The organism is Cytobacillus oceanisediminis, from assembly GCF_007830235.1.
Taxonomy (GTDB): Bacteria; Bacillota; Bacilli; order Bacillales; family Cytobacillaceae; genus Cytobacillus; species Cytobacillus oceanisediminis.
In genome coordinates this window covers 118,464-553,789 of record NZ_VLKI01000001.1, presented here as the reverse complement: position 1 = coordinate 553,789, position 435,326 = coordinate 118,464, and the positions used below count along the sequence as shown (strand labels likewise).

Here is a 435,326-nt window from a genome sequence, read left to right as displayed (position 1 = left end):
GAAGCAGAAGCAGAAGCAGAAGCAGAGGCAGAAGCACAAGCAAATAATAGTTTTGAAAACAATAACATTATTGCAAAAACCGGGCATAATATAATGGTAGGTTATTGTGATAACAACGCTTCCTTTTTAGCAATAGCTATGTCACAACTTGCACTTCTTGAAGCATTAAGGGGGAAGCAAGATTCTAATTATGAAGACTCATTAATTTCCAGCTTGAAAAATACACTAAATTTAATGCAGCAAGATGGAAACAGCAATCGTCAAGCAATCCTTGATGCTCTTAATTCCCTCAGAAAAGAAGATTAATAAGAAGAGAAGGAGGAGATTAGATGGCTAAAAGGAAAGTCTCGCGCTGTAGCATTCCTGCTAAAAATGGCAAAGAAAATTTACTTGTAAAAATAATAAATAGCACAGAAGAAAATAGCCGGTCATTTAAGCTAAGAGCCTACGATAAAGATTCAGATTCTCAAGAATCCTTGCCTATTTTTTTCAATAATAAGCCTAAATACGAAGATACTCTAGCACCTGGTTCCGAGAAAGTATACAGTATTGACGCGGCAGGTGTAAAAAGGAAAGTCGTTCTGGAATTTATTCAAGAGAAGGGCGGGGCTGGAATTTCTGTTTCCAGCAAAAATAGAGGCTCATCAAATGTTCAAATTACTTTGAAATAAAAAAATAATAGGAGCTGAGTCAATAGAGTGCTTTTATTTTCTATTGATCCGGCACCTAGTCTATTTGCTTAATAACTAACGAAGACCTAGATATCAATAACTATTTATGCCGCTATTAACTATTAACCATTGTGGCTATCGTTCGGTCATTATTAGGGTTTGTTGGTTTTAACAGACGTGATATAGAAAATTAATAAAATTTATTAATTAGAGCCTCTAGCTAGTGTTGAGAGGCTTTTTCTCATAGATTAAATAGGTTATTGCTTTAATAGACAGCTCATTTATAACACTTGTCGCTTATGCCCCTTACGGAGGACATTTTACCAGATCATTTATTGATATTAGTCCTTCACCCCTTTTTACGAACGATATTTGTGTCATACTTATACTTAAGAGGTTAATTGCAATATAAATAAAGTTAAGTCTTCTGCAAAGAAGAGAATTTAGGTGAATATAAAGAGCCGGTTACACTGCTTGGAAGTTAGAAGATAAAAGTGGATGGTTAATTTTATTCCAAAGTGGATGGTTATTTATCGATTCATGTACGTTATGATTTATTTATAAAAAAGCTTTAAAAATTTATTTATAGCTTTTTTCTAAAATTAATCATGATAATGAAGAGGTGCAGCATGGAATTAATGCTTGGATTGGTTATTTTAATTTTAATTTTTGCCGTGGTTTCGACATTGCTGCTGACAGAGAAGGCTGACGAAAACTATGGAAGTTCGACAAAAAGGAATACAACAAATTTAACTTTAATATATGTGGTGATTATATTTATAGCATTAGCTTCACTTGGAATCTACATTTGGCGGGCTTAATAATTAAAAAAGACCCTGGGTCCAGCCTATATTGCAGAGTATAACGGAGATGATGAAATATGACATGGGCTGTTTTGGTTCCAATCATACACGTAAGTTTATTAAAAATACTTTTGACCTGTCTGCCCTGGCACAGTTTATTGGCTTATCAGTAAATTTGAAACTCATTCCAAGCTAAATGTGAAAGATGTTACGATAACCATCTCTGGTATGAGATTGGAAGGCGAGGAAAAACTTAATATTATAAATTACTTCAACGAAGCGATATTTATTAAAAGACATTATATACATCCGGGGAACGAGCAAAATTTTTTACATCCAGTGAATAGTGGAACACCAATCGTTATTGATGTTAATAGCCGAAATATAGATGTCACGTTATGGATATACAGTTACAACGACCGTATTGATGTTGTCAAACTGTATAAGAAAAAAGTAATTGAGTATAGTTTGATTTCCGAGAGCCTGCAAAATAGTTTTTTGGCAGTACACGGGAGTTAGTGTAATAGGAAAATGGAAAAAGACAGTCTTTTATGGGCTGCCTTTTTTCTTGTAAAGAGATAGAGAGTTCTCAATTCTTTATAGATGCAAGGGCATCAGTAAATCGTTTTATTCCTTCATGTATGTTATCTTCTTTTTCCCTTGCATAAGTGAAACGTACAAATCCGCTCTCAGATCCCATTGTTGTCCCTGGAACGTAGATGACTCCTCTCTTTATAGATTCTTCGAGCAATTGAATTTCATTGTGCTCTTTTTTGATCCTGCACCAAAGATGTATTCCTCCTTGAGGAATGGTATATTCAATTTGATCTTTTAGAAGGGTCTGAAGACTGTTAACGATTTGGTTCCCTCGCCGTTCTAATTGCTTAACTAAGTGGTCAATATGGGATTCAAAGTTCCTGGATTCTAAAAAATCATTGGCAATCCATTGAGAGTAACTGCCATGTCCAAAATCGACCTGCTGCTTTGCATCTGATAATCTTTCAATCACGGATCTCGGACCAATAATCCAACCAATTCTCAGCCCTGAAGCAACGATTTTTGTGAGTGAGCTTATATATAAAACATTCCCGTTCATATCCATCGATTTAAGGGTCCTCATTCTTTCCCCAGTAAAGGGTGTTAAGCTGTATGGATCATCTTCCACCACAGGAATTCCATACTCAGAAGACAATTCAAGAATTTTTCTGCGCCGTTCTTCAGGCAATAAAGTACCTGTAGGATTCTGAAAAATAGGATTTAAAAAGATCATTTTTATTCGGTGCTTTTTATATAGTGCAGTAATAACGTTTGGGTTTAGTCCATCCTTATCTACTTTTAAATAATAGGTTTTTATTCCTGCTGATTTAAATATCGGAAGGCTGTAGTGATAGGAAGGGTCCTCAATCGCAACTGCATCTCCAGGTTTTAACAGGCATTGAACAACAAGATGCAAGGCCTGCTGTGCACCGGATGTAATCAAGATAGATGATGCGTTCGTCTCAATTTCTTTAAATTTTTTAACATGGGCAGCCAGGGTTTCTCTAAGAATTCCATTTCCTTGGGGATGGTCATATCCCAAAGTCCCGATAAAGGATCTGTTCGAAGTGATCTCCCTTAGCGAATCCATCGGAAAAAGATCCTGAGACAATTCCCCGCTGGCTAAATTGATCAGCTTTGTCTCTGCCAGTTCTTTATGGATTCTTTGGGTTACAGGCATATTGGGCAAAAATGAACCCGCTTCAATGTACCTGTTCCAGCTTGGAATTCTTTTCTTTGCCATCCCCCAAATATCTTTACTAATCGTTGTTCCGCTGCCTCTATTTCGATTAATGATCCCATTTGACTCAAGTTCATCATAGGAAGCAACAACCGTGCTTCTATTTATATCAAACTGCTTTGCCAATCCTCTTTCAGAGGGAAGCGGTTTGTCAGGGGGAAAAGTGCCATCAGCAATCCCGTTCTCTATATATATGGCCAGCTGTTTATAAATGGGTGTTTTCGATTTTCTGTCAGGTTTCCAATCCAATTGAAACATCCTTTTTTTAAAAATAAGCTCTCATAATTATAACATTCTTCCTGAATAATCTATTCCTAAACTGTTTGCGTAATTATAGAGGTAAATTACATCCTGTGGTTTTCTTGAGCTCCTTTACTCTCATTTAGGAATATATTTAAATTTGTCTATTTTGTGTCGGTTTACATTAATAGGAATAAATGTTAATAGGATGGGTATAAACCTAAGGGAAATACTAAAATTTAGGAGGTTAAAATGGTAAAGAACAATCTTTTCTTTTCTTTTTTATTTTTTTCGCTGCTAATTTTTTTAATTGGCTGTTCAGAAAGTGAACAAAAAACATCTATAACTGAACAGCAGATTGAAACAGAGAATGAAAGAGACCATATATCTGTTGAAACACAGACAAATGATTGGTCTTACGAAGGAGAGACAGGACCTAAACACTGGGGAGAATTAGATACTGCAAACTTAGCTTGTAAAAAAGGCAAAGAACAATCTCCAATAAACGTTAAGAATGAAGAATTATCAAAAAATAATGGCGAAACATTATTAGAAATTAAGTATTCTCCTGCTATGTTTACACTCGTGAATAACGGTCATACCATTCAGGCAAATTCAATTAGAGGCCAGAACTCGATCATTTTAGATAAAATAGAGTATAAGTTAGAACAGTTACACTTCCATACACCAAGCGAACATCAATTTAATGGGGAAAATTTTGATATGGAATTACATTTAGTACATAAAAACAAAAATGATCAGCTAGCAGTTCTTGGGGTAATGATAAAGGCAGGTGATATTAATAACGAATTGGAAACTATATGGGAAAATGCACCAAAAAACAATTCCGGAGAGGTTACTCTTGAAGAGACAATTAATTTAATGAAAGTTCTCCCAAAAGATAAACAGTTATTTCGCTATAAAGGGTCCCTGACAACTCCTCCATGTTCTGAAGGGGTTACTTGGATTGTATTGCAAGAACCAATTCAAATGTCTAATCAACAGATAGAAACTTTTCGTAATATTTTCCAAGATAATCATCGCCCTGTTCAGCCAACCAATGATAGAGAGATATTAAGTAACTAGAATGAACTAGGTAAACTAAAGGATGGACGGGCGAGTCTTTCGTGTAATAAAAATAAAATTCTGAGCTAATTAAGAATTCAAGAGGTGGATAATTGCCGCCTCTATTTTTTATGCATATTTTATTTCGATAATCAAAAAATATTTGTAACTACAATTGTATTAGTAAGTGAGGATGGTGAATGGTGGATATTTTGCTGAAGCAACAGACTGTTCTTGTCATTAGGGCCCTGTATTTTTGCATGGAAAAGAGGTGGTCGGAGCTGGAGAAGAGGTTCAATCTTTCTACCGCTCAGCAGCATATTTTATTTTTGCTCGCAACGAATGAAAGTGTGCTTAGTCCAACACAGTTAAGTGAACTAGGCTGCTGGCATATCTCAACAGTTACGCGATTATTAAAGCCACTTCAGGAAAAGGGCTTTATCCAATTAACCGTTAATAAAGATAAGCCCAGATATAAGCAAGTTACCATTACTGTAAATGGAAAACAAACACTCAATCAAATTATGGATGCTGTACGGGATATGGAGCAATTTCCCTTTAATTTAACCTATTTATCAGAGGGAGAGCTGAAAGCTTTTCTTGATTATGGACAGAGGATCTTAGGCGTTCAAAAAGGGGATCAATTTATGAAAATGCTGCAAGAGGCGAGAGTAGAGAACTACGATTATGCATAATAACGGAATGATTCATTTCTATTTAAGCTGTTAGTTGCCATTGTTCCTGGGTAATTTTCTTAAGAATAAGCATTTATGGAGGTCATTATATGAGTTACAAGGAGTACTGGGATCAGATCTTTAAACAGAATAAGGATATGAATTCATTAATCACTTCCTACTGGCATGATTATTCCAATATGGGAACGTGGCAGTTCTGGTTAGTGATATCCCTGCTGGTTCTCCCACTCATTCTGCTTTATTTTACAGTAGACCGCAGAAGAATTTTTGAGGTGTTTTTCTTTGGATATACCGTTCATATACTGTGGGCCTACCTAGACATTTTTTTACAAAGGTATAGTTTTTTCGTTCACACATACTTTTTTACACCAATTTTTCCCCATGCCCTCAATATGACGGCATCCGCACTTCCCGTTGGGTTCTTGCTTCTCTATCAATACTGTTTAAATCATAAGAAAAACTTCCTCGTTTATACTTTATTTTTAAGCGCAGTGTTTGCCTTTGGGTTTGCAACCATCGAAGCACTAATAGGGATGCTTGAATTTAATAAAGGGATGAATCAATTTTACTTGTTTCTTATCGATGTAGGGATAGCCTATGCCGCTTACTTCTTAACCAAATTCGTGAAAAAAATAAGAAGGAATGAGTAGCTCGATGAGGAGTATGAATAACAATCTGCTGCTCATTTGGCAGCTTTTTCATCTAGGTGAAGTTTTTATAATTCCTATATTTGTTTTTTAATTTCTATAAATTAGTTTGGAGAGCTGAACGAGTAGCTTTTCAATAGAAGCATTGCAAAAAGGTTATGATCGTGAGATTCATACCCTTTTTAGCTTCTATTGTAAATGTTTGGGCACATTAGACGAGTCCTTAGTAATGGTTTCGGTAAATAGGCTATTTTGAGTCTGTGTTTGAGCGTTTTGGTTCATCAATTGGCCAGTTTGGATCAGCTGGATTAGTTTATGGATATCTTCCTTTGTTGCCGGCTGTTTTTGGTTTTTTAATGTGTATCCTAATTGTCCGCTGGATTCAAGAGTAGCAAATTCTACATCATTAATAGCTGAAATTCCTGATTGGCGCAGCCGGGCTTCTAATTTATCCACAGGCAGCCGCAGTTTTCTTAAGTTATTTTCATTTAAGGTTCCATTTTCAATAACTGGGACAGCTTTACCTGAAATGGCAGTCTCAGAGCTGTCAAATTTAACCTGAATGAATTCAGTAATGATCAGGCATAGGACCAAAATTAATGCGACACCAAAGGTCGCCCAAAGTCCTTGGCCGGTTACAGGCTGAATGAGCAGTGTCCCAATTCCGATCATGATGACGGTTTGCGGAATCGTCATTTGTGATATCGATCTTCTTCCACTAATTCTTAGCAGTATGTTTCCTATTACAAAAATCAACAGAGTTTGCCAAATTAAATTTAAATCCATGTTCATTCTCCTTTTATTAAGTTAATAGGTGTCTGCCAGATATACGGTCTTTATTTTTTGCAATCAGGGCTTACATATACATAAAAGAAAGACTCCAGCTTACGTATACTTAAAGATCGGTTGAAATCCATTTTGGGGGATCATCTGTCGATTGGGTTGCGAAGGTAAAATAAGATTTGTTTTCTTATCATCGACAAGGTATTTTTAAACCATTATGATCACGGATGAAATTGTAAAAAATAAACGATTAAAAGCTCCCAGGAGACTGGGGGCTTATTTAAATGCTTACACCATCTGCTGAATTGGGTAAGATCTGTAGAAAGAGCGGTTTATGATAAATCCTTCTGGAGACAATTAAAAATGGCTAAAAAAGTAAATGGTGTTGCAATAAAATAAGATGCCATCGCCTTATAGTGATCCTTTAAACTTTGATTTATTTAAGCAATATGGAAATGAGAGGAGAATGAAGTTGAATCCCAAATTTAAAGTATTTTCTGATGAATTCACCAAAAATCCTTATCCGGCCTATAAGAATCTTCGGGAGACGGAGCCGGTCCTTAAAATGAGGTTTCCTGATGGACAGGAAGGCTGGATCATTACAAGGTATGATGATGCTGTTGAGGTGTTGAAGGATCACCGGTTTATTAAGAATGTGTCCAAGCTTTTTGGAGGCAGCATGGAGCACCAGAGTATTTTCATGCATAATATGCTTTTTTCGGACCCGCCAGATCATAAGAGACTGCGAGGGCTTGTTCAAAAAGCTTTCACACCTCAAATGATTTCTGGAATGCGCGGGAGGATTCAGGAGATAACGAATGATCTTCTGGAGAAAGCGGCAGGTAAGGAAACGATAAATTTGATTGACGATTTTGCTTTTCCATTGCCCATTATTGTCATTTGCGAGATTCTCGGTGTGCCAGCTGAAGACCGTAATAAATTTCGAATTTGGTCAAATTCGCTAATTGAAGGTTCGAATGGCGAGCATGCAGCAGAGATGTTTCAGCATATGAATGAATTTATTCTATATTTAAGCGAGTGGTTTGAAAAAATACGGAAAAATCAAGGCAAGGACCTTATAAGCCAGTTAATGATGGCTGAGAATGAAAGCGATCATCTCACTGAGCGCGAGCTGTTTGGAGTGGTTACCCTATTAATCATCGCAGGCCATGAAACGACTGTGAATCTGATTGGCAACAGCATTCTCGCTCTAATCGAACATCCAGAACAGCTTGGCTTGCTTCAAAATCAGCCTGAAATTATACATAATGCCATAGAGGAAACCCTCCGCTTTAATGGCCCGGTTGAATTCAGCACATCCCGCTGGGCGAGTGAGGATCTGGATTTCAAAGGTGCAGCTATTCGCAGAGGGGATTTAGTCATCGTTGCTTTAAATTCAGCCAATCATGATCCACTCCAATTTAAGGACCCTGAAATCTTTGATATTACAAGAGAGAAAAGCCCGCACCTTGCTTTTGGGAAAGGAATACACCTCTGTCTGGGGGCTCCGCTTGCAAGGCTTGAGGGAGAAATCGCTATCAAAAGCCTAATCCAAAGATTCCCGGATATGAAACTCAATATTAGCAAAGACCAGCTCGAATGGAGACCGGGTATGATTGTCAGAGGAGTAAAGGAAATCCCGCTTCTTTTAAAATGATTGAAAGCTGCTTGTAAAACTAAAATCCCCTTTCTATCAAGGGGAGTTTTTAAAATTATTTCGCATTTGATTAAGGAATAAAAAAGAAATTCAATCGAACAATAATGATACCTATGATATCCAAATTCCTAGACTTCTGCATAAAACACATCACTGACTATTGGATATTTGCTTTTTTCAGCTTCTGATCAAGTTAAGATTTTTCTTGCGGCGGGTAAAATTAATCTTTTCAAGGTGGTGAAATAAATGGCGAAGAAAGGAATACAAAACTCAAGTATCGAGCAAGTTCAGATAGATCATGAAACCGAATCTGCCTTTCAGGTAGATAACCCTAAAAAAGGAAGACAAACAAAGGTAAATAATGATATAAATTTTATCAAGAAGAAGCGAAGGAAGGTTCCATTGTTTCTTCCTGTTTTGTTTATTTTAAGGACTGCACCCCTTTAGGTCGTTAATCGGTTGAATAGCTACGAAACCTCGAAGGATGCATGCATTATCGTCGTTAATCAGCGTGAATAGCTACGAAACCTCGAAGGATACATGACTTATCGTTGTTAATCAGTGTGAATAGCTACCAAACCTCGAAGGATACATGCATTATCGTCGTTAATCAGCGTGAATAGCTACGAAACCTCGAAGGATGCATGCATTATCGTCGTTAATCAGCGTGAATAGCTACGAAACCTCGAAGGATACATGACTTATCGTCGTTAATCAGTGTGAATAGCAACCAAACCTCGAAGGATACATGACTTATCGTCGTTAATCAGCGTAATTAACTACCAAATCTCCAGATCTGCATGCATTTTCGTCCTAATAAGTAATAGTACTCCCAGATTACTTAGGTTCAAATTTTTTCATCGTAAATTAGCTAGATAATTTCTTAAGGTTCCCACAAAGCCGGTCGTTAATCACTAGAAACCCTAATTTCTCAATACATTTCTACAGTCCAAAAAATGGTTTAACCGGTACAAAAACTCCCTCATTTCTTTTCATTAAATGCTAAATACTAAGGTAAGAAAATGTCACTTAAGAAGGAATGATAAAATGCCGTTAAATCAAAATCAAATTGCTGACTTCCGTGCAGCCTTAATAAAGATGAAAGAAGACATAAATAAAAGACAGGGTGCTAATGACAATTTTGATTTAAAATCAGACTTTTTTCATGAGTCAATGGGGGAGTTATCAAGTTATGATAACCATCCCGCTGATGAGGGCACTGAATTGTTTGAGCGCGAAAAGGACATTGCCTTGCATCAGCATTTAGATTACGAACTTGAAAAGATTGAAGCAGCACTCGCTTCCATTGAAAAAGGGACCTATGGCAAATGCATTGCCTGTAATAAGGAAATTCCTCTGGAGAGACTTGAAGCAGTCCCGGAGACCCTATATTGCAAGGAGCATTCTCCTGACCAGACAGTTTCAACAAACCGTCCTATTGAGGAAGGTGTATTAATGCCTCCATTTGGCAAATTCGATATGGATGAGCAGGATGAAAATGTTGCTTATGATGCCGAAGATTCCTGGCAGGAGGTTGCTAAATGGGGGACATCGGAAACGCCATCCGATTTAGCCATTCCTCCCGAGCACTATAATGACACCTATATTGAGTATGATGAAAATGTGGGTTATGTAGAAGATTATGAAAACTTTGTTGGCAATGATATGTATGGAAAGAATATTACGGTTTACCCGAATGACCAGCATGATAAATATGAAGAAAGCCTTGATGAAGAAGGAATCATGACTTCATTTGGGGACTTGCCGGCTTTTGAACATGATGCATATGTTGATGATGACAAGTAATTTTTCTCAAAAAACATGCCAATAGCTGTTTTAGTAACCGAAGGAGAGGACGCAGATGGAACAATCTTTGAGTTATTTACGGGAGATTTTATCTGCCCATACTGAAAACGACGCTGTAGGCAGAAGGCTTTATAAAAGTCTATCTACCCATGATTTTAAATCCGACCAGATATTTGCCTGGCAGCTAACTCAGGAAGAAAGCAATTATCTTAATAAGGTTCTTGAGGAAGCAATCGAATATTCCAAACAGGAGCAGGATGAAGAAAGAGCGCGTCAGTTGAATCAAGTTTATGAGCAGTTGTTTACTTAAGCTGCAGGAGAACAGAATTGAGTTCTGTTCTCCTTTTATTTATTCACTTATTTTGGGGATGTTCAGGTCTTCTTGGCAATTCCCAAAAACCTGTGAAAGGGACACTTCGATATAGTGGTGTCATCGTCCCTCAGAAAATATTGCTTCCATTCAAAGTTATCTTCTGCTCCATATCTGTTTAGGTCTGGATGGATCGGGCTGCTATCATATTTTCCCAGCCTTTTTCGCACCTGGGATTTAATCCTGCGGGCATAAGATTCTTTTTTAGAAAACTCTTGCAGCACCCATCTCGGGGTGATGGCAAGCAACATGCAATCAAAATGCCGGCTCTGCCGATTCTCGTGTGCAGGAGTGGCACAATACATAAAATACTGCTCTCCATGAAAGCAAAACTCCCAAATTGGATTATATGGGTCTTTAGGTATATCTTCAGGCCACTTAACTTCATCTATCTCACTTAATCTGGCTAGCTGCTGCCAAAATAGCTGCTCAAATTGTTCCACTTTATAGGAATCTCTCAAATCCTTCGGAGTCTTGTAGAAGACAATGAGAGAAGTGTAGTTTCCGAATGTTCTTGAATGATGGGTGAATTCCTTCAGCATCTTAGCCACTTGTTCGATGGAGGCCGGTTCCCTTGGGTCATCCGCAAACCCATAACGAAGCTGTTTTTTGGAAAATCCGATGGTTGCCGGGATGCAAGGGAATGGTTTAGCTTTATCCGTCAACTTCACTTCGAACTTTTCCAGAGCGTTTCGTTCCCATTCTTTTAGCTGATACCGGTCGGTGGAATTATCTGTATATAAAATCATGACATCTTCACCCCCCAATAACTCCTACAGTATATTCTAAATGGGATAAGGCAGGTGAGTGTCCATGGGTAAAATGGGCAGGGCAGAAGGTAGAAGCCATGGGGCAGTCATGGCGACAAAAATAGAGGAACACAAGAACAAGAATGGTCTCCATAGAGCTGTCATAACGACGAAAATTGGAGATTAGTAAGGAGAATGTTGTCATAAAGCGGTCATGATGACGAAAACCGAAGGATGGTAAGGAAAAAGGTCTTCATAAAGCGGTTATGACGACTAAAACCGAAGGATGGTAAGGAGAAAGGTGTTCATAGAGCTGTCATGACCACCAAAATCGAAGGATGGTAAGGAGAAAGGTCTTCATAAAGGGGTTATGACGACAAAAATCGAAGGTCAGTAAAAGAAACGTCTTCATAGATAATTCATGACCACGAAAACCTATATAACGGGAATCCGTCCGGAAGTGGCACAAACCATTGTGACCCTGGGTATTAAGATTAATGGCATAAAAATAAAGGCCAATCTTTATCAGGCTTTTGAGGAAATACATGGATAAATACAAAAGCAGTCCTTAATTACATCTATTTAGCAGAGTAATTCTCATTGCTCTGCTTTTATATTGTTTGAAGAGGCTTATTTTACAATTTAAAATGATTATGTTCATATGCTAATCTCATAACTAAAAAAACGACAGATGCCTGCCGTCTACTGGAATAATCTTTTAGCCACCCATATGTTTAAATACAAGTTTGAGAGTATAATCTCAATAGTCTCATCTTTTTCCAAATCAACTTCTATGTCCTTATCAGTAGGAAACAGGTAAAAGCCAAATTCATCTCCATCCCGGAAGTTTAAACCAGATGTGCCAGAAGGCGATAATGTAAAAGTTTTACCCCGATAGGCTCCTACAGCAGTCACTTCCGGTATACCAGTAAAATCATTGTCAGTTGGCACATGCTGAATGGCAGAGACTAACGTTGCACCATTCATATGATAATTTCCACTTGACCGAAAGCTTACTTCATAACCTGATTCATCATTATTAAATACTTTTGACACGTAAATTTGATTCTTTCCATCCTCATAAACTACTTTTCCTTCGTTGCTTTTCAAATCGCTTAAATCAATGCTTACAGAATACTTTCCTTCAACTGGAGAGCCATTATTATAATAAGCATCCACATTTTTAGAAAAATAACTAATTCCATTCATCCAAATCCCAAACAAACCGCTCGCCCAAAGGAAAAAGGATATTCCAAGAACACTCAGGACAATACTAATGAATCTTTCATTAGGTTTAAAACACATGAAACCTCCTTAACTAGCTGGTTTTGCCTATATAAGTAATTTTAACATAATCTTCCTATTGTGTTGCGAAAAGAGTTGATTTATTAAAGAATTTTCCACTGAATACGGTTTATATCCTGTTGTGTGTTTTCATTCATGTTTCCCAGCTTCCTTTTTACATGAATGTTATTAATATATTCGTTAAAAAAAGGATAAAAAGAAGCTTAAGTTTCAAAGTGAGGGGGGGCCCCAGGTATAGCTTTTTGGGCATCCTCTATGATTTTTGCAGTGAAATTTCCTGTTGTGTTTCTAACACAAAAAACAATGAAATATTTGTTTTTTTTATACATTGTTACAGACTATTCAGAAATGTAGAATACTAACTATGATAGAAAACAAAGATGTGATCCGTTGCATCTTTGATATTAGCCTGCTGGATTAAGATAATTTGGGTGGTGGATAGCTGCTATAACCATTGGGGGTGTTATGAATGAATATAAGTTCCAGATCGTTTTTTTTATATTTATCGAAAAACAAGGCACTAAATCGTGCAGCCCAAAACTGGGGAGGCAATATTGCTGCCGGTAAAATTATTGGTGGAACGGACTTCCCAAGCTCCATTCCATTCATCCGGACACTTAATGAACAAGGATTGGCTGTTACGGTTGATCATTTAGGCGAGTTTGTAACAAATGCAGCTGTCGCCAGAGAACGAACAGATGAGTGTATCCGGACGATTGAAATGATCGCATCCGGACGATTGAAATGATCGCATCCGGAAGCTTGGATACAGGTTTCATTGAAGCTTACATCATTAGGTTTAGACATAGATGCCCAGCTTGTTTATGAAAATCTGGCAAGAATCCTGGATGCAGCCGAAAAGCAGAAGATCATGGTTACCATTGATATGGAAGATGAGCAGCGCTGTCAAAAAACGCTTGATATTTTTAAAGATTTCAAAAAACGCTACTCCTATGTTAGCACGGTCCTTCAAGCCTATTTATACCGGACGGAAAATGACTTGAATGATTTACATCCCTATCAGCCATTTTTGCGTTTGGTAAAAGGGGCTTATCAGGAATTGCCTGATGTTGCTTTTCCGGAAAAAACGGATGTGGATGAAAATTATAAAAGGCTTATCAAAACCCAGCTATTAAATGGGCATTATACAGCAATTGCTACACATGATGATAATATGATTGACCACACCAAACAGCTTGTAAAAGACCATAACATCAGCTTGGACTCTTTTGAATTTCAAATGCTTTATGGAATGAGAACAACAACACAACAGGAGTTAGTGAAAGAAGGTTATAAAACTCGAGTGTATGTCCCTTATGGAAGTGATTGGTATGGATTCTTTATGAGAAGACTTGCTGAACGTCCGGCTAATATAGCATTTGCTCAAAAAGGGATGGCAATAAAATAGATTAATAGAAGGGATAGATGAAAATGACAATACCTTACAAACATGAACCATTTACTGATTTTACAAATGAAGCAAACAAGGAAGCCTTTCAACAGGCACTAGCAGAAGTGAACGAAATAATGGGCAGGGAGTATCCGCTTGTCATCAACGGGGAAAGAATTACGACGGAAGAAAAAATTGTTTCCTCAAATCCGGCAAACAAGGAAGAAGTGGTTGGTTCGGTTTCAAAAGCAAACAAAGAACATGCAGAAATGGCGATTCAAGCAGCGGCTGATGCTTTTGAGGATTGGAGATATTGGAATCCGGAGGAGAGAGCGAATATTCTATTTAGGGCAGCTGCGATGATTCGCCGTAAAAAGCACTTTTTCTCTGCTCTATTAGTAAAAGAAGCAGGGAAGCCTTGGAATGAAGCAGATGCTGATACCGCAGAGGCCATTGATTTCCTGGAATATTACGCTCGCCAGATGATTGAACTGGCAAACGGAAAACCAGTAAACAGCCGTGAAGGGGAAAGCAATAAATATATTTACACGCCAACAGGGGTTACTGTCGTCATTCCGCCTTGGAACTTTTTATTTGCCATCATGGCAGGGACTACTGTAGCGCCAATCGTGACTGGTAACACCGTTGTGCTGAAACCGGCCAGTGCAACACCAATTATTGCCGCATTATTTGTGGATATTTTGGAACAGGCAGGCCTGCCAAAAGGTGTAGTGAATTTTGTTCCAGGCAGCGGAGCTGAGGTTGGAGATTACTTAGTTGATCATCCGAAAACAAGTATTATCACCTTTACAGGATCCCGTGAAGTAGGAACACGCATTTTTGAACGTGCAGCAAAAATTCAGCCAGGACAACAGCATTTAAAGCGTGTCATTGCAGAAATGGGCGGAAAGGATACGGTCGTCGTTGACAAGGATTGTGATATTGAACTGGCAGCCCAATCCATATTTGCTTCTGCATTCGGTTTTTCAGGCCAAAAGTGTTCTGCAGGTTCCAGGGCAGTTGTTCATGCTGATGTATATGATCAGGTGCTGGAACGTGTAGCAGAGATTACGGAGCAAAAAATCGTCGGAAATCCCGAGAACCATGATACGTATATGGGACCTGTTATTGATCAGGGGTCATTCGAAAAAATTATGGGATACATTGAGGTTGGCAAGGAAGAGGGCCGATTGGTAAGCGGCGGAAAAGGCGACAATTCAAAAGGCTACTTTATTGAACCAACGATCTTCGCAGATTTGGATCCAAATTCACGAGTGATGCAGGAAGAAATTTTCGGCCCTGTGGTTGGGTTTTCAAAGGCTGAAAGCTTCGATGAAGCGCTCAAGATTGCCAATAACACGGAATACGGTTTAACAGGAGCCGTCATCACCAATAACAGACAGCTAATCGAAAGGGCAAAACGGGAATTTCATGTAGGAAATCTATATATTAACCGGACATGTACAGGAGCGATCGTTGGATATCATCCATTCGGAGGATTTAAAATGTCTGGAACAGATTCAAAAGCCGGCGGACCAGACTATTTGGCACTCCATATGCAGGCAAAAACCATTAGTGAAATGCTTTAACATATAAAAAATCATATAGTAATGCCAGGACTCAGTGGATATCATAGTTGGTATCCACTGTTTTCGCGTTGTATTAAGCAAATGGTCAGGCAATATTTGGGATTAGGAAAAATACTATACATTCTTCAAATTGATAAGTATGATAAGGGGAAACAAGGCAGGAGGCACGAAAATGAAGGAGCAATTGGAGCAAATCCTTACTTTATCGGATTTGGATAAAATAATCGATTTGATCAGCTATACGTTAAAAAAACCGGTCATTTTGGAAAATGATCATTTCTTCCTATTAGCTTACAACTCTTACTATATTGATCAATTTGATAAAGCGAATCAGGAAACCATTTTTTCAAAAAAATGTCCATTACATATATTTGAAGCGTTTGTGGAAACAGGAATTATTGATCAGCTTAAAACAATCCCGGTTCCATTTAGAATCAACGATATGAAAGAAATTGGCCTGAACCAGCGGGTGGTTGTCAGTACAAGGTACAAAGAGACCATTATGGGCTATATCTGGGTTCAGGAAATAAATGATAACCTAACGGATGAAGAGATGGAGTTTTTATATGAAGCCTCCATTCACGTAGGAAAAATCATCCATAAAAAAACGAAAATCATTCATCAAAAAGATATAGAGATTGAAAATTTATTCAGAAATGCGATCAATAATCGTTATACAAATGAAAAGGATTTTAGATGGGAAGCCAACCAGTTAAACATCGTCCTGCCCTCAATATTTTGCATTATGGTTGTGAATGTCATAAATGCAGAGGATGAGCTGGTAGAGGAATTAAAAGAAACAATAAGGTCTTATCTAAACTTGAAGGATAATACAAGTCACGTGTTAATCGATCGTTCCAATATCATTATTGCTGTAGGCTGCTACTCTACCCAGTACTCTCCTGCAGCTGCTTCTTTACAGATTGTAGAAAACCTATTAACTAATTTTGACACAAATCGATATTCCCAGATCTATATCGGCATTGGCAATGAATATCAGCAGCTTTTATCTTTTAATAAAAGCTATAAAGAAGCACTTGAAGTTGTGGAACTAACAGAAAGGCTGGGAACCCAGGAAAATATACCTTATGAATATGAAAAGCTGGGGATCATCCGGTACTTGGATATCATTAACGAGAAAAACAAGAAAAATCAATATGTAAATAAAAATTTGCAGATTTTAAAAGAAAAGGATCAGGAAAGCCAAACGGAGCTTCTCAAAACACTGGAATATTTTTTGGTTAATAACTGCAAATTAAAGCCGACTGCTGAACAAATGTTTATTCACCCTAATACGTTAAACTATAGGATTAAGCAAATAACCGAACTTACAACGATCAATTTTTCGGATTTTAATCAAAAATGCCAGCTCTATCTTGATTTAATGCTATTGAAGGAAGGCTTAGGAAAAAGCTAAACATTTGCATAGTGGTTTTTTTACAACTATGCTCCTTATCATGTGAAATTCCTTCATCTTGATTATTCCGGCTGCATTCTACAAAAGAGGCAGCTGGATTTTTCCAATAACCTTTTCTGATCATTCACTAAAACTGTCTTTAAGATAATTAATACCTCTAATTAATTTGTCTTTTCATTTAAATAACTTGATTCACCAACTGAATTTTTGCCCTGTTCCTTGCGCTGTCCTAACTCACGTTTTGCCCTTATAAATGCAATCACGTACTCGATTTCTTCCTGGGAAAGAGTACTCCCATCTACCGACAAATCTACAAACAGACAGTCTGCCAATTCGATAGCGGTTTTCTCAAAGGCTGGCTGAAATTTAGGATCTTCAACTCTGCCAAGAATGTAATCGGTTGAGGTTTGAAATAGGTCTGCCATTAATTTAATTGCTTCTAATGAAGGTCTGCGGTGCCCTGATTCGTACCCTGCATATGTACTTTTGGCTATGCCAAGAAGGTCAGCTGTTTCCTGCAAGGACCAGTTGTTGCTCTTTCTTAATTTTGTTAATCTATTTAAAATCATAACTCTACTCTCCTTTCATTTCAGTATACCATCATAAAATAGAAAAATGTACGCGAAATGAATAATATTTTCTTGATTTCTTCTTGTTTCCTCCATATAATTACTTCCATAGTACGCGATTCGCGTATAAAAATCTAAAAGTCTTCATTCCTTTATTTAAAAGTAACTGATCCTTTAACAGGATGGAAGGTGGAACCCCGTTTTGAAAAAATTAATGCTGCTGACAACCGGTGGAACAATCGCTTCATTGGAAGGGGATAACGGACTGGTACCTGAATTGGAAGCCGATGAAATCTTAAGTTACCTGCCGGGATTAAATACTCTCTATCATATCGAAACCAAGCCCTTGATGAATATTGATAGCACAAATATGCAGCCGGAATATTGGGGAATAATAGCAAAAGCTATTTATGAGAATTATGACAACTACGATGGCTTTGTGATTACCCATGGCACAGATACAATGGCTTACAGCTCTGCTGCCATTTCCTATATGCTGCAAAGCCTGGACAAGCCTGTTGTCATCACAGGGTCTCAAATTCCCATTTCATTCCAGAAAACAGATGCGAAAAAAAATATAAGTGATGCCGTTCGATTCGCCTGTGAGAAGATAGGCGGAGTATTTATCGTGTTTGATGGGCGAGTCATACAGGGGACAAGGGCCATTAAATTGAGAACAAAAAGCTATGATTCATTTGAAAGCATCAATTATCCCTATGTAGCTTCCATTTACGGAAATAAAATTGAATACAGTAATCCATTACAAACAGAAAAGAAAAAAGAAATTAAGCTTGATACCTCCCTTTGTACGGATGTATCTTTAGTTAAGCTATTCCCGGGCATTAAGCCGGAATACTTTGATTTCCTGAAAGAACACTGTCAGGGCATTGTAGTTGAAAGCTATGGCAGCGGCGGAATCCCTTTTCACGGAAGAAATATTTTGGAGAAACTGAATGAGCTCACGGAAAGCGGCATATCTGTTGTTGTGACTACCCAATGTTTAGAAGAAGGAGAGGACATGGAAATCTATGAAGTTGGGAGGAAAGTGAATCAGAATACGATTATTCGTTCCAGGAATATGAATACGGAAGCGATTGTTCCAAAATTGATGTGGGTGCTGGGCAAGACACATGATTTGAAAAGGGTTAAGGAATTGATGGAAACACCAATTGCAAATGATATTACAATCTAAAGATTCCAGAGGAGAATAAGGAAATGATTAAGACCGAGAGAGCTTGTAGAATTGAAAAAGATTTCCTTGGTGAAAAGGAAATTCCCAAAGATGTGTATTATGGCATTCAAACCTTACGGGCCGTTGAAAACTTCCCTATTACCGGATATAGGATTCATACAGAAATGATTAGGGCATTGGCGATGATCAAAAAAGCGGCTGCACTGGCAAATATGGATACAAAGCGTTTATATGAAGGAATAGGCAACGCGATCATCCAGTCGTCCGACGAAATTCTTGAAGGAAAATGGCATGAGTTTTTTATTGTTGACCCGATTCAGGGGGGGGCAGGCACTTCTATAAATATGAATGCAAATGAAGTCATTGCAAACCGCTCGCTTGAACTGCTTGGCCATGAAAAAGGCGAATATGGCCGGATAAGCCCAAACAGCCATGTCAATATGTCTCAATCGACAAATGACGTGTTCCCAACTGCCATACATATATCTGCCCTTAATCTTCTTGACAAGCTTTTGAATACGATGAATGACATGTTTCATGTATTTAAAAGGAAAGCACTGGAATTTGATTCTGTTATAAAAATGGGCCGTACCCATCTTCAGGATGCTGTTCCCATTCGCCTGGGCCAAGAATTTGAAGCTTACAGCCGAGTACTGGAACGGGATATTAAACGCATTGGACAAACACGCCAGCACCTCTATGAAGTAAACATGGGGGCAACAGCTGTAGGGACTGGTTTAAATGCTGATCCTCTTTATATTAAAAATGTGGTAAAGCACCTGGCATGTATAAGCGGGTTGCCGCTTGCCGGGACTGAACATCTGGTTGACGCCACGCAAAACACGGATGCCTATACGGAGGTATCAGCAGCATTAAAGGTGTGTATGATCAATATGTCCAAAATAGCCAATGACTTGCGGTTAATGGCTTCAGGTCCCCGTGCCGGGCTAGGGGAAATTAATCTGCCGTCACGTCAGCCAGGCTCTTCCATCATGCCAGGAAAGATTAACCCCGTTATGCCGGAACTCATTAACCAGACTGCCTTTCAGGTAATCGGGAATGATCAGACGATTTGTCTTGCCTCCGAAGCAGGACAGCTTGAACTGAATGTTATGGAGCCTGTCCTGGTTTTTAATTTGCTTCAGTCGATCAGCATCATGAACAATGCCTTCAGAAGCTTTACCGACTATTGCCTATCAGGAATCGAAGCAAATGAAGATCGGATGAAGGAATATGTGGAAAAGAGTGTAGGCATCATTACAGCTGTTAACCCGCACCTGGGATATGAGGTTGTTTCAAGGATTGCCAGGGAAGCCATCCTTAAAGGAAAGTCGGTTAGAGAGCTTTGCCTGCAATATGACGTTCTAACAGAAGAGGAGCTTGAACTGATTTTAAACCCGTACGAAATGACAAATCCGGGTATAGCTGGCAATGCTTTGTTAAATAGAAACTAAACAGTTTTTAATTAATAATAAGGTAAGGTATTTAATACTTTATTAAAAGGTGAGGGGAGTGAGCATTCCCTCATTTTTTATTTAACACGAATCTGCACCAGCAATAATTAACAGGAAAACACAACGACAATTAAAACAAAGGCTTTAGACCAGAAATTTAAATACCGGGAAGGGTTTTTAACTGAATTAAACCTTATAAATGGCGTGGTAAATTTCCTCCCCGTGAATACAATGAATAAAACAACACTTCCATGCATATTGAGGGGTGATGACATCATGTTTTCTGTAACGGGAATGCAGGGCTTTGAGCTTTTTTCGTTGATGCATCTAGTTACGTTAGTGCTTTTCTTCTTTACTTGCTGGTGGCTGGTGTATTACAGGCTGGCGCTTAGGCCATACCAGAAAATAATAAAATGGACTTTGTTTGTCACGCTGCTGGCCTGTGAAGTAACTTATCATTTATGGCTGGTCTTAACCAATCAGTGGGATGTTGCGGATCTTCCGCTCCAGCTTTGTTCATTTAGCACCTTTATTGCAATGTTTCTGTTCTTAAGAGGCAATAAAAAAGCATTTTATTTGCTGTACTTTATCGGTACGATTCCTCCCATCTTAAGCATGGTTACACCTGATATGATCTACCAATTCCCTCACTTCCGCTACATCAAATACTTCCTTCATCATTCAGCCATTCCGTTAACTGTTTTGTATTTCATTCTATTTGAAGGGTACAGAGTTCCAAAGAAAGCTGTGCTAAATAGCTTTTTAACTCTTAACGCAATTGCTGTGCCGATCTTCCTCTTAAACCAGCTGTTAGGTACTAATTTCTTTTATTTAGCCAGCCCGACAGAAACGAAAACGTTATTATCATTTTTCGGAAGCGGCATTTGGTATTATGTAACCCTTGAAATCGCTGCACTGATTGTTTTTTATATCACATATATCCCAATGCATTATTTGCAAAAAGCAGAAAACAAGATTCTGCAAGGGGAAGGAGAATAGCAGAGAAAAAGCCTTATTCCAGCCGGATGATGGAATAAGGCTTTTTTACATTACCGCTTATTCTGTTCCTTGTCTTTTTCATACTGCCTTTGAGGACTCATTTTGGAAACGGCATCATCCACAACTTCCTGCGCCTTTTTGGCCTCGCTATCCTGTTTTTGTGCTTCCTCCTGGATACGGTTTACATCCTGTGGGGTGTTTTCGCTCATGTATTCCAGCCTCCTTTTTACGTGTATGTCATTAATGTATCCGTTTAATAGGGAAATAAACAACCTGCTGCAGTTTATAAAGACAGTCATATGTAGCTGTATCGTGAAGTAAATATTACTAAATCACTTATTAAGCGGGAGACAATTTCACTTTGATTTTCAATTGGCAACCTACGCTTTTGAAAATTCAGGCAAATAAAGGAGCAGGAGATCATGGCCATTCTAGTGACTGGCGGTGCAGGGTATATAGGAAGCCATACTGTTTTATATTTAAATGGGCTTGGTGAAGAAGTTATCGTTCTTGATAGCCTTAAAAAAGGCCATCGTGAAGCGGTGAGGAATGCAGCGTTTTACCAGGGGGAATTAAAAGACGGGGATTTGCTGAATGAGATATTTACCACACATCAAATTGATGCAGTCATCCATTTTGCAGCCGATTCGCTTGTAGGCGAAAGTGTAGAACAACCGCTGCAATATTATGAGAATAATGTGATCGGAACTTACCATCTAGTGAAGAAAATGGTCGAACATCAGGTGAAAAAAATCGTCTTCTCATCAACCGCAGCCGTTTATGGAAACCCTGTGAATGTGCCGATTAAAGAAGAGGATCCGACTGTCCCAACCAACCCGTATGGCGAAACAAAGCTTGCGATTGAAAAGATGTTAAAATGGGCGGACGATGCATATGGGTTAAAATCTGTTTGCTTGCGTTACTTCAATGCCGCAGGGGCAGATCTCGAGGGAAGAATTGGCGAGGATCACACACCAGAATCCCATTTAATCCCCATCATCCTCCAAATAGCATTGGGACAGCGCGAACAGGTCTCCATCTTTGGGAACGATTATCCTACACCCGATGGAAGCTGTGTCCGTGATTATATCCATGTTATGGATTTGGCGGACGCCCATTATCTTGCACTTAAAAGACTGCGTGCAAAGGAAGAAAGCAGCACCTATAATCTTGGTAATGGCACTGGTTATTCGGTTAAAGAAGTGATTAAGGCATGCCTGAAGGTGACAGGGGAGAATATTAAAGCAGTCTCAGCTCCCCGCCGTGCCGGCGATCCGGCCATCCTGGTTGCTTCGTCAGAAAAGGCGAAGAAGGAACTCGGGTGGATACCTCAATACCACGAACTGGAGCAGATTGTAGCTCATGCCTGGAAGTGGCATCAGAATAATCCGTCTGGCTATAATGCGGAGACGATCATCAAAAATATTTAATCATTTATTAAAGCCATTGGCCTTAAGGGTGCCAATGGCTTTTCGGGAGATTAAATGCTTTACGCTCTCCATGAAAGTGTATCCCTTTGTAAAAAAGAAATTTTTGTGACAGAATTTCCAGCCAATGATATTCTTCTATCCATATGACCTATGTCACAAAATGAATCGTAATTCAGTATTGAAAGCTGTTTTCACTGGAAAAATCAATAAAATCAAATATTATAAAAAATTCGCACAAATTTGTCAATAACGTCACCTAAGATCGATATCACGCCCCTAAAAAAGTTAGGCCGGCGGAAAAATAAGTTTTTACAATAGTAAAATATACCCATTATAATGAGAAAAGAGGTGAATTTTGTCAAATCATGCCGAATAACTGAGCGGGTCTTTTAAAGGTCATATAATAAAAGAAATAACAACCATCCAGTCACCGGCACAAAGAGAAAAGTGTAAAAACTAAAAACCCCCAGGCAGGTCCGGGAAAGACAGTAGCCTGAGAGTTCTCATGAGATGGAGTATACCAGCTCATTTGCTAAGTATACTCCTTAATGAACAATTTTAAAATAGTAAATGACGAATAAGGAGCATACACATGACAATCATTCATATACCACATTATATTATCCACCCGGAAACAAAAGCGATATTGCCAGAGTTTGGTGCAAATGGGAGATGCTACAGCAAAGTCATCCAGGGCAGCCAAATGTTTATTGTCACAATGAAACCAATTGAGATTATCCAGGAAAGTCTTAGTTATTACGGATTTGATCTGGAAGGTGCCATCAGCGGTGCAAAGTCGATCATAGGGGCATGCCAGGCAACTCCTATCCGCGTTCCGGGGCATATTGATATGTATTGGTTTCCGCATATATCGCCAAATAATATTAATTGTGTGTGGATGGCAGTTCACCATGTACTTCGTATCCTGCCTGAAGATAATTTCCAGGCGAAGGTCATGTTAATTGATGGTCCATCGATCATATTGGATACCCCTGAGAGAAAGCTGTCAGACCGATATGACCGGGCCGAACAGCTGGAAGTGAAAATCACCAAAAGGACGCAATATAAAATGCAATATGTAATGGAGAGAGGGAGCGGGGTTCATTTTGTAAAGGAGGAGAATCGTAATTATACAGTGAGCAAGGATGATGACCTGAGTAATGGTTCAGCACTCTGCTAAATCCAATAACAAGGATACGACAGTGAAAGTCTGCCTGAATTCAGGCAGGCTTTTGTTATACAATGATCTATCTATTAAAAAAGCCTTTACATTCTTCATATGTTCTTTACTAAACAATCTAGTAATTTTAATACGCCATTAATAGATTTATTCTACGATTTTAAGTGCAGGACAGGGAATGCTCCCGATTAAATCATTGGAGGCGGAGAGAATGAGTAATAAGAACGAAAACACAAGGCTTGATAGAAGGTCTTTTATTAAAGCTGGAGGTATGGGGACGCTTGCTTTAACGATGGCTGCTGCAGGCTTGCCGGGAGACTTGCTGGTGGACAAAGCCCAAGCGGAAGAACTTGGCGAAGAGATTGAAGGGCCTAAGCTTGCATTTAATTCTAATGGCAAATTTAAGGTTATACAATTTAACGACACCCAGGATGATGAACGGATTGACCGCAGAACGATCGAACTGATGGAAAAGGTTCTTGACGCAGAAAAACCAGATTTTGTTGTTTTGAATGGAGACAATATTACAGGCGGCTGTGATACCGAATTGGAAATGAAGCAAGCGATGAACAATGTCGTTCAGCCTATGGAAAAAAGAGGGATCCGCTGGGCGGCTACATTCGGGAACCATGATGAAGACTCAACGGCAAAGACCGGTATGGATGAAGAGGATATGCTCAAGTTCTATATGAATTACAAACACAATATGAATGTGCATGGCAAAAAAGGGCTTACGGGTACAGGAAATATGAATCTGTTAATCAAACAATCCAGCGGGAATGGAGCGGCATTCAACCTTTGGCTGCTGGATAGCGGCAGATATGCACCGAAAACGATTGCCGGGCAGGATTTTAAAGGCTATCCGACATGGGATTGGCTCCGTTTCAACCAGGTGAATTGGTATTATGAAAGGTCCAAGGTGATCGAAAAGAAATATGGCTATAAAGTTCCTTCCCTAGTCTTCATCCATATTCCATTATGGGAGCACCGGTTTATGTGGTGGGGAAGTGTTGACAGCCGAACAGAAGAAGGCCATAATCTCGCAGCGGCAAGGCATCAAATCACAGGAGAGCGGAATGAAGATGAGTGTCCGGGCCCGATTAACAGCGGATTGTTTACAGCCATGCTGGACAGAGGAGACGTTAAGGGCGTATTCTGCGGACATGATCATATTAACACCTATTGCGGCAACTACTATGGGATTTTGCTGGGATATGCCGGGAATACTGGGTTCGGCACATATGGTCTTTCAGGACCGGATAGAAACAGGCTTCGCGGTGCGAGAGTATTCCATTTGGATGAAAACCATGAAGGTGTTTTGGTTGATACACATATGGTTTTTGCCAAGGACTATGGAATTGACTTAACTGCCAATGACCAGAGCATTGATCCGCTGCCATTGGACGGTAAATAATAGGCTACATGATGACAAGAGCCCATTAGAATAACTGAATTTTGCCAGAGAATACATACTGCTGTTAAATGAAGCCTGGTGAATGAATCCTGCGGAAAGATATAAGAGGAGAGTGCAGAGAATGATGAAAAATAGCTCGAGTGAACAAAAAGACGAAAACCTTACAACCAAAGGAATGGACCGCCGCGCCTTTTTGCAAAAAACAACTATGGCTGCTGGCGCGACAATAGGATTGTCGCTTGCAAACTCGTTCCATTTCATTTCAGCAAGTGCAGCATCTTCGTCTTCCATGATGAATGCAAGCGGTTCGAAGCCGGATTTGGTTTTTCCGGTTATCAGTGATATCCATATCCATAATACCAGCAATAAAACGCTGGAAAAATTTATTGTCACATTGGAACAATTAAATAAGGTTGCTCCAAAGCAGGATGCTTTTGTAGTTGTTGGGGATTTAACTGATTATGGGTATTCATCCGAATATGATAAGTTCATGTCAGCCTTTAATGTACAAAAACAATGGGGTACCGTTTCCATGTTTGCCATCGGTAATCATGATTACTGGAATGGCTTATCAACAGCTGATGCCCAAAAACGCTTCCTGGATAAAACGGGGATGGAATCGATCTACTATCATAAGATCATGAAAGGCTATCATTTCATTGTCCTTGGCACAGAAGACGGAAAAACAGAGGGAACATTCTCAGTTGAACAAATTAGTTGGCTAAGCGAGCAATTGAAGATTGCGAACGCAGATGATCCGAAAAAGCCCATCTTTGTTTTCCATCATCAGCCGATTAAAGGTACTGTCTATGGAAGCGAATGGGGCTTTAATCAGAATAGGGATGTATTTTACGATACGTTGAAGGAATATCCGCAAGTTATTTCATTTTCCGGCCATACCCACTATCCGCTTGATGATCCAAGGATTATTCATCAGAAGGATTTCACCTCAATCGGAACTTCTACAGGTGCCTATCTGTGGCTGGATGCAGGAAGAATTCAAGGGGAAGTGCCTGAAGGTGCCGATATCCTGAATCAGGCATTGATTGTAGAGGTATATAACAACAAAGTACTGATTAAGCGCCGCGATATTCACCATAATGACTGGACTGGAGAGCCGTTTGAAATCAGCTATCCAGCTAACAAGCAGAATTTTAAATATACAGAAGCCAGGGATACAAAACCCCCTTTTTTTACGAAAGAGGCGATGCTCTCCATTAATAATGAAATGACAACAGCAAGTGCCCTGGCGATTATGTTTAACCAGGCAAAGGATGATCTGCTTGTTCATGACTACAAAGTAGCGGCAAAAAATGCCGAAACCGGAGAGGTCGCAAAGCAGTTTCTTGCTTTTTCAGAATTCTATAAAGATCCAGTACCAAATCCGTTAACATTAAAGATTGAAGGCTTGCAGGCAAATACTGCGTATCAGATTGAAGTCCATGCACTTGATGCATATGGGAATGTGTGCAAAACGCCATTGAAGGCATTAGGTAAAACAAAGGCAGCTGAAAACATCTCTATTTAAAAACATATCAGCAGAAAAATAGATGAAATAGCTTCAAAACTGATGGCCGGCTCCAGGGAGTTGGCCTTCTTACTCTTAGTTTCTTAGGATATCGGTCACTCTCAAAGATTTATCGGTCAGATTTGGGCTTTATCGGTTACTTTTTCAATATATCGGCCAAAATTCATTTTTATCGGTTACTTTTTCAATATATCGGCCAAAATTCATTTTTATCGGTTACTTTTTCAATATATCGGTCAAATTTCATTTTTATCGGTCACTTTTTCAATATATCGGTCAGTTGGCTTTATACCAGTCTTTTCACGCTTGTGCAGCAGCATTACATAATCTTAACAGAAATTTACATTGTAGTAACCTTTAGAGCTTGGCACCAAGTTACTCTATTAAAAAAGGCAATTAATAGGAGGTTCAAAAATGAAAGCTGAATTGCACTGCCATACGAATATTTCAGACTGTCCCCTGACGATTGATGAGGTACTGAACTTAGCGGTTGCCAATGATGTGTCGCACCTGGCCATTACAAACCATGACACAACAAAGGGGCTGGAGGAAGCGGTCCAGCAAGGGAAGAAGTATGGAGTGGAAGTCATTCCGGGTATTGAAATTTCCGGCTTTGATTTTGAAATGGGCCGGCGTGTTCACATCCTTGGTTATTTTATTGAGCCAGGGCATAATGCAATTGAAGCATTGTGCGGACCTTTAACTGAAAAAAGGCATAAACTGTCGTTTGAAATGGTCCAGCGGCTGATTGAAGCAGGCTATAGCATTACCTGGGAACGATGCCAGGAGCTTGCACATGGTGGGACTGGAGTCTATAAACAGCATATTATGGCAGCTTTGATTGAGGCAGGTTATACAGATTCAATTTATGGCCCGCTTTATAAAAAATTGTTTAGCCGCGGACAAAAAGGAGAAGCGCCAGGCCTTGCTTTTATCTCGATGGAATATGTGGATGCCAGACAGGCTGTTCAGGCCATACTTAAGGCAGGTGGAGTGCCTGTTCTAGCACATCCAGGACAATACGGGAATTTTGAAATGGTTCCTGACCTTACAGAAGCCGGATTGCAGGGAATAGAAGTATGGCACCCTTTGCATAATCACCAGCATGAAGAATTGGCCAGGAAGCTGGCTGTAAAATATGGCTTAATCATGACAGGCGGGTCTGATTTTCATGGAGCGTATGGCGAGAAACCGGTGGTGCTTGGAAGCCGGTCCCCTGGAGTGGAGAGAGTACATGAATTAGCTTCCAGAAGAGCGAAGCTGAAAAGCCGCATTTAATAGATGCAAAGAAAGCTGCCAATTTGAAGGAAGGAGCGGAATGATCACATGTCTCTAATTTTCAAACCCAAGCAGGATGAGAAGCTCTCCATTTCCCCAACTGTCCATGATTCAAGCTATATTATTGACAGCTATGCCGGTGAATGGGTTTCCATCGGTGAAAGAAATAAAGTGATTGAATCGAGATTCGGCGATTATACCTATACGATGGATGATGTGACAGTCAACTACGCCGAAATCGGAAATTTCTGTTCGATCGCATCTCATGCTTGTATCAACCCCGTCCAGCATCCAATGGACCGGGTGACACAGCATCATATAACCTATCGGAAAGTAGATTATGGTTTCGGTGAGCAGGACGATCTTGAATTTTTTGATTGGCGACGTACACATCGGGTGAAAATTGGCCATGATGTATGGATTGGCCATGGTGCGATCATTATGAAAGGTGTTGAGATCGGCACCGGGGCGGTGGTCGGCTCTGGAGCAGTTGTGACGAAGGATGTTGAGCCTTACACCATTGCAGCTGGGGTGCCTGCCAAGCCTTTAAAAAGAAGATTTTCTGAAGAAATAGCCCACAAGATGATTGAAATCGCCTGGTGGGATTGGCCAAGAAAAAAGCTTGAAGCCCATTTTGCTGAATTAAATGATGCGGAAGCTTTTATAAAAAAATTTGGAAGCTGAATATGGCCTTCATAGACCCAGTCACAGTGGATTGGGTCTTTTTAAGTTCTACTAAAAAATAACATTCTCTTAACTTGCCATTTAAATTCAGCGTTTACACTAAAGTTGTTTCACGATTTCGAAAGGGGAGTTGCCTGTATGAGTGAAAAAATGATGCTGGTCGATGAGCTGATTTCGAAGATAAAGGAAGGGACATTTAAGCCGAATGATAAGCTGCCTTCTGAAAATGAGCTCGCCGATCACTATAAGGTCCCAAGAATAGTTGTCCGGAAGGCATATGAGCATTTACAGGAGCTGGGATACATCTTTTCAAGGCAGGGCAGAGGCAGTTATGTTCAAAATCGAAAGCCGCAAATTCCTCTTATCCTAAATGGGGATATCAGTTTTAGTGAAAAAATGAAGGAGCTGGACTACGACTTTAGGACAGAAAATATTGTCAGTGAAAAAATCCCCTATAAATCCGGTATCTTTCACGAATTAAAAGCAAATCCGCCTGATGAGGTTTATAAAATTGCTCGTCTAAGAATAATGGATGACTGCCCGATTGCTTTACATACATCTTATGTACCTCAAGCTGTTTTTCCGCATATTGATCAGGATGGTCCTGGGATCACCTCTATTTTTCACTATTACAAAACCCAGGGCTATACCGATTTCACATCAGGGAAAAGCCATTTGAGCGTGGTTTTCCCAAATGAAACAGAACGAAAAATCCTCCAATGCTCCAGCCTAATTCCATTATTGCTGCTGGAATCCTGCTGTATGGATCGAAAAACGGGGAAAGTCCTGGAATATTCCAGAATCAAATACAGAAGTGATTGTTTTACATACCTGGTTTAAATCGGCGCTATGCCGATTTTTTTTCCTGTATGGGACGTAATGAAATTAACAAAAACCATACAAAATTAACCGTTATTTTACGTTCATGAGCTTGGCAACAAGATAGATTAAAGGTGCAGAAACAAATACAGATGGAGGCCAAAAGGTGAAAAGAAAACAAAGAACAGAAATTTTGATCAGCGGCTCTCAAGATTTAGCGAAATCATTAGCGAATGAAATTGAACAAAATTATCCAGTGACGGCCATTCAAAAACCGGAAAATGGGCTAGTCATGTTAAAGGTTCGGGAGACTTCCAAGAAAAGCTTATTTTATTTAGGCGAAGTGCTGGTTACCGAATGCAAGGCAAAGGTTGAAGGAAAGATTGGAATTGGGATTGTCAAGGGACATCAGCCTGAACTGGCTTATCATCTTGCCATTATTGATGCAGCGTTTCTGGGGAATCTTCCTGAAACAACAAAATGGTCAAGCATTCTTGAAAGTGAGAAGCAGCATATTGAAGAAAACAGCAAAGCAAAAAATAAAGCGATTTTAAAAACAAAAGTCAGCTTTGAAACGATGGATGTTTAGTAGAGGGGGAGAAGAGTTGAAGCTAGATATCGTTCATGACCTGCAATCTGTGTATAGAAAATTAGTCGATTCCACTTCACGGCCCGGGCTGATTACAGACCTGGGGAAAGAGGCAGCATTGTTGGATGGAGAGAATGAGACAGGCTGCTCCCATTCACTCCTGCTGCTGGCATTAACACTGCTGGACCCTGAGGTAACGTTTAAAGTGTTCTCTGCCAATGCGGACAGGGCAGAAAAAGAATTAAATCAGTTAACCTTCGCCAAAACGGCAGAGGCTGATCAGGCGGATTATCTATTTATCCTTGACGATGCCGAGGAAGGTTCATTGGAGGATGCCATTCAAAGAGCAAATCCCGGGACGTACTTAAACCCTCATAAATCTGCCGTCATTATCGCAGAAACAGGGGCCATCAGGGACGGTGACCATCTCGTTTTAAAGGGGCCGGGCATTCAGACTAGCACCCCAGTCAATGTGGAAATGGATGGGAATTGGATACGAAGACGAGAAGAAAAAAATAAGGAGTATCCAGTTGGGGTTGACCTCATATTTGTTGACCAAAACAATCAGCTTTTATCCTTGCCCAGAACAACTCAAGTAACAGAAAAAAGGGTGGTGATGAATGAATGGGTTATGTAGCGGTAAAGGGCGGAACTCATGCGATTAAAGAATCGGTTAAACGGTTGAAGTATGAAAGGCTGCAGAAGCAGCAAGTATTGGAAACAGAAAAAATTGAGGCTGGCATGAGAGGGTTAATCGACCAGGTCATGTCAGAAAGCAGCTTATACAATGAACCCCTTGCAGCATTAGCAATTAAGCAGGCTGAAGGGAATCCGGAAGAAGCGATATTCCTGCTGCGGGCATACCGGTCAACCTTGCCAAGGAAGCACTGCTCACAAATCATTGAATCCGAGCAGATGAAGGTTGAACGCCGGATTTCAGCCAGCTTTAAAGATATTCCAGGTGGCCAGATCTTAGGTGCAACTACCGATTATACTCACAGGCTTCTCGATTTTGGCCTAATGAAGGAAACGGAAGAGCTGATCCGGGAATGGCTGACTGAATATGAGGCAGAAAACAGATTAAATGAAGAAAAGCTGGATGCTCCGGATATCCTTTTGCCAAAGGTGTTGGATTATCTGCGTAAAGAGGGCTTAATTCCGCTCCGTGAGAACAATGATACTGAACCGGATGATGTGACAAGAGAAAGCCTGGAGTTTCCATCAAACCGAAGCCAGCGTTTGCAAATCCTGACAAGAGGGCAGACGGGAGCTGTTACCTCACTAGCTTATGCCGTCATCAGAGGCTACGGGGCACTTCATCCCACTGTCGGAGAGCTGAGAGTCGGGAATTTGCCTGTCTATGTCGGCCATCCGAATGAAGTGGGCAGTGAGGAAGATGACTATTATATTGGCGATGTAAAAGCAACAGAAGCGGAAATGCTGATGCCGTTTATGGCCGAAAAGGAGAACGGAAGAAAAGAATTGGAGTTTGAAATTGGCTATGGACTGTGCTTTGGGCAGAACGAGACGAAAGCGATCGCCATGGCCATTCTCGATAATTGCCTGGAGCATCCCGATAATAGCTTCCCAAGCCATAATGAAGAATTTGTACTGTATCATATTGACTCTGTGGAATCGACCGGCTTTATTTCACATTTGAAAATGCCCCATTATGTCACGTTCCAATCAAAGCTTGATCGTGTCAGAAAAACAAAGAACTCTGAGGAAGAAACTGCAGAAAGGCAAGAGGTGAGAAGATGATGAACACAGCCTATAATTTTGCTTTCTTTGATGAAGGTTCGAAAAGGGAGATCAGAAGAGCCACCTTAAAAGCGATTGCGATCCCTGGCTATCAGGTTCCTTTTGCTTCAAGGGAAATGCCGATCGGAAGAGGCTGGGGAACTGGAGGACTCCAGCTGACACTCGCTTTAATAGGGAAGAAAGATGTCTTAAAGGTAATCGATCAGGGGTCTGATGAATCGGTGAATGCCGTCAGCATCAAAAAGCTTGTCTCCGATACGACGGGCGTACAGCTAACGGAATCTGCTTCTGAGGCAACGATTATTCAATCGCGGCACAGGATTCCGGAGGTCCCTCTAAAAAAGGAGCAAATTCTTGTGCTGCAGGTGCCGCTCCCTGAACCGCTTCGTTACTTCGAACCAAGTGAGCATGAAACCAAAAAGCTTCATGCAGAAAAAGAATATAGCGGGGCATGGCTCATGCTATTTGAACAGATTATGAAATATGGAAGCATGACGACAGGAGCAGACCATCCGGTCATGGTGCATGACCGCTATGTGATGGCACCAAGCCCGATCCCCCGGTTTGATAATCATAAAATGGACGAAAATGAAGCGCTTATTTTATTGGGAGCAGGACGGGAAAAAAAGGTGTATGCCGTCCCGCCTTTCACGAAGATCGTCTCCCTTGATTTTGAAGATTATCCATTTGAAGGGGAAAGCTTTGAAGGGAAATGCTGCAGATTATGCGGCTCTGAGGGAGTGTTCCTGGATGAGCTGATTGATGAGGGTACAGGAGAAACCTATTATCAATGCAATGATACGGGCTACTGTTATGAAGTTTTAAATAAAGCCGAAAAAGCAGGAGTGAATTAAATGACTGAATTTGAGGTTCCTGTTTTATCTATTAAACATTTAAACAAACAATTTGGCACTGGCTGTGCCCATTGCACGAATCCTGAGCCGGATGCCTTGATAAAAAATTACTGCAAGGTGTGCGGCACCGTCTTCGCATGCAGGGATGTCTCCTTTGATGTATATCCGGGAGAAGTGCTCGGAGTTGTAGGGGAGAGCGGAAGCGGAAAATCCACTTTGATGCAATGCCTATACTTTGACCAGGAGGCTACCTCCGGAGAGGCTTATATTTCTTCCTATCAAAATGGGCTGAAAAATCTCTTCCAGGAATCTTCACAGCAAAAAAGATATATCCGGAACAACTTAATGGGGAAAGTGTATCAAAACCCTCTATTAGGATTGAAAATAGATTTTTCATCGATTGGAAATATTGCCGAGAAACTGATTGCAGCCGGAAGCAGAAACGTGGAAATGATGGAAGCAAGAGGAACTGATCTGCTCGGCAAGGTGAATATACCTATTCATCGCAGCAAAGAAGCGCCAAAGAATTTTTCAGGCGGCATGCAGCAGCGTGTCCAAATTGCCAAAGCCCTTTCCAATAACCCGCCCATCCTTCTCTTAGATGAGGTCACGACAGGATTGGATTTATCGGTACAGGCAAGTGTTTTGGATTTAATTAAGAGCCTGCAGCGAGAATTGAATATTAGTATTGTGCTGGTTTCGCATGATTTAGGAGTTATTAGGATGCTCGCAGACAGAACCATGGTCATGCTGGATGGGCAAGTCATTGAGCAGGGGCTGACGGATCAAATACTCGAAGATCCTCAGCATGCCTTTACACAGCAATTGGTTCATTCGCTCCTGTAAGCTTGCCTTCAATGTAAAAAACCATTCATAAGGGGGAAGCATTTTGTACGTCATTACAAATGGAAAGCTAATTACAGAGGATACGGTTTTACAAGGCTATGATCTGCTTATTGAGGATGACCGAATCGCCAGGATCGCTCCAAAGGGTGAAATGATGTTTGGAGAGGATACAGAAATAATTGATGCGGAAGGCGGCTATGTCTCGCCAGGCTTTATCGATATCCATTCAGACTATATTGAACATATGGCAGCTCCAAGGCCAACTTCTTTAATGAACTTTAACCTAAGTTTAAGAGAAGCGGAGAAGGAGCTCATTTCCCATGGGATTACAACCATGTTCCATTCACTGTCTCTTTATAAAGAAACAGAGTATGCGTATAAACCGATCCGGGAACCGGAAAATGTCAGGAAGCTCATTGACTTGATTGATGAGACCCATACTATCAAGCATCTAGTGCGCCATCGATTTCATGCAAGAATGGAGATTGATAATGTTGAAGAAATTGAGAATCTTAAAAACTACATAAGCGAAGACAAGGTGCATTTAATATCCTTTATGGATCATACACCGGGGCAAGGGCAGTACCGCCACCTGGAAGTCTACCGGAACACGGTGAAAAGCTATAACAGTATGAGCGATGCAGCCATTGATGTGTTGATTCGCAATCACCAGACAAAGGAGAAGCTGACTGTTGAAGACATGAGGGAAATTGCCCAGTATGCGCATAAACATAATATCGCGGTTGCCTCCCATGATGATGACAGTTTTGAAAAATTGGACCTTGTCCGCAGTTTTGGCACGACGATTAGTGAATTCCCGATCACCCAGGAGGTGGCATACAGGGCGAAGGTGCTTGGCATGTATACCGTTGCCGGTGCGCCAAATGTGCTGCTGGGAGGCTCGCACAGCGGAAATCTGGGTGCTGCAGAAGCGATTCAAAATGATTCGATTGATATTTTGTGCAGTGACTATTATCCGGCAGCCATGCTGCACTCGATTTTTGAGCTGGTTAATACCTATGGTATGGACCTGGCTGACATGATTAGGCTAGTAACTATTAATCCGGCAAAAGCGGTGAAAATGGACGAAGAAATCGGTTCAATTGAAATCGGAAAAAAAGCGGATCTGCTGATCATTGAAAAAATAGCTGATGATTTCCCGGTCATCACTGGAGTATTTGTGGACGGGAAGCTGATCCAAAAAACAAATTACAGAATTTAGCGCTGTTTCTAAGTACAACACTGGCAGAAAGCAGGTGGATTAATGGAAAATCTATTGGAAATCAAGGATCTTGAAAAATCATTTACCCTCCATAATCTGGGCAAAAATATCCGTGCATTAAGCGGCATTGATATCATGCTGAAGGAAGGGGAATTTATCGGGATTACCGGAAAAAGCGGAAGCGGCAAATCCACGATTTTAAAGTGTATTTACGGAACGTACAGGCTTCAGCAGGGAAGTATTTGGTATAACTCCAAAAAATTTGGCCCCATTAATCTTGCGGATGCATCAAATAGACAAATGATATACCTGCGACAGCATGAAATTGGCTATGTGTCGCAATTTTTAAATGTTATGCCAAGAACGACAGCCAGGCAGCTTGTGAAGCAAGCGATCCTTGAAATGGGGGCGGATTATAAAATGGCAGAAAGGGAGACGGAAAAGATCCTTTTGCATTTCGAGCTGGATCAGGAGCTTTGGGACAGCTACCCCGGCACATTTTCAGGAGGGGAAAAGCTCAGGCTGAATATTGCACGGGCTATGGTCAAAAAACCAAGACTCCTGCTTCTGGACGAGCCAACAGCCAGCCTGGATTATGTCTCGAAGCTGAAGGTTAAAATTCTGATCGAACAATTGATGAAGGAGGGCACAACCATGCTTGGAATCTTCCATGATCTTGAGTTTATGAACAATTTGGTTGACAGGGAATACAACATGCACAATGGCGCTTTTACATTATCAAGCTAATCTTTTACCAATGCTTTACGATTCATCACGATTCCTTATCAGTAGATTCATAATCATTCGATATAGTTAGGTCGATGGTAATATTAAAAAGCTTTCCAAATAAGAGAGGGGAAAAATCATGAAAAAATTGGCATTAATGTTACTTTGTATGGCTATGACTGTAGTATTTGCAGGCTGTTCATTTACAGCCAATTCGGAAAGTGACGATACGCTGACAATTGCATGGCTTCCGAATGAATCAGGAGCTGATCTGGTTGAAGCCCGTGAAGAGATTGGAAAAATGATAAAAGAGAAAACGGGCAAGAAGGTAGAGCATCAAACAACGACTGATTACATTGTTGCGATCGAAGCCATTGCAAACGGCAACGCAGATATGGCCTTCCTGGGCGCACAAGGATTCATAGAAGCAAATAACAAAAATGATAAGGTTCTTCCATTAGTTGTTCCCAGCGGCGAGTCAGGTACTTTGGAGGATGCTGTTTATTACAGCTGGCTGGCAGTAGAGAAAGAAAATACGGATCAATATAAGAATGGCGATGAGTTTGCGATTGACAATATTAATGGAAAGCGATTCTCATTTGTTTCCAATAGTTCAACATCAGGGTTCAAGGTCCCATCTACCGGGATAACAGATTACTTTACCGAAAAAAAAGAGTTTAAGAGTTTAACAGCAGAGGATTTGCTTGAGGGCGGAGAGGACAAGTTCTTTAGCGAGGTGCTATTTGGAGGCTCCCACCAGGGTTCTGCAGTAAATTTATTAAGCGGCAAAGCGGATGTCGCGGCATTCTGTGATACATGTGTAAACAACTATATTGAATTGGCAGACGGTGAAGTGAACGAGCCAGGCGCTGTATATAAAGTGAAGGAAGATGCAGCCGAGCCGCTTAACACGGTTGCCGGGAAAGAATTCAGTTTGATCTCTGTAACGCCTGTGTTAAATGCACCATTTGTTATCAATACAGGCACAGTAAGCGAAGAAGACCAGAAGATGCTGCTTGAAATTATGACTTCAGATGAAGTGGCAAATAATGAAAAAATCTTTGTGCCAGAGGACTATGAATTTTCCGGTCTATTCAGCAAAAAGTCTGGTAAGGAGCGGTTGGTGGAAGTGGAAGATGAGTGGTTTAACCCGATCCGTGAGCTTGCAAAATAAATGGATAAGGAGGGGTTAACGCATGGCATTATTGGAAGTTAATCAACTGACAAAGCAATTTGGAAAGCATTCAAAAGCATTGTCGGATGTGAATTTCTCGGTCCAGGAGGGAGAGTTTGTCACGATTATCGGCCCTTCTGGAGCAGGGAAATCCACTCTTCTCCGCTGCATTAATCGCATGATCGATGCAACCGGCGGGGAAATTCGCTTTCAGGATAAAAGTGTTTTGAACCTGAAGAAGAAAGAATTAAAACAGGTGCGAACGAAAATCGGCATGATCTTTCAGCATTACAATTTGGTGAATCGTTTATCTGTCATTGAAAATACCCTTCACGGCAAATTGGGAACAAAGTCAACAATGGCCGGGGTGCTTGGGCTATACAGCCAGGAGGAAAAACAGCAGGCAGTCAGGATTCTCAACGTGCTTGGGTTGAAGGAAATGATCTATAAGCGTGCAGACCAATTAAGCGGCGGGCAAAAGCAGCGAGTAGGCATTGCCCGCGCCCTTATCCAAAATCCGCGGATGCTTTTATGCGATGAACCGATTGCATCACTGGACCCCAATTCAGCTAAGGTCATCATGGACCACTTGAAGAAGATTTCAACGACCATGGGCATTACCGTGATTGTAAATCTTCATCAGGTAGATGTGGCTATCAAGTATTCGGATCGAATCATCGGCATTAACAGCGGACAGGTCGTTTATAATGGACCCGCAGAAAATATGACTCCTGAAGACATTCAGCGCATTTATGGCTCTGAAGCGGATGAGTTAATCTTTGACATTGGAGGCATCCATGCAGGCTGATATCTTTGCAAAAAAGCAGCGAAACACACTCGTCTTCCTTGTCCTGCTTGGATCCGTTACATTCCTTGCCATGATTATGACGGACTACAATGCTGTAAAAGGTATCACATCCGTCCCCAAGGCTGTCCAATGGGGACTCGCAAACTTTTATCCAACGGCTGAATCACTGGAGAAGCTTCCAGCAATTCTTGAAAAACTGCAGGAAACACTCCTCGTGTCCATTGCAGCCACGACGGTTGCGGCTGTTTTCGCCCTCTTGTTTGCGATTCTTGGTTCCAATACAACGAGGGTCAATGCCTTTTTTGGCGCCATCACAAGAGGAATTGCCGCAGTATTCAGGAATATCGATGTTGCAGCATGGGCGCTGATTTTGCTTTTTTCCTTTGGGCAAAGCTCGTTAACAGGGTATTTTGCTTTATTCTTTGGGTCATTCGGATTTTTGACAAGGGCCTTTACGGAAACAATTGACGAGGTAAGCGGAGGATCAGTGGAAGCCTTAAAAGCCACGGGAGCGGGTTACTTTTCCATCATCTTTCAATCGGTCATTCCTTCATGCATTTCGCCATTAATCAGTTGGATCCTGTTCATGATTGAAACGAATATCCGCAGCGCGACTTTAATTGGTTTACTGACCGGCTCTGGAATTGGCTTTACGTTCAACTTGTACTATAAAAGCCTGAATTATGATATCGCGAGTTTGGTCGTGGTTGTGATCATCGCCGCCATACTATGCATTGAGTATGTATCCAATTATGTAAGGAGGGTGATTTTGTAATGGAGGTGAAAGGACAGCTTAATAATGTTTCAGCACCAGCTGAACATTTACTTGAGGAAAGGATAAAAATTAAGCCTGCCAATAAAGCGGCCATTGTAATAGGGCTGACGCTTACGGTCCTGTCTTTGCTTACGGTATATGCTTTTTACAGCTTTGATTATAAGGAATTTGATATGACAGAAGCGCTCATAGCGACATTCGCCAATCTGAAAGTCATATTCCTTGAGCCCCATTTAGAGCATTTTTCCTTTGGCCATGCCCTTTATCAAGTCTTAGTAACACTGGGACTTGCCTTTTTGACTACCTTGTTTGGAGCAGTCGTTGCTGTCTTTTTTGGTTTGCTGGCTGCTGAAAACCTGTCTTCGAAGCGGGTTTCGATGATCATTAAGGGAATGGTCGCTTTCATAAGAGCGGTGCCGACCGTCCTTTGGGTTCTCATCTTCGCGGTCGCTGCCGGCCTTGGAAGTACTGCAGCTGTAATCGGCATGACCTTTCACTCCATTGGGTACTTGATTAAGGCCTATTCCGAGTCATTTGAAGAACTGGATAGGGGAGTCATCGAAGCGCTGCAGGCAAGCGGAGCAAACTGGTGGCAAATTGTTTTCCAAGCAGTCATTCCATCCTCCATCACCTACATGATCTCCTGGACATTCCTGCGCTTTGAGATCAACTTTGCGGTAGCTGTTGCCATGGGAGCAGCCGCAGGAGCAGGGGGAATCGGATATGATATGTTTATGGCAAGCAGCTTCTATCTGGATATGAGGGAAATCGGTGCGATTACCTACTTTATCCTTGCTGTTGCCATCATCCTTGAACTCTTTGCTATAAGAATTAAAAATAAATTAAAGGCGGCGTAGGTAAGAAACCATATAAATTTCTACTTAGGATCAGGTGCAGATGTGCCTGGTCTTTTTATAAACCTTAAACGGACTACTAATTTGCTGCTGCATATAGTGATAGATGTGGAATAGCAGTTTAAAAAAGAAATTTTTGTGACAATATTTCCAGCCGAAAAAATTTTCTTACGCTATGATCTGGAGAGAGGGAGCGGGGTTCATTTTGTAAAAGAAAAGAATCGGAATTATGCTGTCAGTAAGAAGGACAAGGATAAAAAGTAGACGCACGAAGGAGTATTTTTAAACGGATGAGTGGGTTTTAAGAAGAAAGTGATTTCGGACATCCTTAGTGATGCCTTGATAGCAGAGGAATCCGGAGAAGGAAGAATCGAACTGGTAACGGGACTTTGTAATTAAGAAAGGCTTTAGCAGATTTTCTTAAGGGTTCCGTTTTCGGTGCTTTCTTTAAAAATGGCGTAAGAAATGACGTGTGAATTGGCACACTTCATTTTTTATGTTTATCAGGATCCAAATTAGAAGTAATTTACTCTTTATGAAATCTTTACATCCACTTTACATTCTATCTGTATAATGCCTAATATAGGTCAATAGTATGATAAGTTGGAGGTTTTGAATTTGGGTAATGGGTTAAATGGTTTTATTTCTATAAAAAAGGTTATGAACAAATATAGTCATAGACTGAACCTTGGTACAAGGTTATTTGTATTATTTTTCTCTTTACTGCTTTTCACGATTGCAGCTTTAGGATCCAGTTCATACATAAAAACAAAAGAAATGGCATTGGAAACAATAGAGAATCGGCTGGTGAGAGAAGCAGAATTGATGGGATATATCGCAGAAAATCTAAAATTTGTTTACATCAGTGATGAGAATTACTTTATGCAGCAGCTTGAAGCAAGTGTTCGTTCACAGCAAAAAAAGCTTCTGTCAGATGGGATTTCGTCCGATTTTTTCTATATCACTGAAAAGGAGATTGCTCCTTTCAAAGTGAGCAAAAATTCCGCAGCGACTTTTCCGGAGGATATAGTCAATAAAATCACAAAAATGAAAGATGGTGTCATACATGAACAGATGGATGGAACGGAGTACACAGTGGCATTTCAGGAGATGGAAGAAATCTCGGGAATTTATGTGCTCTTAATACCGACAAAGTCGTACATGGGTGATGTTCGTGCTATTGGTTATTTTATAATGGCAGCCATTGCTGTCAGCCTAATTGCTGCTACTGTCATTATTATCCTGTTTGTCAGAAAAATAACGAAGCCTCTTAACCAGTTAAGGAATACAATGAAGGAAGTCAGGGATGGCAATCTGCAAAATTCATCCGAGATTCATACGACGATTCCCGAAATTACCTCCTTGCACAAGAGTTACAATAGTATGATTGAACAAATGAGGAAAATTCTTGGCGAGCTAACGGAGACAACCAAAGAGCTGAAGCATACAGGAAATGAACTGGAAGATTCCTCCTTGAGTTCCCTTTCAAGCAGCCAGCAGCTTGTGTCGGCGATCAATCTTGTGAAAATGGGGGCAGAACAGACGGCAGCGAGTTCAGAAAATAGCGTGACAAGCTTTAAAGAAATGAAGCATAAACTTGAAGAGATGTTTTTAAATATGGACAGTGTCAATAGCAGTTCTGCCGCTATGAATATGTCTGCAAAGAGCGGTGAGAGCAATATGGGCAAGTTAATTACAGCCATTCAGTCATTTGGCGCAGATTTTGAAAAACTCACCATTACCATTCGCCAAGTAAAAGATCATTCACTATCGATTAATCATCTTGTAGGTTTGGTAAAAGGGATTGCAGAGCAAACCAAGCTGCTATCTTTAAATGCTTCCATTGAGGCTGCCCGTGCGGGGGAAGCCGGCAAAGGATTTGCTGTTGTAGCTGGTGAAGTCCGGAATCTGGCTGAACAGTCAGCATCTGCTGCAGAGGAAATAACTCATGCGATTAGAAATATGGAGAGTATAACGGTAAATGCTTCGGAAGAGTTTAATCAAATCTATATAAAAATAAAGGAAAATCTAGTAATGGCAAGTGAGTCTAAACATACATTTGATGAGCTGATGAATGAGATTTCAGTTGTCAGCGGTAAGCTCCAATCCATGCAGTCTGAATTGGAAAACCTGGAGCAATTGCTGCCTCATCTAGAACAAGGTGCAGATCAGTTTTCTTCCGTTTCCCAAGAAACATTGGCCAGTGCGGAAGAAATGCTTGCTTCCAGTGTTATTCAATCGAAACAAATGGAAAATACCAACGAGATTGGAATCAAGTTGAATTTGCTGGCTAATTCACTGTCTGAAATGACAGGGCAGTATAAGGCTTAGGGAAGGAAACACCACCTCGAGGAGAAATAAAAAATCACCCTGGGAAAAGTTGTAACCTAGAGAGAGAAGGTTAGCTGTTATAGAAAGCATCATTTACTTTTAAGGATATAAGATCACGCAATTGTCAAGAATGCTTACGAATAAATAGGGTCAAACTAATTGTGGAGTGGAGTAATTAGCTTTCTATTCACTAGAATTCATTCTATATTTGTAGTTTTGCTATGTATGTTAGCTGGAGAGAACCCACCAACTATTATTTTGTATTGACACAAACTGTGACATAGAAAAGGAAAAAATCCAGCCTTAAACCTGGATTTTAAAATGAACACACTTTTTCATTTTGAATTAAGAACATCTAGAAAGTTGAATAGAGAATGGTATTAATAAAGGCAAAGAAATTTAGAGCAAGTGAAAATAGAATAAAAAAATTATGATTTCTCACTTAATACTTTGTAAATTAACTTATCCAATTCTTTGCTGTGCTTAATTGTTTCTGCATGAGTTAATCCTTTCTGAATTCCTGAGGTAATCATTTTTTTTCTAAGCCTTAAAATTTCATCCAAGACTTTATCGGAATCAATAGTCCTGTTCATTAAACATTTCTTCTCCTTTATCGCATTGCAGTAGCATAAAATTTTCCTATTAACTTATCGACAAAAAAAGCAGAGGATAAACGCATTCGACAAAAGGTATAAAAATGTTACAAATTTCTACAAGTCTTAATGTTGTAGTTCGAATAAAATCCAGGCAAAATAGGGTTGCTGATGAAGGTCAGCAACCTTAAGTTAGAATGGGGTATTCAATATATATTATGTTTAAAATAAACCGGTAATAAGGCTCCTTTTTGTTTGATGATTCTAGGGTGTACCTTTTTAACAAATTAATATGTATTAATGAACAATTCATGATGGAGTAGACACCAAATACGACATGGCAAATCCATTATTCTTTATTTATCCCATTCCTGATGAACCTATAATGCCATCGCATAAATGCACATGCGTAAATATAAAAGAGAACGGAAAACCAAATCTTCCAACCCTTATATTCAACATAACCGAAATATCTAGAGATTTGCTCGTATACTGTCGAAAAAGCAACCCAAAAAATAAAATAGGGGATAAATTTTTCTTTCTCATTTGGCATGAAATTTAGGTATAAAATTCCAAATAGTACTGGTAGTGTTATTTGAATTGCCAAATCTGAAAATTGGGGCCCATTCTGCTTCATTAAGTCATATAAATCCAAAATATCAGCGAAGAGTAGATCGGCAAAAAGTGTGTGAAAAGAGACTACAAGGAACGTTATATAAACTTCTGGTAAACTTAGTCTTTTAGGCATTTTAAGGATAATAAGTAAGAGGACTATGTAGGATACACCAAGGAAAATAAGAGTCATCTCGATTTTTCTCCTTTTTAGAGAGTATGACTTAATTTTTCCGTTTTAACGTCTTAGTATTCGATAAATCTTATTACGCATTTAGAGGAAAACTTGTAATAAAAAAGCTTATTCAACTAAACCAGTTAATAGAAGCTCATATATTCAAGAAAATTGTGCTACGGAAAAAGAAAAAACGGTCATTTTTCGTTTTTGTGCAACTTTTCTTTAGCAAGAAAAGTGCCTTTCCTCATTTAAGGGAATAAGACTTCCAATCAAAAATGGGAAATGCACTCTCTGATAAGGTGATTACCTTTCTGGAAAATACACAAAAATAGATACACGAGATACATCCTATTTATAATGTGTGGGTTTTTTTATTACCATCTATAAGCACTTTCACATGTATTAGCCTTTGGTTCATAATAGCAATGTTGTTTAAATTGCCCAGAAAATGGCTGATCATACCATGTTGGCGGACATGGAGCATACGGATTAAAATACCAAAGAGCAAACTTTGAAGGATGCTCCCTCCAATAGTCTAAGGTTTGTTTGGCTAATCTCTTTTCCACACTTCTTGCTCTATTATAAAAAACATTTCCTTTCTGAACTGCTTCGAAAGAATAATTTCCTCCTTGTACCTGAAAAATCACTTGCGGTATGGTCCTTAAACCTTCAAAATCGAGACAATTAGCTTTTCGCCGATTGACAATTACATTCCCAACCATAAGCATCCCTAGTCGCCCTTCACCTTCGGCTTCTGCCCTCATCATCCTTGCCATTAAAGCAACGTCACTGTCGGTATATTGTACTCTTGGCACTTTTTATCACCTCTAAAAGAATTGTATTAAGAAATCCTGTAAAAATGTTACCGGGTTTCGTTCGAGGGGAGAAATATTAAATGGGGGGGCAAATCGCATAGCGTGTAGCATTCCATATTTTATTGAAATATCAACAATTTTGGTATCTTACACCTTAAATAGCGTAGAGCTGAAGGTCCAGCTGTAAGGTCTCCAGAACGTACTGCCAATTATCAAGGTGGCATTTTTGTTATTCGAGGGGCAGGTTTGTTCAATAAGGAGATGCTCCGCTTCCTATACAGAGCAGGAGAATGGACCCCAGCTATTTAAGCAAGATCGTCTCTCAAAATTCATCAAATGCGTGCTTAAAGTCAAATGCAAATGGATCTGGTCCATGTTGAATATAAAAGTCGTATCTCTTGAAAGCCTCCTTCCAAGAAACATCCGTTACCTTCTCCGTCCACCACACCACATAATTAGGTTGTCTCTCTTGAAGAGATCCAAACCACTTGTTCCTGTCCCGTAAAGCTTGCTTATGTTGGCCTGAATAGGTAAAACGATATAAAGATTGAAGGCATTTCCATACAGTTAGTGTGAGAATGGGGGAGCCATCTCCTTTGATCGCTTTCTCAGGGAAAAGTACTCTATTAGGTGAAAATTCCTTTATTAGATGCCCAGTTTTAGCAGCCTGTCGAATTACTTCATAGCCCACTTCAAAAAACTCACGAGAGGCAGGATGTTCATTTGGATGTTTTAACCTACCAACCGTATAAATCGCAACAAAAGCCAAAATAATCCCATCAGTGGAAGAGGATATGAATAAATAATTGTGTTAATAATAACAGTTAACATATTAGGATGGAGATTAAGAATGTTTTTTCTATATTTTTCGGTCTTCGTATTTAATTTAATTGTCTTTTTATGCCGAAAAAGAGGTCAGCTATTGTAATGTATACCACAACACTCTTTGCAATAGTCCTCCAAGCTTTTAACAGATGTATATTTAGAATTTAAATATGATCTTTATTGGTATTTTGACAGAGAAGCAGATCTTAAAACATTATGGATAGTGTTGGGGTTATATCCACAAGTGAATTTGATTTTTCTTAATTTTTTTCCTTATAGGAAAAGTTTTTTAAAAAAGGTTATTTATATCTTTTGGTGGACCGTCTTTTCAATCAATTTTGAGTTAATTTTAGTTAAGATCAATATTTTTGTATATGATGAATGGAGGATATGGTTCTCGGTTCCAATCTACCCGTTGTTGTATCTAATTCTTTATTGGAATCAAATGTTTACGAAACGTTTAGTTGAAAAAAATAAATAGGGATGCCTCAATAGTATCGAAGCATACTATAACACCTTGGTAAAAAGTTTCTTTAGAAATCTTGTGTATTAGTTTCCTTTAAGTAACGGTGTTTATGTTCAAGAAACAGCTGCCGAACCAGGCGGCTATTTTTATTCAGCTACATGAAAATAACTTCTCTAAATTCGAAAAAAGACAATACAAATGAACCCGTCTCATTCGTTTAAAAAATGGAGTGAGACACAATTCATTGGTCTATGGATTGGATTGGCTGGATTAAGAACCAGTATAGACGGTTCCGTATAGTTTCATTCTCTGTAGTGCAGGCTGATTTTCCGCTGCATGACTAAATCAGGATTATCTAATGAAATTCCGATAAATGATTGCTGAGGTGTGTATAGCCCATTGCTAATTGCCCAGTTAATCAGCTTTCCCCAGTGTACTTGCGGTTCATAATAACTCCCAGAACGTCTAATAAACGCTACTTCAGTTTCAGGTAATTCCTTTATTAAGATATTCACTATTAACTTCCTCCATCTGGAAATAATTACTCAAAATACTTTTCGCTTACTATTGTATAAATTCCTTGTTCAACTAACTCCTTTTAGCCATCAAATAGCCATTATGAGGCAGATTACGATAGATTTAACCTTGAATTTAATATGAATAACCCTTCTGAAGATCCAGAAGGGAAATGTAAAGTTGATTTATTGGTACCAATTAAAAAAAGAAAAACTTGAAAACTTACAGCTACAATCCAGAATGTGCTACAAATTCAATGGTGGCATTTTTTTTGTTATTGAGCTAAAGGAGCTGTTTAGTTTAACAAAAATAAAAGACAGTCATCATGAAAGTCTTTTATCAACACTTTATCTTCTCTTTATTGGCAATATCCTTAACAACATCCTCAAGGGTTACATTCCCTAAAACTTTCTCCATTGCTAGTTGAGCAGCTGTAAATAAGGGTTCAATTGTATTTTGGATGTTCCTGCCAACGTGACATTCTGGATTTGGATTGTCATGTACACTAAACAACTCTTTATCCTGTACAACATTAACTGCCTTATAAACATCCAAAAGTGTAATCTCTGATAATTGCTTTGCAACTTTAGCTCCTGCAATGCCAGGGTGTACCTCAACTAAGCCTGCCTTTTTTAGCATTCCCATTAGTTTTCTGATCACGGCTGGATTCGTGTTTACACTTGAAGCCAAAAATTCCGAAGAACTTGTTCCCTCTTTATTTAAATCAATTAGAGCTAATATATGAATTCCAACAGCGAACCGGCTGCTGATAGACATTTATAGTCACCTTCCCTATTATCTAAACCTTATTATTTTTCCTTACAATATGTAATTAAAACGATTACAAGTGTATTATAGCAAATTAAGGACAAAAAATATAATGAGTTTTCACCTGTTGACAAAGGAGTTACCTGTAACTATAATGGGTACAGGTAATTGCGTTGGTTACAATAAAACCCGAATGGAGGAATATTTAAATGAAATTATTAGTTACAGGAGCAACTGGGAAATTAGGTTCAAAAGTTGTAGAATCATTATTGAAATCTGTACCTGCAAGTCAATTGGCAGTTAGTGTTCGTAATCCAGAAAAAGCCGAAGGACTAAGTGCTCAAGGTGTAGAAGTTCGCCATGGTGATTTTGACCACCCAAAAACGCTAGATACTGCTTTTGCAGGGATTGATCGCTTATTAATTATTTCTGCTGATGGTGATAATGAGACAAGAATTCGTCAGCATACTAATGCAGTGGAAGCAGCTAAACGTGCAGGAGTTAAATTTATTGCTTATACAAGTTTAGCAAATGCAACAGAAAGTAAGAATTTAATGGCTCCACCTCATGTTGCGACAGAAGCTGCCATTGTTAATACTGGTATTCCTTATTCTTTCTTGCGTAACAATTGGTATTTGGAAAACGAAATTGAAAGTATTAAAGGTGCATTGGCAGGTGCTCCATGGGTAACCTCAGCTGGAGAAGGTAAAGTAGGTTGGGCACTGCAACAAGATTATGCAGAAGCAGCAGCAACCGTTCTTGTTGGAGAAGGTCACGAAAAAACAGTATATGAACTTTCTGGTCCACTTTTAACTCAGGAAGAATTAGTTAAAGTACTTGGTGTTGTTTTAGGTAAAGAAATACCTGTACAGCAAGTTAATGATGAGACTTACGCCGAAATCATGAAAGGTTTAGGCTTACCTGATTTTGTGATTCCAATTGTAGTTGGAATTCAAGAGAGTATTCGAAACGGTTCATTAGAAGTTGAAAGCAATGATTTTGAGAAAGTTCTTGGTCGTCCAGTTACGCCTGTTAACGAAGCACTTACACAAATTGTTAATGCAATCTCATAAACACTTAAACTAATGTGTGCTTATGTTTTAATAAGGCATGCTGCGGCAAGTCTTTTTCTTGTTCCGCTTAAGGAGCGGGTGTTGAATAAAAATAAAGAAAGTGCACTGACTCCACAGGGGTTGTGCACTTTTTGTGGATGTTAAGTTACCTAGACGACTTTCATAAACTCCCATTTACGCTAATGCAATAAAATAAAAAGGTTTCCGAGAGGTGAAAAATAAAAATAAAAATAAAAATAAAGGATCGAGTCAACAACACCTTTAATTTACTCGTAACTGTTTAAGAAATAATAATAAACAGTTTATTTAATAAAAAAAATCTTTGTTTTTCATCATGAAAAAGGTGAATTGCTTGGGGATGAGAAGGAAAGTTCAGCTGTGGGTTTCACCATTTAGGCCTTCGTCTCAGATTCCTCGACTGATTTGAAATGAGTTTTAAATACGGTATGCTTATTTCCTAGTCTATTCGTGACAATATAGGTAGTATCAAACTCTCTCTCAACTTCGTATTCCTCTCCTACGTTGAATTCTAAATCAACGCCTTCGTTATTAATACAAATGACTTTTTTCATGATTATCCCCCTAAATTACTGTTCAATATATTGTTCGCCGTTTGAGTGAAATTTATGTCCTAACTAGCGGCTGCGTTGAACTAAGAAGTATTAACGCTTATTTATGAATTAACGCTTTTTTGCGAAACTTCTATTTCTAACGGGGGCAGATATTGTAAACAGCCTAGGTTTTACCCTATAGTTAATGGAATTCCATTTTAAGTAGGAATTTGTAATTCGGGCCTGGTGGCATAAATAGATTTACAAAACTAAGGCAGTTTCATGCCAAAAAAAAACGTTTTCCTAAATAACTAGGAAAACGGCTGTATACTTGATGATAACGAGCTTCGGTTTTTATTTATTCTTTACAAATAAATTTTAAAATTAACCTTCTGCTTATAGAGATTCTTTATAGAATGCGTCCAGTTTCTTTACAGCCTGACTAACAGGTTCTGGTTGGTCGTATAAATCATAGTGAGATGCACCTTCAACAATAAACAAATCTTTTTTAAGGAGGAAGATGAAAAGATTGCTGCTTTGGCAATTCCTTTTTTATTAATCCGTTTAAATTTGACGTAGTTTGCAAGTGAAATGTCGCCATTGGCTAGTCACAGGGCGAGTTTAAGGTGGTAATATAATATCTGTTCTGTTAAACAAGCTGCAATTATAAACAAATTTTGTGAATGTGTAGATGGCTTAAGGAGGGCCCATTATGACATCTCTTACTCGGATAAAAATGCCGGCGGGATTTTGGACTGGATTACAACAATCAGGGATTTCCGCACAAGAAGTGGTTCGAAAAGCACGAATGCCCCTCACCATTATTAATGAACAGGTTGTCACGACCGCTCAGTATTTTGCGATCTGGCAGGCTTATTCCGATCTGGTTGACGACATTGCAAAAGGAATAATCAAACTTATAACAGTATTTGAAACTGCGCATTATCCACCGACCGTTTTAGCGACCTACCACGCTCGTGATTACCGCGACGCTCTAAACCGAATGGTCCGATATAAGCAACTGTGCCCTCCCGAAAGCTTACGTATCACTGAGGAAGGTGAGTACTGTTATATCGATTTGGACTGGTTGCATACCGCGGAATCTGGTCCTCCAATGCTGGTGGGTATTACTTTGTCATTTCTTATGGAGTTAGGGAGACGAGGCACAGGTAAACCTTTGACGGCGAGGTTCGTCGAATTTTCACACTCAATGGGAAACGTAAAGGCGCTTGAGGCTTACTTCGGCTGCAGTATCCTAATCGGAGCAGATAGAAACCGTTTAACGCTACATCGAAAAGATCTGGACCTCCATTTTGCCTCGTATAACCTAGAATTGCTGGAAGCTTTGACTCCTGTATTGGATCAATCATTGTACGAGCAACAACGTAGCCGCTCAATAACCGAAGTGGTTAAGTGGATCATTAAACGAAGCCTAACAGCCGGGCGCCCCCACATTCATACTGTCGCGAGCGAGCTGGGAATGAGTGATCGTACCTTACAGCGCCGCCTAACTGAAGAAGGTACAAGGTTCAATCAACTGTTGACACAAGTCCGACATAATCAGGCGCGAGAATACTTATCAAGCCCTTCTATAGATATTAAAGAAGTGGCATTCCTAGTTGGCTATGAAGATCAAAATGCATTCTACCGCGCCTTTCGCCTTTGGGAAGGAGATACTCCTTCAAATTGGCGTAATGAACATATTGGGGCAAACTTAATACATTAACCTTGTCTATTTAACACTATATTACAAGAAGAGGAGAAAAATATATGGATATGGGTCTAAACAATAAAACGGCTTTAGTTACAGGATCCACCAAAGGCATAGGGAAAGCAATCGCTATTGAACTTGCCAAAGAAGGTGTTAATGTACTGATAAATGGACGAAACTACGAAGAGGTAGAACGAATTGTAAATGAAATAAAATCAGATTTTCCCAATACCTCTCCTGGGAATGCAGCAGCAGACATAGTGGATCGTGACCAAAGAGAAGCCTTGCTTAAAAAGTACCCCAATATTGATATTTTAGTTAACAATATGGGTATTTACGAAATTATGGAATATGAGGACGTTGACGATGATGTATGGGAAAAATACTTTCGTACTAATGTTCTTGCCGCAAATGGATTATCTAAATTTTATTTACCGAAGATGTTGAACAATAACTTTGGCCGTATAATCTTTATTGCGAGTGAGGAAGCAGTTATGCCTTCTGGTCAAATGCCACAATATTGTATGACAAAGTCAATGCTATTATCATTGTCTAAAAGCTTATCTAAATTAACAAAAGGTACGGAAGTCACGGTCAATACGATTATGCCAGGACCAACACTCTCTGAAAATGTGCATCAAATAATTGAGGGCGTTTACCCCAATGAGGATATGAATTTCTCAGAAAAAGAGATGAAATTTATGAGTTTAAACTTACCTCAATCCGAATTACAGCGATTTATCAGACCAATTGAAATAGGAAGACTAGCTACATTTGTATGCAGTCCTTATGCAAATGCGTTTAAGGGTTCCCCCATACGTATGGATGGAGGATTGGTACCGACTATTTTTTAAAATAAATCGATTTCTAATATTGTAAAAATAATTATACAAATATAAGACAAACAAAGAGTTGCCATGGCTCTTTGTTTCTTTGACTAACTGAGAGGTTTATTCCAGGAGGCTATTTGAGTTTTCTTAATATAGAGAAATATAAAGATACTAAAGATAAACAGTATAATTATCAAAAACAGAAACAGTTTAATCAATTTAGATACATTATTTATCTAACGGTGAGTTTTATTTCAAGAACAGCTGCCAAGTAAGGTGGCTTCTCTTATTCAAGTAAAGGGGCAGGTTTATGTAATAAGAAATGCTAAAACAGTGTTAATTAGTTTTGGGAGGAATTCGAACTGAAGAGGCCAATTGGAGTTCAAATAGAGGGTTGTATTTATGCAAACAACGGAGACGATTTAAAACACGATGAGTTTTTAGAAGCATTTATTGATTTTGTTGAAAGCAAGGGTTGGAGTTTCGGTGGAGGTAGTTCCCAAATAGATGAAGAAGGAAAAAAGGTTGCTGATATTAATTAGGCAGTTGAACTAGCGATTGCTTTGCTTCAGGCGTTGCTGAGCCGTATATTAATATGCCTGTATGCAAAAGTGGCATAAGAACTGGAAATACTTGTGGACAGGTGACAAATATACGTACTGTTCATCCTTATACTGGATTGGTAGGAATAAAAGTCTATTCATCAAATCCTACTTTTGCATGTAAAGAGGATAGCGGTAGTGTTCTTTATTACGATGGTAATAATATATTCAAAGCAATTGGAATCCTTTCTGCAGGATCCACCACAGATGACTGTAATCAAACGATTTATTTTACTCCCTTGGTCGAAATGCTTGACAGATATGATCTAAATTTCTATACAAGTGATACTAACAAGAAGCTATAAAGATTAAATGAAGGTTTTTATAATTAAATGGAGTGATTGAATGCATACAAAATTATTGGTTTTTGCATTGTCCATTCCAATACTTTTTCTTGGGGCTTGTTCAACTGACAATCAAACCACAAAAGTAAAAGAAACGATCCAAACAAATGCAGATTCATCAGATGAACAAAATAATGAGCAATCAGTAAAAATATCTTCAGAGGAAGGATATATTGTACGGATATTTGATAGTGGTAAAATATGGGTCATCCCTGAAATCACTAAGTCAGAAATAGCAGGGAAAAGCGAGGAAGAAATAAACAAAATATTAAATGATAAATATGAAGGAAAAGGATTCCACTTTAGTGTTGAAGATATTGATAAGGAAGTTTTAGCTGCTCTTAAAGTCGGGCAAAAAGTATCCGTTAAATTTGATATATACGGGCACTCTGCCCCAATGAATGCACATGCGACCGAGATTAAAATTATAGAAGAATAAATAGATTGAATTTGATCTGTTGTTCAACTAAAAAGGACCTTCACAAAAATCAATATGGTATTAATTCTAAAGAAAGATCTTCCAGAACCGGGCGCTATTGTTGCAGAATAAAACGCCTGTATTGATAAGGCATCCTTACAACTTAGTTTACCCCCATCTAAAACAGGATGGGGGTATGAGTTTTATAAGTATTAAACTTGCTAAAGTTTAAGATCTGCTTAGGATATGTAGCAGGTCTTTTTTTAACTTGCTATTATAATAATAAAAGTTTTTAGAAGGGAATTTGATTATTTTGGAAAAAACGATTAACGAACTTACATTATTGTTATTGTACCTAACTTCTTGGAATGAGAATGATTTACCAAACGAAATGAAAAGAAGTTGGAAAGGTTATCCCTTTGATGCATTAAATGAACTTACAGATAAGGATTTTATCCGAGGAAGTATAAAGGCAAGTGTATTTGGCAATTTAAAAATGCTATTAATGGCAGTATCTTTTATGAATGTAAAAAGAGCCAAAATACGCAAGGAGTGTATAAAAACTTGCATATTTTAGGCTCTTTATTTTTATTCCTTATTGTATTAAAGCACCCGTTAGTTGAAGAAGAAGTTTTTTTTAATTCTCTTGTTGCTTTTTCTTATACATCTCTTTTAGTACATCTGGTCCAGGGATATTATTTAATATCTTTATTAGTTCATCTACACATTTATCGCTTGTAAAGTCACCTTTTCCGTCTTTTGCCATTTCCAAATAAGCGGCGGTCATCATTTCAATGGTTTTTAGCATCTGATTCATTTAAGGCAATGATTTTTTCTTTTGTTTTTCTAAATCCAACATAAATTATCTCCTTAGTTCTGATTGAAAGTATAGTAAATTCGCTATAAGGGGTAGCGTCAGGAAAATACAGATTTACAACGTTAAGGAAGTTTCAATATTAAAAAACCTAATTTTTCAGCATTAAATGAGAAATTAGGTTTTTTCATTAATAGAAAAAGACTTATAAGTATTTATCACTAATCACTTTCATATGGTGTAACTCGTGCCCGGCAATGCCATATGCAATGGTACCTATCGAAACTGGGCTGTTCATTACAGTTCCATTACGAACCCACGCTGCATCATCAATGGTTGAAATAAGGCTTAACGTGTTGGAGCGTACCGTGTCTAAACCAGCTAATAACTGCTTCCAGGATAATTTGTTGAAGTTTGCCGCAGAAACGTATTGATCCTGATCCATTGCTGGGAGTGGTGCACTTTCATTTCGTGCAATGGCAAGCATTCGATACGACATCACACGTTCCGAGTCGGTCATATGCCCAATCACTTCTTTTAAAGTCCATTTCCCTGGTGCGTACGCCTTCCTTGTTGACTCCTCTGATACGCTGCTTAAGAGGGTAATGGTCTTAGTTCGTTGCTTACTAAGTATTTCTTCAATATCTCCATCTGGCACAAGACTAACATACCTATCATGCTCTGGATTTTCAATAAATAATGGTCGTGGACGCACAAGAATCCTCCTCATCGGAATAGTTAATGATGGTTCTAGGCTAATATTCCACTGTCAAGAAGATATTTCCTTTATTTTTGATATTTAATTTCATTACCGCAAAATAATTGCAAATTAAACAACTTTATTATCTCTGTACAACTGATTTATGCAGTTAACATAATACAGATAATAATGGATTAATTCACTATTTATTCCACTAACCTGCCCGTTTATATAATAAGCACAGCTTGACAATTACGTATAAATATAAGCATTTATACAGTTTCTCATTGAGAAATGATTCAAAATGATTAATAAACATACTGCCAGAACCTACAAAATTTAAATGCCAGAAACACTCTAAAGTATCTGATGAAGAAATTGAAAGAGAATTAGAAGAAGAAAAAAAGGATAATTAAAACGTTAAGGATTACTAAAAATAAAATGTACTTATCAAACGGGTGCATTACTTTCACATCCAGCTGCCAAAAGGCGGCTTTTTTTCTTTAACTAACGGGGAGGTTAATTGAAAAGATTATAGAAATTAGTCAGAAGTGAAAAGGAGTGAATGCATATGAGTTTGGCTACCTATATAGGTTCTAATGTAGAATTATCTATCAACGATGAATCAGATGATTTAGTTACCATTGGGAGTTATTTTTCCGATGAAGGACATCGACTTAATGTAAAAAAATACCAATTCACTACTCCTTATGTTTATGAAGTTTCAAGTGATTGGGGTATTGAAATTTCGAAATATATGAAAAAGAGCATTTGTAAAGAATCGAAAGAGAAACTAATTTTACTATGCAAATTGATGGACAGTTATCTTAAATCAGGAGATTTTTTTGAACTGTACAGTTGTTGGGTGGGTGAAGAAACTGAAAAGCGAAAAGGAGAATTAACCTTAAACATCAACAGTTTTGACATTGACCGTATTGAAATGCCTGAAAAAACATTAGTGAGAATTGAAAAATGATTTCTTCTTATTTAACAAACGGGTACTTTACTTGAATAGGAAAAACAAAAGAATCCAAAACCAGATGTGTAAATTCATGAGTGGCAAAAATGATGGCTTTTATGTCTTCTTGCAAATACTTGTGAAAAATGTTAATATATATAAGAATTATTTTTGTTCGGTGTAAAGGATAGTATTAGTAAAACTTTTCGTCTTGATGATCACTGAGAGCAAGGATAGTAACACAATGTGTGTTTTTGCACACTAGGAGGCAACGAAAATGGAAAATGGTAAAGTAAAATGGTTTAACAGCGAAAAAGGCTTCGGATTCATCGAACGTGAAGGTGGAGAAGACGTATTCGTTCATTTCTCAGCTATTCAAGGCGAAGGTTTCAAATCTTTAGAAGAAGGTCAAGCTGTGACTTTCGATGTTGAGCAAGGTCAACGTGGAGCTCAAGCAGCTAACGTGCGTAAAGCTTAATAAAACCAAACTCATGCAGGCTCTTTATAGAGTCTGTTTTTTTATTTATCTTAAAAGCAATCTTAAAAGCAAGGAACCCCACTCATGAATGAGTAGGGCACATGTGAACAGTAAATCAAATGGTAAACAAAGTGTATCACATAATCGCGAATTCTCCTAATTATCTTTGAATAAACATTCTAAAGTGCCTTTGTAGAGTGTGGCTAAAATTGACACTTTTTTTTGGTGTAATTCAACTAACGGGCGCTTAAGTTAAACAAAGGGTTGCTTCGGCAATCCTTTTTTTCTTATTTGACTAACGGGTTAGTTTAACTCCTATCGAGAATATATTGGTATCATCATTTGTATACTCCAAAGAGAAAGTTAAATTTAAGTGTGGAGGTATTCAAATGAATAATAATAAAAATACTGTTGGGAATAAAAAATCATACTGGGGTTATGTAGCAGGAGTGTGTGCCATTCTTTATGCTGCGCCACATTTATGGTGGGGATTAGGTATTGATTTTGCATTTCCAGGTAAATATACTTCTGCCTCTAATAATTTTTGGTCCGTTGCAATTGGATTTTGGGGTATGGGCTTTGTGGCTGTTTTAGCAGCATTGTTTTGCCTATCATTTGTAAGACCTTGGGGCAAAAAAATTCCAAGTCTTTTGCTGGTCATTCCCGGATGGGTTTCAGCAGCAGGATTAACATTTTGGGGCCTTGGTTATTTTTATTTAAGGTTCTTTAGTGACATCAACAGAGGCCTTCATCTATTATGATACCAATGTACATTCAATAATTTGGGGCTACGTTTGGTATACTATTTTCTTGATTTGGGGACTCTCTCTTTGTTTTACAGTTTTGAATTATCAAAGGAATTTGAAACTGAACCATATGCCTAAAACTTATAATAATGAGAAGTCAGCTAAGATGCTATGAAGATTTTTTTAACTAATGGTGCGATACTTCAATGATGGAGGATCGCTTTTCTTATTTCGCTAACGGGCAGCATTCCTGTAAAAAGGAAAATACTGTTGTTTGGTAGAAATATTAATTTATATTTTTTTAAAGGAGATTTTAAATGGTGGAATATAATGTAAAAACTTACGAGGAAGCAATAAATGTAATAGAAGAGGTTGGTATACTTCCCCTTGCACCATTAATTCCTGATTTCCCATCTCTAAATTTTGATCTTGTCTTAATGAATTGGGAAAGGGCGGATAAGTACCCTTTTCAGCCAAAAATGGATCTATTAAAAACTTTTTCCCTGCATATTCGACAACTATTGTTGCATTTCGAATTTGTTGTATAGTTTTTATACAGAATTAAATACCATAACAGTAAGCTATTTAATTCACTGATCAACCTACCATTCGTAAGGTTGTTTTTTGTTAATAATATTAGCTCAGGAAGGATACTGCAGGCTATTGGAGAATATATCCTTTGTCATTGGTTCTGCTTGTACCGCATAAGACTAATGATGTGGCATTAAAAAATGAGAGGGGCTGATAAGGATGGGTCAGGTTATTATAGATTTTCGAAAGTTAAAGTTTATTATGGTGAGAAATAATTCAAGAAGGGAATGTGTTAATGAGTAAAAAAGAGTTTTTATTAGATCAATTGGCAGTATGCCGTAACGAGGATAGCTGGATTCAACCATTAAGTACAGCATTAAAGGGACTGAGTTTAGAGGATGCATTGTGGAAACAAAATGAAGGATCTCATTCTATTGGTGAGATCGCGAAGCATCTGCACTTCTATAATGAGCGGTGGTTGAAACGTTTTAGAGAAAAAGAAGTGAGTGCTCCTGTAGAAAATCCAATCACGTTTTCTGCTGAAGGTTTTACCAAAATGAAATGGCAAGAACTTGTTCAACAATTAGACGAAGGATTAGCCGAGTGGCAACAAGAGATTGAGGCTGCCACGGAGTCAAAACTGCATGAACAAATCCCGCATTTTCCTGTAGATGCGCTATGGTGGGGTGCATTATCAAATTTGTGCACACATAACACTTATCATATTGGACAGATCATCTATATTCGAAAAGCCCAGGGTTCCTGGAAAAGTAAAGAGTAGCATACAAAGAGGGCAGATACTATGGAGCGGAAAGAATATGAATGGGTCAAAGAGAATCGAGAAGTGCTTTTTGACTTTTGCAGTAAAATGGATCCCAATGATTTTACGCGTGCAATGGGATTCCTAGCAGGCAGGTCAGTTGAAAAAGAGAGAGGTAAATCTCCCACTTTTATATGTCGTAATTGATACTATTGTGCACTGCCATGGGAATTTAAATAGTCGCCAAGATTAATGTGAAATAAAAAAAGAAGCTTTAGAGCTTCCAAGTAGGAAAGTCAATATCTTTTTGTTTCTCATAATTTTTCATCCTAGAGTATGAGTTAGCTAATTTAGATACTATGAATCCTTGAGGGCTCGTTGTTTCAACATGCCCTTTTAATTCCTGAATTCTAATTTTGGCAAACATATTTGCTACCTGAGCTAAATTTTCAATAGTATCCATTAATTCGGGGGAATCATTGTAATTACATTTAGCTATGGAGTAAATATAGTCAAGTTTATTTCCAATTAATTTAAGTGTTTCGATATCAAACTGTTCATTTTTCATTCGTCTCAACTCCCCATTTATAAAGCATATAGAATAAAGGGGATTTAAGAACTAAACAGATAAAATAAAAAATTATCTCCTATTTGTGAACACTACGAAGAAAATATGGTCTAAAAAGAAAAGAGGTTATTAAACTTTAGGATGCGTCGATCAAAGAAGGATTGCCGCACCTTTTTGTTGAACTTATTCAACAAACGGGCTGGATAGTTTAATAAGAATATAAGAAAAATTTGTTTTAAAGGGGATATTCCATGATTTTAGAAGCTGTTATGTTACAAGTTAAGCCAGGTATAGAAGAGGATTATGAGGAAGCATGTCGTGAAGCATCAAAATTCATTTCCTCAATGAAAGGTTACATATCTCACGAATTACAACGATGTATGGAAGTTAAGGGGAAATATTTATTGTTGGTTAAATGGGAAACATTAGAAGACCATACGGTTGGATTTAGACAATCGAAAGAGTATCAAGAATGGAAAAAACAACTACATCATTTCTATGACCCTTTTCCAATAGTTGAACATTTTGAAAATGTTCCGCTATAATAGGTTTTTGAAGTAACGGGTCTAAGAGTTGAAGATCCAGCTGCCTTTTTGGTGGCTTTTTTCTTATTCTGCTAACGATGCGGGTTAGTTGAATAAGAAATGATAGAATATTACTGTTTTTTTAATGTAATAATTTCAGGGGGGAAAATGATTAAGATTTTAAATAAGAATGATAACCTGGTTATTGTAGTTCACGAAATTTATGGAATTAATCAACATATAGAGAATTTTTGTAAAAGATTATCAGAACAGGATTTTGATGTAATCTGTCCAAACTTACTGGAACGTGAACAACCTTTTGATTATTCTGAAGAAGAAATAGCCTATCAAAATTATATGGAGAACGTGGGGTTCACTGGCGCTGTACATAAAATAAAGGATATTTTATTAGGTGTAAAAGATAAATACAATAAAATATATATTGTTGGATTTAGTGTAGGGGCAACTGTTGCTTGGTTGTGTAGTAAGGAAGAAAATCTCAGCGGGCTAGTGGGATATTATGGTTCAAGAATCAGGAATTACAAAGAAATTATGCCACTAACCCCGACAATTTTATTCTTTCCTAAAGAAGAACATTCCTTTAACGTCAATGAGTTAATTGAAAATCTGGATAAAAGCAATATAGAGATACATAAATTTTATGGAAAACACGGATTTAGTGACCCATACTCACCTAATTTTCATGCAAAATCAGCAGAAGATGCCTTCAATCAAATGCTTTCTTTTTTTAGAAAACATTGAATGGTAAAGTGGGCGTATTATTAAACGAAATGAACGGATGCTTTTGTTTAATAAAAGGGCTGCTGCAGCCCTTTTTATTGTTCAACTAAAGGGGGAGATTAGTTAAGCAAGAGTTGGCCTCTAATTAAAAAAACTTGGGTTAAATCTTCCCAAGCTCATCTATGAAGAATTATTGAAGGTTATTTTTGATCGGCTTGTACCATAATTTTAGTGACAAAATGTTCCTTATGATTCATGACAACTGTATCATAAATATACTCTTCAAAAATATAATCTCCTAAAGCTAAATTTAAACGTTCCATCTCTGAAAAAAGTCGCTTATATGTAAGATTTATTTTTTTCATTGCGTTTTTGGGAATTGGTCTAGTAATTCCAGTCTTACCTACGCTGATGAATGAATTGGGCATAACTGGAACTTCAGTTGGTTATTTAACAGCGGCTTTTGCAATTGCTCAATTAATTGTTTCCCCATTTGCAGGGAGAGCAGCAGATAAATGGGGGAGGAAAATTATGATTGTAATTGCCTTATTTATTTTCGGTATATCAGAATTTTTATTTGGGTCCTGCGGGGTGAAATTAAACTGATTCGATACAGCTTAAGTAAGCTTTTGAGAAAGAGGATATTTGGATTGTTACTGTTTTATTTAATTGGAAAAATTCTGAATATTCCTTTACATGAATAATCCTTTTTAGTTATATTATAGTTGAAGGGAGCATCTCAACAATTCTGAGCGCACTTGCAGCGCTCATTAGGTAACAGTTAGTAGAGTTTTTACGTAAAGGACCTTTGCCGGTAGGTGACATTGCGGAGCAGCTTCAGCTTCTTCAACCCGCTGCATCCAAACATCTACGAGTCCTTCATAATGCTGGATTGGCTGAAGTGGAAGCAGTTGCTAATCAACGAATATACAGGCTTAGGCATCAATCGTTTCAAGATCTTGATAACTGGATTGAATCATTTAAACATGTCTGGTAGGAAAGATTTTGACCGGTTAGATGAGTATTTACGTAAACTACATGATAAGAACTAAGCTGTGCCGAGAAGGGAAATTTCTTGATTTAACACTAATGATAGTGGGAGGAATTAAATTGTCTGAAAACAAATCAGTAAACAAATTGGTAACCAGGGTAGAAGGAAGGGAACTAATTATTGAGCGGGTTTTCGAAGCACCACGAGAATTGGTTTTTTCAGTCTTTTCAGATCCTGTTCACCTGGCAGCCTGGTGGGGACCACAGGGTTGGGAGACAGAAGTTCATGAGATGGATTTTAAGATTAATGGTGTTTGGCTATATTGCATGACATGTGTTGATAAAAACCAAGGTGATTTCTTTGGGATGAAGTCATGTGGTAAGGCAGTTTACCATGAAATTGTTGTTCCAGAAAAAATAGTTTACACTGATATGTTTACTGATACTGATTACAATGTTCTTCCAGAAATGCCTGAGACGGTTGTTAAAATGGACTTCTTAGAAAAAGAAGGCAAAACAACAATCATTACCCGTTCCCAATTCTCTACAGCTGAAGCTCTCAAGCAAGTGGTCGACATGGGAGCTGTTCAAGGGGTCTCTTCACAATACGAGAGACTTGACAATTATTTATCCCACATTCAATAGAAATAGGTTATCTGTAACTTACATCTAGGTAGAGGAAAAAAGTCCAAAGTGGATATCATCACTTATTTAGCATTGGCGTTAATCCTAGTTAAATCAGGATGACGCTTTTATTTTTTTTAGCAATAGGGTTGAATTTAGGTATTTATTGTGAATAAATGCACTTGAACTATAGAGTGCAAGAGTTAAAGATTCAGCTGCCAAAATTGGCGGCTTTTTTTTCTTGTGCTAACGGTCCAGTACCAGCTAACAAAGTTTCGAATGCATTTATGAAGAGTGTTAGGTCTCAGACAAGACAAGTTTTAAAAGTTTATCCTATATAAAAGCTGCAGGATCCGTTTTCAGGTGGGCTTATATATTACAACTATACTTATTTTTACAATGATAACATTAATAACTTAAATACTTTTTGAAATAGCTGAAATTGTATTGACAATCAAATGATCAAACCCTACTATTGATAATAGTTTTCATTATCATTTAGGAGGATCAACTTTTTATGTTAAACCCCAAAAATAAAAAACGATTTTTACTTATGTCTGTAATGGTACTTATTTTATCTATGGCTTTACTTGGTTGTTCAATTGAATCAGTAGAAAATGAAAAATCTGAATCTACCACTGAAAGTGACAATATGATAACTTTTGCTTGGCCTAGAGATATAGGTGAATTGAATCCGCATATCTATAATCCATCTCAATTATTTGCTCAATCCATGCTATATGAACCTTTAGTTAGCTACCAGGATGGAGGAGAGTTAAAACCACAGTTAGCAGAATCATGGGAGATTTCCGAAGATGGGAAAGAATATTTGTTCCACTTACGTCAAGATGTGAAATTTACTGATGGCTCAAATTTTAATGCAGAGATTGTCAAAAAGAACTTTGATGCTATATTGGCAAATGTGGATTTGCATAGTTGGTTAGGATTTATTTCGAAGATCGATCAAACAGAGGTCATCGATGAGTATACATTTAAATTAACATTAACAGAATCATATTACCCTACTATTCAGGAGCTAGCTGTCGTACGCCCGGTTCGATTCCTGGGGGAAGCTGGTTTCCCTCAAGATGGTGACACTTCAAAAGGTATAGAAAAGCCAGTTGGGACAGGCCCATGGGTATTAGATGAATATAAAGCAGATGAATTTGCTGTTTTTAAACGGAACGAAGATTATTGGGGAGAACTCCCAAGTATAGAGAAAATTAAAGTTAAAGTCATTCCAGATGCTGAAACACGCGTACTTGCTTTCGAAAAAGGGGACTTAGACGTTGTTTATGGTGAGGGTGTTATCGGTATAGATTCTTTTAAGCAATTAGAATCCACAGGTTCTTATGGAAGCAGCATTTCTGAACCAGTCGCTACTAGACAGCTAGTTATGAATACGAATAAAGAACAGCTTTCAGATGTACGTGTTCGTCAAGCATTACATTATGGATTTAATAAACAAGCAATGGTTGAGGGCGTGACATCTGGTTTGGAAGAGAAGGCTGACTATATCTTACCAACAAACTTCCCTTACACTTCAAATCTTGATGCAACCAAGGTCGACTATAATGTTGAAAAAGCGAAACAATTATTGGATGAAGCAGGCTGGAAGTTGCCAAAAGGTAAAAATATTCGTGAGAAAGATGGGAAACCGCTAGAAATCGAGTTAATGTATAACTCTGCTGAATCCATCCAAAAAACAATGGCTGAAACATTACAATCTGAATGGACAGGATTAGGCGTAAAATTAAATATTGTTGGAGTTGAGCTTACCACTCAAGTTGAAAGATTCAAAGCGAATGAGTTTGATATGAACTTCTTCAGTAACTATGGCGCTCCTTATGACCCACATACTTTCGTAAACATAGTTGCTACAGAAGGTTTTGGATTTAGAGAAGCTATTTCAGCTTATTCTAATAAAGAGGAGTTACTGAACCAAATCGCTGAGGTTAAACAAACAACAGATGAAAATGAACGTCAAGAACTATACACGGAAATTTTAGGCTCACTGCAAGAGCAGGGTGCCATTGTTCCTGTTTCGTATATTAAGAAAATAGCAGTTTATCAAAAGAATGTTTCTAATTTTACATTCCCTGCTAACCGAGATGAACATCCATTTACAGGAATTAGTATTAAGAAGTAAGCGACAGGAGCGTTTTTCATGAGTACTTATGTCTTGAAACGAATAATCACGATCGTTCCAATCTTTCTTTTGACCACTCTACTAACATTTGGAATGATAAACCTATCACCGGTGGACCCGGCAGAGGCATACTTTGCTGCTGCACATATCCAGGCAACAGATGAGATGCTGGAACAAAAAAGACATGAGTTCGGCTTAGATCAGCCTCTCTTTATCCAATATGTGAATGCCCTTATTAAGATATGCCAATTTGATTTTGGCATATCTTATGTTACGAATAAACCTGTATGGGAAGAGATTTCCTCTCGAATGCCAGCAACTATTCAGTTAACTATAGGGAGTCTTTTGATTGCAATCTTAGTAAGTGTCCCAATAGGGTTTTTAGCAGGCATAAAGAAGAACAGTGGGATTGATCATTTTAGTCGTTTCCTCTCTTTTATAGGGGCATCCATCCCATCATTTTGGCTTGGATATTTATTCATTTTTTTCTTTTCTGTAAAACTAGACCTTTTCCCAGTAGAAGGTACGGGAACTTGGAAACATTTAATTTTACCTTCAGTCACGCTGGCTTTCCCCTTAATAGCTTTATATACCCGACTGTTACGTGCAAGTGTTCTTGAAAATTTACAAGAGTCTTATGTGCTTTTTGCGCGGACGAGAGGGATTCATGAAAAGATCATAATGGGAAAGCATGTATTAAGAATTGCCATTTCCCCTATGATTACAGGGCTTGGAATGAATTTAGGAAACTTAATGACTGGAGCAGTAATTGTAGAGGCAGTCTTTTCATGGCCAGGGTTTGGTCGGTTATTTATTGATGCTATTTTTAACCGTGATGTTCCTGTTATTCAAGGCTATGTGCTATTAGCAGCGGGATTATTCCTTATAAGCAATTTAATTGTCGACCTTATCCAATTGTATATCGATCCACGTATTTCCAGAAAAGAAAGGCAGTATCAATGAAAGCAAAGCTTCGTGATATATTAAAAAGTCAAAAAGTAATTGTCATTTGTTCTCTAATCCTGTGCGTTTTATTTTTGATCACAATCTTTGCTCCGTGGATTGCACCTAATGAACCTATCGCTGTCAATTTAACGCATAAACTACAGCAGCCTTCATTGGATTACCCATTAGGAACAGATCATTTAGGTCGATGTACGTTTTCGCGTATCCTATATGGTGCACGAATTTCAATAGGGTTTGCTATGCTAATATTTATTTCAGCTTTAAGTATTGGTTTGATCATTGGTATTATTGCTGGGTATAAAGGTGGTTGGGTTGATCAATTGTTAATGAGATTCGGTGATGGTCTGATGGCGATCCCAAGCCTTTTGTTTGTTCTTGGTTTTGTTGGTATTTGGGGAGCGGGTCTTAAACAAGTCATTTTAGGATTAATTCTCGTACAATGGGTTTATTACGCAAGGGTAATTCGAGGAATGGTTCTAAGCTTGAAAGAACAGAACTATATTACTGCAGCTATAATCAGCGGTTCTTCTACATGGACCATCATGAAGAAACATATTATTCCTAATGTTCTTCCATCACTAGCTGTAATGGGAACATTAGAAATGGGCTGGGCGATTATGAATTTATCATCCATGTCCTTTTTAGGCTTAGGTGTGCAACCCCCTATACCAGAGTGGGGGGCGATGATTCATGAAGGGAAGTCCTATATCAGAACACATCCGGCATTAATGATTTATCCGGGTTTAATGATTATGCTAGTCGTTGTTACCTTTAATTTATTAGGTGAATCACTATCAGAACGTTTTGGGGTTAAACGCCGCTAATGAAAAAGGACTGTTGAAAAATGGAAGCAAATGATCGAGACATTTTAAATGTAAAAGACTTACATGTGCAAGTAAAAACCGATGAGGGTTCTTCCACACTTGTTCAGGACATTAATTTTGGAATTAAAAAAGGGAAGATCCTCGGTCTTGTTGGGGAAAGTGGCAGTGGTAAAACGGTTACAAGTATGTCTATCCTACAGCTGCATGATAAGAAGTATATGGATATTAGAGGGAGCATTACACTGCAAGGCAGGGAATTGAATGGTCTGGAAAACAAAGAAATGCGGAAAATTCGAGGGAAGGATATTGCTTTTATTATGCAAAATCCCATGAATGCTTTTACTCCCGTTTTTACGATTGGCCATCAATTTATTGAAACGATTAAATCTCATACTCTATTAAATAAAAAACAAGCTAAGGAGCTTGCGATTGATGTGATGGAAAGTGTAAATTTGCCAGATCCTTATAAATTGTTAAAAAAATATCCTTTTCAATTAAGTGGAGGTATGCTTCAACGAGTGATGATTGCCATGGCTGCATGCTTACAGCCATCCGTTATGATTGCCGATGAGCCAACTACAGCACTTGATCTTCATAGTCAATTATTAGTACTGCGTCTATTAGATAAGATTCGTTCAGAATATGGAACATCTATTTTACTCATTTCTCATGATCTTGGAGTTATTTCAGAGATGGCTGATGATGTAATTGTGATGCAACATGGGAGAATAGTAGAAACTGCAAATGTGTTAGAATTATTTGATAATCCACAACATGAGTACACAAAGAAGCTGTTAAGGACAAGACCAACTTTATATTCTCAAGAACAACCCTATACCTATATGTTGTGATGGACCGATTGAATTTTCCAGGGGGTGAAACCATTGAGCTTATTACAGGTAAAGCAAGTAAATCTTAGCTTTCATTCAAGGAAGCTTTTTAAAGGGAAGGACCAAACAAATAAAGTTCTTAATGATATTTCCTTTGCTATTGATGAAGGAACATGTTTGGGCTTAATTGGTACAAGCGGAGCAGGTAAAAGTACCTTAGGGAAAGTAATTCTCGGGATTCAGCGTCCACAGCAAGGACAGGTTTTGTTTCAAGGATATGACATTTATAATGCGGATAAGGCTACACAACATAAAATACGCCGCGACCTCCAAGTTGTATTTCAGGACTCATACTCAGCTGTTAATCCCCGAATGACAGCCGAACGTATTATAAGCGAGCCATTAGAGAATTATGAAAAACTAACTATAGGAGAACAGAGAAGAAGGGTTATTGAGCTATTAGAAAGAGTAGGCTTAAATGAAAAGGATATAAAAAAATACCCGCATCAATTTAGTGGCGGGCAATTGCAAAGGATAAATATTGCTAGAGCAATTGCTCTTAAACCGAAGTTAATCGTCCTTGACGAATCGGTAAGTAGTTTAGACATGGTTACACAAAGCTTAATTTTACAATTATTAAACGAATTAAAGGATGACTTCGGCTTATCTTATCTTTTTATTACACATGATATTAAAGCAGCATTTTCAATTTCTGATCATATTGCCGTCCTTGAAAAAGGAGAATTGGTGGAGCATTACCATTCAAAAGACCAATTTCTTTCCTCCAAACACCCTGCAGTTAAACGATTAAGAGACTCCATTCTTGCTGAACACCCACGTTTTCGTACAATTACGACCAGGGCAAACATGGGATAATACAAAACAGCGAATCGATTACCTAAATATCGTGAAGTCAGATAAAACGAATGCATAAATGTCACAACATATTAAAATGCTGTGACATTTTTATTGTTTAAAGGGGAAAGTGATATGAGTTTACAAAGTTCTGCGTATACAGGCACTTTACAAGCATCTCTAACGAATAAACAATACATGGCTTTAGCCGTGCCAATTATTATATCTCAGATGATGACGACACCCTTCCGTTAAGCTGTGGATAACAGCCTCTAAGTTAGTATTATGGGATTGCATAAACTTCGACAGTGAAGCTCTCTCCATTCGTATTTTCCGGATTGGCAATATAAAGATCCTTGCTGGTTTCGATTTCTGTTTCCGATCCATCCTGGAGGTCATAGAAAATGGTTTCATCGATGCCGAAACTGATGTCTTTCATGACATCGAACTTTGCATCAGTTGGTCCATTGATGATTTTCCACTGTAACTTGGTTGCATATGAAGGTATGTTCTGAATAGAGAAGTTATCGCTGGAACGATGGTCCTGACCGTCTTGTGGCTGGCCTTCAGAACGGATTGTCGCAATTTTCTCAGGGGCTTCGACCTGGACATGGAATCGGTCTCCGTCTAATATACGGTCATACGCGTACCAGGTACCTAGCCAGGTCCCTGCAGCTTGATTGGAGTCCGATGAAATAAGGCTCACAGAAAAATTGTCCGACCCATTCGTCGAGGAGCCTTGCCAGGTGGAAGCGAACGGATACTCGTCACAATCCTTGCCGGTCCGATCCTCATTTGCGAATTCCCGCTCACAAGTGCTTCTTGTCTTTGACCTGTTGCGATTGTATTCATCCGGATGGCGTTTCGTATACATCCGTGTCAACGTGCTGTCCCCGACTTCGCCCGGTATCTTCTTTCCGATCATTTGAGGCTTCGTCTGTTCCGGGTGATCCATCGCGAACTTCCAATGCTGGCCGGCTTCAGCTAACATCGAAAATTCCGGTTTTGTGATTGGGACGTTAAAAATGGGTGTGGCTTTGCTGAATACGGCTCCTTGCCAGAAATATTGATTAGGGAAAGCAAACATATATTTTGCAGAATCGTAACGAACGGTCTGTTTAATGCCATCAATGCTCTTTTTGAATTTCCTTGGTGCATGTGTAAGGGTAAGTTTTGGCCAAAATTCCATGTAGCCCAACTGGTCAGGATTTGAATCAGTTGGAGGTGGCGCTTCTGATGTGAAAATTTCTGTACTAAAGTTTGTGTTTTTCCATTGGGCGATCGTTCGTTCCGTCGGCGGGAAGTCGGGATCCTCTTTACAATCACCTGCGTTCAGCTTGGATTCACATACCATATCAATTTTCAGCTTGGCTCCGTTCAAGGATGGATGCGTCACGATGATATCATCAAGTGTATAATAGACCCTCATTTTCCTGCTTTGGTTGGAGCCATAACCTATTTCAGTGAATTGAAATTGAACGCCTTCGTAAAAACAGAACCCGCCAATGCACTTTACTGGGACTTGATATGTTGCGACGTGGGACCAGCAGAAGGAATACCGGTTCTTGATATAACCTGTTTCTGAACTGCTGTCTGGACTTCTTTGGCATTCTTCTGTAGTCAGGATATGATCATAGTCGAAGTCAGGGGGTGTCCATCCGGCTGCCGTCTTGATCGGAGGCGCCATGTTCGCTCTGTATGTTGTGTTACTTTGCTGGTCTTCTTCCATCAATTTATCTAATGTCTGAATCCCTTCTTTTTTCTGGCTCTGATCTTGCTTGATCCCAAGCTCTTCAACAGACTTGCCTTCCTTCATAAGTTTAGTTGCCTTTTCAATCTTCTCCTTGTTATTTGGGAGCCAATAACCTCCGCCTTCTGTTTCGGACTTCGCTTGTGCCGGTGAAATCATTCCCATTACCAAAAACAAAAGAAGTACAGATAAAACGCTATGCCTGTAAAACCTGGACATCCTATCCCTCCCTTATATTTTGATTTGGAATAAAATGTTGTCTTAGAAACAGATAGAAGGATTTTCCTTGCGAACAATTAACTAGATCCATTACTTCGATGGCATCCAAATCGTTGACAGGATACTACAAAAAAAAAATATTCACAATATATTCCAAGGAAAATACAACCAATAACCTACAAAAATTCCCAAAATAATCAGCGTACTAGGAAAAAGGGGTCGTATAAAGAACCCGTTAATTTATTCAAAAATATCTTCAACAATCTGGCACTTTACCGGAACAAGGAAATTCAATCTTTATGAAAATTTTCATTTAATGGGATAAAACTCTCGGGTAAAACTGGATATTTATGTTAATATAGGTGTGAGATTAAGATTTTCTTACGTTTGTCCTATAGTAATAAGTAAAAAACGTCTATGGAGGTTTTGATTTGGATAAAAATAAGTTTTCAGCAATAGCCCACCAAAATCATTCTTTTTATAATCCAGTTAACCCTGCAAAAATTGATAAAGTGATAGAGCTGCTTTCTTTAACAGCTAATGACAAAATAATTGACATAGGTGCTGGGAAAGGGGAAATTCTTCTTCGAATTATTGAAAAGTACAGTTCAAATTGTATTGCTATCGAACAATATGATGGTTTTGCAGAACAATTAAAAGTAAATGCTAAAAATAAAGGTATTTTAAATAACATCCAAGTCATTAAACAAGACGCTAATATAGCAATAAAGACATTCAATCAAGAGTTTAATGTGGGAATTTGTATCGGATCTTCTCATGCTTTAGGTGGCTACCTTAAAACTATAGAATCTTTAACAAACAAAGTTGTAAAAGGTGGATATATTGTTTTAGGAGAAATTTATTGGAGGAAAAAACCCGATGAAGAATACCTGGAATTTTTCGGTGGGGATGAGAAGGATGTTTTATCTCACCCGGAAAATATATTTACAGCTCAGAAATACGGTCTAATACCTTTATGGTCTTCAGTTTCCAATGAAGATGATTGGGATTCATATGAATGGTTATATTCCAAATCTATTGAGGACTATTGTTATAACAATCCTGAAGACCCTGATTGTCCTGAAATGTTAGAAAGAATCAGAAGTTGGAGGGAAATGTACTTAAAATGGGGAAGAGATACCCTTGGTTTTGGTCTATATCTTTTTAGGAATATGTGATCTTCAACTAATGGGGTGCAAGAGCTTAAGATTCAGCTGCCAAAACAGGCGGCTTTTTTTGTTCAACAAAAGGGGGAGGTTTGTTGAACAAGTATAATTTAAAACAAGATAGAATATAAGTTTTGTAAAGGACAATATCTTGGTGAGGGGATTTAATGAATAAGGATAACGAAGATAAACATAATAGCAAAATAAATACAGATGATGCTTGGAATAGAACCTTTTATGGGAGTCCAACAATTGGTGGTTTTGTTGTTATAGGAATAATAATAGCTTTTATTATTTATAACGTCTTTTTTAAATAATGGAGTAGTAAGAGTTGAGGATCCAGTGAGGAATGGCAGCTCTTTTTTTCTTTTTGGACTAACTTTTGGCGGGTTGCTTTCAGAAGAATGAACGAGGGGAAATGGAAATTAATCAATTACTAATGGACATGCCATTACAATTTGAAACAGAAAGGTTAATACTACGTACACCAAGTTTGAAAAAAAGGAAAATTAATCATTTCTCAATAGTACTTTGGATAATCAAAATAAAAGACTTTTTAAGCTGACAAGAGTGAGAACTGTAGAAAGGTCAGCTGACTTTATTGTAGGGTCTACTTTTTTTTGAACTCTTTCTAATTTAATTATAGCATTAAAAAAATGGTTAATATAGGCTATTTATTCTCATTTACTACTGCTAAAATCAATAGAACCTTAATGGTTAGGAGAGATGTAGAATGAGTTCTTTGGTTCTCGGTTTTCAGGAAATGGAACAAACGGAGCTTTTGTTCGTTGGCGGAAAAGGGTTAAATTTAGGGAAATTATCAAAAATTGAAGGAATACAAGTACCAGAAGGATTTTGTGTTACAACAGTGGGATTTCAAAAAGCCATCGAACAAAACGAAATGTATCATGCTTTGTTGGATCGACTAACAATGCTAAAAGCAGAAAATCGAGATCAAATTGGTGAAATCAGCAGGAAGATACGTCAAATCATTATGGAAGTAGAAATTCCTTCCGATATTGTGAAAGCAGTTACTCACTATCACTCCCAGCTTGGTGATGAACATGCTTATGCAGTACGTTCTAGTGCGACTGCTGAAGATTTACAACATGCCTCTTTTGCTGGTCAACAAGACACCTATTTAAATATAATCGGCAAAGAAGCAATCATGCAGCATATCCGCAAATGCTGGGCTTCCCTATTTACGGATCGTGCCGTGATTTACCGTATGAAAAACGGATTTGACCACAGCCAAGTGTATTTATCCGTTATCATTCAACGGATGGTTTTCCCACAGGCATCAGGGATTTTATTTACCGCTGATCCGATTACTTCTAACCGAAAGCTGCTATCAATCGATGCCAGTTTTGGACTTGGAGAAGCACTGGTCTCAGGCTTGGTCTCTGCCGATTGTTATAAAGTACAGGAAGATAAAATCGTCGATAAGATGATAGCAACCAAGAAATTGGCTATCTATGGACTAAAAGAAGGCGGAACAGAGACCCAGCAGATCGATCCGGATCAGCAAAAGACACAAACACTTACTGATCAACAGATTTTACAACTGGCACGCATAGGAAGACAGATCGAAACTTATTTTGGTTGCCCACAAGATATCGAATGGTGTTTAGTTGATGATACATTTTATATCGTCCAGAGTCGTCCAATCACTATTCTTTTCCCCATCCCTGAAGCGAATGATCAAGAAAATCACGTCTATGTATCTGTTGGCCATCAACAAATGATGACCGATCCCATGAAACCATTGGGGTTGTCTTTTTACCTGTTAACGACTCCTGCACCCATGCGTAAAGCTGGCGGAAGGTTGTTTGTTGATATCACACATATGCTGGCTTCGCCTGTCAGCAGAAAAACGATAATAGATACCTTGGGAAAATCCGATCCGCTAATAAAAGACGCACTCATGACCATCGTAGAACGAGAAGGTTTTATAAAATCGTCACCAGGAGGTAAAAAAGTAACGAGTACCAGTAAAAGCAATAAAGGTAAATCGTCTGAGGGTTTTCAAGCACAAATCGAAAATGATCCGACAATCGTTTCTGATTTGATTAAGAGTAGTCAAACATCGATAGAAGAGTTAAAGCATAACATCCAAACAAAATCAGGACCGGATTTATTTGATTTTATTACAGAAGATATCCAGCAATTAAAAAAGATTTTATTTGATCCACAAAGTTTGGGTGTGATTATGGCTGCTATGGATGCTTCAACATGGATCAATGAAAAAATGAACAACTGGTTAGATGAAAAAAACGTAGCAGATACGCTTTCTCAATCTGTACCAAACAATATTACTTCGGAAATGGGTCTGGCGCTATTGGATGTCGCCGATGTGATTCGCCCTTATCCAGAAGTAATTGATTATTTACAACATGTAAAAGATGATAACTTTTTGGATGACCTGGTTAAGTTTGATGGTGGACGGGAAGCCCAAGATGCAATAATAGCTTATCTTAACAAATACGGAATGCGTTGTGTCGGAGAAATCGATATTACTAAAATCCGCTGGAGCGAAAAACCAATTACTCTTGTCCCCGTGATTCTTAGTAATATCAAAACCTTTGAGCCTAATGCCAGCAAGCGGAAATTTGAGCAAGGGCGGCGTGTTGCTTTGAAAAAAGAACAAGAGTTATTAGATCGATTGAAGCAATTACCGGATGGTGAACAAAAAGCCAAAGAAACAAAACGAATGATTGACCTAATCCGGAATTTCAGCGGGTATAGGGAATATCCAAAATACGGCATGGTTAATCGCTACTTCCTTTATAAGCAGTCTTTACTGAAAGAAGCCGAACAACTCGTACAAGCGGGCGTCCTTCATGAAAAAGAAGATATATACTCTCTCACCTTTGTAGAACTTCGCGAAGTCGTACGCACAAATAAACTGGATTACCAGATTATCAGCAAACGAAAAGACGAGTACAAATTATATGAAAAACTAACTCCTCCACGTGTTATCACGTCTGATGGTGAAATCATTGCAGGTGAGTACAAACGAGAAAATCTCCCAGCCAAAGCGATTGTAGGTCTGCCTGTTTCTTCCGGCGTTATAGAGGGACGCGCTCGTGTGATCTTAAACATGGAAGATGCTGATTTAGAAGATGGAGATATATTAGTCACTTCCTTTACTGACCCTAGCTGGACACCAATGTTTGTATCCATAAAAGGCCTAGTCACCGAAGTTGGTGGACTGATGACCCATGGAGCAGTTATCGCACGTGAATATGGTTTACCAGCAGTTGTCGGAGTAGAAAATGCTACCAAACTGATAAAAGATGGGCAACGAATTCGAGTCCATGGAACAGAAGGGTATATCGAAATATTGTAATTGCTGAATACCTTACAGTATGAAAGATGTTATATTGAGATACTTTTCTTTTGTTATAGAATAATCATTTTTACGTTTTAAGGTTATTTGTTCAACTAACGGGTGCTTATGTTCAAGATCAGCTGCCGAAAGAGGCGGCTTTTTTTGTTCAACTAAAGGGGCAGGTTACTTGAAGAAGGATTTTTGAATCCAACTCCCGAATTGTTATTTTTACCCCAGTTTCAAAAGCGTATTGAGGTAAAAAGGAGGAAGTGATGATGATGCTAAAACAAATAGAAGAAGCGAAAAATAACAAACATTTGCTTGAAATATACAGGGATTTGAGTGATGTTGGAAAATTTAAGGCTGGTGGAGTGTTGAATGCAAATGAAGAATATACCATTTTAGCGGATATTTCGGCTGATGGTTTGTACGATGGTTTTTCCCTAATTTTAACGGAGAATATTTTTCAAATTAACAAAAATACACGGTATCTTAAAAACCTTGAAATATTATATGAAGCAAAAAAACAGAACCATTTTAGATATGATGTGGAGAATGAGGACTTAATTCAGGGTTTTTTTGAGGTTGCGAAAAAGCAAGAATTTGTTGTTATAGTAGAAATTTCAGAAGAAGCGACAATTCAAGGGCTTGTTAAAAGTATTGAAGATGATATTGTCGTTTTATCCGCCTTAACAAATGACGGAGTACTTGATGGTGAAACATATGTAAAAAAAGAAGATATAACTTGTATTGTCTGTGATAATCAAGAAGCAAATTGTTTAAAAATTTTATACTCTAAGATTAGCAAAGAATAGATAAAACCATTATTACGCAAAAGGAACACAAAGTTTGTGAAAAAATGTACTCATACTAAGGGGGGCAATGGTAAAAAGGCAGCGGACACTCCGTTGCCTTTTGCCAATCCATTTTTAAAAATACTTTCTATAAAATTCTCTTCTAAGGCTCCCACTTAACTGAGCATAAATCCTAGTGGTTTCGCTTTTCTCGTGCCCAAGTAAACTTTGAATTACATCAATTGGAGCACCATTGTTCAATAGGTGTGTGGCATAGCTATGGCGTAGTTGATGTGGATGAATCTTTTTGTTGATCCCTGCTCGACTTGATATTCTTTTAATGATGTACCTCATTTGTCCAATACTCATTCTATGTGGGTGCCGTTCAGTAACAAAAATAGCTGGGTCTTTATCCTGACGAAGTTCTAAGTATCGCTTGAGCCAGATTTCACACCGTATATTAAAGTAGACCTCCCTTTCCTTATTACCTTTTCCAAGCACAATGGCAGAATGATTTGACCAATTAATGCAATTTTTATCAAAAGAAACAATTTCACCTATTCTACAACCTGTCGAAAACATAAATTCGAATAATGCCTTTTCCATTGGAGTAAAACACGCTTCCCTCAGATGTTCAATTTCTCTCTCTGTTAAAAATTTTGGAATTCGTTTTCCTTGTTTGGGTTCTTTGATTTTGGCAGCTGGATTTTTGGTCATATGCCCTTCCTCGTGTGACCAACGAAGTATCGATTTAATAAATCGAATTCTATGAGCCAAACTTGAAGGTTTTAGGTGTTCACTGGATTTTGCTAAGTATCCTTTCAGCTGATCAGTCGTCAATGATTCAATATTCACATCGTTAAAGAATTGGATAAGTAGCTTAGCTTGGAGCCTATATGCTTTTAATGTCTGAGGAGAGAATCCTTCAATCCTTTTTTCTGATTCATAAAGTTCCCAGGCTTTTGAAAATAACAAAATAATTTCCTCCTTTTCGGTTAAATAAGAGGAATTATTGACTTGATTATTGAAATGGAAACGATAAATATTAAACTATCGGAGCAGTTTAGCTTAAGAAGGTTAATTAAAACAAGCAGAGAATTATTATATATATAAATATATAGGGAATGATTTTGATGAAGCAGCATATCTCAATTGAAGTTGATTTAGAAACTTTAGAAAACAGACAAAATGTTACTGGGAATATACATTTCGTTATTGATTACCATCGTTATTTTCCCGAAGAAGGATGGTCAGATTTTGTTGTTACTATATTAACCTGGTGGATAAATTCAATTAAAGGGTTAATTGTTTCAGAATTAGGAAAAACTTATGAGTTTGACTTTATGGATGGCACTCCAATTATTTTAGCTAAGAAGTTAGATAATGAAAATTTAGAATTACGCTTTTGTATAGATGAGGAAGCAAAACGCCGAGTTATTTTAACGGCAAATTGTTCAATTATAGAAGTTAGAGATTCAATCCTGTCTGTTTCAAAAAAAGTAATCAGATCATTTGAAAGAAAAAAGTGGAAAAGGGAAGGTATTGATGAGCTTAAGGACTTAGTTTTATCCTTAGAGCGATTCCCATTTCCTTATTAAGCTAAAGGCTGCTTTAATAAAAATCTAAGCTATAAGACTGATTAGCAACCAGTCGTGATAATATTGATTATTGAAATCGAAGGTTATTTCTTTCAAGTTTTCCTTACGGGAAAAAAGTGTTCCAAACAACAGTTAAAGCAAAAATATCTACAAGCGAAAGAATTAACCTGTGAGATAAAAGACCTCCCAAATGTGTTTTGTAGGCTTCACAATTTTGAACAACTTCCTTATGAGGGTGATATAAAGGTGGAGTTTGTTATTGATACTGATACCGATAGAATTTATTCACCTTCTTATTAAGCTAAAGGGTGCGTTGATCCAGGAAGGATTGAGGCACCTTTTTGTTGAAATCCTTATTGAACGAACGGGCAGGTTAGTTTAATAAAAATTAGTTAATATCGACTTCGACGAATTATAATTATAGTGTTAGTAAGTGTTTGTAAAAGGGGAATATAAAATGCCTGTTATTGAGCATCAACAATTTATTAAAGCACCTGTTGAAGTATGTTTTGACCTTGCAAGAAACGTAGATATTCATACTCAAACGACCTCTAAAACAAAGGAAAGAGCTGTTGGTGGAGTGACAGAAGGATTATTAGAACAGGGAGATACTGTTACCTGGGAAGCCATTCACTTTGGTATTAAACAAAGGTTGACAGCCAAAGTGACATTAATGGAAAAACCTCATAAGTTTGTAGATATTATGGTGAAGGGAGCTTTCCATTCCTTTGTTCATACCCATCAATTTATCGAAGAAGCAGGCGGAACCATAATGATAGATAAATTTCAGTATAAGTCACCATTCGGTCTAATTGGCGTTGTAGCCGACAAGTTGTTTTTGGAGAAGTATATGAGAGCATTTATTGTTTCTCGTGCAAAGGCACTGAAAAAGATTGCTGAAAATATGGATTAGCCTTCTTCAACAAACGGGTGCTGGTTTAGTTGAAGATCAGGGCTGTCGTTGCGGCAGCTTTTCTTATTGTGCTAAAGGGGCAGTTTACTTGAACAAGGATAATCATACTGTCTCATTGAGTTAAGAAGTATTTAATTAACAGTCAGGGTGGGGAAATTGAAAAAGTCAGTGGAAAATATTGTAGGTTGGACATCGAATTTTATTATATATTTGGCTTTGCTGCTTATTTTACCATTTTTATTTTATGAGATGTTTATGAATGTAGATGCATTTATAGAAGAAAATCATGTTCACCCAGCCATGCCTGTCCTTATGATTATGGGATTAGGGGTTGGACCAATAGTTTCGGCTTGGCTGTCAGCCGTTACTACAAAAAGAGTAAATAAACTTAATCGCCAGAAAAAAATTTTAATACTTTCGGTTCAATCTTTGTTAGCAATATCTATAGTCATCTTTATATCATATGGTTAAGTTAAGATTTATTTATAAGAGGATGATTAAAATGGAGTATCTATATAAAGTTGCCTGGTGTCCAATTTGCTCTCAGGGCTGGGTAGAGATAGTTAAGAATGTTAAAACCAAAGAACTGTTTTTAATGTGTGAGGAATGCCTTAGTGAATGGGAACATCCTAATAATGTTACTGTCAAAAGTGTAATATCGGAAATTAATGATAATCAAGTAACTACACCAACCCACGAAGAGATTCGAAGTGCCGACTGGGAAAGATATATTATTAATCGGTGATGTTTAATTTCAACTAACGGTGCAGATTTATAAAAAGATAAAGGAATCTATTGTGATTAATTCGAATTAGAGACGCTTTAAGGTGGTGCTTTTATGGGATTCGATGTTGTTTTATATAATCATGAGGACCGTAAACTTGGACTATTCGAAATAACAGAAGCTCTCCATAATGAAATGTTTAATTCAAAGAAAATGTGGCGAAGTTTTTCGGAACTTAGGACATTAAGCGATTATTATCTTACTGATGAAACATTTTCAGGAGAGAGGCTAAATAGCCTATTATCAGACCTAAATAATTACAAAACATTTATCTCTGTCAATAATCTAATCGACTATGAAGAATTAATTAAACAAATTTCAAGGTCAGATATCGGAAAAGTCCATATTTCTGGTGACTAAAAAATGGTACACCTTGTTAAACTAACGGGTGCTTATGTTCAAGATTAGCTGCCAAAACCAGGCGGCTTTTCTTAATTCCATAAAAGGGCAGGCTAGTGCAAGAATGTTATAATTTCGATGGGAAACTTTGGTTATTTAGGGAGGGAAAGAGATGTTTTTATGGAAAATGTATTTAATTACTTTTATTGAAATTATTTCATTTTTAATTATTGGTTTTTTATTAACTGATAATGTTCTTAAAAATGTATATGAAAGTGCTCGAATTAGTTTTACAGGGAACGTTTGGGTTGTATGGTTTGGTTTATCATTTATGCTTTTTGGAATATATACAATTGTACTCTCCTTTTTTGTTTCAAAAGAGAATCGGTTACTGAAGGATAGGTTAACCTCGAAAACTTTTTGGTTAATTGTTATTGCTTCTTTTTTCGGGGTTTTTGTTCCATTTTTTATCGGGGAAATTCCTTTTTAACTCTTTTACATACGGTGCTTGTGTTCAAGAACAGCTTCCATATCAAGCGGATTGTCAACTAACGGGGCAGGTTTGTTGAAGAAGGATATTTTCTGTTTTAAGCGAATTGGAATTACAAACAAACATTACACGAATACAGGTATTGAAATAACAGGAACATAGGAGGTATGAGATATGAAGATCAATAAAATAGATCATGTGAGTATAAACGTAAAAGATCTTTCAGAGGCTAAAGCGTTTTTTCTTGATTTAGGACTTGAAGTGCAAGCGGAATGGGAATTGGATGGAGAACAGTTGGACAGAATAGTTGGGCTTAATGATGTTAAAACGGCATGTGTAGGATTGGGGATGCCAGATGGTCAGGCATGGATAGAGCTAGTCAAATTTTATACGCCGTCAGATGAAAAAGATAATCAGCAACCATTTGCAAATACGCTGGGTATCCGACATATTTGCTTTGCTGTTGAAGATATTGAAGCTATTGTTGCAAAATTGAAAAAGAAAGGCACGGAAATCTTTAGTGAGATACAGCAATATGAAGAAAGTTATAGGTTATGCTACGTTCGTGGTCCAGAGGGAATTATTTTAGAGTTGGCGGAGAAAATCAGATAAATATTGAATGGGACTTTAAATGATTTAGACCTCCAACTTTAAAGATTTCTTCTTAAACTCTCGGGTGCGATGCTTCAATAACGAAGGATCGCTTTTTCTTATTCAAGTAACGGGGGTTAGTTGATTAATAAAAATGGGGAGTGGTATAAAATGAATATTTCTAAAAAAATCGAGGTTGAAAAGCTACACCATGATAGAAGTGAGTTGTTTGACAAAGACGTACTACATATCTTAAATGGCCAGGTTATGTATGAGGAGTTTAAAAATAACAGATTGATGGGTGATTCTGATTATGCTCCATTTAATGAAGCAATGTGTGTCAATGCGACTAATGACCAAATATTTGATAAAGAATTTATAAATATTCGAGCTGCAGGTCATCATGAACCAGTAGAGGGATATATTGAAAAGGTTATCGCTCCTTTAGCCAATCTTTTTAATAAAGAGTATGAATATATCGTATTATGGTTTGGTGAAACATGTTTTGTCAAATGAACCTACTTACCATACTTTCCTATCTTGAACAGTCAGGTTATGAGGGGAAAGTGTTCCTAAATAGTTTCAGAGAGGATGAATTTAAAGTTAATCAAACCAAATGATCAACGGCTTCCACTTTCCCCCTATTAATTCTAAAGTAGCTTCTACTGGATCATTTCTTTTTAAATTCATATGTTTATCTTCTTTCCATTTTTTATTTTCTATCAATAGTTTCCTAATGGGAACTATACCACTTTATAGTGCGTACTTACATTAAAAAATATGACATATTATAATCACTTAACAAACCTACAACAGCTTTTGGTATGTTGATCATGAATATTAATAAAGTCTGTCACATGGATAGCAAAGATCAAATTTAACATAAATAAAACTTACAAAATGGAGAGAGGAATTGATAAAATGAAAGCTCTAGTTGTTAAAAAATATGGAGAAAATGCTGAAATCGAACTTGAAACAAGAGATAAACCAACACCCAATCAAGGAGAGGCGTTAGTTAGAGTATATACTGCAGCATTAAATCCTCTTGACTTAACAGTTAAATCAGGTCATTTGCCATTTGCTAAAAACCCTCCACTTATTCTCGGAAATGAAGGGGCAGGAGTAGTAGAATATTCATCAAGGTTTCCTAAAGGATCAAAAGTGATTATCCAGGGTGGAGTACTGGGTGTTAGTAAAGACGGTACACACCAAGAGTTGATTGTTGTACCTGAAAACCAATTAGTTCCTCTTCCAGAGAACTTTAGCTTTGAAGAAGGAGCTGCCTTATCAGTTGCATTTTTAACTGCTTATTTAGCATTAACCTATTCTGGTGAAATCACAAAAGATGAATGGGTTGGAGTAGCAGGGGCAACAGGGTCTGTTGGCTATGCAGCAATTCAACTTGCCAAAGCATTAGGTGCTAAACCAATTGCTATTGTGTCATCGGATGAGAAAGCAAGACAAGCCTCAACAGCACAACCAGAAGCGATTATTAATCTCTCACAAGATGGAATTGTCGAAGGCATTGCTCGCATCACAAATGGTCAGGGTATTAATGTAGCACTTGATCCAGTAGGTGGTAATGGAACAAATCTGTTCCTTCATTCTTTAGCACAAGCCGGTCGTCTTGTAAGTATTGGGTATGCAGCTGGTATGGAAACAACAATTAATCTGATGGATCTTTTAGCGAAAGCAACAAAGATTATTGGATTCAGCATTTACGGCATTCCTAAAGAGGTTATTCAATCAGCACTTCAACATATAATTCAGTTAGCTGAAGAAGGAAAAATTCGCCCAGTTATTGATTCAACGTTCCCTCTAGAACAATGGAGGCAAGCATTTTCACGTCTTACTTCACGAAAAGCAATTAGCAAAATCATTTTTACGATCTAATTAAGCAAAAGAATGTATGTAAAAAATCCATTACTAGTTAACACAAACAATCTTCCGGAACTAACACAACAGCAGAAATCATTAATGAGGAGAGTCCGGATTTTCAAGAAATAGTTATTCCAAAAAAAGGCGCATTAATTAAATAAGTATATAATTTAAATAAGGCTTTATATACAAGGTTTTATGCATTACCTGTATATAAAGCCTTGATTTCTATTCAAAAAACATACTGCCATAAACAACATTTTTTAATTGCCAAATTCAAGCTCTTATTTTACTATGGGGCAGGATAGTTGAAGAGAAGTTAAAAGTTGTTTGTTATATTGATAAGATAGATATTACTAATGAGTGGGTTTAACATATGATGAAACCAAAGTTTTGTCCTAATTGTGGAAAAGGACTAATTGATGAATTTTTTATCTTAAATCATTTACTAGCCTTGTTTTTAAAGAGGGAAAAAAGGATGAAGTTGTAGTCCCTGTACATGGGTGGGGAATAGATTGCTTTTACTGTAATTGGGGAGGAGAAATTCTACCTTATGATAACGAGTAGATTTGCTTCACATATTCTAATTTTTCGTTTATTAAAGTAACGGGAGCCTTGATTCGAGGAAGGGTTAACGGCTTTTTTGTAGAAGGTCTTATTGACCAAACATTTAATAAACAGTCAGGGTGGGAAAATTGAAAAAAGTAGCGACAAATATTGTAAGTTGCACATCAAATTTTATTATATATTGGGCTTTGCTGGTTATTTTACCAATGTTACTTTATGAAATTTTTATGGATGTAGATGAATATATAGATAAGCATCATGTTGACCCAGCCATGCCTGTCATGATGATTATGGGATTAGGGGTTGGACCAATAGCTGCGGCTTGGCTGTCAGCCGTTACTGTAAAAAGAGTAAATAAGCTTAATCGCCAGAAAAAATTTTTAATACTTTCGGTTCAATCTTTGTTAGCGATATCTGTAATCATCTTTATATTAAATGGTTAAATGAATACTTATTTATAACCACGGGTGCGATTTTATCCAGGAAGGATTGTCGCACTTTTTTGTTGAACTTATTGTACAAACGGGCAGGATTGTTGAATAAGAGTAATATGTTTTTTACTAAACTTAAAAAGAAATAAATGGTATGTCATATAAAACATTACAGTCACAGGTGGGGGATAGAATTAATGGGGAAAATTAATTATTCAATTGTGGATGTTTTTTCACAAGGAAAATATACAGGAAATCAACTTGCTGTTTTTAAGAATGCTGAAAACCTTTCAGATAATAAAATGCAACAAATAGCCAAGGAGATTAATTATTCAGAGACTACTTTTATTTTATCAGATACAAAAAAAAATGATGGTTATGATGTTCGTATTTTTACACCTAATGAAGAGGTTCCTTTTGCTGGACACCCGACTTTAGGAACAGCATATATAATTAAAAATGAAATAATAGGGGAACAAATAGAAAAACTTATTTTAAATTTTAAAGCTGGACAGATTCCCGTATCGTTCGATAAACAAGAACAAATAATTTGGATGGAACAAAATAAACCCACATTTGGGCGTATTTTAGATACGAATAAGGTTTCTGATGTTTTAAATTTAAATAAAGATTACATAGATGATAGATTTCCTATCCAGGAGGTTTCAACAGGACTTCCTGTGATTGTTGCCCCTTTAAAATCTTTAGAAGCAATTAAAAAAGTTAGAATAAATAAAGAAAAATACTTTGAGTTAATTGAGCATACTGATGCAAAAGCAATTATGGTCTTCTCTCCTGAAACATATAGTGTCGATAATAATTTAAACGTTCGAGACTTTGCAGATTATTTTGGTATTCCAGAAGATGCAGCTACTGGAAGTTCCAATGGATGTTTAGCTTCTTACTTAGTTAAATATCGGTATTTTGATAAAAGTGAAATTAATATTCGTGTAGAACAAGGATATGAAATTAAAAGACCATCTTTATTGTTTTTAAAGGCAAGTGATGAAAACGGAGAAATCATAGTATATGTAGGAGGAAAGGTAGAAAAAGTTGCTCAGGGCGAATGGTTTCTATAATAAATAATCTTCCTTTTTCATTTAGCGAGTGCGATTTTTTCAAGATGAGGCTCGCTTTTTTCTTATTCCAACTATTAGATTGTGAAATATTGTACTTAAACTATTGGGTACTTTAGTTCAACAAGACATAGTAATTAAGATCTTCAACAATCGGGCGCTATCCTGGAACAAGGATTTAGCGCTCATTTTCGTTAGAGGGCCAGACTCTTGAATAACAATTTAAAACAAAATGGATATTAATGTTAAAATATAGAAAGGGTTGTAAGACTTGTGCTTAACTAACGGTAACCTAATCAAGTAAAGGGTAGCTATTGGAGGGAGAGTAATGGCAAGGTTTATTGACGATTTAGTTGGGGCAATCTATGATTTCTGCAAGTTTATTTTCAAAAGTGTATGTTACCTATTTGCAGGGATGTTAATTGTAGGAGTCCCACTTTATCTAATTACTTTAGCGTTTAAAATGTTTAATTAATGGGCGCGCTTGTCCAACAAGAAGCGCCAGTCTTTATGAATAGGGTGGTATTGTTAAGCAATTAAACTTTAAGATGGTAAAACATGATTTTGGTTGAACTCTTTATAAAGGATGGGGGCTATGGACTTTACAGTTATTAAAAAGGTTAGGACTAACAACTTTAATGACGATCGTATAATGCAAAAGATTTCAGATATGTGGAAAGGGGCTTCCACCGAATTATCAAACCATGAAGGTATTACATACGGTTTGTACCATGAATATGATTCTGATTATAAAGGGGATTATACGTTATGTGTTGCTATTGATGGCAAAAATAAACCTTCAATAGTCATACCTGATGATACAAAATATGAAAAATTTACAGTTAATACTGACGAAGAACAAGGCATTTTTAATACATGGAATGAAATTTGGAATAAAGAAGAAGAGGGCAAACTAAAAAGAGTATACACCTATGATCTCGAAAAGTATTACCCAGATGGAAATATTGATATTTGTATTGCTGTTAAGGAAAAATAACTTTATTCAACTAAAGGGCGCGATTGTTTAATAAAGGGCTTCTTGTGCTAACGAGCAGCCTCTTTAATAGAATGGTACTAAAAAAATTTAAGATGAGGTGTTTACTTTGAGAGTTTTAACACAGAGACAGTTAGATTAATTATTAGACCATATATTACGGAAGATTACTATTTCAAGGTGGTCTGAGTGAACTTTTTTTTCTGTTCATTTAAAATGCCAAATCGTTTTGTTGAATAGCTGAAAGCGTTATATTAATCCATTTTTAAATATTGCACAAAACGAAACTATTTAATAAAAGGGGGGACTTATTTAACTTCCCTTAAACCCTTCCCTTCAAGAATCTCTTGAATACCTTCTTCACAAACTCCATATAAACGCCAGGAACAAGTTTCACACACAGTTTGAATATCGGAGGGGACTACATACTTTTGGATGTGCGACTCAATGTCCTCCCATTTCAGAATTTGCCCTATTTTAAGCTCCATTTTCTCTAAAATAGCGGAATCTCTTTCATAAATATTGTCGTGTTGGCAGTGGTATTCCCCAGAGTTGGGGTACTTTTCACACAGCTGATCAGGTCCCTTTACAAGCTGAATCCACGTCTTGGAGTTGTTTCTCAAGGTTTGATGCAAACGTGTCATATTTTCCACGTATTCTTTGGAATAGCCCATTCCCCGATATCCCAGAAGGCAAAAAAGATGATGACCTCGTAGCTTATACATAAATTTCCCCCAGTTCGACAGGTTCGCTCACATTTAAATGTTAACTTAAAAATGAAATAGGTTAACACACTTATTCATCATAACATATAACCTTCCTAGGTTCTATTGTTGGAAAGGGATTTTGAGTTGCGGCAGCTACCAGCTTGTCTGCCTGGCTGTTTCCGCATTTTTGTGAACAACTTTTACATAACTCTTTTATTTTATTAGCGATGTTTTCTTTGCCTGCTTCCAAGATTCTATTGAAGTAGGAAATGCTTGTAAAGTTAATAAAGAAATACTAGATTATAAAGCTCCAAAAAACACGGCTGGCCTTATATACGAACGGGCGCTTTAATGGAGCAGCGAAAAAAGCCTAATTTCTAATTTTTAATTCTGAGAGATTGGGCTTTTTAATATTGGAATTTTTTAAAGTTGTAAATTCGCATTTCCTGTCGATACCCAGAAAGGGCACAAAAGTCGAGTACGCTTCCCCTGCTCTTGACAAACAGGCCGTTTGCTGTTAAGCTTGCCGCAACCTCTACCATTGCATCCTTTGGAAGATTGTCAATAATCCCATCATTCTTTAAGATGACAATAAAATTATCACTTTTGTTATAGGCAATCGATTCAGCAACGATTAAAATAAACTCCCCATGAGCATCGTTATGAACAACATGAGACTCTTTAGAAGTACCCGCTTCAATCACTCGTTTACATTCTTCAAATACTCTCTTTTCTCTGCCTTCCATTACTTCATTCGCACGTGTATGTTCAGGATTCAACTTCTTAAGAACTTTATCTGGGTATAAATAATATTGTAAGTACGTATTAGGCAAGTAATCAGGAAAATCTCGAGGGTCGTACCAATCCCCAGCAAAAGACCTGCTGCAGGCAATAAAGAAATAATAACCATAAATGATTTCCCTACACGCTGGAAGAGATCAAAGTTAAAGAATTTTTTCATATATTTTCTCCTCGTTTCCATCAAAGTGTTCCAAAAATAAAAAATGAAAGCGCATAATATATTACCATTAAAAAAATAGTAGAGAGAACTTACTTAATGGTCGGAAGAACTCCCTACTATGAAAAAAACAAATTAATTTAACTCTGGCCAATACTCTTTATTTGCTTCAATGAGGGCGTCCAAAACTTCCCTGGCTTTCCCGGCTGAAACAATTGTACGGTTTAACGTCAACGCTTGCAGTGCTTTCTGGTAGGACCCTTCCAAATACGCCTCTACTGTTAGTTTTTCATAGGCAAATTGCCCCTCAATCAATCCTTTATGGAAGGTTGGGATCACCTTATTTGATAGAATATATGCCATTTCTTGAAGGTGGAGCTTGGCAAACCTTCGCATCGTTAATGAAAGGTGCCGGAAGTGCAATCTTTAAGAACCTAGGAATCTTGTTTGCTATCGGTATTGCGGGCAGCTGGACAGGAGGAAAAGCTGGAGCCAGCATAGCGGCTTTTGTAGGTTATGTTGTCATGCATACGGTAATAGGCATTGTATTGGGAATCACTCCTGAAACAGCATCACAGCCTGGTTACACGACAGAGCTTGGAATCCCAACTTTACAAGTGGGTGTTTTTGGCGGAATCTTAATGGGCTTTGTAGCAGCAGCACTGTATAAAAAGTATCATGAATTCAAAATGCCTGAAATGCTATCATTCTTCGGAGGCACAAGATTTGTCCCGATTGTGACCGCAGGTGTTTCAATCATCATGGCGTTAATTTTGGCATTTGTTTGGCCACATGTACAAGATTTTATTTTTGCTATTGGAAACGCGCTTGCAGGGGAGCACACTCCTCCATTCTATATGTTTATATATGGATTAGTTGAACGTGCTTTGATTCCTTTTGGATTGCACCATATTTTCTATATCCCAATTCGTTTTTCAGAGGTTGGGGGATCATATACGACTCTTGCCGGTTCAATCGTTTCTGGAGATACAGCAATGTATATGGCTCAATTGGCGGATAAACAAGTTAATTCAGGTATTGAATTACAGCTGGTCGTTTCATGGCAGGTAAATTCCCGTTCATTTTGTTTGGGCTTCCGGCAGTTGCATTGGCTATGTACCATATGGCCAAGCCTCATAAAGTTAAGTCCTTTACATGATTCAGATTAAAAATCCTTTTTGCTTTATATCTATTGTAAGAGCTAAATAATTCGACTATCATCGAAATATGGAATACATTATTAAGGGGGAGTTAGATGAGGTCTGGTCCAGACGCTTCAACGATTGCTTCATTAATAAGCGATCCATCACGTGCAGCCATATTAACAGTACTCATGGATGGAAGAAGCCATCCAGCAGGAGATTTGGCTTATGCAGCAAACATAAAGCCACAAACTGCAAGCTTTCATTTAGCGAAGATGCTTGAAGTGAATGTGGTTTCTCTAGAGAAACAAGGAAGGCATCGATATTATCGAATTGAAAATATTGAAATAGCAAAAGCCCTTGAAACGTTGCTAGCTATTTCACCTCAACCAAAGGTAAAATCATTCAAACAAGTAACGGAAAATGAGAACTTACGTTTTGCACGTACTTGTTATGACCATCTCGCTGGAAAACTCGGAGTAAAACTTATGGACGCTCTAGTAGATAAGGGATACATCATTGAGGAAAGTAATGAAATTTTGATTACGAAGGAAGGTGAGATATTCTTAGAGTTATTTGATATCCCCTTAGATATCGTAAGAAAAAAACGTCGTTCATTCGTTCATAAATGCTTAGATTGGAGTGAAAGGCGCCATCACCTTGCCGGTGCATTAGGTCATGAACTTTTTGAACGCTTTTTCGAATTACAATGGATCGAACGAATGGAAAAAACAAGAGCGATAAGAATAACTTCTGCAGGTAGAAAAGGGCTTAATGAACTTTTATCAATAACATTATAATAAGTGTTAATTTAATACGTATGTAGAAAACTGATCTTCAGCAATCAGGCGCGTTTACCGAGCAACGAGTCTTTTTGTATTGGGCCAGCATTGTAAAGTAAGTTGTACAACTAACTCTGAGGTTAGAGAAGGATTTCACGAAACTTAAATAGAATTTCTCACTAATACTTTTAAAAGGTTTATTGGATAGATTCTCTTTATTTTATAAGTAATAAGATATATTAATGAATGCTAATGAGATCAAAAAAAGTTCTCCTATTGATTCTTTCCTAGAGGAACATTCTAAATTCCGCTTTCTGAAATGAGGAAAGCGTCTTTTTTTATGAAAAGAGCCAGATTGCGGAATAAAGGGGAGGATTAGTCCTTCGGTAATATACTTAGTCCAAGTTTTCGAAGGGATGCTTCTAAAGAACCCAAGGATTAAAATAAATTCCCCTATAGAAATCCTATTATTCTATTGCTTTCAACAAAATAGGTGGATGAAAAAACTTCAGGAAAAAAGGATATAAAGAATATTGTGTAGAATAGAGATTTTGTAGAAAGCGGATAAAAGAAAACAAATTAAATGATTTCTGATCGTTCTAAAACTTTTTCAATTTTAAAAATAGAGTGGAGTGAGCTAATGGAAAATAATCGGGCAAAGAAAATGTACGATTACCACGTTTGGGCTAACCAGAAAGTGATCCAACACTTGAAGCAACTACCTGATAGAATTTATAACGAGACAGTTAATAGTGTTTTCTCATCGATTTCAGATGTGCTGATTCACCTATTTGCAACAGACATTACTTGGTTGGAGACGATGAAAGGAAGTAGCTTTCACGATACTGTTAAAGAAGTTGAGCGTCGAAAGTCAGAAGCATCAGGAGCGTCTATAGAAGAACTTGAAGTGTTCTATGATTCGCTTTCAAAGGAATTTTACAGTTTTTTTGCAGAGCAGAAGGATCTAGAACGAGTCATCATTACAGAGCACCCTCAATATGGTCGCTGTGAGTTCATACTTGCAGATCTCATTCATCATGTAGTCAATCATGGAACCTACCATCGCGGAAATGTGACAGCGATGCTGCGTCAACAAGGTGAACGAGGCATACCTACGGATTATGTATATTTTCTTTTTGAATGCTAGCGTTTTGTGAATATGCCAGAAAAGGCCTATTGTTTAATAAGCGTCTCATTTCTGATTCACCTAAAGGGTGTAAGAGTTGAATGAACGGAGCTTTCATTTTGGCAGCTTTTTTTGCACTATCGGGGTAGTTTAATTTAAGAAGGACTAAAGTGAAACTTCAATTATCATTAAAAGCTATTAAGACTATATTGAACTAACGAGTGTTTGAGTGTAAGAAAGGGGGTTGCTGTGGAGATTCCTTTCTTTATAGAGGCAGTTTATAGATTAAGTATTTATTGCTCATACAAAAAGAAAAGCCAATTTTCTCTCTTGTGAAATTTGGCTTTTCTTTTTAAAATTTTCGTTAGCTTTGATGGGTTAATTCTATTTCTTGATTTTGAACAGCCATTCCTTTATCCATTCACTAATCGATTTTAAAACAAGCTCCACAAAAGCCTTTACTGCTGGAGATAACCACTTTTTCTTTTTGATCAGCATATGAGAATAAATGGGTTCGAATTTTTCAGAATGCGGTAAGATTTTTAGCTTGCCACTCTCAACATCTTCTTTAACTGTAATGTAAGGCAAGGCACAAAATCCAAGTCCAGTCATTACAATCTTTTTGATTGCCTCTATACTCCATAGCTCCATTGTTTGAAAGCCAAACCAGGCAGCTGTTTCTTTCTGTAGCCAAGAACCTATTTTCGGGTATAATCCTGGCAATCATTTGCTCCGTAACAAACATCTGAATGACTCCCGCAATCAATCCACCTATCAGTACAAAAGGCAATGCTTCAATTAAAATACTAATAAAGATTGAGTTCATCAGAAATTTAAAAAGGCTTCAGCAGCTATGCTGGAGCCTTTATCTCTACCTTCATTGCAGGAACTTCTATTCTCCCGATATACTGCTATCCTTAATATTTCCCAGTAATTTGTAAATTGCCAGATCTATGTTGGAATGATTCTCTAAGTCAAGCCATTTTTCTGGAATGAGTACATAGGAGCAGTTATTACTATTTAGATAACTAAAAATAATCTGAGCTTCATCAATTTCATTTCTGCTTACATCTATGGAAGGATGATCCTTATTATTTTTGAAATAAGTTGTAATGTTCGTTTTGATCATTTCAGCAAGTTGAACAATATGGTTTTCCAGTGAATAGCTGCGGCTAAAAAGAACCTTTGTCCTCTTTATGAGGAAAAGTTTAATAGTGGAATCATTTAATTTTTCTATGACTGTAATATTATTGTTTTCTTCGGTGAATTCAATCACTTTTTCTTTATATAACAATGAGTTTACGGCTTTAATATAATCTCTATATTTTGAAGCAGCTTCAAAATCATATTTCTCAGAAGCTGTTAACATCATTTGCCTCATTTCTTCGAGCAGCCACATGTCAGTACCGTTAAGAAAAGCGATAAATTTGTCTATTCGTTCATTGTACTGTTGGATCGCGGAACCGCCAAGACAAATACCATTGCACAATCCTAAAGAAACATTTAAGCAAGCAGTGCCCTTTTTGTAAGGATTGCTGCAGTTTATTTTATAGCATTCCTTTACCCCTTGGATGGCTTTTTCCACATTGTTCTTGCTTGGAAATGGACCAAAGTAAAGTTTTCCGTCATTTTCAATAGGACTATAAGTCATTTCGATCGTACGATATTCTTCCTCCATGGTAATCCCTATATAGGCAAAGGACTTGGGGCTTTTCATCATCCGATTATAGATCGGCTTTAAATCTTTAATTAATTTACATTCCAGCAAAAATGCCTCGAATTCCGTATCTGTAAGGATAAAGTCAAAATCCTTTAAGTGTTTGATAAGCTTTTTTACCTTTGGAGAATGACTTTTGGATTGACGGAAATAGGATTGAACTCGATTCTTTAGATTTTTTGCCTTTCCCACATAAATGATTTGGCCAAGGGATTCTTTCATAAGATAAACACCCGGGGATAATGGCAGGTTTTTTACCTTTTCCAGCTGGTAAATTTTCATTCATCCTTTACTAGATTATAGTTATCTAGTATTTTACCACGAAATTGAATGAGTCGAAAATCGATGTGATTTTCTTTAGTTTAATCCATGTTTCTCGGCCATTACTTTACAAAATGGCGGATTCTACATTTCTCCACGATTAAAAAAAATGGTGAAAATTTCACTTTATTTTTTTGAGATGATTAATATTGCTCGATTGATTTATAAACGGACTATTAAATAACAGTAATCACAAACGAAATAAAATAAGGAATAACAAAGAGTTTATTTACTTATTCTTTTTTACCTTTCTTTAATGCTCCCAAGGATGAATATTCCCAAGAATTTTAATTAGATTAAGGAGGAAAAACAAAGGAGGAATACTGAATGACAAAGCAAAATCGATCTGCCATTGACCAGGCTCGCAGCAGTTCAAAACGAGGGGATGAAGCAGCGGGCGAAACAGCAATAAATGCGATTGATACAATAGAAGATATTGGAAAAGCAGCAGCAGATCGTATTTCCGACGCAATAAGAGATGTAACTGCAAGATAATAAAAGGTTTTCCCAAGAAAAAAGAGATTCTTTAAGGAATAAGATCGTCAAAAGACGGTCTTATTTTAACTCAGTAAATTCTCAGCCTTTTAGCATCATTTTTATCTTCAAATGCTTATCCTCCGCAATCCCATTAAAACCGATTTAGATCGAGTAATATTAGATGTACACACACTTATTTTTAAATAAATCCACGTTTGTCCATTACGATATAAACCGCTTGGGCATACAATGTATTACTGCTGAAATTAGGGAGGTGATACATTATGTCAGACGGTCATCGTTCAAATTTTGCTTTAATCGTGGTGCTTTTCATTCTTTTAATTATTGTCGGTACATCCTTCGTAAGGGGGTACTACTAATTATTAGGAAAGAGCAAACAAATAAGCTCGCCTTCCTTTACTCAAAGAAGCGTCCATGGGCGCTTCTTTTTTCTTTTTTTAAATGATTTTTAAGCAATGTCTAGAGCTGGTTTAAATATAGGTCGGCTACACATTCGATGCAATAAACATTTTTTCGTTCTGCATGGTTAAATGAACCCCGATAAATCTGGGTGTTTGAATCAGGAACATTACCCCGGCATAGCACATATTTTGATGAGGAGAATGTTAGAAATATTGAATATTTAATTACTGTTGATTTCTGATGTTCTACTTATGCCCCTTTCATGTTGCTGGCACATCATATTAAAAAATACGGAGGTATGAACATGAATGATTTTCAAAGAGAACTTCAAATGTTGAATGTTGGTGATTTCCATGCGAACGAGGCGGTTCCTTGGGATCAAAACCAGTACTATACTGATCAGGCACGGCAATGCGGCGGTTTTGGGTTTGGTTTTAGCTGCTTTTTCTTTTGCTTCAGCTGCTTTTTCAATTGTTTCAATTGTTTTCGCTGCCATAACTGTTTTCGCTGCCATAACTGTTTTAACTGCGGGGGACGCTGTGGTCATCGTTGCGGAGGCCGCTGCGGCGGATAATAACACTGGTTCAATAAAGCCACCCTGGTTGAATAAACAAAAGGGAAGTCCCTGCAACTGCATGCAGGGGCTTTTCTTCTAAAGGGCAGACATATGAGACAAATCTTGGTACATAGGATTATAGAGAAAGCAATGTTTTAGAAATAGGAACAGTTTATTGGGTAAGGAGGAGCGGAATGAAAAATTTGACCTCTTCTATGCGGCTGAAGGTGAAAAGGGACACGTTTTTTCTCCCTGATCCAAAGAATGGTGTGTATTTTCGGAACAATGTAAGCTCCTTCCAAATGGAAGGCAGTATGATCGATCAGTGGGTTCAAAAGCTGATCCCGATGTTTAATGGTGAATATACGTTGGGGGATTTGACAGTCGGTTTGCCGGGTCCACATAGGGATCGGGTGTTTGAAATTGCAGAAGTGCTGTATCGAAATGGCTTTGTTCGGGATGTAAGCCAAGACCATCCGCATCAATTGCAAGAACATGTTCTTAAAAAGTTTGCTTCTCAAATCGAATTCTTGGAAAGTTTCGGCGATTCGGGCGCATCCCGATTTCAGGCCTATCGTCAGGCAAAAGTGTTGGCAGTAGGATCGGGCCCTTTTTTTGTTTCGCTGGTTTCTTCACTGCTTGAGTCCGGATTGCCTAAGGTTCATATGCTCATTACGGATCCGGAATCTACTAATCGACAGCGGTTGAAGGATATTATGGAACATGCCCGTCAATCAGACCCCGAGGTCTCAGTTGAGGAGGTACCCCATCAGAAAGAAGAAGATCATTCATGGGAGGAAATTATTCAGCCGTATGATTCCATTTTATATGTGTCGGATACGGGCGGCATAGAGGAACTGCGTGTTATTCATGCCGTTTGCAGGGAAGAGAAGAAGATATTCCTTCCTGCTATATTCCACAAACAGGTTGGTCTGGCAGGTCCGCTGGTGCATCCGGAATCAGAAGGGTGCTGGGAGTCTGCGTGGCACCGCATCCATCAATCTGCGTTTTGCGAAGACAAGCAATTACACACCTTCTCCTCCACAGCAGGAGCAATGTTGGCGAATTTGATCGTGTTTGAACTGTTTAAAGAGGTTACAGGAATAACCAGTGCGGAACAAAGAAATCAGTTCTTCCTGCTTAATCTGGATACGTTGGAAGGGAATTGGCATTCATTCTTGCCTCACCCAAGATTGACCGGAAATGCAGCTGTGGAATGGATTCAAGATGTTGATCTGAGGATCGAACAAAGTTCGAGCAGAAGTGAGCCGAACAGTTTGTTTCTTTTCTTTAGCCAATTGACATCCAAAGAATCAGGGATTTTTCATAAATGGGAGGAGGGAGATTTAAAGCAGCTACCATTAGCGCAGTGCGATGTTCAGGCAGTCGACCCGTTGTCCAAGGGTCCGACAGAGCTGCTGCCAAACATTATCTGTACAGATTTGAGGCATAAGGAGGCACGCCGGGAAGCGGGTCTGACCGGGATAGAAGCGTATGTGTCACGGATGGCTGGTCAGCTCGTTACCGATCTGCTTCCACATCATCAAATAGAGGGTAATATACCAGATCCTCAATTTTTTGGTATTGGAGCAGGGGAAACGTTTGTGGAGGGTATTTACCGCGGATTGGAAAGGTGTTTAGACGAGGAACTGGCTAAGCGTCATGCGGATCAGAATTCTGTCACTCAGGTGCATTTGAGTGCAGTAGACGATGAACGCTGCCGGTTTTATTTGGAGGCATTGACCACGATGGCGGGAACACCGAAAATCTGTATGGGCGAAGAAGTGTCCGGCTTCCCTCTGGTCTGGGTTGGTACGAACGATCGCTGGTATGGCAGTGCAGGCTTTAATGGAACAATAGCGCTCCGGAAAGCGCTGCAGCACGCACTCATCCAGGCACAAAACCAAACGAGCAGACATAAACCAACAGCCTTGGAGGTATCATCTGTGCTTCTGGAAGAAAAGGAGCAGCTAAACCTTGTCATTCCTCCTTGTGAAGAGACGGAACAATCCCAGGTTTTACAGACTGCAATACAGGTGTTGGAACGGAACAGCAAGCAGCTCTTAGTCTGCGAATTTTCGGTTGAACCCTTTTTGAAAGAGCATCTGGCAGGGGTGTTTGGGGTGCTGTTAAGAGAGGAGGAATCTCAGTGAGTGCTGTCGTGGTAGTTGTCGGAGAAGGACTGCTGGCGGACAGCGTGTGCAAAGAACTGCCTGCCAAATATAGGATCATTCGCTATAAAAATTTCGAGCCAGGCCTGCCTGAAGGAACTGATTTGGTCTTGGTGCTGCACGATGCCTGGTTTCCTGCTGTCCATAAAAAGGCAGAAGAGGTGTCACGATCATCCGGTATTCCTTGGTTAAGGGGCTTTGTTTCCTTTGGCGAGGGTGTGGTTGGTCCGCTGGTTCACCCGGGGACGCCGGGGTGCTCACAGTGTGCGGACATGCGAAAACTCTTTGCAGGGCGTGACCGCAGAGAGATGTGGGAACTGCAGCAGAGACTGGCAGAGAACGGTCGTATGATACGGGACTCATGGGCATCGCGCTCGGGACTATTACAGATGGCTTACCTGCTCGTGTCGGAAGTGCACAGGGTGTTGGAGGGCAGCTTGGACGACTTGGAAGGTAGGGTGTTTTTGATCAACCTGAAGACACTTCAGAACTCTTGCCACAAAATCTTACCGGATTCATTGTGTCCGGTCTGCAGTCCGTTACCTGAAGATTCACAGGCAGCTGCCCGTATTTCAATAAAGCCTAGTCCAAAAGTTAACCCCAACAGTTACCGCTGCCGTTCCATGGATGAATTAAATACATTTCTCGTCAAAGATTATCTGGATCCCCGGACTGGTTTATTGAATGGTAAAATGTATGATTTCACACCTCCGTTTGCGGATGTAATTGTAAACCTGCCGTTGTTTTCAGGGGACGAAGGGGTAGCAGGCCGGACCCATTCATATAAGGTAAGCGAGTTGACTGCGATTCTGGAGGGTCTTGAGCGATCCTGCGGTATGGCACCCCGTGGAAAACGGACTGTAGTCTATGACAGTTTCCGCAACCTGGAAGATCGGGCCCTTAATCCTGTTAAAGTAGGTGTGCATGCGGATGAACAGTATGCACGGCCGGGTTTTCCATTTAAAAAGTTTGATCCTGATATCCCAATGAATTGGGTATGGGGCTATTCGTTTTTGCAGGAGCGTCCTATTCTGGTTCCTGAGCTGCTTGCTTATTACAGCTTGGGCTGCGGGCAGGGGTTTGTCTATGAAACCTCCAACGGATGTGCACTAGGCGGAAGCTTGGAGGAGGCTATTTTCTACGGTATTTTAGAAGTGGTGGAGCGTGATTCGTTCCTGATGACTTGGTACGGCAAGCTAAGCCTTCCGCGTCTTGATCCTTATTCCTCAAATGACCAGGAATTGAAGTTAATGATTGATCGGGTGAGGACGGTAGCGGGATACGATCTGTATATCTATAACGCGACAATGGAGCACGGCATTCCAAGTATTTGGGCGATGGCGAAAAACAGGAAGCAAAAGGGATTGAATATCATTTGTGCGGCAGGAGCCCATCCTGACCCGGTACGGGCGGTAAAAAGCGCGGTTCACGAGTTAGCTGGGATGATGATGACACTTGACGACAAATTGGAAGCGAACCAGGAGGAATTTTTGCGAATGCTGCAAGATTCTTCCCTCGTCAGGAAAATGGATGATCATGGGATGCTCTACGGTCTACCGCAAGCGGAAGAGCGCTTAAAGTTCTTGCTGGATGAAAATGGTCCGCTCCAAACGTTTTCCGAGGCATTCAAGTGGGAGGGGAGACATGCAGACCTGACAGATGATCTGCAGGACATTCTTCAAGTGTTACACGGAGTGAACCTTGATGTTATTGTGGTGGATCAGACCACACCGGAAGTTAAACGGAACGGACTACATTGTGTTAAAGTGCTGATCCCAGGGATGGTGCCTATGACATTCGGACATCACCTAACACGCGTCGCAGGGATTGAGAGGGTGTTAAGGGTCCCAATGGAACTCGGGTATGCAAAAGAACCGCTTGCATTTGAGCAGCTTAATCCATATCCGCACCCATTTCCATAAGCGCTGACTGGGAGGTAAAAGGATGAGTCTAGAGACATTTCTGCACAATTTGCATTTTGATATTGATCAAATAAGTTCATCAGATTGGGAAGTGGATTGGGAAGATGCGCCGCTTGCGTATAAGCTTTACCGCGGCTTGCCAGTTGTTCCCCTTTCGCTGGAAGTACCCCTTTCTCTTAAAGAATGGGAGGCACCGGCAAAGCCTGACCTTCGGAGAATCGGTCATTTTCTCTGGTATGTATTTGGCCTTAATCAATTTTGCCAGTCAGCCTCTACAATTGGTTCCAATGAACAAGCGGATAACATTATGCAGTCGTTTCGGCGTACTGTTCCTTCTGGCGGAGCGTTGTATCCCAACGAATTATACATGTATCTGAAAATGGAGGATTTGCCGGAAGGGGTATACCATTATGATGTGCTTCACCACCGCCTGGTCTTGCTGCGTGAAGGCAATTTTGATTCATATATAGCCAGGGCTCTTGGCAATCGCTGTGATGTGTCTGCCTGTTTTGGTACTGTGTTTGTGACGACAATGTTTTGGAAAAATTTCTTTAAATACAATAATTTTGCTTATCGTCTGCAGGGCTTGGATGCAGGTGTGGTAATTGGACAATTATTGGAGGTGGCGAAGAGGTTTGGTTTTGCTGCGGGGGTGTACTATCAATTTCTTGATCGTGCCTTCAACCATCTCCTTGGACTGCCTGAACAGGAGGAGAGCGTTTATGCCGTTATCCCGCTTTCGGTTGAACCCACCAGCTGGTTTACGAACAGAAGCGGCATAGACGGGATGGTCTCTGCCTCTGAATTGTGCCAGGAAGTGACATCGATTCAGAATAATTTCTGCGTCAGGTCACTTAATGTGAAAGAATTTCCGATGTTAACCAATATAAATAAGGCGTCCATGCTGGAATCAACGCGATCGTTTCAGCAAATGAAAGCTGAAGAGAGGCATTGTGAGGGGCAGGCGGTGGCTCTTCCTCATGTAAAAAGGATATCTTATGATCTGGCGTCAGTCTGCAGAAATCGGTATTCACCGGACATGGATTTCGTTTCAGGAAAGGTTAGCGGGCAGCAGCTTGCAGCTCTGCTGCAGGAGGCAACTGCTTCGTGCTTGTACCGAAACGATTTAGATGCGGCACTTGATAAGCGCAAGTCACGTGTCACGCTTTATGCCTGTTTGAATAATGTGGAAGGCATTCCGGATGGAGCTTATTATTATGACAGCGATACTCATTCGCTGCAGGAGCTAAATCCCGGAGATCATCGGCTTGTACTGCAATACGGAATGCCAGCTGGTAATGTAAATTTGTTTCAAGTCCCCCTATGCCTGCATGTTGCAGGGGATAAAGATTTCTATAAAACGGCACTTGGCTACAGAGGCTATCGTATCCAGCAAATGGAAGCGGGTATGCTTGTGCAGCGACTGCTTTTAGCGGCGACAGCCCTCGGGATGGGCGGGCATCCACTTCTCGGATTTGATGCGAAAACGTGTGATGAAATTTACAGGATGGAATCACAGGGAAAAACAAGCCTAATCCAAATCCCGATTGGCTTCTACCGAGCCCGTCCATGGTTGAGGGGAAATTTAATTAGCTAGGCAAGGCGATGATTCTGATAGAAGTAAAATTGGTATACAACTTTGATCAATTTAAAAATTATTTATAAGACTAATACCGACCGCAATGAGATACTCTCAATAAGAGGGTATCTCTTTTTCGCTTGTTTATCATTCTCCGCTTCTGAATAGAGAAGATCCTAGGCTTTGAGGACAGTTTCGATCTTCAGAAGGTTCCTCTAGCATAAAATAATTCCCCAGCAGCTCGGGCACATAATAGAAGTATCAGTACTTTTTTTCTTTTTCCGGTTTTATTTTGGCGAGTCATTCACCTCATAGGCCACTCGTATCCCAGATTCGATCGCTCCTTGAACCCATCCATGGGTAAGGGACGTATGCTCACCGGCAAAATGGACTCGCCCTTCAGGTGCTGCGATATTAGGATACAATTCGGTTTCCTGTCCTGGTTCAAAGAATGTAAATCCGCCGCAAGAATAAGGATTCTGGCCCCAGCTGAAGGAAGCCCCTGCAGCAAATTGGGTATACACTTGATTTCCGTAAATCTCCGCCAGGTTTTTTAGCGCATAGTGTATGCGCTCGTCCTTAGGCTGACTATCCCACGTTAGAGCTTCATCCGCCCATGTATAACTGGCTAAAACGATTGCAGGTCCGTTTTTCCCAATCCCGTGACTTGGAAGGAAGGTAAATCGAATCGGCAGGTCCGTAATGGTTTTCCCGCCAAGTTGGCCTTCTTTTTCCCAAAACCTGCTCTTAAACTCAATAGCAATTTTGGTTGCTGCCATATAATTAAGTTCGCGAATGGCTCTCCGTTTCAAATAGGAGAAAGAATGGAAGGGTTTGACGTCCACAAATCGCAAGGCTGAAAAAGGGATGGTCACGATAGCCAAGTCACCTGTTAAGGTAGAAGGCTCCTGGGAATGCTGATGAGTACTGTGGATGGCAACACCATTTGTATACTGAACGATTCCCGTCATTTTTTGATGGAGGCGAATATCTTCTTTTAATTGGGGCAGAAATGCCTTTGGCAATCGATCCATTCCGCCTGTTATTTCATAGTAACCACCTGGTGAAGTGAAAATGATTAACTCTCGTAAAACTTCAATAAAAGACATTCCCATGAATGCTTCCAAGTCAAGAAGCACCCCGATCATGTCGATTGCACCATCTGAAAAATAAGAGTTTAATAGATATCCAAGCGAGTATTTCCTATATTGTTTTTCCAGAATGGCCCAATTTCTGACCGGGTCCTGGTTAACGAAGTCAATAAAAGGCTGTACGACTGAAAGCAGAAGCTCTTCTGCCGATTTTCCTCTCTCATTTGGAGGAATGGGGAATTTTAAAATGCCTGGGTTGCGTTCAAACACGTCAAGACGCGTTTTGATGCCATTTGCGTAAAGAAGATCCATTGGAGTCCGGTTTATAAATACGTTGATGGGGAGCCTGAATTTTTTAATATATTCCAAAGTCAATGAATGGACATGGGGAATGCGCATGGGCCCTGCGTTGAAGTATAATCCATTGCTAAAAGGGGAGCGCATGGTATATACACGTCCGCCAATTCTCCCGTTCGCTTCAAGGATTGTGATTTTATGACCGGATTCCTTTAATAAAGAACCAGCAACTAGTCCTGCCATCCCTGCGCCGACAATGATAATGTGCTTGGGTGAGTGTGATTTTCCAAGACCATTTCTAATCTTATATAGCATTTGTCCAGTCGTTAATTCGAGTTTCTTGTTCCAGGTCATCTCTTCGCCCCTCTGCAATAGGAATCATTGCAGTATATTCATTTGAAGGGATCCCTATGTGTATGAGAGAGGTATTTATCGTTTTTTTAAACGCGATTGTTAAGGCGAATGCAGTGATTGATTTTTCTGTAGCCGAATGATGGTGGGATATAGGGACTGCTGTACTTATAGTGTGCCAGCAGTCCATTTAAGAGATGAATAATCCGCTTACGATAAATAATACGGACGCGATCACCCCGCCTATAGCCGAAACCTTTAATTTATACCGGGCATAGTCAACAAGATCCATATCCAGAATAGAAGCAGTCGTAATGGTGGTATCACCAAGCGGGGAAGTTAAGGCCCCAAATGCGCCGCTTGCAAAGACAGCACCAACTGTCAAAGGGATGGACGCTCCCGTTGAGACGGCCAGTGTAATTCCCAATGGCATGAACAGTCCCCAGGTTCCCCAAGAGGAACCAATAAAATAACCCACAACAGAACCAAGGACAAAAATAGCTGCAGGAGTCAAAAAGGCAGGCAAAAAGCTTCCCAGTGAGCTGCCGATAAACTCGGAAAAGCCAAGATCCTCTGCAGCCAGGGTCAGTGCCCAAATCAGAATGAGCAGGCTGATCGCCTCCATCATTTGATTGCCGCCATCGTAAAAATGATAAAGGATTTCGTTCATTTTCTCGCGTCTAAGTATGTAAAAAACAAACGTTAAAACCAGTGTGATAAAAACAGCCAGCAGCATGACAAAAGTGGCATCCGCCATGGAAAAAGCTTCAAAGATGGTCTTCGCTCCCTGATCTATGCCGTCCTGCCATAAAAGGTATAAAGACAGGGACAGAAGTAAAAAAACCGGAACTATTAAATGCCATGGCTGTGCTTTCACAAGGGATAATTCTTTCTTAATCCCCATGCGGTGAAATTCATGCTCTTGCTCTTCCAAATCCTTATGTACTTGTTTGTCTTTCTGGTCGGCTCTTTTAGGCGACCAAAACGTCTGTATAATCCCAATGAGCAGCATAATGATCGCATAAAAGTTAAACAAAATACTCAATAGGAATATTTCATAAGGAGACATTTCCAGGTTCAGTCCGCTTATGCCGCCTTCCACCAGCGACACCATGAACCCGACAAAAGCAGTCGCAACAGGAAGAAGCACAATCACGGACTCTGTGGATATATCAAGCGTCATGCCCACCTTTTGTTTAGAAAGGTTCATCTTTTTAATTAAAGATTTAATGATAGGTCCAATCATCATAATCCGAAACATCGGCATCATAAAGGTAAAGGGAAGGGTAATCCAAATAAAGCCGAGCAGCCCGCGTTCTGTTCGTATTCTGGTACCGGCCCATTCCGAAAAACCCTTTATGCCTCCAGCAATATTCATCATCCCGACAAGGCCGCCAAATAAATATAAAAACCCGATGATCTTGATATTGGTTTCATCGGAGAGGGTGGTAACAATGTACGAAACAGACTGTCTTGTTCCGGACAGTAAATCAGCTGATACAATGATGGAACCAATGAGAATGCCCACAACAAGCCCGGGCAGGATATTTTTTAGCCAGATGGACATAGCGATGACAATAATAAATGGTAAGAGAGAAAGCCATGTTTGATCCAAGATTCTGCCCTCCAATGAAAATGCCATTACTTATTTAGTATAGCCAAGGGAGTGTGGTCCATTCATGGATGGGTGGCAGTGAAAAGTCGATACGGTAATTTTTAGGATAGGCTCTGTTAAAGCTTATTGTTGTTTTTTAGCACCCTGTTGATTGGAGCGAAAGGCACGAGACTCCTGCGGGAGTGCGGATCAAAGGGAGACCCCGCAGGAGCAAAGCGACGAGGAGCGTCGGACCGCCCGCGGAAAGGGAGTGCCTGCAGCGGAAATCAACAGGCAAATTTAACAGAGCCAAAGGATAAAAATTCAAAGAGCAAAAAAGCGTTAAGCCAATAAGCAGCCGCCTAGCGAATCAAATAAAGGAACTTAACAATAACTCGAAGATCCCTCTTGATTCGTTATGCACGGTTAGCCAAACTTTTGATGATAATGGGACAAAGCCATAAGAGGAAAGATATACCGGTAGCTGTGATAATGGATGTAGAAGCTGCCCGCCATGGCTTGCCCTTTTGGATAGGCTGTTGTCCAATCATCTTTATCGAGTGAGCTCAGCAGATAATGAATCCCTTTTTGAATCGCTGGTGTCGGCTTGTCTTCAACTGCAATCAAAGCATCAACTGCCCATGAGGTGTCTGTTATGGTACTGGCATTCAAGGGTACGTATTGCTTATTGCTGTCGCTTCGGCAGGATTCCCCCCAGCCGCCATCCTGGTTTTGAATGCTCTTTAGCCAGTCTGCTGACTTCTGGATGGAAGGCTGTTCTGCTGGCAGGCCAGCGGCAATAAGGCCAGTGACAGCTGCCCATGCGCCATATATATAGCAAACTCCCCATCTGCCATACCACGAACCGTCCTGTTCCTGGTTTTCGAAAAGCCAGTTAATCGCCTTCTTAAAAGCAGGATGATCCTTTGGAAGATCTGTATAGTTCCCCAAAAACTCCAGGGTTCTTCCCGTCAGATCGGCTGAGGTCGGGTCACCAAAAATATATTCACCCTTTTCAATCGGCAGGAAATCGAGCCATGGATTCTGGGTATTCCGTTCAAATGAAGGCCAGCCGCCATCGTCATTCTGCATGGATAATAGCCAGCTTATGCCACGGTCCCAGGCATCCTGAAAGATTGGGCTGCCCTTCACGCTTCTGGCAATCGATCGTAAAGAAGCAGTCGTGTCGTCCACATCGGGGTTGACTGTATTGACATCGGAAAATCCCCATCCGCCCGGCAAGCTATTCGGATTATGAATGACCCAATCCCCAATCTGATCATGCTGACGCTTTAGCAAATAGGTGTTTGCCTTCTGAACAACTGGGTCTTCAGGGGAAACACCGGCCATTTGGAGAGTGGAGTTAATAAGGGACGTGTTCCACACACTGGCATCTGCATATTGCATATGCGGGAGGCCGTCTATATCTGTCTGAAGCGATTTCAGCCCATTCACGGCATTTTTTATAATGGGGTCATTCTTTGAGTAACCAAGTGATAATAAAGCAAATATCATTAAAAAGGTCGAACTGAAATAACTATAAAAAGTTCCATCCGGTTCAATGCGTTTCAGCATATAGTTTTTTGCCCGGCCCAGCGCCATTGAGTGAAGCTGTTCCGGCAGGCCTAAGAGGTCCTCTATGCCGTCTTTGATGGCTGATAATAATGATCGGTATTCAGACTGAATTGTCCAATCATATTTCCCGGACCTTGTTACTCTTAAATCGGAAAGGTCGGGGCTATTTTTTGTTTTTAGGCTGAATTTATTTTCTGCCAGAATCAGAATTGGAGCAAGATTCACACGCCCATACACAGACAACTGATAGAAGTTAAAGGGAAAAGAAAGGGGCAAAAGCATAATTTCAATAGGGATCGGAAAGGATGACGGCCACTTGTACTGCCCCGTCGAAGAAAGCATGATTTTCGTAAAGACATTCACATTGTCCATCCCGCCATTCTCCAGGATAAACCGCTTGGCAGCAATCATTCTCCGATCTTCCTTTTGAACATAGCCGGAATATAAAAGTGCGTAATAGGCCTCCAACGTGGCAGCGGCATTTCCATCCCCTTCATCATAAAAAAGCTTCCAGGCGCCATTTACCTCCTGTTTGCTCAAAATTCGGGAAGCAAGCCCCCTGATTAATTTTTCATCATGTATTTCCAGTGTCCTTAATAAAATGATCATATAAGCATCTGTCGAGATGCCTGTTTCAAAGGGATATTTCCAAGACCCATCTGAAGACTGTCCTTTTTTTAACTTATCGATTACCTGGTTAATCCCTTGGATGATATTGGTCATTTTGCACATTCCTCTCCCAGTAGTTTCATATATTGATCATATTCAGCGAACGGAGAGAGAATTCATGGAGGAGGGGATGACGATCTTTTTCCGAAAGAAACAAGAGCAATCCCCCATTGAAGTGATAAAAGAAGAATTAAAGAAAAGGACTAGTGTTCAAAAAACGGCAAACCTTTCAGAGGAAGAAATGAAAATCCTCGAGCAAATCAAACAAGAAACAGAGGTATGGAATAAAAATAATGTCACAAGAACAAAAGCCTATCTGGAATTCTACCAACAGCATCCGGAAGTTCACTGGGCGTTCCTCGGGCATATGGTCTCCCGAAATGGCGGCTGGAACATGACCGATCTAAAAGGGGAAATGCTGTCCAGATTATTATCGGACAAGGAGAAGCAATCCTTTTTTTCCTTTTTAGAAAGAGGGAATTGGCTCATCTTTCAGGATGCCTATCCGCAATTTTTGATCTACCGTGAAAGCCTGAAAAGAAACAGACCGTTATTTTTCCTGTTTCCTTTCTTAAATATCTCCGTCTTTATGGAAGCGATCTGGAATTGCTTCTGGAGAAATTCGAATCCATACTTTCTCACAATCGCCCTGATTATTAATGAACAAAGCTATCTGGAAAAACGGGTGATTCAGAATCACATTTATAAAAATAAGGTTTTTCAAAAGCTTGAATTTAAGCTTCAGGAGCTGCTGTCACTCAATCACATCCTTTTCCCATACAAAAAAGGCGGAGCTACTTATTTGAAGGGACAGACCTTATATCATTTTGAGTCTTTACATGAACGAATTTTATTAGGGAAGAGGCTGTATGCTGTCCTTTTCAAGAACAAGGATGTGCTGGCCCTTACGGAACAATGGGCGAACCGCCACCCCCATACGGGCTCAAGGAAGGATTATTGGCCAGCTATTTTTAATGCTGTCCATGAAGGGCTCCCAGGCGAAAAATATCAGTTTCAATTAAAATCATGCAAACTAAGGCCAGGAGGCAGAAGAATCTATAGTCCTACCATTGAAAATGCCTGGGAAAATGTAAGACATGCAGAAGCGGAAAAAGGGGACTGGTTTGAACACGTTCACGTACTGGATTATTTCAATGAATTAGAAGATACCATTAATGGGGAGATTCAGGATGCATACTGTAAAACACTTGAAAGACTCGAACTCGCGGCCCTCGCAAAAAAAACCGTCACGATTTGGCATTAAAAGCTACATACCGGCCATGCTGCTGGCTTCCTTATTGGGAACCTATTTAGATCTCTATTATGTCGGGAAGAAGCTTTACTACTTCCCGATTCGCCCCCTGCCATCGATTTTTACCATTAATATAGGATTTACGCTGCTTGTCCTTCCCATCACCATGCTTGTTCTTTTGAAAGTCCTTCAATGGTGGAAGGGCTGGTTAAGAGTCCTGTTTATCTTGTGCATCAGTTTAGCGATGGCGGTTATGGAAAAAGCGGCAGAGAGAATGGGACTGTTCGTACATGCCGATGATTGGAACCACTTGAATACCTTTGTGGGCTATTGCGTATTTATTGGGCTGATTTATGCGTTTAATGTATGGATGAATAGGGAGAGATAAAGAGAGACTGGCGTGGAAGGAAATACTCTTTTCATGGTTTTTTTAACAGTAAGAAAAAACAAATTAGTTGAACAAGGAAAAGTGATGTATTAACCATAAAGGGTTCCATTTGAGGTGCATTTTTATAATTTAAAGCTAAATGGACACACGAATTGACAATTAAAATGTCGCATAATAATACAAAAAAACTCGCCGTGATCGGCGAGTTTTTAATGCAGGCAGGAAATAATATAGCCTTTTTTCAACAAAAGCATCTGATTGTTTAATTTACGGCTGCTCTACATGTTTTTGCTTTCCTGAAGAAGTTTGGATTCTCCTGTACGTTCCCATTCTTCTACTGTTTCATATGCTTTTTCAGGAGTATATCCTTTCCCTACAAGAACTCCCATTAGAATAAACTCTTGAAGAATGTGTGTCATATTAATTCCTCTTTTAATGTCCTCCAAGCCTTCTTTTACCAAAAACTCCGTATGTCTTACCCATTCATCTGGAGTCTTTCCGAAAGCTACTGTTTTCCCATTTTCATTACTCAAACCTTCTTCGATAGCCATGGCATCTGCCTTCGTTTTATGAACAGTACCAAATGGATGGTTTGGCGGGGCATATATGGAGTATAGTTTCAACGGCATATTTCCTGTATTTGTGACATTGTGCCACATTCCAGCCGGTATCATAATAGCAGAGTCATCGAAGATTCTCCATTGGAAACTTAAATTATCTTTGCTTTTGCCCATTTGTACAATCCCTTGACCTTGTTCAACACGTAAGAATTGATCCACATCAGGGTGGATTTCCAATCCGATATCTTCACCAACATTAAGACTCATTAATGTGACTTGCAAATGATCTCCTGTCCATAGTGCAGTACGATACGTGTTGTTTTGTTTGGCGGCCTCATTGATATTTATAACAAATGGGTTTGATCCATAATCTTTTAATACGTTTCTGCTATCACCATAAAAAGACCGATAAGAACCAAATGCCAACTCATTAGGAAGAGCCCAATAACCAGTAGGATTTCCGTAAGTATGCGCGGGTACATTTGCATAATAAGGATTTTGATACGTATAGGGCATATAGTACATTTTCCTCAATCCCTTCATATTATTTATTATCAATAAATTATCTTATGTACGTAGAAGAGGAATGTACTTATTAATGTTAAATGACCTCTTCGAGTATCCAAGTGTACATTTCAATTCCTTTTATATACTCAAATAAGAGAATAACTTGGAATTAGGAGCACGATGAGCCACAACAACTGCTCAGCAGCAGGAAAATAATTTAAGAGGTGAAAATACAATCAATGTATGCGAAAAATTTTTACTCTCATAATCAACCCCCTTATCATAATTTGCAACAATCATTAGAAAGACAAAATGCTAACGACTATGGAGCCAAAGGGGCTTTGAATGCCCCAACATTAACCTTACCTCAGATGCTAACTTATGCTTTACAAGACGAATTTCTTGCTCAGGCTAGGTATAATAATATTCTTTTAAACTATGGTTATATACGTACATTTGCCCGAATCCAAGAAGCTGAATTAAGGCATATTAGTGCGTTACTTCCTCTTTTTGAACGATATCAAGTACCTATTCCAGAAGATATTTCAAGGATGTTTGTTACTACCCCAGAAACAATAAAAAACGCTTTTGCCTTTGGAGTACAAGGTGAGATAGAGAATATAAGTATGTATAATAAATTTCTTTCTTTAAATCTTCCAACGGATGTCAGAACAGTATTTACACAGTTAAGAAATGCATCATTGAACCATTTGGATGCATTCGAAAGAGGCCTAGCCCGAAATTTTGTTTGGAAAAAATAGTTCCCTTTGTGAGCCTAAAGGAAATTTTTCGGATGAAATTCATATGAAGTGGATAACCTTCCTTTGAGGGTTATCCATAATTATTTTAATGAAATAAGTTGATTACACATTCCTTTTTCCACTATATGGACCCGACCATTAGAGGTCTGGATTGTAATGATTGTACTTAACCTAGCGGGTCCATTGATCCAAGAAGGATTAACGCTTCTTCTCGTTAATTTAATGTACTAAACGGTACAGTTTAGATTAGTAAGCCAAGTCGTATGTTTGGTGAATTTTTTGCTTGTTTAATTTTTTGGAATACACGCTCCTAAAACAGTAATTAACATATGGTATTGTTAATTACTGTTTTAGGAGTGAAATATATATGTACTACCATAATCATTTTCCGTATATGAATCAGTACCCTAATTATTCTAACGATTGTACGAATTATACTCATTTATCAAATAGAAATTTACTTAACAATTATCAAACTAGGTTTACAACTAATAATATTGCATCAGATACTTTAAATAGGGGCAGAACTAGCTTTTCAAGAGATGAAGCAGCAGCAATAGCTTTACTTTTAGGAATTGACTTTACCAAAAGTAAGTTTGATTTAGATGAGTTTTGGATGGGGGTAAATACTGAACTTGAACACGGGCAACAATCCAGCCAAACTAATGTTACTGGGGATGAACCACTAATTACGGGGAAAATTGCATTGGCTCATCTTAACGAGTTTCCTGATTATTATAAAAGATTAAAAGTTCTTGAGAAGGAAGCAAAAGCATATTGGAAAAAATAATTACCCCTGGGTGCTTTTATGCAATAAGGAATAAAAATAAAGGAGCCTAAAATATACAAGTTTTTATGCACTGCTTGTATATTTAGGCTTTTTTACATTAATAAACATATTGCCATAAACAGCATTTTTTAATTCCCAAATACATATAAGGTGATAAGTAATTGAAGTAGTTAGATAAATTAATATGTTAACTTATCCCAGTTTGTTAGATATCATGCGATTTTATACATAATTCGCTTTTCTTGCTGAATAAAATGACTGGAGACCCTATTTTTATCAGTTCCTGGTCTTCAGCATTGTAGAGGAGGAAAAGCATGCTAGATTACGTATTTCCTAGGTTATCCTCGGATCAAATGATTTCAATCATAAGAAATGGACTTGAAAAAACGAAAATACCCAAGAAGATTACCATTGTTGGTGCAGGAATGGCAGGACTGGTCTCAGCATCTTTGCTTAAGCAGGCTGGCCACAATGTGACGGTCCTTGAAGCAAGTGATAGGGTGGGAGGACGGATATATACGTTAAGGGGAGATTTTAGGGATGAGCAATATCTTGAAGCTGGTGCGATGCGGATTCCACATACTCATTTGCTGACGATGGAATATATAAAAAAATTCAAGCTCCCAGTTAATGAGTTTATCAATTCGACTCCTAACGATATTATCTATGTAAAAGGAATAAAAACTCGTTTAAAGGCATATAAACAGAATCCTGACATGTTACGCTTTCCCGTTTACCCGCATGAAAAAGGCAAAACAGCCAGTGATTTGCTTCAAGCAGCGATAAAACCGGTAACCAGTTTTATCGAACAAAACCCAAAAAGGAATTGGCCATGGGCCATACAGGAATTAGATAAATACTCGCTGGATACTTATTTGAGATACAATCCATTCGGAGTGACATTATCCCCGGGTGCCATCGAAATGATAAAAGTGATGCTTACACTGGAAGGGCTAATGGAGCTTTCTTTCTTGGAACTGGTACGTGAACTGCTAATCCTATTTACCCCTGATATCAAGTTTTATGAAATCACAGGCGGCAACGACCAGCTTCCTAAAGCATTTACCAATCAATTGAAAGATAATATTCAATACGGACAATATGTTAAGAAAATTAAACAACACGATAATCAAGTAACCATTTCTTCAGTCCATAAAATTTTAGAGCCATTTCAAATTACGGGGGACCTTGCAATTGTAACGATTCCTTTTTCAGTGCTGCAATTTGTAGAAATTGAGCCTCGCCATTCATTTTCCGAAAACAAATGGAAGGCCATCCGGGAACTTAAATATGTGGGATCGACGAAGACAGGCATCCAGTTTAAAAACAGGTTCTGGGAGAGACAAGGTTTGTATGGCGGGCAAAGCGTTACGGATCTTCCTATTAAATATGTTCAATACCCAAGTCATGGTCTCGGAACACAAGGATCGGGTGTTATTTTGGGGAGTTACACATGGGAAGATGATGCGATCCCGTGGGATAGTCTGGAAGAAGATAATCGGCTGGAATATGTATTAAAAAATTTAGCTGAGATTCACGGTAAACAGGTTTTTAGTGAATTTCAAGGAGGAACGAGCCACAGCTGGATTCGATATCCTTATTCTGCTGGAGCTTTCACGATGTTTAAACCGGAGCAGGTTAAGGAGTTATCTCCCTATATTTCTACACCCGAAGGCAGGGTTCATTTCGCAGGGGAACATGCCTCAACAAACCATGCCTGGATCCAGGGAGCAATCGAGTCCGGCATCCGTGTTGCATATGAAGTTAATGACTTGCCAAAAACTCACTTTGAATCAAAATTACAGCGATAAAAAGCGCTACTAATGATATATATTTTAACCATCAGATGATGGAAACGATTAAAAGCAGTGTGATTTCATGCGAAATCCACTGCTTTTATACTTGCTATTATATATGCTTTTCCTCTGTCTTTTAGCTATTTCCACAATATCTAATTTAATTTTTATTTCACTGGGTGAAATTTATTTTGCTATGTTCAAAGTAAGGAGGGTTTAAAAGAATGACTTTGAATCTTTTCATCCAGTCTTTTATCAGCCTATTACTTTAGTAGTCCGTAACTATGACGCCTCTGTCTAAAAATGCTTCGATTAATTCGCTAATTTGAAAAGCTACTTGTGGAGAATCATAATTTTCAAATACATGTTTATAGTTCTTTTTATAGCCCATGGTTTCGTCGTAATGGGCCATGTGCCGCTGAATGTCTTTCTCAGGATCCTGCCGCTCTTTTTGACGTTGAATAACTGTCTCACGATCCGCAAAAATAAAGAAGCTCATGATGCGTTCACCATACATTTCTTTCAGCTTCTCCGCACCTTCAGGATTCAATGTCAAATAAATGAGATTGTGCTTTTGGAATGCCTTGACGATATCTTCTTCGCGAATCCCATAATAATATCCATCGATTTCCACACTCTCGAGAAATTCCTGCTGTGTTTGCATTTGTTTGAAGGTTTCTTCACTAACGAAATGATAATCTTCACCATCTTTTTCATAATGTCGAGGGGAGCGAGTGGTGTAGGAAAGAACGGTTTGCATATCAAACGCAGTTGCGACCATTTTAGCAATGGTTTTTCTCCCTGAACCATCAGGGCCAGTATAAATGAATATTTTTTCTTTTCCTTTAATTTGGTACATAAATGACCTCCATCTTTTAAAATTGAATTTCAAAAAAGGAAACATCTTCCTCTGAGAAGTTTTATTGCACGTCAATGCGGGTGTGCATTTGCAAGAAAGCCCGTATTGATTAAGTCTATTTAATATGAAGATGTCCCTTTAATGATTGTACATAAAAATTCGTGATAATTGGCAATAATCCTTTAATATTAACAGAATATTCAAAAGTTAATATTCGTAAAGCAACTTTAACAGAAAACAAAGGAATCCTAACAGTAACCAATATAGAAGCAAGAACTTAAGTGAACTGTTTCTTGCCAATTTTTGGATAACCTAGGAGCAGCAGGATTTCGTCTATAAGACAAATATTAGTTTTTACAGCAGTTTATTAAAGGAAGTTAACAGTCTATTTACAATTAAGTGTATTTCCGATGGTTCGACATATTTTTAAGAATCACTTGTTATAATTTCATTATTTTAAAGGAAAGGAGTTGAATAACCACCGTGTAAAAAGCTACTTTGGAATGATTTAAAGCAAATCCAAGTCAAAACATACGAGGAGGAATCGTGATGGAGATTTTACTTTACGTCGGTACATATCTATCTGTTACTCTTGCTCTTGGCTGGCTGATTACAATCGTTTTTAATCTGTTTATAGAATAAGTTTTCCATCAGAGGAAGTTTTAAAAGAATCGCAGGCACTCCTTGATCCGGTATAATACAGTGATTCTCTGAGATTGATACACAATGAATTTCCGCAATCTCCGTCATATTTTAGGAATTGATACATACAACTAGATAATTCAATCAACAGCTAATCCATTTTAAGTTTGTTTCGTTTCGTATGTGTAAAGATTCTGCTGTTAATCTTACTATCCAGGGAGGGAATTGATGTGTGGATTTTAACCCTTTTTTTACAAGACGGCATCAAAATGTTTGAGTATGACAATAAGGTTGAAGCTAGTGCAGAGTTTGAAAAAGCAGATGGATGTAAGATTCTTTCTGAAATCATCCATTTTAAGGACTTCGAAAAAAGAGGAAAGTTAAAAACAGACGATGTCAGAAACTCCCCTTGGAAATTTTAAGAAGAAACGGAATATGGCAATCCTTTTTGCTTAAAGCTGCTATGATTCCTCATAAGAATAGAAGTTTTGGCGGAAAAGTGAGAGACCTTCCTAATGGGAGGCTTTTTTTATTACAAGCCTATTTTTTAATCATATTTTGAAAATTCTGAAATAATATATAACTGTATACAATTATATTAAGGAGGTGAATGAACTGATCAAAAATGTAACCGCGATAAGAATTTCAGCAAAAGACTTCGCCTACCAAGAAATCAAGAATAGGATTCTTAAGTGTGAATTTACCCCAGATCAGCCTATTGTCGAGGAGGAATTAGCCAAAGAGCTTGAAATTAGCCGAACTCCCCTTCGAGAAGCCATGCAAAGACTTGAACTGGAAGAATTGGTTGTCAGGCAGCCTAATGGACGGTTAAAAGTTGCACCCGTATCAGCGCAGGAAGTTAGAGAACTATTTGTCGTCAGAAGTATGTTAGAAGGCGTTATAGCAGCAGAAGCGGCAGAGAATTGTACCGAACAGGATATTAGACATTTATCCTATTTTGTTCAAATGGTCAAACAAACTTCTGATGAAAGAAACATGGAGGATGTCAGCCACTACGGGAGTCAATTCCATACGTATCTCTATGAGCTTAGCCAAAATAAGACTGCTGTAAAAATACTGCGACAGCTTAATGACCATATCACGAGGTATCGGAGGCTCGCTCATTTTATAGATACCAAAAAGACATCGGTTGAACATGAAGTGATTCTGGACTTTATTAAAAAGAAAGATAAACACAATGCTGAATCCATGATGAAAAATCATGTCCTAAATTCAATGGAGCAGGCAGTAGCAGCTGTAAAGCAATATGAAAACAGCATGAATAAGATCTCTGATTAGCGGTCTTAAAAGGGGAGGGGGATTCTATGTCGTTTGCCGTCATTGGAGCAGGCAACACTGGGCAGGCTATTGCAGGTTACCTTTCTTTACACGGAGAGGAGGTGAAATTATATAGCAGAGACTCACAAAAAGCAGAGCTGATTTCCAGAAAGGGACTGAACGTTAAAGGAGTTTATTCAGGAAGAGTATCAATAAAAGCATCAGCTGATTTGAAAGAAGTGATAGATGAAGCTGAATTTATCATCATCTCCACTACGTCATTTGGACACGGACCGGTCTTCAATCAACTAAAGCCATTATTAAAACATAATCAAACGATTGCGATATTCCCCGGATATTGGGGAGCAATAGAATGCAAAGAGATTTTAGGCGACACATTCGAAAACAAGAATATCACGATTGCAGAAACGAGTGCCATGCCGTTTGTAAGTAAAGCGGATCATAACGGGTCTGTATTTATCAATAAAGTAAAGAAAAATGTTTTAATAGGCTCTATTCCAAATTCCGCTCTTACCCCAATCTCTAAAAAGTTTATGAAAACTTTTCCGCAATTAACACCAACAAATAATGTTTTTGAAACTTCCATCAATAATACAAATGTTGTCATTCATACCCCGATCGCCTTATTCAATGCCAGCAGGATTGATGCTTCAGAGGAATTTCAATTCTATACTCAAGGTGCTTCCCCGAAAACGGTTTCATATATTGAAAAACTAGATGAAGAAAGGATAAGGTTAGCAGAGCTTTTAAAGGTAGAGACTCAAGATATCTTAACGTTATTAAACGATTTCTACGAAACGGATTATCCAAGCTTGTATAAAGCTTTATCCGGATTATTCCCTGCAGGTAATGGTCCCGCCTCCTTTGACCATAGATATTTTACAGAAGATATACCTTATGGTCTTGTTCCGATATCAGAATTAGGGAAACTAGCGGGAGTAGAGACTCCCTATACAGACGCCATTATTAATACTGCTTCACTGTTATTGAATAAAGACTTTCGAAAGGAAGGAGTAAATTTTGAGGGGGTAACCATTGAGAAAGTGCAGGCCATAGGAGGAAGTGTACAGTCAACTTAAGGTTTTTAATAAACAAACAGAGAGGTGTACTAAGATGGGTCAATTAGAAATAGGTAATCCAGTTCAGCAGGTAAAGAGAAAAATAACAGCTGTTGATTTAATTACTATTGTCATCTTCGCTGTACTTTATAGAGTCCTCTGGTATTTCTTTAAGTTTGCTGGTGTTGTTTTCCCTTTTAATCATACATTTGTCTATCTATTTTGTGCCTTCTGCCTGGTTCTTTGCTGGGTAATTGTCAGGAGACCATATGCATCTTTTTACTATACGGTAGCCTGGTGCGCCATCAACTTTTTTATTCAAGGTGAAATTCCAGTTTACTGGGTTCTAGTCGTCATTGCTCCACTGCTGCCGGAGATCTATTTGAATATCAGTAAAAAAGCATTTAGTAATCCGGATGAAATTTATTCAAGCACGAAACACTTAATTATCGCTGCAGTCCTCTATAACATCGTTTATGAAGCTTTTGTATGGTGGAGCATTATTAGCGTAATGAAAATTCCGGTTCCATTCAATTTAATCGGCATTGTCTTCGCCATATCCATTGTCGGTATGGTCATTGGTACAGTACTTGCGAAAAAATTTGGCATTCGGGTTAAAGCACTCTTGGGCTAAAGGCCAGTCTTTGAAATCTCCAGGAGGTGTGACAATTGGCGGCAATTGATTTCGTTTCTAATTTGGATGAGGATACTTGGGTGCACAAACTGGATCCAAGGGCAAAGCTATTTTTAATTCTGGGGTTTGTGATTATTCCGCTTTTATTTATGGATCCTTTCTATTTAACAGGGATCCTCATGCTGGGACTTCTGCTGTGGTTTTCAGCCAAAATCAAAATAAAACCCATTCTTCCTTTACTACTTACCATCTTAATTCTTGCCATGTCTGCCATCGTGTTCGCGACCTTTTATAATTACAATCAGCCGAATACAAACATATTATTTTCAATAGGCTCTCTTCAGGCAACGGATATAGGCCTTTACTCGGGGCTGATTCTTGGTTACCGGATTGCCATCCCTTGCTTTATGACAATCATTATCATCTCTACGACAGATCCCGCACTATTGGCAAAAGGGTTAATGAAAATGAAGGTGCCGATCAATGTGGCGTTTATGTTCCTGGGCACGTTACGATTTTTCCCGCTGGTCTTTGAAGAACTAACGAATATCTCCAATGCCCAAACGATCAGAGGCGTAAATAAAAAGGGGCTGAGAGGAAGCTGGAACAGTTTTAAACTGGCTGTATTTCCTCTCTTAATAAACTCTCTCAGAAAAAGCCGGACAATGGGGCTGGCTGTTGAAAGTAAAGGATTTAGCAAAATGGCCTGGAAAGAATACTACCAAGATATGAAATTAACACGAATGGATCTATTCGTTATCGTTCTGACGATTCTTTTCTTTGCTGCTGCTATCTATTTTCGATTCATTTTGGGGTTAGGAGGATCGAATTCTATCGTGTATAGCTAAACTTTGTATCACCCCTGAAGAAGGAGTGAATGTATGAATGCCAATCATATTATTGAAGTAAGAGGGGTCAGTTTTTCTTACCCAGGCACGGAAAAGAAAGCATTAAATGAATTAAACCTGGAGATTGGAAAGGGAGAATTTGTCCTTTTATCTGGTACAAGCGGAAGCGGAAAAACAACTTTTGCAAAATGTTTAAACGGAATCATCCCGCATCTTGCAGAGGGTAATTTAGCCGGGGATATTGTTATAAATGGAAAAGATACGCAACGTGTGCCCATGCATGACCTTGCCTCTGAGATCGGCATGGTCTTTCAAAATCCCGAAGATCAAATCTTCTCCATCCGAGTGGAGGATGAAATTGCCTTTGGGGTTGAATGCCAGGGCTACAAACAAGAAGTCATTCGGGAAAGGGTCCATTACGCACTGCAAAAACTGAGACTCGAAGATATTAAAAAGCAAATTACCTTTTCATTATCTGGGGGTCAAAAGCAAAAGGTTTCGATTGCAAGCAACTTAGCCATGCTCCCGTCCATTTTGATACTGGATGATCCGACAACAGATTTGGATCCGGTAAGCAAACAGGAAGTAATGGACATTTTAATGGAATTGAAAAAAGAAATTGATACGACTTTTATCATTATCGAACATGATTTAAATGATTTGATTGAAGCTATTGACAGAGTCATCATTATGCATGAAGGATCCATTCTTTATAATGGGAAACCAAGAGACATTTTTTATCATCACTTTGATGAACTGGACACTTTGGGGATCAGGATTCCAGATCATATAAGGCTGGCTAAATACCTGTTCGATAAAGGGTATAAATGTGATTCATTACCGATATCTAAGAAAGAAGTTTTTGAATGGGTTAAGAACCTGTTAGTTTCAAAAAAGTTAAGCCTCTTAAAGCTCGAAGCTGAAAAAAGAGGCGGCCATGATGATGCTGTGGCAAAATTAAATGGTGTAAATTTTAGTTACCAAAAAGGCAAGCAAATCCTGTATGATATCAATCTTGAAGTACAAAAAGGAGAGTTTTTGGCTATTGTCGGGCATAACGGCTGCGGCAAATCAACATTAATGAAAAATTTAATTGGGTTGCTCAAGCCCAATCATGGGTCCGTCATCATCAATAATAAAAATACGAAAGATTATAAAGTCCAGGATATCATATTGGATATCGGGTATGTTTTCCAAAACCCCGACAATCAGCTTTTCTGTAATTCTGTTGAAGAAGAAGTCGAATTTGGACTAAAAAACAGAGGCTATTGCAAGGAAGTAATAGAGGAACAAGTTGAACTGGCCATCAATACAGTAGGCTTACAGAAAAAAAGAAAAGAACATCCTTTCTCATTAAGCAGGGGGGAAAGACAACGGCTGGCTGTCGCAACCATGCTTGTATCAAACCCAAAGATTATTTTGCTTGATGAACCAACCACAGGCCAAGATGAGCAAAGTCTTAAAGCGCTATTAACTTTGATGAAAAAACTCATAGAGGAGAAAGATGCAACCATTGTCATGATCACTCATGATATGGAGGTTGTGGCGCAATATGCGAGCAGAGTAGTCGTAATGGATGGCGGTAAAATTGTTCTGAATGGCAGCCCGAATGAAGTGTTTTTTAACAACTATCAAATACTTCATTCACTCAAATTAAAGCCTCCGATTATTTCGCAGTTTTCTGCTGCTTTATTAGAAAATGGGTTTCCGAGGGTTACAAATTGGAAGATGTTCAGCAGGAATTTTATAGAGAATAAAACTGAAAAAGCAGGGAAGAAATCAATTATTTAAAATAGTAATAGTGTAACATTTAAATCATGAAAAAATTTACGGCAGGACACCTTGGAATACACGGTGTCCTTTTTCAATTAACCATGTTGCCATTTGGCCAGTTTGTGAATGTTTAAGTAGAGTGGTATAAGAGAATTGTATCTTGGGCAGAAAATACCGGAAAATGTCCTGTTAAACTCTTGAAAACTCTTGAAAACTGCTGGTCTCTTACAGTATTTAGTGACTATAAAATAGATATGAAAATAAGTAAAAAATCACCGTGAAAAAACAGATGGAAGAAATTATAATAATTGGTAGATTTTCATCTTTGTTTTACTAGCCAAACTTTTTAATAAGAAGGAGTGGCAATGTTGGAAAGGAAAAAAATCTTCTATTGGATCATCCCCATGGTTCTCTTCATAGGTTTTTTAGGAAATGCTGTATATGCTACAGGGGAACATGAAACCTCCAATGGAAAACAATCTTCTGCCTTAAAAGGGCAATTTCATCTCGAGGATGAGGTGAAAATCTACGTACCCTCTACGTATAATGTAGATCAGCCAATCGACAATACTCCATATGTAAACAGGTCGCTAGAGAAATTTTCAGAAATGTTTGGAGGAGCAACAGCCATTGATGGAACTGGAGCCTGGTTATCTGATGAAGATCAGCTGGTTAAGGAAAAAGTCACGATAGTGTATAGCTTTGCAGAAGATTTGGACAAGAAAAAAATTAATGAAGTAGTTGCCTATGCCAAAGATTTAAAGGAAGAGATGAAACAATCATCGGTGTCTCTTGAAGTGAATGGTAAGATGTATTTTATTGAATGAAATCGAAGAGGCTTTTATCCTTAGATAGTAGGGGGCCCCTTAAAATAGCTAATGAATTCACAATATATAACTCGAAAGTTATCAATGCTCAGAGTTTTTTGTACTCTGAGCATTTTTTAATATTAGCTTATTCATGACCCTTCTAATCTATCCTCCACAAGTGTTAAATGTAACGGTCGTATTCCTATTACGATTCCCTGCCCAGACCCCAATCAAGCCAATTGTTTTCATCATAAGCCCTTCAGCCTTTTCTTGAATCAAATTATGCTATACAGATTTGCAATAGTGTTTTTTTTAGTAGTATGAGATTCTTTTTTATCTAATTCTTCCCCGTTTTCGTTGAACTTCGCACTTCATACTGAATAGTATATGGGCAGAAAGAGTGTACCCATCTAATACCTCAACTTTACTCGTGAAATTTTATCTTATGGGAAGTGAAGATCATGCAGACATTTTATACCGTACGTTCAGGTGATACGGTGCACGGGGTTTCCAGTAGATGGGAAATCCCGAGCGATACCCTTATTGCAGCAAATAATTTGAAGCCTCCTTACACCATTTATATAGGTCAACAGCTGTCCGTTCCACCTGGTGTTGACGTTGTGCGTGTTAGGCAAGGAGATTCAGTGTATCGGATATCACAATTATACAAAGTTCCGACTTCAGTGATTATCGAGGCAAATCAACTTCAGCCACCCTATGTCATTCAGACCGGTCAATTATTAAAGGTTCCGCCAGGCGTTCCATATTATATCGTCCGGCCAGGGGATACACTTTATCAGCTTGCAGTCCGTTTTAATGTCATAACGAACGGGGAGCCAAATTATGAGCTTATTCGGATTGTAAACCAGCTTCCATCCTCACAACTAATTCCCGGAATGAAGATAAGGATTCCATACGCTCCTCCTGGTGGCCAAGGACGGATTGCCTATACTTCTGATCGGGGAGGGCATTATGATATTTGGTTATATAATCCCCGGACAGGAGAGAACGTGCAGCTCACCAGTGGATTGGGTGACTCTTTTTCAAGTCCTGAATGGTCACCGAATAGCAGGAGAATTGCGTTTGTCGGAAAGAGCAGAATTATATATGTTATTGATGTTGCAGCAGGTTCCATTGCTCAAATCGACCAGATGGAAGAAGAGGCGGAATTCAAACTGGATTGGTCGCCTGACAGCAGCCAAATTGCTTATACGAAGCAAGGTCGCATTATCTTGTACAACGTCCTGTCTCATCAAGCGCAAAGCATTCAACAACCTAACTCAACAGATGTTCAATGGTTTCCGAGTGGCAGGGAACTACTTTTTCAGGCACCAGATGCATCAGGAATTAGTCAGCTTTTCCGAATTAAAACCGATGGATCGGGGAAACAGCAAATTACAAGAAACACAGGAGGGCGGCTTAATAATGCCCAGTTTTCACCCGATGGAAGCTTCGTCCTTTATACAACACCAGGCGTCAGTATCTCCATCATTCACACCGTCGAGCTTTCAACAGGCAATGTGTTTGAAGTAAAAGGCGGGCCCCTTGCAAAAAATTATTATCCGAAATGGTCTCCTGATTCTTTGAAAATTGCTTATAGCGCTACTGCCTTTGAAGATAGAGGGTATTTTTCACAAGTTCGAACGGTGGGGAGGCGAGGAGAAGAGGATCGAATTTGGGCTATATCCAATTGTTTTGCAACTCCTGTGACGTGGTCAGCAGATGGAAGAAAAGTAGCCTATCTTAGTGGATGCAAGGAACAGGAATTTGCCAGTGAAATGTGGGCTGTCGACCTCCGACACCCCGTCCCGATTCGACTAATTGCAGGAGTTAACATTCAGTCACTTCAATGGTCTCCAACTTCCATTATGGACGGTACCAAAAAGACATATACGAACACGGCCTACAAGGTTCGTTTCCAATATCCTTCGAACTGGCGAAAAGTGAACGAGGAAAGATATGAAGGTGCTGACGGCTTTTTTCAAATATCGGCTATTTCAGCTGTTGAAAACTTGGATGAGGTGTGCCGTGGGGAAGCTTTCCATCCATTAAGGCCCTATGGATCCATGCCAAGCATTTTGAAGGCTCGAGTTCAAAACCAGGAAGCTTGCTACATTTTACCCTCTCCGGACCAGTCAGCAGAAATGTTGAATCAATCCGCTTTAATCGTAAGGTATCCAACTCCCATTACCATACAAGGAGAAACTTACAATTACTTCATCTTATGGGTGGACCAACCGCATTTGAAGGAGATAGCTTCAAGTTTAACCTTTTTATAGAACATGGAGGCCTGTCCCCCCGTTCGCAAAATACTATTATATAATTAAATACTGCTACAAAAGAAGGTTGCTGGAATGTTTCTTAATATTCTGTCAAACTAATCGTTGCGGCAACTTTTTCTGACTTTGAGTACATTTATGACTGATAAATATAATAATAGATCGATATATATAAATCATTATTTTCGTGAAAAACTTGATCTGTTTTGCACTTCTTGTACCTAATGAAATCACATGCCAGTTTTTCCAAAGGAAAGCTCCCAACTTGATCAAGCATCATTTGACTTCACCTAATAAATATCTTACAGTTAAAATAATCAAGGATCGAAAGGGTGAATGAAAGCACATGATCATATAATCCTACCTTTAGAAGAAATCGATATTTTAGCCTCAGGTTCAGTTTCAAAATGGTTTTGGAATGGACTTTATTTATTATCGATTGTTTTTCTGAGATAGGATTAATGTAAAGTGCTTTTTGACTTTAATAAAAGACTGTTATAATCGACAAGTCTATTTAAGTCTATTTTGTGCTGCATTGCCTCCAGTCTCAGAAAACGAGATAGGAGGCTATTTTTGTTTTGGAAATTTATTTTAAGTTATCGGAGGGAATTGAATGGAATATAAATTGCAAGAATTAAATCTGGCCAGCAAAGAAACAGGGCCATACGGAATAGCCGTTTCAGATAAGGGAGAAGTCTGGTTTACACAGCATAAAGCAAATAAGATAAGCTGCATCCATTTTGGCGGAGAAATTACAGAGTACTCATTGCCGACACCGGATGCAAAAGTCATGTGTTTAATTGTATCGTCAAAAGGAGAAGTCTGGTTTACTGAGATTGCAGCCAACAAAATTGGGAGGCTCACAATAGAGGGCACTATTCTTGAATATACATTACCCAACCCAAATTCAGCACCCTATGGCATTGCAGAAGGGCCAAATGGGGATATTTGGTTTACAGAAATGAATGGAAACCGTATAGGGCGGATTAAGGACGACGGTACAATCCATGAATACGAGGTTCCTAGTCAAGGTTCTTATCCTTCATTTATTGCTATGGGATCTGATCATGCCCTCTGGTTCACAGAAAACCAAAATAATGCGATCGGAAGAATTACGGAAAATGGAGAAGTTACAGAGTTTAAAATTCCTACACCAGCATCTGGACCGGTTGGGATTACAAAAGGAAACGATGGTGCACTCTGGTTTGTAGAGATTATCGGAAATAAAGTAGGACGCATTACTACATCTGGAGAAATAACTGAATACGAAATTCCAACCCCGAACGCCCGGCCGCATGCAATCACAGCTGGGGCAGTAAATGATTTATGGTTCACGGAGTGGGGAGCAAATAAGATTGGAAGGCTTACAGGCAATAAAATCATTGTGGAATATCCCATACAAACTCAAAATGCAGAACCGCATGGTATTTCGAGCATTGATGGTAAAACCATTTGGTTTGCAATGGAGTGCGACAAGATTGGAAAATTAACTTTAATTAATGATAATTAATTATAAAATCAAAATATTATTTTTGAGGATAATAGAAATCCTTTAAAAGAGTATTGAACCCCGTCATAAATATAGCACGGGGTTTTTCTAGTTGGATTTTAAAAATAAGTATATTTTCACTCTACATTTTATTTTTAAAATACTGTTGTAATTTTTAGAATATTATTTATAATAAAGTTGAGAGGTGATTCAGGTGTCAATTAAGAATGTGACTGAGGAAAAAGAACTAACCCCAAGAGGAATCGAAACACGTGAAAAGCTATTAAGGGCAGCTGAGGCGGTTTTTGGCCAGAAAGGGTATTTTGAAACGTCCATCGTCAATATTTCACAAGAAGCGAAGGTTGCTCAGGGAACGTTTTATAATTATTTTCCTTCAAAGAAAGATATTTATGATGAATTAATCCGGAGCTATAGCCGGGATCTGCGCATTGCGATTAAAGAAGGAATGGAAGGAAGCTCATCATTTGAGGAAGCTCAGCGAAATGGCTTCTTCGCCTTCTTCAGCTGGGTAAAAAATCATCCCAATTTATACAGTATCGTCCAGCAGGCGGTTGTGGTGGATCAGGAGCTATTCCGCTGGTATTACGGAAAGCTAGCCAATGGATTCTTAAAAAGTTTATCCCAAGGAATTGAGGCTGGTGAATTTAAAGACCTTGACCAGGAGACTGTTGCATACTGCCTGATGTCGATAGGACAGTTCCTGGGAATGAGATGGGTGTATTGGGAAAAGAAAGAAGTTCCTGAAGAAGCATTTGATGCTGCGATGACACTCATCTTCCAGGGGTTAAAAAAGTAAAGAGGGGGAGTTCGATGAAAGGGATTGCCTATTGGATTCAGAAATGGGCATACACACATCCAGATCGAACAGCAGTCATAACAGATAACGAAAAGGTGTCCTACAGGCAGCTGGATAAATTGATCGATTCAGCTGCTGTGAAAATTCATGAAATGCTGCAGGGAAGAAAAGGGGAACGCATCGCCATTCTGTCGCACAACCGGATTGAATACATAGTCCTTCTATTTGCCATTGCAAAGGCAGAATGTGTGGCCGTCCCACTCAATATTCGGCTAAGTGCAAAGGAACTTATTTTTCAGCTCAACGACAGTGGCTCAAAGCTTATCTTTGCCGAAAAAGAAAATGCAGAGTTTGCAGCCTCCCTTTTTGAACAAAGCGAATTAGAATCTATGGAGTTTATGGAGGATTTATGCCAGGGAACTCAAACAAGCTTTACGTATGAGAATCCAATTGACGAGGAAGCTCCATACATTATCTGCTACACCTCCGGGACCACCGGCAAACCGAAAGGAGCCGTGCTGACACAGAGCAATATGTTCTGGAATGCAGTGAATAACAAGCTTGCGATCGATTTAACGTCAGAGGATCGCTGCATCGTGCTGCTACCGCTGTTTCATATTGGGGGAATCGGGCTGTTTGCTTTCCCATCGTTATTTTCTGGCGGAACGATTGTCATTCCCGGCAAGTTTGAGCCTGAAAAAGCGCTCGCGATGATTGAAAAGCATAAGGTGACCATTGTGATGGGGGTTCCGACCATTCATCAGGCACTGCTGACAAGCACATCATTCAAGACGGCTGATTTAAGCACGGTCCGCTGGTTCTTTAATGGAGGAGCCCCATGTCCGCGTGAATTAATAGATGCCTATTTTGATAGAGGGTTTCTTTTTGGCCAGGGCTTTGGAATGACGGAGACGTCTCCTACTCTATTTATGCTCACAAAAGAAGACGCACCGAGGAAAAGAGGATCGATCGGCAAGCCGGTGTTATTTTCTGAATATAAGCTGATAGATTCAAAGGGCAAAGCTGCTGCAAAAGGTGAAGTTGGCGAGCTTGCGGTGAGGGGGCCAAATATTATGAAGGAATATTGGAACAGGCCTGATGCCACTGTAGAAGCATTGAAAGATGGATGGCTCCTCACAGGGGATCTAGCCAGGACGGATGATGAAGGGTTTCTTTTCATTGTAGGCAGGAAGAAAGAAATGATTATTTCCGGCGGGGAAAATATCTATCCGCTTGAAGTGGAGCAAGTGATCAGTCAATTAAAAGAAGTTGCTGAGGTTGCAGTGGTTGGGAATGCTGATCCACTTTGGGGCGAAGTGCCTGAAGCGTTTATCGTAAAAGAAAATGGAAGCGCTTTAACTGAAGATGATGTTGTTCAACACTGTCACGGGAATCTTGCAAAATATAAGATTCCCAAGAAGGTAACATTTTTAAACGAGCTCCCGAAAAATGCCACGGGAAAAATACAGAAAACACAACTTTTAGTAAGAAGGTGAAAAGGTGATCAGTTATAGTGTCGGCCAGCAGGCATCCTGCAGCAAAACCATTACAGAAACAGATTTTGTAATGTTTGCAGGGATGAGCGGAGATTTTAACCCGGTCCACATAGACGGGGAATACGCCAAAAAAACGAGATTTAAAAAGCGCATAGCACATGGTCTCTTAACATCCAGTCTATTATCCCAGCTATTGGGTGTGCATCTGCCAGGAAAAGGATCCATTTATGTTGAACAGACCATCCGGTTTAAGGCGCCCGTTTTTATAGGCGATACGATTACCGCACAAGGAACGGTTCAGGAGATTGACAGCAAAAGGCGAATACTGACTTTGCTGACCGAGTGCTTCAATCAGGATGGAACAAAAGTTTTGACAGGCACGGCCAAGATGATGGTGCCTGAAGAGGGAGGGGTAATCTGATGGGAATTGGCATTAAAGCAACAGGTGTATTTTTCCCTCCTGGAATCGAAACGGCAGCCGATCTTGCAGTAAAGACAGGGATACCTGAAGAGGTGATTATCGGCAAGTTCGGTTTGGTCCAGAAGCATGTTGCAGATGATAGCCTCCATGCCTCCGACTTGGCCATTGCTGCGGGAAGGCAGGCGATCGAAGGGATTGACCCGCTGTCCATTGATGTCGTGATTTATTTTGGCAGTCCTCATAAGGATTATTATGTCTGGTCCAGTGCTCCGAAAATCCAGCATGAATTAGGGGCGAAAAATGCCTATGCGTTTGAAATCATGAATGTCAGCTCCTGCTTTCCGATTGCTTTGAAGGTAGCAAAAGACATGATTGCATCAGACCATTCGATCCAAAACATCCTGCTTGTTGGGGGATGCAAGGAATCACAAATTATCGATTATGCGAACCCGCGCTCGCGCTTCATGTTCAACTTTGCAGATGGCGGAACGGCTGCACTGATCACAAGGGATTCCTCGCATAGTGAAATACTCCAAAGTGCCATCCTGACAGACGGATCCTTCCATGATGATGTCCGAACACCTGCAGGTGGGTCCAAGCATTTTGCCAGCCGCGAAACCGTTGAAAAAAACCTTCATTATATTGATGTGAAGGATCCGCAGTCCATGAAGGAAAGACTCGATCCTGTATCGATTGCAAATTTTGAACATGTAGTTCGCGAAGCACTCCATAGAAGCGGTTATACTCCTCAAGATATGAAACTCCTATTGCCACTGCACACAAAACGTTCCATGTTCAAAGAACTCTTACAATCACTCGAACTTCCGGAAGAAAAAGCAATTTACTTAAATCACCACGGCCACATGTCTTCACTTGACCCATGCATTGGGCTGCATTTTGCCCAGGAACGCAGACTTTTGAATCCAGGGGATATTGCGGTTGCAGTCAGTGCGGGAACTGGGTATACGTGGGCTGCGACGGTTGTGAAGTGGAAATGAATTAGAAGGATTCATAGATAAGCAGCAAGATTTTACATGGCCGAAAGAAAATGAAAATAGGGGGAATGGCTATGAAATTCAAGTTAAACGGCTTTAAATCACTATTAATGCTTGGAACTGCACTCACTCTTATCATTACTTCCGGATGTTCCGGAGACACAGCAAGTTCAGAAGAAGAAACGGTTAAAATTGGTGTTCTAGCCTCCTTAACGGGTCCTCTCGAGACCTATGGAAAGCAAACAGTTGCAGGATTTGAACTGGGACTCGATTATGCAACCGAGGGATCCAATGAAGTAGCGGGCAAAAAGGTTGAGTTCATAGTGGAAGATACGGAAACAAAGCCTGATGTGGCCGTAAGAAAAGCAACCAAGCTTCTGGAAGAGGATGAAGTAGATTTCTTAGTGGGTTCATCAAGCTCTGGTGACACACTGGCCGTTTTGCCGCTCGCTGAAGAATACGAAAAAATTATGGTGGTGGAGCCTGCGGTTGCTGATAGCATCACCGGCCAGAACTGGAACAAGTATATCTTCAGGACTGGAAGAAATTCATCTCAGGATGCCGTTGCCGGTGCAGCTGCAATCGCTGAAAAAGATGTCAAAATCGCGACCTTCGCACAGGATAATGCGTATGGCCGGGAAGGAATCGCGGCATTTAAAGAAGGTGCCGAGAAGCTTGGTGCCACCATTGTGAATGAACAGTATGCAGACCCGAATTCCACTGATTTCACAGCGAATATTCAAAGCATCATAAATGAAAAGCCGGATTACCTTTATATCGTCTGGGCAGGATCCAATGCCCCATGGAAACAGTTAAAGGATATGCAGCTGGAGGAGCAGGGAATAAAAATTTCCACTGCTGCGCAGGATATTGCCTCCTTAAAGACGATGGATTCTCTGATTGGCATGAGCGGCTTTTCCATTTACTATCACACCCTGCCGGATAATGAAGTGAACGACTGGCTGGTGGAAGAGCATAAGAAAAAGTTTGACGGTGAGATTCCCGACCTGTTTACAGCCGGCGGAATGACAGCTGCCATCTCCATTGTGGAGGCCCTGAAGAAAACAGAAGGTGATAAAGAAGTGGACGGCCTGATCACCACAATGGAAAACATGGAGTTTGAGACACCGAAAGGAACGATGAAGTTCCGGGCTGAGGATCATCAGGCATTGCAGTCCCTGTATGCAGTAACCCTGGAGGAACAGGAAGGTGAGGATCATCCGGTACCGGTGCTGATCAGGGAATTGAATATGGAAGAAACCGAGCCGCCAATCAGAAATGGCAAATAAAAATGTCAGAATAGTTAGACATACCATTAGGAGGGATCGCCAAGTTGGAGAATATCTTGGTAACGAAAAACCTATCAGTTTCCTTTGGCGAGCATGATGTCATAAAAGATGTGAACCTGGAAATAGAGCGAGGGAAGCTGACTTCGATCATCGGGCCAAATGGCGCGGGCAAGACCACTCTTTTTAACTTGCTGAGCGGCCAGATCGCCCCGACAAAGGGAGAGATTTATTTTAAGAAAGACAATATAACCAAGCTCTCTGTACCATTACGGGCGAGAAGGGGCATCGGCCGCTCCTTCCAGCTCACCAATATTTTTCCGGAGCTGACTGTCCTTGAAAATATTAGGCTGGCCATCCAGTCATCGAGCAAAGATTACTACTCGATCTTCCCTAGGCTTTCTTTCATGAGCCGCCAGCAGGATGAAGCAAAAGCGGCCATGGGGCGGTGCATGCTAAGCGGCAAGGAAGATGTGCTGGCACAGGATCTGGCACACGGGGAAAAAAGAAAACTCGAGCTGGCCATGCTGCTGGCTCTAAAAACAGAACTGCTTCTGCTTGATGAGCCGACAGCAGGCATATCGATTGAAGAGATTCCTGCCATTCTGGAAGTGATTGAGAACATTAAGAAGGAAGGTATGTACACGATTGTATTAATTGAACACAAAATGGAGATGGTCATGCATCTTTCCGATACCCTGGTGGTTCTATTCAATGGAGAGCTCCTGGCCAGCGGCAATCCGAAGGAAATTATTAAGGACCAAAGAGTTCAGACGGCATATTTAGGAGGCATGCACCGTGAGTCTATTAAAACTGGATAATCTGGAGACCTATTTGGGTCAATATCACATTCTTCAGGGTGTATCCATGTCAGTAGAAGAGGGAAGCATCACCGTCCTCTTCGGGAGAAATGGCGCAGGCAAAACGACAACACTGCGCACCATCATGGGCTTCAACCCATCCACCACGGGTTCAGTGCATTATCACAATCAGAAGATCAGCGGAATCCCTACCCACCTGATCTCCAGAAAAGGAATCGGCTATGTACCGGAAAATCAGGGAATATTCAGTGCACTGACAGTAGAAGAAACCTTGAATCTGGCCAAGTCAAAGAGCACAGGTGAGACAGAGGAAAAAATGGAGTGGATGCTGGAGCTCTTCCCGGATTTGAAAAAATTTTGGCGGAAGAAAAGCGGATTGCTATCCGGCGGACAAAAGCAGATGCTGGCGATTGCCAGGGCGTATATCAATGGAGATGGACTGCTTCTGATCGATGAGCCAAGCAAAGGATTATCGCCGATCATGGTTGAAAAGCTGATGGAATCGATTCTGAAAATGAAGGAAAAAACCACGATTCTGCTTGTGGAGCAGAATTTCCTGATGGCGAGTGAAATCGGCGATTACTTTTACATTATGGACGACGGAAAAATAGTCCATGATGGCTTGATGCAGGATCTTAAGGAAGACAAGGAAACCTGTCAGAAATACTTGGGCATCGCGTAAGCAGTGAAGGGGGGCTGGAAATGGAAGTCTTTATTAATTTATTGGTCAATGGGGTTTCAACTGGGCTTTTGATATTCCTTCTGGCTGCTGGACTTACCTTAATCTTTGGACTGATGAGTGTATTGAACTTCGCCCATGGCGGATTATTCGTCTGGGGCGCTTTCTCAGGAGCATGGATTTTTAAAGAAACAAACAGTTTTCTATTAGCGATAGCGGGTGCAGTTGCAGTCGGAATGGTCTTGGGCTGGGTATTGGAGAGATTCCTGATCCGTCCTGTCTATGGGAATCATGTGAGACAGCTGCTGATTACATTAGGCGGGATGCTGGTATTATCGGAAAGCATCAAAATCTTCTGGGGGCCAAACCCGATAAGGGTAAACCTGCCAGCGTGGCTTGAAGGGAGTTATCAGTTTGATGGAATCATCATCATAAAATACCGTGTGTTTGTGATTGTGGTTGGACTGCTGCTGTATCTGGCATTATGGCTTTTGCTCAGCCGTACGCAGATTGGACTTATGATCAGGGCTGGAGTGCTGGATAAGGAGATGGTTCAGGCGCTCGGAATCAATGTAAAAGGACTTTTTACATTCGTATTTCTGCTCGGTGCCGGATTGGCTGCTTTAGGCGGAGCGCTATTAGCGCCGTATTCTGGAGTCGTTTTTGCGGAAATGGGCATGCAGTATGCCATACTGGCTTTCATTGTTGTCATCATTGGCGGAATGGGAAGCCTGCAGGGATCGGCACTGGCTTCCCTGATCGTAGGAGTAGCGGGAGCGTTTATGGCTTATTATATGCCTGATTTGTCACTGGCATTGAATATGCTCCTATTGGCTATCGTATTATTGGTGAAACCAACAGGGCTGCTGGGAGAAAAGGGGAGTGCTGTATGAGAGGTGTATTTCATAAAGTGCCGCTGTACTGGGGGCTTGCGATTCTGCTTTTCATGCTTCTGTTTCCCTTTGTTAACGACTCCCGAAGCACACTGATTTTACTTACTCAAATTTTCATTTTTGCCATATTTGCGATGAGCTTTGATATTTTGTTAGGGTATACCGGCATTGTTTCCTTTGGTCATTGCATGTTCTTTGGAATCGGCGCTTACAGCACGGCTCTCATTTTTAATAAGCTGGATGCAACTCTGCCAAACTTTTTAATTGGATTGGTTATAGGCATCATCCTATCCGCTCTGGTTAGCTATATCATTGGTTTATTATCACTAAGGCTCAAAAGCCACTTTTATGCGATGCTGACACTGGCAGTATCACAGCTCTTTCTTGTACTGGCAGAGAAATGGAGGGGACTGACGCATGGCGGAGACGGTTTTACCTTCAGTGTGCCTGACGTATTCAAAGACCGTACTTCTTTCTATTACATTACACTCATTAGTGTAGCCGTTGTTTTCATCCTGCTGAAGCTTTTTACAGAATCGTCCACTGGCAAGGTGCTAAAAGCCATTTCCCAGAATGAATATCGTGCAGAAGCACTGGGGTATCAAACACTTCATTATAAACTGATTGCCAGCGTGACGGCTGGAGTGGCAGCTTCCTTAAGCGGCGCACTATATGCAGTGTCACTACGGTTCATTAATACCAATGTCTTTTCTATTGAAGTTACCCTTGATGCTCTCTTAATGACGATGATCGGGGGAATGGGAACCCTGGCTGGTGCCATAGCAGGAGCGGGGATCATCGAATTTTTAAGACATTATCTTTCTGAGCTTGCGATGACTTTCCCCATCTTTGAACGATGGACGATTATCCTCGGATTCTTATATATAGTGGTGCTCCTTGGGTTCCCTTCCGGTTTGGCAGGAGTTATTAAAAAGTTCACCTTGAAAAAGGGGAGGAGGGAGAAGAAAAGGAATATGAAAAGGGCTGCATAGTGTGGGATAAGATGAATCTGGAAACCTTGCCATCATTATTAATTGCAAAAACACTTATTTTCTCGGGATATTGAACGTGGGGTTAATATCAAAACTATTATCTTTAATGTTGTGAAAAAACGTTCTTAAGCTGGTGAGAGCTGATAAATCCAATGCGGATCAGGCTATTGAAGCGGTCATAGTTATCATTAGAACATAGAAAAAGAATAAACCTCTCCATCAAAATCAAGGAATATCAGGAGAGGTTGATACTATAGACTGCTCTTGGAAAAATATTTCCGGGTTTCTTCACGTGTGTGATTTGGCAAGACACTTTCTAGCTCTTCATTTAACCATGAAAGTGTTTTACTGCGCAGGAAATCACGCATTTTTTCTTCGGCTGAGAGCATAACTAAATTGATGGTACAAGAGGAGGTACCTGAAGAGCAGATATTTTCTCTATACAAATAACCATTATCTTTAATGTTTTTACATTGAAAAATTGGCTTGGGACCTTCAACTGCTTCAATTACATCCCAAAAAGATATTTCTTCTGGAGATTTAGCGAGTTTATAACCACCCTTAACTCCAGGAACTGAGGTAACAATCCCGCTCTTTGATAATTTACTGAATATCTTAGAAAGATATGTTTCGGAAATCCCTTGGAAAGTGGAAAGTTCCTTTATTCCAATGGAGGAATCCTCTTTATTATCAATTAAATATACGAGGCAGTGAAGTGCGTATTCAACCCCAATACTATACTGCATTACTAACACCTCTTCATAAATGAGATTAATTAATCTTAAGAATTTTTCATTTCTTTGTCAAACATGATCAATTTGCACTAATTAACATGAAAAGAGGTTTGACATCATAAAGTTTACCCTTTATTATAGACAATATCAATCGCTGATTGATACTATCCACAATTCGAATATCAAAATGCGGTTCAATTATATATTGAATCAGCTTTTAAGGAGGAATTGATATGGAACAACGAATTGATTATTACAATTTAGCTCCAGAGGCAATGAAAATAATGATGGAAATGGAGAGGTATACGAAAACAACAGGTTTAGACCGTAAACTTCGTGAGCTTATAAAAATTCGCGCTTCTCAAATTAATGGCTGTGCCTATTGCATAAACATGCATACAGCTGATGCGAGAAAAATGGGAGAAACGGAACAGCGTTTATATTGCATTAGTGCATGGAAAGAGTGTACATTTTACACCGAAGCAGAAAAAGCAGCTCTTGAATTAACAGAGCACATAACTCTAATCCCGGCAAAACGTGTGCCAGATGAGCTTTATAAGCGAGTACGTGAACATTATGATGAGAAGCAATATATTGATCTTGTTCTAATCATCAATCAAATCAACAGCTGGAATAGAATTTCTATTGCAATGGGAAATATAGCAACTGAAAAATAAAATCTTCAAAAGTTAGTGCCATAATAAATTATTTATCTGAGAGCTTAATTTAAAATTAACTTACCTTCTAGTAAGTAAAAAATGAACTTTGTACGAAAAAGAAGGGCAAAGACTAGCATCGCAGAAAAAATCGTTGCCGGCTCATAAAGTTTACTATTAATGCAAAAGCTACACGTGGAAATATTGAAGCAAAAATCCATTATAAAAAAGGGAGTTTTATAAAATGATGAAAATAGAAAAGAAACTATACACGGCTACTGTAAATGTTCAAGGCGGAAGAGATGGGAAAGCGGTTTCTGACGATAACAATCTGAATGTAGACTTGAGATATCCAAAGGAATTAGGGGGGGACGGAGCTGGAACCAATCCGGAGCAGCTGTTCGCTGCAGGGTTTGCCGCATGCTTCCAGGGAGCGATGGGCACTGTCCTTAGGAAAAAGAACATTAAAACAGACGGTATAAATATTGCTTCACAAGTTACGCTTGGCAAGGATGCGAACGATGGATATGTGCTGGCCATTACAATGGATATCACTGTAAAGGGCGTTGAAACAAGCGTGGCAGAAGAAGTCGTTGCGGAAGCTCATAAGGTTTGTCCTTATGCTAAAGCAACTCAAGGTAATATCGAAGTAATCTCCAACGTTGTTGGTTAATCAGCTTCCGGGATCACCCAAAGAGTGCCTATCTTTTAACAAGATAGGCATTCTTTTTTACATTAGGAATTAGATTTTGTTTAACCTATTTTTCATAAAATGATTCTTAATCCATTTTATTATAAGAAGGAGCGGCAGATACACATATACAAAACCAATTCCCACATTAGAAGTAAAATTGACAAGATAATCAACACTCTTAAATTCCTGAAGGTATACAGAAACAATCATCTCTGCAATAAGTAAGAATAGCAAAGTCGCTTTTGGAGGAATTGAGAAAGTTCTTTTTACGATTCTTGTACATGCCCACAAAGAAATACATATAGGGGATATGATCACTAACAGCCAAATAAAGATGAATACATATTCAAATCTTTCCAGGAAAGAGAATTTAACGATCTTAACCATCATAAGAGTGGGCCAAGGTAAATGCTGTAATACCTCTTGATTAAAGTATAAGAATGATATTAACGTTATAATTAGGTACACAATGAGAGTATATATATTTCCAAGATACGCCCATTTTGAAATATCTCTGTTATTTGAACTTTTAAGGAAGGGATAATACATCAGGATCCACTCGAAACCAAGAAAAAGCAGGGCATACCCTTTAGAAGAGAAAAATAGCTCACTGAGGGAATGACTAAAGGCTGGGAGCAGGTAAATATAATTCGCATGCATCAAGGGGAAGTAGATTAAAAAGAACAAAAAAGCAGGCAATATAACTCCCCAGAAACTAAAGCCGGTTAAACTGCGGAAGCCGCTTGAGATAATATAATAAAATGTGAGTAAGAAAACGATACATAGCTGCCATGTTTTTATTGAAGGATACACCCATATTTGGATGACCTCAATATAAGCACGGAGGACTGTCAAAGAAGCCAGCCAGAAATAAACCAATGCCATGACAGACATTATGCTGCCAATCGCTTTTCCAAAGCAATACTGATGAACAGCTACTAAATCATTAGTTCCCCCGCCTAATAGCTTAAAAATAATATAGAGTATGATATGGGTTGCAGCCCAAGTTATAATTAAAGAAATCCAGGCGTCCTGCTCAGCATGTTTAATAACCTGGCTTTGAAAATTTAGGATACCAACTCCGGTTTGTGAAGAGTGAATGAGAAAAAATGTGAAAAAAGCCGAAACTTGAAATTGTTTTTCTACTTTTACGTTCACTAATTTCCCACCCCAGTTTGCCTAACTGCAATTTTGGTATTTACCTCATATGTCATATTAGGATATATCCGATCGTAAAAACTCTTTTCAGAATAATTTCTGTGATTTGCTTTATACACTCTTCCTATACCTAAAGGATCTACACCATTTGTTTGAAAATCCTTTAGAAGTAATTCAGCATCGTTTGAAATTGATTTCTGTAAGGCGGTTTTAAATAATTTAAGATCCTTTTCATCTTCTAAATTGATCCATTCAGGCAAAGCATCAAGTTCTACATCTAAATTTAGGCTAACTCTAACTTGTTCCCTGAGGTTCTCCTTGATGAATTTCACCTTGTGTTTTCCATAGTTCGTTCTGACCCCAATATTAGCTTTGTGTCCATGCATGTTGAGGTCAAAACTGTATACTCCCATTTTGTTTTTATCCGTCATTAATTTTAATAAGAAGGTTTCTTTTTCGGAAATCCTAAGTGCTAATTTTTCACCTTTAAAAATCCCCATACCATCTACTTTAATTTGCCCTTTAGAATCAACTGTAAGATTTGGAAAGGACATATCAATTCCACTTCCAAAAAACTGGTCATACATTACATGGGAGTTAGATTCAGGAATTCCTTCATTTTCAATACTTTTATCAATCAAATTCATTAAGAATAGCGGACTCTCATTAAGTGTTTTACTTAGTATTAAATCTGGAGTTCCATCTGTAATGACAATTCTTACTATGCCAATTTTTGGATCCTTACAGATGGGGTCTAATATGGAAGCTAAACCATCTCTGCTTAGTTGATCCCCAAATATCATTACCCTTACTTGACCTATTTCAAATGGAAATTGAGACTTATGGCTAAGTTCTTCCTGCAGACTGGATGGATTTTTAGCAGCAGCTGTGATTAAAACAGGATTATCACTCTCGGCATAATTTGGATAAACAACACTTGCCTTTAGCATCTCATCTTCTTTGTCATATCCTACATTATGCATCAGAGAGACTTCATTAATAATATTGTGAGGTACACATCCAGCCAGAATTAGAGTTAGAACAACAATACCCATTTTAACTAATGTGTTATTCGTCATTAATATCTTCCTTCTTTTTGTTACTCTCTTTTGGTGAATATTTAATTTTATCTTTAGGTCTCAAAAAATCTGGCCTTTTGTTTAATTTATCATAAGGGGACCTTATGATACTATCCGCAAGACTATTGCTGCGAAACGGGTGCAAAGGAACCATGTAAGGAGTATCAAATGATTTTAATTTAAACAAATGACATAGCAGCACGGCAAAACCTATCATGATGCCCAGCCCGCCCAGGAATGATGACATGATGATAAAGGGAAATCTTAAAATTCGAATGGTGTTGGACATAACGATAGCTGGTGTTGTGAATGAAGCTAAGGCTGCTAAAGCGACAATGATTAATAAAATATTACTTGTCAGTGCTGCCATTACAGCTGCCTGTCCAATGACAATACCGCCAACAATGCCCAATGTCTGTCCTACTTTAGTAGGCAATCGGGCTCCTGCCTCTCTTAATAATTCAATGGTCATTTCTAAAAAAAGAACCTCCAGCAGCGGCGGAAATGGAACGTTTGCCCTGGACTCTATTAGCGGACCCAGTAAATCCGCAGGCACCACCTCATAATGAAACGTCATAACCGCAACATAAATGGCGGAAGAAAAGATTGAAAAGATGATCGCAAGTATTCGTGTAAAACGGAAGAAAGACCCAATAATCCAGTTATAATAATAATCCTCAGATGAGAGAAAAAAATCGAATATGGTAGTAGGTCCGGATACTGCGTATGGTGAACCATCACTAAAGATAACGACCTGGCCGGAAGTGAGTGAATAAGAAATTCTATCCAGCCTCTCTGAAGAAAAGTAAAGCGGAAAAGGAGTATAAGAATTTCCCTTAATTAGCTGGACTAAAGCAGAAGTATCAAAAATGATATCAAAATCTATTTCAGAGAGCCTTTTTTTTACGTTTTCTATATGTTGTTCATTTGTAATGCCATCTAAATAAACAATCATTACTCTTGTTTTTGACAGTGTGCCCATCACGATCTCTTCAGTAGTTAATAAAGGAGATTTTACCTTAGTTCGAAGTAAAAGAATATTCGTATCAAGGCTCTCAACAAACCCTAATTTTGGACCGATAACATTAAATTCATTCTCAGTTTCGTTAGACTCTCTTATCCCTTTAGATAAATTATTTACATTTACCAAAAGAAAATCATCTAAGTTATTTTCAAATTGAATGAGAACATATCCCTGATGGATTTTCTCTTCGATTTCTGTTGCTTCCTTTGTTCGGATAATGTCTTCAAGTGGCAGGCTGTTTTTAAATTGATTTATATCAAAAGCCTGACCAGTCTTTTTTTCGCACTCATTTATATATGGAAGAAATACATGCTCCATCGTCTTGTGATCGATTAGTGAAGTGAAATATAAAATGAATATCTGGACGCCTGAAACATTTTTTTGAATCTCTTTAAAATCAGATGACTTTTTGGCTCTTTTCACTATCTCGGCAGGTGTTTGATTTTCTGTAGGATTCAGATTATTTTTTTCCTTTATCATAAACAGATGTACTCCCTAACATGTGTTAATACTTAGTATTATTACTATCAAAGATTGTATGCACACTATATCCTTTTTATTAATGCTGAATGACAATGGGATATAGGAAATATTTAAATTTAGGAAATAAACATTTCAGCTCAAAACCTTTTCAATTTGACACTTACCTATTAGTAAGTTACTATTAGGGCATGGAAAACAGAAAAAAACAAATTGTAGACTTAGCAATAAAATTGATACAACAAAAAGGGTATGTGGCCTTTAGCTATGATGACATTTCTAAACAACTTGGCGTGACCAAGGCAAGTATTCACTATCACTTTGAGAAAAAGGAGGATTTAGGAGTTGCAGTTACCGAACGTCTTTTCATGAGGCTGCAAGACTCTTTGGTGTTAATTAAAAATTCGTCGGTTTCTGCTGAAGAGAAACTTAAGCAATTCATTCAGCAGCAAGCTGAAAGATTCGAGTGTACTGAAATATGTCCGATCTCTTCGCTCCAGACAGATTTTGAATCTTTGCCGAATGCCGTACAAGAAAAAATTGAGGAAGTCAGCAGACTGGAACTCAGGGTAATGAAAGAAATAGTTGCTGAGGCACAAGCTGCAACTATCATAAATAGCTCTGAAGATGTCCATCAGGTAGCGGTAACGATATTATCAAGTGTAAAGGGAGCATTATTATACAGACGTGTTCTAGGTGATGATGTCTTAGTGGAAGTACTTAACCAGTTAAACCGTTTCTTAAGAAATCCGTAGGAACGGTTTTTTTTAAAGAAGAAACTTACCTTCTAGTAAGTAAGCGCTATTGTGTTTTATTAAGTATGGAATAGTTGACTAGGAAATAACACACTTACCTTCTAGTAAGTAATTTTTAAATTTGATTTACTTTTTTTAATGGATGCTGAAATTTTTTCATGGAGAATTTATTATAGAAAGTTGGGATTGCTGCAATGAAAAGAATGCTTTTAGTTTCACTATTGATGTCGTGTGGGGCTACCTTTATTACTCCTTTATTCCCTTTGTATAGTGAGGCTTACAAACTTAACAGTTTGCAAATCACGATCTTGTTTGCCATTTATGCTGCTTTCCTATTGCCAACTTTGTTTGTTACTGGAGACAAAGGCAGTACTTGGGGATTAAAAAGGGTTGTTCGTATAAGTATATTAATATCCATCACATCTACCTTGTTCTTCCTGGTAAGCCAAAATGCCTGGATGCTTTATGTCGCCAGGTTATTGGAAGGAGTCGCATACGGAGCTTTTACAGGTACAGCTGTTGCTTTTTTAATGAAACAAACTCCTCCAAATAAAGTAAGCACAGCTCTCAAGCTATCAGGAGTCACGATTCTAGTTGGTTTTGGTCTGGGACCAGCTATCGCAGGTTTAATCTTGCAATATTTACATCATCAGCCACTCCGTTTGCCATTCTGGATTCTGCTCGTCCTGCTCATCGTCTCGCTCATCTTACTGGAAACAATTCCTAAAGATGTTGTTTCCTTTGAGCAAAAACGTGTAAAAACTAAGATATCACTTGGTGTACCTAGCAATATTCGTTCTCATTTTTGGTCAATGGTCGGATTGCCTATCTTCACTGTTTTCACAATACAAGGAATAGCGCTTTCTCTTATTCCTACTTTCGTCAAAGATGTTATTCACACGTCTAACCTCTCGGTTTCTGGATTGATCATTTTCGTGTCTCTTGGTGGAGCGGCTTTGGCTCAATTCATACCTTGGCCGAGCCGTCCAGTTACACGTATCCGATTCGGCATCCTGCTTCTTGCGATTGGATCATGGGTTATTGTTTCTTCTGGTTTAACATCAAGTTTGCCGTTGCTCTGGGCAGGCATTTTCATCCAGTCTATCGGGGGTGGGTGGACTTTTCAAATTGCATTACAACTTGCCGGACAGTTACCGGAACCAAAAGCACGGCCACGAGTCATTTCGGCTTTTTATTTGTGTGCGTACTCTGGATTTATCGTACCGATTATTGGAGTCGGAGCACTTACTCAATTTTTAAATTTGAACCATTCGCTAATCGTGCTAAACCTGTTTGCGGCATTTATTGTTGTATATGTGCTGATGTATTCCGTCAAATATAAACGCACTTATTCGGACATATAATTATTAATGTATTATCTGGATTTATCCTTAAACAATTAAAGAGCTTTTCTAAACCTAATCAAGTGTGCTTTAAGATCCAGCTGCCAGTTCGGCGGCTTTTTTTCTCCAATTAAAAGGGCGTTTAGTTTGAGAAGAGTGCTTACATAATAATAAGTATGGTGTTGATTAATAGTGAATGTTATCTTCAGGCAATTGATAGATGGTAAATAGTTGCTGCCCTTTAAAGGGGATTATATAAAGAGAATGTGATCACATATAAGAGACATGGTAAGGGGCTTGAATAGAATGGCGACATCTATAGAAAGGCTATTATGGAGTATTGCTCTTCCTGGTTTTGGGCAATTCTTAAATGGAAAACTAATTAAGGGAATGGTTATTGTATTTTTAGAGTTCCTGATAAATGTACAAGCGAATTTTAACGAGGTAATTATTTCAAGTTTTCATGGAAATATTGAAAAGGCAATTGCAGAAACCGATTATTTATGGCTAATGTTTTACCCTTGTTTGTATTTTTTTGCTATGTGGGATGCTTTTAAAGATGCGGGCGGAGGGAGAAACAGTTATTCTTTTCTTCCGTTTGTATTTGCAGCTTACTTTGTTACTGTGGGGTGTATATATTCCTCTACCCTTAAGCTTTTTGGAGTATTATTAGGGCCTATCTGGCTTCCAATATTGTGTGTAACACCTGGTGTCTGTGTGGGATTCTTTTTAATGAGGATAATAAGGAAAAAACACATTGAACAATTTTAAACAGGACAGCAATTATTGTTAAACCTTTTAATGAATTTAATGAATAATTACCATTTTCGATTACAAACTAAGAAAAGAAAATAAATTGTGGAGGGGCCTTTTAGATGAATTTAAACGATTTAGGCTTTCTTTGGTACTTACATTCAAGTTCAAATATGGTCAATATTTTTTTGGGAAATCTTATAGAGACTGCTGAAGATACTGATTTGAAAGATGCTTTAACTGAGATTAAAACACTTTCATCATTCCAAGAACAAGAGGCTTTGCAATTCTTATCTGATAATGGATTAAATATTACACCGTTTTTTAGTGAAAATGATTTACATAGCCCCTCAGAAAAGTTATTTTCTGATCAATTAATGATCGAAATTCTTAAGCATATAACAAGTAATGGACTGGGTGTACTTTCTTTTCAATATACAGACTTAACCGTCCCAAAGGTTAAGAATTTTTTTAAAGAAATACTCAATAAGTTAATTCAAATTGACATTTCTATTTTAAATTTGCTGGAGCACAAAGGTTTATTGCAAAACAGGTCATTTTCATACAAGAATGCTGAAGACAGAGAAAACAAATTATTTAAAGTGGCATCAACCCAGCAGAGGCCGCTTAATGCTGTTGAATTAGCAAGTATGTTTGGTTCATTTCAATGTAATAATGTTGGTTTAGCTCTATGTACTGCTTTTTCGGATGTTGCAAAGGATGAAGATACAAAGAGTTTTTTGCAAGATGGGACCAAGTTGGCATATCGGCAAGCTGCTACTTTATCGGACATATATAGAGAAAACGGAGTTCCAACCACAACCGGCTTAGAGGCTCACGTTTATAAAGTGAGTAATTCTCCATTTTCAGATAAACTAATGGCTAACTTGATCATGTTCTTAAATCCCATCGGAATCGGTAATTTACAAACTGCTGCGGTTTCCAGTTATAAAAAAAGCCATGTGAAGATACTAAAGGAACTAATTGAAGAGGTAGAAAGCTATTCAGAGAAAGGGTTTAAGTTATTGGTAAGGAAAGACTGGTTTAATGAGCCGCCGGTAACCAATAGGTCAATTGATAATTAGAGTCAAACAATCTTTAGATCATTCCCTGAAAATCATAAAAATGGGAAGGAGAACAAAAAGCCGATTTGTTGATTATAGAAAAATCGGCTTCTTAAAATAATAAAGTTAAAATTTAGGTATTGGGAGTACATTTTTTAATTTATTGAATGAATTCAGTTAACCTTTTATAAGAAAGAACATCGCCATTCGTCATGTGATGAAAGGTCTGGCGGTTTACAATCTCTTCACTGATAGTCCGTAAGTATGTTAGGGTGGCTCTAAATGGGACGGATCCACAGCTAAGCCTTTCGATTCCGATCTCAGATAACTCCGATAAAGAAGGCATCTCTGGGTCAACCAATAAGTTGATAGGACAAGAAATTTCCTCTCTAATTTTTTTCATAATCTTCCTATCAGTTAAACCAGGAATGAAAATGCAATCTGCCCCTGCATCTTGATAGGCTTTTGCCCGCTTTAAAGCTTCTCGAAAACGCATTGAAGAATCCCCAACATTTAACCAATATAGATCTGTTCGTGCATTGATAAATAACGGCATATTTCTAGATTCCGAAAGTTCTTTGATAGCTGCTATTTTTTCCTTTTGAGATGAAATTTCAAATAGTGGCCGGTTAGGATCACCTGTGCCGTCCTCCAGATTTATCCCTATAGCTCCAGCAGCAGCTACTGCTTTTACGGTCTCTAAAACCTCTTCAACCGTCTGTCCATAACCTGCCTCAATGTCTGCGCTCACAGGAACATTTACTGATTTGGCGATATTTTCAATCGTTTCAACCATTTTATTAAGAGGTATACTTTGCCCATCCAAGTACCCTAAAGAAGCAGCAATGCCAGCACTTGTTGTTCCAATAGCTTTAAAGCCACATTCTTCAAACATTTTTGCACTGATTACATCCCATGCATTTGGCAGAACAAATGTTGACGATTGCTGATGTAAGTGGTGAAAGGTTTTTGCCTTTATTGATTGTTCTTTGTTACTCATAAAATTAAGCTCCTTTTCCTGATTTGGATTTAAGTTTCTTTTTGCTTCATTTCTATTGTAAGAGCTAAATAATTCGACTATCATCGAAATATGGAATACATATTAAAGGGGAATTGAGATGAGTTCGAGTCCAGACGCTTCAACGATTGCTTCATTAATTAGCGACCCATCACGTGCAGCCATTTTAACAGTACTCATGGATGGAAGAAGCCATCCAGCAGGAGATTTGGCTTACGCAGCAAACATAAAGCCACAAACTGCAAGCTTTCATTTAGCGAAAATGCTTGAAGTAAATGTGGTGTCTCTAGAAAAACAAGGAAGGCATCGATATTATCGAATTGAAAATTTTGAAATAGCTAAAGCCCTCGAAACGTTGCTTGCCCTTTCACCTCAACCAAAGGTTAACTCATTCAAACAAGTAACTGAAAATGAAAGCTTGCGTTTGGCTCGTACTTGTTATGACCATCTAGCTGGAAAACTCGGAGTAAAACTTATGGATGCTCTTGTAGATAAGGGGTATATTTTTGAAAAAAGCAACGATATTTTGATTACGAAGGATGGAGAGATATTCTTCGAATCATTTGGTATCCGCTTAGATCTTGTTAGAAAAAAGCGTCGTTCATTCGTTCATAAATGCTTAGACTGGAGTGAAAGGCGTCATCATATTGCTGGTGCATTAGGTCATGTACTTATTGAACGCTTTTTCGAGCTGCAATGGATTGAACGAATGGAAAAAACAAGAGCGATTAGAATAACTCCTGCAGGTAGAAAAGGACTTAATAAACTTTTATCGATAACAATATAATAAGTGTTAGTCTAATAGGTATGGAGAAAACTGATCTTTTACATGCAATTACGATAATGGAAAACTTAAAAGAAATGCGGGAATGTCCCCCAGTTCTTTTAAGTGTTACCGTACTGGAGAGACAGTTCCACACAACTCGATTAGGGTAATAGACAGAGCCAAGTTTGATTCAAAGTTCATCCCCAATGTTGGATGAAAAGTGTATGTGCTTTATTAGTCCTGCCAAGGGGGCAGGTTGAATATTACTTAAAAATAACAAATGGATAAAGGAGAGGGCATACAAGCAGCAGGTGCAGGATCACCTGCTGTTCGGGAAGTTCGCAATATTTGGACATAAAGACAAAAAGCCTAGCCATCAAGCGATAACCGGCTTTTTGTATGTAAACGTTATTTGGTCAGAACTGATAGAACTTCGTCGGTAATTCTTTGCGCTTCCTGCTTCAATGCAGCGGGAAGGGCGGTAGCAATCGGGTGAAACACTTCAACAATATGGTAGTCCTTGAATCCCTGCACCTGGGCTGCTGTCGTCCCCTGTACGATAAACTTATCAGTACAGACGGCGGCAGAAGGGATTCCCTGTTTTTCTAAATAGATTCCATCAAGCACACTGCTTGAGCTGCATGACCCTCAGTCACCAACTCCGGCTACAACGGCATGGCAGGACTTCAATTGATCAAGCAATGCATCCGGAAATGGCAGGGAAGGGTTCTTCTTATCGAACCAGACGACTTCCGCATGATGATTTTCCCGAAACTCTTCAGCCAATGCTGATAGGAATACATCCGAATTTCTTTTTCCGTTGTTGATAAAGGCAACTCTTTTTCCGCTTACATCAGATAGCCTGGCAGCCAAATGGTTTTCTGTTTCCACAGGACCTTCGGTTGGATCAAGTACAATAACCTTATCTGTAAGAATCAATTCTTTTCCTCCTTTCGCAGATTTTCTATACGCTACGAGTCAAACTGACCCGTTTTAGCAATCACTTCATGTAAAGCCTGACAAACGAACCTGCTTTGTAACTGCCACAGATTGACTGACACTTCCCCAGCCTGGGATAAACGACGAGAATCTTCCAGCGGGACCTCCTCCGGTTATCAGCAGGGTATCGTCCGGGGAAGGGAAGGCTGTTGCCCATTCATCTTTTTCCTCGGCTAATGGTTCCAGTCTCAAGCCAAATGGATAAAACTCTGATTTTCTCCTTCTGGCATGTTCGAAAAGAAAATCCTTTACTCTGGCTTTATCCCATCCATGCTCCAACAGTGTGGCCACATGTTCAGGACAAAGCACCAGCGCACATTGCGTGCTTCTTTGCATATGGAAGGTTGCCAGATTGGTCATTATGTCCGCAATGGACATTAAAATTCCCTCTGGCGTATGGGCCACGTGGTTGTTAATTTGATGCGGCCCTTCCGAAGCAAAAGCAGTCACTGTGCTATCACTTCGGTTAAACCCTCTCTCTACATGAAGAGGGTCCCATTCAGGAACATCCGCTTCCCCAATGCAAAAGCTGATTTTTCCAGGGTGCCCGATTGTCGTTTGGTCGAATTGAGAAGACCCGCCTGCATTCTTCATAATCAGGCCAATTGCCCGTCCAATCGTTGCGTTGGCACGATGGGCGCCTCCCATCAGATTTTTCCCGGTATTGAGCCCGATTTGATGAATAATCGGACCGTTAACGATTAAAAGGATAGAGGCACCACCTGTACTTGCTGTTGGACCGTGAACGCCAAACTTCGGATCCAGCACAGCTTCCATAGCAGCCATGACGACAGGCATATATGCAGGAAGGCAGCCCGCCATTACTGCATTAATCGCAACCTTTTCAGCAGTTATGAATCGGTTTCTCTCCGGGATCGTTCCTACAATGTCAGACGGCTGTGCTTTTACATAATCAAGCATTGCCTGGACCCTTTCTGGGGTAGGGGGGATAATCGGTAGACCATCAGTCCAGCCCTTTTCGAAAAAGTGTTCTACTGCTTCCTGGGCGAGGTTGAATTCTAGTTTTTTGGAAGAAAGTTGGGTCATTTTGTCACCTCCTCAAAAAATTTTTCCTCTTAATTATATAATATAGTTATAAATTGTTAAAATATTTAGATTTATATGCAAATTTTCAAGGTAGTGCAAGGATTTTTAACATATTTAACAATTTAGTCTCTTAAATATTTTGTTTGGCTGGATGAACCTGTGGGAATCAAAGATGCCAACAAAAGAAAAAGACTGGGTAGGCTCTCTTACGATTCCGCGTATCCTGAAGCTGGACAGCGAAGGACACTTACAACACGAATCTATCCAAAGCAAACAAGCCAGGGACTCATTGTATCGGGAAGTGAGGAATCTCCTGTTACATTGACGGTGTGGGATTTGGAAGACCGAATGAAAGACATGGTTGTTTACGAATAGAAAGAAAGAAGGCATCTCTGTGGAAATCAGGAGTTCCTTTCAAGTGGTTGATACACTAACATGCCGGGTGCCAGGCCCACTGACAGGTTACGAGAAATTTTGTTACGCATTTAAAAATGTTTTTATAGGTGTAAGGCACCATCCAGAATTTGAATGTTGCCTGACACCTCTTCTTTTTTTAATGTACTTAAAAGTACCTTGTTATTAATGCTTCTAGATGGTGTGCGTGTTTTCTTAAGGCACCTTTATAATAGGTTAAGTCAGATAAACTATTAGAGAAGGTGCTATGTAATAGGATGCCGACTGATAAAACTACCTCGCTTCTTCCATTAAAGATTGGACAGGAAATAGCATGAATTCCTTGTGTATGCTCAGAATTCGTTTCAGCAATTCCTTCTTGCCTGATCGTTTTTAATTCTTCTATAAACTTTTCAGGATTCGTAATTGTATTTTCTGTGAACCGTGGAAGATGTCCATCCACCATAAATTCTGCAATAATCTTACTAATTTCCGAATCGGGTAAATGAGCAAGATAACTTTTACCAACAGCACCACCGATTATTGGAAACGTTTCACCAGGTGAAATCGTTAACCGTATTTGCTGGTCAGGTTCTTCTTTAGCAATGTAAGCTAAGTGTAAATTATCGTTTCGTTTGGCTAAAACGACGGTCTGTTTCACTTCTTCGCAAATTGTGGGCAAATAAGAGATTGATGTATTCATAAAATCATTCATTTCTTTAGATCGCAATCCAAGAGAAATCAAATAAGAACCTAGTTTATAGCGTTTACTAATCGGATCAAAATGAACATAATCTTTGAGCTCCAATGTTTTTAAGATTCGTAGACAAGTACTTTTACTAATGCCAAGAGCACTTGATAGTTCAGTCAACGTGCTTTGTTTGTGTTTTTCCTTCGTTAGAAACTCTAGAATGTTAAGTGCTGAATAGACAGAAGGGATAAAGTTACTGTTCTTTTTCTCTAATTCACTCATTTTAATCCTACCTTTTATAATAATATTTTTTCCTACTTTTAGAACCTGAATTTACAATATTCAATATTTTTAGAAAATTCCATTGACAGTGAAAAGAGGGTTTGTTATATTCAATTATATCAAATAAGAAATAAAGTTTCAATATTGAAACAAATTCAAAACAATAAGTGAATGCAGTTGATTCATTCAAAACGACCCTTTTGATTACATTTGGAGAAAAGAGGTTAATAAACATGCATCATACAGACTCACTATGGGCGGCCACAGCAAATCCATTGAAACTACGTCCTTCACTAGAAGGAAAATTTCATACAGATGTAACGATTATCGGGGCAGGATTCACGGGACTGGCAACTGCCTATTACTTAAGAAAAGCTGGAATCAATTGTGTTGTTTTAGAAAAAAACGTCGTTGGTTGGGGCGCGAGTGGAAGAAATGCTGGGATGGTTTTAACTGGTTTCAAAAATAGTATCCAACAAATTGAAAAGAGTTGGGGCCGAGAAACTGCGAAAGTATTTCTTGACCAATCCGGTTTAGGGATTGAAAAAGTACGTGGGATCGTTGAAGCGGAAGGAATAGAGTGTTCGTTAAGTGACTGTGGCAGCATGAAAGCTGCATTCAAACCAAGCCATTCGGAGTCTATGAAACGAGAACAAGAGTTCATGTGGCAGGCGTATGAGTATGAGCTCCGCTACGTGGAACGAAATCAACTAAAAACCGAGTTGGATAGTGAATTTTATCATGGTGGGTTAGTAGATTTTAAGAGCTCTTCATTCCACCCGTTAAACTATGCATTAGGATTGGCGAATGCGGTGGAAGTGAAAGGCGGGAAAATTTATGAACAAACAGAAGTCAGCTCAGTTGAGGAGAATCACCAAGGATATTCTGTTAAGACTGAAATGGGTGCCGTTCAATCCTCCCATATTGTTTTTGCCACAAATGGCTACACGGAGAAACTCAATAAAAAATTGACTCGCTCAATCATGCCAATGGGCAGTTATATCATTGCCACAGAGCCACTTGGAAAAGAGGTTACCGAACGGCTTATCCCTAACAATCGCATGATATCGGATACCAAGAATTTTCTATATTATTTCAGGAGAACGCCTGATGAACGCATTTTATTCGGGGGCAGGGTGAGTTTTAATAGTAAAGAAGACGAAACCCTTTATCATTCTCTAAGAGAGAATTTATTAGAGGTATTTCCAGAACTATCAGATAGGAAAATCGAATTCAAATGGGGGGGCAAAGTGGCCTTTCCGATGGACTTTTTTCCGCATGTTGGCACAATAAAGAAGAACATTCATTATGCATTAGGCTATTGTGGCCATGGGGCATCTACTTCTACTTTGTTCGGTGAATATGTTGCACAGAATATTATCGATCCTAATCGAGAGAAATCAAAATTGGAAGAACTCCCATTAAGGACGATTCCATTACACAGTCAAAAAAACTTACTTCTGAATCTAGCAGGCAGTTATTATTCATTATTGGATAAAGTCAAATAAATCTTCACAAAGCGAGGGAAAAGCATGACAACCAACTATAAATTAGCCGTAGATGTTGGTGGGACCTTTACCGATGTTGTTTTATTCAACGAGCAGCAGAGGAAACTGCATTTTACAAAAACACCATCTTCTCCAAATGATCCTTCAAAAGGTGTAATTAATGGAATAAAGAAAATCATGAACATAGCACAAATCAAGCCAGGCCAAATCGGCTATTTTGTACATGGGACAACGTTTGCAACTAACGTTTTTCTTGAAAATAAAGGCTCCAAAGTGGCCCTTTTTACAACACATGGATTTAGAGATGTCATCGAAATTGGGAGACAAAAACGTTTAAAGCTTTATGATTTATTCCAAGATAAACCATCCAGTCTCGTCGACCGACAATTTCGTTTCGGTGTACGTGAACGAATGAAGGCAGACGGGGAGGTCTTACATACCTTAAATGAAGAAGATGTTCGGACATTTGTACGAATTGTAAAAGAAAATAATATTCACTCCATCGCTGTATCTTACCTCCATGCCTACAACAATCCACTTCACGAACTAAGAACAAAAGAAATCATTAAAGAAGAATTCCCTGAATGCCATATTTCATTATCCCATCATGTTTCACCAGAATTTAGAGAATATGAACGAACAATTACCACTGTAGTTAACGCCTATTTAAAACCGAAAACAAGCAATTATTTTGTCAATTTAGAAAAGAAACTAGAACAAATCAATGTGAAAGTTCCGTATATCATGAAATCCAATGGCGGTATTATGACGATGCGCGAAGCATCAGAAAACGTGATTCAAACCTTACTATCAGGTCCAGTTGGTGGGGTCGTTGCTGCAGGGTTTATCGCTGAGAAGCTAGGCATCAATAATATTATTACATTTGATATGGGCGGTACAAGTACCGATGTTGCTTTGATTAAAGATGGCTCTCCACAAATCACGCTTGAAAGTAGATTGAAAAACTATCCATTAAAAGCACCGATGATTGAAATGGAAACGGTGGGAGCTGGGGGAGGAAGTATTGGCCGTATCGATGAGGGCGGACTTTTTAAAGTTGGACCTGAGAGTACAGGAGCGGTGCCTGGTCCTGCCTGCTACGGAAATGGGGGCGAAAACCTTGCCATCACAGATTTTAACCTTTTATTAGGAAGAATTGATCCAGAATTTTTCCTTGGTGGAGAAATGAACTTAGATGTCGAGGCTGCAATTAAAGCGCAACAAAAACTCCTTGAACAATCTCATCTCCCTGCAGATGAAGTCTCCGTTGGGATGGTAAAAATAGCGAATCATCACATGGCAGAAGCCGTGCGTCTAGTCTCGGTCAGAAAAGGCCATAACCCTGAGGAATTCACTTTGTTCGCATTCGGTGGAGCCTCCCCGCTTCATGCCACAGCGATTGCGCGTGAACTCGGAATTCCAAAAGTTGTGATTCCAAATGCATCTTCCGTGTTATCAGCCCTTGGATTTTTAGTCGCAGACATTAAACATGATTTCACAACAACCAATCTTCTTTCGCTCGAGATAGCAAATTTACCAAGAATAGTCAATGAATTCAATACGTTAGAAGAACGTGGCAAATACTTGCTAGACAAAGAAGGGGTAATGCTTGAAAACCAAGAATTGCGTCGCTCATTAGACTTACGATTTAAAGGCCAAGCATTTGAAATTAACGTCGAACTGGAAGAGCAGGACGACCAAACAAACTTGGAAAATATTTCACGTAATTTTTTTGAATATTACGAAAGAGAGTACGGGTTTTGTGACCGAAGCCAACCGATTGAAGTGGTGAACTACCGTCTATCTGCGATTGGTTTAACTTCAGAAATCAGCCTTGAAGATTACGAAGAACTGCAGTTAGAACCGCCTGAAGAAGCAAGAAAACATAAGCGTAGTGTTTACCTATTTTCAAAAGAGCAATTCGAAGAAGTTGAGGTGTTTTATTTAGACAAATTGGTTAGCGGAAATCGTATTTCTGGACCGGCGATTATCGATGGCTTGGACACAACAATTATTGTCGAAGCAAATGAAGAAGCACAACTTGATCGTTTCGGAAACATCCTTATTTCATTAGGAAAGGGGTTATCCTCTTGATTGCAGCAAACATCAATCCAATCACAATGGAAGTGGTAGGTCACTCGTTTATGTCAATTGCGGAAGAAATGAGTGCTGCCTTACAGCGAACAGCCTATTCAAGTATTGTCCGCGAGGCATTAGACTTTTCGACGGCTGTGTTTGATCAAAATGGAAATTTAATTGCACAATCAGATAATATCCCGACCCATTTAGGGTCAATGGGAGGAACGCTGAAAGGCATTTTGAAAAATCATTTTACACAAGCCGAAATTTTTGAAGGCGATCAAATTATGATTAACCATCCCTATATGGGTGCTTCTCATAGTCCGGATATTCTCTTATTTGCGCCCGTTTTCGTCGAAGGCACATTGGTTGGTTTTTGCGGCAGTATGTGCCACCACGTTGATGTCGGGGGGATTGCTCCGGGAAGTGCCCCGGGGAATGCGACAGAACTTTACCAAGAAGGATTGCTGATCCCACCGGTGAAATTGTATGAAAAAGGGAAAGAAAATCAAACCCTAATCAGCATTATTCGAGCAAATGTCAGAATGCCTTCTTACACATTAGGTGATTTACGATCACAAATTTCAGCGAATGAAATCGGAAAAAAAAGAGTAAGGAATCTGTACGAGAAATATTCAATTAAAACAATTCAGGAGATTGTTCATGCGTGGGAAACTTATTCGGAAAATCGCATTAAAAGCAAAATAAAAACAATCAAAAATGGGATTTATTCTGCTGCTGGTCATTTAGATGATGATGGGGTAGTAAGAAATGAGCAAATCCAACTCCATGTGAGCATTGAAATTAAAGACGAGAAAATGATTTATGATTTTACCAAATGTGCACCTCAAGCGAAAGGCCCATTTAATGTCACGGAGGAAACGGTAAATGCTGTTGCTTATTATATAACCAGATGTGTAACGGATTCATCTGTTCCCCAAAACGAAGGTGCCTATAAGCCGATTGAAGTCAGAACCAAAAAAGGGACCATCCTAAACCCGCATTTCCCTGCACCAGTGAGCGGTCGGTATCACACAATTATGAGGCTAAGTGATATCTGTCTTGAAGCGATGTCAAAAGCACTTCCGGATAAAATTCCAGCTTCTAGTAATGCACATGCAACGACAGTAGCGATTGGTGGCCATAATCCGAAAACGGATGACTACTTTGTTTATTATGAATTGAATGGTGGAGGGATGGGGGCTCGCCCAACGAAAGATGGATTAAGTGGCATTGATGTTCATGTTGGGAACTGCATGAATGTGCCGATAGAATCAGCTGAATTAGAGTATCCACTATTATTTCATACGTATGAACTCCACCAAGATTCTGGAGGCATGGGAGAATACCGCGGTGGATTAGGAATTATCAGGGAAATCGAAATGCTTGAAGATCATTTAACGCTGACGACACGCGGCGATGGCGAAACCACGAATCCTAAAGGATTTTACGGTGGACTTGATGGTCGGCCAGGTCAAAAAATATTAAATCGTGGAACAGAACACGAACGAAGACTTTATGGGAAAACGACAAGCTTAATTGTAAAGAAAGGCGATATTTTATATTTTGAAACCCCTGGATCTGGTGGCTACGGTTCACCGGGAAAAAGACCGAAAGAAAAAGTCATTCAAGATTATAAAGATGGCTATATTTCCGCAAAGGCTGCGAAAGAAGTCTATAACCTCAAATTTGAAGACTAGTAAATGACTAAGGGGGGATGAACAATGCGTCTAGCTGACAAGGTTGCGGTAGTGACAGGTGCGACAGGGGGGATTGGAAAAGCCATCTCAGAAAAATTTGTAAAAGAAGGGGCACAACTTTTATTAGTTGACCTAGATCAACAGCGTTTAGAGGAATTGAAAAGCGAGCTAGCACCATTTGGTCAAAAAATAGAGGTAGCGGAAGCTGATGTTTCTAGTAAACAAAGTTGGGAGCAAATTCTCGATAAAATTGATTCTGAATTCAGTAGAGTCAACGTATTAGTGAATAATGCTGGAATCAGCGGCAATGAAGGATTATTAGAAACAGATTATCAGAGATGGACTCAAATTATCCAAACCAATTTAACGAGTGTGTATTTAGGTATGTATGAACTTATGCCCAAAATGATTGAATCGGGTGGAGGCTCAATCATCAACACATCATCTATTTTTGCCATTATTGGGTCGGGAAAAAATGCGGCTTATACTGCTGCGAAGAGTGGGATGATGGGTTTAACAAAAACAGCCGCTGTTGAATTTGCAAAAAATTATGTGCGTGTCAATACAATTCACCCAGGGATGATCCGTACACCAATGACAAAAGCAAAGTTAGAAAAGCCAGAAGTCCTTGCTCTATTTAAATCCCTTACGCCGTGGCCTGAATTCGGCGAACCAAATGATATTGCTTATGGTGCTGTTTACCTTGCTTCAGATGAATCCAAATTCGTGACAGGAACCGAACTGGTGATTGACGGTGGGTATGTGACTCAGTAAATGAAAGAGGTGGCGAAACACTTGAGTGATTTTGAAGGAAAAAGAGTGTTAATCACTGGCGGTGCTTCTGGAATCGGTTTAGCCACGGTCAACCATTTTCTATCAAAAGGTGCAAAAGTCGCTGTCTTTGATATTAATCAAGCGGGGTTAACCAATCTGGAAAATCAGTATCAGAAGTATCTTCTCACAATTGAGGGGGATGTCCGTCGGGCCGATGAGATTGCTAGGGCACTAGGCATAATGGTTGAAGAATGGGATGGAATTGACATCTTAGTCTATAGTGCAGGTGTGTTCCCTGATCGGCGAATCATTGATATGGAAGAAGAAGACTGGGATCGTGTACTCGACATTAATCTGAAAGGCGCGTTTCTTACTTGTCGGAACGTGGCTCAAAGGATGATCGCTCAAAGTGGTGGGGGTCATATTGTTACGATTTCCTCTGGGAGCTATCAATCTGCTCGTATTGGGTCAGGACATTATTGTGCTTCCAAAGCAGGCTTAGTGATGTTAACAAAAGTGCTCGCATTTGAATTAGCAGAGCATGGGATCCAAGTGAATAGTATTGCGCCAGGACTGGTTGAGAGTGAGTTGTTGGATTCAAGCTATGTGGAGACATTCAGCAAAAGAATTCCTTTTGCGCGTCCGGCAAAACCTACAGAAGTCAGTTGTGCAATTGAAATGATCACTTCCTCGCTAAATACGTACATGACTGGACAAATCATTCCGATTGATGGCGGTCTATCATCTGGTCATTATGGCCTGCCAAATTCAAATAAACAAGCAAGGTGAAAGGAAAAGGTTTGTACACTCCTAGATTCCTAGGTGTTCAAAATAGTTTACTAATCAAAAAGGGGGCAATTGAATGAATCAAGACAAGAATGGAACAAACCCAACGAAAAAGAGCAGTCATATTTTTGACATTGTCGTTTGGGTGGGCTGGGTCGTATTGGTCTGGGGATTTCTAGCGTCGTTAGCGTTTATTGCATCACCTAAGGATTCCGCGGGAATCCATGAAGTTATCATTTTAGCTTACTTTTTAGGGTTTACATTTATCTTTGGCTTATTGTATTACATGGCCCTTAAAAGGGGGATATAATTTATGCATCTTGCCTGGGGAATTGTTTTAGTATTGGTCGCATTCATCCTTATTAGTATCGCTGTGAAGAAATATGTTAAAACGGCGGAAGATTATTGGATTATGGGTAGAAAAGCGAAATGGTGGATGTTTACTGGTACATTGACAGCCAGTTATGTCAGTCTATCGACGTTTATCGGTGGTGTAGGTTCGGCGTGGAACTGGGGGCCAATGCCATTCCTCCTCTTTTATACAAGTAGTTTTACCTTTGGATGGATCATCGCTGTCACATTAATCGGATTACGAATGAGAAAACTTGGGGTTACGAGTATCTCAGAATACTATAAAGTGAGATTTGGAAACAATGGAAAATGGATGTTTGCAGGACTTGGTTTAACGTTAGCAGGAATTCTCTATTTTTATTTATTAGTACAAATCCAAGGTGGCGGATTAATCCTTCAAACCATTTTTGATATCCCGCTACCATTAGCAGTGACAATTATGGTTATTATTGTTGCATTTACTCTTGGCTTGTCAGGGATGTGGTCCGTCGTTATCACGGATACGTTTGCGACGGTGTTATTTATCCTTATTGCGATTATCATTCTGCCGGCAACCATCTCCGCTGTCGGAGGAGTAGATGCGGGGATTGCAGCGATTTCATCCTTTGATGGCTGGTCAGCAACGGGTTCTTCTGGTTTAGGAATGGCAAGTTTCGTTGGTTATGCCTTAGCATGGCTAGCGATTGTTGGGGGTTCGCCTCACATCATTAACCGTTCCCTTATTGTAGATAAACCAAAAAGTGTCTTAAAAGGATCATTTATTTCTTATACCATTACCGTTGTCTTATCGATTTTAATCTTTATTTCTGCTGGTATGTTAATGGCTGTTATTGAACCAGGTTCAATGCATCCAGATAGCATTTCCGCCTACGCTTCGGTCCATGTATGGCCTTGGATTGTCGGTGTCCTCATTATCGGTGCTGCGATGTCAGCCGCATTCACAACGGCAAACACGCAAGCATTATCAATTGCACAAGGGATTGTCGATTTGTTTCGCTATGCGCTAAAACCGGACATGTCAGATGACGCCAAGAAGAAATATACAACCGTCATCAGCGTAATTGTCTTAATTTTAGTTGGAGTAATGGCTTTCCGACAAAACTATTTATTAATTATTGCTGGGTCGTTAGCGGGGATTATCGCATCGCTTGGGCTCTTCCCAACCTTAATCCTTTCATTATATTGGGAGCGTCTCACCATTAAAGCGGTAAATATTATGATTTGGTTAAGTGTTCCTGTTGGTGCGTTTATGATCATCACCAACAATCTTTGGGGTTGGTTTGCGCCATTCCCTACGGTCTATAGTTTTCCAATTGGATTTGGAGGACTCATTATCCTCTCCTTACTAACAAAACAAACTAAAGGTGAAAAAGAGGGCTATAAATTATTAAAAGACAAAGGTTTTGCCACTGAGGAAGCTGCTCCTGAGAAACAAGATTATGTCATTTTGATTGGTGGGTTCATTGTTGTGACAGTGGTATACTTCATGCTTTTATCAATGATAGGGATTTTCTAAAGCTCAACCCTTAACTTAATCCGATGGAGGTGGAAGGAAATGGCCGGATTATTCAGTTCATTTACTCATAAAGGACTTCAGCTTAAAAATCGCATTATGATGTCATCAATGTGTCAATATCAGGCTGAAAACAAGGATGGGACTCCAACAGATTGGCATTTTGTTCATTATGTGAGTCGAGCAATTGGTGGCACAGGGCTCATATTTTTAGAAATGACGAATGTGGAATTACGAGGGAGAATAACCGATCAATGTCTTACTCTTCACTCTGAAGATCAAGTCCCTCACTTCAAACGAATTGTGGATGAATGTCATAAGTATGGTTCGAAGATAGGCATCCAAATCGCCCATGCTGGCCGAAAATCAGTGATTGAAGGAAGCGATATTGTTGGTCCTGGAGAGCAGCCGTTTTCAAACGAATCTCCAGTACCAAGGGAATTAACTACTGATGAGATAAAAGAGATTTGTAAAAAGTTTGGTCAATCTGCCACCTTAGCTGTTGAAGCAGGTTTTGATGCGATCGAGATTCATGGGGCTCATGGATACTTATTGCATCAATTTATGTCACCAGCCTCGAATCATCGAGACGATCAATACGGGGAATACCAAGTGTTTCCCGTCGAAGTTATTAGGGAAATTCGTTCTAATATTCCAGCTGACATGCCCTTAATCCTAAGAATTTCAGCAGTTGAGTATGGAGAAAATGGTTACAACTTTAACCATATGCTGAAGTTGATTCCTCATTTTATTGAAGCGGGTGTGGACCTATTTGATGTCAGCACAGGCGGAAATGATCCCGTAAGGCCTGATGTCTATCCGGCCTATCAAACACAATTTGCTCAGGCAATAAAAGAAAGGTTTAAGGTACCCGTTATTACAGTTGGCCGGTTAGAAAGTCCTTATGTGGCTGAGTCGATAATCCGAGAAGGCAGGGCGGACATTGTGGCCGTTGGTCGCGGGCTTCTACGTGAACCATACTGGGCTAAAGAAGCGGCACTCCAACTGAATCAAGAAGTAACCTTACCAGGCGTTTATGACCTCGGCTATTCGCTCTGAATTTATAAACAAGGAATGATGACGTTGATTTGGAACAAAAGAATACAAACACCGGTAATGCTCACGTTTGATTTCGATGCCGAAACATTATGGATTTCTAGAAATAAAGACAACCTTAAAAAACCAGGTACATTATCACAAGGTGTATTTGGTGCAAATGTAGGGGTTCCGAGTATTTTGGAACTCCTTCGAAAACATGAAATAAAATCGACGTTTTTTATCCCAGGCTGGGTAGCTGAAAAATATCAATCTCTCGTTGAACAAATTCTTGCGGAGGGGCATGAAGTAGGTCACCATGGATATTTACATGAATGGGTTGATCCGGAGGATTCAGAAAAAGAAAGGGAAATTTTTATTAAAGGATTAACCGCCTTAGAGAAAGTGGTTGGACATAAACCAGTCGGTTTTCGCTCGCCAGCATGGGAAACAAGTGAGCATATGTTAGACCTATTAATTGAACATGATTTTCTCTATTCAAGCAATATGATGGATGCAATTGACCCGTATCGTGTTGTCAAGCAAGAGAAGCAGACGGATTTAATTGAAATTCCTGTCCATTGGATGCTTGATGATGCGCCCTTCTTTTTATTTAGTGTAACAGGGCCGGCAAGGCCTATCTTTCCAGCACAACATGTGATGAACGTTTGGAAAGAGGAATTTCATGCCATTTATAAACGTGGACAGTTGTTTAATTTAGTTTGTCATCCGCAAATCATCGGCCGTCCATCGCGAATTGATATGCTTGATCAATTTATTCAGTATATCAAAAGCTATCCGAATATAGAGTTTGCTACAGGCCAAGAAGTCGCTTCTTTTGTGAAAGAGCAGAAGCGAGTTGAAACTCAACAACCGCTATAGCACATTTTAGGAAAATATGTAATAGAAACGAAGTATGTGAACAAAGGAGTTTATAAATGAAGAGATTGACTCTGTCAGGTTCCGCGTATGAGATTGGTAAACAACATGGTCAACTAGGGAAAGAAGAAATCCTTAGGAGTATGGAAACGTATGAAAAACTATTTTATGACTACCAAGGTATTCGTTGGAGCGAAGTGAAGGAACGGGCAAAAATCCACATTCAAGCCATTGAAAAATTTGATGAAAGTTTACTTGAAGAAATTCAAGGAGTAGCAGAAGGGGCATCGATGGAATTTGAAGATATTCTTGCTCTCAATGCTAGAAGTGAAATCGCCCTTACAGGGGATGCACATTCCTCGTTCACCGATGGATGCACAAGTATTTTTACTTGTAGTCCTTTAACAGCGGATACGATCATCGGTCAAAATTGGGACTGGAAAGCCGCCCAAAAAGATAGCTTGTTGTTGCTTAAGATAGAAAGGGAGGACTTGCCCAACATCTTCATGGTGACGGAAGGTGGGATAATTGGGAAAATTGGCTGCAATGATCATTCGATTGGCGTCGGATTAAATGCCCTTCATTCTAAGAAAAAAAGCGATGGGGTTCCGATTCATTTAGGGCTTCGCTCGATTCTTGATTCTCGTTCGCTACACGAAGCAATGGGGAAAATTCAAGAAGGACAAATGGCTTCGGCTGCTAATTTTATGATTGGTTATAGTGAAGGAGAAAATAAAGGGTTAGCTTTTCATGTCGAAGTGTCTCCATTTGGCATTGCGATTACAAATAATGAAACGGAATATGGCGTGCACACCAACCACATCTGTTCCCCTGAAATTCAAATGAATGTTGGAGAAGGGAATAATTTAAGATATAGTGATTCCGAAATTCGCAAAAGAAGAGCAGAACAACTCATCAAGTACGCGGTTAAAAATGATTTAGAAATTAATGAAGAAACATTTAAATTGTGGTTGAGTGATACGTTCAATGCTCCCAATTCTATCAATCATTATACCAATCATCAAGTCCCTTCCCATCGACATATCGAAACTGTTTTTTCGATTATCATGAATTTATCAGAAAAGAAGTTGTATATTAGCGAAGGCATGCCAGCCCATGAATCGTATGAGCAATATGGTTTTTAAGGTGCATTTAAAGGTGCCAGGCACCATCCGCAAAATGGATGGTGCCTGGCACCTTTATGCATTTTTTAACAGGAATAAGTGAAGAAATATGGAAAATCCCTACTAATAAACCACTTAGGGGAGTGATATAACTAAAATCCATATTATGGATAATGCTTTTTTTACACTAACATCAGCGTGCTTACTGGCTTATACACATGAAGAGTATGTAAGTCAAAAGGGTTTTAAAGCATAGGAACTGACTAACCAGTCACGGAAGTTAAAAAACGATGAAAATGGAGAATGAATAGTATCATCATCGATGACACCCAAGAATAATATGAAAGCGACACAACCGAGGGAGTACTCGAAAAATGAGTTTGATCTCTTTAATGAAACCGAAGAAAATATAGAGTTTTTAATTGAGTGCCTTCAAAAAGCAGGTGCAAACTTCACACGTCAGCATTTTTTTCTTACTATTCACTCTGAGCCTGTTACTGAAAAAGAGTGGCTAGCTGCAGCTGATTTTCCTCACAGAGGATATGGAGAAGGGCTTTGGTTCCATGCTGAAAAAGAAGAGCCGAAGATCAGGGAATTGGATCTATATATCAGCGGCTTGGTCCGTCAATTAAATCGTCTAGAATTGTTTACTATGGGAAGCTGTGACGGCCATGGAAAAAGATATGCTTCCATCATATTTCGCCCTGGTGTTTCTATGGATAAAGCGGCAAAACTTTTCAGCATCATTTCTGATAAAAAAGTCAGAGTCAGAAACCAGCGCTTAATTCTGCCGCATTCCAGAGAGGAGCTTTTAGAATTAGCTGAAAAAGCCTTGAACATAGATGGAGCCACCCTGGAACTAGAAACGGAGGAAATCGAAAAGCAGCTGTTTTTTGACCAACTGGAGGAAATTCTTAACATCAACGGTGAAAGCGGAAACGAGGGCAAAATCTGCAAGCATGCAGAAAAGATACTTGCTCCTCTAGTAGATCATTTAACTTTTGACAGCAAAGGCAACATCCTGGCTCAAAAACGCTATCGAGGCGGCAATGGACCGACTATTCTATTAAATGCCCATTTGGATACTGTACTTCCGATCGATCCAGGCAGAATCATAATAAAAGAAAAAAACATCTGGACCAGCAGCTCCGGGATTCTTGGTGCAGATGACCGTGCAGGTGTGGCGGTATTGCTGCAAATGGCTAAAAACTTGGAAAAAAGCAGATTCAGCGGGACTGTAAAATTTATTTTAACCGTTGAAGAAGAAATAGGACTAGTAGGAGCTCAGCATGTTGATGAATACTTCCTCTGGGACGTAGATGCTGCTGTTGTCCTTGATCGCCGCGGCACGGGTGATATTGTAGTCTCTTGTGGCACAAATGGAGGAAGCAGTGACACTAGGATCTGGGCTGCGCAGGGGATACAGAGTGTTAATTTATCTGTTGGTTATTTTAATGAGCATACCAGTGATGAGAAGTTGGATGTAGAGGGTTGTTATAATATGGTGAAGCTGGTGGAGGCGGTTTTTGAGAGGGCACGGGAGCTGAGGAGAGCTTTGACAGGAAGGGACAGAAAAAATTGCATTTTACAAACTAATTTTTGAATTCTCTAAACTAGGAAATTAGGGGACGGTTCGCGAGTTTATACACTGAAAGAGCAACAATCGATGATAAAGAAGATAAGCGGCACAATATTTATAAACAATAAATTTAAGAATATATCCCTAAAAGACTTCAAGACAGCTCTTTGGTCCAAAAATGAGACGTAAGCTATTCCGCCAATTAATATGGAAAGGAGCAGGAATATGGTTAGCTTGTAAGTTGAAAAAACTTTCTTCTTGATGACTTACCTTTCTGTGTAATTTATTATAGTGTGTTTTTTCTCACTTTTTTAAAAATCTAAGAGTAGTAAAATTTATTTTGTAAGGTTTTTTAATTAAGAAGTATAGATTAGGAATTTTTTATTGGTGCAGAGGAGAGAGAGTTAAAAGCATTTTCATGCCTGTAACAAACTGCAGAATTAAGGAGAAAAATCAAACAAAATAATGTAAAATTTGTCCAAGCTGCCCCAAAATCTAAACATAAAATAAAGTAATACCCTGCGAAAGAGGAATTTCGAAAATGGCGGCTGAAAAAATAATTAATACAGGCTTGAAGTATCTTGGTAAACCGTATGTTTTTAATGCTTCATCCTTTCAAACGAAAAGCTTTGATTGCAGCTCATTTATCCAATATATTTTTAGTGAAAACGGGATACCTCTTCCACGTAATTCCCGCCAGCAGTTTCAGGTGGGGGAAAGAATTCCTTTTCACAGCATTAAAAAAGGTGATCTGCTATTCTTTACAACGAAAAAAAGAAGGACTAGGAGCGGCATTGAAAGAATCGGCCATGTAGCTCTTTATTTAGGGGAAAATAAAATGCTTCACACCTATCGCGAAGGAAAGAAAGTGCAGATTACCTCATTAAATGATTATTGGAGGGGAGCATTGTTAGGAGCAAGAAGAGTGATATGATGGTTGCGGGAAACATTTTATGCATGATTTTAGGCCTGACTTCTATTAGCTTAGTTGTAAATGGAAGTCAGGCCCAGTTTTTGTGGTTTCGCAAATAACCTTGGTGTGAACGCAAATAACTGAATGGTTTTCGCAAATTCCAGACCCACGAACGCAAATATCATCCACATGGGTGCACAAATAAAAGCAAACACGAATCTATCAATTTAAAAGTAGACTCTTTTTCTCACTAAATCTTGAATGCTGCCATCCATAGCGCTTCTTGTATAAACCCAATGTTCCTGAGAAGAACTGAAAAATACCATTCTTGATGCAATTGAATGCGAAGCCGGTTGAAGAACATGAATAAATAGGCAATTAAAAAATATACATAAAATCTATATATGTTATTCAACAATACCAGCTAATAGAAACTCTTGTGTTATTCAATTAAAGGGCCTATCTTTTAGTAAGGGTAGTGCTTTTTCCTTTTAGGGCGCATTTCTGGAATAAGAATTTGCGCTTATTTTGCATGAAAAGGGCCAAATTGTGGAGTGAAAAATGTAATTTTCTAATTCAACCTAAAGGAATAATGTATAATAATGGTAGTGGGGGGTATGTAGATTAATTGAAAAAGCAAAAAATCAATAATTTCAGTGATTATAATAATTGGCATTTTAATATCAATATTCTTCTTCTGGTTTATACCTGAGAAATCGGATTCTTATTCAGAACCTCAAGAAGCCCTAAGTGCAATTGATAAAAATTTGTTGTTAATTCCAGCCTATAAAATAAATGATGAAGCTCTTTTCTTCTTTATTAATGAAAAGAATAATTTAGGAGCTACTTTTGTTCGAAAAGGTTCTTTGGGGTGGAAGGCTGAAATTCTTACTTCGAGTCCTATGTATAAAAATGGTGGTTATGAACATCTGAGTGGTTATCAAGTACACGGTGAAAATCTAATTTATGGTTTAATTAGAAATGGTGATGATCGCCTTATTAAAGTGAATGAGAATAATGCTGTTATTTTAAATTTAGTAATGCTGCCTCCGAGTAATGTAAGGGAATACGAATTAGAGGGTTTGTACCTTTGGTATTATAAAGGTGATACGATTCTTAATGAAGGAGAAATTGAGTTATTAAATATAAATACCGGAGAACAATTAGATACAATTGATTTATAAATAAATGGAAAAACGAAGGGGTTGTTAGAACCTTAAGCTTATTCCTTATCGGGCGTAATTCTGGAACAAGAAAAAGCGCTCATTTTCATTTTAGGGCCAGATTGTGGAAGAACAACATAGGTAGAAAATGATCAAACTTTTTTATCACGTCTGTTGATTAGTTTATTATAGATTTCTAGACATATAAATTATTGAGGGGCCTTTCAGTAAACTTGGAAACGGTGATTGAGAATAAGAAAGTGTTGTTTACGTATGTGGGAAAGAATATGCATCGGAAGTATGTGTAGACTCCTTAGGAGGTATTTCAATGATGAATTACTTTAATCCCCAAGATAGACCACGAATGCCAGTCCCTTTTAAAGGATATCCTTATTATTATCCACAGTATAGAATCCCTGCACCATATTACCCACAAGGTTGGAATACATTCCATCATCCCATTCAAACGAACCAAATACCTTTTTTCCCTAGAAACTTCATCCCAACTCAGTACTTAAATGAGGATGTGAGAGGTTCATGGACACCCTTTTCATGGGTAGAGAAGTATGCCTATGCATTTTCAGGTCCGTATAATAAAGCTGAAGTTGCTCTCACATTTGATGATGGCCCAGATTTTGTGCATACTCCTCTCATATTAGATAAATTAAAGAAATATGGTGTAAAAGCTACTTTTTTCTTATTAGGTGAAAATGTTGAGAAGTATCCTGATGTTGTAAAAAGAATGGCAGCAGAGGGGCATGTAGTGGGGAATCATTCTTACGATCATCCCAATTTCGTAAAGGTAAGCAATGAAGAATATCATGATCAAATTCTAAAAACAGGGGAAATGATTCAAAAGTTAACTGGGTATTTTCCAAAATTTATCCGTCCACCTTATGGCTCTATCAATGAAGAGAAGTTGAAATGGGCTACTGAGCAAAGATTCATGATCATTCAATGGAGTATAGATACATTAGACTGGAAAGGAACCAGTGCAGAGGCTATTAGTGTAAACATATTTGCTAATGCTTTTCCTGGAAGTATTATCTTACAACATTCTGCGCCATCTGAAGCGAAATTACAGGGTTCTGTGGAAGCCCTTGAGCTAATCATTCCTCAACTTCAATCTAAAGGAGCAAGATTTGTAACTCTTCCAGAAATGTTTTCTACTTCAAAGGAAAGATAATTATTGAAGGAGGAAATTAATTGAATATAGTGCATTAGTGTATACTTGTTTATTCCAAAAGGGCGCATTAATTAAATAAGTATATAATTTAAACAAGGCTTTATATACAAGGTTTTATGCATTACTTGTATATAAAGCCTTGATTTCTATTCAAAAAACATACTGCCATAAATATTTTAATTGCCAAATACAATTAATGCGGATAAAGTGTTAGCGGGGTTTGGAACCGCCTGAATTTATCGCCAGTGAGTAAAACAAATATGTGTACCGGTCATTTACTGTATAGTTTTTCATTGGATTTTTTCAAATGGCCGTTGTTATTCTCCTATTTCAATATGTCATGAACTATGAAATAGGGCCACTTCCACTCATCGAATCGATGATGGATGTCACTCTCTTTGGTGATGGCTGGAGCGATATTATGCTGCCAATTTCATTAATGCTGCTGATTACGGTTTTGTATATGGGAATTGGAATAAATTTGGGGGAGAGGGATAGGAGGTAAGCATCTTTCGTCTGCAAATGCTCTTATCTATTTAATAGAAACAAAAATAGACAAATCGAGACACTGTCTCGTTTTGTCTATTTTTTTGAACGTTTTTTTCACAGAAATGCCGAAATTATTGAATTCTCTTTTTGGCACGGTTCTTGCAACTAATTTAGCTGAAATCTATTTTTCCAAGGAGGCTGAAAGAATGAAAGCATTGGAAAGCAATAAAGATGTAGCTTTAACAAAGGAAAAAGCACAGTGGATGTATCAAAAAATGGTTGAAATCCGAAACTTTGAGGACAGAGTTCATGAGTTGTTTGCAAAGGGAATCCTGCCGGGATTTGTTCATTTATATGCAGGTGAGGAAGCTGTCGCTGTTGGGGTTTGTGCACATTTAAATGATAAGGACAGCATAACAAGCACCCATCGCGGACATGGGCATTGCATTGCTAAAGGCTGTGATTTGGATGGAATGATGGCTGAAATTTATGGGAAAGTCACAGGTCTATGTAAGGGCAAGGGTGGTTCCATGCATATTGCCGACTTTGATAAAGGGATGCTTGGAGCCAATGGCATTGTAGGTGGCGGGTTTCCGCTTGCATGTGGTTCAGCACTAACGGCCAAGTATAAAAAGACCGATAATGTAAGCGTTTGCTTCTTTGGGGATGGTGCCCAAAATCATGGAACTTTTCATGAAGGAATTAACCTTGCTGCGATCTGGAAGCTTCCGGTTGTGTTTGTTGCTGAAAATAATGGATATGCAGAAGCTACGCCATTTTCGTATGCATCGAGTTGTAAGTCCATTGTTGACCGGGCAATTGCCTACAATATTCCGGGCATCAAGGTGGATGGAAAAGATATTCTTGCTGTCTACCAGGCTGCCGAGGAAGCCGTTCTAAGGGCAAGACGCGGGGAAGGTCCGACATTGATTGAATGTGTGACATACCGGAATTATGGCCACTTTGAGGGAGATGCCCAAACCTACAAAGGAGATCAAGAAAAAGCAGAGCATAAGCAAGAAAAAGATGCCATTCTTCTCTTTAGAAAGCACTTGTTGAATGAGCAGCTGCTTGCTGAAAATGAAGTTGTGGCTATTGAAAAATCTGTTGAGGCAGCAGTGGACCAGGCTGTAAAGTTCAGTGAAGAAAGTCCATACCCGAATGCATCCGAGCTATTAACGGACGTATATGTCTCTTATTAGTTTTAAGAGTATACAACGCAAAGTTTTGTCTCAGGACAGTTTAAATAAAAGGAGGAATCTTTCATGACAAGAAAGTTAAGTATGTCAGGGGCCATCAATGAGGCTATGAAACTAGCGATGCGCAAGGATGAGAATGTCATTTTAATGGGTGAGGATGTTGCAGGAGGAGCTCAGGTGGACCACTTGCAGGATGAGGATGCATGGGGCGGTGTGCTTGGGGTCACAAAAGGTCTTGTTCAGGAGTTTGGCCGGGAGCGGATTTTAGATACACCGATTACGGAAGCGGGGTATATGGGAGCAGCGATGGCTGCGGCATCTACCGGACTGCGTCCCATTGCCGAATTAATGTTTAATGATTTTATTGGAAGCTGTTTGGACGAGGTTTTAAATCAGGGAGCAAAATTCCGTTACATGTTTGGCGGCAAGGCCCAGGTTCCCGTGACGATTCGGACCATGCATGGCGCCGGATTCAGAGCAGCTGCCCAGCATTCTCAAAGCTTATATGCACTATTTACTGCGATTCCGGGGGTCAAAGTGGTTGTGCCGTCAACCCCCTATGAAGCAAAGGGATTATTGCTTGCTGCCATCGAGGATAATGACCCGGTCATCTTTTTTGAAGATAAGACTCTCTATAACATGACAGGTGATGTCCCGGAAGGCTATTATACGATTCCAATCGGCAAAGCAGATATAAAAAGGGAAGGTTCGGACGTGACGGTTGTAGCCATCGGGAAGCAGGTTCACACCGCACTGGAGGCTGCGGAACAGCTTTCTCAAAAAGGGATTGAAATAGAAGTTGTTGATCCGCGGAGCCTGTCGCCATTGGATGAAGAAGCGATTCTTTCATCAGTAGAAAAGACAAACAGACTCATTGTGATAGATGAAGCCAATCCAAGATGCAGTATAGCGACAGATATAGCAGCACTGGTGGCTGACAAAGGATTTGATCATCTTGATGCACCAATCAAACGGATCACAGCTCCTCATACTCCAGTACCGTTCTCGCCGGCGTTGGAGGATATCTATCTGCCGAAAGCAGAACGAGTGGTGAAAGTGGTATCGGAGTTATTAGGAACACCTCTTGAAGTGTAGTGGAAAGGAGGAATAACCATGTCAGTAGAAGTTGTAATGCCGAAATTGGGAATGGCCATGAAAGAAGGTACGGTATCCATTTGGAATAAGCAGGTCGGGGATCAGGTTGGAAAAGGAGAACCGATTGCAAGTGTTAGCTCGGAAAAAATCGAAATTGATGTAGAATCCCCTGCAGAGGGAACATTATTGGAAATTGCCGTTCCTGAAGGGGAAGGAGTTCCTCCAGGGGCTGTTATTTGTTATATCGGCAATCCTGGTGAAAAAATGGCTCCGGTGAATGCCTCTGTACAGACTCAGGAGCCTAAAGGAGATGCTGAATCTTCAGTAAAAGAAAAACCAGAGATGAGCAAACAGGTGAAAACCGGTGGAGACCGCGTGAAAATTTCTCCAGTAGCCAGAAAAATGGCAGAAGCAGGCGGCATCAATATTAGTGAAATCCAGGGCACAGGACCTGGCGGAAGAATTACGAAGGAAGATGTCCAGGAATCTTTGAAACAATCACGTGAGCAAAAGGCAGAGGAGAAGGAAAGGGACAAAACCGCCTTAGAACCGGCTGAACAGGCTAAGGAAATGAAGGTTTCTGGAATTCGAAAGGTTATTGCGGGCAGAATGCATGATAGCCTGCAGCAGACAGCACAGCTGACGATGAACATGAAGGTGGATGTGACAGAATTAATCGCTCTGCAAAAGCAAACAGCCAAAACGGTTCAAAATCGTTATGAGAATAAACTTACGATGACTGACTTTATTGCACGTGCGGTGGTCCTTTCGCTTCAGCAGCATCCGCAAATGAATAGTGCCTATATCAATGAAACTATTCATTTTTTCCAGCACGTGCATCTTGGAATGGCAGTTGCCGTTGATAAGGGCTTAGTTGTTCCAGTTATTCGGCATTCTGAAAAGTGTTCGCTCGTTGAATTGTCCAGGAGCATTAAAACTTTGGCACAGAAGGCAAGAGTTGGGCAGCTAAGCAACGAAGAGATGCAGGGATCTACATTTACGATCAGTAATCTTGGCTCTTACGGTGTGGAACATTTCACCCCCATCTTAAATCCGCCGGAATCAGGGATTCTTGGGGTTGGCGCTGTCTATGAAACTCCAGTATTTAAGGGTGAAGAATTAGACAAAAGAAGCATCCTGCCTCTCAGTCTGACATTTGACCACCGTGTCCTTGATGGAGCCCCGGCTGCAGCGTTTTTACAATCGGTCAAACAGTTTTTAGAAGAGCCGGTTACGATGCTTTTATAGAAAGAAGGGAATGCTTTGGGATCGATCGCAATTATTGGAGGCGGACCAGCTGGATATGTAGCTGCCATTACTGCTGCCCAGCAGGGACAGGAAGTTACCATTATTGACCAAGGGCCTCTTGGAGGAACATGTTTAAATGAAGGCTGTATGCCAACTAAATCTCTTTTAGAAAGTGCTGAAGTGTACAGTCAGCTATATCATGCCAATAAGTTTGGGATTCGTCTGCCATCTGGGCAAATAGAAATTGATTGGAATGCAGTCCAGGATCGTAAAAACAGGATCGTTTCAACTCTTGTTCAAGGGATTCAATATTTAATGAAGAAAAATAAAGTGAAGGTAATAAAAGGAGCGGCCTCTTTCAAGACAAGTCAAGTTCTGCAGGTGGAAAACAGTGAAAATCAAGAAGAGATAAAAGCAGATAAAATAATCATAGCGGCAGGTTCGGAACCTGCCCCGTTACCCTTCGCTCCCTTTGATGGACATTGGGTTATTCATAGCGGCCAGGCAATGTCGCTTCAGTCGATCCCGTCCTCGCTGCTGATTATCGGCGGGGGTGTAATAGGCTGTGAGTTTGCGAGTGTTTTTAGCAGAATGGGTACAAAAGTCACCATGGTGGAGATGGCGGATCAGCTGCTCCCAGGAGAAGATGAAGATATCGCTTCGATCTTACATAAACAGCTTGAAAAAGATGGTGTAGCCATTTACCCTTCTGCCGCTCTTAAGGATTTGGAACCAACCCGAAAGAAAGCGTTCATTGAAGACGATAAGGGTCTTCATGAAATTCAGGCAGACTTAGTACTCGTTTCAATTGGCCGTAAGCCTAGAGTCGATCACTTGGGCTTAGAGGTTTTAGGGGTTGATTTTTCAAATCAAGGAATCCATGTTAATAACCAAATGCAAACAAACATCCCGACTATCTATGCATGCGGTGATGTAATCGGAGGCATTCAGCTTGCCCATATGGCTTTCCACGAAGGAAAAGTGGCTGCTTTAAATGCCTGCGGGATTGATTCCCAGGCTCATGCCAGCGCTGTTCCCCGCTGTATTTATACATCACCTGAAATTGCAAGTGTTGGTTTAACAGAAAAGCAGGCGAGAGAAACATATGGCGATATCAGAATAGGTGAGTTTCCATTCTCGGCAAATGGCAAGGCGCTAATCGCCAATGAACAGGCTGGAAAAGTAAAGGTCATGATCGATCCGGAACTCGGAGAAATCCTTGGTATCTCCATCGTGGGAGCCCATGCAACAGAGCTTATAGGGCAAGGAGCTGTCATGCTTCATGCAGAATTGACAGCAGACATAATGGAGAACTTCATTGCAGCACATCCAACCCTTTCCGAAGCCGTTCATGAAGCGCTGCTAAGTGCGGTTGGTCATGCTGTGCATGTATAAAAAGGGAGGTATATGATTGAAAGCTGCTCTTTGGTATGATACAAAAGATATCCGTGTCGAAACTATTCCTGAGCCTTCTCTTGAAAGAGATCAGGTGAAAGTAAAGGTTTCTTATTGTGGCATATGCGGGTCAGATCTGCATGAATATTTGGCAGGCCCCATTTTTATCCCAGTAGAAGAAGCCCACCCCATATCAAAGGATAAAGCGCCGATTGTCATGGGCCATGAGTTTGCTGGGGTGGTCTCTGCTGTTGGGGAAGATGTGACTGGAATTAAAGTGGGTGACCGCGTTTGCGTAGAGCCGATTTACAGCTGCGGAACATGCCATTCTTGCCGGAAAGGACATTATAATGTTTGTGAACAATTAGGGTTTATAGGTCTGTCTGGCGGATTAGGCGGCTTCTCAGAATACAGTGTGGTGCCATCTAAGATGATTCATAAAATTCCGGACAATATGACATGGGAACAAGCAGCTCTAGTTGAGCCAGCAGCTGTTGCCGTTCACGCTGTCCGCCAAAGCGACATGAAGATCGGGGATTCAGTCGCTGTTATTGGTACTGGGCCTATCGGTTTGTTGGTTATTCAAGCAGCTAAGGCTGCGGGTGCAAGTAAAATTGTTGCGGTCGAGGTTTCCCCAGAACGAAGAGACTTTGCAGAACAGGCTGGAGCAGACCTTATCATTGATCCTTTAGAAAGAGACCCCATTCAAGCCATAAAAGAATTTACAAATGAGCTTGGAGTTGATGTCGCATTCGAGGTAGCCGGAATCGAGGCTACTATTTATACAGCAATTGAATCGACAAAACCTGAAGGGAATGTAGTAAATATCAGCATATGGGAAAAGCCTGCCAGCATTCCGCTAAACCAATTTATTTTAACAGAGAGAAAAATGACTAGTATCATAGCTTATCGAAACATCTTCCCGCAAGTTATTCAATTGATTGCCAATGGACAAATTAGAGCAACAGAGTTAATCACGGAAAAGATTTCCCTTGATCAAATCGTTACTGAAGGGTTTGAAGCACTCTCGAAAAATAAAAACCAAATTAAAATATTGGTAGATCCATCATTATAAGATAATTTCAGGCTTCGTGCTAATGCGCGAAGTTTATTTTTTTGAATATTCATAATAAGAGATCATTGTTTATTGAAAGCGGATACATAATTTAATATAATAAACTTGAATTGCCTATAACACCCAGATTCTCTTTTTCTAATGAAATAAATGTATGCCGGAAAATTTTTTCTAATAAGAGGGTGCTCTATGGATACGACTTTTTATTTTGATACTTGGAAGCGATTTGTTCATGAAGGTGTTCTTGATCAAGCACGATTAGACAAACGAATATTGGAATCCTGGTACCGATGTAAAAAAGAAAGAGTAAACCCATATTTGAATAAAGGCATGCATTTATTAACTGAAGAGGAATTACATAATAAGAAAGCTAAAAATTCACTGCTTATCGAAATGACTGACCCATATTTAATGAAAATGGATCCGATGATAAAAAGTTCAGGCATGATGGCCCTATTAGTCGATCCTGATGGATATGTATTATCCCTTTTGGGGAATGAAAAAACATTAAAGGATGCCCGCAGAATTAACTTTATGGAAGGCGTACGCTGGACTGAGGCTGCTGTCGGGACAAATGCAATCGGAACGGCATTGGAAACCAAGGAAGCCGTCATGATTCAGGGCCCTGAGCATTACTCTGTGGCTTCTCATCAATGGAGCTGCTCTGCGACTCCCATTTTGGATGACAATGGAGGATTACTCGGAGTCATTGATGTATCATGTCCTGTAGAGCAATCTCATCCTTTTATGATTGGCATGGTTACTTCGATTGCGTATGCTATTGAAAAAGAATTAATCAAGAGATCCTACAGCAAAGAAATTACTCTTATCCAGCAAGCAGCCCAATTAGCTGAGACCCACCAAAGCCAGCTCTTCATTGTATGCAATCAACACAAACAAATCATATCCGCAAGTAAACCCATTCGTCAGAAAATACCACATGCCATTGGAATGAATCTGCAGGAAATGCTGCATAACAGATATCAGATTACCACTGAAATGCCACTCTATCTAAATGAACACAATGGCATGAATGGAATCTGCTTTTTTCTGTCAGAAGTAAATACTTCTAATCAAAACGTATTCTCTACTTCAACAAGATCAACAGACTCCTTTGTATTTAAAGGGGAATGTGGAATAAGCGAGGTTTTTCAAAGAACGTTACAAAAAGTAAAGCTCGTAGCTCCAACCGATGCTACCGTATTCATATCAGGGGAAACGGGTACAGGGAAAGAGATGGTTGCAAGAGCCGTTCACGAAAACAGCCCCCGCAAAAACGGTCCTTTCATCTCTTTGAATTGCGGGGCCATTCCTAAAGACCTTATGGAAAGTGAGCTATTTGGGTATGCAGAGGGGGCATTTACCGGGGCCAAGCGTCAAGGGTATAAAGGGAAATTTGAACAGGCTCAAGGGGGAACGATCTTTCTTGATGAAATTGGTGAAATTCCGCATACGATGCAAGTCGCTTTACTGCGGGTCCTACAGGAAAAGAAAGTTACTCCGATTGGCGGCACTAAAGAAGTACCTTTGGATATCCGGATAATAACAGCCACACATCGTGACATTACGGATCTTGTAAAACGGAGAGAATTCCGGGAGGACCTTTATTACCGGTTAAATGTATATCCGATTGATGTTCCGCCTTTAAGAAATAGAAAAGAAGATATCCCGTATCTTATTAAGCATATTTGCCAAAGAAATAACTGGAGCTTAGATAGTATGGGCATTCAAGATCTGATGACTAGTTTAAGAGACTATGACTGGCCGGGAAACATTAGGGAACTGACCAACCTGTTAGAGAGGCTGCACATTATGCTTCCAGAACAACTTTCAGGCCATCTCCCTTTAGAACAGCCCTTAGAGCTATTAAACTTGAATCATCCATCCCTTCCAGAGTATCCGATTGAAGAAAGCAGCGTGGAAGAAACAAAATTAAACGCACGGGAGAAAATACAAAGAGATTTAATGCTGGACGCATTAAAACGGACAAATGGAAATGTAACAGCAGCAGCAAAATTTCTTGGCATCCCAAGAAGTACCTTTTATAAAAGGCTGAAGAAGTTTGGAATGTGATGATAGAAAATAGGGACGGTTCTTTTGCTTTCGTAAGGAAAGTAAAAGAACCGTTTTGTATTTAGTTTGAATCTTAGTGATTATTATTCATGTCTTAGAATGTTTGGTAATCATGAATGTCACAAAAAGAATCCCGCCATCGTTATATATATGAGCGAGATTAAGAGAGGGAGGTGAAAGATGGCAGGGGAGTGAGCGAAATAGTAACTCCTGAAAGCTAGAATTAAAAAGTTAGCTTTAGTCTTGAGGCGTTACGAATGGGTCAATTTTTCATGACCTACTTAATACGCCAGTAGAAAATCAATCAATAAAAAGAAAAGGGGAAGATCAGTTGTGACACAACGTATTAATTACATGCAGCATTCACCGGAATTTTTCAACAAGATGATGGCACTGAGCAATGTGGAGAAGGAAAGTTCAATTGAGGAGAAAATACTTCATCTGGTTCACATTAGAGCTTCACAAATGAATGGATGTGCATTTTGTGTGGATATGCATATCAAGCAGGCAAAGATCCATGGAGAGGGTGAGCTTCGCCTTTATCATATCCCGATTTGGCGCGAATCCACTCTGTTTAGCCCACGCGAACGAGCAGCACTTGAGTGGACTGAGGTTTTGACTAAGCTACCTGCACACGGTGTTCCTGATGATATTTATGACAGTGTTCGTGAGCAGCTATCAGAAAAAGAACTATCAGATCTTACCTTCTCCATCATGGCAATCAATGCCTGGAACCGTATTAGCATAGCTTTCAAAACAGTGCCGGGTTCTGCTGACGCAGCTTTTGGATTGACTAAAGCTGGACTATGAGTAGTATAAACCCGCAATAATCATGGGCTTCTATAGGTTGCGTCGAACAAAAATAGACCTGTAAAATGAGATTGATCATCTTACCGGTCTCCGGATAAATAGGACCCGAATGAACTCTATTTTATACTCCATTTTTCAGTTTATCGGGGTTTCGGATAATGTATATGTTTCGGATCAAATTTCCCTCTGTATGAACGATTCCCACCGTATGAATGCCATCATTAGAACGTTGTATAAAAGCAGGTTGTTCGTTAATTTGCCTGATTTCAATTTGCGGAGTTCCCTCAGTCGTTGATGCTTTGCGTAAAACGCCGAGAAGAAAGCGAACAACGTGATCACTCGTTTTAATTGGGAAAATAGCAGCCATTGCTTTTCCTCCTCCATCAGAGACCAGTATAACATTAGGATCAAGCATAGATACCATTCGCTTCATGTTCCCCTGTTTGAGTGCTGCCAGAAAGTCAGTAATCAGTTCTATAGGGGCTGTTTCAGTATGAACAAGCTCTTCAGCGGTAATCCCCATTTTTGCACGTGCACGACTGAACAGTTTACGGCAATTCACCGCGCTTTTTTCCATGAGCTCTGCAATCTCCTCATAGTCAAAGCCCAGTGCCTCACGCAGGACAAAAACAACGCGCTCCGTTGGTGTAAGCCGTTCAAGCAGTACGATCATCGCATAAGACAATAAATCACCGCGCTCGACCGATTCTATGGAATCCTCATTCGAACTCGAATGAAACAGGGGCTCTGGAAGCCATTCTCCAAAATACTGCTCCCGTTTTTTGCGCGCTGATTTTTGTAAATCATAACATCGATTTGTGACCATTTTACAAAGATAAGCTTTAGGCTCAGTCAGCTTCTCCTTTGGAACATCATATAATTTCAAAAAAACATCATGCACAACATCCTCTGCATCAGAGACAGATCCTGTCAATTGATAGGCGAGCTTAAACAGCAAGCCTTTATATTGCATGTACATTTCTTGCATCATTTCACTTCCAATCTTATTCTGCCAAATGCTGATTCAAAGCAATGGCTGCAAAAATAAAACGAGTTAAGGAGGAGTTTTGTGACAAAGACCAAGGTGCCCCTGAAATTTGCACATAATTTTTCCTGTTTAGTTCTTATTATATGTGTTGCCTTATGAAGAAATTGTTCTGCTTATAAGACCTAAAATATGGTTAACTTTGTTATTAAATGATAAAATATGCAATTGTAAACCCTTCAAGAAACGGGTCATTTCATGAAATCCTACTGGCTATGGATCCTGCTAAACGTGGTTGTTTGGCATTTTCCTTCTTGCTCTTTTTTATCGTTCCATTAATCGAAAAAAAGACTATTTTCCTATTTTCTTTTTTATCGACTTTAATTGAGGAAAGATCGTAGAAATAATCAAATTGAATATATTATGAGCGTGTTTTGATCGATCTTTTGTAAAACACGCTCTTTCTTTTTGTTCGCTTTTAAGGGGTTTTTGCCACACACCCTCTACTGATTATGGGAAAGGTCGATTTTCCTAAAGCTAATTCAATCGACTTTTATTTCGAGTATTAGCATTATAAATGGCTTGACATAGCCTAGTTATTCCTTCTTCTATTTCTTCATTTTTTAAATGTCCATAACCCAAAATAATTTGATTTGGATGTTTTCCTTTTTCAATTGCATGATCCTCTACCGGATATATTTTAACCCCAAAAAGTTCAATTTTTTCAAGAACTCCTTTTGAAAAATGTTGTTCATTAAATTCAACAATGAGATGCAAGCCTGTCGAATCACCGAAAATATTAACCTTTTTCGAAAAAGTTGTTTTTAAACAATTGATTAGGAAGTCTCTCCGGCTTTTATAAATCTTCTTCATCTTTCCAATATGTCGTTCCAAATAGCCTTCCTTAATAAAACGTGCAAGGACGAGCTGATCTAAAGAAGGGGTATGTAAATCCGAAAACCATTTTAACTTTCGGCATTTTTCAATCAAATGTAAAGGAAGAATTAAATATCCCATTCTTAGAGCAGGTGATAAGATTTTGCTAAACGAACCAATATATAGCACACGTTCCGGTTCCAATCCTTGTAATGAACTCACGGGTGGGCCTTCGTACCGAAACTCACTGTCATAATCATCTTCAACAAGATAACAATTTGTTTTTCTAGAGTAATGAATCAATTGAATCCGCCGTTGAATCGGTAACGTACCTCCTAAAGGGAACTGATGGGAAGGAGTAACAAAGACGAATTTGGGATTTTTATTTAATGGCAGCAAAGATGTTTTCATTCCATTTTCGTCAACAGGTATGGGATAAAGCTCCGCACCTGTTGTTTTAAATATCGTTTGAATATCATTGGTGATTGGATCTTCCATAATTACCATATCCTCCGGTGATATGAGTAATTTAGAAACTAGGGTCATAGCTTGTGTTGCACCAGAAGTAATCACAATTTGGTCCGGATGACAGTCAACACCTCTTGTTTTCAGTAAATAATGCGATAAAACCTTCCTTAATTCCGGACGGCCTTCGGGAATATCATAACCGAACGAAGAGGGAGGTGTGTCACTCAAGATGGCAGAAGATAACTTGGTCCATGTTTTACGAGGGAATAAATCCAATGCGGGTATACCTGAACGAAAATTAATAGTGTTTTCATCTATTTTGTTTTCTTCTATCCAATTGGAAGAATAGAATGAAGGTTCCTTTTTATGGTGTTCTAGAAAAGCCCCGGCAGCAACAAATGTCCCCGAACCCATTCGAGAAACCAAAAAACCTTCGGCCGTAAGTTGATCATAAGCTTCTAAAATTACATTCCTTGAGACTTTCAATTCAGAGGATAGCTCACGTGTAGACGGAAGTTTTTCATCTGATTTTAGCTGACCATTTAAAATTCGGTCCCGTATTTGCTGATGAACTTGTCTAATTAAAGGTATATCTAGCGACCGGTCAATGGGTATCCAAAGCATTTTTGCATTTTCTCCTTCTGAAAGAAAAGTGGTACCTTCAAAAATCATAATAATTGGCACTAATATAAACCATTTTATCATGATAAAGTGGATTAAATTAGTAAAAAGGAGATGTATGACCATGACAAACCCTGAAATCCAAGTCGCCCAAGCACTTAAATCAATTGCAAGAAATCAACAGGTTAAATCTTATATCCAACAGTCCAGTGAGCTCTACCCTTTATTATTGAAGGCTGCCAAACGGTTTGTTACAGGGGAAAATAAACAAGATGGAATCGAAATAGCAAATGAGCTGATTTCAAAAGGATATTTGATTTCACTTGAATACATTGGGGAAAATACAGCAGATTTAGGGGAATGTATAAAAGCTAAAGACGAGTTTTTGAATCTTATAGAAGAAATGGGTTCTATGTCCATGAAGCAAACGGTTTCATTTGATCTTTCCCATATTGGGTTATCTATTGATCCGGACACAGCTTATAATCATTTGCTTGAGTTAGCCAAGAAAGCAGATCAGTATGGGATTACACTTATGATTAGTATGGAGGAATCATCGAAAACGAATAAGATTCTTGATATTTATAAAAAAACGACTGAGCAGTACCCTAATGTAGGAATTACACTACAGGTACACTTATATCGATCCAGCGGTGATATTCAGGAACTCATTCATTATCCTGGGAAAATACGGATTGTCAAAGGAGCTTATCAAGAATCTGTTGAAGTTGCATTGTCCAGGTCAAAGGAATTAAATAACCGTTATCTTAATCTTTTAGAACAATTAATAGAAGCAAACCACCCAGTATCCATAGCCACACATGATGAAATTCTTATTCAGGAAATGGAACAGCGACAGTTTCTTAAACATCCAAATGTAGAAATAGAAATGCTGTACGGAATACGCCCGGATTTATTAAAGGATTTAAAAAGCAAAGAATACAAATGCAAAGTATACTTGACTTATGGGCAAGAATGGTATTTGTATTTATGTCACCGAATAGCTGAATATCCAGAAAACCTTTATCGTGCAGTAACGGATATGATTGACCCATCCTTAACAGAGAGATGTAGTTCATATTAAAAAACATTTAAAAAGACTTAAAATAAGGTATGATGTCAAAAATCGGGAGAAAATGAAATGTTAATCGGTCATATCAAGGAAATTGTCCACCATGCTGTGAAATCCTTATGGTGAAAGTGTACAGAAAACAAAAATAATGGACTATGGTTTGTATGGAGATCGTAGCCATGCTTTTTTAGATGAAACAAGACAAGGGGAATTTTGACAATAACACAACTCCCTGAAATGGTTCGATATAAAGCAAGATTTATATGGGAAGATTTAATTAAGAAATATCTTAAAGTTGAGATAATGACACCTGAAGGCAAGGTACTTTATAGGGAAGATGAAGAACTAACTAAAGAAATAGAAAACAAATCAGAACGAAAAATCTCTTCTATTACATATACCCCTTCGCATGTGCCTTTAGGGGCCATTGAGGAAGAAAACATTCAACTAGTAACCGATGCCTCATTAGATAAATTAAAAGAAATATGGGGAAAGGCCGAGGCTGATCATCGACGTTTTCGTCCTAATTTACTAGTAACATTAAGAGGAGAAATGGTTTGGCAAACGAATGCAAATAGAAAGAGAAGTAGAAATACAATTAAAAAGGCATTGTGAAAGATGCATGATTATTACTGTTGATCCTGATAATGCAGAGCGAGATTCGAGTTTGCTCAGGTTATGGGAAAATGGCAGGCAAAATAGTAAAGTTAGCTTCTCAACAAGAGGGTTTCTTAGGCGTGGAAAGTGCTGATGGGAATCACAGTGTCATACTGGGAATCTAAAGAAATTAGGGGACGGTTCGCGTGTTTCTACTCTGATAGTGAAACAAGAGAACCGTCCCTGTGTTTCTTAGTCGTGAAACTCTGCTTATTGAACAAACGGGCCAGATTGTGAAGTAAAGAAAGCCCAATTTCTCGTTTATAACACTGAGAAATTAGACTTTTAAAATTGGTATATTCTTTACGTGTAAATCCCCATTTTTCTGAATATACCCCAAACAGTATTCTTCCAGTAAATAATATGCTTCCAGCCCAAGGAGACATATATTTCAAAAAGGTCTTATTAAAATAGCCCGAAATTTTTCGATGTTTCCATTATTTTCAACATATCCAGAGTATTCAACTACTAATTGCGTATCCAAAGTTGACTGGAACTTAAGCACTCCCATTAGGCGGAAAATGAATTGTGTATACCTTTACCGGTCTTCCTTGCAAGCTGTTTTGTTTTCTCTGCTCGACTTTTGCAAGATCTTTTTCAACAAATTCATTTAATAGACGATTCGCACTCCTTACGGACAAGCCTAATGCTTCCGCTGCCTCATTGCTTGTTATTTCAGTTGTTTTTAGTCTTGTTGTTACAGTAAACACTTTTTGTAGGTGAGAGACAGAAATGTTTTTTTCTTTACTTAATTTCTCGAAGTTTTTCCAGTTGTAAAATGAATTTCCGGTTTCGCACTCTTCCTCAAATCCAAACGGTCCCATGGAGATCTCGTTTTCATCGATTACAAATGCACATGATTCCATATACGACTTTGCTTCACGGTGGGCCATCTTTGCATGTTTAAGGGCCTGACCTACCGTAATTCCAATTCCCCAGCCAATATTCACATCAAATGATAAATGTTCCTTTAAAAAGCGAATGATTCTACAGTAGTGGAAATGATTAGTCAATTCTTGCAATACACCGTAAGATGTAATGATTTCAAACGTTTGATTATACTTTTGGATCCCTAATTGAAATCCAGATTGAGTACAGAACTCTAATAGCTCCTTATGTATAGATACATGTAGTAACTCATTCTCTAAAAGATTGTTAACGGTTGGACTTTCAAGATAGCCAACGACAATCTGATTGTCCTTTATTCTGTAATATTCAACTTTCGTAATTAATTCTTCTATTTTTTCTTTAATTGAGTCTTTAGAAATGCCCAAGTAATATACGTTAAGTCCCTGTTTTTTCATAGTCTCAACAATATTGGCTGTTCTTGTTATAGATAAATCAACGATTCCTTCTCTCCATAGTTTAAAATGCTTTTCTAATACTTCTTCATATTGTCTTTCATTTTTAAAATCAATCTCTTGTTTAAGGGTATATATAGGCTTCTCATTTGGTAATAATGCTTCAAGTTCTAAAGCCTGCTCTTTTCCCCATAAAAAATCAATATATACTCTTGAAAAATCAAGTTCTTTATACTGCTGAGAAATGTTAAATAAATGCTTATAAAAGTCTTTTTCCGATATGTCCAAAAACACAACAGGCTTGGAAGACTTTTGAATTTCCTGCTCAAGGTAAAAATAGGGCAATGGACCGCCAAAAATAAGCCCATCAAAAAATTTATGGTTTTGCTTATAAATATTTTTAATCTCTTGAAGCTTCTCATATGACATAAAATGATATTCACACTGATCCTGGTACAACTTAAATATAGGCTTCAGCGTATCAATTGTACTTCTGGCAGTGATAACCCCGATTTTAATCATTGAAATACTCCTTTATCTTCTTCTTTTTCTTATTTTACTATAACTCTCTATCAAGTACGGAGAAAATAGGGAAATTTAAGTAATCATTTTTAGGATTAATTCATTATGTATTTTGTAAATTAATTAAGATATTGTTAAATTTTCTTGAATATTCGACAAATTTCTTATATAATAATTTTAGACAATGACCAAAAAAAGTCCAAAAATATTTTTAGAATTTATTGTTCTGAATTTTTTTGAAGGAGAGTGAATGCAATGGAGAAAGCATTGTTAAGTGAAGCCTTAAATGGAATATTCTTTACATTTATTTTGTTAAGCATATTCCTCCTGATTGGTACATTTTTAAGGGCGAAAGTTCCACTTTTTCAAAAAATGTTTCTTCCAGCTTCTGTTATAGGGGGATTTATCGGATTGCTTCTAGGTCCAATTGTATTAGGTGATTATGCCATTCTACCCATCCCCCAAGATTGGTTATCAATTGCCTCCCTACTGCCAGGCTTACTGATTATTCCCGTTGTAGCATCTGTACCACTTGGATTGAAATCAGCGAAAAATTCAGTCGGTTCAGGTAAAGGAAATACAACTAGAAATATCCTTATTATGTTCCTCATTTTAGGTTTAATTGGAGCAGTACAAAACCTCATTGGTGTCGGTACACATTATTTCTTTAAATTAACTGGTATGGTTTCAGATGCTTATGTAACGCTTGGAACAGAATTACAGGCCGGCTTCTCAGGCGGTCATGGTACAGCTGGTGTAGTTGGTAGCTTGTTACAGTCCATGAACCAGCCTTATTGGGAAACGGCTCAAGGGGTTGCAGTTACGACGGCAACTGTCGGTATGATTGGAGGAATACTAGTAGGGATTGCTTTAATAAACTTTGCCGCTAGAAGAAATTATACAAACTTTATCAAATCAACAGAATCTCTTCCTGAAGAGATGAAAGTAGGTTATCAAAAAGACGTCAATAAACAAGCGTCTTTTGGTAGAGAAACAACTCTTTCTTCATCTGTCGATACCCTTGCGTATCATTTGTCCCTTATCTTCGGCGTGAGTGGGGGAGCGATGCTTCTAGTTCATTATTTAAAAGTATGGGGTGTGCCAGTTCTTAGCTTAATTCCAGCTTGGGCATATGCAATCCTACTAATGTACGCAGTATGGGGATTAATGCAAAAGTTTAAATTGGACTGGTCAGTCGATGAAAAAGTAAAAAGTAAAATCTCTGGAACTTTGACAGAATATGCAGTTGTTGCTGCCATTATTAGCTTGCCTGTTCAGGCAGTTTTCACGTATCTCCTGCCATTAGTAACAATGATGGTAATCGGTTTAGCCGTAACAGCTGTGTTAGCTTATTTCTTATGCAAAAAGTATTTTGGAGAATATTGGTTTGAAAGAAGCATGGCTGTTTTAGGAACATGCTCTGGCGTTTTTATTACAGGACTCCTACTTTTAAAGATGGTTGATCCTGATTTTAAGTCACCGTCGCTAAGTGATTATTCTTTGGGCTATTCGTTTAATACTGTGGTAGGATTCGCCTTATTCCCATTAAATTTTGGTATTCTCATTGAATATGGTGTCCAAACCGGCCTGCTATTCATAGCGGCTACATTAGCAATTTACATGATTCTTTTATTTGTATTTGGAAGAAGAAGGGGAGGAGTACAGAATGAACCAGCATCATTGGGTGAATAATTTTATTGAAAAAACACGTGATCAATGGATTGCCACCAGTGATAAGATTTGGGAGAACCCTGAAACGAGATTTGAAGAGTATGTATCTGCTGGAATTTTATCCGAACAACTTGAAAGAAAAGGCTTTCGCGTAACAAAAGGAATCGCTGGGATTGAAACGGCTTTTGTTGGTGAATTTGGAGAAGGGAAGCCCGTAATTGCCTTTTTAGGTGAATATGACGCCCTTTCAGGTATGAGTCAAAAAGGAAATGTAGCATACAAGGAAAAAAATATCGAAGATGGAAATGGACACGGCTGTGGTCATAACTTGCTCGGAACAGGAGCATTGGCTGGAGCGGTCGCCTTAAAGACATATATGGAGGAACATGACTTAAAAGGAACGGTTCGCTTCTACGGATGTCCTGGTGAAGAGGGTGGATCTGGAAAAACGTTTATGGCAAGAGAAGGAATATTTGATGATGTTGATATGGCCTTATGTTGGCATCCTGGTCCGCATACAGGAGTGATTGCATCCAGTTTCTTATCTAATATCCAAGCGTATTTCAAATTCAAAGGGACAAGTTCTCATGCAGCTGCCTCTCCACATCTAGGCCGCAGTGCGTTGGATGCTGTGGAATTAATGAACGTTGGTGTCAATTATTTACGTGAACACGTTATACCTGAAGCTCGTATTCACTATGCCATAACCAACACGGGGGGCATTTCGCCAAACGTTGTTCAAGCAAATGCGGAAGTGCTTTATCTGATCCGAGCTCCGCAAATAGACGAAACAAAAGAGATTTATGAGCGAATAAAGAAAATTGCAGAAGGTGCCGCTCTTATGACTGAAACTGAAGTAGAAGTCATCTTTGACAAGGCATGCTCCAATTATATTCCGAGCAAAGTATTAGGAAAAACGATGTATGAAAGCATGCTTGAAGTCGGTTTGCCGGAGTTTTCAAATAGCGAGCAACAATATGCAAAAGAGATTTGGAACTCGTTAACCGCAAACGAAAAAAATAACGCAGGCCAACTCGTGGCGATTGCAAATGAAAAAGTCAACATCCCTTCTGGTCAGTATTTAGCAGAAGAAATCCACCCCAAATATGAATCTAACGCGGTGGTACCAGGTTCATCTGATGTAGGGGACGTCAGCTGGATTGCTCCTACTGTCCAGTGCATGATGACAACATGCGCATTAGGAACGGCTCTTCATAGCTGGCAAATGGTCGCACAAGGCACTTCATCCATCGCTCATAAGGGGTTGCTGCAAGTATCAAAAGTCCTCGCATTGACAGCAATTAAAGCATTGGAAAATAAAGATATTATCGAGAGCGCCAAAAAGGAATTACTAGAAACATTGAACGATACTCCTTATGAATGCCCTATTCCTGCCGACGTGCAGCCATCAAAATTAAAATAAAACGATATGTCCTACCAAATAACGCGAGTATCTTAGCTAGTCATTATGGATAACTTTTACAGTACTCAATGTAAAGTTATCCATTTTTTGTTTCTATATTAAATTAGGTTCAAATGAGTGCCTGTTCCCAAGTCTTGTAAAGCTTTACCGTACTAGGGGTTAGTCACGTTTTATCCAGATTCCTTTTCTTGAGGAACTAAAAGAAAAGCTTTTAAGTGTATATGGAGAGGAACCTCTTCCTTTTACCGGATTGAACAAGATTATATGAAGAGGGTAGAAAATTGATTTTTGATTACATTAGACATACCTCTAGGTAACTAATAAAAAAGCCCTATAAGTATTGAAAATGTTTATCTGTAGGGCTTTTATTCATTGGTAAATACGTTGGCGTAGCTTGGTAAATACCTTGGTAAACAGGGGGTAAAGAAGATGGCAAGTGTGGTAAAATCTCTTGGCTGTAATCATTTAACGTATTTTCACTGTTTTTAGTATAAGAAAATTGTTTATGTGAAAAAAGCTTTACTCTTTAATTAATTTTGTATATAATTTTAAAAAATAGAATTTTCTAAAAATGGGGTGATAAATAACACTTTTAATACTGTTTTGAATGCGCATTCAAACTTTTTATGTATTTCCTTGAATGCGCATTCAATGGATAGAAAAAATTTGTTTTTTGAATGCGCATATAATATTTTTAATTTTTGAATGCGCATTCATATGTTCAGTTATTACACTATTTATTTAAAAAGGAGAGCATTATGGATTCTTTAAATTTAAAAAATAAAAAGCTTATCAGTAAATTTGCGGATGATTTAAGAAATTCTAGTTTCGATAAAATTAAAGCTATCTTGGAACGTTATTATGATGAAAATGCCGTCATGTATACTTCTCATCCTTTTAATAAAATTGAAGGAATAGATCAAATTTGCGAGGTGTTTTACAAGCCGCTCCTTCAATCCTTTCAAGATATAAAGAAGGATACGTACATTTTGATGGCCGGACAATATGAAGGTGGAAATTGGGTAAGCGCTACGGGGAATATGGTTGCAACGTTTATTAAAGATTGGATTGATATTCCTGCTACGCATGGGGCAACTTGGATTAGATTTGGAGAATTCCATAAGATTGAAAATGGAAAGATTGTTGAAACAAGACTGTTAATCGATATTCTGGATGTAATGAGACAGGCTGGATTTAAGTTCATTCCGGCATTAGCTCCTGAAATAATTGTGCCTGGTCCTTCTACATTTGATGGCGTCTTATTATACGAGACAAATAATAAGGAAAGTGAAACATCACTCCAATTGGTTGAAGACATGATATACAAAGGACTAAGGAAAGCTGCAACTGGGCTTGAAAAGCAAGGGCTAGAAGCTTTTTGGTCAGAGGACTTTATGTGGTATGGTCCTGCAGGAATAGGAACAACTAAAGGAATTAGTGGATTTAAAGAATTTCACCAAGGTCCATTTTTAAAAGCACTGCCTGATAGGGTTGGAGGGCATAATCATGCTGCACGTTTTGCAGATGGTCACTACATAGCCTCAACAGGCTGGCCAAGTGTAGAGGCTACTCACACAGGTGCTGGATGGCTGGGAATTCCAGCACCTAACAAGAAGGTATCAATGAGAGTGATGGATTGGTGGAGAAGAGAAGGGGATCTCCTTGTTGAAAATTGGGTCTTTATAGATATCATTGAATACTTATTGCAATTAGACATTGATATCTTTGATAGGTTAAGAAAGAAACATTACCTTATAAGATAATGGGTAGCAGCGTGCCTTATAATCGTATATTTTTTTGAAATGGAAGTGAATATTACAAAGGGGGAAAACAGTTAATGCATTGGATTGACATTTTAATTGTGGCAGTTTACATGATTGGTTTAATTTATATGGGATATAGACTTAGCAAAGGAATGAAAACCCAGCAGGATTATTTTGTTGGCGGCAGATCAGTTGCAATGTTCCCGATTGCACTTTCAATAGCGGCTACAACAATTAGTGCAAATTCTTTTATAGGCGGTCCCGGGTGGTCCTATAATTCCGGTTTAATGGCGTTTATGCTGAATTTTAGTATCCCACTAGTTTTGGCTGTGACTTTGTCTGTATTCTTGCCTTTTTTCTACAATCTAAGAGTTACTTCCATATATGAATATATCGAGATGCGCTTGGGTAATAAGAGTAGGTTATTAGTCGTTTTAGGTTTTTTAGCATCAAATATAATCCAGGTAGGTTCCTTTCTTTTTATTCCTTCCCTAGTAATACAACAGTTTACTGGATGGTCTTTGACAACTGTAGTACCAATTGTTGTAGCTGTTGCAATTATCTATACATTACTTGGAGGTATTAAGGCGGTTATTTGGACAGATGCTGTCCAAATGTTTGTGTTATGGGGTGGACTCATTGCAACCATTGTGATCGCATTAAAAGGTTTAAATATGGGATTTTTTGAAGCAATGAGCGTTGCCAAGCAAGAAGGAAAATTGGCAGCTCTAGATCCTTCATTCGATATTAAATTAGAAAATGGTGTATGGGTAGCTCTTATTGGCGGGTTCTTTATGTGGCTTAAGTACTTCGCTACAGATCAGACGCAAACACAGAGAATGTTTTCTGCCAAATCTGTAGCAGATGTAAAAAGGTCACTTTGTATTAGTGGTTTTGTCATGAATATTACTTATTTTTTATTTATGCTTATAGGAGTACTATTGTTTGTGTTTTTTGGGGGAAGAGAATTTGATAATTCTAATAATATGATGATCACTTTTATTGCTGATAATATACCGATCGGCGTACTAGGATTAATTATCGCTGGTGTATTCGCTTCCGCTATGTCCAGTGTAGATTCGGTTCTTAACTCGGTTACAACCGTTTTTGTAAAAGACATTTATGAAACTTATGTTACAAAAGGAAAAGAAGCCTCATTAAAGGTTTCAATGGTATTTACACTAGTGTTTGGGGTTCTGTTGATTGGTTTTACCCTTCTGGCATTTAGTGGAACAACTGCTTCTATACTGCAAGTGGTAGGAAGTTATCTTTCATACTTCTCGGGATCGATATTAGCTTTATTTGTATTAGCTATGTTTACTAGTAAGGCAAATGATAAAGGTGTAGCTGCGGGCTTTATATTAGGAATTGCGATAACCATATATATAGGTAAACTTGGTCTTGTTAACTGGCTTTGGAATTACCCATTGGGCTTCCTAATTACCTTTATTATTGGCTTTTTGGCAAGTTTAGTTTTTAATGGGCAACAGAAAGATAATTTTAAGGAGTTTACTTTTAAAGGTCAAAGAGCAATGCTTATTGCAAAAGGAAAAACGAATGAAGAAGACGGGACTTCCATACTTCCTGGTGTAATTGACAAATACACTTACATCCTCATTGGATTCTTTGTGATACAGGCAATTATATTGGCTCTAATTCAGTTTTAAAATTAATTTCAGAAAAATTTTGATAATACCTATCTATTTTTGTTGCTCGCTTAAACAACTTTTAACTTCATTATAATGAAAGGGTTTTAATTGATGAAAAACCAAATTAGTGCGTACGATGTAGCCCGGCAAGCTGGGGTTTCACAATCAACTGTTTCAAGGGTGCTTAATAATTACCCGCATATTAAAGAGGCGACGAGAAAGAAGGTTCTTGTCGCGATAGAAGAACTCGGTTTTACCAGAGATGAGATAGCTAGAAGCCTTGCGAGTAAAAAGACGAGAACCATTGGATTAATTGTCGGTGACATTACGAATCCCTTTTTCTCGGAATCTGCAAAGGTAATAACCAAGAAAGCACAAAAATTAAACTATAATGTAATCCTTTGTAATACAGACCATAATGAAATACAGCTGGAGAAGGATATCCAAACACTGAAAGGGAAACGAGTAGATGGCATCATTATCGCCTCGGCAGATAAAGATAATCAAAAAATAAGCACCCTTTTTGATCAAGGATTTCCAGTTGTACTTTATAACAGTATCATGCAGCATGACAAAGCAAATTATATTGCTGTGAATAATTACAAAGGAGCAAGGCTTGCAGTTGAGCATCTATTTAATTTAAACCATCGAAATATCGGATATATTGCAGGGCCATCCAAGTACTTAACAACTCACTTCAGAAATCTTGGCTTTAAAAATGCACTTGAAGAATTTGGGGTTGAAATAAATAAACAATATGTATATCAAGGTGAATTTTCGTATAACGAAGTGTATCAGTTCACCAAAAAAGTTCTAAGACTAAAAAATCGTCCAACATGCTTTTTTGCAACTTCAGATCAAATGGCATTTGCAGTTTTAGATGCAGCTTCAAGTGAAAACATCAGTATTCCAGATGAACTTTCAGTCATTGGATTTGATGATGTTGACTTAGCTAAAAATGAATTTATTGGTTTGACCACTATCACACAGCCTAAAGAAAGAATGGCAACTCTCGCATTGGAGAACCTTATATCTCTAATTGAGGAAAGTGAAGAAATGGACTCTCCATTACAAATTATTTTGGAACCTGACCTGGTAATAAGGAAGACTACAAGCATTTGTCATAAGTAATTAGTGAAGTATTAACTAGGGGATGATGACTTGGAGTATTTATCTGATCTACAGGGGAAAAGGATTATTGTGACAGGCGGAAGCAAAGGGATAGGAAGAGAAATCGCCCTGGCTTTTGCCAAGTTAGGATCTATTGTAGTAATTACAGGTCGAAACGAGAGTGACTTGTCTGATACGACTAGAGAATTAAAACAACATAACCCTGTATGTTCCTCTATTAAAGCTGATATGCAAAATGTATCCCAAATCTATTCGATGGTAGATGAGGCTGTTGAACATATGGGAGGCCTAGATATTATTATTAATAACGCAGGGATTAACATACCTAAGCCTGCTATAGATGTTACAGAGGATGATTGGGACGCTATTATTGATACGAACCTAAAAGGAACTTTCTTCTGTTCACAGCGTGCTGGGAAGTATTTGATACTCCAAAAACAGGGAAAGGTTATAAATATTGTTTCTCAAATGGCTTTTGTTGGATATATTAAACGTTCTGCATATTGTTCTAGTAAGGGAGGAGCAGTGCAGCTTACAAAAGCTTTAGCTGTTGAATGGGCACCTTATAACATAAAAGTAAATGCCGTAGCTCCCACTTTCATTGAAACAGAATTTACATCTGAAATGTTTAAAGACAAAGAATTTTATCAAGATGTTCTTAACAGAATACCCTTAGGTAAACTGGCTAAGCCATCTGATGTGACAGGAGCTGTGTTATTTTTAGCTTCTGACATGGCAAACTTCATCACAGGTGAAACAATAAAAGTCGATGGAGGATGGACTGCAATTTAATTAGTTTGAATATTACTAATTTTGGAACCTGTTAAATATTAAATAAGGAGAAATTCATGGAAAAGACAGAAGAACAGAAACATGAAAAGGTAGCGATGCCAGAAACAGCTATTCAACATCACGATAAAGTGTTTTATGGAGACTCAAAAGAAGTTAACACATTGGGGTACGCTGATTATAACGAATATTCAATGAATAAAACTAGAAAACAAAGCATGAAAGGTTTTGACAATGAATATTTGGACTTTGTAGATTATATTTTAAAAATTACTCATCGAATTTGGGAAGAAAAAGGAATTGGTGTAATTTATCAGACGTACCATAACAATGTGGTTATGCATTCTGGAACAAGTAGCATTCAGGGTGTAAATGAAGTTGTTTCAGGAACGCTCCAAACTTTACATGCATTTCCTGACAGAAAGCTTTTAGGTGAAAATGTTATTTGGTCCGGAAATGATAGAGAAGGGTTCTTATCTTCACACAGAATTGCTTCTAATGCAACGAACCTAGGGGAAACAAGCTTTGGACCAGCAACGGGTAAAAAAGTCTTTTTTAGGACAATTGTTGATTGTTTTGTTCATTCTAATAGAGTCATAGAAGAGTGGTTAGTCAGGGATAATCTGTATATCGTCAAACAGTTAGGTTTTGATCCAATAGAGGTTGCAAAAAAACTTGCTAAAGGATTAGAAAATAAGACACCTGCTTTGCAATCTCGTTTCGGGGGAAGTGAAGCCATGGAAGGACAGTTTGTTCCGAAGGTTTATACTCCAATGTCAAATAATTTTGAAATTGGTGAATTTATATTAGAAATGTTCAATAAAGTTTGGGAATGCCGCTTATTTAATCATGTGAAGGATTTCTATTCTGATAATGCTGTTGTCCATTATATTTGTGATAAAGATTTAATGGGTGTTAACCAAATTCAAGGCATGTTAATCAGCCTGTTTTCGTCATTTCCCACTGCAAAATTCATCGTTGAAAGAGTGACCTGTAATAAGAGGGTGTCGGATGATGAATGGGATGTAGCAGTGAGATGGCGGTTACAGGGTATTCACGGTGGGATTGGATTCTTTGGTCAACCGAGTGGGAAGCCCATTGAGATATTAGGAATAAATCATTTAAGGGTACGTAAGAAGAAGATCGTGGAAGAATGGATCACTTTTGATGGTCTCGATGTCTTGATGCAAATTCACCTTCATAATGATGATGAATTCTATGATCCCAATGAGAATGAATAATAAACCTCGTTCATTAAATGATTGGTTATATACAGCATGCATTAATTGCGTAGCGCTTTATATAAAATTGAATGCGCATTCAAAGGAGGACTGGTTTTACAAATGCCATCTAAACCATTGCACAAAAATAAGAACAGCGGTACAGGACGGGAAGGAATTAAGTATTCAGTAGAAGAGATGACGGAATTAAAGCTTGTTACATTTAAATTATAATAAGTTTCTATTATAAAAAACATAAATTGAGAGGATGGTATTATTATGCAAACGCAACAACCAAAGGTAGTTAAACATGTAACAAATGAAGACATGGAGAATAATTGGATTGTAAGATTTGATGAATTAAAATCAAAGGCGATTCCATTGATGTTTATCGACAGTATTTTACCTGGGCATCAGCGTCTTAATTATGCTCTTATTGGAGATACAGCAAGTGAAAATGATAAGTATAGTCCAGAAATTACTGAACCGCACGGGTTTCAAATTGGAATGGTCAAAGCCCCTCCAGGAAATGGTCCAGCATTTCATACTCATGATTATATAGAAGCATTCCTTCCTCTAACGGGAAAATGGCGGTTTTATTGGGGGAAAAATGAGGATGAAATTGAAGGTGAAACAATCATTGAACAATGGGATTTAATCTCACTGCCCCCAAGATTATGGAGAGGATTTGAAAATATTAGCAATGAAGATGCATGGCTATTTGCAGTTCTTGAACAACATGAAGTATTTAATGGGAAGGACCCATACTGGTCACCACAAGTAGTTAGAAAAGCAGCAGAATTTGGCTTTCATGCTGATGATTCAGGAAAGATGATCAAACCAAAAAACTTTGAAGATCTTGAAAAACAAATGGCAAAGAAACTCCGTGCTGGTGAGAAGTAAATATGGGGAAAGAACCGTTAATATTGCTGCCAGGTACATTGTGTGACCACAGACTCTGGGGGCACCAGGTTCAACATTTAGCTGATATTGCAGACATTTCAATTGGCGACATTACAAAAGACGATACGATTAAAGGAATGGCAAAGTCGATTTTATCTAATGCTCCGGAAAAGTTTGCTCTTGCTGGATTATCTCTTGGTGGAATCGTAGCAATGGAAGTTGTTCATCAAGCACCTGAAAGAGTTACTAACCTTGCGCTTCTTGATTCAAATCCTAATGGACCCAAACCTGAACAAATTGAAGCGTGGGAAAAATTCAATGTAATGGTAGACGAGGGAAGGTTTAGCGAAATAACTGAAAAGTTTCTTTTACCTAATTTAATTCATAAAAATCGGTTAGCGGATAAACGGTTAATAGCCACTATATGTGATATGGCTGAAAAAGTGGGATCGGAAGCATACAAACGGCAATTAAAAGCTGTAGCATCCCGCTCAGATGCTACTGATAAATTGAAAGGGATTCAGTGCCCAACCTTATTATTGGTCGGCAGGGAAGATGCTGTTTGTCCAGTAGAATTTCATAAACAAATGTCATTTTTGATTCCTAATTCAAAACTAGCTGTAGTAGAAGATTGCGGACATTTAAGCAGCATGGAACAACCGGCAATAATAACACTTTATCTAAGGCAATGGTTGCTTGAGGTTAATCCTTTTGAAAGACAAGGAGAGAATGAAATTGAAAAATGAGGTAAAGCGAAAGCTTAAAAACGGAGAAAAGGTACTAGGGTGTTTCATAGGAACTTATTCGCCCAATTTAGTAGAGCTGATGGGTTATGCTGGATTTGATTTTATTGTTATTGATGATGAACACGGAGCGTTTAGCCATTCTGAGATAGAAAACATGATTAGATCTGCTGAATCTGTTAATGTGGTTCCAATTGTGCGTGTATCTTATGAACCTTCGAGTATTCAAAAAGCCTTAGATAGGGGGGCAAAAGGCATTCAAATCCCCATGGTGAATACTAAAGAAGACGCAGAAGAAGCAGTTCAAAAGGCTAAATTCCCGCCAAGAGGATCGAGGGGAGCTGCTTATTCACATAGAGCCGCAAGATTTGGTAAAGACAGCGGAAAGTCATTCTTAGATGCATCTGATGAAAATATATTAGTTATTCCACACATTGAGACCCTTGAAGCTGCGGAAAACTTTGCAGAAATAATGAGTGTAGATGGTATTGATCTAGCGTTCATCGGAACCACTGATCTATCGGTTAATATGGGCTTTAAAGAGGAAGGTCCTAAACACCCTGAAGTGCAAAAGGTAGTGAATAATATATATAGAAAAGCTAAAGAGAAAAACATCATAATTGGAACAGTGGCCGCAGACTCCTCTAGTGTGCAGGATGCTTTTGATAAAGGTGCATCATATGTTGGTGTTGTAGCCATTTCCGTTATTCTAAATACGATGGAGAAAATCGTTAAGGAAAATAAAGGTGAAACCATTAAAAGCTAACAAATTTTGAGAAAACACAATGAATTAAAATTAACTACGTGAACAGGTTAGAGAGGGAAAAAGGGATGTTGTGATTCTTGTCATAAAAAATGAGTGCCTGTCCCCAAGTCTTATAAAGCTTTACCGTACTAGGGCACTTTTTATCCACATAATTGAATAAGCAATTGCGCGAAATAAATAAATTTGAAATAATTGGCATTAAGTTAAAAACAAGATTTTTAAATAAGATTATTAAATTAAGAGGTAAGATATTCGTGGAAAATAGTTGTTCTAAATGTAAAACATTAATGGTAGAACCTAAACTAGATAGTTTTCCCGTTAGAGTATTTAAATCAGGAGAAAAACCCAATTCAAAAACTATGAGTGATATAAGCCCTTGTTATGTATGTCCAAATTGCGGATTTATAGAGCTTTATGCAACAAAACCTGAAAACTTCAAATAAAACCTAGTTCGATGTGTTTTAGTTCTTCATGGGCTTTTCTGAAAATCTATGCAGCATGTACTTTCAAGAACGATCTTTCATTAAAGGGCGCAATTCTGTAAAAAGAAATGCGTCCTTCTTTAGGAATAGGTCCAGTTCTGGAATGTTGAAGAACAGTAGGAACTTTTGAGGAGGATATAGAAGTTAGAATTATACTCTAAGCTATTTGACTAAATAATTAAAATAATTTTAGGGGGAACCAAAATATGAGGCCAGTTGCAAAAACTCCTCAACCACCGTATTTTGCAGTGATATTTTCTTCACAGCGAACAGAAGTTGACGGAGGTTATGGGAAAATGGCAGACAAAATGGTAGAGTTAGCTTCTCAACAAGAGGGTTTCTTAGGCGTGGAAAGTGCTCGTGATGAGGGGATGGGAATCACAGTGTCATACTGGGAATCTATAGATGCGATAAAGAAATGGAAGGAAAATTCAGCACATCAAGTTGCACAAGACAGAGGTAAAACAGAATGGTATAAAAATTTTGCCCTTAGAGTTTGTAAAGTGGAGAGAGATAAGTTTTTCGAAATGTAGTACAGGTGTGGCATTAAAAAATGAGAGGGGCTGATCATGATGGGGAAGTTTATTATGGTGAGACGCACTTTATTGTAGAAGGGAATGTGTTAATGAGTAAAAAAGAGTTTTTATTAGATCAATTGGCAGTATGCCGTAACGAGGATAGCTGGATCCAGCCATTAAGAACGGCATTAAAGGGACTGAGTTTAGAAGATGCATAGTGGAAGCAAAATGAAGGATCTCATTCCATTGGTGAGATCGCGAATCATCTTCACTTCTATAATGAGCGGTGGCTGAAACGTTTTAGAGGAGAAGAAGTGAGTCCGCCTGTTGAAAATCCAACGACGTTTTCTGCTGTAGGTTTTACCGAAATGAAATGGCAAGAACTTGTACGACGATTAGACGAGGGATTAGCTGAGTGGCAAAATGAGATTGAGGCCGCCACGGAATCAAAATTGCAGCCTATTCCTTGGAGAGAATCAACTGAGGAGACTTCAATGACTCCTCGAAAACTGTTCATGCATACTGTCACTCACGAATACCATCACAAAGGACAGATTATGGCGATGGCCCGCCAGTTGGGGTATGAACCGCCAAATACAGATGTGCTGGGGACGAGAGATTAGATTTAGATAAGAAAGGATGCCCAATGGTGCTGTACGTAATATTGATGGGCACCCTTTGTAACTTTTAAGACTAAAATTAAAATGATTTTTCCTTTTTTAGTTCTTTACTCCTGTATGATGAATAACCCGTTCCATCGCTTGAATATGCCCCAAATGGTTTGCCTCATGAAACAACGCAAATTCGGCTAATTCACCAAAGGTTTCAAGTCCCAAAAATGGTTTATCCAGCTTTTCATTTAACCGTTCAGCTGGAATTTGCTGGATTCGGACCAATTGATCCTTCAGCTGTATAATGAGCTCATCTGCTTCAGGTATATCACCTTTCCAATCAGCCGGCTTTGTACCGTTCCCAAATAATTCAATATAGTTTGCAGGGATATGGGTCGTTTTGCGGGGAAAGCCGAACATAAACTGTTCACAGACCGTTAATACATGGCCAATATGCCATTGAATTGTGTTGTTAAAACCGTCTGGCTGTATTCTTGCTACATCCTTTGATACTGACTCGATCTTTTTAATAAAATAACCTCTTGTCTTCTCAAACTGTTTAAACACTAGTTCATTCATTCTTTTCTCCCCTTCCAAATATTCTCATCTGTTAATATACCAAAAATCCGGAAAGATTAGGAGTGTCAATGGACTGAAAAATTGATTATTGTTTTCTTTTATATTCGGCGAAGGATTAGTTTGAAATTAATAAATTATTTACAATTTGTAAATGGCAGGACGTTACATCCAACCAATTATAATGTCACTTACTCAACGTTAAGCAAACCGTAAGCTTTTCTTTATCAAACCGGTTGATGATAGCACATTTCATTATTCTATTAAAATAAATTGAGCTAATGTTAAATTATTAAATTAACAACTCACTCTTACTTAAAGGATTTGCCCGGTCAATTCAGCGATATCCTTATCCCCCTATTTGGTTTGTTAATTTTGGGTATGTAATCCAAATTCACCGCAATCATAGCAATGCATTTATTCTGCCGGGTAAAATAAAATCATACTAACACGTGCCAAAGATTTCCCTAAATTATGATAGGTATGCGGTCTATCCGCTTTGAATCTGATAGAGTCACCGCTTTCTAATGTATGTTCCTCGTTATTAACCCGTATGGTTATTTCCCCATCAAAGACCACGATTAACTCTTCGGTTCCCTCGATATGGGGTTCAGCGCTAAGGTATCCTCCTTTGTCAATTTCGACGGTATATACTTCAAATCGCTTATCGTTTTCGAAAGGAAAGTAAGGATATACCCGATACCTGCCATTATCCTCTGATAATGTCTGAATTTCCTTCTTTAAAACAAGTTGAGTATCCGGCTGAGGATGATTAATCAGTGAGGTAAAAGAGATCTTTAGACCATTTGCAATCTTCCAAATGGTTGTGATGGTCGGGCTTGATTCGCCCCGTTCAATTTGGCCAATCATCGTTTTGCTTACTCCCGTTAATTCGGCCACCTTCTCTAAGCTTAATTTTTTGTTTTCTCGAAATGCTTTTAAATTTTTTGCAAGGATTAAATGAATTTCTTCCATACATACCTTCCTTCGTCTGTACAATATAACGTCCGTAATATACAATGTATAGGAAATCGTTATATTGTCGTTTTCGTACATTATAACATACACGAAAAGGAGGAAAGCAGCTATGTCTTTATTATCTTTTTTCTTATATGTTTTTGTTACCAGCTTTACGCCAGGTCCAAACAATATTATGGCCATGGTATTCGCTAATCGGTTTGGTTTAAGAAATACGATTCGATTTTGTTGGGGGGTAAGCGCAGGGTTCTTTGTCATTATGATACTTTGCAGTTATTTTAATCTCTTGCTTCATCAATTCATTCCAAGGATTGAATTGATCATGACCATCATCGGGGTCATTTATATGCTGTTTTTGGCCCTTAAAATGATGAGCAGTAAACCGGATGATCAAAACAATAATGATGGAAAGCATAACGGCTTTTTAATTGGGATGCTTTTACAATTTATTAATCCAAAGGGGATCTTATATGGGGTTACAGTGATATCAACCTTTATCCTTCCATACCATACCTCACATACGAGTCTGATATTCTTTTCCATTTTCCTTGCATTAGTCGGTTTCCTGAGTACCTTTTGCTGGAGTGTTTTTGGATCGATTTTTCAATCCTTCCTTGCGAAGTATAGAAGTCAATTTAATGTGATAATGGCTTTGCTGCTGGTGTATAGTGCCGGGTCGATTCTTGTGGGGTATTTCATTCGGTGAAAATCGTGATTGGTCTTCAATAGGAGGTGCACCCCACAGCTTTATAATGACTAGTAATCCAGTTGACTAGTGTGCGGAAAACCCGGAGGCAGATGTATGGATTGTGGGTGCGGGAACTACTGGTTAGTATAATAATAGTTTATAATGTTTCTAATGATATTTAGCTCTTAAGCAAGTGAATTAATTTACGTCTATTATCCAAAAAAGTATAAATGAAAAAAAGAATCTTATGTTTATTAAAGAGGGGGAGGAAATGCAAGAAAAGGATTGTCTAATTTTACAATATCTTTATGAAGAATTAAATCTAACAAAGGCAGCAGAGCGAGTATATATGACACAGCCTGCTCTTACGTATCGATTAAGACAGTTGGAGAGGGAATTCCAGGTAGAGATAATATCAAAAAATGGAAAAAGGGTAAAATTCACACCGGCAGGGGAGTATTTAGTTTCCTATGCAAATAAATATCTTTCGGACTTTAGAGAGGCAAAGGATTACTTATTGAATATGGGGGATGAAGTAAAAGGTAATTTGAGAATTGGAGTCAGCAGTCATTTTTGCCAATATAACTTGCCGCCCATTTTAAAAGAATATACAGCGAATTATCCGAATGTTCATTTAAACGTTGATTCAGGATTCAGTAAAGAGATGATGGGCTTACTGAATGATGGCGAAATCGATGTCGCGATTGTAAGGGGAGACTATAATTGGTCTGATAAGTCTTATCTTTTAGATGAAGAAAGTATTTGTTTAATAACAAAGCAGGAAATCAATATAGAGGACCTTCCCTCACTTCCATTTATCAACCGAAAAGAACCTTTCGTATTAATTAAGTACAAGAATTCCAAGGAACTGTCTGATGTGGAAAATATATCGAGCTGGTGGAATGAACGGTATGAAACATCTCCAAATACAACTATGCTGGTAGATAGCTATGAGACATGTAAAGAAATGGTTAAGATGGGGCTTGGCTTTTCCATTGTTCCTCAAGCATTTATCCATAATCATGATCATGATCATCTCTTCTGTTATGATTTAGCTTATAAAAATGGGCAAAAGATGAAGAAACGAACCTGGCTTTTGTACCGTGAATCCTCTCTGCAGCTAGCGGCTATCTTCAAATTTGTTGAATCCATTAAAGCCTTATATTATATCAAAAAAGACTAGAAGGCACAGCTAGTGTTGCTCTTCTAGTCTTTTCTTTTTGAAATAAGATATATAGTACTAACTACTATCCAAAAATTTTTTTTGGGTAATCTAAAAAAAGATTAATTTTACTTATAGTATGTCTGTGTGTAACATTAAAAAATATAAGTTATAATATTCTGAAAAAATGGAGGGGTGTACTTTATGAATGATATTTCGGTCAAAGGTAAGAATGCAATCATGCAGGCAATAGATGAGAGAGATACAGAGCTTCAGGAATTATCATTAAAAATTCATTCAAATCCAGAGACTAGTTTTCAAGAATATAAAGCAATGAATTGGTTAGTTGAACCACTAGAAAAATCGGGTTTTTCTATCGAAAGAGGACTTGCCAACTTGGAAACTTCCTTTCGAGCAACATGGGAGGGGCAAAAAGGAGGACCAACCATTGCTATTTTAGCAGAATATGATGCATTGGCCGGGCTGGGACATGGATGCGGCCATAATATTATCGGTACTGCTGCAGTGGGGGCTGCGTTAGCCCTAAAGGATGCACACCCAAATCTTAAAGGGAAAATTATTGTCATCGGAACACCTGCTGAAGAAGAAGGAGGGGGGAAAATTCTAATGGTCGAACATGGGATATTTGATGATGTCGATGTGGCGATGATGTGCCACCCTCACGGTAAGACAATGGTATTACGAGGGGGACTCGCATGTGTTGACGTTACTTTTAAATTCTATGGGAAAGCAGCACACGCCTCTGCTTCTCCTGAAAAAGGGATCAGTGCACTGGATGCAGTTATCCATACCTTTGTTGCGGTTAATTCCTTACGTCAATTTTTTAAGGATGACGTTAGAATACATGGAATTATTACCAAGGGAGGTGAAGCAACAAATGTTGTGCCAGCGTATTGTGAAGCAGAGTTTTTATTAAGAGCTGAAAACGTCGAGTCGTTACATGTTGTTAGAGAAAAAGTTTGTGCAGCTGCACGATATTCAACCGAAGCTGTTGGGGCTAGATTAGAGATTTCTGAGGGTTTAATTTATGCAGAAAGAAATAACAACAAGGCATTAGCTTCTATTTTTAAGAAAAATCTTGAAGAGCTAGGTGAATTGGTAAGCGATCCTCCTGAAAAGGGAGGAATTGGCTCCTCTGACATTGGTAATGTTGGACAAGTAACGGCAACGATTCATCCTTATATAAAAATAACGAATACTGCTGCAACACACACTCCTGAATTTGTGGAAGCCGCAGCATCAGAATATGGTATGTCTGGCTTAAATAAGGCAGCAAAAGCGTTAGCTATGACAGCGTATGATATTTGCCTTAATCCTGCAAAATTACAAGAAATCAGAAACGAATTTGATGAATGGAAAAAGAATAAGGATGCTAAATTATCTAAAATTATAAGAAAGGGGATTTGATAAATGAAGCCTACTCCTGGAATGGAAACTAATCAAGTGAAAAAAAGGAATTTTTTTAAAATGCCTCACACGTTTGTCATCATTATTTTCTTTATATTCTTTGCAGCCTTATTAACATACCTGCTGCCAGCTGGGGAATTTGAGCGGGTCAAGGATGAAGCAACTGGTCAAACGCTTGTTGTTGAAAATACCTTTAAATCTGTTGAGCAAAGCCCGGTTAGTATCTTAGATATACCCTTAGCGATTGTTCATGGTTTAGTAGGTGCTGCAGATGTTGTATTCTTTATTTTTATAATTGGCGGGGTATTTCAAATTATTAATTCTACAGGAACGATAGAAGCTGTAGCAGCTCGGGTAGGAAAGGCTTTTGTGAATAAAGGTCTAATTATTATTCCAATATTTCTTATTCTTTTCTCTGTTGGTGGATTTACAATGGGGATGTCTGCGGAGGTTATGGCTTTTGTACCGATCGGAATTGTAATTGCTAGATCGCTGGGATATGATGCCATTACTGGAACAGCGATGGTTATGCTAGGAGCTGCTTCAGGTTTTACAGCAGGATTATTGAATCCGTTTAATGTAGGGATAGCCCAAGCCATTGCGGAACTTCCTATGTTTTCGGGTATGTGGCTTCGTGCCATTCTATTAGTGACATTGTTATTTTCAACCAGTTTGTATATCATTCGTTATGCAAGAAAGGTTAAAAAGGATCCGACTACAAGTCTTGTTTATGATTTAGAAAAAGAGGAAAATCGTGGTGAAATAGATTTATCGGCTTTACCAGCAGTAAAAGTGACTCATATTTTAACAATACTCTCAGTAATAGCAGGGTTTGGTGTTCTAATTTGGGGTGTTTCTAGCAAGGGATGGTGGATGGAAGAATTAGCGGCATTTTTCTTGAGTCTAGGAATTATTGTTGGTTTTCTTTCAAAATACGGACCTAGTAAAATTGCATCCGAGTTTGTCAAAGGTGCAAGTGCCATTACATTTGGTGCGTTTATTGTAGGCATCGCAAAAGGGGTTGTTGTTGTTTTAGAGCAAGGTTATGTCATTGATTCTGTGGTGAACGGACTTGCCGCAACGATCGGTCAGCTGCCAGCCTCTGTTCAAGTTCTTGGGATGTACACGTTTCAAAATATTTTAAATATCTTTATTACCTCAGGAACAGGTCAAGCGGCTACAACCATGCCTGTCTTAGTTCCTTTATCAGACCTTATCAATATTACAAGACAAACAACGGTCCTTATCTTTCAACTAGGTGATGGACTATCCAATATCATGCTGCCGACATCTGCCATGTTAATGGGAAGCTTGGCGGTCTCAAAAATCAAATATAACCGCTGGATCCGATTCATGTGGCCGCTTTTCCTAATCTGGTTTTCCATCGGAGCTGTATTTGTATTAATTGCTCATGGGATAAGTTATTAAAGGCACGGGGTTGGTATCAGGTAATCGACACCTTAGCAGTAGAATGTTGAAGTTACAATTGTCTGTTTAATATTCACGTTCAGTTTCCTTATCCCTATAATTCAAGTTACCTATCAAGACTTTATATTCCTCCTGCGAAAATATAGCTTTTGCAGGAGTTTTGTTGTTTTTATTACTGAATGGGCAGGAGTGAAAAGGTTGGAAAAACCGGGTATGAATGTATCTCATCTAGTTGATAAAAGTGAATTGGAGAAACATGTAAAATTCCTTTCTGAGTTGGAACGGCTTTCCGGTGAACCTGAGGCAGAAGAAGCGGTTACCTACATTATCAATCAACTTAAACAATATGGAGTCTCCTATGAACGTTATCAGTTTGATGGATATTTCAGTGATCCACATTATGGTGTAGTATTGGTGAATTCGCAAATTCCTTATACATTAAGGGCCAAGGCTAGATCCTTTAGCAGGAATTGCCCTAATGGGATAAGTTCTAAGCTTGTTTATGATAAATCAAGTGATAGAAAAGGGGAATCATGTATTGTAGATTTCAAAGGAAAAATAGTTATTAGCTGGAACTACCTTGAGGATTATGTTATGCAAATTGAAAAGGCTGGAGCTTTAGGTTTAATACATATTTGGCCATCAGAAGAAGAGGCCATTCATGAAGAAACCGTAGGGACCATTTGGGGGACTCCCACGATTGAAAATATGGACCAACTAACAAAGCTTCCAGTTGTCGGAGTCAATTATCATGACGGTATTAGGCTCTTAGAGGAATTGGAAAACAAAGAAATTAACGTAACCATAAAAACAGGTTTAAAAGAAGGTATTAAGACTGTTAGTTTACCAGTTGGCACCATAAAGGGGGAAGAGGAAGAGTTTCTTTTAATTTCTAGCCATTATGATTCCTGGCATAAAGGAGCCACTGATAATGCTGTAGGAAATGCCTTATTACTCGAACTTGCCAGACTGTTCAGTATTAGTAATTCCAGGTTAAAGAGAGGAATAAAATTTGCCTGGTGGCCTGGCCACTCCAATGGCAGATATGCTGGATCGGCATGGTACTGTGATCATTTCTGGGAGGACCTAAATGAAAGGTGTGTTGCTCATATTAATGTGGACTTTCCAGGTTCAAAAGGAAATGAGGTGATTTTTCCAAGATCCACTTCCATGGAAGATAAGAACCTGCTTGAAGAGATTATCAAAATTTATACAGGGAATAAACCAGAACAATTAACCTACCTTCCGCGTGGTGCAGACCAGTCCTTTTGGGGACCTAATATCCCCATTCACATTATGTTTAAGTATGAACCTGCCAGTGAGAATAAAATCTATCAAACACCAGGTGGCAATTGGTGGTGGCATACAGAGAAAGATTTGTTTGACAAAGTTGATTTTGACTTGCTGGTACGGGATACGAAAATTCATAGCAGTCTTGTTAATAAACTTTCAAACTGTGGAGTATTGCCAATTCGGCTTGATGAATTTTTGAGTACTAGCAGAAATATCCTGGAGCAAATTGATTCGCTGAGCGACAAAGAATTTGATTTCACCCCAATTTATGGGTCTCTAGAAGTGTTAATGAGCAAGGTGGAGAAACTACATGAAAAGGAAGATCATAATGAAAAACGGTTAAATGAATTGCTGAAAATGGTATCTGGTACATTAAATCGGTTGATGTTTTCTTACTCTAGCAGATATGAATATGACAATACCTTCCCTTTTCATCCCTATCCGGGTTTGGCAAAAGTTAAAGGGTTTTATCATAAAAATACCACACCGGAAATATTTTTATTTGCTTGTACTTATTTTGTTCGACAGCGAAATCGTTTTGTACAGGAAGTTAAAGGGATTTGCAGGGAGATTGATTTGTATCTATAACCAAGGGGAATTCCAAATTGGACAGTACCTCACTGTCACCGCTCCGGGTTTATCGAATAGCAGTCAGTTGTTTTCCGAAAAATGGATCGAACAGCCGAATGCCAATGACCAGATGGGAGTTACTGATATCAATACAGAAAGAAGAGAAACTCATATAGGGCAAATCATGCTTTATGACCAGCGAGATAAATACACTGAGCTGACAAGAAACGTTGCAAGTCAGCTGCAGACTATCTTTGAAATTGAACAAAACCTTTCCAGAATATCCATTCACAACTTGGCACTTACATCATTAGCCACTATGAAGAGGTGCATCATATCCTTATTTGAAGGTATTTTAACTGTAAAAATAGGTTCCCATTATTATAGATGCAACCCTAAGGAAGCAGAAGAGATTGTAATGAAACACAAAGAAACACAGGGACGGTTCTGGTGATTCACCATGAAACGCCAGAACCGTCCCTGTGTTTCGTCCATTCGGTAAAAGATCGATAGGTCTTAATAATGGGGTACAGCCTACAGCTGTACCCCATACATGTTTAAATCACCATTCATGCAGATTTTATCCATTTTATTTAGCAGAAGTTGCCTTTATAATATAAACAAACTATTAGATATACATAACAAATTCATAGATAAATGGTAATGTTTCATATTAAAAGGGGGGATTTATATGATTACAGTAAAAGACTTCGCAGATGTATTAGAAACAGATAATATTCAACTAGTGGGCGGCAGGCAAAATATGAATAAAGAGATCACCTACTTAACTAGCATGGAGCTTACCGAAAAAACATCCCGCATGAAAGAAAAAGGGTTTGTTATGACCACGTTTCACGCTTTTAAAGATGTGAATCAAATGATTAGCCATTTAGAATGGATGCAGGAGATAGGAATAAGTGCAATTGGTTTTCATACAGCCTCATTGAAAACAATTCCGAGGGAAGTTGTTGACTACTCCAATACCCATTCTTTCCCTCTTTTTGAAATCCCCCAAGAGACCCCATACTATATCATCCACGAAAAATACAATAAGCTAGTAAATCAAAGGGAAAATGAACAGGCCACGAAAATCCATAAATTAAATGAAAAACTGATGGAAATTGTTCTCCTGGAGAAGGATCTGAACTCAATTGTAAAAGTAATAGGAGAATATATAAACAATGTCGTGTGCGTTTTAGACCCGTATTTTGATTTGGTTGCGTATTGGAAAACGAAAGAGCAAACCAGAAATGAGATTAAGCACCTGATTAATTTAATCATAAATCAGCATAAAGAGAACGTGTTAAAAGTGCGCTTCACCAATCGTGAAACGAATTTAGCTGTGAAAATGGATAGCCTCTCTGATCAGAATTTCAAGGTTGCTCCGTTGTTTTCTAAGATGAACTTCCTTGGTTATCTGATTATTTGTCAAAATGGAACGGCGGATAAGTATTCAGAAGAGGTCATTAAGAACGGTATACGTGCTTTAAGTTTAGCTGCCTATAATAAAAATACATTGCTCCACTATCAAAAAAGCAAAGATATAGAATTACTTGAAAGTATTTTTCAAGGTGAGTCTGATGATAAAAATCTATCTGACTTTTATATAGACCTTAAGAAAGTAAGATGCATTTTCCAGGTGCAATCCTCCTCTCCAGAAACACTTCAGTCAAAACTTCAAATGCTTTCTGAGCTCTTAATAGAAAATGAAACAAACTCCCGATTATGGATTTATAATAGAAAAATTGTCGGGGTGATTGATTCGTTTATAGACAGAAAGAGGGTAGCGAACATTCTGACAGACTATCCTGGAATCCGTATCGGCGTAAGTGCAATAGACGAGGTGAACCATTGCAACAAAATTAAAGCTATGTATGACCAATCATCTGTGGGATTACTGCATTGCCAAATTCATGATGAACAATTAGTGTTTTGGGGTGAGATGGGGATTGAAAAAATTGCTTACAATTTACAATCCCATCATTTGTTTCAAAACTTCGATGAAGAATTACTTGGTCCATTGTTTGCCTATGATCAGGAAAAAAATGCTTCCTTTACCGAAACGCTTTATATATACTTAAAACACTTTTTTAATCTTCAAAAGTCGAGCAGTGAATTATTTGTACATCCTAATACGGTAAAGTACAGGTTGCAGAAAATAACCGAATTAATGCATGTGGATATTCATAATCCATCCAATTATTCGATGCTCATGATGGCCTTTTCCATATACAGATTTAAACAAAAAGCAGATCAATTCCAATAGAATTGTTTAAAAGGGACAAATTCATGTCTCTTTTTTGTTTGTAGTATACAATGATAAATAATCTTTCTATTGTTATGATTTTGAATAATCAAATAATAGGAGGGCTTTAAAATGCCAGCAAACACGAAATGGATATTAAAAGGTGGCAGCATTATTGACGGAGTAAATGATGAGGTGCTGGAGAATTCGTACATTAAGGTTGAAAACGGGAAAATAACTGAGGTCCAGCAAGGGGAGCCAGGTGAAACAGAAGGGTTTGAAATCATTGATTGTTCCGGAAAACATATACTTCCCGGCCTGATTGACTGCCATGTACATCTCGTTTGGAATGGCAGTTCAGACCCGCAATCCGTCATAAAAAATGAAGAAAATGACAGGATTGCTTTGGAAGCATACAAACATGCACTAGATACACTGAAATTAGGAGTCACTACGGTCAGAGATTTGGGTGCACCGGATCGAACCGTATTACATGTAAGAAATGTCATTGATTCTGGCATGCTTTTAGGACCTACTATTATTGCTTCTGGAGCACCTATTTGTATGACAGGAGGACATGTTTATTATTTAGGCTATGAATCTGACGGGCCGGACGAAGTTCGAAAGCATACAAGAAAAGTGCTCAAAGAAGGGGCAGACCTGGTGAAAGTGATGGCAACTGGCGGTATTTATACCAAAGGTGAAGAACCAGGTTCCGTTCAGTTAACAATAGAAGAACTAAGTGCAGCAAAAGAAGAGGCACTAAAGAAAAATAAAAAGGTCTCTGCTCATGCAGATGGACTTGAAGGAATCATGAATTGTTTAGAGGTTGGGATTGATACAATCGAACATGGAATTTACGCAGATCGTCAGGCTCTTGAAATCATGAAAAATCAGGGAACCTTTTTGGTGCCGACAATGGCTGTCATGAGACAGCTTATAAGCAGTCCAGATATTCCGGCATATGCTCTTGAAAAAGCTAAGCAAGTAGTGGGACCGCATTTCTCCATGCTGCAGGAGGCTGTTCAAATCGGAGTTAAGATTGCAACAGGTACTGACTGTGGCTCTCCATTAACCCCGCCTCGCTATTATTATGATGAATTAGCGATTATGCATGAAGCGGGAATGTCGGAAATCGAAGTCATAAAAGCATCTACGAATGTTGCAGCTGAATGTCTCGGGATTGAAGATCAGCGTGGCAGTATTTCTCCAGGAAAGTTCGCAGATTTGCTGATTGTAGACAGCAATCCTCTATATGATTTAAATAGTTTGCGAGAAGAAAAGCTTGTTATGAAAAATGGTGTTTTGGTTAGCTAACGTACACTGACGACAAATGTTTAGTGTCATGACTTGAGTAAGCTGTAATAGAAACTGCAACGGGGCTCTGCAATTGTGGAGTCTCCCTTGTATACATCCTTCAATATTAATTAGGAAACATGAATCACTGTTCCAAGATTAAATCAGCATTAAGCTTCCACACAGCCTTATATAAAAATAGTAAAAGGAGTGAGATTATTGAACATTTATTTAGTCGCAGTCGTTCTTTATCTGATTCTGATGGCGTTGATTGGTGTGTATTTCGCAAAAAAATCTGTGAAAAACAGTGAAGATTTCATGGTTGCAGGCCGAAGCTTGCCGCTATTCGTCGTAATGGGTACTCTTCTGGCAACGTTTGTCGGATCTGGAACTGTAGTCGGCGGAGCGAGCTTTATTTACCAATACGGACCGTTTGCAGCTATTTTTAATCTTTCAGGCGGAATTGTTGGAGCTATCATTTTATATTTTATAGCTTCTAAGATTCGAAAGATTGAAATCTATACAGTACCAGAACTTCTGGAAAGGCGCTTTGGAAAAGCAGCTCTTTATATATCATCTATTATTATCATCTTTGCATTTGTCGGAATAACAGCCTACCAGTTTACAGGTGGAGCATATGTGCTGCAATTAACCACCGGCATTCCATTGGAAGTTGGCGCCATCATTATGTGTGGTCTAGTCATCTTCTTAACTGTAAGCGGCGGGCTATTTTCGGTTGCGTATACTGATGCACTTAGTGCCATTTTAATTATCATTGGCTTTCTTTTCGGGGTTCCCTTTGCCTTGAATGCTGTGGGAGGCTTTGAAGGATTAGCTCTATCTTTGCCTGAGACGAATAAATCCTGGAATGGCGGCTTATCATTTCCGCAGCTTCTCGGTTTCTTCCTGCCATTGTTTTTACTCGTTCTAGGTGATCAAAACATGTATCAGCGATTTTCCGCTGCGAAAGATCCGAACGTAGCCCGGAAATCCACTATCGGTTTTTTTGTTGGCAGTATTTTTGTCATTAGTTTAACGATCATTCTGGCAACTACCTCTATTGTGCTTTTTCCCGCCATTAAACCTGATACAGCCATTTTATCACTTGCGATTGATGGTGTACCCCTTGTAGTCGGATTGCTTATTCTTTGTTCAGCGGTTGCATTCATTATTACAACAGCCACTTCTTACCTGTTATCAGCATCAGGGAATATTGTTAGTGACTTAATCCAGCGTTCAAGTAAAAGTAAACTCTCAGAAAGTAAACTTTTATGGTACAACCGTGTCATTGTCGTGGTATTAGGTGTCCTTGCGTATGTATTAGGGCAATTCTTCCCAAGCGTCCTAGCCATCCAAATGTATTCGTATACGATGTATGGTGCGTCCTTAACTCCTGCCATTCTTGCAACTGTATTATGGAAGAATGCGACAAAAGCAGGCGTCATCAGCTCCATGATTATGGGAGGTTCTGCAACCATGCTATGGGAAATCGGACTTGATCGGCCTTTAGATTGGAATAGTGTCCTGTTTGCCCTTCCATTATCGGTCTTAACACTCATTATTGTAAGTTTGGCTACTAGAAATAAAAATGTCACAGCAGACCTTACGAATAATCATCCAAGCTAATATTTTTAAAAAGGGGTTGGAAAAAGTGGATTCAACGAAACGAATCAATCGATTAAAAGAGTTTATGAAGGATCAATCCATTTCTGCTGTTTTTGTATTTAATCCTGACCATCAATTTTACTTAACGAATTTTAAAGCTCTCATATACTCCCGGCCAATCATATTTCATTTACAGGAAAAGACAGCAATGATTGTACCTGGCCTTGAAGAAACGCATGCACTAGAACACTCACACGTGGATGATGTTCTAGTGTATTTTGAACATCCTGGGGCTGGCAGGGATGAGACATCGCATATTGAGCATATAAGGGCATTGGTTAAACAAAATCCTGACTCATCAAAAATTGGGGTGGATTTAGCCTTTATTCCGGGTGAGGTTCTTCTCTATCTTCAGGAATCAGGCTATCAGGTAGTTGACATCGGGCAATTCATTTATCAAATGCGATTTATCAAAGATGAAGAAGAAATTCACATGCTGGAGCTGGCCGGACAATTAGTGAACCTGGCAGTAAGCAAGTCATTAGCGCAGATTCAAGCGGGAATTACAGAAATGGAAATAGATGCAGCGGGAAATGCGGCACTGTTTGAAGCAACTGCTGCAAAGTATCCTGACTCGGTTATAGATATTGTTGTTATGTCACCTTCCGGCTTAAAAAGAAGCATTATGCCGCATGTTTTTTCCAACACAAGAAAAATAGAAGCTGGGGATGTCATTATTCACAGCAGACAGGTTGGGCTAAATGGGTATCGTGCGGAATTAGAGAGAACCGTGATTGTTGGGAAACCCACATTTGAACAAGAAAAGGCGTTTCAAGCTGCAATAGAAGCTCAGCAGCGTGCGATTGATTTTATTAAACCAGGTGTAAAATTTTCAGAGGTAGATAGTGTTGCCCGTCAAGTGTTTGAAAAGGCGGGACTTGAAAAATATGCTATTCATCGTACTGGACATGGGATAGGTGCATCAGCTCATGAGCAGCCATTTTTGCGTTATGACCATCATGATGTGGTAGAGGAAGGAATGGCATTCTCGATTGAACCTGGGATTTATATACCGGGGGTTGGCGGTTTTAGACACTCTGATACTGTTCTTATTACACCTGATGGATGTCGTTTAATTACAGAATACCCGCGTGATATGGAGTCTCTGCTTTTTTAACTCAAATATCAAACTTAAAAGGAAGAAGTTCACACTTCTTCCTTTTAAAGTGATAGGAGGAACATGTGATGGAGTTTGTGATATCAAATGTACAACTATTATATGGCGAAGAATTGGAATGTAAGAAGGGTTTAGCTCTTTGGATAAAGGACGGTTTGATAAAAGAAATTATTCCTGAATCCAAGCTGCCAGCCAACGTAAAGGTAATCGATGGAGATCAAGGGTTTCTAGCTCCAGGTTTAATAGATTTACATATTCATATGATGTGGGACGGTTCATTAAATCCAGTTCAAACCTCCCAAACAGAAGGCTATGAGCAGATGCTGATAAGGGCTGTTGCAAATTGTCAAACATATCTTCAACACGGAATAACGACTGTCAGGGACATTGGCTCAGTTGATGATATTGCTCTGCATGTTGCAAAAGGGATCAAAAGGGGGCTCATTTCAGGTCCTGATGTGATTGCCAGCGGAAAAACTTTAACCATGACAGGAGGGCATGATCCGTTCTGGGCAAGATTTGTCGATGGGAAGGAAGAGGCTTTAAAGGGTGTACGTGAACAAATTTTTAAGGGTGCTGAAGTGATTAAAGTAAGTTCTACTGGCGGAGTCTATGGAAGAGTAGAAGGGGAACAAGTCGGCAATGCAGAGCTTAGCCTGGAAGAGCAAGAAGTCATCTGTAAAGAGGCGCATCGTTTTGGACTCAAAGTAGCATCGCATGCGATTGGCCGTGATGGGATACTTAATTCGATACTTGCGGGTGTAGATACGATTGAGCATGGCCATTTTCTGGATGATGAACTAGTTGCCTTAATGGAAGAGCGGAATACCGCCTGGATTCCAACGTTGTTCGTCTATAAGCAAATTGCTACACAGGAAGGGATTCCTTCTTATGCACGGGATAAAGCAGAGGAAATCGTCAACATTCATCGGAATGCATTTGAATCTTATTTCAACCGGAATATCTTGATTGGTGCCGGTTCGGATGCTGGTTCACCATGCACATCTCACAGGGCATTGCTAGATGAGTTGTATACAATGTATGAGATTGTTTCTGATGCGAAAAAGGTGCTAAAAACAGCAACAGTTAATGCAGGGAAAATTTTAGGACGTGACGTCGGGCAAATTAAAGAGGGGTACAAGGCGAATTTGATATTGCTTAAAGAAAATCCGCTTGAGTGTCTAAGTAATTTAGAAAGTATAAAGATGGTTGTAGTCAGAGGAAAAATTGCTTAATGAAGCGTAACAATAAAAACCTTAGAAAGTAGGCGGAATGAGTAGTGTCCAGGTGACTAGTGTGCCGGACCTCTGAAGGTAGAGATTTAATTGTATCGGGGTGCAAAATTTTATCTAGTAACATATATTTTTTAATATAAACACTTTACAGATAGTATTAACTATGATAAATTCTATTTATCAAATGATTCTGAAATTTCAAAAAGATGGTGTGAGTAAATGAGTTGGACTGCTGGCCCATTTAAACAGGAACTTATTAAGGACTATAACAATATCAACCTTCTTTTGTTTAACATTGGTGTCAAAAGTCAAAGAATCGACTTTTTGGGGGATAAGATATTAATTTTCGCCTATCATAAGAGAATTCCATCTCTTAAACATTTGGACGAGATTAATCGCTTTGTAACCCGAATGACTGACATTGCCATCATAGATAGTTATAAGGAACATTTAAGGAATGTCCTGGAAGAAAAATATGGGATGAAGGTACTTTCTATTTTAAAGGACTATGATCCTGTTACTGAACTTTCAGGTACGATTATTACCCTGGATCAAGATACAAGTGCCTATATTTCCAGGGTATAAAACTAAATAAAGGTGACTGGTCCATTGAACTCTTAAGAGTGCATAAAAACCGTCAGTACAATCTTTCAGACTAGCGTCTGTTTGATTTGTGCTGACGGTTTTTTTTATAAAAATAATAAGGAGGCAACATTATGAAAACAGTAGAAGATGTATTGAATGCGCTGGATGAGCTTACAGGGGGGAGAGTGATTAAATCACTAAATGATATTACGAGAGGTGAGCATCCCTTTGTCATCATGAAATCTTCCAACATTCCCGGAAAAGAGATCATTGAAACGCCTGGTCTTGTCTATGGTGAAATGCAAAAAGAAGTAAAAAAAATAGCAGTTGCTATGACAATGACAGAAGGAAGTATCGAACTTGCCGGCGCTACTGGTGTCGATGCGATTGTTGCTCATCATCCGATAGCTGAAGCAGCTAATTCAGGTGGGGTCATTTTGAAAAACTATCTCGACCTCTATCATATAGCTGCATTTGAATTGCATGAAGCTTTTCATGGATTGCATCCCGGAATCCCTTTCTTGCACGGCCACAAGGTATACCGGACAGAAGTTTCTTATGGAGGAGTACACGGAAATATTTTATATGTAGGAAAAGCACTCCCAGAGGTGAACACACTCGGAGATATTTTAACCCGGCTGGACAATTTTATGGGTCTAAGAGATGAAGAGGAACTATTACATACCGAAAAGGAAATACGCAATAGTTCATCTCTGACTGAAACGAGTACAGTGACACGCGGGCGAATTGTTCATGGAGAAGAAACCAGCCCTGTGAACAATATTGTGCACATTTTCCCGCACACGGGGTTTTCCCCTGACCATTTGCGTCAAGTCATCCAAGAACACCCGGAGGCTGACACAGTTCTCGCTTCCATTAGCCGGGTTTATGATGGACATCCACTTATTGAAACGGCTAAGGAGTTAGGACTTAATTTTATTATTGGTAACTGCCATGTGTTAGAAATACTCGAAAATGGTTTACCTTTAGCTTATGCCTTAGACATGTTGTTGCCTGGTGTTGAAGTCGTTGTTTTTCGAGAACGTGTGACAAGCATATCCCTAAATGAAATGGGATCTCCTCATTTAAAGAAATATGCTGAAGAAATGGCTGCTGGTTATCTATTGAAAAAAACGGCTGTTAATACACTATAAAAAAGGAGTGCAGGTAGATGAGTGAGGTTAAATCCTTAGTACAAAAAAATTTAGAAATAGAAGAGAATAGTGCCCCGATTCCTTTAACTAGAAGATGGACCCAAATCGAAGTAGTAGGTCTTGGTTTAGTCATAATCTCACTGTTAGTATTGTTAATCACACCAGGAACATTAGCTGGTTTATTTACTTCCATTATCGATAACGTTTTCCCCATTATCGTAGAGGTATTTTTAACCGGCACGGTTGGAGTTTCCATTATGGTAAGTGTCATTATTGGCCGGGTACTGGAAAGGTTAGGGTTCACTGATGCATTAATTCGGATCTTTATCCCTGTTACAAAGCTGATGAAAGTTAATTCAGCTGTTATCATTCCAAGTATCTATAATATTCTTGGTGATATTAATGCAGCTGGAAAAATTGCCGGACCGATTTTAATCCGTTCGGGAGCAACAAAAGCAGAGCAAAAGATAGCAGTAGCAACCATGGTTCAATCGCAGCAATCCTTTGCTACATTCATGTTAGGTATGGTTGCTTTAACCGCTGTTGGGGCTAATGCCTTTGTCGTTGTTGTGTTAGCGGTTTTTATGCCTGTCATCATTGTCCCTTTTCTTCTATCTAGAACCCTTTATCGGGATACGAGGGCTGTTCAAATTGAAAAATTGCCTCAATTTACACCCAATACTGGATTTCTGCCTACATTATTTAATGCAGCCCGGGAGGGAGCAGAGCTTCTATTCCTTCTTATTATTCCTGCTGCAGCAGTCGTTTTTGCTGGTATTGGTGTTTTGGACTATATCGGGATTTGGTCAAAATTTGAATCCGGCTTGTCGACAGTATTGTTAGCTTTAAATATTCATCCTGAAACCGGTATTCTTTCCATATTAGCTAGCCCGGCGCTGGCAATGGGCCAGTTATCAGAGATTGCCGGATCTTTGGATCCGCGTTTGGTAATTGGATCATTCGTGCTGGCATCATCCGGTTTACCCCTGTCTACTATCTTTGGTCAAATCCCAGTTATATGGGCAGCTAATTCTGAACTAACTGAAAAAGAAGCAATGGGAGCAGCTGTATTAGGAATCGTCATGCGAATATTTACAGCCTTTTTAATTGTTTATTTCTTAACGCCGATATTAGTTTAAGAGAATGAGATGTGAAAATCATAAGTAAATTATGGTTGTTTATAGAAAAAATGAGCTGTAGGCACCGCCGTTTTATGGCTGGAAATAAATCTAAGTTATTCAGCGGTATTATTTGGTTTTAAGGCGGCAGATTAGCCTCTTTACCGTTCTACACTTTGGTGATCATAAAAGAAAGATCCATGTAAAATTGATTTGGTGGGGTTCTTTGTATTGGTTGAGGGTCTAAGTAGAGTACTGTTCTTTTTGTAAGATTGTTTTCCTTTTGCCATAAGTATAGAACGGTCGTTCGTTCAATAGGCTCCATAATCCCTTTGTTTGGCACTAAGAGTTCAATTTTAAGATCAACCAGGGGGGATTCTGGACGGCTAACGAGCTTACAAGAGGCTGTTTGCAAAGGTTCAAAGCGGTTTATTGTATTTTCGGATAGATGGTGGATCCTCCCAGTAGCTGCAATTCTTTTCTCAGGGAGGATCATTCCGGATTCGTGATAGATGTCTCTTCCGATTGATGAAGAGAGCTTTTTTTTGTTCCATAAAATGGACATGGAAAAAGTGTGGCCCGGCAAAACAGACCATGCTCTTTTTGATATAAGTTCAAATCCAATAAAGGACAAGGCTCTCCCTCTTTTCCGGTGCTCGATACTGATGTTTATGCTTTAAGAAGCCAAAGATAACAATTTTCTAAAAAATATGTTGAAGATGGACCGTTTATTTCCAATGGACACCTAAGGGCAGCTTCCAGTACGGAGTGCTTCTTATCTTCTATGGGACACTTCCGAAAAATTCGTCAATAATCTCTATCATTAGAGCACAACCAATTAGAAAAATAGGCAGTAAATTAATTATTAAAGCATTTTTTAGTTCTCCCAATGAAGAAAGGTAGTTAAGGGAAAAACAGGATAAAAGAAATTTATAGTCCGAATGTTGAAGTAGAGATGTTAGGTGGGGTTATACTGACCTATTAAGATCTTTAAAGGAGGATAATATTCAAGCATATCTGAAAGGGAAAATAGTTGAGAAGGAATATCCTCAGCCGTTTTTTGAATATTTTAATTTTTTTTAAAAAACCGTTGAAACGTTTCCAACGAAGTGATATCATAAGTTTATGAAATCGCTTTAATATTGGAGGTAGTTGTAGTGCCAAGCTTAAAAGATGTTGCAGACCTGGCGGGAGTTGGAGTTGGCACTGTTTCACGAGTCATTAACAATCATCCGAATGTAAGGAACGAAACACGGGAGAAAGTGAATGCTGCGATCAAACAATTAAATTACATACCTAATGAAGTGGCAAGAAACTTTAAAATGCAAAAATCAACAATGGTTGCATTATTACTCCCTAGTATATGGCATCCGTTTTTCTCGGAACTAGCCTATTATATCGAAGATGAGCTTGATCGGGAAGGGTATAAATTGATGCTCTGCAATAGCGGAGGCAGGCCTGACAAAGAGCTTTATTATTTAGACATGCTCAATCAGAATAAAGTAGCAGGCATTATTGGAATCACTTACAATGACATCGAAGATAGTGTAAGCACCGATATTCCGATCATCAGCATTGACCGCCATTTTGGAAAAAAAATCACATGTGTGACTTCAGATAACTATACTGGCGGCCGCATTGCCTTAAAAGAACTAATAAAGGCAGGAGCAAAAAAAGTAGCGTATCTTGGTATCACTAGTTCTGCATACAGTGAGGTCGAACTTCGGAAAAAAGGATTTATCGATGAAGCAAAGGCCCAAGGGATTGAATATATCATTTATGAGGAGAATGATACTGTTTATAATGACGATGAATATTTCGAAAATTTCTTTAAAATAAAAGAACATCGCCATATTTCCGGGGTATTTGCTAATACTGATCTATTAGCCGCAAAATATATTGATAAAGCTAAACAATACGGAACGCGAACTCCTGAGGATGTAAAAGTAATCGGTTATGATGGAATTCAAGATAATAAGCTGTTTCACCCGATTCTTTCAACAATCCGACAGCCTGTTGAAGAAATGGCCAGAATGTCTGTGAAACTTCTCTTAAGAAAGATTGAAGGAAAAACACTGGAGCAAGAGATTTATCGAATCCCTGTCATGTTCAGAGAAGGAGAGACGACTTAACAATTAGAATTTTTTAACCCTAGGTTGGAAACGTTTCCGTTATAACATTATTTTTTAATTGGAAACGTTTCAATTAATGTGTTGGAACAGGGGATTTATCTAGCCCTTTTTAAGTAAAGAATGAGAACAAATAAGCTTTTTATATTTTTTTAAAATCATATTGGAAACGTTTCAACAGAATGCAAGAGTAAGGGATTTATTAAATCTTAGTTATAATTTAACAAAAAAATACATGAAAGCGGGGTAAGGGGATGGAATTGGCAAGGAAGGCAAATCATGTGATTGATTCACCTATCCAAAGTAAAAAAAGAATAAAGTTAAAAAAAATCTTGAGTAATTACCAGCTCTACTTATTTCTTTTACCGGCATTAATTTATTTTATTGTATTCCATTATGTCCCGATGTATGGAGTATTAATTGCTTTTAAAGATTTTGTGGCAACAAAAGGGATTATGGGAAGTCCTTGGGTCGGATTTAAGCATTTTGAGCGATTCTTCGATTCCTATCAATTTTGGACCCTTATAAAAAACACGCTTGGTCTCAGCGTTACTCAATTAATCGTTGGTTTCCCGCTTCCGATTTTTCTTGCTCTTATGTTGAATCAAATTAGGAGTGAAAAATACAAACGTTTCGTTCAGACCGTAGTTTATGCACCGCATTTTATCTCAGTGGTTGTATTAGCAGGTATGATCTATGTTTTCTTTTCAAACAATGGACTTATTAATAACTTAATCCTGATCTTCGGCGGCGATCCGATTTCGTTTATGGCAAAAACGGAATGGTTTAAACCATTGTATATCGCTTCTGGTGTTTGGCAAGAAACAGGATGGGCTGCCATTATTTATCTGGCAGCTTTAGCAGGAGTCAGTCCGGAACTGCATGAAGCTGCGGTTATGGATGGGGCTAATAAGTGGCAGCGGATCTTTCATGTGGATATTCCAGCCATTATGCCTACGGCTGTTATTCTATTAATTTTATCAGTTGGCAACATTATGAATATTGGATTTGAAAAAGCCTATCTTTTACAAACACCGATGAACCAGCCGGCAGCAGAAATTATCCCAACCTATGTTTATAAGATGGGTTTACAGCAGGCGCAATATAGTTTTGCGGCCGCAGTTGGATTGTTTAATTCAGTGATTAACTTAATTTTATTAATAGCAGTCAATAAGTTCGCGAAGAAATTATCCGGTACAGGCTTATGGTAAGGGAGGTGCAGGAAAAATGGGCTTACTAGCTTTGAAAAATAAGAAGATTACAAGAAGGTCAAAGGAAGATAAGGTGTTTGATATTATTAATGTCTTCTTGGTTGCAATCATCTTAATATTGGTAGTTTATCCTTTGTACTTTATCGTGATTGCTTCCTTTAGTGATCCCAATATGATTTACGATGGTAAGGTATGGCTGCTGCCAAAAGAACTTACGTTCGAAGGATATGAACGGATCTTTCAGGATAACAAGATATGGCTGGGTTATAAGAACTCTATCGTCTATACAGTTGTTGGAACAATCGTAAATGTTTCTTTTACCCTAATGGCAGCCTATGCCTTATCCAGAAAAGATTTATATGGAAGAAATGTGATCATGTTCTTGTTTCTAATGACGATGTTTTTCTCAGGCGGTTTAATCCCTACTTATTTAGTAGTAAAAAATTTAGGTTTACTTAATACAATGTGGGCATTAATCTTGCCTAAGGCTGTAGCCGTATGGAATGTGATTGTAGCGAAAACCTTTTTCGAGACTTCCATTCCTAACGAGCTGCTAGAAGCAGCCAAAATGGACGGCTGTTCCGATGCCAAGTTTTTCTGGAAGATTGTCCTGCCGCTATCCAAACCAATTGTCGCAGTAATGGTGTTATTCTATGCAGTTGGACACTGGAATTCTTACTTTGATGCATTAATCTACTTAAATAATGAAAATTTATATCCGCTTCAATTAATATTACGAAACATCTTAATTCAAAATGAAGCATCCACGATGATGATCAGTGACTTGGATTCATTGGCAGCGAAGCAACGAGTCTCAGAGTTAATTAAATACGGTGTGATTATTGTAGCTTCTATTCCGCTTTTAATCGTATATCCATTTGTCCAAAAGTATTTTGTGAAAGGTGTTATGATTGGCGGAATTAAAGGTTAATAGAAGACTTTTTATTAAACGAGGAGGAAAATCAATGCTTAAATCGATGAAGAAAAGAATGAAGAGTAACAAAAAGAAAGTTTCCATGGCATTGGTATTAGGGTTAAGTGCTTCATTAGCAATGACAGGATGCTCTAACAACGACTCCGCTAAGACAGATCCAGCAGAAAAGGCTGTCTTTAATGAAACAGGCTTACCGGTTGTCGACAAAGAAGTTACGTTACACATTGTTTCACCAAAGGCACCTTTAGCACCTGACTATTCAGAAATGGTCATTTTTGACCGACTTCAAGAAGCAACGAACGTAAAAATAAAATGGAATAATATCCCTGGCGATGGATATCAAGAAAAGAAAAATTTAATGCTGGCAAGCGGTGATCTGCCAGATGCCTTTTATGCCTCTGGATTTAGTGATCATGACCTTGTTCAATATGGCCAAAACGGAACCATTATACCTTTAGAGGAGTTAATTGACGAATATGCTCCTAATTTAAAGAAGCTGTTCGAACAAAGACCCGATTTAAAAAAAGTGGTAACCGCACCTGATGGTCATATTTATTCCTTGCCACGTGCTGAAGAAATGGATCTTATCGGAATGCCTAACATTATGTTCATTAATAAAACATGGTTAGAAAAACTAGGCCTTGAAATGCCAACCAACTTAGAAGAATACCATGATGTGCTAAAAGCATTTAAGGAAAAAGATCCGAATGGAAATGGAAAGCAAGATGAAATTGGCCTGACTTTCTGGTATAACGGCTGGTGCGGGAATGAAGGGGATTTAATCGGATTATTTGGCCTGCCGGATGCACCATTTGAAGCGGATCACCGCGTCGTGAGAGATGGAAAAGTAATCTATGCAGCGGTTCAGCCAGAATTTAAAGAAGCGATTAAGTATTATAACGGATGGGTGAAAGAAGGTTTAATTGACCCTGAGGTTGTAACTCAAAAGACGGAGCAGCTATTTGCTAAAGGGAAAACACAGGATCCAACCCTAGGCTCATTCATTTGGTGGGAAAATACGGAAGTAGTTGGTGCTGATCGAGTGAAAGACTACGTCGTTATGCCTCCTTTAAAAGGGAAGGATGGCAATATCGTCATTGGACGTTCCAATTACTCTGAATATGGAAGAGATGCTTTTGTCATTACTTCGACGAACAAAAATCCTGAGATTACGATGCGCTGGGTTGACCAATTGTATGAGCCAAAAATGTCTGCGCAAATTAACTGGGGACCAATCGGTGAAATTTACGAGGAAGATGCCAATGGCATGTTAGTGAATAAAGAGCTTCCTGCTGGCGTGGCTATGGGTGAATTGCGTCAAAAGGTTGCTCCAGGCGGTCCGTTTGCCGTTCTAAAAGAACACTTTGGAAAAGTGGTAGATATGGAGCCAAGAGCGAAGGAAAGATTGCAAATACTTGATCAGTATTACAAACCGCATATGGTACAGGAAAATTACCCATCCATCTTCTTTAGTCCTGAAGAACTGGAAGTGATTAATACGATTGAGCCTGAAATTAAAGCATTTGTGAAACAGAAAGAAGCGCAATGGTTGGTCGAGGGCGGTATTGAAAAAGAATGGGATGCGTATGTGAAGCAATTGAATGATATGGGACTCGATAAATTAATGAAAGTTTACCAAAAAGGATTGGACCGCTATAACAAGCAATAATCCTGATAAAATGCCAGACCTCCCTAGTTGTCTGGCTTTTCTTTGAAAAAATAAAAAATGGGATGATGTACATGTATGATGTCACGGCTTTAGGTGAAGTATTAATTGATTTTACCCCCTCCGGTCATTCGGAAAAGGGGCATGTATTATTTGAGACCAACCCTGGCGGGGCACCGGCCAATGTCCTTGCGGCACTCTCCAGATTAAATAAGAAAACGGCGTTTATTGGAAAAGTGGGCCAGGATCAATTTGGCCATCTGCTCAAGTGTGTCCTGGAAGACCAAAAGATTGATAATAGCAATCTTTTATTCTCGGAAACTGTCAATACCACACTGGCTTTTGTTCATCTGGATGAAAAAGGGGATCGTTCCTTTAGTTTTTACCGGAATCCAGGAGCTGATATCATGCTGGAGAAAGATGAAATTGATGAGGAGACAATTCAACAATCCCGAATCTTTCATTTCGGTTCCTTATCATTAACGAATGAACCTGCAGCTGCTGCTACTTTTACTGCATTGGAATATGCACAAAAACACAAGGTGACAGTTTCCTATGATCCTAATTTGCGAATTCCTTTATGGCGGTCACATGATGAAGCGAAACGGCAGATTTTAAAGGGATTTGAATATGCAGATATAGTGAAAATATCAGAGGAAGAGCTGGAATTTTTAACTGGTTATTGTGATGTTGCAAAAGGAACGGAAGTTTTACAGGAACAATATGGCACAGCTGTTATATTTGTAACTCTAGGCCCAGAAGGCTGTTTTTATCGAAGCAAACACGTATCTGGCCAAAAAGAAGGATACGAAGTAAACGTTGTTGATACAACAGGAGCAGGGGATGCTTTTGTTGGCGGTGTGTTATATCAATTCCTTGAAATAAATAAACCATTAGATCATTTAACGGTAGCAGACTTTGAAGAAATGGTTACTTTCGCTAACTTAATGGGGGCACTAACGACAGAAGGAAAAGGTGGAATTCCAAGTATTCCAACAATCGATCAGGTTGAAAGGTTTTTAAAAAGAATTCCTGAGAAAGGAAGAACGTAAATGAATAACGTTTTGGAAAAACAACAGTATTATACTGAAAAATACAGACCCCAGTTCCACTTCACTCCAGAAAGAAACTGGATGAATGACCCGAATGGGATGGTGTTTTATAAAGGAGAATATCATTTATTTTATCAATATCATCCCAATGGAACAACATGGGGTCCGATGCATTGGGGACATGCGGTAAGTAAAGATCTTGTTCATTGGGAGCATCTCCCGATTGCTTTAGCTCCGGATGAGCATGGGACGATTTTTTCTGGTAGCGCTGTGGTAGATTGGAACGATACTAGCGGTTTCTTTGATGGAAAATCGGGGTTAGTGGCGATTTTTACCCATGCGGATACATACCCTGATTCAAATCGGCCACGACAAAGGCAGAGTCTTGCCTATAGCAAAGACAATGGACGCTCATGGGTAAAATATGGGGGAAACCCTGTTCTTCAAGAAGAAAGTATTACAGATTTTCGTGATCCAAAAGTGTTCTGGCATCGTGAGACCAATCAATGGGTCATGGTATTAGCCGCTGGCCAAACGGTTAGAATGTATTCTTCCCAAAATTTAATTTCATGGGAGTTTGCCAGTGAGTTTGGAGCAGGACATGGCTCCCATCAGGGGGTTTGGGAGTGTCCCGACTTGTTTGAATTACCTGTTGATGGTGATTCCAATCAGAAAAAATGGGTGCTATTTGTCAGCATCGGCAATGATCCAAAATATAAAGAAGGATCGAGAACGCAATATTTTATTGGCGATTTTGATGGGAAAACATTTTTCAATCATCACAAGCCGGAAACGACTCTGTGGATTGACCACGGCCGCGATAATTATGCGGGGGTCAGCTGGTCAGATGTTCCGGCTGGGGACGGAAGAAGGATCTATATTGGCTGGATGAGTAACTGGCGTTATGCCAATGTCACCCCTACAAAAGAATGGCGAAGTGCAATGACGATTCCCAGAGTACTAGAGTTAAAGAAAACAGAGGAAGGGATTAGGCTCGTACAAAAGCCGATTCGTGAATTACAAAGTCTTCGCCATGATAAGGCAGTGCTAGAAAACGAAGTAGTAGGACCGGAGCAAAATCTTTTGGCAAATATAAAAAGCAATACATTCGAAATCATTGCCAAGTTTGAAATTGGATCGGCCGAAGAATTTGGATTGAAGGTTTGCAAGGGTACCAATGATGAAACGATTATTGGATATAACCCGGTAAACCAAACCTTATTTGTAGATCGAACCCATTCGGGAGAGGCGGTTTTCCATGAGGACTTCGCCGGGAAACATGAGACCATTCTGCTGCCAGAGAATCATCAGATCACCTTACATGTTTTAGTGGATCAGTCGTCTGTAGAATTGTTCGGGAACGGTGGTGTGTCGGTAATTACAGACTTAATCTTCCCAAATCAAGATAGTAAGCAAATCGAGCTTTATGCAAAAAATGGAAAGGTTAAATTGGAATCGTTAGAGCTCTACACGTTAAAATCTGTGTGGAGATAAGGTAGTGAAAAGGTGACAGGGGGAATGACAGGATGAACAGTTTAAACAATAGATTATATTCTGCATTAAATGCGATCGTAGATTTAGTTCTGCTAAATTTGCTATGGGTAATAACCATGCTCCCCCTGGTTACCTTTTTTCCTGCAACAGCAGCCATGTTTGGTGTTGTCCGTTACCGAATCTTACAAAAGGAAACGGACGGTATTTTAAAGAGCTTTTTGAAAATGTTTAAGGAGAATTTTAAACAAAGCTTCGTTATCTCTATTATGTGGTCCGTACTGGCAATTTTCTTATATTTTGATTATAGGATTATCGATCCAAGCAGTTCTGTTCGCCAGCTTATTCTGTATATCATTTTAGTCGTTGGCTTTTTGTTGTTTAGTTCCATCTCTATTTATCTTTTTCCGATTATGGTCCATTTCGAACTAAGCTGGAAGAACGTGATTCGAAATGCCTTTCTTTTTTCACTTATGAACCCGGTTTTAACTGTTTTATTATTGATCATTGTTGGAGCAGAGACAGCTCTGTTCTATTTTTATCCAGTTACCATTTTATTCATTGGAAGTTTCACAGCCTATGCGATTTATTACTTATGTCAAATGTGGTTTAACCAGCTGCTTAAATATGAAAGGAACGAATTGGGGCGTTGAATCTATCATTATTAGCCTCAACTCTTATCAGTTTATTTGTAAGCACTTTCTCTGAAGAAAGTGACAATTAAATGTTGGAGGGTGACAGGGTTGAAGCAAAAGGTAAAAAATCGAGGATTATCGATTGTGGTCATTTTTTCCTTAATGATTTCGATGTTTATTCCCACTGTTTCTAGTAAAGCTGAAACGGGTGAGACATCCATTTTATCTGATGTTAGTGAAAATGAACCTTTTCGATCGAAATTCCACTTTTCTCCGGAAAAAAACTGGATGAATGATCCCAATGGCATGGTGTATTACGATGGGGAGTATCATCTGTTTTATCAGCATAATCCCACTGAACCAAAGTGGGGGCCGATGTATTGGGGACATGCGGTAAGTAAAGACTTGGTCAATTGGGAACACTTGCCGATTGCTCTCTATCCGGATGAAATAGGCTTTATCTGGTCTGGAAGTGCCGTTATTGATTGGAACAATACGACCGGGTTTGGAAAGGATTCGAAACCGCCGATGGTTGCAGTTTTTACGCAAGAAAAAGGCGGTCATCAAGTTCAAAGTTTGGCGTATAGTAACGATAATGGCCGTACTTGGACAAAGTATGGAGGAAATCCGGTTATCCCGATGCCAGATGGGGTTGATGTTTTCCGGGACCCGAAGGTGTTTTGGCATGAGGAAACAAAGACGTGGATCATGGTTATTTCAGCCGGTGACCGCATTTATTTTTATAACTCCCCAGATTTAAAAGCCTGGACGAAAGTAAGTGAATTTGGAAACCATGACGGCTCCCATGCGGGAACATGGGAATGTCCGGATTTATTTGCCCTTCCGGTTGATGGAGATCCAACAAAGAAAAAGTGGGTATTGGCTGTCAGTATCAGTGAAGGGGCCCCTGCCGGCGGTTCAGGGATGCAGTATTTTATTGGTGATTTTGATGGGAAGACTTTCACCAATGCCAATGATCCGAGTAAAGTCCTATGGGCCGATTATGGCACTGATTTTTATGCAGCTGTTTCATGGAGTGATGTTCCTGATGGACGCCGTATATGGCTTGGGTGGATGAATAACTGGAAATATGGGCAGGACATTCCAACATCCTCATACAGAGGAACGATGTCGATTCCGCGTGAACTTACCTTATCAACGGTTGAGGGTGAAGGGATTCGTCTTAAACAAAAACCTGTAATGGACCTGGCAAGTCTTAGGGGTACTCCGCAAGTTATGGAAAATAAAGTGATCACTCCTGGAGAAAATGTATTATCGAAAGTGACTGGAGATGCCTATGAAATTATCGCTGAATTTGATTTGAATTCAACGACGGTAACCGAGTTTGGTTTTAACATTCGAAAAGGGGAAACCGGGGAAACAAAGGTTGGTTATGATATAGGCAATAATAAATTGTTTGTTGACCGTTCCGATGCGGGTGAATCCAGTTTCAACGGCAACTTTGCTGCCAAACATGAAGCGCCGTTAACAGCTATTGATCAAACCGTTAAAATCCATTTAATTGTTGACCGGGGATCTGTTGAAGTATTTGGCAATGACGGCCATGTGGTGATGACGGATCAATTCTTCCCTGATCCTAAAAATCAATCTCTTGAACTTTACACAACTGGTGGGGAAGTTTCCCTAAAATCATTAACGGTATACGATTTGAAAAACGCCTCTTTTGTTTCAGAAATTGACCAGATTATCGTTGATGGAGACAGTCTGCCAAATGAAATGGAAAATCCAGATTTTGAGACTGGCGATTTAACAGGATGGACGGAAACGGGTTCAGCATTTGATAATCCAGTATCTAATGTTACAAGCTTCTGGGGAGGTCCTTTTCAGCAACAAGGAACCTACCATGTTTGGGGATTTGCCGGGGCAGCGAATGAGGCAAACTCTGATTTTCGTACAGGTGTCATGAAATCTTCTGTATTCAAGCTAGGCGGAAATGGAATGATTGATTTCCTTGTTGGCGGGGGGCAGGATATAAACAAGCTATATGTTGCCTTAGTCCGGGCGTCTGATGGCAAAGAGCTTTTTAAAGCAACTGGATCCAATACTGAAGCCTATCGAAGAGTCAGTTGGGATGCATCGGAATATCGCGGGGAAGCAATGTATATAAAAATAGCAGACTATCATTCTGGAGGATTTGGGCACATTAATGTGGATGATTTTCATGTTTTAAATAATGACCCAATAATAACCGATACGATTCAAAATCCAGATTTTGAGACTGGTGATTTAACAGGGTGGACCATTGTTGAAGGAGATGCTTTCACAAATCAAGATGTCACAGCTGATAAAGATTGGGGCTGGGGCGGACCGTTTAACCATGTGAACAACTATCACTTGTGGGGTACAAAGGATGGAGGAGATGGGCAAACGGGCGTACTTAAATCCGCCAACTTCAAACTTTCGGGAACTGGTGAAATCAATTTCCTTATTGGCGGTGGAAATGATATTAATAACTTATATGTCGCCTTAGTTAGAGCTTCAGATGATAAAGAACTAATGAAAGCAACGAACACCAATTGGAATGATAGTGAAGCATACACCCGGATCAAGTGGGATGCAGCGAGTTACTTGGGAGAAGAAGTCTATATTAAAGTGGTTGATCATTCAACAGGCGAATGGGGTCATATAAACGTGGATGATTTCCATGTGAAAAATTCAGGTTTAATAGCAAGCTGGCCGTTGGATGAAGGCAGTGGAACAAAAACAAAAGACCTGGTAAGAGGAATGGAAGACCCTATTTCTTATGTGTTTACGAATGCTCAATACAAGCCATCGACGGATCCTTTATGGAGGGATGGGATTCGAAACAAGGCTTTACTGTTCGATGGGTATTCTACATGGATTACTAGGCCATCTGATCAGGTCATTAAGCCAACAGATGCTCTAACGATAGAAGCATGGGTTGCTCCAAGATCTTATGAATGGGGCGATCTTGGCCAATTGTCCGCTATCGTAAATCAACACAATAAATCCGCAAGTGAAGGCTATATTCTTGGCATGGGACGACACGGGAAGTGGTCATTCCAAGCAAGCATAAACGGTGAATGGAAGGAAGTCTGGGGCGCCGATAACAAACCCCTTGAAAAAAATACATGGTCATATATTGTTGCCACATTTGATAAGGCAGAGCAAAAAATGAAACTCTATTTAAATGGCGAATTGGTCGGGGAGACGGTCACACCAAAAGGGTCGATCATCCCATCATCGAGTGACTTATTAATAGGAAAACATAATAGTGCTGCCATAATAAACGGAGCTTTCACGGCCAATATGTTTAACGGTATGATTGACGAATTAAAGATGTATAACCAACCTTTGTCAGGAGAAAAAATTAAAGAAAATTATGACTCCTATTTACGTAATTTTAAGAGTCATCAACTTCCAATACCTGATTTAGCTCCGGATCGGAGCAGATATGATGGGGACCGGTACCGCCCGCAATATCACTTCATTGCACCAGAGCATTGGATGAACGAGCCTCATGCGCCGTTCTACAATAATGGGAAATATCATCTATTCTATCAAAATAATCCTCAAGGGCCATACTGGCATCAAATTCATTGGGGGCATGCTGTAAGTGATGATATGGTCCATTGGGAGGATGCTCCAATAGCACTGTCACCTGATGGAAATTCCATTGCGCCGGATGGTGTTTGGTCTGGGGGATCAACGGTTGATGCTGAAGGAAATCCAGTATTACTTTTTACAGCTGGGGATGATAAGAAGTTTCCGAATCAAATGACAGGTCTTGCGACTAGTAAGGATCCTGAAGACCCGGAATTGAAAGAATGGCTGGTGTATGACAAGCCAGTTACTGTACAAGAACCAAATCTGCAGGCAGAAGAAGGCGAGGTATGGTACGGCCAATTCCGTGATCCATATGTTTGGAAAGATGGAGATACATGGTACCAGCTCGTTGGATCAGGTATTAAAGGAGCAGGGGGAACTGCACTTCTCTATACCTCTAAAGACCTGAAAAATTGGGAATACAAAAAGCCGCTGCTGGTTGGCAATTATGAACAATTTCCGAAAACAGGCCAAGTTTGGGAGCTGCCAGTCTTTCTGCCATTAGGTAAGGATGCAAAAGGTGTTGAAAAATATGTTTTCTTTATTAATCCATGGTTCGATGGATATAGTCCGCACAATGTGAAATATGTATGGTATTGGATTGGAACATGGGATAAAGAAAAACTAGAGTTTGTTCCTGACCATTCGGACCCAAAACAATTTGATTACGGGGAACACTTTACAGGACCAAGCGGGATGGTTGATGGAAAAGGACGCTCTATTCTCTTTAGTATTGCCCAGGACCGCCGGATGGAGCAACAGCATTATGATGCTGGCTGGGCTCATAATGCAGGGCTGCCGCTTGAGCTTTCATTAAATTCAGAAGGCGGATTAGGAATTAAACCTATATCTGAATTAAAATCCTTAAGGAAGAAGGAACTTGTTTCGATTAAGAATATGAAAACGGATAAAGCCAATCCATTATTAAAGAACGTTAAAGGCGATCAGTTGGAAATTCAATTGGAAATCAAACCAGCCTCTGCTAAACAAGTGGGCCTAAAGCTTAGAAAGTCATCCGATGGAAAGGAAGAAACGTTACTATTCTATGATGTTAAAAACCAAGCACTTAATATTGATAGAAACAAGTCAAGTCTTGATCCGGATATTCAAAAAGGTGTACAGGGCGGAGAGCTTAAGATAGGAAAACAGAATCTCAAGCTTCATATTTATCTGGATCGGTCGATGATTGAAGCCTATGCAAATGGTGAAAAAAGCATCACATCCCGTGTATATCCAACACTTTCCGATGCACTGGGCCTTGAGTTATGGAGTAGTGGCGGAAAGGCTAAAGTGGTATCGATGAAGGTATGGGAACTTGGTTCGGCATACGGAGAAACGGTTCCAGCCTATTGGCCAGATTCGAATGATGGCGGAAATCCTGTACCGGAAAGTACAGAATTATCTAACCATGATTTCCAAACAGGGGATTTAACAGGATGGAATGTTGTAGAAGGAAATGCATTTAGTGATGAACACGTAACCAAGAAGGACGATTGGGGATGGGGCGGTCCCTTTAACCAAGCATCAGACCAATTAGATCCTGAACGATACCATTTATGGGGTTTTAATGGCGAAAATGGCGGGGATTCACTGACAGGAGTCTTAAAATCTGAGAACTTTGTGTTAGGCGGAAACGGAAAAATTGATTTCCTTATCGGTGGTGGAGCTAATATCGACAGGCTTTATATTGCATTGGTAAGAGCTTCGGACGGCAAAGAGTTAATAAAGGAAACAGGCGGAAACTTTGAAGCCTATCGAAGGGTTTACTGGGATGTTTCGGATTATATTGGTGAAGAGTTATACATTAAGGTTGTCGACTTTGAAACTGGCGGATGGGGACATATTAATATTGATGATGTAAATGTACCTGTGGCCATAAAAAGATAAAATCTTATCTTAATAGATAGGATCAAATAGTCTAGAATAATCATAATAAATCAAATTATACAGGATTGTAACTGACTGGCAGGCAAGACCTAAAATGAGTTAAGGACAGAATGTACCTTTGTGTGCAAATCCTTCCCATTTTAGGTCTTTTTTTGTTCCCTGGAAAAGGAGTTTAACTACTTTAAAAACAACAGGCACAATGTCTACGGGGGAGATTGCTTTGTATAAATAGTTGAGGGTATCCAATCTTTTGAGATACTTTTTTTGCTCTCCCTTTCTCAAAAATATTTTAAAATAATATATTTACTTTCTCATATTTTTTCGAACTGGAAGATAAAGGTTGGAAACTGCAGTGAAAGCGTTTACTCGAAAATTGTCAATAATTTTAATTGACTGAAAAGTATAATTATATTATTATTCTTGTAACATATATTTTTTAGCAACTCGAATGAATATTTATTCATCTAAGAAGGGGATGGGACAGTATGTCACAGATGTTAGCTTTAGTTATTCTTATGCTTATTCTATTTATAGGAGATTTGGTTGCCGTTCGGACAAAGGCATGGGTGCCGTCCATTTTCATCTGTGCAGCTCTATTCCTCGCAGGGTACTGGACATTTTTTCCGCAGGATATTGTAGCCGTAGCAGGGATACCGTCAGTTGTGGCTGTGATGATGATGTACTTATTAATTACTAATATGGGAACGTTGTTATCGATTAAGGAATTAAAAAACCAGTGGAAGACCATTGTCATTGCTTTGTCAGGGATTTTAGGAATTATCGCAATATTATTGGGAATCGGATCCTTTATTTTTGGATTTAAGACGGTGGTCGTGGCAATTCCTCCTTTAGTTGGCGGTGTTGTATCTGCCTTGATTATGTCTGAAGGAGCGAAAGAAGCGGGTCTTGCTTCCTTATCTGTCTTTGCAATCGTCATTTATGTTATGCAGGGATTTGCAGGCTATCCGCTCACATCGCTGGCTTTGAAAAAAGAAGGAAAGCGCCTATTGAGCCAATACCGCAGCGGTCAGCTTATTTTTAAAGAACAGGAAGAAGCAGCAGCTGAGGTAGCCGCTGCATCAGCAGCAGCAAATAGTGAGCTAAAGCTCTTTAAAAAGATGCCAGAGAAATATAATACAGATTTTTTCAAGTTTTTTAGGCTATCATTAGTATCGTACCTTGCTTACCTGACATCGACTCTTTTAGCACCAATTGTCAGCGTTAGTCCATTTGTTCTCTGCCTATTGTTCGGGGTAATTGCCACAAGTATAGGCTTTCTTGAAAAGCAGGCTTTACAAAAAGCAAATGGTTTCGGTTTTGCCATCATGGCGCTGATGCTCTTTATCTTTGACGGCTTAAAGCAGGCTACGCCAAGCATGATGATGGAAATTATTTTTCCGCTTGCAGGTACCATTGTATTAGGTGTAATCGGGATGTATATCTTCTCATTCATCGCAGGAAAGATTTTAAAAATGAGTAAAGAAATGGCGTTCGCTGTTTCGTTAACAGCTTTATATGGATTCCCAGCTGACTACATTATTACGAATGAAGTGATTAAATCCTTAACAGAAGATGAAAAAGAAAGAGAGATGCTGACTAGTCACATGCTGCCACCTATGCTTGTCGGCGGATTCATTACGGTTACCATGGTGTCGGTTGTATTGGCAGGGATTTTTGTCGGACTCTTGTAAGAAAGGATTGGATAGAATGAATGAAGTTCAAACAGGGAAAAACGTGAATTTCGAAAAAGTACAGGCTCGAATAGAAAGCCACATTGATACCTTAGGCACCTATACCCTGACTCCTGGCAAAGGCACAACCCGGCTAACTTATAGTCAGGAGGATCTGCTTGCACGGCAGTATATTAAAGCAAAAATGAAGGAAGTGGGCTTGGCCGTTCGGGAGGATGGATTAGGCAATATTTTTGGAAGACTTGAAGGATCACAAAAAGGTGCGCCAAGTGTTCTCATAGGCTCTCACTTTGACTCTGTCCCAAATGGGGGATCCTATGATGGTCCTGCGGGAGTAGTAGCAGGACTTGAGGTAGCGGCCCTCTTTGTGGAAAATGGATTAACACCGAAATACCCACTGGAGGTTATTGCTCTTGTAGAAGAAGAAGGCTCCAGATTTGGCGGGGGCTTAATGGGGTCACGCGGAATGGTCGGGTTGCTTGGTGAGGAAGACTTCAAAACATTAAAAGACAAAGATGGCATTACTACAGTGGAAGCCATGGAGAAAATTGGGCTCGATCCATCTCTGCCGAAAAAAAGAGATCCCAAGACGGTAAAGGCTTACCTGGAATTGCACATTGAACAAGGTCCAATCTTAGAAGAGAAAGGTATTACGATCGGGGTAGTCGAAGCGATTGTCGGTTTAACTCAGTTAGATGTAACAGTAAAAGGACAGGCTGGCCACGCAGGGACCACTCCAATGGACAGGAGGGCGGATGCGCTGGTTGTGGCTGCCAAGATGATTGCCCAATTTCCAGAGCTGGCTGCAGCCGTTGGGGACGGAACAGTTATTACAACTGGGCAATTACAGGTTTACCCGAATGGATCCAATGTAATTCCGGATCAAACGGTATTTTCTGTAGACATTCGGTCAGGCAAGGAAGAACATGTCCAGAATGTGATTCAAAAAGTAAAAGAATTAGCAGATTCCTATCGTGAGAGTGGAATTGATATTATCGTTGAACAACCTTTATATGTTCAGCCGAAAGCAATGGATAAAGAGATTGTAAGACTATTGAAGGAAAAAAGCAGTGAACTGGGTTTCCCTTCCTGTTCCATTAATAGCGGTGCAGGCCACGATGCAATGGTTTTTGCTGATTTCACAGATGTAGGGATGCTGTTTATTCCAAGCAAAAATGGTCTGAGCCATTGTCCGGAAGAGTGGTCTGATTCCCTGCATATCGCCGAAGCTGTAAAGATCTTGTTTGAGGCAGCAATAGAGCTAACGGAGGCGGAATAAGTCATGATTCATAACCAATTGAAAGTAGCGATTCATGCATACAGTGATGAACTGACTGAATTACGCAGGAAGTTACATCGTGAGCCGGAAGTATCGTGGGAAGAAGTAAAAACCACTCAATTTATTTGTGAGTATCTTGAAGGTTTGGGCATACCCTACAGAAGAACGGAACCAACTGGCGTCATTGCAGATATTACGGGCGGGAAGCCAGGAAAAACAGTGGCTTTAAGAGGAGACATGGATGCACTCCAGGTTGAGGAATTGAATCAAGACCTGCCGTATGCCTCCATGGAAAATGGAAAAATGCACGCATGCGGACACGATGCCCATACCGCCATGCTGTTGATTGCAGCCAAAGCATTAAATGATATAAAAGAAGAATTGCCTGGGAATGTCCGCCTGCTGTTCCAGCCAGCTGAAGAAGTAGCGGAAGGGGCAAAGATGATGGTGGAACAGGGAGCGATGGAAGGCGTGGACAATGTCTTTGGCATCCATATCTGGTCCCAAATGCCGACACATAAAGTGTCCTGCATGCCAGGACCATCCTTTGCTTCTGCTGATCTTTTTAAGGTTGCGTTTAAAGGGAAAGGCGGCCACGGTGCCATGCCGCATGATTGTATTGATACGGCCATTGTCGCCTCTTCCTTTGTCATGAATGTGCAAAACGTTGTTTCAAGAACCATTGATGCTCAGCATCCTGCCGTACTCACTGTTGGAAAAATGACGGTTGGCACACGGTTCAACGTCATAGCTGAAAATGCTTTCATCGAGGGGACAGTCCGCTGTTTCAATCCTGAAACAAGGGATCATATCGAAAAACAGCTTGGGCATTATGCAGAACAAGTTGCTGCTATATATGGTGCAACAGCAAAGGTTGAATACATCCGGGGAACACAAGCGGTGATCAATGATGAATACAGTGCAAAACTCGTCCAAAAAGTTGCTTCTGAAGCATTCGGTGAAGATGTCCTATACAATGAAAAGCCAACAATGGGCGGTGAAGATTTCAGCTTCTTTCTGGATAAAGCACCCGGGAGCTTCGCCCTCGTCGGCAGCGGGAATCCAAAGAAAGACACGGAATGGGCCCACCACCACGGCAAATTTAACATTGACGAAGACGCCCTTGCAACAGGAGCAGAACTTTATGCGCAATATGCATGGGTTTACTTGAACGATTAAGCAAAAGAGCTGCAGATTCTATAGGAATCTGCAGCTCTTTTTTTATTGAGACTAACACAGCAGTATCCTGAAAACGACAGTTGCGACCAATTAAAGCCACTGTGTCTGCTTATCTACCTTTTCCATGTTTATTGTAAAATCCCTCTTTAAACCCTATCGCTTTTTTAACAGCCTCTGCTGATTCATTGTTAAAGGCATTTTCAATATTGGCTTTATATACAAGCTTATCAAGCAGTCTCATGTCTTTGCGAACCTCATCCATATCTTTTTCCACAACAGCAAGTGATCGCAGCATTTTAGGAAGTTTGCTGCTGATTTACTCTGCGGTTACTATTTTTCTGTAATTATCAATTTGGTACTTTTTTAGCTATCAGGTGAGTGGGTTAAAGAAGGGGAACGCTGAAAGGGACAGGTTCACTATCCCTTTATGTTGTTCTTAAATACCCTTCATTCTGAATATCAATTTCGAATTGCATATCCATTTTCAGATTTGGATAGTATTCCGATCTCCAGTTTTTTAATTCCTTCCGTGTAATTTTGTTGCGGTAAAATTGGCCTAATCCTAATATATCCGCCTCACTTTCCTCAAGTTTGGCCATCATTTCGGCAAAACGGCCGGTAAGGAGTGTGCTCAGTTCTTTTTTGATCGTGGCACTGGTCGTTTTTCCTCTGGTTTCCAGGATGACAACCTTTAACTTTATCCGGCTCTGCAGAAAGGGCTGTTTTTCGGTTAATTCGCTATGGTGATGCATGTTGTTGCCGATGATCATGACACTTGCGTGATTTAAGACTTCAATTTGCCCATGGGCGCTTTCACCTTTAAACGCATTGAACAGCAAGGTTTCATCATTGCTGATTTGCTCAACCATTTTTCCGTTCTTTATAACGGCAGAACCAATTTGTTCATAGGTTGTCGTTTTTCCAGCAGCAATCAGCGGGATTGCCACATCGCGCGTATAGGAATGAATGCTGCGGTACACCTCCCATACCCTTGTTAGGGCGATTTCCGCATTCCAGCCTGCGTTTTTTTCAAAGAAGTCCAACATGGTGGTTCCATGAAGCTCTTTTGTTGACAGGATCGAGAAAAACTCATTTAAATCCTGGTCACAAATGGTCACTAAAGCTTTGGAAGAAACTTCTCTCGATCTCATGAATCCGGCGATGATATCTTTCACGCCTTCCTCTGCTGTTTTCCGCTCAATCATTATAACTTTTACGTGAAGTAAGTCTACGCTGCTTTCCATATTGCGGCTGATGGCATCGACCGCTTTGGAAATGGTCTCGCCTGTTCCGGATACAATTTTTACTTTTGTCATTTCTTCAACAGGCTCCGGGATTTTCAGAAAAACCTTGTATAGATCGTCGTCAGTAGTAGAAATGCCAACCACAACAGGGAGGACCCGATGATTGATGTCTCTGATGTCCCAGCAGCCGCTTAAGATAATAACCGCTAAAAGCAGGCTAATAGTTATAGAGGCTTTGGATTTTGGCTTAAACAGTTTCATTACTATCCTTCCCCTTCATTCGAAGTCCAAAGAAAAAAATTGATAAGGGAATTGCTACCAAGACGTAAAACCTCAGAAATGTATTCCACCAAAATAATTTCTCAACATCCTTCCAATCCGGAATCAAAAAACATGAAAAAAAGACGGCAGCAGATAGTGCGATTAATAACTTTACTGGTCTAATCGAAGGAAGGTAATGGCTTAAGATCCGGATTGCTTTCCATGAAACTAGAGCAAGGAAAAGCATGATAAAGGAGATGAGGCTTAACAGGAAAAACATCGTGACCCTGTCGAACATCAGCCAATTAATATTAATGGCATCCACGGCCACAACGTAAGGAAGGAAGGTTGTGGATGAAGTGGCCTGTCCAAATGTAAGGACTGGAACATACACTGAAAAAATGAAAAAAGGAATAAGGAATGCCGCAGCCCATAAAACATGCTTCCTCTTATACGAGAGATAGGGCTGTACAAAACCAAGAAACAGAAAACCTCCAGAGAAGGCAAAAAAGCCTTCATAGTATGTTCGTTTTGTAAGGAATCCGAAATTTGCATCAAAGGGAATGGCGTACCTCCAATCCACATTTTGAAAAGAGGTGAAGAATATGAAAATGATGATGGGAAGAAATAAAATGGCCAGGAGGAGTCCTGTGCGAAAAATCACTTCCACGCCTTTTGATGCTATATAGGCCGAAATAGAAATCATTAACAGCATGATGGCCCATAAGGGGGTTTCCGATAAAAACACGATGGTAATAATTTCCGAATAAGCCCGGACGGTTATTAATAAAATCATGCTGAAATATAAGAAAACAGGGACAATAAATAGGATAGCCGTGCCTTTTCCAACCTCTGAGTAAATGCGAATGATGTCTTTTTTCGGAAAGTAGCTTAATCCCTTCATATAAATAAAGATAAAAATAAAATGGATGAGTATGCCGACCAGAATTGGAAGCCAGTGGCCCTGTGATGTACTCGAAATGATATTCCCCGGGTACATAAAAAAAATAAGACCCAGATGACTGATTATGTACATCAGCATGACATGCAAACTTTTATCTGCCATTGCTTTCATTCCCTTTTACATTTATGTAGAGATAGGACTTGCCGTAGGTGTCGAGCCCTGCCAGGTAAGCGCCGATTATAACAAGGCCTGAAACAAGGCCCAAGAGGCCGTAAATCGATGCCAGGATGACAATTACATATTTAAATAGCCTGATGGAAACAGCGTTTTGGAACCCTGCGATTGTTGAATTGGCGATCGTAGTTGCTGCAAGAATGATAATTAGGAGATTGCTGACTAATTTCGCCTCAACGACAGCCTGTCCCAGGATAATCCCGCCGACCATTGTAATGGTGGGGCCGATGGACTTAGGGAGCCTGACACTTGCCTCTAAGATTAATTCAAGGATAACGAGCATGAAAATAATCTCCACTAATGCTGGGTACGGAACTCCTTCGCGGCTTTGGGCAACGGATAAGGCAAGCTGGATTTGAAGCACTTCAGGATTAACTGAAACGAGAGCTACATATAGCCCGGGAGTTATCAGCGTTATTAAAATGCCAATGATTCTTATAGACCGAATGGCGATCATAATGGGCAAGGGGAAATTCCGGTCATTTTCAATAGCAAACATATCCCAGAGCAGACTGGGAAGAATGAGCGCAAATGGCAGCCGATCGATGAAAAGAATGACTCTTCCTTTTTTCAAATACTGAACAGCATGATGGGGCAGCTCCGTCGTATTAAATTTGGAAATAGCGCTCCAGGATGGGAACCCTAGCATTTTTGCCAAGCCCTGCAAGTCACTTATATCCTGATGGATATTTTTTTCAATATGGGACTCCAGGTTTTTTAATAGCTCCGTATCTGCCTGGCCCTCTAAATAAAGCAAGGAAAGCTTCTTTTTTCGATTTTGACCGGTGGAATAGGAGGCCATGATGAGTTCTTCTGAATTCACTAGTTTCCGTACAATGCCGATATTTGCATCGATTCCTTCTGTAAAGGCATTTAAAGCTCCCTGGATCACATTTTCATTAGCAGGAGTTTCAATTGAACGATCGAGCATGGTTGAGACAGGCTCCATGATGATGGATCGGTCTGTATCAGCCAAATGGATAATAAGCTTGCCTTCATATATGGATGAAATAGCTTTATTGACATTCCCTTCAATCAATTCACCAATTGCATTCCATAAATCCTCAGGAGGCCGATTTTGCAAAAGGTGGCTCTCCGCATGCTTTTGAAGGACCGCTCTTGTTTTGACAAAATCAACAAGGGTATTGAATCCCAGCAGGATAATAGCTGTGTCAGCAAGATAGTCCCTTTGAAGAAGAAAATCTTCATTATTCTCAAGCTTTGATTTTATTTCCTGAACTAATTGCTCCATACCTGGTTATCCCTTCATAAAGACATAAATACTATTATCTTTTCGCATGCTGTAAATTTTTATTCCTAAGACTAAAAGAGAATCTATAGAAAAGAACAATATTAAACAGAGCAGAAGGTCAGCCCAAAAGATGCTGTTTTTCCTTGTTGGACTATAAGGGAAGTAATATTCGGATGCTGTGGTAAATAGCAAAGAGGGGCTTAGTAATCTTTTTGAAGAACAAATTCAATTTTTAAAAGAAGAAAGAATTAAATGAACTATCGGCCGCAGCACGGTCCGGAATGAAAAAAATGAGGGGAGACATAAACAACTACCAATGGATTTATCGTTTGCAGATTTGATTGTTTCTTCCTTTGAGGAAATTGACATTTATAGTTGGAGAAGGTTTTAGGTGAATTTAACTTTGAAAGATAGTGCTTGTTTTCTCACAGACATATTTTGGCTCTGGAGCATTGATACATTCATCCTGACTCACCGGAAGAGGTTGAAGTTAATGAAAAAAGAAGGTCTGTTCCCTGTAGTTAACTCAGGCTCAGACCTTTTTATAGATTAATAATATGAATGGGTTAACTTCTTTTTCCTTTCTTCAAGCTCAAAACATTCTACATAGCAAGTGTCAACGGCCAATAATAAAACACAAAGGTAAGGATAATAATAGTGACACCGCTTCCTATTAAAATCGCAGGATATCTTTTCGTTATTTTCATCTCTTCTTTTTCATTCTCTTCCAATGGACGTGTTAAAATGTTTTGCTGGAAGTTCCGTTCTTCTGTTGAGATATTACCGAATTTTGACCCGAGATATAGAGCAAGTAAACTAAGAATCATACCAATAATGACAGGGTTGAAATAGACTGGAAGCACTACTCCGAATTTTTTCAGCGTTTCTCCGAGTACTACACCTAAAAATCCAGCAATGATACTCCATAGAGCTCCTGTTTTGGTTACTTTTTTAGAGAAGACACTTGCAAATGCCACTGGTCCCCAGGAAGCCGCAAAAAGGGTAGCGGCGAAATAGCCAATCCACATGATCGACGGCGGCTGCCAGAGCCCAATGAGTAGGATGACAATACTCGTGATGATCATGGAAATTCGGCTTATGCGAAGCAGCTTTTGGTCGGAGTATTTTTTATTCCTGGATTGTTCCAGTATATCTCTGGTGATGCTGCTGCCAATTAATTGTAGGAAGCTTGCACAGGATGATAAGGCTGCAGCCATGATTCCGCTCACAATGATAATCCCCAGCCATTTCGGCACCATATTCATGGCAGCCCAGATAAATACTTTTTCAGTTGGGTTAATATCTGCTTTTACTGTTGTGATGGATGATATGCTCAGATGCAGGAATAGGTAAATGGCTATGATTGAAACCGTTGCCAAAACTCCGGAACGAATGGCTACATGTTCATTTTTAGCCATTAAGTAGCGGCTGCTTTGCCAGGGGCTTATGGCGATTACAGCTGACCAGACTAACCCTAATATAATAGCCCAAATTAATGCTTCCCATGGTTCACCCATATAAGCGTTTGGACCCGTAATGCCATGCCAGCTTAGTAAATCCGGCCGTTCCGGATTGGTGGCTGCTTTCACGATCGCTTCCGGGAATCCTCCTGCATTATTAATGATAAAAGGGAAGGAAATATAAGTAGCTAAGGAAAACAGGAAAAACATAATGGTGTCATTCACCATAACTCCTTTTGCTCCAGAAAGGATGGTGAAAGAAGCATATACCAGCCACATGATTAGTAAAGCGACGGTGTAGGAGACCCCAGAGATTTCAGAAAGCAGCAATGCACCACCCTGGGTAACAGCCACTAAATAAGCCGTTATGCCAAGGATCGTGGTGATCGCTGCAGCCATCCGAACTTTATTGGATTGAAAGCGGTTACCAAAATATTCAGGAACCGTTAACGATTTGCTTCTCCGTAAGTACCGTCCAAAAAAGAAGACGCCAATGACATAACCTGTCGCATTGAAAATAACCAGGATCAATAAAAGAATAGGGTAGCCTTCATACGAAAACCCAGCTTCTCCCATGAAAGAAACGGTGCTTAAAAAGGAAGCAACGAGCATCCCCGTAACCATTAAGGTGGATCCTTGTCTTCCGGATACATAATATTCCTCTGAGGTTTTCACTTTTTTAGATAGGACAATCCCGATAAGGACATACAGAATAAATGAAACAATAATACCAATGGTAAAAATCAATTACATCCCCACCTTTTCTTCCTTTATTTCTGTGTGTTTGGAAACGATATCTGCTTCCATTTTTCGAACGAATCCTTTAGTAATGAAGCCTAGAATGATTAGTGACCCTCCATAGCCAAAACAAAAAAGCAATTCACCCATCCATTTCACTCCCTTTCATATAGTAAATTCAATAATATACAATGCAAATTCCATGCCAATTCTAAAAATTCAGTTAATTCTTGGTTCATCTGTCCGATTTTGAGCCAATTGGTATTTATGGAGCTTCCGCATGATGGTCGTTTGATTGACTCCAAGGGCTTTGGCTATTTTTCTTGTTGAGCTATATTTAGTTAGTGCATAGGAAAGAATTTGCTTTTCCGTTTCTTCAACCGCTTTTTTTAACGGCATCAAGTGTGAAGGGAATTGAATGTCATGGTGAGTGTGCTGGTTCATTGCTAAAGGTAAATCTTCAATACTTATTATTTGTTTTTGAGCAGTGACGACAATTTGTTCAATAAAATTTTCTAATTCCCTTACATTCCCGCGCCATTCCTGCAGCTGTATAAATAGCTTTGCATTGACATCTAATTCAACCAATTGAGAGTATTTTTGGTTAAAGTGTTCAAGGAAGTAATCGGTTAATAATAAAATATCCTGTTTCCGATCCCGTAAAGGAGGGATCCGCAGAGGGACGACATGTAAACGATAATACAGATCCTGGCGAAAGGTTTTTTCCTCTATCATTTGCAGCAGATTTTTATTCGTTGCAGATATGATCCGGATATCGACTCTTTTTTCATCCGTACCGCCTACTTTTTTGAAGGTTTTGTCCTGAACTAAATGGAGAATCTTGACCTGCAGTTCCAATGGCATTTCTCCAATTTCATCTAAAAATAGGGTGCCGCCATCAGCCATCTGAACCATGCCAGGCTTTCCGCGTTTACTTGCTCCCGTAAAGGCTCCCGCTTCATAGCCAAATAATTCTGATTCTATTAAGCTTTCAGGAATCGCACCGCAGTTCACTTGTATAAATGACTTTTCCTTTCTCGGGCTATGCTCGTGAATAATTCTGGCTAAAACACCTTTCCCGACACCTGATTCACCATGAATAAAAACGGAAGAATCCAAGGGAGCTATTTTTTCAGCTAATTTCAATGCGGAGACCATATTTGCAGATTGGGTTATAAAATTTTTTTCGCCAATTGAATGTTGAACGATGGGGCATGTTTCCTGCTGAATGGTTTGGCTTTCTAATAATTTTCTTTTCATTTCTGCAAGCTCTGAAATGTCGCGTGAATTCGTAACAATCCGATATAATTTTCCTTCGTCATCGTATACGGGTTTAGCGGTTGCCAGAACGGTCTTTCCGTTTGGATATTTTTGTTCGGCCGTTTGAACTGTTAGTGTTTGCATCGTTTTTAATGTGACAGATTCTTTGATGATTCCCTTATGGACCAGTTCCCGGATGTTTTTATTGGTATAAGCTTCAGGGGGAAGTCCAGTAAAATGTTTGCAGGAATCACTGACAAATAGAACGTTGCCCTCTGCGTCTGTAACAAATATCTCATCATAGGAAGAATTAAGTATTTGTTTAAGATCTCTATTTTTTCTAAGTGCTCTATCTAATTCCTCCTGGAGAGATTGATTGATATTCATCAGCCCATTCATTTTCTGCACATATTGCCATGCCGTTAGTTCATTTGCGGTATAGCAAAAATACTGATGGTCGTCTTCCACGATAAAATAATCATATTTCTGGAGATCTTCCTCTGTTGCTTCAGACAGTGATTGAATTCTTAAGAAACGGGAATTCGTGCAGGTTTCGATTGCTTCATTTCCTTCTTGTGCTGCTTTTCTCCAAAAACGTTCTTTGTCCAAGACACCCATTAATCTAAAGGTCTTATCTACTATAACAATGGGATGCTTTTGAAAAGGGAGCCATTTTTCTAATTCTTTTATTGGGACATGATCTAAAACAGGCACAGCTTTATTTTTTTTCTCAGCCATTTTTTCCACTTCCTTTATGAAATATTGAACACATTTTGCATCAAAAAGGCTTATGTATTTCTTGAATGGTGGATTTAAACTTATATGCGGCTAGTGCTGAAGGAGTATGAACCTTTTTTGTAACAGTTGATGCAAAAAAGGTTCGGTCTTTAAGTAATTGTACAATACTATTTATGTGAATATTGTGAATTATATTAAAATGATGCGTTTTTCCCAGCTAATTTAAAAGAATCACCTGATGAGAAAGCTTTGGCATGATTATTGCTTGTTAGGTAAGTAAAAGGTTTTCGAAGGAGTGTTAAAACATGTCACCATTCAAGCACTTATTTAGCCCTGTTTCTATTGGAAATACGGATTTGAATAATAGAATCTTAAGTACAGCCCATCAAACCAATCATGTGATTGACGGAATACCAACCCCTGATATGACAGCCTACCATGTGGAAAGGGCAAAAGGCGGAGCTGGATTGCTGATCCTCGAAGCTGCGGCTGTCCATCCATCGGGGATGCTTACAACGAATACGATTGCCGGATTTGATGAGAAGGTTGTACCTGCTTATTTGGAACTTGCTAATGAAGTCCATCCATACGGAACAAAAGTGTTTCAGCAATTGTTTCATGGAGGAAGGGAAGTCGTCTCGAGTGAATATAAGGGGGCAGCCTGGGCTCCTTCTGCTGTTCCAAGTTTGCGATTCGGCACCATGCCAAGACCCATGAGTACTGAAGAAATTAAGGAGGTTATTGAAGGTTTTGCGCTATCTGCTAAATTAGCAAAGGCCGGGGGACTGGATGGGGTAGAAATATGCTGTTCACATGGATATCTCCCTGCACAGTTTTGGTCTGAGCACACCAATCTTCGGACTGATGAATACGGGGGATCCTTCCAAAATCGTATGCGATTTATTGTTGAAGTAATGGAGCGGGTATGGGAGGAAGTAGGAGAGGATTTCACTGTCGGGATTCGAATTAGTGCAGATGAAATGACGATGGATGGAACGGATGTTAAGGATGCAGTCAAAATAGTGGAATATTTGGTGGACCGAGTAAGAGTGGATTTTATTGATGTCACTGCTGGAGATTCCAGTACTTATGCAGGTTCTACCCATATTGTGCCGCCATCCCCAATGAAGCATGCCTACCTTACCCCTCAAGCATTTAAAATTCGCATGGCGGGTGCAGTACCAGTCTTTGTTGGTTCACGTATCGTAGACCCTGTAGAAGCGGAGCAAATTGTCGCAGCAGGAAAAGCGGATGTTGTAGGAATGACCCGCTCATTAATTGTTGATCCTGAGATGCCTAATAAAGCGAAATCAGGAAATCATCAAAAAATTGATGCCTGTATTGGCTGCCTTCAAGCATGCATAGGCCATTACCATAAAGGTTTGGTTATTGGGTGTGTGCAAAATCCATCAACAGGAAAAGAAAGAGAAGTCGAGGCTCTGAAGAAAGCTCCTAGAGAGAAAAAGAAAGTTCTCGTCATTGGTGCAGGCCCGGCGGGTTTAAAAGCGTCCATTACACTAGATGAATTAGGCCACGAGGTACTATTAGCAGAGAAGGCTGATGAAATTGGCGGTTTATTGCGTACATTAAGACGTGCTCCGATGAGACATGAACTCGCTGAAAGCATGCTGGATAACTTCACCAGAAGTCTGGCGGTAAGTAATGTAAAAGTAAACCTTGGCAGCAGCATACAGCCATCTGATATTATGAAGCTCGCCCCTGATATGATTGTCAGTGCGGTTGGTTCGAGACCGTATATTCCGAAAATCCCTGGAATTGATGATCCAAGAGTTATTACGGTAGATCAATTATTCAACGATAGAAGTAAAGAAATCGGAAAAAATGTATTAGTCTTTGACTTTACAGGGGATTGGCCAGCAATAGAAGCAGCAATAGATTTAGCAGAAAAAGGGCATCAGGTAACCATGATCTCTTCTAAGCTCCACATTGGGGAGGAAGTCCACCAGTACTTGCGCAACGAATACTTAAAGAAGCTTTATCAATTAAAGGTTAACATGATTCCTCACCATGATTTAGGTGAGATAAAGGATGACGAAGCGGTTATTCGAAACTTGTTTTCATATGAAAAAGAGGGTATCAAAGATTGGGACTCTATTGTCCTATCGTTAGGCCGAGTCCCGAATGTGGAGTTATATGAACAAATCAAAGATCTGGGTCCCGAGGTTTATCAAATAGGGGATTGTTTGGCACCTAGAACTTTAGAAGAAGCCACATATGAAGGAATGATGATTTCATTAAAATTGGGCATCCAGAATAGCCAACTGCAAAAGGATGAAAATACATCTATTGCGAAATAAAGTGAAACTTTCATCAGTGGGGTAGGTACTGCCCATAATCTGCGATAGAAGGGACCACCAATGAGGTGCCCTCCGACGGTGCGGTTAAGAATTAACTCACCGTCGGAGGGCACCTTTATTATTTTCAGGATAGACACGATCCGTTTTTTGCAGGCTCGAATCCAATCACCTAATTAACTTTAAGGCTGTTTTCAGATACTTTGTTGCTGATAAATAAGGTTGGTTGATTGGAGCGTAAGGTGCGAGACTCCAGCGGGAGGAGTGGGACAGGTGAGACCCCACAGGCGCTGCGCGCCGAGGAGGCTCACCGCCCGCCCCGCGGAAAGCGAGCATCCTGGAGCGGAAATCAACCTCTCCTCACTCTTTGTTTTTTAATCACAAAATCATAAAAAAACAACAATCTTTTAGAAAAGAGCCAACTTTAAAAAAGAGCTGCCGCTTTTGCGAGTAGCTCTTACTCGTATACATTCCTCTCAAAGAAACGCCGCTGTATCCATTCTATTGAAAGAGCTGACACCAAGTAGTAAGCTTTAATCCAAGTTTAATATCCCATAAAAACCAAATAAATAACTTTATAAAAAAATAAAAAAATTCTTTTAAAACAATAACAATAAGTCTATTATAGTTAATAAAATAAAAAAGGAGATTCATATGAATTCAGCTATTCAAGATCAACTTAAAGTATTTAGAGAAAGTCAAAAAAACAGGGGGCGGCTGCTTATCAATTGTCCTGATCAACCGGGTATTGTTTCGGCTGTATCCAAGTTTCTGTTCCAGCATGGTGCTAATATTATTGAATCGAGTCAATATTCGACAAATCCAGAGGGTGGCACCTTTTTTATACGAATCGAGTTTGAATGTCCTGGTTTACAGGCGAAAGAAGAAGTGTTGAAGAGTCAATTTCAGAAAATCGCAGAAACATTTTCAATGGAATGGAAACTGGCATTTGTTTATGAATTGAAGAAGACAGCTATTTTTGTATCAAAAGAACTTCATTGTTTACGTGAGCTGTTATGGGAATGGCAAAGTGGTGATTTGCTTACCGACATTGCTCTTATTGTGAGCAATCACGAGGAATCAAGACAAATTGCAGAATCCTTGCATATACCATTCTTTTACATACCTGCAAGTAAAGAAAATAGAGAGGAAGTTGAAGAAAGACAGCTGCAGCTTATTAAAGAATTTGATATTGACTTAATCATATTAGCAAGATATATGCAGATTTTGACGCCAGCCTTTGTTGGGGCTCATCCATTCAAGATCATTAATATTCATCACTCTTTCCTTCCTGCATTTGTTGGTGCAAGGCCATATGATCGAGCCTATCAGCGCGGAGTAAAAATAATTGGGGCAACGTCTCATTATGTTACAAACGATCTTGACGAAGGACCGATCATTGAACAAGATATCAAGCGTGTTGACCACCGGGATCATATAGATGATCTAAAAAAGAGCGGACGTTCGATTGAACGAAGTGTTCTTGCTAGAGCGGTTAAATGGCATTTAGAAGACCGAATTATTGTTCATGAAAACAAAACAATTGTTTTTTAAGGAAAAGGAGCAGACTGCGTCTCAAAAGTAAAGACCGCTGACCTCATTCATTCTGCTTGCCTGCCGTACAATCACTGATTGCCTCTGGAATTGTATATTATGCTGTAATGAGTGTAGAAGCAAAGGTCGCTCCAGATCATTTTACAACTACAATCTCTGATGGAGTCATTAAAAGTGAGGTTTTTTAATGCATTTTCCATGAGCAGGGAAGCGTACAGAATAACAAAGAGTCTGCATGTTTCATATACATTTGAGCAGCTTCCTAAGATTTTGGAGCATATAGATTTGACGCTTCACTCTTTATAAGAGAGTGTCCCAAAAGTATAGCTTTTTGGACACCATCTTTTGGTAAGGCAATAGCTCTTTAAAATTTGGCCTGTTGATTTCCGCTCCAGGGACTCAGCAAACGCGGGCGGTCCGGGAGCCTCCTCGGTGCATTCGCACCTGCGGGGTCTCCTGCTGACTCGCTTCTCCCGCAGGACTTTGAATAAGCTTCGTTGAGTTTACACCGCACGAAGGAAATGCGAATGCATTTTCGAGGATCTCGCCCCTTCCGCTCCAATCAACAGGGTGCAAAAACCTTTCGAGACAGCCTCTTTTGAAGTCTAAGAAATTTTGGATCAGGAGGTATGCTGCTGTCTTCTCTAAGTGAACGGCATATGCTGTCGTCCAATATGTGTCCGATCAGCATCAATCAGAGGACTCATGGGAAAATGGCTGCTTACAGGCCTCCTTTTTCAGGATTTCATATGAAAAAGGCCTGTCCAAAATTGATTTAGGATCAGTCTGGAAGGTGAGGCAGGTACTATTGCTGGGTAATTAAACGAGAAGCCATCTGGATAGAGCAACGGGGAATAGAATAGAAGATAAAAGAAAACTCTAGCTCTTGTTGATCCTATTAAAGTATAATTCATGCTTTCCGACTTGTTTGGATAGGTATTCAATATCTGTATGCATGTCCTTAGTATTCATGTCAATTTTCTTCAGGATGGGAACAGTATCATCGTTTGAAGTTTGAGTAATTGCATTCAAAGTTGTTTCCATACGATCAAGCTGCTGATGGATTCCTTCGAAATTTTGCTTGGCTTCAGCCAGATTCTGGTCAATCTTTCCGAACTTCTGGTTAATCTCTCCAAACTTCTGGTAAATCTCTCCAAACTTTTGATCAATCTTTCCAAACTTCTGGTCAATCTCTCCAAACTTCTGGTCAATCTCTCCAAACTTTTGATCAATCTTTCCAAACTTCTGGTTAATCTCTCCAAACTTATGGTCAATCTCTCCAAACTTTTGATCAATTTTTCCAAACTTCTGGTCAATCTTTTCAAACTTATGGTCGATTTCTCCAAATTTATGGTCGATCTTTTCAAACTTCTGGTCGACTTGATCAAACCGTTTATTTATTTGTTCTTCCATTTGCTGTATGGCTTTAAGTATTTGTTCCATTGTATTTCACCTCCTTCTTTTTATTATAATACATAATTCCGGTAAAGGGTGAAATACCTAGCCCTAGTAATCCTCCTGCAGGGTGTGAATTTCATACACGATGTCCTTTAGCTCAAGAAATATGCAGAAAACAATTTCCTGTTCTTGAAATGAAGAGAGAATATCATATGCTGGCTTGTCATTTAGTATAGAATGCTTAATAAGTAAAAATAAGAAGCCTGTCTCCCTATAAAGATGGATCTCTCATTGTTAGGAGCAGGCATTTATTTTATTTATTTCTGTATGATTGGTGGCCCAAAAAATAAAACATTAATTGGTTATTAGAAAAATAGATTAGCAGGGTTTAGAACAAGAGGGTAAACTCATAGTTGTCTTATTCTGAAGGAATTCGAGCCTTCCGAATACCATCAAAAATACTAATACCCGCATAAACAATAAACGTAATAATAATACTGCCAATAAACCATGTTTCGAATTGTGTTGCTGTAATGGAGAACAAATCAGTGATATAGTTGATAAACTCTGGCTGCAGTAAATTCGGAGTTAATAGGATAATGATGAAAACCACCGTTGCAATCACTTCGAGCAATGTGTTAAAGATAGCCAATCTTTTCGTCCATTGACCCTGGAGTAATTTGTAGAGGGCTAAGCCGATTTCGAGTCCGATGATCACAACAACGACTGGCCAATATTCGTGCAAAACATCTTGATTTACTGCTGGAATTGCGAATTCCAGCCCTTCTCCGCCGCCTTTATAGACAGCCATAAGGTGTTCGGCATAAAAGTAAAGTGTCGCCCATATCGCTGTCCACATTAAACTGCCAAAAACCTCAAACTTCGTAATCGCTTTTTTCTTCGGGATATAGGGGATGTTTTTCAAATCATCAGGAGTCCATGGTTTTAAACTTGGTGATAATGGATGTTGATCTTTTCCTTTATCTGCTCGTTCAATAATGGCGAATACGAGCGTTAGCCAGAAGAAGGTCTGGATTCCCACCTCAATGATTCTCCATATTCCTTCACCCATTATGAGCAGCACTGCATTTACCACTGTTTCTTCTGGGCTAAATCCAATAATAAATTCAGCGGCAATGGAAATTAGTGCGATCGCTGCGGCAATGGGAGCTCTTAAGTGCATCTATTTCGAAATAAAAGGAAACCAGTAATCATTCAAAGGTAAACTTCAACAAAGGTTAATGAAGAATTTAATGAGGGATACAGCGGTTGGAGTAAAACTTGAGGATTTTCTTAAAAATTAGTTTTAAAGGCACTAGAGCAGGATATAACCTGTAATTTTGCACTCTAATGGGTGCAATCACCTCCTCTGTTGCATCCAACGGTAAAATTTTACATGAAGTATTAATATGTAATAAATAAATGGATACATCACAAAGGAATAAAATAAGTTCCAGTTGTTATGCCAAATAACTCCAGATTTTATACTTAACCATTCGTATGATGTTGAAAAAATAGCCCATCCCATAAGATATGTGAGTTTTAATTTCCAAGTACATTTATATGGATACCAATTAATAATCATAATAGTTGCAGCAGGATAAATTCCTAATAATACCAAGATCGCGCTTAATTCTGCTTTCTCCACTTCAAAAAATCCCCATGCGTTATAACGAAAGCTTGCATAAACATCAACTAAAGAACTCACAAGTAAACCAAAGATAACAGTTGTATATATTTCGGAAGTCTTTAAACGTTTTTTCATAAAAGTAGCTACAGTGTTAAAAAGCAAAATTGATATTATTAAGACGCCCCACTTCATAAGCTCACCTCCAAATATTAGTCTTTATAAGCAGGTCACCTTTCATTCAAACCATATCCATATTTATTTAAATATAAAATCAAAAAGGGTTCTCCACGTTCACAAGTTTCTACATTTTTATTTAATATTCGGAATTACTTTCGTTTTCTATGGTAAGAACTGTTCTTGCATAAAAGGAGGTTTAAGGGATGTTAGCTTAAAATCTGAATTCTGTTTTTCTTAAAATAGAGGAATAACGTGCTAAAGGGCAGGTTAGCAAAAGTAGAATGTAGAATGTTTTGTACCAATTCAGAAAAAAATAATATAACGTATTAATAAATAGGGGTGATTAAATATGAAGGACAAAAAATATCATGTAGGCATCTTTATACTTGCTATATCAATGTTGGCAATAAACAACAATGTTTTTTTGGATTATGCACAGCTTAGAATAATAAGTATTTTAATCACTATATCTATCGTGATTATAGCTTTTTTAGGAATGAAACAGTAAGGATGATTTTAAACTACCATGAAAAATAAACTTCTGCAATTTAGGAAAAAAGACAACACTTAATAAGACGCAGCTCATTCTTTCTTTAATGAGGGGAGAGCGCCAAAGCTAGTGGTTTCAAATAGGGAAAAGGAAGAGATCAAGATGCTTCAGGTTCTTGTAAAGTTACTTTGTAACCTAAGCTTTCAAGGCGGCGCATAGAATGTCTGACAATGGTTTGCTGCCTCTGTTTATCAAAGTAGTCTTCTCCTAAATCTACATACTTCTCTTTTCGCGTTAAGAGATAATAAGAGATTCTTATCATAGCCTGGGTGACTACAATTCCAGCTCGTTTCTTGCCTTTTATTGAGGCCGTACGTCTATAAGTGCCCCAGGTAATTTTGGTCTTACCCCTGTCAAGTAGACAGTCTCAAAAAAGAATAAGCAGCCAGTGTGTTTATTTGATAACTATGATCAGGTACATTGCAATTTTAGCGGTGGCAAGGACAGCATAGCACTGGTCTTGCTTCTTTTGTATGGATATAAAGTGCCAAAAGAAAAGCTTGTCCTGGTGCATATGAGGGTAGATGGACCAGAAGAGAATAAAGCCTTCTTCGATTGGGAAGAGACGGATGATTATCTAAAATACTGCTCAGAGAAGCTTGGTATGCCTCTCATTATGCTGGCTTCAGATATTAGTTTGAAAGAGCGGATTGAAATGAGGGGCATGTGGCCATCAAGTGCCATGCAGTTTTGTACATCGTACATGAAGCGCGATACCTACAGTAAATGGGCAAGAACACTAGGCCCAGGTAAATATCTTTGCGTAAGGGGTGAAAGGGCAGATGAGAGCTCCAGGCGGGCGAAAAAGAAAGTGTTTGAGATTTATAAACACGCCAATGCTTCAACAAAAAAACGCTATGTTGATTGGCTCCGCCCTGTTCATCATCTTTTGGAAACAGAAGTTTGGGAGTTAATGAGATTGGCAGGAATTGACCCGCATCCTTGTTATGAGTATGTGTCCCGCTGCAGCTGTAAATTCTGCATATTCCTTTCGCCAACAGAAATGGCAAAGGTCGCAGAATTGCACCCTTTTGATTTTAATGAATTGGTGGAAATGGAAAAGCGCATGGGACACACCATGAGGTACAAAAAAAGTACCCTGTTTCGCTGATAGACTTTGTTAAAAAAGGAGCATTGGATTTCAAATTCGAGGAAAGTCCATGTGCCGTATAGAAGGGAGAAATGGAAATTCCTATTAGAGTGGAAGCTTGTGGAAGAAAATAAATGGGTAGGCAAAGTAGGACCTTCCAACTTTGTTATTGTCGCTATTAAGCCTTTAGAAAACGGAAAATACGAACTGAAATATACTGATGCTCCATTAAATGAAGTTAAGGGCTACGAAATTGTAGATATAGCCAATAAATATGGAGTATCCCTGGATAATAAAGAACTGATTACTCTAAGGGTATTCGATGATTACTATCATGAATATGAATGGATTTCAATTTGTGACAACAGGGATGTGCTGATACAAGAACTTGTAGGCGGCACTTCTTTTGATATCAATCTATTAAAGGACTTGAAAGAACCAAAAGACAGAAGTCTTTTTCCCTCAATACAGACCATGTTTATGACCTTTGGGACGACAGTGATGGCAATATGGCTTACCTATTTACCGACTCGCCTCCGGATGAAATGAATTCACATGTTGAGGAATTCTTAAAAAGTCTAAAGAAAAATCGGAAGATGAAGAGATTGACCCGAATGACTTTCTTGATTGGCTTCGCACTGAGAAAGGTGTTCAGACCATCGTTGTGAACAGGCCGAACAATGGCATCAATCTAAATCCATAAGGAGTGACCAACTATGTCAGCTGCAATTAGAGCAACAAGCTCAAAACAAAGAGCAACCATTGCTATCAACATGTTCAAGAAGAACACGACCTTCTCCAGAAAGTTTGACATTGTTTTGAAATGTCAGGTTATGGAGCATATCATTGAAAAAGCCAGAACAGACAAAGTTGATGGAATAAGACAAACACCCAAAATCATACTAATGAAACGTATTCAAAAGGAGGGGAGGTTTGCTGTGGAAGCCATACAGTTTACAGTTCGTTGGCATGGAAGTAAAGACCGATTGTAAATCTTTGCCTCCACGGGCAAATGCGTGTAGTTTGATCACAACATTTAGGGGGGACACCTATGGCATCCAAGGTTATTGATGTCTCAATCGCGACTATAAGAAACTATGGATCTAAGCCCGTCTCGCCAGAGGGCATTATTTGGGGCAGGGTTGTCCGCTATATAGACGATGCATTCTGCCAGGTCAGAGTCTGACTGTCGGCGTCTATAAGCGACTTACAGTTCATTACTTCGACCCCCAGGAGAGCCAAGGGTTTAACCAAATGTTGGTCTTTCAGAAAGACCTGAAGCAACGCCATCTTGTCCTCGGGAGCGTTGAAGAGTTTCCATATTTTGGCCCGTACAGCTTCGAGGTACGATTTGTCGATATCGCTGGGTTCCAAACATTCCCTGTTCGCTATAACACTACCCAGGACCACAAAATCGAGGTAGTATATACGGTAAATCTCGTCGCCAGTAATTAAAAGACGTCCGGCGCCCGGGAAACGAAGCTGCGTATGTGATCCGCCAGAAATACGTCGACAGCTTGCCGCTCAAAGCTTGCGAAGGAATTATTGGAGAAAATGCCGGGGCTTGGATATCAGGATTCCAATGTAAGGATGCACCAAGCCATTAATGAGTGAATGGCACAAGAGGATAGCTTGTTTTCAATATTGACATAGGAAGGTTCTAATCTAGCTTCCTATTTTTAATTGTAAATAATAATGAGAGACACACCGTTCTAATTTCTATATAATGGATATATAGGTAAAAAGAAGGAGGGTCTCTATGAGTTTAATTAGGAATATAGGTAAATATGCCGGCAAATGCGCACCGGTGTTCCCTTTGAAGAGGAAGTTGTAGAGATGCCTAGCGGTACTTCCATCATTGGAACATTCCCAGAATTTGATGCTGAATATGAAGTTTACATAGATGAGAGTTTATATCTTCAATCGGACTATGTTTGTCTTAATCTCTCTCTTCTTCTTTCAGGAGTTTCTTTATCTTCACTCATTTGAACACCCCCAATTTAAGAATTCTAAGATATAATTGTTCGTTTATTCTTTAACAATCCTGCCCGATTCCTTAACAAGGATTATATTTAGAGGGAATGATATCTATAAGTCTATAGATTGAATGATTTCTTGGGTATTTTTACGCAGCAACTTAACCTGTTCATGATTAAGGTTATTATCGCTTTCAAAATACCAAAGATACAACCCTTCTAAATTATATTTCTTAACCAGTGAAGGGGGTAACATTGCTAAATTTAAAACTTGAGCTTCTTGATCATCAACTGTAACCACTCTCTCATCACCATTTCTGATTAAACCATAAACCAACCCTTCACCATGCCCATGGAATCCTTCTAGCATTTCATATTCTCTTTTACTATCTAACGGTCCCCAGGTAAGCATCCCGCTTTTCCAGCCGAATATTCCTTTTCGAACAATCGTAGCCCCAAGGTTGTTTTTATCTTTTATGAAAAAGTACAAAGACTTATCACCAAGTTGATAGGCAGGAATCAACAACAGTTCCTTGTCAATCGCTTCAATTGCTTTGACTGGATCCGAATAATAGTCTTGGTCTTCTACATAAGCCCAGGTAACAATTAGAGTAATAACAACCATTAATAAAACTACATATTTAAGAATCGAAGAGTTTTTCACGTTATATCCCTTCTTTATCTGATGATAACTACTGGAATTTTCATTTTATTGAACAATATATACTCTATACCAATTATTTCAAATTACTAACTATTTAACAATCTCTTATACCATTAAATGGCCCGTTTGTTGAATAAGTAACTCTTACCAAGCATGCATAAAAATTAGACAATATACAATATCTTTACGTTTTATAATTCAAAAATCTTTATAAACATACTGCCAAAACACACATAAATTAAATGCCAGAAACACTCTAGAACAATATAGCTACCATAGATCACAAGGTGTATCCAATCCTCAACATGTGATTTGTTTAGCCTTACTTATACATAATGATTTAAAAATAAAAAAGTTGACATAGTCCCTAAATAATTTATTATTTGTTGACAAAGTCCACAAAAAAGAGAGGGATACTATGAACCTTAACGATAATATTGTTGGTGATATAAGGCAATTTAATCGGTTTTATACGAATATACTTGGTTTGTTAGATAAGCATGTATTTAAAGCTGGGTATTCTTTAACAGAGTCACGGGTAATTTTAGAGATTGGTTTCATGGGACAGTGTATCGCAAACGATTTAGTCGAAAAACTCGATATTGATCGCAGCTATATGAGTAGAATAATTTCTAAGCTTATTAAAGAGGGTCTACTAATTAAGGAAAATTCAACAGCTTAACTAACTGGTGTTTTTTTCAACTAATTGCATCATTTATTGTTTGAATTTCACCAGTGTTTATCAAAAGAATAACTCTTTTTATAAATGGGTTCTTTATGGTCGATTTTGTTCGGTGTTTTATTTGTTAAAACTTTAATTAAATTATAAACCTTTATTCCACAAACGGGCGCTATTCTGAAATAAGGAAAGCGTCTTTCTTCATGAAAATGGCCATTTTCATGAATAAGAGAAGGGATTAATCGTAAGTAAATCGAAGTTAATTCAGAAGATGTTATTTAGTTGAGTATCAAGACATACTACTCAACATTAAGGAGGAAATCGATTATGAACGACACACAGACATTACGAGGGCTCACCACAGTTAGTTTTTGGACGGATAATCTAGCAACTGCAAAGAAGTGGTACGCCGAGCTATTGGGCATCGAACCATACTTCGAACGTCCAGGATACGCCGAGTTTCGCCTCGGCGATTACCAGCACGAACTGGGCCTAATCGATAGCAGCTACGCGCCCGATAGTTCAGCGACCGGCCCGGCCGGTGCTGTAGTGTACTGGCACGTCGACGATGTATCAGCAACTTTCAAGAAGTTGCTGTCTATGGGTGCGAAAGAGTACCAGGCACCCACAGAGCGGGGCGAGGGGTTCATCACTGCTTCCGTGGTCGATCCCTTTGGGAACATCCTAGGCATTATGTATAATCAGCACTATTTGGAGGTTCTGGGTTCAACCAGAAAAGCGTGACTCCAGACGTCGGCATTCACAGTTCACCGAGGCTTGGAAAGTAACACTGTGGGGCGTAGCAATATTTGTGTAGTGGGCTGTCTCGATTTATATTATGCTTACCCTAACTGTTCGATATTCAACTACTATTCTGGAGACAAAAATCCTAAGAAAAGTGAAAAGGTAAAAAGGGCGTCATGAGGTAATATTAGTAAAAGGGCAGGTTAGCATTCATGTAGAGCGTTATTTTTGAGCTTTGATAAAAAAACAGCTTTTAGTAAAGATTTTGAATTAAATTTTAAAGATTTGTGAATGAAGTTTCACAAAGAATATCTAATCCCTATAGTTATAAAATGGTAATCTTCAATATCGTTAAAATTATGGTGAATTTTGAAATTCAACAATCGGGCACTATCCTGGAACAAGGATTTGAGATAAGCAAAAAGGTCGACGATGTCATTACGCTGGTATTGAAGGGAAAGTTCAACACAGACGATGGTCCACATGACGTTCGCCGAATTGTCGGTGAATACAGCCTTTGCGGTTTTGCCGCCGTTAGTAACTTACGGTGTTGATCACACTGTTGTTTATCAAAATGCGGGAAGGAATTTACCGTTGCGGGGTTTCTCCGTGATTCGACCATGAATTCCTCGCTCTCTGCATCAAAGCGATTTAGGGTGTCAGGCGCCACAAAAGGACATTTGTTCATCTGTGATGTCTGACACCATTTTTGTATAAAGTCAAATAATTAACTAACAATAAGGATGTAGGACTTAATATAGAAATGGATTATCTTGTTTATCCTCTATCAAACAAATGAATAAGGCAGGCAGGAATGGGGAGAGTTTATGGAAATCGTTGAACGTTTGTTTGCTCAATATGGATATTTAGTCTTGTTGATCGGTCTACCCATGGAATTAATAGCTCTTCCGATACCTCCTGGAAACTCGACTCTTGCATACACCGGATATTTATCCTACAATAATGTTCTCGATCTTCTGCCAGCTCTAGCTGCGGCGTATTCTGGATCGGTGCTAGGTATAACAACTACGTATTGGATCGGAAACAAGTTGGGGATGCCGCTAATAGAAAAATACGGTAAATGGCTGTTTTTGAAGCCAAAATATTTGAAAAAAACAAAAATAACTTATGAGAAATACGGAAACAAAATGCTTGTTTTTGGTTTCTTCTTGCCCGGTGTCAGACAGTTTAACAGCTACTTTGCGGGCATCATTCATGTTCCATACCGGACCTTTGCATTATATGCCTATACAGGGTCAGCATTATGGGTATCCATATTTATCGGTATCGGTTATGTATTCGGCAATCAATGGCAGCTTGTTTTTACTTGGGTAGAACATTTTTTGAAGTTCATCTTAATCATCTTGTGTTGTACGATAGCTATTTTTCTCCTTTTGAAATGGCGCAGTCGGTTGAGAAAACGGCCAGGCATTCATGAAGGGGAATTGAAGTAAACGAATCCCAGCCACAGTTGAACTATTTCGGCTCATCAAGGCTACCCCTTTTGCTCATTCGCCCGACTTCACGAACGCTTAGGGCAATTAACGTTGTATAGATTACGCTTAGCGGCACAAAGATTAATCCAAAGGCTAAAAACAGAACAATGATTGTGCCTCGTCCAGGATCCACAAACTAAAGCAAAATGATGTCATTTCAAAAGTAGATCCGGGAACATAAGTAAATAGTTTTATCTTCAACAATAATCTTGTTTCTGAAACACAAGTGGAATTCAAAGGTGAACCATTAGGTTGGAATCTTTTGTGTCCTGGAAAATTGCCTTTAAAAGTAATGAATCTAGGAAGATACATTTCTTCAAAAATGATACTAGTATATTTCCATGGACACATTTTAGTTAAGTTTTTACATATTTGACTAAAATGAAAATGAAAAGTGTCTTTATGGGTAAATTGTAAGCAAAAAATTTAATGAGGATTTCAAATAGATGTAGTTGAATCTCTTTTGCTCTGGTAATGCAGTAAAAGGTTTAATTAGCGAATATGGCGTGTCTGAAGTAACAATCTACAAATGGATTAAGAGGTATTCCTCCATAAGCTTTGATGATGAAATCATGTCACAACTGATGACTTCATCAAATTACAAAAGCAGCTGCGCCGTCCTCAAGTAGAAAACGAAATCTTAAAAAAGTCTACGGCCATATTCGCTAAAACAGTTCTATCCATATTGGTGAAAATTAACGTCTTCAATAAACAAGTTCTGCCCACTAAAGCCTATATGCGATTGCGTGTACTCGTAGTGGATGGATTGATGTAGTGTACCTTGGCATTATCCTGTTGACATAAAAGAGCCATAAGTGTGTTAAAAATACCCTATAAATTACTCTCAAATAGAGAAGAACCTTATGTCTCAACGAATAAACTAGAGAAAGGCTGTAAAATAAAGTTCATTGTAAAAAAAACATTTTTTAAATTTTTTCAGCACGCTGCACTGAAAGTTATCCTCCGTAAAGTATTTTAAATAAACATCTTCTTTTTGGATATAATCACCTTTATCATTAACTTTCATAAACCAGTTGCAGATTGGAGATTTTTCAAAAAAGCATGGTTCAATTGCGATAATTCTTCCTCCCGGCTTTAAAATCCTTTTAAACTCCTTTACATAGCCTTGGATCATTTCTGGCGGAATGTGGTGTAGGACAGCGATAATTAATACAAAGTCAAAGCTCTTATCCTCTGCGGGTAGTTGATTTCCTGTTAATATTTCAAACCGGTACGGAACATATAGCCGCTTGGCAAAGTTAATCCTATGTGAATCAGGATCAATCCCAAAATAATGATCTGGCGAACATAAAGTACAATTTGCCCCTGTACCTGCGCCAAAATCCAGCACTTTTTTATCTGCAAAATCAAAATGCTGTTGAATCTTATTTTGAATATAGACCTTTGTAAACCATTTCGGCCGAACAAATGAATGATATATTCTAGGTGATAATTGCAATGAAAGCACCTGCACTTTTAAATATTTCCGTTGCTTATATCAGAACGGATAATGATACAGAATTTGTATTTTCAATTTATAGCATACGACTTCTGTTAGCTGCTGCCATTTCTGTAAAGCTGTTTTGCTTCTTGGTTATCTGCAGCAAGTGAAAAAGTTTCGATACTGGCTTATCCGCTTTTTAATCCGTCCAGTGTTTGCATGACATCACTGTTTACTGTCATAGATAGAATTCCTCCTAATATTTGAACAACAGTATTAGAGTAAGGAGAAAGAGGTTTGGTTATGTATTCCAAAAACAGCTAAAGCATACAAAAAATGTTATATTCCTGTCTGTGGAAAAATACACGACAGTAGGCATAATGAACTGAAATTAATCTCAGCTCCTGTGTTTTTAGGATAAGTAGGGAATGACGATTCCTCCTGCTGTACTTTTCTTTTCCTATAACAGAGGGATTTTGTTTCTTCACTTACAGATTTAAGTCCTGCTTTGGTCCATTATAATTTTGCAGGTTACGGCTTTGATTCTGTTGGTTCTGGCCATTATTTATATTTCCGTTCTTATTGAACATCTGCTGAATCTTATCTACTGCTTGAGGGGCTGGATCGAGTATTTTTTCATATAAATGCGTACTTTCATCCAAATGAACCATCTGTATTTCATGGGAATTCACAATTAAGAAGGCAATGGGGGTAATGGAAACACCGCTTCCGCTTCCTCCACCAAAAGGTTGTCCCTTTGATTGCCCTTGACCACCGTAACTTGGATCTCCATTAAGCTTAAAATCGCTCCCGCCTGCTGCAAATCCGAATCCAACCTTAGAAACGGTTAATATCACGCTGCCATTAGGGGTTTCAACAGGGTCACCTATAATGGTGTTAACGTCCACCATTTCTTTTAAGTTTTCCATGGCAGCTGTCATTAGTCCTTGAATTGGATGTTCAGACATATGTTTCCTCCTCTATACAGATTTTTATTTAGTAAGTGGGGAATGACTGGTTATTTCAAATTCGGCAGTCCAATTTTCAAAAATTTTATTAATCTTATCCCTAAAAGTAGCATTTCCGATTCAAAATTGATAAATACATTTTAAATCTGTTTGTGAAAAAAATGCCAAGAGCAGCTTATTTAAGATGTAAAAAAGACAGTTTATGGATTTCCTTTAAATACCACTAGGACTATTCTCTCATTCCTATTATACTTTTTAAGGAGGGAGGGGATATTACGATGGTATTATTTTTTATTCTAACTTTTTCTGTTATTTTAGGTTATATATTATTAATAGCAAATAAAAACACAAAGAAAGTGACAATAAATACAATTTCCGTTTCTCGTCCACAGCTTAAAGAGTCTGGGAAAAATTTAAAGATTCTTCACCTATCTGATATGCACCTTGAAAATATTTCGATTAACCCCGATGAATTATATAAAATGGTTTCAGAACAGCCAATTGATCTCATTGCCCTTACGGGAGATTTCCTTGACCGTAAACGAAGCATTCCTAAACTTTCGGCTTATCTTCAAGTACTGAAAAAACTTAACCCTCAGTATGGTATTTTTGCAGTGTTTGGAAATCATGATTACATTTTAAAAGGAAAAAACTTTGAAAATTTGAAAAAAACATTAGAGATAAATGGTTGTAAAACGCTTCAAAACGAGCATTTCACCATTCATGTTGATGGGGAGAATTTAAATATAATCGGAATCGATAATTACAGCACTAAACATAGTGATGTCAAGAAGGCCTATGAGGGAGTTCCCGAGGGGGATAATTTAGTGTTAACGCATGATCCAAATGTTGTTCTTGAAATGGAGAATGTGCAATTCGATTACCTGTTATCCGGCCATTTTCATGGAGGACAAATTCACTGGCCAAAGCCTTATCATTTGATTAAAATGGGTAAACTTGTACGGATGAAGATGGTCAAAGGGCTGCATTATCACGGTGGAAAACCTTTTTATATAAGTGAAGGTCTTGGCCAAACCGGAGTAAATATCCGTATTGGCAGCCGTCCTGAAATCACATACCATGAAATTTCATAGTGAATTTAATAAACCTTGCTAAAAAACTGGCAAGGGTTTTTTCTTTATACTACAATTTTATAAAAGGTTGAATATAATGGATAATATCGCCTTTGGAAAACTCGATTTTGAATAATTAGAACCTCTCAAGAATAGATTGTTCTTTAATGCTCACCTTTAGGTGGGCATTTTTAAATTCGTCAAAACATTTTGCAATGAAAATCTGAATAACAGAATACCTTTTTGTGTAAATTAATTTTAATTCCAGGGTTTTTAAGGCAAAAACCCTTTCTCAAAAATTTGAAAGGAGGCATTTAAATGATTGAATTCATTAAACTTTTGATTAAAACTATAAATCAAATGATCGTGGCTTTAGTTGAATTCGATTATAAAGAAGCTTTAGAAGAAATGAATAAGAAATAATTATAATTTCTATTAAAAACCAAAAATCCTTTATTTCTTGCATAAGCAGGAAATAAGGATTTTTGGTTCAACCCTTAAATTACGTTTAATGCAGTTGGCTCAATTCTAATTCGGGCGGGAGTATGGCCGATCATTTCCCCATCACCATGCAATAGCAATGGAGTTGGTGCATAAATTTCCACCTCTTTCCCTTTTACTATCGTAATAGAAGGGGAAGAGGTGTGGTTTCCTTTATATACTCGAGGGAACATCCTTATAAATTCCCATTTAGTTAGTCCTTGAACAATACATATTTCAAATAAACCATCATTGCTTTCCGCCTTCGGACAAATGACAAGCCCACCACCATAATAGGGTAAATTGGCTACTGCAATTAACCATACGTTTGAAAGCTTATGCAGCTTTTTGTCTATCATGAAGGATATCTCCTGAGGCTTATAACGAAACAATACAATTATCGCACTGATCACGTATGAGATTTGACCCATGCGAAAGAAATTAAGGAACTTTTTATAAAATGAATCATTCGTCGTCCGGGCTACTTCCCCATCAAATCCTATTCCTGCTACCGTACAAAAATATCGGGAATTTGCATATCCTATATCAATTGTTTTAGGTTTCCCTTTCAAGATGCGTTCTAAGGCTTTATCGTACTTAAGCGGAATACCTAACCCTCTTGAAAAATCATTTCCCGATCCAGCTGGAATAATCCCTAATGGAGTAGTTGTACCGGCTAATCCATTAACCACTTCATGAATAGTCCCATCACCTCCTACTGCAATAATTACTGCTGCTTTTTCTTTTTGAATCAGTTCCTGAACCAGTGAAGTAGCATGTTTTGGTTTCTGAGTAAATCGAACACTGAATGAGACTTTTTTTTCCTGAATAATTTTTTCGATTTTTTTCCAAATCCTAAGCGCTTTTCCATTTCCCGATGTTTTATTTACAATAAATCCGTACACTGATCTCACCTATCCATAATTTTTATTATTTATCTCCTTTTTGAAGTATGACTATACTAAACAGGGGTTTAATTATTTTTATTAGAGCCAAATACATTAAGATGCTGAGGCAGAACTTGAAAATAAGAGCTATTTACACTTGCCAGTTCACCATCAAGATTTAATGAAATTGACTCAGGCAGCATAAAGTCAGCTTCATTTATTTTTGTATGTTGAATGATTGAAAGATCTTTAGATAGATTAAGCAATTTCGCAAATAAGTGAAATAACAGTTTGATTCGAGTGGTTTTTTTATACGTTAGAAGATGGAAATACCCGTCGTCACATATCTTTTCGTCGATGAGTCTTTCTAATGGACCAACAGAGTTTCCATTCATAATTAAAAATAAGGAAAGATCAGAAAATACAGTATCAGAAATATTTATTGAGATGTTATCTGATGGCTTTTTGAATAAAAGTTTTTTAAAGAAATATAGACAATAGGCTAATTCACCAAATTTAGATTTAAGAAAAGGAGGGGTTTCATATGTAATATCTGCCAGCCAGCCAGCAGCCGCAATGTTTATAAAGTATCGGTTTCCAAACTTTCCAAGGTCTACAGGAGTTATGCACCCTGACTCAATAACTGAAACAACATCAATAATATTGTTTGGAACTCTCATGAACTTTGCAAATTCATTACTCGTGCCAAAGGGGAACACTCCAATATTGGGTCTAAACTCTTCTTCTGCCAGAAATTGAATGGTTTGATTTACTGTTCCGTCCCCTCCTGCAATGAATATTGCATCCCATTTTTGTGTACAAGCCTTTCTAATCGGGTTATTCATGTTATTAACCTCGTTTATTTCATTAACCGTTAAATGATAACCTATTTCTGAGAGTTTATTTAGCAATATCGGAAATGCACTATGTTTTTTTCGTTTCCCTGACAATGGGTTATATATGATTAAAGCCTGTTTGTGAGACATCATGAAAAACCTCTTTTTTAGTTAGCTATTCATTGAATGCTTTAACTCTAAATCATTGATCTGGTCCATAACATATCGAGAAAGAGAAGTATAATCGGAGTTGTCTAATTGACAAACATTTACTTGTGGTCCAATCACAATTTTTAGCGGTGGCCGAATCCCTTTTTTTACCCCAATAATTGCAATCGGAAGGATAGGGGCATTCGTTTTAGCTGCGATAAAAGCTACTCCTTTTTTAGGCTGAACCATTTCACCATTTTTACACCTTTTTCCCTCCGGAAAAATACCAAAAACTTTTCCAGTATTTATAATCGCAAGTGCCTGGCGTATAGGGCGTATAGCAATTCCGCTTTGGCGATCGACCGGAAAAGCATATACACTGGTAAAAAACCATTTTGAAAAAAAATTACGAAATAATTCGGCTTTAGCCATAAAATGAATTTTCCAATCAAACATACAAGATAGCAGGATAGGGTCATAGTTGCTCACATGGTTCGCAGCTACAATCAGCGGAGTATTAGAAGGAATATTCTCCAATCCAATGATTTGAATGCGAAATTTTAATTGTATAAATAATTTCACAACAGGTTTTAGTATAGAATGAAGCATTTTCGTTACACTTCCAAGTATTGATATATTTGGAAAACAATAATTAGTATAGCCCTGGGTGAAAAATTTTATAAATTAATTCCCCGCTTTTTCACAATCCACTCTCTTATCCATCCTTTTTCCAGTGTGAATATTGAATGTTAATACCATAATATGAATTCGTTTTCACCTGCCTTAAGGCAGCAATACGGATTTTTTTTATAACCTGTATTTATTTTGGTTGATTTCTTCATTTCTACTCAAACTTATAGATTTTTTTCTATCATCTGCTTTCCATATATATCAAATACATGAATAAAAAGTAAAAGAATTGTAAAAGTTACAATTTGAATATGTTAAAGAAAAAGGTGAGGTTTTTTGAAAGCTTTGCAATTTGATTATCAGATACCCCGTTATATTTCAAGCAAGATAATAGGCAGATTTTTCCCTTCGTTTTTTTGGGATTCTCGTTTTTCCTGTCTCCGTTTTTACGACCAGACGGAGCCGGTACTTCCAAATGAAGATTGGGTAAAAGTGAGGGTGAAATATGGGGGTATTTGCGGCAGTGATCTGAATCTTCTTTTCTTAAATGATAGTCCAGCTACTTCCCCATTTGTCTCTTTCCCATTTACAATCGGACATGAAATTGTAGGTGAAATCGCGGAAACAGGATTAGAAGCTGCTGATTTAAAGCCGGGAGACCGAGTTGTAATAGACCCAATTTTGTCCTGTCATGCGAGAGGGATAGAAGAGCCATGTCCCGCATGCCTAAAAGGCAACTTTAGTTTGTGTTCATACAAGACTGAAGGGAATTTGTCACCAGGTTTGTTAATAGGTGCGTGCCGTGACACAGGCGGCGGATGGAGTTCATATTTGGTGGCTCATAAAAGCCAGGCCTTTAAACTCCCTGATGATGTGAATGATTTAAACGGCGTGATGATAGAGCCTTTTAGCTGTGCATTACATAGTGTTTTAAGGAACCCCCCCAAGCAAGACGACACTGTATTGGTCATTGGGGGCGGGGTTATTGGGATATGTGTGATTGCTGCTATTCGAGCATTGGGAATCCCATGCAGAATTGCTGCACTGGTAAAACATCCTTTTCAAGCAGAGCTGGCAGCCAATTATGGGGCGAACGAAATCATCCATCTTAGGAAAAAAACCTATGAAGATGACCTGGCGAAAACGCTTGGAGGAAAGATCCTTAAGCCGCTTTTTGGGCCTGTGGTAATACAGGGAGGGGCAGACATGGTCTTTGAATGTGTAGGAAAGAAACAAAGTATAAATGACGCCCTCCGGTTTTCCAGAAACGGCGGAAAGGTTGTACTCTTAGGTTTAGCAGGCATAATGGATGGAGTTGATTGGACGACCGTATGGCTTAATGAGTTAGACGTAAAAGGGAGCTTTGCATACAGTACAGAAATGTATCAAGGTAAGAGAACTCGAACGTTTGAAATCGCCATTAAATTAATGAATGAAGGAAAAGTAGATCTATCACCTTTGGTAACTCACCGCTTTCCGTTAGAAGATTACAGAAATGCTCTTGTTACTGCCACAAATAAAAAAAATGGTGCCGCCATAAAAGTGGTATTTGAACCATAACAATTTGATAGAAAACAGGAGGAAGACTATATGAAGAACTTTACTATTACAGGTGCAGAGAAAACTCCATTTCTAACATGGTATATGGACGGATTGAAGGACAAATTTTCATCTGAAGGATACAAGTTTTGTGAAGAACCAGCAGAAGAAATAAAAATTGTCTTTAATGTGATTGATCAAGAGAAACCACGGCCATACCGCAGGAAGGCACAGGCAACTTTTGTCGTATCTATATTAGAGAAGAATGATGAACCTGAGGATGTTTTCGAAATTGCCTATCCCTATTTAATAAGATCTTTAGCGAATCATTTAATTTTCATTGCTCGTAACAGCGAAAAAACGAATGTTTATTTTATTACTCCTGAACAAGGATTTTATAAATTAAGTTATCACAATGAAGAAGACGCAGAAGATTTTTTCCACAAGACTTATAAAAGACTTGAGCCAGTTGCCTCTGCTCAACTGGTCATTGACAATCACTTTGCCGATGATTTGGAGCAAAATCTATGGAATGGAAATGAAATTACAAAAAAAATGTATGTATCAGGGAAAAAATTAGATGAAATGAATCTGTTGCCAGCACCGTTTCCGCTTGAAAGATATTTATCAGAACGGGACATGCGTCAGTTAAAAAAACTATACGGCATTGGCGGGCTGAGCTATGGAAATTTAAGCAGCAGGCACAATGATCAAACTTTTTGGATGAGTGCCAGCGGTGTTAACAAAGCTAACATGCGTGTAATTGGACAGGATATTTTATATATCAAAGGCTTTAATTCGGAAAAAAACGCAATGGAGGTAAGTGTTCCTCCTAAAATATCGCCAAAAAGAGCTTCGGTTGACGCTATTGAACATTGGATGATTTATAAAGAACACCCAGACGTAGGGGCTATTGTTCATATTCATGCATGGATGGATGGGATAGATGCAACAGAAATTAATTACCCTTGCGGAACTATTGAATTGGCAGAAGCCGTAGCCAATCTTGTTAGGAAAGCAAAGGATCCTGCAAGGGCCGTTATTGGACTTAAAAATCATGGTCTGACCATTACAGGCCGTAATTTGGAGGAAATTTTTGAACGTATTGAAGGACAGGTTATCCCTCAGGTTCCAATGGCATAAATTATTTAAATCAATGCGGCAGGCTAAGGCAAATTAGAAAAATTTTAAAAGAAAGGTATGAAAAAATGGATAGAACGATTGAACCGATTAACAGGGTTTTGATCAGTTTCGGACCGATCAACTTGTACTGGTATGGCGCGATTATCATTGGCGGCGCACTTCTTGGTCTTTGGCTTGCCATGAATGAAAGCGAACGCCGAAATCTTCCAAAAGATATTTTTGCTGACCTTGTCTTGTTTGCTCTCCCTATTTCAGTCATATTTGCACGTATTTACTATGTGATATTTCAATGGGAGTATTATGCCAAACATCCTCTTGAAATTATGTCAATCTGGAAGGGCGGCTTAGCGATGCACGGCGTTCTTACAGGTGCAATCCTGACAATTATTGTATTTGCAAGGGTTAAAGGCATTTCCTTTTGGAAACTTACCGACATACTGGCACCAAGCCTTATTTTAGGACAGGCAATTGGGCGATGGGGGAATTTTGTCAATCAGGAAGCACACGGAGGACCCGTGTCGCGGGCCTTCCTTGAGCAACTTTATTTGCCTGATTTTATTATTAACCAGATGTACATAGAAGGGACATATTATCATCCGACGTTTTTATACGAGTCTATTTGGAACTTTGCCGGATTTTTCGTTCTGATGTCCCTTCGCCGGGTAAATTTAAGGCAAGGAGAGTTATTTTTAACTTATATCATCTACTACTCCTTCGGCCGTTTCTTTATAGAAGGAATGAGAACAGACAGCTTAATGCTAACGGAACATTTACGGATTGCTCAAGTCATGTCAGTTGTTTTAATCCTCGCATCAATATTGTTTATCTGGTTACGCAGGAAAAAAGGATATGCTGATATACGCTATTTAGATAATACCATGTCAGAATAAGGTTCTAAATGATAAAAGGAAAGCGCAGTCTTTTTTTACATGTACAAAAAACGAAAGGTGAAATACAGCAATGGCTAATATAGCTCAATCTGGCGATGTAATCATTTTTGAGAGAGGTGGATTAACAGTAAAAGGGATGGTCTTCAAAATAAGAAATAATAGTGCGTTAGTGAAAATTAATCATTCCATGGCCGCAAGTTTAGGCCTTGAAACACCAATGACTGTGGTAAATCACAAAAATTATCGTGTTGATGAGGTTTAATCTTCAAAAATTGCTTAAACAGCTGATGCAAGAAGTCCAGCATGAAAATTTTTGCAGGAAATAGTTGAAAACATGTAATAGCCTTATCTATGGATTTTCACGAGATGAGGCTATTTAGCCTTCAGACAGCTTTTTTACTTAGAAATATTCTAAACCGCCGTTCTTCCAGCCGTATTTTTAAAATTAAACATAATATGTGTTTTGCAAAGGAAACATAATAAATGAAACAATATGAGAAGCAGGGTTAATAAAAGATAGGAATGATTAAGATGAAGGTTCTTTTATAAATAATACACAAAAAACGAAACCAGTTTTATAGGGGAGGGATTACCTGCTCATGTAGGAGGGGCCAGCTATGGAGGATTGCACCAACAAGATTCTTTAGTCCCTCTGATTGTAACAGGCACACATTTAGCGCCATCTCATTTAAGATTGATAAATTTAAAAGAATGGATATTGTCTTTAATTACTTAGTGCAAATATTAAATATTATGAAAGGAGTTAAGGACTATGAATGATAAATCGTGGAGAGTTGATTCTTTCCAAATAGGTAAGTACAAAATTAGTGTTCGAAAAAATCTTGAAAATGACCGTGTTGATGAGGGAGATTATCCTGAGAGTGGATTGAAAAGAAAAGCAAATAAGGATGAAGATGAATAAAATATTTCAAAAACCAGTCAGAAAAATGGGCTGGTTTTATTTTTTAAATCCTATTCTGGAATGATTGTCAGCTATTCCAGAATAGGAAAAATAATTTGGGTCCGGGTTCACCTTGCCTTGCCATATTCGGACTATGGCAAGGCTTTTAATGGCTTGCTTTTTTAAAAGTCATAACTAATCGTACAAACTGAGGATAAAAGCCTTTAAAATCAACATGCCTGGAAGGTACATGCCTATTTTTCCATCTCCTGTGACAATAACCGGAATGAGAGAATTAAATTTATGTTATGAGCCACGATAATCGAGCATTTTGCTTAAAATAATTCTGATACAGAAATATCATTTCAATTTTCCAAGATATCCAATATCCATTTTTTCAAATCTACAATCCGCATCTGATCGATACTTTTATTGGTTCCTGTTACAATAATGGGGATTAGTGAATCATCTTTATGCATTGAACCGTGGGCGCCGCCACCGGAATGTTCAGGTGAACTTTCTCCAATGAATTCATACCCGGGTTTGGCGTCAACAACAAGAAATTCACCTTCCTGAGAATGCATAGCTCCATATAACCTTGCTAATCCATCAGGATAATTCCCATAATGAATATTCTTGTTCTTTAAGGTTAAATCGAGAATGGAGGTATTTCCTTTTATAGACCAGGCTTGATTATAAACATCTTTATAGGTTCCACCTGAATTAAATTGAAAGGATCCCTCATGATCTCCAGATATCACATGTATTGTTTCTTTTTCCTTCCATGCAATCCAGGCAATACGAGGATCGGTTTGCAATTTTTTGGCGATATTTTTTACAGAAACACTTTCGTTAATTTTATAGATATATGCCATCCGTTCATTAGCTGTAATGACAATTTCATCATCTTTTGCAACAGGCTTACCGAGCTTTAAAATTTTGTATTTAGAAAGGATTTCTTTCAAATCTATTAAAGCTTCTTTTTTCCGTTCATTGACAGGTGACTGTTTACTGTCTCCAATGATAACCCAAATATTATTAGTAAGGGCATCTTCCCATTTTGGGAAAGTATTCAAGACCTCCTGAAGATGCTTATCAAGTTTTTCAATTCCTTTTGTTGTATCTGGACCTTCCCTATGTACAGTGAAGTCATTTTCTGAAATGTACAGAATTGTAAATTCAGGAAGAATATTATTTTCCAAAAGATATTTTAATTCTTGAACCGCGAAGGCATCATTAAGTCCTATACGATTCACAAGGTGATTATTCTTCGTGTCCTGGTGAATGAATGCACCTAAAGACAGCATTTTCGGCCCAACGGTTTCATATTCCTCAGGTAAATTACTCACTTTTGTTATCAGCTTTGGTACTTTAAGGGTATGAGGATAATTTCCCCGATAAATAAATGCGTTAATGGATGCTGATTCCTTTTTCATATTGTTCAGATCTTCATGGATGGTTCTTACATTTGGACTGAGGTCAACGTTATTATATTGATGCATGATATTTTCAGCAAATTGGGAAACCCCGAGTTTCATGATTTCAAAAAGACCATTTCCATAAGTGATAATTTGCTTCTTATCATTATCAAACCAAACGAGTCCAGGAATCTTACTCTGATCCGGGTAAGTACCAGTTATTAAAGAACTGTCGATTGTAACCGACATGGTTGGATAGGAACTTACCAAATCTTTACTATATTGGCCGTGTTTTAAAAAGAAGGCCAGAGCAGGAGCTTTCTTCTCTTTGATCGCCTTTTTTAACGGCTCATCCATAATTGAATCGATAACAAGAAGTATCATTTTAGGTGAGGACTGACTTTCTGTTTGAATAGCAGATACTTTCTTTCCCTGTTCATTTGCTTTATCACCACTGTTAGTGCAGCCTATTACAAGGATAGATATAACTATAATAAGAAGCAAACGAATCAACAAATTTCACCTACGCTTTGTTACAGTTTATTTATAACTTTATGCAAGCATAAACATGTGGCTGCAGCATTCCAATTCCCAGTTGCCATACAAAATGGAGATTTCTATTGCCCTAAAATATATGTTAATCAACTGAGGACCTTAATATCAGTATGCTTATATTTTTCTAAATAATGTATTGATAATGGACAAAAATATTCTTATAAAACCCATCATAAAATAACTCAGTATAATAAAAGGTTAAATGGAAGAACTCTAAAAGAAATCGCCGTGGAGGATTTACTAATGAGGCAATTGAATTTAGAAGGAATTTTTCTAATGAAACAGAATAATTATGTAAAAACATCTTCCATAATTTCCTAGATTCTTAAAGTCATTATGGTTCAATAGGTAAAAACCATGGAAATGTGAAAAAGGAGGAAATTATATGGAGCATCCAGCATTAAAAATGTACGACTACCATGTGTGGGCGAATAACATTATCATTGACCGTTTAATGGAACTGCCCCATGAAATTTATCATAAGGAAATTCAGAGTGGTTTTTCTTCTGTTTCAAAGGTGCTTTCTCACATTTATGCAACAGATTGCGTTTGGTTTGATATTATCTCTGGAAAGAGCATGAAGCATGCATTGGCCTCTGCAGGTCAGCTAGGAGAACAGGCAGAGATAAAAAATATTACTGAAATGAAAAAGCTTTTTTTAGACTTGTCTGAACGTTACAAAGCTTTTTTGAACAGCCAGGAAGATATTGAAAAGATGATTGCAGTTGATAATCCCTATGCGGGAGTACTGGAAACTTCGATATCTGAATCGCTCCTGCACGTTGCCACTCACGGAGCATATCACCGCGGGAATATTGCGACCATGCTAAGGCAAATGGGGCACACGTCTGCAATGCAGGATTATGGACTTTACTTATATTCTAGATAGAAAAAGCTTAATTATTTGACCACTGCTTGAACTAGAATGTAAAAAAGGTTCGTAACTTTAGAAATAAAGGCAATAATTAAACTTCATACGTTTTCACTTTCCTGATTTTATCGGCCAGATTCAAAATTTATCGGCCAAATGCGGTTTTTGACAAACTCCGAGAGGGAGAATAACAGTCAGAAATAACTTTTACCGGCCAATTTCAGTAAAATACCGGCCAAAATCATACATTTACCGGCCAATTCCTATAAAATACCGGCCAAACTGTATGATTTACCGGCCAAACGGACATTTAGAAGGCTGTAAATTCATAGCAGCCGTTGCAAGGCAGATTTTATCGGTCAAGATTCTAATATATAAAAAGCGCCATACAGTAATGTTAGATCAATAAAATCAACAAACCGCCTTTAAAGCAGGATTTGTTGTACTAGCGGGTTAAAGACTAGTTTGTCTTTAACCCCATTTATTTTTGACGTTTTAACTTAATGGTTGTTAAGACCAGGAGGAACGTAAAACGGTGGTACTTTAATCCACCCGCGCTTGCGCATTAAATGTTTTAATCTAGCAGCAAAGGCCAATTTTTCTGCTTGGAACTGAACAAACAATAAACCAACATCTGCACGAACCGATTCGGAAGCAGCACCCGCAGCACGCATAATCAAACTAATGATTTTTAAAGATAGTTCATTTGCAATGACGTCATCCGTTAATTTAACACCAAGAGGAATACTATTTGGATCTGATATTGGCATATCTTCAGGGGCAGGAGGTAACGTGATTCCTTCCTTAATCATGAATTCATGGAGCCGTTTCCTTTGGCTGGTGCCGAGTTTCATATCCTCTTGAAGCAATGCTCTTAGCTCATCATCCGTCGTGGTATTTATACCGGATTGAACAGATACTTTAGCTAATTCTAGTCCCGCCAAGTAAATCCAGCATGCCATCACTTCTCCGACGTGAAGAGGTTGGTCTTCGTCTTGAATAGTCAGTGATTTCATGGTGTCCATGAATGTTTCCAATATATTTACCATATTTCCGCTCCTAACTTTAAATTTTCATAAGCATATTGTTTGTAGCCTAAATATTTTTATACAAAAGGTTTTACGATATTTTAAAGAGGAAGTTGATCTGCGGACATATGAGAAGTTTAATTTTTAAAACTAATTTTATGGTCGTTAAACCGGATGATTATCGACCATATTAGCTGCTCTACCGGGAAAATGGTCGTTAAACCGGATGATTATCGACGATAGTGGCTGCTTTATCCATAAAAAATATTGTTAGCAGCTCAACGGGACAAGGAATAGGTACTACCTTTAGTGGTATTAACCGGATTTTAAAATAGTAGTGTAGGTTAGGCAGTTGGAGAGATTTTTCTTGAAGTTATTTATCCAGAGTAAAAAATGCAGAATTATGAGGAAAGTGGGCACCCCGATCGGGTGTCTGTTTTTTTTATTTTAAAATTTTCTGAAATATCATTGTTTTCAAAAGGGAAATGTGATAGTTTTATAAAAATGAAGTTCGGACTTCATAAACAATAAAAATACAGCAGAAACTTCATTCACGAAGGTGAGACTACATGATCTTAAAAGAAACCATAGAAAAAGAGTTTAATAACCTTTCCAAAGGCCAGCAGAAGGCTGCCATGTACCTGCTGGATCATCCCAAGGATTTTGCAGTGAAGTCAGCGGGGGAGATTGGCAAAAGGATCGGAGTCAGTGAAACGACAGTGATTCGTTTTTGCTATTCGATTCATCTTTCTGGCTATTCTGAGCTGCAGAAGATGGTCCGTGAGCAGCTGCTTCAAATCAATAGCACGCTTGGCCAATATTTTACGAGCAAGGTGGAGCTGGCGGAGAAGCCTCATTTCTTTGCGAGTGTGATGGAGAAGGATTGCCTGCATATTAGGGAAACCATACAAAATATTCGTGAAGAAGACTTTGATCAAATGGTTAACCGATTAATAGAGTCAAATAAGGTTTATGTAACGGGTTTGCGATCTTCCTTTTCAGCGGCCAGCTGGCTTGCTTTTACGCTTGGACTTGTTCGCGGAAATACCAAGCTGATCCGGCCGGATACGGATGATTTATTGTTGACGATCAGCGATATGGATGAGGGATCGACGTTCATTGCGATTTCCTTTGACCGCTATATGAAGGATACGATTAAGCTAGCGGAATTGGCGAAAAAGCAGGGAGCTTTTGTGATTGGGATAACGGATTCCAGTATTGCACCGATTAAGGAGCATGCAGATTTGCTTTTCCATATCCATTCATCGGAAAAGTCGACAATCGATGCGGCACCAGCGCTATTTTCATTTTTAAATGCGGTAATTGCAGGTGTCTCCATCAAGGATAGGGACCGATTTACGAAGCGAAGAGAACAATATGAAAAATTGGATATCAACCACTTTTTTATTCAGCCGGGAGGGAAGATGGATTGAGAGAATACATAGAAGAATTAAAACCGACGATTGATTGTGTTTTTAACCATTTGCATGAAAATCCGGAGATCAGCTGGAAGGAATACAAAACGACGGAGTATTTGAAGACATTCCTTGAGTGCCGAGGATTTGATGTTCAGGTGTTTGGCGATTCAACGGGCCTAGTTGTCGAGGTTGGGGAAGGCAGCCCATGTGTGGCACTGAGAGCGGATATGGATGCACTTTGGCAGGAGGTGGATGGCAGGTTCCAGGCCAATCATTCCTGCGGGCATGATGCCCATATGAGCATGGGGCTTGGAGCGATGCTATTGCTGCAGAAAGCTGGCTTTCCTTCAAAAGGGAAACTCAAATTCATTTTTCAGCCGGCCGAGGAAAAGGGAACAGGCGCTTTGAAGATGATTGAGCAGGGTGTTTTGGATGATGTCGATTACTTATACGGCGTTCACCTCAGGCCCATTCAGGAGATCCGGGATGGAGAGGCATCTGCAGCCATTTTCCATGGTGCAGCCAGATTCCTGACTGGTGAAATTATTGGAGAGGACGCTCATGGCGCACGCCCTCATTTAGGACAGAATGCCATTGAGATTGGAGCATCTCTTGTGAATGAAATTAAAAGCATTCATCTGGATCCGATGGTTCCTTATACAGCAAAGATGACAAAGTTCCATGCAGGAAGTGATTCAGGGAACATTATTCCTGGGAAAGCTTCCTTCAGCTTGGATCTGCGGGCTCAAACAAATGAGGTCATTGCCGATCTATCAGAAAAAATCGAAACGATTACTGAATACCTATCCAAATTATATGGTGTGAAAATCACCTTAGAAACTAAAGCAAATGTTGCTGCAGCGGAGGTAAATGAAGAGGCACAGCATTTTATGGAAAAAGCCATTGTGGATGTGCTTGGTGCGGATCAAGTAAGGGAACCGATCGTCACCTCCGGGGGGGAGGATTTCCACTTTTACACCCTGAAGAAACCGAACATAAAAGCAACGATGCTCGGATTGGGGTGTGATTTGCAGCCGGGGCTTCACCACCCGAAAATGACGTTTAATCGGGATGCCATCTACGCTGGAGTTGAGATTTTAGCTAGAACATTAATGCATACATTGGAGGGAACTGGAAATGGGCGCAACGGTGACTAAGAAGATTGATCTGCGGGTTTTAAAGACAGCCTCCGATATGAATCTGATTCAAAAGCTGGAGAATGATATCTGGAATATGGCTCCGCTTCCCGTTCATCAAACGATTACAGCGGCACAAAATGGGGGCCTGCTGCTGGGGGCTTTTTATGAAAATGAACTGGTTGGCTTCAGTTATGGATTTTCCGGTTTTAACAAGGGAAAAAGCTATCTTTGCTCACATATGCTTGGCATACACCCGGACCATCAGGATAAAGGATTAGGCGCCCTCCTAAAGCAGAAGCAAAAGGAGAACGCTTCCGAAATGGGCTACGACTTAATCACCTGGACATTTGATCCGCTTGAAAGCCGGAACGCCTATTTGAATCTTTCCAAGCTAAATGCGGTTTGCTCCACCTATGTGGAAAACTGCTATGGGGAGATGGATGACAGCTTGAATCATGGGCTGCCAACTGACCGATTAAAGGTCGAATGGTGGATTAATAGTTCACATGTGGAGGAACCTTTACAGATTGAAGCAGCTATACAGGATCCGTTTGAATGGGGTGTATCGGAGGACGACTTTCCAGTTTTATTAAATACAGAACGGGAAGACGCTTTAGGTCCTGTTCTTGTCCCTATACCGGCAAACTTCCAGGCTATTAAAAGCCAAAATGTTGAGCTGGCAAGAGATTGGCGCTATAAAACGAGAGAGATTCTTCAATCCTTATTTGAAAAAGGATATGCGATGACTGGTTTTATAAAAGGGAAAGAAGAACTTGTTCATTACTATATATTGGTCCAAAGAAACGAGCTTCGACTCAACTAACAGGAAAAGGCGGGAAACGACATGAAAGTAACTGAAGTACTATTGCGTCATATGAAAATGAGAATGAAAGCTCCATTTACAACAAGCTTCGGAACATTTCAGGATAAAGAGTTTCTTTTACTGGAAGCGAAGGATGAAAACGGTTTGAGCGGGTGGGGGGAATCCGTTGCATTCCATTCTCCCTGGTATAATGAAGAAACATTGAAAACAAACTGGCACATGCTTGAGGACTTCATCATTCCGGATCTATTAAATAAAGAAATTCGCCACCCGGATGAAGTTTCTGAAAAACTTTCTTACATACGAAAAAACAATATGGCGAAGTCAGCCTTTGAAGGCGCTGTGTGGGATTTATATGCGAAGCAACAAGGCATTTCGCTCGCGAAAGCCTTAGGCGGGACGGCCAGCAATATTGAAGTGGGAATCAGCATTGGCATTCAGGATACAGTTGCTGTTCTGCTGAAGCTCATTGAAGAGCATGTAAATGAAGGCTATAAGCGGATTAAAGTCAAAATCAAGCCGGGCTGGGATGTTGACGTCATGAGAGAAATCCGCAAGCATTTTCCTGATGTGCAGCTGATGGCTGATGCCAACTCTGCTTACAGGCTGGAGGATATTGAACTGTTAAAACAGCTGGATGAGTTCGATTTAATGATGATCGAACAGCCGCTGGCATCAGATGATATTATCGACCATGCCACATTGCAAAGGGAGCTCAAAACGCCGGTATGCCTGGATGAGAGCATCCATTCCTATGAGGATGCCAGAAAAGCAATTGAGCTTGGAAGCTGCAAGATTATTAATATCAAAATTGGCCGTGTTGGCGGGTTAACAGAGTCCAGACGAATTCATGATCTATGCCAGGAGCGCGGCATTCCGGTATGGTGCGGCGGCATGCTTGAATCAGGAATCGGCCGTGCGCACAATATCGCCCTCACGACCCTATCAAACTTTGTGATGCCAGGTGATACAGCAGCGTCGTCCCGGTATTGGGAAAAGGATCTGATTAAACCGGAAGTGACCGTTGACAATGGAATGATAAGAGTACCAGAAAAAGCAGGTCTTGGGTATGAGCCTGATCTGGAAACAATCAAGCAGTTTACTGTTTCGGAAAAAAGCTATTCTTAAAGAGGAGAGAGGATTCTCTCTTTCTCTTTTAATAATAATTGTCGAAAAATTCTAATACTAAAAAGGGGACAAAATGATGAAAAAGAGTATTCAGATTGCCGGGGCGTTTATTGGCGTAATCGTTGGAGCCGGCTTTGCTTCCGGTCAGGAGATTTTACAGTTCTTCACAAGCTTCGGGTGGATGGGGATGATTGGAGCCGTTGTGGCAACATTCTTGTTTGCGTTCCTGGGTATGAATTTAACACAGCTTGGCAGCCGGCTGCAGACAGACTCCCATAAAGATGTGATCTACCATATTTGCGGCAAATACCTTGGAATGGCGGTTGATTTCATCATTACCTTCTTCCTTTTCGGTGTGGCCGTTGTCATGCTTGCAGGTTCTGGCTCCATTTTTGAAGAACAGTTCGGAATTCCGAGTATGGCTGGGAATATCATTATGGCCGTTTTAGCAATTTTGACCGTTTGCCTGAATGTCCAGAAAGTTATTTCGATCATCTCTCTTGTGACTCCATTTTTGCTCTTGATGGTCATTACTATTGGCGGATACGCGTTAAGTACAATGGGTATTGATTTTGAAGAAGTTCAGAAATTGGCGGAGAGTCAAACACCAGCCGCTTCGAACTGGTTTATGGGTGCGTTATTATATGTTTCTTACAATATTGCGGCAGGTGCTGCGATGCTGGCGGTTATGGGCGGCACGACGAAAGATGAAAAGCAGGCAGGACTGGGAGGAATCCTGGGTGGTGTCGGACTGGGTGTTCTCATTTTACTGATCAATGTGGGCATGCTTGTTAAAATGGATGTCGTTGGCGGATCGGATATGCCGATTCTCGCGCTTGCAAATGAGATTTCACCGGTATTTGGATTGTTAATGTTCGTTGTACTATTGGGCATGATTTATAACACAGCTGTTGGCATGCTTTATGCGTTCACAGCACGTGTGGTGAAAAGAGAGAATCCTAAGTTCAATCTATTTGTTGTCCTATTTGGGGCTGCAGCTTTTGGGGCAAGCTTTGTTGGATTCATTACATTAGTAGGAACCGTTTATCCGCTGATGGGATATCTTGGCTTTACGCTGATTGCGGCGATTGTGTTTGCGTGGTTTGCAAGGAAGAGGCAGGCTGGAAGAGTGAATATTGGAATTTATACAGAACAATAAGATAGTAATGCAGAAACAATGAAGGGGCTGCTCCTGGTTGATTAATACTGGGAGCAGTCTTTTTTTTGCGTTAGCAATTTTTATTCATCTCTCCGAAGCCGTGCTGTTTGAATGTTCGCTTGCCGCGATACATAGTTTAACAACCATACACTTGTCCCTTTCCATGAATAGCATATTATGAAGGAGATGAGTTAGATATGTTAAATGATTTAAACGAAAATCAAACAAGCCGTTGCTCCCGCCAAACTGTTAAATCAATATTACCACTTATAGAAATAATACCTAGAAGTGTTATTGGAGACACTCCAGACGACCAATGCGAATATTATTGTATTGGTTATGTTTGCGTTAAAGTTTGCTATGGCGAGTAACTATATTCGTTCTTAAGCGTTTTTAACGCTCAAGCATACATAGGTTATTAGGATATATGAAGGATCTTATAGATGATTCCATTCATTTCATTTAAAATGTCCAAATCGGTTAAAAAGTAAAACGCATCATACTCCCATTTATCAGGATTATAAGTAACCAAATAATGGGTATTCTCCATTACTGGAAGCTCTTCTGCTATTTTATCTTTTAGGTTAAGAAGACTCTCCTGTGGCTGGATTCTTCCTGTGATTTGATACAGGTATTTACTCTGCTTGATATGAGATGAAGTAGTATCAATTAGCGGTATTCCGACATTCACTCGCTGCCATCCAAATGAGTTTAAGATATTATCATAAAATCCATTAAATAGAAATTTGTTTAGACCGCTGCTGCCTTTCCATAGATATAAGGGACAATAGCTATTTTGTCTATTACGATTGATTCCTTTTTCAGTTATTAAATATAATTTGAATTTCAGATCTTGAAATCCGTCTGTTTTATGGCCATTCTTTTTTACTCTGTCTTTTATAATGTTCATATCATAATCACTTGGTAAAGTAATTTTATACTGTGTTGCTATCATTTCATATTTCCTCCTTAGACAATATGGGAACATAAAAGTTGTAGCTTAATAAAAATATGAAGCCTTGTTAAGTTTTATTTTAGAGCTACAGTTCATTTAAATGCTTAACATGCAGTGCCTGTCCCCCGATGTATGAAAACATCACCGTATCAGGGGACAAGCACAATATTTAAAAACGAGTGCAACGATTTGCACTCGATTGATCATAACTACATTTCTTAGAAGCTCAGAGCCAAACTGAGCTTTCTCTGCTTTTAAAAGCATAACTCATACCTTTGGCACAGCATCAAAAAAATCCTCTAACTGACTGGCAAGCTTAAAATCCAGCTCTGTCAAACCATTTTCATTCCAAGAGGTGAGGGAGACAATGACCAGTTTATATTGGATGCTGATAAAAGGGTGATGATTTTCCTTTTCAGCAGAGGATGCTATTTTATTTACAAATGAGATTCCATCCATGTATTCTTTGAAGCGGTAACGGCGTTCAATCCATTTGCTATCTTTTCTCTTCCACCCAGGCAGTGTGGTTAGGTGTTGGGATATTTCTTCTTCATTTAATCGTTTCATTAAATGTACGCTTCCTTCCAAAGAGGCCTCGAAGTCTGCTAGGGAAATTTATAGATTTGTATCATTAAAAAGAAGTCCAGCCCTCAATAAAGATTGTATTCTCCATCCTGCTGTTCACTTCCTGCAGAAGGAAAGGAAACACCCATCGTGCGCAAAGATTCTTTTGCTTGAGCTAAATAATTTTCAGCTTGTTCCTGCCATTTGATAATGACGTTAATAAACGCTTTATACTCAGGACCTGCATTTTCCTCCATCGTCATTAACCCATCACGTACTTTTCGATCTTGATTTTCGGCATTTATGATACAAGCTGCCATTGTGTCTATAATGGATTGGCGCTGCTCACCATTCACGAGTCTTTGGGCGGACCCTACAGCAGTAACGCGGTGATAGGAGGCTGGAACAAGATGATTATGCATCTCCACATTTCCTTTTAAATCTTTGGTCTCTGGTATATGGAAAAGCTCAGAGCTCATCGCACATACCATTTCTTCAGCATACAAACTTTGCTGCAATAAATTTAAAATTTGTCCCCAGTTATTAACCCTATATGGATAATATTGATAATAATAAGGATTCAATAAAACATCTCCTTTTAATGTAAATTGGAACCTCATCTTTATAGGTATGATTGATTACTCAGTGTAATGTCATTTTAAATTCTGGCAGACAGACCTTTCTTGCTAAACGAGAAAACAAGGTGCCAGTCCCCCGATATGGCGATGCTTAATAAATCGGGGGACTGGCACCATTATAGTAACCTATTTTCTTTATTTCCTTGATTAACACCTATAAATTTGTCTACCCTCCTGAATATCAACGGGAGCTTCGACTATTGCAGGCGAAAAGGATTGCTAATAGGATTAAGAGGAAAGATTCATATTTCAGTTGAGGAGGAGCATTTTGATGTTCCTCTTTTAAGTGTTTTGAACTTACGGCAAACTATTCCACTAACAGGATTGTATTTGCTATAGTAAGAGGGTAATTTTAACATTTATACTTTTATAAAAGGAATTTTGTAAACATATGAAACTTTTTACTCTTTCTGATCGTTTATTTAATATGAGATAGGTTAGGTGTTTTAATGAATGAGAGTATGATCGCTTGTTTGATTATCATCGTTTCCTATTTTTTGGGAAGCATTACCGGAGCTTACTATGTAGTAAAGTTCCTTTCCAAACTTGATATTCGGTACATGGGCAGCGGAAATGTGGGAGCAACGAATGCGGGGAGGGCTTTAGGGAAAAAAGGCTTTTTGATCACTTTGGCAGTGGATGCTGGTAAAGTGTGGATGGCATTGTCTTTTGCCAGCTTCATATCCAATGGAAAGGATTTATATTTAATTCTCAGCGCTCTTTTTTTACTGATCGGCCATCTTTTTCCCATTCAGCTTCGTTTTCACGGAGGAAAAGGGGTTGTGGTCTACTTGGCATCCGCTCTATTTCTCGAGCCAATAATTATTGCTGTGTTTGGCATTATTATGGGTGCTGCGTATATCATTCTCCGTAAATACACAGCAGCTGGTTTCATTTCCATGGCATCCATACCCATTTCGGTTTGGCTGATGGATCATTCATTCATGAAACCTGCCGGGCTGCTTTTGCTTTTTATCATTGTCCTTTTTTCTCATACCAAATTTTTCTCCCGCCAGGTACACAGCATAGGAGGTAAACCATGAATCGCGTCATCTATAAAATAGCAACCGAACAAGAGGAATTTGAACAAATACATAAATTGAATTATGAGACCTTTGTGGAAGAAATCCCTCAGCATGAAGAAAATGAGAATCATCAATTGGTTGATAAATTTCACGAGGAAAATACATATGTGATTGCAAAAGATGGTGCAGAAGTCGTTGGCATGATCGCCATTCGGGCTGAACGGCCATTTTCGCTTGACAGCAAACTGGAAGACCTAGAGAGTTATTTGCCTTTGAATGGGAATCCATGTGAAGTCCGTTTGTTATCAGTAAAGAAAGCTTATAGAAGTACGCGTGTCTTTTATCAATTATGTACAAAGCTTTTGGACTATTGCCTGGAAAAAGGATATACAATGGCCTTGATTTCCGGGACAGTCAGACAGTTAAAATTGTATAAGCACATGGGCTTCATGCCTTTTGGCCCCTTATTAGGACATGAGAATGCCAGGTTTCAGCCTATGTATTTGACGAAGGAGAGCTTTGGGCTTTCCACAAAAGCGTTTGAACGGCTGATGTCCAAAAGATCCATGGCAAGAAGAGAACTTTCATTTTTGCCCGGTCCAGTACCAATCCATCCAAAAGTAAAGAAGGCTTTCTCTAAAACAGCCATTTCGCATCGAAGCATTGAATTTAAAGAAAGCTTGATAAATCTTAGAATTCAATTATGTGACATGACAGGGGCCAATTATGCAGAAGTTGTGGTTGGCACCGGGACTCTTTCCAATGATCTTGTGGCCGCTCAGCTGCAAAATCTTTCGGGGAATGGCTTAATTCTTGCCAATGGTGAATTTGGATCTCGTCTCATTGACCATGCCAAAAGGTTCCAATTAACGTTTCAATCCATCGAAAAAAAATGGAATAAACCGATTTCACTGGCAGAAATTGAATTCGCCATCAATCAGGATCCTTCGATCAAATGGATTTGGACCGTTCATTGCGAAACATCTACAGGCTATTTATATGATCTGGAAGGGATTCAAGGCTTGTGCAAAGAATATGGATTAGAGTTGTGTGTAGATGCCTGCAGCACTGCTGGTGTCGTCCCTTTGGATTTAAAGGAAACCTATTTGGCTTCCACTGTGAGCGGGAAGGGTTTTGGTTCGTACCCGGGGCTTGCGATCGTGTTCCATAGAGAAAAAATTCGATCATCCAACTCGGTTCCGCGATATTTGGATTTAAAAATGTACGAAGACCATCAAAGCATTCCATACACCCATTCTTCCAATTTGGTCAATGCTTTACATGAGGCGCTAAAGTTAGTGGATTATGAAAGCATTCAATCTTTATCCAGTGCAGTGAGAGAAAGATTGAGAGCTGCTGGATGTGAATTGCTTGGTGCCAATGGGTATTCGCCTGGGATCATCACTATCAAGCTTCCCAATGGAATGTCCAGCAGGGAATTTGGGGACCAGTGCAAAAAGAATGGAATTCTGATCAGTTATGAAAGCGAATATCTGCTAAGAAGTAACTGGGTTCAAATTGCCCTGATGGGGGCGCAGGATGAAATGGCGGTACTGGAGTCTTTAAAGATCGTGGAAAGAATTTTTGCCAGCCAAATTAGGAATGGGTACGTTTATGAAACCATTTAAAAAGCTGACAGCGGTGTCGTATGCCGTCATTCTGCTGTGGATCAAAACGGTTTTAATTTCTTTTATCGGTTTCAACTTAAATGCCCAAAATGTGCTGGACATTGTGCTCATGATCATAAGCCCGCTTGGGGCCATCATGATTTTGCTTGGCATTGGTTTTCATTTCAGCCAAAAAGCCAAACCGGCAGCCATTTGGTTATCTATGCTCATCCTGACTGCCATCCTTTATGCTGATTTGCTGTATTATCGTTTTTATAGTGACTTTGTAACCGTCCCGATTTTATTTCAGTTTAAAAACGTCGGCGGAATCGGCCCCAGTACTCTTGAACTTGTAAGTCTTTGGGATCTCTTGCTGTTTGCAGATCTCTTCTTTTATCTGCTGCTAAGCAAGAAAAAGAAACTAAAGACAGCAGCCCTGAAAAAAGAGGGGAAAAGGCTATATTTTGCTGTCGGCGCTTTGTTCGTTGCTGTGACTATATTGCTTGGCTGGATTAAAGTTCCGCATCTTTTCTCGGAATCTTATAATCGCCAGCAGCTGGTTAAACATATAGGGCTTTACCAGTACCATCTATTTGATATCGGGATGTCCGCCTCATACCCGCTGAACCGTGCTTTTGCAACAGCCTCAGATGCAGAGGCTTCTGCTGAATATATCTTCGGCAAAGAGGAAGCGCCTTCAGACTATTTCGGAGCGGCTAAGGGAATGAATATTGTTCTGATTAGCATGGAATCCACCCAAAATTTTGTTATCAACCAGAAAGTCAATGGGAAAAAAATAACCCCATTTCTCAATGATCTGATTAAAGACAGCTTTTATTTTAATGAAATATACGATCAAACTGCACAAGGAAAGACATCCGATTCGGAATTCATGATTGATACCGGCTTGTATCCATTATCCAGCGGTTCTGCTTTTGTACGGAAACCGGAGAATACCTACAAAAGCCTGCCCCATATTTTATCTGAAGAGGATCACTATTACTCGGCCGTTTTTCACGGAAATGATGCTTCTTTTTGGAATCGGGAGATGATGTACCTCTCACTTGGATATGACCGTTATTTTTCAAAGGCCGATTATGAGGTCACCGATGAGAATTCAGTGAATTATGGAATAAAGGATATTCCATTTTTCCAGCAGTCGATTCCATATATGGAGAACCTGCCAAAACCTTTTTATGCGAGGTTCATTACTTTGACAAACCACTTTCCATTCTTGCTGGAAAATCAAGATAAATTCATCTCTGAAGCTGAAACATCAGAAATGGTCGTAAACAGATATGTAACCACTGTAAGGTATCAGGACGAAGCCATCAAAACCTTTTTTCAGGAGATGAAGGAGAGCGGCCTCTATGAGAATACGATGTTTGTCCTCTATGGCGACCATTACGGCATTTCAAAAGAATATGAACAAGGAGCATTAGAGCTTTTAAAGCTTGAAGATTCAGCTGTTAGCCGGATGAAGCTGAAGAGAGTGCCACTCATCATTCATGTGCCGGGACTTGGAGGGGCAACGGTTTTAAACATGGGCGGTGAAATTGACATTCGGGCAACCATCCTGCACCTGCTCGGAATCCATCATGCAGAAAACAATAGCTTTGGCCACAACCTGTTTAAACGGGATTCAAACCATCCTGTCATTTTCCGTGATGGAAGCTTTATTGCCAAAGAGTATTTATACAGAGGCGGCAGCTGTTTGAATAGAGATACGGGAACAGAAGCGGATGTAAGCTTTTGTGAGCCTTATTTAGAAACGGTCAGGAAGGAGCTTGGGCTCTCAGATGATATCGTTCATGGGGATCTGCTGAGGTTTATAGAAGAGGGGAAGAGAAATTAAAGGGCAGGAAGTCAATTCTGCGATAAAATAATGGGGATTTAGCCGCCAGTATAAGTGCTGGCGGCTTTTAAGCCTTAAGGTATATTTTGTTTCCTATATACTTATACATTTGGGTATTTATACTAACGCCTGTTCGGAAAGAAGAAGGAGGCTTAAACATATAAAAAGATGGATGGCCAACAATGACAGTCTTTTTTATTTATCGGTTTATCTTCATCTCGAAAGGGAAAGATAGGAATAAATTAAGTTGTGAGGGATAATATGGAAACAGCTGTATTAGAGAAGGAAATTAACAGTTATATGGGCCATCTGCTTCGTGAGAAATTTGGCCGGGGGCCGGGCAATATTTTTTGTTCTGTCTCAGACTCTTTAATAGCCATTTACATAACCGGATTTCTGACACCCCTTGAGAAATCTTTGTTGGATCATCAAAAGGTTGATTATGTGCAGCGGACCAGGGATCTTTTAATGGAAAATTTAAAAGGAGAGATACAGTCCCAGCTTGAAGCATATATAAAGAAAGAAGTGAAGGAAATTTTTTATGACTGGAATCTGGATGGCCAGACAGGTATGGTTTTGGCATTAATTTCCGAGCTTGACTCAAATGAAAATAACTATAAACATAGTAAAAAGGTTAATGACGTTATTGATCAGGTCAGCATAGAAGCTGAAAAGTCCCCGGATGTTATTTATTCAGTCAAGATTGATGATCGGAAACTAATTGTTGTAAGAAAAGGAATTCTTGTGAGTATTGAAAGAGAATTAATCGAACTTGGTTACGAAGAGACACTCAGAATTGCAAAAAGAAACCAAGAGAAGAGACTAATTGGAGAACATATTAGTGCATTAGAAAGTTACTTAAACACAGGTGTTGCTGACTATTTTATTGATTGGGATTTTGATGGGGACAAGAGCTATATCTTATTTATCCTAAAATAACCTTGTTACATGCATGGGAAGATGTTATTATATTGGAGGTAAATCTTTTGCTGTTTTTTCGGATTAAAATGAATGGGCATGGTACCGGACATCTATCTGAAAATACAGGATTTGAAAAACATTAAAATACATTTAAAGAGACAATAAAAATATATTTATATGCTGATTCGATGGCTGGGCAAAGAACCAAACATAGGTCAGAAAAGGAATGAACCCCTTTTCTGGCCTTTTTTTATTACCATCTTTTAGGGGGTGAATATACCATTACTATAAATGAATTAATCTCTTGGGCAGATAACCTGGTAGAGTCGAAAAAAGAGTCTTTAAATAAGAATGGCACCAAAATATTAAAGAGAAGAGAGCTGGAAGAATACCTCGAAAAAGAAGCAAAGAAAATGAACATAGACGTTAAGAAGGATAACCATCCAACCAAACCAGCCTATATATTTTGTGATCAAGAACAGGAAGTCATCCTGGAAGTGCTTTACCGATATAAAAGCTATTATGCAAGGCATCGTGTGTATATTGAAAATGAGGAAGATTAAGCTCCGTCCATATTAAAAGCTGCTTTTATAACTTTATAACCTTTTTATTAAATTGATGCATTTCATATGATGGTGCATCTTTTTTATATTTACTGATCATCACCGCCAAATTTATTTTGAAAGCCTATCTGGTAGTAAAAACCTCTACAAGCTATAACGTTATTTTTTATGCAAAAGAGACTCTAAATAACCAGCAGTCCGGTCCCGATCGTAATCAAAATAGCCCCCGCGATTGTATTTTTAGTTGGCTTCTCTTTTAAAATAATAAAGCTTAAAATCATGATCAGTACCACACTGAACTTATCTATCGGATTGACGACGCTTACCTTGCCGAGTGCCAGGGCGCCAAAGTAGCATAGCCACGATAGTCCAGTTGCTGCGCCTGATAATATGAGGAATAGGTAAGACTTTTTGGAGATCGTTTTGAGTTCTTTAAAGGTTCCCTGAAAGAAAACGATGCCCCAGGCAAATAGTATAATGACCACTGTACGGATAAAGGTGGCCACATTGGAATCCACGTCTTCAATCCCGATCTTCGCTAATATATTGGTAAGGGCAGCAAAGACAGCGGAAAGGACTGCGAGAAAAATATAAGATTTGGTATTGAAGACTTTCTTCTTCGTATCTTCTTTATTCTTATCTTTCTTTTTATCTTTTCCAATTAAAACAAAGGTTCCGATGGATATAACGATGCCCCCTGATACGACTAAAGCCGTTGCTGGTTCCTTGAGAATAATAAACGATAAGATTATGGTTAGGACTACACTCGCTTTATCAATTGGGACCACTTTGGAGACATCACCAATTTGAATCGCCTTAAAAAAGCAGATCCACGAAAACCCAGTCGTCAAACCTGAAAGGATGAGAAAAATGTAAGAATTCATGGATACTTTCATGATGCTGACTGTTTGCCCCGTTATCACTACCATCAAAAATGCCATAATGACTACGACCACCGTTCTGACCGCGGTAGCTAAATTAGAATCGACATCCTCTATTCCAATCTTCGCAAGTATAGCTGTAAAGGAAGCAAATAATGCAGCCAGTAATGCCAATATAATGCTCATATTTATGAAACTCCATTTCTGATGAACTAATGTGCTTAATTTAGTTTGGAAAAGTGAGCCTAGAATATTCAACAATAATAAAACCTTATTAGCCACGATGATTTTAAATAAGGCTAGAGTCTTATATGCAAATACAGCGCAGGCTTCTTTAAGGAGTTGAGCGCAAACCGTATCAAAACCCATGTTATAATTTGGTAAATATCCTGTTGAACTAATTTTGTTTGCCTTTACAAGAATAATAGAGTTAAAAAATTAATATTTGGAGGATTTGAATGTCAGAATCTAGCCGTAAAGTGACATGCATGATTCGTGATGCACAAGTAGAGGATGCAGAAACCATTTTAGACCTTGAGAAATCTGTTTTTTCTGAAAGAGAGTATTTCATTGCTTTACCAGAAGAGTTGGAAAAAACTCCGATACAAAAGCAAAGACAATGGATACGAAACATACTGGAAAACGAAAAAGAAACCTTAATCGTCGCTAAGGAAAAGGGTGTAGTCGTTGGGTGGATCGTATTTAAATCTCAAGAGAAAAAGAGATTATCTCACACGGGTTCCATTACCATGCTGGTCAGTAAAAATTTCAGGGGGATGGGGATTGGGGAAATCCTTTTAAAAGCTTTATTATCCTGGGCAGAGAAGAACCCTTTCGTTGAAAAGGTCAGCTTAGGGGTATTTTCAAATAACCATAGGGCCATTTCGTTATACAAAAAGATGGGATTCTTAGAAGAAGGCCGTAAAATAAAAGAATTCAAGTTAAGTGAACATGAGTATATAGATGATATTTTGATGTGCAAATTTGTTTAATTTTTATCCATTGATTAACCTTAGGGTTGCGGTACTTTAGAATCAGCTGCCAGTATAAGTGGCTTTTTTTTATTGAACTGACGGGGCAGGAAGAAATAAAAGTACAAATAACCAGGTTCATTTCTATTAAATCTTCTGGGAGAAATATATTGGACGTAATTTTTAGAAAAGCTTAACAAAATAAGGCTGCAAAAAAGCAGCCTTTTACTAATTTACTAATGGGCGGTTTACTTGAAGCTCAATGAAGCATTTATTTTGGATTACCCATTACATATTTTATTTAGCTAATAATTCAGGTATTGTAACAAATTCATATCCCTGTGAGCGCAGGTAGTCAATCATTTCAGGCAATGCCTCTATCATTCCATCAAGCTTTCTGCCATCTTTGAAGTTATGCAGTAGGACGATTCCGCCTGATACTGCTCTTGGCTTTACCCGGGATAAAATCTCGTTCGCAGAAGCCCCACTCCAATCATAAGAGTCAATGGTCCATGAAATGGAGCGATACCCCAATTTATTCAGTGTTTCTATTTGGCTGTCATGGATGGCTCCATATGGAGGCCTAAATAGGTCGACTTTTACACCTGTTATTTTCTCTATTTCATCTGTTGTAGACTGTACCGTTTGAGTCAATTGGGCATCTGTTAAAGTTCTTACATCAGGATGATACCAAGTGTGGTTACCTAGTGCATGTCCTTCTGAATGAATCTGTTTAAGTAAATGAGGATAAGCTCTTACTTGCTGTCCCATTACAAAGAAGGTCGCCTTTACGTTTTTGGCTTTTAGAATGTTTAAAATTTGCGGAGTATAAACATCCTCCGGTCCATCATCAAACGTTAGCGCGATGACTTTCTTACTGTGGCTGCCCATATAGATCATACCGGTATAAGGTTTTTCGGGAATATTCAAAATCTGTCCCGGATAAATTTGATTAGGATCATTTATCTGCAGGTTTGCTTGGATCAGTTGAGTCATTGAGACCCCAAGCTTTACAGAAATCTTATAAAAAGTATCACCCCAAACTACCTTGTAAGTACCTGATTCAGGAATATCTAATGTTTGTCCAACAAGGAGCAGTGTAGAGGTCAACTTGTTATGATTAACGAGTTTTTCAACTGTCATTTGGTTCTTTGAAGCAATTTTCCAAAGCGTATCACCAGGCTGAACCGTATAGGATGCAGCTTGTGCAAAGTTTCCGAATGATAGAATAGAGATTAATAGTGCTGCTATAAAACCGAACCACTTTTTCTTCATTATGCCACCTCCTTTTTTATATTGACTCTGTTATTATATAGGTTCGATTACTATAATTTAAATTCTAAAATATTGGTAAAATAGACTCATATAATTAAAGGGAGGCCCAAAAAATGGGTCTCCCTTTAATTTGAACGTTTTTCCTAAATTATTTTACGAATGGTAAAATTGTCTTCGAGCAGCAGCCAATTTTGCGGATACGGATAGCCTAATACCCAGTAGCTTGTTCCCCTTAGTCCGTAGTCTTTTACAGTGTCAAATTTGGCTTGAGCACTTCGAGCATCCTCAAACCAGACTTCATGGCCTCGTCCTTGAGCATCCGTGTATCTAAAAAACGGAGATTGAGCGACTGGATCCTATTGAATGGCAGCTCCATATTGAATGGCACACCGAATGGCTTCCTGCTGACTGAATGTTTCAGCTTCCTGACCCTGTACATGGGGAAGAAGCCAGTCGCGTGCGTAAATTTGAAATCCGAAAAAGATCTTATTTCTTGGAATAACGGAAACAGCATAGTCCAGTACTCTCCTTATTTGATTGAGAGGTCTTTAACTTGAAGGAGATTAAACTCGGCTTTCTGGACATGTTAATCGATGGTGGAGGGAAGGTTTAGCATTAATAACTTAGAAACAAAACGTTTAGATCAATTTTTCTGCAATTATGTAGGGGAAAGGTCATTTAAAAAAAATCAATGAGAGCAAAGTATATTGCTGAAGGAATAAGCAGAAATAAAAAAGTAGTTTATTAAAACAAAAAAGCACCCACAGGATGCAAAATGAAGGGTGTTTAAATAATCTTCGGATTATGGGAAAAGAGTGCAAAAGATCGTTAAGATAACCAATCTTGTCAGCCTCTCAAGCATTCGTCCAGCTCCTTTCAGTTATTTTATCCTATGACCATATTATATCCATTTTTTATTAAGCAAAGTTATCTTAAATGTAAATTTAATGTTAATTGATTAGTGAAGAGAACTCGCTATAAAAGGTTAATTTAAAAAGGCGGCCGGTGAATGGCTGCCTTTCGCTCTTGGCAGGAGTTTTTTATCATCTTTTATTAATAGGACTGCAAGTAAACCCAGCTTGGATTTTCATATAGATATAAATGATCGTTGCTACTCTGCCTTCTTTGTCATGAAGGTTAACCTTAGGCCGCAGGCAATGAAGAAATTCCCGATCACAGCTGCACCGCGATCTGCCGCTATTTAAACACTTATCATGCGCTTTACAGCAGGCGTCTACGCCGTTAATGGGAGCCCCTGGTCCGCTGCAGCCAGGTCCACACCATCTGTAGCCTGGAAAAATACAAAAAGACGATCGTTTTCTCGACATCATTAACCCCTCTTTTAATTTATTTTTATATAAATATGTAAAATGAAGTAGAGGGGTGTGTTTGCATACCTAGAAAGAACTAATATTAAGAGAAATTAGGATAAAAAGCATAAATTCTTATAGTAGAATTAGGAATCAATAGATTCGAGAAGGGAGTTCCCTATGGACAAATATAAGTTTGTCCAAACTTACGTATATTGCCAAAGTCGTGAATAAGTAAAAAGATATTTTATTGAGAAACTTGCAGTAGGCTTTATATGACATCACCCGTATCATTTAAGCATTTGTACCCCTTAAAAATTAAAATGAATGGTATTTCCAACTATCTGGGTTATAAATTACGTTATATCCTTTATGACCATCTCTTGACTTTTGCTTCTATTTTATCTTTGAAGTTACTTAGACTTTCATGTAACAGAATTTCTCTTGAGTCTAAAATAAATGGCCTTTTTCTGTTTTAATTAAAGGGTAAAAAAAACCCCATCTGTAAACCAAATGAGGATTTTCTTCATGCTTACTTAGAGATAGTCTTAGTTAATCCTTTAGCTTGATAAAATCTTCATGCTTAAACACCATCGAGACTGCTGTACGTCCATCATCTTTACCACCTGACAGTGCTGCTACAATACCTTTTGCTTCTTCATCTGTATCACCTTCAATTGCTACACGGAGCATATTGTTGCCTGTGAAGGTAGGTTTGCCATCGTCTGTTTCGATCGCAGGCAATTTTAAAACTGCGCAGTGTCCTGCTGGTATAGTGACTTCTTTTCGGAATATTTCAATCTCTGGAGGAGTAGCAGGGTATAATGAAATGTCATTACAAACATGAACTGATACATCAACAGTCGAAGACTTGTCCGCAAGATTTTTAAAACCAATTAATAGAAACTCTACTGCCCCATCATCAGAACCATCAATTGATACGGGAACAAAAAATGGTCCTGATGTTAGTTTTTTTCCCATTTGTTATTTTCCCCCCCTTTGCTAATTGATAATATATTATATTCTGATAGATAAATGGTGAAATGGACAAACTGTTCAAGACTAATCGATCATTTTTCTAATTATTCATCAAAATTCAAAAGAGACTCACTACAAAATGCCAGTCTCTACTGAAGCAGGCTGATATTTTTTATGCGTCACCAGTGAAGGGAGCTTCTTTGATACCAGAATCTATTGCAGCCCTTGCTGCTTCTAAATCTAGGAAAATAGCAAAGAGTTGCCCACCTAGTGTATCACTTTCGGTTAGCGATAGGGCTTGTTCAATACTAACAATCGCATCATTGGTTCTATTCAGTGCAAGTATAGCTCGATTGTCTGATAGTTTAATAATTAGTTGGTATCTTGGGGAACTATAGGGTTAGCAGGTGCGATAGGATGAGGTGGTAGCTGTATACCTAAAGGTAGAGCTCGAATGCCAAACAAAGCTTCAGTTAAACTATCGATAGCATCTACATACGATTGTGGTTTAATCGGGTTAGGCGGTAGTCCTTGAAACTGAAGCTGTTGAATAATTCTTAATGCACTTCTAGTAAATCGAATGGCATGTCCTGTGCGATTATAGGCTAATCTTACGTGTGTATCTATATTAGATGACATTTCTTCCCTCCTTTCTAAACAAATTCGTTATAGTGTATGAAAGTAATTCCAAGCCCGTAAAAGACATGTGTTTAAATTTAATAAAATAGCTACTTTTGTTCATATATTTAAACAATAGGTATACCTAACAACTTCGTCTGGTCAAGTAACGGTTTCTTTTCCTTGTAAAGGGGAGAAGTGTCGAAAAGTATTTTATGGTGAGTTCAAGGACCTAGCGTATTTTCCTCTTAATTTACGTCATTTATAAAAAGCATCCACAGAATACGAAAAGACAAAAAAAATTTTCGTATATATGGGAAAAGTGTAAAAGCAAAAACCTAACCTTGTTTCAGCTTTTTTTCGTCGTTTAATTGTTTTGATATAATTTAGGCAGAAAGGGGAATAGGGGATATGAAACAGATTTATCTGGATTACAATGCAAGTACACCGGTAGCTCCAGAAGTAGTGGAGGAAATGAAGCCTTTTTTAACCGATTTCTATGGAAATCCTTCCGCCCTTCATTGGGCAGGCAGTCCCGTGAAGGAGAAATTGATGTTTGCAAGGAAGCAGGTAGCAAATCTACTTTCTTGTTCACCAGAGGAAGTGATTTTTACAAGCGGGGGAAGTGAAGCTAATAACCTGGCATTGAAGGGGTATTTTTTTAAAAATCAGCATAAGGGCAGACATATTATTACTTCTAAAATCGAGCATCCGGCTATTTTAAATCCTTTGAAATTTCTAGAACGATTGGGCGCCGAAATCACCATGGTGGATGTGGATCAGTATGGCATGGTTTCCCCCGAAGATATAGAAAATTCGATTAGGGAAGATACAATCCTCATTACCATTATGCATTCTAATAATGAAGTGGGGACCATCCAGCCAATTGATGAAATAGAGAAAATCGCCAGAAAATACGATATTGCCTTTCATACGGATGCCTCCCAATCGGCAGGCAAAGTCCCGTTAGAAGTCGATCAGATGAATGTGGATATGCTGACCATCGCAGGTCACAAACTATATGCACCAAAAGGGATTGGTGCTTTATATCTTCGGAAGGGGATAAAAGTAGAACCCCTTATCCATGGAGCAGGCCATGAGTTTGGCTTGCGGGCTGGTACAGAAAATACTTTGCTTGCAGTTGGATTGGGAAAAGCATGTGAACTGGCTCAGGAGTATGTATATGACACAAAGCTTGAGGAGTTAACGAATTACTTTTGGGAGCAATTAAGGGATGCGTTTGGAAGCGGTGTCGTTCTGAATGGGCATGAAAAAAGGCGATTGCCGAATACCCTGAATGTCAGTTTTATCAATCGGGTTGGTCAGGATATTTTAGCTGCCATCCCCTTGCTTGCAGCCTCTACAGGCTCGGCCTGCCATTCAGGAAAAGTAGAATTATCTCCTGTCCTTAGAGAAATGGGTGTTCCTGAACATATTGGAATGGGAGCTATCAGATTCAGCCTTGGCAGGTACACTGCCAAAGAGGATATTGATCAGGTGGTTACTTGGTTGAAAGATCAAATTTGAGGAAATGAGTCAGGGTTCTTTACATAATTTGATTCGGAATTCTTAAAGTGATTTTCTATAAAAGGGAAATAAATAGATATTCAGTAAAGGTATCAAGCTAATTTCGTGTAAAAGACTACCTTAACTACTATACTAAAGGAGAAATGAATGGAATGGAGGAATAGAGTATGCATATTGAAATGTGGACTGACTTTGCTTGACCATTTTGCTATATTGGCAAAAGGCATCTGGAAGATGCCATTAAACAGATTGACCATCCGATTGAAGTCACGTATCGATGCTTCGAGCTGGACCCAACAGCTGAACGGGATATAAAAGAAAATATGTATGAAAAGCTGTCCCAGAAATATGGGATGAGCATTGCACAGGCAAAAGCAAACACTCAAAACATGGTACAAATGGCTAAGAATGCTGGATTGGATTTTAACATGGATACAGTTGTTTTGACTAACACCTTCGACGCTCACCGTTTGGCGATGTTTGCGAAAACACACGGATTAATGAAAGAAATGACTGAACGTCTATTACGAGCTTATTTTACGGATTCTAAACATATTGGGGATCATGAAACATTAACGAAATTGGCGGCAGAAGTCGGGTTGGATCGTGATGCTGTAGAAAAAATGCTCGCGAGCGATGAGATGGCTGACGCTGTTCGGGCAGATGAGCAAACAGCCCAGCAGTATCGCATCACAGGTGTCCCATTCTTCCTTATTAATAAAAAATACGCTCTTACTGGTGCACAGCCAACCGAGGCAATTGTACAAGCACTGGAAAAAGTCATTGCAGAGGATGAAATCACCGTATTAAACAACCAAGATGGTGTGATCTGTGATGAAGATGGATGTGAAATTCCTAAAAAGTAGTACATAAGAGATTGATTGACTAAATTGCATGATTAACCTATTTAATAAGAACTAGTCTCACGTATCCCTTTAAGGAGGAAATCGGAGGCTGGTTCTTTTTATGTAAGGATTTTTAAAAGTGAATATTTAACGGATGGGTAATAGAATGAATCTGCAGGACTGTCACAATCGTAATCATTAAACTTGAGAACGTTCTTCGTAGCTTTTTTCCCATTTTCGCAAGATGAGCCACGCAATTAAGCAAATGACGATTAATACACTTTCCAATGAAAAAATATACCATGGATAGGGACCCAGCACATCAAATAAACTTGGGCTTTTCGGTTTGTGGCGCAAAAACCAATAATTCCCGTCGGCCTGCTTATTAATGAACAAGATCACTGGCAACATCAGATTAATAAAGACCATTAGTTTTATGAAAGATCGGAATGTTGGGTAATACCCTTTTGCCCACGTAAAATACAAGGTTACCCAAACAACCATTAAATGCGCATAGAAAAAGTGAAAAAATCGAAAATGAGGAAAATCGTATGTTAAAGCAGGGGTTATGATTGCTTGTGGAACACCCAATATTGCAATAAAAAAAACCAATTCAAAGAATATTTTTTTCCTGGTGAATAGCAAAATGATACATAATAGGAGGGCGATATTGCACAATTCCATAGGCAAAGAACGGCCTGTTTTCCAGACTCCATGCGCCAACATCCATATGTGATTCATGATTTCAATCGATATTAAAGAAAAGGCTGATCCTATTTCAGTTCTTCTCCATTTCGGATCATTCAATTTTTTTCGATATAGGAAAATAAAGACTGAAATAAGAACAAAAATAGCCAATATCATTAAATGACTTTCAGAAAACAGTTCAAAATTGAAAGATTTGTGACTGTGGCCAAACCACTCCATTATTTCCAACCCCTAGTTTGTTATAGAGCAAACATAAGTTGTGCTTTTCATGAGATTTTTATACGGCTAGTCCGTTTTTTCTTTCTATATCTCCGATTACGAATTTCTTTTAAATAAGGTATACATATAAAGATTAAACAATAGAAAAACTAGGTAGAGAGAAAAGAAAAACGTACAATCAATTTGTGCTAAAAGGGATGAATGGATATATGGCGTCTAACCGTCTTGACCAATTTGATAAAATAGTAAAAATGGGTAAAGAGGGGCAAATGGCTCTAAACGATTATTGGATTGATTTTGCGCTTTATACTTCCTTTGAATATTGGTTAATGGTTTCATTCCTTATTGTGCCACTTATTTATTTATTTTTTAAAATTGATAAAAGCAAGATTTTTTTTATGGGTTTTTATGGCTACAGCATACATATCTTTTTCGGCTATATTGATTTGTTTGGAAGGAATTCAGGCTTATGGAACTACCCATTTCCGGTTATTCCAATGTTACCAGGGCTATCCATTGATTCGAGCTTAATTCCTGTTACGTTTATGCTCGTTTACCAATGGACATTAAATTATAAAAAAAATTACTACGTGTATACGATTATGACTTCAGCCATTTTGTCATTTATTTTCAAACCCTTGCTTGTTGCCCTTGGACTTTTTAAAATGTATGGAAATATAAACTATTTCCATCTGTTTGTCTGTTATTTAATCGTAATCATGATAGCTAAATTCATTACAAATGTTTTCTTATGGACAGAAAGAAGATATAACAATCCAAAAAACCACTAGAAACCTATAACTCCTTAAAAGATAAAATATTCTATATATAAATTGTGGGTTTCGAAAAATGAAAAGATTTATTTGCAGATAGAGAAATTTTATAAAACCTTCGGGCAGCCACAACTGCCTCCAAAGGTTTTATATTTCCTTTTAAGCCAAATTATAGGTAAGTCGAACAGCCCCAGCATCAAATGATAATTTGGTAAACAATTAGGGGGCTTATGGTTAAGACAATGGCTTGATATAGTACCTTTTATCAATAGAATGACAAAAGAGGGCGAAACCTTTATGGTTCCATACAAAAATAAATGGTTAGAATTAGTTGAATTAAATCAAAGTGATGTTTTAGGTTTAATGAAGTTGTCAGCATCAGTTGGGTGGGATTATGACGAACATGAAATTGGTACGGTTTTGTCATCCGGGAAAATATTCGGGCATAAAAATGCTCAAGGGAAAATTGTGTCAAGTGCTGCTAGTATCCCTTATGACACTCATTTAGCTTCAATTGGAATGGTTATCGTTCATGAAGAATATAGAGGTTTGGGGTTGGGAAAAGAGGTTACTCAGAAATGTGTAAACAATATTTCTAAAACCAGCTCGATTATGTTAATTGCAACAAAAGAAGGAAAGCCCTTGTATGAAAAAATGGGCTTTAAAACTGTCGATTTTGTCCACAAATATCTTTGTGATCGCTTTACAGCGAAAAATACAGTATGCCCGAGTGATATTGCCATCGAAAACTTTAATGATAGTAATCTTCGGGCAATCCTTGAAATAGACCAGGCTGCCTATGGAGACAAACGTAGCCTTTTTCTTCGTAATAGGATCAAGCAATCAAATCAATGTGTTGTAGTAAAAGATGATAGGGAAAAAATAATTGGATATGGACTATCTATCTTAGGACCAATCAATCTACTATTGGGACCTATTGCAGCACCAGATTCAAAGACAGCAGCCCTCATACTCCATCGATTAGCTGTTAATTATCCAGGCAAGTTAAGAATTGATATTCCATCAGGGAATGATGAGCTTATGTTTTTCCTGGAGCAAAGCGGATTTGTAAAGGTAAATAAACCTCCAATAATGGTATTGAATACATCAAACATGCCAGCTAGAAACAATACTTTATTCGCTATTGCTTCTCAAGCGTTTGGGTAGTTAAATGAAGTTAAGGGAAGATATGCTATCTCATTTGAAGAGAGTGGTAGAGTATGAAATTCCAACAATCGGATTTCACTGATGAGCTTAAGGAAAAGATTATAGATACCGAATTGGCATTAAAGAAACATGTTGAAAAATTGGTAAATGAGAATCGATCTGTTTTTGCTAACAAAAATTTAATTCTTGATGCTGGTTTCGATAAAGGGGGCAGCGGCAATCCTTTTATGCCTGGGTACGGTTCCTCTGTTTCAATAGGAATTGCTGATGAAAATGATGAGCTTATTGATTTTCATATTATGAAAATATGGGAATGCCAGCGTATTTTCTTGGGACTACCCGTTTCAAAAAAATTTCCTGGCAGCAAAGTGGTCGGTGAATTCCTTGATGAGACTTATGAAGAAGTTAAGGAAGAATTTAAGGAGTACATTGATGAATTTTTAATGGGGTAACAAAAGATTGATTTGTAAAATGATTCGGCCATTTGCCATTGATTTTGATGGTAAAAAGGACTTCATAAAGAGTCTGAAGGACCTTTTGAATCATTTTACAGGTAAAACGGCCATCATCCGGCTCATGAAGGCCAAATGCCAATAAATTTAATAGTTAAAAGGACTTCATAAAGAGTTTGAAGGACAGTTTGCGACAATTTTACCGGTAAAACGGCCATCATCCGGCTCATGAAGGCCCAATGCCAATAAATTTAATAGTTAAAAGGACTTCATAAAGAGTTTGAAGGACAGTTCGCGACAATTTTACAGGTAAAACGGCCTTCATCCGGCTCATGAAGGCCCAATGCCAATAAATTTAATAGTTAAAAGGACTTCATAAAGAGTTTGAAGGACAGTTCGCGACAATTTTACCGGTAAAACGGCCTTCATTAGGCACTTGAAGGCCAAATGCCATTTATTTATATAATAAAAGTCCCTTATAAGGGGACTGAAGGACATTTCTTAAACTTATCCGGGTAAAAAGGTCTTCATAGGCCTCCATGGGGCATTGGTCGAGGAAGCAGGCTGAAACTAACAAGGGCGATGTGATAGCCACATCTAAAGGTGAAGAAGGTCATATGTCTGTAAACAATAACACGGATGAGGTTCAGTCTGTCATTCGAAAATCGTACACATTTTTCAAATCTGCAGTTATTTACATCAAGCTATTGTTCATCTACAGGCATCATATCGGCAATTTGAAGAATATCACCCGAAAAAATGCAGTAAAAGTCTGTAACAGCATTGTGCAGTTTGGTATTCGTTATTAAAAATCCATCATAGCCTTGGCTCATAAGATCATTACGAAATGCTGCATTCGCTTCCTCTTTATTTAAAAGAATGGCCTTATCTTTCCAGGTAAGGTTTCTTTTTTTTGTCCCTAAATAATCGCAGTATTTGTCCCGTTCCTGCATAAACATATCATAAGATTCGTATTCCTTAAGGTTTGGTTCATCCATATATATTTTATAAATAAAGCCGCGGACGGGCCTGTCATATTGAACGACTTTAGGTTCGCCATCCTCCCAAAACTCCGTTTCCGATTTTTCGATCACGGTCTCCGTTCCAATAGCAAAAGGTTTTGCCGCATTCACCTCTGAAGTAAACCAAAATCCAATCGTATCGATCCCATTGCTTAAATTTTGGACAACCGTTTCTTTCGTAAACTCTTCAAGTTTTCTTATAGACCCATGATAAACAATCATATGCATACCTCCCATCATTAGGTTAACCAGATATGCGGTATTCAATTATGAAATGGGCGGGATTGATCATTTCGTTCATGCATTTTTTGGCAGTTTGTTTTATTTATTTTATGAATTATTATTATCTGGAATTGAACGAAAGGAGCCAATTTTTATGGGGAACATCATTAGCCAATTAAGGACCAATGAGCGATTCTATACTTATATATTAGTGGGAACTGTCGTTTGCTTAATCCTTTCTGTCATCGTTATGGCTTTTTCAAGAACTTTAAGTATCTGGTTAGTTGGTTTTTTCTTTACACTTACTGTTTATCTTTATTATTTTTTGGGGGTAAATCCTTATTTTAAGGGAATGGTATTTTCCATCTTACCGGTTTTGATGTCTGTCGTTATTTTAGAATTAATCACCTGCTTGCCTATCCCTGAAAAATGGGAATGGCTGCTTGAAGGCAATAGCAGAGGGCGTGGGGGTGCGACTGAAGCAGTCTTTGCTTTAATCCTATTTTTAGTTATTAAAATAACGGGTGTTAAGCCTTTTAAACATAGAATTGATGAGTAAGTTCTTATTTTCTTTTTGTTATGTTAAAGCCCATTCTTCATTTTTGCACTCTGTTAATTGGAGCGGATAATAATAAAAGTTATTTTGCGTTTCATTCGAATGTGACATGCGGTTATTTTCATACATTTTATAAAAGGAATTTGTTTTTTGATTAGATAAAAAATACCGATTTACAGTACAATGCACCTGCTGGGAACTCCAAGAAAATGAGGTGAGGACAGAAACCAAACAGGAGGGGCTATGTATGAAATTTACCATAGAGTATATCCCGCTGAACAAAATCAAGCCGGATTTATCGCTGAAAATTACAGAGCGTCTTAAGAGGCTCCAGAGATTAATGTGGGACTGTATGTTTGTTTTGGTGGTCAAAAAGAATCGGAAGGATGATACCTACATTATTGTTAGCGGGCAAGAACGATTGGATTCCCTGAAGAAACACACCAAAAACATTTATGCACCATGCATCGTTGATAAAAGTGATTCTACCGGAATCCTATCGTGGCTTTATCGATTACGGAACAAACAGCCTCTGGATGACTTCCCCTTAATGCCTGCCAGCTGGTCAATCGCCCGTTCCTTTTTGAAACAAGAGCATCGTTTTAAAAACCTTTCCAGGTCTGAACAAATAAGAGTGCTGCGCATCGCTGCACGTTACAAAAAAACGGTGATTTTCGCGATGAGAAATACTGTGGATGAAATGCTAAGAGATCAAAAATAACTCTGCCCCCTTTAAAGATTGATGTAAATAAAATAAAGTTTAAACAGTCCCAAGCAAGAGATTCGTTTTAAGCAAAAAAAGCTGCCGATTTTGGCAGCTTTTTTCGGAGCTAAAAGCCCATCTTTTAATAGGCTAAATAAACCAACGTACATTCTCAACACATAGGCATATGATGCTTTAGAAACCTGTGAAGGGAATGACTAACATGTACTATGATCCTAAAGCGAATTCCTATCCATATTACCCCCATGTAAACACACAAATGTATTACACAGACAATAGGTTCAGAAACCAACAAGAAAATCATCAGCAAGTATGTGAAGCGATACTTGGAGCCATAAAAAGAGAAGCTTCAGCAATTGAGCTATACAGACTGTTAGCAAATGAAGCGCCAAACCAACAGCATAGAAATGATATTCTCCATGCTTTAGAAGGAAAAAAAGCTCATTTGTCACAATTTACGAATCTTTATATGAGCCTAACTGGAACTCAGCCAGTGTATCAAATCGATCAAGTTCCATTTCAAGACTATAGAGATGGCTTACAAAAAGCTTATATAACTGAAGTGGAAGGTTATAAAGAATATCAAAAGTGTTGTTTACTTACTCAACATCCACAAATTCAGAATGTATTTTTATGGGCTTTGAATGGTGAACAAGAGAATGCGGTACGATTTGGTTCTTTAAATGAGGAAGTTTCAAATCGAGTAACGGATTATGGACCAGGACCTTTTGTCGTGGATATTGAGGAAGCTACTACAAAAAATAATACCTTTCGTACCGCATTATGGACAGGGACACATTTGCAGCTGACCTTGATGAGTATCGGTGTTGGCGAGGATATCGGATTAGAAATTCATCCTGAACTTGATCAATTCTTGCGTATTGAAGAAGGCCAGGGAATTGTTCAAATGGGGGATAGCAAGGATCGATTAGATTTTGAAGAGAAAGTCTCTGAAGACTTTGCGATCGTCATCCCTGCTGGCAAATGGCACAATCTAATCAATTCGGGATATCAGCCGCTTAAACTCTACTCAATCTATGCACCGCCTCAGCATCCATTTGGAACCGTTCATAAAACAAAAGCGGAAGCCATGGCTGCTGAGGAAGAACAGCAATAAATAAATTGGCTCTGTTAAGCTTATTGTTGTTTTTTAGCACCCTGTTGATTGGAGCGGAAGGTACGAACTCCTCGAAAATGCATTCGCATTTTCTTCGTGCGGTGTTTATTCGAGGATGCTTATTCAACGTCCTGCGGGAGTGCGGATCAAAGGGAGACCCCGCAGGAGCAAAGCAACGAGGAGCGTCGGACCGCCCGCGGAAAGGGAGTGCCTCGTGCTGAAATCAACAGGTAAATTTAACAGAGCCAATAAATTAAAAAGGGTATGAGACAACAGTGGAAATTTTCCACACTTTTGTCTCATCCTTATTTTGTTACCAACATAATTTAACAGTGAAATCTTTCCAACAAGGATACATACACTAAACTTTCAAACTTCTCCGCTTGTTTATAAAAATAATAAGGTATCATTCAGAGTAGTAATGTATAATACGGCATTTAACACTAAGTGGAGGTAAAAGGATGTTAGCAAGTATAGGGGTACCAGGGATCATTCTATTAATAGTATTAGCTTTAATAATTGGCGGACTATTTTTGTTGTCCAGGATTTTTAGGAAGTAAGTTGAAAAATTATCATGATGTAGATAACGGAGGCAAGAGGTGTAAATCTGGAGCGGGCCGGCTAAGGAATTTTTAGGGTCTTTTGCAAAGAAAGCTAGACTTTTATTTATCCTTTGAATGGAGATGTCTAGGTATCTCTGGTTCTACTCTCGATGATTTATAAAAGAATAGGAAGCAGCCTTAAAGCATCCTTCTGAGAAATAGAATTCATAAGAGGTATCAGGCCGCCCAAAAAGCTATTGGAAAAGTATAAAAAAACGAGTATATGCACAAGAACAAAACAAGCCCTTCTTTTACAAAAAACGGACAATCTTTTGGAATACTTGGTCACGAATATCGGGTTTTTCATTAAACAATTGATGCCTTCCGTTTTTAATAAGGCTAACATGTAAGTTGTTGAATTTTTCCTCAATAAAATTTAGATTATACTTCCACTCTACAGTCTTGTCTTCTGTCCCTTGGATAAGCAGTGTTTCTTTATTAGACGCGGTATAGGTTTGAATTTCCTTGTTCCAATGGATGAGTGAACTTAACCACTCAGTGGGAATGGCTTTTGGCTGCAAAGGATCTTTTTTTATGAAGTTGACAAATTGTTTATCTGAGGAATTGTCGCGAAAATTCCTGTGAATCTCTTTAATGAATGGAAATGGCCTCATAAGATAAAAACCCATTTTTGAAAAAAACCATAGGTTCGATCTAACCAAAGGAGCAATCAGTATAATTTTGTTAAAATTTGTTTCCTTCTGCTTTAAAACATAATTGATCAAAATAGCCCCACCTGTACTATGCCCAATCCCATAAAAAGGACCGGATATTTCTTGCTGTGTTTTGTTCATTAACTTTTCAAGGGTTACTACATAATCGGAAAAACTTTTAACAGAGGCAATTTCTCCTTCAGACAGGCCATGGCCTTGTAAATCATAGCTGATGACCCGGTATTTATGGTCGTTTAAATGTTGGATGATATTTTTTAAAATTCCTACATGATCCAAGTAACCATGCAACAATATAATCGTCCCAATACTTGTCTCCGGCGAAAACATTTGCACCATAATTTGCGTCCCATTAATATCTATTTTTCCAAAATGATAATCGATGTTTTTTAAATGAAAATCGTAATAATTCAGGTAATCCTGTAAGTCAGGGGTTAAGTTAACAGCTTTTTTGAAATTAATTTTTTGGTCCGTACCGGCTAATCTTTTTAGAACCTTTTGTATGTCTCTTTCTTTGGTCATAGCTATTATCCTTCCGTCGAAATCTCAAGGATTAGTATACCTATATTCAATTAAATTATGATGGAGGTATAAAGCGGAAATATAGATTGCTGGTTGATTTCATATTGATACTTGTATGATAGATCATGTTTTACGAGAGGGGGGCCAACCATCCATAACCTTAACCCTCAGAGCGATACTGAGCGTTTTTGAGTTCATTCATATGCGATTTTTACTGTGAATCCATCGGAACTGCATACACCAATGCGGTTCCCTTATTTTTATACTACTGTTAAATTTGCCTGTTGATTTCAGCACGAGGCACTCCCTTTCCGCGGGCGGTCCGACGCTCCTCGTCGCTTTGCTCCTGCGGGGTCTCCCTTTGATCCGCACTCCCGCAGGACGTTGAATAAGCATCCTCGGATAAACACCTCGTCGTAAGAAAATGCGAATGCATTTTCGAGGAGTTCGTGTCTTCCGCTCCAATCAACAGGGTGCTAAAAAACAATAATAAGCTTTAACAAAAGCCTTATATTAAAATTATGTAACATTGCCAAATCTCTAAAATGTATAATATCCACTATTTTTGGGCACTACTCGAAGTAATCATTTTTTTTTAGAGGGTGCTATTATTTGAAAAAAGAAAACAAAAATTTATTTATAGCTGGCTTTATTCTTGGATTGGGGTTATTAGGGGCAATAGATGGGATATTATTTCATCAGCTTCTGCAATGGCACCATATGATCTTAAGTCCTAATCTTCAGCTTGAGATTTTTACAGATGGGCTATTTACTGCGTTATTTTCTGCTAAGCTGATTTGGGGCGGGGTGAAAATTTTTCAAGATGCCAGAAAAAATCAACTCGGAGATAGCTGGAAGATTTTTCTCGGCAGTATTTTTATAGGCGGCGGTACATTCAATCTCGTGGAAGGGATTGTGGATCATCATATTCTCCAGGTTCATCGTGTTAAACCATTAGCTGAAAATCCTATGTTATATGATTTAGCTTTTTTAGCGATTGGCCTTTTGCTTGTTATCATTGGTTATATGATCAAGCGCATGGAAAAAACAACATAATTGAAATTTTAGAGTGAGGTTTTAAATGGAAAGGTTAAGGAGTTTTTTATTTTTCTTCGTACTTTTTTTAGGATTCTTTTTTTATTTTACAAGCCAAAATCCACACAATCACGCAGATGCTACAAAGAATCATATGGACCATGGAGATGTGGGAATTCCACAAGGTTATGAAGTTCCAGATGTAAACATAATCGTGACGGAAGACCGCTCGGGCACATGGCTGCTGAAAGTTCAGCTGGATCATTTTACATTTGCACCTGAAAACGCAGGATTGAACGAACAAAGCTATAATGAAGGCCATGCTCACTTATATATAAATGGTGAAAAAATCAATCGTTTATACGGAGAATATTATCATTTAGGTTCTTTGAAGGAAGGAAAAAATGAAATAAAAGTTACTCTCCATTCAAACAATCATGGAGATTTAGTATACAAAGGGAAACCAATCCAAAGCAGCATGATTGTAGAAGTATCTGCTTAGATTGAACCATCTGTTTATTTTAATAAGATATAGAAAAAGGACTGCAAGGGTCCTTTTTCTATTGGGGTTATACTATTTTTGGTAAGCTTCAAATTCCTCACGCTTTAGTTCTTCTCCATTTTTTCCTTCAAACCGCAAGCCCCAGCCAGTTAATGCTGCAATCAGCATGACCAGAAGGAGAAACCATCCCTGAAAGACAAAAGGGAAGACTTCGGTTGGTCCTACGATGGGGAGGAAGCCGAATTGCTGGGCAGCACCTTTAATAGTAGCCCATGCAAGCAATACGCCTCCGCTCCAGGGGAAGATATAACCTAATGATGAGGAAACCGTATCAAGGAAATTGGCCCGACGATAGGGATGGATATGAAATTCCTTGCCAAGCTGGCGGACAAAAGGCCCGGCTGTAATTTCTGCTGCCGTGTTAATGGTAATGAACACATTAAGGAAAGCGACAATTCCGAATATGGACAGCTCTGCTCTTCTGACAACTCCGTTAATGATTTTTAAAAAGAAGCTTTTTATTCTCTCCATGGTTCCGGCAAGCTCCATAATATGTGCAGCTGCGAGGATAAATAAAATCAGGATGGCCATATTAAAATATCCGCCGATCCCGCTCATTAAGGCTCCGCCTACAACGGGGTTCCCCAGTTCATCCCGAGAAAAATTAAGAACCGTTGTTAATGAAGTTCCTGTCAGGAAAATAACCGCGATCGATGCAACGATTCCCCATGTTAAAGTAGTTACTAAATGACGTCCCATGAGAGCTAATGTCAGGACCAGAATAAACGGAATTAACATAAATAATCCGATAGGTGAAACTTGCTCCTCCAGCTGTGAAATGACTGCAGGATTTTCAACACCTGCTTTGCCGCCGCCAAAAATAATAAACATAATAAAAGCAGGAATGGCTGCAGCCAGTGAATATTTTATTCTCGAACGGACGACCCCTGGTACATCCGCTTCCTGAGTCGTGGCAGAAACGATCGTGGTATCGGAAACAGGTGCCAGATTGTCCCCGAAAACAGCACCGCTTAATATCGCAGCAAGCAGTACAACAGGGTCAGCCCCTAAAATAATCCCGGCAGGATACATGAGAATCCCGAACGTGGCGACTGTGCCATATCCGGTCCCAACTGCTGTTGAAAACAGGCCTGCAAGTAGGAATGTAACGCCAACCAGTAACCCGCCTTTTAAATTCGTAACAAATCCAAACCAGATCAGACCCTCTACAAGTCCTCCAGCTGCAAGCAGTTTCGCAAACATTCCGGCCCAAAACCAGGCGATAACAGAAATGACGCCAATCGGCTGAGCCATTCCAGTAATCAGAGCCTGGGCATAATCCCGCCACTTGGATTTCACAAAGAATAAGCCAAATGCAATCCCCATTACCATTCCCAACACAAGGGCTTCTTCCGTAACCAGCTTTAACACACTTAAAACAATGGCCCAAATGATAAAAAATACAAGAGGGAGTGTCGACGTAAAGGCTCCTCCATAAAATTCAAGCCGGTCGACTTCCATTTCTCCAACGGCCTCTGTTACAGCTGCTTCCTGCTCTTGCATTTGTTTGTCGTTATCCATAGCGTTTCCTCCTTTTAAAAACAGACCACATCTTGCATTAGGTTTTCACATATGGAGGGAAATGATTCTTAAGCCGTTCTACACGAAAAGGCATTAAGCTTCCAGCAATCTCGCCTCAATCATTCATACAAATTGTTTCCTATTTAATGGGTCATACTATCAATAACTGAAATAGGAGGCGATAGCTTATGTTTAGGAAAAAGGCAGGCGACGCCATGATGGATATGTTAATTGAATGGGGTGTTGACCACATTTACGGAATGCCTGGGGATTCGATAAATTCATTAATTGAATCTATTCGGAAAAGGAAGGAGCAGCTTAATTTTGTTCAAGTACGGCATGAGGAAGCAGGAGCATTAGCAGCCGCTTCCTATGCAAAATTAACAGGAAAGCTGGGAGTTTGTATGGGGATTGCAGGTCCCGGCGCCATTCATTTATTAAATGGCCTATATGATGCAAAGCTTGACAAAGTACCCGTATTAGCCATTGCGGGACAGGTAGAGACAGATTTAATGGGCTCTGATTTTTTTCAGGAGGTTGATCTGGCAAACCTTTTTAAAGATGTAGCTGTTTACAGCCAAACCGTGATGTCAGCAGAGCAGCTGCCGACGGTTGTCAATCAGGCGGTTCGGGCTGCCTATGATAAGAAAGGCGTATCAGTGTTGATTATCCCTGATGATATCCCTAAAATGGAAATTGAGCGAGGTGCCCGTGTAACCAGTTCGACCTTGGTTCAGTCCGATCAAATTCCACAGCAACAGGATATACAGCAGGCAGAGAAACTTTTAAATAAGGCGGAAAAACCGATCATATTAGCTGGAAAAGGAGCGAAAGGGGCACGTGACTCTTTGATTCGTTTAGCAGAGAAATTAAACGCGCCAATTGTCCTGACTTTGCCTGGTAAAGGCATCGTTCCGGATGACCATCCTCTTAGCCTTGGAGGTCTTGGATTGCTTGGAACCAAGCCAGCAACCCTTGCGATGGAAGAGGCGGATACGTTAATCATGGTCGGTACCTCTTTCCCGTTTACTGGATTCCTGCCTGAAAATGCAAAGACTATCCATATTGATAAAGATCCCTCCCAAATCGGCAAGCGTTATCCGGTTGATGTCGGTTTAGCCGGTGATTCTGAACTGACACTCAGCATGCTTACGGGTTTGATTCAAACACCTAATGATGGAGCATTTCTTCAAAAATACCAGAGCCAAATGAATGACTGGTGGACCAGATTGAAAGAGCAGGAGGCGGATAACTCCGTTCCAATTAAACCGCAGCGTGTGATAGGGGCTCTGCAGCAAGTTGCAGCGGATGATGCCATTCTTTCCGTGGATGTTGGGAATGTAACCGTTTGGATGGCAAGGCATTTTAAAATGAGGAATCAAAAATTTATCACTTCCGGCTGGCTGGCCACATTAGGCTGCGGATTACCTGGCGCCATCGCTGGCCGGATTGCTTACCCGCATAAGCAGGTATTTGCCATTTGCGGGGATGGCGGATTTCAAATGATGATGAATGACTTTGTGACAGCGGTGAAATACGACCTTCCAATGGTATGTATTGTTTTTAACAACCACAAAATAGCTATGATTAAATTTGAACAAGAAGTGATGGGGAATGCAGAGTTCGGCACCAATCTCCAAAATCCGGATTTTGCCCGTTATGCAGACATTTGCGGAGGAATTGGATACAGGGTCGAGCACCCTGATGACATCCTGCCGGCTTTAGAAAAAGCGGTCTCCGGGCGGAAGCCATGTATTATAGATGTTGTGGTGGATGCCAATGAAGCGCCATTACCGGCAAAAATCACTTTCGCCCAAATGACAGGATATGCCCGGCATATGGTGAAGGAATTGTTCCAGGAAGGTACCATCCATAAGCCGCCTCTCTAAAAATGGGTATATAAAATAAAAAACGTAAACGCTCAGAGAAATTCTCTCTGAGCGTTTTTGTGTGGATTTAGGAGATTTGAGAGATTAGAAACATTCATCTCAAAACTAGACGATAGGCAAACTGTACAATTTTATAAAAAGTTGTAATTATTTTGTCCAAATGAAAATTCCGAAATATTATAGTAGTAAAGGGGGTGATTGTATGTTGGGATCTAGAAGACATGATTGTAATGATGTACGCCCTGATAGAGAAGGGAATTGCGAAGGCTGTGCCTGCAGCATTTTAAGGAATGCTGAAAGAGGTGATATGTTTTTGCTTTTGCTGAAAGGAACTGCTGAATTCCTGGCGTTAGGACCTGGCGCAAGTCCACAGCCAACTGAATTTAAATTTGTAAGGTTCAACCGTGAAACATGTTGTGCAACCTTTACATTTACAGAGCAAGGACCGCCAAGAACCCTTGACTTTATAGTTGATTGCCGCTGCATATGCGCTCTTTCCCCAGTATCTGATTAACAATAATATAGCTGGGAATCCAATAGTGAAAAAAGGCCTTCCATAGGGCCTTTTTTGATTTAACCTATTGACTTGGAACAATAGACCAATAATAGGATTATTGTGCATTCATCCAGTATGAACTCCATTTTGACTGTATAATGTTACAGACCTGGATTGTACTTGTTTTCATTCTGCATATTCGATGCTATAATTTTATTTTGGTTATCGAAAGGAATGTTATACATGAAAAATGTTTTGTTGTTTTTAATTCAAATATTTTTGCTTTGGGCCATTTACCAATTTTCTAGTTTCATAGTGGGCAACCTTGATTTTCCTATACCAGCCAGTGTGCTGGGGATGATCCTTTTATATATCCTTTTATCAAGCGGAATTATTCAGATTCGGTACATCGAGAAGAGTGCGTCTTTTTTAATCAGACATCTTGCCTTGTTTTTCGTCCCGTTTGCGGTAGGCTTAATGAATTATGCAGGACTTATCAAAACGACCGGAATGCAATTGCTGCTTATGATTGCAGGCAGTACCATTATAGGTTTACTGATCACAGCCGGATTGACTCAATCCTTATCAAGAAGGGAAAAGGAACGAACACATCATGAACAGTCTCATTCTCACTCTCATTAGTATTGTTCTTACAATTACTGTATATTTTGGGGCTACAGCTCTATCACGGCGTGTGGTATCGCCATTCACAACACCTATATTGACCGCAACGATTGTTATGATTGTCATTCTTAGCTCATTCGATATCAGCTATGAGCAATATTCCTCTGCCAAGGAATGGATAACATCTTTATTGGGTCCAGCTACGGTTGCCCTGGCAGTCCCTTTATATAAAAATAGAGAGATCATAATGGAAAAATTAATGCCTGCTGTATTTGGGCTGGTCATTGGAACACTTTCTACTATTCTTTCAGCTGTTTGGATTTCAAAAACTCTAGGGTTGTCTGATACCATCCAGGCGACATCTGCTGTTAAAGCAGTCACAACCCCTGTGGCCATTGAAGCGGTCGTCCTAATCGGCGGGGATCCTGCGCTTGCAGCAGCTTTTGTTATCACCTCTGGCATATTTGGAGCTGTTTTTGGGCCAGCTCTTTTAACCGTTACGAACATTTCTGATCCGTTTTCACGAGGACTTGGGATCGGAACCGTTTCACATGGGATCGGCACAAGCCAGGCAGTGGCGGAAGGGCCGGTTACAGGTGCTGTTTCAAGCGTTGCGATGGGGGCTTCGGCCATTATTACCTCTATCATACTTCCTTGGGTTTATCCGCTGATACAATTATAAAGTTGCGCAATCCTTTGAGTGGGATTGCGTTTTTTTATGAAAGGAATGCATTTCAACTATGTACTTGCCTTTGTGTAAGCAATTTCTTTATTAATTTGAGCGTAATAGGCGTCATAAAGACATACTTGATCGAGTTTTTGCGCGAATATTTGTATGGATCGGGATATATCGGTCACTTTCCCATGTTTATCGGTCAGTTTTTCAATATATCGGTCAGATTCAAATTTTATCGGTCACTTTTTGGATATATCGGTCACTTTTTCGATATATCGGTCACTTCGCGCCATATCAACATTCCTGCATTTCTATAGTGATAATAGGGTGTAAAAAAGAGTTGAATTTTTATTTCGGATAAGTGCAGAACCGGAAACTGATCACTCTCCTTCTCAAACCATTAAATTTATTTATGTGATAATATTAAAGGAAAAAAGCTGCAGAGGTGTTAAATTAAAAATGGAAACCATATCACCAAAAGAATTAATGGGAAAAATAAAGGGAAGTAAAGAAGTCTATATTCTTGATGTACGAGCGGAAGAAAAATACGAGGAAGACCATATTCGAGATAACAATGTTCAGAGTGTAAACATATCTAAAACGAAAATTTTTAACCTCGATGAAACTGATGCTGAATCCTTATCTGTTTTGCCTAAAAACAAAGAGATTATTGTCACATGTACAACGGGGAATTCTGCAAGAAAATGCGCAGCTATCTTGGCTGGAAAAGAATATAACGTAACATTGCTTGATGGCGGGATTACTGCTTGGAAGGATTATCTTGCAGAAAAGTAATCATTTTTAAACTTCGTTATATCATTTTGGACGAATGTCGAGTATTACGTTATAAAAGGGTTAACGGAATTTATGATTGATGCCGATGGGGGGGAGACTGGATTGCTGAAGTGAATAAAAAATTGCCGGTTCAATTGCCATTACGTACAAATAGCCTTTTTATAAAATATTTTTTAGCAAATAAAAAAGGACTCTATAATAGAGTCCTTCGTCATTACGCTTTGTTAACGTTAGTAGCTTGAAGTCCACGTTGACCTTGCTCAGTGTCAAATGTAACTTTTTGGCCTTCGTCTAAAGATTTAAATCCTTCGCCTTGGATAGCTGAGAAATGTACGAATACGTCTTCTCCACCTTCAACTTCGATGAAACCAAAACCTTTTTCTGCGTTAAACCATTTTACTGTACCTGTTTGCATGTGTGTTTCCTCCTGCGTGGATCTATTCCACATTTTAATACTATAATTGCTCAATTAGATATCAAAGGCGAAAAGTTTAAACACTTATTCTTTGACAGAACAAAAATAATTCTTCTTAAGAATAACAGCTAAAGTTTGGAAAAGCAAATAATATTAGGGATTTTTTTTTACTTCAAAAAGAACAAAAGCTTTTTTAGGCTAAGGTTCTGATTTCTTCTTCTCAAAAAGATTAAAATCTATAGGTGAAAATTCCCTTTGGGTTTGGAGCCCCAGAGTCTATAGATGAATTACATCACACGTTTCGTGAAAAATGGAAGCTCATTAGCTAAGCTTTAAGTTATTTGGGTTGAGTTACCAGTTTTTCTTTATAATGAGCAGCTTGCCAAGAATGATTTGGTAAGGCTTTTTTATTACACTTTTTACAGCAGTGAAACCATAAGCAATTAAAAATATTTATCAGGAAAAGGTAGTTGTCTTTATTTAAATGGGATGGCTCGTTACTTTGGCAGAATAAAAATAAAATTAAGAGTATGTTGTCCGGTATAAGTTTAAAGACCAAATGGTTGGAGATAATGTACATACTGTCATCTATGGTGATTTTAGGAGGAAATATGAAATTATCGAGCGAACAGTTTCATAACGGTTATTTAGCATTTGCCTTTATTAGGGGCATAAATTTAGTAATTGAAAACGATATAAGAAAATTATTGAAAAATTACGAATTATCGTTTCCTGCCTTTCGTATTTTATGGATTTTACATTTTGATTCAAACCACATAAATATGTCCGATCTTTCGTACCTGGCTCAAACAAATATTTCCAATGTTTTCCGGCAATTAACGAAGCTAAAAGAAGAAGGGTTAGTCATTATTGAAAATGGCCATGATGCCCGAACAAAAGAAGTATGTTTAACGGAAGGCGGCCGGAAGCTTGTCCAGGAATTTATAGAAGAGAATACTACAAACTCAAACTTACAGATTGTCGAATCAATCGCCAAAATCTCAAAAGAGGATTTTTCGAAGTTTATTGAAGTTTTTACTTTGTTAAGTGATGAATTACTAGGAAAACAATACGGTGACTTTCTAACCAAATCTTCAAATGCCATATTAAATAAATCAATCCATACACCTTAGATGGTAATTTGCTGTCATTTCCAGCCGGTAAAAACAGGGTCATCTGAACCTTGTGTCTATCGGCTTTTTTACATTTTTCTTTTTAGAAAGCTTACATTGTGCGGAATAGGTAGGCGTGAAAAACCGAGGCTCATATTTCTTTTCTAAATGTTTGCATTCGCAAATAATTATGTTTTTTATGTATCATACTATTAATAATTACTAATGGAGTACCTAGCAATGAGCTATATCGAGACAAACACTTTATAAATGAATAAGTGTTTTAAATTTCAATGAAGAAAAGGGGGATCACAATTTGAAGCTTTCAAAGTGTATAAATGTTAAGAACTCAAGATTATTATTAATAATAATGATGATTTTTCCCTGGGTTTCGCTTCCGCTATTGGGGCGAAGGGCAATCAAACGGTTTCTTCCGGCAACTGTATTTATTTGCTTAGTCGTAAAAATAATGAATATTATCGCTGAGAAACGAAAATGGTGGTGGTTTTACACAAGTGTCCATTCAAAGATAAAAGGAGATATTCCTTTTATTTTAGGTCCTTACTTTATTTCCTCTCTTTGGGTTTTAAAAATGACTTATGGTAAGTTTCCATTATTTTTAATTACAAACGCAATTCTTCATTTCTTATTTGTATTTCCAGGAGGAAAACTTTTGAAGAATTTAGGGATAGTTTCTTTAGTTCGTATAAACTCCATCCAATTATTTTTTATTCTTCTGTTTAGAGCCGTTCTTTTATATAGTTTTCAATTCGCAAAAGAGAATATAAATTTGGGGCGTACTGAGGGGGAAGTTGAAAGAAGTTAAGAGTTTTTGAAAAAATCATTGATAATTAGGTTAGCGGTAAGAATGAAGATAATATTAATACTATTACTGACTTTCTCCATTTTTTTTGCTATACTCGTTTAGGCTTTTTTTAAAACGATTTGATAAGTTGGAGTGTTTCATCCTTTTTCTATTCATTTCATTATTGTGCCAGCATATTAACTTTAAAACTTTTTCAGCTTTTGAACGATTATCTGTGCCAGAAGGGATTACTCCTAAAATGGTTTGATTTTACCTTGTGTACTTCTTTGGGTCTTATACCAATATCACTTAAGTAAATCACTGGTTTATGTCTCAATCATTGTATTCCTTTTTTCTTTACTATTTCTGAAAACACATTCAGTTCAATTTTAAAAAAAGTGAGCTTCCATTGAATAATGCTTTGAAAATTCTGGAATCATTGCGGCCAAAAAGCTTTGAAATGTTGTCATTGATCAAGTGAAAAAGTGAAAATACAGAGTAAATCCAACATAATCATGTATTTAAATGTTCTGCAATTAACCTGCAATTTAATGGCTTTTTATTTTGTATCAAATATTCAAAAAATATTGACAATTAGATATAAAACAGTTAAATTATTAATAATTATAAAGTTATAACATTATATTCACTAGAGGGAGAATAATAAATGCAGTTAGATAAAAGTTTACACATACCTCTTTATAGACAAGTAGAAAAGATTTTAGAGGAGAAAATCATTTCTGGACAATGGGAAATTGGGAGCCAGCTTCCAACTGAGCAAGAATTATCAGACCTTTTTGATGTCAGTACCATTACCGTAAAAAGAGCTGTGATTGAGCTTGTGAACAAAGGTTATCTTTTTAGGCAAAGAGGCAAGGGAACTTTCGTTTCCGGAGCTGCAAAAGAACAAGATCTTAATTCTATTATTTCACTTACCACGAATTCAGATCAGGAGCATCCTCATGATTTAATGAGTTTTACTTATGAAGCAGCTGGCGAAGAGATTGGTGAGAAATTAAGACTTGATCCGGAGGATGAAGTAATAAAGATTGAGAGATTGAAAATCGAAAACAATGATCCGATCGCACTTGAGTATACCTATTTGCCGGCAGAGAAATGCCCAGGCCTTACATCTGATGATATTAATAATGAACTTATCTTTAACATCTTAAAAAACAGATTTCATGTTTCACTGGGAAGAGCTAAAGCATTTATTAGACCCTATATACTTCCTAAAAAACAGTCCAAACTGCTTCAAGTTGAAACCGGGACCGCTGTGTTTGAATGGGAGCGGTTTACCTATACAAAGCAAGAGGATATTATTGAATACTCCAAATTCTATATTCGCGCAGATAAAGAGGTTTACTACACGGAAGTTCAATTATAAAAAAATGATAATTCCAAAATGGACAATCTATTAACATAAAAGATATAAAGTTATAATATTATATTTTAATATAAGAATACTGAAAATTTGTAATAATCAATTTAATAGATTTATTGCATTTAAAGAAAGGGGGGAATTCATTAAACTGATCAATCTTCAGCTTAGATCAACTCCTTTTGTGCAGGTATGAAACACTTAAATTGACGAGGGGGAAAATGAGAATGAAAAGAAAAGCGTCACTAATACTATTGCTTTGTTTATTACTTGTTATTGCGGCCGGATGCAGCGGCCAAACTGGAAGTTCAACAGATGAAGGATCAGGAAAAAGTCCTGAAAAAACCCTTGTTTTAGCAGCATATGGAGGAAGCTATGAGCAGAAGATGAAAGAGGTTCTAATACCAAAATTTGAAAAAGAAAATGGGGTAAAGGTTAAGTATATTACAGGAAGTTCTGTTGATACACTATCGAAGCTTCAGGCGCAAAAGGACAATCCGCAAATTGATGTTGCCTTTTTGGATGATGGTCCGCAAGCACAGGCAAAAGCTTTTGGATTGCTGGCACCATTAGATGAGAGTGTTGTTACAAATCTAGCAAATGTATACGATATTGCGAAAGATAAAGACAATGTGGGTGTTGGGTTCGGAATCATTTCAACCGGATTGGCCTATAACAAAGAAGTCTTTGAACAGAATGGCTGGGAGCCGCTGACATCGTGGAATGATCTCGCAGACCCGAAATTCAAAGGGAAGCTTGTACTGCCTTCCATTGCGAATACTTATGGCGTCCATTTCCTTCTCATGACGGCTATCGCGAACGGAGGCAGTGAGGAAAACATTGAACCAGGCTTTGAAAAGCTTAAAGAAATTGCCGAAAATGCAGTGACATTTGATAAAACAGCAGACGTATCCAACTACTTCATGCAAGGCCAGACAGTAGCAAGTGCATGGGGAAGCAGCCGTGTGTTCACCCTTCAGGATACTGGATTCCCGATTGAGTATGTTATCCCTGAAGAAGGTGTTCCTGCTTTAATGCCGACAGTTAGTGTGGTAAAGGATGCGCCCAATGCAGAACTTGCCCAGGAATTTGTTAATTTTGTTCTGGATGAGGAAGCACAGCTTTTATTTGCCAACTCTCTTTTTGACGGCCCGGTTAATAAGAACGTGAAGCTTGAGGGAGATATTGTGGATAAGGTTGTTTATGGAGAAGATGAAATTGCGAAATTAATCAAAGTGAATTGGGAAGTAGTCAATGCAAAACGAGCTGAATGGACAGAGCGGGCTAATAAAGAAATAGAAGTAGCCCATTAAGGAAGAGGTGAAATGATGAGCTACTTAAGCCTTGAAAATGTGGTTAAGACTTTTAATAAAACAGAAGTCGTAAAAAAGCTGAGCCTTGAGATTCAAAAAGGGGAGCTGGTCTCCTTTTTAGGGCCATCAGGCTGCGGCAAAACGACGACATTAAACATGGTAGCCGGATTTCTGGAAGTGGATGGCGGGAAGATTGAGGTGGACGGCAAGCCCGTTCACCTGCTTCCTCCTAATAAAAGAGAAATGGGCATGGTGTTTCAGAACTACGCATTATTTCCGCATATGACTGTTTTTGAAAATGTGGCCTACGGGCTGAAGCTGCGCAAGGTGCCTAAAAATGAGATCAATACGCGGGTACTTGAAGCCCTGGAGATGGTCCGATTGTCCGGATATGAGAAGCGCTATCCAAAGGAGCTTTCCGGGGGACAGCAGCAGCGGGTTTCGCTTGCAAGGGCACTTGTCATCAAACCGAAAGTGCTTCTCCTTGATGAACCCTTGAGCAATCTTGATGCAAAGCTGCGCCAGGAAATGCGTGAAGAAATCGTCGATATTCAGAAGCAAGTCGGCATTACGACGATTTTTGTTACTCATGACCAGGAGGAAGCATTGGCGATATCAGACCGTATCGCTGTCATGTATGAGGGAAGGATTGAACAGGTGGATGATCCTGCTACCATCTATAATCATCCGAAGACAGACTTTGTGTCCCAGTTTATTGGAGAAGTGAATCACATTCAGGGAAAAGTGGTGGAAACCTATGATAATAAAAAATGCAAGATGCACTTTTTCGGCAATGAACAGATTGTTTCCATACCATCAGCAAAGAATTCGGAGGTTCACTTTTTCATTAGGCCTGAAAAAATTCAAATCTCGTTAGGTGTGTCAAATGAAAGAAACGAGGCCTTCCAAACGAAAGTTGAAAGGAAAATGTTTCTGGGTGCCAAGACTCGATATATTTTAAGAATACAGGATAAGCATCTTGTTGCTGATATATCCAATACTGTCTTGAATCCGTCCCAGATAAAAGAAGGAAACAGTGTCTATACGTATTGGAATCCGGAGGATCTGCTGCCTTCAAGAATGGTGAGGTGAGAATGAATGCAAGCCGGAATTGGAACGGAACATGATTTATTGCTTCAGCAGAAGAAAAAGAATTTAAATAGGAAACGGGTTGATACTTGGCTGCTGTTGATTCCAACCCTCGGAATCTTTATCTTTTTCTTCTTGCTTCCTTTGTTTTTCCTGTTTATTACAAGCTTTAAAACTTTTGATGCCAGCACTGGGATTGGGAATGAGTGGACGCTTCAGAACTACATAAAGTTCATGTCAGATCCATTTTACTTGGGAGTTGTCTGGCGGACTGTTAAAATCGCGCTTTTAACCACATTGATCACTATCATTATTTCATATCCGGTAGCTTTTCAGATTTCAAGGTCAAAGGGGAGGGCAAGGAATTACTTAACCTTGCTTGTGCTGTCCCCTCTCTTGATCAGCATGGTTATCCGCTGCTATGGATGGGTCATTTTGCTTAACAATAATGGGGTGGTCAATAATACTCTTTTAAAGCTGGGCTGGATTGATCAGCCGCTAACCCTCTTGTACACCGAACTAGGTGTCGTTATTGGCATGGTACATGTTCTTTTTCCATACATGGTGCTAAGCATCATGGGGTCTCTTGAAAAAATTGATCATTCCGTCATCAGAGCCTCGCAAAATCTCGGGGCCAGCTCCTTCAGAACCTTCTTTTCCATCCTGCTTCCGCTAACCTTGCCAGGCGTTTTTGCAGGATCTGTTATGGTATTCAGTTTAAGCGTCAGTTCATTTGTCACACCGGCCATTTTAGGAGGCCCACAGGTAAAGGTCATGTCCTACTTAACATATGAACAGGTTGCTGTCATGCTGAACTGGCCGTATGGAGGGGCCATTGGGTTCCTATTAATCCTGATTGCAACGATTACGATTATCGCCTACAGCAAAATACTTGCCAGGTCTGAAAAGGGAGTGGCGATACAATGAGAAAGAACTTGCCGAAATTTTTCTTTAACTTTGTTTGCTTTTTAGTGTATGTCTTCTTGCTGGCACCAATTGTGGTTGTATTGCTGTCTTCCTTAACAACAACAGAATATATTGTTTTCCCTCCAAAAGGACTGACCCTCAGATGGTATACCGAACTTATCGAACATCCGGAATTCATGCAGTCTTTTACCCTGAGTATTATTGTGGCATTCGGAACAGCAGCCATTTCCACTGCTATTGGGACACTGGCATCGATTGCGGTTGTCCGGCGCCAGTTTAAAGGGAAAACAGCGATCGTTCAATTAGTGGGATCTCCGCTATTGATTCCATCGGTCGTGTTTGGGGTTGCCCTTTTGCAGTTTTACTCGTGGATTGGGCTGGCTGCGAGCCCGCTGGCATTAATCCTGGGGCATATCATTTTAACCGTTCCCTTTGTAATGCGTCTCGTGGTTGCTAGTTTAGTAGGGTTTGACCGTTCGATTGAACAGGCGGCCTTGAACCTTGGAGCAGGGCCTATAAAGGTTTTCTATCAAATTACCCTGCCGATTATTAAATCAGGTGTCATAGCGGGTGCTATTTTTGCCTTTATTACCTCCTTCGATGATTTAACAGTCGCTTTATTTATTGTCAGCACCGACGTTGTAACACTGCCGGTGCGCATCTATACTTACATGCAATATCAGTATGACCCGATCATAACATCTGTATCGAGCATTATGATTCTATTTACAGTTATCCTAATGCTAGTGATTGAAAGAATACTTGGGGTAGGGAAAGTGTTTTCCTCCAAAAATTAACGAAGAGGTGGCTTATATGCATATAGAGAATCATCCCATCCTCGGGAAGCAGCTTCAAGAGCCTGTAACCTTTTACTTCAATGATCAGCCGTATAAAGCCTATACGCAGCAGTCGGTTGCAGCTGCTTTAATGGCTAATGGAGTAAAGAAATTTGGATTAAGCCGTAAGCTGGTGCAATCAAGAGGCCTTTTTTGCTCGCGCGGGCGATGCTGCAGCTGCTATATGACGGTTAACGGTGAAGATCATGTACGGACTTGCATGACAAAGGTTGAAGAAGGAATGAGCGTATATCCAAATCTGGAAGACCCCGAGGTAAGGAGGGAAAAGCATGGAGACTGACGTTCTCATAATAGGCGGAGGACCGGCAGGCCTTGCAGCGGCGATTGAAACTGCTACAAGAGGATTGGATGTCACGATTGTCGATGAATCATCCTCTCTTGGCGGCCAGCTATGCCAGCAAACGCAGCTTATCAGGCCGCTGCCTTCCGTCTATCAGCCGATGCGGGGGTTTGAATTGGCTAAGGTTTTAACAGAGCAAATCAATGATTTTACAGTAGGCACGCTTTTAAATCATCGTGTTATCGGGCTGTATGCAGATGGAAGTGTGGGCCTTTCAGATGAGGAAAAGGTGTTTCCTGTTAAAGCAAAAAAGATCGTCGTGGCCACTGGTGCTGCTGAACAGGCAGTGGCTTTTCCAAAATGGACGCTTCCGGGAATTATAACGATCGGTGCCGCCCAAACTCTGGTAAACCGGGATTTTGTGATGCCAGGGAAGGAAGCAGTGATTGTGGGTTCAAGCGATTTTGCCCTGGATGTTGCAAGCCAGCTATTGGAGGTTGGCGTGGAGGTTAAAGGAATCGTTGAGAAAAACCCTGCGGCAGCTGCAAGAGAGAAGGAAAAAACAGATGCGTTAATAGGAAGAGGTATTCCTTTTTATTTTAATAGTTTTATAAAAGAGGCAAGAGGTAATGGACAGGTGGAGGAAATCGATATTGAAGTGAACGGAGAGATCTTAACGGTCTCTGCGGATGTTGTATGCATCGATGGTGGAAGATCGCCAATACTTGATTCGTTTTACCAGCTTGGCTGTTCGTTTGGCTACCAGAAAGAGCTGGGAGGATGGATCCCCCAATATAATCGTCAGTTTAAAACAGACAGGGAAAATGTATTTTTAGCCGGAAATGCGGCGGGCATTAGCCAACAGGGTGCATTGCTTCTCACAGGCATGATTGCCGGAATCAGTATATGTGAAGATTTACAGACAATCAGGAGTGGAGAGGCAGAGGAAATCCGAGATGCATTGTGGGAAGAGCTCAAGCTTTCAGAGTATAAAGATGTGTGGGAAGGAAGAACAAAACACATAGAAAAATTTTCCTCCCCGGTGCTGAAGGATCAGTTTATCTCTTAGTTTAATAGAAAAAAGAGACTAGAAGGTGAATAAGTTGGATAAAACAACGATCATATGTCGATGTGAAGAAATCAGCTATGAAGAGGTTGAAGAAGTCATTGAGCATGGGGGCAGAACCTTTGATGACGTTAAAAGGCTGACTCGATGCGGAATGGGTCCCTGCCAGGCAAAGATCTGTACGGGACTGGTGGCAAACATTATTCATGAGCATACAGCCTTGCCCCTTTCGGAGATTCCTTTGCAAAGGATGCGGATGCCGCTATCTCCGATTAAGCTTGAAATACTGGCAACAAACAGCACAGCCTTTTCCGCCGTCAAATCGGTGCTGGATGAGGTGGAAATAGAGGACGGGAAGGTGAGATGAGTGGAAACAAGCTATGAAACGATTGTGATTGGAGGAGGCGTAGTAGGCAACGGGATTGCCTTTCATCTTTCAGAACGATACAAAGAGGGCGTGCTTGTGCTCGATAAAAAATACCCCATGTCAGGCACTTCCGGATCTACCCAGGCCTGGGTTTGGGTACATAATAAGACCCCTTCCTGGTATGCGGAATTCAATATGTACAGCGCTGAACTTTATCCATATTTGTCTAAAAAAATAGGTGATGTTGAATACAAGCGCACTGGAGGACTTTCGCCATTTTTCAATGAAAGCGACCGGGAAAAAGCAAAGCAGCTTGCTGAATCCTACCGTAAAATCGGCATAAAAATTAAGGTGTTATCAAGGGAAAAGGTCCTTGAAAAAGAACCCTTCATGAACCCTGAAGTCGCTGGAGCCACATACAGCTCCATTGATGGCAATGTAAATCCCTTCCGGCTGATTGATATGTATATGAGAGCTTCCAAAAAAAATGGAGTGCATTATTCAACATACAATAAAGTAACTGAGATTCAGAAGCAGGATGGTAAATATATTGTTGTTTCTGATCAAGCCACATATGTTTGCAAAAACCTCATCCTGGCTGGCGGAACCTGGTCACGGGAATTAGGGGAAATGCTTGGGATTAAGATTCCGGTCAATCAGTTAAGAGGGCAGATCCTTGTATCCGAACCATTGAAGCCATTCTTGAATTTTACAATCAGCGGGCTAAGGCAGGCGAACAATGGTGAAGTGCTAATGGGATACTCCATGGAGCAGGCAGGGTTTAACCGAGCGACAACGCTCGATGTTATCCAGGAAACTGCTAATATGGCAGTTCGCTATGTTCCTGCATTAGGAAAAGCCAAAATTGTTCGTGCCTTCTCCGGGATTCGCGCCATGCCTGAAGACGGCTTTCCGATCCTCGGGAAAGTGCCCGGTTTTGAAAACCTTTATGTGGCAGCCACCCATAGCGGTGTGACACTATCCCCTTTAATAGGGACACTTATAACTGAATTGATCTTGGATGGGGAAACATCTATCCCGATAGACCGGTATTCATTGAGCAGGTTTGGTTAGGATGGAAGATATTATTAAATTATAATATTATATCTTTAGATGATAAGTTAAGGGAATGCAACTCGCTGAAAGTAGGAAGAATTGATATAAATGCTTTCCTTTAACAAAGCTAAATTGTCACAACTTGGAGGAAATAAAATGCCACATTTATTCTTAAGGGGAATTTCAGTTGATCAGACAAAAGAAATAAGTGTCCCTCTAATAAAAGAGTTAGCAGAATTATGTGCCTGCGGAGAAGAAAACTTCACTTTGGAAGTAGTACAATCAACTTTCGTGTTTAACCAAAATGAAGTGCCAGCTTATCCATTTATAGAAGTAAAGTGGTTCGATAGGGGAAAAGATATTCAAAACCAATTTGCGAAGGCTGTTACGAAACATGTCCAGTCACTTGGTGTTCCAGAAATAGAAGTAGCATTTACTGCATTTTTGGAGGCTGACTATTATTTAAATGGGAAGAGTTTTGCGGAAGAATAAACACCTAAATAAGTATATAAGAGACCTTGTTATTCTGGCTGAAGAATTAAACAAGGTCTTTTTTTATATAGATTAAACAATCTATTTGGCTCTATTAAAAATAGTATTTCAATAAATAGTTTATAATTTTATAAAAATTCTGTTAATTATATTGATTTTTTTAAAATTTGCCATTATGCTTACTTAAGGAATATAAAATAAAATGTCATTTCAATATGCGAAACGTAAAAGTGTTACGTTATAACCGCCTGAATGAAAGAAGGATGAATGACGTGAATCAGAGTGTTACGAAAGCATTAAAATTACTAACTCTTTTCTCTGAGAAAAGGCCCGAGATATCCCTTCAAGAAATTTATGAAATGACTGGAATGCCAAAGGCCACTGCCTATCGTCTGCTTGCTTCTCTTGAAGAGGGGGGATTCCTGCGCAAAATTAAAAAATCAGAACATGATATACGCTACCGTCTGGGTCTCAAGCTTCTTGAATTAGGTAACCTTGTCAGCGAGGACTTGGAACTTCGGCAGGCGGCATTTGATCATATGAAAGCTTTATGCAAAGAGATCAATGAAGTCGTCCACCTTTCAGTTTGCGAGGGAGAAGAGGCAATCTATATCGAAAAGGTAGAAAGCAACCAGGCCATAAGACTTTATACGAGAGTTGGCAAAAGAATGCCTTTATTCGCTGGTTCAGGCCCAAAGCTCTTACTGGCTTTCCTCCCAAAAACGAGGCAAAAAGAAATTATCAGCCGGATGAAATTCGAAGAATTCACACCTTATACGATCACCAATGAAAAAAAGTTATACCAGGAACTCGAGACTATTAGACAACAAGGCTTTGCTGAGAGTTTAGGTGAACAGGATCCTGATACAGTAGGCTTCTCCTTTCCTATTCGGGACTTCTCCGGAGAGGTAGTTGGAGCTCTTGGCGTAACGGGTCCAAGCATGCGGTTTTCAGATGGAAGAAGAAGTGAAATTCTTGAAAAAACACAAAAAGCCGCTCAGGCTATATCCGAGGACTTAGGCTTTAGGGGATTTTTATGAATAGGACAGTCATATTTAACTAAACTTCTTTATATAATGAAATGTCATTTCAGTATGTGAAAAGAGCCTAAAAATTACTGCTTCAATTATGGACAGAAAAAAATGGATCATCAATCTGATATCTTAATAGGTTTCCAATTGAAAGGTGGAGTTTGTAATGGTGAAAATGACGAGTGCTCAAGCTATTGTTGAATGTATGAAGCGTGAAAATGTCAAGCATGTATTTTGTGTACCCGGGGAAAGCTACCTGCCATTAATGGATGCAATCTATGAAGAAAAAGATATAGAGTTAATCTCAAACCGCCATGAAGGTGGAGCAGCATTTATGGCTGAGGGTTATGGGAAAACATCGAATAAGCCTGCAGTTGTGATGGCCACCCGGGGGGTTGGAGCAGCCAACCTTTCTATTGGAATTCATACAGCTTATCAGGATTCCACTCCAATGGTGATTTTTCTTGGGCAGGTTCATACAAAATTTCGAGGGCGTGAAGGCTTTCAGGAAATGGAGCTTGATCGTTTTCTCGAGCAGGTAACCAAATGGGGAGTGGAAATTCGAGATCCGGAACGGACACCTGAGCTTGTTCAGAGGGCCTTTAGGATTGCACAGACAGGACGCCCTGGACCTGTGGTTGTATCACTGCCAGAAGACGTGCTGCCTAAGGTGGCTGACATGAATTTCGCAGCTGGCACTCAGGTCCCAAAGCCGGCTCTTTCAAAAGAACAAACCGAAGAGATTTTATTTTATTTAAAGAAGGCTGAACGTCCGGTAATCATTGCCGGAGGCGGGGTTAAGTTATCTGATGGTGAAGAGGCGCTGCAATCTTTTATTGAAAAAACAAACATCCCTGTCGTCGCTTCATTCAGGAGGCATGATGTACTGTCTAATGATCATCCCATGTATTGTGGGCAATTAGGTTTAGGTACACCTTCTTCTCAGATTGAAACCGTCCGCCAAGCTGATGTGATCCTTGCAGTTGGAACCAGGCTCTCCGAAGTCACTACACAGGATTATTCCTTAATAAACCCGGAACAAACGTTAATTCACCTTGATATTGAAGCAAATGTCCTTGGCAAAGTCTATCCTCCAGCTCTTGGGCTTGTTGCGGATGCTAAAACAGCTTTTGACTCTCTTAATAAAGAAGTGGAAGTGTGGGATTCTTCTCGCTGGTCATCATGGACTAAAGAGCGAAAAGAGGTATTTATTCAATCATCACGAATGGATGAGATTGAGGAAGCCCCTTGGTCAATCGGCTATAAAGAAGTGATTCAGGCATTTAATGAGCTTTGTCCAAAAGAGGCTATTATTACGAATGATGCAGGGAACTTTGCTACCTGGCTGCAAAATTTCCATAGCTTTACAGGCAAAAAATCTTACGCAGCTCCTACATCGGGAGCAATGGGCTATGGATTTCCCGCTGGTGTTGGAGCGAAGATAGCATATCCTGAACGGCCGGTGGTTGTCTTTGCAGGAGATGGCGGGTTCATGATGACCCTGCAGGAAATTGAAACGGCAGTACGAAATCATATACCCGTTATTGTCCTTTTATTTAATAATTCCTCTTATGGAACCATTCGGATGCATCAGGAAAGAGTGTATCCTGATCGTGTGATCGGAACCGAACTTTCAGATGTTAACTATACGAAGCTGGCTGAAGCAATGGGGGCCATTGGCGTTACTGCAGATTCAGCTGAGAGTTTCCGTTCAGCTTTTAAGGAAGCTCTTAGAGAAAATGAACGGCCAATCATTATAGAAATGAAAATGAATCCAAAACAGGTTTCAATCGGAATGATCTTGTAGGACTTTTGCGGCTGCCCCATCAATTGGGACAGCCGCGTTTTTACGAAAAGCGTAATTCCCAGAAGTCATCCACTCCCGGTTTTTCAATCTTTCATTGCTCCTGCCTCTCTGGAAGTCATTGCACCTTGTCCTTCGCTTACATCTTTTTGAATTTCTTGTTTTACTTTTTGTGCATCAGTTCCGGAAAATTGTGGTTTCATAATAGAACCCAAATTCTCTTTAGCTTGTTGATCCTGTTGCATACAAATCCTCCTCAATTTATTGCTTTAACAATCATATTATTTACAAAAAAACACTCGTTATATCCCGAGGATTCGAGCGAATTTCACTTAAAGGGAGAGGTTTATGGAAAAGTTTTATTAAGAAACAACACCAGACCCAAAAACAGAATATTATTTACAGAAATTGACCCAAAAAAGAAAAACAGTATCATTAACATTATCTTAAGAATGATTTTTTAAATATAGTATTTAATTAGTCTTAACAAAAAAAACTTAAACCTTGTCTCTTTTACGTACAGAGGCAAGGTTTAAGTTTTTAGGTAGCTAAGAATTTTTTAATCCAAATAGTATAAGCTTCATTACATCAAGTGTTTCTTCTACAAGGTCATATTCACCATCGTCATGAAGGCACCAGTCATATAAAGAGCCTCTGACATTCCGAGTGACTAAATCAGTGATTCGATCGGGGGTTTGTCCCTTTTTAAACTCACCTGTTTCTTGTCCTTCCTGAATAATGCTTTGTACGATTTTAAAATATGGCCGATTTTTATCGATCAGGAATCGGCTTGTTTTTGGGTCGATGGCATTTATGTATATGGCGCGAGCTGGTATTTTAGGGGAAGCAGGAGATTTAAGTGGTTTTTCACACGGCAATTCTTTACTTCGGCATGCAGGACTGCATCTCGCTGAAGCAGCCCATTGCAGCAGGTAGAGTAAAGAACAGTGGAGCGATTGCCAAAAGCAGAAGCGACGTCAGCGCGGTCAAAAAAATGATGCCGAGTTTGCGCAGCTTGTTTATGCGGCAAGAGAGCACTCTGTTCCAATCATTTTTCTGCAGACGAATCATGAGAAGGCGACTGATGCCGAGGTTTGGCTTTCCCGCTTTCCGGATGGTGTCAACCCGATTTGCCAGACGGGGAGCTGGGGAGTGGAATTTTACGAAGTTGCACCGCAGCCGAATGACATCATTGTGAAGAAGCATCGTTACAGCGGGTTCGTTCATACTAGGCTGGCAATATGAAAGTAGTATAAGAATATTATTAGTAGGCGATACCTACACGCGATTTTATATAAACGCTTGCTTTTATCTGTTTAAAAGTAAATTCTGCTGTATCCGGTACGGATATTTCAGCTCCACCCTCCGGCAAAAAATTTCGGTCTATTCGATATTTACCTACCCTTTCACCATCCGGCAAGTACGTAGGACAGACAATCGTCCATTCGAGGGTTGATTGTTTGAGCATATCGTAAACTTTATGATGTTCTTTCGCTGCACGGGTTGACTTCTGCTTTGATTCACTTGATTGAAAACGCAGAGAATTTGGCGTGGTTCTACTTTGCAGGATACCCGCAGTTCCTATAGTTATTATTCGTTTTATACCTTCATTTTCCATTGCTTCGATAATAAGTGGCATACTTTCTGATAGAGTGGTTGTGCCATCAGTATTTAGTGCACTAATAACTACATCAATCCCATGCATTACATCTACGATATCATCTTTGTTTAAAACATTCCCTTGAACAATGGTTAAATTTTCATTATTTATTTGAATCTTTTCTGGAGTGCGAACTAATACAGTAACATGATGTCTGTCATGAAGGGCATAAGTAACTATTTGACTTCCAACTCGTCCAGTTGCACCTAAAATTAAAATATTCATAAGAATGAGGCTCCTTTTGTAAATACTAATATTTTACTATAAAAGTTATTTTATTGTCTTGTTCAACTAACTGGGTGCTTTCGTTTAATATCACAAATTAAGAATATGCCGAAAATATGCAAGTTTTTATTCATTTCTTGCATATTTTCGGCTTTTTACATTCAAAAAACATACTGCCATAACCAGCATTTTTTAATTGCCAAAAGCACTTTTTATATGTCTTAAATCATCAGCTTAACATTAATAAATTATTTAATTTGTAAAAATCATACGGAATATAAATGTAAATAGCTATTATTTTTGTTCAAATCAACCATAGTGATTTGCATGTAAAAGCAGTAAATTATAAATACAGAGTATGAATTTTCTGAATATATGAAAATTTATTGTTAGGCAGGTGAGTTTGTGAATTTTCAATCGAATAGAATTGGTCAAATCCCTCCTTATTTATTTGCAGAAATTAATAAGAAAAAGGAAAAAATGATGAAAGCTGGGGTAAATATCATCGATTTAGGGATTGGGGACCCGGATTTGCCAACGCCTAAACACATTATTGATAAGCTGGTTGAAGAGACGAAAGACCCCAAGAATTTAAAATATCCCAGCTTTGTAGGATGCACGGAGTTTAAACAAGCTGTTGCCAATTTCTATTGGAGGCAGTATCAAGTAAAGCTCGACCCGGATACGGAGGTGCTTGCATTAATTGGTTCAAAAGAGGGGATTGCCCACATAGTGCCAACCCTCATTGATCCTGGTGACTATGTGCTTGTTCCTGATCCGAGTTATCCTGTGTACCGGATGGCAACACTCCTGGCAAATGGGCAGTACTACAATATGCCAATGTTAAAGGAAACGGATTTTAAGCCTGATTTACATGCTATTCCAGCAAAAATCCTGAGTGAGGCAAAGCTTATGTTTTTGAATTATCCAGGGAATCCAACTTCTGCTACAGTTGATGTCGAATTCTTCAATGAGGCTGTGGAATTTTCCCGAAAGCATAATATACCGATTGCCCATGATTCGGCCTATAATATGGTCACTTTTGACGGCTATAAAGCACCGAGCATCCTGGAAGTCGAGGGGGCAAAGGATTTAGCTGTAGAATTCGGATCCCTATCAAAAACGTATAACATGACAGGGTTCAGAATCGGATATGTGGTTGGCAACAAGAATATTATTAAAGCGCTTTCAATTTATAAAAGCAATACGGACACAGGGCAGCTAACACCTATTCAAAAAGCAGCAGCGTTTGCATTAAACAGTGACCAAAGCTGTATTGCAAAGCATAACAAAATCTATAAGGAACGCAAGACTGTGATGCTGGAGGGGTTGAAAACCATAGGAGTGGAGGTCAGCCCGCCAAAAGGGAGTTTCTTCATATGGGCGCCTGTTCCAACCGGTTATACATCGGCTGGATTTGTCAGCAGCGTTATGGAGCAGACCGGTGTGATCCTGACACCCGGCAATGCTTTTGGCCCCTCAGGGGAAGGTTATTTCCGCATTTCTCTTTCCGTACCGAATGAAAGATTATACGAAGCTGTTAATAGAATAAAAGAAAAGTTGAAAATCGTGATCGCTTAAAAAAATATTCATATTTTGGAGGTCTATAATGAAAAAAGTCTTAAATTTTATAAACGGTGAATGGTGCGAATCATCAACTGGAAAATATGTTTCTGTTCTAAATCCAGCAACTGGCGAAGTCCTTGCTGAAGTAACCCAATCCTCTAAAGAGGAGGTTGATAGAGCAGTTGAAGCAGCAAAAGCTGCGCAGAAGTCCTGGCGGTTAGTGCCTGCGCCAGAGCGGGCCGAAATCCTCTATGAGGTTGCTTTTCTATTAAAGCAAAGAAAAGAAGAGCTGGCTCAGATCCTTACAAGTGAAATGGGAAAAGTCATTGACGAAGGCCGAGGAGAAGTGCAGGAAGCCATAGATATGGCTTATTACATGGCAGGGGAAGGACGCAGAATGTTTGGTGATACTGTCCCGTCTGAGCTCCGCAATAAATTTGCTATGAGTGTCCGGGTTCCAGTGGGAGTGGCAGGATTGATCACCCCTTGGAACTTTCCGATTGCGATTGCCTCCTGGAAGTCGCTTCCTGCTCTGGTTACCGGGAATGCGATTGTGTGGAAGCCTGCAACAGAAACGCCAATCCTTGCTGCTGAGTTTGTAAAGATTTATGAAGAGGCTGGACTTCCTAAAGGCCTTATTAATCTTGTGCACGGCTCGGGAAGCGTTGTCGGGAATGCGATGGTCGAGCATCCGGGCATCGATTTAATCTCATTTACAGGTTCCAATGAAGTAGGGAAAGATATTAATGGGAAAGCAGGCGCTCTTCTAAAGAGAACCTCGCTTGAAATGGGCGGTAAAAATGCCATCACCGTATTGAAGGATGGGGATCTTGATCTTGCGGCTGAAGGGATTCTTTGGGGGGCTTTTGGAACGAGCGGTCAAAGATGTACGGCAACAAGCCGTGTCCTTGTTCATGTGGATGTAAAGGAAGAATTGGAAGGAAAGCTTCTAGACCGTATAGGAGAATTAAAGCTGGGCAATGGCTTGGATGAAACCGTAAAAGTAGGGCCTGTCATCAATCGTTCCTCACTTGAGAGAATTGATGAGTATGTGAAAATTGGCCAGGAAGAAGGAGCAAAACTGCTTGCTGGCGGTAAAATCGCTGATGGTGAAGGGTTTGAGAACGGGAATTTCTACTTGCCTACCATTTTTACAGACGTAAAACCGGATATGAGAATTGCCATGGAAGAAATTTTTGGACCAGTTGTTTCGATCATACCTATTCAAAGTCTGGAAGAAGCCGTTGAAATTAATAACAAAGTAGAATTTGGCCTTTCCAGTGCCATCTATACAAAAAATATCAATCAGGCCTTCGAAGCCATGAGGGATCTGGATACTGGAATAGTCTACGTTAATGCAGGTACAACTGGAGCAGAAATCCACCTGCCTTTTGGCGGAACAAAAGGAACGGGCAATGGCCATCGAGATTCCGGGGTAGCGTCATTGGATGTTTATACAGAATGGAAATCCATTTATGTGGATTACAGCGGTAAATTGCAGAGAGCGCAAATTGATAACTATTAAAAATGTTTACAAGCAGATGGCCAAGAAAAAAGGAGTGCTGACCCCTGATCTTGCCCGCAGAGCAATCTAGCCATTATCTTTGTGAGAAGTTTTTTTGTTTAAGTTTAAGTCAGCACAGCTTTTTTATCCAGTGAACAGGTTGAGTGAGTAAAAAGGCGTTAACCCCAATGGTTAACGACAATTTCCCTTCATTACCGCCATCTTGGTCGTTAATTCAAAAGATTAACGACCATTTTCTCTTTACCCGCTCTATTTTGGTCGTTAATTCAAAAGATTAACGACCATTTTCTCTTTACCCGCTCTATTTTGGTCGTTAATTCAATTGATTAAAGACCATTTTCTCTTTATCGCCTCCAATTTGGTCGTTAATCCAAAAGATTAAAGACCATTTTCTCTTTATCCGCTCTATTTTGGTCGTTAATTCAAATGATTAAAGAGCATTTTCCCTTTATCCGCTCTATTTTGGTCGTTAATTCAAATGATTAAAGAGCAATTTCCCTTTATCCGCTCTATTTTGGTCGTTAATTCAAATGATTATCGACCATTTTCCCTTTATCCGCTCTATTTTGGTCGTTAATTCAAATGATTAAAGAGCATTTTCCCTTTATCCGCTCTATTTTGGTCGTTAATTCAAATGATTAAAGACCATTTTCCCTATATCAGCTTTATTTTGGTCGTTAATTAAAATGATTAACGACCATTTTCTCTTAAAACGTCCAATTTGGTCGTCAATCCAAACAATGAACGACCATTTTCCTTTAGTATTTGGCGCCCAGGCAGCTAAAATATTATGTTGAGAAGCTTTCTTCTGTTTCGTTCAATGCCAGAGACTCTTGAATTCCGCTTATCCCTGAATTTTTAATAGCAAAGTATAAAAGCATGCAATGGTCAAAACGGGAAATATCCAACCCGGTAAGCTCATTAATTTTTTCCATACGGTATACGAGGGAGTTTCTGTGAAGAAACAAGATCCGTGCGGTTTCACTCATGTTCATGTTGCACTTGCAGTAAGCCATGAAGGTATTAGCCAGGGTCGGATAATTCACATGGTCCATGAAATCCTGCAATTTTTCCTTAAGCCTGGCTTTTATATATTGATTTAATCCATTGCCTACAAGTTCAAAAATGATATTCCAATCATTATAATAGAATAACCTTGGTGAGCTGTTCGTTCTTTTCCCGGCTATTAATGCTTTTAATGCAGCCTGATAGGAATCCTTTATTCCATGTACTCCACTTTTGACACTTCCAATTGAAATACTCGCTTGGTAGCTATTTTCTGCCTCTAAATATTTGAACAGCCTATGGATCTTATGCTCCATCCTTTTGATAAAGAGATGCTGTGTTTCTTCTTTATTGATGGCTTTGATCAGGATAAATTGATCCAGTGTTAAGGGTGAAAGGATATCTTCCTGATTATCCACTAAATAGTATCGCAATATTTCCGAGACATTGTTTTGCAGAAGATGCCATGAATATTTATCAGGCACTCTGGTCTCCTGTTTCGGTGAATGGCCGGAATCCATATCAATGTCAATTGCAATTAAAAAGCAGACCCTGTTGTGTGAAGAATCAAGGTGGTATCCGAGCATTTTCCCATATCTCACACTGTATTCCAAATCCTCTGGTTTTTGTGAGTTTAAAAGGTAGCGAATTAAATTGTCGAGCGTTTTAGATTCAAGGGCACTCATTTCCTTTTTCAAGTATTCGTGGCACATGAGTTCGACATGGCTTTTAACAAGCTGGGCATACTTCTTTACCTCTGCCGGCTCCCCGACAATTCCAAGGACTCCAATCGGTTCATGATTGATCATAATAGGGGAGGCAACGCCAGGAAGTACATTATTCAGATCTTTCACTTCATCCGGTTCATAGGAAATCGATTTTTTTCTTTCGACCACTTCGAGGGAGGCCTGATGAAAACTTCCTAATCGGCTGACATCGCTCGATCCAATAATATTGCCTTTATTGTCACTAATACTAATTGGATACTCAATAATTTTTGAGGTGTTCTCGACGATAAGCTGAGAGATTTCCTTTAGAAAGCCCAAATTGCCCGCTCCTTTACCTGAATATTTCGTTTAGTAATAGATTCTCCCTCCATCGTAAAATCCCCTTGTTAAAATAGACAATTATAAATATTCAAAATATTATTTTTCCGTAGAAAATGCACATAGCCACCTGCCATTCAAATGAGTAACATTATTACTATAAAGAGCCACAAAGAAAGGCAGGGAAGCGAATGCAAAGCAAGGCGGATATGATCATTATAGGCGGCGGAGTCATCGGTTCAAGTATTGCTTATCATTTGTTAAACGATGGATTTACGGGTAAGATCCTTGTTTTTGAAAAAGATGGGCTGTACGAATTTGCTTCAACACCGAGGAGTGCTGGAGGATTCAGGCAGCTATATACAACGGTCATCAATATGCAATTAAGCAAATACAGTCTGCAAATATACAAAAATTTCTCCAGGGACATGGCAGTCGACGGTGAAAAAGCTGAAATCGATTTTAAGCAAAGAGGGTACCTATTTCTGGCTACTGAAAAGATGATGCCCCAATTTGAAAAACATTTAAGGCTTCAAAATGAAAACGGCATTCATTCACAGCTCCTTGAAGGAGAGAAACTATTAGGTATCATCCCCGAGTTGAATATTGAAGATATTGCTGGGGGATTATTCTGCAGTGAAAGTGGCTATTTAGATCCTTACTCTGTCATGCTGGGATATGTGAAGAACGCAAAAAATCTTGGAGCGGAGTATATATATGATGAGGTGGACAGCCTCATTACAGATCAGGGACAAGTGAAGGGCATCAAGCTTGCGGACGGAAGGGTATATCATGCGCCGGTTGTGGTGAATTGTGCCGGTGCCTGGGCATCCATATTGGGGGAAAAAGCAGGTTTGCCGCTTCCTGTTGTACCACTCCCAAGACAAATTTTTCAATTTGATATAAAGGAACCTTTAAAAAATTATCTTCCATTAACAATGGATCCAACGGGGGTCTATTTCCGTCATGAAGGGGAAAAATTCATTTCCGGCTATGCAGAAGAAATTGAGCCGGGAATGAATTTCAAATGGCGAAGGTCAGCTTTTGAAGAACATATTTGGCCTGTGCTTGCCAATCGGATTAAAAACTTCAAACATGCGAAAATTGAAAGAGGCTGGTCAGGTTTGTATGATTTTAATACAAAAGACCATAATGCCATTCTTGGCAGATATCCAGGAATGAAAGGATATTATGTGGCCTTTGGATTCAGCGGCCACGGTATGCAGCAGGCTCCGGCGGTTGGGAAATGCCTTTCTGAACTGATCCGGACCGGAAAATACGATACACTTGATTTAACGCCCTTAAGAGTGGAGCGCTTTGCAGAGAATGAACTTATTATTGAAGACGCCATTTACTAAAAAAACACCTTCGTAAAGGGCTGGGCTCTTAACGAAGGTGTCTTTTGAAGAAACAGAGGGTTTAGCCTTTATGATTTCATTTCTTCGAAACATTGGATGGCAGTATACAGGAGCATGCAATGTTCGAAACTGCTTGTGTTCAAGGAAGTAATTTCACTTATTTTTTCAAGCCTGTAAATGATGGTATTCCGATGGATAAACATATTCCTTGATGCTTCGCTCAAATTCATATTGTACTTGCAAAAGCCGAGAAAGGTAGAAGCTAAAACCTCATAATTGTCCTGCTCCATTAAGGGCGATACCATTTTTAATAGTTTCTTCTTGTAGTCTCGAGCAAGTTCCCTCGGCAAAAGACTTAACATCGCTTCCCGCTCATTATATAAATGGATATGGGATTGGTCCTGAAATCCCAGCCCTATGCTCATGGCTTTAATGGCGTTTTGGTAGGAATCAGAATATCCGCTTGGACCATTTTGCACATCTCCCACACTCATTTTTGCCGAGACACTGTATTTAGCCTCCAGGAATGAATTGATTTTTGACAGTTTCTCATCCAGTTTTTCCAGCATAGCAGGGAAAGACTGGGGGAAGGGCATGGATTTAAAAATAATGAACCGTTTAAAATCTAGAAAAGAAACGATATCATTATCATTGTCCTGGAAGATTAACTTTAGGAAACTTAAAACCTCTTTTTGAAAAGAGAGGTCCCCAAAAAAGCTCCGCTCTCCAGATGCTGGATTGGCAATATCTATGATGATGCACACTCGGTCAGTCCGCATATCAAATTCTAGCCATTTTGAGTATTGAAATATATGGTCTTTCTCTTCCTGTGCGGACTCTTTATAGTGAATAAGCTGATATACAAGCATTTCAGCCATTTTCTCTTTAAGTTCCGCCATTTCTTTTCGAAAGGCATCCTGGCACATCATTTCAACCTGATTTTTGACAAGCTGCACATATTTTTCTACCTCAGCAGGTTTGCCGACAATACCCAGAACGCCGATGACCTTGTTATTGAACTTTAATGGAGCAGACACTCCAGGGAGGATTTTCTTATCCAATTCATTTTTGCAATAGACCATTGTGTTTTTCTTAATAACCTCAAGGGAGGGGCGATGAAAAATACCGATTCTGCTTTGATCGGTAGAGCCGATGATATACCCTTCATTATCAGTAATGCTAATCGGGTATTGTAAAATCTCACTTGTTTTTTCAACAATGTCTTGTGCGATATTTTCAAGGATTTTCATTTTCGATTTCCTTTCTTCCCGTGTTCAATACCTTTTAAAGGATCTGTTAAATCATTTTTAGGAGATAAAATGATATTCCAATTTCATCAACAATATTTACAAAATTCAAAAAATGATAATGTGTAATCATAAGTTTACACCTTTTGTCTTGATTGTCTACTACATTTGTACAACCTCATGATGATGCCAAATGAGTAGAGGAAGGAGCTTTTCTTATTACAAGTAAACGATTAACCAATCTATCATTAAAATATTGAGTAAAAAGAGAGGCTGTCTCAAAAGATTTTTGCACCCTGTTGATTGGAGCAGAAGGGGCGAGATCCTCGAAAATGCATTCGCATTTCCTTCGTGCGGTGTTTACTCAAGGAAGCTTATTCAAAGTCCTGCGGGAGAAGCGAGTCAGCGGGAGACCCCGCAGGTGCGAATGCACCGAGGAGCGTCGGACCGCCCGCTGAACGCTTGAGTCCCTGGAGCGGAAATCAACAGGCCAAATTTTAAAGAGCTAATGCCTTGCCAAAAGAGGGTGTCCAAAAGCTATACTTCTGGGACACCCTCTTTTTTAGATAAAAAAACTAAAAATTAATTTTATAGATTACATGTTTTTGTTTAATTTAAACATTTTATTCAGAATATTTTTAATTTACAATTACTTTATTAACACATTGATCATAGTGTTTGGTATGTGGAATGGAAGAGAAGGAGGGGAAAGTCTTTGAAGGAAGTAAGAGTCAGCAATACGTTAAGTGAAGCCCATACTTTACCGGCTTGGCTTTATGCCGATCCAAAAGTTCTTGAAGCGGAGAAGAGAGAGATTTTTCGCAAGACATGGCAGTATGTCGGGCATTTAAGTCAAATAAGCAATCCAGGCGACTATTTTACAACGGAAGTGGCAGACCGTCCAATCATCATTAGCCGCGGGCAGGACGGAGATATTAGGGCTTTTTATAATGTCTGTTCTCATCGGGCATCAAAGCTTGCAGAGGGAGAGGGTAATAAACCGGTTTTTACCTGTCCTTACCATGCCTGGACTTACCGTACAGATGGTTCACTGCTTAGAGCGCCCAATATGAATGGATGTGACCATTTCGACTACCAGGATTTCAGCTTAAAAACAATTAAACTGGAAATCATTCATTCCTTCATTTTTGTACACCTTGATCCAGACGCTGTATCGATGAAGACACAGTATCCTGACCTTTTCCAGCATGTTTCGAAATATGACCTCAGCAGCTTAAAAAGAGTTCGTGTTAAAGAAACAATTTGCAAATCAAATTGGAAGATAGGAATAGATAATTATCTTGAGTGCGATCATTGTTCAATCGTTCATAAAACACTTGTTTCGAAGCTTGATATGAAGCAGTATGAGATGTTCATGTATGATTATTATTCTTATCAAGGAACCCCTTTGAAGGGAAAGAAAATGGACTTCGGACTTGGACAAGGAGGAAGATATTATTGGCTTTATCCAAACACATGGTTTTCATTCGATCCAGGGCCAGCCAATCTTTCTATTCACCAATCAATACCAATTGACCATAAGACCACGAAATATGTATATACCACGTTTTTCCTGACCGATGAGATTACGGAAGAAGAACAAGAGCTTATGGCGATGGATGAGCTTGTCAGAAAAGAGGATCTCGATATTTGTGAAATGGTTCAAAAGGGGATTGAGACAGGGGCTTATTCACAAGGAAGATTCTCAATGACAGAAAATCTTGTCCATCATTTTCATTTACTTATTCAGCGGGATCTTGAAAAAGTGCTTCCGCTGCCTCAGGATACATTTACAATCATCGATTAAGCCTAATTGTAAGCGCTTACTTAAATGTGTTTAATTATAAACTGAAGGCAGGGTGAAAGTCGATGAGTCAAACAAAATTAAAAAGGCAAATGAAGAGCCGTCATTTATTTATGATGTCCCTAGGCGGAATTATTGGAACAGGACTATTTCTTGGATCGGGTTATGCAATCGGGGAAGCAGGGCCAGCAGGCGCCATTCTGGCTTATCTTGTTGGCGGCTTGCTCATGTATTTAGCAATGGTTTGTTTAGGGGAATTATCCGTTGTTATGCCTGTTTCGGGATCCTTTCAGGCTCATGCCACCAAGTTTATTGGCCCTGCCACCGGTTTTGTAATCGGGTGGGTCTATTGGCTAAGCTGGGCCATGTATGTTGGGCTTGAGTTTGTTGCAGCAGGTTTGCTAATGAAGAGGTGGTTTCCCGATGTTCAAACATGGATTTGGTGTGCAATCTTTATAGTCCTTCTGTTTTCGATTAATTCACTCACTACGAAAGCCTTTGCTGAAACAGAGTATTGGTTTGCAGGAATTAAAGTTCTTACTGTCATCCTTTTCATTATTATCGGGTTAGCAGCCATTTTTGGCGTTATATCTATGGATAACACACCTGCTCCTTATGTATCCAATTTCTTTGGTGATGGTATATTTCCGGCTGGGATCGTTGGTGTGTTCATTTCGATGATGTCCGTAATCTATGCGTTTCAAGGATCCGAAATTATGGGTGTGGCCGCTGGAGAAACGGAAGAACCGGAAAAGAATATCCCAAGAGCAATTCGCACCATCGTTTTCCGAATCTTGTTATTTTATGTTTTAGCAATCTTTGTTTTATCAGCGATTGTTCCTTGGCAGGAAGCAGGCGTTCTGGAGAGTCCGTTTGTAACTGTTTTTGATATGGTAGGTATTCCATACGCAGCCGATATGATGAATTTTGTTATTTTGACAGCGATTCTCTCGGTTGGCAACACGGGGCTATATGCCTGTACACGGATTATGTATTCACTTTCTGAGACGGGGATGGCTCCAAAAATCTTTGGAAAGCTGAACAAACGTGGCGTACCTGCTTATGCCCTTTTAGTGACACTCGGATTTGCCCTGTTATCTCTTTTAACCAGTTATATAGCAGCGGATACACTATTTGTAGTATTGCTGGCGGTAAGCGGAATAGGAGGAACACTTACATGGTTAGCAATTGCTGCAGCTCAAATCGGATTCCGCAGACAATATATAAAAAATGGAGGGAAAGTGGAGGATTTAAAATACAAGGTTCCACTATATCCTTTTATCCCGATTTTATGTATTGCTATGTGCCTGCTTATATTCGCAGTTATGGCTTTTGATCCGACGCAGCGGTCATCGCTATATTGGGGCTTTGGCTTCATAGGCCTATGCTATGTGTATTATTACTTCATGTATACACGCAAAAACATTACACTGCCCATTAACACAGAAAGTGGTACAAATCCAGCTGTGGGGGATGAAATATAAAATAGTCAGAACTGCAGTTCCTATAAGGGTGCTGCAGTTTATTACTTGAAAAGAAAGGAGACTTACAATGGCAAATATGGAAAATTATGACGTTATTATTGTGGGTGCGGGTTTTTCAGGGTTGACAGCTGCACGTGAATTAAGGCTGTTGGGCAATAAAGTTTTAGTTTTGGAGGCTCGTGACCGGATTGGAGGCCGTACCTGGGTGGATCACCGTTTAGATACAGTTCTTGAAATGGGAGGAACCTATGTCCATTGGCATCAGCCGCATGTATGGACAGAAATTACCCGATACGGCCTCGAGCTTGCTTCCGGACCAAAAACAGAAACGGTTTATTGGATTGTTGATGGGAAACCATATTCTGCCCCAGCAGCAGAATTTAAAGAGAGACTGAGAAATACGGTTGAAAGATTGATGAGAGTAAGCAATAAACATATGCCTATGCCGTTTGAACCGTTGAAAACCCAAAGTTTTCGTGATTTGGACAACGTTTCTGCAGAACAATTTTTGCGCGATTGCGCTTTAACAAAAGAGGAGTATGACATTTTACATGGCTGGATTGCATCGGATTATTGTGGTGACCCAGCTGAAGGGGCCGTAACCCAGATCTTTCGCTGGTGGGCTTTCTCACAAGGAAAGTGGGATACCCATAGTGCGATGGTTTCGAGCTACCGAATAAAACAGGGGACCCGAAGATTAATAGAAGCCATTGCTGAGGACAGCGGTGCAGACATAAAGCTGTCGACCATTGTGGGACGAATTGAGCATGAAGAGGGGGCTGCAAAAGTTTTTACAGCAGAAGGGGAATATTTTACGGCAAAGGCGGTAATGGTAACCGTGCCATTGACAACTCTTAATAATATTCATTTCGAGCCTCCGCTTTCTGCAGCCAAGCGGGAATCTTCTAAACAGGGACAGACATCGAAAGGAATTAAAGTTTGGGCTAAAGTGAAAGGGGAATTGGAGCCGTTTGATGCCTTAGCACCTGGCAGCTATCCCTTGAATTCTGTGCATTTAGATCGTTATGTTAATGGCGATAGCATCCTGGTTGGTTTTGGACCAAGTGCTGAAAGGTTAAATCCTAATGACAAGGCAGCTGTAGAAGAGGCTTTGAAATGCTGGATTCCCGACATACAAGTCATTGAAAGTACAGGCCATGACTGGGTAAATGATGAATTTTCAAAGGAAACTTGGCCTATGCTAAAACCGAAGCAGTTAACCGCCTATCAGAATGAATGGAACACCTCTGAAAATTCGGTGTTTTTAGCAGGGACTACTTATGCAAATGGCTGGGCTGGCTTTATTGACGGCGCGATTGAAAACGGAATAACCGTAAGCAGGAAAGTGCATAATTATTTATTGAAAAATGATTATGTAAATGTAGATTAAATAAAAAAAGGTGCCGGGTGATCCATCTTAAGCTTGATGGAACCTGGCACCTATTTTTGTCTGGATTTTATCGCAGATTAACGGGCAGTAAGACCCCCACTTCAAGATCTTAGATGAATTGAAGGAGGCTAAGTGGGGGACAAACTGCCCGTAAAGGTCCTAATATAATAATAGAACAAAGACTAAGAACGCCACGTCCTGTGGCAACGTCTTTGTGACCCACTTCGTGTGGGCCTCATCTAACCATCAGTGGGGGATGAAGAAAACCCCAATTGATGGAAGATTCACTTTACTTGTCGTCGTAGTCTGTCGTTAACGTTCTATACACCATATAGGAGAAACCTCCCCAGAATAAACCCAGGGTTAGCACCATCATAATTATTGCGGAAGCAGTCACTATAATTCCTCCTTGATGTCTGTATTTGAAGGCAGTGCCGACTCTTGATCACTGAGTCCTTCTTCCTTCACAGAGCTACGTAATTGGTTATTAAATCGAAGGAGCATAAATGCAAGCAGGAAAGCAATTCCGAGCTGCAGCACGATCGTTCCGACATTGAATTCTTCGAATGGCTTCCACCAAGTGTCCGGATACCATGTCACACCTTGGTATAGCCACCAGCCAGTCACTATGACAAAAAAGGCGGGGATAAAATATTTAATGGAATAAACCCACCACTTGTTCAGTTTAATAAAGCTGACTTCGTTTATTTGGTCACGCATCTTTTCCACACCGTACTTTATTGCAGCGTATGAATATAAGAAACAAGAAAGCAGCAGGCCTACTCCCCAAACCCAGTCCTGATTATTGAATACCTTCATATTTAAAGCTGAAGGGATACCGCCAATAAATATTAAAGCAACGGTGAGTACGATTGCTTTGTTTCTGCGAATTCCATAATCTGATAGGTTTCTTGTAATTAGTTCTACCATTGCAACTAATGAAGTAAAGGCAGCAAAAGCCAATGCTCCAAAAAAGGCAATTCCAAAGATGTAAGTCTGCGGCATGACGTTTAGCAGTTCTACCATATAAATAAAGGTTAGTCCCGTATTCCCGGAACTTGTTGCTTGTGAAATATATTCTTGTGAAGGTGCAAGAGCAAAGATAGCTGGAATGATCGTTAAACCTGCAAGCAATTCGACTGAGTTGTTTCCGAGTCCAGCCGTTAATGAATTTTGAGCAATATCATCACGTTTCTTTGTGTAAATGGCATAGGTAGCATACAAACCCCAACCGGCGCCAACCGACCAGGCAGACTGCGATAATGCCTGAAGCCAAGTTGAAGCTTTCCCTAAGTATTCCCACTGTGGTGTAAACATATAGGAAATTCCTTCCATTGCACCTGGTAAGGTAACGGAACGGAAAGCAGTAAAGATAAGCAAGAGGAATAAAAGTGGGAGGAAAAGTTTTGACATTCTTTCAATACCCTTTGTAACCCCGATAAATACAACAACTCCACACAATACGGCGGCAATAAAATGATAGAAGACAGGTTCAGCTGAATGGCCAGTGAAATTCTCCCACTGTGCAGCTGAATCAATTTTTTCTGTGAACGTTCCTTGTAAAGCTAAGATGAAATATTTAAAAGTCCAGCCTACTACAACAGAATAGTAAAAAGTAATTCCTGCTAAAACAATGGTGATAATTGGACCGAACCAGGCAAATTTTTGGCCGATAAACTCCCCAAAAGATCCCATTGTGCCCATCCTGGTTTTTCTTCCAATAAACACTTCAACCATAATGAGCGGCAATGACCATAGAAACAAAAATATTGCCCAGCCAATTAAGAAAGAACCACCGCCATGCTCAGCAACCATCCGCGGGAACCGCCAAATATTGCCTGTACCAACAGCCATCCCCATTGCTGCTAAAATAAATCCAATCCTTGATCCCCAAACTACTTGGTTATCCTTCAAATAAACCAACCCCTTTGTTATCAAGCCTCTTAAATCATAGGATCTAATCTAGATAGGGCACATGTTAGAATATATCGAACACTAACAAATGTTTTTATCAGATATTCCTCCTTATCGCCATAATATTATTCGATATATTTTAAAAATTCTGTATTTTAAATATATTCTTTTTGAGGATCATTATCTATGTGCATTTTTCACAAAAAATGTAGAATAACTCTAAGTCTCTTAGAGTATTTTTACCATATTGGCGATAGGGTTATTTTAATCATTGTTATTATAATTGTAAAAAGACACAAAAAGTTTTTTCTAAAATAGGTTATTATCATACATTTTGTACGTTAAATTCAGAAAATTTTTACTATATAATTATTTCAAATCCTATGATTACTTATTGGAAAAGAGTTCATGTTGCTCGGCTATTAGATAATATCCATTTAAATTTACAAAAAGGCGGGGATTGAAATGGCGAAAGCGATAGTGGTTGGCGGTGGAATCATTGGCCTTGCAAGCGCTTTTTTTCTTAGAAAGAAGGGCATGGATGTTGTATTAATTGACAAAGGAGAGCCTGGTGCCGAATGTTCAAGCGGAAATATGGGATGGGTTTGTCCCAGTTTATCTGATCCGGTTCCTGCTCCTGGTTTAGTGAAGACAAGTCTCAAGTGGATGTTAAAGCGCGATAGCCCTCTCTATATTAAACCATCAATCGTACCGTCCTTGTCCCCTTGGCTTTTGCAATTCTGGAAGTATTGCAGTGAAGATGCCTACCAAAAAGGGTATAAGGCCGGTTTGGAATTGAGCAGAAATACCTTAAGATTGTTCGATGAGTTAGAGCGGGAAAGCGGGCTTCAGTTTGAAAGTCATCGGAAAGGCTTGCTTTTTGTATTTTTAAAAGAAAGCTATATAGAAGAAAAGCTGGATACCTACCGGATTGTTGAAGAGTTTGGGTTACCGGCACCGGCTGCAAAATCGAAAAATGAGGTTTTACAAATAGAACCTGCACTTTCTGATGCTGTGGCAGGAGGAATTTATCTCCCTGCTGAACGTCATGTTCGCCCCGAATCGCTGACTAGTGCACTAACAGACTGGCTTGTTGCGAATGGGACTGATATACTGTCCCGAACAGAAGTTAAGGGCTTTATTCGGGAAGGTGATCAGATAGTTGGTGCAAACATCGGAGAGAAAACAATTGAAGGGGATCATTTTCTTGTCACTGCGGGTGCTTGGGCGGGTCAGATTTTGAACCAAGCAGGAATACAAATCCCAATGACTGCAGGAAAAGGGTACAGCCTAACGATATCTTCTCCATCCATTCAATTTCAGCAGCCTCTATACCTTGGAGATTCAAGGGTGACGATCAGTCCGTTTGATCATTCTGTAAGAATTGGAGGCACAATGGAATTGTCGGGGTTAAATTCCGACCTTGACCAGAGAAGGATCGATAGTTTGAGAAGCTCTGCTGCCCAGTATTTACGGTCTCCGATTCATGGAAAAGAGAAGGCTTGGTGCGGTATGAGACCTATGACACCGGATGGCTTGCCAGTTCTGGGGATCGTTCCTTCATTTACGAATTTATTCATTGCATCCGGCCATGCTATGAGCGGAATTTCTATGGCCCTTTCAACAGGCAGTGCAATGTCTGATTTAATCTCAAGCGGTAAATCTGATATCGATCTATCTCCTTTTGCACCTGACCGATTTAAAACACAACGTTCAAGTAATAAGGTGAGTAAAGTTACAGTATAGCAGGGGAATATTTATAAATAATGAGATTAATATGAAATGCCGCCAATAGGGCGATTCCTATAAAGTCTTCAGCTAAAAAACGCAGATTGCATTTATTGAAGTTCACTAAGCGTGTATTGGAGTGGGATCATTGTTGATGTTAAATGAAGAAATGATTAAAGAGCTATATTCAATGAAAGAATGTATAGAAGACGTTGAGAAAGCGTTTGGATATGGTTATGGCAATAAAACACAGACACCGATAAGGATGTCCGTTCCACATGAAAAATTTAAAGCAGAAACGTTATATATGCCCTCCTATATCGAGCCGGAAAACTATACAGCTATTAAAGTTGTAAGCATTTTTCCGCACAATGCAAAAGAAGGCAGACCAGTTCTCCAAGGTGTGATTTTACTGACGGATACGAACACTGGTGAACATGTTGCTGTCATGAATGCCAGCTGCTTAACGGTATTAAGAACAGGTGCGTCCAGCGGTGTAGCCACTAAATATTTAGCTCGAAAAGATTCCAAAACTTGTGCACTCTTAGGGTGTGGTGCCCAAGCCATCGGGCAAATACAAGCAGTAATGGCTGTTGCTGATTTGGAACATATCATCTTATTTAATCGGACAATCGAGAGGGCACAAGCATTCAAAAAGGAGCTCCATTCTTTATATCCGGCATGGAGCGGAACCATTTCTATACAAGCAGATCCTAATATCGCTGTAAGCAAAGCAGATATTGTGATTTGCAGTACCAAGAGTTCAACTCCACTTTTTGATGGTTCTTTCCTAAAAGAAGGGGCACATATAAATGCAATTGGTTCCTATCAGCCGCATATGCAGGAGGTTGACGTTCAAACACTTATACGGAGCAATAAAATTGTGGTCGATACGATGGAAGGGACTCTTCACGAAGCTGGCGATCTCCTTGTTCCACACAATGAGGGGTTATGGAGTACCGATTCCATTTACGGTGAAATTGGTGAAATTATATGCGGAGAGAAAGCCGGGCGGGAGGAGCCAAGCGAAATCACCCTTTACAAGTCGGTTGGCATCGGCTATCTCGATACAATGGTTGCATCTGCAGTTTATAAAAAAGCAATTAGTGAGGGGAGAGGAGAGAATTTTACGCTTTGAAATTGGATTTCTTTCCGAAAGAACCTCCCCTGAAAATAAGTTAAATCAAGGAGACCATTCCTTAAAAGGTATAACTAGCTTTATTCCCGCAGCCGATCCGGCAATCCCTGGATCGATGACACCACAACATCGAGTTTGGCTTCGATTCTGTTCAGCAGAAAAAGCGTGACAACGATCGGGAAGCCAAGTTCGCTGATCAATGTGACCATCTGTTCCATGATGTTTGCTCCTTTCATTAATAGATTAATAAAAAAGGCCGGTTCCGAGAGAAACCGGCCTCTTCGAATTAAACAAGATCATAGTCAGTTACGTTACGCTCAAGCAATCTAGCTCCCTGTGCTTGAACAAAGTCACCGCCATTGCCGTCAAATGCATTGGCTGCAATGATTTGGTCCATAGCTGCTTTGACAGCAACCGGATCAATTGGCTCCTTTGGATTGTCAATTGTTAATTTAGACGGCTTTCCTATATCGGATAGGAAAGTCATTTCTAACGTTTTCGCCATTCTGTTTCACCTCCCTGCCAGTTTAGGATATTAATAGAAAGGATTAGCCTACGATATCGAAGCTGTCATTTCTATTTAGTGCTGCCAACGGGTAGTTGGATAGCGTAGCAACAGCTTGTCCAACCGCATATAGCTGGTCTGGTGTAGCTGATTGCTTCAGGCTGCTGTAGGTTTTTGACTTGTGAATAGGTTTCCCTTGTTCATCCAAGCCCGTTTCAAAAACAAGGCGAAGTTTTGTATCGATGATATTTGCTTGTGCCATGCTGATCACCTCCTTTCACCCTCTATATACGTTTTTTTAGGCAAAAAGGACAGGGTGAATTTAAAAAGTTAGGAAAATGTTTAAAAGAGGCACCATCTTCCGGAAATGCGGAATAATAGTGCGTAAACTTTTCCGCAAAAACGGAAATTTCCGCATTCACGGAAATAAAGCATTAAAATGTTACATTATTTAAGGTTTATAAATAATATTTAGAAAAAAATTTTTCCTAAAGATGTAAACGTTTTCGTTATTTTTTTAAGGTATTTTATTAATAGTTGGCATGCATCTTGCAAAGAAGTTAATGTGAGAATATCAAATATTCAAGGGGTGCTATAAATGAGTAAAATCACATCTTATGAAGAGCTCTTGCAAATATTTAAAGATGGCATAACGATTATGGCCGGAGGGTTTATGGGTATTGGAACTTCGGAAGTATTAGTGTCAGCTCTATTGGAATCCAATGTAAGCGGTTTAACGCTGATTGCCAGCGACACAGCAACTGAAGGAGCAGGTGTCGGGCCTTTAATTGTCAATAAACGAGTAGATAAATTGATTGCTTCCCATATTGGTACAAATCCGGAAACGGGCAGGCAGATGATCGAGGGCGATTTGGAAGTGGAGCTGGTTCCTCAAGGGACGCTTGCTGAACGAATTCGTGCTGGCGGATCTGGCCTTGGCGGGATTTTAACTCCGACTGGTGTCGGTACAGTTGTAGAAGAAGGAAAGCAGAAAATCGAGGTGGATGGACGCGAGTATTTGCTCGAAAAGCCTCTCCGTGCGGAAGTGGCCATTATTAAAGCGAAAAAAGCTGATAAACTTGGCAATCTCGTATACAACCAATCTGCCAGAAACTTTAACCCCATGATGGCGATGGCAGCGGATTTAGTGATTGCTGAAGTTGAGGAGATTGTCGAAGTGGGCGAGATAGACCCGCATGATGTGGACACTCCAGGAATTATTGTAGATAAAGTGTTTTTAAAAGGAGGCAAGTAAAATGGTCTTGAATAAAACAGCTAAAGAAACCATTGCTGAGTGTGCAGCAAAAGAATTGCACGATGGAGATGTTGTAAACCTAGGAATTGGTTTGCCAACGCTCATCCCTAATTACCTGGAAGAAGGCGTGAATGTTTTCCTTCAATCTGAAAACGGATTCATAGGGCTAGGCCCAGTAAGAGGGGAAGCCCAGCCGGATATCGTGAATGCTGGCGGACAGCCGGCGGGCATCATTCCTGGCGGAGCTTTCTTTGATAGCACTTATTCATTCCAATTGATCCGCGGCGGCCATGTGGACGTAACCGTACTTGGCGGCCTTGAAGTCGACCAGCACGGGAACCTTGCAAACTGGATGATTCCTGGAAAAATGGTTCCGGGAATGGGTGGTGCCATGGACCTTGTTACGGGTGCGAAAAAAGTGATTGTGACAATGGAGCATTGTTCCAAAAAGGGAGCGCCAAAAATTTTAAAAGAATGCAGGCTGCCTCTGACTGGCAAGGGCGTTGTTGATTTAATTATTACAGAATTGGCCGTTTTTAAGGTGACAGAAGAAGGCTTAGTGTTGGTTGAACTTCAAGAAGGTGTCGATCTGGAAACGGTCATTGAGAAAACAGAAGCTGAATTTAAAATAAAAAACTAGTTTTATAGGAGGAAATCATCATGCGTGAAGTGGTAATCGTAAGCGCTGTCAGAACAGCGATCGGAAGTTTTATGGGAACACTAAGCAAAACGCCGGCAACTGAATTGGGTGCCGTTGTGATAAAAGAAGCGCTTAATCAAGCAGGAGTAAAGGAAGACCAAGTAGATGAAGTGATTATGGGAAATGTCCTTCAAGCTGGTTTGGGACAGGGTCCTGCTCGCCAGGCGGCGCTAAAGGCTGGGTTGCCTGAGGATGTTCCAGCTACAACCATTAATAAGCTATGCGGATCCGGTTTGAAGGCGGTACATTATGCGGCTCAAGCCATTCAGCTGGAAGAGGCGGATATCGTTGTTGCTGGAGGAATGGAAAACATGAGTCTTGCACCATACCTTTTAAAGGGCGGCCGTACAGGTTTCCGGATGGGTGATGGAAAGGTTATCGATAGTATGATTCACGATGGACTGCAATGTGCCATTAATAGCTGCCATATGGGAATTACCGCTGAAAATATTGCAGACCAATATGAATTATCCCGTGAATCTCAGGATGAATTTGCGGCATCGAGCCAGCAAAAAGCCAAAGCTGCTATAATCGAAGGCAAATTTAAGGATGAGATTGTTCCAGTTAGCATCCCGCAGCGCAAAGGAGATCCGATTGTCTTTGATACGGATGAATTCCCTCGTGCAGGAGTAACTGCCGAAAAGCTTAGCGGCTTAAAGCCGGCATTTAAAAAAGAAGGCTCTGTCACAGCAGGAAACGCATCAGGCATCAATGATGGAGCAGCGGCACTTGTTCTTATGAGCAGGGAAAAAGCTGAAGAATTGGGCATCAAACCATTAGCTGTTTTAAAAGGAAATGCATCAGTGGGTGTAGACCCTAAAATCATGGGCATTGGCCCGATTCCAGCCTCGAAAAAAGCGTTGGCAAAAGCAGGTCTTTCTATGGGAGATATGGACCTGGTCGAAGCTAATGAAGCGTTCGCTGCACAGGCATTGGCAGTAGGGCGTGACCTCGAGATTCCTGGAGAAAAGCTCAATGTGAATGGCGGTGCGATTGCGCTGGGACATCCAATTGGTGCGAGCGGCGCAAGAGTGCTGGTTACATTATTGCATGAAATGAAGCGCAGAGATTCACGCTATGGCCTTGCTGCATTATGTATCGGCGGAGGCATGGGTGTGGCAAGTGTTGTCGAAATGGATAAATAATGGACTGATATTTTAGGAGGAAGAAAGAATGGAAAATCAAGTCGTTTTTGTAACAGGTGCAGCAAGCGGAATTGGCTATCAAATTGGGGAAGCTTTTTTAAATGAGGGTGCGAGAGTTGTTTTTACCGATATCAATGAAGAAAAAATTCAGGAAGTTGCAAAGGATTTAAGCGATAAAGGTTTTGATTGCTTAGGTATTAAAGTGGATGTTACAAGTGAAGAAGATATAAAAAATGCGATCGACGAGACAGTTGAGAAATATGGCAGACTGGATGTTCTATTAAATAATGCAGGTTTGCAGCATGTGTCCCCGATCGAAGAATTTCCAACAGCGAAGTTTGAATTTATGATCAAAGTGATGCAGGTTGCGCCTTTTGTGGCGATGAAGTATGCGATTCCAATCATGAAAAAGCAGGGATTCGGCCGCATTATCAATATGGCAAGCATTAATGGTCTAATCGGTTTTGCCGGAAAAGCCGCTTATAACAGTGCCAAGCATGGTGTTATTGGTTTAACGAAAGTAGCTGCGCTTGAAACAGCTGCCCATAACATTACGGTGAATGCGATTTGCCCAGGTTATGTTGATACTCCGCTTGTCCGCGGCCAGTTTGAAGATTTGGCTAAAACACGCAATGTACCGGTTGAAAAGGTAAAAGAAGAAGTTCTTTATCCGCTTGTGCCGCAAAAGCGTCTCCTGGATGTTCAGGAAATTGCTGATTATGCGCTCTTCTTAGCGAGCGATAAAGCAAAAGGCGTCACTGGACAAGCTGTTGTACTGGACGGAGGTTACACAGCTCAATAAAGAGAAACTTCAATCAGTGGAAGGCTTTTCCCCACTGATTGTTAGTTGAGGCACACAGGAAGTGGCGTTCTTAGTCTTTGTTCTGCTTTTCGGGCCTATACGGGCAGTTGGATTCCCGCTTATCCTCCCTCAATTTCTCTGAGTCTTGAAGAGGGGGTCTTACTGCCCGTTAGACTGCGATAAAACTACAAGATTATATGCATGGCAATTGCATAGTCCGCTCTCGTCAGACAGGCGATGCAAATGCATGCATACCAACTATTGATTAAGAGGTGTAATTATGTTTGGAATCATATTAGGGTTAATTGTCTTAATGGCTTTAGCTTACTTTGGCTGGTCAATTATTTGGGTCGCGCCAATCGCTGCTGGAGTCGTGGCATTAACTGGTGGACTTGATCTGCTTGATGCCTATACAAACACGTACATGAGCGGGTTTGTTAATTTTGCAAAACAGTGGTTTCCCGTCTTTATGCTGAGTGCCATTTTCGGTAAATTGATGGAAGACACAGGCATGGCGAAATCCATTGCTGTTGCCCTTTCCAAAATGATGGGAACGAAACGTGCAATCCTTGGTGTTATTGTGTCTTGCGGTGTGCTGACATACGGTGGAATTAGCTTGTTTGTTGTTGTCTTTGCGGTTTATCCGCTTGCATTATCATTGTTCAGAGAAGCAAATATCAGCCGGAAAATCATGCCTGCTACGATTGCATTGGGTTCTTTTACGTTTACAATGACAGCGCTTCCGGGAACGCCGCAAATTCAAAACCTCATTCCTATGCCCTTTTTCCATACAGATGCCATGGCAGCTCCCATCATGGGGATTGTGTCGGCATTGATTATGGGTGTGGGCGGTTATTGGTATTTGCTGTATAGGCAAAAGCAGCTTGGTAAAAAAGGCGAGGTGTTTACGGAGCCTAAAGATAACAGCATACTAAATGTTACAGATCAAGAACCAAATGTTTTTCTATCATTATTGCCGCTATTAACCGTGTTATTGACGCTGAATCTATTAGATTGGCATATTGTGGTGTCTCTGCTTTCAGGTATCATGTTGATTTTGTTATTGAATATTGCGAAAATCAAAGGGTTTGTTAAATCCATCAATGGCGGTGCAGCCGGATCGATTACAGCCATTATCAATACAAGTGCTGCAGTCGGTTTTGGTTCAGTGGTACAAGCTGCCCCAGGATTTAAAAAGATTACAGAGGCTTTGATGAACATACCAGGAAACCCGCTGATTTCTGAAGCTGTTGCGATCAATTTGCTGGCTGGTGCTACAGGTTCTGCTTCAGGCGGTATGGGAATTGCCCTTGAAGCATTAGGAAAACAATATTATGAAATTTCACAAGCGACTGGCATTAGTCCCGAAGCTTTTCACCGCATTGCATCACTATCGTCTGGCGGACTGGACGTTCTTCCGCATAATGGTGCGGTTTTGACGCTGTTAACGATTACGGGCTTATCGCATAAAGAGAGCTACCGTGATATTGCGGTTGTGGGGATTGTCATTCCAATTATCGCAACTGCTGTCGCTATTGTGCTTGCTGCAATGGGAATTTATTAATAAAGAGTTGAAGCTGTTCAAGGGGGCAGCTTCTTCTTTTTTCCTAAAATTTGATATAATGATTTATTAAGAGGCTTTGGATTGGGGTGTTTTGGTATGAAGCTTCCTTATGAGTGGTTAGAGGAGATTATTTCTTTAAGCATTGAACGGATTGTGGTCGTTAATCACGAAGGAATCATTGTTTATATAGATTCAGGATATTGTGAATTCCTGGGAATGTCTTACGAGGAAGCAATTGGGCGGCCGGCTCAGGATGTCATTATGAATACGCGGATGCATATTGTCGCGAAAACAGGCAAAAAAGAGCTTGAGGACCTCCAGCCAATTAACGGCAGCGTTATGATTGCAAACCGCTATCCAATTGTTATTAATGGAGAATTAGTAGGTGCTTTAGGGACCGTGATGTTTCCGGACCCGGATAACCTCAGGCATTTCAAAAATAAAATGAATAACCTGATGGAAGAATTGAACTTTTATAAAAATAAGGCAATCAATGAACTGAAAAGTAAGTATACATTTGAAGATCTGGTTGGAAAGAGCCCTCTTTTCGCCGCGGCAAAACGAATGGGGGAGAAGGTTGCCGGAAGTGATTCTTCCATTTTAATCACAGGTGAGTCAGGAACGGGCAAAGAACTGTTTGCTCACGCCATTCATCACAGCAGCATGCGGAGCCATTTTCCGTTTGTGCCTGTGAACTGTGCATCTATCCCGGAATCATTGTTTGAGTCCGAGTTTTTTGGATATGATGAAGGAGCTTTTACTGGCGCCGTGAAAGGCGGGAAAGAAGGCTTTTTTAAAGTGGCTGACAAAGGAACGATCTTTCTCGATGAAATTGGGGAAATGCCGCTGTCCATGCAAAGCAAATTATTAAGAGCGCTGCAGGAAAAAGAGATTCAGCCCGTTGGCGGGCAGAAGGCGATACCAGTTGATGTCAGAATCATTGCTGCGACCAACCGTGATTTGATTCAAATGGTTGAAGACGGATCATTCCGGCAGGATTTATATTACCGGCTAAATGTGATTAATATCGAGCTTCCGCCATTAAGAAAAAGGAAAGAAGATATCGAGCTGATTGCGAAAAGTCTATTGCACAAGCTTGAGAGGAAATTTTACCGAAACGGCACGGCGATTTCTCCTGAAGCGATTGAAAAATTGGCAGCCCACAAATGGCCTGGTAATGTACGTGAGCTGGAGAATGTCCTCGAAAGAGCCATCAATGTGGTCGATGGCTCCGAAATCCAAGTATCACACCTGCCGCTTTATATTGCAGACCAAGAGGTAAAGAGAGGAGATCAGGATTCAAATGATTCCATTGCTCATAAGTCATCTGCAGCCGTTGTAGAGCTATTAAAAGATACAATTGAAAAAGCAGAAAAAAAAGCAATTCTGCATGCATTGCATGTTACGGACGGAAATAAACTGGAAGCAGCTAAACTGCTTGGCATTGGAAAAACAAAATTTTACGATAAATGTAAGGTGTTTGGTATTTGATATTAGAGCGGCTGTTATGAAATGAGAGTGCTTAATTTGCCGCTATTATCATAGATTGATTTTAATTTCTCCCGGGCTCCCTGGCGCCAGTTTTTGACTGCTGACAGGGAGACTTGTTCTTTATCTGCAATTTCCCTGACTGTCAGTTGATCACATAAGGTATACTTCAGCCATTTTCTTTGATTTTCTGATAAAGTTCTGCAGCTTTTTAACAAATCATGAAGCAGGTCGGTAGTGCTTAATTCCTGCGAATCCTCAACAGCTTCCTCGATGACTTCCCAGAATTCTTCCTTAGGATTTGCGTAACGAGCCTTATGGTTTGCTTGTTTTGTTAATTCGTTCATCATTTTCCCTTTTACAAAACCATAGGCATATGAAAAGAAAGGACCTTTCTCTGGATCATGGACTTTCCAAACGTTCCAGAGTGTAATTAACCCCAGCTGATAGAATTCATCTCTGTTTTTATAAATGTTCAGACTGTTCATGATTTTGTGTATCATTGGATCAAATTGTGCTGCTGTCTGTTCAAAGCTTTCCATGTTTGTGTCCCTTCAGGAAAGCGCGCGCTCTAAGTATTCCCGGGTAGCTTTAACATAGCGGGAAAACGATTTTTTTGCGAATCGAAAAAAAGTCGAGTTTCGGGGAGTTTACCCCCTAAACTCCCGAGTTTGGGTACCAAACTCCCCGAAAGAAGGGGCTAACTCGCCGATTTTCGAGAAAAATTCACTTTTTTTATTTTTTGTAGAAAAAGCCCATATAGGATTGATCGTTATTCAATGAAAAGCCCATATCTAATAGATCTTCAAAGTAAAGTTCTTCGAATTTTTTATTCAGAATTCCGTAAAAGTAGGCGATTGGCTTGGCTATTATCCTTGATTTCATTTTCCCTATTAGCTGCTTAAAGGAATGAATGGCTGTGTCCAGTACCTGGGTCTTATCTTGTTCACGATTATTGCGGTAGGCTGCAATAGTTGTCATTCTCCAAAATTCCTCGATTGACTTTGCTTCAGGGAAAAAGTACTTCACAGCATCAACGAAAGCATTCGGAACACGATCGCTAGTATATGTGTAGTCGAGGCCGGTTTCGTTACGTTTATTATTCTTTTGATTTTTATTAGTTTTAGAAAGATTAATTGTTTTATTATGGTGGTCCATTTTTTTCTCCTTAGGTGGTTCAATCTTGGGAAAGCGATTGAATATGTATAAGTTGCTGGACTGAGAACCGTTCTTTCTTTCCGTTTCATGAACTGTGAATATGCCTAACTCGGATGCTTTTACGATCATCCTTTTAAAGGTGGAGCGGGAAATTCCGTTTCCGCTGTATTCTTCGTGGATTGCTTTTAACACTGTTCCAATCTTTGCATTGGATACACCGGGAACTTTGGCTGCAAAACGCGCCAGCCGCTTTAGGCCCACAAGCTCACCCTTCGAAAACTTCTCCTTATTCACCGCAAGCCACATCTCTAAATGGACATTAAATTCCTGTAGGTTATTAAACTGGGAAAATTGTTCAAACTGGTCAACACTGCCTGATTTTAAATTCATTAAAACGCACCACCCTTTCACCTTCTATATACAGTTGAGGGAAGGGAAAGGTCAGGGTGGTTTATGTGGGATTGTGTCGAAATGGTGAACAAGTGGGTAGAGGGATCTATTTTACAGGAGAAGAGTTTCTATGAACTCAAAAATGGAGCGGAACGAAGAAAAAGGTCGCCATCAGAGGTTCATAAAGCTGGAAAATGGAATCAGTGCAATGAAAAAGGTCTTCATGAAACTGTTAAACAAACAAATGTCACCAAATTCAGGACGGCATTTATAAAAAGAGAACTGAGGATGTTATATGATTTAAGCTAACGCCAAAAGAGTAGCAGCAGTCTTCTTACACCCTTGACAATGATAATCATTTTCAATTAAACTGATTTTAGGTAATGATAATAATTTTCACTTAAAAGGTTACATATAAAAAACATCTTTGGGAGGGGTATAAGACGACTAAAATCTATGTTTGTGAATGGTGTGGCTTTATTGTAGAGGCAGAGGATGAATGCTGCTCCTCCCAGTGCCCTTGTTGCGGATTAGAGGATATCGAATCTGCTGGAAGTTAATAGTCTTAAAGAATACATACTTTTTTAAGTAAATTAGAGGAGAGAAGAATATGAATGAACATTATATTGCTATGAAAATATTTCAACATGATATTGATTGTTTTTGTCCTGATGCTTATCATGCATTCTCGATTACAATCCAAAAAGGAGATCTAATTGAAGTCACTCCTGAACGTAAATTTACGATGGCGAAAGGCTGGTATGTTTTCGTGGTGATAAATGAACAACATGCCTTTTTTATGGCTATGGAAGATTTAGAGCTGTATTTAATGAACGAACAAATAATATCTTTAATTGACATTGACTTGAGGATAAACTATTTGCAATTTAAGATCGATCAGGACCTTGAAAGAGGAGATGAAGCATCATTTGCCATCCACTCTAATTTGTTAAACGAATCACTTAAACTTAAGGCTGGACTGGAAAGTCATTTAAGTGATTTAGCTGTGGGGTAACAACGTTTGATAGTTGATCTAATATCACAGAGGGACAGCTCCTGATAAAATGCTTATCGGAATTAAATTCAGCTGAGAAAAACGCATGGATTATCAATAAATCTTCCATGCGTTTTAAATTATTTTATTGGATAAAAGCGTCTATAAGTTAAATGCTTTTAAGTATCTTCGCTGGATTCCCCGCCACAATCGTATTAGCAGGCACATCTTTCGTCACAACGGAACCAGCGGCCACAATGGAGTTATCTCCAATGGTGATGCCTGGCAAGATCACTGAGCTGCCGCCTATCCATACATCATCTCCTATGATAATGGGAACCGCATAACCACTTTTGTTTCGACCTTTCGGCTCAATGGAATGGCCAGCCGTGTATAGACCAACATTCGGGCCAATCATACAGTTGTTCCCAATCCTTACTTCTGTCATATCTAGTATTGTACAGTTATAACCTGCATAGAAATGGTCGCCCACATGAATGTTATAGCCCAAATCACAATGGAAATTATGTTCAATGCTCGGATTTAATCCTGCACTTCCAAACAACTCATTAATTATTTCCTTTTTTTTAGCTGAATCTTCTATTGGGCAATGATTGAATTCATGAACCAGCTTGTGGGCACGGATGTTTTTCTTTTTCAGTTCCTCCGTATCCCGTTTGTAATACAATCTTTCTTTCTTCTCCATCCCCATTCTCCTTCCTTTGTTATTTTTAAAATACGACGCTTTAAGGATGTATCCTTCTTTGAGGTCAAAAAAGCCAACAGATTGAAGTTAGGTTTATTCCTTTAAGGGCATTTTGTTGTAATTGAAGGTAATCAAAACGTTCCATTTATAGTGTAATATGGTAAATGGGTTGACAAGGGGAGGACGAATCTGAGTCATTCAACCATATTCATTTCACTGACAGAATGCAAAGAATCATGAAACACGCTGAAGCTAAAGCCCGACGATCAAATTCTAGAGTGCTGCAGCCCATCCATTTGTTTATTGCATGCTTCCATAAAAAAACGGGGATAATGGGTGAAATAGTCCTAAAATGCAGCACAGATAAAACATCTTTAAGAAAACACGTTCAGAATATAAATGCAAAACAATTAAAAAATGATCTTTTCAACTTCCCCGTCACGGAAGCAGTAATCTCTGTGATCCTTCCATCTATCTTGTGTTTGATTCTGATGAAAACATACTTGGATTTGCTGCATTTGATGTTTATCAGAATAAGAAATGCTAATTAGGGCCGGTGTGTGTGGCGACATCCAACAGGGATAAAGGGATTGGCTATGACCTGCTGCATCATTGTTTAAGAGAGATGATAGAAATAGGTTACGAGTATGCCATTATAGGGGGAGCCAGACCGATTGAATTTTATGGAATAGCTTGTAATGCTGTGGTGTTTCCTTCAGTTTGATTCAATCAGGAGAAGGATAAAAGGCAGGAACGAGCTTCCTGCCGTCGAACATAATTTGGCTGATTACTTTCTTTTCTGACTCTTCAATTTGTTCATTTCAAGTTCAGCAGCATATTCTTCCATCGATTTTCCTTGCTTTTGGCTTTCAGATTGAATTTTTCTGAACTTGTTATCATTTAAATTAGGCATATAAACACCTCCTTTTGAACATCAGTATTTTGTACAAAGAGAGGAGTATTATTCGGTGGTTAGGAATATAGTGAAATGATTGCAATAAAAAAATAAGGCAGGGTTTGCATTTAGAGAAGGTATTGCCACAAATTCTTGAACAGATTGAGGATGATCACTTAAATCAAAAGTAAAAGAATGTCCCAATAGAGGTGTTTCCTCTCCTTAGGGGCATTCTTTTATGCCGTTTATTGGGTTCCTTTCATCAGCTTTGTAATCATCTCAAGTGGAGGTATGCTGCGGAGGATGGATGCAAAAACGCTGAATCAATGGCCGCAATTTTCTTTTGTTGCAGGGTTAGTCTGTCTTTTCAGTGGAACGGCATTCACTATTGCTATAGGAGAAATACGTTTTATCTTTTTGTGTGCATTCCACAACGGTTCGTGGCTGGAAAAAGGTTCCTTTCAGGCGTTTTTTACTTTTGTCTCCAGGAATCTTTTAATCTTTGTCACTACTTCAGGATTAATATAAACCTCAATTTCTTTCACTTCTTGTGGGATCTTTTCTTCTTCGATCCCAATATATTTATAAAATTCAACTAAGATTTTATTGGTATTTTCTAGCTGATTTCCAATTTCTAATCCTTTTTTTGTCAAAGTCACAGTTCTGTATGGTTTGAAGTTTACAAAATCTTGTTTTTTAAGTTTTGCAACCATTTTTGAAGCAGACGAAACGGTCACATTAAGTAATCCAGCAATATCTGATATGGTCGCATGTCCATATTTTCTTTCTAATTTATAGATCTCAATAATATATTTTTTTATACTCTTTGGCTCCAATACATTCACCTTCATTTCTTTTATTAAAAGAGTGGAAAGGATGAGCATTCTTTAACTAGTATTTGTTTTGAGGATTTTATAGAGAAGTTAGGGAACTGGATGCATGTTCAATGAAATCAAACATATGATGAACTAATAAGATCCTGGAGGATTTCCATGTCATTGTTTCCAATTCTTTTTTCTTCACTTTGTACAGGCCTAGGAGCACTGCCTATTCTGTTAATAAAAAATGTTTCCCATAAAGGGAAGGACGTTTTACTGGCCTATACGGCAGGGATTATGGTTGCAGCGTCGGCTTATGGATTAATTCCATCTGCTATTAAGCTATCGAATCTTACTGTTCTGGTGATTGGAATTTTAATGGGAACCCTGGTTTTAACCTTGCTGGAAAGTTTTATCCCACATGTGGATTTGGACAATTCCAAACGTTCAACGGGGCATTCAAGTGTTGTCATATTGTTTTTAATAGCGATGTCACTGCATAATTTGCCAGAAGGTCTGTCAGTCGGAATAAGCAATGTAAGCAGCAGCCAGGATCTGGGCCCGCTCGTAGCTTTTGCTATAGGGCTTCAAAATGTCCCAGACGGATTTTTGGTTGCATTATTTTTAGTTACACAGAATGTCAGCAGGGTAAAAGCCATTCTTTTCGCAGCCCTGACAGGAGTGATTGAATTATGTGCTGGATTAATAGGGGTGTTATTTGGCGGATCCTTTGAACATATTATTCCTTATGGACTTGCTTTTGCGGCAGGCTCAATGCTCTTTGTAGTTTATAAAGAATTAATCCCTGAAAGCCATGGGGATGGGAATGAGAGAGCGTCTACATTGGCTTTTATTATTGGGTTTCTCTCAATGGTGATTTTAACTGAATGGTTCAGATAAATGGCTTGGTACTTCTGGCATAACCTTTTTATTATGAAAATTGACACCTCTCCAAAAGGAAGAGGTGTCTTTGGTTTTATCCAGTTTTTTTTGCTATTGGTTACTTAGTCAAGCCTTCTTTAATGGTTTTAATATTCCACTCCATCATGGAGATATACGTATCGCCGTCTTCACCTGGCTTTGCCAATGAGTCTGTAAAAACTTTACCCATGATAGGAACATTGGTTTCATCAGATACAGCTTCCATGCTTCGAGCATCAATGCTTGTTTCCAGGAATAGTCCGGTAATTCCTTTTTCATTGATAATATCTACAATTCTTGTAATTTGTTCTGGTGTTCCCTGGTTTTCCTGATTGATCTCCCAGATATATTCCGCCTGGAATCCATAGGCTTCGCTGAAATATTTAAAAGCGCCTTCACTCGTTACAAGCACACGTTCTTTTTCCGGAATCTCTTTAAATTGTTTGACCGCTTTGTCATGCAGTTCTTGAAGTTCAGCGATATAGGCTTCTGCATTTTTCTCATAAACCTCTTTATTGTCAGGATCTACCTTGATTAGTCCGTCTCTCGCATTTTCCGCGTATTTGATTCCATTTCGTATATCCAGCCATGCATGTGGATCTTCTTCGCTTTCTTTGCCCTTTGTTGTTAAGTGCATTGCTTCCACACCTTTGCTCATAAGGAAGACAGGAGCATCTTCGCCGTCTTTTCCAGCAGTTTCCATAAGCTTATTGAACCATGAGTTGCCGGCTTCCAAATTCAGGCCATTATAAAATACTGCATCTGCATCCGTTGTTTTTTGGACATCTTCAGGAAGCGGGTCATATTCGTGCGGATTGGAGCCAATAGGTGCTAAACTATGAATCTCGACTAAATCTCCGCCTACATTTTTAACAATGTCAAATACAATCGAGTAGGTCGTAACAACTTGAACTTTTCCATCTTCGCTGGCAGATGTGCTACTTTTTTCATTGCTGCAAGCTGCCAGTAATAACACGGCCAGAAGAGATGAGGCTAATAAAAGAAATCCTTTTTTAAACATTCGGTTTTCCCCCTAGTTATTTTTAAATTTTTTTAAAGGCTCTTTTCTAAAGGCTGTTTTCTCATAGATTAAAAACAGCTATATTAAAATTAAACTAATGAAGCTCTTTTCTTCTTTACTCTCAGCGTTTTCCAAACTAATCCATGCTTAGGTGAGAATAAGAAAACGAGTACGAATATAGAAGTAGCGGCCATGACAATCGTTGCGCCCGAAGCTAGGTTGTAGGTGAAACTAAAGTAAAGTCCAACAATAGATGAAACCACCCCGATGCCTGCTGCAAGGAATATCATTACCCACAGCCGCTCGGTTAACAGATAAGCCGCCGCAGCAGGTGTAATCAACATGGCAACAACCAACACAATGCCTACTGTCTGGAGGGATGCAACGGTAACCATCGTCAAAAGAGTCATTAGGAAATAGTGAATGAAGCGAACTGGCAAGCCATAGGCTGCGGCCATTGTTTCATCAAACGATGTAACCAATAGTTCTTTGTAAAAGAGATAAACAGCTGCTATTACAATTAGGCTGATGCCCAGTGTGATCCACATATCTGATGATCTTACAGCCAGCACATTTCCAAATAAAATATGGTATAAGTCTGTACTGCTTTTTAGCATCGTAATAATAATAATTCCTGAAGCAAATGCCGCTGTGAACATGATCCCAATAGATGTATCATGCTTTATCCGGCTGTTCTGGGATACAAATCCAATGGCAATTGCCGTTAAAACTCCACTAAAAACTGCCCCAAAAAAGAAGTTAATACCCAGCATATAGGAGATGGCTACACCTGGCAGTACCGCATGTGAAATGGCATCTCCCATGAGAGCCATTCCTCTGAGGATGATGAAACAGCCAATGACTCCGCAGATAATCCCAACCATAACCGATGTTAATAACGCTTTTTGCAGAAAACCATATTGCATTACCGCTTCAATAAAGGCCATTATAACGACACTCCAATCTCATTCATAAACGCAAATTGCCCCTTGTAAGCTTTTTTAATGACCTCAGGCTTAAACACCTCTTCAACTGTCCCAAAACCTATTAATTCTTTATTTAAGAGGATTAGCTGATTGAAATAATCATTCGCTTTGCTTAGGTCGTGGTGTACAACAATAACCGTTTTTCCTTGCCTGCAAAGTTCTTTCAAAATTTTCACAATGGTTTCTTCACTGGATACATCAACTCCTACAAACGGTTCATCAAGAAAAAACAGATCTGCTTGCTGGGCGAGGGCTCTTGCCAGAAAGACACGCTGCTGCTGCCCGCCTGATAATTCACCAATTTGCCTCTTGCTAAAATCTTGCATTCCAACACGCTGAAGACATTGCATTGCCCATTCTTTATCTTTTTTCTTTGGACGGCGGAACAGCTTTAAATGCGGATAAGTTCCGATGAGAACCGCATCAAGGACCGTGATCGGAAAATCCCAATCTATGTCATTTCGCTGTGGAACATAGGCGATTCTTTTGCGTACTTCTTTGATCGTTCTACCCATCACTTTTACATCGCCTTTATCCTTTGGTATGAGATTCAGCATGGCTTTTAAAAAAGTCGATTTTCCTGCGCCGTTTGGCCCGATAATGCCCACCAAATTACCAGTTTCAACAGATAGGCTTACTCCTTTTACAGCTTCATTTCCATAATAGGAAACATGCAAATCTTGTATGGAGATAGCTGGACCCTTCATTTTTGTTCTCTCCTTTATTTTTCCATTTTTTCAGCTGGTCATTTTAATTGCGTATAATCAAGTAATCGTCCTTTGGACAAGAATTATAGATCAATAAAAAAATTTTGCCTTAATGCAAATTATATGCAATTGATAAACAATGTCAACACTAAAAAAGTTGCTTTTTATAATTGACTGAGAACTTTAAATGGGCTTAATTCAGACGTGAGAAGGGCTGGACATGGGTTCTTAGAGAGGCTGGAGGGGGGAAAGAAAATTTTAAAGCACCAATTTCTTGTTTTCGAAGATCTTAATGGTGAAATTAGGGAGAAACGGGAATTTAGTGGCCGAATACATGAAATCTCCTGAAGCGAATTAAAAATTATCAGTCAAACAATGATTTCTCTGCCTTCCAATCTTGGGACTAGCAACAGAGCAGCCTTGATGCTAGATTTAGATTTCGTTTAACGGCCAAATTTGAAGGTTTATCGGCCAAATCTAATGATTTATCGGCCAAAAGCCGATTATGTGGCTTACCGTTCGTGGAACCAGTAAGTGAAAATACACATTTATATGTAAATTTGTAAAAATATTAATTATTTTAAGGTGGTTCCAGCTGATTTCTGGGACCACCCTCTTATTTTGAAGACTTATTTTCTAAGTAGTATTCTAGGATTTACTAGGAGACCTTGGATTTATCACTATTACATAAAACATTCTCTTAATCAAAATGAAGGTTCTCATAGATTCTATAAACAAACCAATTCATTAGTATTCTTGTCCACTCCTTTTTGTAGAACGAGCATATTTTAAAAGTATAAGGGACAAGGAGGTGAAAGAGATGTCGTGCAGAAGAAGATTCGATGACAACGATGTAGCAGGTATTTTTGATCGTGATGACAGAAGAAGAGTTCTGGATGTGGATAAAGTGATTATCCGTGCAGATAAGGTAATAGTTATCGAGGATGATAGAAGAAGACGAAGAAGAGACGATGACGATGTATTAGGCATTTTTGAACGTGATAATAGACGCAGAAAAAGATGTCCTTGGTAAACTAGTAAGCAAATGAATTTTTATGGATAAGACTGTTGAGCATTTTTTCTCAACAGTCTTTATCGTTTCTTTTCTATTTAATTCATAGCTATAAAAGTGATCTATGGCTTTGCTTGTTGACGCCAGGTTATTTAGAGGAAACTGACCGATATATTCGCTTAATCGTTTCCATATGCAGTGCTTCATGATAAAAACTAAATAAAAATGCTTCTCCTGCTGTGTATAGTGTAATGCCGCCTCGATTTGTGAATGGTCTGGGCAGTTTTTCCTCAAGACGTCCCTGAAGGAATTCTTTTATTCGGGATTTTTGTTCAGTTAAAACGAAAGAAATTTCTGTTAAGGAAGGAGGCGTATCTACCCAATCTGCTGGTTTTGTTCCGGCAGCAAATAACTGTTCATATTTCATAGGGGTCTTCATCTCCTCACCCATGATTTCAAAGACAAGCTTTTCCTGTACATATGCAATATGCCCAAAGTTCCATCGTATATGGTTGTAAAAGCCTTTTGGAGTAATATCAGCAATTTCTTCGGGAATTCTCTTAATAGATTTTTCAGTTATTCCTCGCACTGTTTCCATATGGTCAAATATAATCCGTTCCAAAAATAATCCTCCTTATAAATGTTCTCTTAATAAACATTTCGCGTTGCTTATTTCTTTTTCCTACAATTGGGTGTTTTTAATTTAAAAATTCATTAAAAGAAATAATATACCAATCTATTTTGCCTGTCGCTCCTTTTTATAGGCTGATGGTGTTATATCCATCGACTTCCGGAATTTACTGATAAAATAACTGGTGCTGTTAAATCCAACTTTAAAGGCAACTTCAGTGACATTAGATTCTGGATCTTGAAGCAAGATGAGGCTTTTTTGGATTCGATAATTGATTAGGTAGCTTATCGGAGTTGTTTTTAAGATCCGCTTGAAGTAGCGGCAGCATTCAGAACTGCTCAATTGGCCCGCTCTTGCGATATCATTCAGTGGGACTTTTTCAACATAATGAAGGTGGATCCAATTCAACATTTCCTTCATTCGCCGATTTTTTTCCACTTCAGTCCGGTCATACTCTAATTGGAACCCGTTCATGATTAACTGCTGCCATATGAATGTTAGCTGACTGGAGATGTCAACTTCATAAAAAGGCGGTTTATGTTGAATCAAGCTTTTGATTTTTATCATGCTGTCTAAAATGTTTTTTCCCCATTGGTCATAGGCATTCATGTAAATGTACGGCAGATTGGTCGCTTGAATGTATGGATATATATTGCTTGTAAATAGTTCTTGTGGGAGCATGAAATGGGGGGATACATTTAAGCAAATATAAATACAGTCACCGCTTACATCCTCTGCCAAATGCAGGCATCCGCTGTTGATAAATATCCCGTCACCTTCGCTTACCATCCGTTTTTCTTCATTTATCTGAAACATTGCTTCCCCTTTTTTTATTAAGACAAATTGAATTTCCTCATGCCAATGAAGGGGGATTTTGCCGTTTATATTATGAGCAATCTCTGTTTCATAGCAGGCAACAGGCATTACAACTGTACGATGGCTCGTAAGCTCTTTTAAGCTTTGATCCACTTTGAAATTTTTTATTTGCAACATAGCACCTCAATATATTTATATTTTTTTATTGAATTTAGCTATTTTTTACACATGTTTTCAATTATTATAACACTATTATTATATTTTAAGGTGGAATGAAACATGAAGGGACGTTCTAGGAAAACCGGGTTATTCCTTGTAATAGCCGGGGCTACGTTTTGGGGTGTTGGCGGCACGGTTGCCCAGAAGCTTTTTCAGCAATTCGCAATCAATGTTGAGTGGCTTGTAACAGTACGCCTCCTGATAGCAGGTGTCCTGCTTTTAGCTGTCCAATTTTTGCTTAAAGATCGGTCGCAAGTCTTTGGTGTTTGGAAAAATAAGCGGGCAGCGCTGCGTTTAATCATCTTTGGTCTTCTAGGCATGCTGGCCGTTCAATACACGTACATGGCATCTATAAACCATGGAAATGCCGCCGTAGCTACATTGCTGCAATATTTGGCGCCAGCGATGATTATTATTTATCTGGTTTTGAGAAAGGAAACGGTGTTCACGCGGAACGATTTTGTAACTGTTTCACTTGCTTTGGCAGGTTCGTTTTTTCTGCTTACCAATGGTTCTGTTTCTCAGCTTTCTGTACCGGCTCCTGCTATCGTGTGGGGAATCTTATCCGGGGTGGCGTTAGCGTTTTACACGCTATATGCAGTACCATTATTGAAGCAATACGATTCTCTTGTAGTTGTCGGCTGGGCGATGGTGATCGGCGGGCTGTCCTTGAGCTTTATTCATCCGCCGTGGAAAATGGGGTCCAGCAGTTTGACGTTCGAAGCTTATCTCTATTTGGTGTTTGTTATCGTGTTTGGAACTATGCTTGCTTTTTGGTTTTACATCGAAAGCTTACAGAGCCTTTCCCCTACTGAGACCAGTCTGTTGAGCAGCCTTGAGCCGCTTGCTGCCGTATTCACAACTGTCATATGGCTGAAAGAACCGTTTGGCAGTTTTCAATGGGTTGGAACTGTGTGTATTTTTGGGATGATTTTATTACTAGCCTTAAACAAAAAATCTCACTCCAAGACTGCAGAACACATGAATCATGAAAAGCCCTTCAAAGTCAGTTGACTTGAAGGGCTTTACCATTTTAATGGATTCATCAGCTTACCGGAGCTTTTTACTTTATTGTTATTCTATTAGCTCCTTATCCGCTTTTCCTTCCTGCCACATCTGGTAGAAATAGAGAAGGACAGCCAGTATGGTCATTGCCAGAAGATTTGATAATGGTGAAAAGCTGCCGTTTTCTCTTATCTCAAGGCTATTAAGAAATTTAGTGAAAACAATACCGTAAAAAAGATCAACGATTAAATTTACAATTATATATATCCAGAATTTACGATAAGTAAAGTGAAATATCCAGATTGTACCGACCAGGAAAATACTGTATACAGTAAACAATGGAGCTATTTTGTCCCATTTAAAAAGTGATTCTTTAAATTCCCACCAATTATATGTCCAGGCCAATTGAGCCATTATAGTATTCAGTACTGTTGCCAATAATGCAACTGGCATATACCTTCGTAAAGCTGATCGATCTAAAAGAAGCCCAAGGGATAATAAATATGGACCGAATAACCAATTTTACCATAAGATGATTCCTTCCTTAATTTTTCTAACCTACTATTTCCTAGAGTGAACAAATTTCGATTTGTTATTCACTAATAAGAAGGACATGGGTAAGCATTATATTTTCTTTTATTTATTTCGGTTGTTAAAATAAAATCAGTTCTTTACGAAGGGGATAATAAAATGACTAATATACAAATTCCTGTTTCGGTTTTAAACCTTGCCCCGATCCGAGAGGGGAAGGATAGCAAACAGGCGATTGAAGACCTTGTGAATCTTGCACAGGCAACGGAGGAAATGGGCTATAAGCGCTATTGGATTGCGGAGCATCATAATACGCCTACGCTTGTCAGTTCTGCCACGTCTCTTTTAATCAAACATACATTGGAACATACGAATACAATCCGTGTGGGATCAGGCGGAATCATGCTGCCGAACCATGCGCCGCTGGTGGTTGCAGAGCAGTTTGGCACAATGGCGACCATTTATCCGGATCGAGTGGATCTTGGCCTTGGAAGAGCACCTGGTACTGATATGATGACGGCCAGTGCGCTTCGTCGTTCGAAAAATGACTCGGTGTATACCTTTCCGGAGGATGTCCAGCAATTGCTAACCTACTTTGGTCCATTAGAGGAGCAAAGTTATGTGAAAGCCTATCCTGGTGTGGAAACAAACATTCCGATTTATATTCTTGGATCATCAACCGATTCTGCTTATTTGGCAGCAGAGCTGGGACTTCCATATGTATTTGCTTCACACTTTGCACCAAGGTATATGGAAGATGCCATCCGGATTTACCGCGCACGATTCAAGCCATCGCAGTATTTGGATAAGCCATATATGATGATTTGCTTGAATGTCATTGCAGCGGAAACCGATGAAGAAGCAGAATTTTTATCAACAACAATGAAGCAATTCTTCTTGAATGTAGTGAGAGGCACACAGATGAAGCTAAGTCCTCCGGTAGAAGACTTGGATTCTCTTTGGAACCCGATGGAAAAAGAAGCGGCCGAAGGGATGTCCAGTGTAACCCTAATGGGAAGCAAGGAAACAGTCAAGTGGCAATTGAAGCAGTTCCAGGATATGTACAACGTCGATGAAATCATGGCTGTGTCCTATATTTATGACGAAAATAAGCAAAAACGTTCATATGAAATTTTGAAAGAAATTGTAGATGGAAAATAAGAAAGGAGAGTGGGGAAGATCAGTCCTCACTCTTTTTTGGGTCCATCATTTCTCGGGAAAGCGCAGGATTAGACTTTTATTTCGCATTTATATCAGAATTTGACGATTTTTGCAAAACTGACTAGAAAATAAAACACCATCCGTATTAGGGGCGGTGCATGATCCTATTTCGTCTTTTCCATCACAGCAAAATAGTTCTCCTCGCTGTCTGCAAAATTAAAGACTCTGCCACTAGGCATATTTACGATATCCCCTCTTGTAACATTTTGGCTTTTAAAGTTTTGATATAGTGTATCGAGGTCATTTGTGAAAAACATGATTGAAGGTGTACCAAGGTTTAATTCAGGCTCCATCTTTGCAATGAGCTCCTTATTATGCAGAACGAAGGTTGTTTCTGCTTCCTTTGCAGGAGCAATTTCAATTCTTCTCATCCCTTCGCCATTATCTTCTTCGGAAATAACAATAAAGCCCGCTTTTTCAGTCCAAAATCTTACTGCCTGATCCTGGTCGTTGACGTATAACATTATTTGGCCGACGTTTTGAATCATTTTCCTCACTCCATTTTATTAAAGTATGGTAAGTATGTATAATTCCTGATGCCACAGTAATTATAACATTACTTCGAGGGTATTATTTCATTACTTTAATATTTTCTTGATTGGAACCGCCACTTCTGAGTATTATTTTTTATACTTGATTAAACACACCACTTTGCATTTTGATTTTTGTTTTTAGCCCAAAAAGATTAACGCGGCAGGATGTATACATAACCTTTATCATTGTGTCTTTAAATGCTATTTCAGCTGATTTATTCTTTGGGGATATTTTAGATTTGTACGATCTTATGGAACCTGGCCCTCAAATATTCGATATGGTGATACAACTAACATTGCCAGCTTGTTTTGGTGTTTTATAAATAAATTTTATGCCGGAAGAAAAGGGAAAGTTTTTCTTTTATTTTGTGATTTGGGTATTATCCGCAGTAGCATACGAACAAATTTCGAGATATTTTGGTTATGTGATCTATAAGGGCTGGAAGGTCTGGTATTCTGTACTCTTTTATATGTCTGCCTGTTTATGCGCTGGCATTACAGGTTTATCCGGAATGGCATTCTTAAAATTAGTTGTTAAGTAAAAGAGCTTTGCTTGGAATAGCAAAGCTTTTTCCCGTACTGCAGATTCATTTGACAATTAATAACTAGGATATTTTCAATTTATTTTAAAAAAATAATAATGTTGAAATAGAACGAAAATGGTGTCTAACTGTATGATGCCAATGAAAGGATTTGAAAAATGAAAAGATTCCTGATTCTTTTATTTACTTTGACGCTATTATTTCAAATGAATTTGCCACCTGTTCATGCACAAAATAATCCCCGAAATATTTACGAAGTGAAATCAGGGGATTATTTATGGAAAATTGCCAATACCTATGGAACAACGGCAAATGATCTTAAATTAATGAACGGGCTGCAATCTGATCTACTCTTAGTTGGACAAAAATTAAGGGTTCCGATCATGTATCAAGTTGTTCAAGGGGATACGCTTTGGAAGCTTGCCCAATTATTTAGTTCAACGGTTCAGTTAATCAAATCAGCGAATAAGCTTACTTCGAATCATTTGTATGTTGGGCAAAAATTAAAGATTCCACCTAAAAAGCTTGCTATGCAAGGGAAATATGTACTTATGACCAGAGAGGAATTCAAAGATTGGATCTTTAACCAAAAATTCACGAGGAAAGTGGCCAAAATACAGCAGCACCATACGTATCAGCCATCATATCAGCAATTTAATGGTTCCAATCATTTTGTTTTGATGAAGGAAATGGAAGAATATCATGTTGAAGGCATGGGCTGGAGTATGATCAGCCAGCAGTTAACCACATTCCCGGATGGAAAAGTGGCAGTGGGCAGGCCTTTTAACATAGCTCCGGAAGGGTCGTTTGGTTTGCAAAATAAGGAGACTATGCATGCCATTGAAGCGGATGCGTTAGCCATTGAAAATCTCGGGAACTTTGATGATAACCATATGACTGTGGAACAAAGAGAAACCATTATAACTGTCACAGCCTTGCTTATGCTGAAGTATGGATTAACACCTTCCATTGACAGTATCACATACCATCATTGGTGGGATATTAATTCTGGTGAAAGAGTATTGGATAAAAGTCACGGACATGCAGTTAAAACCTGTCCAGGCACTGAATTTTTCGGTGGAAATTCAACCGCGAGTGCTAAAAATAATTTTTATCCCTTAGTTAGACAAAAAATGCAGGAAATCAGAGCAACTTTGCGTTAATGGAGAAACCCGCAGCTGAGTGCGGGTTTTTTCGTTACCTCTTTTTCTTTTTCGAGTTGTCCAGCACAACTTTATTTTTATTAACGCTTTCCAATAGTACTTGCACATGAACTTTATGATTTTCAATCGTCTGAACGCTTGTTACTTTTCCCTTGCGTCCCTTAATTTTAATTTCTTCCCCTTCGGATGGAACACTTTTACGTAATTGATTTAATAGGATATTCTTGCCGTCTAAGTAATAAACGATAAACATAATGGTCTCCCCTATTTCATTTGAAATTGATACAGGAAAATGTATCCTTCTTTTAAAATATAGGAAGAAGGTGGAAAATAGACCTAATAAATTTTTAAAACGAAAAGTTAGATCAGCCATATTTCAATAAAAAATGGTATAGTTTAACTATCTAAACATTCAGAAAGAAGACAGGTGCAAACATAATGAGCAGAACAAGATTATTCTCGTCCGTTAAAGAAACTAAATACCAGTTGGCCGGCCATGGAACGCGCAATGTTCACGTATTAAAAGAAGCTTTTTAAGATATTGAAGGGGTCTTTAGAAGCTATTGTAAAACGGATGGTTAATAATAAAAGCTGCTGTTTGCAGCTTTTTGTTTATTCAGAAAAGGGGCATATGATTGAGTAAGCTGTTTATAGATATGAATCACTCAAAATGGGTTTATGTAGTCAGGACATGTTATACCTAATGGGTACTCTTTAAAGATCATTTTACTCTTTCGAAACTATCTAGATTGCTGACCATGTATGCTGCATAATAAAGAGTTAAAAAGATAAAGAAGTCATAAAATGTTGACCACCCTTTCGGATTATAGAAATCGATTAAATCAAAAATGTTCATTCCCACAAAAGCTGCAATTGCAGAAAATATAATTCCTTTGATTAATGGATTTGTTCCCGGCTTTATTTGGAGAGCGAACATAATGGCAACGGGAGCCAAAGAGAAGTGGTAAGGCAGAAATAACAATGGTGATATTGTTGTTATGACCATCGGATAAGACCACAAACCAAGGGACAATGCAACCAAATCGATCGTAATTGATAATATTATGGTTATAAACCCACCTAACAGCAGCCGCCCGGTGCTTTCCTTTTTCCTTAAAGTGAACCATAAAATCCAAGGAATGATAAATAGTGTTACCCCAAGCCACCATTGCCAAGTAAATATAAATGCATGATTAACTGTATCAGAGAACATAGAGCTCACTTCAACAAATTTTTCATAAGCTTTTTCCGATTGCAGTATTCCTTCTTCAAAAGACATTCTTCTAATCAACTCCTAGAGCAGCATTCCTTTAGATAATGGTATCTTATACAATCCATTTCTTTTTTATGTAACAACAACATTCCGTATAGATTGCAAATGTAAATTTTTATGTTTAATACCTTAAAGTGATCTAAAAAACTTGCGAACAAATGTTCCTTTATAATATAATGTAAAAGTGGGTAATATTAGGAAGTCCGATAATTAATGGTAAATTCGAAAAATATGACCTTAGGAGCTGAAAATAATGACAGTACGGTTAATTCCATACTTAGTGATGAATGGAAATGCAAGTGAAGCCATCCAATTTTACAGAGAAGCATTAGAAGCGGAAGTTCTATATTCACAAACATTTGGTGAAGGACCAGAAGACCCTCAATATCCCGTACCCGAAGAGGCTAAGAATCGGATCATGCACGCAACTGTAAAAGTTGGCGAAACTGAACTAATGTTTAGTGATACCTTTCCTGGTCAGCCACATCAAATAGGCAATCAAGTTACAATCTGTATTTCCACAAACGACCCAGAAAAATCTCAGAAATTTTTTAACGCGTTACAGCAAGACGGTCAAGTGACCATGCCACTCCAAGAAACCTTCTTCAGCCCTGCATATGGCAGTATAATTGATAAGTTTGGTGTGAATTTTCAAATTTATACGGAAGGCGAGCATTAAAACAGTAATCTTAATATAATTTCTAAGTTGAATAGGATCTGATAGATCCTTATATAGTTTAGAATGATAAATCCTTTTTATTACCCACTTTTACATAAGAGAACCAAGTTCATAAAAAGATTAGGTTAAAAAAGCATGAGATGTGAAAACAAAACGATTGAAAGGGTGAAAAAATGTCTTACACTTCATTTGTTTATGTTACTTACATTTCCACTACTCCTGAAAAGCTCTGGGATGCCTTAACAAACAGTGAATACACCGAAAAATATTTCTTTGGAAGCAAAATTGAATCTGAATGGCAAGAAGGATCTAAAGTCACTTATTTTCGGGAAGGTAAAGTTACAGATTATGGAACTATCCTTAAATACGTGCCACATGATTTACTTTCTTATACATGGACATATGTAAAGGACGAGACTTTACGTGAAGAACCTACAGTGGTTAGCTTTGAACTAAAGCAGATGGGTTCAATAGTAAAACTAACCCTTAAGCATGAAAAATTGGTGCCAGCAGATATCGCGGATAAAGAGGATACGTTTGAAGGTTTCAATAATGGATGGCCAGCCATTCTGAGCAGCCTGAAAAGCTTGCTGGAAACAGGAAAAGCGTTGTCTAATTTTTTCTGAAAGTTGGAATTTTTGAAAAATCAATGCTGGTTATTAAAAAATAGCTGCTTCATTGATGTGAGCCATACCTAAGAAGGAATATGGCTCTTTCTATTGAATAAAAGAACGTGAATAGACAGGGAGGAGTTTTAATCTATAGCAAATTCTTTTTAACAGGTTTGATACCGTTTGTTCTTACTGGCTGCACCACTAAAGAAATAATGGAGTATAAGAGAGGAAACTAAAATGAACATTAATCAAAAAGAATACACGATTAATCATTTACACTATATTATAAGGTCGGCAAACGAGGAAGATGCCCATTGTTTGTCTGAAGTAAGAGTACAAATCGATGGAGAAACGGAGAACATGGACCGGGAAGCAGGCGAGGCGTACATAGATGAAGCAGGCTTTAAGCAGATTATTCACGATGATACAGAGAGTGATCGTAATCTATTTCTCGTTGCTGAAGTGAATAGAAGAATTGCAGGATTTTCAAGATGTGAAGGGAGCAAGTTAAATAGAAGTACTCATAAAGTGGAATTTGGCGTTTGTGTGTTAAAAGAATACTAGGGATTTGACATTGGCAAAAATTTTCTAATAGAGTCGATTCAATGGGCAGACTCGAATGGGATTAAGAAGATCACTTTAAATGTTCTTGAAACAAATGAAAAGGCTATAAATCTTTATAAGAAACTGGGTTTTGAGGTTGAAGGAACTTTAAAAAAGGACGAGAAACTTTCTGATGGAATTTATTATAATACCATTTTAATGGGAAGAATTTGTGAATAAATGATATGTGTAAACTCCATGTAAGAGCTGCAAATAACAGCCTTTTTTATTTCTGTTTATTGGTATAATTTGTTCGTTTTTCAAAAAATAAAGGAAGGATTAATTATTTAGTAAATATCGGGGAGGTTGTGACCATTTGTTTTTAGTATGGTGTATCATTATTCTTTTAGTCATATCAATCATTTTTATACCAAAGCAAACCTCCTAATCTATGGATAAACCATTAATCCTTTTCTCTTGTTGACTCCAACCCCTCCATGGAAAAAATTTATTTTAAAATTAGGCTGTGTTAAAGCTTATTGTTGATTTTAGCACCCTGTTGATTGGAGCGGAAGGCGCGAGACTCCTGCGGGAGGAGCGTGTCATAGGGAGACCCCACAGGCGCTCGCGCCGAGGAGGCTCCCGGACCGCCCGCGGAAAGCGAGCGCCTGGAGCGGAAATCAACAGGCATATTTAACAGAGTAATATTAAGTACTTAACTTTTTTAAGAATAATTATATTTCATTTTATTAATTAAATATTTAATTAATAAAGATTATTGGTCCCAGGCTATTATCCCATTGTTTTTTTAGATTCGGTATGACAATGAAATAAATTAATGTGTTGATTAGTTGTTTTCTCCGTTCGTATCGGCACATAAAGGTCTTGAATATAATTTAACATACAACAACTAAGGAGTATGTTATGGACAATCAGGTACAAGAGATCGTTGGAGCAGTTATAGCAGCAATAGGTACCATACTTTCAGCTGTTTCAAGCATTCCATCTCAGTCGGTAAGAATAGTGGAATTATTTAAGGGCCTGGATATTGTTGGGAATACTCTGCAGGCTGCAGGAAACGCACTTGAGGCAGATGGACAAAGGGAGCCCTCTCTTGAAAAACTTGGTAATGAGATTCAGTCTATAGGAAACATTACTGTTATTGCTGGATTAGTTTTAGATTTGGAAGAAGAGAATGAAGAGAAGTTAGTCATTACAGGTAATTGGCTGCAAGCACTGGGTGGTGCTGTTGCCTTGGGGGATGAATTTGAAGATCCGACTGCCGCTGGGCAGCTCTATAATATTTATGGTAATTTACTTCAATCCATCGGAAATTCACTTCAAGCAATTGGCGGCACAATTAACCTTAGGGAAAAGGGGGCCGATGCAGGTAATAGCGGTGATATAGTTATCTTCATTGGGAGTTGGATTCAGGCAGTAGGGTCTGTTTTATCAGTTATTGGCCAACTTCAGGAAGAAAATCAAGAAGCTTCTGATAAAAAAGATAAAGAGTAAATCTAGTCACTGCGGGCTCATGTTTACAGTTACTATCAGTCTTTGAGCCAATATGAATGAATGGTTAGAAAGGAGAGTTAAATGTATTTAAGCGGAGAAGAATACCTTTCGTTTGGCTCTTATTTTTTGGTTTTAGGTACACTCATTTCAGCAATTGGAGAAACAATGCAAGGATCCGATTTGAAAAATATCAATAAAAAATTGATACGTGATGGGAATGCAGTGCAGGCACTGGGAAACAGTCTTCAAGGTTTTGGAAGAATTAGGTTAACTGAGAAGATAGAAGAGGATTCACATCTTTATGGTATCATTGGCTGTTTTATGCAAGCGGGCGGGAATACGATTAACAGTGCAGCATCAAATATAGAGATCGAAAATCCTTCTCCAGCGATAACAAGATTTAATTCTGTGGGCAGTTCTGTACAATCAATGGGAGCAGCATTAGAGGCAGCAGGAGAAGCCAACAGGGAAAGCGATCATTTAAATAATCTTGAAGTGCTTGGAAGCAGTCTTATTTCGGTCGCAGCCATGCTTGACTCGGCGGGCATTCTTATAAGAGATGAAATGAGCATCCAAAAAAGACTGCTCCTTGCGACGGGAGGCTGGTTAGAATTTATTGGGGCATCAATTGGGGCGTATGCTATAAGCAAGAGAGGTACCGCTTAATGAAATAAATTCCTATTTGATCCATATATTTCGAAGAATTGCACCGCTCGAATTCATATATTCCGCAGGATCGTTAAAAAATAATTATTATGGTCAAATAACAACTGTCGTTTTTAAGAAATAATATATTGATTTATATCGGAAATTATGTGACTATGTAAATAGAAAATTTCATAACTGAACACTAGGGGTGCTTTATAAGCTGAGAGAGACATTTTGTCTTAACCCTCGAACCTGCACTAGGTAATGCTAGCGAAGGAAAGTGGTACATAAATGATGGTAAGCCTTTATTAGGTATTGCCTAAATGTTTAAGTAAACGTAAATCCACTTCTTTTAGCAAAGAAGTGGATTTTTTATTGTTGTGGGGTGAATTTTAATGAAAGAAAAATTGGATCAATTGATTGGTGAAGTGGATATGCGGCAGGATGAGCTAATCCAGCTCCTGCACAAACTGATTTCCTACAAAACACCTGCACCGCCTGCGAGAAATACGGAAGAAGCCCAGCAGTTTATCGCATCCTTCCTAAAGGAAAAAGGATTTGTTATTGATAAATGGGATGTCTATCCTGGAGACCCCAATGTAGTAGGGGTCCTGAACGGGACTTATTCCAGCCAGTTTAAAAGCCTTATTATCAATGGGCATGTAGATGTTGCAGAAGTCAATGAGGATGAGGAGTGGCTTTCAGATCCATTTGTGCCAACTGTTCAGGATGGTTCTGTAATTGGCAGGGGAGCAGCAGATATGAAAGGAGGGTTGGCAGGGGCATTATTTGCCATTCAGCTTCTGCACGAACACGGAATCAGGCTGCCGGGAGATTTAACATTTCAGTCTGTCATTGGCGAAGAGGTAGGAGAAGCGGGTACATTGGAGTGCTGCAAAAGGGGCTATAAAGCCGATTTTGCTTTGGTGGCTGATACAAGTGATCTGCATATTCAAGGCCAAGGCGGTGTCATTACAGGCTGGATCACTGTAAAAAGCAAAAATACCTATCACGATGCTACACGAAAGGATATGATCCATGCCGGAGGAAAACTGTTTGGGGCAAGTGCCATTGAAAAAATGATGAAAATTATGCAGGCGCTTCAAGAGCTTGAACGGAATTGGGCAGTCATGAAAAGCTATCCGGGATACCCACCCGGTACTAATACGATTAACCCTGCTGTGATTGAAGGGGGACGGCATGCTGCATTTATTGCGGATGAATGCAGGCTTTGGATTACGGTTCATTTTTACCCAAATGAAACACATGAACAAGTGGCAAAAGAGATAGAGGAGCACATTCATTTGGCTGCACAGGGAGATATTTGGCTGAGGGAAAACCCGCCTATCTTTGAGTGGGGCGGTTCATCGATGATAGAGGATCGCGGTGAGATCTTTCCTTCATTGGAAGTGGATGGTAGCCATCCTGCAATACATACATTAATGAACGTGCATGAAAGGATCATTAAAGAAAAGGCGGTAGTCGATGTATCACCGACTGTCACCGATGGAGGCTGGTTTGGGGATGCAGGCATTCCCGCTGCTATTTATGGCCCTGGAAGTCTGCGTCATGCCCATGCAGTAAATGAACAGGTTTCAATTGAACAATTGATTCAGTATACAAAGGTGATTTTGTCCTTTATTTATAAATGGTGCCATACAAGAAAATAAGGGTTACATAGCTTGATAGAAAAGGAGTGTAAATCGAAATGAAGTTTTCAGAGCATTTATACCATAAACTCCAGCCAATCTGGCGGAAAAATCATTCCCATCCCTTTGTTAAGGAAATGGGGGATGGAACATTGGATCCGGATAAATTCAGATTCTATATGGTTCAGGATTATTTATATTTAATTGATTATTCAAAGCTGTTTGCTTTAGGAGCTGTTAAAGCAACCAATTTAGAGGATATGGGGACTTTTTCTTCCTTATTGGATTCTACTATTAATGAAGAAATGTCCTTGCACCGCCAGTATGCATCCCGTTTTGGCATATCAGCCGAGGAGCTGGAAGCAGCAGAACCATCCCCCATTACATTAGCCTATACACACTATATGCTTTATTCAGCTCAAAATGGGACACTGGCTGAACTTGTAGCTGCGCTCCTTCCTTGCATGTGGAGCTATTGGGAAATAGGCAAGGAGCTGAATGAAATCCCAGGGGCTTCCGAACATGACCTTTATGGCGATTGGATCAAAATGTACAGCTCTGAAGAATTTGGCGAGCTGGCGACATGGTGCATCAGATTAATGGATAAAGCGGCGAACGGTAAATCCGAAGAAGAGCTCCTCAAGCTTGAGAATATCTTTTTAAATACCACCAGATTTGAATACATGTTTTGGGATGTGGCCTATAACAAGGAAATGTGGCCGACAGATGAATAATCCGGCACTAGAGTTCAGATCCGTTTCTTTTCAATACTTATCTGAAAAAAAGAAAGTCAATGCCCCCATCTTAACCGACGTTCATTTCACTGTAAATAATGGCGAATTTATATCTATCATCGGTCCAAGCGGTGCCGGAAAAAGTACGATATTCCGGCTGGTGACCGGACTCGAGCAGCCTTCAGCAGGACTAATACTCCTAAATGGCAAACAGGTTAAAAATAGATTGGGACTTGTTGGCTACATGCCTCAGCAGGATTTGCTGATGCCCTGGAGAACGATATTGGAAAATGCAATGCTCCCTTTAGAGATAAAAGGTATAAAGCAGGATCAGGCAGAGGAAGAGGTTCTGACCTTATTAAAAGATTTTGGCCTAGAAGGTACGGAAAATTCACATCCCGGTGATTTATCAGGCGGCATGAGACAGCGGGTATCCTTTTTACGAACAATCCTGAGCGGATCCAATGTTTTATTGCTCGACGAACCATTTAGCGCTCTTGATGCCATTACACGGCTAACCATGCAGGAATGGCTGCTTCAGCAATGGCGAAACTTGAAAAAAACGATCCTTTTCATAACCCATGATGTAGAGGAAGCCTTATTTTTATCCGACCGAATCTTTGTCATGTCAGAGAATCGGATATCCATCCATAAAGTTAAGGTGCCTCTGGGACGCCCCCGATCTATACGGGATTTAAGCCATCCGGAGGTTGTTAGACTAAAGGAAGATCTAATCGATCAGCTGCGGCCAAGGGTGGAATCATGAAAAAATTCAACCCCTATTTATCTTCAAGTTTAATGGTGATAGTGCTGCTAATGGTATGGGAGTTTGGTGCGAGGGCTTATAATAAAAGCTTTATTTTGCCGTCTCCCGCAGAAATTGCCTTTACTTTATGGGAGCTAAGGTCTGTTTTATTTTTAAAGCATCTCCCTCCAACTTTTTTGGTAATAGCTATTGGACTTGCTATCTCCGTGATAATCGGGGCTGGATTGGCTATTTGGATGAATGCAAGCAAGACAGCTGAAAAAACATTTTATCCTATAATTATAGCTTCACAGACTATCCCGATTATTGCATTGGCTCCGATCTTTGTCCTTTGGTTCGGCTATACAATATGGAGTAAAGTGGCAGTGACGGTCTTAATCACATTTTTCCCTATCACTGTCAGTGCTTTTGATGGGCTGCGATCGTCAAATAAGGATTTAAAGGAACTGATGCTAACCATGGGAGCTTCAAAAAAAGACATTTTTTTTAAGCTGGATATTCCCTCATCATTGCCATCGTTCTTCTCAGGATTAAAGGTAGCCGTGACATTAAGTGTAATCGGGGCCGCTATAGGCGAATGGCTGGGTGCCCAGGCAGGCCTGGGATACTTTAGCCGGCGGATGATGACCCAATTTGATGGAGCAGGTGTTTTCGCCCCCATTGTATTGCTGTCGGCAGTGGGAATTGCATTATTTTTACTTATAACATTAATTGAAAAAACACTTTTAAAATGGAGGAAAGCAGCATGAAAAAGTTTCTGGGAATTTTATTGAGTATATGTTTAGTGCTAGTGATAGCCGCTTGTGGAGGCAATACTTCTAAGGAAAACGACTCAAATACCGCCGCGGGAGGGGAAGGCAAAGAATTGCAAGAGGTTAGTATTATGCTGGATTGGTACCCCAATGCAGTACATAGCTATTTATATGTGGCGCAGGAAAAAGGCTTTTTTGAAGAAGAAGGAGTTAAGGTTGATATTCAATTCCCTGCCAACCCAACAGACCCATTGAATCTAACGGCTGCTGGGAAGGTTACTTTGGGATTATATTATCAGCCGGATGTCATCATGGCGCGTGCGAACGAAAATATTCCGATAAAATCAGTAGCATCCATCGTCCGCTCCCCTTTAAACCATGCCGTTTTTTTGGAAGATAGCCCAATCCAAACTCCGAAGGATCTGGAAGGAAAAAAGGTTGGCTACCCTGGTATTCCGCTGAATGAAGCATTGCTGAAAACAATGGTTGAACATGATGGCGGCGATTTCAGCAAGGTTGAGATGATAGATGTCGGATTTGAATTAGGCACGTCCGTTGTTTCGGAGAAAACAGATGCTGTCATAGGTGCCTATATCAACCATGAAGTCCCTGTTTTAAAGCATAAAGGGTATGAAACACGCTATTTTAATCCGGTAGATCATGGTGTCCCGGCATATAATGAAATCGTCCTTGTAACGAGTGATGAAACATGGGAAAGAGATAAGGAAACCATTCAGGCGTTTTGGCAGGGTGCTAAAAAAGGATATGAATATATGAAAGAGAACCCGGAAGAGGCTTTGGCTATTTTAATAAGCAATCAAGATGAAGCAAATTTCCCATTGGTGGAGGAAGTTGAAAAGCAAAGCTTGGAAATCTTATTGCCTAAAATGGAAGGGGAGGGCGCGGTATTTGGCTCACAGGATAAAGAATCCTGGAAGGAAGTCAGAGACTGGATGCATGATGCCGGTTTAATAGAATCTTCCCCTGAAGTAGATGATATGATTGTCGAAATGGATCATTAATAGCGTGTTCCAAAAGATAGGTACATGTACCTGAAATAGTTAAATATCACTTGAAAGTTGATTGTGTTACTGTTAAATGTTACTAAATATCACATAAATTTTTTTAAATCAATACTTGTTTGGCATAAAAATATTCTGTTAAATATAGTGTGAAGTAAGAAAACTGAATAGATCATTTAAAAGTGCCTAGGGATCTATCCTGGGATAATAGGGAAATCGGTGAAATTCCGATGCAGCCCCCGCTACTGTAAGTGCTGATGAAATTGTCAAATACCACTGGGATAACCGGGAAGGTGACAAGAGTAAGTTTGAGGCACAAGCCAGAAAACCTGCTTTTAAATGCGTTTTATTTGTTCTTCGGAGGGAGGAATGAGTATGGCCAATATATGATGGTAAGCTATAAACCATCATACCTTTATCTAATTGGACTAGCTCAAGCCTTAATTTGGACAGCAAATTAAGGCTTTTTTATTTTAGGCTGTGTTAAAACGCATTGTTGATTATAGCACCCTGTTGATTGGAGCGGAAGGCGCGAGACTCCTGCGGGAGGAGCGTGTCAAAGGGAGACCCCACAGGCGCGAATGCGGCGAGGAGGCTCCCGGACCGCCCGCGGAAAGCGAGCGCCTGGAGCGGAAATCAACAGGCGAATTTAACAGGGTCTTACTTTAAAAAATGATAAACCCATGTGAGCATTAATTTAAATACTGATCTATGACAATTGAATACATAACAAAGGTGTATGGCTGCACAGCCAATACTTAAAAGGGAAGCCGGTGGAAGTCCGGCACGGTCCCGCCACTGTAAGGGAGAGTTTTTTTATCAAATGTCACTGAATTAAATCGGGAAGACGTAAAGAAACGATGAACCCAAGTCAGGAGACCTGCCTTTTGTTATCTTCTGCAAATACCTACGGGTCATAGGTGAGAGAAGTGTTAACCATTAATTATTCTGCATATTAGACGATGGAGATAAGCTGGCACCTCTACACTTTTAAGAGGTGCCTTTTTCTTTTGTTTATCCAAATATGATTAGGAGAGAGAAAAATTTATGACTACTTGGAATTTAAATGGTTCGAAAAGGCATGTGCTCATTTGCAATGGTTCAAGCTGTATGAGAAAAGGCGGAGAGGAGGTTACCCAGGCGATTCGGGATGAAATTAACCGATTGAATATTGACGCTGAAATTCATACAACAAGAACTAGATGTAATGGCAGATGTAAGGATGCTTGCGTTGTTATTGTGTATCCGGATGGAAACTGGTTTAAAGAAATAACACCAGAGCTTGGCCGTAAAATGGTTCAAAACCACATGCAGAAGAATAATGGTTTAATAGATTCGGTTCTATATGAATATGATGCAGAAGGCTTTGTGAAGGTAAGTGATACTTCAGTTAAAGGAATAGAGAAGCCTGTTAAAATCGGAGGTTAAGAAATGGAACTTATGACATTTGCATTTTTATCAATACTTATTGGAATTCGCCATGGTTTAGATAGTGATCACGTAGCAGCAATAGCTGACATGATAGGAAGTGAAGGACAGCGCAATAAGCAGCTTTCATTGGGGGTTATGTATGCTGTCGGACACGGGGCAATAGTGCTTGTTATTGGTCTTATCACTTTATTTATTGGTACCCGGCTCCCTGAAGAGGCTCAGTTATCACTTGAAGTATTCGTTAGTATTACATTGCTTATTTTGGGAGGGGTCATTTTATACAGCATCTTTAAAAATAAACATGAGTACGAATTTAAAAGCCGACTAACGATTGTATTTGAGTTTTTATCCAGGATAACTGAAAAACTTGGCTTCAGTGAAGTCAAAGCATCACCAGTAAGTTTAGGGCTGATCGGGGCGTTCTTGATCGGGATTATTCATGGGATAGGAGTAGAGAGTCCTACTCAGGTCGCAGCGATTACAAGTGCTGTTGGTTTTAATAATCTGTCCGCTGCAACTGCCCAGCTGGTTTTATTCGTAACAGGTCTTTTACTATCCACTATTTGTATTACATTTGTTATTTCTTGGGGCTTTTTAAAATCAAAGCTGCGCCGAAAGCTATTTCTGATTCTCGGTTCAGTAACAGGAATTTACAGTATTGGATTGGGCGTGTCCATGTTATATGAACTAGTTAAAGGGGGCGGTTTAGGATGAGAGGAAAACTGCTAGTTGTAGGCTTTGGACCAGGCAGCTTTGAACATATTACCAAAAGAGCGCAGGTAGCCATTCAAGAAAGTGATTATGTGATTGGCTACAAAACATATGTCGAGCTTATTAAAGATTTATTAACAGACCAGGAGATCATCAGTACAGGAATGTCAGAAGAAGTTAGCCGTGCACAAGCAGCAGTTAAATACGCCGAAAAAGGGAAAAAAGTAGCCGTCATATCCAGTGGGGACGCCGGAGTTTATGGGATGGCCGGGCTTGTGTATGAAGTGCTTGTTGAAAAGGGCTGGAAGGAAGCAACAGGAGTTGAGGTGGAAATCATTCCAGGTATTTCTGCCATTAATTCATGCTCTTCCTTGCTCGGCGCTCCTGTCATGCATGACGCTTGTACGATTAGCCTGAGTGATCATTTAACACCATGGGCCATCATCAAAAAGAGAATTGAAGCAGCCGGCTTTGGTGACTTTGTCATTGCGTTCTATAACCCGAAGAGCGGCAAAAGAACGAGGCAAATTGTGGAAGCGCAACAGATTCTATTAAAATATCGTTCTCCTGATACTCCTGTCGGACTCGTAAAAAGTGCATATAGGGATAGTCAGCATGTCGTCATGACGACTTTGCAGCATATGCTGGACTTTGACATTGGGATGCTGACAACGGTTGTGGTCGGAAACAGTTCTACCTTCTTTTATGACAATAAAATGATAACTCCAAGAGGCTATCAGAGAAAGTATACGCTGAACACGGAGGATCAGCGTTTGCGCCCGCATGAACGGCTGCGGCCTGAAAATGAACCGTGGGCTCTCCATGAAGGAAAGAAGGAAAACCAGAATCCGGCAGACTTAGCTGCTGCAGACAGCACACCAATAGCTTTGGCAATGGAAGCTCTTCAAAAAATCGATGGGGAAGAAAATAAGGACAAGCTTTCCATCGATAATCCAGCTATAGCACAGCCAGCAGTTGAATCTATTTTTGAGCTGGCTGTTAGCCCAGGAGTTGCTAATAAAAAATTTACACCAAAGCAGCTTCTTGTTTTAGCAGAAGCCGCAGGTGAAAACGGAACGATGGAATACACACCGCATCATCAGATTTTATTGAGATTACCAACTGCCGATCCGGATGCGATTACTAAAATGCTGGCAGATGCCGGGTTCTTACTATCGCCGATTGGAGATGTGTTTCAAATTAAGGCGTGCGATTTTTGTGAGGGTGATAAAAAGGACTCGATTCCTCATGCGGAGGAAATTCATAGAAGGCTTGGCGGATTGGACTTGCCGAAAGAATTAAAGCTTGGGTTTAATGGCTGCGGAATGGCATGCTACGGTGCAGTCAACGAGGATATTGGTATTGTATTCCGTAAAGGAATGTTTGATTTGTTTTTGGGAGGAAAAACAGTCGGACGGACTGCACATCCTGGGCAGCCTGTTGCTGAGGGAATTCACCCTGATAAGCTAGTCGATGTGATTGAGGGCATTGTAAAGGAATATAAAGAAAACGGCCATCCGAACGAGCGATTTTATAAATATTTCAAACGTGTCCAGCAGGTCCAGGGCTTTAAGCATAAAGACATCACCCCGGTCATTGAACTGGAGCCAGCACCGTGCGGAGAATAAAATTTAGGAGGACAAATAAATGAAAGCTATTTTACTAGTTGGACATGGAAGCCGAGATCCTGAAGGAAATGAACAGGTTAGACAGTTTATTGATCAGTTAAAGCCCCGCCTCGATCAATCTTTGTTAATTGAGACATGTTTTTTGGAGTTTGAAATGCCGACGATCAGCCAGGGAATTGAAACATGTGTGATAAAGGGAGCCAGTCATGTCATTGTCATTCCCATCATGCTATTGCCTGCAGGGCATTCCAAAATACATATCCCTGCCTCCATTGATGAGGCAAAAGAGAAGTACCCCTCTGTTCAATTTACCTATGGCAGGCCAATCGGCGTTCATGAAGAGACATTGGAGATTTGCAAGTCACGATTGGAAGAGCTTGGAGAAGATGTTCATGGAGAAAATAAAGATACCGCTGTCCTATTTTTAGGGCGAGGGGGAAGTGACCCGGATGCCAATAGTGAGCTTTATAAAATTGCACGGCTATTCTATGAAAAAGTCAATTATCCATTGGTAGAGCCAGCCTTTATGGGAGTCACGGATCCGCTCATTAAGCAAGGAGCAGAGAGATGCATAAAGCTTGGGGCCAAAAAAATAATTATTCTTCCATACTTCCTGTTTACGGGAATCCTGATCAAGCGATTGGAAGTGCTGATCGAGGAATTCCGGCTTTTCTATCCCGAACATGAATTTAAGCTTGCAGGATATTTCGGTTTTCATGAGCGATTAAAAACAATCATTGAAGACCGCATCAATGAGGCGCTGGAAGGCGAAGTGAAAATGAATTGCGATACGTGCCAATACCGCTTAGCAGCCATGGAGCATATTGATCATCACCATCACCATGATCATGATCACCAGCATTCGCATGATGATCACCATGGCCATCACGTCAAGTCTGAAAAAGCAGGGGTAATAGAGGCATGATTCTATGTTTGGCCGGCACCAGCGATGCGAGGGAATTAGCAATTGAAGTTATGAAGGAAGGATATGACGTCCTTGCCACAGTCGTAACCGATAATGCTGCAGCTGAATTAAAGCGACAAGGGCTGCAAGTCCGTACAGGTCGTTTAACGAGCAAAGAATTCGCTGAGCTAATCACCCTGCATCATGTACAAGCTGTTGTGGATGCGAGTCATCCGTTTGCAGAGGAAGCAAGCAAAAATGCAATTGAAGCCGCCAGGGAAGCAGGGGTTCTTTATGTTCGATATGAACGGGAGTCACAAACCTTTGAGAGCTCTGGACTGACAGTGGTCGACAGTTATGAGGCAGCAGCGGACATGGCTGCTGAAAAAAAGGGTGTAATCATGCTAACGACAGGCAGCAAAACACTGCAAATCTTTTCAAAAAAATTGCTGCATTTACCGGATACACGTGTTCTTGCCAGAATGCTGCCCCGAAAGGATAACATGGAAAAATGTGAGGAGCTGGGGTTCCCACAGAAGAATATTATTGCTATACAGGGCCCTTTCACAAAGGAATTTGATGAAGCACTTTACAAACAATACGGGGTCACTCTAATGATAACAAAGGAAAGCGGGAAAGCCGGGTCTGTAGAAGAAAAAATAGAAGCTGCAAAAAAGCTTGGTATCGATACGATTATCATAAAACGGCCATCGATTGAATATGGAACAAAGTTCTCCAGCTTTCAAGAAGTAATAAATGCTTTGAGGGTGAACAATGCTGGGAAAAGAAGCGAGCGGGTTGATTTTTCGTAGAGAAACAGCTGCAGATGGCCATCTAAAGTAAAAAATGAACATAAAATCTTTTAAAAACCGGGATTTGATCGATTTTCCTTGCTTGACCGCCCTTTATATTTTGTCTGATTCAGATATATCGGTCAATTTGCTCACTTTATCGGTCAGAATTTTATTTTATCGGCCATATTTCTAATATATCGGTCAAATTCAATTTTTATCGGTCACTTTTCCGATTTATCGGTCACTTCGCGTCCTTTCAACATTCTAATATTTACAAAGTGCTAATAGGATTCGAGCATGTGAGTTTATTAATTAAATATTTAAAGAATTTAAGATAAGAACCTAGAGGAGGTACAATAATGGATTTTAAAACAGCATTCAAACCCATTACCGTTCAGCCCCAAATGATTGAAGTGAAAAGCTTTGAAATGATTGATGAAGAAATCGGGGAGCATTCATTCACTGAGGACCAATATCCGGTTGTCCGCCGTGTGATCCATGCTTCAGCTGATTTCGAACTGGGAAAAAGCCTGATTTTTCACCGTGATGCGATCCGTTCAGGCATCGAGGCAGTTCGCAGCGGAAAGCCGGTAGTGGCAGATGTGCAAATGATTCAATCGGGGGTAAGCAAACAGCGGATTGAGAAGTATGGCGGAGATGTAAGAGTGTATATTTCTGACCCTGACGTAATGGAGGAGGCAAAGCGTTTAAATACAACAAGAGCCATTATTTCCATGAGAAAAGCCATTAAAGAAGCAGACGGCGGTATTTTCGCAATTGGAAATGCTCCAACAGCTTTGCTAGAACTCATTCGACTAATTAAAGAAGGCGAAGCAAGACCAGGCCTTGTCATCGGCCTTCCTGTCGGGTTCGTCTCAGCGCCTGAATCAAAAGAGGAACTGGCCAAACTTGATATTCCTTTTATTACAAATATCGGCAGAAAAGGCGGAAGCACAGTAACGGTTGCCGCTTTAAATGCGATTACACTCTTAGCTGAACAGGAGTAAGAAATGGAAGCAAAACCAGAAAAGCCATTACGGCAAGGCTATACAACAGGCTCTTGCGCAGCAGCTGCAACAAAGGCTGCCTTAACTGCCTTAATTACACAGGAAGAGCAGCTAGAAGCGACCATCCGTCTGCCGATTGGGAAATTTGTTACTTTTCAAATGGAAGAGTGTCAAATCACTAGTGATTCAGTCTTAACCGGGACAATCAAGGATGCTGGAGATGATCCGGATGCAACCCACAAGGCAGTAATACAGTCGAAGGTGTCCTGGTCTGACACTCCCGGGATTATGCTGGATGGTGGGATTGGCGTAGGGCGTGTGACAAAAGAGGGTCTCCCTGTGCCCGTTGGGGAAGCGGCAATCAATCCCGTCCCGCGAAAAATGATTTTGGAATCCGCACAAGAGGTGCTTGATGATTTTCAGATTTCCAGAGGAATCAGCATTATTATTTCTGTTCCAGAAGGAGAGGAAATAGCCAAAAAAACGCTGAATGGCAGGCTTGGGATAATAGGAGGCATCTCTATTCTAGGGACTAGGGGAACGGTTATCCCGTTTTCCACCTCTGCTTATAAGGCAAGCATCGTCTCAGCCATTAACGTGGCAAAGGTAAGTGGCTGTCATCATGTAGTGATTACTACAGGCGGCAGAAGTGAAAAATTTGCCATGAAACAATATCCATCCCTCCCGGAAGATGCATTCATTGAAATGGGAGACTTTGTTGGTTTTACATTGAAGCAATGTAAGCGGTCGGGTATTAAACGGGTATCTATGGTTGGGATGATGGGGAAGTTTTCCAAAATAGCTCAAGGTGTGATGATGGTGCATTCCAAGAGCGCACCCGTTGACTTTGGATTTTTAGCTGATCTGGCTGAGAGTGCTGGGGCCAACCCTGAAATGATCGAACAGGTTCGCGGGTCAAACACAGCGTCACAAGCAGGAGAGCTTATGCATGCATACGGCTTTGAAGAATTTTTTAATAGCCTATGTGATTCATGCTGCATAGAAGGATTAAAGGAAGTTAAAGGCGGCATTTCAATTGAGACAAGCATATACACCATGAAAGGAATGCTGCTGGGAAAGGCGGTAAGAAATGGCGATGAATATAAAGATCATTGGAATTGGTGACGAGGGGCAAGCAAGTCTTCTTTCTTTATATAAAAAATGGATAGATGAAAGTGAAGTATTAATAGGAGGGGAACGTCAGCTGAGCTTCTTTCCGGATTATTCTGGCGAGAAAATCGCTATTAAAGGCAGTCTGAGCTCCCTGGCAGAGAGGCTTCAAAAGGATGTTAGGCGTGCGGTTGTATTAGCTTCGGGAGATCCGCTTTTTTACGGGATCGGGAGCTACTTATCCAAAAAAATGCAGGTTGAAATCTATCCTTATTTAAGCTCCATCCAGCTTGCCTTTGCAAGAATGAAGGAAAGCTGGCAAAATGCGTATTTTACAAGTGTCCATGGCAGGAGCATGACGGGGCTTGCGCAGCGGATTGATGGCAGGGATTTAGTAGCGATATTAACAGATGAAAAAAATAGCCCTCTGCGTATTGCCCAATATTTGCGCTCGTTTCAAATGAACGAGTATAAAGCATTCGTTGCAGAAAATTTAGGCGGAATAAACGAACGCAGCGGCTGGTACGAGCTTCAGGAAATGGAGGAAATCGACTTTTCGCCGCTTAATGTCGTCATTTTAAAAAGGGTCAAGTCTTCACCAGAATGGGCAATGGGTATAGCGGATGATCAATTTTCACAGCGAAAGCCAGATAAGGGACTCATTACTAAAAAAGAGGTTCGTGTGCTGAGTTTATGTGAAATGAACTTAAAAAAAGATAGCATCGTTTGGGACATTGGGACTTGTACGGGTTCCATGGCCATTGAAGCAGCAAGAATTGCCCGTGAGGGGGCTGTCTATGCCATTGAAAAAAATGAACATGATTTAGTAAACTGCTATGAAAATATGAAAAAGTTCAGAACGGATTTTGTTGTCCGGCATGGTCTTGCTCCAGATGGGCTGGAGGACTTTTCAGATCCAGATACGGTATTTATTGGCGGCACAGCAGGCGGCATGGATGAAATTCTCGATGCTTGCTGCAGCCGGTTGAAGCCAGAAGGAAGAATTGTTTTAAATGCAGTTACTATTGAATCTCTGTCCAAGGGAACTGAGGCTTTTAAAGCAAGAGGCTTTGATGTATCTATTACACTGGCGCAAATATCAAGAAGTAAGCCAATCTTGAAGTTAACGAGGTTTGATGCATTAAATCCTATTTACATCATTACGGCAAAAAGAAAGGAAGAAAACGAATGACTGGAACTTTATATGGGCTAGGTGTAGGGCCCGGTGATCCCGAGCTCATCACCGTTAAAGCCTTCCGCACACTAAAGGAATCTCCTGTGATTGCTTACCCCAAAAAGCGAAAAGGAAGCAAAAGCTATGCCCATCAGATTATAGATGTGTATGTGAACCCAAGTGAAAAGGAAATGCTTGGATTGGTGTTCCCGATGACAAAGGATCCTGTAATTTTAGAGAGAGAATGGACAAATACAGTAGAAGCAGTGTGGGAGAAACTGCGGGAGGGAAAGAATGTCGCTTTTGTTACAGAAGGGGACCCTCTATTATATAGTACTTTTATCCATATGATGAAGCTGATGAAGGAGCGGCATCCTGAGGTGGAGATTAAGACAGTGCCAGGCATTTCTTCTATAAATGGAGCTGCATCAAGACTTGGCCTGCCTCTTGCGGAAGGCGACGACCATGTGGCAATTGTTCCGGCACGGGAAGACTATGACGCAATGAAAAAAGCATTAATGGAAAATGATTGTGTGATTTTTATTAAAGTGGCTAAAGTCATTGATTTGATGCTTAGGGTTCTTCGTGATCTTGATTTATTACATAAGGCTTCTGTCGTGACGAAGGTTACATCAAAGGAAGAAATCATTTGGGATGTCCGTGAGCTGGACCGGGCGGAGTTGGAATATTTAACACTAATGGTGGTGAGAAAATAATGAAGGTTAAAATCATCGGAGCGGGACCAGGAGCCCCTGATTTAATCACAGTAAGAGGACTGAATACGTTAAAGGAAGCCGATGTCGTTCTTTATGCAGACTCCCTCGTCAGCGAGGACCTCATCCAGCAGGCAAGAGGGGATGCAGAAGTATTAAAAACGGCCGGGATGCATTTGGAAGAAATGGTTGAAGTAATGGCTGACCGAGTCAAGCAAGGGAAAAAGGTTGTTCGTGTTCATACAGGCGACCCAGCTGTATACGGTGCTATTTTGGAGCAAATCGTGCTTTTAAAAGAAAAGGGCATCGAGGTGGAAATCATTCCTGGTGTCAGCTCGGTCTTTGCATCGGCAGCTGTGCTTGGGGCTGAATTGACGATTCCCGACCTCACCCAAACGGTCATCCTTACCCGTGCTGAAGGAAGAACGCCTGTCCCTGAAGCGGAAAAGCTTAAGGATTTGGCAAAGCACCATTGTACGATCGCTCTTTTCTTAAGTGCTACGCTAACTAAAAAAGTGGTAAAAGAATTCCTGGATGCTGGTTGGAGCCCTGAAACTCCGGTGGCGGTCGTCTATAAAGCAACATGGCCAGATCAAAAAATCGTTCGTTCAACACTTGAGCATCTTGACGAGGATATGAAGGTGAACGGTGTACGCAAGCAGGCAATGATTTTAGCCGGATGGGCACTTGATGAAAGAATTCACGAAAAGAATTATCGATCTAAACTTTACGATAAAGAGTTCACACATGGGTTTAGGAAAGGTGTACAGTCATGACGCTTCTTTTAGAAGAAGGAAAGAACGCTGAAATTAAAGCAAACAGTACATATGCAATCGTGGCGATTACCAAGCATGGTGTGGAACTGGCGAGAAAGCTTCATTCCGTTTTGCAAACAGGTGATGTGTATTATATGTCCAAGTTTGAAAAAGGGGATGAGGAGAATGCCGGAATTAAGATGTTCGATGGCAGTGTTCGTCTATTATTGCCTTCCCTTTTTCAGAATTATAAAGGAATCATTTTAATTATTTCCCTCGGTGCTGTTGTCAGAATGATTGCGCCGCTTCTTAAGGATAAAAAAACCGACCCTGGTGTTGTTGTTATTGATGATAAGGGAGAGCATGCCATTAGTGTGCTGTCCGGACATTTGGGCGGGGCGAATGAGCTTACAAGAGAAATTGCAGAGCTAATTGGGGCAAAACCGGTTATTACAACTGCCTCCGACGTTCAAAAGACTATTCCAGTCGACCTGTTTGGAAAACGCTTTGGCTGGGTGTGGGAATCAGCAGATAAGCTCACTCCTGTCAGTGCTTCCGTTGTAAATGAAGAACATGTAGCTGTTGTTCAGGAATCCGGTGAAAAGGGGTGGTGGACTTATGACCGGCCATTGCCGGACAATATTAAAACCTATCTCGGCATCAAACATGCGCTGGAGGCAAAGCCAAGCGCCGCATTGATCGTGACTCACCGGAACTTGCAGCCTCAAGAGGAAGCGATTCTTGAAAATGGTGTCCTCTATCGTCCGAAGGTGATTGTGTTAGGCATAGGATGCAATCGGGGTACCAAGAGCTCAGAAATTGAATCGGTTATTGAAAACACCCTGACTGAATTGAATTTCTCAATAAAAAGCGTGAAAGCGATCTGTACTATTGATTTAAAAAAGGATGAAGAAGGCCTTTTGGAGATTGTTAAAAAATTTGGCTGGGAATTTCATTGGTACCTGCCTGAAGAATTGAATACCATTCCATTACAGCAGCCATCTGAAACTGTTTTTAAGTTTACTGGAGCATACGGTGTCAGTGAACCTGCTGCTATGCTATACAGCGGGGCAAAGAAATTGGAGATCGTTAAGAAGAAGTCAGGGAATGTGACGATCTCTGTTGCAGTCATACCTTTTGAATAGGGTGATATCATAAAGTTTGTTGCTTTTCAACTGCAAACTTAGTTTAACCAACTGAGTTGATTGTAGCGGAGGGCACTTGATCCTCGAAAATGCATCCGCATTTTCTTACGACGAGGTGTTTAGTCAAGGATGATTATTCAATGTCCTTCGGGAAGTGAGGGAACCGGGAGACCCCACAGGCGAAGCCGAGGAGGCTCTCATTCCTCCCCGCGGGTTCGCTGAGTACCCGGAGCGGAAATCAACGGGCAGAATTTTTAAGTAAAAACAATAATTTATGAGTAAAGAGCCTTTGAATAAAAGCATTTTGCAGAAGCTGGGGTGAAAAGATGGATAAAAGATTGGTCATTGCCGGGACAGGCAGCGGGGTTGGGAAAACAACTTTAACCATTGGGCTGATGAGCGCGTTGAAATCTCGCGGATTAGAAGTTCAAGGCTTTAAATGCGGACCTGATTATATTGATCCAAGTTATCATACAGCGGTAACTGGAAGGCCGGCACGCAATCTGGATAGCTGGATGCTGTCTGAGGAAACAGTAAAGGACATTTATGTTCGTGGCAGCAAGGGAGCTGATATCTCCATTATAGAAGGAGTGATGGGGTTTTTTGATGGAAAGAATCCCCGTACAAATGCAGGCAGTACTGCTGAGATTAGCATGATAACAGAAAGTCCTGTTATTTTAGTTGTGAATTGTGCAAGCATGGCAAGAAGTGCGGCAGCAATCGTAAAAGGCTTTCAACTGCTCGCTGAGGGTCCAAATATTGTGGGGGTTATCGCAAACAAAGTTGGCAGCGAGGGGCATTTTAAGATTGTCAAAACGGCAATTGAACAGGAATGCAGCATCCCGGTTATTGGGTATTTACAGCGCGAGCTTGATATTGAAATTCCTGAAAGACATCTGGGCTTAATTCCGTCCATAGAACGGGGCGAGCTTCAGCCATTTTTTCAGCAGCTTGGAGAATTGGCAGAAAAAACAATAGACATTGACGAGATTATCAAGCTTTCAAAAGCTAAAGCTTTACAAGGAAATTCTGCTTCCCTATTTGAGAAGGAAAATAGCGAAAAATCCGTTCGAATTGCTGTAGCCAAAGATGCAGCCTTTAATTTTTACTATCCTGAAAATCTTGAAATGTTAGAAGCAGCCGGAGCGGAACTTATTTATTTTTCACCATTAGCAGGAGAGGTCCTGCCGGCTAATGTGGATGGGCTTTATATTGGCGGAGGCTTCCCTGAAGAATTTGCTCATTCGCTAAGTGTAAACACGGAAGTCAAAAACTCTATCAAGGAAGCTGTTGAAAGCGGTTTGCCAACTCTTGCAGAATGCGGCGGGTATATGTACTTAACAGAAGCCATCACAACGACTGAACAGCGCGAGTACAGCATGGTCGGGATTATACCAGGAAAAGTGAAGATGCAGTCCAAGCTGGCAGCTCTAGGTTATCGAGAAATAACCGGTGAGCACAGTAACTTCTTATTGGCTGAGAACATACAGGCTAGAGGACATGAGTTTCATTATTCCACCTTCGAAACGAACGAAACTGGGAACCAGGCATACTCCAGCAAAGGTATGCGCGGTCAGAAAAAAGAGGGATATATGAAATACAATCTGGTTGCGGGCTATACACATATTCATTTTGCTTCTTGTCCAGAGCTTGTTCATAATTGGATCGCGAAATGTAAGGAGAACGTTTATGCGTAAAGCACTTCCCCTCATGATACAAGGCACAAATTCTGATGTAGGAAAAAGTGTTCTTGTAACTGCTTTTTGCAGGATTTTTATACAAGATGGGTATTCTACAGCTCCATTTAAATCCCAAAATATGGCTCTTAATTCCTATATTACAATTGATGGGAAGGAAATTGGGAGGGCCCAAGGTGTACAGGCAGAGGCTGCGGGTGTGCGGGCAACAACGGATATGAATCCCATCTTGATTAAACCTACACGGGAAAATGAATCTCAAATTGTTGTCCATGGGAAGCCCTTTAAAAACATGAAGGCGGGGGAATATCGGCGAGATTTTTTTGAAAAAGGATTGGGCTTAATACGAGAAGCACTTTCTTCACTTTCCAATTCATTTGAAAGAATTGTGATTGAAGGTGCGGGCAGTCCTGCTGAAGTGAACTTAAATGACCGTGAGCTTGTAAACATGCGTGTGGCCAATATCGCCAATGCGCCTGTTATTTTAGTTGGTGACATCGAAAAGGGCGGAGTCTTCGCAAGTCTTGTCGGTACTTTACAGCTTTTGTCCGAGGAGGAAAAGAAACGAATCATTGGAGTGATCATAAACAAGTTTCATGGAGATATTTCACTGTTAACACCAGGATTAACGTGGTTTGAAGAATATACAGGTATCCCTGTATTGGGCGTTATCCCTCACCTTTCTAATTTAAACATAGATGCTGAGGACTCTGTCATTTTAGATCAGTATACCCATAAACAGGATAAAACAAAGGATGTGGATATAGCTGTTATTCGGTATCCTAAAATCTCTAACTTTACAGATATTGACCCTTTTCTTGTCGAACCTGATTGCCATATTCGCTTTGTTTCGAATGCTGATCAGCTGAAAGAGCCTGACGTTGTTATATTGCCAGGCAGTAAAAATACAATTGATGATCTTCAGTTTTTAAAAGAGACCGGTTTAATGGATAGAATCATTTCTTTACACGACCGGGGTCATACACGTGTATTTGGCATCTGCGGGGGACTTCAAATGCTGGGCCATTCAGTTAATGATCCGTTCCATATAGAGTCCTCTACTTCAACTATAGCCGGATTCCAGCTGCTGCCTATCCATACGACTATTACAGAAGATAAAATGACCACACTTTCTGAAGGGCTCCTTTGCTCGCCTGATAGTCCGGTCCTGGTTACAGGATATGAAATTCATATGGGCCAGTCCAAATATGAAGGGGCCTATACACCTTTCATCAGAACAAAGGATAGCTTTGATGGCTGTGTAAGTGAGGATGGAAGAGTAATAGGAACGTATTTTCATGGAATTTTCCATAATGATTTATTCCGTGAGCACTTCATTAATACTGTGCGCCGGCATAAAGGACTGAAGGACATTACTGGAAGAATATCGTTTAACGAGGTTCGAGAGAAAGCCTTTGATCAGGTAGCAGATCACGTTAGACAGCATGTTAACCTGCAATATATTAATGAAAAGATGAAAGAGTTCCAAAAGAGTGAGATTACCAAGTGACCTCTTTATCAAACGAAAAAGCAGTGATATGAAAAAGAGATTGTCATTTCAGGAAGGGGATAACAATGAAGGCAGGAATGGTATATCTTGTTGGAGCAGGACCTGGGGATATTAAGCTCATCACTGTATATGGAATGGAGTGCATCAAAAAGGCAGATGTCATTGCTTACGACCGTTTAATTAATCAGGACCTGCTGCATTACGCGAAAGACGGGGCAGAGCTAATATATGTTGGAAAATCACCAGGAAGGCATGCGTTAATCCAGGAGGAAATTCATCAAATATTAGTAGAGAAGGCACTTCAAGGCAAAACGGTCACTCGTTTAAAGGGGGGAGACCCATGCGTTTTTGGCCGTGTTGGGGAAGAAGCAGAAGTGCTGGCAGAGAATAATATTCCTTTTGAAATTGTTCCTGGTGTCACATCAGGCATTGCAGCACCAGCGTATGCTGGAATTCCTGTCACACATAGGGACCATGCAACTTCCTTTACGATTGTAACGGGCCATGGGAGAAAGGAAAAAGAGATGGATGGGGTTAACTGGCCAGCTTTAGCCCAAGGCAGTGATACCATTGCTTTTTACATGGGAGTTGGCAATTTGCCGCATATTACGAGAGAGCTGATGCGTCATGGCAAGCGTTCAACTACTCCAGTTGCGGTGATTCAATGGGGCACGACTGAACGGCAAAAAACAGTGACGGGCAATCTTGCCACCATAGAAGAGGCTGTAAGGGAATCCGGCATTAAACATCCTGCCATTATTTTAGTTGGAGAGGTTGTTAGATTACGGGAAAAGATCAAGTGGTACAAGGAAGAAGCTAAAGAAATTCTTACATAAATGTAAATAAAGAGCTGATTTATTAATTGCCAGAAAGGAGTGTTCCTGATGTCTGTAATAGATATTCTACAAAGCAGAAGAGCTATCAGAAATTATCAATCTTCAAATATTGAACGAGAAAAAATTGAGTATTTACTGCATGCTGCAACTCTTGCTCCAAACGACCGTATGAGAGAGCCATGGGGCTTTTATGTAATTCAAGGTGAAAAGAAGCTCCAATTTGAGGAGCTTGCACTGGATTATTTGAAAGAAAGGTTTCCGACTAAGCCTAACTTAATAGAAAGCTCGTTAAGGGTTGTTAAAAACACGCCTGTCATTATTGCCGTAACAGCAGATATGGTAATAGGAGATGAAGAAGCTTCTGCCGATAATGAATATGCCACTTGCTGTGCCATTCATTCAATGTGGCTGGCAGCTGAGGAGTTAGGATTGGGGTTTGTATGGAGAACCCGGGGAGTAGGATTAGTCCGTGATAATCGATTAAGGCAGTTTTTATCCTTGCCTGATCATAAGAAGGTTATAGGCAGCGTGTTTATAGGATATCCAGCTGAAGAGGACGCCGGAAAACTTAAGGAAAAAAAGCGTACCTCCTATTCAGAAAAAACAAGTTGGCTATCTTAAGGGGGAGGAATACTGGGTGAGTCATTCAAAGGGACTAGTACTGGTTTATACGGGTGATGGAAAAGGGAAGACGACAGCGGCACTGGGAGTAGCAATCCGTGCAACAGGAAGAGGGATGAAAGCGCTGGTCGTTCAATTCATTAAATCTCCCCAAAGAACCTATGGAGAAAAAATAATATTTGATAAGTTAGGAATTGAAATGTACCAGACAGGTGTTGGATTCACTTGGACTAAAACACCAGACGAGCATCGAGAAGCCTTAAGAAAAGCTTGGGCATTCGTAAAGGAGAAGCTGGAGCAGGAAATCTATGATGTTTTAATTCTTGATGAATTAAACAATGCGCTCGCAATTGACAAGTTTCCTACAGACGATGTTATCCCTTTGCAAGAGGTTATCGATCTTATACAAAGACATCGGAAAGATACGTATATTGTGATAACTGGACGCTCCGCCAAGAAAGAAATTATTGAAATAGCTGATCTTGTAACCGAAATGAAGCCAGTTAAGCACTATTATGATGTGGGCATTCCTGCTGTTAAGGGGATTGAATTTTAATTTCAAATACACCGTTAGAAAGTAAAATAGAGAAACAACACCTTTTTAAGGCGAGGAATTAGATAAGGGAAAAGACATTCTATCATTTGAATGTCTTTTTCTTTTTGGCTCTGTTAAATTTACCTGTTGATTTCAGCACGAGGCACTTCCTTTCCGCGGGCGGTCCGACGCTCCTCGTCGCTTTGCTCCTGCGGGGTCTCCCTTTGATCCGCACTCCCGCAGGACTTTGAATAAGCTTCCCTGAAATAACACCGCACGAAGAAAATGCGAATGCATTTTCGAGGAGTTCGTACCTTCCGCTCCAATCAACAGGGTGCTAAAAAACAACAATAAGCTTTAACAGAGCCTTCTTTTTAAGAATTTAGTATTAGGACTATAGATAGTTGACGATGATAATCATTATCACTTATTATTGGTTACGAACTTATTAAATGATAAAGATTATCATTATCAAAAAAGAAAAAGGAGAGTGACCTTGAGCGTGGTCCATATTGAAAATAAGAGCTTGGCACAAACCAGGTTTTTAGATGAGGAAGAATCGAAGACTCTGGAGTACATCAGAAATCATAAGCCTGAACTGGAAGCAGTGTACCTAAATAATCTTTCAGCAGGAAGAAGGGGGATATTACAGCGATTGTTTCAGGCACTCATTCGGGAAAGGATTATCAGCGAAGAGAGAGTTTCATGGCAGGAGGGACCAAAAACAACGATTAAGGTCTGGCTCCCTAGTGGATTATTGCTTCAGGCAGCTATTAAAAAGAGGCATTCGCTTGACAGGTTTGATATTGAAGGAGATATCACGATAGGCAGTCCGGAGCCTGCTAAAGCATTAACTCATCCTGCTGACCTTCTAAAGTTATTGAGGCAAGAAGGAATGCTGGAGAATGCAACGGAAAAGCAGTTTCAGAGATTTAAAATGGAAATCGAAAATGGGGCAGCCAATCTGACACTGGCGCTGGCAGGAGCTTCTGCTAGAAAAAAAGAGTTAACAGCTCTGGCGAAGTTAGAAAATATCGAGAATTCCATAGACTGGGTGGCCAAACAGAGGAAGGACAATAAGAACTTTAGTCCGCTTGCTTTTTATGAGCAATGCGTGGTCGAGGGCCACCCCCTGCATCCTGGTGCAAAAACAAAGTATGGGCTCAATGTAGAGGAAGTGATTAAATATTCGCCAGAATGGGGAGCAGCACCAAAAGTAGCTCTTGCGGCCGTTTCCAAAGACTATTGTCAAACTACCTCTGTGGATGACAATACGGTAACAGCCTGGTTGTACAAGGAGTACGAAGGTTTAAGATCAGCTGTAGAAAAAACTCTGTACGACAAACGGTTAAACCCTGATCAGTTTGAATTGATTCCCATTCATCCTTGGCAGTTTGATCATACTTTACGAACTCTGTACAAAGAAGAGATTACGGAAAACAAAGTCATACCGATATCGGATTTTCGTATCCCAACACAATCACTGGTTTCTTTTCGTTCGCTGGCACCCATTCAAGAAAGAGGGCAGAAAAAACATCATATAAAAACAGCGGTAAATGTGCAAACGACCAGCGCTGTCCGTACGGTTTCACCAAACTCTGTGGAGAATGGGCCTGTTCTATCAAAAATACTATCAAGAATTCAGGAAAGAGAAAACCATTTTGGCGGAAGTTTTGTTGTTCTCCAGGAAAGGGCCGGCATTTATTTTCAACCATTTAATCAAGATTTGCCTGAGGAGGATCAGTGGAAGCTGCAGGCTAACTTGGCATCCATTTTACGGGAAAACCCTGAGAATCATATGAAAGAAAATAAGGAAGTCCCGATGCCCGCTGCAGCTCTTCTGGCAGAATCGCCGATTAGCGGAAAGACTATTGCCATTGAATTGATCGAGGAGCTAGCCAGTCATTATCAATTATCAATCCTGGAAGAGGCCGCTTCCTTATTTATCCAAAGATATGCTGAAATGTCTTTGCCAGGATTTTTAACTTTAATGGTGCGGTATGGAATAAGTTTGGAGGGCCATATGCAGAATAGTGTTTCTGTCTTCCGTAATGGGGAACCTGTAAGAATCCTTTTGCGTGACTTTGGGGGCATAAGAGTGTTACCACAGAGATTGAAGAAGGAAGGATTTCATTTCGAGTTTTATCCTGGCTCATCTATCATTACGGAAAAAGTAGAACAATTGCGTAATATTATCTCTTATTCTGTTATACAAAACCATTTTGCAGAATTAATTACATGCATCGTTCGAGCATTGGGACTCAATGAGGGAGTTCTTTGGAAGCAGGTTATTAAAGTGTGTGAACAGGCTTTTTCAGACCTGAAAAAGGATCCAAATATAGCGGAACCTGCTGCTGCAGATGAACTTGCCATTTTTCACCCTGTGATTGATTTAAAGGCCTTAACGGTTATGAGACTTCGAGGAGATGTTACCGATTATCCATATACCCAAGTACCAAATCCGATGCTGCAATGGAAAGGGGAGACTGCATTATGAGTATCAACTTAGTTCAGCTTCTTGAAAAGGATATACAGGTCAAGCCGTCTGATATGCATAAAGATGAAATGAAAATTCTTCAATTTCTAAATAGGAAGGATCCTGACCTTGCCGAAGCCTTTAAGTTATACCTGGCAAAGGGGCGCCAAGGTATTTTAAGCCGTTTGGCAGGTTCCATGCTGCGTGAAGATATCCTCGGGCTTAGTTCAAAGTCACATGATTTATATGTCATTGGTTCCATCCATGCTTTGAATGTTCCGGCCATTGATGAGTATTGGCAAAGGATGATCACGGCTCTTCATTCTTATAGATTGGAAGACGGAAAGGTTTATAAACTATATCCTCTTTCAGAAAAGGAATGTCTTGTCATTCCTGTAAGCCGGACGTATGCGTTTAGCAGGGTAGAAGTGACTGGAAGCATTTTGCATATTTCCGGTGGGGGAGTCAAGAGAATTCAACATGCTGCAGCGTTTCTCGGACTGCTGCGCAGCAAAGAAGAAAATTCAAATGATAAAAGCTCTTGGGTGAAGCTGGAGGAAGAGCTGAAAAATAGCAGTGCAAATTTGGCTCTTTCCTATTCCTTCTGGGACAGGAAGAAAAAGAAATACCAAAAAAGGGCAGGCATTCAAGGAATAACAAATTCAATCGATTGGGTCCTTTTGCAAAAAAGGAAAAATCCAAATTTTGATTCCAGTTTATTTTTCGAACAGCTATGTGTAGAAGGACACAATCTTCATCCTGGGACAAAAACAAAAATAGGAATGGAACCAGAGGATGTTTTTGGTTATGCACCTGAATTTGAAGGGGTAACGGAAATACAATATGTTGGCATACACAAGGATTATGCAGAATGGGGTGTTATCGAAGAAAGTGAGGAAAATGCCAATTCCATTCTTTTCAGCGAGTATCCCGATTTGCCAAGCGCAGCTGAGAAGGAGTTTGCAGAGCAAGGACTTGATACAAACGATTATATATTTGTCCCGGTGCATTCATGGCAGCTGGAAAAAGCGATACCAGAGATCTACCCGGAAGAAATAAAAGAACGAATCGTCGTTCCTGTAAAAGGTTTTGCTGTTCCTTGCGGGGCAACCTCTTCCTTTAGAACTGTGGTGCCTCTTTCGAATGGAGAGACTGCGAAATATGCAATCAAAGTAGCCGTCAATAGTCAGATGACTTCCACTGTCCGCTCGATTTCAGCCAATACTGCAAATAATGCATCTGTTTTTACTCGCCTCATACAGGAGGTTATGGAACGGGAACAAAAGTTGCTGAAGACATTTATGCCAGTATGCGAATGCGGAGGATTTAATTTTAAAGCCAAAGAAACAGAAAGGGGCATGGATGACAGAAGCACTTTGAAAAGCAGAAATCTATCTGCAGTTTTGCGGGAGAATGTTGAAAGATTAATAGATTTGGACGAAGTAGCCATCGTTGGCAGTTCATTGTTTTCAGATTCACCGATTTCTGATAAGTCTGTGCTGAAAGAGTTAATTGAAAGATATTCAGAAGAAAGGCAAGAAAAATCACTTCGCAGAACGGCATTTCAGTTTTTCTCAGAGTATATGTCCATCGCGCTTCCAGGCTTCCTGACTCTTATGGTGAAATACGGAATTGGATTGGAAGGCCATTTGCAAAACAGTGTAATGGTATTTAAGGAAGGCCGGCCTGTTAGAATGTTATTCCGGGACTGGGGTGGAGCCAGAATTTATCAAAGCAGGCTTCAGGAACAGCTAATTAAAGCGGAATTTTATCCAGGTTCAGTAATCATGACAGATCATCTTGGGGAAATGCATAACAAGGTATTTTATACGGTTTTCCAGAATCATTGCGGTGAATTCATTCTGCAGCTGTGCAAGCAATTCGGATTGGAAGAGGGTGAGCTGTGGAAGGAAGTTCATGGTATTTGTGAAAATGTCTTTGACCAGCTTGAAATCCAGCCACAGTATAGAGATAAAGCTTGTATGGACAAAGAGGCTCTTTACCAGGCAACAGTTAACCACAAGGCATTGACAAAAATGCGCCTTGCACCCGAAGGGAAAGATTATTCTTATTCTATTGTCCCCAATCCTCTGCACGAATTTGGCGGGAAAGAAGGATAATCGTTATGGCTCAAGCAGACATTCATTTTCAGAGGCCATCCCGCTTTGCTCTTCATTTTAGAACATTTAGAATATTTATGTCCGGAAGCCTGGTTTCTCGTGTAGCAGACTGGATGGATTTAGTAGCCCTAAACTGGGCTGTATTGCAGTTTACTAACTCACCTCTTTATTTGGGGTTGATCAATGCCTGCCGGCTGGTGCCTGCTTTTTTGCTTAGTGTCCCGGCAGGCATATTGGCTGATCAGTATGATAGGAGAAGATTGCTGATTTGGATTCAAATTGGGATGATGCTGCTGACATTTTTTCTTGGCTATATTGTCGAGTCCGCACAGCCATTTTGGATATTTGTCTGTATAGTGACTCTTAGAGCTATGCTGGCGGCAATGGATCCTCCTATTCGCAATGCTTTTGTGCCAAATCTTGTACCGGAGCCTTCGATGACAAGTGCGATTGCCATTAATACGACGGTTATTCATCTGGCCCGCATTGTCGGTCCTGCAGTGGCAGGAGCCTTGCTTGCAGTCACTGAAATTGAGAATTTATTTTATATAAATGCCTGGGGAACGCTAGGGGTTCTGTGCTCGTTGCTGATGATTCGTTCTGTTTCTTGTTCAAACATGAACAAAAGGAAAAGCAATAAAGGATCATTTCGCGACGCGGCAGATTATGTAAGAAACCAGCCCTCCGTCCAATCACTGCTTATATTGGCCATTGTACCGATGGTTTTTGGGTTTCCTTATACAACCATGATGCCTCTATTTGCACGAGATCTATTGAATATGGGGTCAGAGGGCTTTGGGATGCTTTTATCCATATCATCTATAGGGGCGTTAATGGGGACAACCCTGCTTTCGTCAGGCAGTGAGATTAAAGGAGCCGGAAAATGGCTGGTCTATTCTATTTTGGGATTTGGAGCTTCCTTGCTTTTATTCATAGCAACAACAAACGTTTTAATCGCAGGGATAGCTATGTTTCTGGTTGGATTAACGAGTCAGACCTATCGCACCATTAGCCGGATTACCCTGCAAATGCATGTTCCTGACCAGATGCGCGGGAGAGTTTTGAGCATTACCTTAATGGACAGAGGCTTTATTCCGTTGGGAGCGATCCTTATAGGAGCGGTTGCAGGATTGACTGGTACATTATGGGCTGGCGCCTTGATGGGCCTTGGCTGTATTGCTGTAACCCTTTTGATTGTCTCAGCAAGGCCTCAAATTTTGCATTTGTAATGATCGATGGGAGTGTATTTATAAATGGAAAAAATTGTGCAATCTTTAAAAATGGAACGGGAAAAACCTTTTTGTGCTTATTTATATCATATGCCGAAGTTGCGTCAGCATATAAATTTTTTGACATCAACCCTTCCGCCACTTTGTCATTTATTTTATGCTGTTAAAGCCAACTCCGATCCCGAAATTCTTAAAGCCCTGGCTCCAATTGTTCATGGGTTTGAGGCTGCATCATTGGGAGAAATTGAAAAGATTCGGGGCGTGGATGAAAATATTCCTATTTTGTTTGGCGGTCCAGGGAAAACACAGGAAGAGATAGAGGGAGCCATTCATTATGGTGTCACTTTACTGAATGTTGAAAGCACTCATGAATTGCGGCTATTAAATCACATTGCCAGCCAAAAAGGTACCAGCATCTCGATTTTACTGCGCGTTAATCTCAGAAATTCTGTTCCAAATGCAAAGTTAAAAATGGCAGGGGTGCCAACACAATTCGGTATAGATGAACAAGATATCCCGGATGCCATTGCATTAGCAAAAAGTCTCCCAAATTTAAGGCTTTACGGCTTTCACTTTCACGCGATGTCCAATAACTGCGATTCTAAAACCCATGCAGATTTTGTAGATCATTGCTTTGGAAAGGCAAAAAGCTGGGAGGAAGAATGGAATATAAATATTTCCTATCTAAATGTTGGCGGCGGCATAGGCATAAACTATCTTGAACTAAATAATCAATTTAACTGGGATGATTTCACCAATCGCCTGGAAAAGGTCCTTGTAAAACATCGTGATATCAGTTGGAAGGTGCTGTTTGAATGTGGACGTTATATCACTTCATCCTGCGGTTACTATGCGGTTGAGGTATTGGATATCAAACAAAACCATGGACAATACTTCTGTATTTTGCGCGGGGGGAGTCACCACCTTAGACTTCCAGCAGCCTGGAAACAGAGCCATCCATTTACGATCGTTCCAGTAGAAAAGTGGGCATATCCCTTTGAACGTCCGAAAGTAATCAACTCTGCCATTACGGTTGCGGGGGAATTGTGCACGCCAAACGATGTCCTTGCAAGAGAAATTCAGGTTCCGAATGTAAGGGTCGGCGATATTTTACTCTTCAGCTATACAGGGGCCTATGGGTGGTCCATTTCCCATCATGATTTTCTCAGTCATCCTCATCCGGAACATTTATACTTGGAGCCTGATGATTTTATATCTGAGCAAAGTATAGAGTTCGTAAGAACGAGGTACATAGACCCCTTAATAACTAATTAACAGCGGTTTACTTTTTTGCAAGACAGGATAAATGTGCGATTCTTCAAATAGAAGAATCGCATTCTTTGGTCCAGTAACGGGACCCAGTTGCAGAATAAAAGCTTTTTGAATAGACATAGTTACACGTAATGCAGCTTTTACATACTTAATGAAAAATTAAAAAATGAACATAATAGGAACATGAACACATATGGTGAAAATGAAGATATGTGGCTACGGATATATGAGGACAATCTAAATAACTGGAAGTGATTCTTTTGCGCATTGCTATAGTCGGAGCCGGTTTTGGAGGGTTAAATGCGGCAGTAGAGCTTCGTAAAAAGTTAAAACCTTCTCAATTTCAAATCATTGTTATTTCTGATCATCCTCAATTTGTATTTCGGCCATCCCTGATCTGGCTGCCATTTCACAACCATCCTCTTAACAAGTTCACTTTCCCGCTTCGCCCATTGTTTGAAAAAATCGGTGCCGCGTTTATTGAGAATGGGGTTCAAGCCATTAAGCCAAAACAAAATCAAATTTTATGTAAGAATGGCGAAATCATTGAATACGATTACTTAATCCTTGCTTCAGGTGCTTCTCCGGACTGGAAAAGAATAAAAGGATTGGAAGGCGAGAGTGCCTCTGTTTATCATATCTCATCTGCTCTTCAGACTAGAAAAATGGTAAAAGAACTTAAAGAAGATGAATCCATTGTTATAGGCATTGCGCAAGGGAATCAGACTCAAGGGATCGCTTATGAGTTTCTGTTTGAGTTGGCAGCTTTTTTAAATGAGCACCATATTAAATGCCCGATTACGTTTTTTACATATGAAAAGGAGTTTTTTGAAGCAAAAAGTAAAAAGGCGACATCAAAGCTTGAAAAGTTAATGACTAAGAATCAAGTCAAGTTTTATTGCAATGTTTCGATCGAGAAAATCAAAGGCGGCAAAGTATATTTGTCAAATAGAGAACGGCTGGCTTATTCATTTCTGCTAACCTTGCCGCCATATAAAGGTAAGGAATTTATCTTTTCATCAAAAGGTCTTAAGCATGAAAATGGAATCTTGCCTGTAAATGAAACGCTCCAATCCGTTCAATGGGAAAATATTTATGTGGTTGGCGATGCAAATGATATGAAGGGAACAAAAACAGGACGTGCTGCTGAACAGCAAGGCATACTTGCTGCTGGCAATGTAGTTAAACAAATAAAAAATGAACCGCTACAATCCTATCAGCCTGACCAGCTTTATATAATGGAGCTTGGAAATGAAGGAGCCATGCTTATCATAAATCAATTGACTGATAACGGAATTTTAAAAGGAACCATAAGTGGAGTTTTGCCGCACATGATGAAGAGGGCGTTTGAAAAATATTATATGTTTAAATTTAGCGAATGAAGCATTCTTTATTGTGCGATAAAAGCAAGAAGACGTGATATATTGTTGATAACAAGTGATATCTGTCGAATATCAAAGTGCTAGCAGCTGCTAATATTGTGCTATTTTGTTGTATAACGCTATTAATATCCGTATAAAAGCAGGATTTAAACAACCTATCTTAAAAATGGAACAGCCCTTTTACAATTTAAAAACCCGGAATAAGAACCTTAAATTATTTAAGCACTTATTCCAGGTTATAGGCTAATACAGTTCTCGAAAAATACAGGGATATTTATTTTGGCTGTTTCCGCAAACTTTGTTGCTTTTTAAACAAGTAGTGAGGAGGGGTTTATTTCCGCTCCAGGATGCTCGCTTTCCGCGGGGCGGGCGGTGAGCCTCACCTGTCCCACTCCTCCCGCTGGAGTCTCGCACCTTACGCTCCAATCAACCAACCTTATTTATCAATGTTTATATTCACAGATCTATTTGAAAACAAAAATCTTTTGGAAAACAGCCTTTATTTTTAAGCTGCCACTTCAAATAGCACAGCAACACCAATTCCGCCTCCGCTGCCAATTGCAGCAAGTACGTATTTGGCTGAATTTCCCCTTTGTACTTCATAAAACAATCTATTGACCATAATAGCCCCTGAAGCTCCATAAGGATGGCCAATCGTTAAAGCGCCTCCGTTTACATTTAGCTTTTCGTAAGGAATGGAAAGCTCATTGGCACAAGCAACGATTTTGGATGCGAAGGCCTCGTTGATTTCAATCAAATCAATATCTTCTATGGTTAAGTAATTTCTTTCTAAGATCGCCTGTATAGCGGGAACAGGGGCAAATCCCGGGTAATGGGGATGTACACCTGCGACTTCACTATCTGCAAACCGTAAAATAGGTTTTAATCCATGCTTTCGTGCAGCTTCTTCCTCCATGACGAGTACGGTAGATGCCCCATCATGGATTCCGCAGCTATTGGCGGCAGTAACGGTACCGTCTTGCTTGAAAATGGGCTTTGCTCTCTTTAACAAGGCATCCATCTTTCTTTTCTTAAAAAACTCCTCATCCAGGAGGGAATTACCCACAGGGATGATTTCTTCTGCCAGCAGCCCCTGTTCGTACGCATTCCAGCTCCGTTCATAGCTCAAGCGGGCATACTCATCCTGCGATTCTCTGGAAACTCCATATATTTCTGCTACGTATTCTGCAGCTAGCCCCATATCGGGATCTCCGATTTTGTCCGGTGAGAAGCGGGCTCTTGAAGGATATGGGGAGGTGCTTGTGCTTTCTGTTCCGCCAGCGATGTAGCAGGTGCCGGCGCCTCCCTGTATGTAATAGCAGGCCATTCGGATGGCTTCCAGCCCTGCACTGCATTGGCGGTCCAGCGTTAGGCCTGGAACGGAGAGCGGCAGTTCTGCTTCCAATGCGGATAATCGCCCTATATTTCCCCCCGGGCCAACGACGTTTCCTAAAATGACGTCATTAATCTTATCTTCCATCCCTTGTGCCAAATGTTTTAGAAGAGGGGCAGCCAGCTCATGCGGCTGTTTGGCCTTGAGCATTCCGTTAACTTTTCCAATCGGGGTTCTTTTTGCGTTCACAATTACAGCTCTCTTAATGGCTGGTCACCTTGCTTTCAATGGAATCCTTAAGCTGGGCACGTGCAATTTTTCCGCTCGTTGTATAGGGCATTTCATCCAGAAAGAACCATTTTCGCGGTACTTTATAGGCTGCCAAATGCTTTTTACAAAACCGTTTTAAATCGAGTGTGGATGCTTGTCCCTTAACGACAGCTGCTGCAATTTGTCCCCAATAGGGGTCGGGCAATCCGATGACGGCGACTTCTTCTACTGCCGGGTTTAGTGAAAGCACTTTTTCTATTTCCTCTGGGAAAATATTAATGGCTCCGTATAAGATCATATTCTTTTCCCGGCCGCTTATATTTAAATAGCCTTCATCATCCACATAACCCATATCATGAACCGTTGCCCAGCCATCTTCATCCTTTATGGTTTGGATCTTCTTTGTGTCCGGATGGAGGTACCCGTCGAAAATCAGGTCACTCCTTACAAATATTTTGCCAATATCATTGGGTTCCAGCTTTTCGCTGCGGGAACCTCTTATTTCGATTTCGACTCCGTGGCAAGGCTTTCCGACTGAATCCGCTTTATGGTCGTCTGTTAAATACGTTACATAGCTGAGTTCACTTGCACCGTAAAATTCAATCATCGTCAAATGAGCGAATACATTGCGGATGGCTTGCTTTGAATGTTTATCCCACTTTGCACCGGAGGAAATAATTTTTATAGGCCTTTCTATTACCCTATCTTCTTTTAAAATGGCAGCAATCATCGTCGGAACTACATAAAGAGTTGTGATTTCCCGCTCTTCTATCAGTGATAGTGTCTTTGGAGCACTAAATTTTTCAAGCAGATGAACGGTTCCGCCTGTGCAAAGCGTACTGATTGCCCCATATAAAAAATGAGAGTGTATGAGGGATCCTGGAATCAGGACTTGTTCCTTTTCATCCATTTCAAAATCATGCTGATTCACAAGGAAGCTGGCAGCCCAGGATTTATGGGAGCGGATAAACGCTTTTGGATTTCCCGTAGTTCCTGAAGTAAAGCCCATATAAAAAGGCATGTTATCATTCTTTTCAATAAGAAAAGCCTGATCTTTTTTGTTGAGTTCTTCCCGGCAATCCTCCCAAATAAGAACAAAAGGGTGCAAGTGTGCGACATGGTGGTAAAGGTCCTTAGTCGTTACCACTATGGAAGGGCAGGAAATCGCCAATCGTTTGTCCAGTTCTGCAGCCTTCCATTTTGCATCGAACGGTACCGCTGTCCAGCCAGCCATGGAAGCACCAGCAAATAACTGCAAGAACGGGATTCCATTTGGCATGAGAAAGCTGATTGTTTTATTAGCAAAAGAAAAGGAGTGAAGCCAGTTAGCAGTTTTGGATACAAGCATATACCAATCCGCATAGGTGAGTGTTTGGTTTTTCGAGTTGATTGCCGTTTTTTCAGGGAATTGCTGGGCAAATTCTTTAATAGAAGATGTGATGTTTGTCAAAGATCTTTTCCTCTCCTTATGAAAAAGAGACACCTTAAAGTGTCTCCAGAGATTTTGAAAATTGCTTGTTAATGACCGGATGCTTTTGCAGTCTATATACTAAGAGGGATGCGAGTGTCGCTTTTAAAACATCACCAGGAATATAGACAAGGCTTAATTTTATAGCATCAAGCACCGGAATATTCATCATGAATGCTTGTACAGGAATTCCGAAAACGTAGATAAGGAAAATTCCGACTGTCAGGTTAACAAGCAATACATTCTTCAATTTTAACGTACGGAAGCGAGTTAGCAAATAGCCTACACAGTATGCAGTCAGCGGATAGGCGATCAAATAGCCGGCACTCGGACCGAAGAAAACACCAATTCCACCGCGGCCCCCTGATAATAACGGAGCCCCAACAGCTACTAGCAAAAGGAAAACGGCCATGCTGATCCCGCCGAGTCTGGCGCCTAAAATGCCTCCGGCCAAAAGCACTCCCAGTGTTTGTAATGTAATTGGAACGGGTGTGAATGATAGCATAATCGGTGGAACCAAACCAAGGGCTCCCATCACAGCTGCAAATAAAGCTACATATGTAATCTCTTTAACTTTCATAATACCTCTCCCATTTAGAATAGTAGGTTAACTGTTTTTATTTTAAGGTTAACATATATCAACTGTCAACCCGATATTGAGTAGAGTTTACAAAAGAATGATGGATTATTTGGATGGATCCCTAAGGTCTAACTGTCTATTAATCTGCGTTTTAAGAAAGCAGAGAGGACTTCAATGGGCCTTGTTAATTTCCAAATATATAAAGGGACCGACCTATTCGGAGACATTAGCAAAAGTAGTTCGTGATACAATGGAAAAATATTAAGCATAATTAAGAGGGAGGGATTAATATGAACAACCTATTTCAAGCGGCCCACTTCAGTTCATACAAGAGTCTTAAGGATTTGTTTGAGACGAACATTACAGTAAACAGCATTGCCGAATCCATCCAGTTTTGCCGGGAGGAAGATGATGCGCGTTTGATTAAAGAGGAGATGGCAAGGAATCATTTTGATGTACTGGGTGTAAAAAAACATGATGAGATTGCCGGCTATATTGAACGTGATCATTTGTCAGCTGGCCGTGTAAACGATTATATGAAAAGCTTTACCGCAAAGGATTTGATTTCAGACTCCACCCCTCTCATTCATCTGCTTCACATTTTAAAGGATAACAGGCGGGTTTTTATTCTGGAAAAAGCCAGGGTAACGAAACTCGTTACCTATTCCGATTTGCAGAAAGCGCCCGTTAGAATGATCATTTTTGGCTATATTACACTTCTGGAAATGAAGCTTGGTGAAATCATAAATATCCACTTTCCAAAACAGAGCTGGAAAAAGCTTATAAGTCCGGGAAGATTGGAAAAAGCCATAGAGCTTTATAAGGACAAAGTGAATAAAAATGAGGATTTAAATCTTGTAGAATGCCTGCAAATAAGTGATAAGCTTGACTTGGTTTTCGTGGAGGATGAGAAGCTAAGAACTATCTATAGCGTCCCTTCAAAGACTGCCGGCAGAAGTATCGCGAAAGAAATCCGCCGATTGCGAGATGAATTGGCCCATGCAAATGAACTTGGAACTGGGCTAACCTGGAAAGAGATTATTGAGGTTTTAGAAACAATCGAAGGCATTTTGGAAATCAGCGAATCTGTATTTTATGAATAGGTTCTGTTACACAATAATATGGATATTTTAGACTTAAAAAAGACAAACACAGTTTGATGGTCTTCTTAAAGTAATCCACACCACAGTTGAGGAATAAATCGGTCTTTACAAAGTAAGGCCTCAACTATTTTTAATTTTTTATTATAATGGACTAAATGTAAGAAAGAAGGAGTGATCACATGAAAAGTAAAATGAACCAGTTGTTTGAGGACCAAAAGAGTGTTCATGTGCTGTATTCCTATAATGGAATGGAGAAATACATTGAACAGGTTGTGAGTTTTATCCATAATGGCATTTTGGCGGGAGAATACGTTATTCTTATTGAAAATGACCGTGTTTACCCTCTAATTCACAAAGAACTGAGCACACGGTTAACGAAAGATCAAATGGAATACATTCACAGAGTAAACAACTTGGATTTTTATTATTCAAGTGGCAGTTATCATCCCCCTGCAATCCATGATTATTTCAATAAAATGGTACAGCCCTACTTGGAAAATAAACTTCCATTCCGTTCATGGGCACATGTGGAGTGGGCCACTATGAAAGATCCGCTGCATCTAATAGAAGATTTTGAGAAAATTGTAGACGAGGCTGTAAATCTACTATCGTTTCCATTGATTTGTGCGTATAAAGGAGAGAGAATGCCAGACTACCTCAGAAGGATTTTGATGGAAACCCATCCTTATATTCTATTGGAAGATGATGTGGTCGTCTCTGAACTATACCCCTCATTAATGAATAGGGAATAATAGAAAAACGCTTAAGAGATTTATCCTATTTTCACGCGACAATGGAAGTACCGCAGAAATGGATTAGGCGCTTGGAATGGGCTTTGGCGACGGCTTTTCTTAAAGGGGGGCAAAATGAAAAAAATCTCTTTATTCCCATTGTTACTCGTTTCATTTGCACAGTTTTTAACGATGTTAATCTGGTTTAATTATTCAGCAATCCTGCCCATCGTCAAGGAAGAATGGGGACTGACATCCGGTGAAGCGGGAATTATTCTCTCTTCCTTTCAGTTTGGTTATGTGTTATCTGTTTTCTTGTTTGGTTACCTGTCTGACCGTGTCAACCCGAGGTATATTTTTATTTCTGCATCTTTGATAGCTGGAATCAGCGGACTGCTTTTTGGTGTTGCTGCTGAAGGATTTTGGAGCGGGTTAGCCTTAAGAATAATCGCCGGGATTGGTTTGGGCGGCATATATGTCCCCGGGCTCAAATATCTTTCGGGAATTTATCCGCCGGAAACACGAGGGAAGACGTTCGGGATTTATGTGGGTGCGCTAGTCGTTGGTTCGGGCAGTGCATTGCTGTTTTCTGCTCCTTTGATTTCCTTTTTCGGCTGGAGAGGCGTAGTGGTCATTACTTCCATTGGAGCATTTATTGCTGCTTTCATGATGCTTATTTATAGAGTAAATCCAAAAATGCCCGAGTATCCGCCTATGATGTCTTTTGCTCTTTTTAAATCACTATTCTCCAACAAAAAGCTGGTTGCCATGAACCTTGCCTATTCAGGGCATATGTGGGAACTGTACGCCTTCTGGGGCTGGGTAGGGCCGTTCATGGTTTACACTGCCATGATCCACGGCTATTCTCCAGGTGACGCTCAGCAAATCGGAAACCTATGGGCTGGAATCTTTATTGTGATCGGAGCTCTCGGAACTTGGATGGGAGGAGAACTATCCGACAGGATTGGCAGAGTGAGAGCCTTGAAGCCCTTGCTGCTGGTTGGCCTGTTTTGTTCGCTGTTGTTTGGATGGATCTCGTCCATTCCATTTTCTGTTGTTATTTTGATCGGCGTTCTATACGGAATCATAGTGGTGGGGGATTCCCCGATTTATTCTGTGGCAATCAGTGAACTAAGTACTGCCAATACAATTGGTCTCGCCTTAGGCATGCAGCAGGTCCTTGGCTATAGCATTACCATTATCTCGCCAGGTGTGTTTGGTTTCATTCTGAGCATCATGCCCAATGAGACGATCGGATGGGGAGTGGGGTTTGCTGTCCTGGCTCTTGGGCCGCTGGTTAGTTTGCTGGTTTTGCCAAGGGATTATAAGGAATCTTTGAATATTAAGGGAGCGAAGGCGACTTGATAACCTGTCCGGTTTGGGGCAGGTTTTTTAATAAAATTCATGTTTATTTTAAACAAAATAAATCAAAATAAGTGGGTAATAAAATAATGATAAAGGGGTTTTTGACGTGTCAAAGAAAAATAATACACCATCAGGCCAAGTGGATCAGAAGAAATTATTAAATGACAAAGTTGATGCAGCCAGAAAAAATAACTTTGAAGAGGATCACGTACGAAGAGTTTCCTCTAATGGTGCACAAGGTCAGTAACGTGTAGTTAGTGAGCTTGCAAAAACAGTATTGAACCTTTTGTATCGCCAAAATAGTAATTGGCGGTACAGTTTTAGATATAAATACGAGTTGACAGGTCGGAATAGTAGGTAATATAATATGAATAACAACTTTTGAGGGAGGAACAGTGTGATGAGAGAATTTTACCCTGTTATGGACGGTGCGGAGTCATTTTATTTGAAAGGCAATGAGGTTGGTCTCTTACTCACACATGGGTTTCTTGGGACTCCCCAGAGTGTCCGTTTTTTAGGAGAAGCATTTGCAAAGCTTGGGTATTCGGTTTTTGCCCCAAGGCTTAAAGGCCATGGCACACATTATAAGGATATGGAAAAGACGACCCATCAGGACTGGTTTGCTGAAATGGAAAAGGGTTATCAATTCTTAAAAGAACGGTGCTCGGCTGTTTATGTAGTGGGACAATCAATGGGTGGTGCGCTGGCACTTTGGCTGGCAAACAAAAATCCTGAAATTAAAGGGCTGGTTTTAATAAATGCTGCCTTAAAGGTACCTTCCTATGATTACCTCATTGGGAAAACAAGTCCACGGTATTTAATTGAGGGGACACCCGATATTAAATGTGCAGGGGTTGAGGAAGTAACATATGGGAAAGTTTCCATTCGCTCGATCCATGAACTGCAGGCGGTAATGGAGAAAACCCCTGCCATTTTGTCAGCTATTAAAAATCCGGTTCTGTGCTTTAAATCCACAGAGGACCATGTTGTTCCTGCAGAATGCACGGATTACATTGCTGAGCATATTGGATCTGATCAGAAGGAAGTTGTACCGCTTTACAACTCCTATCATGTTGCTTCAATGGATTATGATAAAGAGAGAATTATTGAAAAAACGCACCAGTATATTCAGAAAATGCGAATAGAAGTTTTTTCTTAAAACACCTGGCTTGTCCTTTTTAGGACAGGCTTTTTTGTAGGTGAAAATTTATCATACAGATAAATTTTTTTATAATAGGGATAAAACGAAATATAACATAGATAAAAAATTTTAATAACGGTTATAAATGAAATCATAAAGCAGATAAATTTTTTTCAAGCTAGATTATTCGGAAATTGCCGAGGTTTTTGATTTGCCTCTGCGGCCGCACGATAAAAGTGCATCCGTTTTTTAAGGCTGGCATTCATCCCTCTATCAATTGTAAAATAATACTATTCTAGGATTTTTTAGGGGGGAATATGTATACTTACGAATCATTTGTAACAGATGGAGTTTTTACCTTATTAAGGCCATTGGTCTATAGTCTCCTATTGATTGCTGTGGCCTTTTTCATTCTTGTTCTGCTTCCTAAAGCCTTATGTCCATAGTCTATTACAAATGATCTTACAAATAATACTGCTTTCCATTGCATTTATTCGCAAAAAGGCTTTATAATTTCGTCAAAAAAGTGCATCTGCTTTCACCTCAGCAGATGCTTTTTCAATAATCTTAATGGATTTGGTCTTCTATAAAAAGATAATCATTTCTAAAGACGAAAAGTCAAATAGGATTTCATCATGAGAATTGGTTTACGATTTCATGAATATTATCCGGTTTTAAAAATGATGATATGGATTTTTCAGTTTGAAGGGTAAGAGCAGCACCCGCAAGGCCTAATTGGCAAGCACTAAATAAAGATTCTTGGTTCATGATTCCATATATTGCACATGAAGCAAATGCTTCGCCAGCCCCTGTCACATCAACAACTTCAGTTTCAAAAGCAGGTAAATGCCCAGATTCCTCAGTAGAGAAATAATAAACCCCTTGATCACCAAGCGTGATAATAACTTTTTGAACGCCGCGCTGTCTCATTTTTTCACATGCTAATTGGCAATCCTTGATTGAGTCAATTTTTGTTTCAGCAAGCATTTCTGCTTCTTCTCGGTTAGGGAGCAGAAGTTCGACTCCGTCAAGACGAAAAGGAAGTTTTTGTGCCTTGGCTGAAGATACAGGGTCAATATACAAAGGAATGTTTTCATCTCTGCAACGTTTAATCAAATAACTTATACATTCCTTAGGAATATTCGTATCCAAATAAACGGCTTGTGAGGCAACAATATGAGACCATTTTTCCTCGAACATGGAAGTTGTTATTTTTTCGTATATATTCATATCAGCCATGGAGACAATACTTTCACCATCAATATCTAACAAGGTAGTATAAGTCCCAGTCCGTTCTGTTGGCAACACCCATACTTGACTAACATCAACCCCTTGACCTTTCGTTTCCTTTAGTATCCAGTTACCCTCTTTATCGTCTCCGACACAAGTCATAAGAGAAGTGTTTACGCCGAGCCGACTTAAATTTTCGGCAAAATTACGTGCTACACCGCCACAAGCTTCAATCATTTTTACTGGATTTGATGAATATAAACGCACCTTCTGATTTGTTCGCGCTTTCAGGTCTGTGTTTGCCCCTCCAATACATACGATCGACGATTCTTCTCGAAGTATATACCCACGACCTTTGATTTCACCGCGTCTCGTCAGGTTAGCAATATAATTAGCAACGGCAGGTCGTGATAAACCGACTTTACTTGATAATTCTTGCTGTGAAATGAAAGGGTTCATTCTTATGTGATTTAAAATTTGTTGCTCTTTATCCATGAAACAACCTCATTCTCCTTAAATATTCGTTTCATTTATAAACAATTGTTCGTAAATGCTTAAATGTAAAACCCCATTGTGATAGATTTTTTATCGGCTATCTTTATAACAAAATTGCTTAACCGGACAACATTTTTGTTACTAGTAAAAGATAAATAAAACATGAGCTAAATGATCTGGACGGATGATTTTGTCAATCCATTATAACTAAAAAATAGACTGCAAAAAAGTCTATCGGTAATTTATATTGGAGATTATGATTTTTTTATGAAACAAATTCAATTCAATAAAAAATTGATAGCAGCTAGTAGTTATGGTGTATCTCATGAATAAAAATAAATTGTTCACGCTCACTAGTTGCCCCTTTTTAAGAAACAAAGCTTTGGTGATCTTCTTTTTTATTTAATTATTTTTAAAAATTATAGAGAAAATAAATAAGAGATATTTAATGTTTGCTTAAAACACTATTGACAATCTAAAATGAAACCGTATACTAAACATATGTTTAATCAATAAACATTTGTTTTGAAAGGGGGGATAAAATGACTGATGAAATGAACGAAAATGAAAAATTAATATTAGATATGATTAGAGAAAATCCATTTATTTCGCAACAGGAATTATCTGAAATAGTAGGAGAATCAATGTCGTCCGTTGCGAATATTATTTCTGGATTAATCAAGAAAGAATATGTTTTAGGCAAGGCTTATGTTTTAAATGAAACTAATCCTATTATTTGCATTGGCGGAGCTAACGTCGATCGAAAATTCTATGCGAAATATGGAATTACTCATGAAACGTCTAATCCAGTCAAATCTTCTACATCGGTAGGAGGAGTAGCAAGAAATATTGCGGAAAACTTAGGAAGATTAGGTGAGGAAGTAATCTTATTATCAGCAAGAGGTAACGATTCAGAATGGGAAGAGATTTATGATTTATCATCACCTTTTATGAATTTGGAGCATGTCGCTCAATTTGAACATTCGTCAACAGGTTCCTATACAGCAGTCCTAGATAAAAATGGTGATTTATCAGTCGCATTTGCAGACATGGATGTTTATGAAAATATTACACCTGAGTTGTTGATAAAAAACAGCAATATTCTTAGAAGAGCTAAATGTATCGTAGCGGATTTGAATTGTCCAAGTGAAACCATAGATTTTCTCTGTTCTTTCACATCTAAACATCATATTCCATTAGTCATTATCCCTGTCTCATCGCCAAAAATGAACAGGCTTCCAAAAAGGTTGAATGCAGTGAGTTGGCTCATCGTAAATAAAGATGAAACAGAAACGTTTATGAATATTAAAATCAATGATAAGAAAGACTGGGAAAATTCAGTTAAGAAGTGGTTAGAGTTAGGTGTAAAAAATGTTATTGTAACCAATGGATCAAAAGGTGTAATGGCGGGAGTTGAAAATGGAGAGATTCATGATTTCCCAGCTATCGAAACACCAATGGTTGTGGATGTTACAGGTGCAGGAGATTCATTTTGTTCAGGAGTTATTTATTCCTGGCTGCAAAAGAAAGAAATTGACTACATTCTCAAATCTGGTTTGGTCAATGCACACAAAACAATTATGTCAAAGTATACAGTTAGACAAGAATTATCTCAAAAACAATTTATGTTAGATATGGAGGAAATTTAAATGAAACAATATATTGAATTATCTGCAGAGGTACAACAAGCGAAAACGGAAGGTAAAGCAATCGTAGCATTAGAATCGACTATAATTTCTCATGGTATGCCTTATCCTCAAAACGTAAAAACGGCTCGGGAAGTTGAACAAATTGTTCGTGATAACGGTGCTGTTCCAGCAACAATTGCGATCATTGATGGAAAAATTAAAATTGGTTTAACAGATGATGAATTAGAGTTATTTGGTAAAAGTTCAGATGTTGCTAAAGTATCAAGACGTGATTTAGCGCAAATTATTGCTACAAAACAACTAGGTGCAACGACTGTTGCAACAACCATGATTTGTGCTGATTTAGCAGATATCAAAATCTTTGTAACAGGTGGTATTGGCGGAGTTCATAAAGGGGCTGAAACGACTATGGATATCTCAGCTGACCTTGAAGAATTAGCTCAAACGGATGTAGCTGTCATTTGTGCAGGTGCTAAATCAATCCTAGATCTGGCCCTTACACTAGAATACCTTGAAACAAAAGGGGTACCTGTAATTGGATATGAAACTGAGTACCTCCCAGCTTTCTATACTAGAAATAGTGAACATAAATTAAACTTCTTTACTGATTCAATTGATGTCATTGCCGAGACATTAAAAACGAAATGGGAATTAAACCTTAAGGGTGGAGCAGTAATCGCCAACCCGATTCCTGAAGAACATGCTATGGATGAAGACTATATCAATGGAATTATCGATCAAGCAGTTAAAGAAGCAGAAGAAAACCATATTATTGGTAAAGATAGCACACCATTCTTGCTAGGAAAAATTAAAGAATTAACTAACGGTAAAAGCCTTGATGCCAATATAGAATTAGTAAAACACAATGCTAAAGTAGGATCACAAATTGCAGTCAGCTTCAATAACAAAACGAAATAATAAGAAATTTAGTTCGTAGCTTAGGATAAACTCAACTTCTATAAAGTGAAATATTTGGCTTGGCCTGATTTTAAAAAGCGAAAAGGCCTCCATTCTTGGTAAAGTAGATTTTTATGTCATGATTGCTATTTATTTTTGATAACCAAATCTTGGATCAAAAAATGAATTTATTAAGTAATAATCAGCCTGTATGATACTTCCTTCATGCAGGCTTTTATTACGTTCCTCGTCTTTACGGCGATTTCCATTTAGAAATAAAATGGCTCAAAACTAAAAATGAAAGATCTAAAATAAATTGTTTTGCAGCCTGGAAATCTTGTCTTTTCGGATTCTTTCTTGTTTTGTTCAAAAACTCATGACTTTCTGGACAGTAAAACAAAGAGAATATTTTTCAGACAAGAAACGTACCATATGATCCTTTTCATAAAAAAATCAAGGTGACCGATATTGGCCCCTTGATTCACTTAAACAATTCTAATCCAAACAATCAACATCTATTATTTATTAAATGGAGCGATAATGTCATCGATTGAATATACTTTACCATCTTTCATAACCATCTGGACGTTCACGGTATCTTTTATATCTTGTAAAGGGTTACCCTTCACGAATACAAGATCTGCAATCTTTCCTGGCTCAATGGTACCTAGATCCTCCTCAACCCCCATTTTTTTCGCTGGGTAATACGTGGCAGTACGTAATGCTTCATATGGGGTCATTCCATATTGTGTCATAGCCATAAGTTCTGCATGCGTACTAAATCCTATAGGTACCAGCGGTGAATCCGTACCGTTTATCACTACACCACCCGCATCGATCATATCCTTTAATATCGCCACATACTTGGCAACACGCTTTTGATCTTTCGTTAAAGCAGCTTCATACATACCCCTAATCGAACGATATTGCCAAGCTGTATACAATTTTTCAATACGTGGATCTGAAATGATTTTAGGATAGAATCCAAGCATATTTGCAGACAATGACAGTGTTGACGTAACAGACATTCCGGATTCACCAGTAAGTTTCACGACATCTTCATAGGCATATCCACTTGGACTCACTGTTCGGGAAAATCCCAAACGCTGTGTAGCCGTAAGATGGGATATGCCATCTTGGCCAAAGGCCATGGCCGGAAAAAAGTAATGTGAAAACGCAGGTACTCCCATTTCATGAGCTTTATTAATCACATAATCTTGGTGATCATTTGGAAGTCTCACATAGGTTTTCAATAGATCTACCTCTAGGGACCCAGCTCTTTCCACTTCTCGTTTAACCGCCTCTAAAGAAGTTGTAGGTCTCATATTACTATAGTACACGCGTGAACCCTCGATCAGTTCACTTGATGCAAAATAACGTGGGGCTATCCGATTTCCAGATTCAATTGCTTCACGATCCTCAATCGCACGATACGCATAATCCCCCATTGAAACAGTACTTGTCACCCCAAAGGAGAGTAATTGACGCCCTTGTCTAGAACCGTAATGAGACTGATTCAACTGCTGGTGAATGTGTGTATCCCACAATCCTGGAATCACGGTAAGTTCGCTCGCATCGATCACCTTTCCCTTATGCTCTTTTTTATGTGGTTGGATATCGACAATTCGGTTACCTTGTAACGTAATATCAACATTTTCCTTAAGCTCGGTGCTGACTCCATCCCACAGTCTCCCAACATGAATCACCTTCTTACCACTTGGAAGCTGAGGCCTCCATTTCAGCGTAAAAGGGACTGTTTGTGATGGACCTCCATTGATGGAAATGAGTTTCAAATCTCCTTTTGATAGGTACATCAATGTGTTTGAATCCCTACTCCAACTAGGTGAATCGGCAATCTCATCTGAAAGGAGTCGAGGCTCTCCTTTTGGCTGTCCATTTTTGTCAACCGCCATCACCCAAAGCTGACTTTCAATAATAAAGGCCATCTGTTTACCATCCGGCGACCATATAGGTCCTGAGTTATTTCGGTTACTCAATGATTTGAAAGGAATCGGATCAACGAAGTTTTTCGTCCCAGTTTCCGTATTAACGATAAAAATCTGATTTGTTCCTTCGCGGAATCGATTTGAATACGTTTTAATCGCAGCTAATGCAATGGTTTTACTATCAGGTCCCCATGTAGGAGGTCCAGGTAAGTTTAGGCTTTCTATAACTTGTTTTGTCCCTCCCGTACTAATATCGACCGTATAAGTTTTTCCATTTTCATCTTGATAAGCCACCTTTTCTCCATCCGGAGACCATGCAGCCGCAAATTCAGCGCTGTCGGATGTTGTTAATCGTTGTTTCTTACCTGAAGCCAAATTTAAAAGATAGATATCTTCTGTCCCTTCTTTATCAGATGAATAAGCAATCTGCTTTCCATCAGGAGACCATGTTGGATCAAGCTCCATGTAAGAGTCATCTGTCAATTGACGAGGCTTTCCCTTGCCAACGTCTAATAACCAAAGATTATTAAGAGCCACAAAAGCGACTTGCTTTCCATTCGGTGATAGTTTAGGTGCAACAATTCCTTTTACATCTTTCTGTTTCTTGGAATCAAAATCATGTTTCTTCGATTGATACTCTTGTAGGCTAAAAGAAATGTCTGCTCGAAAAGGAATGGTTTCTGCCTTTTCCTGATCTAGCTTTCTTGTTTTAATGTGACCATCAGCAGTGTATGCGATTTCATTTGTTGACAGCCATTCAACAGGAAAAGGGAATACATCTTCATTGCTTGTCACTTGTTTTCCTGAGATCTTTAAGTTGCTTTGCAGTCCATCTTTCACAACATAGGCAATGTCTTTGGCTTCTGGTGACCAAGATGGATTTGAGATTGTCCCCAATTCTTCTGTTACAACTGTACGAATATTTCCAGCTACATCAACGGCTTTGAGTTGTTTGCCATCTATATAAGCAATTTCACTTCCATCTGGTGACCATGTTGGTTGATACTCTTCACTTGTTGTATTAGTCCAAGCTTTAAGTTCATTCGTTGCTAAATCTAATACCCAAATATCATAACTTCCTCCACGATCCGACGAAAAGGCAATTTTAGATCCATCAGGAGAGTAAGATGGTTCCCGATCATCATATTTACCAAAAGTGAGTTGGCGCATATCAGACCCATCAGGGTTCATGGACCAGATGTGGTAATTTCCTCCTTGATAGGATTGGAACGCAATTCGTTTCCCATCTGGTGACCAATCTGGAAAGGAAGGATCGACATATGTATCAGTAATTGCTTTGGCAGTCCCACCTGTCATGGGCAATGTCCATAAAACTCCCTGTAAATCCATCACGAGTTGACTATGATCTGGGGAAACAGCAACAGCAATATTCGTTCCCTCCGTTATCGTTACAATATCAGAACTTTTTTTAGCATTTACTTTAGATGAAATACCTGTCAATATATTCTGTCCAAGGAACAGAATAGGGATCAACATCAAAATAGTCCATCTGAAAATGGTTTTTCGTTTCATAAAGCAACTCCTCATACTTTTAATTAAATTAACTAAACATTACTATTACTAGTATCAATATAACTTTCTTAATTAATCATCACATTTTCAACATTCTGCTAATTATAGGAATATTCATATATTTTATTTTTTTGTGAAGAACGCCATTGTTGAGCTGAATACATACGGAAAGGAATGGTTTTTTGAGATAAGTTTAAATAACCATGAAAATTTACTGTCATTTTAGGAGAGATTTTACGCTAATTTTAAGTTTTATTTGCACATACACCTTTTAAACAAAAAAAGGAGTAAATTGCGTTTTTGCAGAATTTAACACTCATATTTAACTAGAAATGAGTTGATCGGATGAAAACGAAGAATAAATTATTTCGGATGTATAAAGTGCTTTCTCTGGCGTTTAGCATTTTTGTACAAATTTATTGGTATAAGTGGACCCGCAAACCAGAGGCGGAATGGGGGAAATTGTGGGCAAGCATCGGGAAAAGGCTTCGGAAAACGCTTTTTGAATTGGAAGGGCTGCTGATTAAGGTTGGACAATTCATCAGTATACGCTCTGATTTGCTGCCGGCTGCTTTTATTCAGGAAATTCAGGACCTTACCGACAAAGTTCCGCCATCAGATTGGAATAAGATTCACGAGATATTGAACGCAGAATGGGGATTTGAGCTTTCCAAGAAGGTACTGGCGATCGAACAGGATGCCATTGCATCCGCTTCGATTGGCGAGGTTTATAAAGGGGTTTTGCAGGATGGGTCAGCCGTTGCCATCAAGGTGCAGCGTCCTGAAATTCAATCCATTGTGCAGACTGACTTCAGGACGTTAAGCATTCTGATTTGGTTTGCGGATCATTTTGTTCCGATTCCAAAAGGCTTTATCAATCTGAAGGTGCTGTTTCAGGAATTGAAGCAGGTGATTGAGCGGGAGCTTGATTTTACAAAAGAAAAAGAAACGCTGCTTTATTTTAAGAACCGCTATAATGAAAGTGATGATGTACGGATTCCTGCCGTTTATCCTGACCTATGCACATCTAAAGTGCTTGTGATGGAGTGGGTGGAAGGAAGGCGGCTCACTGATATCGGGGCAGTGGAGCAATTGGATGTTTCCCGCCAGGATTTGGCCCGTCGGCTTATGAAAATTTTTATCCCGCAATGGCTTGAAACCGGCATGTTTCATGCAGATCCTCACCCCGGCAATGTCCTGGTATCTCGGGAGGGACGTATCATCCTGCTTGATTTCGGGATGGCAGGGGAAATCTCGAAAAAGGATGCTGCTGCTTTTCAAAGTTTAATTGAAAGCTTTTTGGCCAAAAATTACTCTAAAGCCGTCGAGTGCTTGTCCCGGTTAGGGTTTTTGCTTCCTGAAGCAGATCCAAGAACGATTGAAAGACTGATTGGGGAGTGGATAACATTTGATCCTGCCCAGTTAAAAGAAATGGATTTAATTGCCCTAAAATTGGAATTAAATGATCTGATTACTGCGCTCCCCATCCAGGTCCCAACCCGATTCGTTTTTCTGGGACGTTCTTTTATGACGATTGAAGGGATCGTTCGAAACCTGGCACCAGATGAAGAGCTACTGGGCTTGGGGAAACCAGTTTTCACCGAATGGCTGAATTCTCACGGCAATAAATGGTCATTCATCTGGAGAGTCATTCAGTCCCAGCCTTTATTTAAAATCTTCCATTCTGCCGTTGAGTTCCTGGAGACACCGAGTAAATTGGAGCAATTAAAGGAATCGGAGCAGAGAAGAGAATTTAAATTTGCGATTTTTGAGAATCGAAAGAAGCAGCTTTTTCAGCTGATATTGATTGGTCTAATCGGAGTGGTTACAGGTTACTATTTAGATGATGAACTAATATGGCAGCTGTCGGCTGGGTTGACAGGGGTTGCACTGGCCGGCTACGGTGTGACCAGTTACAAGCTGGGAAAGTGGCTGAAATATATGCCGGAAAAGCAGCGCTAACGGAGTGGTTTTGAAAAAACCAGTTATTCTGGCTCTTTTTTGTATAATGAATCTAGCAGTATATTATGATAAAATAATTAGTCAGATAATTAAAATAGATTTTCAAAGGCATCGGCAAGAAGAAGGGAGTCATCATTGTGCTATATAAATTAAATAAACATCTGGAGAAATCCATGCCATTGATAACTCCCACTAGCGTGGTTATTGGTGTTTTACTGGCTGTGTATCTTAAGGATTATGCTTATATTATTCCATGGGTTTTTGCATTTATGACGTTTTCCGGAAGTCTTAATTCAAATTTTAGTTCACTGAAACAGATTCTTCATCACCCTAAACCGCTCTTTCTCATCGTGATTATGCTGCATATCTTAATGCCGCTTTTTGCTTGGAGCACCGGGCACTTGGCATTTGGAGATGATCCCTACACCATTACAGGCTTAGTGCTGGCAATGGCCATTCCAACAGGCATTTCGAGTTTCATTTGGGTGTCCATTTATAAGGGGAACATCCCGCTAACCTTATCGATCATTTTGGTTGATACCTTTCTATCTCCGTTTATTGTGCCATTGACATTATCCGTATTTTTTCAGACCACTGTAGACATTGATGTTTTACCAATGATGACGGGACTTTTCTGGATGGTGGTGCTGCCTTCTTTCCTGGGGATGATTTTAAACCAAGTTACGAAAGGAAAGAGTGCTGTGATTTTAAGCAGCCGCCTTGCCCCTTTTTCGAAGCTCGGGATGGCCATAGTAGTCTTACTGAACGGAGCTGTCGTTGCCCCCTATTTAAAAGAGGTGAACTTGAAATTAATCGGAATTGCAGTCACTGTCTTTTTTATTGCATTCATGGGTTACTTGCTAACCTTTATTACCGCAAATCTGCTGAAGTATGACCGTGAAACCACAGTGGCAGTCACCTTTAATGGAGGAATGAGGAATATCAGTATTGGTGCTGTAGTAGCGGTCACGTTTTTTTCGCCGGCAGTTGCCGTTCCGGTTGTGCTCGGAATGCTTTTTCAGCAAGTATTGGCCTCCCTTTTTGGCGTCCTTATAAAGCGGCATTTTAGCAGGGAAGTGCTTCAGGAAGGGCATTCAGTTTAATTAGCAATCAGCTATCAAGCTCCTATTATAGGAGCTTTTTTTGTTGAGGGAATCAGTTTTTGGTTTGGCCGGTATTACGATTGATTCGGCCGGTAAATCATTATATATGGTCGGTAAAAATACGAAATCGGCTGGTAAAAGCCGTAATTTGGCCGGTAAATGACTAAAAATATAATGTAACATCATAAGATCTATGGCAAGGAGCCGGCAAACTGGCTCTTTTTCTGTCCTCATATGTGAAAAATAACGTTCGGGATCGAAAATTTGATATTCTCCACTTAAAAATGCTATCCGCACATAAATTCGTGCTATCCGCACATAAATCCGTGCTATCCGCACATAAATTCGTGCTATCCGCACATAAAAAATTTTATCCGCACATTAAATCACGATTCGCCGCAAAAAATTCACTTTAAGCTGACATTTTATATGTCTAAGAAAGGGCAAATATGCTTTTTTTTTGTTGCTTTGAATAAAATTGAGGCAACAACATGATTTATCTCTAATTTAAGCGGGTAGAATATCGAGGAGATATGGACTATAATGAAGCAAATATGCTGATTTTTTGAATTTGAAATTATCTCGAAAAAAAGTTATAATAAGTCGTTGTTAACATTACTGAGGGGGAAGTTTTTTGTCAATCGAAATAGGTAGTAAAGTACAAGGAAAAGTAACAGGCATTACAAATTTTGGAGCTTTCGTTGAATTGCCTGGAGGAACAACAGGTCTTGTTCACATCAGTGAAGTAGCGGACAGCTATGTAAAAGATGTAAATGACCATTTGAAAGTAGGCGACGAGGTTACTGTAAAGGTGCTTAGTGAGAAGGAAGGCAAAATTGCTCTTTCCATCAAAAAAGCAGTAGACAGACCTGAAGGACAAACTTCATCTTATTCACAGCGCCCACCGCGCCAGGGAAGAGATGATCGCCGTGGCGGTTCTAGAGATTTCCGTTCGAAAGGAAACTTTAAACCGAAAGAAAGCTTTGAAGATAAGATGGCTAAGTTTTTAAAGTCGAGTGAAGAAAATATTTCTTCATTGAAGCGCAACACTGAATCAAAGCGGGGCGGCCGAGGCGGAAGACGCGGATAATCAGCTCCCTTTAGATAAAGGCAAGCCCGGTTACAGGCTTGCCTTCTTTGTCGTTTAGATTTCAATGATGATAGGCAGGATCATTGGCTTCCGTTTTGTTTGCGTAAACAAATACTGCCCCAATGATTTTTTAATGCTTTGTTTGATGACATTCCACTGGCTTTTATCCTGTTCCGGCAGGTCGTTCACCGTTTTTTCGACAATCCGATTAATTTCTCTTAAAAGGTCCTCGGATTCCCGTGCATAGACAAATCCGCGTGATATCGTGTCAGGACGCGAAATCATTTTCCGTTCACTTTTACTCATCGTTAACACAATAACAATCATGCCATCCTCGGAAAGCTGCTTGCGGTCGCGCAGCACAATGCTTCCAATATCCCCAACACCCACACCGTCTACGTACGTATCTCCTGCAGGAATCCTCCGGGTTTGCCTGGCAGCGCCATTTTCGATATCAACTACATCGCCATTTTTTATGATAAAAGTATTGCCTTTTTCAACGCCCACAGATTCCGCCAGCAAACGGTGATGATGAAGCATTCTGTATTCACCGTGAATTGGAATAAAATATTTTGGCCTCATCAACGTAAGCATGAGCTTTAAATCCTCTTGGTAGCCATGGCCGGAAACATGCATGCCTGTAGAGCTTCCGGATCCGTAAATCACTCTTGCACCAAGCTGGAAGAGGTTATCGATGATTTTCGAAACATCCCGCTCATTTCCTGGAATAGGAGATGCAGCTAAAATTACAGTATCTTCAGGATGAATCTCTGCATCGCGATAATTTCCTGTTGATAGACGCGATAATGCAGCCATCGGCTCTCCCTGGCTTCCCGTACAAAGAATACAGACTTTTTCAGGTGGCAAGTTCATCGCTTCTTTTGGATCAGCGAGCATTCCTTCGGGAACATTGAGGTACCCGCGCTCAATTGCCACATCCACCACATTCACCATACTTCGGCCAAGCAGCACAAGTTTGCGATTGGTTTTAATCGCCGCTTCCACCACCTGCTGGACACGGCTGACATTCGAAGCGAAAGTGGAGATGATGATTTTTCGGGGAGCCTTCATGAAGGCCTCTTCAATATTTTCCCCGACAATCTGTTCAGTTGGCGTGGAGCCTGTCCGTTCCGCATTTGTGCTTTCTGATAAAAGCGCCAAGACGCCATTTCGGCCAATTTCCGCCATTTTATGAATATCCGAATGCTCTTGATTCACCGGTGTTAAATCAAATTTAAAGTCTCCGGTGTGCACGACATTGCCCTCTGGTGTTTGAAAAACAATTCCGAGGCAGTCGGGAATACTATGATTCACTTTGAAAAAGCTCACACCGATTTCGCCAAAAGTAAGATTGGATTCAGAATCGATGCTGACAAGTTCTGAATCCCCAATCAGCCGGTGCTCGGTAAGCTTTAATTCAATCAATCCAAGCGTAAAACGGGTCGCATAAATTGGCATGTTCATTTTTTTCAGTAAATAAGGAACTCCTCCGATATGGTCTTCATGTCCATGCGTCACAATCAAAGCTCGGATCTTGTCCTTGTTTTCCTCCAGATAGGAAATATCGGGGATAATTAAATCGATTCCCAGTAAGCTCTCATCCGGAAATTTCCCCCCGGCATCAATGACAATGATATCGTCGCCATATTGAATGACATACATGTTCTTCCCAATCTCATTAATGCCGCCCAGAGAAAATATGGATAATTGTTTTCCGTTTGACTCCATATGTATATCCTCCCACTAGAATCATTTTTCTTAGCATTCCCGATTGGGGGAGGTTTATAAGAAAATGATAACATTTGGAACCTTCGAACATTATTATAAAAACACCTTATAGGTGCAACATAATATAGGAGGTGATTTCAATTGAAAACAAAAGATAATTTTTTAGAGGGTGCTAAAGTTACAAAGGATAACCAAACTTTTGCACCCGATGAAAAAAACAAAAATGCCCGCTCCTCTTCTAATCCTGGAAGAGGTACCAGAGGCCAAAGCTAAAAATGTTAATACTCTATACCGGTGCCTGCCTATACGGCAGGTATTTGTTTTTTTGATGAGGAAAAATTTTTTATGAAATTCGCAAGGTAAAATTTTATAAAAAGAGAATGAGTTTAATAGCTTTGTCTGCAGCTATTGTACCTATTCCTTGAACTTTCAGGTTAACCCTGGATGTACTGCCGTGATTCCTTTAACCTTACAATTAAAAATTTCTAGCTAACCCTCTTTCAAAAGCAGCGAGATGATTAAGCGAAGCGTTGCGCAGATTAGAAAAAACGTTTCTGGCATCGGCTGGGATGTTAAAGGCCAAAAATTTTTCGTACATGGAGATATTCTCTATTTCCCCCTGGACCCCAGCGGCATAGGCTTCTTTGATCGATTTTGGAGTTGTGATAAACATTTGGGAAATATCTTCAGGGACAGGTACTTGATAACGTTGGAAAAGGTTCAGCGATGCGCTTATATGTCTCAGTTCAGCTGCTTTGATTTGTGTGAATGTGCGAATTTCTCCAAAAGTATTTAGGATATTGATGTATCTTGATTGAGCCAAATACTCGTCCTGCATGGCATAAGTAAGCATTTGGGGAAATGTTAGTGTAACGGCATTTAATGCCCCTTTAGCGCCGTAAGTTTCGGCTGTTGCTGGCGTTCAGAATGTCTCTTTCGCTGATTTTTATGGATAAAATACATAAACCAAACTGCGTGATTTTGTTCATCAGGAGCAGCCCGGCGAATGGTTTGTTTGAAAGATGGACCGTCCATTCTTTCTGCTAAATCCAAACAAAAATCGACCGTCTTTTGCTCATCATGGAACGAAAAATCCAACCCTTCTTTATACGTACTTGGACATCCAGGAAGACGCTGAGGCGTTGGCTGCTTTCCTGTTAAGCTGATGTAAATTCTTTTGAATTCTTCTAAATGCCGGATTTCATCTTTTCGGATTTCAGTAATTTGACTTCTTTCATCCTTTGCTGGTGCCATTTCAGCTAAGCTTTTATAGCAAGCAATGGCCGAAAACTCCCCATTTATAGCTTTTTGAATATCGCTTACTAACTGTTTGTCAACAGGTGAGCGAATCATAAATAGGGTAGTCATAAAAATAATTACTAGAAATCATAAATAAAAAACCTCCTTAGCAGCATATCATGTTATCGTATGAATCATTAATGGGTATATGTGCAAGTCAGATTTTGTTTTAGAGGTATGGTTTACTTCGCTGGCTAAAGTTTTTATTGACATAAAAGTCCCCAGCGTGCATAATATTTCTAATTAAATGGAACGCATTTATAAAGAAAAAGTCATGACAGGGAACCAGTAAATAGAACTCAGGCAAGAAGAGAGCAGGATTCACCGGCTGAAAGATCCTGCGGCCTGCAAAGCTATTGAACCTATCCCTTGAGCTGTCAGGCAAACCTGGCCGTTTTCCTGCGTTAAAGGAGTTTTAAAGCGGGCACTTGTGTGTTAAGTGCCAATGAAGGTGGTACCGCGAAAGACAAAGCTCTTCCGTCCTTTTTATAGGGACAGAAGGGCTTTTTTTATTTTTGGCTATGTTAAACTTCAATGTTGATTTTTACACTTTATTGATTGGAGTGGAAGGCGCTAATCCCGCGAAAATGCTTTCGCATTTCCTTCGTGCCGTGTTTAAGGATGCTTATTAATGTCCTGCAGGAGTGCGGTTCAAAGGGAGACCCCGCAGGCTTAATGCTTGAGGAGCGTCGGACCGCCCGCGGTTCGGGTGAGCTTCCCTGAGCGGAAATCAACAGGCAAGGTTACCAGAGCCTTTATAAAAGGGCAGAGATTGGGTGGTGTAGGCTATGAAAAAGAAAAGAATTGTTGTCAAAATAGGAAGCAGTTCGCTGACGAATACGAATGGCGGACTTTGTATTGAGAAGCTCCAGGAGCATGTGTATGCACTTGCTCGTCTGAAGAAGCATGGGCATGAGATCATATTGATTTCTTCAGGAGCGGTGGCCGCGGGCTTTGCCGATCTCGGCTATCCGTCACGCCCTGTAACCATTGCCGGCAAACAGGCGGCTGCAGCAGTCGGACAGGGTCTTTTGCTGCAGGGTTATACGGAAGAATTTAAAAAACATGGCATTGTTGCCGCGCAATTATTGCTGACAAGGCAGAATTTCCTTCACAAGGAACAATATCAAAATGCCAATGCGACTTTATCTGAGCTTTTGAAGCGAAATGTTCTGCCGATTATTAATGAAAATGATTCCGTATCGGTGGAAGAACTTGCGTTTGGGGATAATGACATGCTATCTGCTCTTGTCAGCGGACTGATTCAGGCACAGCATTTAATCATTTTGACGGATATCAATGGCATCTATGATTCGAATCCGCGCACCAATCCTCAGGCTAAAAAATACAACTTTATCACTGAAATTTCAGAGGATATGATGAAGGCTGCTTCGGGATCAGGTTCAAAAGTGGGCACCGGCGGGATGGCGACGAAGCTTGAAGCAGCACGTACAGCATTGGCTTTGGGTGTGCAGGTGTTTATCGGGGTAGGAACCGGACCAGATAAACTAGAAGAAATTCTCAATGGCAAAGGAGATGGCACGTATATTGGCAGCAGCTCGCAGGCAAGTGTGAAGACATCGAAGCAATGGCTTGCGCTCCATTCAGTTCCAAACGGAAAAATTGCAGTCGACCAGGGAGCGGCACAAGCGATTTTAACACAGGGGAAAAGCCTTCTGCCTGCTGGTGTCACCGACATTACTGGCCACTTTCTGGTTAATGATGTGGTGGAGGTTGTTGGTCCAAAAGGAGATATCATCGGGAGAGGCCAGGTTAATTTTTCATCAGACGAATTAAGCGAAATTAAAGGATTGCCAAGCACAGAAGCGATGCTGATTGCGAATAGTGACCGCAGTGTGGTCATCCATCGTGATCACTGGGTTAGCCAAAAAAGGAGGGAGACAAGATGATGATGGAGTTGAGACAAAAAGGGGAAAAAGCGAGGAGAGCAGCGGCTTTATTGGCGAAATTAACAACAGTGCAAAAGAATCGGGCGCTTGAGTTAATATCCAGCCAGCTTATGCAGGAAAAGGGGTTTATTTTAAAAGAAAATGAAAAGGATCTTGCTGCGGGAAAAGAAAACGGCATGAATGATTCTTTGCTGGATCGGCTGAGATTGACTGAAGCGCGACTGCAGGATATGGCTGACGCACTGATTCAGCTGACAGAGCTGAATGATCCAGTCGGAGAGATTTTGACTGAGTGGGAGCGCCCGAATGGACTTTTGATTTCGCAGGTACGCGTTCCGCTTGGTGTAATCGGGATGATATATGAGGCGCGTCCTAATGTGACGGTCGATGCATCAAGCTTGTGTTTGAAAACTGGGAACGCTGTCATGCTGCGGGGCAGTTCGACGGCGATTCATTCCAATAAGGCAATTGTAGAAGTCATTCATCATGCATTAGAAAAAAGCGACCTTCCTGTTGATGCGGTTCAGCTGATTGAGGATACCAGCCGGGAAACAGCTTCTCATATGTTCAAGCTGAATGAATATCTTGATGTCCTGATTCCGCGCGGGGGTGCAAAGTTGATTAAAACGGTCGTGGAAAATTCGACAGTGCCGGTTTTGGAAACAGGTGCAGGCAACTGCCATGTTTTTATTGATAAAAGTGCTGATAAAAAGATGGCAATTGAAATTGCCATTAATGCGAAAACCCAGCGCCCGTCTGTATGCAACGCATGTGAGACGATAATTGCTCATAAAGACTGGCCTGCTTTGTCTGAGCTTGTGTCAGCACTGCTGGAAAAAGGGGTTATCATACATGGGGATGAGGGAATTACGGGGGAGCAAATCATTCCTGCCACAGAAGAAGACTGGGCAACGGAATACCTTGGCATGGAGGTCGCTTTGAAACTGGTGGATGGCGTGGATGAGGCAATCACTCATATTAACCGGTACGGAACCAAACACTCTGAAGCAATCGTTTCTAATAACCTGGAGAATGTTGAAAGATTCCTAAATGAAGTAGACGCTGCCGCTGTTTATCACAATGCATCAACCCGCTTCACAGACGGATTCGAGTTTGGATTTGGCGCAGAAATCGGCATCAGCACCCAAAAGCTTCACGCCCGCGGACCAATGGGACTTACTGCGTTAACTTCAACGAAATACTTGATTAAGGGGAACGGACAAATTAAATAAATGACTGGCTCCTTTCTTAAATCTATCATGCCTTCTCTGTTGAGAAAAGCAATCAGTGAGTCTAAACAAAGATAAAATCATGTATTATAGAATTTATTTTTTCTATAAAAAAGTTAAAAATTTATATAATAAGAATAAAAAATTTAATCGTATATAAATCTAATCCCGCAGTGTTCAGGAAACGTTCTACTGGCTGGTCATGCAGATTTAGAAGGGAATTGGCATTTAAACGAATCTTTTATATGAAGAACTTTATTTAAAATTATGCCCAGATTGTTTTCTTTCGGTTTTTTAGCTCGTTTTAGTAAGGAGCACGTATGAATGAACGATCTTTTCTTAATTTATTGGTGTGTCCTATAAATGAATGGTAAGATAAATTCAGGTGAATGTGATGAAAATAAAAACGTTATTTATTGCTCCTTATCCCGCAATGATTCCTTTAATAGAGGAGTGCAGGGGGAAAGAAGATGATTTGGATATTAAAATTGAAAGAGGAAATTTAGGTCATGCTCTCCCATATGTGAAAAATGCAGAAGCTAATGGAACTGAAATAATTATCAGCCGTGGGGGCACAGCCAAGCTGATTGAGCAGGAAACGAACATTCCTGTTATTGATGTCCAAGTATCCGGGTATGATATGCTACGGGTTTTAACGCTGGCCAATGATTTTCCAGGCAAAAAGGCTATTGTTGGGTTTTCAAACATTACTCTTGGAGCGAAGACGATAACCGATATTCTGGAGATAGGGATTGAGGTTTTCACAGTAGCGAAGGAAGAGGAAGTTGAAGGGCTGGTCTTTGAGCTTAAATCCAAAGGCTTTGAACTAATAATGGGTGATGTGGTTACAGTAGAAGCAGCATCTAAATTTGGGCTTGAAGGAATCCTTATTCAGTCAGGCAGAGAAGCCATTTATGATGCCTTTTACAAGGCGAAATCGGTATATCATTCTTTTAGGAAAAAACAAATGGAAAACGAGCTGCTAAAGGAAATTCTTAAGGCAAATGCGGAAAACATTCTTGTTACTGACAGCAAGGGAGAAAAAGTGTTTGAGCAATGGAATACGTTCACTTTGCCCCCGGTCCAGCCTAGCCAGTTAGGAACCCTGGTTCATCGGATGGAAAGTCCTAACTCAGTGGTGACAATGAACGGCAAAAAAGGGGAAGTGCTAAAAATTAGGGTCTCAACTCTGAAAATAGGAGAGGAAAGCTTTACCCAGTTTGTAATTTCAGAGCTTGAAAGTGAGAAACAGCCATCTTCTAATGTGAAGATTGAAGCAGTTCCTCAGCTGCCCATGATTATACAAGAGAGCGAGGCCATGAAGGAATGTCTGGGGGCTATTTCTGCAGCCAATAACCGCAATTTTTGGATATTAATCGGATCGGCGGGTACTGGCAAGAGTTTAATAGCTCGATATATCCATTATTTAAGATACCAGGGTAGGGGGCTATTTGCGTCTATCCATGCTGAAGAAAATATGAAGATGCCTGATGGATTTGATGAAGACATTCGTACCATTTTTATTTATGGAGCCGAAGAAATCTCTTCTAAGAAAAGATCCGGATTGGTAAAGCATTGTAAACAATGGACTCAGGCTGGAAAAGAGGTCATTCTTTCTTTGCAGGGTGAAACAAAAGGTTTTCATTCCGCCATTTTTGATGACGAAGCGAATCGTGTTTATATCCCCTCATTAACTGAACGCAGGGAGGATATCAGGCCAATGACTGCTTACTTTATCGCAAGTTTTCATCAGAAATTAGGAACTTCTGCGATAAAGATTAAAGAAGAAGCCATTGAACTTTTGGAACAATATAACTGGCCTGGGAACGCGGCTGAATTAAAAACCTTTCTGTATGACGTTGTGACAGCTGAAAAGGGATATACGATTTGGAAAGAAACAGTGGCAAAGCACCTGAAACGAAAGCAGCCGCGTCCGTCTCAAATAGATGAAGGCTTGTTAACAGGAACCTTGGACCAAATCGAAAAACGGATTATTGAAGCGGTTATGGAAGAGGAAGATCAAAATCAAACAAAGGTGTCAAAACGGCTAGGCATCAACCGTTCTACCTTATGGAGGAAGCTGAAACAATAATGTTCAGCTTCTTTTTTATGGAGTTATAAATATTGTACTATCGGAAAAGCAATAATTAAACTTGTTTCAAAATGCAACAATTAAACAAATTATAAAAAATACGAATCTATTATCTTTAAAAAAAGTGTTGTATTTTGCATTGAAAGCGTTTAATATATAACTGTAATCGTTTTCAGTAACTGTTTAAAATTGAAACATAAATAAAGGGGATGTTAAAATTATGAAGATCAAAGCAACTCTAGACAGAATTCCTGGCGGTATGATGGTTGTGCCGTTGCTAATTGCAGCAATACTAAATACGTTTGCTCCTAATTTGCTTCGCATAGGGAACTTCACAGAAGCTTTGTTTGTAAACGGTGCCTCTACATTAATTGCTTTATTCCTTTTGTGCACTGGTGCTCAAATTAACGTGAAATCCTTTGGGGTTTCAGTTGGAAAAGGGGCAACTCTTTTAGCCACAAAATGGGTAGTCGGTGCGGTGTTTGGTTTAATGGCTTACATGTTCGCAGGCGAGAATGGATTATGGCTTGGATTGGCTCCAATTGCGATCATTGCTGCCATGACAAACAGTAATGGAGGTTTGTTCGTTGCACTTGTAGGTCAATACGGAAGCAAGGAAGACCGTGCAGCCTATTCACTCCTTGCACTAAATGACGGACCGTTCTTAACAATGGTAGCCCTATCTATCTTTGGTGCAATGGGCTTTGTTGATGGAATGTTCTCACTGCAATCATTTATCGCTGTATTACTTCCAATTTTAGTTGGTATGGTTTTAGGTAACTTGGATGAAGAAATGCGTGACTTTCTTGATAAAGGAAGCTCTATGCTAATTCCATTCTTCGCTTTCGCTCTAGGTATGGGAATTGACTTTGGTGCGATTGTTGAAGGCGGATTATCAGGTATTATTCTTGGTCTATTAACAGTATTCGTAACTGGTACTGCAGGGTATCTAGTGTTTAAGGCGCTTAAGTGGAATCCGATAGTAGGTGCCGCTGAAGGATCAACTGCCGGCAATGCTGTAGCAACACCTGCTGCCATTGCAGCAGCTAGTGCAGGTTTTGCCCAGTATGCGGAATTGGCGACAGTCCAAGTAGCTGCATCGACTGTTACAACTGCAATCTTGCTTCCTCTATATATAGCGTTCCTAGTTAAACGTCTAGAGAGAAAAGGCTACGAATTTAAAGAAGGAAACATCATGAAAGTTAATGGCTAAGGATGTGGTTCTCGTGTTGAAAAAGTTTGGAATCATTGCGGATGATTTTACAGGTGCAAATGATTCAGGAGTACAGCTGGCGAAAAAAGGCCTGACTGCATCAGTTATGCTGGATTTCACAGAAAAAGGGATTCAATCCAATCCTGACGTCTTAATTGTTGATACCGATAGCCGCGCTAAGACACAAGAAGAAGCATATGAAGCAGTGAAAAAAGCCGCTTCTCTTCTTTTTGAACAGGGCTATAGCCATATTTACAAAAAGGTGGATTCAACATTAAGAGGAAATATCCCGGTTGAGCTTGCAGCACTTGAAACGGTATATCATCCAGACATAATCGTGGTTGCGCCGGCATTTCCAAAGATGAATCGTACGACAGTTTCAGGCCATCACTATGTAAATGGCGAACTAATTACCAAAACAGAATTCGGAATGGATCCGAAGACACCGGTAACGGAAAGTTATTTGCCTGCCATGTTAAAACAGCATGCAGGAAAAGATGCGGCATTGCTTGACCTGGAATTGCTCCGCGGTGAAAAAGCAGCTATTCTTGATTTTATCGAAAATGCCATTTCTGAGGGTAAGAGCTGGATTGTGTGTGATAGTGAAAGGGAAGAGGATCTGCAGACAATTGCAGAGATTTTCGCAAGCTTGCAGAAAAAAATTATCTGGACAGGATCTGGAGCATTGGTTGAATATTTACCGGATGCGCTGAAATTAACTTCCCAGAGCGAAGCTGGGTATAATGAAGTAAACGTTGATAAAACACTCACGATCTCAGGAAGTTTATCCAAGGTTACAAAAAAACAGCTTTCAAATATAAGAGCGCTTGATCAATCTTATTTTGTAGAAATTAATCCTGTTCAATTGGTGAACAATACAATTGAGATAGAAAAAATCATTTCTGGTATTTATAAGAATTATGAAAAAAATCACATTGTTGTCTTTGTGGATTCATCCGATCAGAACCGCCAGGCAGCGCGGGAAGCCGGTGAAGCACTTGACTTGTCCGGAAAGCAGATTGGCGAAAGAATTGCCAAGGGACTTGGGCAAATTGCAAACGAACTCGTTACTGACTTCCCGGAGATGAACGGACTAATTTTAACAGGCGGAGACATAGCAAAGGCTGCATGTTTAGCCTTGGGTATACAAGAAATGGAGCTTCATTCGGAAGTAGAGCCGGGGCTGCCTTTTGGACGTTTGTGCAGTAAAGAAAAAAGTTATTGGGCAGTTACAAAAGCCGGTGGATTCGGCAGCGAGCAATCCCTGGTGAACGCTATACATTATATGACAAGAAAGGTTGAGTGCAATGAGTCAAACTAAACCAGTAGTAGGCATTACAATGGGGGACGCAGCAGGTGTCGGGCCGGAAATTATTTTAAAAAGCCTTGCATCCGAAGAAATGTATGAAATCAGCAACCCGCTTGTCATTGGTGATAGTAAAATTCTGGAGCGGGCTAAGTCATTTGTTGACAGCAAGCTTTCTATTAAACCAGTAAAGGCGGAACAGCTGGATGAGATTGCTTATGAGCATGGTGTCGTTCACTGTCTTGATTTGAACCTTTTGCCAGCAGACCTCCCAATCGGGCAGGTGTCTCCGGAAGCAGGACATGCTGCTTTTGAATACTTGGCTGAAGCGATTAAAATGGCGAAGGAAAAACGCATTGATGCAATATGTACGGCACCGCTAAATAAGGAGGCCTTGCAAAAAGGAGGCCACATGTATCCTGGCCATACAGAAATTTTAGCGGATTTGACCAATACGAAAGATTATTCTATGATGCTTTCTGCACCGAACTTACGGGTCATCCATGTGACTACACATGTTGGCATCATTGATGCTGTTAAAATGATTAATCCTGAAAGAGTCTACCATGTTCTTAAGCTTGCACATGACACGCTGCAAAAAGCAGGAATTGAATCACCTAAAATTGCTGTGTGCGGAATCAATCCTCATGCAGGTGAAAATGGCCTGTTCGGATATGGTGAAGAGGATGAAAAAGTAGTTCCAGGTGTGGAAAAAGCACAGGAAGAGGGCATTAATGCAATCGGGCCGCTTCCAGCGGATACATTGTTTTTCAGAGCTGTCCGCGGAGACTTTGACATAGTCGTAGCCATGTACCACGATCAAGGCCATGGCCCTGTTAAAGTATTAGGATTGGATGCTGGTGTTAATATCACAGTCGGTTTGCCGATCATCCGTACAAGTGTAGACCACGGTACAGCCTTTGATATTGCTGGAAAAGGAATTGCAGACGAAAAAAGTTTAATGGAAGCTATGCGGCAGGCAGTGGAACTTGCTCCTAAGAATTAAATCGCCTATTTTAAAAACCCATCTGATAATCGGATGGGTTTTTATGTACATGTTGCGAGTTCGTGTAATTGTATACTTAAGTGATATAATGATATAAAGACTGTTTTTTAGGGTGATTATTAAGTTTTTATTTTATTAGTGCCTTTTTCCTGTTCAAGTGCTATTTAACAAGCCAGTGGTCAGAACAGTAGATTGGAATAATACTAACTGTATTCTTCAGCCTGCCCCCCATTGTACAGCAGGCAGGCTTTTTGATTTAGGAAGGGATTAGAATTTTTTCAGAAATTATATTCTTCTGATTAATTTGATGCTAATATAATATAAAAATAAATTTAGATAATTGAGGAATTTATGAAGAATCGACTGGGTCAAATTTTATTGGTGCTTATTTCTATTATGTTTACTGCATATCAATCCATTTTTTCTAATGAAGCCTTTGTAACAATCGACTTTTTTATCTTCACCGTCATTGCCTGGTTTGTAGGATGGCAATTTGACAAAAGCCGATACTATGGGGAAATAGCCAGGGAAAGTGAAAACAGCTATAAATTATTATTGGAATCAATGCCAGTTTCCGTTCTTATACATAAGGATACTAAAATCTTATATGCAAATTCATCTGCTGTATCTATGCTTGGGGCTAAAGATAAGCACGAATTAATCGGAAGGCCGATTTTGGACTTTATTGACCTTGATTATTTAGGCCGCTTCCAGGAAAGATACCAGCATATAAAAACAGAAAAAAATCTCCTGAATAATTCGGAATATAGAATCAAGCAGTTAGATGGAAAAATGAGATATGTTGAGGTTTCGTCTTTATATGTAGATTTTGAAGGGGGCCAGGCTGTTCTTTCCATAGGGGCAGATATTTCTGATAAAAAAGCGCAAACGGAACAGCTCCTTCAAAAATCAGAGAAACTAGCACTCTTGGGGCAAATGGCTGCCGGCATCGCACATGAGATCCGCAATCCGCTTACTTCGATAAAAGGCTTTGTACAGCTGTTCAAGTCCAGCAGCCAAAAAGAAGAATATTTCGATATTGTGCTATCAGAACTTGACCGCATAAATGGAATTGTCGGTGAATTCCTTGTGTTGGCCAAACCGACTGCAGATATCTATTCATCTCAAAATATAAAAATATTAATCAACGAAGTGATTACGCTGAGCAATACCCAATCAATCCTGAACAATGTCCAAATCTTTGCAGAATATGATACGGAGTTGCCATTGATCATTTGCGAGAAAAACCAGTTAAAACAAGTGTTTTTAAACATCATTAAAAATGCGATTGAAGCAATGCCCGTTGGGGGCGAAATTGAAATAAAAGTAAAGAATGAAACAGAAAAGACTGTTTCCATTCAATTTATAGACCAGGGCGTAGGCATTCCCCAAGATCGAATTCCAAGCCTTGGCGAGCCTTTTTATACAACAAAAGAGAAGGGCACCGGGCTGGGCCTTATGATTTGCTACAAGATTATCGAAAACCATAATGGACGGCTGACAATAGACAGCAAAGTGGGCGAGGGGACAAAAATTGAAATTGTTTTGCCTGCGGAACAGCAGGCAGGGATTAAAAACGAAGCGATTTAACTTGAATCTTTACCTACATATTCCTGATCATCAAATAGTGCTTCCTAATATTATTGCCGTGAAAAATAAAAGCTCTTTTCTCATAGATTGTTGTTTTTGCTTATAAATTCTGCCAGTTGATTTCAGCACGGGGCACTCAGCGAATCCGCGGGGAGCGATGCGAGCCTCCTCGGCTTCGCCTGTGGGGTCTTACACTTCCCTCACTTCCCGTTAGGACATTGAATAATTATCCTTGAATAAACACCGCACGAAGAAAATTCGGATGCATTTTCGAGGATCAAGTGCCCTCCGCTACAATCAACTCAGTTAGATTAACTAAGTTTGCCGGTAAAAGGCAACAAGCTTTACGAAAACAGCAAAAATAAAATAGGTTTGGAGCAATTCCAAACCCTTTTTTTATGCGAATTTTAAAGACTATTGTTTTAATTCGGATCTTAACCCTTCCTTTAGGCTTTAGTACGGATATCCAATTAGGCACTTTTCCTGAGTATAGGACAAGTTTGGTTCCGGGAAAGCTGAAGGTAAGGAGGCGATGTATGAATGGGTACCTTTGAAGTGTTATCTCTGATGATCAGTTTCGGTATGTTTGTAATCGCCATGCTCCAATTTAAAGATAGAGACAGGGATTCTTGAACACGCTGCTAAGCGTGTTTTTTTCTGTCCCGTACCAAAATTTAATTGGATAGCTTATCATACTCTTCTTTTATTTCTTTGGCCGTTTTATCGATTTCTTCACCCCAGTGGTCATTGACCGTATTAAACACAATATTTCCCTTTGTATCCATTAAGGCGTATCCTCTATAAGCTGTATCACCGTTTTTCATGTCAGTTCGTTCAATCAATTCCATATTAGGGTCTGATACGAATGGGAGGCTATGGCCCATTTTTTCTTCAAGTCCATTATACAGCTCAAGCTGCTGCTCGGGCTGGTCATTGCTGACGATATACATGTTTACGTCCATGTCTTCTACTTTATCCATGTTCTGATGCAACTCGACCAGTTGCTGTTGGCAGAGTCCTCAGGTGTATGTGGTGATAAAGAAGAAGAGGGCTGGCTTGTCCTGCGGAAAAGTTACTTCGTTGCTGTTCTGATCTTTTAAGGTAATCGGGTCTTCGGCTTTATCCTGACCGCAAGCAGTCAGAACAAGAAGAACGATTGCCACTAAAAGCATAAGTCTACTTCGCATAATATCTCCGTTTCCTTGTAAAGTTTTTATGTAAATGCTCTTCTCATTATCGCAATCTTTTTATCATTTCTCAACTAAGATGCACTTTAAGTTCAGGGAAAAGGAAGTAACTGGGATGATGATATAGATGGAAAGCAATTGTTTAATGAAACCGGATCCGAACTCCCTTAAATCTAGTTCATTGGCAGACCCTTCTTGAAAAGAAGATTAGATGTAGCTGACGAAAAATAATGGCAGCCAAGTTTTAGCAGAAGGTTTTTTAAACAAGGTTGGAATTAAATGATCCCAAAAATAATGCCGGTAATCACGATTAAACGTGCAGTCATAACAAACACACTCTTTATCATAAGAGTGTGCTTTTTTGGATTATTTATTACTAGCAGTTGAGTAAAAAATTGGGGACGCTCTAGAGGATGTATTTGCTTCGCTGTACTTTATAGATAAGCTGATCGAGCTTTTCACTGTACATTAGCGTTTCTGGATGTGACAATCCCTTTCTTTTTCCAACAGAAATCATCTTTTGCCGCAGGTGATCGATTTCAATATAAAGTTGTTTTATAGTAGTCGAAGTTGTAGTCATTTACTCGGCTCCTAATCCGGGGATTGATAAAATACTATATTCTATTATCGACAAAATAAACTTTAAATAAACGGATTCGACAAAACTTATAAAAACATTACAATCTTCAACAAAAACAACATTTAGTATGAATGGCCTATGTTATTTTACGTGCATTAATATTCTTGTAATCTATTATTCTTCCAGTTTTTACATCAGATTATAATAGACTTAATACTTCGTCTCTATTCTTAATATGTAACGAATTAAGAAATAGGAGATGGGGAATATGAAAAAGAAAATGATTTCGGCGATTGGTGCAGTTGTAATTGGTCTTAGTGCTACAGTTGGGGGAGGAGTGGCGATGGCGAAAGATAAGTATAAAGAAATCGTGAATGTTTCGCACCGCGGCGCGTCGGCTTATGCACCAGAGCATACGATGGTTTCCTATGAAATGGGGGAAAAAATGCATGGTGATTATATTGAAATTGACCTGCAGATGACGAATGATGGTCAGCTCATTGCGATGCATGATGTGAAGCTTGACCGCACTACAAATGGTTCGGGGCTCGTAAAAGATTTTACCCTTGAAGAAATCAAGCAGCTTGATGCCGGCAGCTGGTTTAATGAAAAATATCCGCAATTCGCTAATCCGGAATATGAAGGTTTAAAGGTGCCAACACTTGAGGAGGTTTTACAGAAGTTCGGCAAAAATAAGAGCTATTACATAGAAACAAAGTCACCGGATGTGTACCCTGGCATGGAAAAAGAGCTTATTCGCCTTGTCGACAAGTATGAAATCAACAAAGAAAAACTTCTTGTTCAGTCATTCAGCGCGGAGAGCCTAAAAGTGATGCATGATTTAGATCCATCTATTAAACTGGTTCAATTAATCTCTTATAAAACGAATGCAGCGATTACCGACGCAGAAATTGAAGAGATGAAGCAATATGCAATGGGTGTTGGACCGAACCATACTTATCTTAATGAAGAATATGTACAAAAGGTCGTGAACAGCGGACTTGAATTGCATCCCTATACAGTCAATGACAAGGCAAGAATGCAGCAGTTGATTGATTGGGGTGTAACCGGCATGTTCACAAACTATCCTGATTTGCTTCATGAAGTGAAGAAGGGGAAATAATAGAGAATGGCTCTGGTGATTTTTCACCGGGCCATTTTTTGATGCTGGAAAAGTGATTCCGTAATAGAGTTGCTAATATATCCTGTAAGCAGCTAGTAAAAACAAAAAGTTGCTAATAAAATGCACAAAGTTGCTAATATTAGCTCTTTCGTAGAAAAAGTGAAAACTGTTTCCCAACTTTAAATAGTGGAAAATTGATATAACAAAGTTTTAAAAAGGACTTGAACAAGTTTTTTCAAAGTGATATGATTTTTTTGAAGTTAAGTTCATAAATCTGTCACATTTTGATTTGAGATAGCGAACCTGTCGTCGGTTAAAATGTCACAAGATTTGAAAACGATTAACTGTTGGTCCTTAAGTAGCGAATCCTGCTTGATACTAACCGTCAATCTTTCTTCTGCATACCAAAAATGTGCGGAGAGATTGGCGGTTTTTTTTATTTCAAGAAACTTTTCCTGTAACCGTTTTACTTACAAAAACACAGGGATTGAGCTTCACAAGGTTCTTTTTAAAGGGGAGAGCCTATTTATTGAGGGGGAAAAGAAGTGAAAAAGACAAAAAATCGGTGGCTGATTGCCGCTTCAGCAGTGGGGATCCACATTTCAATCGGATCCGTTTATGCTTGGAGCAACTTCACCAATCCATTGATTGAGGAGTTTGGCTGGACATCGAAGCAGGTACAATTAACATTTAGTTTGGCCATTCTATTTTTAGGATTGTCTGCAGCCTTTCTTGGGCATTTCGTCGAAAAACATGGTCCGAAAAAAGCAGGACTGCTTGCTGCAGGATTTTTCGGAGCAGGAATGCTGGGCGCTGGTCTCGCGGTAAACCTGGGTTCATTGCCATTTTTGTACATAACCTACGGTGTGCTTGGCGGAATCGGATTGGGAGTCGGATATATTGCGCCTGTTTCCACATTGGTAAAATGGTTCCCTGACCGCCGCGGATTTGCGACTGGTCTTGCCATCATGGGATTTGGTTTCGCAGCAGCGGTAGCAAGCCCAGTCATGGACACACTTATTAAATCTGTAGGCACGGCTAATACGTTCTATATTCTAGGTGCCGCGTACCTAATCATCATGACATTATCTTCTTTATACTTAGAAAGACCGCCTGAAAATTGGGCACCAGAGGGCATGAAAGAAAAAGCCAAAGCAGGCAAAATCAAAATCAAACAGGATTTGGCACAGTTAAAAGCGAATGAAGCTGTAAAAACACCCCGTTTCTATTATTTGTGGATTATGCTATTTATCAACGTAACTTGCGGTATTGCGATCCTATCAGCGGCGAAGCCATTGGCACAGGAAAGCATCGGTTTAACAACAGCAGAAGCAGCAACGCTTGTTGGGGTGCTGGGCATATTCAATGGACTGGGCCGCCTGGCATGGGCATCCATCTCCGACTATATTGGCCGCCCGAATACGTATACAATTTTCTTTGTATCACAAATTGCTTTATTCTTGCTTTTGCCTCACACAAAGGAAGCCATGTTATTCCAAATCATGCTGGCAATTGTATACACGATGTATGGCGGAGGATTCTCATCTATCCCGGCATTCATCGGAGACGTTTTTGGAACGAAGCAACTCGGCGCGATCCACGGATACATCCTTACAGCATGGGCAGCAGCCGGACTGGCAGGTCCAATGTTCGCTGCATGGATGAAGGATTCAACAGGAAGCTATGCTTCAAGCTTAACAAGCTTTGCGGGACTTTTTGTCGTAGCATTAATTGTCTCAATCTTAATTCGATTTGATATTAAAAAATTGCGCAAGCAAAATGAAGCAAATAAGCGTTTAGCAAGTTAATTTTTATAACCACACAACCAGGTATGGCACTTGGCAGCGAACCTGCTAAAGACTAACCACCGTAGAATCTCCCAGCTTTTTTAGAGGCTGTTTCGCGGTGGTTTTTCTTTTTAAGCAGGCAGAAACGTCGTGTTTACTCTATTAGCCATATACGATAGTAAAAAGCTATATTAACCATTGAGAATCCAGAGAGGTTTTTCTCTATTAAATAATAGGACTAGCAATAAATAAAAGGAGTGTTACGCGTGGGAAAAACGAAACATCCAGGACCACAGAAGAAAAAGGCTATGCCAGATCCGAAGCATTGGGTAAGCCCCGTACCATTCGGACTCGGTAAAATAAAGCCGAAGCATATGAGAGATACAGCGAAAATCCTTTGGGAAAATAAAGATAACCTCGGCTATGCAGCCAATATTTTAACAAAAGGTGTTTGCGACGGCTGCGCGCTTGGCGTATCCGGACTGTATGACCAGACGTTGAAGGGCCCGCATGTTTGTACAACACGATTAAATGTTCTTCGTTTAAACACAGCAGGTGCTATCAAGCCTGAAATTCTTCATGCAGATATTGATGAGTTAAGAAAATATGACAGTACGGAGCTTCGGAAATTGGGACGAATTCCATACCCAATGATCCGCAGAAAGGGCGAGCGCAAGTTCTCAAGAATTACTTGGGATGATGCCATGAATATGATCGCTGAAAAAATGAAGGTGCTTGATCCCATGCAGTATGCGTTTTATCTAACAAGCCGCGGGATTACAAATGAATCGTATTATGTCGCCGGCAAAGTTGCCCGCTTCCTTGGAACAAACCATATCGACAATGCGAGCCGCATTTGCCATTCACCTTCAAAGACAGCTTTAAAGCGTTCAATCGGAGTCGGCGCTTCAACAGCAAACTATCTGGACTGGATTGGAACGGACGTCCTCTTATTCTGGGGAAGTGTTGCGTCCAATAGCTCGCCGGTTTCATCCAAGTACATGCTTGAAGCGAAGAAAAACGGCACAAAAATCATTGTTGTGAACCCATATAAAGAGCCTGCTATGGATAAATACTGGATTCCTTCCAATCCAGAATCAGCGTTATTCGGAACCAAAATTGCGGATGATTTTTATCAGGTAAACATTGGCGGGGATATTGCGTTCATGCACGGAATCATGAAGCACTGGTTTGACATGGAAAAGCAGCAGTACGGATCTGCAATTAATCATTCTTTTGTGAACGAGCATGTGGATGGCTATCAGGAATTGAAGAAGAAAGTAAGGGAACAATCATGGGAGGATATTGTGGAATCCTCAGGTGTAAGCAGAGAGCGCATTATTGAACTTGCTGAATTATTGGCCAACAGTAAAAATGCCGTTTATGCTTGGGCGCTTGGTTTAACTATGCACTCTTTTGCAACTGATAATATTTCACAGGTCGCTAACCTTGCATTGCTTCGCGGCCACCTTGGAAGAAAACATAACGGTTTAATGCCGTTCAGAGGCCATTCATCTGTACAGGGAAGCGGAGAAATGGGGGCGGATCCGTTCGTGCTTCCTGGCGGAGATTTCTACGGTGACAATTTTACCCGTATCCAAAACCTTTGGGGCTTTGAAATGGAAAAATGGCAGGGCGATATTGTCGGCGTAACACTTGAAAATATTATGCTGCCTGAAGACCATGAACGCAAAATTAAGCTTTACTATCTATCCGGCGGTAACTTCCTCGAGACGATGCCTGATCCGGATTTCATTGAAAAAGCACTATCTGAACTGGACATCCGTGTCCACCAGGATATTATTTTAAACACTTCCACTTTGGTTGACGCCAAGGAGGCTGTTATCGTTCTTCCTGCGAAAACACGTTATGAGCAAGAGGGCGGCGGAACTTCTACCTCAACAGAGCGCATGGTGTACTTCAGCCCTGAAATTGAAGGGAATAAGAATAAAATTGAAGAAGCCCGTGAAGAGTGGAAGATTTATACTGACCTTGCAAAACGCGTGAAGCCGGAGACATCTCATTTGGTTGATTTTAAAAATGCACAGGAAATCCGCGAAGAAATTGCCCTGGCAAATCCAAGCTATGATGGCATTCAGCACCTGAAGAAAGCGGGAGATGTCTTCCAATGGGGCGGCGCGTGGTTATGCGAGGACGGAATCTGCCCGACTCCGGATGGAAAAGGTCATTTAATTACCGTAGATATTCCTGACCTTGGCAAAAAAGAAGGACAGTTCATCGTTACATCACGCCGCGGTAAGCAGTTCAACTCCATGGTGTACAAAGAGGTGGACCCGCTGAATGGTGCCGGCCGCTATGACGTATTGATGAACGCGGAAGATGCGCATGATTTAAGCATCGCTGAAGGCGAAGGAATTGTGCTCTATAATGGATTCGGCGTATTCCAGGGAAGAGCCAAATTTGTAGATATCGCCCGCGGCAACGTTGAAGTCCACTTCCCTGAAGGAAATTTCCTATTGCCGAGAGGCCGCTACGAAAAGTTCGCCGGAATTCCAGACTACAACATCACTGTAACCCTGGAAAAAGCAGATCGATACAACGCCCGGAAAGATGTACAATATAATGAACGACATATTGCGGATGACGAAATTGATGCACCTGCATAAGCAGAGAGAGATGGCTTTGGGCCATCTCTTTTTTGATGTTGAAAAGGAATAGTGGGGCTGGTTAACGACGAAAATGAAAGAGCAGCCGGAGAAAAGGTAGTGAATCGATCGGATTAACGACGAAAACGAAGCTGTATAGGCAGAAAAGGTAGTTAATCAAAGGAATTAACGACGAAAAGGAAGGATCAGCAGAGAAAATGGTAGTTAATCAAAAGGAATAACGACGAAAATGAAGGAACAGCAGAGAAAATGGTAGTTAATCAAAGGGATTAA

401 protein-coding genes, 24 pseudogenes, 3 riboswitches and 1 other annotated feature are annotated in these 435,326 nt (G+C 39.5%); of the genes and pseudogenes, 311 read left to right on the top strand and 114 right to left on the bottom strand.

Annotated elements, in window-relative coordinates; translation table 11 throughout:
* From IQ19_RS02675 to IQ19_RS02660, 4 genes and pseudogenes are all read left to right on the top strand, one after another.
* Nucleotides 1–306, top strand: a 306-nt coding sequence (locus tag IQ19_RS02675) for a hypothetical protein (RefSeq protein WP_158638726.1), incomplete at its 5' end; no start/stop codon positions are given.
* Nucleotides 307–329: 23 nt separating this feature from the next.
* Nucleotides 330–671 (top strand): hypothetical protein, encoded by a 342-nt coding sequence (locus IQ19_RS02670; RefSeq protein ID WP_144539580.1) that lies wholly within the window; start codon nt 330–332, stop codon nt 669–671.
* Between the two features lie 629 nt (nt 672–1,300).
* Entirely contained in the window at nt 1,301–1,492 is a 192-nt protein-coding gene (locus IQ19_RS02665; RefSeq protein ID WP_144539578.1) for a hypothetical protein, read from the top strand.
* Nucleotides 1,493–1,551: 59 nt separating this feature from the next.
* Nucleotides 1,552–1,993 (top strand): annotated as a pseudogene (locus IQ19_RS02660) (YfmQ family protein).
* A 70-nt stretch (nt 1,994–2,063) separates the two neighbouring features.
* Here IQ19_RS02660 and IQ19_RS02655 read toward each other — a convergent pair.
* Nucleotides 2,064–3,500, bottom strand: a complete 1,437-nt coding sequence (locus IQ19_RS02655; RefSeq protein ID WP_144539575.1) for an aminotransferase-like domain-containing protein — start codon at nt 3,498–3,500, stop codon at nt 2,064–2,066.
* Between the two features lie 243 nt (nt 3,501–3,743).
* Here IQ19_RS02655 and IQ19_RS02650 point away from each other — a divergent pair, with 243 nt between their 5' ends.
* The 3 genes from IQ19_RS02650 to IQ19_RS02640 all read left to right on the top strand — a co-directional run bounded on the left by IQ19_RS02650 (nt 3,744) and on the right by IQ19_RS02640 (nt 5,901).
* On the top strand, nt 3,744–4,577 hold the full coding sequence (locus tag IQ19_RS02650; RefSeq protein WP_144539573.1) for a carbonic anhydrase: 834 nt from the start codon (nt 3,744–3,746) through the stop codon (nt 4,575–4,577).
* 179 nt (nt 4,578–4,756) lie between these two features.
* On the top strand, nt 4,757–5,251 hold the full coding sequence (locus IQ19_RS02645) for a MarR family winged helix-turn-helix transcriptional regulator (RefSeq protein ID WP_242020869.1): 495 nt from the start codon (nt 4,757–4,759) through the stop codon (nt 5,249–5,251).
* A gap of 89 nt (nt 5,252–5,340) precedes the next feature.
* Entirely contained in the window at nt 5,341–5,901 is a 561-nt protein-coding gene (locus IQ19_RS02640; protein ID WP_144539571.1) for a hypothetical protein, read from the top strand.
* A gap of 186 nt (nt 5,902–6,087) precedes the next feature.
* Here IQ19_RS02640 and IQ19_RS02635 read toward each other — a convergent pair whose 3' ends face one another.
* Nucleotides 6,088–6,684 carry a DUF421 domain-containing protein gene (locus IQ19_RS02635; RefSeq protein ID WP_144539569.1) on the bottom strand — a complete coding sequence of 199 codons (597 nt, stop codon included), beginning with the start codon at nt 6,682–6,684 and terminating at the stop codon, nt 6,088–6,090.
* Between the two features lie 463 nt (nt 6,685–7,147).
* Between IQ19_RS02635 and IQ19_RS02630 the strand changes: the two genes are divergently transcribed.
* The 4 genes and pseudogenes from IQ19_RS02630 to IQ19_RS02615 all read left to right on the top strand — a co-directional run bounded on the left by IQ19_RS02630 (nt 7,148) and on the right by IQ19_RS02615 (nt 10,454).
* Nucleotides 7,148–8,338: a cytochrome P450 family protein gene (locus tag IQ19_RS02630; protein WP_144539567.1), complete on the top strand. Its 1,191-nt coding sequence runs from the start codon at nt 7,148–7,150 to the stop codon at nt 8,336–8,338.
* Between the two features lie 246 nt (nt 8,339–8,584).
* A pseudogene (locus IQ19_RS02625) lies at nt 8,585–8,677 on the top strand (biofilm-forming protein); the annotation flags it as partial.
* Nucleotides 8,678–9,385: 708 nt separating this feature from the next.
* A complete protein-coding gene (locus tag IQ19_RS02620; protein ID WP_144539565.1) occupies nt 9,386–10,144 on the top strand; it encodes a TraR/DksA C4-type zinc finger protein in 759 nt (252 codons plus the stop codon).
* Nucleotides 10,145–10,199: 55 nt separating this feature from the next.
* Complete coding sequence (locus IQ19_RS02615) at nt 10,200–10,454, top strand: sporulation protein (protein WP_144539562.1); 255 nt, start codon at nt 10,200–10,202, stop codon at nt 10,452–10,454.
* 62 nt (nt 10,455–10,516) lie between these two features.
* On the opposite strand, the gene IQ19_RS02610 is transcribed toward IQ19_RS02615, so the two are convergent.
* The gene (locus IQ19_RS02610) at nt 10,517–11,263 is read right to left on the bottom strand and encodes a YqcI/YcgG family protein (RefSeq protein WP_144539560.1); all 747 of its coding nucleotides are present in this window, start codon (nt 11,261–11,263) and stop codon (nt 10,517–10,519) included.
* A gap of 64 nt (nt 11,264–11,327) precedes the next feature.
* Here IQ19_RS02610 and IQ19_RS28885 point away from each other — a divergent pair, with 64 nt between their 5' ends.
* Entirely contained in the window at nt 11,328–11,450 is a 123-nt protein-coding gene (locus tag IQ19_RS28885; RefSeq protein ID WP_277875250.1) for a hypothetical protein, read from the top strand.
* Between the two features lie 515 nt (nt 11,451–11,965).
* Here IQ19_RS28885 and IQ19_RS02600 read toward each other — a convergent pair.
* Nucleotides 11,966–12,568 (bottom strand): hypothetical protein, encoded by a 603-nt coding sequence (locus IQ19_RS02600; RefSeq protein ID WP_144539558.1) that lies wholly within the window; start codon nt 12,566–12,568, stop codon nt 11,966–11,968.
* Between the two features lie 469 nt (nt 12,569–13,037).
* Between IQ19_RS02600 and IQ19_RS02595 the strand changes: the two are divergent.
* The 3 genes and pseudogenes from IQ19_RS02595 (at nt 13,038) to IQ19_RS02585 (ending at nt 16,964) form a co-directional block, all read left to right on the top strand.
* A pseudogene (locus IQ19_RS02595) lies at nt 13,038–13,976 on the top strand (proline dehydrogenase family protein).
* Nucleotides 13,977–13,999: 23 nt separating this feature from the next.
* Nucleotides 14,000–15,547: an L-glutamate gamma-semialdehyde dehydrogenase gene (gene pruA, locus IQ19_RS02590; protein ID WP_144540075.1), complete on the top strand. Its 1,548-nt coding sequence runs from the start codon at nt 14,000–14,002 to the stop codon at nt 15,545–15,547.
* Nucleotides 15,548–15,719: 172 nt separating this feature from the next.
* Nucleotides 15,720–16,964 carry a PucR family transcriptional regulator gene (locus tag IQ19_RS02585; RefSeq protein WP_144539556.1) on the top strand — a complete coding sequence of 415 codons (1,245 nt, stop codon included), beginning with the start codon at nt 15,720–15,722 and terminating at the stop codon, nt 16,962–16,964.
* A 161-nt stretch (nt 16,965–17,125) separates the two neighbouring features.
* Here IQ19_RS02585 and IQ19_RS02580 read toward each other — a convergent pair whose 3' ends face one another.
* On the bottom strand, nt 17,126–17,533 hold the full coding sequence (locus IQ19_RS02580; RefSeq protein WP_158638725.1) for a helix-turn-helix domain-containing protein: 408 nt from the start codon (nt 17,531–17,533) through the stop codon (nt 17,126–17,128).
* 202 nt (nt 17,534–17,735) lie between these two features.
* Here IQ19_RS02580 and IQ19_RS02575 point away from each other — a divergent pair, with 202 nt between their 5' ends.
* From IQ19_RS02575 to IQ19_RS02565, 3 genes are all read left to right on the top strand, one after another.
* Nucleotides 17,736–18,725, top strand: a complete 990-nt coding sequence (locus tag IQ19_RS02575; protein WP_144539554.1) for an asparaginase — start codon at nt 17,736–17,738, stop codon at nt 18,723–18,725.
* 23 nt (nt 18,726–18,748) lie between these two features.
* Nucleotides 18,749–20,179 (top strand): aspartate ammonia-lyase, encoded by a 1,431-nt coding sequence (gene aspA, locus IQ19_RS02570; RefSeq protein WP_144539552.1) that lies wholly within the window; start codon nt 18,749–18,751, stop codon nt 20,177–20,179.
* Between the two features lie 276 nt (nt 20,180–20,455).
* Nucleotides 20,456–21,178 carry a YwaF family protein gene (locus tag IQ19_RS02565; RefSeq protein WP_144539550.1) on the top strand — a complete coding sequence of 241 codons (723 nt, stop codon included), beginning with the start codon at nt 20,456–20,458 and terminating at the stop codon, nt 21,176–21,178.
* Between the two features lie 50 nt (nt 21,179–21,228).
* Here IQ19_RS02565 and IQ19_RS27985 read toward each other — a convergent pair whose 3' ends face one another.
* Nucleotides 21,229–21,387, bottom strand: a complete 159-nt coding sequence (locus IQ19_RS27985; protein WP_199749358.1) for a hypothetical protein — start codon at nt 21,385–21,387, stop codon at nt 21,229–21,231.
* Nucleotides 21,388–21,600: 213 nt separating this feature from the next.
* Between IQ19_RS27985 and galE the strand changes: the two genes are divergently transcribed.
* From galE to IQ19_RS02470, 19 genes are all read left to right on the top strand, one after another.
* Entirely contained in the window at nt 21,601–22,608 is a 1,008-nt protein-coding gene (galE, locus tag IQ19_RS02560) for a UDP-glucose 4-epimerase GalE (RefSeq protein ID WP_144539548.1), read from the top strand.
* A 592-nt stretch (nt 22,609–23,200) separates the two neighbouring features.
* Complete coding sequence (locus IQ19_RS02555; RefSeq protein ID WP_144539546.1) at nt 23,201–23,788, top strand: competence protein ComK; 588 nt, start codon at nt 23,201–23,203, stop codon at nt 23,786–23,788.
* 211 nt (nt 23,789–23,999) lie between these two features.
* Entirely contained in the window at nt 24,000–25,202 is a 1,203-nt protein-coding gene (locus tag IQ19_RS02550; RefSeq protein ID WP_144539544.1) for a metallophosphoesterase family protein, read from the top strand.
* 121 nt (nt 25,203–25,323) lie between these two features.
* A complete protein-coding gene (locus tag IQ19_RS02545; protein WP_242020868.1) occupies nt 25,324–26,730 on the top strand; it encodes a metallophosphoesterase family protein in 1,407 nt (468 codons plus the stop codon).
* A gap of 414 nt (nt 26,731–27,144) precedes the next feature.
* Nucleotides 27,145–28,008 (top strand): PHP domain-containing protein, encoded by an 864-nt coding sequence (locus IQ19_RS02540; protein WP_144539542.1) that lies wholly within the window; start codon nt 27,145–27,147, stop codon nt 28,006–28,008.
* A 48-nt stretch (nt 28,009–28,056) separates the two neighbouring features.
* Nucleotides 28,057–28,692 (top strand): DapH/DapD/GlmU-related protein, encoded by a 636-nt coding sequence (locus tag IQ19_RS02535; protein WP_144539540.1) that lies wholly within the window; start codon nt 28,057–28,059, stop codon nt 28,690–28,692.
* Nucleotides 28,693–28,830: 138 nt separating this feature from the next.
* Nucleotides 28,831–29,532, top strand: coding sequence for a GntR family transcriptional regulator (locus IQ19_RS02530; RefSeq protein ID WP_144539538.1), 702 nt, complete (start codon nt 28,831–28,833; stop codon nt 29,530–29,532).
* A gap of 145 nt (nt 29,533–29,677) precedes the next feature.
* Complete coding sequence (gene phnG, locus IQ19_RS02525) at nt 29,678–30,100, top strand: phosphonate C-P lyase system protein PhnG (RefSeq protein ID WP_144539536.1); 423 nt, start codon at nt 29,678–29,680, stop codon at nt 30,098–30,100.
* Nucleotides 30,101–30,116: 16 nt separating this feature from the next.
* Complete coding sequence (gene phnH / locus IQ19_RS02520; RefSeq protein ID WP_144539534.1) at nt 30,117–30,737, top strand: phosphonate C-P lyase system protein PhnH; 621 nt, start codon at nt 30,117–30,119, stop codon at nt 30,735–30,737.
* Nucleotides 30,725–31,861: a carbon-phosphorus lyase complex subunit PhnI gene (locus IQ19_RS02515; protein ID WP_144539532.1), complete on the top strand. Its 1,137-nt coding sequence runs from the start codon at nt 30,725–30,727 to the stop codon at nt 31,859–31,861. Before phnH ends, IQ19_RS02515 begins: the two co-directional genes overlap by 13 nt.
* Entirely contained in the window at nt 31,861–32,715 is an 855-nt protein-coding gene (locus tag IQ19_RS02510; RefSeq protein WP_144540069.1) for an alpha-D-ribose 1-methylphosphonate 5-phosphate C-P-lyase PhnJ, read from the top strand. The genes IQ19_RS02515 and IQ19_RS02510 overlap by 1 nt, the downstream gene beginning before the upstream one ends.
* Nucleotides 32,716–33,561: an ATP-binding cassette domain-containing protein gene (locus IQ19_RS02505; protein ID WP_144539530.1), complete on the top strand. Its 846-nt coding sequence runs from the start codon at nt 32,716–32,718 to the stop codon at nt 33,559–33,561.
* Nucleotides 33,562–33,604: 43 nt separating this feature from the next.
* Nucleotides 33,605–34,783, top strand: coding sequence for a phosphonate metabolism protein PhnM (gene phnM, locus IQ19_RS02500; protein WP_144539528.1), 1,179 nt, complete (start codon nt 33,605–33,607; stop codon nt 34,781–34,783).
* A 42-nt stretch (nt 34,784–34,825) separates the two neighbouring features.
* Nucleotides 34,826–35,530, top strand: a complete 705-nt coding sequence (locus IQ19_RS02495) for a phosphonate C-P lyase system protein PhnL (protein WP_144539526.1) — start codon at nt 34,826–34,828, stop codon at nt 35,528–35,530.
* A 118-nt stretch (nt 35,531–35,648) separates the two neighbouring features.
* Entirely contained in the window at nt 35,649–36,683 is a 1,035-nt protein-coding gene (gene phnD, locus IQ19_RS02490; RefSeq protein ID WP_144539524.1) for a phosphate/phosphite/phosphonate ABC transporter substrate-binding protein, read from the top strand.
* 22 nt (nt 36,684–36,705) lie between these two features.
* Nucleotides 36,706–37,491, top strand: a complete 786-nt coding sequence (gene phnC, locus IQ19_RS02485; protein WP_144539523.1) for a phosphonate ABC transporter ATP-binding protein — start codon at nt 36,706–36,708, stop codon at nt 37,489–37,491.
* Nucleotides 37,481–38,266, top strand: a complete 786-nt coding sequence (locus IQ19_RS02480) for a PhnE/PtxC family ABC transporter permease (RefSeq protein ID WP_144539521.1) — start codon at nt 37,481–37,483, stop codon at nt 38,264–38,266. Before phnC ends, IQ19_RS02480 begins: the two co-directional genes overlap by 11 nt.
* The gene (locus IQ19_RS02475) at nt 38,266–39,123 is read left to right on the top strand and encodes a PhnE/PtxC family ABC transporter permease (protein WP_144539519.1); all 858 of its coding nucleotides are present in this window, start codon (nt 38,266–38,268) and stop codon (nt 39,121–39,123) included. The genes IQ19_RS02480 and IQ19_RS02475 overlap by 1 nt, the downstream gene beginning before the upstream one ends.
* Nucleotides 39,124–39,738: 615 nt before the next feature.
* Nucleotides 39,739–41,451 (top strand): methyl-accepting chemotaxis protein, encoded by a 1,713-nt coding sequence (locus tag IQ19_RS02470; RefSeq protein WP_338422619.1) that lies wholly within the window; start codon nt 39,739–39,741, stop codon nt 41,449–41,451.
* Between the two features lie 428 nt (nt 41,452–41,879).
* On the opposite strand, the gene IQ19_RS02465 is transcribed toward IQ19_RS02470, so the two are convergent.
* The 4 genes from IQ19_RS02465 to IQ19_RS02450 all read right to left on the bottom strand — a co-directional run bounded on the left by IQ19_RS02465 (nt 41,880) and on the right by IQ19_RS02450 (nt 44,418).
* On the bottom strand, nt 41,880–42,044 hold the full coding sequence (locus tag IQ19_RS02465) for an aspartyl-phosphate phosphatase Spo0E family protein (protein ID WP_144539517.1): 165 nt from the start codon (nt 42,042–42,044) through the stop codon (nt 41,880–41,882).
* 349 nt (nt 42,045–42,393) lie between these two features.
* A complete protein-coding gene (locus IQ19_RS02460) occupies nt 42,394–42,849 on the bottom strand; it encodes a hypothetical protein (protein WP_144539515.1) in 456 nt (151 codons plus the stop codon).
* A 359-nt stretch (nt 42,850–43,208) separates the two neighbouring features.
* On the bottom strand, nt 43,209–43,649 hold the full coding sequence (locus IQ19_RS02455; RefSeq protein WP_144539513.1) for a cell wall hydrolase: 441 nt from the start codon (nt 43,647–43,649) through the stop codon (nt 43,209–43,211).
* 322 nt (nt 43,650–43,971) lie between these two features.
* The gene (locus tag IQ19_RS02450; RefSeq protein ID WP_144539511.1) at nt 43,972–44,418 is read right to left on the bottom strand and encodes a DUF3291 domain-containing protein; all 447 of its coding nucleotides are present in this window, start codon (nt 44,416–44,418) and stop codon (nt 43,972–43,974) included.
* A 213-nt stretch (nt 44,419–44,631) separates the two neighbouring features.
* Here IQ19_RS02450 and IQ19_RS29230 point away from each other — a divergent pair.
* A pseudogene (locus IQ19_RS29230) lies at nt 44,632–44,955 on the top strand (CBO0543 family protein); the annotation flags it as partial.
* Between the two features lie 323 nt (nt 44,956–45,278).
* On the opposite strand, the pseudogene IQ19_RS02445 reads toward IQ19_RS29230, so the two are convergent.
* Together IQ19_RS02445 and IQ19_RS02435 are read right to left on the bottom strand one after the other, a co-directional pair.
* A pseudogene (locus IQ19_RS02445) lies at nt 45,279–45,455 on the bottom strand (GyrI-like domain-containing protein); the annotation flags it as partial.
* Between the two features lie 340 nt (nt 45,456–45,795).
* Nucleotides 45,796–46,233: an Rrf2 family transcriptional regulator gene (locus IQ19_RS02435; protein ID WP_144539508.1), complete on the bottom strand. Its 438-nt coding sequence runs from the start codon at nt 46,231–46,233 to the stop codon at nt 45,796–45,798.
* A gap of 200 nt (nt 46,234–46,433) precedes the next feature.
* Here IQ19_RS02435 and IQ19_RS02430 point away from each other — a divergent pair, with 200 nt between their 5' ends.
* On the top strand, nt 46,434–47,297 hold the full coding sequence (locus tag IQ19_RS02430; protein WP_144539506.1) for an SDR family oxidoreductase: 864 nt from the start codon (nt 46,434–46,436) through the stop codon (nt 47,295–47,297).
* Between the two features lie 392 nt (nt 47,298–47,689).
* On the opposite strand, the gene IQ19_RS02425 is transcribed toward IQ19_RS02430, so the two are convergent.
* Nucleotides 47,690–47,869, bottom strand: a complete 180-nt coding sequence (locus tag IQ19_RS02425) for a DUF7244 family protein (protein ID WP_144539503.1) — start codon at nt 47,867–47,869, stop codon at nt 47,690–47,692.
* 375 nt (nt 47,870–48,244) lie between these two features.
* Nucleotides 48,245–48,358, bottom strand: a pseudogene (locus tag IQ19_RS28345) (alpha/beta hydrolase); the annotation flags it as partial.
* Nucleotides 48,359–48,560: 202 nt separating this feature from the next.
* On the opposite strand from IQ19_RS28345, the gene IQ19_RS02415 reads away from it, so the two are divergent.
* The 4 genes from IQ19_RS02415 (at nt 48,561) to IQ19_RS02395 (ending at nt 52,330) form a co-directional block, all read left to right on the top strand.
* Entirely contained in the window at nt 48,561–49,574 is a 1,014-nt protein-coding gene (locus tag IQ19_RS02415) for a helix-turn-helix transcriptional regulator (RefSeq protein ID WP_144539501.1), read from the top strand.
* Between the two features lie 44 nt (nt 49,575–49,618).
* Nucleotides 49,619–50,413, top strand: a complete 795-nt coding sequence (locus tag IQ19_RS02410; protein WP_144539499.1) for an SDR family NAD(P)-dependent oxidoreductase — start codon at nt 49,619–49,621, stop codon at nt 50,411–50,413.
* Between the two features lie 923 nt (nt 50,414–51,336).
* Nucleotides 51,337–51,774 (top strand): DUF3221 domain-containing protein, encoded by a 438-nt coding sequence (locus tag IQ19_RS02400; protein WP_144539497.1) that lies wholly within the window; start codon nt 51,337–51,339, stop codon nt 51,772–51,774.
* Between the two features lie 292 nt (nt 51,775–52,066).
* Nucleotides 52,067–52,330 (top strand): DUF6429 family protein, encoded by a 264-nt coding sequence (locus IQ19_RS02395; protein WP_144539495.1) that lies wholly within the window; start codon nt 52,067–52,069, stop codon nt 52,328–52,330.
* 60 nt (nt 52,331–52,390) lie between these two features.
* On the opposite strand, the gene IQ19_RS02390 is transcribed toward IQ19_RS02395, so the two are convergent.
* Together IQ19_RS02390 and IQ19_RS02385 are read right to left on the bottom strand one after the other, a co-directional pair.
* A complete protein-coding gene (locus tag IQ19_RS02390; protein ID WP_199749356.1) occupies nt 52,391–52,570 on the bottom strand; it encodes a hypothetical protein in 180 nt (59 codons plus the stop codon).
* Between the two features lie 202 nt (nt 52,571–52,772).
* Complete coding sequence (locus IQ19_RS02385; RefSeq protein WP_144539494.1) at nt 52,773–53,282, bottom strand: DinB family protein; 510 nt, start codon at nt 53,280–53,282, stop codon at nt 52,773–52,775.
* A 556-nt stretch (nt 53,283–53,838) separates the two neighbouring features.
* On the opposite strand from IQ19_RS02385, the gene IQ19_RS02380 reads away from it, so the two are divergent.
* From IQ19_RS02380 to IQ19_RS29225, 4 genes and pseudogenes are all read left to right on the top strand, one after another.
* Nucleotides 53,839–54,243 carry a hypothetical protein gene (locus IQ19_RS02380; protein WP_144539492.1) on the top strand — a complete coding sequence of 135 codons (405 nt, stop codon included), beginning with the start codon at nt 53,839–53,841 and terminating at the stop codon, nt 54,241–54,243.
* 259 nt (nt 54,244–54,502) lie between these two features.
* The gene (locus IQ19_RS02375) at nt 54,503–54,703 is read left to right on the top strand and encodes a cold-shock protein (RefSeq protein ID WP_028401851.1); all 201 of its coding nucleotides are present in this window, start codon (nt 54,503–54,505) and stop codon (nt 54,701–54,703) included.
* A 389-nt stretch (nt 54,704–55,092) separates the two neighbouring features.
* Nucleotides 55,093–55,464, top strand: a complete 372-nt coding sequence (locus IQ19_RS02370; RefSeq protein WP_144539490.1) for a DUF3995 domain-containing protein — start codon at nt 55,093–55,095, stop codon at nt 55,462–55,464.
* A gap of 302 nt (nt 55,465–55,766) precedes the next feature.
* A pseudogene (locus IQ19_RS29225) lies at nt 55,767–55,841 on the top strand (AlkZ-related protein); the annotation flags it as partial.
* 28 nt (nt 55,842–55,869) lie between these two features.
* Here the strand turns inward: IQ19_RS29225 and IQ19_RS28340 are convergent.
* Nucleotides 55,870–55,995, bottom strand: a pseudogene (locus IQ19_RS28340) (MBL fold metallo-hydrolase); the annotation flags it as partial.
* A 280-nt stretch (nt 55,996–56,275) separates the two neighbouring features.
* Between IQ19_RS28340 and IQ19_RS02360 the strand changes: the two are divergent.
* Entirely contained in the window at nt 56,276–56,761 is a 486-nt protein-coding gene (locus IQ19_RS02360) for a DinB family protein (protein ID WP_144539488.1), read from the top strand.
* 253 nt (nt 56,762–57,014) lie between these two features.
* Here the strand turns inward: IQ19_RS02360 and IQ19_RS02350 are convergent, their stop codons facing one another.
* On the bottom strand, nt 57,015–57,308 hold the full coding sequence (locus IQ19_RS02350) for a hypothetical protein (protein ID WP_144539486.1): 294 nt from the start codon (nt 57,306–57,308) through the stop codon (nt 57,015–57,017).
* A gap of 251 nt (nt 57,309–57,559) precedes the next feature.
* Between IQ19_RS02350 and IQ19_RS02345 the strand changes: the two genes are divergently transcribed.
* Both IQ19_RS02345 and IQ19_RS02340 read left to right on the top strand, forming a co-directional pair.
* Nucleotides 57,560–57,853: an antibiotic biosynthesis monooxygenase family protein gene (locus IQ19_RS02345; protein WP_144539484.1), complete on the top strand. Its 294-nt coding sequence runs from the start codon at nt 57,560–57,562 to the stop codon at nt 57,851–57,853.
* 147 nt (nt 57,854–58,000) lie between these two features.
* Nucleotides 58,001–58,594: a dienelactone hydrolase family protein gene (locus IQ19_RS02340; RefSeq protein ID WP_144539482.1), complete on the top strand. Its 594-nt coding sequence runs from the start codon at nt 58,001–58,003 to the stop codon at nt 58,592–58,594.
* A gap of 179 nt (nt 58,595–58,773) precedes the next feature.
* On the opposite strand, the pseudogene IQ19_RS02335 reads toward IQ19_RS02340, so the two are convergent.
* A pseudogene (locus IQ19_RS02335) lies at nt 58,774–58,935 on the bottom strand (MerR family transcriptional regulator); the annotation flags it as partial.
* Between IQ19_RS02335 and IQ19_RS02330 the strand changes: the two are divergent.
* The 8 genes and pseudogenes from IQ19_RS02330 to nikE all read left to right on the top strand — a co-directional run.
* A pseudogene (locus IQ19_RS02330) lies at nt 58,895–59,155 on the top strand (MFS transporter); the annotation flags it as partial. The pseudogenes IQ19_RS02335 and IQ19_RS02330 overlap by 41 nt on opposite strands.
* 226 nt (nt 59,156–59,381) lie before the next feature.
* Nucleotides 59,382–59,570 (top strand): ArsR/SmtB family transcription factor, encoded by a 189-nt coding sequence (locus tag IQ19_RS02325; RefSeq protein ID WP_338422617.1) that lies wholly within the window; start codon nt 59,382–59,384, stop codon nt 59,568–59,570.
* A gap of 113 nt (nt 59,571–59,683) precedes the next feature.
* Nucleotides 59,684–60,208, top strand: a complete 525-nt coding sequence (locus IQ19_RS02320) for an SRPBCC domain-containing protein (RefSeq protein WP_242020867.1) — start codon at nt 59,684–59,686, stop codon at nt 60,206–60,208.
* 496 nt (nt 60,209–60,704) lie between these two features.
* Complete coding sequence (nikA, locus tag IQ19_RS02315) at nt 60,705–62,336, top strand: nickel ABC transporter substrate-binding protein (protein WP_144539480.1); 1,632 nt, start codon at nt 60,705–60,707, stop codon at nt 62,334–62,336.
* Between the two features lie 18 nt (nt 62,337–62,354).
* Nucleotides 62,355–63,299: a nickel ABC transporter permease subunit NikB gene (nikB, locus tag IQ19_RS02310; protein ID WP_144539478.1), complete on the top strand. Its 945-nt coding sequence runs from the start codon at nt 62,355–62,357 to the stop codon at nt 63,297–63,299.
* Complete coding sequence (gene nikC / locus IQ19_RS02305) at nt 63,296–64,126, top strand: nickel ABC transporter permease subunit NikC (RefSeq protein ID WP_144539476.1); 831 nt, start codon at nt 63,296–63,298, stop codon at nt 64,124–64,126. Before nikB ends, nikC begins: the two co-directional genes overlap by 4 nt.
* A 20-nt stretch (nt 64,127–64,146) precedes the next feature.
* The gene (gene nikD, locus IQ19_RS02300) at nt 64,147–64,977 is read left to right on the top strand and encodes a nickel import ATP-binding protein NikD (RefSeq protein ID WP_144539474.1); all 831 of its coding nucleotides are present in this window, start codon (nt 64,147–64,149) and stop codon (nt 64,975–64,977) included.
* Nucleotides 64,978–65,010: 33 nt separating this feature from the next.
* Nucleotides 65,011–65,832: a nickel import ATP-binding protein NikE gene (gene nikE, locus IQ19_RS02295; protein WP_144539472.1), complete on the top strand. Its 822-nt coding sequence runs from the start codon at nt 65,011–65,013 to the stop codon at nt 65,830–65,832.
* A gap of 262 nt (nt 65,833–66,094) precedes the next feature.
* On the opposite strand, the gene IQ19_RS02290 is transcribed toward nikE, so the two are convergent.
* The gene (locus IQ19_RS02290) at nt 66,095–67,780 is read right to left on the bottom strand and encodes a NucA/NucB deoxyribonuclease domain-containing protein (RefSeq protein WP_144539470.1); all 1,686 of its coding nucleotides are present in this window, start codon (nt 67,778–67,780) and stop codon (nt 66,095–66,097) included.
* 431 nt (nt 67,781–68,211) lie between these two features.
* Between IQ19_RS02290 and IQ19_RS02285 the strand changes: the two genes are divergently transcribed.
* The 4 genes from IQ19_RS02285 to IQ19_RS02275 all read left to right on the top strand — a co-directional run bounded on the left by IQ19_RS02285 (nt 68,212) and on the right by IQ19_RS02275 (nt 73,092).
* Nucleotides 68,212–68,958: an SAM-dependent methyltransferase gene (locus IQ19_RS02285; RefSeq protein WP_144539468.1), complete on the top strand. Its 747-nt coding sequence runs from the start codon at nt 68,212–68,214 to the stop codon at nt 68,956–68,958.
* 155 nt (nt 68,959–69,113) lie between these two features.
* Nucleotides 69,114–69,263: a hypothetical protein gene (locus tag IQ19_RS27650; protein ID WP_158638724.1), complete on the top strand. Its 150-nt coding sequence runs from the start codon at nt 69,114–69,116 to the stop codon at nt 69,261–69,263.
* 416 nt (nt 69,264–69,679) lie between these two features.
* Nucleotides 69,680–72,295 carry a phosphoenolpyruvate synthase gene (ppsA, locus tag IQ19_RS02280; RefSeq protein ID WP_144539466.1) on the top strand — a complete coding sequence of 872 codons (2,616 nt, stop codon included), beginning with the start codon at nt 69,680–69,682 and terminating at the stop codon, nt 72,293–72,295.
* A 254-nt stretch (nt 72,296–72,549) separates the two neighbouring features.
* Entirely contained in the window at nt 72,550–73,092 is a 543-nt protein-coding gene (locus IQ19_RS02275) for a hypothetical protein (protein ID WP_144539463.1), read from the top strand.
* Nucleotides 73,093–73,206: 114 nt separating this feature from the next.
* Here IQ19_RS02275 and IQ19_RS02270 read toward each other — a convergent pair whose 3' ends face one another.
* Nucleotides 73,207–74,046 (bottom strand): tyrosine-type recombinase/integrase, encoded by an 840-nt coding sequence (locus IQ19_RS02270; protein ID WP_144539461.1) that lies wholly within the window; start codon nt 74,044–74,046, stop codon nt 73,207–73,209.
* A gap of 158 nt (nt 74,047–74,204) precedes the next feature.
* On the opposite strand from IQ19_RS02270, the gene IQ19_RS02265 reads away from it, so the two are divergent.
* The 11 genes and pseudogenes from IQ19_RS02265 to IQ19_RS02210 all read left to right on the top strand — a co-directional run bounded on the left by IQ19_RS02265 (nt 74,205) and on the right by IQ19_RS02210 (nt 82,735).
* Nucleotides 74,205–74,669 carry a hypothetical protein gene (locus tag IQ19_RS02265; protein ID WP_144539459.1) on the top strand — a complete coding sequence of 155 codons (465 nt, stop codon included), beginning with the start codon at nt 74,205–74,207 and terminating at the stop codon, nt 74,667–74,669.
* A 457-nt stretch (nt 74,670–75,126) separates the two neighbouring features.
* Nucleotides 75,127–75,582, top strand: a complete 456-nt coding sequence (locus IQ19_RS02255) for an SRPBCC family protein (RefSeq protein ID WP_144539456.1) — start codon at nt 75,127–75,129, stop codon at nt 75,580–75,582.
* A 156-nt stretch (nt 75,583–75,738) separates the two neighbouring features.
* On the top strand, nt 75,739–76,053 hold the full coding sequence (locus tag IQ19_RS02250; protein WP_144539454.1) for a hypothetical protein: 315 nt from the start codon (nt 75,739–75,741) through the stop codon (nt 76,051–76,053).
* Nucleotides 76,054–76,420: 367 nt separating this feature from the next.
* Nucleotides 76,421–76,726 (top strand): YceB family lipoprotein, encoded by a 306-nt coding sequence (locus tag IQ19_RS02245; RefSeq protein ID WP_144539452.1) that lies wholly within the window; start codon nt 76,421–76,423, stop codon nt 76,724–76,726.
* Nucleotides 76,727–76,877: 151 nt separating this feature from the next.
* Nucleotides 76,878–77,195 carry a hypothetical protein gene (locus IQ19_RS02240; protein ID WP_144539450.1) on the top strand — a complete coding sequence of 106 codons (318 nt, stop codon included), beginning with the start codon at nt 76,878–76,880 and terminating at the stop codon, nt 77,193–77,195.
* A gap of 174 nt (nt 77,196–77,369) precedes the next feature.
* Nucleotides 77,370–77,807: a VOC family protein gene (locus tag IQ19_RS02235; protein ID WP_144539448.1), complete on the top strand. Its 438-nt coding sequence runs from the start codon at nt 77,370–77,372 to the stop codon at nt 77,805–77,807.
* Nucleotides 77,808–77,927: 120 nt separating this feature from the next.
* Nucleotides 77,928–78,397, top strand: a pseudogene (locus tag IQ19_RS02230) (AraC family transcriptional regulator); the annotation flags it as partial.
* 310 nt (nt 78,398–78,707) lie between these two features.
* On the top strand, nt 78,708–79,679 hold the full coding sequence (locus IQ19_RS02225) for a quinone oxidoreductase family protein (RefSeq protein ID WP_158638723.1): 972 nt from the start codon (nt 78,708–78,710) through the stop codon (nt 79,677–79,679).
* Nucleotides 79,680–80,359: 680 nt separating this feature from the next.
* Complete coding sequence (locus tag IQ19_RS02220) at nt 80,360–80,674, top strand: hypothetical protein (protein ID WP_144539444.1); 315 nt, start codon at nt 80,360–80,362, stop codon at nt 80,672–80,674.
* Nucleotides 80,675–80,859: 185 nt separating this feature from the next.
* Nucleotides 80,860–81,741, top strand: coding sequence for a PhzF family phenazine biosynthesis protein (locus IQ19_RS02215; RefSeq protein ID WP_144539442.1), 882 nt, complete (start codon nt 80,860–80,862; stop codon nt 81,739–81,741).
* Between the two features lie 592 nt (nt 81,742–82,333).
* Nucleotides 82,334–82,735 carry a GyrI-like domain-containing protein gene (locus IQ19_RS02210; protein WP_144539440.1) on the top strand — a complete coding sequence of 134 codons (402 nt, stop codon included), beginning with the start codon at nt 82,334–82,336 and terminating at the stop codon, nt 82,733–82,735.
* 305 nt (nt 82,736–83,040) lie between these two features.
* Here the strand turns inward: IQ19_RS02210 and IQ19_RS02205 are convergent, their stop codons facing one another.
* The 4 genes and pseudogenes from IQ19_RS02205 to IQ19_RS02190 form a co-directional block, all read right to left on the bottom strand.
* On the bottom strand, nt 83,041–83,457 hold the full coding sequence (locus tag IQ19_RS02205; RefSeq protein ID WP_144539438.1) for a DUF1284 domain-containing protein: 417 nt from the start codon (nt 83,455–83,457) through the stop codon (nt 83,041–83,043).
* Between the two features lie 389 nt (nt 83,458–83,846).
* Nucleotides 83,847–84,272: a family 4 glycosyl hydrolase gene (locus IQ19_RS02200; RefSeq protein ID WP_242020866.1), complete on the bottom strand. Its 426-nt coding sequence runs from the start codon at nt 84,270–84,272 to the stop codon at nt 83,847–83,849.
* Nucleotides 84,215–84,400: a hypothetical protein gene (locus tag IQ19_RS02195; protein WP_144539436.1), complete on the bottom strand. Its 186-nt coding sequence runs from the start codon at nt 84,398–84,400 to the stop codon at nt 84,215–84,217. Before IQ19_RS02195 ends, IQ19_RS02200 begins: the two co-directional genes overlap by 58 nt.
* A gap of 132 nt (nt 84,401–84,532) precedes the next feature.
* Nucleotides 84,533–84,733 (bottom strand): annotated as a pseudogene (locus IQ19_RS02190) (family 4 glycosyl hydrolase); the annotation flags it as partial.
* 8 nt (nt 84,734–84,741) lie between these two features.
* On the opposite strand from IQ19_RS02190, the gene IQ19_RS02185 reads away from it, so the two are divergent.
* The 3 genes from IQ19_RS02185 (at nt 84,742) to IQ19_RS02175 (ending at nt 87,468) form a co-directional block, all read left to right on the top strand.
* Entirely contained in the window at nt 84,742–85,566 is an 825-nt protein-coding gene (locus tag IQ19_RS02185) for a PTS transporter subunit EIIC (protein WP_242020865.1), read from the top strand.
* A gap of 86 nt (nt 85,567–85,652) precedes the next feature.
* Entirely contained in the window at nt 85,653–86,339 is a 687-nt protein-coding gene (locus IQ19_RS02180) for an ArsR/SmtB family transcription factor (protein ID WP_144539434.1), read from the top strand.
* 622 nt (nt 86,340–86,961) lie between these two features.
* The gene (locus tag IQ19_RS02175) at nt 86,962–87,468 is read left to right on the top strand and encodes a DinB family protein (RefSeq protein ID WP_144539432.1); all 507 of its coding nucleotides are present in this window, start codon (nt 86,962–86,964) and stop codon (nt 87,466–87,468) included.
* A 363-nt stretch (nt 87,469–87,831) separates the two neighbouring features.
* On the opposite strand, the pseudogene IQ19_RS02170 reads toward IQ19_RS02175, so the two are convergent.
* The 3 genes and pseudogenes from IQ19_RS02170 to IQ19_RS02160 all read right to left on the bottom strand — a co-directional run.
* Nucleotides 87,832–88,107, bottom strand: a pseudogene (locus IQ19_RS02170) (LysR substrate-binding domain-containing protein); the annotation flags it as partial.
* Between the two features lie 28 nt (nt 88,108–88,135).
* A pseudogene (locus IQ19_RS02165) lies at nt 88,136–88,273 on the bottom strand (permease); the annotation flags it as partial.
* 66 nt (nt 88,274–88,339) lie between these two features.
* Nucleotides 88,340–89,446: a GIY-YIG nuclease family protein gene (locus IQ19_RS02160; RefSeq protein ID WP_144539428.1), complete on the bottom strand. Its 1,107-nt coding sequence runs from the start codon at nt 89,444–89,446 to the stop codon at nt 88,340–88,342.
* Between the two features lie 366 nt (nt 89,447–89,812).
* On the opposite strand from IQ19_RS02160, the gene IQ19_RS27970 reads away from it, so the two are divergent.
* Both IQ19_RS27970 and IQ19_RS02155 read left to right on the top strand, forming a co-directional pair.
* Nucleotides 89,813–89,980, top strand: coding sequence for a hypothetical protein (locus IQ19_RS27970; protein WP_199749354.1), 168 nt, complete (start codon nt 89,813–89,815; stop codon nt 89,978–89,980).
* 266 nt (nt 89,981–90,246) lie between these two features.
* Nucleotides 90,247–90,342, top strand: a complete 96-nt coding sequence (locus tag IQ19_RS02155) for a YjcZ family sporulation protein (RefSeq protein ID WP_144539426.1) — start codon at nt 90,247–90,249, stop codon at nt 90,340–90,342.
* A gap of 263 nt (nt 90,343–90,605) precedes the next feature.
* Here the strand turns inward: IQ19_RS02155 and IQ19_RS29220 are convergent, their stop codons facing one another.
* Nucleotides 90,606–91,022, bottom strand: coding sequence for a hypothetical protein (locus tag IQ19_RS29220; protein WP_422386967.1), 417 nt, complete (start codon nt 91,020–91,022; stop codon nt 90,606–90,608).
* Nucleotides 91,023–91,135: 113 nt separating this feature from the next.
* Between IQ19_RS29220 and IQ19_RS02145 the strand changes: the two genes are divergently transcribed.
* Genes IQ19_RS02145 through IQ19_RS02135 form a run of 3 tightly spaced genes read left to right on the top strand, consistent with a single transcriptional unit; the run spans nt 91,136 to nt 96,631 of the window.
* Entirely contained in the window at nt 91,136–93,094 is a 1,959-nt protein-coding gene (locus IQ19_RS02145; RefSeq protein ID WP_144539422.1) for a putative thiazole-containing bacteriocin maturation protein, read from the top strand.
* Nucleotides 93,091–95,034, top strand: coding sequence for a TOMM precursor leader peptide-binding protein (locus IQ19_RS02140; protein WP_144539420.1), 1,944 nt, complete (start codon nt 93,091–93,093; stop codon nt 95,032–95,034). Before IQ19_RS02145 ends, IQ19_RS02140 begins: the two co-directional genes overlap by 4 nt.
* A 22-nt stretch (nt 95,035–95,056) precedes the next feature.
* Nucleotides 95,057–96,631, top strand: a complete 1,575-nt coding sequence (locus IQ19_RS02135; RefSeq protein ID WP_144539418.1) for a SagB family peptide dehydrogenase — start codon at nt 95,057–95,059, stop codon at nt 96,629–96,631.
* A 269-nt stretch (nt 96,632–96,900) separates the two neighbouring features.
* On the opposite strand, the gene IQ19_RS02130 is transcribed toward IQ19_RS02135, so the two are convergent.
* The 3 genes from IQ19_RS02130 to shc form a co-directional block, all read right to left on the bottom strand.
* On the bottom strand, nt 96,901–98,355 hold the full coding sequence (locus tag IQ19_RS02130) for a flavin monoamine oxidase family protein (RefSeq protein ID WP_144539416.1): 1,455 nt from the start codon (nt 98,353–98,355) through the stop codon (nt 96,901–96,903).
* 187 nt (nt 98,356–98,542) lie between these two features.
* Nucleotides 98,543–99,967 carry a Na+/H+ antiporter NhaC family protein gene (locus tag IQ19_RS02125; protein ID WP_144539415.1) on the bottom strand — a complete coding sequence of 475 codons (1,425 nt, stop codon included), beginning with the start codon at nt 99,965–99,967 and terminating at the stop codon, nt 98,543–98,545.
* Nucleotides 99,968–100,372: 405 nt separating this feature from the next.
* Nucleotides 100,373–102,244 (bottom strand): squalene--hopene cyclase, encoded by a 1,872-nt coding sequence (gene shc, locus IQ19_RS02120; RefSeq protein ID WP_144539413.1) that lies wholly within the window; start codon nt 102,242–102,244, stop codon nt 100,373–100,375.
* Between the two features lie 76 nt (nt 102,245–102,320).
* Between shc and IQ19_RS02115 the strand changes: the two genes are divergently transcribed.
* Nucleotides 102,321–103,454 (top strand): DUF2515 family protein, encoded by a 1,134-nt coding sequence (locus tag IQ19_RS02115; RefSeq protein ID WP_242020864.1) that lies wholly within the window; start codon nt 102,321–102,323, stop codon nt 103,452–103,454.
* Nucleotides 103,381–103,830, top strand: a complete 450-nt coding sequence (locus IQ19_RS02110) for a CBO0543 family protein (protein ID WP_144539409.1) — start codon at nt 103,381–103,383, stop codon at nt 103,828–103,830. The genes IQ19_RS02115 and IQ19_RS02110 overlap by 74 nt, the downstream gene beginning before the upstream one ends.
* Before the next feature lie 278 nt (nt 103,831–104,108).
* Here the strand turns inward: IQ19_RS02110 and IQ19_RS02105 are convergent, their stop codons facing one another.
* Complete coding sequence (locus tag IQ19_RS02105; RefSeq protein WP_144539407.1) at nt 104,109–104,915, bottom strand: cupin domain-containing protein; 807 nt, start codon at nt 104,913–104,915, stop codon at nt 104,109–104,111.
* A gap of 302 nt (nt 104,916–105,217) precedes the next feature.
* Between IQ19_RS02105 and IQ19_RS02100 the strand changes: the two are divergent.
* The 3 genes and pseudogenes from IQ19_RS02100 to IQ19_RS02090 form a co-directional block, all read left to right on the top strand.
* Nucleotides 105,218–105,658 (top strand): annotated as a pseudogene (locus IQ19_RS02100) (ferritin family protein); the annotation flags it as partial.
* Nucleotides 105,659–106,025: 367 nt separating this feature from the next.
* Nucleotides 106,026–106,448, top strand: coding sequence for a DUF5661 family protein (locus IQ19_RS02095; protein WP_199749348.1), 423 nt, complete (start codon nt 106,026–106,028; stop codon nt 106,446–106,448).
* Nucleotides 106,449–106,762: 314 nt separating this feature from the next.
* The gene (locus IQ19_RS02090) at nt 106,763–108,259 is read left to right on the top strand and encodes a flavin monoamine oxidase family protein (protein ID WP_144539403.1); all 1,497 of its coding nucleotides are present in this window, start codon (nt 106,763–106,765) and stop codon (nt 108,257–108,259) included.
* A gap of 253 nt (nt 108,260–108,512) precedes the next feature.
* Here IQ19_RS02090 and IQ19_RS02085 read toward each other — a convergent pair whose 3' ends face one another.
* Nucleotides 108,513–109,103: a guanylate kinase gene (locus IQ19_RS02085; protein ID WP_144539401.1), complete on the bottom strand. Its 591-nt coding sequence runs from the start codon at nt 109,101–109,103 to the stop codon at nt 108,513–108,515.
* An 872-nt stretch (nt 109,104–109,975) separates the two neighbouring features.
* On the opposite strand from IQ19_RS02085, the gene IQ19_RS02080 reads away from it, so the two are divergent.
* From IQ19_RS02080 to IQ19_RS01995, 18 genes are all read left to right on the top strand, one after another.
* A complete protein-coding gene (locus IQ19_RS02080) occupies nt 109,976–110,167 on the top strand; it encodes a hypothetical protein (protein ID WP_144539399.1) in 192 nt (63 codons plus the stop codon).
* Nucleotides 110,168–110,351: 184 nt separating this feature from the next.
* Nucleotides 110,352–111,044, top strand: a complete 693-nt coding sequence (locus tag IQ19_RS02075; protein WP_144539396.1) for a GntR family transcriptional regulator — start codon at nt 110,352–110,354, stop codon at nt 111,042–111,044.
* A 26-nt stretch (nt 111,045–111,070) separates the two neighbouring features.
* Nucleotides 111,071–112,123: an NAD/NADP-dependent octopine/nopaline dehydrogenase family protein gene (locus IQ19_RS02070; RefSeq protein ID WP_144539394.1), complete on the top strand. Its 1,053-nt coding sequence runs from the start codon at nt 111,071–111,073 to the stop codon at nt 112,121–112,123.
* A 34-nt stretch (nt 112,124–112,157) separates the two neighbouring features.
* A complete protein-coding gene (locus tag IQ19_RS02065; protein WP_144539392.1) occupies nt 112,158–112,736 on the top strand; it encodes a hypothetical protein in 579 nt (192 codons plus the stop codon).
* Nucleotides 112,737–112,771: 35 nt separating this feature from the next.
* Complete coding sequence (locus IQ19_RS02060) at nt 112,772–113,584, top strand: energy-coupling factor transporter transmembrane component T family protein (protein ID WP_144539390.1); 813 nt, start codon at nt 112,772–112,774, stop codon at nt 113,582–113,584.
* Nucleotides 113,585–113,617: 33 nt separating this feature from the next.
* Nucleotides 113,618–115,375: an ABC transporter ATP-binding protein gene (locus IQ19_RS02055; protein WP_144539388.1), complete on the top strand. Its 1,758-nt coding sequence runs from the start codon at nt 113,618–113,620 to the stop codon at nt 115,373–115,375.
* A 347-nt stretch (nt 115,376–115,722) separates the two neighbouring features.
* Nucleotides 115,723–116,184: a DUF3574 domain-containing protein gene (locus tag IQ19_RS02050; protein ID WP_242020863.1), complete on the top strand. Its 462-nt coding sequence runs from the start codon at nt 115,723–115,725 to the stop codon at nt 116,182–116,184.
* A 443-nt stretch (nt 116,185–116,627) separates the two neighbouring features.
* Nucleotides 116,628–118,445, top strand: a complete 1,818-nt coding sequence (locus IQ19_RS02045; RefSeq protein ID WP_144539386.1) for a LysM peptidoglycan-binding domain-containing protein — start codon at nt 116,628–116,630, stop codon at nt 118,443–118,445.
* A 613-nt stretch (nt 118,446–119,058) separates the two neighbouring features.
* Nucleotides 119,059–119,955, top strand: coding sequence for a Vgb family protein (locus IQ19_RS02040; RefSeq protein ID WP_144539384.1), 897 nt, complete (start codon nt 119,059–119,061; stop codon nt 119,953–119,955).
* A gap of 193 nt (nt 119,956–120,148) precedes the next feature.
* Complete coding sequence (locus IQ19_RS02035; RefSeq protein WP_144539382.1) at nt 120,149–120,751, top strand: TetR/AcrR family transcriptional regulator; 603 nt, start codon at nt 120,149–120,151, stop codon at nt 120,749–120,751.
* A 14-nt stretch (nt 120,752–120,765) separates the two neighbouring features.
* Complete coding sequence (locus IQ19_RS02030) at nt 120,766–122,247, top strand: o-succinylbenzoate--CoA ligase (RefSeq protein ID WP_144539380.1); 1,482 nt, start codon at nt 120,766–120,768, stop codon at nt 122,245–122,247.
* A gap of 4 nt (nt 122,248–122,251) precedes the next feature.
* Entirely contained in the window at nt 122,252–122,668 is a 417-nt protein-coding gene (locus IQ19_RS02025; RefSeq protein ID WP_144539378.1) for a MaoC family dehydratase, read from the top strand.
* Nucleotides 122,668–123,666, top strand: coding sequence for a 3-oxoacyl-ACP synthase (locus IQ19_RS02020; RefSeq protein ID WP_144539376.1), 999 nt, complete (start codon nt 122,668–122,670; stop codon nt 123,664–123,666). The genes IQ19_RS02025 and IQ19_RS02020 overlap by 1 nt, the downstream gene beginning before the upstream one ends.
* Nucleotides 123,667–123,773: 107 nt before the next feature.
* Nucleotides 123,774–124,952 (top strand): substrate-binding domain-containing protein, encoded by a 1,179-nt coding sequence (locus IQ19_RS02015; RefSeq protein WP_415803214.1) that lies wholly within the window; start codon nt 123,774–123,776, stop codon nt 124,950–124,952.
* Between the two features lie 44 nt (nt 124,953–124,996).
* Nucleotides 124,997–125,770 (top strand): ABC transporter ATP-binding protein, encoded by a 774-nt coding sequence (locus IQ19_RS02010; protein ID WP_144539372.1) that lies wholly within the window; start codon nt 124,997–124,999, stop codon nt 125,768–125,770.
* On the top strand, nt 125,748–126,452 hold the full coding sequence (locus IQ19_RS02005) for an ABC transporter ATP-binding protein (RefSeq protein ID WP_144539370.1): 705 nt from the start codon (nt 125,748–125,750) through the stop codon (nt 126,450–126,452). Before IQ19_RS02010 ends, IQ19_RS02005 begins: the two co-directional genes overlap by 23 nt.
* A 20-nt stretch (nt 126,453–126,472) precedes the next feature.
* Nucleotides 126,473–127,342 (top strand): branched-chain amino acid ABC transporter permease, encoded by an 870-nt coding sequence (locus IQ19_RS02000; RefSeq protein WP_144539368.1) that lies wholly within the window; start codon nt 126,473–126,475, stop codon nt 127,340–127,342.
* 53 nt (nt 127,343–127,395) lie between these two features.
* Entirely contained in the window at nt 127,396–128,334 is a 939-nt protein-coding gene (locus tag IQ19_RS01995; RefSeq protein WP_415803213.1) for a branched-chain amino acid ABC transporter permease, read from the top strand.
* 251 nt (nt 128,335–128,585) lie between these two features.
* Here the strand turns inward: IQ19_RS01995 and IQ19_RS01990 are convergent, their stop codons facing one another.
* A complete protein-coding gene (locus IQ19_RS01990; protein ID WP_144539366.1) occupies nt 128,586–129,080 on the bottom strand; it encodes an Rrf2 family transcriptional regulator in 495 nt (164 codons plus the stop codon).
* 221 nt (nt 129,081–129,301) lie between these two features.
* On the opposite strand from IQ19_RS01990, the gene IQ19_RS01985 reads away from it, so the two are divergent.
* On the top strand, nt 129,302–129,745 hold the full coding sequence (locus IQ19_RS01985) for a carboxymuconolactone decarboxylase family protein (RefSeq protein ID WP_144539364.1): 444 nt from the start codon (nt 129,302–129,304) through the stop codon (nt 129,743–129,745).
* 223 nt (nt 129,746–129,968) lie between these two features.
* Nucleotides 129,969–130,397: an organic hydroperoxide resistance protein gene (locus IQ19_RS01980; protein WP_144539362.1), complete on the top strand. Its 429-nt coding sequence runs from the start codon at nt 129,969–129,971 to the stop codon at nt 130,395–130,397.
* Between the two features lie 69 nt (nt 130,398–130,466).
* Here IQ19_RS01980 and IQ19_RS01975 read toward each other — a convergent pair whose 3' ends face one another.
* The 3 genes from IQ19_RS01975 to IQ19_RS01965 are packed head-to-tail and all read right to left on the bottom strand — an operon-like array spanning nt 130,467 to nt 134,159.
* A complete protein-coding gene (locus IQ19_RS01975) occupies nt 130,467–131,576 on the bottom strand; it encodes a GerAB/ArcD/ProY family transporter (RefSeq protein ID WP_144539360.1) in 1,110 nt (369 codons plus the stop codon).
* Nucleotides 131,576–132,655 (bottom strand): Ger(x)C family spore germination protein, encoded by a 1,080-nt coding sequence (locus IQ19_RS01970; RefSeq protein ID WP_144539358.1) that lies wholly within the window; start codon nt 132,653–132,655, stop codon nt 131,576–131,578. Before IQ19_RS01970 ends, IQ19_RS01975 begins: the two co-directional genes overlap by 1 nt.
* On the bottom strand, nt 132,645–134,159 hold the full coding sequence (locus tag IQ19_RS01965; protein WP_144539356.1) for a spore germination protein: 1,515 nt from the start codon (nt 134,157–134,159) through the stop codon (nt 132,645–132,647). The genes IQ19_RS01970 and IQ19_RS01965 overlap by 11 nt, the downstream gene beginning before the upstream one ends.
* A 191-nt stretch (nt 134,160–134,350) precedes the next feature.
* Between IQ19_RS01965 and IQ19_RS01960 the strand changes: the two genes are divergently transcribed.
* The 4 genes from IQ19_RS01960 (at nt 134,351) to IQ19_RS01945 (ending at nt 138,095) form a co-directional block, all read left to right on the top strand.
* Nucleotides 134,351–134,914, top strand: coding sequence for a TetR/AcrR family transcriptional regulator (locus IQ19_RS01960; protein WP_144539354.1), 564 nt, complete (start codon nt 134,351–134,353; stop codon nt 134,912–134,914).
* A gap of 194 nt (nt 134,915–135,108) precedes the next feature.
* Nucleotides 135,109–136,278, top strand: a complete 1,170-nt coding sequence (locus tag IQ19_RS01955) for an MFS transporter (RefSeq protein ID WP_144539352.1) — start codon at nt 135,109–135,111, stop codon at nt 136,276–136,278.
* A 285-nt stretch (nt 136,279–136,563) separates the two neighbouring features.
* Nucleotides 136,564–137,028: a hypothetical protein gene (locus IQ19_RS01950; RefSeq protein ID WP_144539350.1), complete on the top strand. Its 465-nt coding sequence runs from the start codon at nt 136,564–136,566 to the stop codon at nt 137,026–137,028.
* Between the two features lie 104 nt (nt 137,029–137,132).
* A complete protein-coding gene (locus IQ19_RS01945; RefSeq protein WP_144539348.1) occupies nt 137,133–138,095 on the top strand; it encodes a DUF3231 family protein in 963 nt (320 codons plus the stop codon).
* A gap of 139 nt (nt 138,096–138,234) precedes the next feature.
* Here the strand turns inward: IQ19_RS01945 and IQ19_RS01940 are convergent, their stop codons facing one another.
* The gene (locus tag IQ19_RS01940; protein ID WP_144539346.1) at nt 138,235–139,074 is read right to left on the bottom strand and encodes an isocitrate lyase/PEP mutase family protein; all 840 of its coding nucleotides are present in this window, start codon (nt 139,072–139,074) and stop codon (nt 138,235–138,237) included.
* Nucleotides 139,075–139,192: 118 nt separating this feature from the next.
* On the opposite strand from IQ19_RS01940, the gene IQ19_RS01935 reads away from it, so the two are divergent.
* On the top strand, nt 139,193–139,879 hold the full coding sequence (locus tag IQ19_RS01935) for an ArsR/SmtB family transcription factor (RefSeq protein WP_144539344.1): 687 nt from the start codon (nt 139,193–139,195) through the stop codon (nt 139,877–139,879).
* A 387-nt stretch (nt 139,880–140,266) separates the two neighbouring features.
* Here the strand turns inward: IQ19_RS01935 and IQ19_RS28880 are convergent, their stop codons facing one another.
* Both IQ19_RS28880 and IQ19_RS01920 read right to left on the bottom strand, forming a co-directional pair.
* Nucleotides 140,267–140,797 (bottom strand): UGSC family (seleno)protein, encoded by a 531-nt coding sequence (locus IQ19_RS28880; RefSeq protein ID WP_273701407.1) that lies wholly within the window; start codon nt 140,795–140,797, stop codon nt 140,267–140,269.
* Between the two features lie 66 nt (nt 140,798–140,863).
* Nucleotides 140,864–141,904, bottom strand: coding sequence for a hypothetical protein (locus IQ19_RS01920; protein WP_144539338.1), 1,041 nt, complete (start codon nt 141,902–141,904; stop codon nt 140,864–140,866).
* Between the two features lie 151 nt (nt 141,905–142,055).
* On the opposite strand from IQ19_RS01920, the gene IQ19_RS29215 reads away from it, so the two are divergent.
* Nucleotides 142,056–142,229 carry a hypothetical protein gene (locus tag IQ19_RS29215; protein ID WP_144539336.1) on the top strand — a complete coding sequence of 58 codons (174 nt, stop codon included), beginning with the start codon at nt 142,056–142,058 and terminating at the stop codon, nt 142,227–142,229.
* Nucleotides 142,230–142,466: 237 nt separating this feature from the next.
* Here IQ19_RS29215 and IQ19_RS01910 read toward each other — a convergent pair whose 3' ends face one another.
* Nucleotides 142,467–143,270: an IclR family transcriptional regulator gene (locus IQ19_RS01910; protein ID WP_144539334.1), complete on the bottom strand. Its 804-nt coding sequence runs from the start codon at nt 143,268–143,270 to the stop codon at nt 142,467–142,469.
* Nucleotides 143,271–143,503: 233 nt separating this feature from the next.
* On the opposite strand from IQ19_RS01910, the gene IQ19_RS01905 reads away from it, so the two are divergent.
* The 22 genes from IQ19_RS01905 to IQ19_RS01790 all read left to right on the top strand — a co-directional run bounded on the left by IQ19_RS01905 (nt 143,504) and on the right by IQ19_RS01790 (nt 169,244).
* Nucleotides 143,504–144,778 carry an NAD(P)/FAD-dependent oxidoreductase gene (locus IQ19_RS01905; protein ID WP_144539332.1) on the top strand — a complete coding sequence of 425 codons (1,275 nt, stop codon included), beginning with the start codon at nt 143,504–143,506 and terminating at the stop codon, nt 144,776–144,778.
* Between the two features lie 24 nt (nt 144,779–144,802).
* The gene (locus IQ19_RS01900) at nt 144,803–146,872 is read left to right on the top strand and encodes a hydantoinase/oxoprolinase family protein (RefSeq protein ID WP_144539330.1); all 2,070 of its coding nucleotides are present in this window, start codon (nt 144,803–144,805) and stop codon (nt 146,870–146,872) included.
* Complete coding sequence (locus tag IQ19_RS01895; RefSeq protein ID WP_144539328.1) at nt 146,869–148,557, top strand: hydantoinase B/oxoprolinase family protein; 1,689 nt, start codon at nt 146,869–146,871, stop codon at nt 148,555–148,557. Before IQ19_RS01900 ends, IQ19_RS01895 begins: the two co-directional genes overlap by 4 nt.
* Before the next feature lie 24 nt (nt 148,558–148,581).
* The gene (locus IQ19_RS01890) at nt 148,582–149,331 is read left to right on the top strand and encodes an SDR family NAD(P)-dependent oxidoreductase (RefSeq protein WP_144539326.1); all 750 of its coding nucleotides are present in this window, start codon (nt 148,582–148,584) and stop codon (nt 149,329–149,331) included.
* Nucleotides 149,332–149,352: 21 nt separating this feature from the next.
* Entirely contained in the window at nt 149,353–150,120 is a 768-nt protein-coding gene (locus IQ19_RS01885; RefSeq protein ID WP_158638722.1) for an SDR family NAD(P)-dependent oxidoreductase, read from the top strand.
* 73 nt (nt 150,121–150,193) lie between these two features.
* Entirely contained in the window at nt 150,194–150,427 is a 234-nt protein-coding gene (locus tag IQ19_RS01880) for a hypothetical protein (protein WP_144539322.1), read from the top strand.
* Between the two features lie 3 nt (nt 150,428–150,430).
* Nucleotides 150,431–151,984: a sodium:solute symporter family protein gene (locus IQ19_RS01875; RefSeq protein WP_144539320.1), complete on the top strand. Its 1,554-nt coding sequence runs from the start codon at nt 150,431–150,433 to the stop codon at nt 151,982–151,984.
* Nucleotides 151,985–152,023: 39 nt separating this feature from the next.
* The gene (locus tag IQ19_RS01870; protein WP_144539318.1) at nt 152,024–153,040 is read left to right on the top strand and encodes an NADH:flavin oxidoreductase/NADH oxidase; all 1,017 of its coding nucleotides are present in this window, start codon (nt 152,024–152,026) and stop codon (nt 153,038–153,040) included.
* Nucleotides 153,041–153,064: 24 nt separating this feature from the next.
* A complete protein-coding gene (locus IQ19_RS01865; protein WP_242020862.1) occupies nt 153,065–153,898 on the top strand; it encodes a polysaccharide deacetylase family protein in 834 nt (277 codons plus the stop codon).
* A gap of 56 nt (nt 153,899–153,954) precedes the next feature.
* Nucleotides 153,955–155,040: a C45 family autoproteolytic acyltransferase/hydrolase gene (locus IQ19_RS01860; RefSeq protein ID WP_144539316.1), complete on the top strand. Its 1,086-nt coding sequence runs from the start codon at nt 153,955–153,957 to the stop codon at nt 155,038–155,040.
* 319 nt (nt 155,041–155,359) lie between these two features.
* Nucleotides 155,360–156,622 carry a M20/M25/M40 family metallo-hydrolase gene (locus tag IQ19_RS01855; RefSeq protein WP_242020861.1) on the top strand — a complete coding sequence of 421 codons (1,263 nt, stop codon included), beginning with the start codon at nt 155,360–155,362 and terminating at the stop codon, nt 156,620–156,622.
* Nucleotides 156,623–157,139: 517 nt separating this feature from the next.
* Complete coding sequence (locus IQ19_RS01845; protein ID WP_144539312.1) at nt 157,140–157,532, top strand: C40 family peptidase; 393 nt, start codon at nt 157,140–157,142, stop codon at nt 157,530–157,532.
* A gap of 635 nt (nt 157,533–158,167) precedes the next feature.
* Complete coding sequence (locus tag IQ19_RS01840; RefSeq protein ID WP_242020860.1) at nt 158,168–158,695, top strand: aspartyl-tRNA synthetase; 528 nt, start codon at nt 158,168–158,170, stop codon at nt 158,693–158,695.
* Between the two features lie 307 nt (nt 158,696–159,002).
* Nucleotides 159,003–159,860, top strand: a complete 858-nt coding sequence (locus IQ19_RS01830) for a peptidoglycan-N-acetylglucosamine deacetylase (protein ID WP_242020859.1) — start codon at nt 159,003–159,005, stop codon at nt 159,858–159,860.
* A gap of 307 nt (nt 159,861–160,167) precedes the next feature.
* The gene (locus IQ19_RS01825) at nt 160,168–160,365 is read left to right on the top strand and encodes a hypothetical protein (RefSeq protein WP_242020858.1); all 198 of its coding nucleotides are present in this window, start codon (nt 160,168–160,170) and stop codon (nt 160,363–160,365) included.
* Between the two features lie 190 nt (nt 160,366–160,555).
* Nucleotides 160,556–161,551 carry a thiamine pyrophosphate-dependent dehydrogenase E1 component subunit alpha gene (locus IQ19_RS01820; RefSeq protein ID WP_144539308.1) on the top strand — a complete coding sequence of 332 codons (996 nt, stop codon included), beginning with the start codon at nt 160,556–160,558 and terminating at the stop codon, nt 161,549–161,551.
* A gap of 63 nt (nt 161,552–161,614) precedes the next feature.
* Nucleotides 161,615–162,643, top strand: a complete 1,029-nt coding sequence (locus IQ19_RS01815) for an alpha-ketoacid dehydrogenase subunit beta (protein ID WP_144539306.1) — start codon at nt 161,615–161,617, stop codon at nt 162,641–162,643.
* 18 nt (nt 162,644–162,661) lie between these two features.
* Nucleotides 162,662–163,891: a dihydrolipoamide acetyltransferase family protein gene (locus tag IQ19_RS01810; RefSeq protein ID WP_144539304.1), complete on the top strand. Its 1,230-nt coding sequence runs from the start codon at nt 162,662–162,664 to the stop codon at nt 163,889–163,891.
* 15 nt (nt 163,892–163,906) lie between these two features.
* On the top strand, nt 163,907–165,286 hold the full coding sequence (lpdA, locus tag IQ19_RS01805) for a dihydrolipoyl dehydrogenase (RefSeq protein ID WP_144539302.1): 1,380 nt from the start codon (nt 163,907–163,909) through the stop codon (nt 165,284–165,286).
* Between the two features lie 16 nt (nt 165,287–165,302).
* Nucleotides 165,303–166,361: a 2,3-butanediol dehydrogenase gene (locus tag IQ19_RS01800; protein ID WP_144539300.1), complete on the top strand. Its 1,059-nt coding sequence runs from the start codon at nt 165,303–165,305 to the stop codon at nt 166,359–166,361.
* A gap of 189 nt (nt 166,362–166,550) precedes the next feature.
* Nucleotides 166,551–168,434, top strand: a complete 1,884-nt coding sequence (locus IQ19_RS01795; protein ID WP_144539298.1) for a sigma-54-dependent Fis family transcriptional regulator — start codon at nt 166,551–166,553, stop codon at nt 168,432–168,434.
* A 333-nt stretch (nt 168,435–168,767) separates the two neighbouring features.
* On the top strand, nt 168,768–169,244 hold the full coding sequence (locus IQ19_RS01790) for a carboxymuconolactone decarboxylase family protein (protein WP_144539296.1): 477 nt from the start codon (nt 168,768–168,770) through the stop codon (nt 169,242–169,244).
* Nucleotides 169,245–169,365: 121 nt separating this feature from the next.
* Here the strand turns inward: IQ19_RS01790 and sigJ are convergent, their stop codons facing one another.
* Nucleotides 169,366–170,232, bottom strand: a complete 867-nt coding sequence (gene sigJ, locus IQ19_RS01785) for an RNA polymerase sigma factor SigJ (protein ID WP_144540049.1) — start codon at nt 170,230–170,232, stop codon at nt 169,366–169,368.
* A gap of 534 nt (nt 170,233–170,766) precedes the next feature.
* Nucleotides 170,767–172,197 carry a MocR-like pyridoxine biosynthesis transcription factor PdxR gene (gene pdxR / locus IQ19_RS01775; RefSeq protein WP_144540047.1) on the bottom strand — a complete coding sequence of 477 codons (1,431 nt, stop codon included), beginning with the start codon at nt 172,195–172,197 and terminating at the stop codon, nt 170,767–170,769.
* A gap of 121 nt (nt 172,198–172,318) precedes the next feature.
* Between pdxR and IQ19_RS01770 the strand changes: the two genes are divergently transcribed.
* From IQ19_RS01770 to IQ19_RS28330, 3 genes and pseudogenes are all read left to right on the top strand, one after another.
* The gene (locus tag IQ19_RS01770; RefSeq protein WP_144539294.1) at nt 172,319–173,278 is read left to right on the top strand and encodes a proline dehydrogenase family protein; all 960 of its coding nucleotides are present in this window, start codon (nt 172,319–172,321) and stop codon (nt 173,276–173,278) included.
* 57 nt (nt 173,279–173,335) lie between these two features.
* Nucleotides 173,336–173,966: pseudogene (locus IQ19_RS01765) on the top strand (MOSC domain-containing protein); the annotation flags it as partial.
* Nucleotides 173,941–174,046, top strand: a pseudogene (locus IQ19_RS28330) (antibiotic biosynthesis monooxygenase); the annotation flags it as partial. The pseudogenes IQ19_RS01765 and IQ19_RS28330, both read left to right, overlap by 26 nt.
* Nucleotides 174,047–174,420: 374 nt before the next feature.
* Here IQ19_RS28330 and IQ19_RS01755 read toward each other — a convergent pair.
* Nucleotides 174,421–175,653, bottom strand: a complete 1,233-nt coding sequence (locus tag IQ19_RS01755) for a hypothetical protein (RefSeq protein ID WP_144539292.1) — start codon at nt 175,651–175,653, stop codon at nt 174,421–174,423.
* A 348-nt stretch (nt 175,654–176,001) separates the two neighbouring features.
* Here IQ19_RS01755 and IQ19_RS01750 point away from each other — a divergent pair, with 348 nt between their 5' ends.
* The 13 genes and pseudogenes from IQ19_RS01750 to IQ19_RS01690 all read left to right on the top strand — a co-directional run.
* The gene (locus IQ19_RS01750) at nt 176,002–177,438 is read left to right on the top strand and encodes a sodium/glutamate symporter (RefSeq protein ID WP_144539290.1); all 1,437 of its coding nucleotides are present in this window, start codon (nt 176,002–176,004) and stop codon (nt 177,436–177,438) included.
* Nucleotides 177,413–178,840: a M20 family metallopeptidase gene (locus IQ19_RS01745; protein WP_144539288.1), complete on the top strand. Its 1,428-nt coding sequence runs from the start codon at nt 177,413–177,415 to the stop codon at nt 178,838–178,840. Before IQ19_RS01750 ends, IQ19_RS01745 begins: the two co-directional genes overlap by 26 nt.
* Before the next feature lie 758 nt (nt 178,841–179,598).
* Nucleotides 179,599–180,603 carry an ester cyclase gene (locus tag IQ19_RS01740; RefSeq protein ID WP_144539286.1) on the top strand — a complete coding sequence of 335 codons (1,005 nt, stop codon included), beginning with the start codon at nt 179,599–179,601 and terminating at the stop codon, nt 180,601–180,603.
* Between the two features lie 74 nt (nt 180,604–180,677).
* Nucleotides 180,678–182,270, top strand: a complete 1,593-nt coding sequence (locus IQ19_RS01735) for a sodium:solute symporter family transporter (protein WP_144539284.1) — start codon at nt 180,678–180,680, stop codon at nt 182,268–182,270.
* Between the two features lie 93 nt (nt 182,271–182,363).
* A complete protein-coding gene (locus IQ19_RS01730) occupies nt 182,364–183,383 on the top strand; it encodes a LacI family DNA-binding transcriptional regulator (RefSeq protein ID WP_144539282.1) in 1,020 nt (339 codons plus the stop codon).
* 30 nt (nt 183,384–183,413) lie between these two features.
* On the top strand, nt 183,414–184,175 hold the full coding sequence (locus tag IQ19_RS01725) for an SDR family NAD(P)-dependent oxidoreductase (protein WP_144539280.1): 762 nt from the start codon (nt 183,414–183,416) through the stop codon (nt 184,173–184,175).
* 56 nt (nt 184,176–184,231) lie between these two features.
* Nucleotides 184,232–185,413: an ester cyclase gene (locus IQ19_RS01720; protein WP_144539278.1), complete on the top strand. Its 1,182-nt coding sequence runs from the start codon at nt 184,232–184,234 to the stop codon at nt 185,411–185,413.
* A gap of 258 nt (nt 185,414–185,671) precedes the next feature.
* Nucleotides 185,672–186,295: a cupin domain-containing protein gene (locus tag IQ19_RS01715; RefSeq protein WP_144539276.1), complete on the top strand. Its 624-nt coding sequence runs from the start codon at nt 185,672–185,674 to the stop codon at nt 186,293–186,295.
* Between the two features lie 2 nt (nt 186,296–186,297).
* A complete protein-coding gene (locus IQ19_RS01710) occupies nt 186,298–187,041 on the top strand; it encodes an alpha/beta fold hydrolase (RefSeq protein ID WP_144539273.1) in 744 nt (247 codons plus the stop codon).
* Nucleotides 187,031–187,804 (top strand): HpcH/HpaI aldolase family protein, encoded by a 774-nt coding sequence (locus IQ19_RS01705; RefSeq protein WP_144539271.1) that lies wholly within the window; start codon nt 187,031–187,033, stop codon nt 187,802–187,804. The genes IQ19_RS01710 and IQ19_RS01705 overlap by 11 nt, the downstream gene beginning before the upstream one ends.
* A gap of 688 nt (nt 187,805–188,492) precedes the next feature.
* The gene (locus IQ19_RS01700; RefSeq protein ID WP_144539269.1) at nt 188,493–188,819 is read left to right on the top strand and encodes an antibiotic biosynthesis monooxygenase family protein; all 327 of its coding nucleotides are present in this window, start codon (nt 188,493–188,495) and stop codon (nt 188,817–188,819) included.
* A 20-nt stretch (nt 188,820–188,839) separates the two neighbouring features.
* Entirely contained in the window at nt 188,840–189,022 is a 183-nt protein-coding gene (locus IQ19_RS01695; protein ID WP_144539267.1) for a hypothetical protein, read from the top strand.
* 12 nt (nt 189,023–189,034) lie between these two features.
* Nucleotides 189,035–189,427: pseudogene (locus IQ19_RS01690) on the top strand (DinB family protein); the annotation flags it as partial.
* A gap of 96 nt (nt 189,428–189,523) precedes the next feature.
* Here the strand turns inward: IQ19_RS01690 and IQ19_RS01685 are convergent.
* Both IQ19_RS01685 and IQ19_RS01680 read right to left on the bottom strand, forming a co-directional pair.
* Nucleotides 189,524–189,994, bottom strand: a complete 471-nt coding sequence (locus IQ19_RS01685) for a DinB family protein (protein WP_144539263.1) — start codon at nt 189,992–189,994, stop codon at nt 189,524–189,526.
* A gap of 414 nt (nt 189,995–190,408) precedes the next feature.
* On the bottom strand, nt 190,409–190,966 hold the full coding sequence (locus tag IQ19_RS01680; protein WP_144539261.1) for a helix-turn-helix domain-containing protein: 558 nt from the start codon (nt 190,964–190,966) through the stop codon (nt 190,409–190,411).
* Nucleotides 190,967–191,078: 112 nt separating this feature from the next.
* Between IQ19_RS01680 and IQ19_RS01675 the strand changes: the two genes are divergently transcribed.
* The 14 genes from IQ19_RS01675 (at nt 191,079) to IQ19_RS01610 (ending at nt 207,974) form a co-directional block, all read left to right on the top strand.
* Nucleotides 191,079–191,675 carry a LysE family transporter gene (locus IQ19_RS01675; RefSeq protein ID WP_144539259.1) on the top strand — a complete coding sequence of 199 codons (597 nt, stop codon included), beginning with the start codon at nt 191,079–191,081 and terminating at the stop codon, nt 191,673–191,675.
* A 253-nt stretch (nt 191,676–191,928) separates the two neighbouring features.
* Nucleotides 191,929–192,840 (top strand): LysR family transcriptional regulator, encoded by a 912-nt coding sequence (locus IQ19_RS01670; RefSeq protein ID WP_144539257.1) that lies wholly within the window; start codon nt 191,929–191,931, stop codon nt 192,838–192,840.
* Nucleotides 192,841–193,023: 183 nt separating this feature from the next.
* Nucleotides 193,024–194,247, top strand: coding sequence for a M20 family metallopeptidase (locus IQ19_RS01665; protein WP_144539255.1), 1,224 nt, complete (start codon nt 193,024–193,026; stop codon nt 194,245–194,247).
* Between the two features lie 3 nt (nt 194,248–194,250).
* Nucleotides 194,251–195,675 (top strand): YfcC family protein, encoded by a 1,425-nt coding sequence (locus tag IQ19_RS01660; RefSeq protein ID WP_242020857.1) that lies wholly within the window; start codon nt 194,251–194,253, stop codon nt 195,673–195,675.
* 198 nt (nt 195,676–195,873) lie between these two features.
* Nucleotides 195,874–197,556 (top strand): M28 family peptidase, encoded by a 1,683-nt coding sequence (locus IQ19_RS01655; RefSeq protein WP_144539253.1) that lies wholly within the window; start codon nt 195,874–195,876, stop codon nt 197,554–197,556.
* Complete coding sequence (locus IQ19_RS27965; RefSeq protein WP_199749342.1) at nt 197,540–197,992, top strand: ParB N-terminal domain-containing protein; 453 nt, start codon at nt 197,540–197,542, stop codon at nt 197,990–197,992. Before IQ19_RS01655 ends, IQ19_RS27965 begins: the two co-directional genes overlap by 17 nt.
* 237 nt (nt 197,993–198,229) lie before the next feature.
* The gene (locus IQ19_RS01645; RefSeq protein ID WP_144539251.1) at nt 198,230–199,804 is read left to right on the top strand and encodes a PucR family transcriptional regulator; all 1,575 of its coding nucleotides are present in this window, start codon (nt 198,230–198,232) and stop codon (nt 199,802–199,804) included.
* Nucleotides 199,805–199,915: 111 nt separating this feature from the next.
* Nucleotides 199,916–201,100 carry a metal-dependent hydrolase family protein gene (locus IQ19_RS01640; RefSeq protein WP_144539249.1) on the top strand — a complete coding sequence of 395 codons (1,185 nt, stop codon included), beginning with the start codon at nt 199,916–199,918 and terminating at the stop codon, nt 201,098–201,100.
* Between the two features lie 198 nt (nt 201,101–201,298).
* A complete protein-coding gene (locus tag IQ19_RS01635; RefSeq protein ID WP_144539247.1) occupies nt 201,299–202,705 on the top strand; it encodes a sodium:solute symporter family protein in 1,407 nt (468 codons plus the stop codon).
* Nucleotides 202,706–202,730: 25 nt separating this feature from the next.
* Nucleotides 202,731–203,861, top strand: coding sequence for a M24 family metallopeptidase (locus IQ19_RS01630; protein WP_144539245.1), 1,131 nt, complete (start codon nt 202,731–202,733; stop codon nt 203,859–203,861).
* 68 nt (nt 203,862–203,929) lie between these two features.
* Entirely contained in the window at nt 203,930–205,096 is a 1,167-nt protein-coding gene (locus tag IQ19_RS01625; protein ID WP_144539243.1) for a metal-dependent hydrolase family protein, read from the top strand.
* A gap of 219 nt (nt 205,097–205,315) precedes the next feature.
* Nucleotides 205,316–205,681: a Na-translocating system protein MpsC family protein gene (locus tag IQ19_RS01620; RefSeq protein WP_144539241.1), complete on the top strand. Its 366-nt coding sequence runs from the start codon at nt 205,316–205,318 to the stop codon at nt 205,679–205,681.
* Between the two features lie 131 nt (nt 205,682–205,812).
* Nucleotides 205,813–206,835 (top strand): Nif3-like dinuclear metal center hexameric protein, encoded by a 1,023-nt coding sequence (locus IQ19_RS01615; protein WP_144539239.1) that lies wholly within the window; start codon nt 205,813–205,815, stop codon nt 206,833–206,835.
* Nucleotides 206,836–206,852: 17 nt separating this feature from the next.
* Nucleotides 206,853–207,974 carry a hypothetical protein gene (locus tag IQ19_RS01610; protein ID WP_144539238.1) on the top strand — a complete coding sequence of 374 codons (1,122 nt, stop codon included), beginning with the start codon at nt 206,853–206,855 and terminating at the stop codon, nt 207,972–207,974.
* Nucleotides 207,975–208,122: 148 nt separating this feature from the next.
* Here the strand turns inward: IQ19_RS01610 and IQ19_RS01605 are convergent, their stop codons facing one another.
* Complete coding sequence (locus tag IQ19_RS01605; RefSeq protein WP_144539237.1) at nt 208,123–208,587, bottom strand: hypothetical protein; 465 nt, start codon at nt 208,585–208,587, stop codon at nt 208,123–208,125.
* Nucleotides 208,588–209,110: 523 nt separating this feature from the next.
* Here IQ19_RS01605 and IQ19_RS01600 point away from each other — a divergent pair.
* From IQ19_RS01600 to IQ19_RS01550, 11 genes are all read left to right on the top strand, one after another.
* Nucleotides 209,111–210,085: a LacI family DNA-binding transcriptional regulator gene (locus IQ19_RS01600; RefSeq protein WP_144539236.1), complete on the top strand. Its 975-nt coding sequence runs from the start codon at nt 209,111–209,113 to the stop codon at nt 210,083–210,085.
* A gap of 251 nt (nt 210,086–210,336) precedes the next feature.
* Nucleotides 210,337–211,293, top strand: coding sequence for an ABC transporter permease (locus IQ19_RS01595; protein WP_144539235.1), 957 nt, complete (start codon nt 210,337–210,339; stop codon nt 211,291–211,293).
* A gap of 16 nt (nt 211,294–211,309) precedes the next feature.
* The gene (locus IQ19_RS01590; RefSeq protein ID WP_144539234.1) at nt 211,310–212,224 is read left to right on the top strand and encodes a carbohydrate ABC transporter permease; all 915 of its coding nucleotides are present in this window, start codon (nt 211,310–211,312) and stop codon (nt 212,222–212,224) included.
* Nucleotides 212,225–212,258: 34 nt separating this feature from the next.
* The gene (locus tag IQ19_RS01585) at nt 212,259–213,896 is read left to right on the top strand and encodes an ABC transporter substrate-binding protein (protein ID WP_242020856.1); all 1,638 of its coding nucleotides are present in this window, start codon (nt 212,259–212,261) and stop codon (nt 213,894–213,896) included.
* Between the two features lie 71 nt (nt 213,897–213,967).
* Nucleotides 213,968–214,945 (top strand): PfkB family carbohydrate kinase, encoded by a 978-nt coding sequence (locus tag IQ19_RS28325; RefSeq protein ID WP_242020855.1) that lies wholly within the window; start codon nt 213,968–213,970, stop codon nt 214,943–214,945.
* Nucleotides 214,946–216,439, top strand: a complete 1,494-nt coding sequence (locus IQ19_RS28320; protein ID WP_242020854.1) for a glycoside hydrolase family 32 protein — start codon at nt 214,946–214,948, stop codon at nt 216,437–216,439. It begins immediately after the preceding gene.
* A 32-nt stretch (nt 216,440–216,471) separates the two neighbouring features.
* Nucleotides 216,472–217,089 (top strand): YesL family protein, encoded by a 618-nt coding sequence (locus IQ19_RS01575; RefSeq protein ID WP_144539233.1) that lies wholly within the window; start codon nt 216,472–216,474, stop codon nt 217,087–217,089.
* A gap of 90 nt (nt 217,090–217,179) precedes the next feature.
* Nucleotides 217,180–222,546: a GH32 C-terminal domain-containing protein gene (locus tag IQ19_RS28315; protein ID WP_242020853.1), complete on the top strand. Its 5,367-nt coding sequence runs from the start codon at nt 217,180–217,182 to the stop codon at nt 222,544–222,546.
* 485 nt (nt 222,547–223,031) lie between these two features.
* Nucleotides 223,032–224,237 (top strand): hypothetical protein, encoded by a 1,206-nt coding sequence (locus tag IQ19_RS01560; RefSeq protein ID WP_144539232.1) that lies wholly within the window; start codon nt 223,032–223,034, stop codon nt 224,235–224,237.
* A 16-nt stretch (nt 224,238–224,253) separates the two neighbouring features.
* On the top strand, nt 224,254–225,516 hold the full coding sequence (locus IQ19_RS01555; protein ID WP_144539230.1) for a Zn-dependent hydrolase: 1,263 nt from the start codon (nt 224,254–224,256) through the stop codon (nt 225,514–225,516).
* A gap of 3 nt (nt 225,517–225,519) precedes the next feature.
* Nucleotides 225,520–226,695 carry a M20 family metallopeptidase gene (locus tag IQ19_RS01550; RefSeq protein ID WP_144539228.1) on the top strand — a complete coding sequence of 392 codons (1,176 nt, stop codon included), beginning with the start codon at nt 225,520–225,522 and terminating at the stop codon, nt 226,693–226,695.
* Nucleotides 226,696–226,804: 109 nt separating this feature from the next.
* On the opposite strand, the gene IQ19_RS01545 is transcribed toward IQ19_RS01550, so the two are convergent.
* The 7 genes from IQ19_RS01545 to IQ19_RS01520 form a co-directional block, all read right to left on the bottom strand.
* Complete coding sequence (locus tag IQ19_RS01545; RefSeq protein WP_144539226.1) at nt 226,805–226,990, bottom strand: hypothetical protein; 186 nt, start codon at nt 226,988–226,990, stop codon at nt 226,805–226,807.
* Between the two features lie 130 nt (nt 226,991–227,120).
* Complete coding sequence (locus IQ19_RS01540) at nt 227,121–228,200, bottom strand: Ger(x)C family spore germination protein (protein ID WP_144539224.1); 1,080 nt, start codon at nt 228,198–228,200, stop codon at nt 227,121–227,123.
* Nucleotides 228,187–229,266, bottom strand: a complete 1,080-nt coding sequence (locus IQ19_RS01535; RefSeq protein WP_144539222.1) for a GerAB/ArcD/ProY family transporter — start codon at nt 229,264–229,266, stop codon at nt 228,187–228,189. The genes IQ19_RS01540 and IQ19_RS01535 overlap by 14 nt, the downstream gene beginning before the upstream one ends.
* The gene (locus IQ19_RS01530) at nt 229,256–230,590 is read right to left on the bottom strand and encodes a spore germination protein (RefSeq protein ID WP_144539220.1); all 1,335 of its coding nucleotides are present in this window, start codon (nt 230,588–230,590) and stop codon (nt 229,256–229,258) included. The genes IQ19_RS01535 and IQ19_RS01530 overlap by 11 nt, the downstream gene beginning before the upstream one ends.
* Nucleotides 230,591–231,192: 602 nt before the next feature.
* Nucleotides 231,193–232,797 carry a sodium:solute symporter family protein gene (locus IQ19_RS01525; RefSeq protein ID WP_144539218.1) on the bottom strand — a complete coding sequence of 535 codons (1,605 nt, stop codon included), beginning with the start codon at nt 232,795–232,797 and terminating at the stop codon, nt 231,193–231,195.
* The gene (locus tag IQ19_RS27645) at nt 232,798–232,938 is read right to left on the bottom strand and encodes a hypothetical protein (protein WP_158638721.1); all 141 of its coding nucleotides are present in this window, start codon (nt 232,936–232,938) and stop codon (nt 232,798–232,800) included.
* A gap of 69 nt (nt 232,939–233,007) precedes the next feature.
* Entirely contained in the window at nt 233,008–234,786 is a 1,779-nt protein-coding gene (locus tag IQ19_RS01520) for a sigma-54 interaction domain-containing protein (RefSeq protein WP_144539216.1), read from the bottom strand.
* 305 nt (nt 234,787–235,091) lie between these two features.
* Between IQ19_RS01520 and IQ19_RS01515 the strand changes: the two genes are divergently transcribed.
* On the top strand, nt 235,092–237,104 hold the full coding sequence (locus IQ19_RS01515; protein ID WP_144539214.1) for an oxidoreductase: 2,013 nt from the start codon (nt 235,092–235,094) through the stop codon (nt 237,102–237,104).
* A gap of 651 nt (nt 237,105–237,755) precedes the next feature.
* Entirely contained in the window at nt 237,756–238,655 is a 900-nt protein-coding gene (purU, locus tag IQ19_RS01510) for a formyltetrahydrofolate deformylase (protein WP_144539212.1), read from the top strand.
* An 879-nt stretch (nt 238,656–239,534) separates the two neighbouring features.
* Here purU and IQ19_RS01505 read toward each other — a convergent pair.
* Nucleotides 239,535–240,098 (bottom strand): coiled-coil domain-containing protein, encoded by a 564-nt coding sequence (locus IQ19_RS01505; RefSeq protein ID WP_144539210.1) that lies wholly within the window; start codon nt 240,096–240,098, stop codon nt 239,535–239,537.
* A gap of 32 nt (nt 240,099–240,130) precedes the next feature.
* On the opposite strand from IQ19_RS01505, the gene IQ19_RS01500 reads away from it, so the two are divergent.
* Nucleotides 240,131–240,289, top strand: coding sequence for an oligopeptide/dipeptide ABC transporter ATP-binding protein (locus IQ19_RS01500; RefSeq protein WP_144540039.1), 159 nt, complete (start codon nt 240,131–240,133; stop codon nt 240,287–240,289).
* A gap of 182 nt (nt 240,290–240,471) precedes the next feature.
* Here the strand turns inward: IQ19_RS01500 and IQ19_RS01495 are convergent.
* Both IQ19_RS01495 and IQ19_RS01490 read right to left on the bottom strand, forming a co-directional pair.
* Nucleotides 240,472–241,221, bottom strand: a pseudogene (locus IQ19_RS01495) (hypothetical protein); the annotation flags it as partial.
* 192 nt (nt 241,222–241,413) lie between these two features.
* Complete coding sequence (locus IQ19_RS01490) at nt 241,414–241,875, bottom strand: CBO0543 family protein (RefSeq protein ID WP_144539208.1); 462 nt, start codon at nt 241,873–241,875, stop codon at nt 241,414–241,416.
* A gap of 923 nt (nt 241,876–242,798) precedes the next feature.
* Between IQ19_RS01490 and IQ19_RS01480 the strand changes: the two genes are divergently transcribed.
* From IQ19_RS01480 to IQ19_RS01470, 3 genes are all read left to right on the top strand, one after another.
* On the top strand, nt 242,799–243,521 hold the full coding sequence (locus IQ19_RS01480; protein ID WP_144539206.1) for a phosphoadenosine phosphosulfate reductase domain-containing protein: 723 nt from the start codon (nt 242,799–242,801) through the stop codon (nt 243,519–243,521).
* Nucleotides 243,522–243,572: 51 nt separating this feature from the next.
* Nucleotides 243,573–244,049, top strand: coding sequence for a hypothetical protein (locus tag IQ19_RS01475; RefSeq protein ID WP_144539204.1), 477 nt, complete (start codon nt 243,573–243,575; stop codon nt 244,047–244,049).
* 167 nt (nt 244,050–244,216) lie between these two features.
* Nucleotides 244,217–244,492, top strand: a complete 276-nt coding sequence (locus IQ19_RS01470) for a hypothetical protein (RefSeq protein WP_144539202.1) — start codon at nt 244,217–244,219, stop codon at nt 244,490–244,492.
* A gap of 1,096 nt (nt 244,493–245,588) precedes the next feature.
* On the opposite strand, the gene IQ19_RS01465 is transcribed toward IQ19_RS01470, so the two are convergent.
* Nucleotides 245,589–246,140, bottom strand: coding sequence for an aspartyl-tRNA synthetase (locus IQ19_RS01465; protein ID WP_144539200.1), 552 nt, complete (start codon nt 246,138–246,140; stop codon nt 245,589–245,591).
* Nucleotides 246,141–246,558: 418 nt separating this feature from the next.
* Here IQ19_RS01465 and IQ19_RS01460 point away from each other — a divergent pair.
* From IQ19_RS01460 to IQ19_RS29210, 4 genes and pseudogenes are all read left to right on the top strand, one after another.
* Nucleotides 246,559–246,816: pseudogene (locus IQ19_RS01460) on the top strand (MarR family winged helix-turn-helix transcriptional regulator); the annotation flags it as partial.
* Between the two features lie 330 nt (nt 246,817–247,146).
* Nucleotides 247,147–247,563 (top strand): VOC family protein, encoded by a 417-nt coding sequence (locus tag IQ19_RS01455; protein WP_144539196.1) that lies wholly within the window; start codon nt 247,147–247,149, stop codon nt 247,561–247,563.
* A gap of 827 nt (nt 247,564–248,390) precedes the next feature.
* On the top strand, nt 248,391–249,017 hold the full coding sequence (locus IQ19_RS01450; protein WP_144539194.1) for a DedA family protein: 627 nt from the start codon (nt 248,391–248,393) through the stop codon (nt 249,015–249,017).
* Nucleotides 249,018–249,469: 452 nt separating this feature from the next.
* Nucleotides 249,470–249,725: pseudogene (locus tag IQ19_RS29210) on the top strand (transposase); the annotation flags it as partial.
* A 214-nt stretch (nt 249,726–249,939) separates the two neighbouring features.
* On the opposite strand, the gene IQ19_RS01445 reads toward IQ19_RS29210, so the two are convergent.
* Nucleotides 249,940–250,518 (bottom strand): class I SAM-dependent methyltransferase, encoded by a 579-nt coding sequence (locus IQ19_RS01445; RefSeq protein WP_158638720.1) that lies wholly within the window; start codon nt 250,516–250,518, stop codon nt 249,940–249,942.
* Here IQ19_RS01445 and IQ19_RS27640 point away from each other — a divergent pair.
* Nucleotides 250,518–250,670, top strand: a complete 153-nt coding sequence (locus IQ19_RS27640; RefSeq protein WP_158638719.1) for a hypothetical protein — start codon at nt 250,518–250,520, stop codon at nt 250,668–250,670. The genes IQ19_RS01445 and IQ19_RS27640 overlap by 1 nt on opposite strands.
* 318 nt (nt 250,671–250,988) lie before the next feature.
* Here the strand turns inward: IQ19_RS27640 and ytfJ are convergent, their stop codons facing one another.
* Complete coding sequence (ytfJ, locus tag IQ19_RS01440) at nt 250,989–251,468, bottom strand: GerW family sporulation protein (RefSeq protein ID WP_144539177.1); 480 nt, start codon at nt 251,466–251,468, stop codon at nt 250,989–250,991.
* Between the two features lie 278 nt (nt 251,469–251,746).
* Here ytfJ and IQ19_RS01435 point away from each other — a divergent pair, with 278 nt between their 5' ends.
* Nucleotides 251,747–252,562, top strand: a complete 816-nt coding sequence (locus IQ19_RS01435) for a metallophosphoesterase (protein ID WP_144539175.1) — start codon at nt 251,747–251,749, stop codon at nt 252,560–252,562.
* Nucleotides 252,563–253,038: 476 nt separating this feature from the next.
* On the opposite strand, the gene IQ19_RS01430 is transcribed toward IQ19_RS01435, so the two are convergent.
* The 3 genes from IQ19_RS01430 to IQ19_RS01420 all read right to left on the bottom strand — a co-directional run bounded on the left by IQ19_RS01430 (nt 253,039) and on the right by IQ19_RS01420 (nt 255,503).
* Nucleotides 253,039–253,926 (bottom strand): diacylglycerol/lipid kinase family protein, encoded by an 888-nt coding sequence (locus IQ19_RS01430; protein ID WP_144539173.1) that lies wholly within the window; start codon nt 253,924–253,926, stop codon nt 253,039–253,041.
* A gap of 68 nt (nt 253,927–253,994) precedes the next feature.
* Entirely contained in the window at nt 253,995–254,897 is a 903-nt protein-coding gene (locus IQ19_RS01425) for a YegS/Rv2252/BmrU family lipid kinase (protein WP_242020852.1), read from the bottom strand.
* 18 nt (nt 254,898–254,915) lie between these two features.
* Entirely contained in the window at nt 254,916–255,503 is a 588-nt protein-coding gene (locus IQ19_RS01420; protein WP_144539171.1) for a lysophospholipid acyltransferase family protein, read from the bottom strand.
* A 357-nt stretch (nt 255,504–255,860) separates the two neighbouring features.
* Here IQ19_RS01420 and IQ19_RS01415 point away from each other — a divergent pair, with 357 nt between their 5' ends.
* The 6 genes and pseudogenes from IQ19_RS01415 to IQ19_RS27635 all read left to right on the top strand — a co-directional run bounded on the left by IQ19_RS01415 (nt 255,861) and on the right by IQ19_RS27635 (nt 260,018).
* Nucleotides 255,861–257,084 carry a zinc-dependent alcohol dehydrogenase gene (locus IQ19_RS01415; protein WP_144539169.1) on the top strand — a complete coding sequence of 408 codons (1,224 nt, stop codon included), beginning with the start codon at nt 255,861–255,863 and terminating at the stop codon, nt 257,082–257,084.
* A 30-nt stretch (nt 257,085–257,114) separates the two neighbouring features.
* Nucleotides 257,115–258,206, top strand: a complete 1,092-nt coding sequence (locus tag IQ19_RS01410; protein ID WP_144539167.1) for a class II aldolase/adducin family protein — start codon at nt 257,115–257,117, stop codon at nt 258,204–258,206.
* A 65-nt stretch (nt 258,207–258,271) separates the two neighbouring features.
* Nucleotides 258,272–259,096, top strand: coding sequence for a prolipoprotein diacylglyceryl transferase (gene lgt / locus IQ19_RS01405; protein ID WP_144539165.1), 825 nt, complete (start codon nt 258,272–258,274; stop codon nt 259,094–259,096).
* Nucleotides 259,097–259,166: 70 nt separating this feature from the next.
* On the top strand, nt 259,167–259,358 hold the full coding sequence (locus IQ19_RS01400) for a DUF2187 family protein (RefSeq protein WP_110063180.1): 192 nt from the start codon (nt 259,167–259,169) through the stop codon (nt 259,356–259,358).
* Between the two features lie 312 nt (nt 259,359–259,670).
* Nucleotides 259,671–259,832, top strand: a pseudogene (locus IQ19_RS28310) (alkaline phosphatase family protein); the annotation flags it as partial.
* 36 nt (nt 259,833–259,868) lie between these two features.
* Nucleotides 259,869–260,018: a hypothetical protein gene (locus IQ19_RS27635; protein WP_158638718.1), complete on the top strand. Its 150-nt coding sequence runs from the start codon at nt 259,869–259,871 to the stop codon at nt 260,016–260,018.
* A gap of 344 nt (nt 260,019–260,362) precedes the next feature.
* Here IQ19_RS27635 and IQ19_RS01390 read toward each other — a convergent pair whose 3' ends face one another.
* The gene (locus IQ19_RS01390) at nt 260,363–261,928 is read right to left on the bottom strand and encodes an alkaline phosphatase family protein (protein WP_144539163.1); all 1,566 of its coding nucleotides are present in this window, start codon (nt 261,926–261,928) and stop codon (nt 260,363–260,365) included.
* A gap of 427 nt (nt 261,929–262,355) precedes the next feature.
* Between IQ19_RS01390 and IQ19_RS01385 the strand changes: the two genes are divergently transcribed.
* The gene (locus IQ19_RS01385) at nt 262,356–262,859 is read left to right on the top strand and encodes a DinB family protein (RefSeq protein ID WP_144539161.1); all 504 of its coding nucleotides are present in this window, start codon (nt 262,356–262,358) and stop codon (nt 262,857–262,859) included.
* Between the two features lie 482 nt (nt 262,860–263,341).
* Here IQ19_RS01385 and IQ19_RS01380 read toward each other — a convergent pair whose 3' ends face one another.
* Nucleotides 263,342–263,890 carry a DUF3231 family protein gene (locus IQ19_RS01380; protein WP_144539159.1) on the bottom strand — a complete coding sequence of 183 codons (549 nt, stop codon included), beginning with the start codon at nt 263,888–263,890 and terminating at the stop codon, nt 263,342–263,344.
* Nucleotides 263,891–264,438: 548 nt separating this feature from the next.
* On the opposite strand from IQ19_RS01380, the gene IQ19_RS01375 reads away from it, so the two are divergent.
* The 5 genes from IQ19_RS01375 (at nt 264,439) to IQ19_RS01355 (ending at nt 269,536) form a co-directional block, all read left to right on the top strand.
* Complete coding sequence (locus tag IQ19_RS01375; protein ID WP_144539157.1) at nt 264,439–265,302, top strand: MurR/RpiR family transcriptional regulator; 864 nt, start codon at nt 264,439–264,441, stop codon at nt 265,300–265,302.
* The gene (locus tag IQ19_RS01370) at nt 265,299–266,444 is read left to right on the top strand and encodes a M20 peptidase aminoacylase family protein (protein ID WP_144539155.1); all 1,146 of its coding nucleotides are present in this window, start codon (nt 265,299–265,301) and stop codon (nt 266,442–266,444) included. The genes IQ19_RS01375 and IQ19_RS01370 overlap by 4 nt, the downstream gene beginning before the upstream one ends.
* Nucleotides 266,425–267,249 carry a GNAT family N-acetyltransferase gene (locus IQ19_RS01365; protein ID WP_144539153.1) on the top strand — a complete coding sequence of 275 codons (825 nt, stop codon included), beginning with the start codon at nt 266,425–266,427 and terminating at the stop codon, nt 267,247–267,249. Before IQ19_RS01370 ends, IQ19_RS01365 begins: the two co-directional genes overlap by 20 nt.
* A 21-nt stretch (nt 267,250–267,270) precedes the next feature.
* The gene (gene menC / locus IQ19_RS01360; protein WP_144539151.1) at nt 267,271–268,377 is read left to right on the top strand and encodes an o-succinylbenzoate synthase; all 1,107 of its coding nucleotides are present in this window, start codon (nt 267,271–267,273) and stop codon (nt 268,375–268,377) included.
* 76 nt (nt 268,378–268,453) lie between these two features.
* A complete protein-coding gene (locus tag IQ19_RS01355; RefSeq protein WP_144540035.1) occupies nt 268,454–269,536 on the top strand; it encodes a YkvI family membrane protein in 1,083 nt (360 codons plus the stop codon).
* Nucleotides 269,537–269,954: 418 nt separating this feature from the next.
* On the opposite strand, the gene IQ19_RS01350 is transcribed toward IQ19_RS01355, so the two are convergent.
* The 3 genes from IQ19_RS01350 to IQ19_RS01340 all read right to left on the bottom strand — a co-directional run bounded on the left by IQ19_RS01350 (nt 269,955) and on the right by IQ19_RS01340 (nt 271,639).
* On the bottom strand, nt 269,955–270,491 hold the full coding sequence (locus IQ19_RS01350) for a DUF4865 family protein (RefSeq protein ID WP_144539149.1): 537 nt from the start codon (nt 270,489–270,491) through the stop codon (nt 269,955–269,957).
* A gap of 267 nt (nt 270,492–270,758) precedes the next feature.
* On the bottom strand, nt 270,759–271,058 hold the full coding sequence (locus IQ19_RS01345; protein WP_144539147.1) for a 4a-hydroxytetrahydrobiopterin dehydratase: 300 nt from the start codon (nt 271,056–271,058) through the stop codon (nt 270,759–270,761).
* Nucleotides 271,059–271,141: 83 nt separating this feature from the next.
* Entirely contained in the window at nt 271,142–271,639 is a 498-nt protein-coding gene (locus tag IQ19_RS01340) for a hypothetical protein (RefSeq protein WP_144539145.1), read from the bottom strand.
* 503 nt (nt 271,640–272,142) lie between these two features.
* On the opposite strand from IQ19_RS01340, the gene IQ19_RS01335 reads away from it, so the two are divergent.
* The 5 genes from IQ19_RS01335 (at nt 272,143) to IQ19_RS27630 (ending at nt 277,664) form a co-directional block, all read left to right on the top strand.
* Entirely contained in the window at nt 272,143–272,736 is a 594-nt protein-coding gene (locus tag IQ19_RS01335; RefSeq protein ID WP_144539143.1) for a glycerol-3-phosphate acyltransferase, read from the top strand.
* The gene (locus tag IQ19_RS01330) at nt 272,733–274,346 is read left to right on the top strand and encodes an aminotransferase class V-fold PLP-dependent enzyme (RefSeq protein ID WP_144539140.1); all 1,614 of its coding nucleotides are present in this window, start codon (nt 272,733–272,735) and stop codon (nt 274,344–274,346) included. Before IQ19_RS01335 ends, IQ19_RS01330 begins: the two co-directional genes overlap by 4 nt.
* Nucleotides 274,303–276,180 (top strand): LTA synthase family protein, encoded by a 1,878-nt coding sequence (locus IQ19_RS01325; protein ID WP_242020851.1) that lies wholly within the window; start codon nt 274,303–274,305, stop codon nt 276,178–276,180. The genes IQ19_RS01330 and IQ19_RS01325 overlap by 44 nt, the downstream gene beginning before the upstream one ends.
* Nucleotides 276,181–276,441: 261 nt before the next feature.
* Entirely contained in the window at nt 276,442–277,119 is a 678-nt protein-coding gene (locus tag IQ19_RS01320) for a Na-translocating system protein MpsC family protein (protein WP_144539136.1), read from the top strand.
* A gap of 395 nt (nt 277,120–277,514) precedes the next feature.
* Nucleotides 277,515–277,664 carry a hypothetical protein gene (locus tag IQ19_RS27630; protein WP_158638717.1) on the top strand — a complete coding sequence of 50 codons (150 nt, stop codon included), beginning with the start codon at nt 277,515–277,517 and terminating at the stop codon, nt 277,662–277,664.
* 182 nt (nt 277,665–277,846) lie between these two features.
* Here IQ19_RS27630 and IQ19_RS01315 read toward each other — a convergent pair whose 3' ends face one another.
* Nucleotides 277,847–278,731 carry an EamA family transporter gene (locus IQ19_RS01315; protein WP_144539134.1) on the bottom strand — a complete coding sequence of 295 codons (885 nt, stop codon included), beginning with the start codon at nt 278,729–278,731 and terminating at the stop codon, nt 277,847–277,849.
* Between the two features lie 272 nt (nt 278,732–279,003).
* Between IQ19_RS01315 and IQ19_RS01310 the strand changes: the two genes are divergently transcribed.
* Nucleotides 279,004–279,537, top strand: a complete 534-nt coding sequence (locus IQ19_RS01310; RefSeq protein WP_144539132.1) for a GNAT family N-acetyltransferase — start codon at nt 279,004–279,006, stop codon at nt 279,535–279,537.
* Nucleotides 279,538–279,813: 276 nt separating this feature from the next.
* On the opposite strand, the gene IQ19_RS01305 is transcribed toward IQ19_RS01310, so the two are convergent.
* The 4 genes and pseudogenes from IQ19_RS01305 to IQ19_RS01285 form a co-directional block, all read right to left on the bottom strand.
* Nucleotides 279,814–280,791 (bottom strand): polysaccharide deacetylase family protein, encoded by a 978-nt coding sequence (locus tag IQ19_RS01305; RefSeq protein WP_144539130.1) that lies wholly within the window; start codon nt 280,789–280,791, stop codon nt 279,814–279,816.
* 143 nt (nt 280,792–280,934) lie between these two features.
* Nucleotides 280,935–281,336 (bottom strand): annotated as a pseudogene (locus IQ19_RS28305) (glycosyl hydrolase family 18 protein); the annotation flags it as partial.
* A gap of 1,317 nt (nt 281,337–282,653) precedes the next feature.
* Nucleotides 282,654–283,082 carry a hypothetical protein gene (locus tag IQ19_RS01290; protein WP_144539128.1) on the bottom strand — a complete coding sequence of 143 codons (429 nt, stop codon included), beginning with the start codon at nt 283,080–283,082 and terminating at the stop codon, nt 282,654–282,656.
* Nucleotides 283,083–283,451: 369 nt separating this feature from the next.
* Nucleotides 283,452–283,718 (bottom strand): hypothetical protein, encoded by a 267-nt coding sequence (locus IQ19_RS01285; protein WP_144539125.1) that lies wholly within the window; start codon nt 283,716–283,718, stop codon nt 283,452–283,454.
* Between the two features lie 390 nt (nt 283,719–284,108).
* On the opposite strand from IQ19_RS01285, the gene IQ19_RS01280 reads away from it, so the two are divergent.
* From IQ19_RS01280 to IQ19_RS01275, 3 genes are all read left to right on the top strand, one after another.
* A complete protein-coding gene (locus IQ19_RS01280; protein ID WP_144539123.1) occupies nt 284,109–285,224 on the top strand; it encodes a cysteine desulfurase family protein in 1,116 nt (371 codons plus the stop codon).
* Between the two features lie 147 nt (nt 285,225–285,371).
* Complete coding sequence (locus tag IQ19_RS28295) at nt 285,372–285,539, top strand: hypothetical protein (protein WP_242020850.1); 168 nt, start codon at nt 285,372–285,374, stop codon at nt 285,537–285,539.
* Nucleotides 285,464–286,090 (top strand): DsbA family oxidoreductase, encoded by a 627-nt coding sequence (locus IQ19_RS01275; protein ID WP_338422626.1) that lies wholly within the window; start codon nt 285,464–285,466, stop codon nt 286,088–286,090. Before IQ19_RS28295 ends, IQ19_RS01275 begins: the two co-directional genes overlap by 76 nt.
* 177 nt (nt 286,091–286,267) lie before the next feature.
* Here the strand turns inward: IQ19_RS01275 and IQ19_RS01270 are convergent, their stop codons facing one another.
* Nucleotides 286,268–286,996 carry a YwaF family protein gene (locus tag IQ19_RS01270; protein WP_144539119.1) on the bottom strand — a complete coding sequence of 243 codons (729 nt, stop codon included), beginning with the start codon at nt 286,994–286,996 and terminating at the stop codon, nt 286,268–286,270.
* Between the two features lie 209 nt (nt 286,997–287,205).
* On the opposite strand from IQ19_RS01270, the gene IQ19_RS01265 reads away from it, so the two are divergent.
* The 3 genes from IQ19_RS01265 (at nt 287,206) to IQ19_RS01255 (ending at nt 289,388) form a co-directional block, all read left to right on the top strand.
* Nucleotides 287,206–287,787: a hypothetical protein gene (locus IQ19_RS01265; RefSeq protein ID WP_144539117.1), complete on the top strand. Its 582-nt coding sequence runs from the start codon at nt 287,206–287,208 to the stop codon at nt 287,785–287,787.
* Nucleotides 287,788–288,066: 279 nt separating this feature from the next.
* Nucleotides 288,067–288,936, top strand: a complete 870-nt coding sequence (locus IQ19_RS01260; RefSeq protein ID WP_144539115.1) for a GNAT family N-acetyltransferase — start codon at nt 288,067–288,069, stop codon at nt 288,934–288,936.
* Nucleotides 288,937–288,989: 53 nt separating this feature from the next.
* Nucleotides 288,990–289,388 (top strand): hypothetical protein, encoded by a 399-nt coding sequence (locus tag IQ19_RS01255; protein WP_144539113.1) that lies wholly within the window; start codon nt 288,990–288,992, stop codon nt 289,386–289,388.
* 704 nt (nt 289,389–290,092) lie between these two features.
* Here the strand turns inward: IQ19_RS01255 and IQ19_RS01250 are convergent.
* On the bottom strand, nt 290,093–290,632 hold the full coding sequence (locus tag IQ19_RS01250; protein WP_144539111.1) for a hypothetical protein: 540 nt from the start codon (nt 290,630–290,632) through the stop codon (nt 290,093–290,095).
* A 154-nt stretch (nt 290,633–290,786) separates the two neighbouring features.
* On the opposite strand from IQ19_RS01250, the gene IQ19_RS01245 reads away from it, so the two are divergent.
* The 3 genes from IQ19_RS01245 (at nt 290,787) to IQ19_RS01235 (ending at nt 293,029) form a co-directional block, all read left to right on the top strand.
* A complete protein-coding gene (locus IQ19_RS01245; RefSeq protein ID WP_144539109.1) occupies nt 290,787–291,191 on the top strand; it encodes a hypothetical protein in 405 nt (134 codons plus the stop codon).
* 244 nt (nt 291,192–291,435) lie between these two features.
* Entirely contained in the window at nt 291,436–291,909 is a 474-nt protein-coding gene (locus tag IQ19_RS01240) for a hypothetical protein (RefSeq protein ID WP_144539107.1), read from the top strand.
* Nucleotides 291,910–292,114: 205 nt separating this feature from the next.
* Nucleotides 292,115–293,029, top strand: a complete 915-nt coding sequence (locus tag IQ19_RS01235; protein ID WP_144539105.1) for a cupin domain-containing protein — start codon at nt 292,115–292,117, stop codon at nt 293,027–293,029.
* An 853-nt stretch (nt 293,030–293,882) separates the two neighbouring features.
* Here the strand turns inward: IQ19_RS01235 and IQ19_RS01230 are convergent.
* Nucleotides 293,883–294,824, bottom strand: a complete 942-nt coding sequence (locus tag IQ19_RS01230; protein ID WP_144539104.1) for an alpha/beta hydrolase — start codon at nt 294,822–294,824, stop codon at nt 293,883–293,885.
* Nucleotides 294,825–295,436: 612 nt separating this feature from the next.
* Here IQ19_RS01230 and IQ19_RS01225 point away from each other — a divergent pair.
* Together IQ19_RS01225 and IQ19_RS01220 are read left to right on the top strand one after the other, a co-directional pair.
* Nucleotides 295,437–295,880, top strand: coding sequence for a DUF2243 domain-containing protein (locus IQ19_RS01225; protein ID WP_144539101.1), 444 nt, complete (start codon nt 295,437–295,439; stop codon nt 295,878–295,880).
* Nucleotides 295,881–295,905: 25 nt separating this feature from the next.
* Nucleotides 295,906–296,361, top strand: a complete 456-nt coding sequence (locus tag IQ19_RS01220; RefSeq protein WP_144539099.1) for a hypothetical protein — start codon at nt 295,906–295,908, stop codon at nt 296,359–296,361.
* A gap of 72 nt (nt 296,362–296,433) precedes the next feature.
* Here IQ19_RS01220 and IQ19_RS01215 read toward each other — a convergent pair whose 3' ends face one another.
* Nucleotides 296,434–297,942: a Na+/H+ antiporter NhaC family protein gene (locus IQ19_RS01215; RefSeq protein WP_242020849.1), complete on the bottom strand. Its 1,509-nt coding sequence runs from the start codon at nt 297,940–297,942 to the stop codon at nt 296,434–296,436.
* A 188-nt stretch (nt 297,943–298,130) separates the two neighbouring features.
* Here IQ19_RS01215 and IQ19_RS01210 point away from each other — a divergent pair, with 188 nt between their 5' ends.
* From IQ19_RS01210 to IQ19_RS01190, 5 genes are all read left to right on the top strand, one after another.
* Nucleotides 298,131–299,831 carry a pyruvate oxidase gene (locus tag IQ19_RS01210; protein ID WP_144539097.1) on the top strand — a complete coding sequence of 567 codons (1,701 nt, stop codon included), beginning with the start codon at nt 298,131–298,133 and terminating at the stop codon, nt 299,829–299,831.
* A 202-nt stretch (nt 299,832–300,033) separates the two neighbouring features.
* Entirely contained in the window at nt 300,034–300,345 is a 312-nt protein-coding gene (locus IQ19_RS01205; RefSeq protein ID WP_144539096.1) for a hypothetical protein, read from the top strand.
* A 225-nt stretch (nt 300,346–300,570) separates the two neighbouring features.
* Nucleotides 300,571–300,969, top strand: a complete 399-nt coding sequence (locus tag IQ19_RS01200) for a CidA/LrgA family protein (protein WP_144539094.1) — start codon at nt 300,571–300,573, stop codon at nt 300,967–300,969.
* Nucleotides 300,941–301,633 carry an LrgB family protein gene (locus IQ19_RS01195; RefSeq protein WP_199749340.1) on the top strand — a complete coding sequence of 231 codons (693 nt, stop codon included), beginning with the start codon at nt 300,941–300,943 and terminating at the stop codon, nt 301,631–301,633. Before IQ19_RS01200 ends, IQ19_RS01195 begins: the two co-directional genes overlap by 29 nt.
* Before the next feature lie 453 nt (nt 301,634–302,086).
* Nucleotides 302,087–302,422 carry a rhodanese-like domain-containing protein gene (locus tag IQ19_RS01190; RefSeq protein ID WP_144539090.1) on the top strand — a complete coding sequence of 112 codons (336 nt, stop codon included), beginning with the start codon at nt 302,087–302,089 and terminating at the stop codon, nt 302,420–302,422.
* Nucleotides 302,423–302,636: 214 nt separating this feature from the next.
* Here the strand turns inward: IQ19_RS01190 and IQ19_RS01185 are convergent, their stop codons facing one another.
* Nucleotides 302,637–302,837: a cold-shock protein gene (locus tag IQ19_RS01185; protein ID WP_110063125.1), complete on the bottom strand. Its 201-nt coding sequence runs from the start codon at nt 302,835–302,837 to the stop codon at nt 302,637–302,639.
* A gap of 611 nt (nt 302,838–303,448) precedes the next feature.
* On the opposite strand from IQ19_RS01185, the gene IQ19_RS01180 reads away from it, so the two are divergent.
* The 14 genes from IQ19_RS01180 to IQ19_RS01115 all read left to right on the top strand — a co-directional run bounded on the left by IQ19_RS01180 (nt 303,449) and on the right by IQ19_RS01115 (nt 316,420).
* Entirely contained in the window at nt 303,449–303,970 is a 522-nt protein-coding gene (locus tag IQ19_RS01180) for a MarR family winged helix-turn-helix transcriptional regulator (protein ID WP_144539088.1), read from the top strand.
* Between the two features lie 295 nt (nt 303,971–304,265).
* Nucleotides 304,266–304,775, top strand: coding sequence for a hypothetical protein (locus tag IQ19_RS01175; protein WP_242020848.1), 510 nt, complete (start codon nt 304,266–304,268; stop codon nt 304,773–304,775).
* A gap of 646 nt (nt 304,776–305,421) precedes the next feature.
* Nucleotides 305,422–306,141, top strand: a complete 720-nt coding sequence (locus tag IQ19_RS01170; RefSeq protein ID WP_144539086.1) for a GntR family transcriptional regulator — start codon at nt 305,422–305,424, stop codon at nt 306,139–306,141.
* A gap of 221 nt (nt 306,142–306,362) precedes the next feature.
* Nucleotides 306,363–307,448 (top strand): ABC transporter substrate-binding protein, encoded by a 1,086-nt coding sequence (locus tag IQ19_RS01165; protein ID WP_144539084.1) that lies wholly within the window; start codon nt 306,363–306,365, stop codon nt 307,446–307,448.
* 15 nt (nt 307,449–307,463) lie between these two features.
* Nucleotides 307,464–308,540: an ABC transporter ATP-binding protein gene (locus tag IQ19_RS01160; RefSeq protein ID WP_144540027.1), complete on the top strand. Its 1,077-nt coding sequence runs from the start codon at nt 307,464–307,466 to the stop codon at nt 308,538–308,540.
* A gap of 6 nt (nt 308,541–308,546) precedes the next feature.
* The gene (locus IQ19_RS01155) at nt 308,547–309,464 is read left to right on the top strand and encodes an ABC transporter permease (protein WP_144539082.1); all 918 of its coding nucleotides are present in this window, start codon (nt 308,547–308,549) and stop codon (nt 309,462–309,464) included.
* Nucleotides 309,461–310,261, top strand: a complete 801-nt coding sequence (locus IQ19_RS01150) for an ABC transporter permease (protein WP_144539080.1) — start codon at nt 309,461–309,463, stop codon at nt 310,259–310,261. Before IQ19_RS01155 ends, IQ19_RS01150 begins: the two co-directional genes overlap by 4 nt.
* 16 nt (nt 310,262–310,277) lie before the next feature.
* Nucleotides 310,278–310,601 carry a (2Fe-2S)-binding protein gene (locus IQ19_RS01145; protein ID WP_144539079.1) on the top strand — a complete coding sequence of 108 codons (324 nt, stop codon included), beginning with the start codon at nt 310,278–310,280 and terminating at the stop codon, nt 310,599–310,601.
* On the top strand, nt 310,591–311,670 hold the full coding sequence (locus IQ19_RS01140; RefSeq protein ID WP_144539076.1) for an NAD(P)/FAD-dependent oxidoreductase: 1,080 nt from the start codon (nt 310,591–310,593) through the stop codon (nt 311,668–311,670). The genes IQ19_RS01145 and IQ19_RS01140 overlap by 11 nt, the downstream gene beginning before the upstream one ends.
* 25 nt (nt 311,671–311,695) lie before the next feature.
* Nucleotides 311,696–312,034: a (2Fe-2S)-binding protein gene (locus IQ19_RS01135; protein ID WP_242020847.1), complete on the top strand. Its 339-nt coding sequence runs from the start codon at nt 311,696–311,698 to the stop codon at nt 312,032–312,034.
* Complete coding sequence (locus IQ19_RS01130) at nt 312,035–313,108, top strand: NAD(P)/FAD-dependent oxidoreductase (protein ID WP_144539074.1); 1,074 nt, start codon at nt 312,035–312,037, stop codon at nt 313,106–313,108.
* Nucleotides 313,109–313,246: 138 nt separating this feature from the next.
* Entirely contained in the window at nt 313,247–313,582 is a 336-nt protein-coding gene (locus IQ19_RS01125) for a DUF1904 family protein (protein ID WP_144539072.1), read from the top strand.
* A 263-nt stretch (nt 313,583–313,845) separates the two neighbouring features.
* Nucleotides 313,846–314,622 carry an IclR family transcriptional regulator gene (locus tag IQ19_RS01120; protein WP_338422614.1) on the top strand — a complete coding sequence of 259 codons (777 nt, stop codon included), beginning with the start codon at nt 313,846–313,848 and terminating at the stop codon, nt 314,620–314,622.
* A 157-nt stretch (nt 314,623–314,779) separates the two neighbouring features.
* A complete protein-coding gene (locus IQ19_RS01115) occupies nt 314,780–316,420 on the top strand; it encodes a thiamine pyrophosphate-dependent enzyme (RefSeq protein WP_144539068.1) in 1,641 nt (546 codons plus the stop codon).
* 83 nt (nt 316,421–316,503) lie between these two features.
* Here IQ19_RS01115 and IQ19_RS27960 read toward each other — a convergent pair whose 3' ends face one another.
* The gene (locus IQ19_RS27960; RefSeq protein WP_199749339.1) at nt 316,504–316,662 is read right to left on the bottom strand and encodes a hypothetical protein; all 159 of its coding nucleotides are present in this window, start codon (nt 316,660–316,662) and stop codon (nt 316,504–316,506) included.
* Between the two features lie 303 nt (nt 316,663–316,965).
* On the bottom strand, nt 316,966–317,196 hold the full coding sequence (locus IQ19_RS28290) for a TetR/AcrR family transcriptional regulator C-terminal domain-containing protein (RefSeq protein WP_277875266.1): 231 nt from the start codon (nt 317,194–317,196) through the stop codon (nt 316,966–316,968).
* 268 nt (nt 317,197–317,464) lie between these two features.
* Here IQ19_RS28290 and IQ19_RS28285 point away from each other — a divergent pair, with 268 nt between their 5' ends.
* Entirely contained in the window at nt 317,465–317,662 is a 198-nt protein-coding gene (locus tag IQ19_RS28285) for an isochorismatase family protein (RefSeq protein ID WP_338422625.1), read from the top strand.
* A gap of 19 nt (nt 317,663–317,681) precedes the next feature.
* On the opposite strand, the gene IQ19_RS01100 is transcribed toward IQ19_RS28285, so the two are convergent.
* Nucleotides 317,682–318,302: an NAD(P)-dependent oxidoreductase gene (locus tag IQ19_RS01100; RefSeq protein ID WP_144539066.1), complete on the bottom strand. Its 621-nt coding sequence runs from the start codon at nt 318,300–318,302 to the stop codon at nt 317,682–317,684.
* A gap of 405 nt (nt 318,303–318,707) precedes the next feature.
* On the opposite strand from IQ19_RS01100, the gene IQ19_RS01095 reads away from it, so the two are divergent.
* Nucleotides 318,708–319,883, top strand: a complete 1,176-nt coding sequence (locus tag IQ19_RS01095) for an LL-diaminopimelate aminotransferase (protein WP_144539064.1) — start codon at nt 318,708–318,710, stop codon at nt 319,881–319,883.
* A 28-nt stretch (nt 319,884–319,911) separates the two neighbouring features.
* Nucleotides 319,912–321,393, top strand: coding sequence for an aldehyde dehydrogenase family protein (locus IQ19_RS01090; RefSeq protein WP_144539062.1), 1,482 nt, complete (start codon nt 319,912–319,914; stop codon nt 321,391–321,393).
* 788 nt (nt 321,394–322,181) lie between these two features.
* Here the strand turns inward: IQ19_RS01090 and IQ19_RS01085 are convergent.
* A complete protein-coding gene (locus IQ19_RS01085; protein WP_144539060.1) occupies nt 322,182–323,444 on the bottom strand; it encodes a CdaR family transcriptional regulator in 1,263 nt (420 codons plus the stop codon).
* A gap of 191 nt (nt 323,445–323,635) precedes the next feature.
* Between IQ19_RS01085 and IQ19_RS01080 the strand changes: the two genes are divergently transcribed.
* Nucleotides 323,636–324,802: an NAD(P)/FAD-dependent oxidoreductase gene (locus IQ19_RS01080; protein ID WP_144539058.1), complete on the top strand. Its 1,167-nt coding sequence runs from the start codon at nt 323,636–323,638 to the stop codon at nt 324,800–324,802.
* Nucleotides 324,803–324,870: 68 nt separating this feature from the next.
* Here the strand turns inward: IQ19_RS01080 and IQ19_RS01075 are convergent, their stop codons facing one another.
* Nucleotides 324,871–326,052 carry a CdaR family transcriptional regulator gene (locus tag IQ19_RS01075; RefSeq protein ID WP_144539056.1) on the bottom strand — a complete coding sequence of 394 codons (1,182 nt, stop codon included), beginning with the start codon at nt 326,050–326,052 and terminating at the stop codon, nt 324,871–324,873.
* A 712-nt stretch (nt 326,053–326,764) separates the two neighbouring features.
* Between IQ19_RS01075 and IQ19_RS01070 the strand changes: the two genes are divergently transcribed.
* The 3 genes from IQ19_RS01070 to IQ19_RS01060 all read left to right on the top strand — a co-directional run bounded on the left by IQ19_RS01070 (nt 326,765) and on the right by IQ19_RS01060 (nt 330,727).
* Nucleotides 326,765–327,856, top strand: a complete 1,092-nt coding sequence (locus tag IQ19_RS01070) for an aromatic ring-hydroxylating oxygenase subunit alpha (RefSeq protein ID WP_144539054.1) — start codon at nt 326,765–326,767, stop codon at nt 327,854–327,856.
* A 62-nt stretch (nt 327,857–327,918) separates the two neighbouring features.
* Nucleotides 327,919–329,337: an amino acid permease gene (locus IQ19_RS01065; protein WP_144539052.1), complete on the top strand. Its 1,419-nt coding sequence runs from the start codon at nt 327,919–327,921 to the stop codon at nt 329,335–329,337.
* Nucleotides 329,338–329,404: 67 nt separating this feature from the next.
* Nucleotides 329,405–330,727, top strand: a complete 1,323-nt coding sequence (locus IQ19_RS01060; protein ID WP_144539050.1) for a flavin monoamine oxidase family protein — start codon at nt 329,405–329,407, stop codon at nt 330,725–330,727.
* 289 nt (nt 330,728–331,016) lie between these two features.
* Here IQ19_RS01060 and IQ19_RS01055 read toward each other — a convergent pair whose 3' ends face one another.
* Complete coding sequence (locus IQ19_RS01055) at nt 331,017–331,124, bottom strand: MetS family NSS transporter small subunit (protein ID WP_144539048.1); 108 nt, start codon at nt 331,122–331,124, stop codon at nt 331,017–331,019.
* On the bottom strand, nt 331,124–332,641 hold the full coding sequence (locus IQ19_RS01050; protein ID WP_144539046.1) for a sodium-dependent transporter: 1,518 nt from the start codon (nt 332,639–332,641) through the stop codon (nt 331,124–331,126). The genes IQ19_RS01055 and IQ19_RS01050 overlap by 1 nt, the downstream gene beginning before the upstream one ends.
* Before the next feature lie 465 nt (nt 332,642–333,106).
* Between IQ19_RS01050 and IQ19_RS01045 the strand changes: the two genes are divergently transcribed.
* Nucleotides 333,107–334,387, top strand: a complete 1,281-nt coding sequence (locus IQ19_RS01045) for an NAD(P)/FAD-dependent oxidoreductase (RefSeq protein WP_144539044.1) — start codon at nt 333,107–333,109, stop codon at nt 334,385–334,387.
* Between the two features lie 130 nt (nt 334,388–334,517).
* Entirely contained in the window at nt 334,518–335,507 is a 990-nt protein-coding gene (locus tag IQ19_RS01040; protein ID WP_144539042.1) for an ornithine cyclodeaminase family protein, read from the top strand.
* A gap of 80 nt (nt 335,508–335,587) precedes the next feature.
* Here the strand turns inward: IQ19_RS01040 and IQ19_RS01035 are convergent, their stop codons facing one another.
* The 3 genes from IQ19_RS01035 to IQ19_RS01025 form a co-directional block, all read right to left on the bottom strand.
* Nucleotides 335,588–335,725, bottom strand: a complete 138-nt coding sequence (locus IQ19_RS01035; protein ID WP_048010265.1) for a YvrJ family protein — start codon at nt 335,723–335,725, stop codon at nt 335,588–335,590.
* Nucleotides 335,726–335,793: 68 nt separating this feature from the next.
* Nucleotides 335,794–336,012: a DUF2922 domain-containing protein gene (locus tag IQ19_RS01030; protein WP_144539040.1), complete on the bottom strand. Its 219-nt coding sequence runs from the start codon at nt 336,010–336,012 to the stop codon at nt 335,794–335,796.
* Nucleotides 336,013–336,055: 43 nt separating this feature from the next.
* The gene (locus IQ19_RS01025; RefSeq protein ID WP_144539038.1) at nt 336,056–336,274 is read right to left on the bottom strand and encodes a DUF1659 domain-containing protein; all 219 of its coding nucleotides are present in this window, start codon (nt 336,272–336,274) and stop codon (nt 336,056–336,058) included.
* A 336-nt stretch (nt 336,275–336,610) separates the two neighbouring features.
* Here IQ19_RS01025 and atoD point away from each other — a divergent pair, with 336 nt between their 5' ends.
* The 6 genes from atoD (at nt 336,611) to IQ19_RS00995 (ending at nt 342,969) form a co-directional block, all read left to right on the top strand.
* Entirely contained in the window at nt 336,611–337,267 is a 657-nt protein-coding gene (atoD, locus tag IQ19_RS01020) for an acetate CoA-transferase subunit alpha (RefSeq protein ID WP_144539036.1), read from the top strand.
* Nucleotide 337,268: 1 nt separating this feature from the next.
* Complete coding sequence (locus IQ19_RS01015; RefSeq protein WP_144539034.1) at nt 337,269–337,907, top strand: 3-oxoacid CoA-transferase subunit B; 639 nt, start codon at nt 337,269–337,271, stop codon at nt 337,905–337,907.
* A gap of 20 nt (nt 337,908–337,927) precedes the next feature.
* On the top strand, nt 337,928–339,112 hold the full coding sequence (locus tag IQ19_RS01010; RefSeq protein WP_199749337.1) for an acetyl-CoA C-acetyltransferase: 1,185 nt from the start codon (nt 337,928–337,930) through the stop codon (nt 339,110–339,112).
* 28 nt (nt 339,113–339,140) lie between these two features.
* Entirely contained in the window at nt 339,141–339,914 is a 774-nt protein-coding gene (locus IQ19_RS01005) for a 3-hydroxybutyrate dehydrogenase (RefSeq protein WP_144539030.1), read from the top strand.
* 280 nt (nt 339,915–340,194) lie between these two features.
* The gene (locus IQ19_RS01000) at nt 340,195–341,478 is read left to right on the top strand and encodes a GntP family permease (protein WP_144539028.1); all 1,284 of its coding nucleotides are present in this window, start codon (nt 340,195–340,197) and stop codon (nt 341,476–341,478) included.
* Between the two features lie 96 nt (nt 341,479–341,574).
* On the top strand, nt 341,575–342,969 hold the full coding sequence (locus IQ19_RS00995; RefSeq protein ID WP_144539026.1) for a sigma-54 interaction domain-containing protein: 1,395 nt from the start codon (nt 341,575–341,577) through the stop codon (nt 342,967–342,969).
* 14 nt (nt 342,970–342,983) lie between these two features.
* Here IQ19_RS00995 and IQ19_RS00990 read toward each other — a convergent pair whose 3' ends face one another.
* Nucleotides 342,984–343,508 carry a sigma-70 family RNA polymerase sigma factor gene (locus tag IQ19_RS00990; RefSeq protein ID WP_144539024.1) on the bottom strand — a complete coding sequence of 175 codons (525 nt, stop codon included), beginning with the start codon at nt 343,506–343,508 and terminating at the stop codon, nt 342,984–342,986.
* A 193-nt stretch (nt 343,509–343,701) separates the two neighbouring features.
* Nucleotides 343,702–344,514, bottom strand: a complete 813-nt coding sequence (locus IQ19_RS00985; RefSeq protein WP_144539018.1) for a hypothetical protein — start codon at nt 344,512–344,514, stop codon at nt 343,702–343,704.
* Nucleotides 344,515–344,595: 81 nt separating this feature from the next.
* On the opposite strand from IQ19_RS00985, the gene IQ19_RS00980 reads away from it, so the two are divergent.
* Both IQ19_RS00980 and IQ19_RS00975 read left to right on the top strand, forming a co-directional pair.
* The gene (locus IQ19_RS00980) at nt 344,596–344,823 is read left to right on the top strand and encodes a hypothetical protein (protein ID WP_144539016.1); all 228 of its coding nucleotides are present in this window, start codon (nt 344,596–344,598) and stop codon (nt 344,821–344,823) included.
* A gap of 301 nt (nt 344,824–345,124) precedes the next feature.
* Nucleotides 345,125–345,529: a hypothetical protein gene (locus IQ19_RS00975; protein ID WP_144539014.1), complete on the top strand. Its 405-nt coding sequence runs from the start codon at nt 345,125–345,127 to the stop codon at nt 345,527–345,529.
* Nucleotides 345,530–345,677: 148 nt separating this feature from the next.
* Here IQ19_RS00975 and IQ19_RS00970 read toward each other — a convergent pair whose 3' ends face one another.
* Nucleotides 345,678–346,220 carry a sugar O-acetyltransferase gene (locus IQ19_RS00970; RefSeq protein WP_144539012.1) on the bottom strand — a complete coding sequence of 181 codons (543 nt, stop codon included), beginning with the start codon at nt 346,218–346,220 and terminating at the stop codon, nt 345,678–345,680.
* Between the two features lie 218 nt (nt 346,221–346,438).
* Here IQ19_RS00970 and IQ19_RS29405 point away from each other — a divergent pair, with 218 nt between their 5' ends.
* Nucleotides 346,439–346,765: a Clp protease N-terminal domain-containing protein gene (locus tag IQ19_RS29405; protein WP_479684285.1), complete on the top strand. Its 327-nt coding sequence runs from the start codon at nt 346,439–346,441 to the stop codon at nt 346,763–346,765.
* A 236-nt stretch (nt 346,766–347,001) separates the two neighbouring features.
* Here IQ19_RS29405 and IQ19_RS28875 read toward each other — a convergent pair whose 3' ends face one another.
* On the bottom strand, nt 347,002–347,127 hold the full coding sequence (locus IQ19_RS28875) for a hypothetical protein (RefSeq protein WP_277875244.1): 126 nt from the start codon (nt 347,125–347,127) through the stop codon (nt 347,002–347,004).
* Between the two features lie 443 nt (nt 347,128–347,570).
* The gene (locus IQ19_RS00960) at nt 347,571–347,945 is read right to left on the bottom strand and encodes a metal-dependent transcriptional regulator (protein WP_144539010.1); all 375 of its coding nucleotides are present in this window, start codon (nt 347,943–347,945) and stop codon (nt 347,571–347,573) included.
* Between the two features lie 156 nt (nt 347,946–348,101).
* Here IQ19_RS00960 and IQ19_RS00955 point away from each other — a divergent pair, with 156 nt between their 5' ends.
* Entirely contained in the window at nt 348,102–348,827 is a 726-nt protein-coding gene (locus IQ19_RS00955; RefSeq protein ID WP_144539008.1) for a ZIP family metal transporter, read from the top strand.
* A 100-nt stretch (nt 348,828–348,927) separates the two neighbouring features.
* Here the strand turns inward: IQ19_RS00955 and IQ19_RS00950 are convergent, their stop codons facing one another.
* From IQ19_RS00950 to IQ19_RS00940, 3 genes are all read right to left on the bottom strand, one after another.
* On the bottom strand, nt 348,928–349,869 hold the full coding sequence (locus tag IQ19_RS00950; RefSeq protein ID WP_144539006.1) for a metal ABC transporter solute-binding protein, Zn/Mn family: 942 nt from the start codon (nt 349,867–349,869) through the stop codon (nt 348,928–348,930).
* Between the two features lie 89 nt (nt 349,870–349,958).
* A complete protein-coding gene (locus IQ19_RS00945) occupies nt 349,959–350,816 on the bottom strand; it encodes a metal ABC transporter permease (RefSeq protein ID WP_144539004.1) in 858 nt (285 codons plus the stop codon).
* Nucleotides 350,816–351,562 (bottom strand): metal ABC transporter ATP-binding protein, encoded by a 747-nt coding sequence (locus tag IQ19_RS00940; protein WP_144539002.1) that lies wholly within the window; start codon nt 351,560–351,562, stop codon nt 350,816–350,818. The genes IQ19_RS00945 and IQ19_RS00940 overlap by 1 nt, the downstream gene beginning before the upstream one ends.
* 820 nt (nt 351,563–352,382) lie before the next feature.
* Between IQ19_RS00940 and IQ19_RS00935 the strand changes: the two genes are divergently transcribed.
* Nucleotides 352,383–352,595: a hypothetical protein gene (locus IQ19_RS00935; protein ID WP_144539000.1), complete on the top strand. Its 213-nt coding sequence runs from the start codon at nt 352,383–352,385 to the stop codon at nt 352,593–352,595.
* A gap of 127 nt (nt 352,596–352,722) precedes the next feature.
* On the opposite strand, the gene IQ19_RS00930 is transcribed toward IQ19_RS00935, so the two are convergent.
* Both IQ19_RS00930 and IQ19_RS00925 read right to left on the bottom strand, forming a co-directional pair.
* Entirely contained in the window at nt 352,723–353,196 is a 474-nt protein-coding gene (locus IQ19_RS00930) for a DinB family protein (protein ID WP_144538998.1), read from the bottom strand.
* Between the two features lie 114 nt (nt 353,197–353,310).
* Complete coding sequence (locus IQ19_RS00925) at nt 353,311–354,195, bottom strand: AraC family transcriptional regulator (RefSeq protein ID WP_144540022.1); 885 nt, start codon at nt 354,193–354,195, stop codon at nt 353,311–353,313.
* A 105-nt stretch (nt 354,196–354,300) separates the two neighbouring features.
* Here IQ19_RS00925 and IQ19_RS00920 point away from each other — a divergent pair, with 105 nt between their 5' ends.
* Entirely contained in the window at nt 354,301–355,254 is a 954-nt protein-coding gene (locus tag IQ19_RS00920) for a DMT family transporter (protein WP_144538996.1), read from the top strand.
* A gap of 60 nt (nt 355,255–355,314) precedes the next feature.
* Here the strand turns inward: IQ19_RS00920 and IQ19_RS27955 are convergent, their stop codons facing one another.
* Nucleotides 355,315–355,698: a hypothetical protein gene (locus IQ19_RS27955; RefSeq protein ID WP_199749335.1), complete on the bottom strand. Its 384-nt coding sequence runs from the start codon at nt 355,696–355,698 to the stop codon at nt 355,315–355,317.
* Between the two features lie 237 nt (nt 355,699–355,935).
* Between IQ19_RS27955 and IQ19_RS00910 the strand changes: the two genes are divergently transcribed.
* Nucleotides 355,936–356,937, top strand: coding sequence for an LLM class flavin-dependent oxidoreductase (locus tag IQ19_RS00910; RefSeq protein ID WP_144538994.1), 1,002 nt, complete (start codon nt 355,936–355,938; stop codon nt 356,935–356,937).
* Nucleotides 356,938–357,101: 164 nt separating this feature from the next.
* Here the strand turns inward: IQ19_RS00910 and IQ19_RS00905 are convergent, their stop codons facing one another.
* Nucleotides 357,102–357,485 carry a VOC family protein gene (locus tag IQ19_RS00905; RefSeq protein ID WP_144538992.1) on the bottom strand — a complete coding sequence of 128 codons (384 nt, stop codon included), beginning with the start codon at nt 357,483–357,485 and terminating at the stop codon, nt 357,102–357,104.
* A 745-nt stretch (nt 357,486–358,230) separates the two neighbouring features.
* On the opposite strand from IQ19_RS00905, the gene IQ19_RS00895 reads away from it, so the two are divergent.
* On the top strand, nt 358,231–359,235 hold the full coding sequence (locus IQ19_RS00895; RefSeq protein ID WP_199749333.1) for a LysM peptidoglycan-binding domain-containing protein: 1,005 nt from the start codon (nt 358,231–358,233) through the stop codon (nt 359,233–359,235).
* A 34-nt stretch (nt 359,236–359,269) separates the two neighbouring features.
* Here the strand turns inward: IQ19_RS00895 and IQ19_RS00890 are convergent, their stop codons facing one another.
* Both IQ19_RS00890 and IQ19_RS00885 read right to left on the bottom strand, forming a co-directional pair.
* A complete protein-coding gene (locus IQ19_RS00890) occupies nt 359,270–359,488 on the bottom strand; it encodes a hypothetical protein (protein ID WP_144538990.1) in 219 nt (72 codons plus the stop codon).
* Between the two features lie 468 nt (nt 359,489–359,956).
* Nucleotides 359,957–360,514, bottom strand: a complete 558-nt coding sequence (locus IQ19_RS00885) for a CBO0543 family protein (RefSeq protein ID WP_144538988.1) — start codon at nt 360,512–360,514, stop codon at nt 359,957–359,959.
* 247 nt (nt 360,515–360,761) lie between these two features.
* On the opposite strand from IQ19_RS00885, the gene IQ19_RS00880 reads away from it, so the two are divergent.
* The 31 genes and pseudogenes from IQ19_RS00880 (at nt 360,762) to IQ19_RS00725 (ending at nt 394,480) form a co-directional block, all read left to right on the top strand.
* Nucleotides 360,762–361,187 (top strand): VOC family protein, encoded by a 426-nt coding sequence (locus IQ19_RS00880; protein ID WP_144538986.1) that lies wholly within the window; start codon nt 360,762–360,764, stop codon nt 361,185–361,187.
* Nucleotides 361,188–361,360: 173 nt separating this feature from the next.
* Nucleotides 361,361–361,813, top strand: a complete 453-nt coding sequence (locus IQ19_RS00875) for an SRPBCC family protein (protein ID WP_144538984.1) — start codon at nt 361,361–361,363, stop codon at nt 361,811–361,813.
* A gap of 225 nt (nt 361,814–362,038) precedes the next feature.
* A pseudogene (locus IQ19_RS00870) lies at nt 362,039–362,584 on the top strand (N-acetyltransferase family protein).
* Nucleotides 362,585–363,268: 684 nt separating this feature from the next.
* Nucleotides 363,269–363,859 (top strand): DUF6944 family repetitive protein, encoded by a 591-nt coding sequence (locus IQ19_RS00860; RefSeq protein ID WP_144538982.1) that lies wholly within the window; start codon nt 363,269–363,271, stop codon nt 363,857–363,859.
* Between the two features lie 81 nt (nt 363,860–363,940).
* The gene (locus tag IQ19_RS00855) at nt 363,941–364,525 is read left to right on the top strand and encodes a DUF6944 family repetitive protein (protein WP_144538980.1); all 585 of its coding nucleotides are present in this window, start codon (nt 363,941–363,943) and stop codon (nt 364,523–364,525) included.
* Nucleotides 364,526–364,701: 176 nt separating this feature from the next.
* Nucleotides 364,702–364,803, top strand: a riboswitch (TPP riboswitch).
* 99 nt (nt 364,804–364,902) lie between these two features.
* Nucleotides 364,903–366,177: an acetylornithine deacetylase gene (locus IQ19_RS00850; protein ID WP_144538978.1), complete on the top strand. Its 1,275-nt coding sequence runs from the start codon at nt 364,903–364,905 to the stop codon at nt 366,175–366,177.
* A 38-nt stretch (nt 366,178–366,215) separates the two neighbouring features.
* Nucleotides 366,216–366,890 carry a thiaminase II gene (gene tenA, locus IQ19_RS00845; protein WP_144538976.1) on the top strand — a complete coding sequence of 225 codons (675 nt, stop codon included), beginning with the start codon at nt 366,216–366,218 and terminating at the stop codon, nt 366,888–366,890.
* Complete coding sequence (locus IQ19_RS00840; RefSeq protein ID WP_144538974.1) at nt 366,883–367,656, top strand: ABC transporter ATP-binding protein; 774 nt, start codon at nt 366,883–366,885, stop codon at nt 367,654–367,656. The genes tenA and IQ19_RS00840 overlap by 8 nt, the downstream gene beginning before the upstream one ends.
* Nucleotides 367,653–368,405 (top strand): ABC transporter permease, encoded by a 753-nt coding sequence (locus IQ19_RS00835; RefSeq protein ID WP_144538972.1) that lies wholly within the window; start codon nt 367,653–367,655, stop codon nt 368,403–368,405. Before IQ19_RS00840 ends, IQ19_RS00835 begins: the two co-directional genes overlap by 4 nt.
* Complete coding sequence (locus tag IQ19_RS00830; protein ID WP_144538970.1) at nt 368,402–369,430, top strand: ABC transporter substrate-binding protein; 1,029 nt, start codon at nt 368,402–368,404, stop codon at nt 369,428–369,430. The genes IQ19_RS00835 and IQ19_RS00830 overlap by 4 nt, the downstream gene beginning before the upstream one ends.
* Nucleotides 369,431–369,593: 163 nt before the next feature.
* Nucleotides 369,594–369,781: riboswitch (cobalamin riboswitch) on the top strand.
* A 365-nt stretch (nt 369,782–370,146) separates the two neighbouring features.
* A riboswitch (cobalamin riboswitch) is annotated at nt 370,147–370,333 on the top strand.
* A 144-nt stretch (nt 370,334–370,477) separates the two neighbouring features.
* A complete protein-coding gene (locus IQ19_RS00825; protein WP_144538968.1) occupies nt 370,478–370,858 on the top strand; it encodes a (2Fe-2S) ferredoxin domain-containing protein in 381 nt (126 codons plus the stop codon).
* Between the two features lie 3 nt (nt 370,859–370,861).
* Nucleotides 370,862–371,575 carry a sulfite exporter TauE/SafE family protein gene (locus IQ19_RS00820; protein WP_144538966.1) on the top strand — a complete coding sequence of 238 codons (714 nt, stop codon included), beginning with the start codon at nt 370,862–370,864 and terminating at the stop codon, nt 371,573–371,575.
* Nucleotides 371,572–373,200, top strand: coding sequence for a precorrin-3B C(17)-methyltransferase (cobJ, locus tag IQ19_RS00815; RefSeq protein ID WP_144538964.1), 1,629 nt, complete (start codon nt 371,572–371,574; stop codon nt 373,198–373,200). The genes IQ19_RS00820 and cobJ overlap by 4 nt, the downstream gene beginning before the upstream one ends.
* 19 nt (nt 373,201–373,219) lie before the next feature.
* On the top strand, nt 373,220–374,125 hold the full coding sequence (locus IQ19_RS00810) for a sirohydrochlorin chelatase (protein WP_144538962.1): 906 nt from the start codon (nt 373,220–373,222) through the stop codon (nt 374,123–374,125).
* Complete coding sequence (gene cobK, locus IQ19_RS00805) at nt 374,122–374,916, top strand: precorrin-6A reductase (RefSeq protein WP_144538960.1); 795 nt, start codon at nt 374,122–374,124, stop codon at nt 374,914–374,916. Before IQ19_RS00810 ends, cobK begins: the two co-directional genes overlap by 4 nt.
* A 341-nt stretch (nt 374,917–375,257) precedes the next feature.
* Nucleotides 375,258–375,905: a precorrin-8X methylmutase gene (locus IQ19_RS00800; protein ID WP_144538958.1), complete on the top strand. Its 648-nt coding sequence runs from the start codon at nt 375,258–375,260 to the stop codon at nt 375,903–375,905.
* A gap of 3 nt (nt 375,906–375,908) precedes the next feature.
* Complete coding sequence (locus IQ19_RS00795) at nt 375,909–377,030, top strand: cobalt-precorrin-5B (C(1))-methyltransferase (protein ID WP_144538956.1); 1,122 nt, start codon at nt 375,909–375,911, stop codon at nt 377,028–377,030.
* Nucleotides 376,996–378,207 (top strand): precorrin-6y C5,15-methyltransferase (decarboxylating) subunit CbiE, encoded by a 1,212-nt coding sequence (gene cbiE / locus IQ19_RS00790; protein ID WP_144538954.1) that lies wholly within the window; start codon nt 376,996–376,998, stop codon nt 378,205–378,207. The genes IQ19_RS00795 and cbiE overlap by 35 nt, the downstream gene beginning before the upstream one ends.
* On the top strand, nt 378,204–378,905 hold the full coding sequence (gene cobI / locus IQ19_RS00785) for a precorrin-2 C(20)-methyltransferase (RefSeq protein ID WP_144538952.1): 702 nt from the start codon (nt 378,204–378,206) through the stop codon (nt 378,903–378,905). The genes cbiE and cobI overlap by 4 nt, the downstream gene beginning before the upstream one ends.
* Nucleotides 378,905–379,678 carry a precorrin-4 C(11)-methyltransferase gene (cobM, locus tag IQ19_RS00780; protein ID WP_144538950.1) on the top strand — a complete coding sequence of 258 codons (774 nt, stop codon included), beginning with the start codon at nt 378,905–378,907 and terminating at the stop codon, nt 379,676–379,678. The genes cobI and cobM overlap by 1 nt, the downstream gene beginning before the upstream one ends.
* Nucleotides 379,675–380,802, top strand: a complete 1,128-nt coding sequence (locus tag IQ19_RS00775) for a cobalt-precorrin 5A hydrolase (RefSeq protein WP_144538948.1) — start codon at nt 379,675–379,677, stop codon at nt 380,800–380,802. The genes cobM and IQ19_RS00775 overlap by 4 nt, the downstream gene beginning before the upstream one ends.
* 326 nt (nt 380,803–381,128) lie before the next feature.
* Complete coding sequence (locus IQ19_RS00770; protein ID WP_144538946.1) at nt 381,129–382,499, top strand: cobyrinic acid a,c-diamide synthase CobB; 1,371 nt, start codon at nt 381,129–381,131, stop codon at nt 382,497–382,499.
* The gene (locus tag IQ19_RS00765; RefSeq protein WP_144538944.1) at nt 382,492–384,009 is read left to right on the top strand and encodes a cobyric acid synthase; all 1,518 of its coding nucleotides are present in this window, start codon (nt 382,492–382,494) and stop codon (nt 384,007–384,009) included. Before IQ19_RS00770 ends, IQ19_RS00765 begins: the two co-directional genes overlap by 8 nt.
* 65 nt (nt 384,010–384,074) lie before the next feature.
* Nucleotides 384,075–384,845: a uroporphyrinogen-III C-methyltransferase gene (cobA, locus tag IQ19_RS00760; RefSeq protein ID WP_144538942.1), complete on the top strand. Its 771-nt coding sequence runs from the start codon at nt 384,075–384,077 to the stop codon at nt 384,843–384,845.
* Between the two features lie 48 nt (nt 384,846–384,893).
* On the top strand, nt 384,894–385,466 hold the full coding sequence (locus IQ19_RS00755) for a nitroreductase family protein (RefSeq protein WP_144538940.1): 573 nt from the start codon (nt 384,894–384,896) through the stop codon (nt 385,464–385,466).
* A gap of 16 nt (nt 385,467–385,482) precedes the next feature.
* Entirely contained in the window at nt 385,483–386,022 is a 540-nt protein-coding gene (gene cobO, locus IQ19_RS00750) for a cob(I)yrinic acid a,c-diamide adenosyltransferase (protein ID WP_144538938.1), read from the top strand.
* Nucleotides 386,023–386,503: 481 nt separating this feature from the next.
* Nucleotides 386,504–388,498 (top strand): IucA/IucC family protein, encoded by a 1,995-nt coding sequence (locus IQ19_RS00745; protein ID WP_242020888.1) that lies wholly within the window; start codon nt 386,504–386,506, stop codon nt 388,496–388,498.
* On the top strand, nt 388,495–390,597 hold the full coding sequence (locus IQ19_RS00740) for an IucA/IucC family protein (RefSeq protein WP_144538934.1): 2,103 nt from the start codon (nt 388,495–388,497) through the stop codon (nt 390,595–390,597). Before IQ19_RS00745 ends, IQ19_RS00740 begins: the two co-directional genes overlap by 4 nt.
* Nucleotides 390,598–390,602: 5 nt before the next feature.
* Nucleotides 390,603–391,826 carry an MFS transporter gene (locus tag IQ19_RS00735; protein ID WP_144538932.1) on the top strand — a complete coding sequence of 408 codons (1,224 nt, stop codon included), beginning with the start codon at nt 390,603–390,605 and terminating at the stop codon, nt 391,824–391,826.
* Nucleotides 391,827–391,850: 24 nt separating this feature from the next.
* Nucleotides 391,851–393,101, top strand: a complete 1,251-nt coding sequence (locus IQ19_RS00730; protein ID WP_144538929.1) for a type III PLP-dependent enzyme — start codon at nt 391,851–391,853, stop codon at nt 393,099–393,101.
* A 257-nt stretch (nt 393,102–393,358) separates the two neighbouring features.
* Nucleotides 393,359–394,480: an NAD(P)/FAD-dependent oxidoreductase gene (locus IQ19_RS00725; RefSeq protein WP_158638715.1), complete on the top strand. Its 1,122-nt coding sequence runs from the start codon at nt 393,359–393,361 to the stop codon at nt 394,478–394,480.
* Between the two features lie 505 nt (nt 394,481–394,985).
* Here the strand turns inward: IQ19_RS00725 and IQ19_RS00720 are convergent.
* The 3 genes from IQ19_RS00720 to IQ19_RS00710 are packed head-to-tail and all read right to left on the bottom strand — an operon-like array spanning nt 394,986 to nt 398,131.
* Nucleotides 394,986–396,080, bottom strand: a complete 1,095-nt coding sequence (locus IQ19_RS00720; protein ID WP_144538925.1) for an acetyl-CoA C-acyltransferase — start codon at nt 396,078–396,080, stop codon at nt 394,986–394,988.
* Complete coding sequence (locus IQ19_RS00715; protein ID WP_144538923.1) at nt 396,076–397,533, bottom strand: AMP-binding protein; 1,458 nt, start codon at nt 397,531–397,533, stop codon at nt 396,076–396,078. The genes IQ19_RS00720 and IQ19_RS00715 overlap by 5 nt, the downstream gene beginning before the upstream one ends.
* 34 nt (nt 397,534–397,567) lie before the next feature.
* The gene (locus IQ19_RS00710) at nt 397,568–398,131 is read right to left on the bottom strand and encodes a biotin transporter BioY (protein WP_144538921.1); all 564 of its coding nucleotides are present in this window, start codon (nt 398,129–398,131) and stop codon (nt 397,568–397,570) included.
* A gap of 290 nt (nt 398,132–398,421) precedes the next feature.
* Here IQ19_RS00710 and IQ19_RS00705 point away from each other — a divergent pair, with 290 nt between their 5' ends.
* The 5 genes from IQ19_RS00705 (at nt 398,422) to IQ19_RS00690 (ending at nt 402,489) form a co-directional block, all read left to right on the top strand.
* Nucleotides 398,422–399,234: a hypothetical protein gene (locus tag IQ19_RS00705; protein ID WP_144538919.1), complete on the top strand. Its 813-nt coding sequence runs from the start codon at nt 398,422–398,424 to the stop codon at nt 399,232–399,234.
* Between the two features lie 179 nt (nt 399,235–399,413).
* Entirely contained in the window at nt 399,414–399,986 is a 573-nt protein-coding gene (locus tag IQ19_RS00700; RefSeq protein ID WP_144538917.1) for an MEDS domain-containing protein, read from the top strand.
* A 114-nt stretch (nt 399,987–400,100) separates the two neighbouring features.
* Nucleotides 400,101–401,330 (top strand): MFS transporter, encoded by a 1,230-nt coding sequence (locus IQ19_RS00695; RefSeq protein ID WP_144538915.1) that lies wholly within the window; start codon nt 400,101–400,103, stop codon nt 401,328–401,330.
* Between the two features lie 106 nt (nt 401,331–401,436).
* Nucleotides 401,437–401,577, top strand: coding sequence for a hypothetical protein (locus IQ19_RS27950; protein WP_199749327.1), 141 nt, complete (start codon nt 401,437–401,439; stop codon nt 401,575–401,577).
* A gap of 153 nt (nt 401,578–401,730) precedes the next feature.
* Nucleotides 401,731–402,489 carry an alpha/beta hydrolase gene (locus IQ19_RS00690; RefSeq protein WP_144538913.1) on the top strand — a complete coding sequence of 253 codons (759 nt, stop codon included), beginning with the start codon at nt 401,731–401,733 and terminating at the stop codon, nt 402,487–402,489.
* A 615-nt stretch (nt 402,490–403,104) separates the two neighbouring features.
* Here IQ19_RS00690 and IQ19_RS00685 read toward each other — a convergent pair.
* Nucleotides 403,105–404,196, bottom strand: coding sequence for a carbohydrate kinase (locus IQ19_RS00685; RefSeq protein WP_144538910.1), 1,092 nt, complete (start codon nt 404,194–404,196; stop codon nt 403,105–403,107).
* 554 nt (nt 404,197–404,750) lie between these two features.
* On the opposite strand from IQ19_RS00685, the gene IQ19_RS00680 reads away from it, so the two are divergent.
* Both IQ19_RS00680 and IQ19_RS00675 read left to right on the top strand, forming a co-directional pair.
* Nucleotides 404,751–405,845 (top strand): carbohydrate kinase, encoded by a 1,095-nt coding sequence (locus IQ19_RS00680; RefSeq protein ID WP_199749369.1) that lies wholly within the window; start codon nt 404,751–404,753, stop codon nt 405,843–405,845.
* The gene (locus tag IQ19_RS00675) at nt 405,846–406,763 is read left to right on the top strand and encodes a pseudouridine-5'-phosphate glycosidase (RefSeq protein WP_144538906.1); all 918 of its coding nucleotides are present in this window, start codon (nt 405,846–405,848) and stop codon (nt 406,761–406,763) included.
* Between the two features lie 497 nt (nt 406,764–407,260).
* Here the strand turns inward: IQ19_RS00675 and IQ19_RS00670 are convergent, their stop codons facing one another.
* Nucleotides 407,261–410,221, bottom strand: a complete 2,961-nt coding sequence (locus tag IQ19_RS00670) for a DPP IV N-terminal domain-containing protein (protein WP_158638714.1) — start codon at nt 410,219–410,221, stop codon at nt 407,261–407,263.
* Between the two features lie 345 nt (nt 410,222–410,566).
* Here IQ19_RS00670 and IQ19_RS00665 point away from each other — a divergent pair, with 345 nt between their 5' ends.
* From IQ19_RS00665 to IQ19_RS00655, 3 genes are all read left to right on the top strand, one after another.
* Nucleotides 410,567–412,183 carry an ABC1 kinase family protein gene (locus IQ19_RS00665; protein WP_144538902.1) on the top strand — a complete coding sequence of 539 codons (1,617 nt, stop codon included), beginning with the start codon at nt 410,567–410,569 and terminating at the stop codon, nt 412,181–412,183.
* A gap of 137 nt (nt 412,184–412,320) precedes the next feature.
* Entirely contained in the window at nt 412,321–413,286 is a 966-nt protein-coding gene (locus tag IQ19_RS00660; protein WP_144538900.1) for a bile acid:sodium symporter family protein, read from the top strand.
* A 634-nt stretch (nt 413,287–413,920) separates the two neighbouring features.
* Nucleotides 413,921–414,376 carry a S1 domain-containing RNA-binding protein gene (locus IQ19_RS00655; RefSeq protein WP_110063022.1) on the top strand — a complete coding sequence of 152 codons (456 nt, stop codon included), beginning with the start codon at nt 413,921–413,923 and terminating at the stop codon, nt 414,374–414,376.
* Between the two features lie 54 nt (nt 414,377–414,430).
* Here the strand turns inward: IQ19_RS00655 and IQ19_RS00650 are convergent, their stop codons facing one another.
* On the bottom strand, nt 414,431–416,104 hold the full coding sequence (locus tag IQ19_RS00650; protein ID WP_144538898.1) for a ribonuclease J: 1,674 nt from the start codon (nt 416,102–416,104) through the stop codon (nt 414,431–414,433).
* A gap of 141 nt (nt 416,105–416,245) precedes the next feature.
* On the opposite strand from IQ19_RS00650, the gene IQ19_RS28870 reads away from it, so the two are divergent.
* The gene (locus IQ19_RS28870; RefSeq protein WP_277875242.1) at nt 416,246–416,377 is read left to right on the top strand and encodes a hypothetical protein; all 132 of its coding nucleotides are present in this window, start codon (nt 416,246–416,248) and stop codon (nt 416,375–416,377) included.
* 202 nt (nt 416,378–416,579) lie between these two features.
* Here IQ19_RS28870 and IQ19_RS28280 read toward each other — a convergent pair whose 3' ends face one another.
* Nucleotides 416,580–416,927 (bottom strand): ferritin-like domain-containing protein, encoded by a 348-nt coding sequence (locus IQ19_RS28280; RefSeq protein ID WP_242020844.1) that lies wholly within the window; start codon nt 416,925–416,927, stop codon nt 416,580–416,582.
* Nucleotides 416,928–416,983: 56 nt separating this feature from the next.
* Nucleotides 416,984–417,472 carry a ferritin-like domain-containing protein gene (locus IQ19_RS28275; RefSeq protein ID WP_242020843.1) on the bottom strand — a complete coding sequence of 163 codons (489 nt, stop codon included), beginning with the start codon at nt 417,470–417,472 and terminating at the stop codon, nt 416,984–416,986.
* A 196-nt stretch (nt 417,473–417,668) separates the two neighbouring features.
* Nucleotides 417,669–417,891, top strand: a binding site (T-box leader).
* A 300-nt stretch (nt 417,892–418,191) separates the two neighbouring features.
* On the opposite strand from IQ19_RS28275, the gene proB reads away from it, so the two are divergent.
* From proB to IQ19_RS28270, 8 genes are all read left to right on the top strand, one after another.
* Nucleotides 418,192–419,313, top strand: a complete 1,122-nt coding sequence (gene proB / locus IQ19_RS00640; protein WP_144538896.1) for a glutamate 5-kinase — start codon at nt 418,192–418,194, stop codon at nt 419,311–419,313.
* Nucleotides 419,313–420,545, top strand: coding sequence for a glutamate-5-semialdehyde dehydrogenase (locus IQ19_RS00635; RefSeq protein WP_199749368.1), 1,233 nt, complete (start codon nt 419,313–419,315; stop codon nt 420,543–420,545). The genes proB and IQ19_RS00635 overlap by 1 nt, the downstream gene beginning before the upstream one ends.
* Nucleotides 420,546–420,936: 391 nt before the next feature.
* A complete protein-coding gene (locus tag IQ19_RS00630; RefSeq protein ID WP_144538894.1) occupies nt 420,937–422,634 on the top strand; it encodes a sigma-54-dependent Fis family transcriptional regulator in 1,698 nt (565 codons plus the stop codon).
* Nucleotides 422,635–422,854: 220 nt separating this feature from the next.
* On the top strand, nt 422,855–423,847 hold the full coding sequence (locus IQ19_RS00625; protein WP_144538892.1) for a 2-keto-3-deoxygluconate permease: 993 nt from the start codon (nt 422,855–422,857) through the stop codon (nt 423,845–423,847).
* A gap of 13 nt (nt 423,848–423,860) precedes the next feature.
* Nucleotides 423,861–425,168, top strand: a complete 1,308-nt coding sequence (locus IQ19_RS00620) for a four-carbon acid sugar kinase family protein (protein WP_144538890.1) — start codon at nt 423,861–423,863, stop codon at nt 425,166–425,168.
* Nucleotides 425,155–426,159, top strand: a complete 1,005-nt coding sequence (pdxA, locus tag IQ19_RS00615; protein WP_144538888.1) for a 4-hydroxythreonine-4-phosphate dehydrogenase PdxA — start codon at nt 425,155–425,157, stop codon at nt 426,157–426,159. Before IQ19_RS00620 ends, pdxA begins: the two co-directional genes overlap by 14 nt.
* A gap of 351 nt (nt 426,160–426,510) precedes the next feature.
* Entirely contained in the window at nt 426,511–427,749 is a 1,239-nt protein-coding gene (locus IQ19_RS00610) for an ATP-binding protein (protein ID WP_144538886.1), read from the top strand.
* Between the two features lie 540 nt (nt 427,750–428,289).
* Nucleotides 428,290–428,382, top strand: a complete 93-nt coding sequence (locus IQ19_RS28270; protein ID WP_219993412.1) for a putative holin-like toxin — start codon at nt 428,290–428,292, stop codon at nt 428,380–428,382.
* A 41-nt stretch (nt 428,383–428,423) separates the two neighbouring features.
* On the opposite strand, the gene IQ19_RS00605 is transcribed toward IQ19_RS28270, so the two are convergent.
* The 3 genes from IQ19_RS00605 to IQ19_RS00600 form a co-directional block, all read right to left on the bottom strand.
* Nucleotides 428,424–428,750: a thioredoxin domain-containing protein gene (locus IQ19_RS00605; protein WP_277875265.1), complete on the bottom strand. Its 327-nt coding sequence runs from the start codon at nt 428,748–428,750 to the stop codon at nt 428,424–428,426.
* An 18-nt stretch (nt 428,751–428,768) separates the two neighbouring features.
* Nucleotides 428,769–428,936 (bottom strand): hypothetical protein, encoded by a 168-nt coding sequence (locus IQ19_RS27945; protein WP_199749326.1) that lies wholly within the window; start codon nt 428,934–428,936, stop codon nt 428,769–428,771.
* A gap of 406 nt (nt 428,937–429,342) precedes the next feature.
* Entirely contained in the window at nt 429,343–429,516 is a 174-nt protein-coding gene (locus IQ19_RS00600) for an aspartyl-phosphate phosphatase Spo0E family protein (RefSeq protein WP_110063006.1), read from the bottom strand.
* Nucleotides 429,517–429,784: 268 nt separating this feature from the next.
* Here IQ19_RS00600 and IQ19_RS00595 point away from each other — a divergent pair, with 268 nt between their 5' ends.
* The 3 genes from IQ19_RS00595 (at nt 429,785) to IQ19_RS00585 (ending at nt 435,053) form a co-directional block, all read left to right on the top strand.
* Nucleotides 429,785–430,639: a glycerophosphodiester phosphodiesterase gene (locus IQ19_RS00595; protein ID WP_144538882.1), complete on the top strand. Its 855-nt coding sequence runs from the start codon at nt 429,785–429,787 to the stop codon at nt 430,637–430,639.
* A gap of 545 nt (nt 430,640–431,184) precedes the next feature.
* Entirely contained in the window at nt 431,185–432,447 is a 1,263-nt protein-coding gene (locus IQ19_RS00590; protein WP_144538880.1) for an L-lactate MFS transporter, read from the top strand.
* A gap of 245 nt (nt 432,448–432,692) precedes the next feature.
* On the top strand, nt 432,693–435,053 hold the full coding sequence (locus tag IQ19_RS00585) for an FdhF/YdeP family oxidoreductase (RefSeq protein WP_144538878.1): 2,361 nt from the start codon (nt 432,693–432,695) through the stop codon (nt 435,051–435,053).
* The last annotated feature ends 273 nt before the right edge of the window (nt 435,054–435,326 follow it).

Coding starts and splice junctions, on each gene's coding strand:
- IQ19_RS02670 (WP_144539580.1), top strand. CDS start 330: ATGGCTAAAAGGAAAGTCTCGCGCTGTAGCATTCCTGCTAAAAATGGC.
- IQ19_RS02665 (WP_144539578.1), top strand. CDS start 1,301: ATGGAATTAATGCTTGGATTGGTTATTTTAATTTTAATTTTTGCCGTG.
- IQ19_RS02650 (WP_144539573.1), top strand. CDS start 3,744: ATGGTAAAGAACAATCTTTTCTTTTCTTTTTTATTTTTTTCGCTGCTA.
- IQ19_RS02645 (WP_242020869.1), top strand. CDS start 4,757: ATGGTGGATATTTTGCTGAAGCAACAGACTGTTCTTGTCATTAGGGCC.
- IQ19_RS02640 (WP_144539571.1), top strand. CDS start 5,341: ATGAGTTACAAGGAGTACTGGGATCAGATCTTTAAACAGAATAAGGAT.
- IQ19_RS02635 (WP_144539569.1), bottom strand. CDS start 6,684: ATGGATTTAAATTTAATTTGGCAAACTCTGTTGATTTTTGTAATAGGA.
- IQ19_RS02630 (WP_144539567.1), top strand. CDS start 7,148: ATGAAGTTGAATCCCAAATTTAAAGTATTTTCTGATGAATTCACCAAA.
- IQ19_RS02620 (WP_144539565.1), top strand. CDS start 9,386: ATGCCGTTAAATCAAAATCAAATTGCTGACTTCCGTGCAGCCTTAATA.
- IQ19_RS02615 (WP_144539562.1), top strand. CDS start 10,200: ATGGAACAATCTTTGAGTTATTTACGGGAGATTTTATCTGCCCATACT.
- IQ19_RS02610 (WP_144539560.1), bottom strand. CDS start 11,263: ATGATTTTATATACAGATAATTCCACCGACCGGTATCAGCTAAAAGAA.
- IQ19_RS28885 (WP_277875250.1), top strand. CDS start 11,328: ATGGGTAAAATGGGCAGGGCAGAAGGTAGAAGCCATGGGGCAGTCATG.
- IQ19_RS02600 (WP_144539558.1), bottom strand. CDS start 12,568: ATGTGTTTTAAACCTAATGAAAGATTCATTAGTATTGTCCTGAGTGTT.
- pruA (WP_144540075.1), top strand. CDS start 14,000: ATGACAATACCTTACAAACATGAACCATTTACTGATTTTACAAATGAA.
- IQ19_RS02585 (WP_144539556.1), top strand. CDS start 15,720: ATGAAGGAGCAATTGGAGCAAATCCTTACTTTATCGGATTTGGATAAA.
- IQ19_RS02580 (WP_158638725.1), bottom strand. CDS start 17,533: ATGATTTTAAATAGATTAACAAAATTAAGAAAGAGCAACAACTGGTCC.
- aspA (WP_144539552.1), top strand. CDS start 18,749: ATGATTAAGACCGAGAGAGCTTGTAGAATTGAAAAAGATTTCCTTGGT.
- IQ19_RS02565 (WP_144539550.1), top strand. CDS start 20,456: ATGTTTTCTGTAACGGGAATGCAGGGCTTTGAGCTTTTTTCGTTGATG.
- IQ19_RS27985 (WP_199749358.1), bottom strand. CDS start 21,387: ATGAGCGAAAACACCCCACAGGATGTAAACCGTATCCAGGAGGAAGCA.
- galE (WP_144539548.1), top strand. CDS start 21,601: ATGGCCATTCTAGTGACTGGCGGTGCAGGGTATATAGGAAGCCATACT.
- IQ19_RS02555 (WP_144539546.1), top strand. CDS start 23,201: ATGACAATCATTCATATACCACATTATATTATCCACCCGGAAACAAAA.
- IQ19_RS02550 (WP_144539544.1), top strand. CDS start 24,000: ATGAGTAATAAGAACGAAAACACAAGGCTTGATAGAAGGTCTTTTATT.
- IQ19_RS02545 (WP_242020868.1), top strand. CDS start 25,324: ATGATGAAAAATAGCTCGAGTGAACAAAAAGACGAAAACCTTACAACC.
- IQ19_RS02540 (WP_144539542.1), top strand. CDS start 27,145: ATGAAAGCTGAATTGCACTGCCATACGAATATTTCAGACTGTCCCCTG.
- IQ19_RS02535 (WP_144539540.1), top strand. CDS start 28,057: ATGTCTCTAATTTTCAAACCCAAGCAGGATGAGAAGCTCTCCATTTCC.
- IQ19_RS02530 (WP_144539538.1), top strand. CDS start 28,831: ATGAGTGAAAAAATGATGCTGGTCGATGAGCTGATTTCGAAGATAAAG.
- IQ19_RS02515 (WP_144539532.1), top strand. CDS start 30,725: ATGGGTTATGTAGCGGTAAAGGGCGGAACTCATGCGATTAAAGAATCG.
- IQ19_RS02510 (WP_144540069.1), top strand. CDS start 31,861: ATGAACACAGCCTATAATTTTGCTTTCTTTGATGAAGGTTCGAAAAGG.
- IQ19_RS02505 (WP_144539530.1), top strand. CDS start 32,716: ATGACTGAATTTGAGGTTCCTGTTTTATCTATTAAACATTTAAACAAA.
- IQ19_RS02495 (WP_144539526.1), top strand. CDS start 34,826: ATGGAAAATCTATTGGAAATCAAGGATCTTGAAAAATCATTTACCCTC.
- phnD (WP_144539524.1), top strand. CDS start 35,649: ATGAAAAAATTGGCATTAATGTTACTTTGTATGGCTATGACTGTAGTA.
- phnC (WP_144539523.1), top strand. CDS start 36,706: ATGGCATTATTGGAAGTTAATCAACTGACAAAGCAATTTGGAAAGCAT.
- IQ19_RS02480 (WP_144539521.1), top strand. CDS start 37,481: ATGCAGGCTGATATCTTTGCAAAAAAGCAGCGAAACACACTCGTCTTC.
- IQ19_RS02475 (WP_144539519.1), top strand. CDS start 38,266: ATGGAGGTGAAAGGACAGCTTAATAATGTTTCAGCACCAGCTGAACAT.
- IQ19_RS02465 (WP_144539517.1), bottom strand. CDS start 42,044: ATGAACAGGACTATTGATTCCGATAAAGTCTTGGATGAAATTTTAAGG.
- IQ19_RS02460 (WP_144539515.1), bottom strand. CDS start 42,849: ATGACTCTTATTTTCCTTGGTGTATCCTACATAGTCCTCTTACTTATT.
- IQ19_RS02435 (WP_144539508.1), bottom strand. CDS start 46,233: ATGTCTATCAGCAGCCGGTTCGCTGTTGGAATTCATATATTAGCTCTA.
- IQ19_RS02430 (WP_144539506.1), top strand. CDS start 46,434: ATGAAATTATTAGTTACAGGAGCAACTGGGAAATTAGGTTCAAAAGTT.
- IQ19_RS02425 (WP_144539503.1), bottom strand. CDS start 47,869: ATGAAAAAAGTCATTTGTATTAATAACGAAGGCGTTGATTTAGAATTC.
- IQ19_RS02415 (WP_144539501.1), top strand. CDS start 48,561: ATGACATCTCTTACTCGGATAAAAATGCCGGCGGGATTTTGGACTGGA.
- IQ19_RS02410 (WP_144539499.1), top strand. CDS start 49,619: ATGGATATGGGTCTAAACAATAAAACGGCTTTAGTTACAGGATCCACC.
- IQ19_RS02400 (WP_144539497.1), top strand. CDS start 51,337: ATGCATACAAAATTATTGGTTTTTGCATTGTCCATTCCAATACTTTTT.
- IQ19_RS02390 (WP_199749356.1), bottom strand. CDS start 52,570: ATGAATCAGATGCTAAAAACCATTGAAATGATGACCGCCGCTTATTTG.
- IQ19_RS02380 (WP_144539492.1), top strand. CDS start 53,839: ATGAGTTTGGCTACCTATATAGGTTCTAATGTAGAATTATCTATCAAC.
- IQ19_RS02375 (WP_028401851.1), top strand. CDS start 54,503: ATGGAAAATGGTAAAGTAAAATGGTTTAACAGCGAAAAAGGCTTCGGA.
- IQ19_RS02370 (WP_144539490.1), top strand. CDS start 55,093: ATGAATAATAATAAAAATACTGTTGGGAATAAAAAATCATACTGGGGT.
- IQ19_RS02360 (WP_144539488.1), top strand. CDS start 56,276: ATGAGTAAAAAAGAGTTTTTATTAGATCAATTGGCAGTATGCCGTAAC.
- IQ19_RS02350 (WP_144539486.1), bottom strand. CDS start 57,308: ATGAAAAATGAACAGTTTGATATCGAAACACTTAAATTAATTGGAAAT.
- IQ19_RS02345 (WP_144539484.1), top strand. CDS start 57,560: ATGATTTTAGAAGCTGTTATGTTACAAGTTAAGCCAGGTATAGAAGAG.
- IQ19_RS02340 (WP_144539482.1), top strand. CDS start 58,001: ATGATTAAGATTTTAAATAAGAATGATAACCTGGTTATTGTAGTTCAC.
- nikA (WP_144539480.1), top strand. CDS start 60,705: ATGTTAAACCCCAAAAATAAAAAACGATTTTTACTTATGTCTGTAATG.
- nikB (WP_144539478.1), top strand. CDS start 62,355: ATGAGTACTTATGTCTTGAAACGAATAATCACGATCGTTCCAATCTTT.
- nikC (WP_144539476.1), top strand. CDS start 63,296: ATGAAAGCAAAGCTTCGTGATATATTAAAAAGTCAAAAAGTAATTGTC.
- nikD (WP_144539474.1), top strand. CDS start 64,147: ATGGAAGCAAATGATCGAGACATTTTAAATGTAAAAGACTTACATGTG.
- IQ19_RS02290 (WP_144539470.1), bottom strand. CDS start 67,780: ATGTCCAGGTTTTACAGGCATAGCGTTTTATCTGTACTTCTTTTGTTT.
- IQ19_RS27650 (WP_158638724.1), top strand. CDS start 69,114: ATGAATAAGGATAACGAAGATAAACATAATAGCAAAATAAATACAGAT.
- ppsA (WP_144539466.1), top strand. CDS start 69,680: ATGAGTTCTTTGGTTCTCGGTTTTCAGGAAATGGAACAAACGGAGCTT.
- IQ19_RS02275 (WP_144539463.1), top strand. CDS start 72,550: ATGATGATGCTAAAACAAATAGAAGAAGCGAAAAATAACAAACATTTG.
- IQ19_RS02265 (WP_144539459.1), top strand. CDS start 74,205: ATGAAGCAGCATATCTCAATTGAAGTTGATTTAGAAACTTTAGAAAAC.
- IQ19_RS02255 (WP_144539456.1), top strand. CDS start 75,127: ATGCCTGTTATTGAGCATCAACAATTTATTAAAGCACCTGTTGAAGTA.
- IQ19_RS02245 (WP_144539452.1), top strand. CDS start 76,421: ATGGGATTCGATGTTGTTTTATATAATCATGAGGACCGTAAACTTGGA.
- IQ19_RS02240 (WP_144539450.1), top strand. CDS start 76,878: ATGTTTTTATGGAAAATGTATTTAATTACTTTTATTGAAATTATTTCA.
- IQ19_RS02235 (WP_144539448.1), top strand. CDS start 77,370: ATGAAGATCAATAAAATAGATCATGTGAGTATAAACGTAAAAGATCTT.
- IQ19_RS02225 (WP_158638723.1), top strand. CDS start 78,708: ATGAAAGCTCTAGTTGTTAAAAAATATGGAGAAAATGCTGAAATCGAA.
- IQ19_RS02215 (WP_144539442.1), top strand. CDS start 80,860: ATGGGGAAAATTAATTATTCAATTGTGGATGTTTTTTCACAAGGAAAA.
- IQ19_RS02210 (WP_144539440.1), top strand. CDS start 82,334: ATGGACTTTACAGTTATTAAAAAGGTTAGGACTAACAACTTTAATGAC.
- IQ19_RS02205 (WP_144539438.1), bottom strand. CDS start 83,457: ATGTATAAGCTACGAGGTCATCATCTTTTTTGCCTTCTGGGATATCGG.
- IQ19_RS02195 (WP_144539436.1), bottom strand. CDS start 84,400: ATGAAAAAATTCTTTAACTTTGATCTCTTCCAGCGTGTAGGGAAATCA.
- IQ19_RS02180 (WP_144539434.1), top strand. CDS start 85,653: ATGAGGTCTGGTCCAGACGCTTCAACGATTGCTTCATTAATAAGCGAT.
- IQ19_RS02175 (WP_144539432.1), top strand. CDS start 86,962: ATGGAAAATAATCGGGCAAAGAAAATGTACGATTACCACGTTTGGGCT.
- IQ19_RS02160 (WP_144539428.1), bottom strand. CDS start 89,446: ATGAAAATTTACCAGCTGGAAAAGGTAAAAAACCTGCCATTATCCCCG.
- IQ19_RS27970 (WP_199749354.1), top strand. CDS start 89,813: ATGACAAAGCAAAATCGATCTGCCATTGACCAGGCTCGCAGCAGTTCA.
- IQ19_RS02155 (WP_144539426.1), top strand. CDS start 90,247: ATGTCAGACGGTCATCGTTCAAATTTTGCTTTAATCGTGGTGCTTTTC.
- IQ19_RS29220 (WP_422386967.1), bottom strand. CDS start 91,022: ATGCAGTTGCAGGGACTTCCCTTTTGTTTATTCAACCAGGGTGGCTTT.
- IQ19_RS02145 (WP_144539422.1), top strand. CDS start 91,136: ATGAAAAATTTGACCTCTTCTATGCGGCTGAAGGTGAAAAGGGACACG.
- IQ19_RS02135 (WP_144539418.1), top strand. CDS start 95,057: ATGAGTCTAGAGACATTTCTGCACAATTTGCATTTTGATATTGATCAA.
- IQ19_RS02130 (WP_144539416.1), bottom strand. CDS start 98,355: ATGACCTGGAACAAGAAACTCGAATTAACGACTGGACAAATGCTATAT.
- shc (WP_144539413.1), bottom strand. CDS start 102,244: ATGACCAATATCATCCAAGGGATTAACCAGGTAATCGATAAGTTAAAA.
- IQ19_RS02115 (WP_242020864.1), top strand. CDS start 102,321: ATGACGATCTTTTTCCGAAAGAAACAAGAGCAATCCCCCATTGAAGTG.
- IQ19_RS02110 (WP_144539409.1), top strand. CDS start 103,381: ATGCATACTGTAAAACACTTGAAAGACTCGAACTCGCGGCCCTCGCAA.
- IQ19_RS02105 (WP_144539407.1), bottom strand. CDS start 104,915: ATGTACTATATGCCCTATACGTATCAAAATCCTTATTATGCAAATGTA.
- IQ19_RS02095 (WP_199749348.1), top strand. CDS start 106,026: ATGTACTACCATAATCATTTTCCGTATATGAATCAGTACCCTAATTAT.
- IQ19_RS02090 (WP_144539403.1), top strand. CDS start 106,763: ATGCTAGATTACGTATTTCCTAGGTTATCCTCGGATCAAATGATTTCA.
- IQ19_RS02085 (WP_144539401.1), bottom strand. CDS start 109,103: ATGTACCAAATTAAAGGAAAAGAAAAAATATTCATTTATACTGGCCCT.
- IQ19_RS02070 (WP_144539394.1), top strand. CDS start 111,071: ATGTCGTTTGCCGTCATTGGAGCAGGCAACACTGGGCAGGCTATTGCA.
- IQ19_RS02065 (WP_144539392.1), top strand. CDS start 112,158: ATGGGTCAATTAGAAATAGGTAATCCAGTTCAGCAGGTAAAGAGAAAA.
- IQ19_RS02055 (WP_144539388.1), top strand. CDS start 113,618: ATGAATGCCAATCATATTATTGAAGTAAGAGGGGTCAGTTTTTCTTAC.
- IQ19_RS02050 (WP_242020863.1), top strand. CDS start 115,723: ATGTTGGAAAGGAAAAAAATCTTCTATTGGATCATCCCCATGGTTCTC.
- IQ19_RS02045 (WP_144539386.1), top strand. CDS start 116,628: ATGCAGACATTTTATACCGTACGTTCAGGTGATACGGTGCACGGGGTT.
- IQ19_RS02040 (WP_144539384.1), top strand. CDS start 119,059: ATGGAATATAAATTGCAAGAATTAAATCTGGCCAGCAAAGAAACAGGG.
- IQ19_RS02030 (WP_144539380.1), top strand. CDS start 120,766: ATGAAAGGGATTGCCTATTGGATTCAGAAATGGGCATACACACATCCA.
- IQ19_RS02020 (WP_144539376.1), top strand. CDS start 122,668: ATGGGAATTGGCATTAAAGCAACAGGTGTATTTTTCCCTCCTGGAATC.
- IQ19_RS02015 (WP_415803214.1), top strand. CDS start 123,774: ATGCTTGGAACTGCACTCACTCTTATCATTACTTCCGGATGTTCCGGA.
- IQ19_RS02000 (WP_144539368.1), top strand. CDS start 126,473: ATGGAAGTCTTTATTAATTTATTGGTCAATGGGGTTTCAACTGGGCTT.
- IQ19_RS01995 (WP_415803213.1), top strand. CDS start 127,396: ATGCTTCTGTTTCCCTTTGTTAACGACTCCCGAAGCACACTGATTTTA.
- IQ19_RS01990 (WP_144539366.1), bottom strand. CDS start 129,080: ATGCAGTATAGTATTGGGGTTGAATACGCACTTCACTGCCTCGTATAT.
- IQ19_RS01985 (WP_144539364.1), top strand. CDS start 129,302: ATGGAACAACGAATTGATTATTACAATTTAGCTCCAGAGGCAATGAAA.
- IQ19_RS01980 (WP_144539362.1), top strand. CDS start 129,969: ATGATGAAAATAGAAAAGAAACTATACACGGCTACTGTAAATGTTCAA.
- IQ19_RS01970 (WP_144539358.1), bottom strand. CDS start 132,655: ATGACGAATAACACATTAGTTAAAATGGGTATTGTTGTTCTAACTCTA.
- IQ19_RS01965 (WP_144539356.1), bottom strand. CDS start 134,159: ATGATAAAGGAAAAAAATAATCTGAATCCTACAGAAAATCAAACACCT.
- IQ19_RS01960 (WP_144539354.1), top strand. CDS start 134,351: ATGGAAAACAGAAAAAAACAAATTGTAGACTTAGCAATAAAATTGATA.
- IQ19_RS01955 (WP_144539352.1), top strand. CDS start 135,109: ATGAAAAGAATGCTTTTAGTTTCACTATTGATGTCGTGTGGGGCTACC.
- IQ19_RS01950 (WP_144539350.1), top strand. CDS start 136,564: ATGGCGACATCTATAGAAAGGCTATTATGGAGTATTGCTCTTCCTGGT.
- IQ19_RS01945 (WP_144539348.1), top strand. CDS start 137,133: ATGAATTTAAACGATTTAGGCTTTCTTTGGTACTTACATTCAAGTTCA.
- IQ19_RS01940 (WP_144539346.1), bottom strand. CDS start 139,074: ATGAGTAACAAAGAACAATCAATAAAGGCAAAAACCTTTCACCACTTA.
- IQ19_RS01935 (WP_144539344.1), top strand. CDS start 139,193: ATGAGTTCGAGTCCAGACGCTTCAACGATTGCTTCATTAATTAGCGAC.
- IQ19_RS01920 (WP_144539338.1), bottom strand. CDS start 141,904: ATGACCCAACTTTCTTCCAAAAAACTAGAATTCAACCTCGCCCAGGAA.
- IQ19_RS29215 (WP_144539336.1), top strand. CDS start 142,056: ATGAACCTGTGGGAATCAAAGATGCCAACAAAAGAAAAAGACTGGGTA.
- IQ19_RS01910 (WP_144539334.1), bottom strand. CDS start 143,270: ATGAGTGAATTAGAGAAAAAGAACAGTAACTTTATCCCTTCTGTCTAT.
- IQ19_RS01905 (WP_144539332.1), top strand. CDS start 143,504: ATGCATCATACAGACTCACTATGGGCGGCCACAGCAAATCCATTGAAA.
- IQ19_RS01900 (WP_144539330.1), top strand. CDS start 144,803: ATGACAACCAACTATAAATTAGCCGTAGATGTTGGTGGGACCTTTACC.
- IQ19_RS01890 (WP_144539326.1), top strand. CDS start 148,582: ATGCGTCTAGCTGACAAGGTTGCGGTAGTGACAGGTGCGACAGGGGGG.
- IQ19_RS01880 (WP_144539322.1), top strand. CDS start 150,194: ATGAATCAAGACAAGAATGGAACAAACCCAACGAAAAAGAGCAGTCAT.
- IQ19_RS01875 (WP_144539320.1), top strand. CDS start 150,431: ATGCATCTTGCCTGGGGAATTGTTTTAGTATTGGTCGCATTCATCCTT.
- IQ19_RS01870 (WP_144539318.1), top strand. CDS start 152,024: ATGGCCGGATTATTCAGTTCATTTACTCATAAAGGACTTCAGCTTAAA.
- IQ19_RS01860 (WP_144539316.1), top strand. CDS start 153,955: ATGAAGAGATTGACTCTGTCAGGTTCCGCGTATGAGATTGGTAAACAA.
- IQ19_RS01855 (WP_242020861.1), top strand. CDS start 155,360: ATGAAAGCGACACAACCGAGGGAGTACTCGAAAAATGAGTTTGATCTC.
- IQ19_RS01845 (WP_144539312.1), top strand. CDS start 157,140: ATGGCGGCTGAAAAAATAATTAATACAGGCTTGAAGTATCTTGGTAAA.
- IQ19_RS01830 (WP_242020859.1), top strand. CDS start 159,003: ATGATGAATTACTTTAATCCCCAAGATAGACCACGAATGCCAGTCCCT.
- IQ19_RS01825 (WP_242020858.1), top strand. CDS start 160,168: ATGGCCGTTGTTATTCTCCTATTTCAATATGTCATGAACTATGAAATA.
- IQ19_RS01820 (WP_144539308.1), top strand. CDS start 160,556: ATGAAAGCATTGGAAAGCAATAAAGATGTAGCTTTAACAAAGGAAAAA.
- IQ19_RS01815 (WP_144539306.1), top strand. CDS start 161,615: ATGACAAGAAAGTTAAGTATGTCAGGGGCCATCAATGAGGCTATGAAA.
- IQ19_RS01810 (WP_144539304.1), top strand. CDS start 162,662: ATGTCAGTAGAAGTTGTAATGCCGAAATTGGGAATGGCCATGAAAGAA.
- IQ19_RS01795 (WP_144539298.1), top strand. CDS start 166,551: ATGGATACGACTTTTTATTTTGATACTTGGAAGCGATTTGTTCATGAA.
- sigJ (WP_144540049.1), bottom strand. CDS start 170,232: ATGCAAGAAATGTACATGCAATATAAAGGCTTGCTGTTTAAGCTCGCC.
- pdxR (WP_144540047.1), bottom strand. CDS start 172,197: ATGCTTTGGATACCCATTGACCGGTCGCTAGATATACCTTTAATTAGA.
- IQ19_RS01770 (WP_144539294.1), top strand. CDS start 172,319: ATGACAAACCCTGAAATCCAAGTCGCCCAAGCACTTAAATCAATTGCA.
- IQ19_RS01755 (WP_144539292.1), bottom strand. CDS start 175,653: ATGTCATATGAGAAGCTTCAAGAGATTAAAAATATTTATAAGCAAAAC.
- IQ19_RS01750 (WP_144539290.1), top strand. CDS start 176,002: ATGGAGAAAGCATTGTTAAGTGAAGCCTTAAATGGAATATTCTTTACA.
- IQ19_RS01745 (WP_144539288.1), top strand. CDS start 177,413: ATGAACCAGCATCATTGGGTGAATAATTTTATTGAAAAAACACGTGAT.
- IQ19_RS01740 (WP_144539286.1), top strand. CDS start 179,599: ATGGATTCTTTAAATTTAAAAAATAAAAAGCTTATCAGTAAATTTGCG.
- IQ19_RS01735 (WP_144539284.1), top strand. CDS start 180,678: ATGCATTGGATTGACATTTTAATTGTGGCAGTTTACATGATTGGTTTA.
- IQ19_RS01730 (WP_144539282.1), top strand. CDS start 182,364: ATGAAAAACCAAATTAGTGCGTACGATGTAGCCCGGCAAGCTGGGGTT.
- IQ19_RS01720 (WP_144539278.1), top strand. CDS start 184,232: ATGGAAAAGACAGAAGAACAGAAACATGAAAAGGTAGCGATGCCAGAA.
- IQ19_RS01715 (WP_144539276.1), top strand. CDS start 185,672: ATGCAAACGCAACAACCAAAGGTAGTTAAACATGTAACAAATGAAGAC.
- IQ19_RS01710 (WP_144539273.1), top strand. CDS start 186,298: ATGGGGAAAGAACCGTTAATATTGCTGCCAGGTACATTGTGTGACCAC.
- IQ19_RS01700 (WP_144539269.1), top strand. CDS start 188,493: ATGAGGCCAGTTGCAAAAACTCCTCAACCACCGTATTTTGCAGTGATA.
- IQ19_RS01695 (WP_144539267.1), top strand. CDS start 188,840: ATGAGAGGGGCTGATCATGATGGGGAAGTTTATTATGGTGAGACGCAC.
- IQ19_RS01685 (WP_144539263.1), bottom strand. CDS start 189,994: ATGAATGAACTAGTGTTTAAACAGTTTGAGAAGACAAGAGGTTATTTT.
- IQ19_RS01680 (WP_144539261.1), bottom strand. CDS start 190,966: ATGGAAGAAATTCATTTAATCCTTGCAAAAAATTTAAAAGCATTTCGA.
- IQ19_RS01675 (WP_144539259.1), top strand. CDS start 191,079: ATGTCTTTATTATCTTTTTTCTTATATGTTTTTGTTACCAGCTTTACG.
- IQ19_RS01670 (WP_144539257.1), top strand. CDS start 191,929: ATGCAAGAAAAGGATTGTCTAATTTTACAATATCTTTATGAAGAATTA.
- IQ19_RS01665 (WP_144539255.1), top strand. CDS start 193,024: ATGAATGATATTTCGGTCAAAGGTAAGAATGCAATCATGCAGGCAATA.
- IQ19_RS01660 (WP_242020857.1), top strand. CDS start 194,251: ATGAAGCCTACTCCTGGAATGGAAACTAATCAAGTGAAAAAAAGGAAT.
- IQ19_RS01645 (WP_144539251.1), top strand. CDS start 198,230: ATGATTACAGTAAAAGACTTCGCAGATGTATTAGAAACAGATAATATT.
- IQ19_RS01640 (WP_144539249.1), top strand. CDS start 199,916: ATGCCAGCAAACACGAAATGGATATTAAAAGGTGGCAGCATTATTGAC.
- IQ19_RS01625 (WP_144539243.1), top strand. CDS start 203,930: ATGGAGTTTGTGATATCAAATGTACAACTATTATATGGCGAAGAATTG.
- IQ19_RS01620 (WP_144539241.1), top strand. CDS start 205,316: ATGAGTTGGACTGCTGGCCCATTTAAACAGGAACTTATTAAGGACTAT.
- IQ19_RS01615 (WP_144539239.1), top strand. CDS start 205,813: ATGAAAACAGTAGAAGATGTATTGAATGCGCTGGATGAGCTTACAGGG.
- IQ19_RS01610 (WP_144539238.1), top strand. CDS start 206,853: ATGAGTGAGGTTAAATCCTTAGTACAAAAAAATTTAGAAATAGAAGAG.
- IQ19_RS01595 (WP_144539235.1), top strand. CDS start 210,337: ATGGAATTGGCAAGGAAGGCAAATCATGTGATTGATTCACCTATCCAA.
- IQ19_RS01590 (WP_144539234.1), top strand. CDS start 211,310: ATGGGCTTACTAGCTTTGAAAAATAAGAAGATTACAAGAAGGTCAAAG.
- IQ19_RS01585 (WP_242020856.1), top strand. CDS start 212,259: ATGCTTAAATCGATGAAGAAAAGAATGAAGAGTAACAAAAAGAAAGTT.
- IQ19_RS28325 (WP_242020855.1), top strand. CDS start 213,968: ATGTATGATGTCACGGCTTTAGGTGAAGTATTAATTGATTTTACCCCC.
- IQ19_RS28320 (WP_242020854.1), top strand. CDS start 214,946: ATGAATAACGTTTTGGAAAAACAACAGTATTATACTGAAAAATACAGA.
- IQ19_RS01575 (WP_144539233.1), top strand. CDS start 216,472: ATGAACAGTTTAAACAATAGATTATATTCTGCATTAAATGCGATCGTA.
- IQ19_RS01560 (WP_144539232.1), top strand. CDS start 223,032: ATGTCACAGATGTTAGCTTTAGTTATTCTTATGCTTATTCTATTTATA.
- IQ19_RS01555 (WP_144539230.1), top strand. CDS start 224,254: ATGAATGAAGTTCAAACAGGGAAAAACGTGAATTTCGAAAAAGTACAG.
- IQ19_RS01550 (WP_144539228.1), top strand. CDS start 225,520: ATGATTCATAACCAATTGAAAGTAGCGATTCATGCATACAGTGATGAA.
- IQ19_RS01545 (WP_144539226.1), bottom strand. CDS start 226,990: ATGCTGCGATCACTTGCTGTTGTGGAAAAAGATATGGATGAGGTTCGC.
- IQ19_RS01540 (WP_144539224.1), bottom strand. CDS start 228,200: ATGAAACTGTTTAAGCCAAAATCCAAAGCCTCTATAACTATTAGCCTG.
- IQ19_RS01535 (WP_144539222.1), bottom strand. CDS start 229,266: ATGGCAGATAAAAGTTTGCATGTCATGCTGATGTACATAATCAGTCAT.
- IQ19_RS01530 (WP_144539220.1), bottom strand. CDS start 230,590: ATGGAGCAATTAGTTCAGGAAATAAAATCAAAGCTTGAGAATAATGAA.
- IQ19_RS27645 (WP_158638721.1), bottom strand. CDS start 232,938: ATGGGTGAATTGCTTTTTTGTTTTGGCTATGGAGGGTCACTAATCATT.
- IQ19_RS01520 (WP_144539216.1), bottom strand. CDS start 234,786: ATGGCTGAGAAAAAAAATAAAGCTGTGCCTGTTTTAGATCATGTCCCA.
- IQ19_RS01515 (WP_144539214.1), top strand. CDS start 235,092: ATGTCACCATTCAAGCACTTATTTAGCCCTGTTTCTATTGGAAATACG.
- purU (WP_144539212.1), top strand. CDS start 237,756: ATGAATTCAGCTATTCAAGATCAACTTAAAGTATTTAGAGAAAGTCAA.
- IQ19_RS01505 (WP_144539210.1), bottom strand. CDS start 240,098: ATGGAACAAATACTTAAAGCCATACAGCAAATGGAAGAACAAATAAAT.
- IQ19_RS01490 (WP_144539208.1), bottom strand. CDS start 241,875: ATGAAGTGGGGCGTCTTAATAATATCAATTTTGCTTTTTAACACTGTA.
- IQ19_RS01470 (WP_144539202.1), top strand. CDS start 244,217: ATGTCAGCTGCAATTAGAGCAACAAGCTCAAAACAAAGAGCAACCATT.
- IQ19_RS01455 (WP_144539196.1), top strand. CDS start 247,147: ATGAACGACACACAGACATTACGAGGGCTCACCACAGTTAGTTTTTGG.
- IQ19_RS01450 (WP_144539194.1), top strand. CDS start 248,391: ATGGAAATCGTTGAACGTTTGTTTGCTCAATATGGATATTTAGTCTTG.
- IQ19_RS27640 (WP_158638719.1), top strand. CDS start 250,518: ATGAAAGCACCTGCACTTTTAAATATTTCCGTTGCTTATATCAGAACG.
- ytfJ (WP_144539177.1), bottom strand. CDS start 251,468: ATGTCTGAACATCCAATTCAAGGACTAATGACAGCTGCCATGGAAAAC.
- IQ19_RS01435 (WP_144539175.1), top strand. CDS start 251,747: ATGGTATTATTTTTTATTCTAACTTTTTCTGTTATTTTAGGTTATATA.
- IQ19_RS01425 (WP_242020852.1), bottom strand. CDS start 254,897: ATGATGTCTCACAAACAGGCTTTAATCATATATAACCCATTGTCAGGG.
- IQ19_RS01420 (WP_144539171.1), bottom strand. CDS start 255,503: ATGCTTCATTCTATACTAAAACCTGTTGTGAAATTATTTATACAATTA.
- IQ19_RS01410 (WP_144539167.1), top strand. CDS start 257,115: ATGAAGAACTTTACTATTACAGGTGCAGAGAAAACTCCATTTCTAACA.
- lgt (WP_144539165.1), top strand. CDS start 258,272: ATGGATAGAACGATTGAACCGATTAACAGGGTTTTGATCAGTTTCGGA.
- IQ19_RS01400 (WP_110063180.1), top strand. CDS start 259,167: ATGGCTAATATAGCTCAATCTGGCGATGTAATCATTTTTGAGAGAGGT.
- IQ19_RS27635 (WP_158638718.1), top strand. CDS start 259,869: ATGAATGATAAATCGTGGAGAGTTGATTCTTTCCAAATAGGTAAGTAC.
- IQ19_RS01385 (WP_144539161.1), top strand. CDS start 262,356: ATGGAGCATCCAGCATTAAAAATGTACGACTACCATGTGTGGGCGAAT.
- IQ19_RS01380 (WP_144539159.1), bottom strand. CDS start 263,890: ATGGTAAATATATTGGAAACATTCATGGACACCATGAAATCACTGACT.
- IQ19_RS01375 (WP_144539157.1), top strand. CDS start 264,439: ATGATCTTAAAAGAAACCATAGAAAAAGAGTTTAATAACCTTTCCAAA.
- IQ19_RS01365 (WP_144539153.1), top strand. CDS start 266,425: ATGGGCGCAACGGTGACTAAGAAGATTGATCTGCGGGTTTTAAAGACA.
- menC (WP_144539151.1), top strand. CDS start 267,271: ATGAAAGTAACTGAAGTACTATTGCGTCATATGAAAATGAGAATGAAA.
- IQ19_RS01355 (WP_144540035.1), top strand. CDS start 268,454: ATGAAAAAGAGTATTCAGATTGCCGGGGCGTTTATTGGCGTAATCGTT.
- IQ19_RS01350 (WP_144539149.1), bottom strand. CDS start 270,491: ATGATAGCAACACAGTATAAAATTACTTTACCAAGTGATTATGATATG.
- IQ19_RS01345 (WP_144539147.1), bottom strand. CDS start 271,058: ATGAAACGATTAAATGAAGAAGAAATATCCCAACACCTAACCACACTG.
- IQ19_RS01335 (WP_144539143.1), top strand. CDS start 272,143: ATGAATGAGAGTATGATCGCTTGTTTGATTATCATCGTTTCCTATTTT.
- IQ19_RS01330 (WP_144539140.1), top strand. CDS start 272,733: ATGAATCGCGTCATCTATAAAATAGCAACCGAACAAGAGGAATTTGAA.
- IQ19_RS01320 (WP_144539136.1), top strand. CDS start 276,442: ATGGAAACAGCTGTATTAGAGAAGGAAATTAACAGTTATATGGGCCAT.
- IQ19_RS27630 (WP_158638717.1), top strand. CDS start 277,515: ATGAACATAGACGTTAAGAAGGATAACCATCCAACCAAACCAGCCTAT.
- IQ19_RS01315 (WP_144539134.1), bottom strand. CDS start 278,731: ATGAGCATTATATTGGCATTACTGGCTGCATTATTTGCTTCCTTTACA.
- IQ19_RS01310 (WP_144539132.1), top strand. CDS start 279,004: ATGTCAGAATCTAGCCGTAAAGTGACATGCATGATTCGTGATGCACAA.
- IQ19_RS01305 (WP_144539130.1), bottom strand. CDS start 280,791: ATGAAGAAAAAGTGGTTCGGTTTTATAGCAGCACTATTAATCTCTATT.
- IQ19_RS01290 (WP_144539128.1), bottom strand. CDS start 283,082: ATGGGAAAAAAACTAACATCAGGACCATTTTTTGTTCCCGTATCAATT.
- IQ19_RS01285 (WP_144539125.1), bottom strand. CDS start 283,718: ATGTCATCTAATATAGATACACACGTAAGATTAGCCTATAATCGCACA.
- IQ19_RS01280 (WP_144539123.1), top strand. CDS start 284,109: ATGAAACAGATTTATCTGGATTACAATGCAAGTACACCGGTAGCTCCA.
- IQ19_RS28295 (WP_242020850.1), top strand. CDS start 285,372: ATGGAATGGAGGAATAGAGTATGCATATTGAAATGTGGACTGACTTTG.
- IQ19_RS01270 (WP_144539119.1), bottom strand. CDS start 286,996: ATGGAGTGGTTTGGCCACAGTCACAAATCTTTCAATTTTGAACTGTTT.
- IQ19_RS01265 (WP_144539117.1), top strand. CDS start 287,206: ATGGCGTCTAACCGTCTTGACCAATTTGATAAAATAGTAAAAATGGGT.
- IQ19_RS01260 (WP_144539115.1), top strand. CDS start 288,067: ATGGTTCCATACAAAAATAAATGGTTAGAATTAGTTGAATTAAATCAA.
- IQ19_RS01255 (WP_144539113.1), top strand. CDS start 288,990: ATGAAATTCCAACAATCGGATTTCACTGATGAGCTTAAGGAAAAGATT.
- IQ19_RS01250 (WP_144539111.1), bottom strand. CDS start 290,632: ATGATTGTTTATCATGGGTCTATAAGAAAACTTGAAGAGTTTACGAAA.
- IQ19_RS01245 (WP_144539109.1), top strand. CDS start 290,787: ATGGGGAACATCATTAGCCAATTAAGGACCAATGAGCGATTCTATACT.
- IQ19_RS01240 (WP_144539107.1), top strand. CDS start 291,436: ATGAAATTTACCATAGAGTATATCCCGCTGAACAAAATCAAGCCGGAT.
- IQ19_RS01235 (WP_144539105.1), top strand. CDS start 292,115: ATGTACTATGATCCTAAAGCGAATTCCTATCCATATTACCCCCATGTA.
- IQ19_RS01230 (WP_144539104.1), bottom strand. CDS start 294,824: ATGACCAAAGAAAGAGACATACAAAAGGTTCTAAAAAGATTAGCCGGT.
- IQ19_RS01220 (WP_144539099.1), top strand. CDS start 295,906: ATGGAAAGGTTAAGGAGTTTTTTATTTTTCTTCGTACTTTTTTTAGGA.
- IQ19_RS01215 (WP_242020849.1), bottom strand. CDS start 297,942: ATGGATAACGACAAACAAATGCAAGAGCAGGAAGCAGCTGTAACAGAG.
- IQ19_RS01210 (WP_144539097.1), top strand. CDS start 298,131: ATGTTTAGGAAAAAGGCAGGCGACGCCATGATGGATATGTTAATTGAA.
- IQ19_RS01205 (WP_144539096.1), top strand. CDS start 300,034: ATGTTGGGATCTAGAAGACATGATTGTAATGATGTACGCCCTGATAGA.
- IQ19_RS01200 (WP_144539094.1), top strand. CDS start 300,571: ATGAAAAATGTTTTGTTGTTTTTAATTCAAATATTTTTGCTTTGGGCC.
- IQ19_RS01195 (WP_199749340.1), top strand. CDS start 300,941: ATGAACAGTCTCATTCTCACTCTCATTAGTATTGTTCTTACAATTACT.
- IQ19_RS01190 (WP_144539090.1), top strand. CDS start 302,087: ATGGAAACCATATCACCAAAAGAATTAATGGGAAAAATAAAGGGAAGT.
- IQ19_RS01185 (WP_110063125.1), bottom strand. CDS start 302,837: ATGCAAACAGGTACAGTAAAATGGTTTAACGCAGAAAAAGGTTTTGGT.
- IQ19_RS01180 (WP_144539088.1), top strand. CDS start 303,449: ATGAAATTATCGAGCGAACAGTTTCATAACGGTTATTTAGCATTTGCC.
- IQ19_RS01170 (WP_144539086.1), top strand. CDS start 305,422: ATGCAGTTAGATAAAAGTTTACACATACCTCTTTATAGACAAGTAGAA.
- IQ19_RS01165 (WP_144539084.1), top strand. CDS start 306,363: ATGAAAAGAAAAGCGTCACTAATACTATTGCTTTGTTTATTACTTGTT.
- IQ19_RS01160 (WP_144540027.1), top strand. CDS start 307,464: ATGAGCTACTTAAGCCTTGAAAATGTGGTTAAGACTTTTAATAAAACA.
- IQ19_RS01155 (WP_144539082.1), top strand. CDS start 308,547: ATGCAAGCCGGAATTGGAACGGAACATGATTTATTGCTTCAGCAGAAG.
- IQ19_RS01150 (WP_144539080.1), top strand. CDS start 309,461: ATGAGAAAGAACTTGCCGAAATTTTTCTTTAACTTTGTTTGCTTTTTA.
- IQ19_RS01145 (WP_144539079.1), top strand. CDS start 310,278: ATGCATATAGAGAATCATCCCATCCTCGGGAAGCAGCTTCAAGAGCCT.
- IQ19_RS01140 (WP_144539076.1), top strand. CDS start 310,591: ATGGAGACTGACGTTCTCATAATAGGCGGAGGACCGGCAGGCCTTGCA.
- IQ19_RS01125 (WP_144539072.1), top strand. CDS start 313,247: ATGCCACATTTATTCTTAAGGGGAATTTCAGTTGATCAGACAAAAGAA.
- IQ19_RS01120 (WP_338422614.1), top strand. CDS start 313,846: ATGAATGACGTGAATCAGAGTGTTACGAAAGCATTAAAATTACTAACT.
- IQ19_RS01115 (WP_144539068.1), top strand. CDS start 314,780: ATGGTGAAAATGACGAGTGCTCAAGCTATTGTTGAATGTATGAAGCGT.
- IQ19_RS27960 (WP_199749339.1), bottom strand. CDS start 316,662: ATGCAACAGGATCAACAAGCTAAAGAGAATTTGGGTTCTATTATGAAA.
- IQ19_RS01100 (WP_144539066.1), bottom strand. CDS start 318,302: ATGAATATTTTAATTTTAGGTGCAACTGGACGAGTTGGAAGTCAAATA.
- IQ19_RS01090 (WP_144539062.1), top strand. CDS start 319,912: ATGAAAAAAGTCTTAAATTTTATAAACGGTGAATGGTGCGAATCATCA.
- IQ19_RS01080 (WP_144539058.1), top strand. CDS start 323,636: ATGCAAAGCAAGGCGGATATGATCATTATAGGCGGCGGAGTCATCGGT.
- IQ19_RS01075 (WP_144539056.1), bottom strand. CDS start 326,052: ATGAAAATCCTTGAAAATATCGCACAAGACATTGTTGAAAAAACAAGT.
- IQ19_RS01065 (WP_144539052.1), top strand. CDS start 327,919: ATGAGTCAAACAAAATTAAAAAGGCAAATGAAGAGCCGTCATTTATTT.
- IQ19_RS01060 (WP_144539050.1), top strand. CDS start 329,405: ATGGCAAATATGGAAAATTATGACGTTATTATTGTGGGTGCGGGTTTT.
- IQ19_RS01045 (WP_144539044.1), top strand. CDS start 333,107: ATGGCGAAAGCGATAGTGGTTGGCGGTGGAATCATTGGCCTTGCAAGC.
- IQ19_RS01035 (WP_048010265.1), bottom strand. CDS start 335,725: ATGGAACAGATGGTCACATTGATCAGCGAACTTGGCTTCCCGATCGTT.
- IQ19_RS01030 (WP_144539040.1), bottom strand. CDS start 336,012: ATGGCGAAAACGTTAGAAATGACTTTCCTATCCGATATAGGAAAGCCG.
- IQ19_RS01025 (WP_144539038.1), bottom strand. CDS start 336,274: ATGGCACAAGCAAATATCATCGATACAAAACTTCGCCTTGTTTTTGAA.
- atoD (WP_144539036.1), top strand. CDS start 336,611: ATGAGTAAAATCACATCTTATGAAGAGCTCTTGCAAATATTTAAAGAT.
- IQ19_RS01015 (WP_144539034.1), top strand. CDS start 337,269: ATGGTCTTGAATAAAACAGCTAAAGAAACCATTGCTGAGTGTGCAGCA.
- IQ19_RS01010 (WP_199749337.1), top strand. CDS start 337,928: ATGCGTGAAGTGGTAATCGTAAGCGCTGTCAGAACAGCGATCGGAAGT.
- IQ19_RS01005 (WP_144539030.1), top strand. CDS start 339,141: ATGGAAAATCAAGTCGTTTTTGTAACAGGTGCAGCAAGCGGAATTGGC.
- IQ19_RS01000 (WP_144539028.1), top strand. CDS start 340,195: ATGTTTGGAATCATATTAGGGTTAATTGTCTTAATGGCTTTAGCTTAC.
- IQ19_RS00995 (WP_144539026.1), top strand. CDS start 341,575: ATGAAGCTTCCTTATGAGTGGTTAGAGGAGATTATTTCTTTAAGCATT.
- IQ19_RS00990 (WP_144539024.1), bottom strand. CDS start 343,508: ATGGAAAGCTTTGAACAGACAGCAGCACAATTTGATCCAATGATACAC.
- IQ19_RS00985 (WP_144539018.1), bottom strand. CDS start 344,514: ATGAATTTAAAATCAGGCAGTGTTGACCAGTTTGAACAATTTTCCCAG.
- IQ19_RS00980 (WP_144539016.1), top strand. CDS start 344,596: ATGGTGAACAAGTGGGTAGAGGGATCTATTTTACAGGAGAAGAGTTTC.
- IQ19_RS00975 (WP_144539014.1), top strand. CDS start 345,125: ATGAATGAACATTATATTGCTATGAAAATATTTCAACATGATATTGAT.
- IQ19_RS00970 (WP_144539012.1), bottom strand. CDS start 346,220: ATGGGGATGGAGAAGAAAGAAAGATTGTATTACAAACGGGATACGGAG.
- IQ19_RS29405 (WP_479684285.1), top strand. CDS start 346,439: ATGCAAAGAATCATGAAACACGCTGAAGCTAAAGCCCGACGATCAAAT.
- IQ19_RS28875 (WP_277875244.1), bottom strand. CDS start 347,127: ATGCCTAATTTAAATGATAACAAGTTCAGAAAAATTCAATCTGAAAGC.
- IQ19_RS00955 (WP_144539008.1), top strand. CDS start 348,102: ATGTCATTGTTTCCAATTCTTTTTTCTTCACTTTGTACAGGCCTAGGA.
- IQ19_RS00950 (WP_144539006.1), bottom strand. CDS start 349,869: ATGTTTAAAAAAGGATTTCTTTTATTAGCCTCATCTCTTCTGGCCGTG.
- IQ19_RS00945 (WP_144539004.1), bottom strand. CDS start 350,816: ATGGCCTTTATTGAAGCGGTAATGCAATATGGTTTTCTGCAAAAAGCG.
- IQ19_RS00940 (WP_144539002.1), bottom strand. CDS start 351,562: ATGAAGGGTCCAGCTATCTCCATACAAGATTTGCATGTTTCCTATTAT.
- IQ19_RS00935 (WP_144539000.1), top strand. CDS start 352,383: ATGTCGTGCAGAAGAAGATTCGATGACAACGATGTAGCAGGTATTTTT.
- IQ19_RS00920 (WP_144538996.1), top strand. CDS start 354,301: ATGAAGGGACGTTCTAGGAAAACCGGGTTATTCCTTGTAATAGCCGGG.
- IQ19_RS27955 (WP_199749335.1), bottom strand. CDS start 355,698: ATGCCAGTTGCATTATTGGCAACAGTACTGAATACTATAATGGCTCAA.
- IQ19_RS00910 (WP_144538994.1), top strand. CDS start 355,936: ATGACTAATATACAAATTCCTGTTTCGGTTTTAAACCTTGCCCCGATC.
- IQ19_RS00905 (WP_144538992.1), bottom strand. CDS start 357,485: ATGATTCAAAACGTCGGCCAAATAATGTTATACGTCAACGACCAGGAT.
- IQ19_RS00895 (WP_199749333.1), top strand. CDS start 358,231: ATGAAAAGATTCCTGATTCTTTTATTTACTTTGACGCTATTATTTCAA.
- IQ19_RS00890 (WP_144538990.1), bottom strand. CDS start 359,488: ATGTTTATCGTTTATTACTTAGACGGCAAGAATATCCTATTAAATCAA.
- IQ19_RS00885 (WP_144538988.1), bottom strand. CDS start 360,514: ATGTCTTTTGAAGAAGGAATACTGCAATCGGAAAAAGCTTATGAAAAA.
- IQ19_RS00880 (WP_144538986.1), top strand. CDS start 360,762: ATGACAGTACGGTTAATTCCATACTTAGTGATGAATGGAAATGCAAGT.
- IQ19_RS00875 (WP_144538984.1), top strand. CDS start 361,361: ATGTCTTACACTTCATTTGTTTATGTTACTTACATTTCCACTACTCCT.
- IQ19_RS00860 (WP_144538982.1), top strand. CDS start 363,269: ATGGACAATCAGGTACAAGAGATCGTTGGAGCAGTTATAGCAGCAATA.
- IQ19_RS00855 (WP_144538980.1), top strand. CDS start 363,941: ATGTATTTAAGCGGAGAAGAATACCTTTCGTTTGGCTCTTATTTTTTG.
- IQ19_RS00850 (WP_144538978.1), top strand. CDS start 364,903: ATGAAAGAAAAATTGGATCAATTGATTGGTGAAGTGGATATGCGGCAG.
- tenA (WP_144538976.1), top strand. CDS start 366,216: ATGAAGTTTTCAGAGCATTTATACCATAAACTCCAGCCAATCTGGCGG.
- IQ19_RS00840 (WP_144538974.1), top strand. CDS start 366,883: ATGAATAATCCGGCACTAGAGTTCAGATCCGTTTCTTTTCAATACTTA.
- IQ19_RS00835 (WP_144538972.1), top strand. CDS start 367,653: ATGAAAAAATTCAACCCCTATTTATCTTCAAGTTTAATGGTGATAGTG.
- IQ19_RS00830 (WP_144538970.1), top strand. CDS start 368,402: ATGAAAAAGTTTCTGGGAATTTTATTGAGTATATGTTTAGTGCTAGTG.
- IQ19_RS00825 (WP_144538968.1), top strand. CDS start 370,478: ATGACTACTTGGAATTTAAATGGTTCGAAAAGGCATGTGCTCATTTGC.
- IQ19_RS00820 (WP_144538966.1), top strand. CDS start 370,862: ATGGAACTTATGACATTTGCATTTTTATCAATACTTATTGGAATTCGC.
- cobJ (WP_144538964.1), top strand. CDS start 371,572: ATGAGAGGAAAACTGCTAGTTGTAGGCTTTGGACCAGGCAGCTTTGAA.
- IQ19_RS00810 (WP_144538962.1), top strand. CDS start 373,220: ATGAAAGCTATTTTACTAGTTGGACATGGAAGCCGAGATCCTGAAGGA.
- cobK (WP_144538960.1), top strand. CDS start 374,122: ATGATTCTATGTTTGGCCGGCACCAGCGATGCGAGGGAATTAGCAATT.
- IQ19_RS00800 (WP_144538958.1), top strand. CDS start 375,258: ATGGATTTTAAAACAGCATTCAAACCCATTACCGTTCAGCCCCAAATG.
- IQ19_RS00795 (WP_144538956.1), top strand. CDS start 375,909: ATGGAAGCAAAACCAGAAAAGCCATTACGGCAAGGCTATACAACAGGC.
- cbiE (WP_144538954.1), top strand. CDS start 376,996: ATGGCGATGAATATAAAGATCATTGGAATTGGTGACGAGGGGCAAGCA.
- cobI (WP_144538952.1), top strand. CDS start 378,204: ATGACTGGAACTTTATATGGGCTAGGTGTAGGGCCCGGTGATCCCGAG.
- cobM (WP_144538950.1), top strand. CDS start 378,905: ATGAAGGTTAAAATCATCGGAGCGGGACCAGGAGCCCCTGATTTAATC.
- IQ19_RS00775 (WP_144538948.1), top strand. CDS start 379,675: ATGACGCTTCTTTTAGAAGAAGGAAAGAACGCTGAAATTAAAGCAAAC.
- IQ19_RS00770 (WP_144538946.1), top strand. CDS start 381,129: ATGGATAAAAGATTGGTCATTGCCGGGACAGGCAGCGGGGTTGGGAAA.
- IQ19_RS00765 (WP_144538944.1), top strand. CDS start 382,492: ATGCGTAAAGCACTTCCCCTCATGATACAAGGCACAAATTCTGATGTA.
- cobA (WP_144538942.1), top strand. CDS start 384,075: ATGAAGGCAGGAATGGTATATCTTGTTGGAGCAGGACCTGGGGATATT.
- IQ19_RS00755 (WP_144538940.1), top strand. CDS start 384,894: ATGTCTGTAATAGATATTCTACAAAGCAGAAGAGCTATCAGAAATTAT.
- IQ19_RS00740 (WP_144538934.1), top strand. CDS start 388,495: ATGAGTATCAACTTAGTTCAGCTTCTTGAAAAGGATATACAGGTCAAG.
- IQ19_RS00735 (WP_144538932.1), top strand. CDS start 390,603: ATGGCTCAAGCAGACATTCATTTTCAGAGGCCATCCCGCTTTGCTCTT.
- IQ19_RS00730 (WP_144538929.1), top strand. CDS start 391,851: ATGGAAAAAATTGTGCAATCTTTAAAAATGGAACGGGAAAAACCTTTT.
- IQ19_RS00710 (WP_144538921.1), bottom strand. CDS start 398,131: ATGAAAGTTAAAGAGATTACATATGTAGCTTTATTTGCAGCTGTGATG.
- IQ19_RS00705 (WP_144538919.1), top strand. CDS start 398,422: ATGAACAACCTATTTCAAGCGGCCCACTTCAGTTCATACAAGAGTCTT.
- IQ19_RS00700 (WP_144538917.1), top strand. CDS start 399,414: ATGAAAAGTAAAATGAACCAGTTGTTTGAGGACCAAAAGAGTGTTCAT.
- IQ19_RS00695 (WP_144538915.1), top strand. CDS start 400,101: ATGAAAAAAATCTCTTTATTCCCATTGTTACTCGTTTCATTTGCACAG.
- IQ19_RS00690 (WP_144538913.1), top strand. CDS start 401,731: ATGAGAGAATTTTACCCTGTTATGGACGGTGCGGAGTCATTTTATTTG.
- IQ19_RS00685 (WP_144538910.1), bottom strand. CDS start 404,196: ATGGATAAAGAGCAACAAATTTTAAATCACATAAGAATGAACCCTTTC.
- IQ19_RS00680 (WP_199749369.1), top strand. CDS start 404,751: ATGAACGAAAATGAAAAATTAATATTAGATATGATTAGAGAAAATCCA.
- IQ19_RS00675 (WP_144538906.1), top strand. CDS start 405,846: ATGAAACAATATATTGAATTATCTGCAGAGGTACAACAAGCGAAAACG.
- IQ19_RS00670 (WP_158638714.1), bottom strand. CDS start 410,221: ATGAAACGAAAAACCATTTTCAGATGGACTATTTTGATGTTGATCCCT.
- IQ19_RS00665 (WP_144538902.1), top strand. CDS start 410,567: ATGAAAACGAAGAATAAATTATTTCGGATGTATAAAGTGCTTTCTCTG.
- IQ19_RS00650 (WP_144538898.1), bottom strand. CDS start 416,104: ATGGAGTCAAACGGAAAACAATTATCCATATTTTCTCTGGGCGGCATT.
- IQ19_RS28275 (WP_242020843.1), bottom strand. CDS start 417,472: ATGACTACCCTATTTATGATTCGCTCACCTGTTGACAAACAGTTAGTA.
- proB (WP_144538896.1), top strand. CDS start 418,192: ATGAAAAAGAAAAGAATTGTTGTCAAAATAGGAAGCAGTTCGCTGACG.
- IQ19_RS00635 (WP_199749368.1), top strand. CDS start 419,313: ATGATGGAGTTGAGACAAAAAGGGGAAAAAGCGAGGAGAGCAGCGGCT.
- IQ19_RS00630 (WP_144538894.1), top strand. CDS start 420,937: ATGAAAATAAAAACGTTATTTATTGCTCCTTATCCCGCAATGATTCCT.
- IQ19_RS00625 (WP_144538892.1), top strand. CDS start 422,855: ATGAAGATCAAAGCAACTCTAGACAGAATTCCTGGCGGTATGATGGTT.
- pdxA (WP_144538888.1), top strand. CDS start 425,155: ATGAGTCAAACTAAACCAGTAGTAGGCATTACAATGGGGGACGCAGCA.
- IQ19_RS00610 (WP_144538886.1), top strand. CDS start 426,511: ATGAAGAATCGACTGGGTCAAATTTTATTGGTGCTTATTTCTATTATG.
- IQ19_RS28270 (WP_219993412.1), top strand. CDS start 428,290: ATGGGTACCTTTGAAGTGTTATCTCTGATGATCAGTTTCGGTATGTTT.
- IQ19_RS27945 (WP_199749326.1), bottom strand. CDS start 428,936: ATGCGAAGTAGACTTATGCTTTTAGTGGCAATCGTTCTTCTTGTTCTG.
- IQ19_RS00600 (WP_110063006.1), bottom strand. CDS start 429,516: ATGACTACAACTTCGACTACTATAAAACAACTTTATATTGAAATCGAT.
- IQ19_RS00595 (WP_144538882.1), top strand. CDS start 429,785: ATGAAAAAGAAAATGATTTCGGCGATTGGTGCAGTTGTAATTGGTCTT.